This is a genomic window from Bradyrhizobium guangxiense (genome assembly GCF_004114915.1).
Taxonomy (GTDB): Bacteria; Pseudomonadota; Alphaproteobacteria; order Rhizobiales; family Xanthobacteraceae; genus Bradyrhizobium; species Bradyrhizobium guangxiense.
Genome location: NZ_CP022219.1, coordinates 1,139,101 through 1,595,824, shown reverse-complemented (window position 1 = coordinate 1,595,824; position 456,724 = coordinate 1,139,101). Strand labels below are relative to the sequence as shown.

The following is a 456,724-nucleotide window of genomic DNA, read 5'->3' as shown; positions in this document are numbered from 1 at the left end:
TCCATCGATGCGCTCATGGCAACGTCGGCGGGCCTGCCAAGGGAGTATTGATCTGGCTCAACGGTGGCGGCAGATGCGCGCCTGCCTGCGTATTCGACTCGGGGATCAAGAGTGGCGCAGTCGCGGTGTTTTGCCCGACGGGTCAAATTGATCGGGGCCGTGAATGCCGTCGTGGCGCGCTTCGAAAATCCCTTATCAATCAAGGGGCCTTCTACTGTGCATGGGGTTGTTTTTCGACTTTTTGCTTTAGGCCTCAGGAAGAGGCGCGGCTCCCGCTCCCCCCGCCTGCAGGATTTCAGCAATCGCCGCGCCCGCCGCGATGGTGCCGAGGGTGCCGCCGACATCCCGCGTCGCCCTGCCCTCGCCGATCGACCTCGCAACCGCCGCCTCGATCGCCCGCGCCGCCTCTTCGTAGCGGACGGCGCCGGTCGTCTCGCCGTGCCAGGCCAGCAGCAGCGCGGTCGACAGGATCAGCGAGACCGGGTTGGCAACGTCCTGGCCAGCGATGTCGGGCGCCGAGCCGTGCGCGGCCTGCGCCATCGCATGGCGGTCGCCGACATTGAGCGAGCCACCGAGGCCGAGGCTTCCCGAAAGCTCGGCGGTGAGATCGGACAGGATGTCGCCGAACATGTTGGTCGAGACGATCACGTCGAAGCGATCCGGACTGCGCACCACATGCGCCATCATGGCATCGACCAGGATGTCGTCGACCGCGAGACCGGGATAGCCCTTCGCCGCCTCGCGGCAGATGTCGAGGAACATGCCGTCGCCGAGCTTGAGCACGTTGGCCTTGTGCACGATGGTCAGATGCTTCCGCCGCTTCATCGCCAGGCGGCAGGCCGCATGCGCGATGCGCTCGCAGCACGTCCGCGTGATCCTTCGCAGCGAGATTACGACGTCGGGCGTGACCAGCAGCTCGCCATTACCCTGCTCCATGTTACGGTCGGCGTAGAAGCCCTCGGTGTTCTCGCGGACCACGACGAGGTCGAAGTCTCCGATGCGGCCGGGCCGCCCCGCATAGGTACGCGCGGGCCGGATATTGGCGTAGAGGTCGAGGTTCTTGCGAAAGTGCCGGGACGGATTGATCTCGCCATGCGCCTCGTCCTTGAAGTCGAAGGTCGCGGTCGGACCCAAAATAAGACCGTCGGCGGCGCGGACGATGTCGAGCAGCTCGGGGCGCACGGTCGTGCCTGACAGCTTCAGGCTGGCGTGCCCGACCGCGTGCTCCTCGAGGCGCAGATTGAGCTGGAAGCGCTCGGAGGCGGCGCGCAGCACGCCCGATGTCGCGGTCGTGATCTCGGGCCCGATGCCGTCACCGGGCAGAACGACGATGTGCATGGCGCTTCCCCTCATTGTGACAGCTGGCACGATCATACGCCGGCGCGAGACGACATCGCCCAGCCTTCGCGCATACACATCATGCAAGCATATGCCTGTGGCAGCAGGCTCCGGCGTAGTACATGCCAAAAGGCCCTTTCGTCACGCCCGCCGGAGCAACGCGCGAACGCAATGACAATCACGTTACCTGCCGCAGCGCGCGAGCCCGACCACACCACGTCCGACGGCCTGCCGGCCGCGCAGCGGCGCTGGGCGATCGCCGCGATCTTCACCGCGCTGGCGATGGCCTCGCTCGACACCGCGATCGCCAACATCGCCCTGCCCGCGATTGCCGCCGATCTGCATGTCAGCCCGGAGCAGTCGGTCTGGGTCGTCAACGTCTACCAGATCGCGCTGGTCGCAACGCTGCTGCCGCTTGGCGCGCTCGGCGAGATCGTCGGGCACCAGCGCATCTATCTCGGCGGCCTGATCCTGTTCACGATCGCCTCGCTGTTCTGCGCAGTGGCGTGGTCGCTGGACAGCCTCCTGGTCGCGCGCACGCTGCAAGGCCTGGGTGCCTCCGGCATCATGAGCGTCAACACCGCGCTGGTGCGCTTCGTCTATCCCGGCCGCATGCTCGGCCGCGGTTTTGGTCACAACGCGCTCGTTGTCGCCACCGCCTTTACTTTCGGGCCGTCGATTGCCTCGGCCATCCTCGCGCTCGGCCCGTGGCCTTGGCTGTTCGCCGTCAACATCCCCTTCGGCCTCGTCGCGATCGGCATCGGCTTTGCGATGCTGCCGAAGACGCCGCGGGCCGATCACGGCTTTGATTTTCTCGGCGCGATTCTGGCATCGGCCTGCCTCGGCCTGTTCATCACCGGCATCGGCAGCGCCGCGCACAATCTGTCGCCCGTCACCGTGGGCATCGAGCTGGTCGCAGCACTCGCGCTCGGCTTCATCCTGCCCCGCCGGCACGCCGACCATCCGGCTCCGATGCTGCCGATCGACCTGTTCAGCCGGCCGATGTTCGCACTGTCGGCGGCAACGGCCGTGTGCTCCTTCGCAGTCCAAGGCCTCGCCTTCGTCTCCCTACCGTTCTATTTCGAGGACGTGCTCGGTCGCTCGCAGGTCGAGACCGGCTTCTTCATGACGCCATGGCCGCTGGTGGTGGGCATCATGGCGCCGATCGCCGGGCGCCTGTCCGACCGCTATGCGGTCGGCCTGCTCGGCGGCATCGGCCTCGTCCTGCTCGGGCTCGGCATGGCGCTGCTGGCGACGCTGCCGACTAGCCCCGCCATCGCCGACATCATCTGGCGGATGGTGATCTGCGGCATGGGGTTCGGCTTCTTCCAGGCGCCGAACATGAAGGCGGTGATGTCGAGCGCGCCGCCGCATCGCAGCGGTAGTGCCTCGGGCATCGTCGCAACCGCCCGCCTGACGGGACAGACGACGGGAGCCGCCCTTGCCGCCGCCTGCTTTGCCCTCGCCGGCCACGAGGGCGCAACATTGGCGCTGGCGCTCGGCGCCGGCTTTGCCGCGCTCGGCAGCGTCATGAGTTTTCTGCGGCTGGCGGTCAAATAAGCCGCTCAGGCCAGGTGGCGGGCCGCGGTGGCGTCGATCGTCGCGGCCGCCGGAACGACCGCCTCGTCGTCCAGCGCCGCAAGGCGCGCGTCGATGGCAGCGATGACCTTGCGCGAGAACGGCCCGAGATGCGCATAGGCCGCGATCATCTGCACCGCGATCCGCGCCGATGACGTATCGCGCTTGGCGCAGTTCATGAAGGTCTGCCACAGCGGCCCACGCGCCTCGGGAATGGCGGTGATCACGCGATGAACGGTCTCCATGGCCCCGACCCGCGAACGGATGTCGCCCTCCGCGAGCTCGTGGCGCTGCCTCGAACGGTCGAGCAGAGTCATCAGGCGATCGACGCGGCTTGCGTAGGCGGCCGGGCTATAGATCCGTTCCAGCACGGTCCTGTAGTCCATCAGGATATCGCGCAGCGGCCGCACCGGTTCGAAATTGATCCCGCTCGTGCACTGGTCGCCGCCGGTCGTCGAGGCCAGATCGTGGTCCGCGTGCAGCCGTCCCTCCTTGGCGAGGCGCCGCGTCAGCTGCGTGTTCGGCAAGGCATAGAGCAGTCCGACCATGGCAACCGGGATCGCGGCTTCCTCGATGAAGTCGACCATGGCGTCCGCCATCGAGACCTTCTCGTTGTCGAAGCCGACGATGAAGCCGGCGGTGACCAGCATGCCGGCGGCGTAGATCTTGTGGATGCTCTCGGCGATGTTGCGCCGCGTGTTCTGCTTCTTCCGCATCGCGACCAACGTCGCGGGGTCCGGGCTTTCGATGCCGACGAAGATGCCGAAGAAATTGGCCGCGCCCATCAGCTCCAGGAGTTCCGGATCGTCGGCGAGATTGACCGACGCCTCGGTCGACAGTTCGAAGGGATAACCATGGGTGCGCTGCCATTCGGCGAGCTGCGGCAGGAACTGGCGCAGCGACTTCTTGTTGCCGATGAAATTGTCGTCGACGAAGTCGAGATGGCCGCGGTAACCCATGTTGTAGAGCGTCTCGAGCTCGACGAACATCTGCTCGGTCGTCTTGGTGCGCGGCACGCGTCCATAGAGCTCGATGATGTCGCAGAACTCGCAGGTGAACGGGCAGCCGCGGGAATATTGCACACCGAGATAGAGGTAGTCCTCAAACTTCAAGAGGTCGAAGCGCGGCACCGGCGTCTTGGTGACGTCGGCCTGGAACTTCGGCGCGGTGAAGACGCCGGACCGCTTTCCGCCCTCCCAGGCCGCGATGAAGTCGTCGATCACGCCCTCGGCCTCGCCGAGCACCTGGAAGTCAGCCTTCTCGTAGATGTGCGGGCTCGAGGTCGGATCAGGACCGCCGACGACGACCGGCTTGCCCGCCGCGCGGCACTTGTCGATCAGGCGCAGCGTGTCGGCCTGCTGCGGCAACATGCCGCCGGTGAAGACGACGTCGGCCCAGGCGAGATCGTCGTCACTGAACGTCTGCGTGTTGCAGTCGATCAGCCGGACGGTCCAATTCGAAGGCAGCATCGCGGCGACGGTGATCAGACCGAGCGGCGCCGCGGGCCGCCGAACGCCCATCAGCTTGCAGGATTCGCCAAAGCTCCAGAACGATTCCGCCGTGAACAGCGGATAGAGCATCAGCACGTTGCAGGGGCTCGGCACGATCATGGAACTCCTCAAGGCGTCGTCGCAGTGTAGCAAAGCATCGCCGTCTTGCATCCCGACAATGGTGGCAAAATCGCGGATCGGAACGCCGGGAACGCGCCGGGCGTCGCCTCAGGCCGTCGATTGGCGGCGAGAGAGAACCCTGCCCGCCGTCCGGGGCCGGCTTGGGCCGCGACACCGCTCGGCCCCTGATCTTCCCATGCCGCGAAAATTTTCAGCGGCCACCCCGCGGACTGTTGATTTGAACAGTTCCAGTTTGCCGGACACATTGCCTGCCTGAGTTCAATCGGTGGATTGGGCCAATCAGGGGACTGCGATGGCAAACCTAACAATCAACGGAAAAACCTTCACCCTCGACGTCGAGCCGGATACGCCGCTGCTGTGGGCGATCCGCGAGAATGCCGGACTGACGGGCACCAAATACGGTTGCGGCATTGCACAATGCGGCGCCTGCACGGTTCACATCGACGGAGTCGCCACCCGCTCCTGCGGCGTCTCGGTCAGCGAGGCCGAGGGCAAGAAGATCACCACGATCGAGGGGCTCGGCTCGGGCGATACGCTGCACAAGGTGCAGGAGGCCTGGATCGCCCAGGACGTGCCGCAATGCGGCTATTGCCAGAGCGGCATGATCATGGCGGTGGCGGCCCTGCTGAACGAGAAGCCGAAACCGACCGACGCCGATATCGACGAGGCCATCACCAATATCTGCCGCTGCGGCACCTTCCAGCAGGTGCGCGAAGCGATCCACACGATCGCCAGCGCGTAAGGAGCCGCCCTCATGAACAAGCATGTTTCTCCCAGGATGAACCGCCGTGCCTTCGTAATCGGCAGCGCCACGCTCGGCGCCGGTCTCGCCATCGGCCTCGACATCCCCTTCGGCGGACCCACCGCGGCCCGCGCCGCCGACGGCTCGCCCGAGATCGGCGCCTGGGTCGTGGTCAGGCCCGACGACACCGTGGTGATCCGCATTGCCCGCTCCGAGATGGGCCAGGGCTCGCTCACCGGCCTCGCCCAGCTCGTCGCCGAGGAGCTCGAATGCGACTGGACCAAGGTCACGACCGAATATCCGACGCCGGGTCAGAGCGTCGCCCGCAAGCGCGTCTGGGGCGATTTCTCCACCGGCGGCAGCCGCGGCATCCGTTCCTCGCAGGACTATGTCCGCAAGGGCGGCGCCACCGCGCGCGTGATGCTGATCCAGGCGGCCGCCGACGCCTGGAAGGTGCCGGCCTCCGAATGCACGGCCGCGAACAGCGTCATCACCCATACGCCGTCGGGCCGGACCACGACCTACGGCAAGGTCGCCGAAGCCGCGGCCAAGCTGACGCCGCCGGCCGAGGTCAAGCTGAAGGACCCAAAGGACTGGAAGCTGATCGGCAAGGGTGTGAAGCGGCTCGACACTGTCGACAAGACCAATGGCGCCATGATCTACGGCGTCGACGTCAAGCTGCCGGGCATGCTGAACGCCGCGATCAAGGACTGCCCGGTGTTCGGCGGCAAGCTGAAGAGCTTCGACGACGCCAAAATCGCCGGCATGAAAGGCGTCAAGAAGGTCGTCAGGGTCGGCGACACCGCAGTCGCCGTGGTCGCCGACACCTGGTGGCACGCCAAGACCGCGCTGGAAGCGCTCCCGATCGTCTGGGACGAAGGCGACAATGCCAAGGTCTCCAGCGAGTCGATTGCGAAATGGCTGGCCGAGGGCCTCGACAATTCGCAGCCGGCCTATGTCGGCAACAAGAACGGTGACGCCAAGGCGGCGATTGCGAGCGCGGCCAAGAAGGTCGAGGCCGTCTACTCCTATCCCTACCAGAACCACGCCACGATGGAGCCGATGAACGCCACCGCGCTCTACACGGCGGACAAATGCGAGGTCTGGTGCGGCACGCAGAACGGCGAAGCGGCATTCGCGGCGGTGCTGGAGGCCTCCGGCCTGCCGGCCGAGAAGTGCGACGTGCACAAGGTGATGCTCGGAGGCGGCTTCGGCCGGCGCGGCCAGACCGACTATGTCCGCCAGGCCGTGATCATCGCTAAGCAGATGCCGGGCACGCCGGTCAAGCTGCTGTGGTCGCGCGAAGAGGACATGGCGCACGGCAGGTATCATCCGATCACCCAGTGCAAGATGACCGGCGCGTTCGATGCCAACAACAATCTGGTCGCGCTGCACTACCGCCTGTCCGGGCAATCGATCCTGTTCTCGCTCCGCCCCGAAGCGCTGCAGAACGGCATGGACCCGGCCGCCTTCCAGGGCGTCGCCCAATCCGGCGAGGCCGCGTTCGGCTATTCGGTGCCGAACCTGTTGATCGAGCATGCGATGCGCAACCCGCACGTTCCGCCGGGCTTCTGGCGCGGCGTCAACGTCAATCACAATGCGATCTACATGGAGTGCTTCATGGACGAGCTGGCCCAGGCCGTAGGCCAGGACCCGCTCGAATTCCGTCGCAAGCTGATGGGCAACCATCCCAAGCATCTGGCGGTGCTCAATGCGGTCGCCGAGAAGATCGGCTGGGACCAGCCGGCGCCTCAGGGCGTCTATCGCGGCATCGCTCAGGTCATGGGCTATGGCAGCTATGTGGCCGGCGCCGCCGAGATCTCGGTGACCGACGGCAACAAGATCAAGGTGCATCGCATCGTCGCCTCCACCGATCCCGGCTACGTCGTCAATCCGGCGCAGGTGGAGCGTCAGATCGCGGGCTCCTTCGTCTATGGCCTCTCCGCGCTGTTCTATGGCGGCTGCACCGTCAAGGACGGCAAGATCGAGCAAACCAACTTCGACACCTACAATTCGATGCGCATCAACGAGATGCCGAAGGTGGAATCGGTGATGGTGCCGAGCGGAGGGTTCTGGGGCGGCGTCGGCGAGCCCACCATCGGCGTTGCCGCGCCGGCGGTGCTCAATGCGTACTTCGCCGCGACCGGCAGGCGCATCCGCTCGGTGCCGCTGCGCGACCAGAACATCACCTTTGCTTAAGGCAACATGCTGCGGCGGCGAGCAATTGCCGCCGCAGCCGTTTCAGATGCGCTCGATGACCACGCGCCCGATGACACGGCGGAATGCCGTGTTCGGCATCACCCTGACGGCCGCGACACTAGCGCGGCCGTCGATTACGCGTGCGCAATCCACCGGACGTGTCGTCGTGGTCGGCGGCGGCTTTGGCGGCGCGGCTTGCGCCCGCGCGCTGAAGCGCGCGCAGGCAGACTTGCAGATCATCCTGATCGAGCCCAACGCGATCTTCACCTCGTGTCCCTTCAGCAACGAGGTGATCGCGGGCCTGCGCGACATCGAAGCGCAACATTTCGGCTACGACAAGATCGCCGCCGCTGGCATCACCGTGATCGCCCAGGCCGCGACCACGATCGAGCCGCAGCGACGGAGCGTTATGACGGCCGACGGCGTTGCGCTGCCCTACGATCGCCTCGTGCTCTCGCCCGGCATCGACTTTCACCTTGAAGCCCTGCCCGGCTATGACGAGGCCGCAGCGCAGAAGATGCCGCATGCCTGGAAGGCCGGCGCGCAGACCTTGCTGCTGCGCCGGCAATTGGAGGCGATGGAAGACGGCGGCACGGTCGCCATCGCCATCCCGGCCAATCCCTCGCGCTGCCCGCCGGCGCCTTACGAGCGCGCCAGCCTGATCGCGCATTATCTGAAGACGAACAAGCCTCGCTCGAAAGTTCTGATCCTCGATGCCAAGGATAGTTTCTCCCAGCAGCGGCTGTTCGAGACGGCGTGGAAGGAGCTCTACGGCGACATGATCGAGCGCATCGCGCTGTCGCAAGGCGGCCGCGTCACGTCGGTCGATCCCGCGACCAGAACCATCATCACCGAGTTCGGCAACTACACGCCCAATGTTGCCAATATCATCCCGCAGCAACGTGCCGGACGCATCGCCGAGACCGCGGGCGCCGCGGATGCGACCGGCTGGGGCCCGATCGATCCCGTGACCTTCGAATCGAAACTCGTCAAGAACATCCACGTCATCGGCGATGCCTGCCTCGGCGGCAGCATTCCCAAATCCGCGGCAACCGCGAGCGCACAGGGCAAGGCTTGCGCGGCGGCCATCGTGAATCTCCTCGCCGGCCGCGCGCCGGAATCGCCTCGGCTGACCGGCGTCTGCTACAACATTGTCGCGCCCGACTACGGCTTCTCCCTCGCCGGCAATTACCAGCCAAAAGGCGATATCTTCGCCGAGGTCGAAGGCGGTGCGACCAGTCCGGTCGATGCGCCGCGCGAACTGCGGATGCGCGAGGCGACTGAGGCGGAACGCTGGTTTCAAACCATCACGGCGGACACCTTTGGCTAAGGCATCTATCCATATCGCTGCGCTGATCAGTGCCACTCTCGCGATCGCCTGCACTGCGCGCGCGAACGAGCTCGTGCCCTACACGATCGTCGACGATGGCATTCCGGCCTCGCTCACCGGCACGCCCGGCGATGCCGCGCGCGGACGCGCGCTGGTGCTCGCGCGCACGACGACCTGCATCCTCTGCCATTCCGGGCCCTTTCCGGAGACGCGGTTCCAAGGCGATCTCGCGCCCGATCTCAGCGGCGCCGGGAACCGATGGATGGTGAGCCAGTTGCGGCTTCGACTGGTCGATGCCTCGCGATTCAACGCGGACACCATCATGCCGTCCTATTATCGCAACGACGGCCTCGTGCGGGTGGGACGCAATTTTGCCGGCAAGCCGATCTTGTCGGCCGGGGAGATCGAGGACATTGTGGCCTTTCTTGCAACGCTTCGCGACTAGGACTGTTCATGCCAACCACGCGACGACAATTCCTGAGCCTCGCCGCTGGCGTCACTGCCGCCGGGACGCTGCCTATCGTCACCTTGCGTCCGCTTCAGGCAACGCCGGCGATGCTCAATGGCGCGATCCGCAACCTCGTCGGCGAAGCACCTGTTCGCACCGGCAGGGTGAAGCTCGACATTCCGCCGCTGGTCGAGAACGGCAATACGGTGCCGATGACGGTGAGCGTTGCAAGCCCGATGACGGCTGACGACCACGTCAAGAGCATCCACGTCTTCAACGAGAAGAACCCGCAGCCGAACATCGGCAATTTCTATCTCGGCCCCTCGTCCGGCCGCCCTCAGGTCTCGACTCGGATCCGGCTCGCCGACACCCAGAAGGTGGTCGCGATCGCGCGCCTGTCCGACGACACGTTCTGGCAGGTTTCCGCCGAAATCGTCGTGACGCTGGCCGCATGCACCGAGGAGATGAACTGATGGCCGCGCTCATCAATGTTCCCGCCAAGGCCAGGCGCGGCGACGTCATCGAGATCCGCGCGCTGACCTCGCACATCATGGAAACAGGGTTCCGCCACACCGCGGACGGCAAGCTCGTGCCACGCGACATCATCACGAGCTTCCCCTGCCGCTACAACGGCGCCGAGATCTTTCGCGCCGATCTCTTCCCTGCCATCGCGGCTAATCCTTATCTGTCATTCTTCACGGTCGCCAAGGAAAGCGGCAAGTTCGAGTTCGAGTGGATCGGCGACAACGGCTATTCGTCAACTGCGTCGGCATCGATCACGGTCGAATGAGCGTTTGGCGCGCGATAGCAGCGGCGGCCCTGTTCGCCGCGGCCCCTGCCCTGCTCGCCGGTGAAATCCCGCCCGGTGCGCGCCGGTCCGGCTATTCCTTCATGGGGCCCGACACGCGCGCGATGCAGGACGACGACACCTCCAACCCAGGCATGCTGTTCGTGCTCGATGGCGAGCAGCTGTGGGGCAGGAAAACCGGCAGCACGGAGAAGGCCTGCGCGGATTGCCATGGCGATGCCCGCAGCAGCATGAAGGGCATCGCGGCACGTTATCCCGCCTTCGACAAGGCGCTGGGGCGCCCCGTTACGCTCGATCAGCGCATCAATCTCTGCCGAGCCGATCATCAGCAGGCAGCGCCGCTGCCTTACGAGAGCCGCGACCTCCTGGCGCTCTCGGCTTACATCGCGCACCAGTCGCGCGGCTTTCCGATCACCGCTGGCGACGATCCGCAGGTAAGACCGTTCGTCGAGCAAGGCCGCGACCTCTTCATGCAGCGCGAGGGCCAGCTCAACCTCGCCTGCACCAATTGTCACGACGACAATTTCGACAAGCGCCTCGCGGGTGCGCCGATCACGCAGGGACAGCCGACCGGCTATCCGCTCTACCGCCTGGAATGGCAGACGCTGGGTTCGCTCCAGCGGCGCCTACGCAGCTGCATGAGCGGCGTGCGCGCCCAGGCCTATGATTACGGCTCGCCCGAGCTGGTCGCGCTCGAGCTCTATCTGATGTCGCGGGCGCACGGCCTTCCGATGGAGACGCCGGCAGTGCGGCCCTGAGACGAAAGCGGCCGGCACAGGCCGGCCGCATCGCTGAAGTCCCAGGCTATTGCCTATTCCGCCGGCGCGGCCGACATCTCCGGATGCGCGGCGTAGTGTTCGCCGGTGCCGAGCTTGCTGGCCGCGAACAGGCCGGCAGCCATCGCGGCATAGGCCAGCGCGACGGCGGGCGTGACGCCAAATCCGCCGCCGATGCCGACAGCCTCGCCATGCATGAAGCCGAAATAGGTGAGCACGGCACCGACCAGGGCAAAGGCCGAGGCCTTCTCGAAATCGCGCTCGATGATGAACACCCCGATCGCGCCCAGGATGAGGCCACCGAGGATGGAGCCGCCGCCCATCACCTCCAGGCCGTGGTAGAATACGCCCTGCTGCGGCAGCGCGGCGATCGCGGCGGCCTTCACCGCGTCGGCCTTGTCGGCGGCCATGCCGCCGACGGCTGCCGCCGCATTCATGGTGGAGCCGAGCATGGTGTCGATCTGCAGCTTGGCCCAGGCGGCGAGGTGCGGCGTCAGCGCCAGCACGATCGCAGGTGCGTGCTTGACCGGCGTGGTCTGAAACGCCTGAGCGCCGATTAGCATGCCGATGTAGAGCAGGATCGGCGAGATCGCGACCACGGGCACGAGGGCCAGCAGCACCGAGATGATGCCGAACCAGGCCAGCACGATCACCATGATGCCGGTTGCCGCGGAGTAACCGATGCGCCCGCCCATCGCCTTCCAGCCGGGATGGCCGATATAGACGGCGTTGATGAAGGGATTGCCCATCAGGCAGCCGATCAGGCTGACGACGCCGTCGGCGGTGAGCACGCGCGTGGTGGGATATTCGTCGCCGGCCGCTTCCGCGCTCTCGACATTGTCCATGGCCTCGACGAGGTCGTAGATGCCGAACGGAATGGCGGTAACGAGAATGATGCCGAGGAATTCGAAGCCGGAGAAGACGTAGCCCACGGCGGGAAGCGGCACCGAGAAGCCGAAATTGGCAAACGCTGCGCCGACGCCTTTGAGACTCAAGCCGCCGAGGCCAAGCCCGAACAGGTTCGACCCCCAGGCGATGATCATGCCGGCAGCGATGGCGATGAGGCCTGCAGGAATGCCGCGCGGATATTTCACGCCGCCGAACCAGCTCACCAGGATGATGGCGAAGCAGACCAGTCCGATCTGCGGCGTCATGTACATTTCCAGCGCCGGCCGCATCGAGATGAAGGTGACGGAGACACCCGCAAGCGTGCCGAGCAGCGCCGCGCGCGGCGTGATCTTGCGGATGAACGGCGCGATGAAGCCGCCGATCATCAGGATGAAGCTCTGGAAGAACACCCAGACCAGGCCCGCCGACCATCCCTTGAGCGGATCACCGGTCTTGAGGGTGATCGGCAGCATGATCACGAAGGTGACGATGAACATGTGCGGCACGCTGACGCCCGAAGGCAGCGCGCAGACATCGCTGCGCCCGGTCTTCTGGGCGAGGCGATAGGCGAGATAGGCGTAATAGAAGGTCGAGAGGCACATCATCAGCCCGAGCGCGGGCAGGATACGGCCGAACACCAGGCTGTCAGGCATCTTCAAGACGAAGCGCAGGAGACCCGTGAGCACCAGCATGTTGACGAGGATGTTGGTGCCGAAGCCGAAAAACGCGTTCCAGTCGCCCGATGTCCATAATGCCGGCTTAAAAGCGGACTTATTCAGATCAGAACTGCCGGCCGTCCCCGTCAATGTGCTCATGATAACACCCCTATGTGGTCGAAACCTTCATTGCCTCCAGAACTGCGGCTGAATCCGCGACCCAGCCGAAGATGCCGCCCTGGGCCTTGATCATCTTCAGGCCCATCTCGTGAAACTCGGGGAAATAGGACGCGCAGCCGTCCGACATGACGACGCAGCGGTAGCCGCGGTCGTTGGCCTCGCGCACGGTGGTGTTGACGCACACTTCGGTGGTGACGCCGCACACCAGCAAATTCTCGATGCCGTATTTCTCCAGGACGTCGCCGAGCTCGGTGGCGTAGAACGCCCCCTTGCCTGGCTTGTCGATCACGATCTCGCTGTCGAGCGGATAGAGCTCGGAGATGATGTCGTGCCCGGCTTCGCCGCGGATGAGAATGCGGCCCATCGGGCCGGGATCGCCGATGCGAAGGCTCGGCGCGCCGCGCTCGATCTTCGCCGGCGGCGCATCGGAGAGATCGGGCAGATGGCCCTCGCGGGTATGGATCACCAGCATGCCGGTGTCGCGCGCGGCCGTCAGCACCGCACCGATCGGCTTCACCGCGCGCGCAAGCTGGCTGACGTCGTTGCCCAACGTCTCGCCAAAGCCGCCGGGCTCCATGAAGTCGCGCTGCATGTCGATGATCAGAAGCGCGGTGGCGGACCAGTCGAGCTTGATCGGCTCGGGCTCGGCGCTGATGACGCCCATTGTCGGCTTGCTCAAGTCCAGCATGACGCCCGCCCCTCGCGAGAACTGTGCCAAGAGTTCTGCAAGCGCCGTGCCATTGTGTACAATTGCGATGGCGGGCGGGCGGCGAAGGAATTTGTTGTCGCGTCAGAAGGTTACGCCGGCGATCGGCGTCTGCTCATTCCCTGTGCGGCGGCTTTGCGACGTGCATTTGCTTAAAGGATAAGCGGCTTCCGCCGTCATTCCGGGGCGCGCGTAGCGCGAGCCCGGAATCCATTTCACCGCGGACTCTGCCGCGCCATGGATTCCGGGCTCGACGCTTCGCGTCGCCCCGGAATGACGAGGAGACTACCGCCCTGCCCCATACAGCCGCCGATACTCCTCCTCATACGGCGCATACGAGTCCTTCAGCGTCGCCATGTTGAGCAGCATGGTCGCCACCACCGTGCCCGTCTTGTCGAACGCGCGCGTCTTGGCCCAGGCGCTTTCGGTGCGCCGGCTGCCGGAGAGCGCGACCACCTCGCGCTCGATCTCGTATTCCTCGTCGACGAAGAGCGGTCCCTTCACCAGGCGGATCTCCTGGTCGGCAAACAGGCCAACGGCCGGGCCCTTGGCCGGCAGCGGATCGTCCTTAGAGCGGTACTGAAACAGCACGCTTAGCATCTCTATCGGGATGATGGGCTTGCCCCACGGATTGTCCGCGGCTGAGTAATAGGGCGAGTTCTCGGTGATGACGGCGAGCTTCTGCCAAAGGGAGAACGGATAGAGGTCGCCCATGGTCTGGTCGAACGCCATGCGCACCGCCTGCCGCTTGCCGGTCTGCGCCACCTTGACGTCGCGCAGGATCACGGGGTCGGTGAGCGGCTTGAGCTCGGCAAGACGGGCCTCCAGCGCTGTCGCCGCATGGGGCTCACCGACGGAGGCGGTGCCGCGCAGCACCTCGGTGCCGTCGCGCTTCACCATCTGGATCTGGCACTGGCTTGTCCCCGGCAGCGGCTTCGACAGGATCGCCTGCACTTCCTCGCCCTCATAGCAGACGCTGCGGTAGTGCGCGGACAGGCAGCCGCTCTCGAACCAGGCGTGACCCCACAGGCGCGCACCGAGCGGAGCGAACTGGCTAAAATGGGTCGGGCCCTCGATGGTGCCGCCCTTGAAGCCGAGCTTCTGCGCGGTGGCGTCATCGTGGATGGATGCGTGCGCGTCGTAGGTTTGCGCTTGCAGCATCTGACGGGGCTGGCGCCATGGTCCGATCAGGGCCTCGGCTGTCTCCGTGATTTTGGTGTCGAATGCGTTTGCAGCCATGATGTCCTCCGCAGGCAAGCCATGACTAGCAGGAGCGCCACGGATGCGGCCAGCGATATTGACTTCGCTGGCCCATGCCTTTGACTGTCACAATTCGCGTCGCGCCGCCGCGATCCCTCCCGCAGCGCAAACCTCCCACCGTACGAAAGACGAGGACTCCCGAATGACGTTGTTGCAGGTCGAGCTGGACGACAAATACCGGCTCGAATCGAAGCGGATCTTCCTGTCCGGCACGCAGGCCCTGGTTCGATTGCCCATGCTGCAGCGCGAGCGTGACCGGCTGCAGGGACTCAATACCGGCGGGGTCATCTCGGGCTATCGCGGTTCCCCGCTCGGCATGTACGACCACGCGCTGTGGCGGGCGAAGTCGCACCTCGCGCAGCACGACATCGCCTTCGTTCCCGGCCTGAACGAGGACCTGGCGGCGACCGCGGTCTGGGGCAGCCAGCAGGTCGGCCTGTTTCCCGGCGCCAAGGTCGATGGCGTGTTCGGCATCTGGTACGGCAAGGGCCCGGGCGTCGACCGCTCGGTCGACGCACTCAAGCATGCCAACGCCGCCGGCACCTCGCGCAACGGCGGCGTGCTGGCGCTTGCCGGCGACGATCACGGCTGCCAGTCCTCGACGCTGGCGCATCAGAGCGAGCAGGTGTTCGCGGCGGCGCTGATCCCCGTGATCAATCCCGCAACGCTGCAGGACTATCTTGATCTCGGCCTCTACGGCTTCGCGCTATCGCGCTTCTCCGGCTGCTGGGTCGGGTTCAAGGCGATCAGCGAGACCGTCGAGAGCTCGGCGTCCATCTACAGCGACCCTGAACGCATCAAGATCGTGCTCCCGGATGATTTCGATATGCCGCCCGGCGGCCTCAACATCCGCTGGCCCGATCCGCCGCTCGAAGCCGAAAAGCGCCTGTTCGGCCCGAAGATGGCAGCGGTGCAGGCCTTCGCCCGCGCCAACCAGCTCGACCGCATCGTGCTCGATTCCAGGCCGGCGCGGCTCGGCATTGTCGCGACCGGCAAGGCCTATCTCGATCTGCGGCAGGCGCTGGCCGACCTTGGCATCACCGACAAGGACGCGCAGGACCTCGGCTTGCGCATCTACAAGGTCGCGCTGACCTGGCCGCTGGAGGAAAGCGGCGCCAAGCACTTCGCCGAAGGCTTGCAGGATATCCTCGTGGTCGAGGAGAAGCGCGGCTTCATCGAAGACCAGCTGATGCGCATTCTCTACAATGTCGATGCCTCCAGGCGCCCCACCGTCACGGGTAAGCGCGACGAGCGCGGCGCACCGCTGTTGCCCAGCGAGGGCGAGCTAACGCCGACCATCGTCGCCGCCGCGCTGGTGGCACGCTTGCGCAAGCTCGGGCATCACAGCCCGGTGCTGGAGCAGCGCCTTGCCCGGCTCGAGGCCTTCGACAATCCCGTGACCACCAGCGCGCCGATCAAGCTCGCGCGCACGCCGTTCTTCTGCTCGGGTTGCCCGCACAACACCTCGACGCGCGTGCCGGAGGGCAGCCGCGCCATGGCCGGCATCGGCTGCCACGGCATGGCCTTGAGCATGCCGACCCGCCGCACCGATCTGATCTCGCATATGGGTGCGGAGGGCGTGAACTGGATCGGCCAGTCGCCCTTCACGAACGAGACGCACATCTTCCAGAATCTCGGCGACGGCACCTATACCCATTCCGGGCTGCTCGCCCTCCGCGCGGCCTCGGCCGCCGGCATCAACATCACCTACAAGATCCTCTACAACGACGCCGTCGCCATGACCGGCGGCCAGCCGGCCGAAGGTGCCTTCAACGTCGCCCAGATCGCGCATCAGGTCTGGGCCGAGGGCGTCAAGCGGCTCGCGATCGTCTCGGACGATCCCGCCAAGTACCCGCAAGGCAATTACTTCCCGCAAGGCGCGACCGTCCATCACCGCCGCGAGCTCGACGCCGTGCAGCGCGAGTTGCGCGACATCAAGGGCCTCACCGTCATCATCTACGACCAGCCCTGCGCCGCGGAAAAGCGCCGCCGCCGCAAGCGCGGCCTCTATCCCGATCCCGCCAAGCGCGCCTTCATCAACGAGCTGGTCTGCGAAGGCTGCGGCGACTGCTCGCAGGCCTCCAACTGCGTCTCGGTGCAGCCGCTGGAAACCGAGTTCGGCCGCAAGCGGCAGATCGACCAGTCGAACTGCAACAAGGACTTTTCCTGCGTCGAGGGCTTTTGCCCGAGCTTTGTCACCGTCCATGGCGGTTCGCTCAAGCGCATGAAGACCTCGGCGGTCGATTCCGGCCAGCTGTTCGCCGATTTGCCGCTGCCGCCGGCGCGTGAGCTCGAGGGCCCCTACAACATTCTCGTCACCGGCATCGGCGGCACCGGCGTCATCACCATCGGCGCGCTGCTGGGCATGGCCGCCCATGTCGACGGCCGCGGCTGCTCGGCGCTCGACTTCACCGGCCTGTCGCAGAAGAACGGCGCGGTGATGAGCCACGTCCGCATCGCACGGAGGCCGGAGGACATTTCCGCCGTGCGCATCACCACCGGCGGGGCCGACGTGATCCTCGGCTGCGACATGATCGTCTCGGCCGGCCCGACCGCGCTCAGCCGCGCCGAGCGCGGCGTGACCAAGGCCTATATCAACGCCGATTTGCAGCCGACCGCGAGCTTCGTGCAGAATCCCGATCTCGATTTCGAGATGGGCGCGATGCAGACCGTGCTGCGCGACGCCGTCGGCGACAAGAATCTCGATATCATCGACGCCACTGGCATTGCCGCGGCGCTGATGGGCGATTCCATCGCGACCAATCCCTTCATGCTCGGTTTTGCCTTCCAGAAGGGCGCGATCCCGCTGTCGTTGGAGGCCCTGCTCCGCGCCATCGAGATCAACGGCGCCGCCATCGAGATGAACAAGCTCGCTTTCACCTGGGGGCGTCTCGCCGCCCACGACATGTCGCGGGTGCGCAGCGTGCTGCAGTTCAAGAGCCGGGCGTCTGCGCCGACCAGATCGCTCGACGATATCATCGCGACCCGCGCCGAATTCCTGACCTCCTATCAGGACAAGGCCTATGCCGATCGCTACCTCGCGGCCGTTGCCAAGGTGCGCAAGGCGGAGAACGCCGTCTCGCCCGCGTCCACGGAGCTGACCGAGGCCGTCGCGAAGAACCTGTTCAAGCTGATGTCCTACAAGGACGAGTACGAGGTCGCGCGGCTCTACACCGACGGCAGCTTCGCGAAGAAAGTGTCGGAGAAATTCGACGGCGACTTCACGCTGAAGTACCACCTGGCGCCGCCGATCTTCGCGAAGCGCGACAAGGCGACCGGACGGCTCCAGAAGCAGGAGTTCGGCGGCTGGATGATCCACGCCTTCCGCGTGCTCGCCAAGCTCAAGTTCCTGCGCGGCAGCGCGTTCGATCCGTTCGGCCGCACCGAGGAGCGCCGCACCGAGCGGAAACTCGTTTCTGACTATCTCGACATGATCGATCTGCGGATCACAAGCTTGAAGGCGGAGCAGATCCCGCTGCTCGCACGGCTCGCCCGCGTGCCGGAAACCATCCGCGGCTTCGGCCACGTCAAGGAAGCCAACGTCAAGCTGGCCGCGGCGGAGAAAGCGCGGCTGGAAGCGGAGCTTGAGAACAGCCGCTTTGCGGCGGCCGCGGAGTAGCGGTTGGGCTCCCTCCAAGTCATTGCGAGGAGCTCGCGACAAAATTGCGCAGCAATTTTGCGCTGATGCGACGAAGCAATCCAGACCGCCTCCATGGAGGGATCTCTGGATTGCTTCGCGGAGCCCGTCATCGGGCCGCGCTTCGCGCGGACCTGGTGGCTCGCAATGACGCGGATATAGCGGGCACAACAATCAGACAGCCGTCTTCGTGGCACCCGGCATTGTCGCCACGCTCCCCTCCGCCAGATGCCTTCCCGCGATATACCCGAACGTCAGCGCCGGCCCGAGGGCGATGCCTGGCCCCGGACAATTCCCGTTCATGATCGAGCCCATGTCGTTGCCGCAGGCATAGAGACCGGCGATCGGCGTGCCATCGGCGCGCAGCACGCGGGACTGCGCGTCGACCTTCATGCCGATCGCCGTGCCGAGATCGGCTGGATGGATCCGCATTGCGAAGAACGGCGCGCGCGTGATCGGCGCGATGCAGGGATTGGGCTTGTGGCTGATGTCGCCGAAATGGCGCTGATAGATCGTGCTGCCGCGACCGAATTCCGGATCGCGCCCCTCCTTCGCGCCTTCGTTGTAGCTCGCAAGCGTCGCCGTCAGCACAGAGGGCTTGGCGTCGATCTTCGCCGCCAACTGCGCGATATCGGGGGCTTCGACAAGTTCGCCGCTCGCCATATAGGGCCGCACACTGCGCGTGAATGGCTTGATACGGCCGAGACCATAGCTCCACAGGAACCGGCAGTCGCAGATCAGATGGAACGGCCGGTCCGGCTCGCCATTGCCGTCACGGAGCATGGCGAGCACGAAGTCGTGGTAGGACAGCGCCTCGTTCACGAAGCGTCGTCCGGCCGCGTTGACGGCGATCACGCCGGGTTTGGCGCGGTCGCACACCGTGTGCGGGAACACGCCACGGCTGCCGTCGGCCCTGCGGAATAGCGAGGCCGGCGCCCAATAGGCCGGACTGGTCGCATCCGTGTTGAGCGCGGCACCGGCCTCGGCCGCGAGTCGAAGTCCGTCCCCGGTGCTGGAGGTGTTGGTCGCCGAGACAGGTCGCGCTGCCGCAGGGAAGAAGCGCTTGCGCAACACGGCATCGTGCGAAAAGCCGCCGGTCGCCAGCACCACGCCGCGGCGCGCGGCGATCGGGCGGTCGCGGGAACCATGACGGATCACGACGCCGCTGACGCGGTCGCCCTGCATCGAGAGGTCCTGGACATCGGCGCTAAAGAGAATCTCAACGTGCTGCGCCAGCAGCGAGGCGTATAGGCGCGCGGCAAGTGCGTTGCCGAGATGCAGCGTGGTCCCACGCGGGCTTCGCAGCCGTTGCAGCGCATACGCCGCAACCAGCCGCGCCGCGCGCAAGGTCGAGCGCAGCGATTTTCCGACGCTGCGAAAATGCGGAATGTCGAGACGATTGATCATCATCCCGCCGAACAGCGTGAACTCCGGCAGCGGCGGCCGCAATCGCGCAAAAGCCCGACCAAGCCGCGTGCCGTCGAAGACAACCGGCTCAAGCACGCGACCGCCGGCCGTCGCTCCCAGTCGTTCCGGATAATGATCCGGCGAGGCCTTCACCGGCTGAAGCCGCACCTCGGTGTTGGCTTCGAGCCAGGCGATCGCCTCGGGTCCGCGCGCGAGGAAGGCGGCGCGGAGGCCGGCATTGGCAGGCTCGGGCACCGTGCTCGACAGATATTGGACGGCGTCTGCGACGCTGTCGGAGAGCCCTGCCGCCTTCATCTTGGCATTGGCAGGAATCCACACCATGCCGCCGGACCAGGCGGTGGTGCCACCGACGAACGCGGTCTTCTCGATCACCAGCACGCGCAGGCCTCCGGCAGCGGCCACCGCCGCCGCCGTCATGCCACCGGCACCGGCACCGATGACGATGACATCGTAGGTCTCATGCGCCGGCATCATGCGGCGAACTCCGGAAGCGAGGCATGACATTGTCATACCTCGCCTCGCCGGCCCAGCGCTCTACTTTTTACACGATCTTACCGGAAAACCGCTTCGCACGTTTCCGGATCATGCGCTGCGCTGCGGCTTGCGCTCGATCGGGTCGATGTCGATCGTTCGCAGGCGGCGGAGCCGCAGCACGTCCATGGCGAACCGCCGGCCGATCCGGTCGCGGTCGAGCACGCGGATCAGATCGTCGACACCGTTGATCTCGACGCCATCGAGCCTGATCACGACGTCGCCGGGCAGCAGGCCAGCCTTCGCCGCCGGACCGTCCGGCTCGATCTGCATCAGCAGCGCGCCCATCTTGTTCTCGACGCCGGCGAGCACCGCGTGCCGCCGCGGGACCGGCGCGGTCTGTCCGGCAACGCCGATATAGGCGCGGCGGACATAGCCATGGCGGATGATCTCCGACAGTACGAATTGCGCGGTGTTGCTGGCGACCGCGAAGCAGATGCCTTGCGCACCGTTGATGATGGCGGTGTTGATGCCGATCACCTCGGCATGCGACGACGCCAGCGGCCCGCCGGAATTGCCGGGGTTGAGCGCGGCATCGGTCTGGATCACGTCCTCGATGGTGCGCCCGCTCACCGAGCGGATCGAACGTCCGAGCGCGGAGACCACGCCGGCAGTCACGGTCGATTCGAAGCCGAGCGGATTGCCGATGGCGATCACGAGCTGGCCGCGCCGCAACGTCTTGGAATTGCCGAGCGCGGCATAGGGCAGATGGCGCGCGCCGTTGGCGCGCAGCAGCGCCAGATCGGTGTTGGGATCGACACCGAGCACCTGGGCCTCGCCGACATGGCCCTCGACGTCGCGCAGCCGGATCTCCTTCGACGTGCCGACCACGTGGCTGTTGGTGAGAACGAGTCCGTCCGGCGAGATCACGATGCCCGAGCCGAGCCCGCCGCGCTCGCGTCTCTCAGGCACCTTTGGTCCGGTCTCGACCCGCACGACCGCAGGACCGACGCGGTCGGTCACGTCGATCACGGCATTGGAATAGGCGTCCAGCAGCGCCCGGTCGTCGACCGGGGCAGACGCCATCGTTCGCGATGACGGTGCGTCATCGACGATATCTGAGGTGAAGTCCAACATGGCAAAAGTCCTTGAAGGCTCACACAGATGGTGGCCTGTTCCCTGCCGCGCAAGATGCCCGCCCGTCCGGCAGGGCTGGACTGCCCAGATGGCTAGGTCGCCCGCCTCAGCGAGCCGCCTCTTGCCTTGACCGGGTCGAGCAGTGTCCAGTCGCCGTCCGGAAGCACATGCCCCCTGGGAAACGGCGCGCGCAGCTCGAGCCCCAGCGAGCGCAGCACGCGGTCGTCACGATAGTAGCATTGCAGCACCACGCGGACGAGCGTCGCGGCAGGTACGCCGCCCGCCTTGCGGAGCTGCTGGGCAACGCCCGCTCGCGCGGCCGGCTCGAGGTCGGCAAGCGGCATGCCGGCAAGCCGCGCCAGATGATCGAGCGCCGCCGCAACCGGCCTGGTGTCGCGGCCAAGCGTTGCGAGGATGTCGGCCTGGATGATCTCGTCATCTGCACCCGGCACGTTGTATTCCTCGCTCGCCGGAATGATCATCGCGGCGATGGTGCGGAGGTCATCGCGCTGCCGCGGCGTGAGGGTCAGTTGCTCGGACATGGCAATCCTCTAATCGAACAGATTGGCGAGGCGCTGCTTCATCTGGTCGGCGATGTAGAGCGCGAGGGCCTGGATGGTGGAGGTCGGGTTCACCCCGCCCGACGTGACGAAGATGCTGCCGTCGACGATGAAGAGGTTCTTCACGTCATGCGTGCGGCCCCATTCGTTGACGACGGAGCGTTCGGGGTCGGTGCCCATCCGCGCGGTGCCGAGCAGGTGCCAGCCGCCCCACGGGATCGGCGAGTTGACGCAGATATCGGTCGCTCCCGCGGTCTCGAGAAACTCCCGGCCGCGGGCCAGCCCATGCTCCATCATCTTCCGGCTGTTCTCGCTGATCGTGTAGTCGATCTTCGGCGCGGGGATGCCGTGGCTGTCCTTCAAGTCGGGATCGAGCGTGACCTGGTTGTGCTCCTCCGGCAAATCCTCGCAGATCGCGGAGAAACCCAGGCGATGGCCGTTGAGCTTGCGGAAGACGCGGTGATGATCCTCGCCCCAGGGCAGAATGCCCTTCTGCTCGCTGACGACCGCCTCGAACACCGGCCCTGCCCCGCGCACGAACTGGACGCCATAGCCTCGCACGAAACCGCGCGACAGGTCGGTGTCGTACCACTGCTTGCTCCAGAGGCAGGTCGGCGGCGCGCGGTTCGAGTCGGTCGGCTCCTTCACATAGCCGTAGATCTGCGCATAGGGATGGAACATCAGGTTCTTGCCGACGAGGCCCGACGAATTGGCAAGACCGTTGGGAAACCGCCCCGATGCCGAGTTGAGCAGCAGCCGCGGCGTCCCGACGCCGTTGCAGGCGATGATGACGACATGCGCGGGCTGGAATTGCTCGACGCCGTCCTTGTCGTAATAGACCACGCCCGAGGCCATGCCGTTCTCGTCGGTGGTGATCTCGCGCACCCGGCAATGGGTGCGCAGCTCGACGCCGGCGCGGATCGCATGCGGCCAATAGGTGATGTCGGTGGAAGACTTCGCGCCCTGCGCGCAGGCCGGCGTGCAATGGCCGAGATTGATGCAGCGCGCCCGCCCCTCATAGTCCATGGTCGCGACCGTGGTGTCCGACGGCCACCAGTGCCAGCCGAGCTTGTTCATCGACTTGGCGATGATGGCGCCGGACAGCCCGAGTGGCTGTTGCGGCATCGGCGGGTGCGTAAGCGGCGAGAGCGGATCGCCCGACAGGCCCGACGTGCCCATCATACGGTCGTTCTCCTCGAAGAACGGCGTCAGCGCGTCGTAGTCGATCGGCCAGTCGTCGGCGACGCCGTCGAGCGTCTTCACCTTGAAGTCGGAGGGGTGCAGCCGCGGCCAATGCGCGGTGTACATCACGGTCGAGCCGCCGACCGCATTGTAGTTGACGACCTTGATCGGCGAGTTGTTGTCGTTGATCGGATAGTCCTCGGGCCGGCCGCGGACATTGGGGCTCGACGACCACTCGCCGTAGAACTTGGCCTCCCAGTCGCGGCCCGTGCTCGGGTATTCCGCCGGGTTCATCCAGCCGCCCTGCTCCAGGCAGAGAATGTGCATCTTGGTCTCGGCCAGCGACCATGCGACCGCCGCACCCGAAGCGCCGGCGCCGATGATCAGGACGTCCACGGGGTCTTTCATCGCAACCTTGTCCTCCCGCCTTCGCCGCTTCCCGGGCGATTCAGCCTTTCGCGATCCGCAAGGCCGGCAAACGATAGGATCAGAGCGGGCGGCGAGTAAAGCCGCGGGGCCGGAATGTCGCACTTCGCAGGGTGCAGACCATTGGTATCGCCATATCCGGATGCTAGGAACAAGCGGACCGAGCCATCGATAGCGAGACCGCATGTCCTTCCGAAATGTCTTTGCCGCCGCCCGCGCTTTTGCGCTCGTTTCATTCTTCGCGTTGTCCGGAATTCTGGTCTCGTCCGAGCCAGCCTCCGCGCTGACGGCCGCCGCGACGGTCCGCGACGGCAACTCGGTCCAGCTCGGCGACGTCACCTACCGGCTCGACGGCGTCGACGCGCCCGAGCTGGACCAGGTCTGCATCGACGACCACGCCGATCCCTGGACCTGCGGCATCGAGGCCCGCGACCAGCTCACGAAGCTGATCAAGGGCCGCCTCGTGCGATGCGACGATGTCGGGCCGGAGAAGAGCTTCGGCAAGCGCCACCGGGCGATCTGCACCGCAGAGGGCGACAAGGCCAGCCTGAACGAGCAGCTGATCAAGCTCGGTTTTGCGGTTGCGCGGGAGCCGATCAAGGCGAACGTCAAGCCGGCGGCGTCCGAAGCGAAGACGGCCTCGGCAGGAATCTGGAAGGGCTGCTTTGTTGCGCCGCAAGACTTCCGGGCCGGGAAGAAGGATGGCGCACTCCTCGGCGCTGCCTGCCGCCCGGACCGCGACAAGGAAATTCGCGCGGTGCTGTTCCCGGAGGAGCTGACGATGCCGCCGAGCTGCAGCATCAAGGGCAAGCTCGCGGTGCGCGCGCGCGTCACCGGTAATATCGGCATCTATCATCTGCGGGGGTGCCCGAGCTATCCGGCAACCACCAAGCCGGACCGCTGGTTCTGCTCGGAGGACGACGCCCAGGCGGCCGGCTTCCGCAAGGCCTATAATTGCCGCCGGCCAAGGTGAATAAGTGGTTCACGCAGCCGTGAGTGGTAGTTCGGGACCGTATTGATCCGGAATTGAACTCCGTCGCGAGTTGCTGCACTTATGAACATACGCAAGCGCTTCGCGCGAGCGTTTCCTTGGCAGACAATTCTCATTGAATTGTCTTTGCTTGGGCGTTTCCTCCCTAGACTTGGGCCGCTTGTCATCACAAGCGGCTCTTCTTTTTTGGGGCTCCGCAGCGGCCTCCGCTACTGCCGCATCATGATCTGGTCCATCGGCGGCATGTTGGCGTTCAGATGCGCCATGATCCAGACGGTACCTCCGACCACCAGGAAGACCACCAGCAGGCCGAAGGCGAGCGCCAGCACGTTGTTGGTGTTGTCGGGGCCCGTGGTGATGTGCAGGAAGAACACCAGATGCACGCCCATCTGCGCGATCGCCAGCACGATCAGCGCGACGGGAATCGAGGGTTGCCAGACCAGATCGGTGCCGGCGATGAAGAACGATGTCGCCGTGAGCAGCAGCGCCAGCGCGAGCCCCACGACATAACCGAGGATCCTGCCGCCGACACTGTGTTGCTCTTCCTCGCCCGGCGCGAGGTCATGGTCGGTCCGCGCGTGGGTCTGATCGCTCATGCGCCACTCCCAAGCAGATAGACGACGGAGAACACCGCGACCCAGATGATGTCGAGCGCGTGCCAGAACAGGGCAAAGCACGTCATCCGGCGCAAGATGTCGGCACGAAAGCCCTTGGCAAACACCTGGGCCATCATGGTGAGCAGCCACAGCACGCCGGCGGAGACATGCAGGCCGTGGCAGCCGACCAGCGAGAAGAACGCGGTCAGGAAAGCGCTGCGCGACGGGCCGTAGCCGCGGGCGACGAGATCGGCGAATTCGCGGAACTCGATCGCCAGAAATATGAGCCCGAGCACGCAGGTCACGGCCATGCCGAGATAGAACCAGAACCGGTTCCGAACATCGGCGGCAATGCTCGCCATGCCGCAGGTGAAGCTCGACAGCAGCAGGCACACCGTCTCGATCGCAACGTTCCGCGGCTCGAAAATCTCCGAGCCCCTGGGGCCGCCGGCGGTCTGGCCCGACAGCACCGCATACGCCGCGAAGAAGCAGGAGAACATCACGATGTCGGAGAGCAGGAAGATCCAGAAGCCGTAGGCAGTCACGATCCGCTTCGGTGCGGGTCCGGGATGTTCGATGACGAGCCCGATATGATGGGGATCGGCGTGGGCGTGGCCGGCGGTCGCGATCATCGCCATCAGACCGCTCCCGCCATGCTGACGAGGCTGCGGCGCTCCTCCAGATTGACGCGGTCTATCGCTGCGACCTCCTCGGCCGGGATGACGTATTCGTCATGATCACGCCAAGCGAACACGACGAAGGTCGCGAACGCCCCGAGGCCGCCCAAGATCACCATCCACCAGATATGCCAGATCAGCGCAAAGCCCATGATGGAGGCGAAGAAGGCGCAGATGAATCCGGTCGGCGAATTCCGGGGCATCTCGATGTCCTGATACTCCAGCCTTTCATGCTCGAGCGATTGCTGCTTCGCGTGAGCTTTCATGTCCCAATAGGCGTCCTCGCCGCGCACATCGGGATTGAAGGCGAAATTGAACACCGGCGGCGGCGACGAGGGCGCCCATTCCAGCGAGCGGCCATCCCAGGGATCGCCGGTGTGGTCGCGCAGCGCTTCGCGGTTGCGGATGCTGACCGCGAGCTGCACGATCTGGCAGATCACGCCGATCGACAACACGGCCATGCCGACCGCCGCAATGATCATCCAGGGTCGCCAGGCCCCAACGTCGTAGTGCTGCATGCGGCGGGTCATGCCGAGCATGCCGGCAATGTAGAGCGGCATGAAAGTGACGTAGAAGCCGAGGAAGGTGAACCAGAACGCCGCCTTGCCCCAGCGCTCGTCGAGGCGGAAGCCGAACGCCTTCGGAAACCAGTATTCGAAGCCGGCAAAGGCACCGAACAGCACGCCGCCGATGATGACGTTGTGGAAGTGCGCCACCAGGAACATGCTGTTGTGAAGCATGAAGTCGGCCGGCGGCACCGCGAGCAGCACCCCCGTCAATCCGCCGACGATGAAGGTGACCATGAAGCCGACCGACCACAGCATCGGCGTCGCGAAGCGAATGCGGCCGCCATACATCGTGAACAGCCAGTTGTAAATCTTCACCCCCGTCGGGATCGCGATGATCATGCTGGCGATGCCGAAGATCGCGTTGACGTCGGGCCCTGCTCCCATCGTGAAGAAATGGTGCAGCCAGACCATGAAGGAGATGACGCAGATCGCCATCGTGGCAAGCACCATGGAACGATAGCCGAACAACGCCTTTCCGGAGAAGGTCGACACCACCTCGGAGAAGATGCCGAACGCGGGCAGCACCAGGATATAGACCTCCGGGTGGCCCCAGGCCCAGATCAGGTTCATGAACATCATGACGTTGCCGCCGGCCTCGTTGGTGAAGAAATGGAAGCCGAGATAGCGATCGAGCAGCAGCATCGCGAGCGTCGCGGTGAGGATCGGGAAGGCCGCGACGATGAGGAGGTTCGAGGCCAGCGTGGTCCAGCAGAACATCGGCATGCGCAGATAGTTCATGCCCTTGGTGCGCAGCTTCAGCACCGTGGTGACGAGATTGATCCCGGCGACCAGCGTGCCGACGCCGGAGATCTGCAGCGACCAGGCGTAATAGTCGACGCCGACGCCGGGCGAATAGGACAATTCCGACAACGGCGGAAAGGCGAGCCAGCCGGTGCGCGCGAACTCGCCGATCACGAGGGAGATGTTGACCAATAGCGCGCCGGTCGCGGTCAGCCAGAAACCGACCGAATTGAGCGTCGGGAAGGCGACGTCGCGCACGCCGAGCTGAAGCGGCACGACGAGGTTCATCAGCCCGATCACGAACGGCATCGCCACGAAGAAGATCATGATGGTGCCGTGCGCCGAGAAGATCTGATTGTAGTGCTCCGGCGGAAGATAGCCCTGCGACTGATAGGCGACCGCCTGCTGGATCCGCATCATGATGGCGTCACTGCCGCCGCGCAGCAACATTACCGAGGCCAGCAGGATGTACATGACGCCGATCCGCTTGTGATCGACGCTGGTGATCCATTCGTGCCAGAGATAGGGCAGATGCCCCTTGACCACGACCCAGATCAGCACCGCGAGGATCGCGACCAGCACGACCGCGCCTGCGACAAGCGGAATCGGCTGATCGAACGGAATGGCCGACCAATCGAGCTTACCGAGCATCATGGCCTCCACTGTGCGTAGGGCCCGCATCGGAGACCAGCTCCGGTCCGGGTCCCGGCGGAATATGCTGGTTTGCAATCAGGTCGAACAGGCGCGGATCTTCGAGGCGATAGGTCGGCCGGCCCTTCTCGACGCCCTGCTGCATCAGCTTCCTGTAGCTGTCCTCGTTCAGCACGGCATCGGTCTTCGCCGTGCCTGCCACCCAATCCGGAAACGCAAGCGGGGAGATCACGTCGATGTCGAACATCATGTCGGGAAAGCCGTCGCCAGAGAAATGCGCCGACAGTCCCTGCAGCTTGCCTTCGTTGTCGGCGCGCAGGTTCAGCTTCGTCACCATGCCGTTCATGGTGTAGATCATGCTGCCGAGCTGCGGGATGAAGAACGTGTTCATCACGCTCGACGACGTCAGCTGGAAGTTCAGCTCGGCACCGGCCGGCACCGTCAACGCATTGACGGTGGCGATGCGCTGGTCCGGATAGATGAACAGCCATTTCCAGTCGAGCGAGACTGCCTGGATCCGCACCGGGCTGCCGGTGCCCGGCACGGGTGCGGCAGGATCGAGCTGGTGCGAGCCGATCCAGGCGACGCCGCCGAGCAGGATCACGGTGAGCGCCGGGATCGACCACACCACCATCTCGACGCGGCCGGAATAGACGAAGTCAGGCTGGTAGCGCGCCTTGGTGTTGGAGGCGCGAAACCAGAACGCAAAGGCCAGGATCGCGACAATGGTCGGCACCACGATCACAAGCATGATGAAGACGGAATCGACCAGGATGGTGCTGTTGGCCGCAGCCACGGGCCCTTGCGGATCGAGCAGATTCATCGGCAAGCCACTGGCGGTTGGGAAGCCCCGGGACAGAGCCTAGCGCGGGAAAGGCTCCGCAACAAACGCGATCGCGTGACATCGGTTCCTGAACCGCGGGGGCGGCCGCCGGCAAGGCGTCGGGCGCGACATGCAATTCCATGTGATCTCAATGACATGAACGCAGGAGGCGCGCCTTCTCTCCGGCCGGTCGGATTGCTAGTCTGCACGAAAATAATGAGAAGCATCCGATCCAGGGAGTGAACTGAGATGCGCTTGAAGGGCAAGGTCGCGATCGTCGTCGGGGCCGGGCAGAGTCCCGGTGAAGGCATGGGCAACGGCCGCGCCACCGCGCTCATCTTCGCACGCGAAGGTGCGAAGGTCTTGTGCGTGGACCACCATCTGGAGTCCGCGCAGGAAACGGTCGCGATGATCACGGCGGCGCAAGGCACCGCCGCGGCCTTCAAGGCCGACGTGACGAAGGCGGCGGACATCAGGGCGATGGTCGAGGATGCACAATCGCGCTGGAGCCGGATCGACGTGCTGCACAACAATGTCGGCGTCAGTCTCGCCGGCGGCGATGCCGAACTCCTTCAACTGACCGAAGAAGCGTTCGACCGCGTCGTCGCCATCAATCTGAAGAGCTGCATTCTCGCCGCGAAGGAAGTGATTCCAATCATGCGCGCGCAAGCAAGCGGCGCCATCATCAACATCTCCTCGATGGCAGCGATCACGACCTATCCTTACGTTGCCTACAAGGCGACGAAATCTGCGATGATCGCCTTCACCGAGCAGCTCGCCTACCAGAATGCCGAATACGGCATCCGCGCCAATGTCATCCTGCCCGGCCTGATGAACACGCCGATGGCCGTCGACACCCGGGCCCGCGAATGGCACAAGACCCGCGCCGAGGTCGAAGCCGAACGCGACAGCAAGGTGCCGCTGCGGAGGAAGATGGGAACGGGCTGGGACGTCGCGAACGCTGCGCTGTTCCTGGCGTCGGACGAAGCCAATTTCATCACGGGTGTGACGCTGCCGGTCGATGGCGGGGCCAGCGTGAGACGGGGATAGCTCGTTTCCTCCTCTCCCCGCCTGCGGGGAGAGGCGAAGAGAGCTCACTCAGCGCGAATACGTCACCCGCCAGATCGTGCCGTTGCCATCCTCCGAGACCAGCAGCGATCCGTCCTTCGCAACCGCTACCCCCACCGGCCGTCCCCAAACCTCGGTGTCGCTCACCACGAACCCTGTGACGAAATCCTCATACTCGCCGGTCGGCTTGCCGTCCTTCATCCGGATGCGGATCACCTTGTAACCGGTGCGCTTAGACCGGTTCCACGATCCGTGCTCGGCTGCGAAGGCATCGCCCTGGTATTCGCTCGGAAACTGCGTGCCTTGGTAGAAGGCCATGCCGAGCGAGGCCGAATGCGGCTGGATCAGCACGTCGGGCACCGCCACCTTGTCCTTCAGGTCCGGCCGCGCACCGGCGTGGCGCGGGTCTTCATTGTTGCCGATATAGAACCACGGCCAGCCGTAGAAGGCGCCCTCCTTCACGCTGGTGACGTAGTCAGGCACGAGATCGTCGCCGAGGCCGTCGCGTTCGTTGGTCGAGCACCAGGGCAGACCGGTCTGCGGCTGGATCGCAAGACCGACGCAGTTGCGGATACCCGTGGCGTAGATCTTCCGTTCCTTTCCATCAGGACTGAAAGCCAGCACGGCGGCACGCTCGGTTTCGCTGGCCCAGGCCGCGCCGAGCGGTTGCGCTTTCGACCACGCTTCCATTCCGCCCGGCGGCGTGCCCAGACCTTCCGCGACGTTGCTGAGCGAGCCGACCGACACCAGCATGCGCTTGTTGTCGGGTGTGAAGACGATGTCGCGAGTGGAATGGCCGCCGTCGTGCGGCAGGCTTGCCACGAGCGTCTCCGCCTTGCCGCGGGCCTTGAGATCGCCCGCCTGATAGGGAAAGCGGACGACGCTGTCGGTGTTGGCAACATAGACCCATTGCGGATTGTCACCGTTCGGAAAGAAGGCGATTCCGAAGGGCTGCCTCAGTCCGCTGGCAAAGACGTCGTTGCTCGCAACCTTGCCACCCTCCCCCGCGCGCAACACGCGGATGCTGCCGGCCCGCGTTTCCGCGACGAACACATCGCCATTCGGCGCCACCCGCACGATCCGCGGCGCGCGCAAACCTTCGGCGAACGGCTCGATCTTGAAGCCTGCCGGCACCTGGAGCTCCGCTTCCGGCGGGCGCGGCACCACGCGGGACGAACTCGCAACCGACCGCGTCGCGCCGGGCCTGACCAGGTCTTGCGGCCGGATCAACCTGATCGTTCCGGGCTTGTCGGCCCGCCAATCGCCATAGGCATCCTTGCCCTGCAGCACCGGCTCGGCCTGCGCAGCGGTTGCAACCAGCAGGCCCGCGGATATCGCGACGGACAAAATTCTACTCTTCAATTTGTCCTCCCGGCCTGCAATCTCGAACATCGACACCACGGCATCAGATCAGAGCCTTGCCGCATCCCATATCAGCTGATGCACGCACGATGTGCATTAGCTGGAACCCATCGTACTGGAAAACTCGGCGGATAGGTGCGACACATTGTAAGGGCGGGGGTTGCGGTCAGCAAAGCTGCGGCATCGCTGTCGCAATCGATGGGGTGATCATGTGGGGATCCATCATATCGGAATGGGCGAGCCTGCTGCTCCGCTGGCTGCACGTGGTGTCGGCGATCGCCTGGATCGGCAGTTCCTTCTATTTCATCGCCCTCGACCTCAGCCTCAGGCCCAGGAGTAACCTGCCTGATGGCGTGCAGGGCGAAGCCTGGCAGGTCCATGGCGGCGGCTTCTACCGGATCATGAAATATCTGGTGGCCCCAAATCAGATGCCGGACGAGCTGACCTGGTTCAAATGGGAGGCCTACACCACCTGGCTGTCCGGCTTTGCGCTGATGGTGGTGGTCTATTATCTCGAGGCCGACCTGTTCCTGGTCGACAAGTCGATCCTCGACCTCACGCCATTCCAGGCCGGGCTATTCAGCTTCTGTAGTCTCGCGCTGGCGTGGCTGCTCTATGAAGCCGCCTGCCGTAGCGGGCTTGCCCAACGCGAATTGCCCTTTGCCGTCGGCGGCTATCTGTTCCTGGTCGCGCTGACCTATGCCTTCACCCATGTGCTGAGCGGCCGCGGCGCCTTCAACCAGATCGCCGCGATCATCGGCACCGTCATGGTCGCCAACGTCTTCGCGCTGATCATCCCGAACCAGAAGAAGATCGTCGCCAGCCTGATCGCCGGGCAGGCGCCCGATCCGAAGCTCGGCAAGGCCAGCAAGGAGCGCTCGGTCCACAACAATTACCTGACGCTCCCCGTCGTCGTGCTGATGATCAGCAACCACTATCCCCTGCTCTACGCTACGCGCTTCAACTGGATCATCGTCGCGATCGTCCTGGCGCTCGGCCCGGTGATCCGCCACTTCTTCAACGAGCGGCACGCCGGGCGCAAATCGCCGTGGTGGGTGTGGGGCGTCGCCGCCGCGGGCGTTGTCGCAATCCTTTTCCTCTCCGCGGCCGGCCCGCGCGAGATGAAGACCGCCGCGCTGTCGACACAACCCACGCTCGCCGCCGTCGAGGACATCGTGATGTCCCGGTGCAGCATGTGCCACGCGGCGGAGCCGGTCTGGGCCGGCATCGTGACTGCACCGAAGGGCATCCTGCTCGATGCGCCCGAGCACATCCATCGCAACATCCGCCTGATCGGCCGTGTCGCGGCCTGGTCCAGCGCAATGCCGCCGGGCAACATCACCGAAATGACCAGCCAGGAGCGTGCGGTCCTTGCCGCCTATCTCGAGCGGGCGCACTTAGCTCGTCACGCGTCGAGGCTGCATCTCGCGGAATGATATTCCGCATGCCCCGCTGAATTGAAAATGACATGGCCGCCTATCCGGCGTAGACAGGACCGGCCGCCACCGGCGCGGCTTCAAATCGCTTTGCATTCGCGGGAAAGAACAGTGGCTCTCAAGAACGTCATCGGTATCGACCACGCCGTGGTCATGGTGAAGGACCTCGACAAGGCCGCCGAGAACTACCGGCAGCTCGGCTTCACGGTCTCCCCGCGCGGTACCCATAGCGCGCATATGGGCACCGGCAACTACACCATCATGTTCGACCCCGACTATATGGAGCTGCTCGGCGTACTCGCCGCGACCGAGCACAACGCGCCCGCACGCACCTTCCTCGACAAGCGGGGCGAGGGCATCGAGCGCATCGCCTTCACCGCGGTGGATTCCGCCGCCGGCGCGGAGGAGATCCGGGGACGCGGCCTGACGCCGATCGGTCCGACCGATTTCGAGCGGCCGGTCACGCTGCCCGATGGCACGGTCTCGGCGGCCAAATTCCGCACCTTCATGTGGCCGACCGCCGAAGCGCCGGGCGGCGTGCGCATCTTCCCCTGCCAGCACAAGACGCGCGAGACAGTGTGGATCCCCGAGCTGATGAAGCACGCCAATGCGGCAAAGCGGATCAAGCAGACGCTGATCGCAACGCCCGAGCCGGCGAAGGACGCTGCGCATCTCGGCCAGCTGATCGACCGCGAGCCGAAGGCGGAGGCCGACGGCGCCGTGACCGTGCCCTCCGGCGGCGACCGCGCCGACTTCGTCTATCTGACGCTGGAGCAGCTCGGAAAGCGTTATCCCGGCGTGCCGCTCGCCGGCCTGGCCGAGCGCGGCGGCGCGGCGCTGGTGCTCGTCAGCGGCGATCTCGCCGCGACGGAGAAGGCGCTCGGGTCCGTCGCTGTGCGCAGTGGGCCTGCGATTTGCGTGCCGCCGGCCAAGGCCAACGGCACCCTGCTCGCCTTCGTTACCGGCTGATTTGAACCAATTCTTTGACGGGTATTTACCCCGGCGGCCTTAGGACTCCCCGCAGTCCAAGCCACCGGGGTCCAACCCATGTTCAAAGAGGGATCGCCGATCGCCTATGATGCGCCGGCCGAACTGAAGAAGTGGCCGTCGCTGAAGGGCGAGAGGCAAAAGGATCGAGGTCCGCCCTATCTCGTCTACAACGGCACGCTCGCCGGCTGCGTCCGCGAGCTGATGGGCAAGCCCATCAAAGGCATCTCGCTCTACGATATCATGACGCAGCCGCAACCGGCCTTCGATCAGACCGTGCTGTCACCCGGCGATGCCGCCGAGATCGCGATGCGTAAGGATTTCCCTAAGGACTAGTTCAAGGACTAATTCAAGGCTTAGTTCGCGGCGCGCGAGCCGGCCGTCTTGCTCTGCTGCCTTGATGAGGAGTCCGTCGGCGCGTCGAGGAAGACGACGGGCGTGCCGCGCTTGACGTTCTCGCCGAGCGCTCGCGCATCCCAGTTGGTCAGCCTGATGCAGCCGTGAGACGCGGACTTGCCGACCCTGTCGGGCTCCCCCGTCCCGTGGATGCCGTAGCCTTGCGCCGAGAGACCGATCCAGTACGCCCCCACGGGATTGTTCGGGCCCGGCTTGATGTCGAACGGCTTCTTGGATTTCACGCTCTTGAACTTGTACTCGGGATTGTAATGATAGGTCGGCTGCTCGTTGGTGCCGGTGACCTTCAGCGTCCCCGTCGGCGTCGGGCGATCCGGACTGCCGATTGACGCCGGATAGAACGCGACCAGACGACCGGAGCCCTCGTAAGCCTTCAGCGTCCCGCGCGTCTTGTCGATCTCGATCCGACCGATGCGAGGAAGCTCCCGTCGCGCCGGCACGTTGGCCACGGTGATCGTCTCTCCGGCCTTGTCGAAAGACCTGCCCGGATTGAGCGCCCTCAACAGCTCCTCGCTCATGTGGAATTTTTCAGCGAGGCCTTCGAGCGGGCTGGTGTAGCTCAGCGCCTCCAACGACTTCATATCGTCGAGCTTGGCGGGGAGCTTCTTCAGGAAGGGCCCTTTCACGTCGGCATCGGTGATCTTGTAGTCGACAAGAGCAGGACCTTCGCTGGCTGCATTCAGCCTGTCCCAGAGTTCCGGAGCGATGGTCTTGTCGATGCCAACTCCGTTCTGCTCGGCGAACGCCTTCAACGCCTTCTGCGCGTTCTCGCCGAGCTTGCCGTCGATCTGGCCGGGCGAGAATTGCGCACGATCGAGCAAGATCTGAAGCTTCGTCGCCGGCGCGCTGACCTTGTCGGCAGGCGGCAGCTTTTCGGGACGCGCAGCGTCGTTCACCGCTCTCGCATCGAGATTGCCCGCGAGCACCGGACAGACCAACCACAGCGACATCACCGCGCCAAGCATCCATCGCATCATGATCGCTCGTCCCATCTTGCAAACAATGATCCGCAAAAGCGCGGGAAGTTTCTCCCGGGAACACCGTAGTAACACCGAAGGAACCGACGAGATCGCAGCTTTGCCGCAATCGGACGGTTAAGAACTCCTTATCGCCGGCGCATCGCTGGCCGTTCATCCCACAGTTCGAGGTTGCCCCAGCAAATGCGATTTGTCGTCGCGGCTTTCGCCGCGGTTCTGATCATGATGTGCGACCTCGATCCGTCGGCGTCCCGGCAAACATCAACCTTCGACACCGTCGTTGTTCAGAACAACCATGCCTCGCCGCTGGTTCCGGTGGTCGAACTCTTCCTGGCCAGCGTGCAGGCCATCGAGCTCGCCAATGCGCGCGCGGCGCATGAGGAAACGATCGAGCCGTCGCGCCCGACCGCCTCCGTCGCCGAGGGGCCGGTGTCGCCGACAGACCGATTCTGTCACGCCCTTCGCGAAGCAGCCGAGGCCAGCGACATCCCGGTGCCGTTCTTCGCGCGCCTGATCTGGCAGGAGAGCCGCTTCAAGTCCAACGAGGTCAGCCATGCCGGCGCGCAGGGCGTTGCGCAGTTCATGCCGGAGACGGCCGCCGAGGTCGGGCTCGATGATCCCTTCGACCCGATGAAGGCGCTGCCGGCATCGGCCAAATTCCTGCGCAAGCTGCGCGACGATTTCGGCAATCTCGGCCTTGCCGCAGCCGCCTACAATGCAGGTCCCGGCCGCATCCAGAAGTGGCTTGCCAAGGAGAGCGAGCTGCCGCGCGAGACGCGCGACTATGTCCGCATCATCACCGGCACCAAGGCCGAGGACTGGACCGAGCGCTCTGACGCGCTTGCGATCCGGATCGACCTGCCGCGCGAAGCCCCATGCGAAGGCATCGGCAGCCTCTCGAAGGCAAAGGACGTCGCCTGGGTTCCGGTCAACCTGACGCCCTCGGTCACGACCATCATGCGCAAGGCCGAACAGCTCGCCGCGCGCCTGACGGCGAACCGTGCCCGCAAGCGGTTCGCAACCTTGCTCCGGAAGAACGCTTTTGCTCATGGCAAGGCGCGCAGCATGATTGCCGCGCGCGCGGCCGGAAAGAGCGCGAAAGCTCGCGCCGTCCGCTTCGCATCACGCGAACGGCCCTCGGGTTAACGTGTTCGGAGCCACCCGCTTGGGTGGCTCCGAGATCCATCGTCAGTCGATCTCCTCGATCACGCGCCGTTCGCGGGGCTCGATGACGTAGGTCCGGGTGTCGCGATGGATGTAGCGGTATTCCCGCAGATCCGGCGCGTCCCGATAGACGGTGCTCGGGAATTCCTCCACCTCGACGGTGTCAGGCACGCGATCGCCGACATGGATCTCGCTGCGCGCCGTGCTGCCGGTGGTCCGCGCCTCGCTCCGCCCTTCGGTACGGGTTTTCGCATGCTTGCGGATCACCTCGCGATCGCGATCGGAGAACTTGCTGGCGCTGCGCTCGCGCGTGGTCGTCGTCGTTGTCGCGGTGGATTGCCCCGAATACGGCAGCACCGTCACGATCTTGTACGTGGCCGGATCGACCACGACGATCTGGTCCTTCACCAGTGCAAAGCTGTAGCCGCGATATTGCGGTACGATCTCGACGACGTCGGGCGGCAGTGTCGAGAGCTGCACGTCGCGCGGCACCACCGTGCCGACATTGAGCGAGAAATTGACATTGGTCAGCGGCCGCACATTCAGGTGCGAGATCGAGGTGCTGATCTTGGTCTCCTGCTGCTTGTTGAGGTTGACGTCGGTTTGCGCCGCAGCCTGTGAACCGGTGCCGGACCGCTCGCCCTGCGCCTGATTGCTGGTCGGCGCCTGCTGGGCTTGATTACTCCCGGACGCCGCAGGCGCTTGCTGAGCCTGGTTGCTGCTGGTCGCAGGCGGATTAGACCGATCCTGCGCCTGGTTCGTGTTCGCCGGTGGCGGGTTGGCGCTCTGCTGGGACGCAGGCGGGTTGCCGGCCGTGGTCGAGTTCGCAGTGCCGCTTTGCGGACGCGAGGCATCCGTGCTGCTCGCGGCATTGTTGGACGTGCCGGAGCCGGAATTGGCAGCGCCGGATGACGGCGCGGGGCTCTGCGTATTCTGTGCCGACGTTCCTGTCGCCGGTGATTGCGGCGGCTGCGATGTGGTCTGCGTACCGGTCGCGCCTGATGGCGAGGTAGTGGACGGGGTGGAATTCGATTGGGATTGCGGCGTCTGCTCGGACTTCGTGGTCGCGCTGGGCGACTGCGCAAAGGCGGCGTTCGCCAGCACCAGCCCCAAGGCGGTGGTTGCCAACAGGCGGATCATGGTTCACTCCCTTTGATCAAATGAACATGGCTACTAACCTGCGCTAAATCCGCCAGTTCCACTTATTCCCGAGAGAAGGCTGGGCCGCCCCAGCACGGAACCTGCAATGCCATCGAAGAGTGCCGGGATCATCGTCTATCGAAGGCGCCGAAGGCTGGAGGTCCTTCTCGTTCATCCTGGCGGGCCGTTCTGGCGCAGCAAGGATGCTGGCGCGTGGTCGATCCCCAAGGGGGAATATCCGGAAGACGAAGATGCGGAAATCGCCGCGCGGCGAGAGTTTGCCGAGGAGCTTGGGCTTGAGGTGCCTGGGCCGCTGACCGCGCTTGGTCAGGTCAAGCAGCGAGGAGGCAAGCTCGTCACCGCATTCGCTGCCGAGCTCGATCTCGACGCACGCAGCGTTCGCAGCAACACGTTCGAGATCGAATGGCCGCCGCGGAGCGGGAAACGGCAGACCTTCCCGGAGATCGATCGCGCCGAATGGTTCACGCTCGAAGAGGCGCGCACGAGGATCAACGCAGGGCAACGCCCGCTGCTGGATCGGCTGGGGCAGCTGGCCGGCGGCGAATAGAGATCGCCGCAATCATGGCCAATTCGCACAGGCGCCTCTTCACTCCGCCTTGATGTTCGCGGCCGCCACCACCTCGGCAAGCTCCCTGGTCTCCTTCGCGATCTTGGCGGCGTAGTCGGCCGGGCTGAGCACGCTGACCACGCCCTGCGAGCCGAGCTTCTCCTCGACCGCCGGATCCTTGGCCGCCGCGACGATCTCCCGGTGCAGCGTCTCCAGGATCGGCGCCGGCGTCGCCTTCGGCATGAAGAAACCGACCCAGAACGAGATGTCGAAGCCGGGATAGCCGGCTTCCGCGACGGTCGGCACATCCGGCAGGGCCGGCAACCGCTCGGCCGACGACACCGCGAGCGCGCGCAGCTTGCCGGCCTTGACCAGCGGCACGGCGGAGAGCGGATCGAACACCGCCAGCACCTCCTGCGCGAGAAGGCCGACCTCGGCAGCCGAACCGCCGCGATAGGGCACGTGGATCAGCTTGATGCCCGCCTTCTGGCTCAGCAGCTCCATGGCGAGATGGGCGAGATTGCCGTTGCCGCCCGAACCGTAAGCCAGCGCGCCGGGCGCGGCCTTCGCCGCGGCGACGAGATCGGCGACGGTCTTGATATCGGCCGTCTTGGGATTCTCCGGATTGACCACGAGCACCAGCGGCGCCGACACGGCGGTGGTGAGCGGCGCGAAATCCTTTTCCGGGTCGTAGCGGATATCCCTGAACAGCGTCTTGTTCAGCGTGATGGTGGACGAGTTGCAGGCGAGCATGGTGTAGCCGTCGCCGTCCGCATGCGCGACGCCCTCTGCGGCAATCATGCCGTTGGCGCCGGCGCGGTTCTCGACCACGAAGGGCTGCCCGAGCTTGCTGCCCAAGCGATCGCCGATGATGCGCGCGACGACATCGACCGGTCCGCCCGCGCTGAAGCCGACAATGATCTTGACCGGCCGCACCGGATATTTCTGCGCCATGGCCTCCGTCGACAGCACGGAGGCGCACAAGCCGGCGACGACGGCCAGCAGGCGGGCGGTTCGTTGCATTGCTTCTCTCCCCAAACCTCGTGAGCGCCGCTTGTGCAGGCTTGTTGGTGCGACGCATCGGAAGATCCATGAATAGCGGTCATGCCGGATTTCGCAATCGCGTTCGCGCGCCGGCATTCCGCCGCACGGCACGTGCGCGCCCCTTCCCAACAAAAAATGCGAAAACAACCCCATGCACAGTAGACGGCCCCTGTCGAAACAAGGACTTACGCCGAGGCATCGACCTTCGTATTTTTCGAAACAAATTTTGACTCGTCGGGCAAATCAGGGGCATAATGCCATCATCGCGATCACCGTGAGCTCCACGGCCTCCGGCCCAAGGCCGCCGCGTTTCGATCGCGCACAAGCCCCTCATCCACACCTGAACATCGCAATCGCCCACGGCAGCTGCGCGGGTCGGCCTCGCCCCGCGAGCCCCCTCGCGCCTGCGTGGGCATAAAGGACATATCGACATGACGACAGCCCTGACGCGCGACAGCACGGCGCCGGTCGCGAAACATGATGGCAGCAGGCCGAGCCCGCGGATCAAGCTCGCCCGGCGACGTATCCTGATCCGGCATCCCGACGCGGAGGCCGGCGAACGGCTGCTGGGCGAGGCGCTCGGCGCCGTCGACCGCGATGCGCTGCATGGCATCCTCAAGCAATTGATGAAAGCCAGCGTGATCTTGCAGAAGCCCGATGAGGCCAATCTCGCCTTCATGATCTCGATGATGAAGAGCATCGCGCCCAGGGATTCGCTCGAGGCGATGCTGACGGCGCAGATGGTGTCTGTTCACGTTGCCACAATGCGCTCCGCCTGCCGCCTTGCCTTCACCGAGGATCTCTCGCAGCAGGAAGGCATCGCGCGCACATTGACCCGTCTGGCCCGCACCTTCGCAGCCCAGATGGAGGCTCTCAACCGCCACCGCGGCAACGGCGAACGGCCGATCACGGTGCAGAATCTGTCGGTGCAGGATGGGGGCAGCGCGATCGTGGGCAATGTCACGCAGCAGGCGCAGCTGATCGTTGCCGAGCCGGGCATCGCGGCAGAGGCGGGGCTGATCCCGCCCCGCGACGTCAGCGAACGCGAACTCGACCGTGCTGAGGCAACGCGAGACACTGCCGCATGAGTGCCGGGCACATCCGCAACACCAGCGCGATGTCGGCGAGCCTGCGCTGCGGCGCCCGGACACGCAGCGGCACGCCGTGTTGCGCGCCGGCGATGCACGGCAAGGCCCGTTGTCGCATGCATGGCGGCGCCCCCAGGTCGGGCGCGCCGAAGGGAAACCAGAATGCGCGGAGACATGGAATGTTCACGCAGGATGGTATCGCCGAGCGGCAACAGGTGCGGAGCTTGCTCGAGGATGCATGGAAGCTGTTGAATGAGCTGGAATGAGTTGCGGCGCGCCCGCCGGGCAGATCAGTCAGATGCGCTGTCGCTCTCGGGAATCATGCTCTTGGAGCGCAGCATCGTTGCTTCTTGAATTCGTCGCGATTTGCGGCCTGTTCCTGGGGAACGACCGCCGGCGCATTTTGTTGGCCGGCTAACAGCGATGGAGATTTCCCATGAAAGTTAGCGACGTCATGACTCCCGACGTGCAGCTTTGCACGCCGCAGGACAGCATCCGGGACGCGGCCGAGGCGATGGCGGCGCTCAATGTCGGCCTGCTGCCAGTGGCTGAATATGACCACCTTGTCGGCATGATCTCGGACCGCGATATCGCGACGCGAGGAGTCGCAATGGGCCTGGGACCGGACGCGCCAGTGCGGAACGTCATGACCACGGACGTCCGATACTGCTACGAGGACCAGGACATCGACGAGGTCACCCGGAACATGGCCGAGATCCAGGTGCGGCGGCTGCCGGTGCTCAATCGGAGCAAGCGGCTGGTCGGCATCATCGCACTCGGCGATATCGCCTTGTGCAGGCCGGGCGACGGTGCGGCGAAGGCGCTGCACGGAATTTCGCAAGCAGGCGGACAGCATGCGGGCGCGATCTCCGGCTGAAGCGGCGTCGCGCAGGAACTGCACAGGCTGCCCGGCTGAACGCCGGGCCAACTAGACGCGCGTAGGAGAACCGACGTGGCCTGGGTCGGCGATTGGCGAAATCAATTCGGCTCGATCTTGCGCATCACTGACGATGCGAACGGCCGCATTGAGGGGACCTTCGAGACCGCACTCGACGACAGCGGCTTTTACGGCCAGGCGGTACCGGTCACCGGCTTTCACAAGGGCAATTGCATCGCCTTTGTGGCAGTAGGCTCGTCTGCGACGGGCGACCGCGCCGTCTCCTATACCGGATTGCTACGTCACGGAAAGATGGAGACCGCCTGGTTCGTGATCGCCGACCAGGCGCTGAGTGCGTCCAGGGAGGGCGAGCCGGCGAAGCTCAAACCGGTGAACTGGTGGCGCGCCGTGACAACGAACATCGATACGTTCGAACGGACCTGAAGGGCGCTAATCTAGAGAGTCCACATTCGGGATCAGGGGGACCCGACCACGCGGGCATGACGCGTTCACCCTCGCGAAATACTGCAATCGACGCTTTGGCGACATCACCAGCTGCAGCCGCAAGCTAGGACGGCGCGCTTGTCTGACCGACTGCAGAAATCTGCAGACCGGCCTCATCCAGCGCCTGGGCGATCTGCTTCGCCAGCAGCTTGGCCTCTTCCGTCCCGATCTGGGCGTCGGGATGTCCTTTGAAGAACGCGCAAATGGTCGTGGCGATGATGGTATTCACCTGGTGCAAATCATCCATTTGATCACACGAAGCCGTCAACTGCTTCCCTCAGATGGATTGGCGCGTTGGCCCGGTCGGGAGAGCGATCAACGCAAGCCAAAGAATGACAGAATGGCCGCGATCACGACGATTAGTCCTATGAGGTAAATCAGGCCGTTCATGTCGGTCCTCCTTTTCGATGAATGTCTAAATCGATCCGGGGGTCGTGAGTCCGCCCTTGGCGCCTTGCTCAACGAGCCCGAGCTTTTCGAGCTGAACTTCCTTCTCTATGGCCGTCAGAGAGTTGCCGATCTTTTCGACGATCCTGACCAGATCGGCATCGGAGATCTTGAGCCGCCTTCGAACGGATTTGACTTGCTTCGCGTCCGCAAGATCAAGCGTCGTGCGGATAACCCGTGGCGGTCTCGAGCACAGCATGAACAGATCTCCTGTGTGGAGTAAGAGCGATAACGTCCGTTTGTTCCGATTCTTCCCGAGCCTCACGGCGTGAACGACGGTACGAGCGAGGCGGCAACGCGAGCCGTCACGATCGACAGCGGGATGCGAGCCGCGCGGAGAACCTCGATCGCGTCGGAGGGCGGCAGCACACAAGCACAAGTTGATACTCCCGGTTCTACCCTCGGTCGATCCGTGCGTTACGGACCAATGCGTCGCAGACCGACAGCGGCAATTACAAGAGGCCTCATCCTCGCGGCGCAGACATCACGCCTCGAACGGGTTCGAAATTGGCACGCTGCAACGCGGCTCGTCTCTCCGCGATCGCATTGCTCAACAGCCCGAGCACAAGACCAAAAGCCGCGAGTTCCTCTTCCTCCATGGCGCCGTCATCGTAGCACGCGAGCGTTTCGGCTATGATGGTGTCGGCCTCGCGCTGCAGAGTCAGAAGCTCCTGGTTCGATTCCGCGGTTCGCGCGCTGGACACCATGGCCAGGATTCTCTTGCGGTGGCTGTTGGTCTCCTCCCTTTCGTCGCGATTGAGATAACGACGCAACCAGGCGGCGGCCGAGCCGATCCCCGAGAGAAGTAGCAGCCCGAACCAGAAGTAGTCGCCGTAACGATCGAGGAAGGTCCGTTCATTGCCGTCGATGACGGCCGCCGCTCCCCGATGCACCGGTAGCTCGCTGTCCTTGTCGACATCAGGCTTGGCAATGTGCGCAGCACCCGGAGCCTGCCTTGCAATCGCCTGGCGAACGGCAAAGAGCTGACGGAAAAAGGCGGCGACTGTCGTTTCATGCAGGGACTTTCTCGCCACGATCAGGTGGCTGACACTCACCGTTTCGACCTTGTCTCCCGGCCAGGCCGGATCCGCATTGAAGACGCTGGGCGGAATTTCCTCCGATTCATACCGCGGGTGTTTCAGGGCGATGGCTTCCGATGTCTCTATGGCGAGAAACTTCGGCTCGCCGCGCAGCCGCGCCGTCGCAGCCACGGCATCGGACGTGATCTTGCTGTCGAGCGGCCCCACCGCCATGAACGCATCGAGGGTCGGATCTGCCGCCAGCGCCTCGGTCTGATCCGTGCCATAATGTGTCACGGCGACCTTGTCCGCTTCCACTCCGGAGGCGCTCAGGATGACGCGCAGCAATGCAGCGTTGACCGGGGTCCGGCCAATCACGCCGACCCGGCGCCCCGCGAGATCGGCAACTTCCTTGATTTTCGGCGAGGGCTTTCTTTTCGGCGTCTTGCCGGCAGGTCGAGACGGAGCCCAAAGCACCACGAAGTTCTTGCGAACAATGGCGACGGTCTGTGCCTCCGAGGGCATGTCGAGATCGCCACGGCCGACGGCGAGGTCGGCTTTGCCAGCCCCAAGCAGGGCAAGAGACTCCACCGCTCCGTCGGTCTTGATCGGAAGCAGCCTGACAGCCCGGCTTTCGCCGGCAAAGGTATCGGCCATCGCCTGAACGACTTTGTAGTCGTCGCTTCCTGGTGGTCCAACGGCGATCCGGAGGACGTCCGGCCGCAGCGCATAATAGAGTGCGCCCGCCGCGGCGCCAAAGACAAGGAATCCCACGGCGAGAACCAGGAGCAAGGAATTGCTCCTTCTCCGCTCTCGACGGGCCGCCTCGCTGGTCGTCTGACTTGTACGCTCGGACGAAGACATGCCGCCGCTGGCCGCAGATGAAGGCGCTTGCTGGGTGGCAGGATGCCACGTTTTCCCGGGTATAACGTCCGGCTGGCGTCTTGGTTCGTGACCGCCGCCTCAGGCAGCGTTGATGCGCTTGCCTGGCCGGCGGCAGGGCTGAGGGCAGCTCATGATGATTCCGGGAAGCGATTGGAATTGAGCCCACCGGGGTGGTTGCCGGTGCAACTTAATGGATGGCGGCTTCCGGACCGGTTTCGGTCGCAAAGAACCTACATCTGAGATGTACCGAGAATCGGAAAACGCATCTGCACGCGGCGCGAGCGGCTTGCACACCACTCACGCGCCGGGACGGCCGCGCATAGCATAGGTTAGTGGAACTTACCAAAGGTGATCGATTTCGGCGAATCCGGCTCCATCGTCGTATTTTGGCCCAGGATTGTTCCGTCTCTGCGGCGGGGCGGGCTTCATGAACCTGGAGACCTGCAATGCGCCGCCATGTTGCGTTTGCTGTTGCGTTGATTTTTGCGATTTCCTCCGGCGTCGCCGAGGCACGCCCTGTCCGATCCCACCCCGCGGCGCCGCGCGAATGCAACGTCATCATGCCGTGCGACTTCACCGGCTCGAACATGCGCACCGGCATGACAGCGTTGCGATTTCCCATGCAGCGTGAAGCGATGAGACCCGCCGTCGTGCGGATTGCGACGGCAGAGGCCCCAGGCCAGGTCGTCGGGGGCCGCCCGTCCGGCTGCCCGCACTCCTTCTGCGGTTGCGCAGCATCCATTCGTGTGTTCGGCCGCATCGTGCCGGGATTGAACCTGGCCGCCAACTGGCTGCGCTTTCCGCGGACATCGCCGGCGCCGGGAATGGTCGCTGCGCGACACGGGCATGTCTTCGTTCTCGAGCAACATGTCGGAGGCGACATCTGGATGGCGTATGACGGCAATTCGGGAGGCCGGGCAACTCGCATTCACGCGCGATCGTTGCGAGGCTACGCGGTGGTCAATCCACGGGTCGGGTGACCCCGCGCCTACAAGGTGCGAGCTGCGCCCCTTGCATACAGGCCATGACAGGACGTCCCGGCAAGGGGTTGTTCCGCGGTCTCGCGGCATGACCTGATCATTCCGCGCAACAGAGCACGTCGCCGTGCCATTGCCCCGCCTTGGCACGGCCGCTGCGATCGTGTAACGCGACACGAAAGTTGCCGGGACGAGATACTCATGGAGACTGCTGCCGACGACGCGGGCACCGCCACCCGCGCGCTGATTTTTGCGCTTGTCGCACTCGCCTGCGGCCACATGCTATCCACCCTGCTGCGCACCATTCCGGCCGTCAGCCTCGATCTCATGGCGGCTGATTTCCACATCGAGCCGCAGGCCCTCGCCAGCCTCACCTCGATCTATCCGTTTGCCTTTGCCGCGGCGCAGATCCCGGTCGGCGCGGCGATGGACCGGTTCGGCGTGCGGCCGGTGTCGCTGAGCCTGCTCGCGGGCACCGTGCTCGGCGCGGTGGCATCGGGATTTGCCACGGGGGCTGCGAGCTTTGCGGTCGGGCAGTTCGTGCTGGGGGTCGCCACCTCGGGCATGCTGATGTGCCCGATGACGCTGGCGGCCAAGCAACTGTCGGCGGCGCGGTTCGGGCTGTGGTCGGGCGCGATCCTCTCGATCGGCAATATCGGCATGCTGTTGTCGGCGAGCCCGCTCGCCTTCGTGGTCGACGCCTATGGCTGGCGCGCCGGATTCTGGATATCCGCCCTCGGCGGCGTTGCGGTCGCGCTCGCCGTGTTCGCGTTGGTGCCGCACCAGCCGGCCGAGCACAAGGACGACTCCTCGCCGCTGTCACAGATGATCGAGGTGCTCAGGCTCGGCCTCTCGCGTCCGTTGCGAGGGCTGATCGCGCTCGCGCTGGTGTCGCTGGCGACCTCGCTGGTGCTGCGCGGCCTGTGGGGTGGGCCGTGGCTGATGCAGGTGAAGGGATTGTCGCGGGTCGAGGCGGGCAACCAGCTCGGCGCATTCACGCTGGCGATGATCGCGGGGCCCCTGTGCATCGGCATGATCGACCGCAGGCTCGGCCACCGCCGCGCGCTGGTGGCGGGCTCGCATATGGTCGGGGCGCTGCTGCTGGCGCTGATGGCGCTCGGGGCGCCGCACTACGCGGTCTCCGCGCTGTTCGGCATTCCCGTGATGCCGCCGCAATACGACCTCGTGCTGTTCGTGCTGATCGGCCTTGCGACCTCCGCCCAGCCGCTGCTGTTCGGCATGTCCCGCCAACTCGTCGATGCGCAAGTGGCGGGCAAGGCGCTCGCAGCCGTGAACCTTGCGTTCTTTCTCGGCGCGGCCTTGATGCAATCGATGACCGGCGCGGTGGCAGCACTCGCGGGATTGCCGGCCGTGCTGCTGTTCATGGCTGCCATGCTGGCACTCGGCGTGCTGATCTTTTTGACTTACACCTCACAGCGTTCGTAGGATGTTGGGCCGGTTCGCCACAAGGAAAGAATCATGCCCGTCGACACCAAAGCCGCCACCGACCGCCTCATGCGCTTCCTCGCCGTCGAGGGCGTGACCGGCCAGGAGGCGGCGATCGGGCGCGAGCTCACGGCCGCATTGAAGGAGAGCGGCGTGCCGGCGAAGGCGATCCGGCTCGACGATGCCAACACGCGCATTCCGGTGCCGACCGAGACCGGCAATCTCATCGTCGACCTGCCCGGCCGCGGCGCGCTGCACAACCAGCCGCGCATCATGTTCATGACCCACATGGACACCGTGCCGCTCTGCGCCGGCGCCAAGCCGAAGAAATCGGGCCGCAAGATCGTCAACGAGGCCAAGACCGCGCTCGGCGGCGACAACCGCTGCGGCTGCGGCGTGCTGGTGACGCTGGCGGCCGAGCTCGAAAAGCAGAAGCTCGATCATCCGCCGATCACGCTGCTGTTCTGCGTCCGCGAGGAGAGCGGGCTCTACGGCGCGCGCCATGTCAAGCTGGACGAGCTCGGCTCGCCCGTGATGGCTTTCAACTATGACGGCGGCTCCGCCTCCAACGTCGTCATCGGCGCGGGCGGCGCCGACCGCTGGACCGTCGAGATCTTCGGCCGCGCCTCGCATGCTGGCGTCGCGCCGGAGCGCGGCATCTCCTCGACCATGATCATGGCGCTGGCGCTCGCCGAGGTGAAGGCCGGCGGCTGGTTCGGCAAGGTGGTGAAGGGCAAGCGCCAGGGCACCAGCAATGTCGGCCCCGTCACCGGCGGCGAGGGCCGCCCCGCAGGCGATGCCACCAACGTCGTCACCGACTACGTGCATGTGCGCGGCGAATGCCGCAGCCACGACGGAAAGTTCTTCAAGGAGATCACCAAGGCCTACAAGGCCGCGTTCGAGAAGGCGGCCAAGAAGGTGACAAACGCGCAAGGCAAGTCCGGCAAGGTCAAGTTCAAGGCCGAGACCGACTATTATCCGTTCCGCATGAAGGACAGCCAGCCCGTCATCAAGCGCGCGGTCGAGGCGGTGTCCGCGGTCGGCGGGACCCCGAACGTCCGCACTGCCAATGGCGGCCTCGATGCCAACTGGATGGTCCGCCACGGCATCCCGACCGTGACCTTCGGCGCCGGCCAGAATGAAGCGCATACGATCGACGAGTGGATCAATCTCGACGAATACGACCGCGCCTGCGCGCTCGCCGTGCAGCTCGCGACGATGCGGTGATTGGTGTGGGCCGGTTCGCGCTCGCGGGGCTTGCGCTGCTGGCGCTTGCGGGCGCGGCCGGCGCGGAAGAGGACAACAGTGCCTTGCTGGTCGATCTCTTCGCAAAGATCTGCGCCCCCAAGCCGGCTCGGCCGAGCCAGGTCGAGCGCATCGCGGCGAGTCTTGGTTTTGTCAGTGACGGCCGCCCGATCACGGCCGAGATGGAGCGTGGGGCGAACATCGACATCCTCTACGCGGCGAAGCTGGCCAGGCGGGGCGAAAGGCTCGGCAGCATGACGGCCTATTTCACGGGACCCGACGATGGCCCGAGCGTGAGCTGCACGGTGTCGGCCGTCGGCGTGTCGGCCGATGCACTGCCCGGGCTGATCGAAACATCATTGAAGGCCCGGGAGCGGACCGACAAGCCGTCCAACGACGGCAATCATCGTCTGGCGATCTGGCGTGTCGGGTCCGGCAGCGGCGACACGCTGGAAATGTCGGTGTGGCGAACCGCGCCGCACCGGGCCTCGATCAACATCAATTATGACGCCACCAAACGGTAGGCGGGATCAGGCGCGCCTTGTACGCGTTGAGTGCATCGATGGGTAGAGCGCAACCCATCGTTCCTTGCAAAGACAGAGATGATGGGTTTCGCTGCGCTCTACCCATCCGACAAAAAGAAGAATACAGGGAGGCCGCATGGCACGCATCGCGACAATCGAGGCCGGATTCTACCGGATTCCCCTTCCCGTCACGCTCTCCGATTCCACCCATGGCGAGATCACCGCGTTCGAGCTGATCCCCTGCCGCATCCGCGATGCCGATGGTGCCGAGGGCGTCGGCTACACCTATACCGTGGGCCGCAATGGCGGCGCTGTCGCGGACATTCTCAAGCGCGAGATCCCGCCGCTGATCGAAGGGCGCGAGGCTGAGGACACCGAGGCGATCTGGCATCACGTCTGGTGGGCGCTGCATTACGGTGGGCGCGGCGGCCCGGTGGTGCTGGCGCTCTCCGCGCTCGACATCGCGCTGTGGGACTTGAAGGCGCGGCGCGCCAAGCTGCCGCTGTACCGGCTGCTCGGCGGCTTCGACGCGCGGGTGCCGTGCTATGCCGGCGGCATCGACCTCGATCTCTCCGTCGATGAGCTGCTGGCGCAGACCGACGGCAATCTCGCCAAAGGTTTTCGCGCCATCAAGATGAAGGTCGGGCGCCCCGATCTCAAAGTGGACGTCGCGAAGGTCTCCGCGATGCGACGGCATCTCGGCGACGGCTTTCCGCTGATGGCGGATGCCAACATGAAGTGGACGGTGGAGGAGGCGATCCGCGCCGCGCGTGCCTTCGTTCCCTACGACCTCACCTGGCTCGAGGAGCCGATCATTCCCGACGACGTCGCGGGCCATGTCCGCATCATGCGGGAGGGCGGCGTGCCGATCGCGGCGGGAGAGAATTTACGCTCGCTGTGGGAGTTCAAGAGCTATATCGCCACCGGCGCGGTGTCCTATCCCGAGCCTGACGTCACCAATTGCGGCGGCGTTTCCGCCTTCATGAAGATCGCACGGCTGGCGGAGGCCTTCAACCTGCCCGTCACCAGCCACGGCGCGCACGACATCACTGTGCATCTGCTCGCGGCCTGCCCCAACCGCTCCTATCTGGAAGCGCACGGCTTCGGGCTGGACAAATATATCGAGCACCCGCTGGTGCTCGGGGACGGCAAGGCGCTGGCGCCGGACCGCCCCGGACACGGCATCAGCTTCGACTGGGCGGGGTTGGCAAAGCTGGCGCCGTAGCGCGCCGTCAAGCCCGGTCATGACGATGTGGCTGCACGCGAGCCATTCCCCTGCGCGGGATGTGTAGCGCGGATAATCCGCTATGGTGGCGGCAACCGACACCTTGCGAGAGATCCTGCCTTGACACCCGAGCTGCACCAGAAACTGACCATGTGGCGCCGGCACCTTCACGCGCATCCGGAGCTGTCGCTCCAGGAGAAGGAGACCGCCGCCTTCGTGCAGGACAAGCTCACCGAGCTCGGCATTCCCTTCGAGGCGGGCATCGGCGGCCACGGCATCGTCGCGACCCTGACGCGCGGACATGCGCAGCACCGCGTCGGGCTGCGCGCCGACCTGGATGCGCTGCCGATCACCGAGGACACCGGCCTGCCCTACGCCTCCAAGATATCAGGCGTGATGCATGCCTGCGGCCATGACGGCCACATCGCCTCGCTGCTCGGCGCCGCCGCGCTGCTCGCCGGCGACAGCAGCTGGAGCGGCACGGTCGACTTCATCTTCCAGCCGGCGGAGGAAGGCTTTGGCGGCTCGCGCGCGATGGTCGCGGACGGGCTGTTCGATCGTTTTCCGATGCAGCGCGTGTTCGGCTTCCACAATTGGCCGGGCCTTGCCGCCGGCACCATCGCCGTGCATGACGGCGTCGTCATGGCTTCCGGCGGCCGCATCACCATCACCATCGAGGGCCATGCCGGCCACGCCGGCATGCCGCATCTGACGCGCGATCCCGTGGTGGCGGCCGGCCATCTGATCGTGGCGCTGCAATCGGTGGTCTCGCGCAGCGTCGATCCGCTCGACACTGCGGTGCTGTCGCTCTGCACCATCGAAGGCGGCACCGCGCCGAACCAGATCGCCGGCCGCGTCGCCATCCGCGGCACGCTGCGCTATCACCGCGAGGCGGTCAGGGGCACCATCCTCGACGGCATCGAACGAACCTGCGCCGGGATTGCGACGAGCTTTGGCGTCAAGGTCACGCCGGAGATCGTCTGGGGTGTGGGTGTGGTGGTCAACACGCCCGATGAGGCGGACCTCGCGCGGATCGCTGCGGAGAAGGTGCAGGTGCCCGTGCGGCGCGACCTCGCCCCCAGCATGGCCGGCGAGGATTTCGCCCATTACCTGCAGCAGCGGCCGGGCGCCTTCGTCTGGATCGGCAATGGCGAATTGCGCGACGGCGCCGAGCTGCACGGCCCGCGCTATGATTTCAACGACGCGATCCTGCCCGTGGCGTCGAGCTGGATGGCCGAAGTGGCCAAGGCGGCGCTGGCGTCGAACTAAAGCGCGACGCGATCAGGATGAACCGTCATCGCGCTTCAGGTTGTTGTCTAAGCATGATCTTTTCGGAAAACCGCTGCGCACTTTTCCGGATCATGCTTTAGCTCACGAGATCTCGCGCGGCAGCTTCCAGTCTCGCCGCGGCTCAAACGTCTCCTCGACGCGCGCGACGTGATATCCGGCAGGGAGCAGCCGGCCGCCCTCCTCGTCTGCGACCGGAACGTCGGTCACGAGGCCCTCGATCAAGGCGGCTTCCCACACCTCTTTCTCGGTCGGAAAGGCGTCGCCGATCTGCTTGTTGCCTTCGAACAGCGCGTACATCGGGTTCCGGTCCTTGTTGGCGCGTGCACCGGAAACGTATCGGCGGCACGGACGTTCCCTCCCGACAAAGGCGGGAGATGGCACGTCGATGGCGCGCGTTCTGATCGGAACTTCCGGCTGGCATTACGCCTCCTGGCGCGGCCCGTTCTTTCCAGAAGGCGTGACGCTGAAGCAGCAGCTCAGCTACTATGCCGGACAGTTCGACACCACGGAGCTGAACGGCGTGTTTTACCGCACGCCGACGCCCGAAGCGGTGAAGGGCTGGCGCGAGCAGACCGGCCGCGATTTCGTCTTCGCCTGGAAGGCGTCGAAATTCATCACGCACTGGAAGCGCCTGTCGGAGCGCTCGGTCAACAGCCTCGAGCTGCTGGAGGACCGCATCTCGCGGCTCGGCGGCAAGGCCGGCCCGATCCTGTTCCAGCTCCCGCCGCAATTCGAGGCGAATGCCGACCGCCTCGCCTCGTTCTTCAAGCTGCTGTCGCGGAAACGGCGTTACAGTTTCGAATTCCGTCATCCGAGCTGGTATCAGCCGCGCATCCTGCGGATGCTGGCTGACGAGAACATCTCGCTGTGCCTGTCCGACCATCACGACGCGCCGGCGCCGTGGAAGCGCACGGCGGATTTCGTCTATGTGCGCGGGCACGGTCCGAGCGGGCGCTATCACGGGCACTATACCAAGGCCACGCTGGCGCAATGGGCAAAGCGCATCAAGTCCTGGAAGCGGCAGGGCTGCGACGTCTATGTCTATTTCGACAACGACCAGAAGAGCGCGGCGCCCGCCGACGCGCTGGCGCTGAAGCAGCTGCTGTAGGGCGCGACTGCTGGCTTTCGCCACACCCCCGTGGCGACTCCCGGTCGGTTGCTGTACGATGGATTTCGTTCAGGCAGGCGAGATCCCAATGGACCGACGCAAGTTTGTTTCGGGACTGACCTTCGCGACCGCGCTCGCAGGCCTTGCACCCGGCAACGCCGCGGCAGAAGGCAAGCGGGTCGCGCTGGTCATTGGCAACGGCGCCTATCGCAACGTGCCGAGGCTGCTCAACCCACCCAACGACGCCGGCGATATCGCCGCGGCGTTGCAGCGGCTCGGCTTCGCAGTTCACCTGATGACCAATGCCGGATTCGACGAAATGCGTCGCGGGCTGATCGCATTTGGGCGCGAAGCCGCCGGCGTCGACATGGCAAGCGTGTACTTCGCTGGCCATGGCATGGAGATCAACGGCGAAAACTGGCTGATTCCGATCGACGCCGAGCTGAAGCGGGACACGGATGCAGCCAACGAAGCCATCAGCATGCAGAGCGTGATGTTGCAGGTGTCCGACACCAGGAGCCTTGGCCTCGTCATCCTCGACGCCTGCCGCAACAATCCGTTTGCCGCGAAGATGAACCGCTCGATCGCCACGCGCGCGGGACCGCGCGCCGGGCTCGGCCGCATCGAGCCCGTCGGTAACGTTCTGGTCGCCTATGCAGCCCGCGACGGCACCACGGCGCTCGACGGCGACGGCCGCAACAGTCCGTTCGCGGCGGCGCTCCTGCGCAACATCGAGACGCCCGGCGTCGAGGTTACCTTCATGTTCCGCAACGTCCGCGACGATGTGATGGAAGCCACCGGCAACGAGCAGCAACCCTTCGTCTACGGTTCGTTGTCCCGCAAGGCAATCTATCTTGCCGGCGAACCGTCGAACGGTGTCGAGGCAGCGGCGTCAACGACCGCGCTCGCGCCGGGGTCCTCCCCACCGCCACCGTCGCGCCTGCCGGCGGCAGCGGCAATCGACCCTGCACTGGTGGGCACCTGGGAGATCATGGTGCCGAGCGGCCACGAACAATCGCGCTGGATCTGGCAGATCATGGCCAACGGCACCTACAGGTTCCGGGCCGAACCGCCGCGTGCGGCTCGCGCCCACGAGGGCACGATCATGGCCGCGAATGGCCGCTGGAGCCTGCATGCCATCCGGGGCTTGTCAGGCTACAACGATGGCGGCGCCTATGAAGTCCACGACACGCTGGCAATGATCACGGGACGATTGGGCACCGGTGCCTGGAAGCGCAGTGCGGAATGACGACATCGCTGTCACGGAACACTAGATGACACCGCTCTGCCGCAGCGCCGCGATCGCGGCCGCATCATAGCCGAGCTCGGCGAGGACAAGATCGGTGTGCTCACCGAGCGTCGGCGGGCGGCGCGCGATCTCGCCCGGCGTTTCCGAGAGCCGGACCGCAGCCCGTGTCACCGGTGCCGGTTTCGGCAGTCCCGGATAGTCGACGTCCTGCATGAAGCCGGCGGCGCGGATGTGCGGATGATCCAGCGCCTGTTGCGGCGAGAGCACGGGCCCGGTCGGAATCATGGCCTGGCCCAGCGCATCGACGGCCTCCTGCGTGGTACGCTCGGCGCACCAGCGCGCCATCCGCTCGCTGATGATACGGCCGTTGTTGCCGCGGCTGATGTCGTCGGCAAAGCGCGGATCGTTCAGCCACACCTCCTCCTCGCCCATCAGCCGCCCCCAGCGCTTGAACAGCGGATGGCCGGTGACCTGGCACAGCACCCAGCCGTCCTTGGTGCGGTAGATGTCGGCGGGCGCTGCGGTCTGGCCGAGATTGCCGGTCGGAACACGGTTGACGTTGATGACGGCCTGCTCGATGAGCGTCGCATTGGTGAACGACAGTGCGGTCGCGAGCAGCGCGCCCTCGACGATCTGGCCGCGCCCGGATTTGCCGCGCTCGATCAACGCGGCAAGCGTTCCGAATGCGCAATGCAGCGCGGTGCCGAAATCGACCCAGTTCACCGCGGCGCGGTACGGCGGGTCGCCGGCGCCGGGCATGTACACAGATCCCGACATGACCTGTCCGACGCCGTCGAAGCCGACGCGGTCGGACCACGGTCCCGGCCCGCCGAACGCGGTGGCCGTGGTCAGGATGATGTCGGGCTTGATCGCCTTCAGGGATTCATAGTCGAGCTTCATGGCGCGCAGGGTCTGCGGAGGCAGATTGGCGACGACGACGTCGGCGGTCGCGATCAGGCGGCGCATCACCTCCTGCCCGTCCGGCTTCATCGGATCGAGCGTGACGCACTTCTTGTTGCGGTTGACCTGGAGGAACAGCGCGCCCTCGCCGCCTTCACCGACCGGGGCCACGAAGCGATCCTCGCTGCCGTCGCGCTTCTCGACGCGAATGACCTCGGCGCCGAATTCGGCCAGCAAGGTCGCGCAATAGGGCCCTGCGATATAGCGCCCGAAATCGAGCACGCGCACGCCCTCCAAAACTCCTCCCATCGAACCCTTCCCTGTCGTTTGTTGCAGATTACAGGGACTGGCCGCCAGGGCAAGTTGGGAAGCGCAATCCCAGCGCAGGGGACGGCTATCGCCTACGCGGCAACCGCCTCGTAGATATCCTCCTCCTGGGCCGTGTGCATGCGCACCAACGTTTCGATCGCCTCGATCACGCGCTGAGCGTCGCGAATGAGGTAGCGGTCGATCTTCTCCGACGGCAGATCCTCCGCGATCCGGGCGAGCAGCCGGGCTAGATGGAGTATCTCGCGATGCGCACGGCTCATGGCAGCGAGTCCGTGGCGGTCGCGCAGCACCTCCGTGAGCTTCGGATAGACGCTGTCCTCATCTTCGCGTTCGTGCATCACGACGCTGCCCTGAACCAGTCGATCCGCCTCGCCAATCAACGCAGCGGCGGCTTCGGCGCCTGCATCGTCCAGCGCGTCGACGATCTGGCGCAAGCGGCCGAGATCCCTGAGCAGAGCCTGATGATCATGATGCAAACTCAGCCCCTGCTCCGCGGTGAGGCGCGGACCGCTCCTGGCGAGTGGCGGATTGAGCGCTCGCAGCGCGTTCAGGATGACGGCGACGTCGATCACCTCCTGAACGATCGCGGCGGGGACGGGATCGAGCCAGCCAAGGCTGGCAGCGGCCATTGCCGCCAGTGACAACCCCATCCCGACGAAGATGCTTTGCAGGGCAATGCGCCGCGCGCGCTGCGCGATGACGATCGCTTCGCCGACCCGATCCAGCCGATCGGTGAGAATCACCACATCAGCCGCCTCGGAGGAGGCGCTTGCACCGCGCGCGCCGAGCGCGACCCCCGTGTCAGCCACGGCCAACGCCGGGGCATCATTGATGCCGTCGCCGACCATGACGGTCGGATGCAGCCGCTGTTCACTACGTACCGCTTCGACCTTGTCTGAGGGAACGCGATCGGCCAGCACGGCATCGAGATCGAGCGCCGCTCCGATGGCCTGCGCCGCTGCGGCGCGATCACCCGTGACCATCACCATGCGCGCAATGCCGGCATCGCGCAGCAGCCGGATCGCGCGCGGCGTATCCGCGCGCAATTCGTCTGCCAGCAGCAACGCACCGATGGGACGGCCGTCCACCGCGACGAAGACGATCAGCGCCGAGCGCCACGAGGCACGTCGAATCGCGCGCAACTCCCAGGACGAGAGCTCGGCTCGTGCGAGCAGCATCTCTCGCGAGCCGGCCATGACGTGGCGTCCGTCGATCTGGCCGCTGCGGCCCGCCCCCATGGTCTCCTTGACATGTTCCGGCGGCTTCAGCTTCAGCCCCTCGGCAAGGGCCGCAGCGACGACGGCCTTCGCCAGCACGTGGTGCGAAGCCTGCTCGAGCGACGCGCCGAGCGTGAGGACCTCATGTGGATCCTTGCCCGGCGCGACTTCGACGGACAGCAAGCGCGCCCCGCCCACCGTCAGGGTGCCGGTTTTGTCGAACAGCACGGTGTGAGCGCGGGCCAACGCCTCCAGCGCCTTGCCGCCCTTGACCAGGATCCCGCGGCGGGCCGCTTGCGCCACTCCGGCGATGAAGGCGACGGGCGCGGCCAGAATCAACGGGCACGGTGTCGCCGCCACCAGCACCGCAAGGCTGCGGGTCACGTCGCCGGAGATGAGCCATGCCACGTAGGAGATGACGAGTGTCACCGGCAGAAAGATCAGCGCATAGCGGTCGGCCAGCCGCACGAAGGGAGCTCTCGCGGTTTGCGCCGCAGTCACCATGCGCACAATGCCGGCATAGGTGCTCTCGCTGGCTGCCGCGGTCACGGTCAATTGGAAGGTCTCACCCGCGTTCAGAGAACCGGAAAGAACAGCGCTTCCGCGCGTCTTCTCCACCGGAATCGGTTCGCCGGTAACGGCGGACTCGTCGATCGCAGCGAAGGCCGACGCAACGACACCGTCGACCGGCACGATCTCGCCCGCCTGCACCAGAAGCTCGTCGCCGGCCGCCACCTCCTCGATCGGAACATCCTCGATCCGCTCGCTCGATTTGCGATGGACCTGCCGCGGCGCCCGATCAACCAGGGATCGTAGGTCATGCTCTGCCCGAGCGATCGCGATCTCCTCCAGCACGTTGCCGCCGGAATACATCAGCGCGACCACAGCCCCTGCGAGCGGCTGTCCGAGCGCCAAAGCCGCGCTCATCGACAGCAGCGCGATCGCGTCCACCCCGACGCGGCCCCTCAGCAGATCCTGGACGATCGAGACCGCCAACCCTGCAATGACGGGCACGGTGCCGAGCGCCCACGCGACGTCGGCCAGATCGGGCCGCCCCGCGGCCCGCGCGAGAGACCCCGCAGTCAATCCTGCGATTGCGATCGCAACCAATGCCCATCGCAAGACCCGATCAAACGACATGGCTTGGCGCGCCCGCCCTTCGGCTTCCACCCGCTATTGCTGCGGGACGGAGCTCTTGCTGCCGTGCATGAACGTCATCATCTCTTCGAAAGTGAGCTTGCCGTCCTTGTCGCGATCCATTGCCTTGAACAGGCGTTCGTGGGCGCCCTGAAACTCGGGCAACGAGACTGTGCCGTCACCGTCGGCATCCATCAGCGCGAAGATGATGCGGAAGACGACCGGCGGCTCCTTGGCGTCACCGCCCATCGCGCCGTGTCCCTTCATTCCTTGTCCCATCATTCCGCGCCCCATCATTCCCATCATGTCTCCACCGGGCATCGGACTCTGGCGCTCGGCGGACGGATTGGCAGGAGAACTCGACTGCGGCGACGCCGGCGCCTGCTCCTGTCCGGGATGATGGCCTTGATGATCCGCCGGCGATTGAGCCAAAGCTGGCTGGCCCAAGATGGCGAACAGCAACGCTGCAGCAACGGTTCGACCTAGCATGGCACTTCCTCCGGCCCGGGTATGGGCCCAAGGAGGTTGTCGAACTTCATCGATTTTACCTTGAGCCAAGTCAACAAAGCGGCTTATGCCCATGCCGTTTCGACGCCTTGGCGCCGAATTCAGCCTGCAAGATCGCGCAACCGGAACCTCCGTCAGCGCTGCCAGCGGCCTACGCGCGGCCGCCTTTGCTGATAAGGGGCCGATGGTCCCGTACGTTAGCCGGTGCGGGCGCAGCCGATTGCCTCGGTGAGCACCTTGCGGTCGCCGATGTGATTGGCGAGCAACAGGATCAGCCGGGCGTTCATGCGCAGCGCTTGTTCCTCGTCGAGATCGCGCTGGCTGTTGATCAGCTCGGCGTAGAAATCGTCGGGATCGGCGATGTTCGGTGACAGGTTGAGCATCATGCCGCAAGCTCCGTCCGGTCGACGGTGTCGTGGCCGGCGGCCCGCAGCGCCGCCTGGGTGATCTTGGCCTCGTCGAAACCGCTCCAGCGCGCGGCGACATATTGATCGGGGCGGAACAAATAGGTGGTCCCGGGCGAGGCGCCGTAGCGTTGCGCGAGCAGACCCGTGGGATCCTCGATGTCGCGGCCGACCAGAATGAGCTTGGCCGCGAACGGTCCCACCGCGATCTCGGTCTTGTCGCTCACCTTGCCGAAGGCGACGACCGTGAAGCCATCGCCGAGACAATGCAGGAACCAGGACGGCGCGCCATCCACCGCAATCGGCGCATCGGCCGCATTCGTTCCCGGCCGCATGGCGCCCGGCACCGCAGCATGGTCGGGCGTGTTGAGGGCCGAGGTGACGTAAGGGGTCGGCGTCGAGAGCCGGCCGCTGTTGACCAGCGGACGTGCAAAGCCGTGATGCCGGGCGAGCTCCAGCACCGCGTCACGGAAATAGCGGCTCCGCTTCGTCTTCGGCGTGATGAAGTCGGTGGCCCGCGTCGAGTTCAGAATATTGTCGTCCGCGGCATAGGCCCGCTCCTCGTGATAGCTGTCGAGCAGGGCTTCCGAGGCTTCGCCGCGCAGCACCATCGCGAGCTTCCAGGCGAGATTGTCGATGTCCTGGACGCCGGTATTGGCACCGCGCGCGCCGAACGGCGAGACCTGATGCGCGGCGTCGCCGGCGAACAGCACCCTGCCTTGCCGGAAATTGTCGATGCGCCGGCAGGCGAACTGATAGATCGAGACCCATTCGAGCGTGAACTCGGTGTCCTCGCCGAGCATGGCGCGGATGCGCGGGATCACCCGCTCGGGCCGCTTTTCCTCCTCGGGATTGGCCTCCCAGCCGAGTTGGAAGTCGATGCGCCAGATGTTGTCGGCCTGCCGGTGCAGCAGCACGGACTGGCCCGGGTGGAACGGCGGATCGAACCAGAACCAGCGCTCGGTTGGGAAATCCGCCTTCATGGCAACGTCGGCGATCAGGAAGCGGTCCTGGAAGAATTGTCCCGTGAACTCGGCGCCCACCATCTTGCGCACGTCGGAGTTGGCCCCGTCACAGGCGATCACCCATTGCGCCTCCATGGCGAAGATGCCGTCGGGCGTTTCCACCGCCAGTGTCGCATGGTCGGCGGCCTGCTTGAGGCTGATGAGACGGTGCTTCCAGCGCAGCTCGATCAGCGGATTGGCCCTGCATCGGGCGACCAGCATCTCTTCCAGATGATATTGCTGCAGATTGATCATGGCCGGCCATTGGTGATCGGCCTCCGGCAACAGATCGAACTGGTAGGACATCTGGTCCTGGAAGAACACCTTCCCGACATTCCAGCTGACGCCGCGCTCGACCATCGGCGCCGCGCAACCGAGGCGGTCCCAGATCTCCAGTGGCCGCTTGGCGTAGCAGACCGCGCGGGAGCCGATCGAGACGGTGTCGTTGTCGTCGAGCACCACGACCGGCTGGCCGCGTGCCGCGCAATCGAGCGCCGCGGTGAGGCCGATGGGACCTGCGCCGATCACCACGATCGGATGCCGCTTCACGATACCATCGGCCTGCTTCTGGGAGCGCCGATAGCCGAACTTCGGATAGATGTAGCTCGTCATGTTCGCTTCCTGATGCACGGGCGTAGGATCAATGTGCGTCCGCGAATTCCTTCTCGTGCATCCAGGCAGTGTGGCGCGGCGGACGCTTGGTGCGCGACCATTCCTCGACCATCTCGTGCGCGACCGACTTCATGCGGTCGATCTGCTCGGGCGTGGCGGTCCAGGCCGCTATCTCCAGGCGATGGCCGCTGGGATCGCGGAAATAGATCGATTTGAAGATGGTGTGATCGGTGATGCCGACGACGTCGAGACCGGCGGCTTCCGCGCGCGCCTTGGCCTCTTCGAGCTCGGCGAGGTCCTTGACCTGGAAGGCGATGTGCTGGGTCCAGTCCGGCGTGTTGGGATCGCGGCCCATCGGCGGCGAGTTCGGCAGCTCGAAAAAGGCGAGGATGTTGCCGTTCCCGGCATCGAGGAAGATGTGCATGTAGGGATCCGGCGCCTTGGTCGACGGCACCCGGTCCTCGGCAATGGCGCCGAGGAGATCCATGTTCATGACCTTCTTGTAGAACTCGACGGTGGCCTTGGCGTCGACGCAGCGATAGGCGACGTGGTGGATCTTCTCGATCTTCATGATGTTTCGCTCCCTGGACTTGCGGTTGCGAAATTGGTATCAGATGTTACTATTACTTGAATTTGATCTGGATCAACCGGCTTCGGAAGAATCTGCTGGGTGGCGGGGGCGGACATCGCGTGATGGGACGTTCGGATGCGGTGCGGCGCAGGAAGGCGACCGAGCGCGTCACGGCGCAAGACGGTCGGGAGCTCGACCTGCAGCAATATTTTCCGTACCGGCTGGCGCGCCTCGCCGAGCAGGTGTCGCTGGCAATTGCCGAGGTCTATTCCGAGCGCTTTGCGCTGAGCCGTCAGGAATGGCGCGTGCTTGCCATTCTCGGCGCCCGTGCGGAAATTCCGACCAAGGAGATCGGTCCGCTGACGACGCTCGACAAGATGCAGGTCAGCCGCGCCGTCCAGGGACTGGAGGCGCGCGGCATCGGGAGCCGCAAGCACCATCCCGACGACCGGCGCGAGCTGATCGTCGCGCTGACGCCGGCCGGCCGCGCGCTCTATCGCAAGATCGTGCCTTACGCGCTGACGCGGGAGACGGAGCTGCTCAGCGTGCTGACCGGTGAGGAGGTGAAGGTGCTCGACCGGGTGATGCACAAGCTCTCGGAGGCGTTGCGCTAAAGTGCGATGAGATTTGGGTAATCATCATCGCGCTTCAGATTGTTGTCTGCGCATGATCACTCCGGAAAATCGCTTCGCACTTTTCCGGTAGGCGCTCAGGCTTCGCGGTAGTCGAGCAGGATGAGGCCGACCAGGATGAAGGCGACGGGCCAGATCCACGCCGCGACGTTGCGGACGCGGCCGTCGAGCCGCAATTCGAGCCAGCGCGCCCAGCCCGCGGCGATCCCGCACAACGCGAGGGGGGTGTGGCTCATCTCGATCAGGAGCTGGTCCTTGATGTTGGCGATGGCGTGGGAATGCGTGAGCAGGAGCGCGCCGCCGAGCGCGGTGGTCAGGGGAAACACCAGCGCCGCGCGTCCGGCCTTGTCGCCGCGCAGCCGAACGCGCCATTCGAACAGGCCGAACACCGCGATCAGCAGCACGAAGATGCGATGCTGCGCCACCTCGGGGTCGCGCAGCGATTCGAAGAATCCGGCCGGCCCCAGCGGCCATGCCTGCTCGTCGGCGCGCAGGAACAGGAAGGCCGCCATGCCGAGAAACAGCAGCGGCCAGTGCCTCGCCCAACGGCCCCAGCGAAAACGCTCGATCAGGGCGAGCAGCCCGATCAGCACCACGAAGATTCCGGCCCAGTGGTGATTATATTCGGACCAGGCGATGTCCTCGGCGTTGCGCGGCAGGATCGTGCCTTCGCCGGGAACATAGGCGGACGGCGCGCTGCTGCGCCCGGCATCGGCCAAAGTGATTCTGGCCTGGAGCTGCGCGATGGTCAGCTTGTCGTAGTCCGGGCTGGTCAGGCGCGGCGGCCATTGCGGTGTGGCGCGCTCGACAATCTCCTGCCAGCTCAACCGGTCGCGCGACAGATCGACGCCCGGCGGCAATGAGGTCAGCGACGCAGCGGCGAGCAGAACGGTGAGGCCGATGCCGACCTCGACCTCGGCGAAGCGCTTGAGGCGGAGGATCGGCGTCGCGGGATCGCGCCGCAGCCGCTCGACCAGGAGATAATTGCCCGCGCCAAGCGCGAGCAGCATCAGCAGCAATCCGATCTTGGCAAGCGTCATGACGCCATAGGCGGTGCCGTAAATCGCCCCGATCGAGCCGATGTAATTGAGAGCCATGACGAGGCCGCCGGCGACGATCGCCGCAACTGCGGCCATGGACATCAGCGAATAGCGCCGTGCGATGAGGCGCCAGTCGGAGGGCACCTTGCAGCCGTTCAACGCGATCAGAAAATAGGGAAGCCCGCCGATCCAGATCGCGGCACCCAGCATGTGGCCGGCATCGGCCAAGAGCAGCGGCCAGCTGAGATCCGGCCGGCTCGCCGCGTGGGTGAGCCTGGTCTGCATCGCGAGCGCGAGCAGTGCGAGCGCGAGAAGCGCCAGGGCTCGCAGGCCCTGCGCGCGACCATCGGCAAGCACGGCGAGGCCGAATGCGCTCGCCGCAATGACGAGGTCGGCCCGGCCGAAATCGGCACCGATCGCCTCGCCCCAGGGCACCTGAAGCGTTCCCACCAGCGCGGCGGCATTGAGACCCAGCGAGGCCATGGTGAGCAGTGCCCATGCGAAGGCGCTGACCTTCAGCACCCTCAGGCATCTCTCCTCGATCGTGAGGCCGAACACGGAGAGCCGCGGCTGCAACGGACCCCACAAAAGCATCTGAAAGGCGAGACCGCCGAGCGTGACGGATTGCGTGATCAGGATCAGGCCGCGCAGGACGACCGACAGATAGCCGAATATGTCGAGAAACAGGTACAAGGTCAGGTCAGTGAACGATGAACGGAATGTCGCCGCGCGTGATGTGTCCGTCGACGCTCAGCACCTGCCAGCGCAGGCGCCATGCGCCGCTGGAGAGCCGCGCCGCCTCGGCCTTGAGCTCGTCGACCGGCGCATCGGCTGCAGACGTCAGCGCCTGTGCGGCGCCGTTCGGAGCCAGCAGCGTCAGCTTGGAATGGGCGTGATCGATCCGACTGTTGAACTTGAGGCGGATCGCGACCGCCTCTCCGGATACGGTCGCACCGGCCTCCGGCGCAGACGACACGATGATGGCGTGGGCCGAGACTGCGCTCGGACCGGCAAGGCACCAGATGGCAGATAGAAGGACCGCGATTCGAACGAATACGCGCATTTTTGGTCACTCGCTGTCGGCAGCCGTACCGCCGCCACCGCACCGCCCGCCGGTGCGTGGTCCGTGCCTATGTTGGAACCACGGCGGCCTTCGCAAGGGCGCGCGAGCGCCAAGCCGGTTACAACCCGCGGAAAAGGATCGGCTGTGGCCGCTGCGACACACCGCCCGCGGCAAAATGCCGATGCGTGAGGCACGCACCGGGCCAAGCGCGGAGGCTTGAAGTCGTCGCGACCAATTCTAAGTTCAAACCAGCCGGACCTTTACGGGTTCGGCGATCAACACTGATGCAGAGGTTAGTAAGGCCCGCAGCTTGCGCGGGCACAAGTTCGAGGAAAATGACATGAGAAAGCTTGCTCTTGCAGTTCTCGCGGCAGCAACGCTCCTCATCGGAACGATTGCGCCGGCTTCGGCCCACTGGCGAGGTTATCATCACTGGGGTGGTCCGGGCATCGGTCCGGCAGTTGCCCTGGGTCTGTTCACAGGCGCGCTGGCTGCCGCGACGGCACCGCCGGTCTACTACGAGCCGGTCTATGGTCCGCCGGCATATTACTACGGACCCCGATATTATCGGACCGTCCGCTATTATCCAGCGGCCTACCCCTACTGGTGGTGAGCTGGGGAAGGCCCGGCCTGCAGCCGGGCCTTATCGCTGAATGACACCGCGCGATTGCGAGCGATGCGACCGGGCGCCGTTCGACCTTGGGCGCAAGATCGGCCTCTATGCGGCCCGCCTCTTCCTGAGGTCCGCCGGAAGCTCGATCACTTTCCTGTTCGAAGGCGAACCGTTCGAGATCAGCGGCAAAGGCAAGTCTTCGCTCTTGGGCGCCTCCACTCCTATGTCCTGATCGGCATGCCTGGCGCGCCATTCAATCCAGAGGTGACCGGCCACCAACATCACGCCGGCGCAGAACAGCGCGAGGACCGCGCTGACGAGATCACGAAAATTATCCATCCCACGAACCAAGCTTGAGTGCTGTCTGGCCGCTCACTGCTTGCCCCCAAGACCGCCGCCTGCATGGACCAGAGGTAGAATGAAGACGTCGCGGTTCAAGGGACGGCCTTCCGCAGAAGCCTTCGCCGACGCCGTAAGCGTGTGGCGCCTCAGAAATTCTCGCCTCTCGTTCACGCCGGAACATTCAGCCCGCTTTCAAATTCTAGAGGCACCGCCGGCCTGAGCGCGTCTGGGCGCCTCATTGGGCTCAGTGGATCAGGCGATCGGCGGTTCTGACCATCTTGCTCTCTGGAGGATTTGGACATGAGAAAGATCTGTGCCCAAACTGCGCGGCCTGCGAGCGTCGCCGCGCCCGGCGCCTCAAGCAGCAGGGCGCGCCGGCTCTGCGCACATGATATGAGCGAGGAGTGAGCGATGCTGCCCGTCTCGTCGCTTCCCGCGATCCATTCCGAACGCGGGCTGTCCCGCTATCTGAACGAGATCCATCGATTTCCGTTGCTCGAGGCGCCAGAGGAAATCGAATATGCGCGCCGCCTGCGTGATCGCGGCGATCCCGAGGCGGCCTACCGGCTGGTGACCAGTCATCTGCGGTTGGCGGCAAAAATCGCGCTTCAATATCGCCGCTACGGACTCGCCATCGCCGACCTCATCTCCGAGGCCAATGTCGGGCTGATGCTGGCTGTCAAGCGGTTCGATCCGGAGAAAGGCTTTCGGCTCGCGACCTATGCGAATTGGTGGATCAAGGCGGCCGTGCAGGAATACATCCTCAGATCATGGTCGCTCGTCAAGCTCGGCACCACCGCGGCGCAGAAAAAGCTGTTCTTCAATCTCCGTAGGCTGAAGAGCAGGCTCGGCGTCCCGGAGGATGGCGATCTGCGTGCCGATCAGCTCAAGCAGATCGCCGGCAGCCTCAAGGTGAGAGAAGGCGACGTGACCGAGATGGACGGCAGGCTGCGCGGCGACATCTCCCTCAACATGCCGCTCAGCGCGGATACCGAGGGAGACGAGTGGCAGGATCGACTCGTGGATCCTTCCCCCGATCCCGAGAACCTGCTGCTGGAGGCGAGCGATCGTGAACGAGAGAGGACCGCCCTCGCCGAGGCGCTTGCTGCGCTGTCGCCGCGCGAGCACAGCATCGTCAGGGCCCGATATCTGGACGAGCCGCAAAAGACGCTGGAGGAGCTTGCCGGCCAGTTCGGCATCTCGCGCGAGCGAATCCGGCAGATCGAGCAGCGCGCGCTGCAACGGATCAAGGCGAAGGTCTACTCCCTCTTGACCGAACCGGCTTCCGGCGCCACCGCCTTGAGCCAGTGAGGACCAAGACTGCTGATCGGCCACAAGGCCGATCAGCACCCGGTGCAGATGTCAGGGACAATGCGCTCGGCGGAAAAGTCGGGGCTCCGGCGCCCATTGCGGCGCGGCTTCTCGGTATCGCTGCGCGAGACTGCAGTGGAGCTGGTCGCAAGTTGCCGCGTGGACACGGCCGAGCTCCGTACGTCCCCGTGCGGAAGGTCCGTCTCCTTGGCCTGGAGGACGTTCACCATTCCCAACAAGGCAACTGCAACAACGACGCCTCTCATCTCTCATCATCCTCCTTTCACTTGCGCGTGCGGCCGACTGCGAAGCTATGCTGCAGGAGCAATGTGCGGCGGGCCGCCGCGTTGCTGCGTTGCTCGCGCCTCGACTCGCCCGTTTCGGCAGCGCAGGTGCGTCGACAGTGGAGCGGCCCTGCGGCCGCTCCGACGCCTCAGCTCATGGCAGGTTGTGGCCGGGCCTGGTCGTGCGGGGGCGCATCGAGACGGATACCCGATGGCCCGAGCACCGGCGACAGCAGCGTATCCACCTTCATGGTGGCATTGGTCCGCTCCCAGTTCGACCACGGCATCGTGTCCAGGTACGGAATCGGCGGCAACGTCAACCGCTCGAAAGTGTCTGCTGCGTTGGCTCCAGAGCCGGCACTCTCGGCGCCATGGCCCGCAGCGGGTACCAGAGAGAGGCTGGCGGCAACGGCCAGGGCGGCGAGGTACCGCGTGTTCTCCGCGCGAGCGGAGAAAGTACGATGCTTGATCATCTCATCCTCCAATCGTTCGAAAACAGATCCAGTGATCGTGACAACACTCAGTGAAAACGAGCCCGGCGGCAGCGCCGGGCTCGTTCATCTCAGAAGTCCATCGCAGGAGCGGTTGCCGCTTCCGCCTTCTTCGGCTTGTCAGCCACCAGCGCTTCGGTCGTGATCAGCAGCGATGCCACCGAAGCTGCGTCCTGCAAAGCGGTACGCACCACCTTGGCAGGATCGATGACGCCGGCCTGGACCATGTCCTGGTACTCGCCCGTCGCCGCGTTGAAGCCCCACGTGTAGGTCTCGTTCTCGAGGAGTTTGCCGACGACGACCGAGCCGTCCTCGCCCGCGTTCTGCACGATCTGCCGGGCCGGCACCTGGATCGCGCGACGCACGATGTCGACGCCCGCCTTCTGGTCGGCGTTGGCGGTCTTGACGCCATCGAGCGCCTTGAGGGCGCGCAACAGCGCCACGCCGCCGCCGGGCAGAATGCCTTCCTCGACGGCAGCCCGCGTCGCATGCAGGGCGTCGTCCACGCGGTCCTTGCGTTCCTTGACCTCGACCTCGGTCGCGCCGCCGACCCGGATCACCGCGACGCCGCCGGCGAGCTTGGCCAGACGCTCCTGCAGCTTCTCGCGGTCGTAGTCCGAGGTCGTCTCCTCGATCTGCGCCCTGATCTGCTGGCTACGCGCCTCGATGTCCTTCTTGGCGCCGGCTCCGTCGACGATCGTGGTGTTCTCCTTGTCGATCACCACCTTCTTGGCGCGGCCCAGCATCTTCACGGTGACGTTCTCGAGCTTGATGCCGAGATCTTCGGAGATCACCGTGCCGCCGGTGAGGATCGCGATGTCTTCGAGCATCGCCTTGCGGCGATCGCCAAAGCCGGGCGCCTTGACCGCGGCAACCTTCAGGCCACCGCGCAGGCGGTTGACCACAAGCGTGGCCAGCGCCTCGCCTTCGACTTCCTCCGCAATGATGAGAAGCGGCTTGCCGGATTGCACGACCTGTTCGAGCAGCGGCAACATCGTTTGCAGGCCCGACAGCTTCTTCTCGTGGATCAGCACATAGGGGTCCTCGAGCTCGACCCGCATCTTCTCCGCATTGGTGACGAAATAGGGCGAGACATAGCCGCGGTCGAACTGCATGCCCTCGACCACCTCCAGCTCGGTGTGCAAGCTTTTGGCCTCCTCGACCGTGATGACGCCCTCGTTGCCGACCTTCTGCATGGCCTCGGCCAGGAAACGGCCGATCTCGGTATCGCCATTGGCGGAGATGGTGCCGACCTGTGCGATCTCGTCGTTGGAGGTGACCTTCTTGGCATGCGACTTGAGGTGAGCCACGATCGCGTCCACGGCAAGATCGATGCCGCGCTTGAGGTCCATCGGGTTCATGCCGGCTGCGACGGACTTGGCGCCTTCCTTGACGATGGCCTGCGCCAGCACGGTCGCCGTGGTGGTGCCGTCCCCGGCGAGATCATTGGTCTTCGAGGCGACCTCGCGCACCATCTGCGCGCCCATGTTCTCGAACTTGTCCTCCAGCTCGATCTCCTTGGCGACGGTGACGCCGTCCTTGGTGATGCGCGGCGCGCCGAACGATTTCTCGATGACGACGTTGCGTCCCTTGGGACCGAGCGTGACCTTCACCGCATTGGCCAGTGTGTCGACGCCCCGCAGCATGCGCTCGCGGGCCTCGGTCGCGAACTTCACGTCTTTGGCAGCCATGTTTCAAACTCCTTTCCGTTCGATGACTGTCAGTTAGGCCGCCTTCTTCAGCGTGCCGGCCTGTTCGACCACGCCGAGAAGATCGCTTTCCTTCATGATCAAGAGCTCCTCGCCCTCGATCTTGACCTCGGTGCCCGACCACTTTCCGAACAGCACCCGGTCGCCGATCTTGATGTCGAGCGGCACGAGCTGGCCCTGCTCGTTACGCCCGCCTGGCCCCACGGCGATAATCTCGCCCTGCTGCGGCTTCTCCTTAGCAGTGTCGGGAATGATGATGCCGCCGGCGGTCTTCTCCTCGGCATCGATGCGGCGCACGAGCACACGGTCGTGCAACGGGCGGAAATGCATGCACATCCTCCTTGAATAGGTTCAGCGATGTCCAAAATCCGGGTCCGGAACCGGCCCCCGGGCGGAAAACGACCTAGGAACAGGCCGATTTCCGTTCAAGAGGGCTGGGCAAAAATTTTTGATCGCGAGCGGCACCCGCCCGGGTGGAGCGGTGCAGCGTGACCGGCGGAAAAATTCGACGGCCGGAAACTATGCTTTAAGATGCACGCGTTCGTCCCCCAGCGATATCCGCAGAAGATCTCGGCAACGCCATCCATTCACGCCGCCGATCGATCCAGGAAGCCGTGCTGGAGCGTATCGAGCAGGCGCTGCTCGCGCGCGATCCGGGCGCGATAGAGTTCACGTTCGGCCTCGCTCTTGGCGCCGGCGAGCAGCACGCGATAATGCCCGATCACCTTCTCGCTGCCGCGGATGAGGAGGTCGCGGACGTCGCTCATCGTTCCGCTCCCGCTTCTGTGGGCAACAATGGCGTGTTGGGAAGGGTGAACGCGGCCGGGACGGCATCAGCGGCGAGAGCTTCGAGCGCGGCCTGCTCCTCGGCGAGGCGTCGTTCAATGAATCGGCGCTCGAGGTCCGACAACCGGGTCTTCAGCAGGCGTCGGTAGCGGGAGAGGTTGTTGCGGTGCGCGCGGATGCGGGCGAAATCCAGATCGAGCATCATCGTCACTCCTGACGGTCTTTCACGGGTCCTTTTCAATTTTGCGGTGCCGGAAGAAGCTTCTTCCGGCGTCGAAAATATTCAGGCGCGTTGTGGTGTCAAGACGCTGGCGCGGCCAGATTCATGCCGCAGCCGTAGACGTGACGCCGACTTGCGAAGGGTGCCTCGGCAACGACACTCGGAATTACGGCAGGTTGTCCCGGAGGAAGATGTCGATGCGGATGCGCTCCTGGTCCGGGCTGATCGGCTCGCCCGAACAGTGCGCGAGCAGGATTCGCGCCGCAGACCGCGCCTCATGGCCGGCGTCCTGGTTGATGACGGCGTCGAGCGTGCCGCGAACCAGGAATCGCCTGGTGTGCTCGGTCAGCTCATGGGTGATCCAGACCACCTCGCGCGCGCGGCCCGAAGCCTCGAGCGCATCGGCGATACCGCGGTTTCCGGCGCCGCAGCAATAGATGCCGCGCAGGTCCGCATGACGGGCGAGCAGCGCGGCCGTGAGCTTTCGCGTGCGACCACTATCGTCGCGGCCCTCGATGACCGGGAGCGTGGACAGGTTCGAATATTCGCTGGACAGGATCTGGTGGAAGCCGAACTGCCGTTCGGTGTGATCGCGCAGCGACAACGATCCCGCAATCACCGCGACGGTGCCCTCGCGCCCGGCAAGGAAGCGCCCCATCAGCGTGGCCGCGGTGCGGCCCGCGGCCGGATTGTCGATCCCGACATAGCGCACCCGGGACGAGCTTGGCGCGTCCGACACGAGCGTCACCACCGCAATCCCGCGCCCGACGAGCTCGTCGATCGCGGCGCGAACCCTGGGATGATCGAGCGCGATGACGGCGACGCCCTGATAGGCCGGCGAGAGGTTCTCCAGCGCACCGGCGAGCACATCGGGGTCGAACACGTCGACATGGTGGATATCGATGAAGCCGCGCTGGCCGGCGAGCCAGTCGGCGGTGCGAGCCACCTGCTCGGTCAGGTTGGTCATGAAGCTGTTGCTGCCCGTCGGCAGCACGAAGGCGAAGCGGAACGTCTGTCCGCGGGCGAGCCGCGCCGCCGCAACATCGGCGCGATAGCCGAGTTTGGCCACCGCGGCCTCGACCCGCGCGACGGTCTTGGCGCGAACACCCTCGCGCCGGTTGACGACGCGATCGACGGTGGCGAGTGAAACGCCGGCCGCGCGCGCGACGTCCTCGAGCGTGGCTCGAAGCACCGGCTGGGGCGCGCCTTCAGTCATTCGCGCGCGGCCCACAGCATGCCGCGGGTCATCAGCGTCCGGATCTCCGGGACGTCGAGCTCGTAGGCGCGGTGGCCCAGCGAGGAATAGAACACCCTCCCGGCGCCATAGCGCTTCTTCCACACCACAGGCATCACCACGCCGTCGATCCAGGGCGCGTGCTCGCCGGTGAAAGTCGTGGTTGCCAAGACCTCGTTGGCGGGGTCGACATGCATGTAATATTGCTCTGACCGATGCTCGAAGCTCTTCAGACCCGTCATGATGGGATCATCCGGTTTCGTCAAGTCGACCTTGTAGTCGATGATGTTGCCGGGATGGGCGACCCATTGCCCGCCGCACAGGAACTGGTAATCGACCGACTCGCGGAAGGCATCGCACATGCCGCCATGATGGCCGGCAAGTCCGACTCCATTGCGCACCGCATCGCAGAGATTGAGCGCTTCCGCCTTCTCGATCTTCGACATCGTGTAGATCGGTATGATCAGCGACAGATCGTGAATCGCGGGATCGGCGAACGCTGCCGTCGTGGTTTCGACCCGCACCTCGAAGCCCTCCGCCCTCAGCCAGCCACGGATCATCGAAGCGCAGAGATCGGGGTCGTGCCCCGGCCAGCCACCCCATACAATCATTGCCTTGCGCATGGTCGTTCCCTCAGTCGATCTGTCCGGTTTCGCGCCCGGCCGGCAGCATCGCCGGCCGCTCGACGCGGCTCTCGATCTTGACGCGGCGGCCCTCGTCGGCGGAGGTCTGGAACGCCTCCATCACCTCCAGCACGTGGAAGGCCAGCGCGCCGCTGGCACGATGCGGCCGGTCGTTCAGGCCCGCGCCAGCCATGTCGGCGACGCCGATCGAGCGGAACTCGCCCTCGACGTGACCGTGCGTCAGCGGCATCGCTTCCCATTCGCCGCCGGTCTTCGCCACCTGAACCTCACCGCCGAAGCGATTTGGGTCGGGCACCAGCATGCTGCCCTTGTCGCCGTAGATCTCAATCGGCGCATGCCGATGCTTCGGCACATCGAAGCTCATCGTGATCGACACGACCGCGCCACTTTCGAACTCCAGCGTCCCCGCGACATGGGTCGCGACCTCGACCGGAATCAGCGCGCCGTTCATCGGCTGGCTGGTGACGAGACGCTCGGCCTTCGGACGCGCGGTCGAGCCCATCACGCTGGCGACCGGACCGAGCAATTGCACGAGATCGGTGATGTAGTACGGCCCCATGTCGAGCATCGGCCCGCCGCCACGCAGGTAGTAGAAGCCGGGTGCCGGGTGCCAGCGCTCGTGGCCGGGGCAGCCGAAGAATGCGCTGCCCCCGACGGGCGTGCCGATCACGCCGTCGTCGATCAGCTTGCGCGCGGTCTGATGGCCGCCGCCAAGGAACGTATCGGGTGCGCAGCCGACGCGCAGATTCTTCTGTGAGGCAAGCTCCATCACCTTGCGCGCTTCGGCGACGTTGATGCCGAGCGGCTTCTCCGAATGCACGTGCTTGCCGGCGTTCAGCACCGCCAGGCTGACATCGGTGTGGGCGAGCGGCACCGTGAGATTGACGACGATCTCGACATCGTCGCGCTTCAGCAATTGGTCGACCCGCATCGCCGGCAGACCGAATGCCGCTCCCTGGCGCTCGGCAACCTCGCTGCGCATGTCGGCGAGCGCCCTGACCTCCATGTCCGGAAAGCGCTGAGCCGCCTTGAGATAGGCGGTGCTGATCACACCGCAGCCGATGATTCCGATGCCGACTTTTCTCATTGTGATCTCCCGATATGGCTCATCCCTTGACCGCGCCTGCGGTGAGACCGGCCACGATGTGCTTCTGCGCCAGCAGGAACAGAATGATCGTGGGCAGGATGGTGAGCGTGATGAAGGCCAGGATCAGGTGCCATTCGGACGAGTATTCGCCCTGGTAGACCATGATGCCGAGCGGCCAAGGATACAGCGCATCGGTGTTCAACATCACCAGCGGCAGCAGATAGGCGTTCCAGCTGTTGACGAAGGTGATGGTACCGACAGTCGCCAGGATCGGACGCGACAAGGGCAACGTCACATAGCGGAAGAACTTGACGTAGCTGCAGCCGTCGACCAGCGCGGCCTCGAGCAGCTCATACGGAATGTCCTTGAAGAAGCGGCGCAGCAGCAGCACGCTCATGGCGAGGCTGAACGCCACCTGCGGCAGCGCGACGCCGAAATAGGTATCGAGCAGGCCGAGATCCCGCACCTTGATGAACAGAGGCAGCACGGCGGTCGCAGCGGGAAACAGCAGGCCCAGCGTCAGATAGCTGAGCAGCATCGAACTCCCGAAGAACCTGACGTGTGCAAAGGTGAACGCGGCCATCGAAGCCGTGATCAGGGTCAGCGTCACCGCCAGCGTCGAGATGACCAACGAATTGCGCAGGAGCTGCCAGTAGCGCGCCGAGAACAGGATGTCGGCGTAGTTCTGCCACTCCCAATGCCTGGGCAGGCCGAACGGATTGACGCGAAGCTCGCCGAGCGACTTGAAGCCGCCGAGCAGAGTCGCAAGCAGCGGCACCAGCACAAAGATCGCGATCAGGCCGAGGAACAGCGCCTTGAACAGCCCGGCGGGATCGAATGCGCTTCTGGCCCCGGCACTACTCATCGCGCATGAACCATCGCTTGTAGGTGAAGGCAAAGGTCACGCAGATCGCGAACAGGATGACGCCGATGGCGCTGCCATAGCCGACCCGCATGCGCGAGATGCCATTGTTGTAGAGAAAGCTCACCATCGTGTTCGACGAATCGGCCGGCCCTCCGCGCGTCAGCGGCATGACGAGATCGAACAGCTGCAAGGAGCCGATGATGGCAAAGAACACGGACAGACGGATGGTCGGATAGAGCAAGGGGACCACGACGTGGCGCAGTGTCTGCGTCCGCGTCGCGCCGTCGATCCGGGCGGCCTCGACCAGGCTCTTGTCGAGGCTTTGAAGCGCGGCGATGAACAGCATCATGTGGAAGCCGAAATATTTCCAGACCACCACGATCAGCACCGCCAGCATCGCCGTGTCGGTCGAGGCCAGCAGATGCGGAGGCTCGGCGCCGAACGTGCGCCAGATCGAGGCAACCAGGCCGTAGTCGCCGTCATAGACGAAGCTGAAGATCAGCCCGGTCGCGATCTCGGCGAGGATGTAGGGCATGAAGAACAGCATGCGCAGCGCCACAGCCTCGCGAAAGCGTTCCGCGAGCATGAGGGCCAGCGTGAGCGCAAGCGGCAGCTGGACGGCGAGCGAAACGGCGATGATCAGCCCGTTGTTGCGCAGCGCGAGCCAGAAGGCCCGGGTCTCCAGCACGAAGCGGTAATTGTCGAGGCCGATCCAGTTCGTCGGCTTGCCGAACCCGTTCCAGTTGAAAGCCGAGTACCAGGCGGCCTCGCCGATCGGCAGCACCACGAACAGCGTGAACAGCAGCAGCGCCGGCGGCAGGAACAGGATCAGGACGGTGAAGCGTCCGTCCCAGGTGGGGCCGCGAACCGCACGCGGCGAGGACGTCGGCTTCACGACGCCCATCGCCCACGCGCTCGCGATGCGCCGTTGCAACATCAATTGCCCTGCTTCCAAGCCGCCTCGATCGCTTTCGCAGCGTCCTGCGGGGCCATGCTGCCGCCCGCAATCTCCGCGCTGACATCGTTGACGACGCGGCCGACCGAGGGGCCGAGGCTCTGGTCGTAGAAGTTCTGGTGGTAGTTTGACTTCGCCAGATTGGCCGCGATCAGCTTCATGAAGGAATTGTTGAGGCCGGCATCGGCACCCTGCACCACCGGGATGATGAAATTGGCCGCCGCAAGCCGCGTCTGCACCTCCTTGGAGACGAAGTATTTCAGGAAATCGACGGCCTCCTTCGGCGAACCCTTGGTGACCAGCCAGCCGGTGATGCCGCCGAGCGTGTCGGTCGGCGCGCCCTTGCCGCCCGCGACGACCGGGAAGTCGAACCAGCAGATCTTGTCATCGCCCAGACCAACCTTGTCCGCCGCGAGCGCGCGCTGTAGGTGATAGACGGTCGAGATCGCGAGCGTCATCGCGGCCTTTCCGTCGCCGAAATAGCCGACGGCCTGCGGATTCTTGAAGCCGAGGAAGCCGTTCTGGAAGGGCTGGAGATCGACGAGCTGCTTGAACAGCTCACCGGATTTCTGGAAGGTCTCGCCGGCGAAACCGCCATTCTCACCGCGCAGCGCCGCGTCGAACGCGGCCTTGCCGCCGATGCGCACCGCCAGATGCGTCCAGTAGAAATGCAGCGGCCATTTGTCGGCGCCGCCGACCACGATCGGCGTCACGCCGGCGCCCTTCAGCGTCTTCACGGCGGCGAGCAGATCGTCCCAGGTCTTGATCGCGGCGGGATCGACCTTCGCTTTCGCCATCAGTTCCTTGTTGCAGAGGAAGCCGACTTGCGACAGCGCGGTCGGCAGGCCGTAGACCTTGCCATTGCTGGTAAAGGCCGCGAGCGCCGCCGGTGTCAGGCTATCGCTGTAACCCTTCACCTGATCGGTGATGTCGTCGAGCACGCCGGCCTCGATCTGGGTCTTCAGGACCCCGCCCGCCCAGCTGTAGATGATGTTCGGACGATCCTTGGATTGCAGGATCGTCGGCAGCTTGGCCTTGTAGGCCTCGTTCTCGAGGAACTGCATCTCGATTTTGACGCCCGGATGCGCTGCCTCATAGGCACGGGCGACCTCGTCCCAGATCTTCACCTGGGCCGGGTTGACCTCGATGTGCAGCCATTTCACCGTGATGTCGGCTGACGCGACATTGGCCCAAAGCAGGCATGCGACAGCGGCGAGTCCCAGTTTCCCGAGCAATCTCATCACATCCTCCCGACCGGCTTTTATTCTTTGGCGCAATCCTGCCCTCAATTTTTGAGGTACGCAACACAAAATCTGATCTATGCACCTCACCAATGGAATGGCTAAGGTTTGGAAAAGAGTCGGTGGCCGCCCGCCGCGCCGACCGCAACAAACCGAGGTGCCCATGGCTGCCATCTATTCCGACCTCGCCGGCAAGGTCGTGCTCGTCACCGGTGGCGCATCCGGAATCGGCGCTGCGATCGTGCGGCGTTTTGCGGAGCAGAGATCCAAGGTGGTGTTCTTCGACATCAAGCGCGACGAGGGACAGCGCCTGGCGCGCGAGCTGTCCGACCAGGGCATGGCCGCGCATTTCCAGCACGTCGACCTCACCGACATCCCCGCACTCCGTGCCGGCGTCGTCGAGGCACGCAAGGCTCATGGCCCGATCAACATCCTGATCAACAATGCCGCGCATGACGAGCGGCACAACACCGAGGAGATGACGCCGGACTATTGGGACGACCGCATCGCGGTGAACTTGAAGCACCAGTTCTTTGCGTCGCAGGCCGTGTTGCCGGACATGAAGGCGGCCAATGCCGGTGCCATCATCAATTTCGGCTCGGTGTCGTGGATCGCAGGACAAGGCGGCATGGCCGCCTACACCGCCAGCAAATCGGGCGTGATCGGGCTGACGCGCTCGCTGGCGCGCGACTACGGCCCCTACAATATTCGCGTCAACGCCGTCGCGCCGGGCTGGATCATGACCGAGCGGCAGCTCGAGAAATGGATGACGCCGGCCGGCGAGATCGAGTTGCAGCAGCGCCAGTGCCTGAAGCGCAGGCTGGTGCCGGACGAAGTTGCGAAGTTCACCGTCTTTCTCGCGTCCGACGAGGCCTCCGCCTGCACCGCTCAACACTACATCGTCGATGGCGGCTGGGTCTGAGACACGGTGAGAATGGCGGGGGCAGGCCCGATCTGTCGCAGAGCTGTGCAGCGCTCCTCGGCCACGCCAGGCGGACGGGCGCCGCCATCCGATGCTATCCCTTCTTCTCATCAAGCAGCTTGGCCACGCGACGCAAGCCGAGCAGATAACCTTGGGTGCCGAAGCCTGCGATGACGCCATCGGCTCCTTTGGAGACAAACGAGTGGTGGCGGAATTCCTCGCGCTTGTGGACGTTGGAAATATGCACCTCGATCACCGTCCCCTCGAACGTGTTCAGAGCATCAAGGATGGCGACCGATGTATGGGTGAAAGCCGCGGGATTCATCACGATCCCGGCAGCCGTCGCGCGCGCCTCGTGGATCCAGTCGATCAGCTCGTACTCTCTGTTGGATTGATGGAAGCGAATCTCCAGGCCAAGTTCGTTGGCTAACGCCCTGCAATCCCGCTCCACGTCCGCAAGCGTATCGTGGCCATAGATGTGGGGCTGGCGCTTGCCGAGCAAATTGAGATTGGGCCCGTTCAGGACGTAGACAAGGCGGCTCATGGAAGACCTCCGTTCAGTGATGGGCAAGGATTTCGCCAAGGAACTGCCTGGTGCGGGCGTGCTGTGGGCTGCGGAAGAAAGCGTCGGGCGCGCCTTCTTCGACGATCTGGCCTTCGGCCATGAAGATGACCCGGTCGGCAACCTGGCGGGCAAAGCCCATCTCGTGGGTGACGCAAATCATGGTCATGCCGTCATTGGCGAGGCCGATCATCGTATCCAGCACCTCCTTGACCATCTCAGGGTCGAGCGCCGAGGTTGGCTCGTCAAACAGCATGACCTTCGGCTGCATACACAGCGCGCGCGCGATCGCGACGCGCTGTTGCTGACCGCCCGAAAGCTGAGCCGGATACTTCTCGGCCTGGTCACCGATGTGCACGCGCTCGAGATATTTTCGCGCGGTCGCTTCCGCCTCGGCCTTGCCGATGCGGCGCGCGCGAATGGGCGCGAGCATGCAGTTCTGCAAGACCGTCATATGCGGAAAGAGATTGAAGCTCTGAAAGACCATGCCGACGTCCTGACGTACGACATCGATAGCCTTGATGCTGTCGTCCAGCCGGTGACCGTTCACCACGATGGTGCCCTGCTGGATCGGCTCCAGGCGGTTGATGCAGCGGATCAGCGTTGACTTGCCTGAACCGGACGGGCCGCAGAGCACGATCTTTTCACCTCTGCGCACAGTGAGATCGACGTTGCGGAGAGCTTGGTCCCCGCCGTACCATTTCTGCACGCCCTTCATTTCGATCAGGATCTGGTCCTGCATGCTGGTCTCCGCCGTTGGGCGGCGGCCAACGCGGATCGCGCCGGCCGCTCGCGGTGGCTACTGGACGGTGAAGGGAACGCCGGGGACGGAGTCCGGGAAGACAGGGACCGGGACCTTCATCCATTTGGCATAGAAACCGGCCAACTTGCCGTTCGACTTGATCTCGTCGATGAACTTGTTGGCCGTCGCGTTCCACTCCTTCTCTCCGAGGCGCGTGCAAGCGCCGTTATAGAGAGCGGTGAAGTGAAGCTTGGGCTCGAACCCAAGTTCGGGTTTCGCGGCATTGAGACGCTGCGGATAAAACAGGTTCGCGCCGACGGCCTGGACTTGGCCAGAGAGCAGCGCCTGGATGGTGGCGGCGTCATCGTCGAATCTGCGGATCTCGGTCCCGGACGGGGCGTTGTTGGTGACCTGAGTATCCTGCGTGGAGGACCTGGGAACGCCGATGACGTACTTGCCCATGTCGGCATTGCTGCTGATCGGGGTCGCCTGGGCAGCGACCAGCGTGATCTCGTTGGCGACGTAGGGCTTGGAATACTGCACCGCCTTCGCACGCTCGGGCAGCATGGCCATGGTTGCGAACAGAATGTCGACGCGGCCTGTGGTCAGCGCCGGAATGCGATTGGCCACCGCCAGGGGGACGAACTCGGCCTTGACGCCGAGATATTCGGCGAAGGCGCGCCCCATGTCGGCATCGATGCCATCCTGTTTTCCCGAGCTGTCGACATAGCCCCAGGGGGGATTGTCGCCCTGAATGCCAATGACGACGACGCCCTTCTTCTTCACGTCTTCCAACGTGCCCGCCTGCGATTTGCCCGCGAGAGCGATGGCCCCGAGCGCCAGCATGGCAATGCCGAAGCGACGACGATTGAGTGAAAACGACATGAGTATCTCCTCCCGGTGATGGCTGTTTGTGATTGAGTAGGTGCGCCGTTCCTACCTTTGACTGGCCAGGGAAAGCCTGGCTTCCATCCGGCTGCCCCACCATGAGAGGGGCCAGCAGAGGATGAAGTACATCGCGCCGACCACGCCGAAGACGAGCAAGGGCTGGAAGGTCTGGTTCGATACGATTTGACCGGCGCGAGCGAGTTCGATGAAACCGACGATGGCGGCGAGCGACGTGCCCTTGATGAGCTGCACGAGATAGCCGATGGTCGCGGGCAGCGAGATGCGGATTGCCTGCGGCAGCACGATGTCGCGCATGCGGGACGAATAGTGCAGTCCAAGCGCCATCGCCGCCTCGGTCTGGCCACGCGGCACGGCCTGGATCGCGCCGCGCCAGATCTCGCCGAGGAAGGCGGAGGCATTCACGGTGAAGCCGATCGCCACCGCCACGAAGGCATCGAGCTTCAGCCCGGTGAGCGCCAATCCGTAATACACGACGAAGAGCTGCAGCAGCAGCGGCGTGCCCTGGAATATCCCGATGTAGATGCGGGTGATCCATTCCACGCTCCTATGACCGCAGGTGCATAGCAATGCGACGGCGAGGCCTGCCGTGCAGCCGCCAACAAACGCGACCAGCGTCAGCAACACCGTCCATTGCAGCCCACGCAGCAGGAAGCCGAACTCGGCAAGACCAAAATGCGGTGTCATGATCGCTCCCTCAGCGTGTCGGATATGAGAAGAAGCGGTGGGAGACGACCGCGAAGCCCAGCATCAGCAGCCAGGAGATCGCGAGATAGAGGAAGGTGACGGAAAAATAGACCTCGAAGCTGCGGAACGTGTCGCTTTCGATGCGTTGCGCAACCGATGTCAATTCGTAGGCCGAGACCGCCGAACAGATCGATGAGGTCAGCGTCAGCATGATGAACTGCCCCGTGAGCGAGGGGTAGATCGCGCGAAGCGCAGGCTTGAGCACGATGAAGCGGAACACCTGTCCTTTGTGCAGTCCGAGCGCGTAGCCGGCCTCTATTTGTCCTTTATGAATGGACTGGACGCCGCCACGAATGATCTCGATGGCATAGGCGCCGCCGTTGACACCGAGCGCGATAATGGCGGTCGCGGTCGGATTGAGCTTCAACCCGACGAGCGGCAGAGCGAAGAATAGAAAGAAGATCTGCACCAGGAAAGGCGTATTGCGTACGACCTCGACGAAGCCAATGATGGTGGCCCGCAACCAGGCCACCTTCGAATCGCGGGCCGCGACGCCGGCGACACCGATCATCATCGCGAGCGTCATGCCGGCCAGCGCCAGGCCCAGCGTACCCACGCACCCCCACAGCAGCGCGGGCATGGCATGCCAAACCACCGAGAAATCGAGCGTGTAGCCCATCTTGCGTTTCCTCTCGGGCGTTGTACGTGCCGCTCGCCCATCGGCCTGACGTCACCCTCCCAGGGATGCGAAAGTGGCGAAGAAAACGTCTGGATCAGGTGAGATGCCCGTGAACAGGCGGAATGCTTCGGTACCCTGGAAGATCGCCATGCCACCGCCATCGACGGTGCGGCAGCCGAGGGCGCGCGCCGTGCGCAGCAATGCGGTCTCCAGCGGGAAGTAGACGATCTCAGCGACCCACAGATCGGGACGCAGCAGCGCCGTCGGCAGCGCCGTGCCCGGATATTTGTCCATACCGATCGGCGTCGCGTTGACAATTCCGTCTGCGGCAGCAACGGCGGCTGCGACATCCTGGCCGACTTTCAAATGCCCTTCTGCAAATCGCGGGGACAAGCTGTCGACCACGCTCTGCGCCTTGGCCACGTCGACGTCGACAATGGTCAATTCCCGCACCCCGAGCTTCATCAGCGCGAACGCGACCGCCGCGCCGGCGCCGCCGGCGCCGAATTGGACGACACGGCCGAGCGGTACACCCTGCATGTTGCGGCGAAAGTTCTCGGCGAAGCCGAACCAGTCGGTGTTGTGACCGGTCATTCGGCCATTCCTGATGACCACGGTGTTCACCGCGCCAAGCGCCTCCGCGTCCGGCGAAAGCTCGTCCAGGAGCAGGAGGATCGCCTGCTTGCAGGGATGGGTCACGTTCAGCCCATCAAAGCCCATCCGCTTTGCCGCCGTGAGCAATTCCGGCAGCGCTTCAACTCCGAGTTTCAGCTCTGTCAGATCGATTTTCCTGTAGAGATAGCGGATGCCGGCGGCGTCGGCGGCCGCTTCGTGCATCGGCGGGGGGCGGGACGCCGTGATGCCGCTGCCGATCAGGCCGACGAGAAAGCTGGACTTCTGATGCATGGTCGGCATCGCCCGTCAGCTCAGCGGAACGGTCAGTTCGGCGATGACTTGAGCCGTGCCCGGTCGAACGCCGCGCCACCAGGCAAAAGCTTCGGCCGCCTGCTCAACCAGCATGCCGACGCCATCGGCCAGCTTGGCTACGCCTTCGGCGCAAGCCGCTCGTAGAAAGGGAGTGAGCCCCTTGCCGTAGGCGAGCTCGTAGGCCAGCTCCGCACCGCGGAAGACATTGCCGGGAAGCGGCGGCATCTCACCGCGCAGGCTGGCCGATGTCGCGTTGACCACGATGTCGTAGCCCTCGGCAAGATCGGCCAGCTCGGCATAGCCGCTGACGATCAGGGGACCACAACCGGCAAACTCTTCGGCCAATGCCACAGCCTTCGACAAGGTACGATTGACGAGAACCAGCTCGGACGGCTCCTGGCGCAGGAATGGCAGCAGCGCGCCGCGCGCCGCGCCCCCGGCGCCGAGCATCAGGACGCGCCGGCCGGCCATTTTGACGCCGAGATTGACGGTGATGTCGCGCACAAGGCCGATCCCGTCGAAATTCTCGCCGATGATCCGATCGCCGTCGAACTTCAGGCAGTTGACGGCGCCAGCTCGGTCGGCGCTCTCTGAAAGCTCGTTTGCGTAGTCGAAGGCATCGAGCTTGAACGGGACAGTGATGTTCAGCCCCTTGGCGCCCTCTGTCCGGAATTGATCAACCCGTTCGCTGAAGCCATCGAGGGGACCCTCGATCGCCTCGTAGACAAGATCCTGTCCTGTCATTCTGGCGAAAGTGCCGTGGATGAGAGGTGACTTGCTGAAGCCGATCGGATTGCCGATCACCGCATAACGGTCGCTCATCGCTCACTCCTGCACTGCGACTTCGTTGTAGAGGACCCCGTCACGCACCATCGCCTCGACGAGCTCGGCCGAAAGTCCCAGCGACTCTGCAATGCGGCGATTGTCCTGGCCAAGCAGCGGCGCCGGGGTTCGCACCGTGGTGTCGCAATCGGAGAAGCGGAACGGCAAGTTCGGCAACGTCACCTTGCCGAGCACAGGATGCTCCTGCTCGACCAGCATGCCACGCGCGTGGATCTGCGGATCCTTCACGACCTCTTCGATCGTCTGCACCGGAGCCGACGGCACACCTGCTTCCTCGAGTGCGGCAAGACAAGCGTCCCGGGACGGCTGCGACAGCGCCCAGTTGCGCACGATCTCCATCGCTTCGGCATAATGGGCGTTGCGCGCAGGAGGCGTGGTGAAGCGTTCGTCGGATGCCAAATTGTCTCCCCCGATCAGGCTCGCCAATCGTCGCCAGGCATCATCGACTTGCGCGGCGATGACAAGATTGCCATCCCTGGCCGGAAAGACGCCGTAGACGGTCGAGTCCGGCTGTCCGCTGCCGGTCTGCTGCGGCAGGTCGCTCCCGCCGGAGAGGAAGTAGCGCTGCACCGCATAGTCGTGCATCGAGACCATGCAGTCGTACAGCGCCAGATCGATGTGTTGACCGCGCCGGGACGACGCGCGGCCGACCAGCGCGGCATTGATGGCGGCCACGCCGTGAATGCCGGTATACATGTCAGCCAGTGGCATCCGCAGCAGCGGCGGCGCTTCGCCGGGATTACCCAGTTGCGCCAGGGCGCCCGACATCGCCTCTGCGATCAGGCCGAAGCCCGGACGGTCGGCATAGGGACCGGTGTGACCATAGGCGGAGACCGAACAGTAGATCAGTCCGGGATTGCGCGCCGAGAGCGCCTTGTAACCGAGCCCGAGGCGCTCGAGTGCGCCGGGGCGGTAGTTCTCGATGAAGACGTCGGCTGCGTCGACCAGCTTCATCATCAGGTCGAGGCCACGCGTGTCGCGCAGATCGATGCACAGGCCCTGCTTGCCCATGTTCTGCTGCAGGAAGTAGCCGGATTGTCCGTCCTTGAAATAGCCATGGGCGCGGCCCGCATCGCCCGCCTTCGGACGCTCCACCTTAATGACTTCCGCGCCCATCGCGGCGAGGCAACGCCCCATGAACGGACCCGCCAGAAAATGGCTGTAGTCGATGACGCGAATGCCTTTGAGCGGCAGATCCTGTGCGGTCATGCCTGCCCTCCCGCGACGCTGGTCTTCGGGCGCATCGGAATCATCAGCCGGTGCTCACCGAGCTGCACCACCTCCCCGCGCTGATTGATCAGCTCCGAGGGCAGCACCACGATGCCCCACCCTTCCCGCTTCGTGGCACGCATTGAACCAACGCGGAACTTCACGTGCACGGTGTCGCCGAGCTTGATCGGCAGCTTGAAATCCCACGTCCAGCCCAGCGACATTCCCGGAAGGAAGCGGTAGTCGGCACGAGTCTTCAAACCGTCGGCCAGCGACAGACCAAACAGCCCGTGCGCGACGCGCGTGCCGAATGGTGTGGTCCTGGCGTAATCCTCGTCGACATGGACCGGCGTAAAATCGCCCGTCAGTTCGGCATAGGCATTCACCATCGCTTCGGTGACCGTCACCGCGGGGGTGACGCATTCGTCACCGACCTTGGCATCGTCCCAGTAGCGCTCATCGGTCATGTCGCATCTTTCTCTAGGCACGGGGATTGATCGCCAGGGCGGCTTCCACAGCGCCTGCGCTCGCTTGCAAGATCTCGATGTTCAGGCCGCCCGGCAGCTCGAGCCAGTTCGGCCCGGCGGGCAGCGCCTTGGCGCCCCAGGCGGCGGCACGGACGAGCACACCTTCGTAATCGTCGACCATGATGCCGAGATGGGCGAGACGCCCCTCCGGTCCGACGAAGTCCGGATCCTCAATGAGCTGCACGCTTCCGAGCACCCATACCTGACGCGGACGCGGGCCGTCGGCGGGTTGCTCGTCGCGAATGGCAAGACCAAGCACCTCACGAAAGAAGTCGATGTGACGATCAACGTCCGGCACGCGGATCGCGACGTGCTCGACATAGGCGCGCGGCAGCGACATCGTCTCAGGCCTTTCCTGGATAATCGTGGCGGGCATATTCGAGCCCTTTGATCAACGCGACGAGGGTCGAATTGACGGGGGTCGGGACATTGAACTTCGCCCCCCAACGCACGACGGAGCCGTGAATGTAATCGACCTCGGTCAGATTGCCGGACTGCAAGCTCTGCAACATCGACGTCTTGAACTCGGGCGGCAGTCCAGCGGACGCCATCGTCCAGGCACGGCGCGGGTCGGCAATCGAGATCTTCACGCCGGCGGCCTGCGCGACTGCGATGCCCTCTGAAATCGCGGCCAGCGCACAATCTTCCAGGATGGGGAGCGAATAGAGGCCGCCATAGGTCAGGCCGGTAATGGCGGTAATTCCTCCGCCGGCGACGTTGATGAACAGCTTGTCCCACATCGTGCCCAGGATGTTGTCGCTGAGCAGCGTGAGAATGCCGGCGCGGTTGAAAGTCTCGGAAATTCGCTGTGCGCGTTCCGTCAAGCGCCCATCGAGTTCGCCGATGATCGTTTCCTTGCCGATCACCCCGGAGCGAACATGACCGGGGCCCAGCAGCACGCCACCCACGTAGGTCTTGCCCGCCATGACCCGGTCACGACCGACTTCCTCCGACAGGATGTCCTCGTGGCCAAGACCGTTCTGAAGCGACATCACAACCGTCTGCGGCCCGATGATCGGCGCAGCGGCGCGGATGGCGTCTCGCGTGTGGTAAGATTTGACGAGGACAATGACGAGGTCAGCCTTGATACCGACCTGGGCCGCGGACGTGCAGGCAGTGACCTTCACGACGGCCTCTACGCCACCTTCGAGAATACGAAGCCCGCTGGCGTTGATCGCGTCAACATGGGCCTGGAACGGATCAATCAGCCAGACCTCGGCTCCACCGCGCACCAGTGTGCCGCCAATGGTCGAGCCTAGGGCCCCTGCTCCGATAAAGCAGATCCTCATCCGAACGCTTCTCCCAGCGCCTTTCTTGGCGTTGGGCGCGTGGTAGCAGGCCGGTCGACATTAAGATATGCTATGATCCTTATAACCATTATTGTGAATTGCAATGATACAACCGGATCACGCCGAGACGAACCTGCTGGACCCGCGCCTGCTCAAGTTGTTCGACGCATTGTTCACCACGGGCAGCGTCACCAAGGCAGCCGAGAAACTCGGTCAGAGTCAGCCGACCATTTCGATCTGGCTAGCCCGGCTGCGAAAGGAGCTGGACGATCCGCTGTTCATCCGGTCGGCAGAGGGGATGCTGCCGACTCCGCGCGCCGAGGCACTCATCGGGACGGCAAGGCAGGCGTTGGAAATGCTGCGTCGCCTGGCCGAGCTTCGCACGGACTTCGATCCGACAACCGCAAAACGCCGTTTTACCATCTGCATGACGGATGGAAGCCATGTCACGCTGCTTCCGTCCATTCTCGCTCACGTTCGCCGCGTTGCTCCTGGCGTTCGTATCGAGGCGACACAGATCGGCGCGGACACCCCACGGATGCTGCGATCCGGAGAGGCGGATCTGGCGCTCGGCTACATCTCGGACCTCGACGCGGGACATTTCCAGCAGGCGCTGTTTCCGCAGGATTGGGTCTGCCTGGCGAACGCAAGACATGCCCGGATCCGTGACCGCATCACCACAAGGGATTTCCGGCGCGAGGCACACGTCCTCATTCGCTCCGGCACAGGACATCAATTGCTCGCGGACGCGCTACAAGAGCAGCGGATGGTCCTGGACGTTGCGCTCGAGCTACCGGGCTTTTTGGGCTTACCCGCAATCGTGGGAACGACCGATGTGATCGCCACCCTGCCAAGGCACATTGGCGAAACGCTGGCTCACTACTACGGACTAAACGTCCTCAATTGTCCGCTGGCGATCGCCGGCTTTACGGTCAAGCAATATTGGCACGCCCGCTTCCATCACGATCCGGCAAGCCAATGGTTGCGTGGCGTCTGCGCGGATCTTTTTCAACAGCAGGAAGTGCGCGGTCTACATCGTTCCGGTCGGGCAAGGAAACGAAGGCCACGCGATTTGCAGTCGTAGTGGTCCCCAATAGCGGGCAACGACCGCCCCCGAGGCTGGCGGACTGCGGCACGGCTGCAATTTTCCGCCGCTTAACGAATGAACTCAACGGCTTAAACACTGGCTGGGGCGGGAGGGATCGAACCTCCGAATGGCGGAATCAAAATCCGCTGCCTTACCGCTTGGCTACGCCCCAACAGGCGACCAAAGGAACGGCGGAAGACCTGGCTACCGCAGATTCCCTCGGGTGGCTGCCGGTCTATAGGGAGCGGCGCGGCATTTCAACCGCCTGGAGGGGCAAAATACCACGCGGGGCCGACCACCCCGGCGGTCCTCTCTTTATTATAGAGAGATCCGGGCCGCGGGCCGGCGTCGGCCCCGTCCCCGGCCATTGAGACCGCTCCCGTTTCGTGAGAATACGGCGCCAATATCTGTCCACGGGAGTGAGCCATGACCTACCGCGCGCCGATCAATGACATGCTGCTGTCGCTCAACCATGGCGCCGGCCTCAAGGCCGCCGTGGAGGCCGGTCATTACGGCGATTTCGACGCGGACATCGCCGCGGCCGTGCTGGAGGAAGCCGGCAAGTTCGCATCCGACGTGCTGGCGCCGCTCAACAAGGTCGGCGACGAGCACGGCATCAAGCTCGACGGCGGCAAGGTCACGACCGCGCCGGGCTGGCCGGACGCCTACAAGCGCTGGATCGAAGGCGGCTGGAATGCGGTATCCGGCCCGGAGGATTTCGGCGGCCAGGGCCTGCCGATCGCGATCAACGCCGCCTGCACCGAGATCTGGAGCGCCGCCAACGTCGCCTTCGGCCTCTGCCCGCTGCTGACGGCTTCGGCGATCGAGGCCCTCGACGCGCATGGCAGCGACGAGTTGAAGAAGATCTATCTCGAAAAGCTCGTCTCCGGTGAATGGACTGGCACGATGCAACTCACCGAGCCGCAGGCCGGCTCCGACGTCGGCGCGCTGCGCACCCGCGCCGAGAAGCAGGCCGACGGCACCTATCGCATCAAGGGGACGAAGATCTTCATCACCTATGGCGAGCACGACATGACCGACAACATCGTGCATTTCGTGCTGGCCCGTCTGCCCGATGCGCCCGCCGGCACCAAGGGGATCTCGCTGTTCCTGGTGCCGAAGTTCATGGTCAACGCCGACGGCTCGCTCGGCGCACGCAACGACATCTTTGCATCCGGCGTCGAGCACAAGCTCGGCATGCATGCCTCCCCCACCTGCACCATGACCATGGGCGATCACGGCGGCGCCATCGGCTTTCTGATCGGCGAAGAGAACCAGGGCATGCGCTGCATGTTCACGATGATGAACCAGGCCCGCCTCGGCGTCGGTCTCGAGGGCGTCGGCGTTGCCGACCGCGCCTATCAGCAGGCCTTGTCGTATGCCCAGGAGCGCAAGCAGGGCCGCGCCGTCGGCAAGAAGGGCGACGGCTCGGACGCGATCTTCGTCCATCCCGACGTCAAGCGCATGCTGATGCGGATGCGGGCGCAGACGGCCGCCGCGCGCACCATCTGCTATGCGACCGCGGTCGCGATCGACGTCTCGACGCGCGCCAGGGATCCCAAGGTCCGCGTCGATGCCGCCGCGCGCGCGGCGCTGCTGACGCCGATGGCCAAGGCCTATTCCACCGACATCGGCAACGAGGTCGCCTATCTCGGCGTGCAGATCCATGGCGGCATGGGCTTCATCGAGGAGACCGGTGCGGCGCAGCACTACCGCGACGCCCGCATCACCGCGATCTACGAGGGCACCAACGGCATCCAGGCCATCGACCTCGTCACGCGCAAGCTCGCGGCCAACGGCGGCGCATCGGTGTGGGCGCTGCTCGACGAGCTCGCCGCAACGGTCAGCCAAGTCGAAGCCTCCAATGATCCCGCCTTCGGCACCACCGGCGCGAAATTGCGCGAGGCGCTCGAGGCTCTGACGCGCACCAGCAAATGGCTGCTGGCGCGCGTGACGTCCGCACCGAACGAGGCGCTTGCCGGTGCGACGCCCTATCTGCAGCAGTTCGGCGCGACGCTCGGCGGCTGCCTGCTGGCCTCCGAGGCGCTCGCCGCCAAGGCCGACGCCAACACGGACGCAGCGCGCTACGTCGCGCTCGCGCGCTTCTTCGCCGAGAACATCACGGTGCAGGCCGGCGCGCTCGAGCGCACCGTGACCGAGAGCGCCGAATCGGTTGCGGCCGCGGATACGGTGTTGCTGGGGTAAGGCGGCCTTGTCGCCCGGATGGAGCGCAATCCGGAGCTACGGCCTGCCCGTGCTGCCACGAGATCGAGCCCCGCTGAGGGCAAATGCCCGGCTTTTTCAAAGAAACATCGCTGCCAATTGTCGCGATGAGCGGCGGTGCCAAGCGGGAATTGCGCTGAAAAGGTTGAACCAGCGCATTGGCACGCCTGCGGGATGATGTAGGCTGAGGTTCGGCGAGACTCGCACAGCGGCGAGCGCAGGGGGCTCTCATGGCGAATGGCAATATCGTCGTCACCGAGGAGCGCGGAACGCGCGTGATCACCCTGCGCCGCCCCGGCAAGAAGAACGCGATCACCCAGGACATGTACCGGCAGATGAGGAGCGCGATCGACACCGCGCAGAACAACCCCGATATCCGCTGCATGATCATCACCGGCGGTTCCGGCGTGTTCACCGCCGGCGACGACATCGACGATTTCATGCACGCCGACACCTCCCGCCCCGAAACGCTGTCGGAGGCCGCCAAGTTCCTCTATTCGCTCGCCCTCAACCTCAAGCCGATCATCGCGGCCGTCGACGGCGCCTCGATCGGCATGGGCACCGTGATGCTGTTCCACTGCGACTACGTGCTGGCCTCGAACGCTGCGACCTTTTCCGCGCCCTACATCCATCTCGGCCTGGTGCCGGTCGGCGCAGCCAGCCTCCTGATGCCGAACACGATGGGATACCAGCGCGCCTTTGCAATGCTGGTGATGGGGCGGACCTTCTCCGCCGCGGAGGCGCATGCCGCCGGCTTCGTCAACACCGTGGTGTCGCCGGGACACACTGAGGTCGAGGCCCGCAAGGTGGCGCGCGAGATCTGCCGCCTGCCGGCCGAGGCGATCGCGACCTCCCGCAAGCTGCTGCGCGGCCCGTCCGAAGAGCTCCCCCGCCGCATCGACCAGGAAGGCCATCTGTTCGGCGAACGGCTGAAGTCGGACGAAGCGGTGGCGGCGTTCAACGCGTTTGCGAACCGGAAGAAGCGGTGAGGCTCTTCCCCTCTCCCGTTGTGGGAGAAGGGAAGAATCGCAGCACGTTCACGACAATGCTTCGTGAAATCTTCGCGCGGTACGATTAATCTGGTTCGATGCGATATCGAACCATCCTTGCCGCCCTCGCTCTCACCAGCACCCTCCCCGCCGCGGCCCAGACCGCAGCCCCGGTCGAGCTGCGCATCCTCGCGATCAACGATTTTCACGGCAATCTGCGGCCGCCGCCGGGCGGCATCCGCATCAATGATCCCGAGGACAGGTCCAAGAAGGTGATGGTGACGGCCGGTGGCGCCGAATATATGGCGACACTGGTGAAGCAACTGCGCGAGGGACACAAGAACACGATCTTCGTCGCCGCCGGCGACCTGATCGGCGCGAGCCCGTTCCTGTCGGCGATGTTTCACGACGAGCCTTCGATCGAAGCGCTCTCGATGATGGGGCTCGCGATCACCTCGGTCGGCAATCACGAATTCGACGAGGGCAAGGCCGAGCTCCTGCGGATGCAGAATGGCGGCTGCCATCCGGTCGACGGCTGCCAGGGACCGCATCCCTTCACGGGCGCCAGGTTCCGCTATCTGGCCGCATCCACCATCGAGACGGCGACGGGCAGCAGCGTGCTGCCGCCCTACGAGATCAGGGAATTCGACGGCATCCCCGTCGCCTTCATCGGGCTGACCTTGAAGGAGACCGCCGGCATCGTCGCGCCATCAGGCATCAAGGGGCTCGAATTCCGCGACGAGGCCGAGACGGTGAACGCGCTGGTGCCGCAGCTGAAGGCGCGCGGCGTCGAGGCGATCGTGGTGCTGATCCACCAGGGCGGCGAGCCGGCCGGCGACTACAATGAATGCCCCGCCATCACGGGACCGATCGTCGACATCGTGAAGAAATTCGACCGCGCCGTCGACGTCGTCGTCAGCGGCCACACTCACCGCGCCTATGTCTGCGACATCGACGGGCGGCTCGTCACCAGCGGCGACAAATACGGCACGCTGGTCACGGCGATCGATCTCAAGCTCGATCCCGTGACGCGCGACATCGTCAGCGCCAAGGGCGAGAACGTCATCGTCGCCAATGCCTCCTCGCTGGCGAAGGATGCCGAGCAGACCGCGCTGATCGAAGCCTACGACAGGCTGTCGGCGCCGATCGCCAACCGGCCGGCCGGATCGGTGACGCAGACGCTGTCGCGCGTGCCGAACGAGGCCGGCGAAAGCGCGCTCGGCGACGTCATCGCGGACGCGCAGCTTGCTGCGACCAGGGATGCCAAGGATGGCAGCGCTGTCATCGCGCTCACCAACCCCGGCGGCATCCGCACCGACATCGTGCCGAAGGAGAACGGCGCGATAACATTCGGCGACGTCTTCGCCAGCCAGCCGTTCCGCAACCGCCTCGTCACGATGACGCTGACGGGCAATCAGCTCAAGGACATGCTCGAGCAGCAATGGCTGGACCCGAAGCGGCCGCGGATCCTCCAGGTCTCGAACGGATTCAGCTATGCCTGGGATGCGTCGAAGCCATTCGGTGAGCGCGTGATCCCCGAAAGGATGACGCTCAACGGCAGGCCGATCGAGGCTGGAAGCGGTTACCGCATCACCCTCAACGATTACCTTGCCGTCGGCGGCGACGGGTTTACCGCCGCCAAACAGGGAACGTCACCGCAATATGGCGGATACGACGCGGACGCGCTGTTCGCCTTCTTCCAGGCGCACGGACCGATCGGTCCACTCCCGCCCACCCGCATCCTGAGGGTGAATTGACCGGGATCAAACGGCGAGGCCCGCCCCTTTGCCATTGCCGCCCAAGCGCATAGATTGGGTTTTGCATTGCGTTTTGGCGCCGGATGCGCCAAGCGACGACGAGAGCCCGTTTGCTGTGAGGCCGACCTGATGAGCACGCTTCTCCTTTCCCACAAGGCCTGCCTCGACCATGTCACGCCGCCGGGACACCCTGAAAGGCCGGATCGACTGCGGGCGGTGGAGGAAGCGCTGTCGCATGAACGCTTCCAGTTCCTGGTGCGCGACCAGGCGCCGGAGGGCGATCTCGATCTCGTCACGCTCTGCCACAACGAGCACTACGTCACCGAGCTGCGCCACATCGCGCCGACCAGCGGGCAGGTCTATGTCGACGGCGACACGTCGATGTCGCCGGGCACGTGGGAAGCGGTGATGCGCGGCGTCGGCGGCGCGGTCGCGGCGACCGAAGCGGTGATGAATGGCGAGCATCGCAACGCCTTCGTCGCGGTGCGTCCGCCCGGGCATCACGCCGAGATCGGAAAGCCGATGGGCTTCTGCTTCTTCGACAATGTTGCGATCGCCGCGCGCCATGCGCAGCGCAAATACGGCATCAAGCGCGCAGCCATCGTCGATTTCGACGTGCATCACGGCAACGGCACGCAGGACATTTTCTGGTCGGACCCGACCGTGATGTACTGCTCGACGCACCAGATGCCGCTGTTTCCGGGCACCGGCGCCAAGGGCGAGCGCGGCGACCACGACACCATCGTCAACGCGCCGCTCGCCTCCGAGGACGGCGGGCCGGAATTCCGCTCCGCGTTCGAGAATTTGATCCTGCCGCAGCTCGAGAAATTCAGCCCCGAGCTTCTCATCATTTCCGCCGGCTTCGACGCGCATTATCGCGATCCGCTGGCCTCGCTCAATCTGCGCGCGGAGGATTATGCCTGGGTGACGCGCAAGCTGATGGACCTCGCCGACAAGACCGCCGGGGGGCGTGTTGTTTCGGTGCTCGAGGGCGGCTATGACCTGCAAGGACTGAAAGAATCTGTTACGGCGCATGTCGGCGCCCTGATGGGCGCTTGAGAGCACTCGCCACATTAAGCCCGCAAAACCCGCCTTCACTGTGGGCGAAGCGAATCGGGCAATCGGAAACGGATATGGCCGAAAACCCCCAAGTCGACGTCTCCCGCCTCACCTTCGAGCGCGCGATCGAGGAACTCGAATCGATCGTGAAGCGGCTCGAGGACGGTAAGGTGCCGCTCGAGGAATCCGTGACGATCTACGAGCGGGGCGAAGCCTTGAAGCGCCGCTGCGAGGATCTGCTGCGCCAGGCCGAGGCGCGCGTCGACAAGATCACCACCGATGCCAATGGGCAGGCCGCCGGCACGGCGCCGCTGGACGTCCAGTAGGCGGGCGAAGCCGACGCTTTCCCGCTCAGTCCCCTGACGGGCCCTCGCGAAACGTCTTCACGGCGAGCCCTGCTGCCGCATTGTTTTCATGATCGCACGGCGCCATTCCGTGAAATTTCGCGGTTCCGTGCCGACGGAGCGATGGCCTTCTGCTCCCGAATCGGCCCGTCCAGGCGCGAAAACGACGGCATTCAGCAAAAAAAGCCTGCTAATGCGCAGAGCAAGGCGGGAACCCCTGGTCGTGGCCTAGGGTTAACCACTCTGGCCCGCCGGTTGCACCTGCATACCCCTAATCGGTCCGGCGGGTTGGCTTTGGCCCAAGCTTTGGTGTAAAGCTGCGCGGAGTGTGGCTTTTTGCAAGCCTTGCGTGGGCACCGATTGTCGACGACAAGCGCTTCAAACTGCTAATGAAATTGGCTTGGGACGGACGAAGCCGATCTAAGTGACAGGGATCACAGAGACTGAACCGGAGCCCACTTAAGCTCACCTAAGCTTGAAGACGGGGCCTTGCCCCTGGCAGGTGGCTCCGACGGTTTAAGGACTCGCGCTGCGCCGATATTGTGCAAACCCATCGCGCGCCGGAATGACCTTCCGGCGCTGACAAATTGGAAATCGCCGTGAACGCATACAGTAAAACGCCGCTTCTCGACACCATCCGGACGCCGGAAGACCTGCGCAAGCTCAAGGTCGAGCAAGTTCGCCAGGTGGCCGACGAACTGCGGCAGGAGACCATCGATGCCGTCTCGGTGACCGGCGGTCACTTCGGCGCGGGCCTCGGCGTGGTCGAGCTCACCACCGCGATCCATTACGTCTTCGACACGCCGCGCGACCGGTTGATCTGGGACGTCGGCCATCAGGCCTATCCGCACAAGATCCTCACCGGACGCCGCGACCGCATCCGCACGCTGCGCACCGGCGGCGGCCTGTCCGGCTTCACCAAGCGCAGCGAGAGCGATTACGATCCGTTCGGCGCGGCGCATTCCTCGACCTCGATCTCCGCCGGCCTCGGCATGGCCGTGGCGCGCGACCTTTCCGGCGGCAAGAACAACGTTATCGCCGTGATCGGTGACGGCGCGATGTCGGCCGGCATGGCCTACGAGGCCATGAACAATGCGGGAGCGATGAACTCGCGCCTGATCGTCATCCTCAACGACAACGACATGTCGATCGCGCCGCCGGTCGGCGCCATGAGCGCCTATCTGTCGCGCCTCTACTCCGGCAAGACCTATCGCACGCTGCGCGATGCGGCCAAGCAGATCAACAAGCGTCTGCCCAAGATCATCGCCAACCGCGCCAACCGCGTCGAGGAATATTCCCGCGGCTTCATGATGGACGGCGGCACGCTGTTCGAGGAGCTCGGCTTCTACTATGTCGGCCCGATCGACGGCCACAATCTCGACCATCTGCTGCCCGTGCTGAAGAACGTCCGCGACATGGAGACCGGCCCGATCCTGGTCCACGTCGTGACGCAGAAGGGCAAGGGCTACGGCCCGGCGGAAGCCTCCGCTGACAAATACCACGCCGTCGTCAAGTTCGACGTCGCGACCGGCACCCAGGCCAAGGCCAAGCCGAATGCGCCGGCCTACCAGAACGTGTTCGGCCAGAGCCTCGTCAAGGAAGCCCAGAAGGACGACAAGATCGTCGCCATCACCGCGGCCATGCCGTCGGGCACCGGCGTCGACATCTTCAACAAGGCCTTCCCCGACCGTACCTTCGACGTCGGCATCGCCGAGCAGCACGCGGTGACCTTTGCCGCCGGTCTCGCCAGCGAAGGCTAAAAGCCGTTCTGTGCGATCTATTCGACCTTCCTGCAGCGCGGCTACGACCAGATCGTGCATGACGTCGCGATCCAGAACCTGCCCGTCCGCTTCGCCATCGACCGAGCCGGCCTGGTCGGCGCCGACGGCGCGACGCATGCCGGCTCGTTCGACAACGCCTATCTCGGCTGTCTGCCGAACATGGTGATCATGGCGGCCGCCGATGAGGCCGAGCTTGTGCACATGGTGGCGACCCAGGTCGCAATCAATGACCGTCCGAGCTCGCTGCGCTATCCGCGCGGCGAAGGCCGCGGCATCGAGATGCCGGAGGTCGGCATTCCCCTCGAGATCGGCAAGGGCCGCATGATCCGCCAGGGCAGCAAGATCGCCCTGCTCTCCTTCGGCACCCGCCTCGCCGAATGCGAGAAGGCCGCCGACGAACTCGCGGCCCATGGTCTGTCCACCACGATCGCCGATGCGCGCTTCATGAAGCCGCTCGACACCGAGCTGGTGCTCAAACTCGCCCGCGACCACGAGATCCTGATCACGATCGAGGAAGGCTCGATCGGTGGCTTCGGCTCGCATGTCGCACAGTACCTGACCGACCAGGGTGTGCTCGACAGCGGCATGGTCAAGTTCCGCTCGATGGTGCTGCCCGATGTATTCCAGGACCACGACACGCCCGCCGCGATGTACGCCCGCGCCGGTCTCGACGCCAAGGGCATCGTCGCCAAGGTGTTCGAAGCGCTCGGCAAGGACGTCAAGGCCGAGACGGTCAAGCTGGCTTGAGCCTCGCGACAGACGCTGAAGCCCACCTCTCCCATCGGGAGAGGCGTAGGCCGCCTTCGGCGGCCGTCCCAAAAAACGCCGAGGCTCAGCCTCGGCTACGTTGCGCAAGCAATCCGGGTGAGGGATTCAGGTCCAACGAGACAGCGTAACCCCTCACCCGGCGCTTCGCGCCGACCTCTCCCGATGGGAGAGGTGTTGCACCGCGCTTCGCATCGGCAGGCCGCACTCCATGAAAATCTATCTGGCAGGCCCCGATGTGTTCCTGCCGGATGCAATCGAGATCGGCCGTCGCAAGGTCGATATCTGCGCGGCTCAAGGGCTCGTCGGCCTCTATCCCCTCGACAATGAGATCGACCTTGCCGCGCCCGACGCGGCGCGGCAGATTTTTTGTGGCAACGAGGCGATGATGGATGCGGCCGATGCCATCATTGCGAACCTGACGCCGTTCCGCGGCGCCGGCGCCGATCCCGGTACCGTCTACGAGCTCGGCTACATGGCCGGGCGCCGCAAGCTCTGCCTGGCCTATTCCAACGACGGCGCCGTCTATGCCGACCGCCTCGGCCGCTTCATGGACGTCACGTCGGAGGACGGGCGGCTGGTCGACGCACAGGGACTGACCGTCGAGGATTTCGGCCTCGTCGACAATCTCATGATGATCCATGCGCTGGAGCTGCATGGCTGCCCGCTGGTGACCCCGGCGACGACGCCGATCGATGTCTGGCACGATCTTGCCGCGTTCGAGGCTTGCGTCCGGCTGGCGGCCGCGCGATTGATGGCTAAGTAAGCGCCAGCCCTGTTCTGGAGAGTCCGTTGTCCCCTGCCCGCAAGCGCGCGGATGTATTGCTGGTCGAACGCGGCCTGTTCGAGAGCCGGGCGCGGGCGCGGGCAGCGATCGAGGCCGGCCTCGTCACGGCCGACGACAAGCCGGTTTCAAAGCCATCGGAGACGATCGCCGAGGACGCCGCGATCCAGGCCGAGCCCGCGCACCCCTATGTCTCGCGGGGCGGCGTCAAGCTCGCCGGCGCGCTGGAGCGCTACAGAATCGAGATCGAGGATCATGTCTGCCTCGACGTCGGCGCCTCCACCGGCGGCTTCACCGAGGTCCTGCTGGCGAACGGCGCGAGCCTGGTGTTCGCCATCGACGTCGGCACCAGCCAGTTGCATCCCTCGCTGCGCGATCATCCCAAGATCGTGTCGATGGAGGAGACCGACATCCGCAGCTATGACGGCAAGCGGCTGCCGGCACGGCCCGATGTGGTCGTCATCGACGTCAGCTTCATCTCGCTGAAGACGGTGCTGCCGGTGGCGCTGTCGCTGGCGGCCGCGCCGATGAGCCTGCTGGCGCTGATCAAGCCGCAATTCGAGGCGGACCGGAAGCACAACAAGAAAGGCATCGTCCGCGACGCCGCCGTGCACCGGGACATCTGCGACGACATCGCCGCCTTCGCCGCTTCGCTCGGCTGCACCGACATCGAGGTGTTTCCTTCCTCGATCGCAGGCGGCGACGGCAATGTCGAATTCTTCCTGGGCGCGCACCGTGGTTGAGCGCCTGACCATCGACCATGTCGGCCATCGCGGCGACGGTGTCTCGCTCGCGACGGGCGAAGCGATCTATGTGCCCTACACGCTTGGCGGCGAGACCGTCGAGGTCGATCATGTCGTGGGTCATCATCCTGACCGCCGCAAGCTGCTCGCGGTGGACGTGGCAAGCTCCGAACGGATCGAACCGTTCTGTCCGCATTTCGGCGTCTGCGGCGGTTGCGCGATCCAGCACTGGGCCGCCGAGCCGTATCATGCCTGGAAGCGCGGCATCGTGGTGGAGACGCTGGCGCAGGCCGGCATCGATTGCGAGGTGGCGCCGCTGGTCGACGCCCATGGCGCCGGCCGCCGGCGCGTCACACTGCACGGCCGGTTCGGCACGCACGACATCCTCAAGGTCGGTTTCTCCGCGACGAGCTCGCACGACGTGGTCCCGATCCATCGCTGCCCGATCCTCGATCCCATGCTCGATGGCGCGCTCGATGCCGCCTGGGCGATCGCCGAGCCGCTGACGTCGAAGATGCCGGTGACCAAGCCGCTCGACATCCAGGTGACCGCCACCAGCAACGGCCTCGATGTCGACGTGCGCGGCTCCGGGCCGCTGCCGACGCCGCTGGTCACGGCGCTGTCGCGCGTGGCCGAGCAGCACCGGCTGGCACGGCTGACGCGGCATGGCGAGCTGGTGCTGCAACGCCTGCCACCGACGCTCAAGATGGGCCGCGCCGAGGTGACGCTGCCACCGGGCTCGTTCCTGCAGGCGACGGTGGCGGGCGAAGAGACGCTCGCCGCGCTCGTCGCCGAGCGCATCGGCAAGGCCAAGGAGGTTCTCGATCTCTTCTGCGGCGTCGGCCCGTTTGCGCTACGGCTCGCCGAGAAGGCGCGCGTCACCGCTTACGACAGCGACGCCGGCGCCATCGCAGCGCTGGCGAAAGCCGCGCGCGCACCTGGCCTGAAGCCGATCAGGTGCGAGCCGCGCGACCTGTTCCGCCGCCCCCTGGTGCCGCAGGAGCTCCGCGACTTCGACGCCGTGGTGTTCGATCCGCCGCGCCAGGGCGCACAGGCGCAGGCGTTGAAGCTGGCCGCAAGCCAGGTGTCCGTCGTGGTCGCAGTGTCCTGCAACGTCGCAACGTTTGCCCGCGACGCGCGGCTCTTGATCGACGGCGGCTATCGGCTGGAGGCGGTGGTGCCGGTCGACCAGTTCCGTCACACGCCGCATGTGGAGCTGGTGGCGCGGTTCTCGCGGTAGACCGCGAGCTCACACGCCCGCGAATGTCCTCAAAGCTTGATGCCAGTCAATCGCGCAGCCATGCGCTGGCGCTAAAAGCCGTTCTGCGCAATTCAACATGGAGCGGACGTTCGTGGTTGACCGACGACAGTTCATCGCAACCGCGCTGGGGCTGTCCGCGGCAGCCGTCGGCGGCTTCCCTGCCGCAGCGGCAACGATGACCTATGATGAGGCGGTGCGCATGTCACGAGCCCCGCTGCAGCCTGCGCCGAGAGACCGCGAGCTCGTGCGCTTTGCCACTCTCGCCGCCAACAGCCACAATACCCAGCCGTGGATCTTCTCCGCGCGCGGTAACGAAATCACGATTTCGCCGGATTTCACCCGCCGCTGTCCGGCCGTCGATCCGGACGATCATCACCTCTTCGTTAGTCTCGGCTGCGCCGCCGAGAACCTCATCCTCGCTGCGTCTACGCTCGGCTGGCGCGCCGACCCGACCGTCGACGGCGACCGCATCGTGATCGCGCTCGAGGAAGCGCCGCCCGCCGCATCGGCGCTGGCGGCCGCGATTCCGGTCAGGCAATGCACCCGTGCGGCGTTCGACGGCAGGCCGGCAGCACCCGAGACCTTGCGCCGGCTCGAGGACGCCTGTCGCGAGCCAAACGTGGCAGCAATCCTGATGACCGAACGCGCCGCGATCGCCGGGGTCACCGACTACGTGCTCGAAGGCAATTCGGCGCAAATGCGCGACCAGACGTTCATGCGCGAGCTCGTGAGCTGGATTCGCTTCAACGAGGCGGACGCGCTCGCGACCTTGGACGGATTATTCGCGCCCGCCTCGGGAAACCCTTCCCTGCCCTCATGGTTGGCGCGGCCGCTGCTGAGGTTCTTCCTCACCGAGAGCGGGGAGAACAAGAAGTACCGCGAGCAGCTCGCCAGCTCTGCCGGCGTCGTCGTGCTCGCGGCCGATCGCAGCGACAAATCGCATTGGATTGCGGTCGGCCGCGCCTGCCAGCGCTTCGGTCTGCAGGCGACCGCGCTCGGACTCAAATATTCCTTCGTCAACCAGCCCGTCGAGGTTGCGGCGCTGCGGCCGCAATTTGCGACTTTCCTCGGGCTCGGCGAACGGCGTCCTGATATCGTGATGCGTTTCGGAGCCGGCCCGGATCTGCCGAAATCGCCGCGGCGTCCACCGGAGCTGGTGATGCGATCCTAACGCCGCAGACCGCTCAGCGCCGGCGATTCGCCGGGTAGCATGTTCGACCTGATGTCGCTGTCCATGCGGCCCGAATCCTGCTGGGTGAAACCGGCCCCGAACGAGAGGCTGAGATTGGACGTCGGCTTGAACTCGACACCTGCAAATGCGCTGTAGCCGGGGGCTGCACCGGAGGTCAGTGGCGCGAGCGAGCTGCCGATACCATTGCCGTATTTCATCGTGTCGAAGCCGGCAAAGAAGGTCACGGGCAAGCCGCCTGCGGTCTTGGTGGTGTAGCCGAACTGCGTGCTGTCATAAGAGAGCGCGTTGAAATTGCCGGCGAGGCCAGTCTGACCGAGACCGCTCCAATTGAGGTTGCCGCGCTGGCTCCCAACAAAGAAGCCACTCGTCGAGCCGCTGCGCCAATCCGCATCGCCGGCATTGAAGCTCGTGAGGTTGCCGTAAGTATCGGAACTCTGGTCGGCGCCACCGCTGAGACCGAAGGGCCCGCCGGGAATCCAATATCTCAGCGGCGCGACCTGCGCATGGGCCGAAGTTGCGGCCAGGCAAAGCGCTGCAATCAGAGTTGCAAGAACGCGTGAAGGGGCGAGGCTGGACATTCAAGCTACCGTCAGGATTTTTGCCGATTATACTCCGCGGACATGACCAATGCCAGCCGAGCGTCCGCGCCGACGTCACGACTCTCCCCACAACCAAACCTCATGCCTCACGATCCGCTGCTCAGCCACCTGACATCCAGTCTCGCCGAGGTTCCTGGCATTCAGGCGATCGTGCTCGGCGGCTCACGTGCGCGCGGCAGTGCACATCCTGCATCGGACTATGACATCGGGCTGTATTGCTCCGAGGCCCGCCCGCTCGATACGGATCTGCTCCAGACCGTGGTCAAGGACATCGCCGACGATCCAGGCGCCACGACCGTGACGAGGTTTGGCGAATGGGGACCGTGGATCGTCGGCGGCGCCTGGCTGTCGGTCGAGGGGAAAAAGGTCGACCTGCTGTACCGTCGCACTGACGAGGTCGAACGCGTCATGACGGACTGCCGGAACGGGACGGTCCTCATGGCCTACCAGGCCGGCCACCCCCACGGCTTCTGCTCGGCCATCTGGATGGGCGAGATCGCCTATTGTCAGCCTCTGCACGATCCGCAGGGCCTGGTCGCGCGGCTGAAATCGATCGCCCTGCCCTATCCCCGCCCGTTGCGCGAAGCCCTGATCCAGCGCTTCCAGTGGGAGATCCTGTTTGGCATCGAGAACGCCGAGCTCGCCATTGCGCGCGATGACCGCACTCACATCGCCGGATCTCTCTACAGATCACTCGGCTGCATCGCGCAGGTGCTGTTCGCGCTCAACGAACGCTATCTCATCAACGAGAAAGGCGCGCTGCACGAAGCGGCCCGCCTGCCGCTCACGATCCCGCACCTGGCGGAACGGGTTGACGATGTCTGGCGGATGATCGGCGAAGGCGCCTTCGCGGCCGCCTGTGACGACGTGCGCAAGATCGACCGTCAGCTGAAGGTGCTGTGTCAATGAAAGCATCGAGAATGCGGTGACATCTGACGATGTAGGGGCGAAGGGTTTTTCGCCGGAGGACGGCGCGCTCAGGCCGTCTTGTCGACCGAGGACGATGAATCGGCCGGCGGGGATTTCGTAACCGGCACCATGAAGGATTTGGTGCCGACCTGGTAGATAACCTTGCCGTTCTGCCCGTCATCGGTTGCGATCTGCGCCTGGCCGAACATGATGACGTTCTTGTAGACGTAGCCGGTTCCCTGACGGGTGACGCCGTCGGTGGTGACGCTGACCTGGGCTTCCTTGCCATTGACGGACAGCACCTTGAAGCTCGCGCTCTTGCCGTTCGCGCTGGAATAGCCGCCCCAGCTTCCCATCAGGCGGCTGTCGGAAGCCGGCGGGGCCTGCTTCTCGAGATTCGCGGTCTGCTTGCCGGCCCCCCCGAAGGAGAACAGCATCACCATGTTCTTGCCGTCCTTGGTGCCGACCGTGACCCCGCCAAAGGTGATGAGCGTGCCCTGAACCTCGCCAAAGCCGCGCTCGGTGTGCCCGTTGTGGGTGTACTCGACCTGCGCCCGGGCACCGCGGATGTTCACGACCTTGAAGCCGACGGGCTGGTTGTTGCCCACCCAATTGCCCTTCCAGTCGCCGACCAGAGCACTCTGGTGATACAGCCGCTCGTTGGCGGGCGAAATCTGGTTGGTGCTCGAGGTGACGGTCGCCATTGGATTGCTCGGTGGACGGGTGCGATGAACCCGCTCTCGTTCGTTCGTCAGCCGGCAATCTCGGGATGCCGGGCGGAAACAAACAGAAACCGTCCGATTAGGGCCATGCGCCGGTTAACGAGCGGTTAAATTCAACCGCCGGACGAGATGAGGCGAAAGGTCTCAAGGCGAAAAGCCTCAAGGCGAAAGGTCTCGAGCCTTGGGGGGCCTATCGGCCCCAGCGGTCCGACCAGATCTTTTCGCCGATCAGGCAACTGACGCGCGGCTCCTTGTCGGCGACTCGCACCACGGGGCGCTCCGGCGTGCGGCCGGCGACCTCCATCAGCAGCTTGGTGCGGATCGCTTCCTTGAACTTGTCGCGGTCCTTGATCGTGATGACGAAGGAGCCGGGACCGCCAATGACGCAATCCTCGTAGTAGAGATCGAGATTGTCGATATCCATCGTCGAATAGGACGGCTCCTTGACCATGATCGGCAGGCCGTTGATAACGACGCCCTTCTCGAGCGCCGCATCGCGCGCCACCGTGACCGGGCCGCCATTGTTGTTGGGGCCGTCGCCGGAGATGTCGATCACGCGGCGCAGGCCCCGATAGGGATCCTCGTCGAACAGCGGCATTGCGAAGGTGATCGCCCCGGAGATCGAGGTGCGCGAGGCGCGCCGGATCGGCGTCTTCATGATCTCGGCGGCGACCGCATCCGCCGTCTCAGGACCATCGACCAGCCGCCAGGGGATGATGATCTTCTGGTCGCTCGAGGCGGCCCACTCGAAATAGGTCACCGCGATCCGGCCGTTCGGACCGAGCTTCAGCGCTTGGAGGAACTCCTTGGACTGGATCGCCTGCGCGTAGCCCTCGCGCTGGATCGCGAGCTCGTCCATATCCATGGAATAGGACACGTCGACCGCGAGGATCAGTTCGACGTCGACCGTCTGCGCGTCTCTGTCGGCCGCCAGCCGCTGCGGCTGAGTCCTGGGTGGCTCAAATTTAGGCCCTGGTGCCGCGACGCCCGCGACATCCCCTCCGGCAAACATGCCGGCCACCAGCACAGCCCCGATCGAGAACAGCAAGCGCATCGCAGCCTCCCGTCGTATGATGCGATGGTGACATGCAATCGCCCTGCCGCAAAGCGCGAAGATCGCCTGCACTTCACATTCAGGTTAGGAATCTGTGGGTTAGACGTGCACGCGCGTTGCGCAAAGCTGCCGCCATGTTGCCACGCTCGCGCCGCCGGAACGGGCCCGCTCGCTCGCACCCAGCGGGCACACGATGCGCGACGCGGGAATGAAGGGCACGGCACAGAACCCCCCCGCCACTTGTCCAGCGCGATTTCCATGCTAGGTTGGCCGTACAGATGGGGATGGAGTCCCCCGATAACCGCCCGGCGGTCGATGACCGTGGTGGGCTAATGACTCCTGCTTGAGGAGGGGCATTCATTGAGCCTCTGCCTTCGGCGGGAGCATGGACAACCCCGCCGGTGGCGGGTTTTTTGTTGTCCGGCGACGAAGGCGAGGACGTGACGACGACGACACCGAATGCCGAGCGTGCGGGGTTGCCCAGGGGAATCTGGGTGCTCGGCTTCGTCTCGATGCTGATGGACATCTCCTCCGAGATGATCCACGCGCTGCTGCCCGTCTATCTCGTCACCGTGCTCGGCGCTTCGACGCTGACCGTCGGCTTCATCGAGGGCATTGCCGAGGCGACGGCCTCGATCACCAAGATCTTTTCCGGCGCGCTGTCGGACTGGCTCGGCCGCCGCAAGCTGCTCGCCGCGCTCGGCTACGGCCTCGCCGCCGCGACCAAGCCGCTATTCCCGCTTGCACCCAGCGTCGGATGGCTGGTGGCGGCGCGCTTCGTCGATCGCGTCGGCAAGGGCATTCGCGGCGCGCCGCGCGATGCGCTGATCGCCGACATCGCCCCCGCCGGCCTGCGCGGAGCGAGCTTCGGCCTGCGGCAATCACTCGACACCTTCGGCGCCTTCGTCGGGCCGCTGGTGGCGATCGGCCTGATGTGGTGGACGGTGGACAATTTTGCCGCCGTGTTCTGGGTGGCGGTGCTGCCGGCCTTCCTGTCCTTCGGCTTGATCGCGTTTGCGGTGCGCGAGCCGGAGCCGGATCCGAGCCGAGAGCCGGCCAAAAATCCGCTCAATGTCGCCGCGATGCGGCAGCTCGGAGCGGTCTATTGGCGTGTCGTGGCCGTCGGCGTCGTCTTCACGCTCGCGCGCTTCAGCGAGGCCTTTCTGATCCTGCGCGCACAGAACATCGGGCTCAATGCGATGTGGGTGCCGGCGGTGCTGGTGCTGATGAACATCGTCTACGCCCTGTCGGCCTATCCGGCCGGCGTGCTCTCGGACCGGATCAACCGCACCGGCCTGCTCGCGCTGGGCCTCGTCTTCCTCGCGTGTGCCGATCTCGCGCTCGCACTGCTGGGAAGCCTTGCCGGCCTCGCGCTCGGCGTCGTGCTGTGGGGGCTGCATATGGGACTGACACAAGGCCTGCTCTCGGCCCTAGTCGCCGACGCTGCCCCGCCCAGCCTGCGCGGCACCGCGTTCGGCTATTTCAACCTGTTCACCGGCCTCGCCTTGCTGGCCGCGAGCGTGATCGCGGGCGCGCTGTGGGACGCCTATGGTCCGGCAGGAACGTTCCTTGCGGGGCTCGGCTTCGCGCTGGTTTCGCTGCTGGGGCTACTGGCCGTCGGCGACGGTCTCGCAACGAAGGACAAATGATGACGGGGGAGCGTTCATCGTGCTGAGCGGGGCAATCGCGATCATGATCGGCAGCGCCCTCGGCGGCTGCGCGCGCTATTTCGTCTCCGGTGTGATCGCGCGTCGGCTCGGCGAAACCTTTCCCTGGGGGACCATGACGATCAATGTCACCGGCGCCTTCCTGATCGGCATCTTTGGCGCGCTGGCAACCCATCCTGGTTCGGTATTCGCATCGCCCAACCCATGGCTGTTCGCGGTCACCGGCTTTCTCGGCTGCTACACCACGGTGTCCTCCTTCAGCCTGCAAACGCTGACGCTTGCGCGCAGCGGCGAGCCGATGCATGCGCTCGGCAATATCCTGTTCTCGGTCGGACTGTGCCTTACCGCCGTCAGCTGCGGCTTCGTCCTTGCGGACGGTCTGGGAGGCTAGAGGCCGATGAACTCTCCCGCCGAGCGCTGGCGCGTTGCGCTGCTCTATGCCTGGGTCGCCGCCGGCAGCATCGTCGGCGGCCTGACGCGTTATCTCGTCGGGCTTACGCTCGACACCGGGCCGGGCTTTCCCTTCGCGACGCTGTTCATCAACGCGACGGGATCGCTGATCATCGGCTTCTACGCGACGCTGACCGGCCCCGACGGCCGCATGCTGGCGCGGCCCGAGCACCGGCAATTCGTCATGACCGGGTTCTGCGGGGGCTACACCACTTTTTCGACCTTCAGCCTGGAGACCTTCCGCCTGTTCCACGGCGGAATGAAATACACCGCGCTCGCCTACATCGCCGCATCCGTGATCTGCTGGCTGGTGTCGGTATGGATCGGTCATATGATGGCGAACCGCTACAACCGCTTGACAAGGAGCTGAGCATGCAAATTCCCAATCAGGCAGTTTCGCTCCGGATCTTCATCGGCGAGAGCGACCATTTCGAAGGCAAGCCGCTCTATGAAGCGATTGTGATCAAGGCGCGCGAGCTGCACCTCGCCGGCGCCACAGTGCTGCGCGGGCCGATGGGTTTCGGCAAGTCGAGTCGGCTGCACACCTCGAAGATCCTGCGGCTGTCGGAAGATTTGCCGCTGCTGATCGAGATCGTCGACAGCGAGGACAACGTCAACGCATTCCTGCCCATCCTGGACGGCATGATGTCGAGCGGGCTGATCACCTTGGAGAAGGTGCAGGTCCTGCAATATGGTGAGAAGGCCGCGAGCTGATCGCCGCGGCAGGAACCGAGCCCGCCGTGTCCAGGAGGCGGAATGAACGACACCGTCACCAAGCCGAAAACCAGGACCAAGACCAAGGTCGAGCGGCCACGGCTGCACAAGGTCATCCTGATCAACGATGACTATACGCCGCGCGAATTCGTCACCATGGTGCTGAAGGCCGAGTTCCGCATGACGGAGGATCAGGCCTACAAGGTGATGATCACCGCGCACAAGCTGGGGGCCTGCGTCGTCGCGGTGTTCACCAAGGACGTCGCCGAGACCAAGGCGACGCGCGCCACCGACGCCGGCCGCGCCAAGGGCTATCCGCTGCTGTTCACGACCGAGCCGGAGGAATAGCGGCTCAACCAACCAGCGCCGGCGTCTCTTCCGCCAGCCCGTACACCCGCTGTGCCTTGGACAAGCCCGCGATCGGAAACTCGCCGAGCTCGCGCCAATCGTGGCGGCAGGCATTGGCAAAGCCTTCCGAAGCCACGACGGTCCGCCCCAAGCGCCCCGTGATCTTCTCCAGCCTGGCGGCAAGGTTGACCGCGGGTCCGATGCAGGTGAAGTCGAGGCGGTTGCCGCCGCCGATATTGCCATAGAGGATGTTGCCGACATGCAGCGCGACGCCGAAGCGGAAGCGCTCGATGGCTTCGCCGACCGGAAAGGCCAGTGCCTCGACGCTGGCACGGGATTCACGCGCGGCCTCCAGAACGCGCGTGCAGACATGCGCGGCGTCGCCGACATATTCGTCGATCGGAAACACCGCGAGCAGGCCGTCGCCCATGAACTTCAGCACCTCGCCGCCATGGCCGCGGATCGCGCTGACCTGACAGTCGAAATAATGATTGAGGATCTGCACCACCGTCTCGGGCGGCAGCCGGTCCGACAGCGCGGTGAAGCCGCGCAGATCCGAGAGCCAGATCGCGGCCTGCATGGTGTCGTTGTGGCCGCGGCGGATCTGGCCGCCGAGGATGCGCGCGCCGGCGCGGTTGCCGACATAGGTGTCGAGCAGCATCTCGGCGGTGCGGCGCAGGCTGATGATCTCGCTGATGCGCGCGAGCGGCGTCACGATGGAGCGGATCGCCGCGATGTGGTCGTCGGTGAAGCCACCGGGATGCCGCGTCACCCAGCTCGTGGCGTGGACCGAGCCGTCGAGAAACGGCATCGGCACCGCGATGTAGTCGGTCGCTCCTTCGGCCCGCATGTCGTTGACGATGGGAAAGCGTTCGTTGCCGGGATCGATGCGCGCCCTGACTTCGATCCCCTGCTCGAACACGATGCGGAGCGGGCTTGCGGCGAATTCCGGCGTGTCCAGGATGTCGAAATCGACGGTGCCGATCTCGACCTCCTCGCCTTGCCGCCAGATGAAGTTGCGGCCGAAGATCTCAGGATGCAACGTGCGGATGAAGATGCCGAACCGCCAGAGCGGCAGACCGGCTTCGACCAGATGCTCGCAGACGTCCGCGATCATCTCGGCCGGGGTTTCCGACGACCTCGCGCCGTCGATCAGCCAGTTGGTGATGCGCTGGAGCTCGGAATTTTGCATGCCCGCATTTGCGGACGAAGTTGCGGGATCGTCAAGCCGCACGGTGGGCTGGTACCGCGACATGAACGCTCGCCCGCCCGCGGGTCTTCACCTCTCCCGACGGGAGGGGTGAAGCAACTAGCGTCCCACCTGCCCACGATCGCGCAGGAAATGGTCGGCCAGCACGCAGGCCATCATGGCTTCGCCGACGGGGACGGCGCGGATGCCGACACAGGGATCGTGGCGGCCCTTGGTGAAGATCTCGGTATCAGCGCCCTTGCGGTCGACGGTGAGGCGCGGCTGCAGGATCGACGAGGTCGGCTTCACCGCGAAACGCACCACCACCGGCTGTCCGGTGGAGATCCCGCCCAGCACGCCGCCGGCATGGTTGGACAGGAAGCGCGTGCCGTCATTGCCGGTACGCATCTCGTCGGCGTTCTCCTCGCCGGTCAGCTCGGCGGCGCCGAAGCCGGCGCCGATCTCGACGCCCTTCACCGCGTTGATGGTCATCATCGCTCCCGCCAGATCGGAATCGAGCTTGGCGTAGATCGGCGCGCCAAGTCCGGCTGGCACGCCTTCGGCGACGATCTCGATCACCGCGCCGATCGAAGAGCCGCTCTTGCGGATACCGTCGAGGTAGGTCTCGAAGAACGCCGCCTTGTCCTTGTCCGGGCAGAAGAACGGATTCCTGGCGATCTCGTCCCACTCCCACTTCGCACGGTCGATCTTGTGCGGGCCGATCTGCACCAGCGCGCCGCGCACCTTGACGTCCGGTATCACCTTTCGCGCGATCGCGCCGGCAGCGACGCGCATCGCGGTCTCGCGCGCGGAGGAGCGGCCGCCGCCGCGATAGTCGCGCAGGCCGTATTTGGCCTCATAGGTGAAGTCGGCGTGACCGGGGCGAAACTTGTCCTTGATCTCGGAATAGTCCTTCGAGCGCTGGTCGGTGTTCTCGATCAGGAGCCCGATCGGCGTGCCCGTCGTCACCTGCACACCGGTCTCCGGATGCGCCATCACGCCGGACAGGATCTTGACCTGGTCCGGCTCCTGGCGCTGCGTGGTGAAGCGCGACTGGCCGGGCCGGCGGCGGTCGAGGTCCTTCTGGATATCGGCCTCGGTGAGCGGAATCATGGGCGGGCAGCCGTCGACCACGCAGCCGATCGCCACCCCGTGGCTCTCGCCGAAGGTGGTGACGCGGAACATATGGCCGAAGGTGTTGAAGGACATCCGTCTCTAGCTCGTAAGTCAGTTCTGACTTGTGGTGGTAACGCGGGGGAACACCGGGGTCAAACACACTCGGTCATTCCGGGGCGCCCGAAGGGCGAACCCGGAATCTCGAGATTCCGGGCTCGGTGCCGCGCACCGCCCCGGAATGACGAAACCGAGCCTAACTGAACTTCTCCAGCCGCCCCTCGCGGAACACGTAGACGGCGCCCTGCTGGATATAGAGCTCGGCGGCGCTGGCCGGGGTTTCCAGGCCGAGCGAAACCATCAGGGCCCGGCAGGTCCCGCCATGGGCGACGGCGACGGTGTCGGCTCGCAGCTGGTCGTACCAGGCGCGGACGCGGACCTGGACATCGGCATAGGTCTCCCCGCCCGCGGGGCCTACCGTCCATTTGTCGGCGAGACGCCTGGCGTAAATGTCGGGATCAGCCGCCTCGCTCTCGGCCAGTGTCAGCCCTTCCCACGTGCCGTAGCCGATCTCTCGCAACCGATCATCGAGCGCGTATTCGCCGACCGGCAGTTCGAGCTTGCCGCGCGCGAGCTCCATGGTCTGGCGCGCACGGCCAAGCGGGCTCGACACGTAAGGCAATGACGCCTTATCACGCCCCTCGCGCCTGAACAGGTCGGCGAGAATGCTGCCGGCCTCAACCGCCTGACCGCGCCCGCGCGCGTTCAGCGGAACGTCCTTGGTGCCTTGAAGCCTGCCGAGCGCATTCCACTCGGTCTCGCCGTGGCGAAGATAATAGATCGTGGGCACGGCCATTCCAGGTCTAAGGCTAGTCGTCTTGTTTGGGCATGATCTTGTCGGAAAACCGGTTTCCACCTTTCCGGATCATGCTCTACCCGCCGAACGAGATATCCGGCGCATCGGGCCGCTTCATGCCCAGCACGTGATAGCCGGAATCGACGTGATGCACCTCGCCGGTGACGCCGCGCGAGAGCTCGGAGAGCAAATACAGCGCGCTGCCGCCGACGTCCTCGGTCGAGACGTTGCGCCGCATCGGCGCGTTGTACTCGTTCCACTTCAGAATGTAGCGGAAGTCGCCGATGCCGGAGGCCGCGAGCGTCTTGATCGGGCCTGCCGAGATCGCGTTGACGCGGATGTTCTTCTCGCCGAGATCGGCGGCGAGATAGCGCACGCTGGCCTCCAGCGCCGCTTTCGCCACGCCCATCACGTTGTAGTGCGGCATCCACTTCTCGGCGCCGTAGTAGCTGAGGGTGATGAGCGAGCCGCCGTCGGTCATCAGCTTCTCGGCGCGCTGCGCCACCGCCGTGAACGAGTAACAGGAGATCAGCATCGACTTGGAGAAATTCTCCGGCGTGGTGTCGACGTAGCGGCCGTCGAGTTGCTCGCCATAGGCGATCGCATGCACCAGGAAGTCGATCTTGCCCCACTTCTCCTTCAGCACCGCGAAGGCGGCATCGATGGTCGCGGCATCGGTGACGTCGCAATGGCCGAGCACGAGACCGCCGATCTCGGCGGCGAGCGGCTCGACGCGCTTCTTCAGCGCATCGCCTTGATAGGTGAAGGCGAGCTCGGCGCCCGCGGCGTGGCATGCCTTGGCGATGCCCCAGGCGATCGAGCGGTTGTTGGCAAGACCGAGGATGACCCCGCGCTTGCCCTGCATCAGACCTGAATTCTGCGCCATTTTTGAACGTCCCGTCGAACTCGTAAGGTTTGGAGGTACACCAGCCCTCCCCTGCGGTACAGCCCTAATACACTGCGTTAACGCTGTTTCGAGCACCGGAATAGCCGTTCCATTCGGGTGTTATGATCGCTATAGGCGCTCGCGCCTGAGATCAGGACGTCTAGACCGCAATGAGTGCGTTTCGCCAGAGTGTGGAAGCCATGATCCCGGCGTTGCGCCGCTACGCCCGCGCGCTGACGCGCGATGCGGACGCGGCCGATGATCTGGTGCAGGACACGCTGGTGCGGGCGCTGCGCTCGGAGCGATTGTTTCTCGGAGGCGACGTCAGGAGCTGGCTCTACACGATCCTGACCAACCTCAACAAGAACCGGCGGCGCTCGCTGGCGAGACGGCCGCAGTTCATGCAGCTGACGGAGAACAACCCGGACGCCAGCGGCACCGAAGCCGAAGGGCGCGACATCGAGAGGGCGCTCGCCACGCTCGTCGAGGAGCAACGTTCGGTGCTGCTCCTGGTGATGCTGGAAGGCATGAGCTACCGCCAGGTCGCCGACATCCAGGGCGTGCCGATCGGCACCGTGATGTCGCGCCTCGCTCGTGCCCGCGCCCACGTCAAGGCATCGCTGGAGGGCGAGCGCCCGGCGCTCAGGCGGGTGAAATGATGGCAGGGTTGATGCATCGCGGATCCGTTGCCTGCAGCGTGCCAAGGCCGCGAGCGAAATTGAGTTCTGAACGACATTGTGGGCCACAGAGCCAGAGACGATTGATATGAACGACCGCAAGATCCCAGTGACCGAGGACGAACTGCACGCCTATGTCGACGGCGAGCTGCCGGTCGAGCGCCGCGCCGACGTCGAGGCCTGGCTTGCCGCCCATCCCGAAGAGGCCGAACGCGTGCAGTCCTGGCGAGCCATGGCAGAGATGCTGCACGCCCGCTACGACGCCGTCGCCCAGGAGCCGGTGCCGGCGCGGCTGGAGCTCGAGCGGCTGGAGCGCCGTCCGCGGCAATGGCTCTATGGCGCCGCCGCGGCCGTGCTGGTTGCTTTCGTCGCCGGCGGCACCGCCGGCTGGGTCGCGCATGGCGCCGCCAGCGCGCCCTCGACATTCCAGAGCTTTACCGCGGACGCGCTCGACGCGCACCGCCTCTATGTCGTCGAGGTCCGCCATCCCGTCGAGGTCGGCGGCAATGAGCGCGACCACCTCCAGGCCTGGCTGACCCGGCGCTGCGGCTGGACGGTGTTTGCGCCGAACCTGGAGGCCAGCGGGCTGAAGCTGGTCGGCGGCCGGCTCTTGCCGGGGCCGAACGGTCCCGCATCGTTCCTGATGTATGAGGGCGCCTCGGGTGAGCGCTACACGATCTATACGGCCAAGACCGAGAATGGTGCGACGCAAATGCGCTATGCCAAGACGGACAAGGACGGGGCGCTGTTCTGGGCCGAGCGGGGCGTCGGCTACGTCGTCAGCGGCGGCGGCGATCGCGACCGGCTGACCAAGGTGGCGCAGGCTGTCTATGATCAGGCCGAGAAAAACGGCACCTGAACGACCGCTCGAGCGCGGTGCCCAGATTCCGTCATTGAAAATTTGGAATCAAGACATCGGCGCGTCTCATTATCGCACCGGATGATCACGCGAAAATGAGCAGCGTTCGATCCGCCGATCGACGCGGGCGGCCTCGATTGGGGTTTTTGGTACCGCGCTGGTCCCCCTCTCGAGGCCGCACCTTTTTATTTTATCGGCTGCCCCGCCGGACAGCCGACACGTCGAGTTCACGAGGCGCTACCACGCCTCAGGCATATGATGAGCATCATCTCCAGGACGATGCCCTAGGCCTTTCGGAGAACCCCTTCAGTTCGATCGTCTAGCCAAGCCCGCTACGTGGATTGTAGGGGTGTTGGTCCCGCCATTTCTCCATCAATGCTTCAAGCTCGGCGTCGTTCCCGTCTGGTAGCATAATCCTGATGATGACGAAGAGATCCCCGGTTCCGCCAGATTTCGGCAGCCCCTTGCCCTTGAGGCGGAAGGTTCGGCCGCTGGAGGTGTTTTTCGGGACCGACAGCTCCACGGCATTGCCGAGGGTGGGAACGCGGACTTTGCCGCCGAGCACGGCCTCGTAGAGCGTCACCGGCAGATCGATCCGCAAATCGGCGCCCTCGACCTTGAAGAAGGGGTGGGGGGCGATGCTGATGGTGATCAGGAGGTCGCCGGGCGGATGGCCCTGCGCGGAGTCGCCCTGCCCCCGCAGCCGGATCTGCTGGCCCTCGGTGACGCCAGCCGGAATCTTGACGTTGAGCTCCTTGCCCGTCGGCAGCCGGACGCGCTTCTCGCCGCCCTTGACCGCCTCTTCGAGCGAGACGGACATCGCAACATTGACGTCGAGATCGAGCCCGATCCCGCCGGTGTCGAATTCGAACTGGGCGCCGCCGCCGGCTCCGGGCCGCGCTCCGCGCATCCCGCCGCCGAACATGCTGTTGAGGATATCCTCGAATGCGCCGCCGCCCTGGCCGGGGCCGCCGCCGGAGCGGAACGTATAGCTTTCGAACCCACCGGGACCGGCACGGCCGCGCGGCCCGCCGCCGCCCGGAAACCCCTGGAAGCGCGGCTTGCCCTCGGCGTCGATCTCGCCGCGGTCGAACTGCTTGCGCTTGTCCTCGTCGCCAATGATCTCATTCGCCGAGTTGATCTCGGAGAAGCGCTCAGCGGCCTTCGGGTCGTCCTTGTTGCTGTCGGGATGATGCTTCTTGGCAAGCTTGCGATAGGCGCTCTTGATCGCGGCAGCGCTGGCGCTCCGCGGCACCCCCAAGACCTCATAGGGGTCGCGCATCGTCACGTCTCCTTCAAGAAATCGAATTGTTCAAAGGGCTCCCCGCCCCACCTGCGATCCATGTGGGGGTGGAGTGGCATTTTTGCAACTAGGGTCGTCGGCCGAATCCTAGCTCCGCCACGGCTTTAGCGTATGAATCTCCCAACGGCCACGGCTGCTTTGGCAGCCGGCGCCCTGGAGCCAGCTTTCCGTGTTGCCGTTGACGTAGCTCGCCAGGAAATCGCGGCACTTGCGGCCGTCCTCGGCGGCATAGGACTGCGCGATCGGCGTCACCGAGCCGCGCGCCCCGGTCTCGGGATTCTCCCAATGCTGGCTGGAATCCTTGTCGCCCTTGCTGAGGACGTCGGTCGCGGCGTTGCGGGCGAAGGCGAGATCGGTCTCGGTCGGCGGGGCGTCCTTCGCCGGCCGCGCGATCGAGCCGGTGAGATCGCCGTCATCGGCCTTGGCGTAGGCACTCTGGTCGTTGCGGGAAAAGCTGCATCCCCCGGTCCCGAGTCCGATGAGAATGAGCGTCATGACGAAGCCGGACGGCCGGATCGCCGATAGGCCAACGCGTCCCCATGCCCTATATAGGGCGGTAGCGGACAACAACGCGTTTTGGGCCGCAGGACGCAACTCGGACTCCAGATATGAGCGACACGACCTCGATGAAACACCAGACACCCTTAACATCCGGTGATTTCACCGCCGCCGACGAGCCATTTGCACTGTTCGAGGCCTGGTTGAACGAGGCGATCAAGAGCGAGCCGAACGATCCGAACGCCATGGCGCTCGCAACCGTCGATCCCGACGGCTTGCCTGACGTGCGCATGGTGCTGATGAAGGGCTTCGATACCGAGGGCTTCGTCTTCTACAGCCACATCGCCAGCCAGAAGGGCCGCGAGCTCGCCGCAAATCCTAAGGCGGCGTTACTTTTTCACTGGAAGTCGCTGCGTCGTCAGGTCCGCATCCGCGGCACCGTGACGCCGGTGACGGAGGCCGAGGCCGACGCCTATTTCGCCACCCGCCCCAAGCAGGCGCAGATCGGCGCCTGGGCGAGCAAGCAGTCGCAGGAGTTGGAGAGCCGCTTCGCGTTCGAGCAAGCCATCGCGAAAGTCGCGGCCAGATACGTCATCGGCGAAGTGCCGCGGCCGCCGGGCTGGAGCGGATGGCGCATCGCGCCGTTGCGGATCGAGTTCTGGCACGACCGCCCGTTCCGTCTGCACGACCGCATCGAATTTCGCCGTGACGCGGCCGGCCAGAAGTGGTCCAAGACGCGGATGTATCCTTGAGCCCATCTTGAACCTGTCTCGAGCTTTGGGCCGACCTGAAAGATGTCCATGCCGCATTCGTCCAATGCGCCGCGCCGTACGCTGCTCCTGACCGGAGCCAGCCGCGGCATCGGCCACGCCACCGTGATCCGCTTCTCCTCCGCGGGCTGGCGCGTCATCACCTGCTCGCGGCATCCCTTCCCGGAGGACTGCCCGTGGGATGCGGGTCCCGAGGACCACATCCAGGTCGATCTCGGCGATCCCGAGGACACCGCGCGCGCGATCAGCGAGATCCGCAACCGGCTGGAGGGCGGCACGCTGCACGCGCTGGTCAACAACGCCGCGATCTCGCCGAAGGGGCCGGGCGGCTCGCGGCTCGGTTCGGTCGATACCGATCTCGACACCTGGACGCACGTCTTCCATGTCAACTTCTTCGCGCCGATCATGATGGCGCGCGGGCTGATCGAGGAATTGAAGGCCGCCAAGGGCTCGGTCGTGAACGTCACCTCGATCGCGGGCTCGCGCGTGCACCCGTTCGCGGGCGCCGCCTACGCCACCTCGAAGGCCGCACTCGCGTCGCTGACGCGCGAGATGGCCTCCGATTTCGGCCGCATCGGCGTGCGCGTCAACGCGATCGCGCCGGGCGAGATCGACACCTCGATCCTGTCGCCGGGAACCGAGAAGATCGTCGAGCAGCAGATCCCGATGCACCGCCTCGGCACGCCCGACGAGGTCGCCAAGATCATCTACGTGCTGTGCACGGACACCAGTTCTTACGTCAACGGCGCCGAGATCCACATCAACGGCGGCCAGCACGTGTAGGCGCCACCGTCATTGCTTCGCCGCGCATGCGCAAGATTGCCCTGCAATCTTGTCGCGAGCTCCTCGCAACGACTGAATTGGAAACAACGCTCAGGGAAGCAAGGCGATCCAGACAACGCCGCCGCAAGATCTGGATCGCCCTCGCCTTCCGTTCCTCAATCGATTCGAATCCGACGCGACCTGTCGCGCGGCCGCGGAGCGGCCGAGCCGAATGCGGTCGAGCAATCGTCGTCGTTCTCACCGTCGAGCAGCGGAGCACCACAGTGCCGGCACATGCGCGCCGACATCGACGACGCCTTGCCGCTCGCCAGGACCTGGCGATAGATCGCCAGGTCGATGACGTTGCGGGGCGACGTTATGTGTTTTTCAACCATGGTTGTTCCTCGCGGCTACGCACTGCTTATCGCAGACAAGTTTCGCGCAAACGTTCAGCCCACCGCTCAAATTTTACCGGAGGAATTGGGGCGGCAGGCAGGCATCACCGCGCGGCCGCAATCCCGCTCTATTCTGCGACACCAACCGTGATGTCTGTGCGAACGCTGTAAGGTCTCGGTAGTGTTACAGCCACTTCTTGAACTTGAAGATCCAGTACGGAACGATCGCGGCGATCAGCATCATCACCAGCGCCATCGGATAGCCGTGCACCCATTCGAGCTCGGGCATTACCTTGAAGTTCATGCCGTAGATCGAGGCGATCAAGGTCGGCGGCATCAGGACGACGGCCATCACCGAGAACAGCTTGATGATGTTATTCTGCTCGAGATTGACGACGCCGAGCATGGCGTCGAGCACGAAGGTGATCTTGCTGGAGAGATAGGAAGCATGGTCGGTCAGTGAGGCAACGTCGCGCTGCATGGTCTTGAGCTGCTCGCGCATGTCCTTGGACCATTTCACGCCCTCGACCACCGCGGACAGGAACGTCACGACCCGGCCGATCGACACCAGGCTCTCGCGAACCTTCGAGGTCAGATCGCCCTTGCGGCCGATCGAGATCAGGATCCGGGAATACTGCTTGGCGTGACCGTGGCGCTCGCTATCGGGCTCGAAGATGTCGTGGCTGACCTGATCGATTTCGGCGCCGCATCGCTCCAGGATGTCGGCGCAGCGGTCGATCACGGCGTCCAGCAGTTCCATCAGCACCATCTCGCCGGTGATGGAGGGCGTGCACGAGCGGGCGAGCTTGGCCTCGACCAGGGCGAACGGCTTCGGCAGGTCGTAGCGGACCGTCACCAGTCGGTGGTCGCCGAGGATGAAGGTCACCGCCGTGGTCCGGGGCATGTCGGTATCGGAGTGGCACATCAGCGTCGCGGTCATGTAGCGCGCGCTGTTCTCGATATAGAGCCGGCTGGAGATCTCGATCTCCTGCATGTCTTCCCGGGTCGGGATGGCGATGCCCGCGAGCCGCTCCACCGCCTTGTCCTCGGCCGCGGTCGGATTGACGAGATCGATCCAGACCGCGTTTTCGGGCAGCGCAGCGAGATCCTCAACGACAACCTTCTTCAGGGCGGAGTCGGAGGGAACAAACACCGAAAACATGAACAACTCCAGAGAACCTGCGACAGAATGACAGCCCTTAGCGCGATTCTGACAAGTTCACGATGACAACCACATTAACGGAGCATTTGCATTTGTGGCGGTGCCATGGCCGAACTGTGGCGCGGAATCGACAGTCCGGCGCCTGCTTGCCCAAAAACCTCCACGCCGCCGTAAAACTTGCGGCAGAAAAGCCACAGCTTGGCTCTCGCAGCGCGGGATAAGGGCTTCAGTGCTGGAATTGTGGCAGATTTCAACGATAATGGGCTTAACGGAGTCGAGGAACTTGGGCGTTAAGCTCGGGCCGTCCGCACGGTATTGCTTTGATTGGAACCAAACCATGTCGTCGCTGAAAGTTAAGTTTGGGATTTTGGCCGCCGGCCTGATGCTGTCGGGCTGCATGCAGGCCACACATTTCGAGGCGACCGACACCAAGGCCTTCAAGCCGAAGGACAAGGAACTTCTCGCCAAGGTCCGGTACGAGAACACCCCGGTTGCGGAGCCGTTCCGCCGTGCCATCGTCGAATACCACCGCAAGGAGTCGCCGGGCTCGATCGTGGTCGATTCCGACAATCACTATCTCTACTACGTGCTGGAAGGCGGCAAGGCGATCCGTTACGGCATCACCGTCGGCGAAGAGGCCATGGCCTGGTCCGGCATCGCCAAGGTCGGCAGCATGACCGAATGGCCGGCCTGGCATCCGACCCCGGGCGAGATCTCGCGCCTGGGCGTGCCGACCTATGTTGCGCCCGGTCCGGACAATCCGATGGGCTCGCGCGCGATGTATCTCTACTCGGGCGGCAAGGACACGCTGTTCCGCATCCACGGCACCAATCAGCCGGAATATATCGGCGCCTCGATCTCGTCGGGCTGCATCCGCCTGACCAATGAGGACGCGATCGACCTCTACAACCGCGTCAAGGTCGGCACCATCGTCGTGGTGCTTGAGCCGAAGCATGGCGACTCGCCGTACAATTCGCGGCTTGCGCTCGGCGGCAGCCAAACCGGCCAGGCCGGCAGCTACTGATCGCCTCTTGATCCCCTGAGATCCAAAAGCGCCGGTTCACCGGCGCTTTTTTGTTGCCGGCTTGTGCGGCTTGGTCTTGCTGCCTTCGGCCGCCGGCTTCTCCGCGGGCGCTTGGGCCTTTTCCACCGCCTCGTCGTCGGCTCCATCCTTCGCCTCGGGCTTGGCCTCGGACTTGGCCTCGGACTTGGCCTCGGACTTGGCCGCGATCTCGCGCGGCGGCGCCTCCTCGGGACGTTCCGCCGGCAGCAATGGCGCGACCTGTGGCAGCGGATCCCAGACATTCCACTGGCAGATCCGGTAGTCGTTGCGCCGCTGCGCGAGGTCGAGATGGACATGGTCCTCGTGGTACCAGTCCGAGCCCGGGCCGAGCACAGTGGAAAAGCGGGCGCAGACCGAGTGCAGCACGCGCTCGCGCACCTCGCGCGACATGGTGCGGTCGGTGAGGCCGATCGACTGCCCGTTGGCCAGCTTGACGGCACGGACGTCGAGCGCGTTGGCCTTGCCGTGCTCGGATAGCAGCGCACCGGTGACGCGGTTGCGGCCGCGGCACTCAAAGCTGTCGAAATTATCGAGTTCGCCAATGGTCGAGCCGAGGCTGGTGGCCAGCGGCACCATGTCCTTGCGCAGCCAATCGGCGATCGCGGACGCCATGGTGCAGCGAAGGATCGCCGCCGGCTTGACCGTCACCTTGCGCTTGTCCGGCAGCACGACGGCTTCCAGCCGCACCAGATCCTCGCCGCCGCAGGCGCCGGGGCCGCGGATGTCAGGAATTGAGGGGGCGATCGCAATCTCCTCGGTCAGGGCAAGACGGCAGGCCGAGACCGGTTTCTGGGGTGGCGGCGCAGCCTCGGCGGGCTTGTCGGCGCCGGGCTTGTCCGCGAGGGGCTTGTCGTCAGCTTCCGGCGGGGCCTCGTCCGATGCCTTGGGCGCCTGCTCGGGGCGCGGTCTCGGCAGCGGGATCTTGGCCGAATGCACCGCGGGACGCGGCCGGGGTGCGCCGATCCCGAAGATATCCAGCGGGGATGCATGCCTTCGCGCCTCTGCCGTCCCGGCGAACCCGAGCGCTAAACCGAGCGCAGCGGTAACCATTGCCGCCCGAGCGGACATATAGCCGCGACAAGACCATTTGCGGCGAAAGTCCGGCAGGCTAAAACTCATGGCAATCTTTGGCCCAACGCTGAGAGCGACAACGCGCCCAGCGACTTCTCGGAGGAACGTCGGAATGCTTGGTTTGATGCAAGATTGGCCCCTGCTCTGCCACCGGATCATCGAACACGCCGCCAAAATTCATGGCAAGCAGGAGGTGGTCACGCGCTCGATCGAAGGACCGATCCATCGCACCACTTACGCTGAGATCCACAAGCGCGCGCTCAAGGTCTCGCAGATGCTGGAGCGTGACGGCATCAAGCTCGGCGACCGCGTCGCGACGATCGCCTGGAACACCTGGCGCCATCTCGAGGTGTGGTACGGCATCATGGGCATCGGCGCCATCTGCCATACCGTCAATCCCCGCCTTTTCCCCGAGCAGATCGCCTGGATCATCAACCATGCGCAGGACCGCATCGTGATGACCGATCTCACCTTCGTTCCGATCCTGGAGAAGATCGCAGACAAGCTGCCGAGCGTTGAGCGCTACGTCGTGCTCACCGACAAGGCACACATGCCCGAGACCACGCTGAAGAACGTGATCGCCTACGAGGACTGGATCGCCCAGGCGGACGGCAAATTCAAATGGAAGGACTTTGACGAGAACACGGCAGCCGCGATGTGCTACACGTCCGGCACGACGGGCGACCCGAAAGGTGTGCTGTATTCGCATCGCTCCAACGTGCTGCACGCGCTGATGGCCAACAATGTCGACGCCCTCGGCACGAGCGCGTCCGAGACAATGCTGCCGGTGGTTCCGCTGTTCCATGCCAACAGCTGGGGCATCGCCTTCTCCGCCCCCTCGCAGGGCACCAAGCTGGTGATGCCCGGTGCCAAGCTCGACGGCGCCTCGGTCTATGAGCTGCTCTCGACCGAGAAGGTGACGCATACGGCCGGCGTGCCGACGGTGTGGCTGATGCTGCTCCAGCACATGTCCGCCAATAATCTCAAGCTGCCGGACCTGAAGATGGTGATCTGCGGCGGCTCGGCGATGCCGCGCTCGATGATCAAGGCGTTCCTCGACATGGGCTCGAACGTGCGTCACGCCTGGGGCATGACCGAGATGAGCCCGATCGGCAGCGTCGCGGCGCTGAAGCCGCCATTCCAGAACGCCACCGGCGATGCCAGGCTCGACGTGCTGCAGATGCAGGGCTATGCCCCCTTCGCCGTGCAGATGAAGATCACCGACGATGCCGGCAAGGAGCTGCCCTGGGACGGCAAGACCTTCGGTCGCCTCAAGGTCTCCGGCCCCGCCGTCGCCAAGGCCTATTACCGCGTCGACACCAACATTCTCGACGAGGATGGCTTCTTCGACACCGGCGACGTCTCGACCATCGACGAGGACGGTTACATGCGGATCACCGACCGCTCCAAGGACGTGATCAAGTCCGGCGGCGAGTGGATCTCCTCGATCGACCTCGAAAATCTCGCGGTCGGTCATCCGGCCGTGGCGGAAGCCGCCGTGATCGGCGTGTTCCATCCCAAATGGGACGAGCGGCCGCTTCTGATCGTGCAGCTCAAGCAGGGCCAGCAGGCTACGCGTGAGGAGATCCTGAAATACATGGACGGCAAGATCGCCAAATGGTGGATGCCCGACGACGTTGCCTTCGTCGAAGGCATTCCGCATACCGCCACCGGCAAGATCCTGAAGACGGCGCTGCGCGACCAGTTTAGGGATTACCGCTTCCCGAACGCGGCGGCGTAAGGCTCACACACAACGTCATTCCGGGCGGCTCGAAGAGCCGACCCGGAATCTCGAGATTCCGGGTCTGGTCCTTCGGACCATCCCGGAATGACGGGCAGTAACAGCCCGGTATCTCTTGAATTTGCCCGTCGGCCGTGGTCTCAACGGCCCATCGTCGCGCCGGATCGGCCGGCATCGCCAACCCCGGCAGAGCTTCATCCGATGGCCCGCAGGTTTTCCGCTCCCTATCAATCGGAGCCCGTGTCAAGCCTCGCGAGCTGGGCGCGCAATTTGGCCGTGTTCGCGGTGGTGGCGGTGGTGGTGTCGATCATCATCGTCCGCTTCGACTTCCTGGAGCCGAAGCCGGCGCTTGCGACCTTCTTTGGCGGACTCGCCATCGCCGGCCTCTCGATCCTGTTCGGGCTCGCCGGCTTCGCCGCGATCTGGCAGAACGGCTCGCGCGGCATGGCGCGCATCCTGCTCGCGTTCCTGATCGACGGGGCGATCCTCGCCTATCCCGCTTATCTGGCCTTGCAATATCGCAAGCTGCCGGCGATCTACGACATCACAACCGACCCGATCGACCCGCCGCGTTTCGAGGCTCTGGCGCGCCTGCGCACCGGCGAAGGCACCAACAGCGCAGTTTATGCCGGCCTCTATTCGGCGGAGCAGCAGCGCCATTTCTATCCCGACGTCGAGCCCGTCGAGCTCGAGATTTCCGTCGACCGCGCCTATGCGATCGCGCTCCAGCTCGTCAACAAGCGCAAATGGACCGTCATCGACGAGCGCGCACCGCAGCCACCGCGCCGCATCGGCCGCATCGAGGCCGTGGCGCGCACGCCGATCATGGGGTTCCGCGAGGACATTTCGATCAGATTCGTGGCGGACGGCGATGATTCCCGCGTCGATATCCGCTCGGCCTCGCGCAATTTCGACAACGATCTCGGCAGCAACGCCGCGCGCGTCAAGAAATTCATCGACGATCTCAACACCGCCGCCGATGCCGACGCGCTCAAGCCGGTGAAGAAGACGCCGGTGACGCCGCCGAAGGCACCGGCAAAGACGGTGAAGAAATAGCCTCGACCGTCATTCCGGGGCGGTCCGCAGGACCGAGCCCGGAATCCATTGAGCCGCAGAGTTGGTGGATGAATGGATTCCGGGCTCGCGCTGGCGCGCGCCCCGGAATGACAGCGAAGGACTAGGCGCCCGCCATCCGGTACGTCCCGCCGATCACGGGATCGCCATCCGTCGCCACCACGCCGCGCGCGACCAAGTCTTCGAGGTGCGCCAGCACGGAATAGCCGGCGGCCGTCGTCAGCCTAGGATCGATGCCGATGTAGATTGCGCGGACCATGGTCGGGATGTCGGTCTCGCCCTTGGCAAGGCGATGCAGGATCGAGGCCTCACGCGCCTTGCGGTGACGGATCAGGAAGCGCACGAAGCGCTGGCCCTCCGGAATCTCGGGGCCGTGGCCGGAGAAATACAGGTCTTCCTCGCGGGCGGCGAGGCGGTCGAGCGAATCCATGTAGTCGATCATCGAGCCGTCGGGCGGCGCCACGATCGAGGTGGACCAGCCCATCACGTGATCGCCGACGAAGTTGAACTTTCGCTCCGGCCAGGCGAACGCCAGATGATTGGCGGTGTGCCCCGGCGTCGCCACGGCCTCGAGCCGCCAGCCGTCGCCTTCGACGACGTCGCCATGCGCGACGTTGACGTCGGGTGCAAAATCGCGATCGGCGCCGGATTCCGGATTGTGCTTCTCGCTCTCGAAACGCGGGCGCGAGGCCCGGTGCGGGCCTTCGGCATACACCGGCGCCCCGGTCGCCTGCTTGATCCGCGAGGTGTTCGGCGAATGGTCGCGGTGGGTGTGGGTGACGAAGATATGGCTCACAGTCTCGCCGCGCACGGCATTGAGCAGCGCCGCCGCATGCGCCTCGTCGTCCGGACCGGGATCGATGATCGCGACATTGCCGGTCCCCACGATGTAGCTGACCGTGCCGGTGAAGGTGAACGGGCTCGGATTATTGCAGAGCACGCGTCGCACGCCGGGGCGGACTTCCTCGACGACGCCGGCCTTCAATGGGAAGTTGCGGTTGAACGGGACGTCGTCGTTGTCGGACATGGCCTCTTCTTGTTCTTTGATGTCATTCCGGGGCGATGCGAAGCGTCGCACCCGGAATCTCGAGATTCCGGGTTCGCCCTTCGGGCGTCCCCGGAATGACGGAGAACCAAATCAGAAAAACGCCTGAATGCCCGTGATGGCGCGGCCCAGGATCAGGGCGTGAACGTCGTGGGTGCCCTCGTAGGTGTTGACCGTCTCGAGGTTATGGACGTGGCGCATCACGTGGTACTCGATCGAGATGCCGTTGCCGCCGTGCATGTCGCGAGCAGTACGGGCGATGTCGAGGGCCTTGCCGCAATTGTTGCGCTTCATGATCGAGATCATCTCGGGCGCGAACTTGCCCTCGTCCATCAGACGGCCGACGCGGAGCGAGCCCTGAAGCCCCAGCGCGATCTCGGTCTCCATGTCCGCGAGCTTCTTCTGCACCAGCTGCGTCGCGGCGAGCGGCTTGCCGAACTGCTTGCGGTCGAGCGTGTACTGGCGGGGGCGATGCATGCAGTCCTCGGCCGCCCCTAACGCGCCCCAGGAGATGCCATAGCGGGCGCGGTTGAGGCAGCCGAACGGACCCTTCAGGCCGGAGACGTTGGGCAGCAGCGCGTCCTCGGGGACGACAACCCCGTCCATCACGACCTCGCCGGTGATGGAGGCGCGGAGCGAGAGCTTGCCGCCGATCTTTGGTGCGGACAGGCCCTTCATGCCCTTCTCCAGCACGAAGCCGCGGATCTGGTTGTCATGCGCGGCCGACTTGGCCCAGACCACGAACACGTCGGCGATCGGCGCGTTGGAGATCCACATCTTGCTGCCGGTGAGGCGATAGCCGTCCGAGACCTTCTCGGCGCGGGTCTTCATGCCGGCCGGATCGGAGCCCGCATCGGGCTCGGTCAGGCCGAAGCAACCGACCCACTCGCCGCTGGCGAGCTTCGGCAGGTACTTCTTGCGCTGGTTCTCGTCGCCATAGGCGTAGATCGGGTACATCACCAACGAGGACTGCACCGAGTTCATTGAGCGATAGCCGGAATCGACTCGCTCGATCTCGCGTGCGACGAGGCCATAGGCGACGTAGCTCGCATTGGCACAGCCATATTCTTCCGGCAGCGTGATGCCGATCAGGCCGAGCTCGCCCATCTCGTTGAAGATCTCGCGGTCGGTCTTCTCCTCCAGATAGGCCTTGGAGACGCGCGGCAGCAGCTTGTCCTGCGCATAAGCGCGGGCGGTGTCGCGCACCATGCGCTCGTCTTCGGTCAGCTGCTCGTCGAGCAGGAACGGATCGTCCCACTGGAAAGAAGCCGCAGCCGGCTTGTCCTTGGCCTGAGGGCGCACGCTCATGAAACGTCCTTTCGTCTGGTTCCGTCTAGAAATTGCCCGACAAATTAAAGCGCCGCGGCAACAAGTGCAATTGCATCCTGGTTTCGGTCATTCCGGGGCGATGCAAAGCATCGAACCCGGAATCTCCTTATCCATCACTCCGAGATTCCGGGTCTGGCGCTTTCAGCGCCATCCCGGAATGACGCTATGCGTCAGCTCTCGAGCTGCTCGTTGGCGACGATCTCGATGCCGAAGCCCGACAGGCCCTTGTAGTCGTGCACCGAGGAGGTGAGATGCCGGATCGAGGTGACGCCGAGGTCGCGCAGGATCTGCGCGCCGACGCCAACCTCGCGCCACTGGCGGTTGCGGTCGGCCTCGGTCTGCGTCTCGTCCGGCAGCGCCGCGACGGGCACACCGGCCGCACCGTCGCGCAAATAGACCAGCACCCCACGGCCGGACTTCTTGAAATGCTCCAGCACGGCCGCCATGCGCTTGTGCCCGGTGAAGATGTCCTTGACGATGTTCGGCTTGTGAAAACGTGTCAGCACGTTCTTGCCGTCACCGACGCCGTTGTAGACGAAGGCGACGTGGGCAATGGAATCGAACGGCGAGCGGTAGGCATAGCCCTGCAGCGGACCGATCGGGCTTTCGGTGACGAAGGTCGAGACCCGCTCGATCAGCTTTTCACGCGCCTGGCGATAGGCGATCATGTCCGCGATGGTGACGTGCTTGAGCTTGTGCCTGGCCGCGAACTGCGCGACCTGTTCACCCTTCATCACGCTGCCATCGTCGTTCATCAACTCGCTGATGACGCCGACCGGCGGCAGGCCGGAGAGCTTGCAGAGATCGACGGCGGCCTCGGTATGGCCCGAGCGCAGCAGCACGCCGCCATCCTTGGCGATCAGCGGAAAGATGTGGCCCGGCCGGGCGAAATCGTTGGCGCCGACATTGGGATTGGCCAGAGCACGACAGCACGAGGCGCGCTCCTCGGCGGAAATGCCGGTGCCGCCGTCGGGTTTGTAGTCGATCGAGACCGTGAACGCGGTGGTGTGCGCGGAATCGTTATGGGCCACCATCGGATCGAGCCGCAGGCGGCGGGCGTCCTCGGTGGTCACGGGCGCGCAGACGATGCCCGAGGTGTGGCGGATGATGAACGCCATCTTCTCGGCGGTGCAGAGCGAGGCGGCGACGATCAGATCGCCCTCCCCCTCGCGGTCCTCGTCGTCGGTGACGACCACGAGCTCTCCCCGGGCAAAGGCCTGCAAGACTTCCTGAACGCTATCGGGCATTTCCCAATCTCTATCGGTTGTGCCGGGAGGCTTAGCCGGACTTGGGCCGGGGCGCTAGTGTCCTGGACGCAACCACATATTCCGGGCCGCGGGCCATCGGACGGCCAAGCTTGCACCGAACATACCAGGGATATAGGAGCAAACAGCCGGGCGGGAAGGCCGGCCGCCCTCAGGGCAACACTTCGCGGCGCTCGCCGAGCCGCTGATCGAGTTCAGCGCGCTTGTCGGCCAGGAGCCCGGCCTGGGCCGCCTCGATGACCGTGAACAGCTCGTGGGCATCGGTGAGCCGGGGCACGGTGACGTAGTTGGCGCCGGCTTCATAGAGGCCGCCGACGTCGGCCAGGAGGTCGGCCGTGGCGACGATCATAGCGGTTGGATTGAGAGCGCGGACGTGGCGGACCAGCTTCTCGTTGGTGGCCCCCTTCAGCAGCGAATCCGGCACGCTGAGGATGATCATCTCGGACTTGCCGACGCCGGCATGGAGCAGCGTATCGACATTGCTGATGTCGCCATAGATCACGTGCAGGCCGCGCGAGAGCAGCGTCTGGTACACATTGGGGTTGAAGTCGACCACCGTGATCTGCTCCAGCAGCACCGGGGCCTGCCGCTCGATCTCGGCCAGCAGCGCGCTCGCCGCGCGGAAGAAGCCGAGGATGACGATGCGGCGGGCCTCGCCATGGCCGCCCTCGTGCCCCTCCTCGGCATGGCCGTTGCCATGGTCGAGGTCGCGCAGGCCGATCCGCTTCAACGGCCCGATCGCCCAGCGGGTGATCTCGTCGCTGCGGGTCATCACGAAGGTCGAAAGGACCGCCAGCACCACGAAGGCGAAGGAGGCGGCATTTGCCGTCTCGGCCGCAATGTGGTGGTCGGTGACACCGGTCTGGATCACCACCAGCGAAAACTCGGAGATCTGCGCAAGGTTCAGCGCCGGCAGGAGGCTGGCGCGCAGGCCCTGCTTCATCAGATAGAGCGGCGTGAAGGTGGTGACGAGGCGGCTCACGACCGTGAAAGCGGCGATCATGAGCGCCAGCCCGATCACGGAGAGACCAGGGACGGGAATGGTCATGCCGAGCGCGACGAAGAACAGGGTGATGAAGAAGTCGCGGAGCGTGGTGACCTTGGCGGTGACGTCGAGCGCGTAGGGAAAGGTCGAGAGCGAGACGCCGGCGATCAGCGCGCCCATCTCGCGCGACAGCGACAGCCGCTCGGCGGTCTCGGCGACGAGGAAACACCAGGCCAGCGCGCCGAGTAGGATCAGCTCGGGCCGCCGGGCGATCTGGTGGAACAGCCGCGGCAGCACGTAGCGGCTGACCAGCAGCGCAGCGGCGACCAGCACCGCGACGCGGCCGATCGAGAGCAAGATGACGCTGGCCTGCAGATTGGCAAGGCTCGGCTGCACCGCCAGAAACAGGATGGCGAAGATGTCCTGGAGCACCAGCACACCGAGCGTGATCCGTCCCGGCAGCGTGTCGAGCTCGCGTTTCTCATAGAGCACCTTGACGATGATGACGGTGCTCGACAGCGCGCAGGCGACGCAGAGATAGATCGCATCGAAATGCCCACCGCCGAGCGAGAGGCCGATGCCGAGGAAGAACAGCACCCCGAGCAGGCAGCCGCCGAGCAGCTGGCCGCCCGCCGCGAACAGGATCACCTTTCCCGCCCGCACGATCTTCTTCAGGTCGATCTCCAGACCGATCATGAACAGCATGAAGATCAGGCCGAGCTCGGAGATGACGCCGATCGATTCCTGCGAATGGACCCAGCCGGCGCCGAATGGACCAATGCAAAAGCCGGCGATAAGATAGGCCAGGATCAGCGGCTGCCGTGAGAAATGGGCGAGCAGGCCCAGCATCCAGGCAAACAGAATACAGAGAGTGATGTCGCGAATGAGCTCGTGCATACCAGATCGGTCCGTTTTGCCGCACCCTAGAGACGGGTTGCGGCGCGGCAAGCGAGCAATTCGTCACATGCAAAAAGGCCTGCTCGCGGCAATGCTGCTATGCCCCCTCGCCTTGGCCGCGCCGGCCGTCGCACAATCCAAGGTCAATATCGAACAAAACTTTGCCGATTCTCTCACCGCGATGCCGAAGGAGGGCCTCGCCGTCTCCGGCGGATTCTACGTGCCCGCTTATTCCAGCGTCGCAATGAGCCAGGGCAAGCTGCGCGTCGACTTCTCGGTGACCTTGAGTGTTCACAACGCCTCCGAGACCCAGCCGCTAGTCGTCAAACGCATCGCCTATTTCGATACCGCAGGCAAGCAGGTCGAGAGCTATCTGAAGACGCCGGTCGCGTTGAGGCCGCTCGCCACCGTCTCGATCTTCATTCCGACCGACGACGTGCGCGGCGGGACCGGCGCCAATTTCCTGGTCGACTGGGCCGCGACAGGCGAGATCGCCGAGCCCGTGGTCGAAGCCCTGATGGTTGGCGGCGTCGCCAATGCGCATTACGCTTTCATCAGCCAGGGTCGTCCGACCAGCACGGCGGGCAAGAAGTAAGGCCGTCCACCCCGGACGGCCGGCAAGAACAAGATTGGCCGGTGCAAGGCCGGCTGGCTCAACAAGAACAGAAACGAGGAACGCTCCCATGACGTCCAGCTTCGATTTCGCGCCCCTGTTTCCGGCGGGGCTGCCGGCCCCCTCTGCGCGCTGGACCGGCCTTGCGAAGTACAGTTTTGTCGGCGGCAACAACGATTCCGAACAGGTGCCGCTCGACGAGCTGATCGAAGCGACCAACACGGTGCTACGGCGCGAGGGCCGGTCGCTCGCCACGTACGGGTTGGCGCATGGTCCGCAGGGCTACCTGCCCTTGCGCGAGTTCCTGGTGACCAAACTCAAGCGCGATGCCGGCATCGCCTGCACCGTGGACGATCTCCTGATCGTCTCCGGCTCGCTGCAGGCGCTCGACCTCGTCAACGCGACGCTGCTGACCCGCGGCGACACCGTGATCTTCGAGCAGGAGAGCTATCAGGGCTCCCTGACCCGTCTGGCGCGGCTCGGTGTCAACGTCGTCGGCATTCCCCTCGACAAGGACGGCATGCGCATGGACGTGCTGGCCGCCACGCTGGCCGACCTCAAGAGCCGCGGCATCAGGCCGAAATACATCTACACCATTCCGACGGTGCAGAACCCGACCGGCAGCATCATGCCCGAGAGCCGCCGCACTGAGCTGGTGCGGCTCGCGACCGAATACGGCGTGCCGATCTTCGAGGACGATTGCTATGCCGACCTGGTCTGGTCGGGGCAGCGGCCGCCGGCGATCTACGCGATGAGCCCGAACGGCGGCGTGATCCATATCGGCTCGTTCTCGAAGTCGATCGCGCCGGCGCTGCGCGTCGGCTTCATCGTCGCGCCATGGGAGGTGATGTCGCGGATGCTGGCGCTGAAGACCGATGCCGGCTCCGGAGCGCTGGAGCAGATGGTGCTGGCCAGCTATTGCAAGCCGCATTTCGCAAGCCACGTGCCGGCCCTGACCAAGGCGCTGCGCAGCAAGCTCGACACGCTGATGGAGGCGCTGAACGAGCAGTTCGGGACGGCAGCGGAGTTCGAGGAGCCCAAGGGCGGCATCTTCCTCTGGGTCAAGCTGCCCGACCAGGTCGATACGCTGAAACTGTATCAGGCCGCGCTCGCCGCCGGCGTCTCGATCAATCCGGGGCCGGAATGGTCGACCAACAAGGGCCATTCCAGCTCGCGGCTGCGGCTATGCTTTGCCAGCCCCACGCACCAGCAGATCCGCGATGGCGTCGCCGTGCTGGCCGAGGTCTGCCGCAAGGAGTTCGGCGTGCCGGCCCGCAGCGCCAATGTCGAGAAGCAGGCCTGAGGCCGCGGCTTCACGCCTCGAGGTGAAACTCCACGTTGACCTGGCCGGAGCCCGACGAGGGAAAATAGTCGCAAAGCTGCTCGGCGGCGCCGCGGTAGTCGTACCAGCCGAGCGCCGCGAACAGCATGATGGTGTCGGCCATGCCGCCCTCACCGTTGCACTTGGTGGCGTACTCGGGAAGCATGTCGAGGAATTCGCGGTAGCGGCGGCGCTGCCACAGCTCGAGCACGCGCAGATCGACCTGGCGGTTGAACTCGCTGGCGACCGACGTCCACGCCTCGGGCCCCAGCTTCTTGTTCGGCCAGAGCCGATGCGAAAGCGATCCGCTGGCGAGGACGGCGACCCGCTCACCGGATTCGTCGATCGCCCGGCGCGTCGCTTCACCGAGGAGCCGGCTCTCCTCGAACGACGTGAACAGCGGGGAGGCGACCGAGACGACCTTCGCAAAACCGTCGGGATTTAAGTAGTGCATCGGCACGATGGTGCCGTATTCGAGACCGAGGCTGGCCACCTGATGGGCAATCACGTTCAGGCCCGCCTCGCCGGCCCTGTTCGCGATGGCTTCCGCCAGAGACGTATCACCCGGCAGATCGTAGCGCAGATCCTGGATCATCTGCGGCGCCTCGTGGCTCGTGAACGAGCCGCGGTGCCGCGCATTGGCGTTGATGTGGTAGCCGAAATTGGAGAGCCAGTGGGTGTCGAACACCACGAAGCAGGTCGCGCCGCGCTCTTTCGCCCGCCGGCCGAGCTCGCGCAGCGAATCGACGGCGGCTTTGCGCGCGTCGCGTAACGGGCTGCCGGGTTGCTCCGACAGCATCAATGATGGAACGTGGGTGACCTTGGCCGCGAGTACCAGCTGCCCCATGGCGGTCACCTTGAAGCGTCAGGCCGCCTGGGGCTGACTGCTGTGGATCGCGGAGGCCAGCCGCAGCAAGAGGACGATCGAGACGTTGCCCTTGCCGGCCTCGATCTGGGCGATATAGCGCTCGGAGATCCCGGAACGGCGGGCCAGCTCGCGGCGCGACAGGTCGCAGCGCATGCGCGAGGACCGCAAGCGATCACCCAGCTCGGTCAGAAACTCGGTCTCGGAATAAGGCGGTACGGCACAGCTCCCCGGCAGCACTTCGCCCGCAAAATCCATGACTTGATTCAGCATTGGTCTATCCAGATTCGCCTTCGGGAAGCGCCATCCTACCCCGGAAAACACCGGCCTCATTGACGCGGATCAAATTCGCGAGCGATCGGGGGCCGCCATGGACGGAAACGGGCGGGATGCTACACTTTGGAATTCTTCGAGGCGGGGTTCTCCAGGGACATGACGCGTTGGTTGAGCCGCTGGATCGCGGCGGGGGTGCTGTGGGCGGCGATCACCTCCGCCGCAGATGCCGAGACGCTCGCGGCGACGGTCGAGCAATGGGGCCTGCTCGGTTCATGGGCGGTCGACTGCGCGGCTCAGCCCGACCGCGACAAAGGCGCGCTCCTGACCTATGAGATCCGGAAGGACGGCCGGGTAATGTACCGGCGCAATTTCGGCGACGCCAGAGACGAGAACGAGGTGGTGTCGGCAACGGTCAACGCCGAAGGCCTGATCAATGTGATGGTGTACTTCCCCTCGCTGCACCAGGCGCGTGAGTTCGGACTGCGGCTGGCGAAGGACGGCAGCCTGCGCGCAATCTACAATCGCAGCGAACGCGGCGAGTACACGATCCGAGACGGCAAATACATCGCGACGGGCGCACCGACGCCCACGCAACGACGCTGCGATTAGGCATTACGCTCGATCACGTTGCTTCTGAAAAAACAGAACGGTGGTTTGCGCTGACGCGGCCGTTGCCTCGGGATCATGCGCTGTCTGAACAGCCATTCAGAATTCTCCCGCTGTTCCTCCGGAACGTTCGCATGAATGCGCGGTTTAGATGTGCATTCGATTGGAGGAGGACATCATGAAGAAGCTTGGTTATGTGGTTGCGGCCCTGGGCGCGCTCGTGATCGCGGCGCCGACGCTGGCAAGCGCAGAGACCGTGGTGATCAAGCGTGGCTACCATCATCATCACGGCCCATACGGCGCCCGCGCCGAATTCCGCGAGCATCGCGACCATGGCTGGCATCGCGGCTGGCGTCACCATGGCGACCGGGTCGTGGTGATCAAGCGCAGCCATCGCCACTGGGACTAATGCAGCGCGCAACATGGAAATGGCCCCTCGCGGGGCCATTTCTTTGCGCATCGAAAACCCGTCCAGCTAATCCCACGGCGGCGCGAAGCCCGGATTGACGCAGCGGCGATCCTTCGGCAGCGCCGCGATCTTGTTGCGGTCGGCATCGTCGAGCGTGATCTTCAGCGCATCGAGATTGGCCTGCTGGCTCTCGCGGCGCGAGGCCTTCGGGATCGCGGCGACGCCGTCCTGATCGAGCAGCCAATTCAGGGCCACTTGCGCCGCGGTTGCGTTGTGCTTGGCACCGATCTCGGCCAGCACCGGATCCGAGGCAACGCGCCCCTGCGCCAGCGGACAATAAGCGACGAGCGGAATCGACTTCGCCGCAAGATAAGCCAGCACCTTCGATTGATCGAGCATCGCGTGATATTCGATCTGGTTGCAGGCGATCGGCGCCCCGATGTCCTCGACCGCGATCTTGAGCAGTACCGTAGTGAAATTGGCGACGCCGATCGCTCGCGTGCGTCCCTCCTCCTTCAGCCTCATCAAGGTCTCGAACACCGCCCCCCAATCCGCGGCCTTCGACGGCCAATGCACGAGATAGAGATCGACATGGTCGAGCCGGAGCTTCTTCAGGCTGGCATCAAAAGCCCGCCTGATCGCGTCCGGGGCGAGGTTCTCGTGCCAGACCTTGGTCGTGACGTGCAGCTCGCCGCGCGGCAGACGGGACGCTGCGATGGCTGCGCCAATCGGCTCCTCATTGGCATACATCTCGGCGGTGTCGATGTGGCGATAGCCGATCGACAGCGCGCTCTCGACCGCGGCGCGGCAGGCATCGCCCTGCATGCGAAAGGTGCCGAGGCCGAGCTTGGGCATGCCGATGCCCTGTGTCTTCAGATTGTCCATGAGCTAACTCCTGACATATTGCATCCCGCCGGACGCGGCCATGCCGCGGGGTGCAGACTCTCTGGTGATGGAAAAGAGGTGGCGGGAGTGATGAGTATAGCGAGGGAGGCAGGAGGCGGCCAATCAAGATCGGGTTAGGTGGGATCAGGTTTGACTATCGCGTCAAGCGAGGCGAGCTCCCCTCTCCCGCTTGCCGGAAGAGGTTAGGCGAGCCGCTCGCCCTTCACGAGTGCTGCGCCACCACCGCCGGGCGCGGCTGCGGCTGTGGCACGAGATCGACCGACCAGAGGGCGCGGTTGTCGACGTCCTTCAAGGTCACGGTCATCATGCCACTGGCGCCGTCGATGTCGACCCGGCCGAAGAATTGCAGCCCGAAACACGGCGCCAAATTCTCGCCCTGCGCGGCGCTGCAGCCGTTCTGGTACATCGCGACCGGGCCAAAGGTGTCGTCGAGTTCTCCCGGGCCCCAGGTGCCGGCATGCAGTGGGCCGGAGACGAACTCCCAGAACGGCTCAAAATCCTGGAATTGCGCCTTGTTCGGATCGTAGTAATGCGCGGCGGTGTAGTGCATGTCGGCGGTAAGCCAGACGATATTGCGCACACCGGCGCGCTTGATGGACGCCAGAAGTTCGGCGATCTCGTGCTCGCGGCGCTCGGGCGACCCGTCGCCGAGCGCGACGGCGTCCAGGCTGATCAGGCCGATCGGCAGGTCGGCCGCGATCACTTTCCAGGTCGCGCGCGAGGCGGCGAGCTCGCGCTTCAGCCAGGCGAGTTGCTCGGCCCCCAGGATCCAGCCGCGGTGATCGCTCCCCTTGTTCCAGGTCTCGTCGCGATAGCTGCGCATGTCGATCATGAAGACGTCCAGCAGCGGACCATAGCCGATCTTGCGATAGACCCGGCCCTGCCGCGCGCCGATATCGCGGATCGGCATGAAGTCGAAGAAGGCACGGCGGGCGCGCGCAACCAGGCGCGAAGTCCCGTCCTGCTCAAAGCCCGCCTCATCGTAGCTGCCGGTCGGCGACCAGTCGTTGGTGACCTCGTGGTCGTCCCACTGCGCCAACATCGGCACCTCGGCATGGAAGGCGCGGAAATTCTCGTCGAGATGGTTGTATTTGTAGTTGCCGCGGAACTGCGCCAGCGTGTGCGCGACTTCGGCCTTGTCCTCGGTCACCAGATTGCGCCAGATCTCGCCGGACGGCAGCGTTTGCTCGGAAGGAATCGTGCAGTCGGCATAGATGTGATCGCCGGAATGAATGAAGAAATCCGGACGGTTGTCGCGCATGGTGCGATAGCTGCGATAGCCGCCGCGCGAAACGTCGATACCCCAACCCTGCCCCGCGACGTCGCCGGACCACAGGAACGAGATCGACTGGCCAGCTGCCGGCGCCGTACGGAAATGGCCAAGGCGGCTTTCGCCGGGAACGCCGGTTGCAATGTCGTCGAAGCGGACGCGATAGAAGATGTCCTGTCCGGCCGGCAGGTCGTTCAGCAGCAGCTTTGCGGTAAAATCGGCCTCCGGCAGCGCATCGCGCAACGCCGACGCAATGATGGTCTTGAAGCTCTCGACGGTCGAGCATTCCACCTGCATCCGCGCGGGACGGTCGGCACGCGCCCAGATCACCGCGGAGCCATCACCGCAGACGTCGCCGGACTGGATGCCGCCTGCGATTTGCGGCCGGTCGGCGGCGCGGCTGAGGTGAGGCTTCGCGAGCGAGGCGATGGCGAGGCTGGAGGCGGAGCGGACCAGGAGTTGCCGTCGGGTCCATGCGCGCTGCGCGCGGAGCGTTGCCATTCAGGAAACCTTCGTCAAATCGCGACGGAAGGTGCCTGCGCCGTTTGACTCCCGGCTTACGGTTTCTTGACTCCGCGCCTACGGTTTTGCGACGTGCGGATGACGAGCGAGATGCAGCCGGGACAATAGTCTGCTCTCTCGCCCGCTAGCGGGCGAGGTAAAGAGGCCACGAGTTCTCGGCTAACGCTTCCAGTTGCAGATGCCGCCGGAGCGGCACGGCCAGGTCTGGATGCGGGTGTCCATCGCCTGTGCGTCGAGCGGATTGCCGCGACGATGCGCAAGCTTCGCGCGGGCCGCGCCGCGCGGCTGCGCGCTGCTGGCATGGACCGCCTTCGGCTCCGCCGCACGAACGCGTTCGGCCGCAACCTTCTTCGGCACGTCGACCGGCTCGGCGCGCGCCTGCGCCTCATTGCCGCCGCGCGCCTCGAGCGCGACCGGTGCAAACCGCGTCTCGGGCCCGAGCCGCTTCGGGGATAGCACGGCCTTGGAGAGATCGAGACCCAGATATTCGTCTGGCTTGTAGTCGTCAGCGCGCGCGACGCCGCCCCAGGCGATCACGAGGGCAACGGCAACTGCAAAAGGAACGCTTTTCAGGACCACGGACGCCTCCTGAAATTCCATGATGAAAGGGACAATTTACCCCTATTTAGGAGGCGTCGCGCGCAATTCCAGCGACCAAGTGCCGCCGTGGTTAAGAAGTTTGGCGGTGTCAGGCGACCTTTCGCGTCGCCCCCGTCCCATCCAGGAACCCCATCAGGCGGCTGCGGATGATGGTTTCCGCTTCAGTCATGATGCGATCGATGAGTTCCTTGCAGGAGGGGATGTCGTGGATCAGCCCTGCGACCATGCCGCAGCTCCAGGCTCCGGCATCCATCTGCCCCTCCAGCATGATCTTGGGATAGACGCCCGCGACCTGATCGTGGATGTCGTCGATCGTCAGCTTGTCACCCTTCTCGTGCTCGATCTCGAGCAGACGGTCGACATTGGCGTTCTTCAGCACGCGCTCGGTGTTGCGCAAGCTGCGCATGATCAGGCGGGTGTCGAGCTCGGTCGCCGCGACCAGCGCGTTCTTCACGTTCTGATGCACAGGTGCTTCCTTGGTGGCGATGAAGCGCGTGCCCATGTTCATGCCGGCCGCCCCCAGCGACAATGCTGCGACGAGGCTGCGCCCATCGGCCATGCCGCCAGAGGCGACGAACGGGATCTTCAGCTCCTCGGCCGCGCGCGGCAGCAGGATCATGTTGGGAATGTCGTCCTCGCCGGGATGACCACCGCACTCAAAGCCGTCGACGCTGACGGCGTCGCAGCCGATGCGTTCGGCCTTCAGCGAGTGGCGCACCGAGGTGCATTTGTGGATCACCTTGATGCCGGCGGCCTTCAGCGCCGGCATGTAGGCTTCCGGGCTGCGGCCTGCGGTCTCCACCGCCTTGATGCCGCCCTCGACGATGGCGGCGATATATTCTGGATAAGGCGGCGCGGAGAAGGTCGGCAGGAAGGTGAGGTTCACGCCGAAGGGCTTGTCGGTCATGTCGCGGCAGCGTGCGATCTCCTTGGCGAGCAGCTCCGGCGTCTTCTGGGTGAGGCCGGTGATGATGCCGAGCCCGCCGGCATTGGAGACGGCAGCGGCCAGCTCGGCAAAGCCGACGAAATGCATGCCGCCCTGGATGATGGGGTGCTCGATGCCGAACAGCTCGGTGATCGCGGTCTTCACGTCGTTCTCCTCCCGGAATTTTGCCTGGGTTGGCTCAGTCTAGCCGGACTTTTGCGCCGCGGTCACCATTTCTCTCCGAACGGGCGGATCTCCATCTCGAACGTCCAGGCGCTCTTCGGCTGCCGGTAGAGCTGCCAATAGGCGTCCGCGACCGAAGAGGGCGGCATCAAGAGATCGGGATTATCCAGCGCACTCGGCCCGAGCGCCTCCAGCCGCCGCTGCCGCACCCATTCGGTGTCGACGCCGGAATCGATGATGAGATGGGCGACATGGATGTTCTTCGGGCCGAGCTCGCGCGCCATCGCCTGCGCCACCGCTCGCAGGCCGAACTTGGCGCTGGCAAAGGCGGCAAAGCCGCTGCCGCCGCGCAAGCTTGCGGTCGCACCCGTGAAGAAGATGTTGCCGCTGCCGCGCGGCAGCATCAGCCGCGCCGCCTCGCGGCCCGCAAGGAAGCCGGAATAGCAGGCCATCTCCCAGACTTTGCGAAACACGCGCTCGGTGGTGTCGAGGATCGGAAAATTGACGTTGGCACCGACGTTGAAGATGCAGACTTCAAGAGGAGCATGTTTGTCGGCGTCGTTGAGGAAGGAGATGACCTCGTCTTCCTTCCGCGCGTCGAGCGAGCGGGCGTGGATCTCGCCGCCTGAGGTCTCGATGTCGCGCACCAGCGGCGCCAGCTTGTCGCCATTGCGGCGGCCTGCGAAGACCGTGAACCCCTCCGCCGCGAATTTCTTGGCGATCTCGGAGCCGATGAAGTCGCCGGCCCCGATCACGGCAGCTGTCGCATTTCGCTTGGGCAAGGTCGCCTCCTCCGGCAAGAACTCATGTGATTGCCGAGAGGCTACAGTTCCAAAATAGAACTGTCAAATGACGACCGTTGATGCTAATCAAATGCGCAAATTATACTGATCGTTCAAGTCAGTTCCTTTTTCAGACTTAAACGCCGGAGATCGCACCATGAAATGGGATACGCTGGAAGAGGAGACCTGCTCGCTCTCCCGGACCGTTGCCGTGGTCGGCGATCGCTGGACGTTGCTGATCCTGCGCGAATGTTTTCTGCGGGTCCGCCGGTTCGAGGGATTCCAGTCTTCGTTGCAGATCACGCGGCACCTGCTCTCGGAGCGGCTGAAGAAGCTGGTCCGGTTCGGCATCCTGCGTCGCGTCCCCTATTCCGAGGCGCCGAAGCGCTACGAGTACATCCTCACGCAAAAGGGCCTCGACCTCTATCCGATCATCATGGCGATGGTGCATTGGGGCGACACCCACATGGGCGACGAGCGCGGCCGCCCGCTGCTGCATCAGCACAAGAGCTGCGGCAAGCTGTTCGACCCCGTCATGGTGTGCTCGGAATGCGGCGAGGTGCTGCATGCCAAACAGGTGCATGTGCATGCCGGGCCGGGGGGCAAGGAAGCGGTGGGGTGAGTGGCAGCATCTTCGTGATCGACGCTCGCTCCCGCCACTTGCAACAGCAACGCAATCAATGCCCCCGCGCCGGCCCACCCAGCTTGATCGGCCGCAGCACGGCCGCCGTGGGAATCATCAGCACCGCTATGATCGCCAGCGTCCAGAACACGTCGATATAGGCGAGCAAATCGACCTGCTGCTGCAAGGTGCGACCGACCCACGCGACGGCCTGTGACGCTGCATCGCTCGCATTGGAGCCTTGCGCCTGAAAGTAGCGCGTCATGGTGTCGACGGTCTGCTGATAACCGAGATCGGAGGGCGCGGCGTGCTCGACCAGGCGGCTCTGGTGGAATTGTTGGCGCTGCGCCAACACCGTCTGTGCCAGCGCAACACCCATGGATCCCCCGATATTGCGGGCGACATTGATCAGCGCGGAGGCCTGATTGGTCTTGTCCGGCGGAACGCCGTCGTAAGACGCGGTCGTGACAGGCAGGAACAGGAACGGCAGACCGAGCGCGAGGAAGATGCGCGACAGCGCCGCATAGCCATAGGTGATGTCGCCGGTAAGCCCGGTGAGATGCCACATCGAGAGCGCGACGATCGCCGCGCCGAACATGATGAGATATTTCGGCTGCACCGTAGCGACGAGGCGGCCGACCACGGGCATCAGCACGAGGGTCGCGACGCCGCCCGGCGACAGCGCGAGGCCGGCCAGCATGGCAGTGTAGTTCAACTCGGTCTGGAGCAGCTGCGGCAAGAGCTGCGTGGTCGAGATCAGCACGGCCCCGGTGGCCAGCATTACCAGGAAGCAGGCGGCGAACTGGCGGCGGCCGAGCAGGCGCAAATCGACGATGGGATCCTCCCGCGTCAGCTCCCACGGGATCAGCGCGAGCAGGCAGACCGCGGCCAGCAGCGCGAAGACGAGGATCATGTTCGAGCCGAACCAGTCGTTGCGCTGGCCTTCATCGAGCACGAATTCCAGCGACCCGAGTCCGATCGCAACGAGCAGGAATCCTATATAGTCGACGCGCAGGCCCTTGCTGAGCAGCTTCTCCCGCTCCTTCTCCGCATCCGAAGGCTCTTTGACCAGCGTGCCGACCAGGAACAGCGACAGCAGGCCCATCGGCACGTTGATCAGGAACACCCAGTGCCAGGTGTAGGTGTCGGTGATCCAGCCGCCGAGCGTCGGTCCGATCACCGGCGCGACCACGACGGCGACGCCGTAGATGGCGAAAGCCTGGCCGCGCTTATGCGGCGGGAACGAGTCGGCGAGGATCGCCTGCTCGCTGGTGGCCATGCCGCCGCCGCCGAGACCTTGAAGAATGCGGAACAGCACCAGCGATTGCAGATTCCACGCGAAGCCACACAGCAGCGAGGCAAATGTGAAGGTCGCGACGCACATCATGTAGAAGCGCTTGCGGCCGATCACGGTCGAGAGCCAGCCCGAGATCGACAGCACGATGGCGTTGGCAACGAGATAGCTGGTGATGACGTAGGTGCTCTCGTCGATGCCGACCGCGAGGCTGCCTGCGATGTGACGTAGTGCGACGTTGGCGATGGTGGTGTCGAGCACCTCCATGAAGGTCGCGATCGAGACCACGAAGGCGATCAAATAGGGATTGTGCCCGCCGGCCGCCGAGCGCTCCGGCGACCAGCCGCCCGCGGACGCGCCGCCTTGCGCTGTGTCCGTCATCTCACCCTGGTCCAGGGCACGACCGACATGCCTGGGCCAACCGGCAGGTCGGACGGCCAGCTGTCGACCACGATCTTCACCGGCACGCGCTGCACCACCTTGACGTAGTTGCCGGTCGCGTTCTCCGCCGGCAGCAGACTGAAGGCGGTGCCGGAGCCCGGCTGCATCGAATCGACGTGGCCGGTGAGCTTGCGGCCGGGATAGGCATCGATGCGGATCTCGACCGGCTGGCCCGGACGCATGTCGCCCAGCTGCGTCTCCTTGTAGTTCGCGACGATCCAGACCTCGTCGGGCACGAACATCATCAGGCTCTGTCCCGCCGTGACGAACGTGCCCTTGGCGCCAGAGAGCTTGACGACGCGGCCCGACTGGGCGGCGGCGACGCTGGTGTATTGCAGGTTCAGCTTGGCCTGATCGAGCTGCGCCTGCGCCTGCCCGAGCTGCGCCCGGGCGCCTTCGAGCTGGGCCTGCAGCGTCTTGATGCCGAGCTGCGCCGATGTCACCGCCGTCCTGGCGCGTTCGGTGTTGGCCTGCTGCGCCTGAAGGTCCGAGCGGGTCTGCTGCTGGCGCTGCACGGTGCCGGCGCCCTTCTCGACCAGATCCTGGGCGCGCGTGAATTCCTCCTGCGAAAATTGAAGCTGGGCCTGGGCCTGTTCGAGCTGAGCCTCGGCCTGCTTGATCTGCTCATGCTGCGAATCGATCTGCGCCTCGACATTGGCAATGTTCGCCTTGGCGCTGGCCACCTGCGCGTCGGCCTGATCGATGGCGATGCGATAATCGCGCTCGTCGATCTTGGCGAGGAGATCGCCGGAATTGACGTGCTGGTTGTCGGTGACGGGAATGTCGGTCACGTAGCCGCCGACCTTCGAAGCGACCGAGAAGCTTCGCGCTGCGACGAACGCATCGTCGGTCGCTTCGTAGTGACGGACCTGCAGCCAATAGAGCAGGCCGCCGACGAGCGCGGCAATCAAAACGACGGCACCTGCGGTTGCAAGCAGCCAATGCTCACGAAGCCGCTCTCCCGCCGACGACGGTCTGGGCGACTGGCCGTCGGCGCTGCGGGTCGGATCAGGCGGCGCGTTTGGAGCCTGCTTCGCCCTCTGCGGCTGCTCCGCGGACGGCCCATGCTCCCGTATCTGAGCATCCACGGCCAACGACCTTTCTCAGGATTGAGCTGACGCCAGAACGCTTTGGAGTAGGTCTTGTGCGCCGCCGGCCCAACCTCGGCGCCGACACTTGGTTCCGCCCTGCCAACGCGCCGCGATCATTCGTGATCACGCCGTCAAAAAAACGAAGCGCGGCATCTCGTACCGCGCTCGTCTCGATATTCCGCGACAGTGCGCCTCTCTCAGTGCGTCTTCGTCCGATGCCATTTCTCGAGATCTGGCTTCACCTCGTCCGATCGCTGCTCCTTCTCCGGATGACCCTTCCAGGGCTTGTCCGTCTGTCGGTGGGATCCCCAATCGTTCTGGTCGCGGGGATCGTCGTTGGGTCGCTCCTTGCTCATCGAACTCCCTTCCATGCATCGTTTATGCGAAAGGAACGCCGTAATAGGAGTTGATGCCGCGAACCGCGGCTTCATCGCCCCAGTTCCAGTCGCTCCGTTCGCTGTATCTCGGCGCGCTTTGCAGATCCTTGGCGGTAATCGCCGTCACGTAACCGCCCAGCTCCGTGTCGTATTTCAGCGACTGCCAAGGCAACGGATAGTGGTCGTTGCCGAGGCCAAGAAATCCGCCGAAGCCAAGCACGGCGTAGGACACCTTGCCGCTGACCTTGTCGATCATCACGCGCTCGATCGATCCGATCCGGTAGCGATCGGCGCCGAAGACCGATGTTCCCTCGACCTTGTCGCTGCCGATCAGACGTCCCATCTCGGCGCGATCCAGCTCACCTTGATTCAACATCTCAGTGCTCCACTCAGCCAATACGTGAATCAACCGGACGGGCGAGCGATCGTTCCGCCGCTGTTCCGCGCGCGGGCCGGAAACATCCCGGGAAAGCCAGGAACATCGCGGGAGACGATGGGTTCTCTGAGCCTCAGCCAGCTCGCAGAACCGAAGAGCCACACGATGACCCAGACAGTCTCCGACTTCATCGTTGAGCGCCTGCATCAATGGGGCGTGCGCCACATCTTCGGCTACCCCGGCGACGGCATCAACGGCGTGTTCGGCGCAATGAACCGGGCCGAAGGCAGGATCGGGTTCGTGCAGGCACGGCACGAGGAGATGGCGGCGTTCATGGCGAGCGCCTACGCCAAGTTCTCGGGCCAGCTCGGCGTCTGCATCGCGACCTCCGGGCCCGGTGCCTCGCATCTCATCACCGGGCTGTACGATGCGCTGCTCGATCACCAGCCGGTGCTGGCCATCGTCGGCCAGCAGGCCCGCAACGCCCTCGGCGGGCACTATCAGCAGGAGCTCGACCTTCTCTCAATGTTCAAGGACGTCGCCGGTGCCTACGTCATGCAGGCGTCCTCGCCTGCACAAGTGCGGCACCTGATCGACCGTGCGGTTCGGATCGCGCTGGCGCGGCGCACTCCGACGGTGATCATCCTGCCCAACGATTTGCAGGAAGAGCCGTACGAGAGCCCGCCCCGCGCGCACGGCACATTGCACTCCGGCATCGGCTACAGCGCGCCCAGTATCACGCCGCGCGAGGCCGATCTCGATCGCGCCGCAGAGATCCTCAATGCCAGCAAGAAGGTCGCGATGCTCGTCGGCGCCGGTGCGCTTCACGCCACCGAGGAGGTGATCGCGGTCGCCGACCGGCTGTCGGCCGGCTGCGCCAAGGCGCTGCTCGGCAAGGCCGCGCTGCCGGACGAGCTGCCCTGGGTCACCGGCGCGATCGGCCTGCTCGGCACCGAGCCCAGCTACAACATGATGATGGAATGCGACACGCTGCTGATGGTCGGCTCGGCCTTCCCCTACGCCGAGTTCCTGCCAAAGGAGGGCGCCGCGCGCGGCGTGCAGATCGACATCGACGCCAGCATGATGTCGATCCGCTTTCCCATGGAGGTCGGCCTCGTGGGCGACGCCGCCGAGACGTTGCGCGCACTGTTGCCGCGACTGAAACCCAGAAGCGACGGCGCCTGGCGCCAGAGCATCCAGGAGGACGTCGCGAGATGGTGGAAGACGCTGGATGACCGTGCGCATCAGCCCGCGGCGCCGGTCAATCCGCAGCTCGTCGCCTGGGAGCTGTCCCCGCGCCTGCCGGACCGCGCCATCATCACCAGCGATTCCGGCTCTTGCGCCAACTGGTTCGCGCGCGACCTGAAGATGCGGCGCGGCATGACGGCATCGCTCTCCGGTGGCCTCGCCTCAATGGGTGCCGCGGTGCCCTATGCGCTCGCCGCGAAATACGCCCATCCTGATCGGCCGGTGATCGCCCTCGTCGGCGACGGCGCCATGCAGATGAACAACATGGCTGAACTGATCACCGCCGCGAAATACTGGCGCAACTGGAAGGATCCACGCTTCATCGTCTGCGTCTTCAACAATGAGGACCTCAACCAGGTGACGTGGGAGCAGCGCATCATCAACGGCGATCCCAAGTTCGAGGCCTCGCAGCGCATTCCCGACGTCTCCTATTCCCGCTTCGCCGAGCTCATCGGGCTGCGCGGCATCTTCGTCGACAGTCCGCAACTGCTCGGCTCGGCCTGGGAGCAGGCGCTTGCGAGCGAGATGCCCGTCGTGCTGGAGGTGAAGACCGATCCCGAAGTGCCGCCACTGCCGCCGCATATCACGCTTCAACAGGCCAAGAACTTCTCGCTCGCCCTCATGAAGGGTGACCCTAACCAAAGCGGAATGATCCGGGGAGCAGCACGGCAGGTGCTCGAGACGATCCTGCCCGGAAAGGAATGAGGTGAACCATGAGCGACTTCCGCGATATCCGGCACGGCGTCAACGACCCCGTCGATGGCGTCGACGTGAAGTACCACATCAACGACAACCGGACGCCGCATGAACGGGCGCAGCGCCATGCCGACGTACGGGCCGATCCAACCCCTACGCCAGCCGAGCCGTTTCTGCCGGAGCGGCTTCGACGCAAGCCGACCGATCCCATCAATCCCCGCACCGGACGGAATCCCGCGGATTGATCGTTAGGAACCACGGCCCCGGCGGCGTGTTGATCGGCGCAACAACGCGCGGCAAGCGGCCGCACACCAGATTGGAGTGACCAAACATGAAACGTGCCGTCATCGCCCTCGCTTGCGTGCTCTTCGCAGGCCCTGCGCTCGCCCAATCGCTTGGCGAAAAGACCGGCGTCAATTCCGCGCTCGGCGTCTCACCGACCACCGCCGACTTCGTCAAGCAGGTCGCGATCAGCGACATGTTCGAGATCGAGTCGAGCAAGCTTGCCCAGCAGAAGGGTAACGCGCAGGAGAAGAGCTTCGCTCAGCAGATGGTCACCGACCACACCAAGACCAGCACCGAGCTCAAGGGCTTGGTCGGCGACAAGAAAATCCAGGCAACGCTTCCGGCAGAGCTCGACAGCTCGCACCAGAGCAAGCTTGACAAGCTCAAGAATGCGAACGGTAAGGATTTCAGCTCGGATTACAATTCCTATCAGGTGAGCGCCCATGAGGATGCCGTCTCGCTGTTCGAGCGTTACGCCAAGGGCGGCGACAATGCCGAACTCAAGGATTGGGCCGGCAAGACGCTGCCCGCCCTGAAGCATCATCTCGACATGGCCAAGGAGCTCGGCAAGGCGCCGAGCGTCGGCCAGTCGAAGTAACGCATTGCTGAAGGACGCCGGCGCCCCGGCGTCCTCCCCTTAGCAACGGCAGTCGTCTCCGCGCATTGAGCCTTGATCATCGCGGAGAGCATCATGACGAATCACAGCAGAACCTCACTGTCGCGCCGCCATGTCGTGCACGCCGCAGGCGCATCGCTCGCTGCGGCCTCGCTGGCGTCCTCAGCGCAAGGAAACACGTCCATGGCCGACCATGCTTTGATCGATCCCGTCAGCCGCTATCCGAAGCCGCCGTTCAAGAAACAGCCGCAGCCCTGGCCGGGCCTTGCTGGCAAGATGGAGCCGCGACCGGATCACGGCGAGACCAGCTACAAGGGCTCGGGCCGGCTCGCCGGCCGCAAGGCATTGATCACGGGCGGCGATTCCGGCATGGGCCGGGCCGCCGCGATCGCCTATGCGCGCGAGGGCGCCGACGTCGCCATCAACTATCTGCCTATGGAAGAGCCCGATGCGCAGGAGGTGGTCGCGCTGATCAAGAATGAAGGGCGGAGCGGTCTTGCGATCCCGGGCGACCTCAAGGACGAAGGCTTCTGCAAGCAGCTGGTCGAGCAGGCCGTACAAGGCCTCGGCGGCCTCGACGTCGTCGTTTGCAACGCCGCACGACAGCAGACACGCGCCTCCATCCTCGATGTCTCGTCGGAGGATTTCGACGCGACCATGAAGACGAACATCTACGCACCGTTCTGGATCATCAAGGCGGCCCTGCCGCATCTCAAGCCCGGCTCCTGCATCATCGGCACCACCTCCGAGCAAGCTTACGATCCCTCGCCGGATCTCTACGACTATGCGCAGACCAAGGCCGCGACGATGAACTATGTGAAGTCGCTGGCCAAGCAGCTCGCCGCGAGGGGCATCCGTGTCAATGGCGTGGCGCCAGGACCGATCTGGACGCCGCTTCAGGTCTCCGGCGGCGCCACGATGGACAAGCTCGAAAAATTCGGCGGCATGACACCGCTCGGCCGTCCCGGCCAGCCCGTCGAACTTGCCTCGATCTACGTGCAGCTTGCCGCCGCCGACGCCAGCTATGCAACTGGCCAAGTGTATGGCGCCGCGGGCGGATCCGGCCAGCCTTAGCAGAGCTGGGACTCGCCCTGGAGCCCAGGAACCATCTTTGTCTCCAAGCTTTTACAAATCTGTCATGGAGGAAATATCGTCGGCGAACCGATGGCGCTCGTAACAGTCAAACCCACCCGGATCGATACGGCGATCGCGAACGAGATCGCGCACAACACCAACTCAGGGCTCGAGCACGCCGCCCAAGCAATGACCTGGGGCGCCGACGAGAACGTGCTGCTCGCACTCGCCGCGGCGGGATGGCTCTACGCTCGGCTGCGGCATCCGCAACAGCGTCCCGTTGCGGATCATGTTCTGATGGTCTCGCTGGCGACGGCCGTGCTGCCGCATATTCTGAAATCCTTGTTCGATCAGACGAGGCCGGACCGGCTGACCGTCACGGGCCATTGGCGTGGCGTCCCCTTCTCGGGGCGGTCGAGAGACGCGTTTCCCTCGGGCCATGCCGTGCACATGGGCGCCCTCGCCTCGGCAGCCGGCCTGTTGCCGCCGACCTCGCGCCGCTTGGCCCGCACGCTCGCCGTGACGTTGTCGTTGACGCGCGTAGCGCTGCTCGCGCATTGGACCAGCGACGTCGTGGCGGGCTTTACGCTCGGCGTCCTTGTCGAGCGACTGCTCAGGCCGTTCACGCTGGCAAGATCGCGCCAGCAGCCGTCCTCGGCTTTGCGGGGCCGGCCATGACGGAATATCTGGTGCGCTTCGTCGCCGGCGGCCTGATCGTCTCTGCCTTCGCGATCCTCGGCGACATGCTGCGACCGAAGAGTTTTGCCGGGCTGCTCGGCGCGGCGCCGTCGGTCGCGCTGGCCACGCTCGGCATTGCGGTCGTTCAGCACGGCCCGCAATATGCGGCGGCCGCGAGCTGGACCATGATCTACGGCGCGATCGCCCTCGGCTGCTACAGCCTCGCCGTCTGCCAGCTGCTGATGAGATTTCGTCTCGGCGCGCTGCCGGCAACCATCCTCGCTTTTGCGGTTTGGTTCGTGGTCGCCTTCGGCTTGCTTGCCGGCCTCGGAGGCGCCGCCTGATGCCCATAAAGCTGTCATCATCCGCGCTGAAGCAGACGCATTGGTACGAATACGCAGTGCGTTTCGCGCTCGGCGGCCTTGCGACGGTCGTGGCAGGCCTCATCGGCAGCCGTTTCGGCGTCTCCGTCGGCGGGCTCTTCCTCGCACTCCCCGCCATCTTCTGCGCCAGCGCAACCCTGATCGAAAGCCATGAGCGCCGCGCCAAGGAAAAGGCCGGCCTCAACGGACAAAGGCGCGGGCAGCAGGCCGCAGCGCTCGATGCGGCGGGGGCGGGGCTCGGAAGCATCGGTCTGGCAGCGTTCGCCGCGGTCTTTTACGTCGTGGTCTCGACAAGCGCGATCGGCGCATTCATCGCCGCCGTCCTGGCATGGGCCGCCGTGTCGGTGTTGGCGTGGTGGCTGAGGCGAAAGCTTCGTGTCACCTCCCGCACCGAGCGGGCCGGGCGCATCCGGCCATCAGCGAACAGCCGCAGCACCGTCCCGTAGCATCAGAAAGCCATACATCTCGGCCGCGGTCTGAAGCTGATCGATGCGCGCGAGAACAACGTCGCGCTGACGTCCATCCAGCAGGCCCGACAGTTCGTGCTCAGGCCGTAACCTCTGCGCCTGGAGACGTTGCTCGAACGTATGTGACTCAGACCGTCTTCGCATCTTCCGTCCTCGGTGGCTGCAGCCCCGGGCTGTTGGCCCAGCGCTCGACCTGCTCGATGACCTTCTGGTGGCTTGGACGCACCGGTTTCGGTGCTTCCGGCTCTTCCGATAGCTTGCGGGGCAACCTGACTTCGTCCGTCATGGCTTCTCTCCCTTTCCAAGGGAATGCGCCAGCACGCAAGTCGTTTCAATATTAACCTCTTGATTTTGCTACACTTTCATACTCATTTGGAGACTTTCTCGTCGCTTGTGGAACTCGCGCCAAGTTGGTTTGTTGAGTAATCTACTCAACCTACTCAATCTGTGTGATCGACCATGAACGATCTTCGCGCCGAGCGCCTTCAGGTCATGCTCTCGCCGGAGGAGTTGGCCGCCGTCGATGATTTCCGGTTCAAACATCGCATGCCGACGCGAGCGGCAGCGGTCCGCGAGCTGCTCAAATTTGGATTGGCCGCCGCGGGCGTCGATGCTGCGGCCGGCGTGAAGTCGAGCAGCTTCGGTGTGTTCGGCCGGGGACCTGAGGGACATACTCAGGGAGACCCGGAGAGCAGCGACTAAAGAGCGATGCGATTGAGATGAATCGTCATCGCGCTTTGGGTTGCTCTTTGCGCATGATCATTCCGGAGAACCGCGTCGCACTTTTCCGGATCATGCTTTAAGCCACGACCGCTGCGCCATAGCGGCCCCCCATCAGCAAACGACCCCGGCACCGTGGGTGCCAGGGCCGTCCTTGGAGGTCGCTTCCGGCGCACCGGGGGCATGACAGCCAAAAGCAACCTGTCGACTCGTCACGCGAAAACTGTTCCATGCGCGAAACCTGCGGTTTCCGCGCCTCTAGCCGCTCGGCGCGTCGTCGGAATCATCCGGCGTCATGCCGGAGCCCGGCGTCTTGCTCTTGTCATTCAGCCTGGGATCGCGCGTCGCCTCCCGCGACGGGGAGCCTGTCACATCCGTGTTTTGCACAGCCGTGTCTTGCGGATCGGTCTTTTGCACGGATTGCGCGCGCTGCTTGTCGCGGGGCTGTTCCTCCGCCCGTTTGTCCTTGACGATACCGTGGTCGGAATGGGCCATGATGTGCCTACGCCTCTTCTGATGTCTCGAAGCGCTTACGCACGGTGGCGCCGAATGTTCCGGCGTGGTGCTAGCTGCGCGTCGCGTGGACCGTGGCCGATGCATTCTCCAGATGCACCTGGCGCACCGTTGTCACGGTCGCAAACGCAACCGAGACACCAAAGGCGAGAATGAGTGAAAGTAGAGCCAGACGTGGAGCCATTGCAAAACCTCCTTCTGGAATCGAAAGCCGACGCGATTAACTGTTCCCCGATCGTCCTGGATTGATCACTTGCATTCCGTGAGCCGTCTCACACGCAGCCTCACGAAGAGGGGGAGCCCTCACGCCTCCCGCTCTTGAGGGAAATGGGACGCAACGGGCGGGATTTCGCCATCGAGCCAATCCTGCTCATGCGCGAGCGCCGTCCAGGCGTCGGCCATGCGCGAATAGCGCTTGTGCGCAGGTTGTCCGTCGGCTCGCTCGGCGAGCTGAAGACAATTGTCGGCGTTGTCTCTGAAGATGTCAGACTGTTTCATCACCAAGACGTGGGGACGGAACTCTGGCATCGCAACCCGCTTGCCGGATCGTAATGTTGTAGGGAACTTTGCATGTCCGCCGCCATTGACACCGATGCGAGTTCTCGTCGCCATTATCCTGGCCTTCATCAGCACCGCTGCGCTTGCCGACAGCACCGGTGAACGAAGCTCCGGCAACCGCCCGCCGAGCGCCACCGACGTCATCAGCGGCCTCTACAATTTCAGCCGTTTCCAGCAGGACCTGCTGGAGAGCACCGATCTGAAGGGCAACGCCGAGGTCAAGAACCTTGCCGCCCTGCGCGCCGAGGAAGCGGCCAAGCGCGACAAGGCGCTGAAGCAGATCCAGCAGGCGATCGGCGCGGAGCCGCGCGTCGACAAGGCGACCTCCGTCGGCGCGAGCCGGATCGAGCCCGAGACGTCGGACGGACCGACTTACGTCCGAAGCTTCTATGCCTCGCAGATTCCCGAATATGAATCGGCCATCAAGCTGCTCGAAGGCTATCTGAAGGCGCCCGACAATCCTGCCCTCGCAGCATTCGCGCGCGAACAGCTCCCGTTGTTGCGCTCGCAAGTCGGGGATGCCGAGCGTACCATGGCGGACAAGTAACGCCCCTATTTATCGTTCGGATGATGTTGCTGGCTCTGCGGCCGCACGGTGCGGTCGCTCTCCGGCATCCTGTCCCGACCCGCATCGCCATTGTCATCCTTGCCGCCCGAAGTTGAAGTGCCGCTTCCGCTCGGGTTCGAGCGCGTCGCCGCCCCTGTGGTCGGCGTATCCGCCTGCGGGCTGGCGGAACTGGCGGCGGGATCGCCGGTCACCGCTCCGCGGCCGCTGGGCGCTCCGCCCTGCGCCAAGGCCGCCCCGGCAAACAGCATGACGACGATCGCGGCGAGTCCTGCTTTCATATCCTATCTCCTCTTTGCGGGCTAACCGCGAGGCTTGGCGCTCCGTTCCGAAGGACGCGAATGCCCGTCGAGCAAAGGCACGGGGACGGCGGAGTCCACTTCTTTCCGAATTCGCGTGGAACCAATCCGGGGGGAGCGGCGTTACTTTCGTCGGGCTGAGCAAGGCAGGTTCCATTTCCTCGCGCCGCGACCTTGGCGCTTGATTTCGAATTTGGCTGACGCTCTATTTTGACCAAACGCGTCTTGCCTTGGATTCGGCCGGCGCCTGCGGGGGAATCAGTATGAGCGACCTCGATCCCGGAACTGCATCACGCTCCGGTCGTCGTGTCCCAAAGCCAAAAACCAACGGTGTGTCGGACCCGGATTCCCGGGCCGAATTGCTGCTGGCCCTGCAGGCGATGCGCAGCGGCGATTTCTCGGTGCGCATGAGCGGCGACTATCTCGGCATCGACGGCAAGATCGCCGACACTTTTAATGAAATCATCGCCGCCAACCAGCGCATGGCGCAGCAGCTCGAGCTGGTCGGCCAAGTGGTCGGCCGCGAAGGCAAGACCCGGCAGCGCGTGAAATTCGGCCTTGCCTCGGGCTCCTGGGCCGACATGGAAGGTTCTGTCAACACGCTGATCGACGACCTGTTGTGGCCGACACGCGAGGTGACACGCGCGGTCGCCGCCGTCGCCCAAGGCGACCTGCTCCAGACCGTCAAGCTCGACGTCGACGGCCGCCCGCTCCGCGGCGAGTTCTTGCAGTCGGCGACCATCGTCAACACCATGATCAAGCAGCTCGGCGTGTTCACCTCCGAGGTGACGCGCGTGGCGCGCGAGGTCGGCACCGAAGGCAAGCTCGGCGGCCAGGCCCAGGTGCCTGAGGTGACCGGCGTCTGGAAGGACCTCACCGAGAGCGTCAACTCGATGGCGAACAACCTCACCAACCAGGTTCGCAACATCGCCGAGGTGACGATTGCGGTCGCCAACGGCGATCTCTCCAAGAAGATCACGGTCGACGTCCGCGGCGAGATCCTCCAGCTCAAGGAAGCCATCAACACGATGGTGGACCAGCTGCGCTCCTTCGCCTCCGAAGTGACGCGCGTGGCGCGCGAGGTCGGCACCGACGGCAAGCTCGGCGGCCAGGCCATCGTGCCCGGCGTTGCCGGCACCTGGAAGGACCTGACCGACTCCGTCAACGCGATGTGCGGCAACCTGACCGCACAGGTGCGCAACATCGCCAACGTCACCACTGCCGTGGCGCGCGGCGACCTGTCGCGCAAGATCACGGTGGACGTCCGCGGCGAGATCCTGGAGCTGAAGGACACCATCAACACCATGGTGGACCAGCTCAACTCGTTCGCCTCCGAAGTGACGCGCGTGGCGCGCGAGGTCGGCACCGAGGGCAAGCTCGGCGGCCAGGCGCAGGTCCCCGGTGTGGCCGGCACCTGGAAGGACCTCACCGACAACGTCAACTTCATGGCCTCGAACCTGACCGCGCAGGTCCGCAACATCGCCGACGTCGCCACGGCAATCGCGAGCGGCGACCTCTCGAAGAAGATCACGGTGAACGTCTCCGGCGAAATCCTTCAGCTGAAGGAGACGCTCAACACCATGGTCGACCAGCTCAACGCCTTCGCCGGCGAAGTCACGCGGGTGGCGCGCGAGGTCGGCACCGAGGGCCGGCTCGGCGGCCAGGCCAACGTTCTCGGCGTGGCCGGCACCTGGAAGGACCTCACGGAGAGCGTCAACTCGATGGCCTCGAACCTGACCGCTCAGGTCCGCAACATCGCCGAGGTGACGACCGCGGTCGCCGGCGGCGACCTGTCGAAGAAGATCACGGTGGACGTGCGCGGCGAGATCCTGGAGCTGAAGGACACCATCAACACCATGGTCGACCAGCTCAACGCCTTCGCCGGCGAAGTCACGCGCGTGGCGCGCGAGGTCGGCACCGAAGGCAAGCTCGGCGGCCAGGCCGTCGTGCGCGGCGTCGGCGGCACCTGGAAGGATCTCACCGACAGCGTCAACTCGATGGCCTCGAACCTGACCGGCCAGGTCCGCAACATCGCCGAGGTCGCGACCGCGGTCGCCAAGGGCGATTTGTCGAAGAAGATCACGGTGAACGTGTCGGGCGAGATCCTTCAGCTGAAGGAGACGCTGAACACGATGGTCGACCAGCTCAACGCCTTCGCCGGCGAAGTCACGCGCGTGGCGCGCGAGGTCGGCACCGACGGCAAGCTCGGCGGCCAGGCTGGCGTGCCCGGCGTCGCCGGCACCTGGAAGGACCTGACCGACTCCGTGAACTCGATGGCGGGCAACCTCACCGCCCAGGTCCGCAACATCGCGGAGGTCGCGACCGCGATCGCCGGCGGCGACCTGTCGCGCAAGATCACCGTGGACGTGCGCGGCGAGATCCTGCAGCTCAAGGACACGCTGAACACGATGGTCGACCAGCTCAACCGCTTCGCGGGCGAGGTGACGCGCGTGGCGCGCGAGGTCGGCACCGAAGGCCGCCTCGGCGGCCAGGCCAACGTGCCCGGCGTCGCCGGTACCTGGAAGGACCTCACCGATTCCGTGAACTCGATGGCGGGCAACCTCACCGCCCAGGTCCGCAACATCGCCGAGGTCACCACCGCCGTGGCGCGCGGTGACTTGTCGCGCAAGATCACCGTGGACGTGAAGGGTGAAATCCTCGAGCTGAAGAACACCATCAACACCATGGTGGACCAGCTCAACGGCTTTGCCGGCGAAGTGACGCGCGTGGCACGCGAGGTCGGCACCGAAGGCAAGCTCGGCGGCCAGGCCGAGGTGCCCGGCGTCGCCGGCACCTGGAAGGACCTCACCGACAACGTCAACTTCATGGCCTCGAACCTCACGGCCCAGGTCCGCAACATCGCCGAGGTCGCGACCGCGATCGCCGGCGGCGACCTGTCGAAGAAGATCACGGTGGACGTGCGCGGCGAGATCCTGTTGCTCAAGGACACCTTGAACACCATGGTCGAGCAACTCCGCTCCTTCGCGGCCGAAGTGACGCGCGTCGCGCGCGAGGTCGGCACCGAGGGCCGGCTCGGCGGCCAGGCCGTCGTGCCCGGCGTCGGCGGCACCTGGAAGGATCTGACCGACAACGTCAACCTGCTGGCGGCGAACCTCACCACCCAGGTCCGCAACATCGCCGAGGTCACCACCGCCGTCGCGCGCGGCGACTTGTCGCGCAAGATCACCGTCGACGTGAAGGGCGAAATTCTCGAGCTGAAGAACACCATCAACACCATGGTGGACCAGCTCAACGCCTTCGCCGGCGAAGTCACGCGCGTGGCTCGCGAGGTCGGCACCGAAGGCAAGCTCGGCGGCCAGGCCCAGGTGCCCGGCGTCGCCGGCACCTGGAAGGACCTCACCGACACCGTGAACTTCATGGCGGCGAACCTGACCGAACAGGTGCGCGGCATCGTCAAGGTGGTGACCGCTGTTGCCGACGGCGACTTGAAGCAGCAGCTCACCGTGAAGTCGAAGGGCGAAGTCGCCGCGCTGGCCGACACCATCAACAACATGACCGAGACGCTCGCGACGTTTGCCGATCAGGTGACCAGCGTGGCGCGCGAGGTAGGCGTCGAAGGCCGGCTCGGCGGCCAGGCCAACGTGCCGAGCGCGGCCGGCACCTGGAAGGACCTCACCGGCAACGTCAACCTGCTCGCCGCCAACCTGACTTCGCAGGTGCGCGCCATTGCCGAGGTCGCGACCGCCGTGACCAAGGGCGACCTGACGCGCTCGATTCAGGTCGATGCGCGCGGCGAAATGGCCGAACTGAAGGACAACATCAACACGATGATCACGAATCTCCGTCTTACGACGGACGTGAACACCGAGCAGGACTGGCTGAAAACCAACCTCGCCAAATTCACCAACATGCTCCAGGGCCAGCGCGACCTCACCACGGTCGGGCGGCTGCTGCTGACCGAGCTGTCGCCGCTGGTGAACGCGCATACCGGCGTGATCTACCAGGTCGAGAACGAGGACAATCCGCAGCTCCTGCTGCTGGCGTCCTACGCCAGCGACGGCATCTATCCGTATCAGCGCGTGCTGCAGTTCGGCGACGGACTGATCGGCCAATGCGCGCTCGACAAGCGGCCGCGCGTGGTCGCCGACATTCCGCCCGACGTGGTGCCGATCAACTCGGCGCTGTTCCGCGTCGCGCCGAAGAACCTCGTCGTGCTGCCGGTGCTGTTCGAAGGCCAGGTGAAGGCCGTGATCGAGCTCGCCTCGCTCGTCTCCTTCACGACCTCGCAGATGACGTTCCTGGAGCAGCTCACCGACTCCATCGGCATCGTGCTCAATTCGATCGAAGCGACGATGCAGACCGAAGGTCTGCTCAAGCAGTCGCAGCAGCTCGCCGGCGAGCTCCAGACCCAGCAGCGCGAATTGCAGCAGACCAACGACCAGCTCGAGCAGAAGGCACAGCAGCTCGCCGAGCGCAACGTCGAGGTCGAGCGCAAGAACCAGGAGATCGAGCAGGCCCGCCGCGCCCTGGAGGAAAAGGCCACCGAGCTTGCACTCACCTCGAAGTACAAGTCCGAATTCCTCGCCAATATGAGCCACGAGCTGCGCACGCCGCTGAACTCGATCCTGATCCTCGGACAGCAGCTCACCGACAACCCGGACGGCAATCTCACGGCCAAGCAGGTCGAGTTCGCCCGCACCATCCACGGCGCCGGCACCGACCTGCTCAATCTCATCAGCGACATCCTGGATCTGTCCAAGATCGAATCCGGCACGGTGACGGTCGACGCCGAGGAGATCCTGACCGCGAACCTGCTCGAGACCGTCGGACGGCCGTTCCGGCACGAGGCGGAAAACCGCAATCTGTCGTTCAAGATCGACGTCGATCCGACCCTTCCACGCAGCATCGTCACCGACTCCAAGCGCTTGCAACAGGTGCTGAAGAACCTGCTCTCCAACGCCTTCAAGTTCACCGCCGAGGGCGAGGTCCGCCTGAAGGTCACCGCCGCGGTCGGTGGCTGGGGAACCGATCACCCGGTGCTGAACTCCGCGCCTGCCGTGATCGCGTTCGAAGTGTCCGATACCGGCATCGGCATTCCCCCGGAAAAGCAGAAGCTGATCTTCGAGGCGTTCCAGCAGGCCGACGCCGGCCCCAGCCGCAAATATGGCGGCACCGGCCCTGGCCTTGCGATCAGCCGCGAGCTCGCGAGCCTGCTCGGCGGCGAGATCCATCTGCGCAGCGCGCCCGGCAAGGGCTCGTCCTTCACGCTTTACCTGCCGTTGAAATATTCCGGCCCGACGCTCGCGCCGCGTGCTGCGCCGGCGCCACAGCAACACAACCAGCCACCGGCGCTGCAGCCGGCCGCACCTGACCAGCAGCGCGTCATCGAGCAGCTTCCCGACGACCGGCTCAACCTCGAGCCTGGCGACAGCATCCTTCTGATCGTCGAGGACGACCCGCATTATGCGCGCGTGCTCGTCGACCTCGCGCGTGACAAGGGGTTCAAGGTGCTGGTCGCCGCCCGCGGCGCGGAGGCGCTGGAGCTCGCCAAGCAATACCAGCCGAGAGCGGTCTCGCTCGACGTGTTCCTGCCCGACATGCTGGGCTGGACCGTGCTGAGCCAGCTCAAGCACAATCCGCTGACCCGTCACATCCCCGTGCAGATCATCACGCTCGACGAGGACCGCCAGCACGCGCTGGCGCGTGGCGCGTTCTCCTTCGTCAACAAGCCGACGACGACCGAGGGCGTCGCCGCCGCCCTGACCCAAATCAAGGAATATGCGCGGCCGCGACGCAAACGACTCCTGATCGTCGAGGACAACGAGGCCGAGCAGCTCTCGATCCGCGAGCTGCTGCATCACGACGACATCGAGATCGTGACGACTGCCACCGGCGCCGGCGCACTCTCGACGCTGCGCGAGGCGCCCTGCGACTGCGTGGTGCTCGACCTCAGGCTGCCCGACATGAGCGGCTTCGAGGTGCTGGACCAGATCCGCAATGACGAGGCGCTGTCGAACGTTCCGGTTGTCGTCTTCACCGGCCGTGAGCTTTCGGCGGAGGAGGACGCGGAACTCCACACCATGGCACGCAGCATCGTGGTCAAGGGCGTGGAATCGCCGGAACGGCTGCTCGACGAAACTGCACTGTTCCTGCACCGCGTGATCACGGAGCTTCCGATCGAGAAGCAGCGCATGCTGGAGAAGCTGAACAGCTCCGACGAGGACCTGATCGGCAAGACCGCTCTGCTCGTCGACGACGACGCCCGCAACATCTTCGCGCTGTCGAGCGTGCTGGAGCGGCGCGGCATGAAGGTGCTGACCGCCACGACCGGCAGCGAGGCGGTGGCGCTGGTCGAATCCAATCCGGAAATCGCCATCGTGCTGATGGACATCATGATGCCGCAGATGGATGGCTATCAGACCATCGGCGTCATTCGCGAAAATCCGGCCTTCGCCCGCCTTCCGATCATCGCACTGACCGCCAAGGCGATGAAGGGCGACCGCGAAAAATGCCTGGAGGCCGGCGCGTCCGACTACCTCGCCAAACCCGTCAACACCGATCAATTGCTGCTTGCGATCCGCATGTGGCTGCACCGCTGAGTTGGATCCGCGAATGGACCACGAAAAGGTCAACATCCTCCTCGTCGACGACCAGCCGGCCAAGCTGCTCGCCTATGAGGTGATCTTGAAGGATCTCGGCGAAAACCTCGTGATCGCCTCGTCCGGGCGCGAGGCGCTGGAGGTGCTGCTCAAGACCGAGATCGCGGTGATCCTGGTCGACGTCTGCATGCCCGAGCTCGACGGCTTCGAGCTCGCCGCGATGATCCGCGAGCATCCGCGCTTCCAGAAGACCGCGATGATCTTCATCTCCGCCATCCAGGTCAGCGACATCGACCGGCTGCGCGGCTACGAGATGGGCGCGGTCGATTATGTGCCGGTCCCGGTCGTGCCGGAGGTGCTGCGCGCCAAGATCAAGGTGTTTGCCGAGCTTTACCGCAAGACCCGCGAGCTTGAACGGCTGAACCAGGAGCTCGAGGATCGCGTCCGCGCCCGCACGGCGGAGCTGGAGAACTCCACGGCGAAGCTGCGCGAGAGCGAACAGCGGCGCAGCATGGCGATCGCGGCCGGCAAGATGGGTTCCTGGGACTGGGACTGGATCAGCGGCGACTGGATGTGGGACGAGGGGCAATATCGCATCTTTGGCGTCAACCCCGAGAGCTTCGAGGTCAACCCGGCCAACGTTCAGGCGCTGCTGCATCCCGATGACGTCGATCAGTTGCGCAAGGCGATTGCCGAGTTCAACAAGGGCGCGCGGGCCTATGAGACCGAGTTCCGCATCATACGGCCCGACGGGGAGGTGCGCTGGTGTGTCGGCACGGCGGCAGCCACGGTGGACGATAGCAGCCGCGTCGTGCGCGTCAGCGGCGTCACCGTGGACATCACCGAACGCAAGCGTGCCGAGGAACGGCAGAATCTGCTGGCGCGGGAAGTCGATCATCGCGCCAAGAATGCGCTGGCGCTGGCGCAGTCGATCGTGCGCCTCACCCGCGCCGACGAGGTCAAGGCCTATGTCAACGCCGTCGAAGGACGCATCAACGCGCTGGCGCGCGTGCACACCATCCTGTCGCTGTCGAGCTGGCAGGGCGCCGAGCTCTCCAAACTGATCGACGAGGAGTTGGCGCCCTATTCGCTTGGCGACCAGATCGTGTTGGCGGGGCCGGAAGTTCAGTTGCTGCCGGCGACGGCCCAGACGCTGGCGCTCGCGCTACACGAGCTCTTCACCAACTCGGCCAAGTATGGCGCCCTCTCGACCAGGTCGGGGCGGCTCACGATCGGCTGGCAGGTCGAGGACCAGTTGCTCACGCTGAGCTGGGAAGAATCCGGCGGTCCGCTCGTCATGACGCCGAAATCGCGCGGCTTCGGCACGCGAAGCCTGCTTGCGAGCGTCGAGTCCCAGCTTGGCGGACAGGCGCAGTTCGATTGGCGAGCCGAAGGCCTGTTGTGCCGTCTGCAGGTGCCATTGACACGCAAGACGGCGACGACGACCGCAACCGGCAAATTCGAGGACGCCAGCTCCGCCGAATTGCAGCGCGCATCCGGTTAGAGCCTTTTCCGGCGAAGTGGCGATCGGCTCGCGTCGAGAAGGCACGTCAAGACGAGAAGCATGCGCCTTCCGCGCGGCTTCAAACGGAGCGGCAAAGCATTAGCCGGACGCCACGCTGGTCATGCGTCGCGCCGTCCGCGGCTCGCGTGCGATGCGGCCTTCGAGCCAGGCTTCCGTTCGGGCGAGATCGCGGAGCGCCCTGGCATAGCGGCGAGCCGCGCTTCGCTCCGCGCCGCGCGGCAGCTTGCGCGCCTTGCGCAGAATGTCCGCGGCCGCGTTGCGATAGGCCAGCGAGCGGTAAAGAAAGACTACCTTACCCATATCTATGTTCCCGTTTTGCTGGCGCTCATCCTCGCAAGCCCGGCATGAACGTCGGATGAAGCCGGCGATGACAATTCCTTCATTCAATTGGAACCGGCGCATATCGCCCGCGTTGCCCGCCAGATCGGGATGCGGTTCCCATGCGCGCGAAAAAGTCGTCGGACCTGATCTCTGCGAGCGGCCTCGTCAAGCTGATGACGCATGCCATGATGGGAGCGGCCCTCGGCCTCTCCTTCAGTCTCGCGCTGGTCCTGTGCAATCCAGCCGTCGCGAACCTGCTCAACAGCGGGGGAAGCCAGGCCGCGATGGTCTTCGCGCTCACCTTGGTGACGACATTCACGATCGGCGCGACGCTCACCGGCGTCGTGTTCATCCTCGTCGAGGACAAGCAATCTTGAAGCACGCGTGAAGCGCGGCGGGAGCTTTGTTGGGAACTCCTGCGGCAAATGGCGGTTGGCTGCCTGCGTCAATTTAACCCAGGGAGTTCCCTCGCATGACAACGGCAAAGCTCGTTCTCACCGCAATGCTGGCAGCCGGCCTCGCCGCCGCACCGCTCGCCGCGCAGGCCAAGTCGCACAAGGCGAAACATGGATCCTCCGTGTCGTCGTCGCAGACCACGGGCGCCAACACCAAGTCGTCCAAGGGCGCAGATCCCTCGGGCCAAGGCGGCTCGGGCCCCGGCTCAGACCAGGGCGGCACCATGACCAACCAGAACAGCAAGGGCATGACCAACACCAAGTGAGCTCAGGCCGGCACGACATCAAAGCCCCGCGCCGACGCGGGGCTTTTTCTTGATGCGCGATCAGCCATCGAGCGACACGTCATCCGGCGTCCGCATCAGTTCATTGCGGACGGCGCGATGCAAGGTTGAGCCGCGGCTAAAGCGCGATGGCATTTAGATGAATCGTCATCGCGCTTTAGATTGTTGTTTGCGCATGATCTTTGCGGAAAACCGCTTCGCACGTTTCCGGATCATGCGTAGCAGCATTCGCCTTCACGAGATGCTCGAGCTGCGCCCGCTTGCGTCCGATCAAGATCTGGGCCGCAGCGTCCTCGAGACGCGCGCGCTGCAATTGCCGGATGGCAGACCCCAGTTCGAGAATCTCGGCGCGTCGCCTCAAGATTCGGTAAGTTTCCGGGTCCTCCTCCACAGCGCCGCCCTCGAAGGTTTCAGCGCCGCATGCTCGCGCGCGCGGAATTGCCGATTGTCTTGACGAGACGATGGCGAACCCGGTCGCCAACGTCAGGCAGGACATCACCGCCGCCGGCAGCCTTCCATTCGCTGATCACGAGATTGATCTTCCGCCGCAGATTCATCTGCGCCAGGGCCTGTTCGATGCAATCGCGGTCGCCGTTGACGCGATCGCGCACGGTGGCCTCGACGGCGGTCATTTCCTGCCTCAACGCACTGATTTTGCGTCGAATTTCATTAATTCTGTTGTCCATGGCTTGTTAGAACAAAATAAGAACATATAGTCAAGTCACGATTGCAGGACGGAGAAGTCAGATGCAGATTCAAGGTCAATTCAACGCCAGGGTCTTCCTCGCCGAGCAGATGACCCGGGCGCAAGGACTGAAGCTGAAACGACTGAGCGAAGAGGCCTATCAGCCCGCACAATATGCGCGCGATTTGTCCTTCACCGAGGCGGCACGGCGCATCCAGGTGCTGGAAGCCGAGATCGAGCTGGCGAATTCGTTCTAGGCCTTCGCCTGCAAGGTCGCGCGCTCTTTCGGAACCATGCCCGTGTCGAATGGTTCTCCCCGGCCAAGGGAGAACATGCATGGCACGCAAGGCAAAGAAGCGCCGCTACTCGCGCAGCTCCGGTAGCGAGGTCGAAAGCGAGATGCGACGTTACAAGAAGGGCACGGCAAAGAGCGGTCGCAAAGGCCGTGGCGGACGCGTGAAGAGTCGCAAGCAGGCGATCGCAATCGGACTGTCGAAGGCGCGCAAGAAGGGCAAGAAGGTCCCGAAGAAGGCGAGCAAGAAGTCGTCCAAGAAGCGGACGAGCAGGAAGACAGCCAAGAAGACAAGCAGGAAGTCGTCGAAGCGCAAATCCAGCAAGCGTTGACGCTGACGCCTCAGATCATGCTGCCGGGCATGAAGCAGCGAATCGAGATCCCGAAGGCCGTCTTCACCGGCCACACCATGGTGCGGCCGGCGCGGTTCGGCTCGGTGATGACGGCTTCGTCCGGCACTTCGATCCACTCCCCGTCGAGACGCACGCGATAATGCCCGTTATGCGATTCCCAATCGGGGTCGGAGACGGCAAAACCGTCGGCGTCCGAGCAGCAGGGACCGAGGTGGCTGCGCAGGCTGTCGAACCACGGCTTGAGGGGCGAGTTCGCGTAGCGGCCGTCATCACGACCGAGCGCGCTTCCGCCCCACAGCACCAGCGGCGCCACGAGCAGCGCACCTGTCAGCGAGAGCTTCAATCGACCCATGTCGGCACCGATCAAATACGAACCACCGGCCAGTTCCACAAAGCGGCCTGAAGTTCGGAGTTCCACGCTTGCAACTGCTCGGCAGCGTCGTTGCTGACGAGCATCGGAACTGTGATGGCCGAACACGGCTTTTTCGTATGAACCGGGTCACCATCCCTGCCGTTAACGAGAATGTTATCGGAGCCCGCCGAAAATCCTGAAGGCGAAAGGAAAGGGCGGCCCAAGGGCCGCCCTTTTGGATGGGTTCAGAGGAGTCGTTCGCCTTACGCGAGCGGCACCGCGACGAACCTCGTCGCCTCGGCGCTTCTGACCTGCAACAGCACGCTGCGCTTGCCGGACGATTTGGCCTGGGCCAGTTCCGTCCGAACCTCGCCGACATTGGCAACCGCCTTGCCGCCGACATTGAGGATGACGTCGCCAGTCTGGATGCCGCGCTGCGCGGCCGGACCTTGCGGATCGACCTGCGTGACGACGACGCCCTTCTGGCCGGCGCCCTGAACCTCGCTGGCCGGCGCCAGGGCGAGGCCGAGGCGCGGCGCACCCGCGTTCGACTGCCCACTGCCCTCGTCAGAGCCGCCATTCGCTTTGGCTTGCCGCTCGTTCGGCAACTCGCCGAGCGCGAGCGTCAGCGTTCTCGTGCCGCCATTGTGGAACACGTCGAGCTTCACCGAGCTGCCCGGGGCCAGGGTGGCTATGGTCCGGGCGAGATCACGGGAGTCCTTGATCGCGGTGCCGTTGACGGCGGTGATGACGTCCCCCGCCTCGATGCCGGCTTTCGCCGCCGGGCTGCCATCCTGCGGATTGTCGACGATCGCGCCGCGCGCCTCCTTGAGGCCGAGGCTGTCGGCAATCTCTGCCGTCACCGGCTGCACCTGCACGCCGAGCCAGCCGCGAGTCACCGCGCCCTTGTCCTTCAGTTGCGCGACGACGAGTTTTGCAGTCGAGGCCGGAATGTCGAAGCCGATGCCGACCGAGCCGCCGGAGGGCGAGAAGATCGCGGTGTTCACGCCGATCACGTTGCCGTTCATGTCGAAGGCCGGGCCGCCGGAATTGCCCTTGTTGATCGGCGCGTCGATCTGGATGAAATCGTCATAGGGGCCGTTGCCGATGTCGCGGCCGCTGGCCGAAACGATGCCGGCGGTCACGGTGCCGCCGAGACCGAAGGGATTGCCGACCGCGACCACCCAGTCGCCGATGCGGGGCTTCTGGTCGGAGAATTTGACGAACGGAAAGTCCTTCTTGCCGTCGACCTTGATCAGCGCCAGATCGGTCTTCGGATCGGTGCCGACCACTTTCGCGGTATAGGTCGTGCCGTCATCCATGGTCACCTGCACCGACTCGGCGTGGTCGACGACGTGGTTGTTGGTCACGGCGTAGCCGTCGGCGGAAATGAAGAAGCCGGAGCCTTCGCCCGTGACCATCTGATGGCGCTGGCGCGGCAAGCCGTTCGGACCGCCCGGAAAGCGGAAGCCGAACTGCCGCGAGAATTGGTCGAATGGGGAGTCCTCGTCGGAGTCCATCCGGTTCTGCTGCAGCATCGCACTCTTGTCGTTGTCCTGGTCGATCCTGACCCGCACCGAGATGACGGCGGGCTTGACCTTGCTGACGAGATCGCCGAAGCCCGGCGGCGTTGCGGCGGATTCCGTGGCCTGGGCCGGCGCAATGAAGGAGGCCATGCCGAACGGCGAAGAGGCGGGCGATGCCGCCAGCACGGCGACGCCGAGCGCGGCCACGCTGCCGAGCAGCGCGAGCCGGCGCGGCCTCAAGATCTTGCGGGACGTCGTGGTGTCGGAATTGACGTGATCGTTCATGTCGAAATGTCCATGTTGGATAAGGTGTCGCCTTGCGTCCAACATGGAGATCGTCACCTTACGACGTCCCGTCCGTCCGATTAAATCTTGGCAAAGGATATGCGGGCGGGCACCCAGGGAAAGATCGTCCCGGCGCATTTGATGCAGCTCAACGCGGGTCCTCCGGGCAGTGAAAAACTACAGCCACCGAATGATCTTCATCGGAGGCGCCCCATGTACAAAGACATTCTCGTCCACATCCCCACCGAGCGTCCCATGCGCGCAGCCGTCGAGGGCTCGATTTCGCTTGCCGCGCAGTTCAACGCCCAGCTCGACGCGGTCGCGATCGGCTATGTCGCAACCAGTGCTGCCTATGTGATGGAGGGCGGCGCGGCGGTGGCTGCCGTATTCGAGCTGGAACGCGAGCGCGCACTGGAGCGGGCCGAAGCCGCACTCTCGGTGTTCGGAATCGAAGCGGCGAACGCCGGCGTCTCCTACACCTTGCGCCCGCTCGGCGCGATCCCGGTGGATGCGGCGGGCTCCCTCGGCGAGATGGCGCGGCTGCACGACCTCAGCGTCGTGCTTCAGCCTGATCCGGCGCACAGCTCGTTCGACAACGACGTGCCGGGCGAGATCCTGTTCCAGTCGGGCGGCCCGGTGCTGTTCCTGCCCTACACATTCCGTGGAGCTTTCAAGGCGGCACGGATCGGCATCTGCTGGGACGGCAGCCGCCTCGCTGCCCGCGCCGTGCGCGACGCGGCGCCGTTCCTGGCACGTGCCGACGAGATCGTGATCATCACCATCAACGAGGCCGACGCGGTCCCCGGCGACGCGTCAGCCAACAATCTAGCAAGACATCTCGGCCGACGCGGACTGTCGACCCGCACGATCAGCCTGTCGGCGACGCGCGCCGACATCCAACCGACCATCCTGTCGCTGGCGGCCGATGAGGCACTCGATCTCCTGGTGATGGGCGGCTACGGCCATTCGCGATTGCAGGAGCGCGTTCTTGGCGGCGTCACCCGTGCCATGCTGGAAGCCATGACGGTGCCGACGCTGATGTCGCATTGAGCCGGCCCGGTGCCATCAAGCCGCGACCGGGGTCTCCCATGTCGCGGCCGCTGCGGCGCTCTCGTCGTGTCGCAGGTTGCACGCGTCGAAATGCGCCTTGAGCTCGACTTCGGCAAGATATTCGAAATGTTCAGCCTGGCCGAGGAGTTGCCAGTTCTGGAGCGGCCGGTAGGCCGCCTGCTGACGACAGAGGGACGCCAGCGCCCGGTAGCGACGTACGTTCTCCATGAGACCCTCCCTCGCATTTGCAGAGCTTATTGCTCTGATTTGCGTCAGGCCGATGGCGGTTGTGCAAAAGATTTGCTGCGCCACCGCGCGCCTGGCCTTGGCTCGCTCTTAGGAAAGGCGTACTCAGGTCAAAGTTCCAGATTGGGTCTGCCAACGCTCGGCCTCGCGCAGTCTACCGGATACGGCCTCCATCGCCTACGCGCATCCGTTGCGCAGAACTATCTTGCAGGTGCGGAACCCGCCCCGTCTCGGCGGCGATGCGAATAGCCCCGATATTTGCGCCATATTCCGCAACGCTCTTGCCGCGAAAAACCGCGGAACCCGCTACCAGCGTATCGGCGCCCGCTGCCGCCACGGCGGCGGCGTTGTCGCGCGTGATACCGCCGTCGACCTCGAGCCGGATCGGCCGGTCGCCGATCATGGCTCTGATCCGCTCGATCTTCTCGAGCTGGGACTCGAGGAAGGACTGGCCGCCAAATCCTGGATTGACCGTCATCACCAGCACGAGGTCGACGCGGTCGAGCACATAGGCGATCGCGCTCTCGGGAGTGGCGGGACACAGGCTGACGCCGGCTTTCTTGCCGAGCGCGCGGATCGCCTGAAGCGAACGGTCGAGATGGGCGCCGGCTTCGGCATGAACGGTGATGATATCGGCTCCGGCTTTCGCGAAAGCTTCGAGGTAAGGATCGGCAGGGGCGATCATGAGATGGACGTCGAAGATCTTCGTCGTCATCGGCCGGATCGCCTTGATGACGTCGGCGCCGAAGCTGATGTTCGGCACGAAGTGTCCGTCCATGACGTCGCAATGGATCCAGTCGGCGCCGGCCGCGTCGATTGCTGCGACCTCCTCGCCGAGGCGCGCGAAGTCTGCGGCCAGGATCGAAGGAGCGATCATGATCTCTCTGGTCATGGCTTTGCACTCCGCACATCGGCGCCGCCGCTGAAGACTCGGCTCGCCAGGACGTCCATGGGATCAATGGTCTCGAGGTCCGCGACATCGAGCATGCGATCGAGATCGGACACCAGGCGATCGGCCTGCCGCAGCCGGATGCGATCGACGGCGTTGCGGATCGAGCGCGCGTTGGAGAAGAACGGCTGCGTCCGGCGCAGTGCGATGTATCTCTCGAACGCTTCGCGCGCCGGCACCGAGAAGCGATAGCCGCGCTCCTTCAGCATCAGCTCGGCAATGACCAGCAGCTCGGCCTCGGCATAGTCGGGGAATTCGATGTGGTGGGCGATGCGTGAGCGGAAGCCGGGATTGGAAGCGAAGAAGCTCGTCATGCGCTCGCCATAGCCGGCGAGAATGACGACGAGGTCCTCGCGTTGGTTCTCCATCACCTGGAGCAGGATCTCGATCGCCTCCTGACCGTAATCCCGCTCGTTGTCGGGGCGATGCAGGTAATAGGCTTCGTCGATGAACAGCACGCCGCCCATCGCCTTCTTCAAGATCTCCTTCGTCTTCGGCGCGGTGTGGCCGATATATTGGCCGACGAGATCGTCGCGCGTCACTGAGATCACCTGCCCGCGCCGCACGAAGCCGAGACCGTGCAGGATCTTTGCCATGCGCAGCGCCACCGTGGTCTTGCCGGTGCCGGGATTTCCGGTGAACGACATGTGCAGCGTCGGCGGCGCGGAGGCCAGGCCCGCGCGCTGCCTGATACGTTCGATCAGCAGCAGTGAGGCGATCTGACGCACGCGGCTCTTCACCGGCTTTAATCCGACCAGCTCCTGCTCGAGCTGCTGCAGCGTGCCGGTGATTCCGGCCGCTTCGGCCTCCTTGCGGAGATCGAAATGGGTCTCGTTGGGCTCGGTCGTCGTTGCGTGGGGCACATCGAGCATCGGGGCCTCGAAAAAGGGCTTCGCCGCGAGGGAGGCGGCGAAGCAGTTGGTCCGCCAAGGATGCGGAGCAGGGAGGGCTCCGCGCGGAAGCGGATAGTCAAGTCGACGCGTGCGCGGCCTGCCGGCGCACAGTGGTGTAACGGATCGCGCGGCCGCCGACCTCCTGTCGCACCAGTTCGAACTCCGCCTCTCGTGGCGGCCGGTTGACGAGGAAGGAGATCCGGACCGATTCCCAGCCATGGCTGGAATCGAAGCCGCTGATCCGGATGTAGCGATCGCCATAGACCCTGCGACATTCGGCGAGCTCCATCATCACGCCGGCGGCATCCTGGAGGTCGAACATCGGCAGGCCCCACATTTCCCAATAGGTATTACGGGGATGCGGATCCTCAGTGAACTCGATGTTCACCGCCCAACCATTGGCGAGGCAGTATTGCACCTGGCTGTAGATCTGGTCGTCGGTCAGATCAGGCAAGTATGAGAAACAACCCTGGGTCAGCTTCATGTCGATCTCCTCAGACGGTTTCCAGCGCCGTCGGCACGAAGTCCGGCGTGTCGGTGGATTGATAGTTGAAGGTGACGTCCTTCCAGACCTCGAGCGCCGCCTTCAGCGGCGTACAGGTCTCGGCCGCCTTGGCCAGGATCTCCGGGCCCTCGTGGACGTAGTCGCGGCCCTCGTTGCGGGCGAGGATCATCGCTTCCAGCGCCACGCGGTTGGCGGTCGCGCCGGCCGCAATCCCCATGGGATGGCCGATGGTGCCGCCGCCGAATTGCAGTACGACGTCTTCGCCCAGGAGATCGAGCAGCTGATGCATCTGGCCGGCATGGATGCCGCCGGAGGCGACCGGCATCATCTTGTTCAGGCTCGCCCAGTGCTGGTCGAAGAAGATGCCATGCTCGAGCTTGGTCGGGTTGAAATCCTCGCGGCAGACGTCGTAGTAGCCGCGTGTGGTGTTGGGGTCGCCTTCGAGCTTGCCGACCACCGTGCCGGCATGGATGTGGTCGACACCGGCAAGCCGCATCCACTTCGCGATGACGCGGAACGACACGCCATGGCTCTTCTGCCGCGTATAGGTCGAATGGCCGGCACGGTGCAGATGCAGGATCATGTCGTTGCGCCGCGCCCATTTCGCCATCGACTGGATCGCGGTGTAGCCGATCACGAGGTCGATCATGACGATACATGACCCGAGCTCCTTGGCGAACTCGGCGCGCTCGTACATGTCCTCCATCGTGCCCGCGGTGACATTCAGGTAAGTGCCCTTCACCTCGCCGGAGGCCGCCTGTGCGCGGTTCACCGCCTCCATGCAGTAGAGGAAGCGGTCGCGCCAATGCATGAAGGGCTGCGAGTTGATGTTCTCGTCGTCCTTGGTGAAATCGAGCCCACCTTTCAGCGCCTCGTAGACGACGCGGCCGTAATTGCGGCCCGAGAGACCGAGCTTCGGCTTCACCGTCGCACCCAGCAGCGGCCGGCCGAACTTGTCGAGGCGTTCGCGTTCGACCACGATGCCGGTCGCCGGTCCCTGGAACGTCTTCACATAGGCAACCGGGAAGCGCATGTCTTCCAGGCGCAACGCCTTCAGCGGCTTGAAGCCGAACACGTTGCCGATGATCGAGGCCGACAGGTTCGCGATCGAGCCCGGCTCGAACAGGTCGAGATCATAGGCGATGTAGGCGAAGTATGAGCCCGGCGAGCCCGGGACCGGATCGACGCGATAGCACTTGGCGCGATATTTCTCGGCCGCGGTCAGGCGATCGGTCCACACCACCGTCCAGGTCGCGGTCGAGGATTCTCCGGCCACCGCAGCAGAGGCCTCGATGGGGTCGACGCCCTCCTGCGGCGTGACGCGGAACAGCGCGATGACGTCGGTGTCCTTCGGCGTGTAGTCGGGCTCCCAATAGCCCATGCGCTTGTATTCCATCACGCCGGAGCGATAGCGCTCTTTGCCGCGAACCGTGCCTGCATGTGCGTTCATGTCTCTCTCCTGCTCTTTTCTCTGCTCTTTCTGATTGATTAGGCCGCCACGGACTCGCGGGCGTCGACGCGCGGGTCGAGCTCGCCGGCGCGATAGCGACGCGCCATCTCGCTCATCGGGACCACCTTGATCTTGCTGGCATGGCCCGCGGTTCCGAACTGCTCGAAACGCTCGCGGCAAAGCTCGCGCATCGCGTCCATCGCGGGCTTGAGGAATTTGCGCGGGTCGAACTCGTTGCGGCTCTGCGCGGCGACCTTGCGGAATACGGCGGTCATCGCGAGGCGACAATCGGTGTCGATATTGACCTTGCGCACCCCGCTTCGGATGCCGCGGACGATCTCCTCGACCGGGACGCCCCATGTCTGGGGCATCTCGCCGCCAAACTGGTTGAACATGTCCTGCAGCGGCTGCGGCACCGAGGAGGAGCCGTGCATGACCAGATGCGTGTTCGGCAGGCGGCGGTGGATTTCCTCGACCACCCGCATCGCCAGGATGTCGCCGTCCGGCTTGCGGCTGAATTTGTAGGCGCCGTGCGAGGTGCCCATCGCGATGGCGAGCGCATCGACCTTGGTGGCGCGAACGAAGTCGACCGCCTGGTCGGGATCGGTCAGGAGCTGGTCGTGGCTGACCTTGCCCTCAACGCCGTGGCCGTCCTCCTGTTCGCCGCCGCCATGTTCGAGCGAGCCGAGCACGCCGAGCTCGCCTTCGACGGAGGCGCCGACCCAGTGCGCGAGGTCGACGACGCGGCGAGTGATCGCGACGTTGTAGTCGTAGTCGGCCGCCGTCTTGGCATCGGTCTTGAGCGAGCCGTCCATCATGACCGACGTGAAGCCGTGGGCGATGGCGGACGCACAGGTCGCTTCGTCATTGCCGTGGTCCTGATGCATGCAGAGCGGGATGTCCGGATAGGTCCGCTCCAGCGCGTCGATCATGTGCGAGAGCATGAGATCGCCGGCATAGCTGCGCGCGCCGCGCGAGGCCTGCATGATGACGGGCGCGTCGACCTCGGCCGCGGCCTGCATGATCGCGATGCCCTGTTCCATGTTGTTGATGTTGAATGCCGGTACCGCGTAGCCATGGGACGCGGCGTGGTCGAGCAGTTGGCGAAGGGTGATACGGGCCAAGGGTCGTCCTCCTTATTGGCTCTTGCGGGCGATCGCCCGGCGGGCCGCCTCTGCAATGCTCTGTGGGGTGATGCCGAATTCGCGGTAGAGCACCGGCGCCGGCGCCGAGGCCCCGAAGCCGCGCATGCCGACGAACTCGCCGTCGGCGCCGATCCAGCGATGCCAGTCGCCGGCGACGGCCGCCTCGATCCCGACGCGCGGCGCGCTACCGAGCACAGCGGCGCGGTAATCATCCGGTTGCTCCTCGAACAGAGCGAAGCAAGGCGCGGACACCACGGCTGCTCGGATGTGCTCGGTTGCGAGCAGGCGCGCGGCCTCCAGCGCGATCGATACTTCCGAGCCGGTCGCCATCAGCGTCACGTCGCGGCCGCCATCCGGCGAGACCACGAGATAGGCACCGCGCGCGACGCGGTTCTTGCCGCGGGCATCGCTGCGGAACGTCGGCAAGGCCTGCCGCGACAGGCACAGCACAGACGGACGATTCTCGGAGCTGAGTGCACAGTCCCAGGCCTCCAGCGTCTCCACCGCGTCGGCGGGACGGAACACGAGCAGGTTGGGAATGACGCGCAACGCCGCGAGATGCTCGACCGGCTGGTGCGTCGGGCCGTCCTCGCCGAGGCCGATGGAGTCGTGGGTCATCACGTGGATGGCGCGCAGCCGCATTAGCGCCGCAAGGCGGATCGCTGGCCGGCTGTAGTCGGAGAACGCGAGGAACGTGCCGCCATAGGGGATGAAGCCGCCATGGAGCGCGAGGCCATTCATCGCGGCGGCCATGCCGTGCTCGCGAATGCCGTAGTGGATGTAGTCGCCGGCGAACGCGCCGCGCGTGACGGGAGCCTGCGCCTTGGCGTGCGTCAGGTTCGAATGCGTCAGGTCCGCAGAGCCGCCGACCAGAACTGGGATGGTCCCGGCGATGCCGTCAAGCACCTGTTGCGAGGCCTGCCGCGTCGCGAGCTTCGGCCGCTCACTGGCAAAGCGCTCGCGCAATTTCGCGGCGGCCAGCGCATAGGCGGCAGGCAGAGCGACGGCCTTGCCCTCGACGAACAGATCGCGCTGCTCGGGCGTCGCGTCTTCGTAGCGATCGAGCCAGGCGAGGCGATCGACCTGTCCGCGCTGCCCGATCATCCGCCACGCCTTCTGGATCGTGACAGGCACGACGAAGGGCTGATAGTCCCAGCCCAGCGTCCGGCGCGCCGCCGCGGTCTCCTCGGCGCCGAGCGGCGCGCCATGCGCCTTCTCGGTGCCCTGCCTATCAGGCGCGCCGTAGCCGATGATGGTGCGGCAGGCGATCAGCGACGGCTTTGCGGTCTCCCGCTCCTCCGCAATCGCTTGTGCAACGGCCTCGGGATCATGCCCGTCGACGCGGCGCACGGACCAGCCGGAGGCGGCGAAACGCGCGAGCTGGTCGTCGGACGTTGCCAGCGACGTCGGCCCGTCGATCGAGATACCGTTGTCGTCGAACAGCACGATCAGCCGGCCGAGCCCGAGATGGCCGGCCAGCGAGATCGCCTCCTGGCTGATGCCTTCCATCAGGCAGCCGTCGCCGGCGATCACATAGGTGAAGTGATCGACAAGGCCGTCACCATGCCGCGCATTGGCCATCCGCTCGGCGAGCGCCATGCCGACCGCGGTCGCGATCCCCTGCCCCAGCGGTCCCGTCGTGGTCTCGACGCCGGGCGTATGACGATATTCGGGGTGCCCCGGCGTCTTCGAGCCCCATTGCCTGAAAGCCTTGATGTCGTCGAGGCTAACGTCGCCGCCGGTCAGATGCAGCAGCGCGTAGAGCAGCATCGAGCCATGGCCCGCCGACAGCACGAAGCGATCGCGGTCCGGCCAATTGGGATGCGCCGAGTCGAATTTCAGGAAGCGCGAGAACAGCACGGTTGCAACATCGGCCATGCCCATCGGCAGGCCGGGATGACCCGACTGCGAGGTCTCGATGGCGTCGACCGCGAGGAAGCGGACGGCGTTGGCGAGATCATTGTGCGTGACCGCCGTCAGGTCGGCTTCGGCGTGGACGGAGATGTTCATCGGATTCTCTCCTCGTTCACTTCAGGCTGCGCTTGCGCTCAATCAGCTGCATGATCAGCGGCGTCAGGATCAGCTGCATCGCCAGATCGAGCTTGGCGCCGGGGCAGACGATCGAATTCGCGCGCGACATCCAGCTCTGCGGCAGCATCGAGAGCAGATAGGGGAAGTCGATGCCGCGTGGATTCTTGAAGCGGATCACGACCATCGATTCGTCCGGCGTCGGGATCCAGCGCGCCACGAACGGATTGGACGTGTCCACCGTCGGCACGCGCTGGAAGTTGATGTCGGTCTCGGTGAATTGCGGGCAGATATAGTGGATGTAGTCGGGCATCCGCCGCAGGATGGTGTCGGTGACCGCCTCGGTCGAATAACCGCGCGCGCTGCGGTCGCGGTGCAGCTTCTGAATCCATTCGAGGTTGATGACGGGCACGACGCCGATCTTGAGATCGGCATAGCGCGCGACATTGACCTTGTCGGTGACGACGGCGCCGTGCAGGCCCTCGTAGAACAACAGGTCGGAGTTCTCCGGCAGTTGCTTCCAGTCGGTGAAAGTGCCGGGCGCCGTGCCATGCAGTGCGGATTCCTCGGCGTCGTGGACATAGTGCCGCGTCACCGCCGTGCCGGTCTCGCCGTAGTCGCGGAACGCGCGCTCCAGCTCCTCGAACAGGTTGGTCTCGGGGCTGAAATGGCTGAAATGCTTGTTGCCGCGCTCGGCCCCCTTTCGCCATCTGCGTGCGCATCTCGGCGCGGTCGTAGCGGTGGAAGGCATCACCCTCGATGTAGACCGCGTTGACCTTCTCGCGAAAAAAATCTGCTCGAAGTCTTCTTGACCGAGGTGGTGCCGGCGCCGGAGGAGCCGGTGATGGAGATGATCGGATGCTTCCTGGACATGGGACACCTCGCTCAGAGCCGGAAGAATCCGCGCCGCGCGAACAGCGGCGCGGAGACGCTGGCGACCAGCAGCGGATCGCAATGCAGCTCCTCGACACGCCGCACCTCGTTGCTCGAGCCCATGATCAGGGGCACGCGCTGATGCAGGCTCTGCGCGGAAAGGTCGAGGATGCGCTCGCGCCCGGTCGAGGCCGAGCCGCCGGCCTGCTCGATGATCATCGCCATCGGGTGCGCCTCGTAAGTCAGGCGCAGGCGGCCGTCGCCGTAGCCGGGACGCGCGTCCGAGGGATAGAGGAAGATGCCGCCGCGGGTGAGGATGCGATAGGCCTCGGCGACCAGCGAGCCGACCCAGCGCATGTTGAAATCATGGTTGGCGGGCCCTTCGACGCCGGTGAGACATTCGTCGATGAAGGCGCGCACCGGCGGATCCCAGTGCCGGCGGTTCGAGGCGTTGATCGCAAACTCCTCGCAGGCCTCGACGATCTGCACCCCGCTGCGCGCGAGACGGAAGCAGCCGGCCTTGCGGTCGAGCGTGAAGATATCGACGCCCTCGCCGAGCGTCAGCACCAGCGAAGTCTGCGGGCCGTAGGTGACGAAGCCCGCCGCAAGCTGCGCCGAACCGCGCTGATGGAAGGCAAGCGAGAGATCGTCCGGGGCGGGCAGGATCGAGAAGATCGTGCCGACCGTCATGTTGATGTCGATGTTGGAGGAGCCGTCGAGCGGATCGATCGCGACGCAGATCTTTGCCGCGCGATCGACGATCTGGGCCTCGCGCATCTCTTCCGAAGCGAGCGCGGCGATCGGCAACGTGCTGAGGCAGCGGCGCAGGATCGCATCCGCCTGCACGTCGAGATCGCGCTGGATGTCGCCGTCGCTGTTGCGCCCCGTCGTCAGGCCGGAGGCGTCCGCGAGATCGCCGGTGGCGATGAGGTCGGCGATCTCGATGGCCGCCGCCGCGATGGCATCGACTGCGTCCGCCACGAGCAGCGCGTGCGGCGCGGTCTCGGAATACCGTTGAAGGTGGTCGTCCAGCCTGAGTTGCCCGGTCATCTGCGTCCATCCCCTTTTCCGGCGCCGCATTCGATTGCCTCCCGCTGGAGGTCGGTGCAGTCCGTCCCGGCATCAGGAGATTGACAGGGGCAGCTTAATAAGGAAAATTTCTATTCATAATGAGCGTCAAAGAATTTTCTTATAATGGCTCCGGCCATGCGGCGGCCCAGCTTCGGCATCTAACGATCCGGCAGCTGCGCTCCCTCGCGGCGCTCTCGGCCAAAGGCAGCGTGACGGCCGCCTCCGGCCATCTCGGGCTGACGCAGCCGGCCGTGACCCAGCAGCTCCGGCAGCTTCAGGACCTCGCCGGCCTGCCGCTGGTGCAGCGGACCGGCGACGGCATGCTGCTGACCGAGGCGGGCAAGGAGGTTTTGGCGCTGGCCGAGCGAGTCGAGGCCGCCATCATGGACTGCCAGGGCGCGCTCGACCTGCTCGCGGGGAGGACCGGCGGCACCGTGCAACTCGGCGCGGTCTCGACCGCGAAATATTTCGTGCCTCATGCGATCGCGGCGTTCTCCAAGCGCTACCCCAAGATCGAGATCAAGCTCACCATCGGCAATCGCGAGGAGATCCGCGAGGCCATGCACGGCTACGACCTCGATTTCGCGGTGATGGGTCGGCCACCGGCCGACGTCACCGTGGATGTCCGCCAGCTCGGGCGCAATCCGCACATCATCGTCGCGCGCAAGGGGCACTGGCTGGAAAAGGATTCCGGCCTCAACCTGACCGATCTCGTGCACGAGACCTTCCTCACCCGCGAGCCCGGCTCGGGCACGCGGACACTGATGGAGGGCATGTTCCAGAAGTCCGATCTCGAGCCGATCATTGGCATGGAGATGAGCAGCAACGAGACCATCAAGCAGGCTGTCATTGCCGGGCTCGGCATCGCCTTCATCTCGGCCCACACGGTGGCGCATGAACTCGCCGAGGGCCGGCTCGTCGTGCTCGACGTCGCGGGCCTGCCGATCGTGCGGCAATGGTACGTGATCCGCCGCAGCGACAAGGTGCTGCTGCCGCCGGCGCAGGCGATGTTCGATTTTCTCGGCTCGGAGGGATCGAACTATCTGCCCGACGTGCCCGAGCTCGGCGGACGATAGTCTGCCCGCGCTCAGCTCATCAGCTTCATGGCGACGGTGGCCGCCAGGATCACGATGATCTGGAGCAGGCGCTCCGTCGTGAAGATGCGGTTGAACGTGGTCATCATTTGCCCCGGCCGACGTGAAGGAGATTTCGATCGGCCCGTTGCTAGCACAGAAGGGCGCGGCGACAACTCCGTAATCGCCCCGTGGGCGATCGCGCCAGCCCCGGGCCGGCTCGCGGCCGCGCGGGCCGTTAACGATCAGGCCGCCAGCGAAGCGGCGTAGTCCGCGCGCGTGGCGAAATAGGCTTCCAGCTCCGACAGCGCGCGCGCTTCCCAATCCTTCGCCTGCTCCAGCAGCGACCAGCTTTGGCCCGGGCGGAATGCAGCGGTCTGGCGATAGAGCGATGCGATGCCGCGATAGCGGCGCACGTTCTCCAGGATGGCTTGACCGTTGATGTGGCCGTTCATGTCCGAAAACTCCCTCGTCACTCCCGGGGGAGAAACTGCGGCCAAATCTTTTTCGAAAAGTTAGCGGCGCGCGGCAAGCGCGCGGATGGTTGCCGGACTGTTGCGCGCACGCAACGCGCTGCGCGGGGCGAGGAGAAACTATTGCGGATTCGTTGCTGCGCTCTCGCCCGGAGACCTCAATCCGCCGCGGCGGACGATCACCATCGTCTCGCGGCAGAGATCGGCAAAGCCGATCAAGAGCACGGCAAGCAGGCAGAACAAGTTGATGGAATCCGCATTCGCGCTGGATAACGGCGTGAACTGGAAGAAGGGCGGAATGAACGCCCACCACACCAAGGGAATGGTGAGCAGCGCGGCGACCACCGCCGCCGGGGCGCCCGCGACGAGGCCGAGCACGAACAGGCTGGGCAGGAACGCGGCGAAATAGAGCTTTGCGCCGAGCGCGACACAGACGCCCTGGACTGCAGCCGACACCACAACAACGACGAATCCGAGCAGAAACGCCCGCCACGACCATGGCCGTACCCGCGGTACGCCAAACAGCCCAGCACGCCTCATCAGTCTCCCCCTGCCGCCCGTTAACCGGGTCCAGTTGCGACCAAAGTACTACAGCCGCGGCAAAACCGCGAGGTGGAAATCGCAGCCGGGCGGGATTGGTAAACGAACCGCATTGCACAATGCCGGACGCCCGAACGGCGACGGGCCTGCTCGTGTCCCGACCGCGCTCCCGGACGTCGCCCCTCTCGGTCCAATCACAACGGCCTCTGGAAGACTGGATCGCCCGGCCCCGCGGGCGATGACACTGAATCTGTGGCTGCAGACACGCCTTCCCGTTCTCGCGGCTTGATCCGCCCGAGCTTTGCTTGATCGCTTCACCCGCTTCGCCAAGAGGGCGCAGGGAAGGCCGGGTGCCGGCGGCACCCGCGGTCCGCTGCGCGAAATGCACACGCAGAAAGGACCGCACAGCAGCATACAGGTGAAGCCCAACACACGGCCTTCCCTGCGCGATGGTCGGACGGCTTATGCCGTGCTCTCCCGGGAGCCGAGTTCGTTCTGGCCTCCCTCGCCGTTCGAATTGGATGATGCCGTCCGCCCGGTTGGGCTCGCGCGCATCTTCGAAAGGCTTGACCGTAGCAACGACGGCCAGGACCACACGGTTTTGCCGTACGCGCATTCGTTGACGCCACAGGGTCTCCCGGCATTGTCGACATGGCCGAGAGAATGTTGGCGCGACGAATAGAACAGCGCCGCTCGTCTGCACGCGGGATACAGGCTCACAGGGACTACCCGCCCTGCCCGCCCCGTCTCGTGCCGAAGCTGCCGCGTCCACCGCAAGCCCGGCTCGCGCATCGTGACGACAACATGATCGCCCCTCAAGGATGAGCCGGGATAGGCGACACATACGCCATTTCCGAATTTCGGTAAAGTGGAATATTTTTGGCGGACCGGATTGACAGAGGGCGACACAGCAATTTGCGGCGTCATTCCGGGGTGTCGCGCAGCGACGAACCATGTGCAACTGTGCAACTGAGAATCCATCGAGCGGCATGTCTTGCGGCGCGATGGATTCCGGGCTCGTTGCTTCGCATCGCCCCGGAATGACGAAGGAGAGATCACCGTTTCGGCGCTACCGGCGAACCATCCGCCATCATGCTCACGCCCTTCCGGTCGACGATCATCCCATAAGCCCGCGGCTGGCGGTGGACGTCGAAATTGAAGGTGGTGCGCTTGTAGGAATTGCAGAGATCGAGATCGCACCTAGCCAGCGCAAGCTCGTCGCCCTTGGTCGTGCATCGCGCGATGATCTCGCCGGAGGGCGCGATGATGCAGCTTCCGCCGATATGGTCGACGCCTTCCTCGACGCCGGCCTTGGCGACGCCGACCACGAAGGTGCCGTTCTGATAGGCGCCGGACTGCATCACCAGATGGTTGTGGAACAGCGAGAGATCGTCATGCTCGGGTGCGGGCGGATTGTGCACCGGCGTGTTGTAGCCGATCATCACCATCTCGACGCCCTGCAGCCCCATCACCCGATAGGTCTCGCTCCAGCGGCGATCATTGCAGATCGCCATGCCCATCACGCCACCGAAGGCATCGGCGACGCCGAAGCCGCTGCCGGGCTCGAAATAGCGCTTTTCCAGATGCTGAAATTTCCGCCACGGTTCATGCTCGGCATGGCCGGGCAGATGGACCTTGCGATATTTCAGGACGATCACGCCGTTCTTGTCGACGAGGATGGACGTGTTGTAGCGCCGGACGATGTCGGCCTCGACCGTCAGCTCGGCATAGCCCAGGCAGAAGCCGATCCCGAGCTCGCGGGCGAGATCGAACAGGGCCTGCGTTTCAGGGCCCGGCATCTTTCGCTCGAAAAAGCTGTCGATCTCCGCCTGATCTTCAAAGTACCAGCGCGGGAAAAATGTCGTCAGCGCGAGCTCGGGATAGACGATCAGATCGCAGCCGCTGGCCTTCGCCACGCGCATCAAGGCCATCAACCGGGCCACAACCTCCGTCCTGCTCTCGGTTCTGGCGATCGGGCCAAGCTGGCCGGCTGCGACAGTCACAAATCTTGCCACGCGTCATTCCTTCATGTGCCGGAGGTTCATTCGGGCCAAAGCCTATCGAGCCATGTTCGAGGCGCACAGGGCCGCCTCGCCCCATCGCCGCGACGGCACAATCAAATTCCGTGCCTGCGGTATCATCTTGCGGCGGCGTGCACTTGCTCACGAAAAGAACCGGGAACTTCGTTGCGAATTTGCAACGGTTCCCCGCGATCTGAAGCCGGACAAAACAAACTCCCATTCCGGCCACGAACCGCTCTCACAAGGCCGTGAGACTATCAGGGGAACGACGATGCGTGCACAACGCGTTTGGAATGTGAATGGGGCGGCCAGCGTCGGGCAGCTTCAATCGAAACTGGACGATCTGAACAAGCGTCTGGGTGAGCTCGAAAGCCAGCATCCGGACAGCTGGAAGCTCGAAGAGCTGAAGTCGAGCGCGCTCAGCCTGTCGCGGGAGATCGACGACATCCGCTGCGCCGAAGCGACGGCGGCGCTGAGCGAGCTGCTGCGGAAGTAGCCGGCTCCACCGATTCGCGCTCCTCGCACAGGAACCAAGATCCACCGCCGCCATTTCCATGCAGAGCATGGAGCATGATCATGACGAGACACCTGACGCGAGCCCATCTCGCGCGCGGCGTGGCTGGCGCGGTGTCCACGCTGGTGCTGTGCGCGGCGGCGGCCTTCACCATCGCGCGCCACTTTGCGTTGTAAGAATTTGGCGTTGTGAAGAATTTGGCGCGGTGAGGGATTTCACATGACGTCCGATCCCGAAGAGCAGGTGAGGCTGCAGGGTTTTGGCGAGATGACGTTGCGCACGGCCGTCGCGACGCTGATGCAGCTCGCGCCGCGCGAACGCTCCGAGGCCGCAATCTTCCGCGTCCGCGACGGCGTGCGCCTTGCGCAAAGCGAAGTCGTGGAGCTCGCATCACACTGGGGCATCGATCCAACGCCCAACGTGCGCTCGCCGCGACTGGTCCCGGAGCAGCATTGGCCGGACATCGTGCGCGGCATGGTGCGCGAGGCCCCGCTGCCGTCGCTGATGGTGGCGTTTCTGGTAGGCGTGCTGGTGGCGCGAAGGTAGCCGCGCCAGAGTGCAACGGGGTCACTTCTGTTCGCTTGCCCGCATCTGCTCGGCGAAAGGACGCAGGGCTTCGGACATGGCGTCGAGGCGTTTCTGCCACTCCGCGCCAGGCATGAAGGCGATCACCGGCTCATCCCCGGGCGAACCGGTCAGGTACTCAGGATGACGCAGGCCCTCGGCTATCCCGGCTTCCAGTTTCTTCACGATGTCGTCCGGAACGCCCTTGGGGACCGCAAAGCCGCGCTCGGCCGTCGTCATGACCGGAAAGCCCACCTCTTCGGCCGTCGGAACGTCGGGCAGCGCTGCAAAGCGCTTCTTCGACAGGATCGCAATGACGCGAAGTGGCCCCTTGTTGGTGCCATGCAACTCGGGAATCTCGCTGACAGTGACCATCCCGACGTCCAGATGCCCACCCAAAAGATCGGTGCGCTGTGCCGCCGTTCCTCTGTAGGAGATTTCGTTGGGCTCAACCTTCGCGACGGCCGCGAGCATGCGAATGGCCAGATGACCGTTCGTGCCGGCGCCGTTGTGACCGAAGCTCACCGACCCCGGCTTGCTGCGAAGCGCGGCAATGATATCAGGCAAATTCTGGAATCTGCTGTCCGCGGGCACCACGATCACGTTCGGATCTTCGACGACCCGTGCGACCAGCCGAATCTCGTCGGTGGTGTATTGGGTCTTGCGGGTCATCGGCAGGAAGTTGTAGCCGGGCACATTGACGACACCGATCGCATAGCCATCGGGCGCCCCGCGCGCGATCGACGCAAACGCGATCTCTCCACCGGCGCCGGGCTTGTTCAGGACGACAAATTTCGCCTTGCCGCCGAGCGAGCGCTCGACAAAGGGAAGCAGCTTGCGCGCCATGACATCGGTGCCGCCGCCCGGCGCGAAGCCAACCACGACCTCGATCGGCTTGTCGTCCGGCCATGCGGCCCATGCCGATCCGGAAGCAGCAAAGCCAAACGCTGCAACGAGTGCGAGGATTTTCTTGTTCATGATTTCCAGCCCTGTTTTTTATTGGTCGATCGTGCTCTCGAACGCGCGATCGACTGTGCGTTCATCTAGCCGTCGGCCTGACCGGAGAGCAACCGGTTATCCCGAACGCAGCTATGCGGTGGGCCGCGGCGGTTCGCGCGGTCATTGCGGTCGCATCAAGGGGATGGCGCTTCGAATTCCATGAGGGCGGCGCGGCGTCCTCTGACCTACCTCGCAAGGCTCGCCGCTCGAGGTCGACCCATGACAAGCCATGCCGACGCAACAGGCCGCCCTGCGGGGGCCAAATCGGCCGTGGACCCGCTCCGAAAATCGTTGCAGAAAGGCGTTCCGAGGCGCCGGCGGCCGGTCTGCCAAGCCTCTGGAAAACGTCAACTTTTGGAAGAATGGTCGGAGTGGCAGGATTCGAACCTGCGACCCCTGCGTCCCGAACGCAGTGCTCTACCGGGCTGAGCCACACTCCGACAAGAAGGCGGCTTATAGCGTCGGGTTTGACGCACCGCAAGCGGCCGAGATGAGGAATTTTGTCCCTGTGAAAACGGGCCTTGAAACGCTGATTTTACCGGCCGGCGAGGCCGGCGCGGAGGCCGCTGCCCGCACCTTGGCCGCCGGCGGGCTGGTCGCGTTTCCGACCGAGACGGTCTACGGGCTCGGAGCGGACGCCGCCAATGCCACGGCAATCGCCCATCTCTACGCCGCCAAGGGGCGGCCGGCGTTCAATCCGCTGATCGCCCATGTCGCCGACCTCGAGGCCGCGCAGCGGATCGGGCGGTTCGATGCTCGCGCGCTGAGCCTGGCGAAGGCGTTCTGGCCGGGGCCGCTGACGCTGGTGGTGCCGAAGACGGAGAACTGCCCGGTGGCGGAGCTCGCCACCGCCGGCCTCGACACCGTCGCGATCCGCATTCCCGCCCATGAGGTGGCGCAGGCGATCCTGCGCGCGTTCGGCGGGGCCGTGGTGGCGCCGTCCGCAAATATCTCCGGCCACGTCTCGCCGACGCTGGCCGCCCATGTCGAGAGCGACTTATCGGGGCGGATCGACCTGATCGTCGACGGCGGGCCGGTCGCGGTCGGAGTCGAATCGACGATTGTCGGCTGCTTCGAGACGGCGATGCTGCTGCGCCCCGGCGGACTGTCGCGCGAGCGGATCGAGGCGGTGCTGGGCGCACGCCTGGCGCGGCCGCCGGTGGAAGCCGAGAGCGACGACAGCCAGCCGCTGGCGCCGGGCATGCTGGCCTCGCATTACGCGCCGCGCGCCCATGTGCGCCTGCGCGCGCAGGAGGTTGCGCCCGATGAGGCGCTGCTGGCGTTCGGGCCTTCGCGCCTGCCCGGCATGGAGACGGCAGCCGCCGTCATGAATCTGTCGCCCAGCGGTGATCTCGATGAAGCCGCCGCCAATCTGTTCGGCTATCTTCGCGAGCTGGATGCCAAGGGGCCGCGGGCGATTGCGGTGATGACGATTCCCGAGGAAGATCTGGGCGAAGCGATCAATGACCGGCTGCGGCGCGCGGCCGTGGTGCGATAAGAGTGGAACACGAGACAATGAACATCAACAAGCCTGCCGCTCCTCCGCTTGCGCCCGAGCTGATCGACCAATTCCGCAAGATCGTCGGCGACCGTCACGCCATCACCGATGCAAACGACATCGAGCCCTACGTCACCGAGGAGCGCAACCTGTTCCACGGGCGCTCGCCGCTGGTGCTGCGCCCGGGCTCGACCGCCGAAGTCTCCGCGATCTGCAAGCTCGCCTCCGCGCACAGGATCGCGCTGGTGCCGCAGGGCGGCAACACCGGGCTCGTCGGCGGGCAGACGCCGCACAATGGCGAGGTCGTGGTGTCGCTGCGCCGGCTCGACAAGATCCGCGAGGTCGACACCGCCTCCAACACCATGACGGTCGAAGCCGGCGTGGTGCTGCAGGTCGCGCAAGCGAAGGCGTCCGACGTGGACCGGCTGTTTCCGCTGTCGCTGGGCGCCGAAGGCAGCTGCACCATTGGCGGCAATCTCTCCACCAATGCCGGCGGCACCGCCGCCCTCGCCTACGGCGTGGCGCGCGAGATGGCGCTGGGCCTGGAGGTCGTGCTCGCCGACGGGCGTGTGCTCAACGTGCTGTCGAAGCTGAAGAAGGACAACACCGGCTACAATCTGCACAATCTCTTCATCGGCGCCGAAGGCACGCTCGGCATCATCACCGCGGCGACACTAAAGCTGTTTCCGAAGCCGCGGGCAATCGAGACCGCCTATGTCGGGCTGAAATCGCCGGCGGCGGCGCTGAAGCTGCTGACGATCGCGCAAGGCGAGGCCGCCAATGCGCTGACGAGCTTCGAGCTGCTCTCGGAGATGGCGGTGGATTTCTCGGTCCGCCACGGCATCGACGTGCGCGATCCGCTGGCGGAGAAGCATCCCTGGTACGTGCTGATGGAACTGTCCTCGCCGGGCGACGATGCCCGCACGCCGCTGGAGACGATCCTGACCCGCGCCATGGAGGAGGAGATCGTCGACGACGCCGTGATCGCGGCCAATCTCACCCAGCGCAACGATTTCTGGAAGCTGCGCGAGGAGATGTCGGCGGCGCAGAAGCCCGAGGGCGGCTCGATCAAGCACGACATCTCGGTGCCGGTCGCCGCGGTGCCCGCCTTCATCGCCGAGGCCAATGCTGCCGTGGTGAAGCTGATCCCCGGCGCACGGCCGGTGCCGTTCGGCCATCTCGGCGACGGCAATCTGCACTACAATGTCAGCCAGCCGATCGGCGCCGACACCGCCGATTACCTGGCGCGCTGGCACGACGTGAACGCGGTGGTGTTCGAGATCGTGCTGCGCATGGGCGGCTCGATCTCCGCCGAGCACGGCATCGGCGTGCTCAAGCGCGACGAGCTGCCCGAGGTGAAGGACAAGACCGCGATCGAGCTGATGCGCGCGATCAAGGCGATGCTCGATCCCTTGGGCATCATGAATCCGGGGAAGGTGCTGTGAGCGCACCGATCTCGCCTGCTCCGCTCGCGGTCGATGCGATCAATGATGCCGATGTCGAGCCCGTGGTTGCCCTATGGCAGCGCTGCGGCCTGACGCGGCCGTGGAACGATCCGCATGCCGACATCGCGCTGGCGCGGCGGCGCGACAACTCCACCGTGCTGGTCGGCCGCGAGGGCGGCGCGATCGTCGCGACCGTCATGGTCGGCCATGACGGCCATCGCGGCTGGGTTTATTACGTCGCGGTCGATCCCGACAGCCGGAAACGCGGCTTCGGCCGCGTCATCATGGCGGCAGCCGAGGACTGGCTGCGCGCGGCCGGCATTTCCAAGCTGCAGCTCCTGGTCCGGCGCGAGAACGCGCAGGCCAATGCGTTCTACGGTTCGCTCGGCTTCGAGCTGTCGACCTCCGTGATGTTCCAGAAGTGGCTGGACGGCCGCGCGACCACGCCAAGCAATTGAGATCAAGCCATGACCATTTCCGACCGCGTCCGCATCAAGGACGTCCGCGTGCTCTCGGACGGCTGGACCACGCTGAAGAAAACCACGTTCGAGTACCGCCGCGCCAACGGTGAATGGCAGACCCAGCACCGCGAGACCTATGAGCGCGACAACGCCGCCGCCGTGCTGCCGTACAATCGCGCGCGGCGCACGGTGATCCTGGTGAAGCAATTCCGCCTGCCCGCCTTCATCCGCGGCTACGAAGACCTCTTGATCGAGGCCGCCGCCGGCGTGCTCGACAACGCCGAGCCCGAGGACCGCATCCGTGCCGAGGCGGAGGAAGAGACCGGCTATCGCCTGCACCACGTCCACAAGGTGTTCGAGGCCTTCATGAGCCCCGGCGCCATCACCGAGAAGCTGCATTTCTTCGTCGCCGAATACGAGCCGGAGATGCGGGTGAGCGACGGCGGCGGCCTCGAGCACGAGGGCGAGGACATCGAGGTGCTGGAGCTCGGCATCGACGAGGCACTGGCGATGATCACTGATGGCCGCATCATCGATGCCAAGGCGATCATGCTGCTGCAATATGTGGCGCTGCACGTGTTCAGGTAGCGCGTGAGCTGCCCTCTTCCCTTCTCCCCTTGTGGGAGAAGGTGGCGCGAAGCGCCGGATGAGGGGTTCTCTCCACTCGTGAGACCGTTCGTGAGGATAGGTACCCCTCACCCGGCTTCGCTTTCGCGAAGCCACCCTCTCCCACAAGGGGAGAGGGTTAGCACCGTTCGCGCCGCATCATCCTCATCTGCAATTCTGTCCTGCGCCGCCGCTCCCCCCGTTGAGCAACCCCAAAACTATCTCTAGTCTGGCTCCAACCAAGAACCAGGAGACGCGCCCATGTCCGCTCCGCGCGACGACGAATTCGGCTTTGCGCCCGACTATGATTCCCCCGTCCCCTACATGCAGCGCACCCGCGATTATTACGCGGCGATCGGCTACACCACGCCGTATCGTTGGGCGCATTACACGTCAGCGCCGTTCCAGCCGCTGAAGAAGCCGCTGGAAAAGTCGCGCGTGACCATCATCACGACCGCGGCACCCTACGATCCCGCCAAGGGCGACCAGGGGCCGGGCGCGGCGTATAATGGAGCTGCGAAGTTCTACCAGGTCTATGACGGCGACACCTCCAAGCAGCACGACCTGCGCATCTCGCATATCGGCTACGACCGCAAGCACACGAGCGCCACCGACAATGGCACCTGGTTCCCGCTGCCGCAGCTGTTGAAGGCGTCGGCCGCCGGCCGCATCGGCGAGGTGAGCCAGCGCTTCTTCGGCGCGCCGACCAACCGCAGCCATCGCGTCACGCTCGACACCGACGCGCCGGAGATCCTGGCGCGCTGCCTTGCCGACAAGGTCGACGCCGCGGTGCTGGTGCCGAACTGCCCGGTCTGCCACCAGACCACCGCGCTGGTGGCGCGGCACCTGGAGGCCAATGGCATTTCGACCGTGATCATGGGCTGCGCCAAAGACATCATCGAGCACGCCGCGGTGCCGCGCTTCTTGTTCTCGGACTTCCCGCTCGGCAATTCCGCCGGCAAGCCGCACGACGTCACCTCGCAGGCACAGACCCTAGAGCTCGCGCTTCAGCTGCTGGAGACCGCGAGCGGCCCGCAGACCACGATGCAGTCGCCGCTGCGCTGGAGCGAGGATGCCTCCTGGAAGCTCGACTACAACAATGTCGCACAGCTTTCGCCGGAAGAGCTGGCCCGCCGCCGCGCCGAGTTCGACAAGCAAAAGGAGATCGCACGCGGCAACCGCGCCGCCTGACGTCCTCCGATAACGACAACAAAGTGGGAGAGCGACGTGACGCGACCGTTCGAGGGCGTGAAGATCCTGGATTTTACGCAAGTGCTCGCCGGGCCCTATGCGAGCTACCAGCTCGCGCTCTTGGGCGCCGACGTCATCAAGGTCGAGCGGCGCGAGGGCGAGGACATGCGCCGCACGCCGCTCTCACGCGAATGGGCCGAGCGCGGGCTGGCGCCGGCGTTCCAGGCCATCAACGGCAACAAGCGCAGCCTGACGCTCGATCTGCAGAAGCCGGAGGCGATCGCGATCGTGAAGAAGCTCGCAGGGACCGTCGACGTCGTCATGGAAAATTTCCGGCCGGGCGTGATGGACAAGCTCGGTATCGGCTACGAGGCGCTATCCGCGATCAATCCAAAGCTGATCTATTGCGCGGTGTCGGGTTTCGGCCAGACCGGCCCGGACCGCCTGCGTCCCGGCTATGACGGCAAGATGCAGGCGCTGTCCGGGATCATGGCGATCACCGGCCATCCGGAGACGGGGCCGACACGCGCCGGCTTTGCGGTGTGCGACGTGCTCTCCGGCGCCACCGCTGCCTTTGGTGTCTCGAGCGCGCTGTACCAGCGCGACCGCACCGGCAAGGGGCAGCTCATCGACGTCTCCATGCTGGAGGCGACGCTGGCGTTTCTGTCGGGCCAGATTGCCGACTGGTCGGTCGCTGGCCATCGCCAGACACTCTCGGGCAATCAGGCGGTGAGCCGCCGGACCACGGCGAATCTGTTCAAATGCGGCGACGGCCACATCCTGCTCGCCGTCAACAACGAGAAGCAGTACCGCGCATTGATGAGCGCGCTCGGCCGCGAGGATACGTTGTCAGATCCGCGCTTTGCCGACTGGTTCTCCCGCAACGAGAATGAGCCGGCGCTGCGCGCCATCATCGAGCAGGCGCTCGCGGCGCGACCGGCGTGCGAATGGGAGACGATTTTGGAAGACGCCGGGGCGCCCTGCGCCAGCATCTGGAAGGTCGAGGAGGTGATCGACCATCCGCAAGTCAAGGCGCGCGGTGCGATCCAGGAGTTGGACACGCCCTATGGACGGCTGCGCTTTGCCGGCAGCGGCTTCAAGCTCGCCCATGGCGGCGGCCGGCTGGACCGGATGGCGCCGGAGCTCGGCGCAGATACCGATGCGGTGCTGGATGAGTTGGGATTCGATACGTCGGAGATCGCGGCGTTGAGGGCACGGGAGGTTGTGTGAAGGCGGCGCCGTACATTCGCTGTCGTCCCGGACAAGCGCCAGCGCCGATCCGAGACCCATAACCACAGGATGGTGTTTGGCGAAGACTCGTGGTTGCCCGCGCGCTCAACAAAGCTTCCTGTGGTTATGGGTCCCGGATCGGCGCGCGCTTGAGGCGCGCTTGTCCGGGACGACAGCGGAGTCAATCGCGCCAGCTTGGCTGGAACATAGGCTAGCTAGAACAACGAGCCCTGCCCGTCATCCGAGGACGCAGCCGCAGCCTTCCGCAGCGCCTTCTTCGGCTTGGCCGCCTCTGCCTCCGCCTCGATCTCCTCCGCACTGATCGGCAACAAGAGCTGCTCGTCGTCATTGGCGACGCGGTTGACGCGGGGCGAGACCGGGTGCCAGGCGAATTCGCCGATGCGGGGCGCGGTCATCAGCGGCAGGATCGCCTCGACCTCGTCGCCCTTGATGTCGAGCCAGCGCTCGAAGTCGCGCGGACTGATGGTGACGGGCACGCGGTCATGCAGCGCGGCAAGATCCTCGCCCGCCGCGGCCGTGACGATCGCGACCGTATCGAGCTCCTCGCCGTTCGGCCCAATCCAGGTCTCGAACAATGCGGCGAAACCAAGCGGCGCACCGTCGGCGCGGTGGATGAAGAAAGGCTGCTTGCGGCCGCCTTCCGACTTCCACTCATAATAGCCGTCGGCCGGTATCAGGCCGCGCCGCCGGCGCATGGCTTTCTTGAACGCCGGCTTCTCCAGCACCGTCTCGGAGCGGGCATTGATCAGGAGCGTAAATCCGCGGGGGTCCTTGACCCAGCTCGGCAGAAGACCCCAGCGCATCAGGCGGAAATGGCGCGCGCCGTTCTCGACCAGCACGACCGGAATCGGTTGTGTCGGTGCGACATTGTACCGGGGCGGGAAGTTCGGCTGCTCGACATAGCCGAACAGTTGCCGCAAAGCCGCGGGGGCCGAAGTTATGACGAAGCGTCCACACATCCCAGGATGTCTATATAGGGTCTGTTCAGGTCCTTTTAACCCCGAACGTTAACACTGCGGCAGATGAGCTCAACGGCCTCCCAACCCGCGCGGACGCATGTACAGACGGGCCCCGAGGCTGAGGCCTGGGCCGAGCGGCTGCGCGTGGCCAATATCAACCCGCGGACCGGACTTGCCACCGACTATCTCAACCATTTCAATGAAGCCGTGATGCTGCTGGAAATGGTTCCGGACATGCCCGAATGCGCTGAAGATTTCCTGACCTGGACGCCGCTGTCCTATGCGGAGCATTTTACGGCGTCGAATTTCAAGGCACGGGATCTGGCGATCGAAGCCTATGAGAAGGCCGATCCTAACGTGCGCGCCCAGTTCGACCACCTCACCGATACGATGACCTCGATCCTGACCGCGGTCGGCTCGGCCATGCGCGAGGTCGAAAAGGACGCGACGCGCATCCGCCTCGCCGAGCAGGCCGCGCTCTGGGTCAAGCCGCTGATCGCGGCCTGCGGCGGCATCATCCATGGCGGGGCGGAAGCCGACGTCGACACCATTATGGCGAACTGAGCCAGGTCCTTTCAGAACAGGTCCTTTCAGAAAATGGCTTCAGTCGTCCAGCCCACGCATCCCCAACTCGCCGTCAGCGCCGCCATTTTCCGCGACAGCAAGGTGCTGCTGACCCGCCGCGCCCGTTCGCCCGCCAAGGGCTTCTATTCGCTGCCCGGGGGCCGGGTCGAATTCGGCGAATTGCTGCACCAGGCGCTGAAGCGCGAGGTCGAGGAGGAAACCGGGCTCGACATCGCGATCGTGGGCCTCGCGGGTTGGCGCGAGGTGCTGCCGGCGGCGGCCGGTGCCGGGCATTATCTGATCATGTCGTTTGCCGCCCGCTGGGTGGCGCGTGAGCCCGTCCTGAACGACGAGCTCGACGACTATCGCTGGATCGCTCCCGACGCCTTGGCCGGCCTTGGCGACCTCAAGCTGACCGGAGGGCTGGAGGAGGTCATCCAGTCCGCCGCCCGGCTGCTCCGGGCCTGACGGCTCGCCTTGCGCCCGCCGTCCCAAGGGGGCATACAGCCGCCGATGTCGATGCGATTTCTGGCCATTTTCGCCCTGATTCTCGCCTGCGCCTCCGTGCCCACGAGGGCCCAGGACGTGGCGGCGCCGTTCGACGCCGATTTGCAGCGGCTGGCCGAGATCCTGGGCGGGCTGCACTATCTGCGCGGCATCTGCGGATCCAACGAGGGCAACAAATGGCGCAACGAGATGCAGGCGCTGATCGATGCCGAAACCCCCGCCGGGGAGCGCCGCACCCGGATGATCGCCGGTTTCAACCGCGGCTATAACGGCTTTCAGCAGACCTATCGAAGCTGCACGCCGGCCGCGACGGTGGCGATTCGCCGCTATATCGAGGAAGGCTCGAAGATCTCGCGGGATCTGACGGCGCGTTACGCGAACTGATTCTTCGTCATTCCGGGGCGCGCGTAGCGCGAGCCCGGAATGACGCCCGCCGGAACCTCGTCGTCGATTTTGTTCACAGCCGTTAACCGTTCTTAAAGATGTGGCCTAGCGGTCGTTAATGCCCGTGCTACACCTCTCGCACAGCGCATCGCCGTGGATCGCGCCCCAGCCCTGATCGAGTTTTATGAGCCAGCCGATTTCCTACGCCCCCGCCCGCGCGCCGCTGCCCGACCACGAGCAGAAGCAGGCCGCACTGAGCTATCTCAACGAGGCCTGGGCCGAGGCGCGCCATGACGGCGTCGATGGCGACTGCCTGGCGCAGGCGAGCCTGTTCGCGGCCTTTGCCGAGCTCGTCGGCACCTATGGCGAGGACGCGGTCGCCAAGTTCGTCGAGGGCTTTCCCGGCCGCATCCGCAACGGCGAATTCTCGGTCACGATCGCGAGACAATAGCCTTCCCCGAAAATGCCCCCGCCACGCGGGCGGGGCCAGTCAACGGATGAATGACTTTGCGAAAGGCCTCGCGAAGTCTGCTGCGTTTATCGCACGGAAGCCGCTTTTGGCGGACAAGCATTAGTCTCGCGGCGGCCGGGAGATGTTCCCGTGGCAATCGGGAACGTGCTCCTCACGGCTCGACCTTGAGTGTCGCTTTCATGTTGGGATGATAGCGGCAGTAATAGTCGATCGTTCCTGCCTTCTTCAAAACCCCCGACACCGACTTCCTTGGCGGCAGCGTCACGTCGAAGTCACCGTTCTTCGCGGTGGCGGTGTGGGCGAAGACATCCTTGTTGATCCAGGTGACGGTATCGCCGACCTTGGCCGATATCTCGGCCGGTGAGATCACGAGATTGTCCATCGTGATCTCGATCGTTGCGGCGCGCGCCGGAACGACCATTGCCGCAAGGACGAGCGCTGCGGCGATCGACAATCGTCGCTCCGGCTTCATGACCTCTCTCCTATTTCAGCTCGGCCGCGACGTGCTCGGCGTGCTGCTGATGGCCCTGGAAGATCTTCAGGCCGGTCTGCAGCAGGCTCTTCAGCTCGGCATTGCCGGCGGACGGAATGAGCTGGGTCTCCAGCGCGCCGTTGACCTGCTTGTGGTAGGCGACTTCGTTGGCGACATAGGCCTTGTCGAACGCCGCGCCGCTCAGCTTGTCGAGCTCGGCCAGCTTGTCGCTCGCCTGCTTGGACAGCGCCTTGCTGGTGTCGTTGTCTTCGGGCGTGACGTTCAGCTTCTTGACCAGCGCGAGCGCCTGCTTGTTGACGGCCTCGTGGTCGCGCAGCATGTCCTGTGCAAACGCCTTGACGTCCTTGCTTTTCGCCTTCTTCTGCGCCTGCTTGGCGGCGTTGATGTCGATGACGCCTGCGGTGTAGGCAATGTGAGCGATCTGCGGATCGGTGGGCTTGTCGGCTGCGCCGGCGCTTTGCAGCAGCGCCGGGCTCGACGACAGAATGGCCACGGCGATCGCCGCGTTGCGTCGGGTGAACATGGCTCGATACTCCTGTGGTGCCGGACCTTGCCCGGCGCGTTGCTTCACAGGGATTGGATGGGAGTTTTGCGCCAACGTTCCCGAAAAATTACAAGCTGACGCCAAGGCGCCTGAGCACGGTCTCCGTCAGGCGCTCGCAGCGCTGTCCGGCGAACGGAAATGCATCCATCACGACGGGGCCGATCTTCTTTTCGACGTTCTCGCGCAGCAGGGTGCGCGCACGATGCAAGCGCGTCTTCACGGTCTCGGGTTTGATGGCGAGCAGCTCGGCCGTCTCCTCCATGCTCATCCCCTCCATCACCCGCGCGATGAAGACCATGCGGAAGGCGTCGGGCAGTTCATCGACCGCGTGTTCGACGACGCGCTGAATCTCGCGTTGAGCCATGGATTTTTCCGGATCGGTTGCGGCGGACGAAAGGGGAAACTGGATGATCTGTGCTTCGAGCGTCGCCTCGGGCAGCGATTCCAGGTCGACCTGCGGCTTCCGACTGCGCAGGCGTCCGAGCGCCTCGTTGATCGCAATGCGCGACAACCAGGTCGACAGCCCGGCTTCACCAAGAAATCCATCGAGATGGGTGAAGGCGCGGATGTAGGTTTCCTGCACCACGTCCTCGCTCTCGCTATCGTTGCGCAAGATGCCGCGGGCGAGCCTGTAGAGCCTGCGGTTGTTGGCCTGCACGATCTCGCGCAGCGCGGCTGCGTCGCGGCGCCGCGCGCGATCGATCAGCTCGGCTTCCGATGTCCTGACGCCGGCTGACGGGCCGGCTGCGGTCCTTGGCATGGCGGGCACCTTGTCTCCCTTGGTTCCGGACATTGGATGCAGGCCGCGGGCAAAGGTTCCCGACTTTTCTTGTCCCGATTGCCACCCTCCCCTGGAGGGGAAGGGTAAGAAGGGTCGCACTAATCCGTCTCGATCGGCAGTGCCGAATCCCTCGCCCATTCGCCCATCGAGGCATCGTAGAGCGTCAGCCTGTCGAAGCCGAGCTGCGTCAGCAGGAACAGGTCGATCGTAGCCGAGATGCCGCCGCCGCAATAGAGAATCACGTTCTTGTCGCGCGTGACGCCCTGGCCTGCGAATTTCGTTTCCGCGTCTGCAAGCGTCGTCAGCGTCTTGTCGGCGTTCACGAGCGTTGCGGCCGATACGTTGACGCTGCCGGGAATACGGCCGGGCCGGCCGTAGCGGCTCCGCTCGAGGCCGCGATGAAACTGCGGACCGAGCGCGTTGACGATGACCGTCGAGGGATCACCGAGCCGCGACATCACCGCGGTCTTGTCGACGAAGAAGCCTTCGCGCGGCGTGGCCCTGAAAGTCGTGGCTGGATACCCTCGCGGTGCGCCTGTCTCGACCGGCCGCCCCTCCTCCTTCCATTTGTCGAAGCCGCCGTCGAGCACACAGGCCTCGACGCCGAGCGAGCGCAGCATCCACCAGAACCGCGTCGACCACATCATGGTGCCGATGCTGTAGAGCACGATGGTCTTGGACGCATCGAGGCCATGGCGGCCGAAGGCCGCCTCCAGCTGCGCCACATCGGGCATCATGAAGAACTGTTGCGACGAGGCGTCGGAGAACTCCCCTTGCAGGTCGAGAAAATCGGCGCCGGGGATGTGACCCGCGGCAAACGTCTTGTCGCCGGCCACGGCACGATAGGGCACATCGCTGCCGGGTGGGACGGGCTCGTTATACGTCGTGCAGTCGTAGAGGCGGAGATTGGGGTCGCCCAGGATGGCGGCGAGCTGTTCGGTGGCGATGAGGGCGGTTGGCCGGGACATGATGGGCTCTCCCAATTTGAGCTCTCGCTTCGTGGCACACTGTCATTGCCCGCAAAAGCGGGCAATCCAGTATTCCAGAGACCGCAGCCGTATCAGCCAAGTGTCGCCGCGGAGTACTGGATGCCCCGGGTCAAGCCGGGGCATGACAGCGGAGCAAGAGGCTTGGCCTATTCCTACGCCTTCAGCGTCTCCAGAAACCGCACCGGCTCGCCTTGCGAAGCCGTCACCAGCTCGCCCTGCCACATCACACGGCGGCCGCGGATGAAGGTGCCGACGGGCCAGCCCGTCACGCGCACCCCGTCATAGGGCGTCCAGCCGGCCTTGGACGCCACCCATTTGTTGGTGATGGTCTCGCTGCGCTTGAGATCGACGATGGTGAAATCGGCGTCGTAGCCGGCGGCGATGCGGCCCTTGCAGGCCATATTGTAGAGACGCGCGGGGCCGGCACTGGTGAGGTCGACGAAGCGCGCCAGAGAGAGCCGGCCGGCGTTGACGTGATCGAGCATCAGCGGCACCAAGGTCTGCACGCCGGTCATGCCGGAGGGCGAAGCCGGATAGGTCTTCTGCTTCTCCTCCAGCGTATGCGGGGCGTGGTCGGAGCCGAGCACGTCGATGATACCCTGCTCGATGCCGCGCCAGATCCCGGCGCGGTGATCGGCGCCGCGCACCGGCGGGGTCATCTGCGCCAGCGTGCCGAGCCGCTCGTAACATTCGGGCGCAACCAGCGTCAGGTGATGCGGCGTCGCCTCGCAGGACGCCACGTCCTTGTGGTCGCGCAGGAACTCGATCTCCTCCTTGGTCGAGATGTGCAGCACGTGGATGCGCTTGCCGGTCTCATGCGCGAGCTTGCCCAGCCGCTGCGTCGCCATCAATGCCGCGGTCTCGTCGCGCCAGACCGGATGCGAGCGCGCATCGCCCTCGATGCGCAGCGACTTGCGCTCGTTGAGGCGATATTCGTCCTCGGCGTGGAACGCAGCGCGGCGGCGGATCACCTGGAAGATGCGGCGCAGGCTTTCGTCGTCCTCCACCAGCAGCGCGCCGGTCGAGGAGCCGATGAATACCTTGACGCCGGCGCAGCCCGGCGCGCGCTCGAGCACCGGCAGGTCCTGCACGTTCTCACGGGTGCCGCCGATGAAGAAGGCGAAATCGCAATGCATGCGGTGATGGGCGCGCTTCACCTTGTCGGTGAAGGTGGCTTCCGTCACGGTCAAGGGCGAAGTGTTCGGCATCTCGAACACCGCGGTGACCCCGCCCATCACGGCGCTGCGGGAGCCAGTCTCGAGGTCTTCCTTCTGCTCCAGCCCCGGCTCGCGGAAATGCACCTGGGTGTCCATCACGCCGGGCAGGATGTGCAGCCCCTTGCAGTCGATCACCTCGGCGGCGGAGCCTTGCGACAACGCGCCGATCTCGGCGATGCGGCCATTCGCGACGCCGATGTCTCGCTGGCCCTCGCCGTCCTGGTTGACCACGGTGCCGCCTTTGAGGATCACGTCGAAACGCTGGGTCATGGCTAAAGGCCCCTCTCATCCCCAAGCGCAGGGCTCGAGGTCTTGTCGTTTATGCCTCGCGGGCTTACGTTCCGGAGCAACATGTCGCAAGAGATTTTCGCATGAAATCAGCGTTTCTTCCCGACCGGGGCGTGGTCAAGGTCGCGGGCGAGGATGCGCGCAACTTCCTCAACGGCCTGGTCACCACCGATCTCGACAGGCTGAAGCCGGGCCTGGGGCGATTCGGCGCGCTGCTGACGCCACAGGGCAAGATCATCGTCGATTTCCTGATCACGGAAGTGCCCGCCGGCCACGGCGGCGGGTTCCTGATCGACTGCCCGAAGGCGCTGGCGGAAACCCTCGCCACCAAGCTGAAATTCTACAAGCTGCGCGCCAAGGTCACGGTGGAAAACCTCGATCTCGGCGTGCTCGCCGCCTGGGATGGCCAGCTCGCGACGCAACCGGACCTCGCCTTCGCCGATCCGCGCAACGGCGAGCTCGGGTATCGCATCCTGGTCCCCGACGATCTCAAGCAGAAGCTGTCCGACCTGATCGGCGCCGAGCTGGTCGATGCCACCGAATACGAGACGCACCGCATCGCGCTCGGCGTGCCGCGCGGCGGGCTCGACTTCATGTACAACGACGCGTTCCCGCACGAGACCAATATGGACCGTCTCGCCGGCGTCGATTTCGACAAGGGCTGCTATGTCGGCCAGGAGGTCGTGTCGCGCATGCAACATCGCGGCACCGCGCGCACCCGCAGCGTCAAGGTGCTGCTCGACGACTTCTCGCCGGAGGCCGGCGTCAGCGTCATGGCCGGCGACAAATCCGTCGGCACGATGGGTTCGTCGGCCAAGGGAATGGGCATCGCGCTGGTGCGCATCGACCGCGTCGCCGACGCGCTCGATGCCGGCCAGCCGCTTACCGCCGGCGGTCTCGCCTTGAAGCTCGCCGAACCCGAAATCGTCCGCATCCCTGCGAAGCAGCCCACCGTATGAGCCGAGCCCCTCGTCTGCATCCCGACGGAAAGACCCGCTGCCCGTGGCCCGGCGACGACCCGCTTTATGTCGCCTATCACGACACCGAATGGGGCGTGCCGGAATATGACGACCGCGCGCTGTACGAGAAGCTGATCCTCGACGGTTTCCAGGCCGGCCTGTCCTGGATTACGATCCTGCGCAAGCGCGACAATTTCCGCAAAGCCTTCGACGATTTTCAGCCGGAGAAGATCGCGCGCTACACGCCCAAGAAGGTGCACGCGCTGATGAACGATGCCGGCATCGTGCGCAACAAGGCCAAGATCGACGGCACCATCCTCAGTGCCAGATCGTATCTCGACATCATGGAGAAAGGTCCGGGCTTCTCGAAGCTGCTGTGGGACTTCATGGACGGCAAGCCCAAGGTCAACCATTTCAAGACCAGCGCGAGCGTGCCGGCCTCGACGCCCTTGTCGGTGCAGATCTCGAAGGAGTTGTCCTCGCGCGGCTTCAAGTTCGTCGGCCCGACCATCGTCTATGCCTTCATGCAGGCGACCGGCATGGTCAACGACCATCTGGTCGACTGCCACTGTCACGCGACCTGCAGCAAGACGCAGCGCAAGCCGCGCCTCAAGGTCAAATGACGGCGAAGAAGACCGCGCGCGACGCGCAGTCCCGGGCCTGGCAGCGCATGCTGTCGGGCCGGCGGCTCGACCTGCTCGATCCCTCCCCGCTCGACGTCGAGATCGCCGATATCGCGCACGGGCTGGCGCGCGTGGCGCGCTGGAACGGCCAGACCGCCGGCGCGCACATCTTCTCCGTGGCGCAGCACACGCTGCTGGTGGAGACGGTGCTGCGGCACGAGATGCCGAACGTCGATCAACGCATGCGGCTCGCCGCGCTGCTGCACGATGCGCCCGAATATGTGATCGGCGACATGATCTCGCCCTTCAAGGCCGTGCTCGACGGCCATTACAAGGCCGTGGAGAAGCGCCTGCTCGGCGCCATTCACATCCGCTTCGGACTGCCCCCGGTCCTGCCGGAGGAGATCACGCAGGCCATCAAGGCCGCCGATCGCGGCGCGGCTTACCTTGAGGCCACCGAGCTTGCGGGCTTCAGCGAAAGCGAGGCGAAGCGCCTGTTCGGCAAGGATCCGGGCCTCTCCGACAGCGTCCGGCGCGACTATCTGACGCCCTGGACCGCGGCGCGAGCCGAGAAGCAGTTTCTGGAGCGGTTTGGCGCGGTGTTTGCGTGAGTATTATTTCGTTGTAGGTGCCGTAAGGGTGGGCAAAGGCGCGCTTGCGCCGTCCCCGCCTCCTTTCGCGTTTGCGACAAAGGTGGTGGGCACGCGTCGCTTTGCCCACCCTACGGCACCGGCTATAATCAGCGGCAAAAAAGGTCCGCCATGATCCACGTCTGTTCCCTCGCCGCGCTTCCCGAAACCGTTCGCCTCACCGGGGCGAGCCATGTGCTGACCGTGATGGCCAATGTCGAGCAGGTGGCGCGGCCGGTCTCGGTGCTGCCGGCCAACCATCTCAAGGTGTCGATGGACGACATCACCGAGGAGATGGACGGTTTCACCGCACCGTCCGAAACGCATATCGATCAGGTGCTGAATTTCGTGCGCGGTTGGGACCGCAGCGCGCCGCTGGTGGTGCATTGCTATGCCGGCATCAGCCGCTCCACCGCGAGCGCGTTTGCCGCGGTGTGCGCGCTCAATCCGAACCGTGACGAACTCGAGATCGCCAGGAAGATCCGCGCGGCCTCGCCGATCGCCTCGCCGAACCGGCGCATCGTCGGCCTCGCCGACCGCGCCCTCGGGCGCAACGGCCGCATGCTGCGCGCGCTCGACGAGATCGGCCCGGGCGCGATGATGGTCGAGGGCCGCCCCTTCGTGATCGAGCTCGAATGACAGCCGCGATATCAGCCGCATGAGCGAGACGCTGCTGACGCCGATCGAGATCGGCCTGACCGCGGCGATCGTCGCGATCGAGGGCCATGAGCCGTTGATCCTCACCGCGCGCGGCGGTGACGGGCTCGCCGGCCTGCCGTTCGGCCCGTTCGACGCGCTCGCGCACCGCACCTTCGAGATCGGCCTGCGCGCCTGGGTCGAGGAGCAGGCCGGCCTGCGGCTCGGCTATGTCGAGCAGCTCTACACCTTTGGCGATCGCGGCCGCCATGCCGAGGCCGGCGATACCGGCGCGCATATGGTGTCGATCGGCTATCTCGCGCTGACGCGCGCGGTGGACGGCGAGCTTGCGGCAAACGCGGCGAGCTTCGCGCCATGGTATCGCTTCTTGCCCTGGGAAGACTGGCGCGAGGAGCCGCCGGCGATCATCGCCCGCGACATCATTCCCGCGCTGACCGAATGGGCCGCGGAGGAGACGCCGGAGACGATCCGCGCGCTGCCGCGCAAGGATCGCGTGCGGTTCTATTTCGGCCTCGACGGGGCCGCCTGGGACGAGGAGCGCGTGCTCGACCGCTACGAGCTCCTGTACGAGGCCGGGCTGGTCGAGGAAGCGCGGCGCGACGGCCGCCCGGCGGCATTGGCCCGCAAGAGGCTTCCTCCGCTCGGGACCTCGATGCGGTTCGACCACCGCCGGATTCTCGCCACGGCGATCGCGCGGCTGCGGGCAAAACTGAAGTATCGTCCTGTCGTCTTTGAACTTTTGCCGCCCGAATTCACACTTACGGAACTGCAGCATACGGTGGAGGCGATCTCCGGCCGGCACCTGCACAAGCAGAACTTCCGCCGCCTGGTCGAAATGGAAGCTCTGGTCGAACCGACCGGCGTGATGTCGACACAGACGGGCGGACGGCCGGCAGCGCTCTACCGCTTCCGCCGCGAGGTGCTCCAGGAGCGGCCTGCGCCGGGCTTGCGCGTGCGCTCCCGGCGCTAAAGCATGATCCGGAAAAGTGCGAAGCGGTTTTCCGGAAAGATCATGCGCAAACAACAACCTAAAGCGCGAGGACGAATCTCATCGCGCTTTAGACTCTGAGATTTGTGCCGCCGGCCCTGCCCCGCCGGTTGCCTGGAGGCTTCATGTTCGACGGCCCGTTCGACACCTTTGCGGTGATCATCGCGATCATCGCCTTCCTGATCGCGATCAAGGCTTCCAGCCAGGCGGCCGAGCTGCGCCGGCGACTGAACGCGCTCGAAGCGATGTTCTACGCGCAGCGGCCGGTCCAGCCGCCGCCGCTGCCCACGCTGGCGCAAGCCGAGGCGCCCGCAACAGCGACCGCCGAGCGACCGCCGCTTGCGCCTGAGGCCGAGCCGGCGCTGCCTCCGCTCGTCACCGAAGAGCTTGCGCCGCCCCCGGTCGAGACCAGCCCACAGGCCGATGCCCCGCCGCCACTGCCTGGGCCCGCTCCCGCATCTGATATTCGAGAACCTGGCTTCGAGGAGCAGCTCGGCACGCGCTGGGTGGTGTGGATCGGCGGCCTTGCGCTCGCGCTCGGCGGCTTCTTCATGGTGCGCTATTCGATCGAGGCCGGCCTGCTCGGCCCCGGCGTGCGCGTGTTCCTGGGCGGCCTGTTCGCGGCGGCGCTGCTGGGGGCGGGCGAATGGACGCGGCGCAAGGAGAGCATCTCCAACATCGCGGCGCTGCCGATCGCCAACATCCCCGCGATCCTCACCGCGGCCGGCACGGCGGTGGCGTTCGCGACCATCTATGCCGCCTATGCGCTCTACGGTTTCCTCGTGCCCGCCACCGCTTTCGTGATGCTCGGCATCGTGGCCATGTGCACGCTCGCCGCCGCGCTGCTGCACGGACCGGCGCTCGCCGGCCTCGGCGTCGTCGGCGCCTTCGTGACGCCGGTCCTCGTCTCCAGCGGCAAGCCGGATTATTGGGCGCTCTACATCTATCTCGCCGTCGTCACCGCCGCGAGCTTCGGCCTCGCCCGCATCCGGCTGTGGCGCTGGCTCGCGGTCACGACGATCGTCTTCGCCGTGCTCTGGCTGTTCCCGGGTCTCGACACCGGGCAGGTCCAGGTCGCGCCGCACGCCTTCCATGTCATCGCGGGCTTCGTGCTCGCCGCCCTCCTCGTGGTCTGCAGCTTCATGTTCGGCCCCGGCATCGAGGACGGCGAGATCGAGCCGGTGTCGTCGAGCTCGCTCGGTGCCTATCTGTTCGGCGCGATGCTGATCGTGCTGTCGAGTGCGCACGCCGATCTGGCGCTGATCGCGTTTGCGCTGCTCGTCGGTGCAACGCTGTTCGTCGCCTGGCGCGCGCCGGCGGCCACCGGCGCGCTCGGTGCGGCTGCCGCCACCGTCTTCATCGTGTTCGCCGAATGGGCGGTGCGCGCCAGTCCGGACATGCTGGTGCTGCCGGGCGGCGCGATGTCAGGCGTCGGGCCGACGGCAATCGACAGCTCCGTGACGCTGCATCTGGTGACGGCCGCGATCTTCGCCGCCGGCTTCGGCATCGCGGGCTTCCTGGCGCAGGGCCGCTCGAACTCGGCAATCATCCCGGTGGTGTGGTCGGCGGCCGGCGTCGCGACGCCGATCGCGATCCTGGTTGCGCTCTATGCGCGCATCGCCCATCTCGACCGCTCGATCCCGTTCGCGATCCTCGCCGTGCTGCTTGCCGCGGCCTTTGGTGCCGCGACGGAAGCCCTCACGCGCCGCGAGAGCCGGCCGGGCACCATGATCTCCACCGCGTTGTTCGCGACCGGCACGCTCGGTGCGCTGGCGCTGGCGCTGACCTTCGCCCTGGAGAAGGGCTGGCTGACGATCGCGCTGGCACTGATGTCGCTCGGCACCGCCTGGATCTCGATGCAGCGGCCGATCCCGTTCCTGCGCTGGCTCGCCGCCATCTTCGCTGGCATCGTCACCGCGCGCATCGCCTATGACCCACGCATCGTCGGCGACGCCGTCGGTACCACGCCGATCTTCAATTGGCTGCTCTGGGGCTACGGCCTGCCGGCGGCCTCGTTCTGGGGCGCGAGCATCTTCCTGCGCCGCCGCGCCGACGATCCGCCGCTGCGCATGGTGGAGACTGCCGCGATCCTGTTCACAGCACTGCTCGCCTTCATGGAGATCCGGCACTTTGCGACCGGCGGCCGCATGACCTCGCCGCCGTCGCTGCTCGAGTTCGCACTGCAGGTCTGTGTCACGCTCGCAATGGCGATCGGGCTGGAGCGCCTGTGGCTGCGCAGCCACAGCATCGTGCACAATATCGGCGCTGTCGTGCTCACGGCGATCGCCGGGCTCATCAGCGTGCTGGGTCTCCTGATCCTGGAGAATCCGCTGCTGTTCACCAGCGTCGATGTCGGCGGCCTCGTGTTCAATTTGCTGCTGCTCGGCTATGCGTTGCCGGCCGTGCTGATGCTGCTGCTCTCTTACGCCGTGGCGGGCCATCGCCCCGTCGCATATGCCAACACGATCGCGGGCGGCGCCCTTGTGTTCGCGCTCGCCTATGTGACGCTGGAGATCCGCCGCTTCTATCACGGCCCGGTCCTGCTCTACGGCGGCACGACGAGCGCCGAGCAATATACCTACTCGATCGGGTGGCTCGCGTTCGGGGTGATGCTGCTTGGCGTCGGCATCCTGGTCAATTCGGAGCGTGCGCGGCTGGCCTCGGCCGCCGTCATCGGGTTGACGATCCTGAAGGCCTTCGCCGTCGACGTCTGGACCTTGACGGGCGTCTACCGCGCGCTGTCGTTCATGTGCCTCGGCGTCGTGCTGGTCGCGATCGGCTGGCTCTACCAGCGCATCCTGTTCCGGCGGCAGGCCGCTCCGCCGCCGGCCCCGCAGGCGACCGCGTAAAGATCAGGCCGCGCGCACCGACTCCAGGAACTGCGCGACCTCGACCTTCAGGCGGGTGCTGTCGGTGGCCAGCGATTTCGCTGCCGAGAGCACTTCGCCCGAGGCAGAGCCGGTTTCGATCGCTCCGCGCTGCACGTCGGTGATGTTGGACGAGACTTCCTGCGTGCCGAGTGCGGCCTGCTGGACGTTGCGCGAGATCTCCTGGGTCGCCGCGCCCTGCTCCTCGACGGCGGCGGCGATGGCCGAGGACACCTCGGACAACCGCTCGATGGTACCGCCGATCTCCTGGATGGCGTTGACGGATTCCTGCGTCGCGGCCTGGATCCCGGCGACTTGCGCGCCAATCTCGCCGGTCGCCTTCGCGGTCTGCTCGGCGAGTGCCTTGACCTCGGAAGCGACGACGGCAAAGCCGCGGCCGGCTTCTCCGGCGCGCGCCGCTTCGATGGTCGCATTCAGCGCCAGCAGGTTGGTCTGGCCCGCGATGGTGTTGATGAGCTCGACGACGTCGCCGATGCGGGAGGCGGCCTGCGACAGCGCGTTGACGCGGTCGTTGGTCCGCGCCGCCTGCTCGACGGCGTCCGCGGCCATCCGCGCCGAATCCTGCACGCGGCGGCTGATCTCGGTGATGGAGGACGACAGCTCCTCCGAGGCCGAGGCGACGGCCTGGACGTTGGTGGAGGCTTCCTCGGACGCGGCCGCAACGACGGTCGCGAGCTCCTTGCCGCGCTGCGCCGTGCCGCTCAGCGTGGCCGCGGAGGCCTCGAGCTCGGTCGATGCCGACGACACGGTCTCGACGACCTCGCCGATCATGACCTCGAAATTGCGCGTGATGGCATCGACGCGGCGGCCGCGTTCGATCTTGGCTTCGGCGTCGCGGGCGGCCGCCTCGTCGGCGGCCCTCTTGGCGATCAGCGCCTCCTTGAAGATCTGGAGCGCATCCGCCATTGAGCCGATCTCGGTCTTCTCGCCGCGATGCGGCACCTCGGCCGAGAGGTCGCCCTCGCCGAGCGACTGCATCGGACGGATGATCGAGGCGATCCCACGCGACACGTCCCGCACGAGATAATAGGCGGCGCCGATCGCGATCACGACGGCTGCAACGATGATGCCGACCAGCACGCGGAAGATGGTGGCGTAGCTGTCGGCCGCCTGCTTCGTTTCCAGCTCGGCACCCCGGTTATTGAGCTCGATGCCCTTCTGGAGCAGGGGATCGGCGGCCTGGGCCATCTTCGCGACCTTGGTCTGCAGCAGCTCGTTGGCATCGGTCGGGAAGCGGCCGATGCTCTTGCGCGACAGCGCCATCGTCTCCTGCACGCCGGTCAGATATTCCGCCCATGCCTTGCTCCATTGCTCGTAGAGCGAGCGCTCCTCGGCGACCGTGATCAGCGGCTCGTAGACCTTGCGCGTCTTCTCGATGCGCTCACGCAAGCCAGCCAGCCGCTTTTCGGCGGCCTCCTTGCCCTCGGCCGTGTCCTGCATCAGATGCAGACGAAGCGCGACGCGCAGCTCGTTGATGTCGGCACGCATCGAGCCCAGCGCACGCACGCTCGGCAGCCAGCTCTCGGCAATCTCGACGGTATGAGCGTTGATGTTCTGCATGGTGCCGATCGCCATCACGCCGACACCGGCAAGCGAGAGCACGAGGACCGACAGCACGGTCAGCAGCTTGAACACGATCGACAATTTCGACATCACGCAAATCCCGATGAAACCCGCAACGCACAAGTCAGCTGCGCCGCAATCGTCGCGACGGACGAATGGGCGGAGGTCATTCCAACGATGCTGGCTGGTTCTTGTCCCGTAAGATTGCGTCCATAATTGCAAACAGGCGTTAACAGGAAGCTACGTTAAATTACGGAATTCGGCGTCGCCGGCCCTATATGTTCCGCAACCATCTGCTGCGGCATGACCGGCATTGTGCAGCGCCATACCGGCGCGCCGTTCAGGCCGCCCGCACCATCTCCAGAAAGCGCGTGACCTCGCTTTTCAAGCGGTTGCTCTCCTGCGACAGCGACTGTGCGGCCGAATGCACCTGCGCCGAGGCGGCGCCGGTCTCGCCCGCGCCACGCTGGACGTCGCCGATATTCGCCGAGACGTCGGCGGTACCTATCGCGGCATGCTGGATATTGCGGGAGATTTCCTGCGTCGCGGCGCCCTGCTCTTCCACCGCCGCGGCAATGGTCGAGGAAATCTCCGACATCCGCGCGATGGTGTCGCCGATCTCCTTGATTGCGCCGACGGAGTCTTCCGTCGCGGTCTGGATCGCGCCGATGTGCTGGCTGATCTCGCCGGTGGCCTTCGCGGTCTGCTCGGCAAGAGCTTTCACTTCGGTCGCGACCACCGCAAAACCCTTGCCGGCTTCGCCCGCCCGCGCCGCTTCGATCGTCGCGTTGAGCGCCAAAAGGTTGGTCTGCGCGGCAATGGTGTTGATCAGCTCGGCCACGTCGCCAATGCGAGAGGCGGCCTTCGTCAGTTCGGCGACGCGCGCGTTGGTGCGCTCGGCCTGTCCGACGGCGACGTCGGCAACGCGAGCCGATTCCTGCACCTGACGGCTGATCTCCGAGACCGAAGAGGTCAACTCCTCGCTCGCTGATGACACCGACTGCACATTTGCAGAAGCCTCCTCCGAGGCCGCCGCCACGGCGGTGGCGAGGCTGTTGCCGCGCTCGGCGGCCTGCGTCAGCGTGTTGGAGGACGCTTCGAGCTCGGTCGCCGCCGAGGATACGATCTCGATAATCTCGCCGACCGCGCCTTCGAACCCGTCGGCGAGCCGCTGCATGTCGGCCTTGCGCTGCTGCCGGACCCGCGCCTCCGCTTCGGCCTGCTCGGTGCGCAGCCGCTCGGCCTCCGCCATGTTGGTCTTGAAGACCGCAACCGCGCCGGCCATCTCGCCGATCTCATCCTTGCGGCCGAGGCCGGGGATCACGACGGAGGTGTCGCCGTGTGCCAAGCCGGTCATGGAGCGCACCATCGCGATCAGCGCGGTCGAGATCGAGCGGCCGATGAAATAAGACACGCTTCCCACCAGCAGGACGGAGCATCCAAGCGCGACCCACATCCAGAGCTTGATCGAGGCTCGCGTCGACGCTTCAGCCGCCCGCGCCGAGACGTAGCGCTCAGTCACGTTCTTTTCGATCTCCTCGAGGATCGGCTCGATCAGCCGGAATTCCCTGGACATGGCCGTTCCATGCGCGGCGAGGTCTTGCGCGCCGGCGGCCCAGGCTGCGAAGTCAGCCTCGTATTTGGCGAGCTTCTTGGCGATATCGGCCTTGATTGTCGGGAGAATCGTCGATGCTTCGATTTGCTTGGAGAATTCCGCCGCAGTCTTCTTGAGCGCTTCCGCGTATTTCTGGTCGCGGCGCAGCATGAAGTCCTTCTCGTGGCGACGCATCATCAACATGCCGCTGGTGAGCCGGGGGTCGTCGATCTCCTTGAGCTTGGTCTCGATGTCGTGGACCGCGGTGCGCAGCGAGCCTGACAGCCCCAGTGTTTCGTTCAATCCGAGCCTGACTTCGGCCTGCTCGACGGCCGCAAACTCTTTCGCGTGTCTCTCGAACCCGGCGCGGACCTGCGACACTTGCTCGCCAATTCCCGCGTATCCCGCCGCACGCGTTGCGTCGCCGAGGCCGTCGAGATTGCGGATGATGCCGGACGCAAGTTCGGCGTGGCGCTTCGTATAGGCCTGATCCCGACGGAGCTGGAAATCCTTCTCGGCCCGGCGCGCTTCGAGCATCTGCTGGGAAACCCGTTGGTTCAGGTCGGACATCCTGCGCGCGTCTTCAGCAGCATCGCGGGATGTGTCCTGGGAGAGGCTGCCAATCTGGTAGATCGAGCCGAATGCGACGAGCCCGATGAGGCCGAACAGTCCGATCGCCATGACCTTGTGAGTAAGACGAATGGAAATGCCGCTCATGAACTCGCTTCAGCAATTGAAATACAATACGCGAAGGGCGACTCAGCACCCGGGAAATTGCTGCAATCATGACCGCATCGGTTTTCCGGAAAGTTAACCTTGCCCGCAGAGGGCGCTGCACCAAATACGAACGCGCGAGACCGCCGCGCATTCGCGCGCGACGGTTGAAATCTGAACTTCAGAGAGACGTCGCTGTCAGGCGGCTCGCACGCTGCCGAGAAACTTCCCGACCTCGAGCTTGAGACGATTGCTGTCACCCGACAGCATCTGCGCCGCGGACAACACCTGCGAGGAAGCCGAACCGGTCTCGCTCGCGCCGCGTTGCACGTCGGTGATGTTGGACGACACCTGATGTGTGCCTGCCGCCGCCTGCTGCACGTTGCGGGAAATTTCCTGTGTCGCGGCGCCCTGCTCTTCCACCGCAGCCGCGATGGTTGAGGAAATCTCGGACAGCTTCTCGATGGTGTGGCTGATGTCCTTGATGGCGCCAACCGAATGCTCGGTCGCGGTCTGAATGCTGGCGATCTGCTGGCCGATCTCGCCGGTCGCTTTCGCGGTCTGCTCGGCGAGCGCCTTGACTTCGGACGCGACGACGGCAAAGCCGCGGCCCGCCTCGCCGGCGCGCGCGGCCTCGATGGTTGCATTGAGCGCCAGCAGATTGGTCTGGCCGGCGATGGTGTTGATCAGTTCGACGACGTCGCCGATCCGCGCCGCGGCGGCGGACAGCTCGCCGACACGATCGGTTGTGGTGCGGGCCTGGTTTACCGCGTCGCCCGCGACACGGGCGGATTCTTGCACCTGTCGGCTGATCTCGGTGATCGATGACGACAGCTCCTCGGTGGCCGACGCCACCGACTGCACGTTGGTGGACGCCTCCTCGGAGGCGGCGGCAACCATCGTGGTGAGCTCCTGTCCACGCGACGCAGTCGATGTCAGGGTCGACGCGGAAGCTTCCAGTTCGGTTGCAGCCGAGGACACGGTGTCGACGATTTCGCCGATCGCGGCTTCGAAGCCGTCAGCCAGCTTGTGCATCTCGGCCTTGCGCTGCGCGGCCGCAGCCTGATCCTGCCTGATCTTGGCCTCGGCCTCTTCGCGCGCCTTTTGTTCGGATACGATCTTGAATTTCTCGACGGCCGCAGCAACGCCGCCGACCTCGTCCTTGCGGCCGAGCCCGGGCAGCACCACGGAGAAATCGCCGCCGGCGAGCTTGTCCATGGCGACGGTGAGCGCGCGGATCGGCCGGGCGATAGCCACGAACGACATCAGCCAGGAGCCAACGAGGACGAGCATGGCGAGCGCGCCGACCATGATCGCAAGCTGCTCGCTCGATCGCATTTGGGCTGCGGACGCGGCATTCTTCTCTTCAGATTTGCGGCTCCCGTAGTCGGCGATTTGACCGGTCAGGACATCGAGTTGGGCGGCAATCGGCAGGGTCACCTCGCGAGCGATGCGTACAGCGTCTTCATTGAGCTTGGCGGCACGCGACGCACCATCTGCGCCGCTCGCAGCCACTATCTCGCCGCGGACGCCAGAAATCTGCTGCGCGGCCTTTCCATAATCCGCGGCCAGCGATCTCAACTTCTCCATGCGGGGGCGGTTCTCAGCCTCGTGCGACAGGCGCAGCATCCGATCAACCAACAAGCTGATCGATTTCTGCTGTTCCTCCAAACTCTGATTCGCCTTTTGGATATCGGCCTGGCTATTGGCCAGACGAAGGTCTCGTACGGCGAGTTGCATGCGGCGAACAGCGCCCTCGGTCTTCACCGCGTCGCGCGCGATCTGCTGCTGCGCAACCGCGCTTTCTGTGATCTCGCGGACACTGACATTGCCGAGCATCTGGCTCGCGATCATGGCTCCGACCAGGAGCACCCCGAGTGCCGAAGCAATCGCCAGCTTGGTGCCGATTTTCAAGTTCTGAACAAGGCTCAACATGGGCAGTTTCCCCCGAAGGAATGCGCAGCCGAGTCATTGTCGACTGCTCCTAGGCGTTGACTGCGCCCTTGCCCAAAAATTGAGCGCCTCACGTTCCGATTTGGTTAAAGACATCACTCGCAGAAATACGGAACTTTTACGCTAAATGATTGAACGCGAAGAGAAATGATCTCGCCATAGTTGTAAATTACAGCTGGAGGTCGGGTCTAGGGTGTTCTGCATCCGACGGTCTCGCCGACAAGGCTGATGCGAAAGACCGGCTTCTTGTCCTCGTCGAGCAGCTCCATGCACCACTGGGCGTTCGGCTTCAGGCTGCGGGCGATGCCACCGAGCAGATTGGCGCAGACCTCGGTCATCTCCGTCCAGGCGGCTGCGCGATCCTCGAACTCGTACGGCTGGTCGGCGGCGCCGGAATAGCGGCCGGTACTGATGCGGAAGAAGTACAGCGACATCGTTGAACCCTTTTATCGGGCCGCGCCCCCCGGCCGTACGCAAACTGGGGCGCGAACAGCTACCAACGCATGAAGGCCGCCGTCCGTATGACTACGGCGCGGCGGCTTCGTGTTCGATGGCTGTGTTCAACAACAAAGTACGCGGACTGTCCCGCGCCGCGGTCTCACTGGGTCGAACGGCGCAGCTCCAGCGGGGCCTCGTTCTTGGCGGGCTCCGACTTGATCTCCGCCTTCACCGGCTCCAGCCGACTGCTCTCGACACGCGGCGTCTCCACGCGCGCGGCGACCTCGGTGTTCGACGTCCCGATCGAGCCGGTATGCTCCGACCTATGGATCGAGCGCGGCCGCGCCGCAGCGCGCGCCATCAGCATCTGGTTGCCGCCCTGGTGGTGGAAGTCGCAATAGGCGAAGCCCATGCCCGACACCGAGCCGCGGAAGCTGCGATCATCGGTCTTTTCCAGATTGAAGCAGGGCTCGAACGGAATGCCCTTGATCGAGGCGCAGACGTTCTGGCCGCGGATCTGAAGCGTATTGCCGGGCAGGCGGAGATGCTTGACCGGGCCTGCGCCCGAGAACTGCACCGCACCGGCAGCACCGAGATCGTCGAGGATGCGGCCTGCACCGCGGGTGCCGTCGAAACAGGTGAAGGCGAACACTTTGCCAGCCACGAAGCGACGTGCCTCGTCGGCATTCATGCTTCCGGCAATGGCCGGCGCAAACGTTGCTGCCGCCGTGACAGCCCCCAACACAATACGCGCAAGCATGCTCAACTCCGAACCGACCCCCGCAGCGGGCGATGCCTTATCTCTTTACCCGCTGCTTACCATACTAACCATGGCGACATTGAAGCAGCTTGGTTGGTAAAGTCTGAACGCCGTTAGAGAATTTTTACCACGATACGGCCGCGGACCTCACCGGCCAGGATTTTCGCGCCCCATTGAGGAACCTCCTCAAGCGAAATTTCATGAGTGATTTCAGACAGTTTTGCTCTATCGAGATCGGAGGCCAGACGCTGCCAGGCAGCTTTCCGCGGCTCAATCGGGCACATCACCGAATCGATGCCGAGAAGGCACACTCCACGCAAAATGAAGGGCGCGACAGAAGACGGCAGGTCCATACCGGCCGCCAGGCCACAGGCTGCGATGGCTCCGCCGTACTTCGTCATCGACAGCAGATTCGCCAGCGTGGTCGAGCCGACGCTGTCGACGCCGCCCGCCCAGCGCTCCTTCGCCAGCGGCTTGGCCGCCCCCGACAATTCGTTGCGGTCGATGATCTCAGCGGCGCCGATGTGCTTCAGATAGTCGGCCTCCGCGGCGCGGCCGGTCGAGGCGATGACGTGGTAGCCGAGCTTGGAGAGCACGGCGGTGGCGACCGATCCGACGCCGCCGGCCGCGCCCGTGACCACCACGGGGCCGCTCTTCGGCGATAGACCGTGCTTCTCCAGCGCCAGCACCGAGAGCATCGCCGTGAAGCCGGCGGTGCCAATCGCCATAGCATCGCGCGCCGACAGGCCCTGCGGAAGGGCGACCAGCCAGTCGCCCTTCACCCGCGCCTTCTCGGCGTAGGCGCCGAGATGGGTCTCGCCCATGCCCCAGCCGGTACAGACGACCTTGTCGCCAGCCTTCCACTGCGGGTGCGAGGACGTTTCGACCGTGCCGGCGAAATCGATGCCGGCGATCATCGGGAAGCGGCGCACCACCGGCGCCTTGCCGGTGAGCGCAAGGCCGTCCTTGTAGTTCAGCGTCGACCATTCGACCCGGACGGTGACGTCGCCCTCCATCAGCTCGGCTTCATCGAACTGGGTGAGCGCGGCGGTGGTGCCCTTGTCCGCCTTGTCGATCCGGATCGCCTTGAATGTGGCCACGACTGAACTCCCTGACGTGTTTGTCCAGGATGTTTAGCCGATCAGGCAGGCTGCGCAACCGCCCGTGCCACCGGTTTCTCGACGATCGGAAGATTGATCAACGCGGAGAGCACGCCGAACAGGATGGAGAGCCACCAGATCGGGGTGTAGGAACCGAAGCGCTCGAACACGATGCCGCCAAGCCAGACCCCGAGGAAGCCGCCGCCCTGATGGCTGACGAAGGCGAAGCCATAGAGCGTCGCAAGCCAGCGCGTGCCAAACATCAGCGCCACCAGCGCCGAGGTCGGCGGCACCGTGGACAGCCAGGTTAGGCCGGAGATCGCGCCGAATGCGATCGCCGAGAACGGCGTGATCGGGAACGAGATGAAGGCGAGCGTTGCCAGCGCGCGCGTGAAGTAGATGGTCGAGAGGATGTAGCGCTTGGGCAATGAGTTCTGGAGATAGCCGACGCTGAGCGAGCCGATGATGTTGAACAGCCCGATTGCCGCGATCACCCAGCCTCCGGTTTGCGCGGAGATGCCGCGATCGACCAGGAAAGCCGGCAGATGCACGGTAATGAAGGCCAGCTGGAAGCCGCAGGTGAAGAAGCCGAGCACCAGCAGCACGTAGGAGCGGTGGCCGAAGGCTTCGGCAAGCGCCCTGGTGAAGCTCTGCTCATCCGCCGGTGTCGCGTTTGCCGCATGTGCGACCGGCGGCGTCGAGAGCGCCAGCGACAGCGGGATGATCAGCAGCATCAGAAAGCCGAACACCGAGAGCGCCTGCTGCCAGCCGAAATTGTCGATCAGCGCAACGCCGATCGGTGCGAACAGAAACTGCCCGAACGAGCCCGCTGCGGTGCCGGCGCCGAGCGCCAGGCCGCGCTTCTCGGCCGGCAACAGCTTGCTGAAAGCCGATAGCACCAGATTGAACGAACAGCCGGCAAGGCCGAAGCCGACCATCACACCGGCGCCGATGTCGAGCGACAGCGGCGTCGAGGAATAGCGCATCAGCAGCAGGCCGCCGGCATAGAGCAGAGCGCCAACGCACATCACCCGGAACAGGCCGAAGCGATCCGCGACCGCACCGGCGAACGGCTGGCCCAGGCCCCACAACAGATTCTGTACGGCAATCGCGAGGCCGAACACATCGCGGCCCCAGGAGAACTCGTGGCTCATCGGCTGCACGAAGAAGCCGAGCGCCGAGCGCGGACCGAAGCCGAGCATGCCGATCGCGCAACCGCACAGGATGATAACGGCGGGGGGGCGCCAATTGGAGGAACGAGAGGCCGGAGCAAGTTCGCCAGCTGATGTCGACATGGTGTTCCTCGTCTGTCGTTGGCGGACCGAAGCAGCGCCCGCGAACCAGCCGTTTAATGCACTTGCATGAAAACCCCAAGTCAAAAACGGTTGCATTCCATGGGGAGCTACCGCGGGAGCATTGCATTTCGACGTGGCCTCGCCCGACGCGTCAGCCGCGGCTTGACGGAAATGTGTGCGGCAGGGTCTGGCCATCTCTCGCAGTGCATGCTATTTTTAGATTTGCTCATATTGAGTATATCAAGTCCTAGATGAAGCTTGCGCTGGCCTCTCGGCCGGATGATTTGGGGCCCAAATATACTCAGATTGAGCATAATTGACACGCAAGGGAGGCTTCGATGCCGATTGCTGGAATTTACGGCCCCGACGACTTTGCCAACCGGCCGCAAGGCCAAGTCACCGCCTCCCGTGCCGCACCGGCGCGAACGGCACCGAAATTGCCGGCGCCCGCGCTGGAATGGACGCCGGAGGTCGAGCGCGCCACGGCACCCCTCTATGAACGCGTGAAGCACGTGATCCCGCCGATCGAGTGGCCGCTGATGGCGCCGACGATCCGGGCGATCAACGAGCTGAAGCGCGCGCGAGACGCGGTGATCCTCGCACACAACTACCAGGCACCGGAGATCTTCCACTGCGTCGCCGACATCGGCGGCGACTCGCTCCAACTTGCGGTCGAGGCCACAAAGGTGCGGGCCAAGGTCATCGTCCAGTGCGGCGTGCACTTCATGGCCGAGACCTCGAAGCTGCTTAACCCGGACAAGACCGTCCTGATCCCGGACCCGCGCGCCGGCTGTTCGCTGGCCGCCAGCATCACCGGCGCCGACGTTCGCCTGCTCCGCGAGAAATTTCCCGGCATTCCCGTTGTCGCCTATGTCAACACCTCCGCAGAGGTGAAGGCCGAAGTCGACATCTGCTGCACGTCGTCGAACGCTGTGCAGGTGGTCGAGAGCCTGGGCGCTCCAAGCGTGATCTTCCTGCCCGATCGCTATCTCGCCACTTACGTGGCCTCGAAGACCGACGTGAAGATCATCGCCTGGAAGGGCGCCTGCGAGGTGCACGAGCGTTTCAAGGGCGAAGAGCTGCGCGCCTTTCGCGAAGCCGATCCGTCCGTGCAGATCATCGCGCATCCGGAATGTCCGCCTGACGTGCTGGCGGAGGCCGACTTCACCGGCTCGACCGCCCACATGATCAACTGGGTGCGCGAGAAGCGGCCGCGGCGGCTGGTGATGATCACGGAATGCTCGATGGCCGACAATGTCCGGGCCGAGCTGCCTGATGTCGAGATGCTGCGTCCCTGCAATCTCTGCCCGCACATGAAGCGCATCACGCTCGCCAACATTTTGGACAGTCTGCTGACGCTCCGCGAGGAAGTCACGATCGATCCCGCGCTCGCGATGCGAGCGCGGCGCTCGGTTGAGCGGATGATCAATCTGAAGAATTGAAGGCAAACCGCAGCAGAAAACACCATGGCGTATGGGTCCCTGCTTTGGCAGGGACGACAGCGGAGTGAATGGAGAAGACATGACCGACAACATCCACAACCTCGCCCGCACCGACGAGGTCGTCATCGTCGGCGGCGGCCTTGCCGGATTGTTCTGTGCGCTGAAGCTCGCGCCGCGGCCGGTGACCTTGATCTCGGCGGCGCCGCTCGGACAGGGCGCCTCATCGGCATGGGCGCAAGGCGGCATTGCAGCGGCCGTCGCCGAGGGCGACACACCAGAGGCGCATGCCGCCGATACCATCGCGGTCGGCGGCGGCCTCGTCGACGAGGCGGTCGCGCTTGGAATTGCGCGCGAGGCCGCGCCTCGCATTCACGATCTCCTGAGCTATGGCGTCCCCTTCGATCGCGACCTCGAAGGCAGGCTCGCGGTCGGACGCGAAGCGGCACATTCGGCCCGGCGCATCGTCCATGTGCGCGGCGACGGCGCGGGGGCCGCGATCATCGCGGCCTTGACTGAAGCGGTGCGCCGCACGCCGTCGATCCGCGTCATCGAAGGTCTCATCGCCGAGACCCTGTTGACCGAGAACGGTGCCGTCACGGGCCTGCAATTGCGCGAGGCCGGCAACTCATCGGCAAGGCCGCGATTGCTCGCCGCGCGCGCGGTGGTGCTGGCCACCGGCGGCATCGGACACCTCTATGCCATCACGACCAATCCGCTCGAGGCCGTCGGATCGGGCCTTGCGATCGCAGCGCGTGCCGGTGCCGTGATCGCCGACCCCGAATTCGTGCAGTTCCACCCGACCGCCATCATGGCCGGAAGCGACCCGGCACCGCTCGCGACCGAAGCGTTGCGCGGCGAAGGCGCCACGCTGATCAACGGCAACGGCGAACACTTCATGGTGGCGCGCCACCCACTCGCCGAGCTCGCGCCGCGCGACATCGTGGCTCCCGGCGGGTTCGCCGAGATCGCGGCCGGGCGAGGCGCCTTCCTCGATGCGCGCCAGGCGCTGGGCGCGCGCTTCGCCGACAAGTTTCCGACCGTGCATGCAAGCTGCATCGCCGCCGGTATCGATCCGGCAACGCAGCCCATCCCGATCGCGCCGGCTGCGCATTATCACATGGGCGGCATCGCGGTGGACGGCCGCGGCCGCAGCTCGATCGACGGGCTCTGGGCCGGCGGCGAGGTTTCGTCGACCGGCGCACACGGCGCCAACCGGCTCGCCTCGAATTCGCTGCTCGAGGCCGTGGTCTACGCCGCGCGCATCGCTGACGACATCGCCGGCCGTGCGCTCCCCTCGCCTGCCCGCCTTCCCGATGCGGTGGTGACACCGCGCGGTCGTGCACCGGATGCTGCGGCCGTGAAGCGGCTGCGGGCGACGATGAGCGCCTGCGTCGGCGTGGTCCGCGACGATGACGGCCTCGTCGAAGCCGTGCGCAGCTTTGCCGCGCTCGAACGCGAGGCAACGAGCATCACGCTGCGCAACATGGCGACGTCGGCCCTGCTCGTCGCAGCCTCGGCGTGGCGCCGGCGCGAAAGCCGCGGCGCGCATTTCCGCTCCGACCATCCGGCGGACATTTCCGCACCGGCGCGGAGAACGATGACCTCGTTCGCCGCGGTGCGTGAGATAGCCGATGGCTTGAGCCCGTCGCCCCGCGCCGCCCGACCCGTGATCGCCTGATGGAGCCGTTTATGATGACCCCGACCTCACTGCTAAATCCCGACGCCTTTCTCTCGCCGCTCGCAATCGAGGCGGCCGTGCAGCGCGCGCTCGACGAGGATCTCGGCCGCGCCGGCGACATCACTTCGCTTGCGACGATCCCGGACGGGACCAAGGCCGAGGCCGTCCTGGTCGCGCGCCAATCCGGCGTGGTCGCAGGCCTGCCGCTCGCGCTCGCGACGCTGCAACAGCTCTCGCCCGACATCGAGGTGCGCGCGCATGTCCGTGACGCCGCACGCGTTGCCCGTGGACAGCAGGTGCTGACGATCTCGGGCCCCGCGCGCGCCATTCTCACCGCCGAGCGTACCGCATTGAACTTCGTCGGCCGCCTGTCGGGCGTCGCGACGCTGACGGCGGATTATGTCGCTCGCACAGAAGGCACGAAGATGCGCATCTGCTGCACGCGCAAGACCACGCCGGGGCTCAGGGCGCTGGAGAAATACGCGGTGCGCTGCGGTGGCGGCTTCAACCACCGCTTCGGTCTGGACGACGCGATCCTGATCAAGGACAACCACATTGCGGTCGCCGGCGGCGTCGGTGCGGTGCTGACGCGTGCCCGCGCCCATGCCGGCCATCTCGTCAAGATCGAGATCGAGGTGGATACCTTGTCGCAACTGCGCGAGGTGCTCGACAGCGGGCTCGCCGACGCCGTGCTGCTCGACAACATGGACCTTGCAACCCTGCGCGAGGCGGTGAGGCTCAACGGGGGTCGTCTCGCACTGGAGGCATCCGGCGGCGTCACGCTGGAGTCGACCGCCGCGATCGCCGCGACCGGCGTCGATTATGCATCAGCCGGCGCGCTGACGCATTCGGCACCGAATTTCGACTGTGCGCTGGATATCGAGATGTGATGTCTTCGCCTCTCCCCGCGAGCCGGGAGAGGGAGCAGACCTGCGGCATGGTGAGTAAGTAAACCTACCTCCGCTCGGTCGCCCCCAATTCCGCGGAGCTCTTGGCTTCCTGCGCGAGTTCGGCCGAGAGCGCGGCGGTCTGGGCCGGCGTGCCCCAGCTCGGCTCTTCGCTGCCGTCACCCCAGGCGCGCGGGCGGTAGAAGGTGTGCACGCCGGTCCGGTACATCTTCTTCATCTCGGCGACCCAGGACGGGCGCACCCAATAGGCGTGGTAATGGGTGGACTTGCCGACCTCGGGCAGCCAGATCTGGCCGTCGAGCATGGCTTTCGCGATCTTCTTGGCGCGCTCCCACATCTCGGGCTCGCGGATCACGTCGGCATTGTTGTCGCAGGCGAAGGTGAACTGGCAGGCGAGGGGACGGTGCTTGTTCTGATAGACCGCGCCGCACACGGTGTCGGGATATTTGCCTGAGAACACGCGGTTCATCACGACTTGCGCCACCGCGATCTGGCCGCGTACGGCCTCGCCGCGGGATTCGAAATAGACGGCTTCGGCGAGGCACTTCTCGGACTTGGCGCGCGACTTGGTATCGAGCGGGAGCCGCTCCGCCGGCGACCTCGTGCGCTGGTTGTCGACGTTGACCTCGCCCTTCGGCGCAACGCTCTCGCCGCTCTCGATGTCCTTGGCGATTTCCACCGTCGGGGGCGACAGCGAGGCCGTCACCTTCATGTCGGGATCGGGCATCACGATCAGCGGCTCGGCGCCGGGCTGCCAGCTCTCGATGCTTTCCAGATTGCCGCCGAGCGAGGAGCTGCCGAAGAAGAGGTTCGAGGTCTTGACGCTGAAGGGATCGCGCGACGGTGCGGGCGCGGTGGCGGCCCGCTTGAACGCCTCCAGCGGAGCGGTCGCGAGCGCGCGCGCGGCGTCGCTGGCCTGCGGTGCGTTGGTGTATTGCGGCAGCGGTGGCGCGCGCAGCGCTTCCTGCAGCTCGGGATCGAGCGCGGCGGCGGATTCCGGTGACATCGCCTGTGGCAGGGCGACGGTCTTGGCGCCGAACACCGAGCTGTTCGAGGTCGCGGGATCTTCCTGCGCGGGCGGTGCACCCGGCGCCGCCGTATCGGAAGGTGCTGCCGGGGTCATGATCGCGAGGCGGTCACCCTTCATGGAGCGATCGACCTTGGGAAAGTCGGAAGCCTGGTAGCGCGGCGCGGTCTGCAGCGCCGGATTGCGTCTGATCGCGCCGGTGACGTCGTGGCCGTCGAGGCTGGCCAGGCGAACCATCGCGCTCTGCGGAACCGAAGTGCCGATGGGCCGCGAAAAACTGTAGGTCGCGAGCTGGATCGAGGACGCCGCGGAAAACACCTGCTTCTGCCAACGCTCGGCGACGCCGGGTTGGCGCGCCAGCAGAGAGGCAATGTCCTGATAGCCGGTCTCTCTCGGCATCAATGCGAAGATGCAGAGACCGATGCCGAAGGACGCGAACCGCGCGCCCTTCGGATGGTTACGCAACACTGACATCAACACGCTCACGCTACGCTTACGCCAGAAAAACCGAACCGCAGTACGTCCGTGCAATTCGATCTTTATCGTAAGTATCCAATTTAGGTTGCCGGGGCGTTAATCGGCGTTGCGCATGCAGCACACTCAAGCGAACACAGGTGTTTTCACGGAGCGATGACGCGCGTTGGTAAATGCCGCCTCATTCGAAGCGGTAAACAATCGGTCAACGCGAATGGTGAAGGAACTCTTGCACTGACGTATCAATACGGGACGAGTGGTGAGATACCGATGTTGCGACAACAACTGCTGTCATGCCCCGGCTTGACCGGGGGCATCCAGCACGCCGCAGCTTCTCGATTCCATCACGACCGTCTCGGCATACTGGATCGCCCGGTCGAGCCGGGCGATGACAGCGAGTGTGTGGCAGGCGCATCCCCAAGCTCGTCATTGCGAGCGCAGCGAAGCAATGACGGCGTGGAGAGAGTGACGTACAAAATAAAAAGAGGCGGAGCCAAACCCCCGCCTCTCTCAATTCAATCCTGCGCCTCGCCTTACGCCTGGCTTGCGATCTCCTTGCCGAGAGCGGCTTGCGCGGCGGCAAGACGGGCGATCGGCACGCGGTAGGGCGAGCAGGAAACGTAGTCGAGGCCGATATTGTGACAGAAGGCGACGGAGGCGGGATCGCCGCCGTGCTCGCCGCAGATGCCGACCTTGAGCTTCGCCCGCGTCTTGCGGCCGCGCGCGACGCCGATCTTGACGAGCTCACCGACGCCTTCCTGGTCCAGCGCAATGAAGGGATCGACCGACAGGATGCCCTTCGCCAGGTAGGGACCGAGGAAGCTCGCCGCATCGTCGCGGCTGATGCCGTAGGTGGTCTGCGTGAGGTCGTTGGTGCCGAACGAGAAGAACTCAGCCGACTGAGCGATCTCGCCCGCGAGCAGGCAGGCGCGCGGCAGCTCGATCATGGTGCCGACCTGATAGGCCAGCCTGGTGTTGGTTTCGCGCATCACGGCCTGGGCGGTGGAATCGATCCGCGCCTTGACGAGATCGAGCTCGGCCTTGGTCGCGATCAGCGGCACCATCACCTCGAGGCCGACGGCCTTGCCGGTGCGCTTCTCGGCCTCGACCGCCGCCTCGAAGATCGCCCTCGCCTGCATCTCGGCGATCTCCGGATAAGCGATCGCGATACGGCAGCCGCGGAAGCCAAGCATCGGATTGAACTCCGAGAGCTCGCGCGCGCGATCGGCGAGGCGCCGCGGGTCGGTGTTCATGGCACGCGCCACTTCCTCAACCTCGGCATGGGTGTGCGGCAGGAACTCGTGCAGCGGCGGATCGAGCAGACGGATCGTGACCGGCAGGCCCTTCATGATCTCGAACAGCTCGACGAAGTCGGCGCGCTGCATCGGCAGCAGCTTGGCGAGCGCGGCGCGGCGAGACTGTTCGTCCTCGGAGAGGATCATCTCGCGCACCGTACGGATGCGGGTCTCCTCGAAGAACATGTGCTCAGTGCGGCACAGGCCGATGCCTTCTGCGCCGAACTTGATCGCGGTGCGTGCATCGTCGGGCGTGTCGCCGTTGACGCGGACACCGATCTTGCGGACCTGGTCGGCCCAATTCATCAGCGTGCCGAACTCGCCGGACAGCTCCGGCTCGATCATCGGCATGCGGCCAGCGAGCACCTGGCCCAGCGAGCCGTCGATGGTGATGACGTCGCCGGTCTTGAAGGTGCGCGAGCCGATGCTCATGGTGCCACGGCCGTAATCGACGCGGATGGTGCCACAGCCGGAGACGCAGGGCTTGCCCATGCCGCGCGCGACCACCGCCGCGTGCGAGGTCATGCCGCCGCGGGTGGTCAAAATGCCTTCGGCGGCGTGCATGCCGTGGATGTCTTCCGGGCTGGTCTCGATGCGGACCAGGATGACCTTGCGCCCGTCGCCCTGAAGCTTGGCCGCCTCGTCCGAGGAGAACACGATCTCGCCGGACGCCGCGCCCGGCGAAGCCGGCAGGCCGGTCGCGATCACGTCGCGCTTGGCGTTGGGATCGATGGTCGGATGCAGGAGCTGGTCGAGCGAAGCCGGATCGATGCGGGTGACCGCTTCCTTCTTCGAGATCAGGCCTTCATTGGCGAGCTCGACCGCGATGCGCAGCGCCGCTTTCGCGGTGCGCTTGCCGCCGCGGGTCTGGAGCATCCAGAGCTTGCCCTGCTCGACCGTGAACTCCATGTCCTGCATGTCGCGGTAGTGCTTCTCGAGCAGCGTGTAGATTCGCGTCAGCTCCTTGAAGGCTTCCGGCATCGCCGATTCCATCGAGGCCTTGTCGGAGCCCGATTCCTTGCGCGCTTCCTCGGTGATGTCCTGCGGCGTGCGGATGCCCGCCACCACGTCCTCGCCCTGCGCGTTGATCAGGAACTCGCCGTAGAGCTTGCTCTCGCCGGTCGAGGGATTGCGGGTGAAGGCAACGCCGGTGGCCGAGGTCTCGCCCATGTTGCCGAACACCATGGCCTGCACGTTGACCGCGGTGCCCCAGGATTCCGGAATGTCGTGCAGCTTGCGGTAGGTCACCGCGCGCGCGTTCATCCAGGATGAGAACACGGCGCCGATCGCGCCCCAGAGCTGATCATGCGGATCCTGCGGGAAGTCCTTGCCGGTCTCGCGCGCGACCGCGTCCTTGTACTTGCCGACCAGCTCGACCCAGTCGTCGGCGGACAGATCGGTGTCGAGCGTGTAGCCCTGGCTGTCCTTGAAGGTGTCGAGGATTTCCTCGAAGTGATGATGCTCGAAGCCGAGCACCACGTCCGAATACATGGTGATGAAGCGGCGATAGCTGTCATAGGCGAAGCGGCGGTCGCCCGACAGCTCGGCCAGCGCTTCCACGGTCTGGTCGTTGAGGCCGAGATTAAGCACCGTGTCCATCATGCCCGGCATCGAGGCGCGCGCACCCGAGCGCACCGAGACGAGCAGCGGGTTCTTGGCGTCGCCGAAGGTCTTGCCGGTCAACTTGCCGACATAGGCGAGCGCCTTCTCAACCTGCGACTGCAGCTCCTTCGGATAGGATTTGTCGTGGGCGTAGAAATAGGTGCAGACCGAGGTCGGGATGGTGAAGCCCGGAGGCACCGGCAGGCCGAGATTGGCCATCTCGGCGAGGTTCGCCCCCTTGCCGCCGAGCAGGTCGCGCATCTCGGTCCGGCCCTCGGCCTTGCCGTCGCCGAATGTGAACACCCATTTGCCGGCCTTGGCCGCTGCGGGCGCCGCCTTCGCTGGGGCAGCCTTCTTCGCTGCGGGCTTGGCAGCGACCTTCGGTGCAGCCGCCTTGGTCGCTGCCTTTGCCGCCGGCTTCACAGCGGACTTGGCAGCAGATTTGGCGACCGGCTTCGGCGCGCTCTTGGCCAGCGCCTTGCGGGCCGGCGGCGCAGCCTTCGCGGCAGCGGATGGCTTTGATTTCACTAGGATTTTCTTCGGCTTCGAGGCGGCTTTGGCCATAGCTTGCACACAACCTGCGAGAGGAATGGGAAATCGCGGGCCTTACACCATTTTGGGCGGGCCCGCGCAAGTCGGACAGTTCCGAAAAGTGAACGCCTAGAAGCGGAGCCACTTCAGGAGCCCGAGCCCGATCGCGCCGTTGACGATGAGGAAGATCGCGACGATCAAGTTGAGGAGCCGCGGCATGATCAGGATGAGCACGCCCGCAATCAACGATAGGATCGGCGAAATGTGGGCGACGGTGATGTGCATGAACTATCTTTCTGTGGAGGTGAGGCGAATCGCGCGCGGATCATAGCCGGCTGGGTTCCGGGAGTAGAGATGCGCAAGGCGCGCTGGGAGTTCCCTGCCTCACGAAAACTGCCCGAAATTGCCGCGAATGCGGCAGGCCTTTTCCCGGAACATTGGCAGCCGGCCATGCATTGGCAACCAGAACGCGCCCTTGGCGCGTCCGAAGAATCACGTCGAAGGAGTTGTCCATGCGGAACAGGATTCTTGCTCTCGCAGCGCTCGCGGCCGCGATCGGCTCGCCCCTTGCGGCGCAGGCGCAAAGCGATGTCACGATCGGACGTGCCCCCGCCGTGGTCGACAGCGCCGCGACAATCGCCGTCGAACAACGGCCCGCCTTCCGCGAATATGTCGTCGAACAACGGGTGCCGCCCTTCCGCGTTCCGGATCGCGTGGTGGTCGGTGCCACCTTACCTGAGAGCGGCATCACCTATTATGACGTGCCGCAACGTTTCGGCGCCACCACCTATCGCTACACCGTCGTGAACGGGGAGACCGTGCTGGTCGAGCCGCGCTCACGCCGCGTCGTCGAAGTGCTGGACTGAGATCGACCGACTGACAATCGACTAGATGTCCGGCGCGCTCCATCAGACTGGCGCGAGCAGTATTATCGGACATCAGGCCCCGTCCGGTCTTCCCCCCGCCGGGCGGGGCATCTTTTGCTCTGTCATTCCGGGGCGCGCCACTTGGCGCGAGCCCGGAATGAAAGCGGCATTTGCCGCGCGGCCGCGCCTCAATCCTGGATCTTCGAAAAATCCGCCACCGCACGCGTGGCGCTGCGGATCTCGTTGAGGAGCTTCAGGCGGTTCTCGCGCACCTTCGCATCGTCGTCGTTGACGCGGACCTTGTCGAAGAACGCATCGACCGGCGGACGCAGCTTTGCCATCGCACTCATCGCGGCGGCAAAGTCTTCCTTCGCAACGGCGGCGCTGGCTTCCGCCTTGACCTCACCGATCGCCTTCGCCAGCGCCTTCTCCTCAGCGAGGCTGTAGAGCGCGGCATCCGGCGCACCGTCGAACGTGCGCTTGTCCTTCTTCTCCTCGATCGAGAGGATGTTGCTGGCACGCTTGGTGCCGGCAAGCAGGTTCTTGCCGTCGTCGCTGTCGAGGAATTTGCCGAGCGCCTCGACGCGGCGGACGATCATCAGGAGATCGTCCTGGCCGCCGAGCGCAAACACGGCATCAACGAGATCGTGGCGCGCGCCCTGCTCGCGGAGCTGGACCTTGAGGCGATCGGCGAAGAAGGCAAGGAGGTCGCTCGGAAGCTTCGAGGCATCGGCTGGCTTCACCGACAAGCCGGCGAGCGCCGATCCCGCCACCTTCATGAGCGACAGACGCAACGCGTTCTCGGCAATCAACCGGATCACGCCGAGCGCCGCGCGACGCAAAGCATAGGGGTCCTTGCTGCCGGTCGGCTTCTCGTCGATCGCCCAGAAACCGACCAGCGTGTCGATCTTGTCGGCGAGCGCCACGGCAACGCTGACCGGATCGGTCGGCACGCCATCGGCAGGCCCCTGGGGCTTGTAGTGCTCCTCGCAGGCCGCGGCGACGGAGGAATCCTCGCCCTGCGCCAGCGCGTAGTACTTGCCCATCAGGCCCTGCACCTCGGGGAATTCGCCGACGACTTCGGTCAGCAAGTCCGCCTTGGCGAGATGCGCCGCGCGCGTGGCCTTGGCGACATCGGCGCCGACCAGCGGCGCGATCTCGGCGGCGAGGCGCTCTATGCGCTTGATGCGCGCAGCCTGGGTGCCGAGCTTCTCGTGGAACACAATCTGCTCGAACTTCGGCAGCCGCTCCTCGAGCTTGGTCTTGAGGTCCGTCTCGTAGAAGAACTTCGCGTCCGACAGCCGCGCGCGGATCACGCGCTCGTTGCCGGCGACGATGGTCGCACCACCGTCGGTCGCCTCGATATTGGCGACCAGGATGAACTTGCTCGCGAGCTTGCCCGTCTTGTCAGTGCTCTTGGGATCACTCACCACGAAGCACTTCTGGTTGTTGCGGATGGTGGCGCGGATCACTTCGCCCGGCGTCGCCAAGAACTCCGGCTCGAACGAGCCCATCAGCACGACCGGCCATTCGACGAGGCCGGCGACCTCGTCGAGCAGGTTCTGGTCCTCGACCAGCTCGAAGCCTTGCGCGAAGGCGAGCTGCTTGGCGTCGGTGAGGATCGCGTCCTTGCGGCGCTCGGGATCGAGCACGACCTTGGCGTCGAGCAGCTTTGCCTCGTAGTCCTCGAACCGGCGCACGGAGATCGGTGCCGGCGCGAGAAAGCGGTGGCCGTAGGTGGTCTGGCCGGTCGCGATGCCGTCGACCTCGAACTTCACGACATCGGGCTCTTCGGTCTCGAGCCCGAAGGTCGCGGTGATCGCGTGCAACGGCCGCACCCAGTTCAGTGAGCTCGGCTTGCCCGAGCGCGCGCCCCAGCGCATCGATTTCGGCCAGGGGAAGGTGCGGATGATGACGGGCAGGATTTCCGCGAGCACGTCGATCGCGTCGCGGCCCGGCTTCTCGATTAAGCCGATGTAGAAATCACCCTTGGGATCGCGCTGGATTTTTGCTTCATCCAGCGACTTCAATCCCGTCGCCTTCAGGAAGCCCTGCACGGCCGCGTCGGGCGCGCCGACCTTCGGGCCGCGGCGCTCGGTCTTGAGGTCGGGTTGGCGTGCGGGAATGCCGTGCACGGTGAGCGCAAGGCGTCGCGGCGTCGCGAAGGCCTTCGCGCCCTCGTAGACCAGGCCCTCGGCGACCAGCTTGTCGGTGACCAGGCGGCGCAGATCGTCGGCCGCCTTGGCTTGCATGCGCGCCGGGATTTCTTCCGAGAACAGTTCAAGCAAAAGATCGGGCATCAGGCCGCTCCGCCCGCTTCAGTGTGGATCCAGGCCTCGCCGCAGGCTTTTGCCAGTTCGCGGACGCGCAGGATGTAGCTCTGCCGTTCCGTCACCGAGATCACGCCGCGCGCGTCCAGGAGGTTGAAGACGTGACTGGCCTTGATGCACTGATCGTAGGCCGGCAGCGCCATAAAGTGCTGCTTCCTGTTGCCGCCTTCGTGCCAGCCTGCGTCGAGGTACTTTCTGCAGGCCGCTTCCGCCATCTTGAACTGCTCGAACAGCATCGCGGTGTCGGCATGTTCGAAATTGTGGCGCGAGTATTCCTGCTCGGCCTGCAGAAAGACGTCGCCATAGGTGACCTTCTGATCACCCTCACGGCCGTTGAAGTTGAGGTCATAGACGCGATCGACGCCCTGCACGTACATCGCGAGGCGCTCCAGCCCGTAGGTGAGCTCGCCCGCGACCGGGGCGCATTCGAAGCCCGCGACCTGCTGGAAATAGGTGAACTGGCTCACCTCCATACCGTCGCACCAGCATTCCCATCCCAAACCCCAGGCACCCAGTGTCGGGCTCTCCCAGTCGTCCTCGACGAAGCGGATGTCGTGCACGGCGGAATCGATGCCGATCGCGGCGAGCGACTTCAAGTACAGCTCCTGAAGGTTCGGCGGCGACGGCTTCATGATCACCTGGAACTGGTAGTAGTGCTGCATCCGGTTCGGGTTCTCGCCGTAACGGCCATCCTTGGGCCGGCGCGAGGGCTGCACATAGGCGGCGTTCCAGGGCTTGGGCCCAAGCGCGCGCAGCGTGGTCGCCGGATGGAAGGTGCCCGCGCCCATCTCCATGTCGTAGGGCTGCAGGATCACGCAGCCCTGCTCGGCCCAGAACCTCTGGAGCGCGAGGATGAAGCCCTGGAACGAGCGTTCCGGGCGCATATGGGCGGGCAATGAGGCGTCCATCGTCAGATCAGGCTCTCGCGGGGGGTTTGAATCGCGCGGGACCGTATCGACGGCGGGGGTGGGAATCAAGGCAAAGGGGGCGGATTGGCCGTCATTCCGGGGCGTCCGCAGGGCGAGCCCGGAATCCATTGCGCCGCTCGCTCCGTGGTTCGATGGATTCCGGGTTCTCGCTTCGCGAGCCCCGAAATGGCGAATGAGCGTGTGGAGCGGCTAACCCGGCCGGTAAGCCCCGGTCACGGGGTCACGCTTCAGCGTCTGGATATCCCCCATGCGAGCGGCTTCGGTGACGCGCGACAGGCGCATCTCCTCCAGCTCCTGGTTGATCCTGACAGCGGTCTTGTAGGCCCAGCGGACCACGGCAAGCCCGCCCAGGACGCCCGCGAATGCAACGAACGGCGGCATCGGTCGATCCTTGTTCAATGCTCAGCCCCCACGGGCATTCTTGCGCAGTCGGAGCCGCGCCGCAATTGGCCCGCCAAGGGACCAAATGGCGCGGGAGGGTGCCGCCTAGAACCCGAATTTCGCCCAAATCGCCCGCGTCTCGACCGCCGAGATCAGCTCGTCCGGCAGGCCGGCCATTGATTCCAGGGCCGAAAGCTGCCCCGCGCCAGGCGATTTCCGCCCCAGAAGGCCGGAGAGAAGTCCGGTCGGCTGCGCGATCACGGGGGTGAGAACCTTGTCGCCATAACGAGCACGAAGAGTTGAGCGGAGATCGCCGATGCTGTCGGCGAGTCCCAGCGCGATCGCGCTGTCCCCCGCCCAGTATTCGCCCGTGAACAGGGTGTCGTCCGCGCCCTTCAGCCGTGCCGCGCGGCTCTCCTTCACCAGCGAAATGAAGATCTGGTGGATCTCGCGCTGAATCGCCTTCAGCTTGGCGACGTCATCCGGATTCTCCGGCAAGAACGGGTCGAGCATCGCCTTGTGCGCGCCGGCCGTGTAGAGGCGCCGCTCGATGCCGAGCCGCCTGATCGCTTCCTGAAAACCAAAGCTGCCGCCGACCACACCGATCGAGCCGAGGATGGAGGAGGGATCACAGATGATCTCGTCGCCGGCACAGGCGATCATGTAGCCGCCGGAGGCCGCGACGTCCTCGACGAACACAAGCACTGGCAGCTTCTTCTCCGCCGCGAGCTGCTTGATGCGGAGGTAGATCTGGCGCGACTGCACCGGCGAGCCGCCGGGCGAATTGATCACCAGCGCCACGGCCTTGGCGTGCCGATAGGAAAACGCGCGCTCGAGCACCCGCGCGACGCCGGCAAGCGTCAGGCCCGGACGCAGCGGCGTCACCGCGCCGATCACACCGGACAGCCGCACCACAGGCACGACCGCCGCGCCGGGCCGAAAGCGCGCCGGAAGGTATTGCATGAGCTTGTCGGCCAGGCCGGAACCCTCACGATCGTTCAATTGTTCGGCCATCGCCTTACCTCTGATTAACCACTTCTTATCACGCGAGTGTCATTGAAAGTGCCTGGAACGTGTTTTGCAGAACCCGCGTTGGGAAGCTGCAATAGGCAGCGGAGGAAACGCCATGAAGATCTATCTGCTGTTGCTGCTGATCGGTGCACTTTTTACGGCAATTCGCTTCACGTCTTCCTCCGAACAGCAGACGGAATCGCTTCCGCAGTAAGCCGTCACGGCTCCGCCAGCGGCAACGTCGCCCTCCCCTCCAGAATATCCCTCACCTCTCTTTTAGGCACGAGTGACTCTTCGTTAAGCACGAGGCCCGGCAGCAACCGTGTCGGGGCCCTGCCGCCTTTGACCGCGCGAACCAGCACGCGGATCGCAGGCCTTCCCGCTTCGCCATGAACCGGCAGGACGACAAGGCTGCCGAAGCCGCATGACAGCGCTGCCATAACGTCGGCGATTCCGTCTGCGCGCCAGATCAGAGTCAGCGCACCGTTCGATCGAAGGATCCGTCGCGCTGCATGCACCCACGCATGCAGCGTCTCCTCGGTCGCGACATGCGCGGTATGGCGGGACGGATCCGGCGAGCCACGATGCCGGGCGGGATCATTGAAGGGCGGGTTCGTCAGCACCACGTCGACGCTATCAGGACCGAGCCCGTGTGCCGCGAACGCCTGTGCATCGGCCGTGACGTCGAGCACGATCGTCTCGGCAGCAATCGTATTGGCGGCGGCATTGGCGCGCGCAAGCCCGGCCAGTTCCGGATCGATCTCGACCAGATCGAGCCTGATTCCCGGAACGCGCCGGGCGAGCGCCAGCCCGGCCGTGCCGATGCCGGCGCCGAAATCGACCACGCGGTCCCCTGCCCGCGCCTGCGTCGCCGCCGCAAGCAGGATGGCATCATGCCCGGCGCGATGGCCGGATCGCTTCTGTTTCAGGCGCAACTGGCCGCCGAGGAAGGCGTCCTCGGTAATGCCTGCGGCCTCACTCATCGCCGCGCAGTTCGTGGCTGAGGCCGGCCTCGGTGAGGAGCTGGCGCGCCTCCTGGGCGTCGTCCTCATGGACGAGGATCCGCCGCGGCAGGATACCCAGCGAGCCTTCGATGATGCTCATGTTCTGGTCCAGCACCAGATGATGGATATTGGCGCCGTCGAGCAGCGCGCCGATCGCCGACACCAGCACCATATCGTTGGTCCGAACCAGTTCACGCAAAACGCAGGCCTCCTGCCTGAAAAGGGGGTAGACGGCAAATGTCAATGGTTCCGCAGCACTTGCCGCATTCACCGCCAGTTTCTATTGTCTTTCCGTCAGAATAGCCCTTCCGGGGCAAATATTGGAGACCGGCGTGGCCGTCATCGTACCTTTCGAAACTCCCGGCGCGTCGATCGAAGAGCTGGTTGCCCTTGTCGCTTCTGACATGGAGCGCGTCAACGCCACAATCCTGTCGCGGACCGGTTCAGACGTGACCATGATCCCGGAAGTTGCCAACCATTTGATCTCCTCCGGGGGCAAGCGGCTGCGGCCGATGCTGACGCTCGCCATGGCCAACCTCGCCGGCTACGCCGGCGACGGCCATATCAAGCTCGCCGCCAGCGTCGAGTTCATGCACACCGCCACCCTGCTCCATGACGACGTGGTCGACGAGAGCGAGATGCGCCGCGGCAAGCTGTCGGCCCGCATGCTCTGGGGCAACGAGGCGAGCGTCCTGGTCGGTGACTTCCTGCTCGGCCAGGCCTTCCGCATGATGGTCGAGGTCGGCTCGCTCCGCGCGCTCGACATCCTCTCTGCGGCCGCCGCCACCATCGCCGAGGGCGAGGTGATGCAGCTCGCCGCCGCCAAGAACACCGCGACCACCGAGGATGAATATCTCGCCGTGATCCGCGGCAAGACCGCCGAGCTGTTCGCAGCCGCCTGCGAGGTCGGGCCTGTCATCGCCAACCGTCCCAAGGCGGAGCAGACCGCCTGCCGCTCGGTCGGCATGAATCTCGGCATCGCCTTCCAACTCGTCGACGACGTGCTCGACTATGGCGGCAAGAGCGCCAAGCTCGGCAAGAACACCGGCGACGACTTCCGCGAGGGCAAGATCACCCTCCCGGTCGTGCTCGCGTTCCGCCGCGGCAACGACACCGAGCGCGCCTTCTGGATCCGGGCACTGGAGCGCGGCGAGATCGGCGACAGCGATCTGGATCACGCCATCGGCCTGATGAACAAGCATCGCGCGCTGGAAGATACGCTGAGCCGCGCCCAGCACTACGGTGCCATGGCCGTCGATGCGCTGGCGCTGTTCCCGTCCTCGCCGATGAAGAGTGCGCTGGAGCAGGTGGTGGCGTTCTGCCTGGCAAGGTCGCACTGAGGGGCGATCGCCCGAAATCTCCGACACTTCCGCACCACTGTTAACCCGTCATCCTGAGGCGCGAGTGGCGCGATGCCAAGCATCGCGGCCGCGAGCCTCGAAGGATGCACGGCCGAGCTGGTGCATCCGGGCCGTCGCCCTTCGAGGGCCGCTGAAGAAGCGGCCACCTCAGGGTGACGGGGTTGGATTGGTACGCTGCATCAACGCAGGTCCCGCAAACCGTCCCTCACACGCCGACGCCCGCCCAGTAACTTGCTTTTTGCAAGTAACTACCCTAACCTTCCCGCATGCAGCCAAAATCTCCCTCCATCCTCGAATGCCCCGTCGGCCGTGCCGTGGAGACGGTCGGCGAATGGTGGAGCATCCTGATCCTGCGGGATGCGTTTCAGGGTGCGACGAAGTTCGACGAATTTGCGCAAAACCTTGGGATTGCGCCGAACATCCTGTCGCGGCGGCTCGCCCATCTCACCGCATCCGGCATGTTCGTCCGCCGCCGCTATCACGAGCGGCCGCCGCGGTACGAATATGTGCTGACGGACAAGGCGCGGGATTTCTTCCCCGTGATCGTGGCCCTGCTCGCCTGGGGCAACAAGCATCTCGCGCCGAAGGGCGCATCCATTCTGCTGGCGAGCCGCGACGACGTCCGCCCGCTCGAGCCCGTCGTGGTCGACGCCACCAGCATGCAGCCGATCACGCTCGCCAATACGGTCGCAATTGCCGGGCCGCGCGCCGGCCGCGGAATGCGTCGGCGCATCGCTTCGCTCAAAGCCATGAACCCGGCCGTAGCGCCGGCCGGAGACTGACATGCGTCGTATCGTCGTGACAGGCATGGGCGCGGTCTCGCCGCTGGCTTGCGGTGTCGAACTGTCCTGGCGCCGGCTCCTCGCCGGCCAGAGCGGGCTGCGTCCGCTGCCGGAATGGGCGCAGGCGCTGCCGGCGCGCATCGCCGGCCGCGTGCCCGACAAGGCCGACGACGCCGAGGGCGGCTTCGACCCGGCGCAGGCTGCCGCGCCAAAAGACCAGCGCAAGATGGACCGCTTCATCCTGTTCGCGCTGCTCGCCACGGCAGAAGCAGTCGCGCAGGCCAGATGGACGCCGCAGGATGCGAGCGCGCTGGAACGCACCGCGACGATCATCGCCTCCGGCGTCGGCGGATTCCCGGCAATGGCGGAGGCGGTGCGCATCACCGAGCAGCGCGGCGTGCGCCGGCTGTCGCCGTTCACGATCCCCTCCTTCCTGGCCAATCTCGCCGCCGGCCACGTCTCGATCAAATACGGCTACAAGGGAGCGTTGGGCACGCCGGTCACGGCCTGCGCGGCGGGCGTGCAGGCCATCGGCGATGCCGCGCGCATGATCCGCGCGGGCGAAGCCGATGTCGCGATCTGCGGCGGCGCGGAGGCCTGCATCGATATCGTCAGCCTCGGCGGCTTCGCCGCGGCCCGCGCGCTGTCGAGCGGCTTCAACGAGGAGCCCGCGCGCGCCTCGCGCCCGTTCGATCGCAATCGCGACGGTTTCGTCATGGGCGAAGGCGCCGGGATACTGGTGATCGAAGAGCTCGAGCACGCGCTGGCGCGGGGCGCCACGCCGATCGCAGAGCTGATCGGATACGGCACGACGGCGGATGCCTATCACATGCCCTCCGGTCCGCCCGACGGCGACGGCGCCCGCCGCGCCATGGAGATTGCGCTTCGGCAAGCGAGCCTTGCGCCGGCGGATCTGCAGCACCTGAACGCACATGCGACCTCGACGCCGGCCGGCGACGAGAGCGAGCTTGGCGCGATCGCCTCGCTGTTCGGCCGCAACCGCAGCATTGCGGTCAGCGCGACCAAATCGGCCACCGGCCACCTGCTCGGCGCCGCCGGCGGCCTCGAGGCGATCTTCACCATCCTGGCGCTACGCGACCAGATCGCGCCGCCGACGCTCAATTTCGAAAACCCCGATGCGGGCGCTGATGGCATCGACATCGTCGCCGGCGCCGCGCGGCCGATGCCGATGCAGCATGCGATCTCGAACGGCTTCGGCTTCGGCGGCGTCAATGCCAGCGTGATCTTCAGCCGCATGGATTGAACGAAGGGCCTTGCAATCGCGATCCGCTGCGCTACGAAAACAGGATGATCGAAACGAATTTCTGGCTATTCCTGGCCGCCGCCTGCCTCATTGCCGCCATTCCCGGCCCCGGCATTTTCTACGTCGCGGCACGCACCTTGTCAGAGGGGCGCGGCAGCGGCTTCGCCTCGACCGCGGGCACGGCGTTGGGCGGGATGGTCCATGTCATGGCCGGCAGTCTCGGTATCTCCGCGATCATCCTGGCGAGCGCCGAACTGTTCACCGCGGTCAAGTTTGTCGGCGCACTCTATCTGGTCTGGCTCGGCATCAAGACCTTTCGCAGCGCCGAACGCACGCTCTCGCTCGAGGGCGACGCCGTCGGCGACAAGCGCGCCTTTCGCGACGGCGTGCTGGTCGAGGCGCTGAACCCGAAGACCGCGGCGTTCTTCCTCGCCTTCATCCCGCAATTCCTCGATCCCGCGGGATCGAGCCCGACGCTGCAATTCATCATGTTGGGCGCGATCTCGGTGACGCTGAACACGCTCGCCGATGTCGTCGTGGTGCTGATGGCCTCCGCGACCCGCACGCACCTGATCGGACGCCCGCGGCTGATGCGGCGCCTCGCCCAGGGCTCCGGCGTCTTCATCGCGGGCCTCGGCCTCTCGCTCGCCTTGGCGCGGCGGCCGGCCAATGGCTAGCGTCCCGCAAGACCGCTTTTATGAATCGCACGACCTGCGGCTGCATTATGCCGACTGGGGCAATGCTGGCGCGCCGGTCGTCGTGCTGGTCCATGGCGGCCGCGACCACTGCCGGAGCTGGGACGTCATCGCGCGGTCGCTGCAACCGCATTTCCACGTCATCGCGCCGGATCTGCGCGGTCATGGCGATTCCGACTGGACCCGCGGCGGCAGCTACGCACTGACCGAATATGTTTACGATCTCGCCCAACTCGTCCGCAGCGTCGCCGCACCTCAGATCACGCTGATTGGCCATTCGATGGGCGGCATGGTGAGCCTGATCTTCTCGGGATCGTTCCCGGAGCTGGTCTCGAAGCTGGTCGTGCTCGACGGCGTCACCATGTTGCCGGACACGCCGAAGCCGCCGGCGCATGAGCGCATCAACAAATGGGTCGGCCAGCTCGACAAGCTGCATGACCGGACGCCGCGCCGCTATGCAACCCTCGAAGACGCCGCGGCGCAGATGGTGCTTCACAACAAGCGCCTCACCCGCGGGCTCGCGCTGCATCTTGCCACGCACGGCGCGCGACAAAACGAGGACGGCAGCTATAGCTGGAAGTTCGATCCCTATCAGCGCGCTTCCGCCCCGCACCGGCTCTGGCCGGACGATCACATCGCGCTGTGGGGCCGTATCGCCTGCCCCACCTTGCTGCTCAATGCCGGCGAAAGTTTTCTGGCGGGCGCGAGGGGAGCGGGGCTCGATCGCTATTTCCGGGAGGCGCGCGTCAAGACCATTGCCGGCGCCGGCCACTGGCTGCAGCACGACAAGCCGGCAGAGGTGTTGGGCGAGATCCGGACGTTTTTGGGTTTGGCCGAGGATGGCAGCGGCTAGCTCGGACGCGTAGCCCGGATGGAGCGCAGCGTAATCCGGGGCCGCATACGCCGAAGCAGCCCGGATTGCGCTACGCTCCATCCGGGCTAAGGCGACGTCCTCGGGGAAATACCTAGCTCAACGTTCCCGCGTGCACCCACCAGCCGGGATGATCGCGCCGGATCTTTTCCGCGGCGGCATGCGCTTCGTTTGCCGCGCCGTAGATCGCAAAGCACGTCGCGCCCGAGCCGGACATGCGGGCGAGCTTGACGCCGGCGGAATCGCGCAAGGCCTCCAGCACCTCGCCGATCACAGGCTCGATGCGCAGCGCAGGCGCTTCCAGATCGTTTGCGACCGTTTCGAGAACGTCGACCCAATCGGCAATCGATCCGCCCGCTTCCGGCCAGGCCGGAGCCTGGAGCACCGCGGTGGCACCGACCAGCAGCTCGCCGTTGCGCAGGCCCAATTCCAGAAACACGTCCTTGGTGGCGACCGGCACGCGCGGATTGACCATCACGCAGGGCATGGTCGGAAGCGCGAGCGGCAGCAGCTGCTCGCCGACGCCGGTCATGTCGCAGGCCCGCGAGACGAGGCACACCGGCACGTCGGCGCCGGTCGCGAGCGCGACCTTCTGCAGCCTCGGATCATCAAGCGAAAGATTGTTGAGGCGCGCCAGGAGCCGCAGCGCCGCCGCGGCGTCGGCCGAGCCGCCGCCAATGCCGGCCGCCACCGGCAGCACCTTGTCGAGCGCGAATGCGCCCAGCTTCAGCCCCGGCACCGCCTCGGCGAGCAGCCTGGCGGCCTTGAACACGAGATTGTCAGACGTATCGCCGCAGGCCGCGGCCAGCGGCCCGGTGGTGGTGAGCTTCAGCTCGCCGCCCGGCTCCAGCGTCAGCCGGTCGGCGCAGTCGGCAAAGGCGACCACGCTTTCGAGATCATGATAGCCGTCGGCACGACGACCCACGACGCGAAGGCTGAGATTGACCTTCGCCCGTCCTTCTTCAATCAACGCCGGCATCGGCGACACGCCCCCAGAACACACTTGTTTGTCGCGCATGATCTTGTCGGAACATTTTCCGGATCATGCGGATCAGCCGCCCTTGCCGTCGTCCTTCTTCTTTTCCGCCTGCGCGGCCGAAGAGTTCGAATTGTCGTCGGCGAGGCCATTGGCGATCTTGGCCTCGATCTTCGGAAGCTCCTCCGGCTCGGGCTTGAGGTCGCGGGCGTGCGACCACTGGAATTTGGCTTCCAGCGTGCGGCCGACGCGCCAATAGGCGTCGCCAAGGTGATCGTTGATGGTGGGATCCTCGGGCTTGAGGTCGATCGCGCGCTCGAGATTCTTCACCGCTTCCTCGTAATTGCCGATGCGGTAATAGGCCCAGCCGAGCGAATCGACGATGTAGCCGTCGTCGGGACGCTGCTCGACGGCGCGCTTGATCATCTTCATGCCTTCGTCGAGGTTCACGCCCTGGTCGATCCAGGAATAGCCGAGATAGTTGAGGACATGCGGCTGGTCGGGCTGCAGCTCGAGCGCCTTCTTCATGTCGGCCTCGGCCTTCGCCCACTGCTTGGAGCGCTCCTCGCAGATGCCGCGATAATAGTACCAGACGCTGTTGGCCTTGTCGTTGCCGGCCGGCAGCGCGTCGATGCCTAGCGAATAGGTCGCGCCGCAATCGCCGAACTTCTTGCGGCCGCGCTCGATGTTGCCGAGCGCCATGATGGCCTCGAGGTCCTTGGCATCCTCCGCGGTGACCCCCTTGAGGATCTTGATCGCCTCGTCGGTGCGATCGGCGGAATCCAGATCGATCGCGAGCTGGATCTGCGCGTTGCGCTTGAGCGGCGAGGTCGCGGGCACGCGCTCATAGACCTTGATCGCCATCTGGGGCCGTTTCACCGACTCATAGAGATCGGCGAGCGAGAGCAGGGCCAGGGGATGGCTGGGCTGGAGGTAGAGCGCGAGTTGGAGATAGACCAACGCAAGATCCTCGCCGCCGCGGCGGGTCAGCGTGGCGCCGATGCCGTAGAGCGCCTCGGCGGCACCGGCCTGAGCGGAATCGACCAGCGGCGGCATCTTCTTGCCGGCCTTGGTGTCGCGCAGGCCTTCCTGAATCAGCGGATGGCGCGCCAGCTTCTTGTCGAACGCCTGGTAGACGGTGGTCGCGGCGGCGGAATCCTTATTGCGCGAGAGCCAGCGCCCATAGGCCTCGGTCACGCGCAGCATGGAATCGTCGAGCTTGTAGGCGCGCTCGAAGCGGGTGCCGGCGTCCTTCTCCTTGCCGGCGAGTTCGAGGATCATGCCGGCGTGGAGATCCTTGAACAGCGGATACCATTCCGGGCCTGCCAGCTTGTCGATGGTGGCGACACCGCCCTTGGCATCGCCGGCGCCATAGGCGGCCCAGCCCGACAGCAGTGTGGCGACGAGGTCGGTGATCGGACCGCGGATCGATTGGTTGATGTTGGTCTGCGCGGCCGCGTACTTCTTTACCTTGAGATCATGCACGCCGACGACGAGGCGCGCGACACGATTGGTCTTGTCGATGGTGAGGATGCGCTCGGCGAGCTTGACCGCCTCGTCGATGTCGCCGTCGGCAACCGACGAGATGAAGGCGCGGTCGAGCAGCTCGTTGTTCTTCGGGTCGCTGCGCAGCGCCGAGCGGTAGAATGCAGCTGCCGAGGCGGCGTCGCGCTCGACGCTGGCGTGGCGGGCGGCGAGATAGCTGCCGGCGGTGGTGAGTGACTTCAGATCGTTTCGGGTCGGAAACTGCGCCGCCGTATCGGAGGGATGATCTGGCGTCTGCGCCAGGACCCTGCCGGGGACGGTCGCGATCGCTGTGCTCAAGAGGGCGATGGCGGCAACAGTCCAGCGGTTGAAACGGTATGAAAGCATCAGGGCTCGCCTTGAGTTGGTAGTGCCTGGGTTTGCAGCAGAGGGCCGTATCGCATGCGAACGCGGCCGGAGGCATCCGGACCCGGAACCATTGGGCCGACAATGCCGCTTTTGGCGCTTCGCCGCAAGGATTCGGACCGGCCGCCCCCTCCGCACGCCCCAAATCGGCCAAGCCCGGTCAGGAGCAGCCCCAAGACGCCGCCACTATGGCCTTATCGTGGCCGCGACCGGTGGCCGCGGCCCCCCTCCTCACGCGAACGTGCACCGGATCACCTTCGCGATCAGGTCCTGTTGCCCGGCCTGCTCTCTTACATCGCCTCGTAGTTCGGGCCGCCACCGCCCTCCGGGGGAACCCAGGTGATGTTACCGTTGGGATCCTTCACGTCGCAGGTTTTGCAATGGACGCAGTTCTGGGCGTTGATCTGGAAGCGCGGGCCAGATCCCTCCTCGATCCACTCGTAGACGCCGGCGGGGCAATAGCGATTCGAAGGACCGGCGAAGACGTCGTGCTCTGAGGTCTTCTGCAGGTTCATGTCCGTGACCTTCAGATGGACCGGCTGGTCCTCCTCGTGGTTGGTATTGGACAGGAACACGGAGGACAGCTTGTCGAACGAGATCTTGCCGTCCGGCTTCGGGTAGTTCTTCGGGGCGTGATTCTTCGCCGCGTCGAGCGTGGCGCGATCGGGCTTGGCATGGGACTGGGTGCCGAACAGCGAGGCGCCGAACAGCGTGTTGCACCACATGTCGAAAATGCCGAGGCCGGCGCCGATGAAGGTGCCGAATTTCGACAAGAGCGGCTTGGCGTTGCGGACGGGATAGAGGTCCTTGCCAACCACGGAATCGCGCCATGCATTCTCGTACTCGACGAGTTCATCATTGGCGCGGCCCGCAGCGAGTGCGGCATTCACGTGCTCGGCGGCGAGCATCCCGGTGCCCATCGCATTGTGCACGCCCTTGATGCGCGGCACATTGACGAAGCCGGCCGCGCAGCCGATCAGCGCGCCGCCGGGGAAGCTGAGTTTCGGCACCGACTGATAGCCGCCCTCGGTGATGGCGCGGGCGCCATAGGCCAGCCGCTTGCCGCCCTCCAGCGTGGTTCGCACCGCGGGATGGTTCTTGACACGCTGGAATTCGTCGAAGGGCGACAGATAGGGATCGTTGTAGTTGAGGTGGACGACGAAGCCGATCGACACGAGGTTCTCGTCGTAATGGTAGAAGAACAGACCACCGCCGGTATCATTCTTTAGCGGCCAACCGACCGCATGCTGGACCAGACCCTTCTGGTGCTTGGCAGGATCGATCTGCCAGACTTCCTTGAGGCCGATGCCGAATTTCGGCGGCTCGCTCTTGGCGTCGAGCGCGTATTTCGCGATGAGCTGCTTGGACAGGCTGCCGCGCGCGCCTTCCGCGAACAGCGTGTACTTGCCGAGCAATTCCATGCCGCGGGTGAAGGAGTCCTTCGGCTTGCCGTCACGTCCGATCCCCATGTCGCCGGTGGCGATACCCCTGACGTTGCCCGCCTCGTCATAGAGCACCTCGGCTGCGGCAAAGCCCGGATAGATCTCGACGCCGAGCGCCTCGGCCTTGCGCGCCAGCCAGCGGCAGACATTGCCGAGGGAGCCGATGTAGCAATGGTGATTGTTCATCAGCGGCGGCATGATGAAGTTCGGCAGCTTGATCGCGCCGGTCTCGGTGAACCAGAAGAAGCGGTCGTCCTTCACCTGGGTCTTGAGCGAGCAATCGGGATCCTCGCGCCAGTCCGGGATCAGCTTGTCGAGGCCGGCCGGATCGATCACCGCTCCGGAGAGAATATGCGCGCCGACCTCGGAACCCTTCTCCACCACGACGACGTTGAGATCGGCGTTGAGCTGCTTCAGCCGGATCGCGGCCGACAGGCCCGAGGGGCCGGCGCCGACGATGACGACGTCGAATTCCATGGATTCGCGCGGGGGAAGTTCTTCGGTGCTCATCTGATCTCAGCCCTTGAGACGGTCCTCGGTCGTTTGCGCACCCTTGTTTCCGATTTTTCCGGGCAGGACAACCTCGGAATCACATTTCGCCGGGATGCAAGGCGCCCCGGAATGATATAATAGTCAGACTTTCCCATGATCCCCGAACCCGCACCCACCGTCCGCGAGCTGCTTTCCTTCTATCTGGAGGCCGGGGTCGACTGCGCGCTGGCGGAGGAACCGATCGACCGCCTGGCGGAATTGGATGCTCCACCACCGGCCCCGCGCGCGGCACCACCGGTCGAGGCGCCCCGTCCGGTGGCTGCGCCCGCGGTGATGCGTGGCGAGGCCGCAGCCCCTCCCGACATCGCCATCGCTTCGGCGCGCGAGGCGGCGCGGACCGCGCCGACGCTGGAGGCGCTGCGGGAGCTCATGCAAAGCTTCGAGGGCTGCGCGCTGAAGCACACGGCGACGCGACTGGTGTTCGCCGACGGCAATCCGCAGGCGCGCATCATGTTCGTCGGCGAAGCGCCGGGCCGCGATGAGGACATCGAGGGCCTGCCCTTCGTCGGGCGCAGCGGCAAGCTGCTCGATCTGATGATCGGAGCCATAGGCCTCAACCGCAGCACCGCCTACATCGCCAACGTGATTCCCTGGCGGCCGCCGGGCAACCGCACACCGACGCCGCAGGAGACACAGATCTGCCTGCCCTTCATCCAGCGCCAGATCGAGCTGGTGAACCCCGACGTGCTGGTGACGCTCGGCAACCCCTCGACACAGACGCTGCTGGGAACGCGCGAGGGCATCATGCGGACCCGCGGGCGCTGGTTCGACTACGACACGGGTGCGCGCACCATCCGCGCGCTGCCGACCTTCCATCCGGCCTATCTCTTGCGCTCGCCGTCCTACAAGCGGCTGGCGTGGCAGGATCTGCGCGCAATCGCGAAGATGTTGGCGGGATAGCGTAACCACACACGTCGTCATTCCGGGGCGCGGCAAAGGCGCGAACCCGGAATCCATTCATCGACCGACTCTGCAGCTCGATGGATTCCGGGCTCTCGCTTCGCGAGCCCCGGAATGACAGCGCATGTCGCTACGTCCCCTTTGGCCGCACGATGGCCCAGCCGATGCGCAGGAGTTGCTGGCGCCCGGTCACCAGCCATTCGAAGGCGCGCGGCACTTCCGGCACGATTCCGGGAAAGCGTTTGAGAATATCCGGCGGCGGGGTGCCGCCGGTATCGGAGGCGCGCCAGACCACGACGCCGCCGGTCTCGCTGAATCTGGTCTGGTTCATCCAGGGCGTACGCGCAGGATCGGCGTCGATGAACAGATGCGGCCGGCCGGAATGCAACGCGATCAGGCTCGCAAGCTGCGTCTCGCCGGCCACCGCGCGCAGACGATGATTGGTGCGGCGGGCAAAGCTCTCGTCGAAGAAGTCCGATATCGCACGCGCCGGCATCGAGGTCGCGATTTCGGCGGTGCCGGTCCAGGGCAGGAACAGGACGCCGAGCACGACGCCGATGGCCGGCGCCACGACGGCCGCGGCCCACACCATCCGGAGCATCCGCGCGCGGCGCATGGCGATGAGATCGCCGGCCGTAACCACCACGGCAAGCCCGGACGTAACCAGTAGAACGCCGGCGCCGCCAACGACTGAGTCGAGCCCGAGCAGGCCGGAGATCAGCACCCCGCCCAGCATCGGCGCGAGCGCGAAGAAATAGACGTAGTTGCGCGCGAGCGGCTCCACCGGCGGCCTAAAGATGACCGGTGGCTCCTCGCCCTTGCCGGCAAATAGGCTGGTGTTGAGAAAGGTCAGCGCCGGAATCGCGGCGGCCCCGAGCACGAGGCCGCCGAGCAGCCAGGCCGCGTGTAGGGCGCGGGCATTCAGCTCCGCGACTTGCGGCAGGGCCGGCATGGCAAGCGTCTCGGCGCGCATCAACCAGACCGCATAAGGCAGCGCCAGCACCGCGACGACGATCAGCGCGAACAGTGGATCGAGCGCACGCAGCGTCCGGCGGCCGGCGGCGGTCGAGATCGCGAAGACGGCGAGCAGCAGCAGCAGGAAGATCGCGGCCGGCGTCGTCAGCAGCAGCAGGCCGGCCTCGATCGACCAGGCGAACCAGGCATTGCCGCGGCGCTGGCCGATGATCTGCCAGGAGTGCAGCAGCAGCAGCGCCCAGAGCGGCCGGGCCAGGACGAGGGGACCGAAGTCGAGCGCCGACGAGGAGAAGGCGAGCGCCGTCATGGTCAGCAGCGCGGCGAGCACCGCGTGCTGCTGGCCGACCACGGCGCGGGAGAGATGATAGAGCGCAATGAAGGTCGCGATCTCGCAGAGCTCGGCCAGCACATAGACGCCGAACATGTGGCCGCCGGCTGCGCGGTAGGCGATGTCGGCGAGCCAGACCGGCAAGGGTGGGCCGAGGTCGGTGCCGACCTGGTATTCGCGTCCGAAAGCCAGCAGCGTCGCGAGGCTGCCGGGCGGGCTGCGGTAGAACACCAGCGCCACCAACAGCCACATCGCGGCCTGCAGCAGCACGGCGATCCAGACGATCAGCCGCGGCCGGGCGCGAATGAGCTCGATGACCAGGGAGGTAAACCGCATGCAACGCCCGAAAGATGCAGCCAACCCGTCCAGCCGGCCCTATTCGCTCACATCTGTTTTGATAATGGGCGCTGCGCGTCGTGGCAATCTCGGTGTGCTCGCTCTCCCCTGCGGTCTCTCTTCTCCCTCTGCTCGCAGGCGGAGAGAGACGACAGAGGAAGGAGAGCGGTTAGAGATTTGCCGAGACGTCGATCTCGACGCCCGTTTCCACCTGCACTTCGGTCACCGAGAACAAATCCTGCACCGGCTCGACCGTCCAGGGCATGTGCTTGGCGCGGGCGGCGACGACGGGGGCGAAGAAGCTGCGGTGGTGGACGGAGGGCCCGAGGCGGTCGAGGGCATCGAGGTGCTCGGGGACGGCGTAGCCCTTGTGCTGCTCGAAGCCATAGCCGGGGCAGTCCTGCGCCAGCGCGCACATCAGGCGGTCACGCGTCACCTTGGCGATGATGGAGGCTGCGGCGATCGACAGCACGATGCCGTCGCCGCCGATTACGGCCTCGCAATCGCATTCGGTGTCGAGCCGGTCGCGGCCGTCGACGAAGACGTGGCGTGGCGCCTCCGGCAGCGCCGCCACGGCGCGCTTCAGCGCCCACAGCGAGGCGCGCAAGATGTTGTCGCGGTCGATTCGCGAGGGTGAGGCGACGGCAACGGAGACCTGCGCGGTCGCGCAGATCTTGTCGAACAGCTTCTCGCGCTCCTCGGCCGTCAGGCGCTTGGAATCATCGATGCCGCGCGGGATGCGGTCGGGGTCGAGAATCACCGCAGCCGCCACCACGGGACCTGCGAGCGGGCCGCGGCCGGCCTCGTCGCAGCCGGCGACCGGCCAGACGCCGCGCTTGATCAGCGCGCGCTCCCGGCGAAAGCTCGGGGCGGCGACGGCAATGATGCCTTTCCGGCCTGCTATCTTGCCCGTCGACGCCTTGGCCTCGTCGGCCTTCGCCGCCTTAACAGGCGCGGGCTTCTTCGCAGCAGCCTTCTTGGGCGCGGCTTTGGCCGGCTTGGTCGCGGACTTATCCCGAATCATGGCCGGGATCGTGCGCAAGCGGCCCCGCCTGCGCAACCGGGAACCCGGCACAATTCCCGCTATTCAGTCTGCCCTACTCCGCCAGGTGCACCCGCCGATCCTCGCCGACGTCGATGCCGGGTGCGACCACGACCTCCCAGGGATGGCCATCGGGGTCAGCGAAATAACCGGAATAGCCGCCGTAATCGGTCTCGTGTGCGGCCTTCACCAGCGCCGCCCCCTTGCCGAGCGCGAACGCCATCACCGCATCGACCTCCTCGCGTGTCCGACAGTTCCAGGCGAGCGTCATCCCGCGAAAGCTCGAAGGCCTCGGCTGGTCCGGCAACGCCGCGTCCGCCGCGAGCTGATCCCAGGGATACAGCGCGAGCACGGGACCACCGGTATCGTAGAATGCGACCGCCTCGCCGGTTACCTTTAGCCGGCGCGAGAACCCGAGCGCGTCGTAAAAAGCGATGCTGGCACGGATATCGCTGACGCCGAGCGTGATGACGGTGAGCCGCGGCACCGGCACGGTGAGTTCCTTGGCCATGCGACGCTTCTTCCACTCCCGATCAGAACAGGCTGAGCTGATCGCCGTTCCGCTTCGGCCGCGCAAAGTGATCCGTCGTCAGCTTCGAGCGCCGCTTGTTCAGCCCCAGCCTGTCGCAGGCAATCTCGAAGCGGCGACCGATGGTCCAGGCCATCGGTCCCGTACCCTTCATCCGCTCGCCCCATTTCGCGTCGTAGTCGCGCCCGCCGCGCATGTCGCGAATCAAGGTGAAGACGTGGCGATAGCGGTCCGGATAGTTCGCCATCAGCCATTCGCGGAAGAGATCGCGCACCTCCAGCGGCAGCCGCAGCAGCACATAAGAGGCTTCCTTGACGCCGGCATGGGCGGCGGCATCGAGAATACGCTCGATCTCGGAATCGTTCAGCGCCGGGATCACGGGCGCGACCATCACGGTGGTGGGAATGCCGGCGTCCGAGAGCTGCTTCAGCGCCTCCAGCCGCTTCGGGGGCGTCGCCGCCCGCGGCTCCATGGTCCGCGCGAGCTTTGGATCGAGCGAGGTGACCGAGATCGCGACCTTGGCGAGATTGCGCTTGGCCATCCGCGCCAGAATGTCGATGTCGCGCACCACCAACGCCGACTTGGTGACGATGCCGACGGGGTGGCCGGCACGCTCCAGCACCTCGAGAATGCCGCGCATGATCTTTCGCTCGCGCTCGATCGGCTGGTAGGGATCGGTGTTGGTGCCGATCGCGATCATCCGCGGCTCGTAGCCGGAGGCTGCGAGCTCCTTCTCGAGCAGCGCCGCCGCCTCGGGTTTTGCAAACAGCTTCGACTCGAAATCGAGCCCCGCTGAGAGGCCGAGAAAGGCGTGGGTTGGCCGGGCAAAGCAATAGACGCAGCCGTGCTCGCAGCCGCGATAGGGATTGATCGAGCGGTCGAAGCCGATGTCGGGAGAATCGTTGCGGGTGATCACCTTGCGCGAGGTGTCGACCCCGACCGTGGTCTTGAACGGCGGCAGCTCTTCCAGGCTCTGCCAGCCGTCGTCGAAGGCGACGCGCGCCTCGGCCTCGTAGCGGCCACTGGCGTTGGAGTGGGCGCCCCGCCCTCGCCTGCGCACACGCTCGATCGCGACGCCAAGTTCCGGAAAGTCAGAGCCCGCACCCGCCGGCTCGGAGGGCGCCTTGACCGGCGGGGGCTTGAGAGCATGAGAGGATGCTGCTGGACTCATGAGGCCAAGATAGCATGCAAAAGGAACAAATCAAGAACACAAACGAAAAATGGAAAAACAACCCATGCAAAGTAGCCGCCCAAAGTTCGGGCGCGGTCCTTTGACCTCTCGCAACATGCCGGTCATCGCGATTTCGTTTGATGCCGGTCGGGGATCAATCGTCCCGGAACAAAGTTGGTGACGATCGCCGGGTGCAGGTCAGCAGGAATATGACAAATCAACAACAATCGGCCTCAGCGAGCGGCGATCTCGAACTCCTCGATCGCTACTGGCGCGCCGCAAACTACCTCTCGGTCGGGCAAATCTACCTGCTCGACAATCCGCTGCTGCGCGAGCCCTTGCGCGCCGAGCACATCAAGCCGCGTTTGCTCGGCCATTGGGGCACAACGCCAGGCCTCAACTTCATCTATGCCCATCTGAACCGCGTTATCCGCGCGCTTGACGTCGACGTGATCTATGTCTGCGGCCCCGGCCATGGCGGGCCAGGCATGGTCGCCAACACTTATCTCGAAGGCAGCTACAGCGAGATCTATCCCGACATCGCGCGCGATGCGGACGGCATGCGCAAGCTGTTCAGGCAATTCTCCTTTCCAGGCGGCATTCCGAGCCACGCGGCGCCGGAAACGCCCGGCTCGATCCACGAAGGCGGCGAGCTCGGCTACGCGCTGGTGCACGCCTATGGCGCGGCACTGGACAATCCTGATTTGATCGTTGCCTGCGTCGTCGGCGACGGCGAAGCCGAGACCGGCCCGCTCGCTGCGTCCTGGCACTCCAACAAGTTCCTGAACCCCGTCCATGACGGCGCGGTGCTGCCGGTCCTGCATTTGAACGGCTACAAGATCGCCAATCCGACCGTGCTCGGACGGATGGGCGATGCGGAAATCCGCGATCTGTTCCGCGGCTTCGGCCACGAGCCGCTGTTCGTCGAGGGTGATGATCCCAAATTGATGCACCAGGCCATGGCGGACGCGCTCGACGTCGCGTTCGCCAGCATCCGCTCGATCCAGCAGCACGCGCGGGACGGACGCAAAAGCGTCGAGCGGCCGCGCTGGCCGATGATCGTGCTGCGCAGCCCGAAGGGCTGGACTGGCCCGAAAGAGGTCGACGGCAAGAAGGTCGAGGGCTTTTGGCGCGCCCATCAGGTCCCCGTCGCAGGCTGCCGCGAAAACCCGGCGCACCGACAAGTGCTCGAAGACTGGATGCGCAGCTACGAGCCGGAAAAGCTGTTCGACGCAGGTGGCGCCCTCGTTCCCGAGCTTCAGGCGCTGGCCCCCGGCGGCAACCGCCGCATGGGCGCCAATCCGCATGCCAATGGCGGCCTGCTCAAGAAGGAGCTGAAGCTGCCGGACTTCCGCAGCTTCGCGGTCGACGTGCGACAGCCCGGCGGCGTCATCGCCGAGGCGACGCGCGAACTCGGCAAATTCCTGCGCGACGTCATCGGTCTCAACGCCAAGGAGCGCAACTTCCGCATCATGGGCCCGGACGAGACCGCGTCAAACCGGTTGGATGCAGTGTTCGAGACGACCGAACGGGTCTGGATGGAGCCGATCGAATCCTATGACGTGCATCTGGCGCAGGACGGCCGTGTCATGGAGGTGCTGAGCGAGCATCTTTGCCAGGGCTGGCTCGAGGGCTATCTGCTCACCGGCAGGCATGGCTTCTTCTCGTGCTACGAGGCCTTCATCCACATCGTGGATTCCATGTTCAACCAGCACGCCAAATGGCTGAAGGTCACGCGTGATCTGCCGTGGCGGCGGCCGATCGCCTCGCTCAATTATCTCCTGACCTCGCATGTCTGGCGTCAGGACCATAACGGCTTCAGCCATCAGGACCCCGGCTTCGTCGACCTCGTCGCCAACAAGAAGGCCGATATCGTCCGCATCTACTTCCCGCCGGATGCCAACACGCTGCTGTGGATCGCCGATCACTGCCTGCGCACCTACAACCGCATCAACGTCATCGTCGCCGGCAAGCAGCCGGCGCCGCAATGGCTCTCGATGCAGGACGCAGCCACGCATTGCGATGCCGGAATCGGCATCTGGACCTGGGCGGGGACAGAGGGGGCAACGGGCGAGCCCGACGTGGTGATGGCCTGCGCCGGCGACGTGCCGACGCTGGAGACGCTCGCCGCCGTCGACTTCTTGCGCAAGGCGCTGCCGGACCTGAAGATCCGCGTCGTCAACGTCGTCGACCTCATGACGCTGCAACCGAAGGAGCAGCATCCGCACGGCCTGTCCGACCGTGACTTCGACAGCCTGTTCACCTCCGACAAGCCCGTCATCTTCGCCTATCACGGCTATCCTTATCTGATCCACCGGCTGACCTATAACCGCACCAACCATGCCGGCATGCATGTGCGCGGCTTTGCCGAGGAAGGCACCACGACGACGCCGTTCGACATGGTCGTGCTCAACGAACTCGACCGCTACCACCTCGCAATCGAGGCGATCGAACGCGTGCCCGGGCTCGCAGCCAGGGCCGCGCAGGCCAAACAGCAATTTCGCGACAAGCTGATCGAGCATTCGCGCTATGTGCGCGAGCATGGCGAGGACATGCCGGAGATCCGCGACTGGGTCTGGCCCAATAGCTCCTGCGGCAACACGCCGACCGAGGCCGGCGACTAGCATGTCTGACACGGTCCTCGTCCTCAACTCGGGATCGTCGAGCATCAAGTTCGGCCTGTTCGACATCGCGGCGACTGAGCCCAGCCTGCTTTGCAAGGGTCTGCTCGACGAGCACGAGGCAAGACCCCGGCTGGTGGTGAGGAGTCCGGCGGGCGAAGACCTGTTCGAGACGCGAAGAGAGGCGGCGGATGCCGAGGGCGGTCATCTGTTCGCCGACGTGCTCGCCTTCATCGCGGACCGGTTCGGCGAACGCCCATTGCGGGCCGTCGGTCACCGTATCGTCCACGGGGGGCCGGACTATTCAGGTCCGGTCGCGCTGACCGACGAGGTCATCGCGAAGCTCGCGGCATTGACGCCGCTGGCGCCGCTGCACCAGCCGAGGTGCCTCGCGCCAATTCGCGCGCTTGCGGCGATCCGGCCCGCGCTGACGCAGATCGCCTGCTTCGACACCGCCTTCCATCACAGCATGCTCGCGCCCGCCAACCGTTTCGCCATCCCGCGGCGGTATGAAGAGCGCGGCGTCAGGCGCTACGGTTTTCACGGCCTCTCCTTTGAATATGTCGCGGGCCGCCTTGCCGAGCTCGCGCCGCAGCTTGCGTCCAGGCGCACCGTGATCGCGCATCTCGGCAACGGCGCCAGCCTTTGCGCGCTCCGCGATGGCCGCAGCGTCGACACCACGATGGGGCTGACCCCGCTCGACGGCCTCATGATGGGCACGCGCTGCGGCACCATCGATCCCGGCGTGCTGCTCTATCTGCTGCAGCACGAGATGATGTCGGTGGATGAGGTCCAGCACCTGCTCTATCACCAGTCCGGCCTCGTCGGCGTCTCCGGCATCTCCGCCGACATGCGAACGCTGCTGGCGAGCCGCGAGACCGCCGCGCGCGAGGCCGTCGATCTCTTCACTTTCCGTGCGGCCCAGCAAGTCGCGACGATGGCGACGACGCTTGGCGGGCTGGACTGTCTCGTCTTCACCGGCGGTATCGGCGAGCACGCCGGGGAGATCCGCAGCGCGCTCTCCGAGCGGCTCGGCTGGCTCGGCGTGCGCATCGATGCTGCGGCGAATGGCGACGGGCGCGAGCGCATCAACGACGGCAACAGTGCCGTCGACGTCTTCGTCATTCCTACCGACGAAGAGATGACGATTGCGCGCCATTGCGCAGCGCTGATCCGCGGACGCGGCGCCACGTGACATTTTTATGAATGATCTGCCGCAATGATGCGGCCGCGGTTTCGCGGCACAAGGACAGCATCAATTTTCGAGCGGACGGATCATGAAAACCCACATCATCGAAGAGCTCGGACAAGGCGGCATCCTGTTGCCCGCGCTGGTGGCGGAAGGGCTCGCCGCCAACGACCGCATCAAGGTGCGGATGAGCGCACTGCAGGCGGCGGCCCAGCACGCGCAAGAGCCGGGTCGGCCCCCAAGCGACCTTGGAGTCGAGAGCCAGACTGCGGGCATCGCCCCCGCGGGGATCGCAGCACTGATCGGCGGCGCCCGTCTGATCGGACCGGGTCGGCTCACGGCTCCCGAACTCGCGAAGCTGATGCAGGAGATCGCGGACGACGCCGCGACCATGATCCGCGCCGTCGGCGCCGGTGCGGCGAGCGAAGGCGAGAGAGCGCAGGCACGCCTCGACACGATCCGCGCGGCCGGCCTGCTCGCCTCGACAGGCGAGATCGCGCTGTCCCACATCGTGCGTCTGACCGGCGTGGCTGACGCGGGCGGCGACAGCCTGCATCGCCTCGTCATGGATCTGCACAAGCAGCTCAACAGGCTGGCAACGAGCTGCGCGGAAGAAGTGCTCGACGGCGCCCATGTCTTCGGCCTGCACAGCGAGGACCGGCCGGCCGTCGCCGCCTTCATGAAGGGCCTGAACGCGACGCGCGGCCTCAAGTTCAATCATCCCGGCCTCGACACCATGGCCACACGCGCCGACGGCCGGCTGCTGATCCAGAACGACATCGGCACCACGGATGCCCACGTCGTCGTCATCACGGTGAAGAAGAACGCGGTCACGGTCACCTACACCGACGCGCATCTGGCACGCGCGAAGTTCTTCATCTCGCTGTTCGAGACCTTCGAGGCGACCTGGAGCGGACTGGATCGTCACACCGCAGCAGGCCTCGGCGAAGACAATTCCTTCTATCTCGTCACCGGTCAGCTTCAGTCCGGACACGCCGCCGATCGCAACGAATTCCTCGCCGCCCTCGGCGCCGCGCTGGTCTTCCTGATCGACTGGAACAAGGCACGCAAGCTGCTCAGGACCTGGGTTGCCAAGGAGGATGCGGCACGCATCCTGGAATGGGCTGCCCGTCAGCGGATCGGCCATCGCGGCTTCCTCGAGCTCGGCGGCAACGATCTGCTGGGCTCCGCGGTCCGGAACGCCGCCCCCACGCGGATCGGCTTCGGCGAGCGGCTCGACCAGGCGCTCGGACGCAACGCCGCAATCGACTTTCTGAAGGCCTCGCTGCGCGCCTCCACCGAGGCACTGCTCGCGGGCCGCTCGGTCAGGACCGTGCGCGACCAGATCGAAGCCGATCTGATGCGGCACCTGGATCGCGTCGATGGGGCTTTGCTGGCAGTGGTGCTGCGGCAGATCGGTCTCGCCCACGATCTCGTCGCGGCGATTTCGCGCCATATCGCCGCGTTGCGGGCCGGTCAGCCCGCCGACGGCACGCTGCTGACGCAGCGCTGCGGCACGATCGAGCGAAAGGCCGACAGAATCGCATTCGAGAGCCGCAACGAGGTCGACCGGCTCAATGCGCGTCCGCTGATCGGGCAATTGATCGATCGCGCCGAGGAAGCGGTCGACGAGCTGGAGCAGGCCGCGTTCATCGCCTCGCTGATGCCGGAAACAACCGATCCGGCCCTGCTGACGTCGCTGGCCGAGCTCTGCGCGGTGGCAGAGACCGCCACCGAAATCGCCGCGAGCGGCGTCGCCGCTGCGATCGACGTGCCGGAGGGACGGCGCGCCGATTCGGAGGACGCGCTCTCCGCCGTGACCCGCCTGATCGATGCCGAGCACGCCGCCGACAACCGCGAACGTGCGACGACCGCACTGGTCTTCTGCGGCGGCTTCGACGTCGCGACCTCGCTGTCGGTGATCGAGCTCGCCCGCGCCGTCGAGCGCGCCACCGACCGCTTCGCCGCGTTCGGTCATCTGCTCCGCCGCCACATCATGATCGATCTTGCAGCTTGAGGGGACCACCATGCATATCGTGCGTATCGGCGGCGAAGCCTCCGAATTGCGGCCCGCCGAAGAGATCGGCGCCAAGGCCGCCAACCTCGCCCGCATGGCGGCACTGGGCCAGCCGGTGCCGCCGGCCTTCGTGCTCCCGGTCAAGCTCTGCGCCGACATCATCGCCGGCCATGCGCACGCCACACGACAACTGCGCGACGGCTTGGAGGAAGGCATCTCGTTCCTGGAGAGCGCGACCGGAAAGCGCTTTGGCGACCGCCGGCAGCCGCTGCTGGTCTCCGTGCGCTCGGGTGCGGCGCGATCGATGCCGGGCATGCTCGACACCGTTCTGAATGTCGGTTGCACGCTAGGCGCCGTGCATGGCCTGATCCGTGCGACCGGCCGGCCGCGGCTCGCCTGGGATTGCCGGCGCCGCTTCCTGGAGAGCTTTGGCGAGACCGTGCTCGAGCTCGACCAGGCTGCATTTGCCACGCAGATCTCCCAACTCGTCGCAGCCGAATGCGCCGGCAGCGACCGCGAGCTCGACAGCGAAGCGCTCGAGCGGCTCGCCGGCCGCGAGCAGGCGCTGAGCGAGGATCGCGCCGATGGCTCGCTGGAGGATGCGTTCGCGCAGTTGCAGGCGGCAGCCCAGGCTGTTTATCGATCCTGGACGAGCGAGCGCGCGCGAACTTATCGGAGCCTCCAGCGCCTCGAAACGCTGGAGGGGACCGCCGTGACCGTGCAGGCGATGGTCTTCGGCAACGGCGGTCTTGCCTCCGGCGCGGGCGTGGCGTTCTCGCGCGATCCGTCGACGGGCGCGCGGCGCCCGATGATCGACCTCGTGCTCGATGCGCAGGGGGAAGACGTCGTTTCCGGAAGGCGCGCACCCGACACGACCGAGGCGATCGCCCGCGAGTTGCCGAAGCTGGAATCCGAACTTGGCGATATTCTGAGGCAACTCGAGCGCGCGTTCGCCGACGTCCAGGATGTCGAGTTCACGGTCGAGAATGGCAAGCTTTGGATCCTGCAGACCCGGGCGGCCAAGCGCACGCCGCGAGCCGCCGTCAGGATCGCGATCGACTTCGTGCATGAAGGGCTGATCTCGAAAGACGAGGCGCTGGAACGGATGGCGGAGATCGACCTCGCCTCGCTCACGGAAACGCGGCTGGTTTCCGCGGGCGAACCCGCAACGACTGGCATCGGCGCCTCCGGCGGCATTGGTATTGGACGGACGGCGTTCTCGTCCGAAAGCGCGCAGCGCCTGTCGGCCGCGGGCGAGCCGGTCATCCTGCTGCGTCCCGACACCAGCACCGCCGATGTCGCGGGCTTCGCTCTGGCCGCCGGCATCGTCACGACGGTCGGTGCGCGCACCTCGCATGCAGCATTGGTGGCGCGGCAAATGGGCAAGCCCTGCGTGGTTGGCTGCCGTGAGCTGAAGATCGACCCTGCCGGCAGGCAAGCGCAACTCGGCAGTCTCAACCTTGCCGAAGGCGAGTGGATCACGATCGAAGGCGATGCCGGAGCGCTCTATCTCGGACGCTGCGAGACGATCCGGACACGGCCCGAAGCCGAGCTCGCCGAGATCGCCGCCTGGAAGGCGCAATCCGGCCGACATGGCAGGCTCGCCGCCGCGCCTCAGTGAGTGCCGGTCAGGATCTGGAAACAGCCGATCGCGACCTCGATCACGATCAGCACCACCACCGCGACTTCGAGGCGAAGCGAGCGCTGGGTATCGATGATGTCGGTGAGCGCGTTGGCGGTCTCCGACACCGCGGTGAGCTTGCGCTCGAGCGTGTCGAGGCGCTCCTTCAACTCGTACTCGTCCTCCAGACGGGAATAGAGCCGGTCGAGCTCGGGCTTCTCCCAGAGCACGTCGGGCTTCTCGGCAATCGCGACGCGGCCGGCGACGCGCTGCTGCACCAAAAGTGCATTGCCGATCAGTTGCAGGATGCCCCTGCGCCGGCGCGGCGTGCGGCCGTGTTCGGCGAGCTCCCGTGCAAACGGCTCGATCACATCGAAGACTGCGGCGACGCGTCGCTCGTCGCGCGCGAGCGACGTGCTCTTGGCGAGCGCATCCGCAACCAGCAGCAGCCGGTCGTCGGAGAACTTGGCGAGGCAGATCGGCCCGCCAGGCTGGATCGCCTCGGCGGCCTCGTCGTTGCAGAGCTGCGCCTGCGCGATCTCCTCCTCGTAGGGGCTGAGCTCTCCGGTCACGCGTGACTTCAGGTTGTCGATGAGAACCTTCTCCTCCGAAGGGAGCAGCCCGATCAGCACCACGACGCCGTAGCGGAAGATCACGGCAAGACCGGCATGGACGCGGAAAGCGGCCGGGGTGGAAGAAACCAGCGTCCCGATCTCGAGGCCGGAGGCATTGATGCGGTCACCCAGCATCAGCGCCCGGATCCGCAAGCTCGGCGCAGCCTCCTGCTTCGGCGATGCCGGCGCCGCGCCAACGGCGAGTTGATCGGCGGTCATGGGAGCCCTCCACCGGCACCAAAGTCACACATTTCCCGCCCCGAACCTTTCTCGCAAGGCGCATCTTCCCGCCGGACCCGTTGCGGCACCGCCGCAGCGGCGCAGTGAAACCAGGGGTTAATACCCTCGGGACGAGCTTGTGCCGAAACATTCGGCAAGATCGGCAGCCCGCACCTGACACATTTGGCTGCGGTGACCGCCGCGATTTACCATCGGCCCCGAAGCGCCGCCAGAAAGTTGCACTCGGCAACGCTACGGGTTTATGACAGCATCATTGCGAGCTACGCTTCTCCCGAAGTGCAGACCTTGAAGCCACAATCATGCTGAGCGTCATCATTCCGACCGAAGGCGTCGAGCAGACGGCCGTGGCGACTCTGGCCGCGCTCGTCCCCGGCGCCGCTGCCGGCGTCATCCGCGAAGTGCTCCTGGTCGACGGCACCGGCAACGGCGTGATCGAGCGCGTTGCCGACGTCGCGGGCTGCCGTTTCGTCGGCTTCGAGGGCGCCTCGCAGGGCGCTGCGCTCGCGGCCGGCGCGCTCCAGGCCCGTTCGCCGTGGTTGATGTTCTTGCCGGCAGGCGCCGTGCTGGAAACCGGGTGGATCGAGGAGACCAGCCAGTTCATCCAGGCCGTCGCGACCAGCGGACGGGACCGCGCCGCCGTGTTCCGCTATGCCCGCTCGCCTTACGCAGATACCGGATTGCGCGACATCCTCCGGGCCGTGACGCGCAGGCTGATCGGCCCGCTCGGCGATCAGGGGCTTCTGATCGCGCGTGATCATTACGACCGGCTCGGCGGCTACCCGCCGCAGGCCCGCCGTTCCGAAGCGCGGCTGCTCCGGCGGCTCGGCCGCTCGTCCCGGACCCTGCTGCGCAGCCGGATCGTCATGGTCGCTTGAACGTCGCCAGATACTTGCCAAAGTCAATCAATTAATTGACAATGGCAAATATCGAGGTGCTCCATGTCATTTGAAGTTACCGACACCCACATCGCCGCGGTTCGCGCCTTCAACCGTTTCTATACCCGCAAGCTTGGGGTGCTCGACCAGCACCTTGGACAGACCCCGTTTTCGCTCAGCGAGGCGCGGGTGCTCTATGAGCTCGCCCATCGCGACGAGCTGGCGGCCAAGGAGATCGGCAGCGAGCTCGGTCTCGATGCCGGCTATCTCAGCCGCATCGTCCAAAGCTTCGACGAAAAGGGGCTGATCACGCGCAAGCCCCTACCCGCAGATCGCAGGCAATACCAGCTCAGCCTCACCGCCAAAGGCCGCCAGACGTTCGCCAAGCTGAACCTGAGCTCGCAAAATGAGGTCGCCGCGATGCTGGCTCCGCTTTCGGCCAGCGATGCAACGCGGCTCACGCAGGCGATGGCCACCATCGAGTCCGTGCTGGAGCAACGCCGAACCCAGCCCGCTTCTTTCATGCTGCGCAGCCACCGTGTCGGTGACATGGGCTGGATCATCTCCCGCCAGGCCGCCGCCTATGCCGCCGACTACAATTGGGACATCAGCTACGAGGCGCTGGTCGCAGAGATCTGCGCGCAGTTCATCAAGAATTACGACGCCGCACGCGAGCACTGCTGGATCGCGGAAGTCGGCGGCGAGCCGGTCGGCTCGGTCTTCCTGGTCAAGGCCACGGACGAAATCGCCAAGCTGCGCCTGCTGCAGGTGGAGAAGAAAGCGCGGGGGCTCGGCGTCGGCCGCGCGCTGGTCGAGCAATGCATGCAGGGCGCACGCGAGCGGGGCTACAGCAAGATGACGTTGTGGACCCAAAGCATCCTGGTCGCCGCCCGCGGCATCTACAAGAGCGCGGGATTCAAGCTGGTCGCGACCGAACCGCATCACAGCTTCGGTGTCGACCTGGTCGGAGAGACCTGGGAGCTGGATCTGTAACGCTCTCGCAGCGAGCAAGATGCGCATGAATGCGCCCTCGCCCCTCGTGGGAGAGGGCATGTCAACTGGCAGACACAAGCTCGCTTGGGTGAGGGGTACCCACAAGGGGGAGAAGGAAGAGTCTGTGCCTCGATCAGCTAGACGTTATCCGCACCAACGCGCTCACACCGTCGCGCCCTGCGCCTTCGGCCTGCGCAGATGCTCGTCCAGCCGCGGCATGATCTCGACGAAATTGCAGGGGCGCGTGCGGTAGTCGAGCTGGGCGGCGAGGATGCCGTCCCAGCCGTCGCGGCAGGCACCCGGGGAGCCCGGCAGACAGAAGATGTAGGTGGCACCGGCGACGCCGGCGGTGGCGCGGCTCTGAATCGTGGACGCGCCGATCTTGGCATGACTCAGCATGTGGAACGTGATCGAGAAGCCATCCATGCGCTTCTCGAACAGCGGCTCGATCGCCTCCGGCGTGACGTCGCGTCCGGTGAAGCCGGTGCCGCCGGTGGTGATGACGACGTCGACGACGCTATCGGCAATCCAGCGGCGGATCACGGCACGGATCGCCTCGACGTCGTCGGTGACGATCTCGCGCGCGGCGAGACGATGGCCGGCGGCGGTGAGACGATCGACCAGGGTCTGGCCGGACTTGTCATCGCTGAGCGCGCGCGTGTCGGACACGGTGAGCACCGCGATGTTGAGCGGGATGAACTGTTTCGTTTCGTCGATCGAAGCCATCGCCCTGCACCTTCTTTCAACACCCACCGCCGTCATCCCGAGGTGCGCACCTAACGGCAGGCACCTCATGACGACGCCACTACTCCCGGATTCCGAGATGCACAATTGCGCATCATAATTCGTGCTTCGTCCTGGGCATGGCGAGGCCTACAACGCTCCCGCGCCGAACGTGTTGCAGGCCTGGACCGTGCCTTGCTGGTAGCCGGTCATGAACCATTGCTTGCGTTGCGCGGCCGAGCCGTGGGTGAAGGAGTCCGGCACCACGCGCCCCGTGGCCTGGCGCTGCAGCGTGTCGTCGCCGATCGCGCTCGCCGTGGTCAGCGCGGCGTCGATGTCGCCGGGCTCGAGGAAGTTCGGACGCTTCTTCGCCTCGCGATTGACCCAGACGCCGGACAGACAGTCGGCCTGCAGCTCGACCTTGACCTGAAGCGCATTGGCCTCGGCCTTGCTGCCGGCCTGCTGTTGCAGCCGCGTCACGCGCGGGATGATGCCGAGGAGGTTCTGGATGTGATGGCCCGCCTCGTGCGCGATGATGTAGGCGGTGGTGAAATTGCACGCCGACTTGCCGGAGCAGCCGCGAAAGCGCGTCTCGACCTCGCGGAAGAAGCTGGTGTCGAGAAAAATGGTGCGGTCCGGCGGACAATAGAACGGGCCCATCGCCGACTGCGCCATGCCGCAGCGCCCGCCATTGGTGGCGTTGCGGAACAGCACGATCTTCGGGCCGGTATAGGACTGGCCCGAGGCCTGGAAGATCTCGCTCCAGCGGTCGTCGATCTCACCGAGAATGCCGGAGATCATGCTGCCCATCTCGTCGGTCGGCGCGCCGCGCTTGCCGGCCGAGGCCTGGCGATCGGTCTGGTAGGTCGGCGCCTGGCCGCCACCGGTGAGGATCTCGGCGCCGCCGATCAGGATGCGCGGATCGATGCCGAAGGCGTAGCCGACCAGACCGAGGATGATGATCGTGCCGATGCCGAGCCCGCCGCCGCCCATGGGCAGGCCGAACCCGCCGCCTCCGCCGCCGCCAAAGCCACCACCTTCGTCGCGACGATCCTCGATGTCGTCGCTGCGGCGGAAGTCATCGTAACGCATGGCGGCCTTCCCTTTGGGGTCCCTGATTCAGTCTCATCGGTGCGCAAGAACGCGAAAGCTCAACGCGCCACACAGGTAAAATTTCCGTTGCCTTTATCAATATCGTGGCCGGCAAAAATTGCCTAGTGCGGCAGCATGTCGAGGCCAGCAATTTTTTCCGAGGGTCGAGCAATTTTTTCCGAGAGAAATTTGCAGCCTTTTTGCAGCCATGATTGCGTCCGCCGCCTAAGCAAACGCGAAATCTCCCGTAAAATACAGCGAATGCGCGCGACGACATGCGTGCAGAACGCGACGCGAGACCTGCTCAACAAAACGGCGGGTTAAGTCGATTTTTACTTTGCCGCTGCAATGTAGCGGTCAGTCGGTTGTTTGGTCCCGCGTCGCCGACAGCGTCGCCTGAGTCAGAGTTCTTGAGTCATGGTAGAGTCGCGTCGCGGGGCGTCTGCAAGGGCGCCCCGCACAAATTTTGAGTCTCCGTCGCATCGTATCGTCCTCGGCGATTGCGTCGCCGAGATGTCGAAGCTTCAGGCCGGTTCGGTCGATCTCGTGTTCGCCGATCCGCCCTACAATCTCCAGCTCAAGGGCGATCTCAAGCGCCCCGACGAATCCCACGTCGACGCCGTCGACGACGACTGGGACAAGTTCGATTCGTTCTCGGCCTATGACGATTTCACCCGCGCCTGGCTGCTTGCCGCGCGCCGCGCCATGAAGCCGTCGGCGACGATCTGGGTGATCGGCTCCTATCACAACATCTTCCGCGTCGGCGCGATCATGCAGGACCTCGGCTTCTGGCTCCTGAACGACATCGTCTGGCGCAAGTCGAACCCGATGCCGAATTTCCGCGGCCGCCGTTTCACCAACGCGCACGAGACCATGATCTGGGCCGCGCGCGACGAGAAGGCCAAGGGCTACACGTTCAATTACGAGACGCTGAAGGCCGCCAATGAGGACGTGCAGGCGCGGTCCGACTGGCTGATCCCGCTCTGCACCGGCGAGGAGCGCCTCAAGGGCGCCGACGGCAAGAAAGTGCATCCGACGCAGAAGCCGGAAGGCCTGCTGGCGCGCGTGCTGTTGTCGTCGTCGAAGCCGGGCGATCTCGTGATCGATCCGTTCAACGGCACCGGCACCACCGGCGCGGTCGCAAAGCGCCTCGGCCGCTCTTATATCGGCTTCGAGCGCGACAAGACCTACGCCAAGGCCGCCGAAGCGCGCATCGCCAAGGTCGAGCCGCTGCCGGAAGAGAGCCTCGCCCCGTTCATGACCGCGCGGGAAGCGCCGCGGGTCGCATTCTCCGAGCTGATCGAGCGCGGCATGATCATGCCCGGCACGAAGCTGTTCGACGCCAAGAAGAAGCTCGGCGCCCTGGTGCGCGCCGACGGCGCCATCATGTTCGGCGACAAGGTCGGCTCGATCCACCGCATCGGCGCCGTGGCGCAGGGCGCGCAAGCCTGCAACGGCTGGACCTTCTGGCACGTCGAGACCAAGAAGGGCCTCAAGCTGATCGACGAGCTGCGCGCCGAAATCCGCGCCGGCATGGCGGCGGAGTAGTCTCCCGCCGCCATTCCAGGCTCGCGCCAAGAGGCGCGCCCCGGAATGACAGCACTGGTGGTTGAAAGCCGCCACGGCCAGGACTAGATTCGCCCGATCAGCCCCGTCCCGACCGGCCTGCTCCCATGCGACGACAGTCCGAGACATTGCTGCTGGTGCCGCTGCTGCCGATCTTCCTGGTCGGCATGTTTCCGATGTTCCTGATCGCCCTGCTCGGATTCTTCGGCCTCGCGCTGTTCGGCGTGCTTGTGATCTGCGTCGGCCTCGCCTCCAGCAACGAGGCGCACGACAATTTCAATCAGGACGTCATCATTCACGGCTACGCGCGCGGCTCGGAGCGCGCGGCGCGGGCCTCCGACATGCATCTCGCCACCCGGCTCGGGCTGCGCCTTGAAGCGGTCGGCGCGGCGATGGTCCTTACGGCGGCGATCGGCCTTTGTTACGCCGGCTGATCTGCGCAGAGCGCAGATACCGCCCAGCAAACTCGCCGGTTGCTCCCTCCGACGCGGTTCGGCAAGAGAGGCGGCGTGGCAGTGATGCTGCGTTCGCTCTCGGCAAGAAACACTGGGGAGATCTGTGATGCTAAAATTCTACTTCAACGGCTCGCCGAACCCGACCAAGGTCGCGCTTTACCTGGAAGAGGCCGGGCTTGCTTTCGAGCCCGTGAAGATCGACACCCGCAAGGGCGAGCAGTTCACGCCCGAATATCTCAAGATCAATCCGAATGCCAAGGTGCCGGCGATCGACGATGGCGGCACCATCGTGTTCGATTCGAACGCCATTCTGCTCTATCTGGCCGAGAAGACCGGCAAATTTCTCCCCGCCAACCGGGCCGAACTGCTGTCCTGGCTGATGTTCGTGGCAAGCGGCGTCGGCCCCTATTCGGGTCAGGCCGTGCACTTCAAGCATTTTGCGCCGAAGGACCAGAACCACGACTACGCCCATAACCGCTACCAGTACGAGACCGACCGCCACTACAAGATTCTCGACGCTCACCTCAAAGGCCGCCGCTACATGGTCGGCGATGACTATTCGATCGTCGACATGGCGCTGTGGGGCTGGGCGCGGATGCTGCCGTTCAAGCTCGGCGACGACGCCTTTGCGCGCTACCCGAACGTGAAGCGGCTGGTCGACGAGATCTCGGCGCGCCCTGCGGCGGCACGCGCGATCGCGCTGAAGGACAAGTTCACCTTCAAGGCCGAGATGGACGACGAGGCGCGCGCCAACATGTTCAAGCACATGACGACCAAGGTGGCCTGATCACGCCGTGCCGCTCTTCGAGGCCACGCGCTCGCGCGTGGCCTTTTGCGTTTGAGACTTCAGGCCGCGTGGACCGAGTTCAGGAAATTGGCGACCTCGACCTTGAGGCGGTTGCTGTCGGCCGACAGCGAGCGCGCCGCAGACAGCACTTGCGATGAGGCCGATCCGGTTTCGGAGGCGCCGCGCTGCACGTCGCCGATGTTCGACGACACCCTCTGCGTGCCATGCGCCGCCTGCTGGACGTTGCGGGAGATCTCCTGCGTCGCCGCACCTTGCTGCTCCACGGCGGCGGCAACCGTCGACGAGATCTCCGACAGCCGCTCGATGGTGGAGCTGATCTCTCGGATGGCGCCGACCGATTGCTCGGTCGCGGCCTGGATGTTGGAGATCTGCTGGCCGATCTCACCGGTCGCCTTCGCGGTCTGCTCGGCCAGCGCCTTCACCTCGGAGGCAACCACGGCAAAGCCGCGGCCCGCATCGCCGGCGCGCGCCGCCTCGATGGTGGCGTTCAGCGCCAACAAGTTGGTCTGGCCGGCGATAGTGCTGATCAGTTCGACCACGTCCCCGATCCGTGCGGCGGCCTTGGAAAGCTCGCCGACGCGCGCATTGGTCCGGCTCGCCTGACCGACGGCCTCGCCGGCGATCCGGGCGGATTCCTGCACCTGGCGGGCGATCTCGGACACCGAGGAGGAGAGCTCCTCGGTCGCCGAGGCAACCGCCTGGACGTTGGCCGAGGCCTCCTGCGAGGCGCTGGCGACCTCCGTCGAGAGGTCCTGCGCCCGCGAGGCCGTCGTGGTCAGGGTGCCGGCGGAGGCTTCGAGCTCGCTCGATGCCGTCGATACCGTGTTGACGATCTCGCCGACGGCCTGCTCGAACTGATCCGCGAGCCTAGCCATGTCCTGCTTGCGGCTTTCCGCCTGCCGTGCCTCGACCGCGGCCTGCTCGGCGCGCAGGCGCTCGGTCTCGGCCATGTTGTCCTTGAACACCTGGATCGCCTTGGCCATGTCGCCGATCTCGTCGGCCTTGCCGCGGCCGGGGATCTCGACCGCGAGATTGCCGCCGGCAATCAGCCCCATCGCACGCGTCATCGAGGTCAGAGGACCGACGATGCTGCGGGCGATCAGGAAGGCGATGACCAATCCGAACAGGCTGGCAACGCCGCCGGCGATCTCCTGCACGGTCGTCGTGCCGGCGATCACGGCTTCGGCTTGGCTACGCGAGTCCTGATAGTCCTTCTTCAGCGTCGTTTCCGCAGCCTTGAGCTTTCCGATGCTGTCGACGATGAGGGGCGCGAGGTTCTTGTGATAGATCTCGTCGGCCTGAAGCATCGCCGCGGAGGTCGCCTCGAACGCGGATTTGTAGATGCCGAGCGAGGTCTTGACCGGCACGAGCGTGGATCGCAATTCCGTCGCCTGCGGGCTCTTTTCGAGAGCCGCGAGCCGTTGCGCCGCCCTGTCCACACTCGACCGGAAGTTGGCCGGTCCCTGGGTGTCGCGTAGCGCCAGGAAGCGCCAGTTCGCAATCCGAACAAGGAGAATTCTTGATTCGAGGTCGGCGACGAGGGACGCAGTGTCTTCGTCGACGGCTGCGCGTGCCGTATCGACCAGCTTGCCCAGCTTGGCGGCGAGCTCCTCGCCGCTCGGCAGCAGCGTCGCCTTGCCCGTTCTCGCCTCGTTGACGGCGTCGCCGAGATTGTCACGCAGGCGTCGCATCTTGGCGATGTCGTCGATGAGGCCGTTATAGAGCGCTCGCCGCTCCTCGGAGGCCGTTCCCTTCGCACCAACCCGCAACAGCTCGGTCGCGGCGGTTTCCCGCTCCTGCGCCTCCTTCATCGCGGATTCGTTGGCATCGTAGATGTAGCGCAGATTGGCGCGCTGGATTGCCTGAAGATGGGTCGAAATCTCCAGCACCCGCGCTGTGCTGTCGGAGAGTGCGGATTGTCTTGCGACCTGATCCTGGACCTCCCTCAAATTCCAGACGGCAACCACCGCCATCGCGAGACCGACCGCCACGAGGGCCATGAAGCCTGCGTACAGGCGTCCCCTGATCCGCAAACGAAACTTCGGCATTCCCACTGTCCACCAAGATGCATTTCAATTGGAGCGACCGAACGATCCCGGCGATCGTCACCGGCCACCCTGGCAGCCGCACGTCGCGTCGTTGCGACCCACGCTGCACCGCGACACAATGGGGGACACTCGTTAATTGAACCTTCAAATTCTTCGCGCGATTGAGACCGGCCGGCGCGAAATCTGCTGCTTTTATCGGCAGCTATGCAAAGTTCGCGTGCGCATGCGCAACGCCATGCAGAGCGCTGCATGCGAACGCTGATGAGGCGCTGGCCTGCTGCAATTGTCGAGCGCGTGCTCGACCGCTTCGACGCCGGCGGAACCTAAAGGTCCCACCGGCACTGGAAAATCCGGGCAGTCGCGGACCAACCCCCTCGACCTCTATTTCCGGCTTCGGGGCTTGTGCAGCTCGTACATGATCTCCGCCCGGGTCATTCCGCAGTCCAGCAGCTCCCGCTCGGTCATGGCGGCGAGTTGATCTCGGGCTCGGGACCGTGCGCGCACGATACGGACCATCTCGACCAGAGCCTGCCAGGTCCGCATGACCCTCGCCGGCTCGGTCCGGCGCAGCGGGCCTGCGGAGGTGGCGCTCACTCTCCTCAGCTCGCAGCTCCCGCCGGCGCCTGCGGAAAAGGACCGAGCGCCCTCTCGGTCAGGATCGAGTCGCAGTACTCGCGGATCTCCTTGATCTTGCCGTCCTCGAGACGGAACACCAGGCAGTAGTCGTTGTCGTAGCGCACGCCCTCGGGCGTGACGTTGTCGCCCTTGGCTTCCACGACGACGACGTCGCCGTCGGCGATGAAGCGGTGCGCGACCGTGCGCGTGCGGTCGCGCAGGCGGGTGCGCACATAGCCGTGCAGGTCGTTGAGGATCGCCTCCTTGCCCGAAAAGGTACGTGACCAGGAATACTGGCCGGTGACGACCCATTTGGCATCCTCGGCAAGGCTTGCGGTGAACAGGGCGCGATCGCGCGCGGCCGGATCGGGATTGGCGGCGGCGGCGAAGATATCCTGCATCAGTTTCTTGTTGGCGCTCGCGGTCATGGCGGCATCTCCGTTTGGTGAGAACACGGAGATCATCGCCGCCGCAGCATAATTCTTCAAATCGATATGAAATATGATATCTATTCACCTCATGAATTTGAATTCGCTTGACCTCAATTTGCTGAGTGCACTCGACGCGCTGCTGCGCGAGGCCAATGTCAGCCGCGCCGCCATGCGCATCGGCCTATCGCAGCCGGCCACCAGCCACGCCCTGCAGCGCCTGCGCGACATCTTCGGCGACCCGCTGCTGGTGCGCACCGGCGCGCGCATGGAGCTGACGCCGCGGGCGCAGGCCCTGCGCGCGCCGCTCGCTCAGGCGCTCGACCAAGTGCGCGGACTGTTCGTGCCCGACGACTTCGATGCCGCACGCAGCGAGCGGCAATTCCGCCTGATGATGCCGGACCTCGCGGTCGAACTGCTGATGCCGCCCTTGATGGAGAAGGTGACGAAGGCCGCGCCCAACGTGCGCATCGACGTCGTGCCGTGGCGAGGACCTGCGATCTTCCACGCCGAGTTCGCCCGCACCATCGATCTCGTGATCTCGATCGGCAACGCCTTCAAGGGCTTTCACCGGCAATTGCTCTATACCGACAGCGATGCACTGGCGGTCCGGCGCGGCCACCCCATGGCCACGAAGCTGAAGCGGCGCGAGACGTTCCTGGCCCCCCGCCATGTCGGCGTCATCATCCGCGGCCAGCCGGAGGATCTGATCGACACCTGGCTGCGAGCCAAGGGCATCGAGCGGCATATCTCGCTGGTGGTGTCAGGCTATCTCGAAGCGCTGCACGTCGCCGCCCGCACCGACCTCGTCGCCTTCGTGCCGCGCCGGCTGATCGCCGCACTGTCGAAGCAGCTCGGCCTCGTCGCGGTGACGCCGCCGCTCGACGCCGGAATCGACGAGCAGTTCATGTTCCATCCGACCCGGGCGCAGATGGACCCCGGCTCGATCTGGCTGCGGCGGCTGATGCTGGAGACGGGACGGGAATTGGAGCAAGCCAAGCACAAGCTCTCGTAGGGTAGGCAAAGCGACTTGTCCGCCGTAGCTCGAAGAGCGAAGGCGGAAGCGTGCCCACCACCTGTTGCCGCCGGAGAAAGATCGTGGGCACGGCGCTTTCCGCCTTTGCCCTCCCTACGAAGCTCCAATCCAGCGAGTTCTCACGCCTTCTGCGCGGCCATTACCTTTGCCACGGCGGGGCGATCGGACATGCGCTTGAAATGATCCGCGATCTTCGGCGTCGCCTTGATGTCGACGCTGTCGCCTTCGAGCCAGGTCGAGAGCGTGTAGAGATAGGGATCGCAGATCGTGAACTGATCGCCCATCACCCAGGGTCCCCGAAACATCTTCTGCTCGATCAGGCCAAAGCACGCCGCCATGGTCTTCGGAACCATCGCCTTCATGTCGGCGAACGAGCTCTCCTGCGTCGCCCAACGCGCGCCGCGCATCTTGTGGGCATGGTTGATGTGCACGGTCGAGCAGAGATAGGAGTTGAACGACTGCACCTGGGCGAAGTCGAAGGGATCGTCGAGCGGCGCGAGCTTCGCCTTGGGGAAGGTCTGCGCGAGGTAAGCCAGCATTGCCGGCGTCTCGGTGAGCACGCCGCGATCGGTCACCAGCGCCGGCACGCGGCCCTTCGGGTTGATCGCGAGGTAGTCCGGGCTGTTCTGCTGGTTGTCCTTGAAGCTCAGCCGTTCGGCCGTGTAGTCGGCGCCGGCCTCCTCCAGGGTGATGTAGGTGGCGAGCGCGCAGGTGCCGGTGGCGTAGTAGAGCTTGAGCATGTCGGACCTCATGGGGGAAAACCCGAGGTTACCGGTCCTCCGCCGCGCCGTCCATAGACGAGCTGTTCGCAGTTGCCCACGGCCGCCCGGCTGTGCGAAGACGCCGTCAATCGGAGGGGGATTTGTCATGACCGTACTCATCGCCGGTGGCGGCATCGGCGGCCTGACGCTTGCGCTCAGCCTGCACCAGATCGGCGTTCCCGTAAAAGTGTTCGAGAGCGTCGCCGAGCTGAAGCCGCTCGGCGTCGGCATCAACGTGCTGCCGCATGCGGTGCGGGAGCTGATCGAACTCGGGCTCTTGGACAGGCTGGACGCCAGCGGCATGCGGACCCGCGAACTCGCCTATTTCTCCAAGCACGGCAAGCCGATCTGGAGCGAGCCCCGTGGGCTGGAGGCGGGCTACAAATGGCCGCAATTCTCGATCCATCGTGGCACGCTGCAGCAGATCCTGCTCGATACCGCGGTCGAGCGGCTCGGCCGCGAGAATATCTTCACCAGCCACCATCTGACCGGCTGGAGTGAGAACGTAAACGGCATCCGTGCCGATTTCGTCGACAAGGCGACCGGCAAGGCCGCCGGCACCTACGATGGCGCAATCCTGATCGCCGCCGACGGCATCCATTCCGCCGCGCGAGAAAAGCTCTATCCGGGCGAAGGCCCGCCGATCTGGAACGGGCGCATCCTCTGGCGCGGCGTCACGCCGTCCAAGGCCTTCCTGACCGGCCGCACCATGATCATGGCCGGGCACGAGATCCTGAAATTCGTCTGCTATCCGATCTCGAAGGAACCGGACGCTTCAGGCAACCATCTGATCAACTGGGTCGCCGAGCGGCACATGCCGCCGACCTACCAGTGGCGCCGCGAGGACTATAACCGCACCGCGCGGCTGGAGGAGTTCCTGCCCTGGTTCGAGAGCTGGCAGTTCGACTGGCTCGACGTGCCCGGCCTGATCAGGAACTGCCCGCACGCCTATGAATATCCGCTGGTCGACCGCGATCCTGTCTCGCAATGGACCTTCGGCAAGGTCACGCTGATGGGCGATGCTGCGCATCCGATGTATCCGATCGGCTCAAACGGCGCCTCGCAGGCGATCCTCGACGCGCGCGTCATCACCCGCGAGATTCTCGCGCATGGTCCGACGACCGCGGCGCTGCTCGCCTATGAGGCCGAGCGCCGGCCCGCGACCACCGACCTCGTCCTGCTCAACCGCAAGAACGGCCCGGAGCAGGTGATGCAGCTCGTCGAGGAGCGCGCGCCCGACGGGTACAAGATGGTCACCGACGTGCTGTCGCAAAAGGAGCTGGAGGACATCGCCGCGAACTACAAGCGCGTCGCGGGCTTCCAGGTCGAGGCGCTGAATGCGAAGCCGCCGATCGTGAGCAGGGACGCGCGCGCGGTCGGTTGAGTTCGGTTCAATATCTCCAGCGCTCTCGCTCGAAGCGAGATGCGCGTTGATGTGCCCTCGCCCCTTGTGGGAGAGGGCGGCGACGCCGAGAGATGCAGACTCACTCGGGTGAGGGTCTGTCTCCGCGAGTCCAATCGCATTTGAATTTGCGGAGAGATACCCCTCATCCGGCGCTTCGCGCCACCTTCTCCCGCAAGGGGAGAAGGAAGAACAGAGCGATGCTCGCCTTACTTCACCCCCCTCGCCGCCTCCAGCAGCCGCTCGCTCGCGCTCGCTGTCGCCAGCACCGTGCCGTCCTCGGCCATCAGCTTGGCCTCGACAAACGCGATGCTCTTGCCGAGCTGCGTCACCTTCGCTTCGCCGATGATGGTCCCGGGCCTCGCGGGACTGAGGAAATTCACGGTCATGCTGATGGTGGTGGTGTAGAGCCGGCCCTCGCTCATCACCAGCACCGCCGGGCCCATGGTGTCGTCCAGCATGGCCGCGAGCATGCCGCCCTGGATGAACCCCGCCGGATTGCAGAACTGCGGCTTGCCGTCGAAGGCGAGCTTGATCCAACCCTCCTCGGGACCCGCATCGAGCAGGCGCCAGCCCAAGAGCTCGGCACAGGGTGGCCGTTGGAAGTTGTCGAGCGCGGTCTTGACCATGCGAGATCTCCTTTGCCCCACTGTTAGCGCAAGGCTGCTGACAGCCTGCTGTCAGCAGGATGGATCCTAGAGACCCAATCCATGTGCGATGACCTTGCGCATGACGTTGGGCAGCGCTTCACCGGCCAGAGTTGCGATCGGCACCCAGCGCATGCCATCGGGCGCAGGGGTGCGGGCTGGCGCCTTCGCCGTGTAGACCACCAGCTCCAGCGGAAAATGCGTGAAGACGTGGGTGACCACGCCCACCTTGCGCTGCCAGCGCGACAGCCCCTTCAGCTCCGGCGCCTGCTGCTTTGCCCTTGCGTCGTCCTGATCGGCGAGCCAATCCGAGCTCGGCACCTCCGTCATGCCGCCGAGCAGGCCCTTTTCGGGCCTCGAGCGAACGAGCAGCTCGTCGCCACGCGTCACCACGAAGGCGGCGCCGCGCCGCAACGGGCCGCTCTTCTTCGGCCCCTTGCGCGGAAACGTCTCCTGGGTGCCTTGTGCTCGCGCGACGCAATCCTCGTTCAGCGGACAGAGCGAGCAGGCCGGCTTCTTCGGCGTGCAGATCGAGGCGCCGAGATCCATCAGCGCCTGCGCGCTGTCGCCGGCGCGAGAGTCCGCCAGCAGCGTCGCGGCCAGTTGCTGGATCAGCGGCTTGGCTTGCGGCAGCTCCTCTTCCACCGCGAACAGCCGTGACACCACGCGCTCGATATTGCCGTCGACCGGCATGGTGCGGCGGTCGAAGGCGATCGCCGCGATCGCCGCCGCCGTATAGGGCCCGATGCCCGGCAGCGCGCGCAGCCCTTCCTCGGTGTCCGGAAAGATGCCGCCATGCTCCTGCGTCACCGCCACAGCGCAGGCATAGAGGTTGCGCGCGCGCGAGTAGTAGCCGAGCCCTGCCCACATCCGCAGCACGTCGTCGAGCGAGGCCCGCCCCAGCGCCGTGACATCCGGCCAGCGCCCGACGAATTTTTCGAAATACGGGCCGACCGCCTTCACCGTAGTCTGCTGGAGCATGATCTCCGACAGCCAGACGCGGTACGGATCCGACACCTCTCCGGGCGCGGCGCGCCAGGGCAGCCGGCGGCGGTGGCGGTCGTACCATTGCAGGAGTGCGAGCGGGCGCGATAAGTTCTCCGGCTGAGAAGGTTCCGGCTTCGGCTTGCGTACGGATCTGGGGCTCATTCCTCACTGTAGCGGCAATGCGCTGGCCTCTCCACGTCATGCCCGCGCTGGTCGCGGGCATCCACGTCTTTCTTCGCAGGAAGAACGTGGATGGCCGGGACAAGCCGGCCATGATGGGCTCGGGGTCTGTGGCCCGACGTCCAAAGTGCTATAAGGCCCCATGTCCAAATCCGGCCCCATCTTCAAGCCCCGTCCCATCAGCGCAAAACCGCTCGGGATCCTGCTGAACGACGTCTTTGCCGAGGCCTACGCCAAGCAGGGCTTTGCGGCCCGCGAGCTGGTGACACGGTGGGCGCAGATTGCGGGGCCCGAGATCGCGGCCCATGCCGAGCCGTTGAAGATGCAATGGCCGCGGCCGGTGGAGGGGCAGCCGCAGGAGCCGGCGACGCTGGTGCTCCGGGTCGAGGGGCCGATGGCGTTGGAGATCCAGCATTCCGCCGACGTGATCCTGGAGCGGGTCAACCGCTTCTTCGGCTGGAGCGCGGTCGGCAAGCTGGCCTTCCGCCAGGCGCCCTTGTCGCGGCCCCGAGCCCCGAAGCGACCGGGACCGCCAGACCCGAAGGCCGTTGCCAAGGTGGCGGAAGGCCTGACCGACATCGAGGATGAAGAGCTCAAGACGGCGCTGGCGCGGCTCGGGGCCGCCATCAAGCGAAATTGAGCCTCATTCCGCCGCTAATCTGGACCCGCCGCTGTCGCTCGCCATTGCCTCAAACCACGTTTCAAGCTAGCGACAGGCCGCCCGGGAACCTCGGGCGAACCTTGCCAATCCGGGAGCCGACCTTGATCATCCCCCGCCGCGCCTTCACCACGATGCTGTCGCTGACCGGGCTTGCCGCGATCGCCGGGCTCTCGCCGCTCCGGTTGATCTCCGAGGCCATGATCCCTGAAGCAATGGCCCAGTCGGCAGCCGACGTCGCCAAGCCCGTGTCGCTGCCCGACATGGCGCTCGGCCCGAACGACGCCGCCGTCACCATCACCGAATACGCCTCGATGACCTGCCCGCACTGCGCCGCCTTCAACGAGCAGGTGTTCCCGAAGATCAAGAAGGAGTACATCGACACCGGCAAGGTGCGTTACATCTTCCGCGAGTTCCCGCTCGACATCAAAGCCGCGGCCGGCTCGATGCTGTCGCGCTGCATCGCCAAGGACGACGCGCCGAAATACTTTGCCGTCACCGACATGCTGTTCCGTCAGCAGAGCGACTGGGTGATGAAGAACACTACCGAGACCCTGACGCGGATCGGCAAGCAGGCCGGCCTCACCCAGCAGCAGGTCGAAGCCTGCCTGAAGGACCAGGCGCTGCTCGACAAGATCGCCGCCGACCAGAAATACGCCAGCGACGTGCTCAAGGTGGATTCGACGCCGACCTTCTTCATCAACGGCGAGAAGATCAAGGGCGAGGCCTCGTTTGAGGAGTTCGCCAAGAAGATCAATCCGCTGCTGAAGAGCTGATTCGCTCGTCAAGATCCTGATTCGCATCTCGAAAGCCGTAGCTTTCCCGGCGTAAATCCCTTGGGAAAAACGGCTTTCGCCGGTTGCCCTCGCGGCGCACCGCGGCCATTGTCCAGCCGCATGAGGCGCCTCGCGCGACTCGCCCCGGATAGCGACACTGCCTTCCATGGTATTGTCCCGGCAGGGGGATTCGCGCCTGCCAACAGAGATGCGTGCTTATGAAAATCCCCCGCCTGCGCCTTCACGGCTTCAAGTCCTTCGTTGAGCCCACGGACTTCATCATCGAGCCCGGCCTGACCGGCGTGGTCGGACCCAACGGTTGCGGCAAGTCGAATCTCGTCGAAGCGCTGCGCTGGGCGATGGGCGAGACCTCCTACAAATCGCTGCGCGCTGCCGACATGGACGCCGTGATCTTCGCCGGCTCAGGCAACCGTCCCGCGCGCAACCACGCCGAAGTGACGATGACGATCGACAATACCGATCGCACCGCACCGGCAGCGATGAACGACAGCCAGCTGCTCGAAATCTCCCGCCGCATCGAGCGCGAAGCGGGCTCGGTCTACCGCATCAACGGCCGCGACGTGCGCGCCCGCGACGTGCAGATCCTGTTCGCGGACGCCGCCACCGGCGCGCGCTCGCCCGCCCTCGTCCACCAGGGCAAGATCGGCGAGATCATCCAGGCCAAGCCCGAGCAGCGCCGCCGCGTGCTGGAAGACGCCGCCGGCGTCGCCGGCCTGCACGCCCGCCGCCACGAGGCCGAGCTGCGGCTGAAGGCCGCCGAAACCAACCTCACCCGCGTCGAGGACGTGATCGGCCAGCTCTCCGGCCAGATGGAAGGCCTGAAGAAGCAGGCCCGCCAGGCCGTGCGCTATCGCGAGGTCGCGGCCAAGGTCCGCAAGGCCGAGGCGACGCTGTTCCACCTGCGCTGGATCGGCGCCCATGCCGACGTCAACGAATCCGGCCAGACGCATGATCTCGCCGTCCGCGAGATGGCCGAGCGCACCCAGCACCAGGCCGAGGCCGCCCGCATCCAGGCGATCCGCGCCGCGGAGATGCCCGCGCTGCGCGATGCGGAAGCCCGCGCCGCGGCCGGGCTGCAGCGCCTGACCAATGCCCGCGAGCTGCTCGACCGCGAGGAAGAACGCGCCAAGGAGCGCGTCGCCGAGCTTGAGCGCCGCCTCGCCCAGTTCGAAGGCGACATCTCCCGCGCCCAGCAGCAGACCATGGATGCCGACGTCGCGCTGCAGCGGCTCGACACCGAGGACGCCGAGCTGAAGGAAGAGATCAAGTCGCGCGTCGAGAAGCGCTCCGGCGTCGACGAGCGCGTCGCCGAGGCCGAGGCGGTGCTGACCGAGACCGAGCAGCGCTTCGCCGAGCTCACCACCGCGCTCGCCGACCTCACCGCCAAGCGCAACCAGCTTGAAGCCAACGTCCGCACCCACCGCGACAAGCTCGCCCGGCTCGACCAGGAGATCGCCAACGTCGCGGCGGAAGAACAGAAGCTCACCGAGGCGACCGGCGGCTTCGGCGATCTCGACGAGCTGACCGCCGTGGTCGAGACCGCGGAACAGACGCTGGCGGCTTCCGAAGCCGCCGCGCAGGCCAGCGAAGCCGCGCATGTCGCCGCCCGCCAGACGCTGGAATCCTCGCGCTCGCCGCTGGTCGAAGCCGACAAGCGCGTGCAGCGGCTCGAGACCGAGGCGCGCACGATCTCCAAGATCGTCAACGGCGAGACCAAGAATCTGTGGCCGCCGATCATCGACGGCATCACCGTCGACAAGGGTTTTGAAAAGGCGATCGGCGCCGCCCTCGGCGACGATCTCGACGCCCCGATCGATCCATCGGCGCCGATGCGCTGGACCAATGTCGGCCACACCGAAGGCGATCCCGAGTTGCCCGAAGGCGCCGTGCCGCTCGCCAATCATGTGCAGGCGCCGGCCGAGTTGGCACGCCGCCTGGCGCAGATCGGCGTGGTGCCGCGCGAGCGCGGTGCCGAGCTGGTGTCGCAGCTCAAGACCGGACAGCGACTGGTCTCGCCCGAGGGCGACGTCTGGCGCTGGGACGGCTTCGTTGCCGCGGCGCATGCGCCGACCGGTGCCGCGCGGCGCCTCGCCGAGCGCGCCCGTCTCGTCGACATCGAGAACGAGCTGGAGCAGGCCCGCATCGACGCGCAGATCAAGCGCCAAGCGCTGGAGAACGCCGAGTCCGAGCTGCAGATGGCGGCGAGCACCGAAGGCGCCAGCCGCGAAGCCTGGCGCGCCGCGCAGCGCGAGCTGAACGTCGCGCGCGAGCGCCATGCCAATGCCGAGCGCGAGATCAGCCGCCATGCCGCGCGCAAGGCGACGCTGTCGGAAGCGCACAGCCGCCTCGCCGCCGACCGCGCCGAGGCCGAGGCTGCCTACGAATACGCCCAGGCCGGCATCGGCGAGCTGCCCTCGAGCGAGGACACCGAGACCCAGCTCGCCGCCGTCCGCAGCGACATCGAAGGCCACCGCCGCATGGCCGCCCAGGTCCGCGCAGAGGCGCAGGCGCTGGCACGCGAGGCCGAGCTTGCGGACCGCCGCGTGCAGGCGATCCTCGCCGAGCGCACCGAGTGGCAGAACCGCAAGGAAAGCGCGGCCTCCCATATCGACACCATCCAGGCCCGCATCGCCGAGCTCACGATCGAGCGCAGCGAGCTCGAAAACGCGCCGGCCGTGTTCGCCGAGAAGCGCAGCGCGCTGATCACCGAGATCGAATACGCCGAGAACGACCGCCGCATGGCCGCCGACGCGCTCGCCACCGCGGAAAGCGCCATGGCTGAGACCGACCGCGTCGCCAAGCTGACGCTGGAAGCGCTCTCCAGCGCCCGCGAAGCCACCGCGCGCGCCGAGGAACGCATGGAAAGCGCACGGCGCCGTCTGGAAGACATCGAGCGCGAGATCCGCGACATGCTCGAGGTCGAGCCGCAGGCGGTTGCCGGCCTTGCCGAAATCGAGCCCGGCGCGGAGCTGCCGCCGCTGCACGACATCGAGGAAGATCTCGAAAAGATGCGCCGCGACCGCGAGCGCCTCGGCGCCGTCAATCTGCGCGCCGAGGAGGAGCTGCGCGAGGTCGAGACCCAGCATACCGGCCTCGTCACCGAGCGCGACGACCTGGTCGAAGCCATCAAGCGGCTGCGCCAGGGCATCCAGAGCCTCAACAAGGAAGCGCGCGAGCGGCTTTTGACCTCGTTCGAGATCGTCAACAACCACTTCAAGCGCCTGTTCGTCGAGCTGTTCGGCGGCGGCGAGGCCGCGCTGCATCTGATCGAGAGCGACGACCCGCTGGAAGCCGGTCTCGAGATCATCGCAAAACCCCCGGGCAAGAAGCCGCAGACGCTGTCGCTGCTGTCGGGCGGCGAGCAGGCGCTGACCGCGATGGCGCTGATCTTCGCGGTGTTCTTGACCAACCCCTCGCCGATCTGCGTGCTGGACGAAGTCGACGCGCCGCTCGACGACCACAACGTCGAACGGTACTGCAACCTGCTGCACGAGATGACCGGCTCGACCGACACGCGCTTCATCATCATCACGCACAACCCGATCACGATGGCGCGAATGAACCGCCTGTTCGGCGTTACCATGGCCGAGCGCGGCGTCTCGCAGCTGGTGTCGGTGAGCCTGGCCGAGGCCGTGGACATTCTCGACCAGAACGTGGCGTGATAGCTCGGGCGTCATTCCGGGGCTCGCGCAGCGAGAACCCGGAATCTCGCGCTGCAATCTCGAACTTCCGGGCTCGCGACTTCGTCGCGCCCCGGAACGAGGGTGGGCCAGCATGATCTCCCCCCCCCTTCCCGCCGAACTGAAAGCCGCCCTCGACGGCAAGCTGCAGGGCTTCTCCCGCAGCGACGCGGCACAGCGCTCGCAGAAGATCTCGACCACCTATCGCGCCGGCGGCGGCTCCGGCGGGATCAAGTCGGAGGCCGATGCGCTTGCCTATGCGCTCGCGCGCATGCCCGCGACCTACGCGGCCGTCGCCGCGAGCCTGAACGCGCTCGCTGAGATCGTACCAAGCCTCACCCCGGAAACATTGCTCGACGTCGGCGCCGGCCCGGGCACCGCCAGCTGGGCCGCCGCGGAAGCGTTTCCGTCGCTGCAGGATTTCACGCTGCTCGACGCCAATGCCACGCTGAGCCGGCTCGCGCTCGAACTCGCGCGCGACAGCACCCGCCTCGCGAACTGTCGCTATCTGCCGGGCGATGCCGGCGGCAATCTCGCCGAAGTCTCGAAAGCCGATCTCGTCATCGCCAGCTACGTCATCGGCGAGCTCGGCGAGGCCGATCAGCGCAAGCTCGCGGAAGCCATGTGGGCCAAAGCGCGCCACGCGCTGGTCGTGATCGAGCCCGGCACGCCGGCCGGCTACGCGCGCATCCTCGCGCTGCGCCAGCAGCTGATCGCGGCTGGCGCGTTCGTCGCCGCGCCCTGCCCACATGAGAGACCCTGCCCACTCATCGCGCCCGACTGGTGCCACTTCAGCCAGCGCCTGCCGCGCTCGCAAGCGCATCGCCAGATCAAGGGCGCGGAGGTCCCGTTCGAGGACGAGCGCTTCATCTACGCCGCGCTGACCCGCATCCCGCCCGCCACACGCGCCGCGCGCGTTCTGGCGCCACCGGACGTCGGCAAGGCCGAGATCACGGCCAAGCTCTGCACCGAGGATGGTGGCGCACTGACGAAGGTGCCGCGACGCGACAAGGCGGCCTATGCAAGCGCCAGGCGTTGGCGCTGGGGCGACGCCGTCATTGCCGAAAGTTAACCTCGTCTCCCGCTTTCGCCTTGAACTCGGGCGGCTCCCCATTCGACCAAGTCTTACCTTCCCTCTGCGCCGGGCTCTCGCTTCGCGCCAATTTGGTCTACCCTAGAGCCCGTCTTCTTTCCCCTTCAGGAGTTCTCCATGTCGACCGGCTGGATCGTTCTCGGCGTCATCGTCGTTCTCGTGTTCCTGGCGTTCAGTGCCTACAACCGCCTGGTGGCGCTGAGCCAGCGCGTCGGCCAGGCCTTTGCCGATATCGACGTTCAGCTCAAGCAGCGCCACGATCTGGTCCCGAACCTGGTCGAGACCGTCAAGGGCTACGCCTCGCATGAGCGCGGCACGCTGGACGACGTCATCAAGGCGCGCAATTCGGCGATGTCAGCCCAAGGCCCGGCGCAGGTGTCCGCGGCCGAGAACCAGCTGTCGGGCGCGCTCGGCCGGCTGATCGCACTGTCGGAGGCCTACCCGGACCTCAAGGCCAACGCCAATTTCCAGCAGCTCGCATCCGAGCTTTCCGACCTCGAGAACAAGATCGCGGCGAGCCGCCGTTTCTTCAACAACGCGGTCCAGGAATACAACACCGGCATCCAGCAGATGCCCGCCGCGCTGTTCGCCGGCATGTTCGGTTTCACCAGGAAGGACTTCTTCGATCTCGGCGCCAGCCGCACCGAGGTCGAGGCGGCGCCGCAGGTGAAGTTCTGATTGCTTGAGCATGTCCATCATTTCTCTCCGTCATTCCGGGGCGATGCGTAGCATCGAACCCGGAATCTCGAGGTTCCGGGTTCTCGCCTTCGGCGCGCCCCGGAACGACGGACTTTGACAAAGACGCGCCATGGCCGCGTATGGTCTCTACACGCACATCGCCTCGAACAAGTTTCGTTCGATGCTGCTGCTCGGCGGCCTGTTCGCCCTGGTCTACGTGCTGGTCTATGCAGGCGCGCTGGTTGCCGAGGTCGTCATCAACGGCGATGGCACCGTCGCCTTTTATCTGAGCCGGGCCTTCACCGATCTGCTCAAGGCCGCGCCCTTCGCGACGATCGCAGCGACGGCCTGGATCGTGATCGCCTATTTCTTCCACCAGTCCATGATCGATGCCGTGACCGGCGGCCACGACGTCACCCGGCAGGAGGAGCCGCGGCTCTATAATCTGCTCGAGAACCTCTGCATCTCGCGCGGCATCACCATGCCGAAGCTGAAGATCATGGAGAGCCCGGCGCTGAACGCGTTCGCGACCGGCCTCAATCCCCGGCAATATTCCATCACCGTCACCACGGGTCTGCTCGAGGCGCTGAACGACAAGGAAATCGAGGCGGTGCTGGGCCACGAGCTGACCCACATCAAGAACGGTGACGTGCAGCTGATGGTGGTCGCCGTGATCATCGCGGGCGTGGTCGGTTTCTTCGGTGAATTGTTCTTCCGCCTGTTCACGAATTTCAATTGGAGCTCCGGCTCCGGCGGCTCGTGGTCCTCGGGCTCCTCCTCGTCGTCGCGGTCGTCCTCGTCGTCGAGCGACAGCAAGAATTCCGGCGGCGGCGCGGTGATCGTGATCATCATCGCGATCGTGCTGATCGTAGTGGCCTGGCTGCTGTCCCAGGTGGTCAAGCTCGCTTTGTCGCGATCGCGCGAATACCTCGCCGACGCCGGCTCGGTCGAGCTGACGAAGGATCCCGATGCCATGATCTCGGCGCTGCGCAAGATCGAGAATCGCGGCGAGCTGCCCGGTGCGACCTCGGCTGTGATGGAGCTCTGCGTCGACAATCCGCGCGAGGGCTTTGCCGATCTGTTCGCAACCCACCCCTCGGTGCAATCCCGGGTCGATGCACTGGTCAAGTTTGCCGGCGGTCACGATCCGGGCCCGCAGCCGCCGACCGTGGAAACGGACGAGCCCGAGGCGCCAGCCCACCAGCAGGACACCCCACCGCCGCTCCGCCATGGCCCCTGGAACGAGGCCGACGGCCCAGCCGCTCCGCCGCCCGTGCCTGGCCCCTCCGGAACCGCGACCAGCAACCCCGCGGGTAATCCAATCGGTCCCTGGGGCCGCCACTAGGCACGCGATGTGCCGCCATGCGCGGCAGATTTCGCGGCGATTGGGAAAAACTTCGGGAATTGCCGTATCGACATGCCGAGGAATTGAATTCTCCCTTGTTTCTGCCATGTTCGCGCCCAACAGCAGACTCGGGACGTCTTTTGGGACATCGATTTGGGGCCCGGCCGATTGCGACCTCGCGATCGGGGGCGCGCGTTAGGGGACAGCAATGGCAAAGCCGGCAGTGGTTGTGGTGGGCGCGGACAAGGGCGGGGTCGGCAAGACCACGGTATCGCGCACCCTGCTCGATTATTTCTCAGCCAACAACGTGCCGACGCGCGCCTTCGACACGGAGTCGCCGCGCGGAACCCTGAAGCGCTTCCACCCCGACATCACCGAGATCGTCGACATGACGACGACGGCCGATCAGATGAAGATTTTTGACACGCTCAACGCGGTCAGTCCGTCGGTCACCGTCATCGACGTCCGCGCCGGCCTGCTCTCGCCGGCGCTCGCTTCGCTGCGCGATATCGGCTTCCTCGATGCCGCCAAGGCCGGCCAGATCACCTTCGCGGTGTTCCACATCCTCGGACCCTCGATCGCCTCGCTGGAGGAGATCGCGGAGACCGCGGGCTTCATGACCGGCGCAAAATATTTCCTGGTGAAGAACTTCATTAACGACACCCAGTTCTTCCAATGGGACCAGGCGACCTACAATTCCTATTTCCACCGCATCAAGGACGCCACCGAGCTGACCATCCCCAAGCTCAACGAGATGGCCTATGAGCAGGTCGAAGTCTCCTCCGTCCCGTTCCTGAAATTCGTTGCCAACAAGGGCATCAACGACGAGGCCGCCAACTACTCCTTCGTGCTGCGCGGCTATGTCCGGCACTGGCTGGCCAATGTCTGGAGCGAGTTCGACCGCATCCGCCTCACCGATATCGTCGGCTCGAAGCCGGTCACCCGCAACAGCGAAAAATAGTTGCGAAGTGCGGGCTGATACGGCTGGATTGGTCGCCAAGTTCGACTGATATAGCTGTCGATGCCCGCAACGCCCGTCTACATCATCTGCTCGCCCCGCCCGCAGGTCGGCAAGACCCTGCTGGCGCGGCTCTTGAGCGAATTCCTGTTGCTCAAGAACGGCAATGTCGCGGCCTTCGACGTCAATCTGAAGGAGCCGTCGCTGCTCGACTATCTGCCTGCGATCACCGAGACCGCCGACGTGATCGACACCTACGGCAAGATGCAGCTGATGGACCGTGTCATCATCGACGACGGGCTTGCCAAGGTGATCGACCTCGGCTTCCACGCCTTTGACGAGTTCTTCAAGATGACCGAGGAGATCGGCCTGTTAAAGGAGGCGGCACGCCGCCATGTCGCGCCGCAGATCCTGTTCATCGCCGATACCGACCGCGTCTCGGCCCGCGCCCACGAGATGCTGCGCGCCCAGATCCCCCGCATGAACCTGATCACGGTGGACAACGAATATGTCGTGCGCGGCGAGCTGCCGGTCGCGATGGCCGGCGGCCGGCTGTTCCGCCTGCCCGCGCTGCCCGGTTTCCTTAAGACCTATATCGACCGGCTGAACTTCTCCTTCACCGGCTACCTGCGCCAGGAGAAGGACTCCTCCACCGAGCTGCATCAATGGACCCGGCGCAATTACCTCGCCTTCCGCGAGCTCGAGCTCAGCCTGATCTTGCAACGGTCCTGATTTTTTATCCGGGTAATATTGACGCGCGGTGGACCGGCCGCTAAAGCATGATCAGCATCCTCACCCAGCAAGGCCGTCCCGTGACCATCGACCGGAAAGCAGCGATTGCCGCCTACAAGGAGCGCAACACCATCGCCGGCATCTATGTCGTGCGCTGCGCGGCGTCGGGACAGGCCTGGGTCGGCCAAGCGCCCAACCTGGAGACCATCCGGAACCGCATCTGGTTCTCGCTGCGCCAGGGTAGCCACCCCTGCCGCAGCCTCCAGGCCGCTTGGACCGCGCATGGCGAGGCCGGCCTGAGCTTTGGCGAATGCGAGCGTCTGGAGGACGAGGAGAGCGACTACGTCAGAAGCGCGCTCCTGAAGGAGCGCCTGCTGCATTGGCGGGACGAGCTGAAGGCCGAGGGGATCTAAGCCTCTTAGTGCCCCTCGAACGTCATCAGCGTGCGCACCGGCACGTCCATGGCGCGCAGCTTGGCGGCGCCGCCGAGCTCGGGCAGATCGATGATGAAGCAGGCGGCGACCACGTTCGCGCCGATCTGGCGCAACAGCTTCACCGCACCTTCCGCGGTGCCACCGGTGGCGATGAGGTCGTCGACCAGGATGACGCGCTCGCCGGGTTGGATCGCGTCAACATGCATCTCCATCTCGTCGATGCCGTATTCGAGCGAGTAAGCGATCCGCACGGTGGTGTGCGGCAGCTTGCCTTTTTTCCGGATCGGCACGAAGCCGGCGGAGAGCTGGTGCGCCACCGCGCCGCCGATGATGAAGCCCCTCGCCTCCATGCCGGCCACCTTGTCGATCTTGTTGCCGGCCCAGGGATTGACGAGCTCGTCGACCGCGCGGCGGAACGCCCGCGCATCCGCGAGCAAGGTGGTGATGTCGCGGAACATGATGCCCGGCTTGGGATAGTCCGGGATGGTGCGGACGCTCGCCTTGATGTCGTGGTCAAAGGTCATTGGTCATCTCGTTTCGTTGTCATTCCGGGGCAGCTCGAAGAGTCGAGCCCGGAATGACGGGCAATCATGTACTCAATTCGCCCCGGCATCCAGCCGGAACGCATTCTCAACAATGCGCAAGCCGACCTCGTTGCCGAGCGACATCAGGGATTCCGGATGGAATTGCACGCCGGCGACCGGCAGGGTCTTGTGCTCCAGCGCCATCGCGACGCCGTCCTCGGTGCTGGCGGTGACATCGAGCACCTCCGGCATGCTGTCGCGCTCGACGAACAGCGAGTGATAACGCCCGATGACGATCTCGTTCGGCAGATTGCGCATCAGGCGGCCGCCGCGCACCTGCACCCGCGAGGGCCGGCCGTGGGCGGGATGGGTGAGCTGACCGAGCTCGCCGCCGAAATACTCGCCGATCGCCTGCACGCCGAGGCAGACGCCGAACACCGGGAGCTTCTTCTCCAACGCCGCATCGATCGTTGTCTTGATCGCGAAATCCTCGGGCCGCCCGGGGCCCGGCGACAGCACCAGCAAGTCCCACCTCTTCTGCTTGAGCATGGCGAGCGCATGCACATAGCGGACCACGGTGACGCTGGCGCCGACCTGGCGGAAATAGTCGGCGAGCATGTGTACGAAGCTGTCGTCGTGGTCGATCAGCAGCACCTGCTTGCCCGAGCCGGTCGCATCCGGTGCGAAAGTCGACAGCGGCTTCGGCGGATCGCCGCGCAGCGCCTGGAACAGCGCGGCGGCCTTGACCTGGCATTCGCGGTCTTCCGCGGCAGGATCGGAATCGAACAGGCAGGTGGCGCCGACGCGCACCTCGGCGAGCCCATCCTTCATGCGGATGGTGCGGATGGTGAGACCGGTGTTGATGCTGCCGTCGAAATTCACGGCGCCGATCGCCCCCGCATACCAGCGCCGCGGCGAGCGCTCGTGGTCCTCGACGAACTGCATCGCCCACAGCTTGGGCGCGCCCGTGACGGTGACGGCCCAGGCGTGGGTGAGGAAGGCATCGAGCGCGTCGAAGCCGGGGCGCAGCATGCCCTCGACGTGGTCGACGGTGTGGAACAGTTTTGAGTAGGTCTCGATCTGGCGCCGCGCCAGCACCTTGATGGTGCCGGGCACGCAGACGCGCGCCTTGTCGTTGCGGTCGACATCGGTGCACATGTTGAGCTCGAACTCGTCCTTCTCCGAGTTCAGGAGCTGGCGGATCTGCTCGGCATCGCCGATCGCATCGGTGCCGCGGGCGATCGTGCCCGAGATCGGGCAGGTCTCGACGCGGCGGCCGTCCGAGCGCACGAACATCTCCGGCGAAGCGGAGACGAGAAACTCGCCTTCCCCGAGATTCATCAGCGCGCCGTAAGGCGAGGGGTTGATCACGCAGAGGCGCTGGAAGACTTCGGCCGGCGATCGGTCGCAGGGCTCGGCGAACAGCTGTCCGGGCACCGCCTCGAACAGATCACCGCGGGCGAAGGCGGCGCGCGCTGTCTCCACCGTGGCCTGATATTCGCCCGGCGCGTGATCAGCAAAGCCCTGGCGCGGCGTCTTCAGATACGGGCTCTCGGCCGTCTCGCGTGGCAGGCCTTCGGTCGATTTGCCCTTCCAGGCAAAGTCGTAGGACAGCACCACACCGCGGCCGGTGGCGCGGTCATAGGCCAGCAGGCGATCGGGCACGTACAGCACGATGTCGCGCTGGTCCTGCTCGCGCGGGCGCTTCTGCACGAGATCCTCGATCTGGAACACGAGGTCGTAGGCGAAGGCGCCGAACAGGCCGAGCAACCCGTCATCGTTGGCGGAGAAGGCGGCGATGATGTCGCGCACCAGCGACATCACGCTGGCGCGGCGGGGGCGCTGGTCCTCCTCGACCGGCGCATCGCCTCGGATGATGTGGCCGGCAAGGCGCGTTGCGGTCTTCTCGGAGATCACGACGCAGGGCTCGCGCAGCACGTCGCTGAGGAAGGCGATCAGCACCTCTCCGCGCGCGTTCAAAGCTTCCAGCCTGAAATTGACGCCCGTGGTCTCGAGTTTGAGCGGCGGATCGGAGAAGCCGAGGTCAAAACTCTCATAGCGGCCGGGCACGGTCGTTCCGGAGGACAGCACCACGCCGCGGCGGCGATCGAGCAGGTTGATTAGGTCGTCGAGCCGGCTTGCGCCGCCGGTAAACTGCTCGGCCACGCGCGTGATCGCAAGACCCGCGCGGGTCGAATAGTCGCTTCTGGCCGGGAGGGCAAAGACTGTCCTGTTCATGTCGTCCTCTTACGAAACTTGCCGAGGGAACGCCACACAGGACACACGATCAGGCCGCCGCGCTGTGCTGGCGACCTCAGACGATTTGGGAAAGGAAAATCGCACCGGCCACCTCTTTAGGAGGTGCGCCACCAACGACGGGCTGGGCGGGCTGCGGTGCTCATGAACGGATACTCACCATGGCGCGGGGACGGCGTCAAGGGTGGCACCGGTGGCGTAGCCCGGATGGAGCGCAGCGCAATCCGGGATTCGTGCCAAGACGAGACGGCCCCGGATTACGCTTCGCTCCATCCGGGCTACAGGCTGCCGCGACTACCCCAGATGCTTCCTGAAAAACTCCGTCGCCCGGCCCCAGGCGAGCTCGGCGGCCTCGCGGTCGTGCACGGCCTGGCGCTGCTCGTTGACGAAGGCGTGCTCGGCGTCATAGCGGAACAGCTCCAGCGACTTGCCGGCCGCCTTCATGGCCTTCTCGAAGCCATTGACCAACTCCGGCGTGCACCAATCGTCCTTGTTGGCGAAATGGGCCTGCAGCGGGATCTTGACGTCGGCGGGCTTGGCCGCCTGCTCGGGCGGGATGCCGTAGAACACCACGCCGGCCGCGAGCTCCGGGATCTTGGTCGCGCCGATGATAGTGACGGCGCCGCCGAGGCAGAAGCCTGTCAGCCCGACCTTGGCACCGTTGCGCGACAGATATTGCGCGGCGCCGCGCACGGTCTGCGTGGTGGCGTCCATGAAGTCGAGCGAATTCATCTCCTTGTTGGCGCTGTCCGTGTCGTGATACGGCACCACCTTGCCCTTGTAGAGATCGGGCGCCAGCGCATCGAAGCCGGCCAGCGCAAAGCGGTCGCACAGGCCCTTAATCTGGTCCGACAGGCCCCACCATTCCTGAATCACGACCACGCCCGGCGCGTTGCCGCGTGCGGCATTGGCGAGATAGCCCGAGGCGTCCTTGCCGTCCGGGCGCTTGAAGGTGATGGCGGTTCCCATGGTGTCCTCCGGTGAGTTTCTGGGGAGCGGTTGGGGGACATTTTGGCGGGTGAGAGCGAGAGGCGCAATCCACACTCTCGTCATTCCGGGGCGCACGGAGTGCGAACCCGGAATGACGGAGAGTTAGGTCCAACAAAAAAGCCCCCTTGCGGGGGCTTCTTCATTCTCGTCTTGCGCTGCTCAGTGCGAGCTGGCCCAGACCTTCTTCTTGGTGAAGTACATCAGGCCCGCGAAGAGGATCAGAAACACGAAGACCTGGAAGCCGAGGCGCTTGCGCGCTTCCATGTGCGGCTCGGCGGTCCACATCAGGAAGGTGGTGACGTCCTTGGCGTACTGCGCGACCGTGGTCGGCGAGCCATCGTCGTAGGTCACCTGGCCGTCGCTGAGCGGCTTCGGCATCTTGATGGCGTGGCCGGGGAAGTACTTGTTGTAGTACGAGCCCTCCGGAATGGTGACGCCTTCCGGGACCTTGTCCTCAAAGCCCTGCAGCACTGCCGAGACGTAGTCCGGGCCCTGCTCCTGGTACTGGCTGAAGAAGTCGAAGATGAACCACGGGAAGCCGCGCTTGTAGGAACGCGCCTTGGTGATCAGGGACAGGTCGGGCGGCGCCGCGCCGCCGTTCGCCGCACGAGCGGCCTGCTCGTTCGGGAACGGCGAGGGGAAATAATCCGCTGGGCGCCCCGCGCGCTCGAACATGTCGCCCGCATCGTTCGGACCGTCCTTGACCTTGTACTCGGAAGCGAAGGCAGCCGCCTGCGCCACCGAATAGCCGGGGCCGCCGGGCTCCGAGAGATTGCGGAAGGCGACGTAGGACAGGCCGTGGCAGCTGGCGCAGACCTCTTTGTAGACCTTCAGTCCGCGTTGCAGCGCGCCGCGGTCGAACTTACCGAAAGGGCCCGAGAACGACCATTTGTTGCCGGGTGGCTGGTCGCTGCCTTCAGACGCCTTGGCGCTGTCGACCGAGCCCGCGAACAACGAGCCGGCGAGCGCCAGCACGATCGCGGTCGAGACCATCGGCGTCGACCTGCTGCCGGTCTTGGCCAGGACCGCATCCGAGATCGAGTTCGGCACCGGCCGCGGCTTCTCGATGCGCGAGAGCAGCGGCAGCACAATCAGGAAGTAGGCGAAGTAGCAGACCGTCAGGACCCGGCCGGCAACGACGTAGATGCCCTCCGGCGGCTGCGCGCCGAGATAGCCGAGCAGGATGCAGACCACGACGAAGATCCAGAAGAACTGCTTGGCAAGCGGACGATACTTCGACGACCTCGTCTTCGCTGCGTCCAGCCAGGGCAGGAAGCACAGGATGATGATCGCGCCGAACATCGCGATGACGCCCGCAAGCTTGTTCGGGATCGAGCGCAGGATCGCGTAGAACGGCAGGTAATACCATTCCGGCACGATGTGCGGCGGCGTCACGCCCGGGTTCGCCGGAATGTAGTTGTCGGCGTCGCCGAGATAGTTCGGCATGTAGAAGATGAACCAGGCGTAGAGCAGCATGAAGCAGGCGACGCCGAACATGTCCTTGATGGTCGCGTGCGGCGTGAACGGCACCGTGTCCTTTTCCGTCTTCGGCTCGACGCCGTCAGGATTGTTCTGGCCGGCAACGTGCAGCGCCCAGACGTGGAGCACGACGACGCCCGCGATCAGGAACGGCAGCAGATAATGCAGCGAGAAGAAGCGGTTCAGCGTCGGATTGCCGACCGAATAGCCGCCCCAGAGCAGCGTCACGATGCTCTCGCCGAAATAGGGGATGGCGGAGAACAGATTGGTGATGACCGTGGCGCCCCAGAAGCTCATCTGGCCCCACGGCAGCACGTAGCCCATGAAGCCGGTCGCCATCATCAGGAGGTAGATGATGACGCCGAGGATCCACAGCACCTCGCGCGGCTCCTTGTAGGAGCCGTAATAGAGACCGCGCAGCATGTGAACGTAGACCGCGAAGAAGAACATCGACGCGCCGCAGGCGTGCATGTTGCGCAACAGCCAGCCGTAGTTCACGTCACGGACGATCAGCTCGACCGACTTGAAAGCGAGATCGGCATGCGGGGTATAATGCATCGCCAGGATCACGCCGGTCAGGATCTGCATCCCCAGCATGAAGGAGAGGATGGCGCCGAAGGTCCACCAATAGTTCAGGTTACGCGGGGTGGGATAGACGACGAAGGAAGAGTGCATGAGGCCGAGGATCGGCAGGCGCCGCTCGATCCATTGCAGGGCCGGATTGCTCGGCTGGTAGTCGGATGGTCCGCTCATGATGCGATCCTGAGGAAATAGTACGACGAGACGGCGCGAAGCTTCTGATGAAGGTCCGAAGCTCAGCCGATCTGGATTTTGGTGTCGGAAACGAACTGGTACGGCGGCACCGGCAGGTTCGCGGGCGCGGGCCCCTGGCGGATGCGGCCGGACGAATCGTACTGCGAACCATGGCAGGGACAGAAAAACCCGTCGTAGTTGCCTTCATGAGCGATCGGGATGCAGCCGAGATGGGTGCAGATGCCGATCACGACCAGCCATTGCTCGTGGCCGGACTTGACCCGGGCTTCGTCGGTCTGCGGATCGGGCAGGCTCGCCACGTTGACGGCGCGCGCCTCGTCGATCTGCTTCTTGGTGCGGTGGCTGATGTAGATCGGCTTTCCACGCCAGAACACCTTGATGTCCTGGCCTTCGGCGACCGGGCTGAGATCGACCTCGATCGGCGCACCGGCGGCGATGGTCGAGGCGTCAGGATTCATTTGAGAGATGAAGGGCCAGAGCGCGGCCGCGCCCCCTACTGCTGCAGCTGCCCCCGTTGCAACGAATAAGAAATCACGGCGTGTCGGATGGTCCGCCGAAGACGCTGTCGTCACGATTCCAACCCTTTCTTCTTGTGCAACCGGTGGAACCGCTCCAGGGGGCGCCCATGAGGTCCCCGGAAAGGCTGCCGGCGCCCGCGGCCCCCCGCGGCGGCAGAACTTCGCATGTTCACCTCTAAACGGGCGAAACAGCAGTCCAGAATCGTTCTATTGGCACCCTTGCCGGGCGAGCGCAAGCCCGCTATCGGCGCAGGAGCGTGCCATGCACGAATTCCCGGGCAGGCGATGTTTTATTGAGACATTTCCGCCCGCAACCAACCCCGCCGCCCTCGATGCAGATAGCACTTTTCCAGCCCGACATCCCGCAGAACACCGGCACGATTCTCAGGCTGTGCGCCTGCCTCGGACTGGCCGCCCATATCATCGAACCGGCCGGGTTCCCGGTCTCCGACCGCGCGTTCCGCCGGGCGGGAATGGATTACCTCGACCATGTCAGCATCCTCAGGCACGACTCCTGGCTGAGATTCGAGGACTGGCGCGCCGCGCATGGCTATCGCCTGCTGCTGTTCACCACCAAGGGCGCCACCGACTATCGCGATTTCCGTTACCAGACGTCGGACATCCTGCTATTCGGGCGCGAGAGCGCCGGCGTCACCGACGCGGTGGTCGAGGCTGCGGATGCGCGGCTGGTGATCCCGATCAGGGCGGGGCTGCGGTCGCTCAATGTCGCCATGACGGCGGCGATGGCCGCAGGCGAGGCGCTGCGACAGATCCGGAGCCCGCACGTTTGAACAGGTTGAGGAGAGACGATTGAGTTACGCGGTCAAGGAAATCTTCCTGACCCTGCAAGGCGAAGGCGCCCATGCCGGGCGCGCCTCCGTGTTCTGCCGCTTTGCCGGCTGCAACCTCTGGAGCGGACGCGAGGCGGACCGCCTCGAGGCCACTTGCAAGTTCTGCGACACGGATTTCGTCGGAACCGACGGCACGCTCGGCGGCCGCTACGGCTCGGCCGCGGAGCTCGCCGACACCATCGCCGCGCAATGGCGTGCCACCGAAGCCAATCGCTACGTGGTGCTCCCCGGCGGCGAGCCGCTGCTCCAGGTCGACACCGCCCTGATCGAGGCGCTGCACCAGCGCGGCTTCGAGATCGGCGTCGAGACCAACGGCACCATGGCCGCGCCTGACGGCCTCGACTGGATCTGCGTCAGCCCCAAGGGCGGCAGCGAGCTGGTGCTGCGCCAGGGCCACGAGCTGAAGCTGGTCTACCCGCAGGCCCTCGCCGCGCCCGAGACGTTCGAGCACCTCGCCTTCGAGCGCTTCTCGCTGCAGCCCATGGACGGTCCCGAGGTCGTCGAGAACACCGCGCGCGCGATCGACTATTGCCTGCACCACCCGCAATGGCGGCTGAGCGTGCAGACGCACAAATCGCTCGGCATCAGATAGGGCGCGACCGGGAATGAACATGGACGTTACGACGATCGAAGACCGCAAGTCCCGCGCCCGCGCCTGGTTCGAAGCCTTGCGCGACGAGATCTGCGCGAGCTTCGAGCGGCTCGAGGACGACGCGCCGCAAAGTCTCTATCCGGGCGAGGCCGGCCGCTTCAAGCGCACGCCCTGGCAGCGCACCGACCATACCGGCGCGGCCGGCGGCGGCGGGGTGATGTCGATGATGCACGGCCGTCTGTTCGAGAAGGTCGGCGTGCACTGCTCGACGGTGCATGGCGAGTTCGCCCCCGAGTTTCGGACCCAGATCCCCGGCGCCGCGGAGGATCCCAAATTCTGGGCCTCGGGCATCTCGCTGATCGCGCATATGCGCAATCCGAACGTGCCCGCCGTGCACATGAACACGCGCTTCGTCGTCACCACGAAAGCCTGGTTCGGCGGCGGCGCCGACCTCACGCCGGTGCTCGACCGCCGGCGCACGCAGGAGGATGCCGACAGCATCGCCTTCCACGCCGCGATGAAGGAGGCCTGCACCGGTCCGAACGGCGTTGCCGACTACGACAAGTACAAAAAGTGGTGCGACGAGTATTTCTATCTGCCGCACCGGAAAGAAGCGCGCGGCATCGGGGGTATCTTCTACGACTGGCACGACAGCGGCGACTGGGAGGCCGACCTCGCCTTCACCAAGGACGTCGGCCATGCCTTCCTGAAGATCTACCCAGAGATCGTCAGGCGCAATTTCGCCAGCACCTGGACCGCCGCCGACCGCGAGGAGCAATTGATCCGGCGCGGCCGCTATGTCGAATTCAACCTGCTTTATGATCGCGGCACCATCTTCGGGCTCAAGACCGGCGGCAATGTCGACTCGATCCTGTCGTCGATGCCGCCCGAAGTGAAATGGCCGTGACGACGATGAAGTCCGCTTCGAAGCCCCTCCCCCGCGCCATGCTGATCGACATGGACGACACCATCCTGTCGGCCTATGGCCGGCCCGAGATCGCCTGGAACACGATCGCTGCCGAGTTTGCCGAGGAGCTTGCGCCGCTGCCACCGCCGCAAGTCGCAACCGCGGTGCTCGCCTATGCGCGGCAGTTCTGGTCGACCGCGGAGCCGATCTGGCGGATGAAGCTCGGCGAGGCGCGGCGGCTCACCGTGCGCGGCGGCTTCGCCGCGCTCGCCGCCGAGGGCCACCGCGCCCTGCCCGACGATCTCGCCGATCGCATCGCCGACCGCTTCACCACCTACCGCGAGGAAGCGATCTTCGTCTTTCCCGGCGCGCATGACGCGATCGACGCGTTCAGGGCACGCGGCGTCAAGCTCGCGCTGGTCACCAACGGCGCCGCCGAGATGCAGCGCGCCAAGGTCGAGCGCTTCGAGCTGACCCACCGCTTCGACCACATCCAGATCGAGGGCGAGCACGGCTTCGGCAAGCCCGAGGAGCGCGCCTATCTGCACGCGATGGAGGCGCTGGGCGTCACCGCGAAGGACACCTGGATGATCGGCGACAATCTGGAATGGGAAGTGGTGACGCCGCAACGCCTCGGCATCTATTCGATCTGGATCGACGTGCATGGCGACGGCCTGCCTGAAGGCTCGACCGTCAAGCCCGACCGCATCATCCGCTCGCTGACCGAGCTGGTGCCGGCCCGGTCCTGACGGGGCGCCGAACAAAAATATCGGAAAACAACCCCATGCACAGTAGACGGCCGCTGCAAAATCAAAGACTTGCGGATTTCACGAAACGCCTTTGATCCGTCGGGCAAATCAGGGGTAAGATGCCATCGTCGAAACTTGCGATGGCAGGTGTGCGAAAGCGTCGATCGAGACGGTCAGACACCTAGGGACGGCAGCAGCGTCCGCAGTTTCTCGCTCAATTGATCGGCGGTGAATGGCTTGCCGATCGAGGGTGCATTCCTGAACTCTTCCTCAAGTGGAGGTCCGCCGTAGCCCGTGCTGAACAAGAAGGGAATCTTTCGAGCGCGCAAGATGCGAGCAACCGGGAAGACGAACTCTCCGGCCAGGTTCACATCGAGAAGTCCCAGATCGAAAGACGCCGCTGAAGCAAGCTCACAGGCCTTTTTCACGTGAGCAGCCGAGGCGACGACCTCGAATCCCAACTCGTCGAGCATATCCTCGATCATGAGGGCCACCAGCCCTTCATCCTCGACGAGGAGAACCCTGGTGCCCGACGCCTCAGCCATTGGACGCTCCAATCAAAACAGGAAACGTCATGCGGCAGCGAGTGCCTTCAGGCTCGAACACCAGATCGAACTCCCCGGCCAAATCATGCTCGACACACCGCTCCATCAATCGCGTACCAAATCCTCGCCGCTTGGGCGGCGTGACCGGCGGCCCACCCCGCTCTCGCCATTCGCACTCGAGCATGCTTTGCGCCAGCTCGCCACCGGCTATCCGCCAGGTGAGCGACACCGATCCGCCCGGCACGGACAGCGCTCCATATTTCGCGGCGTTGGTCAGCAATTCGTTGAGCACCATAGTAATGCTTAGCGCCGTGCGCGCGTCCAGATCGACGTGTGGCCCGCCGGTCACTACCCGTCCGCCGGAGACGGGAGCAACGATATCTTCGACCAGCTTTTCCAAAGGGGCATCCTGCCAGTTTCGCTTCGTCAGCAGGTCGTGCGCGCGGGCAAGCGCCAACAAACGTCCCATGAATGTCGGTAGAAACTCCTCCAGCCCGGCGGCATGGCGAGCGGTCTGGTTCGCGAGCGACTGCACCGTCGCCAAGGTGTTCTTCACGCGGTGGTTCAGCTCGTCGATGAGGACCTTTTGCGCATTCTCGGCACTCTTCCGTTCGCTGATGTCCACGAGCATGTTGATGGCGCCCACCAACTTGCCCGTCGCGTCGTGGAGCGGCGTCGGATATGGAATGAACGGCACGCGCCGGCCATCTGGGCGCTCGGCGACCGCCTCGGCGCCGCGGACCGGGCGGTCTTCGCGGAGCGCGACAGCCATAGGGCATTCGTTATGCGGGAGGGGCGAACCATCCGGCCGATAGAGTTTCCAGGTCACGCACCATTCATCACCCGGCTGTGGCGTTCTGCCGGCCATCTCAACGGCGGCGCGGTTGTAAAAATCGATACGGCCCTCGGCATCCGTCGTGTAGATCGCCGCCGGCAAGGCCTCGAGGAGATCGCGCATTCGCTGTTCGCGTTCGCGCAGACGATCCTCGAGCTGTTTGGTGGCAGTGACATCCTGGGCGACGCGCACGCCGTACAGAAAGCGGCCTTCTGAATCGCGCACCGACGAGCTGAAGATGTCGAGATGGCGCACAGACCCATCGGGCCGTATTGCACGTTTGCGGATCGTATAATTCTCGACATCGCCACGCACTTGTCGCGCGTAGAGTTCTGCGTCCTCCATACGGTCTTGCGGATCGGTGTAGTCCAAGAAAGTCATTCCGAGCAATTCGGCGCGCGAGCGCCCGGTGATGCGGCAGAGAGCATTATTGACCCGCAAGAGACGACCGGTGTCGTCCGCTTCCGAGATGCCGACGCTGGCGGCCTCATAGGTCGCGGCCAGCCGGGTTTCGCTCGCTTGCCTTGCCTGTTCGGCATCATGCAATTCCGTAACGTCGAGGGTGAAACACCGCGTATTGACGAACTTGCCGTCCACGAAGCGGCTGTTGGACGTGATCAGCACGTGCTTCAGAGAGCCGTCCCGCGCCCGCAACCGCGCAGGGTAGCGATGCAAGGGCATGCCGCATGAAAGGCGCTGAAGGATTTCGCCGATCACGGGTGCGTCCACATGAAATTCCGCGATGTGGCGGCCGACATATTCCTCGGGCTTGTACCCGAGCATATCCAATTCAGCCTTATTGGCGCGCAGGATAATCCCTTCGCCGCTGACGATATGAAGCCCCACCGCACCATTGTCGAAGAAGTCCGACAGATCCTGAGTCTTCTGACGGACTTCCTCTTCGATACGCTTCCGTCCGGTAATGTCGTGGAAGCAATTGATGGCGCCCTGGATGAAACCGGAGTGGTCGCGCAAGGCGCGGATGTTGACCAACGCCGTGAAGCGCGAACCATCCGGCCGCGCCATAAGGACCTCGGCGTTGCGTGTCGGCGTGCCTTCCCGGACGGCGACAGAGATGGGACAGTCGTTTTGGACGAGCGGAGCTCCATCAAGAGAGTAGAGTTGATGCGAACCGCAGAAACGCGCGCTGGCAAGTTCGGGCGCCCGCCCCCACAATTCGACGGCCTCCGTGTTGTAGGCGACGATCAATCCTTCGGCGTCACAGAGGCAGACCGCCCCCGGAATGGCATCGAGCGCGGCTTGCCCGGCCGTGACCAGCGCTTCGAACTCCGTTGGCCGGCGGCGAGCGGAGGCAGGGAACTCTTCGACATTCGACATGATTTAACTCTCGGGCGGAGGGGACGGCCCCATGCGAGCCAACCGTTCGAAAGAGACGCAGGCGGACGCCCTGTTCACGCCGAACCAGCCCCAACGTCACTCGCGACGGATGGTTCCCAAGTACCTGCGTGGCGCACAGTCCAGCTGGACCACTCATCGTCGCTTGGCAGAGGGCGGTGTGAGCTGCACGCGACGGCCCCGCCCTGTCAGCGATCCGAATCCCTGAGTCTGCCGGTGTAACGACCGGCCGTGCCTGCACGTAGATCACCCTGCGGGCAGTTTCGACCCAAGGGAGGGCGTGGCATCGTGGGTGGAGAATTGAGCATACGCAGAGCCGAGGCGAGCGATTACGCTGTCGTTCGCGGTCTTGCGGAAGCGTTGGCGGCCCATATCGAAGAGCCGCCACCGCCTCTGACGCTCGAGCGCTATCTCGCCTTCTATATCTGCGAGCATGCGCCTGTGCACCTCTTTGTCGCGCTGCTGGACAATCGCGTTGTCGGCCTGATCGCCTGGATCCTGACCCACGAGCTCTATAGCGCCCAGGCGGGCATGTACATCAGTGACATCGCGGTGCATGCCGACGCGCGCAGGAAGGGCATCGGCACAGCACTGATGACGAAGGCCAGGGAATGGGCCTCCAACCAGGGCGTCACGAAGCTCGGCTGGGATGTCTGGAAGCACAATGCGTCGGCGATGCAGTTCTACGCGCGCCTGGGCGCGACCGTGGACACCGAGGCCCTGCCGCATCTTCTGCTGCTGACGAACCGCTAGCTTCATCATGACCGCTTGGCGATTGCGGAAGACGCATCGATCGCCCTGATCTGAACAGATGCCGTGGCCCTGCGCTGCGTCACTCCGCCGTCGAAATTTCCTGACATGGCCGGCTGGCGTGATCGACCTGTCATGACCGCTTGCTAGGTTCGCGTCCGGATCGATCACGCGAAAGGACAATCCATGGACTTGAAAGCCGGCGATGTCGTGATGTTGAAATCCGGCGGCCAGCCGCTGACGGTCGCGGAAGTGAAGCAGGACGAGGTGCTCTGCCTCTGGATGGGCATGGAAGGCGACCTGTTCCGCGAGACGCTGCCGCTGGCCGTGCTGGTGCAGGTGGAAGAGGACGATGAGGACGAAGACGAGGAAGACGACGACGAGGAGTGAGCAGGTCTCAGACCGCATCCTGATAACGGGCTCATCGGCGAATGTCGCGAAAGGGCCAGATTGAGGAAAGCTCAACGCGAGGAATTCACGTCCGCTGAACCAGTGGAGCCGCCCTCGACGGGACGAGCCGAAGCTTCGCCGACGAGCAAAGAACAGATATGTGTGCCGCGCGATTCACGGTGGAAATGAGATCAGCTTCGCCGACCAGCTATACCAATTACGGTGGTAGACCCATGATGCGGCAAGCTCGTGTTATCTTTTCGAGGTGCTCCGGCCTATAAAATCTGGCGAGCTTGGGAACGAGTGTGGAGACACACAGAGCCGGCTTCGCTTCCATGAGGCGTGCACTGATCAGCCGGGCTTCCTCGATTCTTCCAGACATTGCGTGGCATGCAGCCAGAATGAATTGCGCGTTTAGATAATTGGGCCGGTCCAGCACAGCTAACTTGGCCCATGATGAGCCGTCCTCGTAACGATCTGTCAGGAAATGAGCAAACGCGATCCCGGTCTGCATCAGAAAAAGAAACGGGTCCATGGGACTTAAGCGCCCGCCGGCATGGAACTGCTTGAGCGCTGCATCTATGTTGCCGCGACGAATGTGTTCCCAGCCGATAGTATATCGTGCGACGGCGAGATTTGGGTCAATCTCATGCGCCCTGACGACGAGGGCCACGCCATCGTCCATCTCGTAGAGTACGGCGGCGATTGCCTGCCCAGCCCTCACGAGTACAGTTGGATCATCCTTGTCGAGCTCAATTGCGCGCCTTGCTAACCGGCGGGTGTCGTTCAGCTCCTGATTCGCGTCGATCGTCCAGCCGAAGATCTTTCGTTGCAGGTAGCAATAGGCACCAAGCGCGTATGCTGCGGCCAATCCGGGATCGATCTCGACGGCAAGCTTGGTCAGCTTGAGTGCCTCAACATTCTGTTCGCGCGTGAATTGGTAGAAGCTCGAAAGTGCACGGAGATAGTAGTCGTACGCCTGAAGATTTTCAGTCGGCTTGCGCTTTGCGCGCTCTATCTCAGCTCGCTCCAATTGAGGAAAGAGTGCGCCAATCACGCTACTCGTCACCTGGTCCTGTAGATCGAAGATGTCGTTAAGCTGGCTGTCGAAGCGGTCCGCCCAAAGATGAGCACCCGTTGTGGCCTCGATCAACTGCCCGGAAATACGAACCCGGTCGCCGGATTTACGCACACTGCCTTCGAGCACGTACCGAACGCCTAGCTCGCGCCCGACCTGCCTGATGTCGATAGCCTTGCCCTTGTAGATGGAAGTGGATTGTCGCGCGATGACGAACAGCGATTTGGACCGTGAAAGGCCGGTGACGATGTCCTCCACCATACCATCGGCGAAATACTCCTGTTCTGGATCGGAGCTCAGGTTTGTGAACGGAAGAACAGCGAGCGACGGCTTGTCCGGAAGCAAGAGGTCAGGCTTAGCCGTCTCCCTTTGGGTGTCGGCTACTGCCATGGTGGGACCGCCGCGTACTTCCTGCACCGTACCGATGAAGCGATAGCCTTTCTTCGGCAGCGTCTTGATCAGGCGCTGCTCCTCCCCGGAATCGCCAATTGCGGATCGAGCGGCATTTAGCCGGGTCGTCAGTGCGGCATCGGACACACACCGCCCGTTCCAAATGGCTGTGATGAGCTCGTCTTTGCCGACGACACGCTCCCTGTTGCGGATGAGATAGTCGAGCAGATCGAAGGTCTGTGGCGCCAAGGCCACGACGCTTGTGTCGCGCGATAGCTCGCGGCGGCCGCAATCCATTTGGTACTGTTCGAAGAGATAGCGCAAGACGCGAAATCCCTTTAGGCGTTCCCGGGCCAGGTCCGGCAACCCTTGAAATTTAAAGAATAAGCCCGCCGTAAGGAAAATGTAAGCGGCACGTCAAGCGTGCTGGACCAGATCTTGGCAGCTTGTCCAGGTGGAAACAAGGCACCCGGAGATGCTGCAATGAGCACGATTTATCAGAGAACGGAGTTGGTCCAGACGGCTGTATGGCAGCGGTGCAATGTCAGCCGTTTCAAGAATTTTTGGATTGCTTTGCAGGAGTGGCGGAAATGGGAGCGGCTGCGGCGCGACCTTTGCAAACTCAGCGATCGGGAATTGATGGATATTGGGATCACGTGGAGCGAGATCGACTACGTGGCCTCGAACCGAAATAGCGACCCCCGAGGCATACGATCGGCCGATTGATGTCAACTGCCAGCAGATGGGCGGTCCGTCGCACGCCAGCCGCATCGTGTCGACATACCGATTTTCCGCGCCTGTCGCAATCACGGTGGCGCCCGGCCCGCGGCTATCAACAGCGAGAGCGGGATCACGCCGGAGCCCAAGGTGCCGCCGAGCAGCACGCCATGGCCGACCGAGGCGGTGGTAAGGCCGCTGTTGCCGATCTTGACCTTTCGGCGGCGGAGCGCGCGGCGCACTGAGCGAGCGCCGGCCATGAGCCAGAAGAGGGCTTGAGCACCTGGTTTCTTTAGAACCCGTGCTTTGGCGAAGCTGCGAATAGAGGTGCCGGGCCACGGAGCTCACCATACCTGCCCATGTCCGGTGCGTTGACTCGTCACAAACGATCTGGTTCCATGAGTTCCATTAGAGGAACAAAGGATTGAATTAGAGGTTTTAAATGAAGAGGGTACTGCTCTGGACGATAATGCTGGCTGCAGGTGCATTCATCAGCTCGGGGGATGTAAGAGCTAATCCTGTACCGATAGCCATAGGTCCCGAATTCTCATTATCGGCAATCGGCGACGGAACATTCTTCCCGACGCACAACCCGGTTGGGACGTTTGTATTCCGCGACACGCCGATTGGGCAATCATCGTTTGCCGGTCTTCTGCCTCCTCCTGGCACCCAAATTGGTTCTGGACAGGGTTGTCTTGGTCCCTTCTGCTGGAACAGCAACTTCGTGCGCTTTCAGCCGACCACCGTCGGCGGCTGGTTTGAACTGGATTTGGTGTTGCCTTTGCTCGTCCCGGATGGAGCTGGCGGCACGCGCGAAACCTCGAGCGGGATCACCTTCTATGGCTCGGTACCAGGCCCCATCGCCGGTGCAGGTCTTCCGGGACTTATCGCAGCGTTCGCATGCTTGATAGCCTGGCACCGACGTCGCGGGTTGAAGGCGCTACCAGCAACGCCATAGTCACCCACCAACAGCCGAAGGCGCGATGACGATTGATCTAAATCTCATCGCGCTTTAGGTGCGGAGGATTGCCCGAACTGGCGACTTCCGCAACGGGCCCTCGGCAGCCGATGTCATGAGAACGACCCGGATCGCGCAAAGACGCGAATGCCGGATCGGGTTCAGGCCATCGACGCCACGAGCTGCCTCGCCGCCGCCGAGATCATCACCAGCCCGCGGTGATCACCGCGACATCGAGGATCGCGGTGTGGATGTGCAGCGGCATCCGTTCGACGAAGGCCTTTGCCAGGAACGCGCCGGGGATCGCGAGGGCGCCGATCAGGAGCGCGAAGGCGAGCACCTGCGCGGTGACGGCGCCGGCGAGGCCGAACACCGAGATCTTGATGAGACCGGTGCCGAGCGAGATCATCGCGTCGGTCGCGATCACGGCGGCGCCTTCGAGGCGGGCGGCCATCAAGAGCGAGAGCAGGATCACGCCGGAGCCCGAGGTGCCGCCGACCAGCACGCCATAGCCGACCGAGCCGGCGGCAAGGCCGCTGTCGCCGATCTTGACCTGTCGGCGGCGGAGCACGCGACGCAAGGGCACGCTCAGGATCAGCATGGTGCCGATCACGAGCGCGGCGCCTGCATTGGTGAGCCGCGTGTAGCCGTAGGCGCCGAGCGCGGTCGTCAGCGCGGCGCAGGCGAGCACGATCAGCGCGCGGCGGCGGTCGGCGTAGCGCAGATAGGCAATCGCGCGGCTGCAATTGGTGAAGATGGCGGAGATCGCGATGATCGGCACCACCGGCTCGGCACCGACCAGCGGCACCAGCACCAGCGGCATCAGGGCGCCGGTGCCGTAGCCGGCGAGACCACCGATGATCGAAGCAAACAACGCCATCGTTGCTACCAGCAGCAGCTGGAAAATCGAGATGTCGGCGAAGCCTGAGACGATGGTCACGGTCTCTCATCGCGGCTGATTCGAGCCGCAGCTTGATCGGCGATGGCAGCAAGTGCGGCCTGCTCTAGCGGAGAATCCGCGGCAAGCCAAGCATCCCCGGCGAGCGTCCACACGTATCCGACTTCAAATTGTTTCAAGCAGGCGGCCGCCGGAGGGAGCGCAGCTTTCAGTCACCCCGAATGCGTCAAAATCGGAAGTTCATCCCCATACGTACGATATCGTAAGCGTTGCTGAATTTGACATTGACGAAGCCGTTGCCGGTCGCCGGGCTCTGCACCGTCAGCTTCACGTTCTGGTGGCCGAGGTCGATGTGCAGGTATTCGGCCTTGATCGTGACGTTCGGGAGCAGCGCGTATTCGAGGCCGCCACCGGCTGTCCAGCCGACTGACGTCTGTGACGATGATCCCGCGAGGCAGGTCGTGAAACCAGGACAGATGATCCTTGTGACGAATCCGCCGTCGACGCTCCAGCCCAGCGGACCAATGATCGAGATGGCAGCCTGTGCCTTCGTTCCACCATAGGCGAGGCCGCCTGTGCCGAAAGCGAGGAGGTGCTCGCTCAACAAGTAGCCGATCCGGCCGCGCAGGGTGCCGTACCAGTCGAGTTGGTGGGAAGAGGCGGCGGAGAGGGTGACGCCGCCCTCATCGGGCGCCTTGAACAAGGTATCGCCCTTGATGTTGGCGTATTGCAGGTCAGCCTCGAAACCGGCGACCCATTTGCGCTCGATCTGCCAATTGTAACCAATTTGTCCGCCACCGTTGAAGCCGGACGCGCGAAGGGATTGCCGGTAGGCGGGGTGGTTCACGGTCGCGTCTTCACTCGCTTGCAGCGAACTCGTCACCAACTCATCGCTGAACACAGTGCCTGCGCCGCCGCCGAGACCCGTCACCGGATCGGCAAAGTAATCGCCGCTGTAGGCCGCGCTCCTGTCTTGCCAACCGTAGCCGGCGTTCACGCCACCGTACCATCCGGTCCAGCTATAGAGTGGGACCGGCTTTGCCTTCACCGGCAGGTCAGCAGCCGATGCCGACGACAGCATCATGCCTGAAGCGACAACAGCGGCCGCGATCAATCTTCTCATGTTTAGAAATTCCCAGCAGGTCCGTCGTTCGGAAAGACTACCGAGCCGCGCTTGGGTCGTCTTGTCCGCGAAGGTGCTGGGCTTGATCGAAACGGTACGGCGCCGGGATCGCTGGCGAATGTGATTTCAGCGCAACGGTCGGCAGCCGAAGGCTTGATCTATCCGGCACTGAACTTGACCTGGAATGCACGGCGGTCCGCTTTTGCATCACATCGGTGGACACGTGGATGGATGCCTTTTACGCGACCTCATGATACCAATGGAACCGGCGCGCGAAAATCATGGACGGATATGCCGAAGGTAGAATTCTCATCGGACCAGCTTCCATCCCACTTGAATGACAAGGCCCGATTCCGCCTGTGGCACGACATATGGATGGAACAACTCGGCAAGGCGGAGATGAAGCACGCCGAGGACAAGCCATTCTACACCGCGTCGAAGAATGTCCTTCTTGGCGAATTGAGCGTCGGCCGGTTTGCCACGACGACGGGACACTACGTGCGCACGCGCAAGCACGTGGCCAATGATCGCGACGATATTCTCGTCGGCTTTTATCGCAGCTCCCAGCCGCAACTATGGACGGTGGGAAACCAGGGGTTTGAGCTGAAACCGGGAAGCGCCGTCGCCTTCAACATCGCCCAACCGGTCTCGAGCTTTACGGACGGCCTCACAGCGTGGAATCTGGCTTCCATACCTCGTGCGCAAATTCTGAAACTTGTTCCGCATGCTGATCATCGCGCGGCCATGTTGCTCGACCCGGCCAACCCGGCGGTACGGCATCTCGAGCGCACCATCAATTTTCTCCTTGAAGCCGATGAAGTCTACGAGGACCCGGAGTTGACGCGGCGCGCCACGGCCATGCTCGGAGACTTGATCGTGTTGGCGCTCGGCGCGCGCGGCGAAGTCGCGGAGATCGCAGCGGAACGCGGCTTGCGCGCCGCGCGGCAGCGCGAACTGATTGCGACTATCGAGAAGCGGTTCACCGAGCCGTCTCTGTCGATCACGACCATCGCGGATGCTCTTAAGCTATCGCGTCGCTACGTGAGCGATTTGCTGCTCGAAAGCGGCGCGACATTCTCCGAGCGCGTACTCGAACTGCGCTTGCAGAAGGCGCGGGCCATGCTGTCGGACGTTCGCTACGACGACACGAAGGTGAGTGACATCGCCTTTGCCTGCGGCTTCAATGAAGTGACTTACTTCAATCGCCGCTTCCGCGATCAGTTCGGCTGCTCACCGACGCAATATCGAATGGGAACGAACCACAGCGATACATGATCGGATTTGCAGTCGGATACCGGCGCGCCGGTTTCGCCAAGTTGGCAAACAACGCCATCAACGCGACCAGCAGCAGCTGGAAAATCGAGATGTCGGCGCAGCCTGAGACGATGGTCACGGTCTCTCATCGCGGCTGATTCGAGCCGCAGCTTGATCGGCGATGGCAGCGAGTGCGGCTTGCTCCAGTGGAAAATCCGCGGCAAGCCAAGCATCCTCGGCGAGCGTCAACACGTGTCCGAGCGCGGGTCCCTCCCCCATGCCGCGTGCGATGAAATCGGCGGCCTTGAGCGGAAATTTCGGCGCAGTCCAGCGCTGCGGCAGCTCGGCGAGCGCGCGCCAGTGCATCGAGGTGACATCGCCGCCATTCCTCGCCCAGCCCAGCAACACGCGATCGTGATAGCGCTCGGCCCGGAGCCGGTAGAGCAACCGCCGTGCATTGGCTTCGTCCTTGGTGGCGAGGCGCCACCAGCGGTGGCCCATCGAATCCAGCGCCTTGGCCTCGGCATTGGACAGCCGCAGGCGCGCGGCGACGCGCTTGGCATCCTCGGTCACGGCGACGGTCAGCGCGGCGAGGCGCCGCGTCGCTTGCGCGGGCAGGCCGAGCTCGCGCTCGATCGCGATCATCGTCGCCAGCGGTCCGGTATAGACGACGCCGCCGGTCAGCGCCTGCAGCAATCCGCCCTCGGCCATGGCGAGCGCGGCCGCGGAGGCGCCCGATGTCACCAGCAGCTTCAGCATCTCCATCCGCACCCGCTCGGCCGAGAGGCTGGCAAGGCCGGCGCGGCCGCGGATGCAGGCGAGATAGCCGTCGCGGTCGGGCTGGCCGGCGCCGAAAGCGGCGTGGATGCGGAAGAAGCGCAGGATGCGCAGATAATCCTCGGCGATGCGCTGATCGGGATCGCCGATGAAGCGCACCCGGCGCGCCTTGGCGTCCGCGATGCCGCCGACATAGTCGTAGACCACACCGCGCGCGTCGACCGAGAGGCCGTTCATGGTGAAGTCGCGACGCTCGGCGTCCTTCACCCAGTCGCGGCCGAACGCGACCTTGGCCTTGCGGCCGAAGGTTTCGGTGTCCTCGCGCAGCGTCGTGACTTCGTAGGGATGGGTGTCGATGACCAGCGTGACGGTGCCGTGATCGATGCCGGTCGGCACGCCCTTGATGCCGGCAGCCTTGGCGCGCCGCATCACCTCCTCCGGCCGCGCCGTGGTCGCGATGTCGATGTCGCCGGGCACAAGACCGAGCAGCGCGTTGCGCACCGCGCCGCCGACCACCCGCGCCTCCTCACCGTCGGCGTTGAGCAGATGCAGGACGCGCGCGGTCCCGCCTGCGGTCAGCCAGGGCGCATCGGCAAGTAATGGCGCAACAAATGGCTCCTGGCTCATCGTGCGGCCCCTATCTTTCCACGCCCGGCACCAGCCTGCCGTTCTCGATATGAGCGGGAACGTACGTCGAATCCGGCGGCGCGCCGGAGTAGTGCGCAAAGCCGATCAGCCCCGCGATGACCAGCACGAGCGCTGCGAGCACGAGGCGCGCGACGACGGTGACCGGCCAGGACGAGCGCGCGAACAAGCCGGACCGCGTGGCGGCCAGGAACAGCGCATAGACGGCAAAGGGAATGAGAAAGATTCCGATCTCGGTCAGAACCGGCCGGATCATGACGAATAGATCCGCTCATACAGCACACGCAGCATTCCGGCGGTGGCGCCCCAGATGTAGCGCTCCGCGAACGGCATCGCGTAGTAGAACCGCTCCATGCCGCGGAATTCCTTGCTGTGCACCTGATGGTTCACCGGGTTCATCAGGAAGGATAGCGGCACCTCGAACGCATCATCAACCTCGGAATGGTTGATGGTGAGCGAGAAGCCCGGCCGGACCTTAGCGACCGTCGGCAGGATGCGGAAGCCGAACGCGGTGCCGTAGAGATCGAGATAGCCGAGCGGTTCGACGAAGTCTCTGGATAGCCCGACCTCCTCCTCGGCCTCGCGGAGCGCCGCGTCGAGCGGCGAGGCATCGGTCGCGTCGATCTTGCCGCCGGGAAAGGCGATCTGGCCGGCATGATCGTTGAGATGCGCCGAGCGCTGCGTCAGCAGGATGGTCGGCTCGGGATGATCGACCACGGCGATCAGGACCGCGGCGGGGCGCACCGGCTGCTCGCGCGCGACGATCTCCAGCATCTTGTCGGTGCCGGGATCGCCCGAGGCCGGGATGATGTTGGGATCGTAGAGGCCGGGCGGGACGTCGAAGCCGAGCTTCGCCTTCGAGCGGGCGAAGAAATCCGCCGCGCCGAGCGGGACCGGATCGGTCGTCAGAATGGGCTTGTTCAAAGCGCGGCCCTCACCTGCTCCGCATCGGCCATGGCGAAGAATTCGCCGGACGATTCGACGCCGAACATCGGCTGGCCATCGACCATCCGCTCCTCGCCCATGTCAACCAGATCGTAATAGAGCGCCCGCGTGACCTTGGCCCAGAGATCGGCGCGAACATGCAGATAGGGCGTCAGCCCGCCGTCCGCGGCCTGCTCGAAGCGCAGCCGGTGCGCGGCATCGCAGGTGACCCAGTCGTCGACATTGGTACGGAAGCGCAGCACGCGCTGCCGGCCCTCACCGTCCGTCTGCATCTCGACCGCCATGAACGGCGCATCGTCGACGCGGATGCCGACCTTCTCCACCGGCGTGACCAGGAAATGCTTGTCGCCCTCGCGCTTGAGGATGGTCGAAAACAGCCGCACCAGCGCGGGACGCCCGATTGGCGTCCCCAAGTAGAACCAAGTACCATCGGAGGCGATTCGGATGTCGAGATCGCCGCAAAACGGCGGATTCCACAGATGCACCGGAGGCAGGCCCTTCCTGGCACCTTCGGCATTTGCTGCACTTTTGGCGGCGGCAGTCAGCCCCTCGAGACCATGATCGGCGCTCTGCCCTTGGTTCGCCATGGTTTGCCCTGACTTTGTCCTTTGGCACGATTGGTGCAGGTCTACGTTGTACTCGGGTGCACGGTTCCACCCCGGATTAGTCCGGTGTGCAAGGTCGCCACTTCGTGATGCCGTACATAACCCGAAGCCGATAAGGTGGGGATAGGTTAATTCAACGAATACATGGCCTTCCTGCAAGTCTAGCATAGGCCCATGATCTGACGCGATGCGATGACATGATGGCCCAAGCAAGCCGCGTGGCGGGCTGAAGGAGCGAACGGATGGCAGAGAGTGTCGAGAAACTGGAGGATGGGATCGTCCGTTCGGCCGAGCAGGTGTCGAGCCAGGTTCGTGCAGCGAAGGATGCGATCGCCTCCATCATCTTCGGCCAGGATCGCGTGATCGAGAACACGCTGGTCACCATCCTCTCCGGCGGCCATGCGCTGCTGATCGGCGTGCCCGGCCTTGCCAAGACCAAGCTGGTCGAGACGCTCGGCGTCACGCTCGGTCTCGATGCCAAGCGCATCCAGTTCACGCCTGACCTGATGCCGTCGGACATTCTTGGCGCCGAGGTGCTGGACGAGAGCACCGCGGGCAAGCGCGCCTTCCGCTTCATTTCGGGTCCGGTGTTCGCGCAGCTGCTGATGGCCGACGAGATCAACCGCGCCTCGCCGCGCACGCAGTCTGCGCTGTTGCAGGCGATGCAGGAGCAGCACATCACCGTCGCCGGCGCGCGCCACGATCTGCCGAAACCCTTCCATGTGCTCGCGACGCAAAACCCGCTGGAGCAGGAAGGCACCTATCCGCTGCCCGAAGCGCAGCTCGACCGCTTCCTGATGGAGATCGACGTCGACTATCCCGATCGCGACGCCGAGCGCCGCATCCTGTTCGAGACCACCGGCGCCGAGGAGACGCTGGCGAAGGGAGCGATGACGGCGGATGCGCTGATCACCGCGCAGCGGCTGATCCGGCGCCTGCCGGTTGGCGATTCCGTGGTCGAGGCGATCCTGTCGCTGGTGCGCTCGGCCCGTCCGGGTCCGGACGCCGGCGAGGCCGGCAAGTTCATCGCCTGGGGCCCGGGTCCGCGCGCCAGCCAATCCCTGATGCTGGCGGTGCGTGCGCGCGCGCTGATCGACGGACGCCTGGCGCCCTCGGTCGATGACGTGCTCGACCTCGCCGAGCCCGTGCTGAAGCACCGCATGGCGCTGACGTTCCAAGCGCGCGCCGAAGGCCGAACGATTCCGGACGTCATCCGGCAATTGAAGACACGGATCGGTTGATGGCAGCGGAGAACGGGCACACAGCGAAGGAGATCATTGCGATCCGACGTGCCGATGGCGAAAGCCGCACGCTCGCAGCTTCGCTGCCGCGCCTGGTGCTAGAAGCCCGCCGCATCGCCGCCAACGTCATCCACGGTCTGCACGGACGGCGCCGCGCCGGCTCCGGCGAGAATTTCTGGCAGTACCGCCGCTTCGTCTCCGGCGAGCCCGCGCAGAACGTCGACTGGCGGCGGTCGGCGCGTGACGACCATCTCTATGTCCGCGAGCTCGAATGGGAAGCCTCGCACACGGTTTGGATCTGGCCGGACCGCTCGCCCTCGATGGCCTTCGCCTCCAAGACCGCGCGCGAATCCAAGCTCGAGCGCACGCTGATCGTCGCCTTTGCGCTGGCCGAGCTGCTGGTCTCTGGCGGCGAACGCGTCGGCATTCCCGGGCTGATGGCGCCGACCGCGAGCCGCAGCGTGATCGACAAGATGGCGCAGGCGATGCTGCATGACGATGCCGACCGCCTCAGCCTGCCGCCGTCCTTCGTGCCCGCGGCGCTGGCCGAGACCATCGTGCTGTCGGATTTCTGGTCGCCGATCGCCGAGATCAGGGCGACGCTCGCAGGGCTCTCCGGCTCCGGCGCGCACGGCACGCTGGTGCAGGTCGTCGATCCCGCCGAAGAATCGTTCCCCTATTCCGGCCGTGTCGAGTTCGTCGAGCCCGAGGGCTTCGGCGTGATCACCGCCGGCCGCGCCGAGAGCTGGGTGCAGGATTACACCGCGCGGCTGGCGCTGCACCGCGACCAGATCCGCGCCGAGACCAACAAGCTCGACTGGCTGTTCACCACGCATGCCACCGACCGCTCCGCTGCCGAGCTCTTGCTGTTCCTGCATGCCGGCATGCAGGTGAGCAAGTCGGGCGCCCGCACCACGACGATCAAGGCGGGGCCGGCCGCATGATGGGACTGCCGCTCGCCTTCACCGAACCGCTGCTCCTGATCGGCCTCGTCAGCCTGCCGGTGCTGTGGTGGCTGTTGCGCGTGATGCCGCCGCGGCCGCGCCGGATCGAGTTTCCGCCGACGCGCCTGTTGTTCGACATCGCGCCGCGCGAGGAGACGCCCTCGCGGACGCCGTGGTGGCTGACCGCGCTGCGCCTGCTCGCCGCGGCGCTGGTGATCTTTGCGGCCGCCGGCCCGATCTGGAATCCGCAAGCAGGCACCGCGGGCAGCAAGGCGCCGCTGATGATCATGTTCGACGACGGCTGGAGCGCGGCATCGCACTGGGACGTCCGGATCAGGGCCGCCGACGAGCTGATTGCCAATGCCGACAATGATCGCCGTGCGATCGCGCTGGTGCCGCTGTCCGAGCCGAACCGCGACATCACCCTGATGCCGGCGGGCGCGGCGCGCGTCGCGCTGCGTCAGCTCGCGCCAAAGCCCTATTCGATCGACCGCGTCGAGACGCTGGCTGCCATCGACCGCTTTCTCAAGGCCAGCGGTGATTGCGAGATCGCCTGGCTGTCCGACGGCGTCGACACCGGCCGCGGCGAGGACTTCGTGGCCGGCCTCGGCAAGACCATCGGCGAGCGCAGCCTGACCGTGTTCGAAGGTGGCACCTCCTCGCCGCTGGCGCTGGTCGCGGCCGAGAACGCCGCCGCCAGGATGACGGTGAAGGTGCTGCGCACCGACAGCGGCATCGCCGTCGGCACCGTGCGCGCGCTGGACCAGAAGGCCTCGCCGATCGGCGAAGCCCGTTATTCGTTCGGTCCGCAGGACAAGGAGACCGACGCGGTGTTCGATCTGCCGGTCGAGCTGCGCAACGACATCACCCGGCTCGAGATCTCGGGCGAGCGCTCTGCCGGTGCGGTGCAGCTGCTCGACAAGCGCTGGCGCCGCCGCGCCATCGGCATCGTCTCGGGCTCGACCAGCGAGACAGCGCAGCCGCTGCTGGCGCCGACCTTCTATCTCACCCGCGCGCTGGCGCCGTTCGCCGACGTCAGGCTCGCCGACAAGGGCTCGCCGCAGCAGGGCATCACGCAATTCCTCGATCAGAAGCTGCCGATGATCATCCTCGCCGATGTCGGCACCATCGCGCCGGAGCTGCGCGAGCGCCTCAATGCCTGGATCGATCAGGGCGGCGTCCTGGTGCGGTTCGCAGGTCCGCGCCTGGCGCAGGCCGAGGACGACCTCGTGCCGGTCAAGCTGCGCAAGGGCGGCCGTACGCTCGGCGGCAGCCTGACCTGGGAGAAGCCGCAGCATCTCGCCTCCTTCGCCGCCGACGGCCCGTTCGCCGGCGTCGTGGTGCCCAAGGACGTCACCGTGAGCCGCCAGGTGCTGGCCGAGCCCGACGCGGTGCTCGCCACCAAGAGCTGGGCCTCGCTGGAGGACGGCACGCCACTCGTCACCGGCGAGCATCGCGGCAAGGGCGTGGTCGGCCTGTTTCACGTCAGCGCCGACATGCGCTGGTCGGATCTGCCGATGTCGGGCATCTTCGTCGAGATGCTGAGGCGCGTGGTCGACATGTCCGGCTACACGTCCAAGCCCGGCGCCGGCGTCGCCAGCGAAGCGACCTCTGAGACGGTGGCGCCGCTGCACATGCTCGACGGTTTTGGCGCCTTCGGCCCGCCGCCGGCGACCGCAAAACCGCTGGCCGCGGATTACCGCGATCGCGCCACCCCAGATCATCCGCCAGGCTTCTATGGCCCGGCTGAAGGACCGCTCGCCGTGAACACACTTGCCAGCGCCGACCGCATCGCGGCCCTCAACACCGCGGGCCTGCGCGCCCGGCACGCCACCTACACCAACGCCGAGCCGCAGGACTTGCGCGGCTGGCTGCTGTCGACGGCGCTCACGCTGTTCCTGATCGACGCCATCATCGTCGCGGTGCTCGGCGGCGGGATCGCCGCGCTGCTGCGCCGCCGCGCCGCGCCCGCCATGATCGTGCTTGGCCTCGTGCTCGCAGGCCTCGTCGCGCTCGCACCGACGCCGTCACGCGCCGACAGCGCCACGGACGATTTCGCGATGCGAGCGACGGCGCAGACCCGCCTCGCCTATGTCGTCACCGGCAATGCCGACGTCGATTCCATCGTCAAAGCGGGGATGAACGGGCTGACGCTGTTCCTGGCGCAGCGCACCGCACTCGAGGCCGGCGATCCCGTGGGGGTTGATCCCGCGCGCGACGAGCTCGCCTTCTTCCCGCTGATCTACTGGCCGATCGTGCCCGGCGCACCCAAGCCGCCGCAGGATGCCATCAACAAGATCGACGCCTACATGAAGCAGGGCGGCACCGTGCTGTTCGACACCCGCGATGCGGTCGAAGCCCCGCCCGGCGCGAACGGCGCCGCGCAGACCCCGGGCATGCAGACGCTGCGCGAGATCCTGTCCTCGCTCGACGTCCCCGAGCTCGAGCCGGTGCCGCGCGAGCACGTGCTGACCAAGACCTTCTATCTGCTGCGCGACTTCCCCGGCCGCTTCGTGACCGGCCAGACCTGGGTCGAGACTCTGCCGCGCGACGAGGACGATGACAGCGCCCAGCGGCCGGCCCGCGGCGGCGACGGCGTCTCGCCGATCATCATCACCTCGAACGACCTCGCCGGCGCCTGGGCCGTGCGGCCCGACGGGCAGGCCATGCTGCCGGTGACCGGCGGCGACACCCGCCAACGCGAATTCGCCTACCGCGCCGGTGCCAACATCGTGATGTACACGCTGACCGGCAACTACAAGGCCGACCAGGTGCACGCACCGGCCCTGATCGAACGGCTGGGGCAATAGAGATGCGCATGACCAGCTTGATTCACACGCTCCGTCATTCCGGGATGGTCCGAAGGACCAGACCCGGAATCTCGAGATTCCGGGTTCGATGCTTCGCATCGCCCCGGAATGACGTTGATAGGTCTGTTTGATGAACTACGGCATCGCATTCACGCCGCTTGTCCCCGCGATCGTGCTGTGGCTCGCGCTCGCCGCGATCATCATCGTCGCGCTCGTGCTGCTGGTGGCGCGTGCACGCGGCGCCGCCGTGCGCGTGGCCGCGCTGGCGCTGTTCCTGCTGGCGCTTTCCAATCCCTCCTTCCCCCGCGAGGATCGCGAGCCCCTCCCCTCGGTCGCCGCCATCGTGGTCGACAAGAGCCCGAGCCAGAATTTCGGCAGCCGCAATCGTGAGGCTGCGCAAGCGCAGGAAGCGCTGGTCGACAGCCTGAAGAAGATCAAGGGGCTGGAGGTGCGCGTCGTCGAGGCCGGGCAGGCCGACGGCGAGACCGACGGCACAAAGCTGTTCAGCGCGCTCGCCTCGGCCCTGTCGGATGTTCCGGTCGACCGCGTCGCCGGCGCGTTCCTGATCACCGACGGCCGCGTCCATGACATTCCGGCGAACGCCGCCGCGCTGGGCTTCCAGGCGCCGGTGCAGGCGCTGATCACCGGCCAGAAGGACGAGCGCGACCGCCGCATCGCGGTCACGGCCGCGCCGCGCTTCGGCATCGTCGGACAGACCCAGACCATCAGCTATCGCCTCGACGACCAGGGCGTCAGCGGCGAGCGCGCCAAGGTCACGGTCCGCAGGGACGGCGAGGTCATCAACGAACGGACACTCTCGAGCGGCCAGAGTGCAAGCGTCGACGTCGACATCAAGCATGCTGGCCCGAACATCGTCGAGATCGAGGCCTCCCCGCTCGAGCGCGAATTGACGCCGGTGAACAACCGCGCCGTCGTCGCTATCGACGGCGTGCGCGACAAGCTGCGCGTGCTGCTGGTCTCGGGTGAGCCGCATTCCGGCGAGCGCACCTGGCGCAATCTCTTGAAGTCCGACGCCAGCGTCGACCTTGTGCATTTCACCATTCTGCGTCCGCCGGAGAAGCAGGACGGCACGCCGATCAACGAATTGTCGCTGATCGCGTTTCCGACCCGCGAGCTGTTCCAGCAGAAGATCAACGAATTCCAGCTGATCATCTTCGACCGCTACGCCCGTCAGGGCGTGCTGCCGATTGCCTATTTCGACAACATCGCGCGCTATGTGCGCGGCGGCGGGGCAGTGCTGGTCTCGGCCGGGCCCGACTACGCCTCCAACACCAGCATCTGGCGCACGCCGCTGGATTCGGTGCTGCCGGCGGAGCCGGTCGGCGTGACGGAAAAGCCGTTCTATGCGCATCTGTCCGACATCGGCAAACGCCATCCGGTCACGCGCGCCCTGGAGGGCTCCGCCAGCGAGCCGCCGCGCTGGAGCCGGTTCTTCCGCACCGTCGACACCCGCAATTCCGCCAACCCGCCGGTGATGACGGGGGCCGACGGCAAGCCGCTTCTGTTCCTGTCGCGCTTCGGCGAGGGCCGGGTCGCGCTTCTGCTGTCCGACCACATCTGGCTGTGGGCACGCGGCTATGAAGGCGGCGGGCCGCATCTCGATCTCTTGCGGCGGATGTCGCACTGGCTGATGAAGCAGCCCGACCTCGACGAGGAGGCGCTGCGCCTGCAGGTGCAGGGCAAGAACCTCGTCGTGGTGCGCCAGACCATGGCAGACAGCGTCCAGCCCGTCAGCGTGACCTCGCCGTCGGGCGTGTCGCAGGATCTGACGTTGAGCGCAGGCGATCCCGGCGAGTGGCGCGGCAGCCTGCCGGCGAACGAGCTCGGCCTGTGGCAAGCCACCGACGGCACGCTGAAGGCATTGATCAATGTCGGCCCGACCAATCCGAAGGAGTTTTCGGAAGTCACTTCCACCGTCGACACTTTGAAGCCCCTGACGCAGGCGACCGGCGGCAACGCGGTACGCGTGGCTGATGGCACCAGCGTCGAGCTGCCGCGCATTCTGCCCGTGCGTTCGGCCAGCGTCTTTGCCGGCGACGGCTGGATGGGCGTGCGGATGCGCGATGCCAGCGTGGTGAAGGGCGTCGGCGTGCTGCCGATCTTTGCCGGCCTGATCGGCCTTCTGCTTCTGCTCGGCGCATTTGCGGCGACGTGGGTGCGCGAGGGGCGGTGATCTGCTGGAATTCGATGGCTCGTTGGCTCGGTCAACCTCTCCCATCGTCGCAGCGATGCAACCTCGTCGCACCTTAGTGGCCGGAACGACACATCGCACGGGGGCGTGCATCCACCCGGCCGCCCACCGTTGACATCCGCCGAGCAATACTGCGATGTTACATTATAACATCGCAGCCGCCGCGGATTGGCGCCTCGCGACGTGGGGGTGGCTTTCCAGATGAAGTGGTTCCGGTCGAATATCAGGCACGGTGCCCGGCTCGCGTTGTTCGCGATGCTGGTGCAGTTCGCGCTGACATTCGGCCATAGCCATTGGTTCGCCCAGGCCTCACCGCTTGCTCAGTCCTCGTTGGAGCAGGCCGATAACACCAAGAGCGTTTCCGCGGTCGACCGCGCCGCCGTCCAGAAGCAATCGCCCTCGGGCCCCGACCGCGAGCATCCAGCCGACGATAATTGCGCGATCTGCGCCGTGGTCGCGATGGCGGGCACGATCCTGTTCGCGACGCCGCCTCTGTTGCAGCTGCCGCAGGCGATTGACCTGCTCTACCGCACCACCGACGCCGAGTTTCTCCATCTGAAATCGGCCGGCACGGCGTTCCAGCCGCGCGCCCCTCCCGCGTCCTGACCTCCAATATCGCTTGATCACGCCCGGGCTCGCTGCACATCGGCGAATGCTTGGGGAGAAGTTGAAGTCGAATTCCGTCGCGCCGCGACGGCAGGCCGCCTCCGATCAGCAAACAATCGTGCGGACGGCGCCTGACTGGAATCAGGACCATGTCATTTCAATTGCGACGCGCGCAGCGTCTTGGCGGAGCAAGCCTGCTCCTGCTCGGTGCCGCCGCGACATCCGCGTTCGCGCAAGAACCGGCCCAAACGCCTGCACAAGACAAATCGTCGACCGAGATCCCCGCCGTCACCGTGACCGCTCCGAGCCCGATCGTGCGCAGGGCGGCGGTGCCGTCCCGCAATTCCGGCCGCGGCATGCGGACCGCGCGCGTGCGCAACCGCGAGCAAACGGCCGAAGCGGCGCCGGCGGCCCCCGTACCCACCACGCCGCAGCAGGGCGTGCTGCCTGTCGTGACCAACCAGTTCGCCACGGTCACAGTCGTGCCGAACGACGAGATCCGCCGCGAGGGCGGCGGTCAGCTCGGCGATATCCTGTTCTCGAAACCGGGCATCACCGGCTCCAGCTTTGCGCCCGGCGCCTCCAGCCGGCCGATCATCCGAGGTCTCGACGTCAATCGCGTCGGCATCGTCGAGAACGGCACCAATTCGGGCGGCGCATCCGATCTCGGCGAGGATCATTTCGTCCCGGTCGATCCGCTCGCAACCAACCAGATCGAGGTCGTGCGTGGACCCGCCGCGCTACGCTACGGCTCGACCTCGATCGGCGGCGTCGTCAGCGCCACCAACAACCGGATTCCGGACGCGCTGCCCTCCTGCGCGCCCTCGTTCCAAAGCTACGGCCTGCCGACCAAGGCTCCGCTTGCGAGCGCAGCGACCTCGCCTTGCGTCACCGCCGAGACCCGCACCGCGTTCTCTTCGGTCGACCGCGGCGTCGAAAGCGGCGTGCTGGTCGACACCGGCGGCGGCAATTTTGCGTTCCACGCCGACGCCTATGGCCGCACGACCTCCGACTACGCCATTCCGGGCTATCCCTATCTAAACGACCAATCGCGCTCCGTGAACGGCCGCCAGCCGAACTCGGCGACGCGTTCGGACGGCGCCTCGATCGGCGGCTCCTATTTCTTCCAGGGCGGCTATATCGGCGCATCGATCACGCAGAACGATTCGCTCTACCACATCCCCGGCATCGACGGCGCCGACCACAACACCCGAATCGACGGCCACCAGACCAAGATCAACGTCAAGGGCGAGTATCATCCCGACGCCGCCGCGATCGACGCGGTCCGCTTCTGGGCCGGCGCCACCGACTACCGTCACAACGAGCTCGGCCTTGCCGATCCCGCCGACCTCAACAGCGACGGCATCAGGCAGACCTTCACCAACAAGGAGCAGGAGATCCGCACCGAGGTGCAGCTGATGCCGTTCAACGCGCGCTTCGCCGAGGTGACGACGGCGCTGGGCTTCCAGGTCGGGCACCAAGAATTGAGCGCGCCGAGCCCCGACAATCCCGGCACGCTGTTCAACGGCCTGTGGGACCCCAACAACAGCACGCGCGTTGCCGGTTACGCCTTCAACGAGTTCAAGTTCACGGAGGCGACGCGGGCGCAGATCGCCGGCCGCATCGAGCATGTCGAGCTGCACGGCACGACGCCGGACTTCCCTGCGGACTATCTGCCCAACGGCGCGCCGCAGGCGGCGATCGCGCGCAATCCGTCCTTCACGCCCAAGAGCGGCAGCATCGGCCTGCTGCAGGACTTGCCGGGCGGCATGGTCGGCAGCATCACCGCGCAATATGTCGAGCGCGCGCCGAAGGCGGCCGAATTGTTCTCCCGCGGCGGCCATGACGCGACCGCGACGTTCGACATCGGCAATCCCAACCTCACCATCGAGACGGCGAAATCGGTCGAGCTCGGCGTGCGCAGGGCGACGGGACCGTTCCGCTTCGAGGCGACCGTCTACTACACGCATTTCGACAATTTCATCTATCGCCGCCTCACCGGCGTGATGTGCGACGACGATTTTGCGTCCTGCGGCAATCCGGGCGCCGAGCTGAACCAGGCGGTGTACTCGCAGCGCAACGCGAACTTCCGCGGCGGCGAATTCCAGTCGCAGCTCGACGTCGGCGCCTTCCAGGGCGGCATCTGGGGCATCGAGAACCAGCTCGACTTCGTCCGCGCCACCTTCTCTGACGGCACCAACGTGCCGCGGATTCCACCCTTGCGGATGGGCGGCGGCGTGTTCTGGCGCGACGACAACTGGCTGATGCGCGTCAACCTGTTGCACGCCTTCGCGCAGAACAACGTCGCCGTGATCGCGGAGACGCCGACGGCGGGCTACAATCTGCTGAAGGCCGAGGTCAGCTACAAGACCAAGCTGGACCGCAACTGGTTCGGTGCTCGCGAGATGATGGCCGGCATCGTCGGCAACAACCTCCTCAACGAGAACATCCGCAACTCGGTGTCCTACACCAAGGACGAGGTCTTGATGCCCGGCATCGGCGTGCGGGCGTTTGCGAACTTCAAGTTCTGAACTATCCGCCGGGGTCTCAGAGGACCTCGGCGCAACGTCATTGCGAGGAGCCCTTGCGACGGAGCAATCCAAGCTGCCGGTGCGGCAAGTTTCTGGATTGCTTCGCTCCGTCCGGGCTACGGCCCGTGCGCGAGCCGCTTCTCGAAGCGCCACTGGTCCATGGGGAACGGCCCCTGCGACGTCTCCGACATCATCACGAAGGTGCCGGCGTTGCCCCAGCCACTCTTCTCGTAGAATCGCGCAGCGCGCATGTTGCCGACCGCACATGCGAGCCACGCCAGCTCCACACCACGCGCGGCGAGGCGGGTCTCGGCGTCGGCGATCAGTGCGGCAGCCCCGCCCGTCCCGTGGGCAGCCGGCGACACGAAGAGCTGGTACAGCTCATCACCCCTGACGACGCACAGACCGAGCGGCGCGCCGGGCGGGCCGACGACGCGAATATCGGCAAGCATGGCTGCGAGACGATCGCGAAAGTTCGCCTGCGTGCGAAGGCGAACCAGCTCGGGCGGCGCAAGATGCGCATGAGCTCCATGCCAGGCATCGTGCCATAGCTGGGCCAGGCGATCGATCTCGGCGGGATCGGCGGGGCGCACCAGCATTGGCCATACTCCATTCGCGGTGCCGTAGCCCGGATCGAGCTACCCGCGCGCCTTGCTCCAGTCGGGACCGACCGGGCCCGACACACCTTCGAAGGCGCCATCGACCAGCTCGAACACCAGGATACGCGCGGCGTCGACCGGGCCGGGCATGGTGACGCGGCCCTTGGGGACCTGCTTGAAGCCGACGCGGCTGTAATAGGGCTCGTCGCCGACCAACAGCACGATGGCGTGGCCCCTTGCTTTCGCGTCCTTCAGCGCGCGCTCCATCAACAGACGGCCGATGCCGCGGTCGCGGAACGGCGGCTCGACCGTCAGCGGCCCGAGCAGCAGCGCCGGCGTGTCGCCGATCAGGATCGGCAATTGCCTGACCGAGCCGACCAGCAGGGTGCCGATGCGCGCGGTGAACGACAATTCGAGCAGATGGTCGACGTGCTCGCGAATCCGGTAGGCGCTGAGCACGAAGCGGCCCGGACCGAAGGTACGTTCGTGCAGCCGTTCGATCGCCTGGGCGTCGCCGGCGGCTTCGGGAAGGATGGTCAGTGAGAGATCGCTCATGTCAATCGCGGGATAGCACCTGAACGCAGCCCGGTCCATCGGGCAACGACGGCGTTCAGCTCCTTTTCAACGCCGGTTGGGACAGATAGGCCAGCATCTTCATCTCCCGCCGTCCCCGTGTGACCGTGTCGAGCACGAGTCCCGACGACACCGACAGCAGGGCCATGATCATCAGGCCCATCGACAGCACGGCGGTGGGCAGGCGCGGCACGAGGCCGGTCTCGATGAAGGTGATCACGATCGGAATCGCAAGAATGATCGAGACGAGCGCCAGCAGGATTCCGATCACCGTGAAGAAGCGCAACGGGCGCTCCGAGCGGTAGAGCTTCAGCATGGTGCCGAGAATGCGAAACCCGTCGCGCCAGGTGTTGAGCTTGGAGAACGAGCCTTCGGGGCGCGCGTAATAGGGGGTCTCGATCTCGGCGACCGGTAGCGACAGCTCCAGCGCATAGACCGCCAGCTCGGTCTCGATCTCGAAGCCGTCGGAGAGGACGGGGAAAGATTTGACGAAGCGGCGTGAGAACACCCGGTAGCCGGACAGAATGTCCTTGAAGGCGTGACCGAAGGTCGAGGCCAGGAAGCCGGTCAGCATGCGATTGCCGGTGCGGTGGCGGAGCCGGTAGGCGGCCTGGACCTGATCGACGCGGAGGCCGACCACCATGTCGAGATGATCGTCCAGCAGCCTGTCGATCATGCGTGGTGCGCTCGGCGCATCGTAAGTGGCATCGCCGTCGACCAGCACATAGACGTCGGCCTCGACGTCGGCGAACATGCGACGCACGACGTGGCCCTTGCCCTGCCGGCGCTCGCTGCGAACGATCGCTCCCGCCTCGCGCGCGACCGCCGCGGTGCGGTCGCGCGAATTGTTGTCGTAGACGTAAATCGTGGCCGAAGGCAGCGCCTTGCGGAAATCGGCAACGACGGTCGCGACCGCCGCTTCCTCGTTGTAGCAGGGCACCAGCACCGCGATGCGAAGTTGCGTTGTGGTCATCGGGGCAGCACTCCGAGGCTTGTCGGCTCGCGCCCGAGAGGCGTGGTCTGCCGGGCGCATCGAGCGGGTTACTAGCACAGACCGCCCTCAGCGCCACGTCGCAATCAGAGGCCGACCATCAAGCACTTCCGCGATCCGCAGCCGCGTACCGAGCGTGGTGTCCTCGGGCAGCGCCGTGGTCGCGAAGAACCCGCATTCGACGATCTCGCGATTGGGCTCGGGCAGGCCGTCCTGCCTGAACTGCCTGACCACGTAGACCGCGACGTGGTCGCGGCGGGAGATGTGGCTGTTGAGGAAGATGCCGTGCAGCGCGGCAGCTCCGGTGACGTCGATGTCACCCTCCTCCTTGAGCTCGCGCCGCATCGCCTGTTCCATGGTCTCGCCATAGTCGACGCCGCCACCGGGCAGGTACCAGCCGCTGAGATAGCTATGCCTGACCAGGAACACCCGATTCTCGGCATCCAGCACCACGGCGCGGACGCCGAGCGTCATGCCGCGGACGATCCGGAAATAGGCGTGGAAGATTCGCCGCAGCAGGGGCTCGCATGCCCGTCGGACCCGGTTCAGACGTTCTCCCATCAGGCTCCCTCGATGCCGCGGTTCAGGCGCTGCTTGCGCAGTCCTCGCGACCTTGCCATTACAGCGGAGCAATAGCGAGGCAATCGCGCCCCATGACTTACAACAGGCTGGCTCCCTTCACGCTCGCCCACCTGTCCGATCCGCACCTGGCGCCCCTGCCGAAGCCGCGGCTGATCGAGCTCGCGGGCAAGCGCGCGTTCGGCTACGTCAACTGGACGCGCAACCGCCACAAGTACCAGCGCCGCGAGGTGCTCGACGCGCTGGTCGCCGACATGAAGGCGCAGGCGCCCGACCACATCGCGGTGACGGGCGATCTCGTCAACCTCGCGCTCGAAGCCGAGTTCGCCCCTGCCCGCGCCTGGCTCGACAGTGTCGGTCCGCCCGACCGCGTCACCACGATTCCCGGCAATCACGACGCCTATGTCCGCGCCACCTCGCATCGCTTCGGCGAGACGTTTGGCCCCTATCTTGCGGGCGACGACGGCCGCATCGGCTTTCCCTCGGTGCGCCGGCGCGGGCCGCTCGCGCTGATCAGCCTGTCGACAGCAGTACCGACCCTGCCGCTGATGGCGACGGGCACGCTCGGGCGCGATCAGCTCGCCGCGCTCGAAGAGGTGCTCGAACGGCTCCCGGCCGAGGACGTCTTCCGCGTGCTGCTGGTGCATCACCCGCTGAAATCCGATGCTCGCCAGAAGCGGATGACAGACGCGGCCGCATTGCTGGCGCTGCTCAAGCGCCATGGCGTCGAGTTGATCCTGCACGGGCATGACCACGTTCATTCGACTGTGTGGTTCGAGGGGCCCAACGGCAACATTCCCGCGCTCGGCGTGCCCTCGGCTTCCGCGCTTGCGCACGGACGCTACCCGGCGGCGGCCTATAACCTGTTCAAGATCGAGAAGGACAATGCCGGCTGGCGCTGCGAGCAGACGGTGCGAAGCCTCGGGGCTGGATTTCAGATCGGGCAGATCAAGCATGTGAGGTTGATTTAGACCCGCTGTCATTCCGGGGCGCACGGCAGCGCGAACCCGGAATCCATCCACCCTCATGTGCCATGGCTCGATGGATTCCGGGGGCATGCTTCGCATGCCCCGGAATGACAGTGATTGTCCTCACCAGCTCCGCAAGGCCGCCACCACGGCAAGCCCGAACAGCGCGGCGGCGCCGAGCAGGAATCCGAACACGAACGGCCACAGGCGCGAGCGGCGCGGCGGCGCGGCGACCGGGGTATGCGGCTCGGGCGGGACCACCATGGCGCGCTCGCGCTCGATCATGCGGCGCGCGACATAGTCGGTAACGGCTTCCACGATCATTGCGGTGTCGTGCGATTCGGCGAGCACGATGCGGCCGAAGCGGGTGTCCTGGACGAAGCGGTACATCCGCTTGTCGCGCCCCATCACGATGTGGGCGACGACGTCGATCCAGAGTCTCGGCGTATCGCCCTGGCTGACGCCGCGGTCGAACAGGTCGATCTGCTCCGGCACCTGTGCGAACAGGGGATCAAGCGCATCGTTGAGGATCTCGAGCCGCGCCACCTCGGCGTCCCTGAGATCGACGACGACGCCGGTCCGGTCGGCGGCCTCGATCCGCGCGCGCAGCAGCGCATCGCGCAGCCGCACCGGGCGCGGCTGGCCGGGATGGATCCCGCTGGTCTCGGGCTCTGACATTGTCGGCCTCGTCCTCGACTTATCCCCATTAACCTATCAGCAACCAAACCTTCCGCAAAGGCCTACAATTCCAGAGACTTACGGCGCCCACAGCCGTTTCACCTGTGCCAAAAACAGACGATCCCACCCAGGCAGCGCCTGGATGGGACCATCCGTCCTTGGACGTCTTCTTAAATGAGGGCGATCAGGCCGAGACGCGCGAGGGCTCTTCCACGATCGAGAAGCGGACGCCGGCCTTGTGGCGGCTCTCTTCCGAGACTTCCTTCCAGCAGTCCTCGGCTTCCTTGCGGGTCTTGAACGGACCTTTGACCTGGGCGGAGCCCTCCACGAGCTTGTGGAAGTTCATCGAGCCGAACTCGCCGCCGATCACCCAGAAATTGCTGCCTTTGGTCATTGTCAGTCTCCTCTCGAATGACGCGATGCGTTAGCCGAACTGGTTCATCGTGTTGTGGGCGCCGCCCGCCTTGAGGGCTGCTTCGCCGGCGAAGTACTCCTTGTGGTCGTCACCGATGTCGGAGCCGGCCATGTTCTGGTGCTTCACGCAGGCGATGCCCTGACGGATCTCGGCGCGCTGGACGTTCTTGACGTAGCCCAGCATGCCCTGCTCGCCGAAATACTCCTTCGCGAGATTGTCGGTCGAGAGCGCCGCCGTGTGATAGGTCGGCAACGTGATCAGGTGATGGAAGATGCCGGCGCGCTTGGCCGAATCCGCCTGGAAGGTACGGATGCGCTCGTCGGCCTCCTTCGCCAGCGGCGTGTCGTCGTACTCCGCCTTCATCAGCTCGGCACGGTTGTACTTGCTGACGTCCTGGCCCGCTTCCTTCATTGCGTCGTAGACCTGCCAACGGAAGTTGAGGGTCCAGTTGAACGACGGCGAGTTGTTGTAGGCGAGCTTGGCGTTCGGCACCACCTTGCGGATGCGGTCGACCATGCTGGCGATCTGCTCGATATGCGGCTTCTCGGTCTCGATCCAGAGCAGGTCGGCGCCGTTCTGCAGCGAGGTGATGCAATCCAGCACGCAGCGGTCTGCACCGGTGCCGGGGCGGAACTGGTAGAGATTGGAGGGCAGCCGCTTCGGACGCATCATCTTGCCGTTGCGGTTGATGATGACGTCGCCGTTCCTGGCGTTCTCCGGCGTCACTTCCTCGCAGTCGAGGAAGCTGTTGTACTGGTCGCCGATGTCGCCGGGCTTGTGGCTGACGGCGATCTGCTGGGTCAGGCCGGCGCCGAGCGAGTCGGTGCGGGTCACGATGATGCCGTCTTCGATGCCGAGCTCGAGGAAGGCATGGCGGCAGGCGCGGATCTTCGCCAGGAAGACCTCGTGCGGCACGGTGACCTTGCCGTCCTGGTGGCCGCACTGCTTCTCGTCCGAGACCTGGTTCTCGATCTGCAGCGCGCAGGCGCCCGCTTCGATCATCTTCTTGGCGAGCAGATAGGTCGCCTCGGCGTTGCCGAAACCGGCGTCGATGTCGGCGATGACGGGGACGACATGGGTCTGGAAGTTGTCGATCTTCGCGATCAGCTCCTGCTCACGGGTCTTGTCGCCTTCCTTGCGCGCCTTGTCGAGCAGGCGGAAGATGTCGTTGAGCTCACGGGAGTCCGCCTGACGCAGGAAGGTGTAGAGCTCCTCGATCAGCGCCGGCACCGAGGTCTTCTCGTGCATCGACTGGTCGGGCAGCGGACCGAACTCAGAGCGCAGCGCCGCGATCATCCAGCCCGAGAGATACAGATAGGTGCGGTCGGTCTTGCCGCCGAAGTGCTTCTTGACCGAGATCAGCTTCTGCTGGGCGATGAAGCCGTGCCAGCACCCCAGCGACTGGGTGTACTTGGTCGGGTCCTTGTCATAGGCGGCCATGTCGGCCCGCATCAGCGCCGCGGTGTAGCGGGCAACGTCGAGGCCGGTCTTGAAGCGGTTCTGCAGGCGCATGCGCGCGACGGCCTCGGCCGACACGCCGTTCCAGGTCGGCTGGGTCTCGAGGAGCGCCTGGGCCGCCTTGACCTCGTCCAGATACGAAGACGGACCCTGGAGGGTGCTGATGCCGCGGGGCTGGTAGTTCATGTGCCTGATCCTTTCGCTGACGATGGCGATGGCTTGCCATCGACATTCTTGACACTGCATTGCGAGATGCGTGTCAGGAGCTAAACGCCAAAACAGAAACTTCGTATAGATGGCTTGTTTTTTATTGGTGATGTCATGTAACATAAGAACATGTAATAGATGTTATTTTGTAAATCTTGTAAAAATATAGGTCAGTAAGACTGTCCTTGATGCAAATGGAGATCTGAAGCCATGGCCGCCGAGTCCGGCAAGAAACTGTTCGTCGGCCCGCGCTTCCGGAGGATCCGGCAGCAATTGGGGCTGTCTCAGACCCAGATCGCCGAGGGGCTCGGGATCTCGCCAAGCTATGTCAACCTGATCGAGCGCAACCAGCGCCCGGTGACCGCGCAGATCCTGCTGCGGCTGGCCGAGACCTATGACCTCGATTTGCGCGACCTCGCCACCGCCGACGAGGATCGATTCTTCGCCGAGCTGAACGAGATCTTCTCCGATCCCCTGTTCCGCCAGATTGATGTTCCCAAGCAGGAGCTGCGCGACCTCGCCGAGCTCTGCCCCGGCGTCACCCATGCGCTGCAGCGGCTCTACGCGGCCTATACCGAGGCCCGGCAGGGCGAGACGCTGGCGGCGGCGCAGATGGCCGACCGCGACGTCGGCACGCGCTTTGAAGCCAATCCGGTCGAGCGCGTGCGCGAGCTGATCGAGGCCAACCGCAACTATTTTCCGGAGCTCGAGCAGGCCGCGGAAACGCTCCGCGACGAGCTGGACGTGCCTGCCGAAGGGCTCTATGCCGCCCTTGCCGCACGGCTGCGCGAAAAGCATTCGATCCAGACCCGCATCATGCCCGTGGACGTGATGCGCGAGACGCTGCGGCGTTTCGACCGTCATCGCCGCCAGCTCTTGATCTCCGAACTGGTCGACCCGCCCGGCCGTGCCTTCCAGCTCGCCTTCCAGCTGGGCCTGGGGGAATGCGCGCAGGCTCTGGAGACCATCATCGGCCGCGCAGGCCCGCTCGACGACGCGCCGCGCCGGCTGTTCCGCATCACGCTCGGCAACTACTTTGCGGCCGCCGTGCTGATGCCCTATGCGGCCTTCCTCGCCGCCGCTGAAGCGCTGAATTACGACATTCACGTGCTGGCGCAGCGCTTCAACTCCGGCTTCGAGCAGGTCTGCCACCGCCTCACCACGCTGCAGCGGCCGAACGCGCGCGGCATTCCGTTCTTCCTCTTGCGCGTCGACAATGCCGGCAACGTGTCGAAGCGCTTCTCCTCCGGCACCTTCCCGTTCTCGAAATTCGGCGGCACATGTCCGTTGTGGAACGTGCATTCGACCTTCGACACGCCGGATCGCCTGCTCAAGCAGGTGATCGAGCTGTCGGACGGCACGCGCTATTTCTCGATCGCGCAGATGGTGCGCCGCCCTATCGCGCCGCACCCGCTGCCGCAACCGCGCTTTGCCATCGGCCTCGGCTGCGAAATCCGCCACGCCGCGCGCCTGACTTACGCCGCCGGCATGGATCTGGAGAAGACCGAAGGCACGCCGATCGGCGTCAATTGCCGCCTCTGCGAGCGCGAAAACTGCGCCCAGCGCGCCGAGCCGCCGATCACGCGCACGCTGATCCTGGACGAGACGACGCGCAGGGTGTCGAGCTTCGCATTCTCGAATGCACGGGAGTTGTGAGGGGCATGTTCTTCCTCTCCCCGCGCGCGGGGAGAGGCGAAGGCAATCCCCCGCCGCTACGCCAACGTATGCACGATCACGGGCCCGGCCGCGGCGCTCGCGTGCCCGGCGAGCAGCGGGCCGAGATCCTGCTCGATCCAGGCGATGGCGCGCTTGTTCGCTTCCTCGGCCTGCTCGAACTTGTCGAAGATCGAGATCGCGGTGACCGTGTCGTCGCCGGCATAGACGACGTAATAGGCGCGGAAACCGTCCACGTCGCTGATGATCGGAACGGCGCCGTCCTTGATGCGGCGCGCCAGTTCCTCCGCGCTCCCGCTTTTCGCCTTGGCCTGACGGATGGCGGCATACATGGCATCCTCCCTTCCGGCTGTCTGGATTGCCGGGCCTTGGGCCCGGAGTGGATGTTACGCCGAAGTGCGCCGCCGATCCATGCTTGGTTAACCCCGCACTAATCCATTGCAGCGATCTGCAACCAGCGGTTAAGCACGCCTCAACATCGGTGCCTTAGTCTTGCCCCACTCACTTTTCGCAAACAACGGTGGCCTATCCTGCCGGGCGAAGTGACATCAGGGGGTTCATCATGCGCATTGCGTTGCTGCTGACCGCAACCATCGTCGGCGCGCTCTTCGCCAGTCCGTCCCAAGCCGGATCGCTCGACGCCGACGCAGCGCAGCCGCTGCCGCCGGGCTTCCAGAGCTACCGCGGCTACATGTTCGACCTGTCGGAGAATTCCGACCGCAAGGACGTCGACAAGCTGACCGACAATCTGAAGCAGCAGATCGATCTCGTCGAAGGCGCCGGCCTCTCGCCGCGCGTGCTGCGCTTCTTCCATACCGTACCGATCGTCGCCAGCGAGCTGGCCTGCCTGGACGAAGGCGCCGCGACCGCATGCTATGGCCGGGTCACGCCGGACATTCGCCGCACTGCCCCGCGGACGCTGACGGTGTGGGACCCGGACAAGCAGCGCTGGACCAATCCGAACGCCGTCGACCTCGCGGTCGATTCGGGGCTCGGCGTGATCATGCTGCGCCCCGACATGATGCGCTACGAGAAGGAGGCCGTGCTGCTGCACGAGCTCCTCCATGCCTATCATGCGCGGCTGCTGCCGGACGGCTACGCCAACAAGGGCGTGATCGCCTACTACGCCCTGGCCAAGTCCAAGGATCAGCTGCCCAAGGAATCCTACGCGCTGAAGAACCCGATGGAGTTCTTCGCCGTGACCGCCAGCATCTTCCTCTCCGGCAAGAGCGAATTCCACGACCCGAAGTCGCGTGAGGCGCTCAAGGAGAAGATGCCGGACTATTACAAATATCTGGTCGGCGTGTTCGGATTCGACCCCGAGCCAGCGGCGTCGAGCGGCCCGGTTGCCTCGCTGAAATAAGCCCTCGCCCCAACGTTCCAAAGAGCCGCGCGACATGCGCGGCTTTTTCTTGTTGTGCGGGCCAGAAGCTGCGGATGACGCCCCGGCGGGAATTGCCAAGACGGGGCTCGATCTGCATAGTCCCGCCCGCATCGATACCGTTTTTCGAAGGGGATAGACTGACATGGCGGACGCCGACCTGGATGTCGTGATCCGGCAACTGGCCAGACAGCTGCATACGGGCCTGATGACCCGCGCCAAGGAGCGGCGGGATCGCTTCAACGGCCTCGCGGCCAAGGCCAAGAGCAAGGAGACCGCCGACCGCTTCAAGATGATGGCCAAGGCCACCCTGGAGCAGGCCACAGCCGCCGCCAAGCGCCTCCAAATGTCCGCCGACAACGTCGCCGACAGCTACGCGCGGTCCATGCGGATTGCCGCCAGCACGCCGATCGCGGTGAAGGTCGAGAAGAAGGCGAAGGACGAGAAGCCGGCGAAGAAGGCCGCCAAGGGCAAGAAGGCGAAAGCGAAAAAGGCGAAGTAAGGCGGGTCGCCCTCACCTTCGCGGCACTGACGCCTGCGTCGGCTCTGCACTCGCGAGCTCGGCGAGCTTGGCGCGCGCAGCTTCGCGGGCGCGGCTGTCCTTGCCGGCAGACAGCGCCAGCGCCGCCTCGAAATCGGCGCGCGCATCGTCGGCCTGGCCACGGGCGAGGAAGGCAAGGCCTCGGTCGAGACGGGCCTCGGCATCCCTGGGATCGAGGCGGACCGCGGTGTTGTAGCTCAGGATGGCGCGATCGATATCGCCAGCGGCGGCGAGCGCGAGACCGCGCTGGTGATAGGGCGCAGCGAGCTTCGGATCATGCGCGATCGCCTCGTCGTAATCGGCAATGGCGAGCTCGAGGTCGCCGTTCTGACGGCGTGCGAGCGCGCGATCGCGATAGAGCGCCGCACGGTTCGGATTGAGGTGAATGGCCTCGTCGAAATCGGCGATCGCCCGCTTGAAGTCGCCATGACGCAGCGCGATCCGCCCGCGTCCCTCATAAGCAAATGCGATCAGCGAGCCGCGCAGGGGCGAGAAACCGATCACGGCCGAGCAGATATCGGGATCGTCCTCGTCACCGCAATTGACGACCATGTGCGTGGACAGGCCGACGAGCACGCACAGGACGATCAGCAATGGTACAGCAGTTCTGGTCATCTTCGACGGCGGCCGGCATTTGGCCGGCCACGCATCCCCTTTCGAAGGAAGTGTCTGGCCGGGTGTTAACACCGGCGCCGTCGATCCTGTGTGCGCCAGGTCACAAAGCCGGACGCAAATCTCCGACGGGTACCGTCAACCCCAGGGACCAGGCGAAGGACCACGCGACGAGCGTCCCCACGGGCTCGCCGGCGGATAGTTCTCATTGGCGCCGACCGATGGTGCGACCCGCGCGCCGAGCTCGGTGGCGAGCTCTCGGAGCGCCGCGATGCGGTTCTGCGTCGAGGGATGGGTCGCGAACAGATTGTCCACGCCATGACCGGACAGCGGATTGATGATGAACATGTGCGCGGTCGCGGGGTTTCGCTCGGCCTCGTAGTTCGGGACCTGATGCGCGGCACCCTCGATCTTCACCAGCGCGGAGGCCAGCCACATCGGTTGTCCCGCGATGCGGGCACCGAGATTGTCCGCGGCATATTCGCGGGTGCGGCTGATCGCCATCTGCACCAGCATGGCGCCGAGCGGAGCGAGGATCATCATCAGGATCGAGCCGACGATGCCGAGACCATTGTTGTTCTCGCGATTGCCGCCGAAGAACATGCCGAACTGCGCCAGCATCGAGATCGCGCCCGCGATGGTCGCAGTGATCGTCATCAGCAGCGTGTCGTGATTCTTGATATGGGCAAGCTCATGCGCGATCACGCCGGCGAGCTCCTCGCGGCTGAGCTGGCGCATCAGGCCGGTGGTGACGGCGACCGCGGCATTTTGCGGGTTTCGTCCGGTCGCGAACGCGTTCGGCTGCGGCTCGTCCATCAGGAACACGCGCGGCATCGGCAGGCCCGCACGGCCTGCAAGCTCGGCGACCAGCCCGACCAGCTCCGGCGCGGTCGAACGGTCGACCTCATGGGCGCCGTACATCGAGAGCACCATGCGGTCGGAGTTCCAGTAGGTGAAAAGATTGGTCGCGGCGGCAATGACGAGCGCGATCATGGCGCCGGAAGCACCGCCGATCAGATAGCCGACGCCCATGAACAGGGCGGTGAGGCCTGCGAGCAGGATTGCGGTACGAAGATAGTTCATGGCCGTCTCCTGGGCCGGCTGCGGCAGGCTGAAGGCGCCAGCAGGCCGGCAGACATGAGGTAGGGATGACCCCGGCCCGGATGCAAGGTTTCAAGGTGCGTCGCGGAGCCGCGGTCAAGCACCGTCATTCCCGGGCGCCCGAAGGGTGAACCCGGAATCTCGAGATTCCGGGTTCGATGCTGCGCATCGCCCCGGAATGACGAGGGGATGGTTTGAGATCGATCATTCCACTAAACTTAGCGGGAATCCCCAGCGTCTCCTCCCCCCGCGGAAACCTCATGCTCCTGACCCGATTTGCGATCGCGGCCGCCACACTTCTTGCCCTCGTCCAGCCCGCCTCCGCCCAGTTCGCGCCGCCTCCCGCCAGGCCTGCGGCCCCAAAGGCCACCACGCCCACGCCGCGCGCCGCCGCGTGCCACAATGGCGCGAGCTTCGATCGCTTCCTCGCCGACGTGAAGCAACAGGCGGTGGCGGCCGGCGTGTCGCAGCGGGCGATCGCGGAGGCTTCGCCCTATCTCGTCTACGACCAGGGCATCGTCAACCGCGACCGCGGCCAACGCGTGTTTGGCCAACTCTTCACCGAATTCGCCGGCCGCATGGCCGCGCCCTATCGCATGCAGAACGGCCAGCAGCACATCAAGCAATATGCGGCGGCGTTCGCGCGCGCCGAGAAGGAATATGGCGTGCCGCCGGCGGTGATCGCCGCGTTCTGGGGACTGGAGAGCGACTTCGGCGCCAACATGGGCAATCTGCCGACACTGAAGTCGCTGGTGTCGCTGGCCTATGATTGCCGCCGCTCGGAGATGTTCGTGAACGAGACCATCGCCGCACTGAAGATTATCGACCGCGGCGATCTCTATCCCGACGAGATGATCGGCTCCTGGGCTGGCGAGCTCGGGCAGACGCAATTCCTGCCTGTGCATTACGTCAACTACGCCGTCGATTACGACGGCGACGGACGGCGCGACCTGTTGCGCTCACCAGCCGACGTGATCGGCTCGACCGCAAACTACATCGCCAACGGATTGAAGTGGCGGCGCGGCGAGCCGTGGCTGGAGGAGATCAAGGTGCCGCCGAACCTGCCGTGGGAGAAGACCGATCTCACAGTGCGCGAGCCGCGCTCGACATGGGCGCAGCTAGGGGTGACCTACCCCGACGGACGGCCGCTACCAAACGACAATCTGCCGGCCTCCGTGCTGCTGCCGATGGGGCGCTTTGGGCCGGCCTTCATCGCCTATGCGAATTTCGCGGCCTACACCGAGTGGAACAACTCGCTGATCTACTCGACCACGGCGGGCTATCTCGCCTCGCGGATTGCGGGCGCGGCGCCCATGCGCAAGCCGGCCCAACCGGTACCGCAGCTGCCGTTCAACGAGCTGAAGGAATTACAGCAGCTCCTGGTGCGCGCCGGCTTCAATGTCGGCAAGATCGACGGCGTGCTGGGCCAGCAGAGCCGGACTGCGGTGAAGGCGATGCAGATCAAGTTCGGCCTGCCTGCCGATTCCTGGCCGACCGCCGAGCTGCTCGCGCGCATGCGTGGCGGCACGGCGCAGGCCCAGCCGGCGGGAGTGGTGCGGTAATAGTCTTTCCGTAGTCATTCCCCGCGAAGGCGGGAATCCAGTACGCCGCGGCCTATCGGCTCGATCACTACTGCCTCGGAGTACTGGATCGCCCGCCTACGCGGACGATGACACCGTAGGTGGGGCACCGTAGAATTTTCGCATCGCACAAGCCGCTTTGCGCGATTGTATTTTTTCATGAGCCTCCCATTTGAGTGGCTCAGGTTTTTTCCTGAGATTTTCTCCATTCACAAGCGAGCATCACATGTCCTTCTACGACGCCGTCGTCCCCGCCTACTTGCAAATGCTGAACAGCATGGTTGGCCTGCTTACCAAGGCCGAGGCGCATTGCGCGGCCAAGAAGATCGACCCGAGCGTGCTGCTCGGCTCCCGCCTCTTCCCGGACATGCTGCCGCTGTCGCGGCAGATCCAGCTCGTCAGCGATTTCGCGACCAAAGGCTGCGCGCGCCTCACGCACAGCGAGGTGCCCTCCAATCCCGACACGGAAAAGACTTTCGAAGAGCTGAAGCAGCGTCTGGCCAGAACCATCGACTACGTGAAGTCGTTCAAGCCCGAGCAGTTCGAGGGCGCCGACACCAAGGACGTCACGTTCCCGAGTGGGCCCGACAAGACCACGACCCTGAAGGGCCAGCAATTCCTGAGTGCGTTCTCGCTGCCGAACTTCTATTTCCACTGCGCCACTGCCCACGGCATCCTGCGCCACAACGGCGTCGAGATCGGCAAGCGCGATTTCATGGGCGTGAACTGATTTACAAAATCGCACGGCCGTGACAGTCGAAATCCACTGTCACGGCCGAAATTGCACATGAATTATGCTACGCGCGACTTGCCGCGTAGCTCGCCTGCATTTCCGTATGGCTCGTCTCTTGCGCTCGATGTCGCGATGCACAAGTGTTTCCTGACCTTTCACCGTTTGGAACATCCCCATGAGCCGTTCGACCAAATTGTTTGAGACCTACAAGCTCGGCCCGATCACGCTGGCCAACCGCCTCGTCATGGCGCCGCTGACGCGCAACCGCGCCGTTCCCGGCACCTTCGTACCCGGCGCGCTCGCCGCCGACTATTACGGCCAGCGCGCCTCCGCAGGCCTCCTGATCACCGAAGCGAGCCAGGTCTCGCAACAGGGCCAGGGCTATCAGGACACCCCCGGCATCTACTCGAAGGACCAGGTCGCCGGCTGGCGCAAGGTCACCGACAAGGTCCATGAGCGCGGCGGCAAGATCTTCATCCAGCTCTGGCATGTCGGCCGCATCTCGCATGTCGATCTGCAGGCGAACGGAGCGGCCCCGGTGGCGCCGAGCGCAATCCGCGCCAAGGGCAAGACCTTCGTCAACGGCGGCTTCGCCGACGTCTCCGAGCCGCGCGCGCTCGAGCTTTCCGAGATTCCAGGGATCATCGACGATTTCAAGCGTGCCACCAAGAATGCGTTGGAAGCCGGCTTCGACGGCGTCGAGATCCACGGTGCCAACGGCTATCTGCTCGAGCAGTTTGCCAAGGACGGTGCCAACAAGCGCACCGACGCCTATGGCGGCTCGATCGAGAACCGTGCGAAGCTGATGCTGGAGGGCTCCAAGGCCGTTGCCGCCGAGGCCGGGGCCGAGCGGACCGGCATCCGCATCTCGCCGGTGACGCCTGCCAACGACATCTCGGATTCCAACCCGCAGGCCCTGTACGACCACATCGTCGACGGCCTCAGTGCGCTCAAGCTGGTTTATCTCCACGTGGTCGAAGGCGCCACCGGCGGGCCGCGCGACATCGCTCCGTTCGATTATGCGTCCTTGCGCAAGCGCTTCTCCGGCGCCTACGTCGCCAACAACGGCTACGATTTCGACCTCGCCACCAAGGTGCTGGACGCCAACGCGGCCGATCTCATCGCCTTCGGCAAGCCGTTCATCTCCAATCCCGACCTCGTCGAGCGGCTGAAGACCGGCGCAGCGCTGAACGACTGGGACAAGAATACGTTCTACGGCGGCGACGCCAAGGGCTACACGGATTATCCGACGCTGGCAGCCGAGCCGGCGGAGTAGCGGCGCGTCGTCGCTCTATCCTCCGTCATTGCGAGGAGCCCTTGCGACGAAGCAATCCAGACTACATCCGCGGAACGACTCTGGATTGCTTCGCTGCGCTCGCAATGACGTGGGGAGACAGCGCCCACAGGCGCAAAAGTAAAAGGCCGGGATCACTCCCGGCCTTTCGCATTTTGACGACGTTACGCGGTCCTTACTTCGCTTCCGCGCGCTTCGGGGGAGTCGCCGGCCACGACTTGATCAGGGTGTCGTAGTCGACCGTCTCGCCCTTCGGCTTCTCGTTGGCGAGCTTGCGCTGGGGCGCGATGGTGCCGTCCTTCTCGGCCTTCGCGAACCAGTACTCCGGCTTCTCCTTCTTGTGCAGCTTCGGACCGCAGGCGCCCTGCACGCCGGACTTCTCCAGGCGCTCCATCACCGAGTCCTGGGCCGCGGCAAGCGCGTCCATCGCCTGTTGCGGCGTCTTCGCACCGGACGACGCATCGCCGATGTTCTGCCACCACAGCTGCGCGAGCTTCGGATAGTCGGGCACGTTGTTGCCGGTCGGGGTCCACTGCACGCGCGCGGGCGAGCGGTAGAACTCGATCAGGCCGCCGAGCTTCGGCGCACGCTCGGTGAACGACTTGTCCCAGATGTCGGATTCACGGATGAAGGTGAGACCGACATGGCTCTTCTTCAGGCTCACCGACTTGGAGATGATGAACTGGAGATAGAGCCAAGCCGCCTTGCGGCGATCCGCCGGGGTCGACTTCAACAGCGTCACGGAGCCGGCGTCCTGGTAGCCGAGCTTCATGCCTTCCTTCCAGTACGCGCCGTGCGGCGACGGAGCCATACGCCATTTCGGCGTACCGTCCGCGTTCATCACGGCGATGCCCGGCTTCACCATGTCGGCGGTGAAGGCGGTGTACCAGAACATCTGCTGGGCGATGTTGCCCTGGGCAGGCACCGGGCCCGCTTCAGAGAACGTCATGCCCTGGGCCTGCGGCGGCGCATACTTCTTCAGCCACTCCAGGTATTTGGTGATCGAGTAGACCGCGGCCGGACCGTTGGTGTCGCCACCACGTTCCACCGAGGAGCCGACCGGGCGGCAACCTTCCATGCGGATGCCCCATTCGTCGACCGGCAGACCGTTCGGAATGCCCTTGTCACCGTTGCCGGCCATCGAGAGCCAGGCGTCGGTGAAGCGCCATCCGAGCGAGGGGTCCTTCTTGCCATAGTCCATATGGCCGTAGACCTTGACGCCGTTGATCTCCTTGATGTCGTTGGTGAAGAACTCGGCGATGTCCTCATAGGCGGACCAGTTCACGGGCACGCCGAGCTCGTAGCCGTATTTGGCCTTGAACTTGGCCTTGTAGTCGGGGTTGGTGAACCAGTCGTAGCGGAACCAATAGAGGTTGGCGAACTGCTGGTCGGGCAGCTGATAGAGCTTGCCGTCCGGACCGGTCGTGAACGACTTGCCGATGAAGTCGTTGACGTCGAGCATGGGATCGGTGACGTCCTTGCCCTCGCCCGCCATGTAATCCGACAGCACGACCGTCTGGCCGTAGCGGAAGTGCGTGCCGATCAGGTCGGAATCGTTGATCCAGCCGTCATAGACGTTCTTGCCGGACTGCATCTGGGTCTGCAGCTTCTCGACGACGTCACCTTCCTGGATGAGGTCGTGCTTGAGCTTGATGCCGGTGAGCTCGGAGAACGCCTTGGCCAGCGTCTGCGATTCATATTCGTGGGTGGTGATGGTCTCGGAGACGACGTTGATCTCCATGCCCTTGAACGGCTCGGCGGCCTTGGCGAACCACTCCAGCTCCTTCTTCTGGTCTTCCTTCGACAGCGTCGAAGGCTGGAATTCCGCGATCCACTTCTGGATCACGGCGTCGTCGGCGGCGCGGACCGGCGCCGAGACAGCGAACGACACCGCCATGATGGCGGCGGCGCTGGACATGGTCAGAAAATTGCTCTTGGTCAATGGACCTTTCCTTCTCCTAAACTGTCGCATGTTGTTCCTCCGTTGCAGCGACAAACTTTTATACAGGCCCGGGTTTCCCCCCGGATCTGGCCGTCCCTTCGCAAGCTTCAGACCGTGCGGAAAATGAGCACGGCCGTCACCAGCGAAATTCCACTTGCGAGCCACAGGCGCGAGATCTCGACGCCCTCCTCGCCGATCGGCAGCGTTGCGATCGCGTCGGTACCGAACAAGCCGATCCAGAGCAGGTGGATCACCGCAGCTGATATCAGCGAAATGAACAGGCGGTCGCCGCGCGTGGTCGGAATGCGAAGCACGCCGACCCGCTCGGCTTCGGGATAAACGGCTGCGAGCCAGGTCATCACCGCGAGCGTGCAGGCGAGCGCGGCGAAGAAGATCGCCGTCGGCAGCGTCCAGGCCATCCATGCGATGGATTCCATTGATGCCTCCCTAGACGCGACCGAGCGCGAAACCGCTCGCGATGTAGTTGCGGACGAACCAGATCACGAGCGCGCCCGGGATGATGGTGAGCACGCCGGCGGCCGCGAGCAGGCCCCAGTCCATGCCCGAGGCCGACACCGTGCGGGTCATGATCGCCGCGATCGGCTTGGCCGACACCGAGGTCAGCGTGCGCGCCAGCAACAGCTCGACCCAGGAGAACATGAAGCAGAAGAAGGCGGCGACGCCGATCCCACTCGCGATCAGCGGCACCAGGATCTTGATGAAGAAGCGCGGAAACGAATAGCCGTCGAGGAAAGCGGTCTCGTCGATCTCGCGCGGCACGCCGGAGACGAAGCCTTCGAGGATCCAGACCGCCAGCGGTACGTTGAAGATGCAGTGCGCGAGCGCCACCCCCCAGGGCGTATCGAACAGGCCTATCGCCGAATAGAGGTTGAAGAACGGCAGCGCGTAGACCGCGGCCGGCGCCATGCGGTTCGACAGCAGCCAGAAGAACAGGTGCTTGTCGCCGAGGAAGCGGTAGCGCGAGAACGCATAGGCCGCAGGCAGGGCGACCGAGATCGAGATGATGGTGTTGAGGACGACGTATTCCAGAGAATTGATGTAGCCGGAATACCAGCTCTCGTCGGTGAAGATGCGCTTGTAATGCTGCAGCGTCGGCGTGTGCGGCCACAGCGTCATCGTCGAGACGATCTCGCTGTTGGTCTTGAAGCTCATGTTGACGAGCCAGTAGATCGGCAGCAGCAGGAAGATCAGGAACAGCCCCATGATGAGCCGGCGGCCGGGAATCGAATGCATCACGCGGCTCCTTCCTGCGGCTTCCGCTCGGTGCCCGCATTGGTCATGACGGTGTAGAAGATCCAGCAGACGATCAGGATGATGAGGTTGTAGACCAGCGATAGCGCCGCGGCCTTGCCGAGGTCGAACTGGCCGAGCGCGATCTTGACCAGCTCGATCGACACGAAGGTGGTGGAATTGCCGGGTCCACCGCCGGTGACGACGAACGGCTCGGTGTAGATCATGAAGCTGTCCATGAAGCGCAGCAGCACCGCGATCAGGAGCACGCGGTTCATCTTCGGCAGCTGGATCGCCTTGAACACGGCCCAGCGCGAGGCGCCGTCGATCTGCGCGGCCTGGTAATAGGCTTCGGGGATCGACTTCAGGCCGGCGTAGCACAATAGCGCGACGAGGCTGGTCCAGTGCCAGACGTCCATCACGATGACGGTGACCCAGGCATCGATGTCGTTGGAGACGTAATTGTAGTCCAAGCCGGCGGCGTTCAGCACATAGCCGAGCAGGCCGATGTCCGGCCGTCCGAAGATCTGCCAGATGGTGCCGACCACGTTCCACGGAATCAGCAGCGGCAGCGCGAGGATGACGAGGCAGGCCGCCACGGTCCAGCCCTGGCGCGGCATCGACAACGCGACCACGATGCCGAGCGGCACCTCGATCGCGAGGATCACCAGCGAGAAGAACAGGTTGCGACCGAGCGAGGCGAGGAAGCGGCCGCCGAGATCGGTCGAGGGATCGAGCAGCTCCTTGAACCAGCCGACGCCGTTCCAGAAGAACTGGTTGTTGCCGAAGGTGTCCTGCATCGAATAGTTCACCACCGTCATCAGCGGTAGCACCGCAGAGAAGGCGACCACCAGGAACACCGGCAGCACCAGGAACCAGGCTTTTTGGTTGACGGTCTTGTCCATCAGGCGGCTCCCTCCACCAGAAGGCTGTCGGCATAGACGTGGACGTGCGACGGATCGAATTTCAGCCCGGCGTCGCCGTCGGATGACGTGAAGCCCGCCGGCGCGCGCGCCGCGAGCTTGGCATCACCGAGGCGCGTCCGCGCAAAGCGGATGCGGCCGAGATCGTCGATGCGCTCGATCCTCGCGGTGAGCAGGCCCGGCGCAGGCGCCACGATCTCGACGAATTCGGGACGGACGCCGATCTCGATCTTCGCGCCGGCAGGCAGATTGTCGTAAGCGCGGTTGAGCGCGATGACATGGCCGCCAATGCGCGCCTCACGCCCCCTCCCCTCGGCCGGCAGGATGTTCATGCCGGGGGAGCCGATGAAATAACCGACGAAAGTGTGCGCGGGCTTGTCGAACAGCTCGGCCGGGGTGCCGCTCTGCACCACGCGGCCGTCATGCATGACGACGACGGTGTCGGCGAAGGTCAGCGCCTCGGTCTGGTCGTGGGTGACGTAGATCATCGTGAGATCGAGCTCGCGATGCAACGCCTTCAGCTTCGATCGGAGCTGCCATTTCAGCTCGGGGTCAATCACCGTCAGCGGCTCGTCGAACAGCACGGCGGCGACGTCGGAACGGACCAGGCCGCGGCCGAGCGAGATCTTCTGCTTGGCGTCGGCGGTGAGCCGCGTCGCCTTGCGGTTCAGATAGGGCTCGAGATCGAGCAGACGGCCGATCTCGGCGACGCGCTTGTCGATCTCGGCCTTCGCCACGCCGCGGTTCTTCAGCGGAAACGCCAGGTTCTGTCCGACCGTCATGGTGTCGTAGATCACCGGAAACTGGAACACCTGGGCGATGTTGCGCTTCTGGGTTGACAGCGGTGTGATGTCCTTGCCGTCGAACAGGATTTTCCCGCGCGAGGGCGTGATGATGCCGGAGATGACGTTGAGCAGCGTGGTCTTGCCGCAGCCGCTTGGGCCGAGCAGCGCATAGGCTCCCCCCTGCCGCCAGGTCATGGTCACCGGCTTCAGCGCAAAGCTCTCCTGCGGCGCATCATTGCCGCCGTAGGAATGGGCGAGATCGACGAGGTCAATGCGGGCCATGGCGCACCTCCCTCTTTAAGAGCCCGGTGCCGCGACCAAACGGTCGGCAGCATCGAACACGAAGACGTCATTCGGATCGAGCACGGCATCGAGCATCTGGCCGGGCTCGAATTCGTGCACGCCGTGCAGCACCGCCACCCAGTTCGATCCGTCGCGGGTCAGATGCACGAAACTCTCCGAACCGGTGATCTCGGTCACCGTGACAGTGGCGTGGAAGGCGTGGCGGTCGGCCTCGCCATTGGCAAGCGCAAGCTGATGCGCGCGGAAGCCGACGCGGTAGGCGCCGTCGGCCAGCGACGAATACAGGCCGGAGGCCGGCGAAGCCGTGCCGCCGGCATATTGCACGGAGCCATTCTTCTTCTCGATGCCGACGAGGTTGAGCGGCGGATCGGAGAATACCTGGGCGACGCGGAGCGTCTGCGGCCGGCGATAGACATTGGTGGTCTCGCCCATCTGCAGCGCCTGCCCTTCCCACATGCACACCGTGTTGCCGCCGAGCAGCAGCGCCTCGGTCGGCTCGGTGGTGGCATAGACGAAGATCGCGCCCGAGGCCTCGAAAATACGCGGCAGTTCGGCGCGCAGTTCCTCGCGGAGCTTGTAGTCGAGATTGGCGAGCGGCTCGTCGAGCAGCACGAGATCGGCCCCCTTGACCAGCGCGCGTGCGATCGCGGTGCGCTGCTGCTGGCCGCCGGAGAGCTGGAGCGGCGTGCGCTTCAGGAACGGCTCGAGCCGCAGCAGCTTTGCGGCCTCGGCCACGCGCGCCTCGATCTCGTCGCGCGGCTTGCCCTGCACGCGCAGGGGCGAAGCGATGTTCTCATAGACCGTCAGCGAGGGATAGTTGATGAACTGCTGGTAGACCATCGCGACCGAACGCTGGCGCACGTCGGCGCCGGTGACGTCCTTGCCGTTCACCACCACCTTGCCCGTGGTCGGCTTGTCGAGGCCGGCGAGCAACCGCATGATCGAGGTCTTGCCCGACAGCGTGGGCCCGAGCAGCACGTTGAGAGTTCCGCTCTCCAGCGTCAGCGAGACGTCGCGGATGTGCGCGACGCCATCGACGGTCCGGGTCACGTGATCGAGTGTCACGGTCATGAGCGTCCTCCCGCTTCCAGCAGGGGACTTTGCGCCACGGCGTGGGTTCGGATCCAGTCGTCGAGCACGGCGATCTCGTCGGCAGACAGTCGCAGGCCGAGTTTGGAACGGCGCCAGACGACGTCTTCGGCGGTCACGGCCCATTCGTTGGCGATGAGGTACCGGACCTCGCGTTCGGTCAGCGTCGCACCGAAGGGCTGGCCGAGATCGGCGGCCGATTTGGCATCGCCGAGCAGCTTGATGGCCCTCGTGCCATAGGCGCGCGCGAGGCGCCGCGCATGCTCGTGACTGAGGAAGGGATAGCCGCGCTGGAGCTCGGCAATCAGCCCGTCAATGTCGGACACGTTCATGTCTCCGCCGGGCAGCGGCCATTTGCCGGTCCAACCCTCACGCGCCTTTGCGCTGCGCAGATAGGGCGCGAGGCGCTCCAGCGCCTCTTCGGCGAGGCGGCGATAGGTGGTGATCTTGCCGCCATAGATCGACAGCAGCGGCACCCCGCCGGGCGTATCAAGCTCGAACACGTAATCGCGTGTCGCGGCCTTGGCTTCGCTGGCGCCGTCGTCGTAGAGCGGGCGCACGCCGGAATAGGTCCAGACCACGTCCTGCGGCGTCACCGGCTTGGCCAGATATTCGCTTGCCGCCGCGCAGAGATACTGGATCTCCTCGGCCGTCGCCTTCACCTTGGCGGGATCGCCGTCATAGTCGCGGTCGGTGGTGCCGATCAGCGTGAAATCGTCCTGATACGGAATCACGAAGATGATGCGGCCGTCCGCGTTCTGGAACATGTAGGCGCGGTCGTGGTCGTAGAGCTTCCTGACCACGATGTGCGAGCCCTGCACCAGGCGCACCTTGGCCTTCGCATTGACGCCGGCACCGCGGCCGAGCACGTCCTCGACCCAGGGGCCGCCGGCATTGACCAGCGCCCGGGCCTGGATCTGCGAGCGCTCACCGGTCAACGTGTCGATCATGCCGACGGTCCAGAGGCCGCCTGACTGGCGGATCTCGGTGGCACGGGTGCGAGTGCGAATCTCGGCGCCCTTGTCGGCGGCATCGCGCGCGTTGAGCACGACGAGGCGGGCGTCGTCGACGAAACAGTCGGAATATTCGAAGGCGCGGCTGTAGCGATTCGGGATCAGCGGCTTTCCGACCTCGTCACGCGCAAGATCGACCGATCGCGTGGCCGGCAACAGATGGCGGCCGCCAATGTGGTCATAGAGGAAGAGGCCGAGGCGCAGCAGCCAGGCGGGGCGCAGGCCGGCATGATGCGGCAGAACGAAACGCAAGGGGCGGATGATATGGGGCGCGATGCCCCAGAGGATCTCGCGCTCGATCAGCGCCTCGCGGACCAGGCGAAACTCGTAATATTCGAGATAGCGCAGGCCGCCGTGCACCAGCTTGGTCGACCAGGACGACGTCCCGCTCGCCAGATCGTTCATTTCGCACAGGAAAACGCTGTTGCCGCGGCCCACCGCGTCGCGCGCGATGCCGCAGCCGTTAACACCGCCTCCGATGATGGCGAGGTCGAAAATACGCTCCAACAGACGCATCCCCCGACGACCGCCCGTTCCTTCGAGCGGTTACTTTCGTTTTTGATTAGATCACACCAAAAAACGAAAGCAAGATGAAAGAGAGGCGAAAGGAAGTGAAAGAGGAACTTTTTGAGGGGCAAAGGGCCGCGGGAATGAGCAGCATCGACGACCATCCGAGGAGCAGCGGGCCCTTGAATGATACAGCATCCAGAATTATAGTCACATTAGTCATATTGGTTTCCAACTTGCATGGCCGATCGAAACACTGCACCGGACGCGCTTCCTGATGACACTTGGACGCTCGCCAACGCCAAGGCGCGACTGTCGGAGGTGATCGACCGTGCCGAAAACGGCCCGCAGATCATCACCCGACACGGCAAGCCCAGCGCAGTCGTCGTTTCCGCCGAGGAATGGGCCCGCAAGACCGCGCGCAAGGGCACGCTCGCGGAATTCCTGCTGGCCTCACCGCTGCGTGGTGCCGACGTTGAACTTGAGCGCATGCACGACACGCCACGCGACGAGATGCAGTGAATCTTCTGCTCGACACCAACGTGCTGTCGGAAGTTCAGCGGTCCACGCCTTCGCCGAACGTCCTGGCGTGGCTGGATACGATCGATGAGGACCGTGCGTTCATCTGCGTTGCATCGATTGCCGAGCTTCGCCGCGGCGTCGCCTTGCTGGAGGACGGGCGCCGGCGCACCGCGCTGGCCGCCTGGCTTGCCCACGATCTGCCGGCACGGTTTGCCGGACGCGTCCTGCCGATCGATCACGCGGTGGCCGAGCGCTGGGGTGACCTCATGGCACAGAGCCATAGGAGCGGCGTCGCGTTGTCCGTCATGGATGGCTTCTTTGCGGCGACTGCGCTCGTCAACGATCTCACGCTCGTCACACGCAACGTGAAGGATTTTGCGGCCTTCGGCGTCGCGCTGCTCAACCCGTGGGACGACGCTTAGCCGCTATCTCAGCCGCACCACCGGCGCTGCTTCCGGTGCCGCATCCTGCACCTCGGCCGGCGCATCGTCGATATCCGCGCCCTTCGGCAGCGCTTCAACCACCTCGATGCCTTTGCTGTGGCAGATGGTGGCGAGGCGTTCGGGCAGCTCCTGGTCGGTGACGAAGGTCTGGATCTGGGTGATGTGCGCGATGCGCACCGGCGCGCTGCGACGCAGCTTGGTGGAATCGGCGACCAGCATGACGCTGCGGGCATTGGCGATGATCGCCTGCGCCACCTGCACCTCGCGATAGTCGAAGTCGAGCAGCGCGCCCTCTTCATCGATCGCGGACGCGCCGATGATGGCATAGTCCACCTTGAACTGGCCGATCAACTGCGTCGCGGTCGAGCCCACGACGGCGCCGTCGGCGCGTCGAACCGTGCCGCCGGCGACCACGACCTCGATGCGGGGATGACGGTAGAGCAGCATCGCGACGTTGAGATTGTTGGTGATGACGAGCAGATCCTCGTGCGAGGTCAACGCGCTCGCGACCTCCTCCGTCGTGGTGCCAATATTGATGAAGAGCGAGCAGCCGTTCGGGATCAGCGATGCGGCGGCGGCCCCGATGGCCTTCTTCTCGTCCGCGGCGACGAAACGGCGCGCCTCATAGGCGAGGTTCTCGACGCCGGAGGCGATGATGGCCCCGCCATGGATGCGGGTCAGCGAACGCCGCTCGCAGAGGTCATTGAGATCCTTGCGGATGGTCTGCGCGGACACCTCGAAACGGCGCGCGAGCTCCTCGACCATGACACGGCCGGAGGCTCGCGCGATGTTGAGGATCTCGGCTTGGCGATGGGTCAGTCCGGTCACGGTAACGGCCTCAAATCAGAATGATGCATGGTGCGGCGGGTCGCGCGTTCGGTCAATGCGCGCGCCGATCACGGTTAATGGACGAAGGGTCCTCGCCACGTCATTTCCCTACCAAGCCATGACGCTCGCAAGACGTGCGATCAGGCCCGGATCGTCGAAGGCGCTGGCGGAGGCGACCGCGCCCGACGCAACCAGGTCAGCATGGCTGAGACTGGTCCGGATGCCGATGGTCGGAATTCCGGCTGCGGTGGCGGACTGCACACCCGTGCGGGAGTCCTCGAATGCGATCGAGGTCTGCGGCCTCGCGCCGACAAACCGCAGCCCTTCCTGATAGGGCAGCGGATGAGGCTTGCCGTGCGGCAGCTCGGCGCCGATCACGAGCGCTTTGAAGCGATGCGTGATGCCGAGGCCGGAGAGCAGCAGCTCGGCGTTGAGACGCGGTGCATTGGTCACGGCGACCATGGGGATGCCGGCGCTGTCGGCTCGGTCGAGCAGCGCCATCAGACCCGGCAGCGGCCTGATCTGCCCGGCCACCAGCGTGCGAAAGACTTCCTCCTTCTCGTCGAGGATCAGGGCGCGCCGTTCCGGCGCCTCGTGGGACAGAAAGCGCTCGCCGATCGCGACATTGGCGAAGCCTTGCAGCTCCCGGGAGAAGCGCGCGTGGTCGAAGACATGGCCATGCGGACCGAGCACCTGGTTGAAGGCCTTCAGGTGCAACGGGTCGGTGTCGGCGAGCGTGCCGTCGATGTCGAACAGCAACGCCTTGCCCATCGCATCGTGTTTGGCCTCGATCATTTCCGTACTTTCCCAAATGCGCGACGCATCGATGCGAAAGACGTATCAATACAGCCTCGACCGCGCAATGACGCATCCACGCGACACTCGACAAAGCCGCGCGCGGCTGCAACACTCGGCGCAAGATCAAAAAGGAGGAAACGATGACGATCAACCGACGCGATCTGGCTCTCTCGACTCTGGCCGTCTCCGCACTCGCATTCACGACACCGGCGCTGGCGGCCTCAGCAGACGAGGAAGCGGTGGCGAAGAAGGTTGAGGCCTTCCGCCTCGCCCAGATCGCGGCCGACCCGAAGGCGCTTGGGGCTCTGTGCTGGGACGATCTGAGCTACAGTCATTCCAGCGGCAAGGTCGAGGACAAGGCGACTTTCATCGCCAATGCCACCGACGGCAAATCGAAATTCCTGTCGATCGAGTACAAGGACCCGACCATCAAGGTCGTCGGTCCCGCCGCGATCGTGCGCTTCCACTGGCTGGGGGAACAGGAAATGGCCGCCGATGGGAAAAAAGTATCGACCAATCTTCACATCCTGATGAACTGGCAGAAACAGGGCGACGAGTGGAAGCTCTTGTCGCGGGCCGCGACGAAGTTGTGATCGACAGCCTCATTCCGGGACGCGCCGAAAGGCGCGGACCCGGGATCTGTTGGTCGGCAATTTCTGCAGTGGATAGCTTCTCAGGTGCGCAATTGCACACCATAGCTCGCGCGTCGCGTGCTCCGGAAGGACCAGCAGGCGTTACGCCGCCTCCTTCACCTCGCCATTCACCAGCCTGCGCGCAGCACGCTCGGCTTCGCGGGCGTTGCGGAAGAGCTGGCCTTCGAGACGGTTGAATCGGTGGGACGAGGCGAAGAAGCAGTAGCCTCCAGAAGAACGAACAACGATACCTGCGGTCTGCGAATCGACTTCGATGATGTAGCTGTCCGGCATGGTCCGTGGATTCCTCAGTGCGGGCAAATAACGGTGCTCCTGCCTAAAGGTTCCCCAGGCATTTGAGGCCGTTTCCACCCCGAATCGACACGCAATTGAGTACGCCGGGACCTCATCCGTTTTATGACTGGTTCTTGGCGAAGCGGCGACGAAGATGACTTACTCGCGCCGCGTTTGGCGGCGCCCGCCACGCATTCGTGAGATGAGACAGGGCGTGGCGCGCGATTACGTCGCAATCATTGTCGACGAACGAACCGCTTGCGGGCGGCCGTGCTCGTCGATTGAGACGTAAGTGAAGTTGCCGTCGGTGACGAGAAACGGATGCTCCTCCCCGCGACGCAGCGCCCATGCCTCCAGATGCACGGTGAGCGACGTGCGGCCCACGCGCACGAGATTGGCGTAGACCGACACGAGATCGCCGACATAGACCGCCTTGCGAAAATTCATCGCCTCGATCGCGACCGTCACGGTGCGCGACTTCGCGACCTTCGACGCAAACACGCCGCCGCCGACATCCATCTGGCTCAGCAGCCAGCCGCCAAAGATGTCGCCATTCGCATTGGTGTCGGCGGGCATTGCCAGCGTACGGATGCAGAGATCCCCGCTCGGTCCGGTATTGGTTTGCTCGTTCATCCCTCTCTCACTCGAGATTGCTCACTTGAAATTGTCCCAGCCCGGATCGGGCGCGAAGCGCTCGCCGAATCTCTCTGCCAGCGCACGCAGGGTGGATACAATGTTTTCCGCGCCGCGCGTGCGTGCATAGTTCAGCGGACCACCACGGAACGGTGCATAGCCGGTCCCGAAGATCATGGCGCCGTCGACCGCATCGGCGTCGTCCACGATGCCTTCGCGCAAGCAGGCAACGCAGACATTGGACATCGGCAGCACCAGGCGGTCGATCATCTGGTCAGTGACGCGCGGGCCGGTCTCGGGCAGCGGCGCCTTCTCCACCTTGCCATCCTTCCAGGTGTAGAAGCCCTTGCCGGTCTTGCGGCCGAGCTCGCCCTTGGCGACCTTGTCGCGCAACCAGGCCGGCGTCGGAGGCAGCAGGTCACCGAACTTGGTGCGCAGCATGTCACCGACATCGAGGCAGATGTCGAGCCCGACCTGATCGGCGAGCTCGATCGGCCCCATCGGCATGCCGAACTGCTCGGCCGCGGCGTCGATCAGGCGCTGGTCGATTTTCTCGTCCAGCATCACCATGGCTTCCAGCATGTAGGGCGTCAGCGCGCGGTTGACGAGGAAGCCAGGCGAGCTCTTCACGGACAGCGGCAGGCGATCAATCGCGCCGACGAAGGCGAGCGCGTCCTTCAGCACCTGCACATCATTGCCGTCGTGACTGACGACTTCGACCAATTGCAGCCGCGACACCGGATTGAAGAAATGCAGTCCGACCAGCCGCTCCGGTCGCGTCAGGGTCGTGCGCAGGTCCTGCAGCGGAATACTCGACGTGTTGGTCGCAAGGATCGCGCCCGGCTTCATCCGCGGCTCGAGCCCGGCATAGACCTTCTGTTTCAGCTCGAGCTTTTCCGGCACCGCCTCGATGATGAGGTCGGCGTTGCGGACGCCCTCGCCGTCCATGTCCGGAATCAGGCGGTCGAGGGCGTCGCGCACGTCAGTGGGTTTGCGGATAATCTTGCCGTAGAGCTCGGCGGCGCGCTTCACCGCGCCCGCGATCGGGTCGGCCTTCATGTCGGCGAGCGAGACGCGCAGCCCCTGCCCTGCACACCAGGCGGCGATGTCGCCGCCCATGGCGCCGGCGCCGATGACGTGGACATGCTTGACCGCGTTGCCGGAGCCTGCCGCCTTCTTCATCTGCTCGCGCAAGAAGAACACCCGGATCAGGTTCTGCGCGGTCGGCGTCACCATCAACTTGGCGAAGGACGCCTGCTCGGCCTTCAGCATCGCAGCCTTGCTGCCGCCATGGCTCTCCCAGAGGTCGATCAGGGCATAGGGCGCGGGATAATGCTCGCGGGATGCGGCCTTCGCCGCCTCCGAGCGCATGCGCTTGGCCAGCAGCCCGCGCACGGGACCGAGGTTCGCCCCGCGCGTCAGGAGACCCGGGCGCGCCCGCTTCAGGCGGCCGAACATCGCATCCTTCACCGCGCCCCGGACATGGCGTTCCTGGGTAACAGCATCGACGAGGCCGAGCGCCTTGGCGCGGCGCGCATCGATGGTGCGGCCGGTCAGCATCAACGCCATCGACTGGGTCGGATTGACCAGCGCGGTGAAACGCGCGGTGCCGCCGAGGCCGGGATGCAAGCCGAGCATCACCTCGGGGAAGCCGAAGCGCGCGCCATCGATCGCGATGCGCGATTGGCAGGCGAGCGCAACCTCGAGGCCGCCGCCGAGGCAGAAGCCATGGATGACCGCGACCGTCGGCAGCTTGAGCGCTTCCAGATGGTCGACCACGGCGTGCGCGGCGCGGATACGGGTCTCCACCATTTCGGGATCGGACGCGCCACGGAATTCGTTGACGTCGGCGCCGGCGATGAAGCCCGACGGCTTTGCGGAGCGGATCACGAGGCCGGCCGGACGCTCGGTCTCGATCGCCGCAAGCACCGCATCGAACTCCTCCATCACGTCGGCAGATAGCGTGTTGGCGCTTGCATCGGCGCGGTCGAACAGCAGCCAGGCGACGCCGTCTTCATCGCGCGTCAGCTGGAAGTGCCTGTATGGACTGTCCGGCGCGGGCCTGGGCCCGAGCTCGAGGACGCGGTCGGCAAGCGCGGTCATGATCTTGGAATCCATGGTCATACCGCCTCGATCAGCATGGCCCCGCCGAGCCCGCCACCGATGCATTCGGTGGCAACGCCGCGCCGCGTGCCGAGCCGCTTCATCGCATTGACGAGATGCAGCACGATGCGGTTGCCGGAGGTGCCGACGGGGTGGCCAAGCGATATCGCGCCGCCATCCACGTTGAGCTTCTCACGGTCGATCTCGCCGGCCGCGCCGTCGAGACCGAGGATCTCGCGGCAGAATTTCTCGTCGTTCCAGGCCGCAAGACAGCCGAGCACCTGGGTGGCGAAGGCCTCATTCAGCTCCCAGGTCTCGACGTCCTGAACCGTGAGGCCGTTGCGCTGGAGCAGCGGCGTCGCCGACATCACGGGGCCGAGCCCCATGATGCTGGGATCGAGCGCCGCCCAATGGCTGTCGACGATGACCGCCCTCGGCGTGAGCTTGTGCTTTGCCACCGCCGCGTCGGAAGCCAGGATCACCCAGGACGCGCCGTCGGTGATCTGCGAGGAATTGCCGGCCGTGACCTGGCCCCAGGGACGCTCGAACACCGGCTTCAGCTTCGCCAGCGTCTCGGCCGTCGAGTCCGGGCGCACGCCGTCGTCATGGTCGAAGAACTTGCCGTCGCGGGAGAACGCGGTCTCGACCTCGCCCTTGAGAAAGCCCGCGCCTTGCGCATGCGCGAGCCGGCGGTGGCTCTCGGCCGCGTAGGCGTCCGACTGTGCGCGCGTAATGCCGAAGAGATGACCGACGACCTCGGCGGTCTGGCCCATGTTCAGGTCGGTGACGGGGTCGGTCAGCCCGCGTTCGAGCCCGATGATCGGCTTGAGATCGCGCGGACGCAGCTTGAACGCGGCGGCGAGCTGGGCCGCCACGCCCTTGGCGGTGGCGAGGCCGGCGAACCAGCGCACGCCGGAATTCGGCCAGACCAGCGGCGCGTGGCTCAAGGCCTCGGTGCCGCCAGCGAGGATCATGTCGGCATGGCCCTCGCGAATGTAGCGGTAGGCGGTGTCGATCGACTGCATGCCGGAGCCGCAGTTGATCTGCACGGTAAAAGCGACCATATCCTCGCCCATGCCGAGCCGGAGCGCGGCGACGCGAGCCGGGTTCATCTCGTCCGCGATCACATTGACGCAGCCGAGGATGACCTGATCGAAGCTGTCGGGCGCAAATGGCTGGCGCGCCAACAGCGGGCGGCCGCACTGCACGGCGAGATCGACCGGCGTGAACGGTCCGGGTCCAGACCGCGCCTTCAGAAACGGCGTCCGGCTGCCGTCGACGATGAATACCGGTCGCGCCATCAGCCCGCCGCCCTCTGCTCACCGAGTTCCTGGAAGAACTGATGCACATTGACGGTTTTCTTGTAAATCGGCGACAGCGCCTCCGGCGCGAAATCGTCGACCTCGATGACCTCAGTGACGGCCTGGCGGGCCGCGGCAAGCTGCTCGCCTTCGGCCTGCGTGATCACGCCCTTGGCGACCGCATCCTTCCAGTCGCGCAGCTGCGCCGCGCGCATGCGCTTGGCGATGGCCTCCGTGGCCGCGACCAGCTTGAACGCACGTTCCAGCCGAGCGAAGCCGCCATCGTCATCGACATGAGCGAGATCCGGCGTCAGGCGCTCGCGCGCCGCCGAGGGCTCCAGCACGATGGCAGCGCATTGGTGCACGACGCGATCGGACGGACCGAGCATGCGGGCGCCGAACGGCTGCACCACGAGCTTGAGCAAGCCGGCGACAAAGCGGTTGGGCAGATTGGCGAGGAGTTCGGCGAACCGGCTCTCGATGGTCCTGAAGCCCGTCGCCATGCACCATTCCAGCGCGGCAAAATCCTCCTTCTGCCGTCCCTCGTCCTGCCAGCGCTTCAGCGCGGCCGACAGCAGATACAGCTCGGACAGGATGTCGCCGAACCGCGCGGACAGCATCTCCTTGCGCTTGAGCGCGCCGCCGAGCGTCAGCAGCGCCATGTCGGCGCAGAGCGCGAACGCCGCGGAGTAGCGCGAGAGCTGGCGGTAGAACGGCGTGGCCTCGCCGGCGTCGGGCGCAAGCGCGAAGGCGCCAAAGGTCCAGCTCCGGCCGAAGGCGCGGAGCAGGGTCCGGAAGCTGTGGCCGACGTGTTTCCAGAACGCCTTGTCGAAGGCGGTGAGCCCACGCTCGCGATCGGTGTCCGCCAGCGCATTCATCTCGTCGAGCAGATAGGGATGGGCGCGGATCGCGCCCTGCCCGAACACGATGAGGTTGCGCGTCAGGATGTTGGCGCCCTCGACCGTGATGCCGACCGGAACGGCGCGATGCAGATTGCCGAGGTAGTTTTGCGGACCGTCGATTACGGCCTTGCCGCCATGGATGTCCATGGCGTCGTCGATCGCGGTGCGCATCCGCTCGGTCGCGTGCAGCTTCATGATGCCGGAGATGACGGCGGGATGGACGCCGGCATTGAGCGCCGCGCAGGTCAGCCGGCGCGCCGCATCGAGCTGATAGGCGGTCGCCACGATGCGCGCGAGCGGCTCCTCGACGCCTTCGAACTTGGAGATCGAGATGCCGAACTGCTCGCGGATGCGGGCATAGGCGCCGGTGGTGCGCGCCGCATAGGCGGCGCCGGCCGCCGACAGCGACGGCAACGAAATGCCGCGGCCGGCGGCGAGCGCCGTCATCAGCATCTTCCAGCCCTGCCCGAGGCGCTCCTTTCCGCCGATGACATAGTCCAGCGGGATGAAGACGTCGCGGCCCCAGTTCGGGCCGTTCTGGAACACCTGCATCGACGGCAGATGGCGCTGGCCGATCTCGACGCCGGGCAGATTGGTCGGGATCAGCGCCACGGTGATGCCGAGCTCTTCCTCGGGGCCGACGAGGTGGTCAGGATCGTAGACCTTGAAGGCAAGGCCCAGCAGCGTCGCGACGGGACCGAGCGTGATGTAGCGCTTGTGCCAGTTCAGCCTCAGGCCGACGACCTCTCGGCCCTCGAAGGTGCCCTTGCAGATGATGCCGCTGTCGACCATCGAGGCGGCATCGGAGCCCGCTTCGGGGCTGGTGAGTCCGAAACAGGGGACGTCGCGGCCATCGGCGAGGCGCGGCAGCCAACGCTCCTGCTGCTCTTTGGTGCCGAAGCGCATCAGGAGCTCCCCTGGCCCGAGCGAGTTCGGCACCATCACGGTGACGGCCGCGGCGATCGAGCGGGTCGAGATCTTGCGCACCACTTCGGAATGGGCGTAGGGCGAGAAGCCGAGGCCGCCGAACTCCTTCGGGATGATCATGCCGAAGAATCTCTCGCGCTTGACGAAGTGCCAAACGTCCTGCGGCAGGTCCCGCCATTCCCAAAAAATCTTCCACTCGTCGAGCATGGCGCAGAGTTCGTCGACGGGACCGCTGAGGAAGGCGCGCTCCTCCTCGGTCAATTGGGCTGGCGCAATTTTCAGCAGCTTCGACCAATCCGGATTGCCGGTGAAGAGATCGGCGTCCCACCAGACGTCCCCGGCCTCCAGCGCCTCGCGCTCGGTGGCGGACATCGCCGGCAGCACGCCGCGCGCCCAGGAGAAGATCGGCTTTGTCAGGGTGTCGCGGCGGAAGCTCATGGCTGACCTCATGCATCGGCGCGGTGACAGGGCATTTTAGCGGAAACTGGCCGGCGAAAGTGAACATCTCGGCGGCAAAAAGAAGCGAATTGACGCGGCCGGGCAGCCGCCCGGGCCATAACGGCCGGGGCGTGGGGACAGTTCCGGGAGCGTTAGGGGACAGCATCTCTGCCGTCATTCCGGGCTCGACGCTACGCGCCGCGCCGGAATGACGATGGGGAGAGGCTGGCCTAATCCGGCCGCACCATCTCGAACATGTTTTCCGGCTTGATCTCGAAATAATCGCCGCGCCGGCCGGCACGGACGATCGGGCGGGCGGCGGCAGTCTGGTAGACGCCGTCCTTGATCATGGCCTTGTCGATGTGCACGGCGACCACCTCTCCCAACGTCAGCCAGGCGTCGGCCTCCTTGCCATCGGCGCCTTTGAGGCGGACGATGTCGGACACCTTGCACTCGAAGGCGACCGGGCTTTCGCCGACCCGCGGCACGTTGACGAGCTTGCCGGGCACGGCGGTAAGGCCCGCAAGCTTGAACTCGTCGACCTCGGGGCCGACATGCGCGGCGGTCGCGTTCATGTGCTTGGCCAAGTCCATCGTGGTGAGATTCCAGACGAACTCCCGGGTCTGCTGCATGTTCGACACCGTGTCCTTCCAGTTGGTGGAGGAGAAGCCGATGATCGGCGGCACGTAGCAGAAGGCGTTGAAGAAGCTGTAGGGCGCGAGATTGACGTGGCCCTTGGCGTCGCGGGAGGAGATCCAGCCGATCGGCCGCGGCGCGATGATGGCGTTGAAGGGATCGTGCTTGAGGCCGTGGCCCTTGGAGGGCTCGTAGAAGTACAGGTCTTTGTCGGTCACGCGCTTGCTTCTCCGCTATCCGTCATTCCGGGGCGATGCGAAGCATCGAACCCGGAATCTCGAGATTCCGGGTTCGGCCCTGCGGGCCGCCCCGGAATGACTGCGGTGCAGCTTATAAAAGGAAACGCGCCCACCTGTCAGTGGCGCGGCGACAGACCCGCGATGACGAAATCGATCATCTGGTCGATGGTCGGGCCCGGCTTGGTCGCACACTGGGCGATCATCTGGGGGTGGAAGAACCGCATCATCGCGGTGCAGGCACATAGCGAGGCGAGCTGGAGGTCGGGCGCCTCGAACTCGCCGGAGGCCACACCTTGCGCGATCATCTGGCCGACCACGCCGGCGATACATTCCATATGGTTGACGCAGACCTGCCAATCCTCCTGCATCGCGATCTCGACCATCTCGTGCAACTTGTTGTCGCCAACATAGCGCTCGGTGTTCATGCGATGGATGGTGGTGAGCAGCTCGCGGAAGCGCGCCGGCACCGGGCCGGGCCGGGTCACGATCCGCTGCGCCTCGAGCTCGACCTCGCCCATGAGCGAGCGGGCCACCGCCTGATGGATCGCCTTCTTCGATTCGAAGAAGCGATAGACATTGGCGGGGCTCATCCGGAGCTCCTTGGCAATGTCTCCGACCGTGGTCTTCTGGTAGCCGATCTGGCGGAACAGCCGCTCGGCCACCTCGAGGATACGATCCCGGGTGTCGCCTTCGATATGTTCCGAAATAAGGGCCATCAGTCAGGACTCGTTCGTCGGTAGTCTTCTCATTTATTCAGCCGCTTCAGCAAGCGGAATTGCGTGCTGGTCATCGCTCCCATGCTGCGGCGCGGCAGGCTGTTCCGGCGTACCGGCCTCGTCCAGGCTCTTCCTGAACCACAGGGCATAGAGGCCCGGCAGATACAGAAGTGTGAGGAAGGTCGCGACGAACAGGCCGCCCATGATGGTGATCGCCATCGGCCCCCAGAAGGCCGAGCGCGACAGCGGGATCATGGCGAGGATGGCGGCCAGCGCCGTCAGCACCACCGGACGGGCGCGGCGGACGGTGGCCTCCACGATCGCCTCCCGCCGGGTCAGCCCGTGGGAGACGTCGGTCTCGATCTGGTCGACCAGGATGACCGTGTTGCGCATGATCATGCCGGCGAGCGCGATCAGGCCGAGCAGCGCCACGAAGCCGAACGGGGCATTGGCGACGTTGAGCCCGAGCGAGGCACCGACGATGCCGAGCGGCGCGGTCAGGAACACCAGGATCAGGCGCGAGAAGCTCTGCAGCTGGATCATCAGCAGCGTCAGCATCACCATGACCATCACCGGGAAGAGGATGAAGATCGAGGCATTGCCCTTGGCGGATTCCTCGAACGCGCCGCCCGCCTCGATGCGGTAGGCCGGCTCGAGGTGATCCCTAATCGGCTTCAGCTTCGGCGTGATCTGGTTGGTGACATCGGGGGCCTGCACGCCGTCGACGACGTCGGAGCGCACGGTGATCGCCATGTCGCGGTTGCGCCGCCACATGATCGGCTCCTCGTGGGCGTACTCGATCTTGGCGATCTGCTGCAGCGGCACGGCGACGCCGTTCTTCGAGGTGATGGTGAGATCACCGACGCCGCCGAGGTCGAGGCGCTCGGACGGGATCGCACGGGCGACCACGCCGACCTTCTCGATGCCGTCGCGCACGGTCGTGACCTGCGAGCCCGAGATCAGCATCGCCAGCGCCTGCGAGACGTCCTGCGGGGTCAGGCCCATGGCGCGGGCGCGGTCCTGGTCGACGACGAGCTTCAGGAAGGGCGACTGCTCGTTCCAGTCGAGCTGGACGTCCTTGACGCTCTTGTTCTGTCGCATGACGTCGCGGACCTGGTAGGCGATCTCGCGCACCTTGTTGGCGTCGGGTCCGATCACGCGGAACTGGACGGGGAAGCCGACGGGGGGACCGAAATTGAAGCGGTCGACGCGCACGCGCGCCTCGGACAGGAAGCCCTCGGCAGCCGCGTTCTCGATCTTGGCCTTGATGCGCTCGCGCGCTTCGACGCCCTTGGCGACGATGACGATCTCAGCGAAGGCCTCGTTCGGCAGCTGCGGATTGAGGCCGAGCCAGAAACGCGGCGAGCCCTGGCCGACATAGGACGTATAGGTCTCGATGTCCTTGTCGTCCTTCAGCAGCGTCTCGGCCTTCTTCACCGCCTTCTCGGTGACGTTGAAGGCGGTGCCCTCCGGCAGGCGGAGCTGGAGGAACAGCTCGGGCCGCTCCGACAGCGGGAAGAACTGCTGCTGGACATGGCCGAAGCCGACGATCGAGGCGACGAAGACGCCGACGGTCGCGGCCACCACGGTGATGCGGTGGCTGACGCACCATTGCACGATGGCGCGCAGGCCCCGGTACATGCGGGTCTCGTAGACCGCGTGCGGATCGTGGTTGTGGTGCGCCTTCATCTCCGGCAGCAGCTTGACGCCGATATAGGGCGTGAAGATCACCGCCACGAACCAGGAGGCGACCAGCGCGATCGCCACGATCCAGAAGATGCTGCCGGCATATTCGCCGACCGCGGAATTGGCAAAGCCGATGGGGAGGAAGCCAGCGGCCGTGACCAGCGTTCCCGTGAGCATCGGAAACGCAGTAGATTCCCAGGCAAACGACGCCGCGCGCATGCGGTCCCAGCCCTGCTCCATCTTCACGACCATCATCTCGACCGCGATGATGGCGTCGTCGACGAGCAGGCCGAGCGCGATGATCAGCGCGCCGAGCGTGATGCGATGCAGGTCGAGCGACATCGTGTTCATGACGATGAAGACGATGCCGAGCACCAAGGGCACCGACAGCGCGACCACGATGCCGGTGCGCCAGCCGAGCGCCAGGAACGAGACGAACAGCACGATGACGAGCGCTTCCATGAAGGAGTGCACGAACTCGCCGACGGCGTGCTCGACCACCTTGGGCTGGTCGGCGATCAGCTTGACGTCGATGCCCTGCGGCACCGACTTCATGAAATCGGCGGTGGCCTTCTCAACTTCCTTGCCGAGCTCGAGAATGTTGGCGCCTTTGGCGGTGACGACGCCGATGCCGATCGCGGCCTTGCCTTCCTGGCGGACGACGAAGCTCGGCGGATCGACATAGCCGTGGGTGACGGCAGCGATATCCCCGAGACGGAACACGCGGCCATTGCTCTCGACCGGCGTTTCGGCCACCGCCTTGGCACCGTCGAGCGCGCCGGTGACGCGCAGCGGCACGCGCTGCGAGGAGGTCTCGACCGTGCCGGCCGGCGTCACGTTGTTTTGCTTGGCGAGCGAATCGAACAGGGCCTGCGGCGTGATGCCGAGCGTGGCGAGCTTAGCGTGGCTGAACTCGACGAAGATGCGCTCGTCCTGATTGCCGTAGACGTCGACCTTGGTGACACCGGGCACCTTCAGCAGGCGCTGGCGGAAACCTTCGGAGACCTTCTTGAGCTGGGCATAATCGGCGCCGTCGCCGGTCATCATATAGAGGATGGAATCGACGTCGGAGAACTCGTCGTTGACGACGGGCCCGAGAATGCCGGACGGCAGCTGGCCCTGCACGTCGACCAGCTTCTTGCGCAGGAGATAGAAGAGGTAAGGCACGTCCTTCGGCGGCGTGTTGTCGCGGAAAGTGACCTGGAGCGCGGCGAAGCCGGGCTTGGAGTAGGTCTGCACCTTCTCGAAATAAGGCAGCTCCTGGATCTTCTTCTCGATGGGATCGGCGACCTGCGCCTGCATCTCCTGCGACGTCGCACCCGGCCACATGACGGAAACGTTCACCGTCTTGACCGTGAAGAACGGGTCCTCGGCGCGACCGAGCTTCTCATAGGAGAAGAAGCCGGCGATGCCGAGGATGACCATCAGGAAGAGCACCAGCGTCGGATGGCTGACGGCCCAGGCCGAAAGGTTGAAGCGCTTCATCGCACTCTCCGAAAGACGATCCAGTTGCAAACAACGACAGCCACTCTATTCAAACCGTCGTCGCGAGGCAGCGAAGCAATCCAGGGGGCTGGGCAGGTTCTGGATCGCTTCGCCGCTTCAGCCTTTGCTTAGGGACAAGGGCCGAAACTCACCTCACACGACGTAACTCGTAAGAACCTCTTAGAAAGACAGTGACGACACGACCCGCACCCGCTGGCCGGGATCGAGCTTCTGCACGCCGAGGGCGACGATCTTGGCGCCCTCCTCCACGCCGCCGGTGATGACCACGTCGTTGCTTTCGTAGGACTTCACCGCCACCGGCTTCAGTGTGAGCGCGCCGTTGTCGTCGACGACGTAGAAGGACGGCTTGCCGCCTTCGTTGAACAGCGCCGACAGCGGCAGCCGCGCGACGCGCTCGGTCGCGGCATCCGACAGCGTCAGCGTCGCAGTCATGCCGAGCGCGACCTTGTCGTCGGCCTCGGGCAACGAGAACTTTGCGAGATAGGTACGCGTGGCGGGATCGGCCGCCGGCGCGATCTCGCGCAGCTTGGCCGTGTATTTCTTGTTTGGCTCGGACCAAAGAGTGACGCTGGCGACGCCCGACTTGGCACGTCCAACCAGCGTCTCAGGGATTGCGACGACCGCTTCCTTCTCGGCAAAGCGGGCGACACGGATCGAGGCCTGGCCCGCGGCAACCACCTGGCCGGGCTCGATCAGCGTTGCGGTGACGACGCCGCGGGCGTCGGCAACGAGCGTCGCGTAGGAAAGGGAATTCTTGCTCAATTCGAGCGCGCGCTCGGCGCGGTTCAGGCGGGCACGGGCTTCGTCCGCGGCGGCACGGCTCGAATCCATCTGCGCGTCCGTGGTCCAGCCCTTGGCCTTGAGGTCCTTGGCGCGCTGTTCGGCGGCGGCGGCCTGGGCCAGCACGCCGGTCGCCGCAGTCTGCTCGGCCAGCGCCTGCTCGGCCTGGAGCTTCAAATCGACCTCGTCGAGGGTGGCGAGCGGCTGGCCGATATCGACGGTCTGGCCGACTTCCACGAGTCGCTTGGCGACCTTGCCGGCGACGCGAAAGCCGAGGTCGCTCTCGATCCGGGGCCTGATGGTGCCGACGAAGCTGCGCTCCGGGGTCTCGGCATCATAATGCGCGGTCGCAACCAGAACCGGCCGCGGCGGCTCGGCCTTTTCAGCAACGGTGTCATTGCACCCAGCCAGGCTAACGGCCATCAGGGCCAGCGACACACCTGCCAACAGCCTGGAATAGCTCGACAAAACCGACCGGACGAACATCGAAGGACACTCCTGCATCTTGAATGAGAGGAATGTCGACTAATCACTGATAAAAGTCAATAATCGTCAGTCATCAGGAAAGCGTGATCGTTGGCCCGCGACGATCGGGAGCGCTACCAGGAAGGTGCGATAGTAAGGTGAGCAAAAGCGGACGTGCCGACCGGCCAGCGTAAGGGAAGAAAGAGTGCGGCACGGCGCGCAGGGGCGCGCCTTTGACCACCCTACAGGCTATTGCCCCTCACCGCCCCCGCTCGGCGAACTCGTGCTTGCTGTCGTGGCCGCCGACGAACACCAGGATGCCGGCCAGCAGCGGCAGCACCGCGAGCACCAGCAGACCGGTCGAGGTCTGGCCCGTGGCTTCCTTGACCCAGCCGATCAGATACGGCCCACCGAAACCGGCGAGGTTGCCGATCGAGTTGATCAGGGCGATGGCACCGGCGGCCGCGGTGCCGGAGAGCCAGGCGGTCGGCAGCGTCCAGAACACGCCGAAGCAGCAGAACACGCCGATCGCCGCGACCGTCAGCACCACCATCGTCATGGTGGGATCGGTGAGATAGGACGAGACGCCGAGCGCGATGGCGGTGAGCAGCAGCGGCGCGCCGACATGCATCACGCGCTCGCGCGTCGCATCCGAATGCCGCGCCCACAGGATCATGGCGATGGTGCCGAACAGATACGGGATCGCCGTGACGAAGCCGGTCTGGGCGTTGGTGAGGCCGAATGCCTTGACGATCTGCGGCAGCCAGAACTGCATGCCATAGAGCGCGCCGACGAAGCCGAAATAGATCAGGCTGAGCGCGATCACCTTCGGTGAAGACAGCGCCTCGCCGAGCGAGAAATGCTTCACCGCCTGCTTGGCCGCGATCTCCGAATCGAGCTTCGCCTTGAGCCAGGCCTTCTGCTCGGCCGAGAGCCAGTCCGCCTTCTCCGGCTTGTCGGTGAGGTAGAACCAGGTGACGACGCCGAGCAGCACCGAGGGGATGCCCTCGATGATGAACAGCCACTGCCAGCCCTTCAGCCCCATCAAGCCGTCGAGCCCGAGCAGCAGGCCCGAGATCGGCGCGCCGATCACCGTCGAGACCGGCACCGCGATGGCAAAGGCCGCGAGGAAGCGCGCGCGATATTCGGCCGGGTACCAGTAGGTGAGATAGAGGATGATGCCGGGGAAGAAACCGGCCTCGGCGACCCCGAGCAGGAAGCGCAGGACGTAGAAGCTGGTGACGCCGCTGACCATCGCCATCAGCGCTGAGATGACGCCCCAGGTCACCATGATGCGGGCGATCCAGCGGCTGGCGCCGAACTTCTCGAGCGCAAGGTTGCTCGGCACCTCGAAGATGAAATAGCCGATGAAGAAGATGCCGGCGCCCCAGGAGAAGATCAGCGGCGTGAACTTCAGCTCCGCGTTCATGGTCAGCGCGGCGAAGCCGAGATTGACGCGGTCGAGATAGGAGAAGAAGTAGGCCAGCACCAGGAAGGGAATCAGGCGCCAGGAGATGGCGCGGATCGTCGACGTTTCGATGTCGCTCTTGGCGTTCTTGGCGCCGCCGGCGGAACCGGCATAGGTGGTGGTCTGGCTCATGACTTCCCCCCGGGGTTGTTGTTTTTTAGGGCTGAGTGGCGGTTTTGAGCATCGCGGGCAAAGAGTCAATGAGCGAGCAATGCACGAGACGCAGCCGGATCAAGCCATTGCGCCGATGCAGAAGGCGATGACCCGCGCCGCCCTCGCGCTGTTCGCGATCGCTTGCGGGCTGTCCTTGCGCTGGTACGGCTTTCCGCTCGGCCTGCCGGCCTTCGTGGTGAAGTATGGCGGTTCGCTGTTGTGGGCCACGATGGTGCTTCTGCTGGTCGGAGTCGTGCTGCCGCGGCTCACGCGGACACAGATTGCCACCGTCGCGGCGATCATCGCCGTCGTCGTGGAATTCTCCCGCCTGGTGCACGCGCCATGGCTCGAAGCATTCCGGCTGACGACGGCCGGCGCGCTGCTGCTCGGGCGCATCTTCTCGCTGTGGAATCTGGTGGCTATGCGGTCGGGATCGTGCTCGGCGCCGCAATCGACAGCATCACATCAGATCGCGCGCAACCAACCGATCGAGTGGCCGATGCTGATCGTCATCGGTGACCACGCTTGTAGCCGAGCACGCTCAGCCCGCAACAGGCCGGCTCGACCCGCGAATGATCAGCTCCGTCGGCACGGCAAGACCGCGGCCGTGCTCGATCTCATCGCCGCGCATCCGCTCCAGCAGCATGGTCGCGGCGTGGCGGCCCATGGCCGCGAGATCCCACGCGATTGCCGTGATCGGCGGCGTGTGCAATTCGGCGAGCTCGGAATCGCTGCCGGCCACGACCGAAATTCCGTCGCCGACGACAAGGCCCATCGTCCGCAGCGCTCGCAGGCAGCCGCCGAGCGTGTCCATCGCCGCAACGAAGAGCGCTGTCGGAGGCTCCGCGAGGCTCATGAGCGAGGCCGTCGCCCGATAGGCGTCCTCGCTCGAGAGCACATCGTCTCGCAACAGCCTCGGATCCAGCGCGATATCCGCCGCCGCATACGCCGCACGAAAGCCCTCGAGGCGGCCTCGCGACGGAAAGGCCTTGAGGTCGCCGACCAGCATGGCGATCCGCCGGTGCCCGAGACCGAGCAGATGGCTCGTCGCCAGACGGGCGCACGCGCGATGATCGGCCGTGACGCGATCGAGCGCATCGATGCGATCGCGGTCGATGAGGAGCACCGGCATCGGCGCGTCCGACAGCGCCGCGCGGACGTCCCGGTGCTGCTCGTCGCTCAGCGTCATCATCACGCCATCCACGCGGCGCCTGCGGAAGGCACGCAGCAAGGCGATCTCGACGTCGGGCCGGTTGGTCGTGCTCGCCAGCAGCAAGGTGTATCCCGCCTCACGCAGGACCGCCTCGGCCTCCTTGATGAACAGGGCAAAGCGCGGGATGTCGAAATCGCGAATGGCGCAGGCCACCAGCCGCGACCGTCCCGCACGCATGCTCTGGGCCGTGACATCGACCTCGTAGCCAAGATGCGCCATTGCCCTTTCGACGCGCTCGCGCAGCTCCCGGGTCACCGCCGGGTGATCGTTGAGCACACGCGATACTGTGCCGACCGCGACACCGGCCTCCCGGGCGACGTCCTTGACCTTCACGGTCGGCGATTGGGGCGCGTGTGATTGCATATGGCATCTTATGAACCGGTTCACTCGTCAGAGCAAGGCGGTGTGCCAGTTCCTGCTGTAAAATTAGCCGATCTGCATCAGAGGCCTTCGAGGATCCAGACATTTATGAACCGGTTCATTGACTCCGCTGCAGAACCCGGCACAATGGCCGTCGGCGGTGAAGCGCCGTGCAAGGAAGCCCCAGCCATGCCGCAGCCCAAGATCGCCTTTGTCGGATTTGGCGAGGCCGCGCGATGCTTTGCATCGCATCTTGCGGCGCAGACGGATGCACCGATGATCGCGTTCTGTCAGGGCAGGACCAACGCGCCGCCCTACTCCGCGGCCTTCCGTGCGATGGCGGCCAGCTGTGGCGTCACGCTGGTCGACCGGCTCGAGGACCTGTCGGACGCGGACGTGATCTTTTCCGCCGTCGTCGTTGCCGTTGCGGCTGAAACAGGTGAGGCCATTTCCAGGATCGTCCGTCCCGGCTGCCTCGTCGTGGACATCAACGCCGCGACCCCGCAGACGAAAAGGCGTGTCGCCGCAGCCGTAGAGGCCCGCGGCGGTCTGTTTGCGGATGCGAACCTGATGGGGTCGGTCGACCTCTACGGTGCTGCGGTCACGCTCTACACGTCCGGCAGCGGCGCCGAGCGCTTCGCGGAAATGTTCACCCCGCTCGGCTTCCGTATCGAGGTCGCGGGCCCCGAAGCCGGAACCGCAGCGGCCGTGAAGATGCTGCGAAGCGTGGTGACAAAAGGCATGGAGGCGCTGCTGGTCGAGGCGCTGACTGCCGCGACACTCGCCGGCGTGCGCGATGAAGCCATGCACGGGCTTTGCACGTCGATGGATGCCACCCCCTTCAGCAAATTCCTCGACATGTGCGTCCGTTCCGACGTGCTGCACGCCGAGCGCCGCGCGGTGGAAATGGACGGCGTAGCCGCAGGCTTGCGGGAATTGGGTTTCGATCCCCTGATGGCCACCGCCACGGCGGCGCGCCTGAAGGTCTCCGCCCGGCTAGGCCTGCGAGACGAATTTGCGCAACGGTCCAGCTATTCGGCCGAGGAGGTGTTGGACCGATATGCGCATGCCGTGGTGGACGGCCTGGGCCAGATCGAAGAGAGACTATAGACGGGCCGTCGAAGTTCACTCCGCCAATTGAAACTGCTCGAAGCGATCGAGCTCTTCCTCGATCACACGCTTGAGGTCCTTGCGGCCAGCGGTCTTCTTGCCCTGCCCGACCCAGGTCCATTTCTGCATCAACAGCTTCTTCGCCTGCCGGTCGGTCTTCAGATCGAGAGCGGCGACGATCTCGTCGCCGACCAGCACGGGCAGCGCGAAGTAGCCGAACTTGCGCTTGGCCTTCGGCACATAGGCTTCGAACAGATGATTGTAGCCGAAGATGAGGTTGGTGCGCTTGCGCTGGATGATGAGAGGGTCGAACGGCGAGAGGATGTGGACGAGATCGGGCGAGACCGCCTCACCGTTCGCCTCGAGCGCCGCCGGCGTCGCCCAATGCTCCTGCTTGCCGGCGCCGTCAATCGCGACAGGCACGAGCTCGCCGCGGCGAACGCGGGAGGCGATCAGGCCGGCCACCGCCTTCTTGCGCGGCGCGTCGAGATGGCAGATGGAATCGAGGCTCACCACACCCTGCGCCCGTAATGCGCGATCGAGCAGATAGGCCGTGATCTCCCCGACCGAGGCAGGCCTCGGCAGCCTGTCCCAGCCGAAATGGCGCGTCATCAGCTCGTAGGTCTTGAGCATGCCCTGCCGCTCGCTGACGGTCACGGCGCCGGTATAGAAGGCGAGCTGAAGCGCCCGCTTCGAGGGCTTGCGGCTCTGCCACAGATGCTCCTTCTCGACGAGCACGTCATCCTCGATGTCGCGGATCGTTAGCGGACCGGCACGCAGCAACCGCATCACCTTGCGCGTGTCGGCAGGCTTCACCGAGGCGAACCATTTGTGCCCCTCGCGCCGATGCGCGCGCATCGCCGGCAGGAACAAGCAGAAGTCGCGCGTCGGCACGTAGGACAGCGCATGGGTCCAGTATTCGAACACGCTCTTGTCGGCGCTCTGGGCCTGGCGCAGATCGGCGCGGCGGTAGGACGGAATGCGGCTGAACAGGATGTGGTGATGGCAGCGCTCGATGACATTGATGGTGTCGATCTGCACATAGCCGAGATGAGCGACCGCATCGGCCACGGCCTGCGCGCCCGCGCCGAACGGGGCGCGCCGATCCAGCCGCTGGGCATGCAGCCAGATCTGCCGGGCCTGTGTCGCGGTGAGCGGGAATGGTTTGGGCGCGCGAGACATTGCGAGGTGGAATGTAGCGAGATTCGCGCCGGGAGAAAGAACCTGAGCAGAACCAAAAAAGAAAAAAGCCGCGCTGCCATCTGCTGACAACGCGGCCGGATCACGCGGCCGAGGCCTACTTCGCCATCATGGCCTTCTGCGATTTCATGTAGTGCATGCAGGCGCTCTTCATCTTGCCATTGCTCATGTCGGCGTTGGCCATGGCCATTTCCTTGTTCGACGCCATCTTGGCCGGCGTGTCGGGCGTGCCACCCATCATCGCGGCGGACTTCATCATGTTGTCCTTGGTGCACCCCATCATCGCAGCGGATGCTGGCGACAGCGGCAGCGTGAAGGCGACAAAGGCAGTGGCGGTGAGCAAGGTCTTCATCGAAACGTCTCCTCCGTAAAACGAAACCGGCGTCATGCCGGCCTTCGCAATTACGTATTCTCTCGCGCCGACGTTTCGTGGAGAAGATAATTTTATTGCTGCGATGCGACGAAGGGAGGCTCAGCGGCCATCCTTCGGCGCCTTGGGCCGGGCCCCGAGGCTTCCGGTGGCGACATCCGGCTCGCAAAAGGCCTTGCCGCGCCCCTCCGCCTGGCAGCGATAGACGTTGCCGGTGAGGCGGTCGACCAGCCACATGTTCTCGTCGGTCGGCCCTTCCAGCCCGACATAGCGGGAGGTCAGCCCCGTGATCAGCGTCGACAGCAGGATCGCCACGGCGATCATGGCTGCACCGATATAGATGGGCATTGAGCTCACGGACACTGTCCGATCCGGCGGGCCACTGCGATAGAACTGATAGTCACGTTGATAATCGCTTGGCCTCGGCACTGGATGGAACTCTGCTCCCTTATTTTTTTGCGGTTGACGGAGGTGGATGCCCTGCTAGGCGCGCATCTGGCCGATTTCTTGTTCACGACCGGGCCGCGCGGCGACGGCTTTGCGACGATCGGTGTGCAGAGGTTTCCGCCAAGCCTATGATTGGCCGCCTTCCCGCGATCGGAGAACGAGCCGCCGCACCTCCGCGTGATTTCAATCACCCGACGGGGCCGCGCCGTTTGAACTCCCGTTGCAGAGAGCGCGACAACTGCCATTGGCGCAAATCGAGCCTGCCCCCGGAGCAGCCGCGAAACGCGCCGGTCCTCCTCCTAAAACGCCGGCGGGAATGCGCTGGGATGGCCCGGAAGCGGCCGTAGCCAACGTGACCAAGATCACATCAAGACCTTTGAACCCGCCCTATGCTTGCAGCATCAAATCGCTATCAGGCGTAACAGCGAGGATACGACAATGACCCGTTTTGATAAGTTCTTTGGGCTGAAGGCGATTACTCTCTCCGCCGCGCTGACGATGACGGCGGGCCTCGCCCTGGCCGGCGACACCAACGTCTCCAGCGGCCAGATCCTGGATGCATTGAAGCCGAAGCCGGCCACCCGCGGCCTGTCCGTCGGTCCGCAGACCGACACCACCGCGCAGGCCAAGGAAGCGACGTTCCTGAATACCGTGCGCAACCGCTCGACCCGGTCGCTCTCGACGGGCGAGCGCGAGCAGATCGCCGAACTCGCCGCGACCAAGCCGAAGATCGACCTGGAGATCCAGTTCGATTACAACTCGGCCGACATCGCCAAGACCTCGGTGCCCTCGGTGCAGGCGCTCGGCAAGGCCCTGTCCGATCCGGCGCTCAAGGGCTCGACCTTCGTAGTCGCCGGCCACACCGACGCGATCGGCGGCGAAGAGTACAATCAGGGGCTCTCCGAGCGGCGCGCCGACACCATCAAGAAGTACCTGGTGCAGAACTACGGCATCAACGGCACGGATCTGGTCACCGTCGGCTACGGCAAGGCCAAGCTGAAGGACACCGCCAACGGCGCCGACCCGATCAACCGCCGCGTCCAGGTCGTGAACATGGATACCAAGACCGCGTCGAAGTGACGCCGAACTGATCGCAACCACAAACACGCCGCCTGCCGCTGCCGGCAGGCGGCGGTGTCATATCCAGCTCTGGAACAGCATCAGCCGGCCGAAGGTCCGCATCGAGACGCCGACGAAGGCCGCCGAGATCGGCAGCATGACCGCAAAGCCGATCGCCGCGACGCCGACATAGGCCCACAGCAGCCAGCGCGGCAGGCCGTCCCGACGCAGCACATAGACCAGCGCGAGCGACGACGCGGTGGCGGCCGGCAGATAGTAGTAGATGAAACCGAGCGTGCGCGGCAGCAATGCCCAGGCGAGCCAGGGGCCGAAATAGAACGCCGCGATCAGGAACGCATCCCAGCGGCGCGCGACGACGAAATCCCGCAGCACGACGGCGAGCGCGACCAGAGCCGGCCACAACACCAGCGGATTGCCGAGGAAGACGACCGCGGAAACGTTGTCATCCGCGGTCTTGTCGAACAGAAACCACACCGGGCGCGCGAGCAGCGGCCAGGACGGCCATGAACTCATATAGGTGTGCCCGGCAATCGCGGTCGTGGTGTTGTCGGCGAAGATCCGGCGCTGCGCCTCGATCAGGTCAGGCAGCGACACTCCGTAGAGCGGAACGAAAGCGGCAAGATAGGCCACGCCAGGCAGGACCGCGAAGCACAGCGCGACATGATGCAGCCTCAAGCCCGGCCAAAGCTCCGGCCGATACCAGTCGTCCGGCCTTGCATCGGCGAACAGTGTGTGCCAGCCCTGCATCAGGCGGATCATCGCAACGATGACGATGCAGACGCCGAGCGGAAAAAGCCCGCTCCATTTGCAGGCGGCGGCGAGGCCGAACAGGCTGCCGGCGAGCGCGAACAACGCCTGCGGCCGCTCTCTTCGAAATCCGTGCATGAAGGCGGCGGTCGCAAGCAGACCGAGGCCGAGCGCAAAGATGTCGAGCATGGCGATGCGCGCCTGCACGTACAGCATCTGGTTGAGGCCAGCGATCAGCGCCGCGGCGACCGCGGGCCCTTGTGCGGAGAACAGCGCGAGGCCGCACAGATAGATCGCGACGATCGCCAATGCGCCGAACAATGTCGCGGGATAGCGCCAGCCAAGCGCATTGTCGCCGAAGGCCGCGATCGAGGCCGCGATCAGCTCCTTGCCCAGCGGCGGATGCATCGGATTGAGCATCGGCTGCGACATCGCCGGCGCCAGCATCTGCCGCGCCGCGGGCACGTAGTGCACCTCGTCGAAGACGAACTTCTCCGGCGTCGTCAGTCCGATCAGCAGCGCCAGATGCGCGATCAGGAAAATCGCGACAGCAATCACTGCGCTTCGCGACATCATCGGAACCGCGGACAATTCGAGCGGCTGCTGGGAGGCTGTTTTGCGTGGCAAATCTGCGTCACCGCGGACAAAAATAGAAGCTTCGTTCTTCATTGAACGCATTCTGCCGCAACTGTCACTAAGCATCACGCACGTCCCGCGCTGCTTGTGATAATTTCGCCACATCGCAAGCATGCGCGATCCGGTACGATCAGGGACACATCGATCGGTTGCGAAATGAATTTGCGTTTCTGGCTTTTCCCCACCCTGTTATCGGCGGCACTCTGCGCCGCGCCCAGCGCAATGGCGCAGACGCGCGTCGGCGAAGCCGTGTTGATCCAGAATGAAGTTGTGCGCGTGGCCGCGACCTCCACGCCGATCAAGGTCGGCGACAGCATGCTGCGCGACGAGACCGTGCGCACCGGCGCCGGCAGCGCGGCACGCTTCGTGATGGCCGACAGCACCAATCTGTCGCTCGGCCCCAGCGCCATTCTGAAGCTCGACCGCACCGTGTTCAACGACGAGCACAGCTATCGCGACGTCGCGATCCGCATGACCACAGGCGCCTTCCGTTTCGTCACCGGACATTCGGAGAAGGCCGCCTACAAGATCACGACGCCGCTCGCGACCATCGGCGTGCGCGGCACCACGCTCGACGTCCTCTCGCAGCGCGGACGCTCCGTCGTCGTGCTTCAGGACGGCGCGGCAAGCGTCTGCACGACGAGCTCGCAATGCGTGCAGCTGACCCAGCCGGGCGACACCGCGATCATCACCTCGACCGGCGGCAAGGTCGGCATCACCAAGACCAACACGCCGCCCTGGAGCTTCGCCGCCAACTGCGCCACAAATGCCGGTCTGTGCGCGGTGAACCAATATGCCGACGCCTCGCCGACCATCACGCCCGCTGTCCACGACGACGGCATGCTGTGCGGGCGCTGACGATGGCGAAGTTCAACTTCCGGCTCTTCCTCACCGGCCTGCTGACCGCGGCCGCTGCGCTCGCGCTTGTCGCGCTCGATGTTCGTCAAGCGGCGGCCCAGGCGGCCTGCGAAATCGAATGCGGCGAGCCGACCCCCTACCCGACCTATTCGCCGTCGCCAACGCCGACCTATTCGCCGTCACCGACACCGACATATTCTCCGTCGCCCAACCCGTCCCCTTCGCCGAGCCCCTCGCCCTCGCCCAGCCCGTACCCGACACCGAGCCCGACGCCGACCGGCGCGGATTCCAGCGGCAATTCGATCGGCGGTCTCGCCAATCAGCGCTTCAACCAGATGATCACCAACCGGGTGCTGGGCACGGTGCTGCTCGGCGTCAACGAGCAGATCAATTGCAGCGACTGCATCAGCGCGTTCGGCTCGGCCGGCTCGTTCTCGGCCGGCATCCACGGCCGCAAGCAGCTCACCAACAATCTGTCGCTGCTCGCCGGCATCGCCTACACGCAATACAACGAGGGCGGCTACAAGATCACGAGCGCGCCGATCGGCGCTTTCGCGCTGCGTTATGACTTCACCGACTGGGGCTCGTCGCGCCCGTTCTTCGACGTCGGAACGATCCTGACGCCGTGGGAGAAGGCGCGCTATACCCGCAGCTACGACACCAGCCTCGGCCCGGTGAGCGTGACGAGCTCGACCAACGCCTCGAACTACGCGGTTTACGGCCGCGCCGGCTGGATCAGCCGCGTGTCACCGCGCGACGAGATCGCAGCCTCGATCGAGGTCTGGCAGCTCTGGCAGCGCGTGTCCGGCTACAGCGACAATGCGGTGGCCTTCAATCCGTTCGACGCCACCATCGCTGATGGCACCGACCGCACCAGCCTCGTCAAGATCGGCGGCCAGTGGACGCATCTCTACGGCAGCAACATCGAGGCCAACATCAATGGCGGCTGGGTGCAGTCGTTTGCCAGCCACAGCGGCATCGTCGCCGCCGTGACCGGACAGGGCATGGTGGTGCCGACCATGGGCAACCAGGGCTGGTTCGAATATGGCGGCCGGCTCGGATTCCGGGTGCAGAAGGGCTGGATCGTGGATCTCTTCGCCAACGGCACGCTGGGCCCGCAACCGGTCGGCAACACCATCCATGGCGGCGTCGGGCTGAGGATCAATTATTAGTCGGCTGGCACGGTCTCGTAGGGTGGGCAAAGCGACAGCGTGCCCACCCTACGATGCTGATCGTGTGGCGAGAGCATCTGCACTACGCCGCCGACTTGCCCTCGAACGCGCGGCGTAGGACGTCGACATCCAGCTTGACCATCTTCATCATCGCCTGCATCGCGCGTGCGGCGGCTGCCTTGTCGGGGCTCGACAGGAACTCCAACATCACCTTCGGCACCACCTGCCAGGCAACGCCCCAGCGATCCCTGAGCCAGCCGCACTGCTCCTCCTTGCCGCCATCGGCCAGGAACGCATTCCAGACGCTGTCGACCTGGGCCTGATCGTCGCAATGGATCATCAGCGAGATCGCGTGGGTGTATTCCATCTTCATGCCGCCGTTGAGCGCGACCAGCGGCTGCCCGGCCACGGTGAACTCGACGACGAGCACGGATCCTTCCTTGCCGGACGGACCATCGGAGACGTTGCGCTGGACGTGCGTGATCGCCGAATTCGGCACGAGCGAGGTGTAGAACTTCGCAGCTTGCTCGGCATCGCCGTTGAACCACATGCAGGGTACGACCTTGGACATCGTGAATGCTCCTTTGAATTTGCTGTTCGGTGACGGCGATCAGGCATTCGCCATGGCGGGCTGCAGAGGGACTGCCGCCATGTCGAGCCAGTTCACACCCCACATATGGCCATCCGGATCCTCGAAGCTGCGGCCGTACATGAAGCTGTATTCGTCCTTGGGACTGGGATCGGCGATCCCGCCCGCCGCCTCGGCCTTGCCGACCATGGCGTCGACCTCGTTACGGCTGTCGGCCGACAGGCAGAACAGCGCCTGGTTCGAGGTCTTGGCATCGGTAATCGGCTTCGGCGTGAACTGGCGGAATTTGTCGTGAGTCGTCAGCATCACGTAGATGGTCTCGGAAAAGACCAAGCAGCTCGCCGTATCGTCGCTGAATTGCGGATTCCGGGTCGCGCCGACCGCCTCGTAAAAGGCGGTCGCACGCCTGAGGTCGGTCACGGGCAGATCGAGGAAGATCATCCTGGGCATCGGAGGCTCCTTGGGGGTTCCGCCCAAGGACGGATGGCCTGGCGGCCATCCGACACGGCTTCCGGAATTTTTTCGGCCTTGCGCTTGCCCGGGTCCGCCGTGTCGACCCCCGTGAGGCCGTCAAACCTACTTCTTCTCGTTGGGGTCCCGATGCACCGGATCGATCCACAGCACGGTTTCGGGCTTCTCGACCGGCTCGATGTCGAGGTTGATCGCCACCGCCTCGCCGTCGCTGCGCACCAGCACGCATTCCAGCACCTCGTCCGGGCTGGCGTTGATCTCCTGATGCGGCACGTACGGCGGGACGAAAATGAAATCGCCGGGGCCGGCCTCCGCGGTGAATTGCAGGCTCTCGCCCCAGCGCATCCGCGCCTTGCCCTTCACGACATAGATGACGCTCTCGAGATGGCCGTGGTGATGCGCGCCGGTCTTGGCGTCGGGCTTGATGCTGACGGTGCCGGCCCACAATTTTTGCGCGCCGACGCGAGCGAAGTTGATGGCGGCGGCACGGTCCATGCCGGCCGTCGACGGCACGTTGGTGTCGAGCTGATTGCCGGGAATGACGCGCACGCCGTCATGTTTCCAGCGATCATCATGATGATCGTGATCATGGTGGGAGTGCGAATGGTCATGACCGGTCATGGGACTTGCTTTCTGTTGGTTCCGTGCGCGGCAAACTAACCCGAAGCGGCGCCCGCGAGCCATACCAATTTCGGAACCCTCGTAGCTGCGGGACGTTGTCTTTGCGAGCAAGATGAAAGGAGAGTTTCATGGGCAGCACGACCGACAAGATCAAGGGCACCGCCAACGAGGCGATCGGCAAGGCCAAACAAGGCGTCGGTGAAGCCACCGGTTCAGACCGCATGAAGGGCGAAGGCGTGGTCCAGGAAGTGAAGGGCAAGGGCCAGCAGGCCATGGGCGATGCCAAGGACGCCGCCAAGGACGCGATCGATCGCGCCGCAGCAGGGGCCAAGCGCGCGGCGGAATGACGCGCGGCAAGTTGAAAAGCAAAAGACCGGCCGAAAGGCCGGTCTTTTTGTTTGAGCCGTCATTCCGGATGGTCCGAAGGACCAGACCCGGAATCTTGAGATTCCGGGTTCGATGCGAACGCATCGCCCCGGAATGACAGTAACTATTTCACCGCGAGCAATTCCACGTCGAACATCAGCGTCGCGTTCGGCGGGATCACGCCGCCGGCGCCGCGCGCGCCGTAGCCGAGCTGCGGCGGGATGATCAGCGTGCGCTTGCCGCCGACCTTCATGGAGGCAACGCCCTCGTCCCACCCGGCGATGACGCGGCCCTTGCCGATCGGGAATTCGAACGGCTCCTTGCGATCGACGGAGCTATCGAATTTCTTGCCCTTCTGGCCGTTCTCGTAAAGCCAGCCGGTATAGTGCATCACGCAGATCTGGCCGGGCTGCGGCGAGGCACCGGTGCCGACGGTGGTATCGATGATCTGCAAGCCTGAAGCTGTGGTCATGGTCTTTCCTGCGGTCTGGGCCGAGGCCGTGGTGGAAACAAAATGCGACACGCCGGCGATCATGGTAATCGCGAGCGCCGACATCAGGGCGAGAAGCGCGCGCTGAAAACGCTGCATAAGGCACCTTCCGTTTGGGGCGGAAGGTGTCTAGCGCAACGCGAGAGAGGTTTCCACCCCTCACGCTTCGATATTTTCCAGCCGGACCGGGAGCTTGCGGATGCGCTGGCCCGTGGCGTGATAGATCGCATTGCAGATCGCCGCATTGGTGCCGACATTGGCGAGCTCGCCGATGCCCTTCGCGCCGACGGGATTGATGTGGTCATCCTGCTCGGACAACAAAATGACCTCGACGTCGGGCACGTCCGCATTCACGGGCACGAGGTAATCGGCGAGATTGTCGTTGACGTAGCGCGCATTGCGTTCGTCGATCTCCGTGGCCTCCAGCAGCGCCGACGACATGCCCCAGATCAGCCCGCCCATCAGCTGGCTGCGCGCGGTACGCGGGTTCATGATGCGGCCCGCAGCGAACGCGCCGACGAGGCGGGGACAGCGGATCTCATGCGTGAAGCGGTTGACGCGGATTTCGACGAATTCCGCACCGAACGCATAGGCGATCTGGTCCTTCATCGCGTGACCGCCCACGAGCCGTACCTGGCCGCTATGCATGGCACGGAAGGAATCCAGCGGCGCGCCTTCCGGCTTCCACTCGCCATATTCCTCGACGACGCCGACACCGAGTGCGTCGAACGCCTTCTGCAGGTCGAGCGGACGGTCCCCCTTCGCCGCCTGCGTGGCCGGTGTCTGGCCGATGCCAACGGTCTCTTTCGCCTTGTCGGTCAGGCTTTGACCCGGCATCTCCGCCTTGAAAAGACGCTGCCGGATCTGATCGCACACCATCATGACGACGGAACAGGTGCTGGCCGTGGAGTTCGAGCCTCCCGCGACGGGCGCCGGCGGCAGATCGCTGTCGCCGATGAAGACGGCAACCTTCTCGAGCGGCACGCCGAGCCTTTCGGCTGCCGTTTGAGCAATGACGGTGTAGGCCCCAGTTCCGATCTCGTGGCCGGCGATCTCGACGCGGGCGCGGCCATCGCGCTGCAGACGTACGCGTGCCGCGGCGGGGCCCATCTGGGTCGGATAGCAGGTGGCCGCACAGCCATAGCCAATCAACCAGTCCCCGTCCGACATCGACCTCGGCTGCGGCGAGCGCTGCGCCCAGCCGAACGCCTTGGCGGCTTCGTCGAAACAGGCCATCAGCGCGCGCGAGGTGTAGGGCTTGCCACCGATGGGCTCGTTGGTGGTGTCGTTGATACGGCGGAGCTCGACCGGATCCATGTTCAGCTTGACCGCGAGCTCGTCCATCGCGCTTTCCAGCGCAAACAGGTACGGCACCTCTGGCGGCGAGCGCATGAAGCCGGGCGTGTTGCGGTCGGCCCGCACGATCGAGACGAGGCTGTCGACATTCGGACAGGCGTAGAGCCGCGTCGTGGTCTTGGTGCCGCCGACGCAATAGGCGTCGGGCCGCGACGACAGCTCGGCGCCCTCATGCCTGAGCGCGACCAGCTTGCCGTCGCGACGCGCACCGAGCTTGATCTCGTGGCGTGTCTCGGCACGATAGGTGGTGATGGTAAAGCCCTGGTCGCGGGTCGGAACCAGCTTGACCGGCCGGTTCAGGCGCCTGGCAATGCTGGCGATGATGGCGGTGCGTGGCGTCATCGAGCCGCGGGAGCCGAAGCCGCCGCCGACATAGGGGTTGACCACGCGCACCTTGTCGGCAGCGATGCCGAGCTGTTCGGCGACGCCATATTTCAGGCCGTAGACGAACTGGCTTGGCTCGTAGATGACGAGCTCGTCGCCCATCCACGCGCAGCTTGTCGAGAACAGCTCCATTGGATTGTGGTGCTGCGTCGGCGTCTCATAGGAGGCGGTCAGCTTGACCTCGGCCTCATCGAACGCCTTGGCGAAATCGCCCACCTTCGGGTCTTCCTTGAACTGTGCATTCTGCCCCTTCGCGGCCGCGCTGGTCGTGCCCGGCGAGTCGAAGCTCGCGCTTGGGGTGGCGGCGGTGTAGCTGACCTTGACGCGGTTGGCGGCCTCGCGCGCCGCCTCGTAGGTTTCGGCGATGACCACCGCGATGATCTGGCCGTCATGGGCGATGTCGGCCGATTTCAGCGGCTGGATCGTCGTGCCCGCATAGCCGCCATTGCTGAAGAGCTTGGAGTCCTTCAGCTTCGGCGCGTTCTCATGGGTGACGATATCGATCACGCCGCGGACGCGCCTTGCGCCCTCGAGATCGAAGCTGTCGATCCGTCCCTTGGCGATCGCGCTGGTGACGAGGAACGCATAGGCGGGGGCGGCGAGCGGCATGTCGGACGCATAGGTCGCGCGTCCCGTCACCTTCACGACCGCATCATAGCGCGGCACAGGCTGACCCATGTTCGTCTTTGGCTCGGGAACAGCAACGGTCATGATCAGACCTCCATCGTTACGGCCTGCTGGAGCGCATGGGCCACGACGCGCTTGCCGAGCGCGATCTTGAAGCTGTTGTGCCGCCGCCCCTTGGCGCCTGCGAAAGCGACAGCGGCAACACGCTGCGCCAGGCCGTCGTCGAATTTCTGTCCTTTCAACAGGGCCTCCGCCTCGCGCGCCCGCCAGGGCACGGTCGCGACACCGCCGAGCGCGACGCGTGCGTCCCGGATCGTGCCGTCCTGCAGGTCGAGCGCGACCGCCGCCGAGGACAGCGCAAACTCATAGGACTGCCGGTCGCGCGCCTTGAGATAAACCGAACGGGGCCAGCGTCCGGAAATGGAGAACGCCGAGATCAGCTCACCTGGCTGCAGCGCGGTCTCGATGTCCGGCGTGCTGCCGGGCGCCTTGTGCAGCTGGGCAAACGGCAGGCTGCGGACCCCGGATTTTCCGGTGATTTCGACCATTGCATCCAGCGCGATCAGCGCCTGCGCGAAATCGCCGGGATAGGTCGCGATGCAGTGGTCGGAGACGCCGAGCACCGCATGCATGCGGTTGACGCCGTCCAGGGCGGCGCAGCCGGAGCCGGGATTGCGCTTGTTGCAATTCTCATAGGACACATCGCGGAAATAGCTGCAACGCGTTCGCTGCATCACGTTGCCGCCGAGCGTCGCCATGTTGCGCAATTGGGCGCTGGCCGCAAGCTTCAGGGAATTGGCGATCACCGGATAGTTGCGCTGGATTTCCTCATGCGCGGCGACATCCGCCATCTTCGCGAGCGCGCCGAGGCGCACACCATCGCTCCTGGGCTCGATCTCCGACCAGCCGCGCGCGAGCGGATTGATGTCGACGATCGCGGCGGGCCGCATCACGTCGAGCTTCATCAGGTCGATCAGCGTGGTACCGCCCGCCAGCGGCTGCGCGAGGGCCTGAGGCAGAGGAATGTTTGCGGCCGCAGCGGCGCCGAGCGCCTGCACGGCCATATCGGGGTCTGTTGCCCTTTGATACGAAAACGGTCGCATGCGCCTAGCCTTTCATGATCTCGGGCGCGGCCTGCTTCACCGCGGCGACGATGTTGGGATAGGCGGCACAGCGGCAGATGTTGCCGCTCATATATTCGCGGATGTCGGCCTCGCTGTTGGCATGGCCCTCCTTGACGCAGCCGACGGCCGACATGATCTGGCCGGGCGTGCAATAGCCGCACTGGAACGCGTCGTTGTCGATGAAGGCCTGCTGCATCGGATGCAGGCGTTCGTCGGTGGCGAGACCTTCGATCGTCGTGATCTCCTGCCCCTCGGCCGCGAGCGCGAGCGTCAGGCACGACACCACGCGCCGATCGCCAATCAGTACCGTGCAGGCGCCACATTGGCCATGGTCGCAACCCTTCTTGCTGCCGGTGAGCTTGAGATGTTCACGCAATGCATCGAGCACCGTGGTGCGCGCATCGATGGACAGGTGCTTCTCCTTGCCGTTGACCCGCAGAGTGACACCGACGGGAAGCGCCGCATCCTGTGCAACCGGCGCCCTGGCCTCCTCTGCAGTCGCGCGCGCCGTGAGCGGGACGAGCGCGCTGCCGGCCGCTCCGGCTAGGAAGGCACGCCGATCGAATGCAGATTGTTTGGAACTTGATGTGCCGGACATCGACGCCTCCGCCGCTGATCTCTCAAAGCAGCGCACGCCTGCACCGCCCATCGCCCCTTAACCTGAAGCAATGAGCTCCGTTCCGAATGAGAAAAGGGCGATGCAGCAAATGCCGCATCGCCCTGCGTCAACTTTTCCTGATTTCGCGCCGGGAACTGGCGCTGCGATCAATAACCCAACGCGCAGCCGTCCTTGCGCGGATCGGAACCGCCGGTGAGCGTGCCCTTGTCCCAATCGATCCAGATTGCCTGGGCGCCGCCGAGCGGACCAACCACGCTGGTGGTCTTGTGGCCGATCTTCTTCAGGCCCTCGACGATTGCAGTCGGCACGTTGTCCTCGAGCTGATACTGGCCCTCGTAGTGCAGGCCGCGCGGCATGTCGATCGCCTCCTGCACGTCGCAGCCGTAATCGAGGATGTTGGTCAGGAGACGGGTCTGGCCGGTCGGCTGGTACTGGCCGCCCATCACCGCAAACGACATCGTGGAACGGCCGCCCTTGGTCAGTAGGCCCGGCATGATCGTGTGCAGCGGCCGCTTGCCGCCTTCGATGCAGTTGGGATGGCCGGGCTGGATGCGGAAGCCGCCAGCGCGGTTCTGGAACAGGACGCCTGTCTTGTTGGAGACGATCGCCGAGCCGAAGGAATGCGCGACCGAATTGATGAACGAGCAGACGTTGCGGTCCTTGTCCACCACCGTGATGTAGATGGTCGAGGGATTCATCGGCGGCGCGACATTGGGCAGGTCGAGCATGCCGTCCATGCGGATCTTGCTGATGTACTCATCGGCAAAACCCTTTTCGAGCATCTCGGCGACGTTGATCTTCATGTGCTCGGGAGAGGCGACATGCATCTCGCGATTCATGTAGGCGATGCGCGCGGCTTCCGCCTCGAGATGGAAGCGCTCGACGCTGACGGGCGCGTATTTGGTCAGGTCGAACCGCGACAGGATGTTGAGCATCAGGAGCGCCGTGACGCCCGGGCCGTTTGGCGGGCACTGCCAGACGTCGTAGCCCTTGTACATGGTGCCGATCGGCGACGTCGTCTCGGTGGTGTGCGCGGCGAAATCATCGAGCGTGTGCAGGCCGCCGATCCCGCGCAGGGTCTCGACCATGTCCTCCGCGATCTCGCCCTTGTAGAAGGCATCGCGCCCGTCCTTGGCGATTGCGCGCAGGGTCTTGCCGAGCTCGACCTGACGGATCACGTCGCCGGCCACCGGCGGCTTGCCGCCCGGTAACAGGTAGCGCACGGTGTTGGTGCCATTCTTCAGCTTCTCGAACTGGTTCTTCCAGTCGAAAGCGATGCGGGGCGCGACGACATAGCCTTCCTCGGCCGCCTTGATCGCGGGCTGGAGCAACCGGTCGAAGCCGAACTTGCCGTGATCGCGCAGGACGGTCGCGAAGGCATCGACCACGCCCGGGATCGACACCGCATGCGCCGAGGTCAGCGGCACCGAGTTGATCTTGCGCTCGAGATACCAGCCGGCATTCGCCGCCTTCGGCGCCCGGCCGGAGCCGTTATAGGCGATGATCTTGCCTTCGCCGCGCGGCTGGACCAGCGCGAAACAGTCGCCGCCGATACCGGTCGATTGCGGCTCGATCACGCCGAGCACGGCCGAGCCTGCCACCGCTGCGTCCACCGCCGTGCCGCCCTCGCGCAGCACCTCGATCGCCGCGAGCGAGGCCAGCGGGTGCGAGGTCGCGACCATCGCGTTGGTGGCGTGGACCGTGGACCTGCCGGGAAAATGGAAGTTTCTCATCGAATCTTTGCTCTCTTGGCCGTGGGCGCGGGTGGCGCGCCATCTCGGAAAAAACCCGGTCTACATGGCACATTCCCGCCCGCCGGGGCAATGCTGGCATACCAAGAAATGGCTGCCATCCGCTGAGCGTATAGACCTTTCGAGACCCGCGGCCATGCGGGTTTTCTGAGCGGCAGTCGCCTGCTAAACGAGCCGCCATGTCTGATCCGAATTCGCCCACCAAGGTCGCCGCCTTCTACCAATTTGCCGCCCTCCCGGATTACCGCGAGCTGCGCGCGCCGCTGCGCTCGTTCTGCGCCGGCCTCGAGCTGAAGGGCAGCGTGCTGCTGGCGCAGGAGGGCATCAACGGCACGCTCGCCGGAGCGCCGGCAGCGATCGACGCCCTTGCCCGTGAGCTGGCGCATGGCGAGGTGTTCGGCGGCAGGCTGAACAATCTCGAATTGAAATTCTCCACTGCCGAGGCGATGCCGTTCGGACGGCTCAAGGTGCGGCTGAAGAAGGAAATCGTCACGCTGGGCGATGCGGCGGCCGATCCAACCCGCCAGGTCGGCACCTATGTCGATGCCAGCGAATGGAACGCGCTGATCTCGGCACCAGATACGCTGTTGCTCGACACCCGCAACGCCTTCGAGGTGGCAATGGGAACGTTCGAAGGCGCGGTCGATCCCGGGATCAGGAGCTTTGGCCAGTTCAAGGATTTTGCCGCAATCGAGCTCGATCCCGCCAAGCACCGCAGGATCGCGATGTTCTGCACCGGCGGCATCCGCTGCGAGAAGGCGAGCGCGCATCTGCTCGCGCGCGGCTTTGCCGAGGTCTATCACCTCAAGGGCGGCATCCTTAGATATCTGGAAGAGGTGCCGGAGGCGCAGAGTCGCTGGCGCGGCGAATGCTTCGTGTTCGACGAGCGCGTCGCGCTCGGCCACGGTTTGCGCGAGCGGAACAAGGACGTGACGCGTGACGAATGAGATCAAGAGTCTGGGCGAGCGCATCGACACGCTGGAGACGCGGCTCGCCTATCAGGACGACACGATCGAGACGCTGAACCAGACCATCACCGCGCAGTGGAAGCAGATCGATCTACTGACGCGGAAAATCGCAGAACTCGGCGAGCGGCTGCGGGAGGCCGAGGCCAATGCGCCTGGTCCCGCCAACGAACCTCCACCGCACTACTGAGCAATCCTACTGGCCGGACGCCTTGGGCAACAGGTTCATGACCTCGCCGGACATCGTCAGGCGGTCGCGGCCCGCGTCCTTGGCGGCGTAGAGCGCGCGGTCGGCAGCTTCGACCAGCGAGGTCACCCCGGCCGTGCGCTCCAGCGCCGGCCGGCAGGTCGCACCGCCCACCGAGACGGTGACGCACCCGGATGCCAGATTGCTGCTGTGAACGAGGCCCGCCGCGTGAATGGCGGCGCGAATCCGCTCGCCGACCAGGGCACAGCCGGTGGCGTCGGTGTTCGGCAGCAGCATGGCGAATTCCTCGCCGCCATAGCGCGCTGCCAGATCGCCGGCGCGCTGCGTCTCGGCCGCGATGATCTTTGCCACAAGGCGCAGGCAGGCATCGCCGGCGGGATGGCCGTATTCGTCGTTATAGGCCTTGAAGTGATCGACATCGATCATCAGCAAAGCGAGGCTGGAGCGGTCGCGATAGGCCCGCGCCCATTCTTCCTTGAGCCGCTCGTCAAAGCGACGGCGGTTGGCAAGGCCGGTGAGGCTATCCTCGATCGCAAGCGTCTCGAGCCTGGTTTCCAGCTTCTTGTGCTCGGTGATGTCGCGCGAGATCGCAACGACGCCGTCGACGCGGCCATTGTCCTTGCGCGTCACCCGCATGGTCGATTCCAGCCAGACTTCGCCGTGCTGGCGGTGCGAGTTGCGGTAGGTGAGGCGCGCCTCGTCGCGCTCGCCGCGCTTCATGGCGTCGACGATCGCCTGGACCTCCGGCAGATCCTCCGGATTGATGCCTGCCAGCGCCGGCGTGCCGATCAATTGGTTGGCTCGCCAGCCGACGACGCGCATGGAGGAAGGTGAGACATAGCGCAGCCGCTCGTCGAGCCCGATGCGGGTCACCATGTCGCTGGAGCCTTCGGCGAGCAGGCGGAAATGCGCCTCCTTCTCGATCAGGGCCGCAGCCATGAGCTGGCCACGCTGCAACTGCCGCACCAGCACGGCGCCGATGACCGCGATCAGCATCACCAGCGCGGCGACATAGAGCATGCGGGAGATGGCCGCGCCGCGCCAGGGCGCGAGCAGCTCCTCCTTGTCCAGCGTGGCGAGCAGAACCAGCGGATAGCGGCCAGAGCGCTTGAAGAAGCTGACCCGCTCGGCGCCGTCCAACGGCGACTTGAAATGATAGGCGCCGCTCGGCCGTTGCAGGCCGGCGTCGCGGAACAGCGGGCCATCGGCGACGCTGCGGCCGACAAACTTGTCGTTGCTGGGATTGCGCGCGATGATCAAGCCGTCGCCATGGACCAGCGCCGCGGAGCTGTTGCGGCCGATCTCGAACTGCTCGTAGAAGTGCGCGAGATAATTGGAGCTGATGGTGGCGAGCACGACGCCCCCGAAGCTGCCGTCCGGCTTGTTGAAGCGGCGCGACAGGGTAACCACCCATTCGCCCTCGAGGAGGCTCTTCACGGGACGGCCGACATGGGCCTCCCGTTTCGGGGAGAGCTGATGATAGCGGAAGAACGCATCGTCGCTGAGCGTCGAGCCGATCGTGCCGGGCGAGGTCAGCCAGTTGCCCTGGTCGTCGATGATGGCGAAGCTGTGGATGCGCGGGACGGCCTTCCTGCGCGCCTCCATGACGTTGCCGAGCTTGGCGACGGTGGTGGGGCCGGTGCCATCCATTTCGAGCCGGCTGACGACGCCGACGACGCCGGAATCCAGGAGATCGAGGCTGTCCTCGGCATGCTGCGTCAGCAAGCGGGCGACATTCGCCATCTCGGTCTCGGCACCTCGGAGCACCGCGTCGCGCGCGGCCCATTCGCGCCAGCCGCTGACGCCGAGAATGGTCGCACAGGTCAGCACGACGAACGCCGCCGCGCGCAGCGGCAGGCGGCTCCATCCGGCTCGTTGGGTAGCAGCGCTCATGCGGCAGAGTTCTCCGATGTCTCGGAACCTCTGCCGCTTCTATTAGTGAACTCTGAAATCGCTACCCGAATAGGGAGCGATCTCTCGGTTTTCCAGTAGTCCTACGGACGCCGCGATCAGCGCATCGCTAACAAGGTGTTAGCAAGGCGATCGGAATCCGCGCCGCGTTCCGCTAGCTGAAGATGGCCTTGACCTTCTCCCAGAGCGAAGGATGCTCGGCATCCGCATCGGCCTTCGAGGGCGTCGGCTGGGCCGCGCTCACGGGATCGGACGCCGGAAAGGTGTCCTTCAGCCCGGCGTCGAGCTTGGAGTGCCGATCGGCGGCGAGCGCCTCGTGCAGATCGTCAGCGTGCTTGTCGTGCGGCGCGGGATTGAATGTCTCAGCCATGATCTCCTCCATCGGCTGGTCAACGCGGCCCGATAGCGCTGGTTCCCCTGTTCCGCTGAGGGCCGAGGCGGTGTATCAGGAGCGATAACCCTGTTCAGGACCGTTCGTGCCCCAATCTGCAAAAATGCCCTTCATCGACGTGCTTTCCGGCCAGCGCCAGAGCATCCCGCCCATGTGGATGATGCGGCAGGCCGGCCGCTATTTGCCAGAATATCGCGAGGGGCGCGCCAAGGCCGGCGGCTTCCTCGATCTCTGCTTCAACCCGGAGCTTGCGGCCGAGGTGACGCTGCAGCCGATCCGCAGGTTCGGCTTCGACGCCGCGATCATCTTCTCGGACATTCTGGTGATCCCGCACGCGCTCGGGCGCTCGGTGCGGTTCGAGGTCGGCGAAGGCCCGCGGCTGGATCCGCTGGACGATCCCGCCAAGGTCGCGACGCTGGCGCGGCACGCCGATTTCGGCAAGCTCGAGCCGGTGTTCGAGGCGCTCAGGCGCGTGCGCGGCGCGCTGGATCCGAAGATCGCGCTGATCGGCTTCTGCGGGGCGCCATGGACGGTCGCGACCTACATGGTCGCCGGCCAGGGCACGCCCGACCAGGCGCCGGCACGGATGCTGGCCTACCGCCATCCGGAGGCGTTCGCGGAGATCATCGACGTGCTGGTCGAGAATTCCATTCAATATCTGCTGGCGCAGCTCGAAGCCGGCGCCAACGCCCTGCAGATCTTCGACACCTGGGCCGGCGTGCTGCCGCCGGCCGAATTTTCGCGCTGGTCGGTCGAGCCGACGCGGCGCATCGTCGAGGGCGTGCGGGCCAAGGTGCCGGATGCCAAGATCATCGGCTTTCCGCGCGGCGCCGGCGCGCTGCTGCCGGGCTATGTCGAGGCGACCGGCGTCAATGCGGTCAGCATCGACTGGACCGCGGAGCCGGCCTTCATCCGCGAGCGCGTGCAGAGCAAGGTCGCCGTGCAGGGCAATCTCGATCCGCTGGTCTTGATCACGGGGGGCGCCGCGCTCGACCGCGCGGTCGACAACGTGCTGGCCAATTTTGCGCAAGGGCGGCTGATCTTCAACCTCGGCCACGGCATCCAGCCGGAGACGCCGATCGCCCATGTCGAACGGATGATCAAGCGGGTGCGGGGTTAATTCGTCCCGCCCCCCGGGAAAAGGGGCGGAAACAGAAAACGCGAAAACAACCCCATGCACAGTAGACAAGTCATTGAAAAGACTGGGCCGGCATGACACGGCTCAGAGGCGCAATTGAAGCGTCGGGCAAAACAGGCGCGGCATCCGCAACAAGCCTCAGCGCGGCCGGCTGCGCTCGATGATCTCGGCGGCGCCCTTCATCAGCAGATCCAGGCCCACCGCCCGGCCGAGTTCGCGAGGGCGATCGGCGGCGCCTTCGCGCGAAGCTTCGATGATGGTGTTGCCGGAAAGATCGAGCACGGATGCGGTAAGCGACATCTGATCGCCGCTGATGGTCGAGAAGCCCGCCACCGGCGAATTGCAGTGGCCGTTCAGCACCCACAAGACCTCGCGCTCGGCATCCGCCGAGGCATGCGCGGCGGGATCGTCGATCGATGACAGGATTTGCCGCGTTTGCCAGTCCTGCGCCGCGCATTCGACCGCGACGATGCCCTGCCCCGCGGCCGGGAGCATCTCGGCCGCGGTGAATTCATAGGCGATGCGGCTCGCAAGACCGACGCGGTCGAGACCCGACCGCGCCATGATTAGTGCATCGGCCGGGCCGACGGCGCCGCCCTCCGGCAGGCGCTGCTTCTCGCGATTGTCGAGCTTTCGCACGCGCGTGTCGGCCGCGCCGCGGAAGTGGATCACCTCGACGTCGGGAAACAGCCGCCGCGCATAGGCGGCACGGCGCACCGCGTTAGTGCCGATCTTGAACCCCTTGCCGCCGGACTGGCGCAGCGCCTGCAATGTCACGCCGTCGCGCAGTACCAGCGCATCCCCCGGTGGATCGCGCGACAGCGTGGCGCCGATGACGAGGCCCGGCGTGTCCTCATTGCCGGGCATGTCCTTCAGCGAGTGCATCGCCGCCTGCAACTCGCCCGCAAGCACGGCGGCGCGGATCTGCGCCACGAAAGCGCCGCCCTTGCCGCCATGGGGCAACAGCTTGCTGACCTGGTCGGTGTCACCCGTGGTGTCGAACTTGACGATCTCGACGTCGAGACCGGGGATGGCGGCGGTCAGGCGGCGCGCGATCTCTTCCGTCTGTGCCAGCGCCATCGCGCTCTTGCGGGTGCCGATCTTCAGTCGCGTAGCCAAGCTGTTGTCCTTTCGACGTGCGCGGATTAGCGCGCATCCTGCAATATCATGTCCGAGGCCTTTTCGGCGATCATGATGATTGGCGCGTTGGTGTTCCCCGACACGAGGTCCGGCATGATCGAGCCGTCGACGACGCGGATGCCTTCGAGCCCCCTCACCTTCAGCCGCTGATCGACCACCGCGAGCGCGTCGTTGCCCATACGACAGGTCGAAGTCGGATGGTAGATGGTGCTGCCGCGCTCGCGGCAATATTCCAGGATTTCAGCGTCCGTGGATACCTTCGCGCCGGGATCGTACTCGCTGACCACAAACGGCTTCATCGCCGGTGCATTCAGGATCCTGCGCAATATCTTGATGCCTTCGACATTGGTAGCGCGGTCGGTCTCGGTCGACATGTAGTTAATCCGGATTTCCGGCGGCACGGTCGGGTCCGCGCTCCGGATGCGCAGGGAACCGCGGCTCTCGGGACGGAGCTGGCACACCGACGCCGTGAAGCCGGAGAAGTCGTGCAGCTTCTCGCCCATCTTGTCGGTCGAGAACGGCAGGAAGTGGACCTGGATGTCGGGCGAGGCGAGGCGCGGGCTGGTCTTGAAGAACGCGCCCGCGGTGCCGGCCGCGATCGTCAGCCAGCCTTTCCGGAACAGCGCATAGCGCGCGCCGGCCATGGTGCGGCGGAGCGGATGGTTGACGGTGTCGTTGAGCGTGATCTTCTGCGAGCAGCGCATGACGATGCGGACCTGCATGTGGTCCTGGAGGTCGTTACCGACGCCAGCAGCGTCGAGCACCACGTCGATGCCGTGCTTGCGCAACAGGTCGGCGGGACCGACGCCGGAGAGCTGCAGAAGCTGCGGCGAATTGTAGGCGCCGCTCGACAGCACGATCTCCTTGCGCGCGCGGGCGCGGCGGAGCTGCGCGCCTTGCCGATATTCGACGCCGACGGCGCGGCGGCCCTCGAACAGCACGCGGTGGCCGAGCGCTGACGTCTCGATCTTGAGATTGCCGCGGCTCTTTGCCGGGCCGAGATAGGCAACCGCCGTCGAAGCACGGCGGCCGTTGCGCGTCGTGGTCTGGAACAGGCCGACGCCCTCCTGCGTGGCGCCGTTGAAATCGGGATTGTAGGGCAGACCGGTCTCGACCGCGGCGTCGATGAAGGCTTTCGACAGTGGATCGGTCACGATCATGTTGGAGACCGGCAACGGACCATCCGTGCCGTGATACTGATCCGCACCGCGCGACTGATTCTCGGCCTTCTTGAAATAGGGCAGCACGTCGTCATAGCCCCAGCCGGTGTTGCCGAGCTGGCGCCAGCGATCGTAATCCTCGTGCTGGCCGCGGACATAGAGCAGGCCGTTGATCGAGCTCGAGCCGCCCAGCGTCTTGCCGCGCGGCTGGAACACCTGCCGTCCCTTCAGCTCGGGCTCCGGCTCGGTCTGATACATCCAGTTGACGGACTTCTCCTTGAACAGCTTGCCGTAGCCGAGCGGCACATGGATCCAGATGTTTGAATCCTTTGGACCCGCTTCGAGCAGCAGCACGCTGTGCTTGCCGTTCGCCGACAGCCGATTGGCGAGCACGCAGCCGGCAGAGCCGGCACCGACGATGATGTAGTCGAATTCGGGATCGGACGGTGTGAGAGCGGAGTTTGCGTTCATGCGCTACTGTTCTTCTTGTTGGGGTGGCGTTTCCGGTATCGACCTAGCACAATCATGGGCGCAGGCGCAGCGCCTCGACCAGCGACTTGAACGCACGGGCATATTCCGCGCCCGCTCTTGCGATATCGGCGCGACCGGCGCAGGCGACGGCGGCCTCGGTGACCGCGCCGAGCAGCAGCCGCGCCAGCGGCTCGACCGGTTGCCGCGCGATCAGGCCGGCCTCCATCGCCGCCGACAACGCACGCGGCAGCTTTCCGCCAAAGTGCTGCGCGTCGATCTCGCGCCAGCGCTCCCAGCCGAGCACGGCGGGACCGTCGCGCAGGATGATCTGGCCGGTCGGGCCCTTCGCGGTCGCGGCAAAGTAATGCTGGGTGCCGGCGACCATCGCGGCGAGCACGTCCTTCTCGGCGCGCGCGGCACCGTCGATCTCCACGACGAGGTCTCGCGAGACCTGGTCGAACACGGCCTCGAACACCGCCTCCTTGGTCTTGAAGTGATGATAGACCGCGCCCTTGGCGACGGAAGCGCCTTCGGCGATCTCGTCCATGGTGGTGGCCGCAAAGCCTCGCGTTCCGAACAGGCGGCGTGCCGCCGTAAGGATCGCCTCCGATGTCGCCGCGCGACGCTCCGCCTGTTTCGCCATGGGTCTCGTCTAATCCAGTCGTGCGCAGGCCGCCAGTTGACTTTTCGACTACCGGTCGGTAATTACCGACTGTCAGTCGGTTTTGTCGAGAGGTGCACCATGCCGAGCCGTGAGGTGGTGGAAGCTTTTGCCAGGCGCCTGGAGGACGGAGATTTCGTCGGCGCGATCGAACATTTCTATACGCCCGATGCTGCGACCTACGAGAACAACACCGCCCCCACGGTCGGGCGGGAAAAATTGGTGGCGAAGGAGCGCGGCGTGCTGGCTGCGAGCAAGGAAGTCAAGGCGCTGCGCATCGGTCCCAGCCTGATCGAGGGTGACCATGTCGCGACGCGCTGGACCTTTAGCTTCACCAATGCGGAAGGGGTCACGCGCACGCTGGATGAGATCGCGTGGCAGACCTGGCGGGGCGATAAGCTGGTCGAGGAGCGGTTCTATTACGATCCGAAGCAGCTGGGGCGGTGACCGCATTTCCCTGCAACCTGTCATCGTCCGCCTGGAGCGCAATTGCACATCAGGCGGGCAATGACGGCGAAGCTAACCGCGGAGATTGCTCGGCCATCGCGGATTTGTATCGATTTGTTATCGATACTCTCTCTCGAACACGCAGAAGTGGTTACGGCGGCCGCTGCAGCTAAGGATAATTCATAGTTCGTCAAAGGTTTGCAGCGAATTCTCCCGACCGAGCCGGACAAACGGCTCATGCTGCAGGCTCTGAGATGCGGACTCAAACGACCAACTATGTCGCGCGGCTGCTCGCCGGCGATCTGTCGGCCTTTGGCGGTCCCGTGACGGACGAAGCCATAGCTGGCCATATCCGCGCCGAGCAGATGTCGCTCGTGCTCGGCTATTCGGTCGGCATCATGCTCGCCAATGCCTGCAACGCCATCGTGCTCGCCATCGCGCTTTGGGAGTCGCCGGACAGGATTTTTGCGCTGATCTGGGCCACCGCCGTGGCCAGTGCCGCGATCGCGTTCGGGCTGCAATCCCGCGCCTCGCGCCGCATCACGAAGCCGCAATTCGTCTCGCGCCGCGCCATGCACCGGCTGGTGCGGAATGCCTTCATTCTCGGCGCCGCCTGGGGCATCGTCCCGGTCGCCTTCTTTGCCGATGCTTCGACCGGCGGCCAGCTCGTCATCACCTGCCTGTGCTCGGGCATGCTGGCTGGCGGCGCGCTCGCCTTCGCCACCATCCCGATCGCAGCCATCGCCTTCACGGCTCCGATCTTCGTCGGGATCGCCATCTGCCTCGGCAGAAACGGCGATCTGGCCTTTCTTCTGATCGCCTTTCTCGTCGTGGTCTACGGCAGCGTGCTGCTGCGCGGCGTGTTCGTCAATTCATTCTCGTTCGCGCGCCGCGTGGTGCGGCAGATCGAGGCGGACCGAACGGTGCGGCTGGATCCCCTGACCCACCTTCCCAACCGCGTCGCATTCAACGAGACGCTCGAGGCTGCGTTCAAGCGGCTGGCGTTGTCCGGCGAGGAGTTCGCGGTGCTCCTGCTCGATCTCGACCGTTTCAAGGAGGTCAACGACAAGTTCGGCCATCCGGCCGGGGACGAATTCCTGGTCCAGGTCGCAAGCCGCCTGCAACGCTGCACGCGCGCCGCCGAGCATGTCGCGCGCATCGGCGGCGACGAGTTCGCGCTGGTGATGGCCAATCTGGCGCGTCCCGAAGATGCACTCGAGATCGCCGAACGCTTCGTCGCCGCCTTCACGGAGCCGTTCCGCATCGAGGGCCGCCAGATCGTGGGTGCGACCAGCGTCGGCATCGTGCTGGCACCCCGCGACGGCACCACACCGCTCGACGTGATGAAGAATGCGGACGCGGCGCTCTACGGCGCCAAGAAGGCGGCCCCGGGCACGATCCGTTTCTTCGAGGCGAGCGACGACAGGGTCTCGCGCGACCGCAAGGCGCTGCAATCGGACCTCGAGGGCGCGATCGCGCGCAACGAACTTTTCCTCGTGTTCCAGCCCTTCCTCGATCTCGACCAAAGCCGGATCACCGGCTTCGAGGCGCTGCTGCGCTGGCAACATCCCAAGCGCGGACTGGTGCCGCCGAGCGAATTCATCCCGATTGCGGAAGAGACCGGGCTGATCCAGGAGATCGGCGAATGGGTGATCCGCCGCGCCTGCGCGGCCGTCGCCAGATGGCCCGATGAGATCAGGGTCGCCGTGAATTTCTCCGCGGCGCAGTTTCACAATGCCGGCATTCTCCAGATCATCGTGCAGGCGCTCGCCGATGCGAAGATCGCCCCGCACCGGCTCGAGATCGAGATCACGGAATCGATGCTGCTGTCGAAATACGGCTCGGCCGAGTCGGTCCTGAACGCGCTGCTGCAGCTCGGCGTCACCGTGGCGTTGGACGATTTCGGGACGGGCTTCTCCTCCCTCACCTATTTGCGCAAGCTGCCGTTCAGCCGCATCAAGGTCGACCAGTCCTTCATCCGCGACATGCTGGTGCAGCCGGACTGCGCCGCCATCGTGAAATCGGTGATCTCCCTTGCGCGCGATCTCAACATCGGCGTGGTCGCGGAGGGCGTCGAGACCGCCGACCAGCTCGAATATCTCAGGCAGATCAGTTGCGACGAGGTTCAGGGCTATCTGATCAGCCGCCCGGTGTCGGCCGACGGGGTGATGGCCCTGCTGGAAACGAAGAAGCTGCGGGCGACTTTTGCGGCGTAGGGTTGGTGCCTCCACAAACGTCATGGCCGCGCCTGTCCCGGCCATCCACGCCTCACCGCTTGACATGAAGAGCGTGGATGCCCGGACAAGCCCGGGGCACAACGACCTCTCCCAGCCTCAAACCGCGTCCGCCCGCAGCAGCGTATCCACTGTGATGGTGCCTCGTGCGCGGGAGACGCAGGCGCAGATCTTCTGGTTGCTCTCCTTCTGATGGTCGCTGAAGAAGACGTCGCGATGGTCGATCTCGCCCTCGACCGCCACCACGTCGATGGCGCAGAGACCGCATTCGCCGCGCTTGCAGTCATACATGACGTCGTGGCCGCCGGCGTTGAGCACGTCCAGCATCGAGCGCTCGCGCGGGATTTCGAGCTCGATATCGGAGCCTTTCAAGCGCACGCGAAAGGTCTCGGTCGGCAACGTGCCGCTGGAGCCGAAGGTCTCGTAGCGCAGATCGGGCAGCGGATGGCCGGCACCGATCCAGGCGTGGCGCGCGGCGTCGAGCATGCGCATCGGGCCACAGAACAGGGCTAGCGTGCCCTGCGGCAACGATGCGAACACGGCGTCGAGATCGAGGCGCCGGCCTTCGTCGCCGGCATGAACGACCAGGCGATCACCGAGCATCGCGGCGAGATCGTCGAGATAGGCGGCCTCGCCGCGCGAGCGCACCGCATAATGCAGCCTGACGTCGGCGCCGCGCCGCGCCAGCACCTGCGCGGCACCGAAGATCGGCGTGATGCCGATGCCGCCGGCCACCAGGCAGTAGCTCTCGCGCGCCCAGTCGACCGCGAGCAGCGAGGCAGGCCGGGTGATGTCGAGCCGCGCGCCCGGCTTGAGCTGCCACATGTAGCGCGAGCCACCGCGGGAATCCTCGGCACGGCGCACCGCGATCCGCAAGCCGTGCGGGGAGGCTTCGCCGACCAGCGAATAGGATCGCGTCTCCGGCAAGCCGTCGATGGTCACGCTCACATTGATGTGGCTGCCGACCGGATAGGCCGCGCCGTCGAACTGGTCGGGCCGGATCAGGAATTCGCGAATATCAGGGGCGAGATCGCGCGTCGCGGCGAGCATCGCGGGAATCCAGGTTTCGATGAAGCGCATGGTGACTGCCCTCAGTCGGTTGCGGACTTGATCAGCGCGAGCGCCGGCAAGAGGTCGAGATGGGTGCGGTTGCGCAGCGAAAGCCGCAAATTGCGCACCGCCAGCCGCGCATGCTCGCGCATGATGGCTTCTGCGCGCGCGCCTTCGCGATTTTCGATCGCATCGAGCACGACGCGGTGGTGCTCCTGGGCGATGATCAGGATCTGCTGCGCCTCGGGCAGCGCGGACTGCGCCATCACGAAGCCGCTCGGGGACGCGAACGGCAGCGCCGAGGCGCGGTCGATCTGGCGGATCAGCGGCGGGCTGCGCGAGAGCTCCGTGAGCAGCGCGTGGAAGCGCGCGTTCAGCGCGACATAGGACGAGAACGCTTCGATCGAGATCGGCACCTGGCGCAGCAATTCGTCGATCGCAGCGAGGCACTCCTTCAGCGGCTCGAGTTCGCGCGCGGAGACGCCGCGCTCGGCGGCAAAGCGCGCAGCCAAGCCTTCCAGCGTGCCGCGCAGCTCGATGGAATCGGAGATGTCGCGCTCGGAGAATGCCTTCACCATGAAGCCGCCGGAGGGGATCGCCTCCAGCAGCCCTTCCTCCTCCAGCCGCACCAGCGCCATGCGCACCGGGGTCCGCGAGGCGCCGGTGGTTTCCACCGCCTGCAGCTCGGAGATGCGCTCGCCCGGCCGCAAGGCGCCGGACAGGATCTGGTCGCGCAGCGCGAGCTGCGCCTTCACGGTCTGCGAGACGGAGCGGTCGACCTCACGCTCGGCCATGACCTACTCCGCGGCCTGGAGGCGCGGCGGCGGATTTTCCTTCGCCACCATCCGGTCGATCAGCTTGCGCGACCACATCGCGCCGGCGTCGATGTTGAGGTTGTAGAAGATCCGGTCCGGGTTCTCGTCCATGGCACGCTGCTGCGCTTCGAGGATCAGTTCGTCCTCGCGGAAGATGCCGGAGACGCCCTCGCGGATCTCGGTGGTGATGCGCTGCTCACCGATGCGATAGTTGCGCACGAAGGCCCAGAAGTAGTGACAGGTCTTCTCGGTCTCCGGCGTGATGGTGTTGAGCACGAAGCCGTTGACTCCTTTCGAGCGGTCGCCTTCCGGCGCACCGGTGCCGGCGGGCGCGACGCCGACGTCGATCGCGATGGTGCACGGCGCCTCGAAGCGGATGATCTGCCAGCGGTCGACGAGGCCCGGTTTGCCGAGCTGCTTGGCCCAGAACGGCGGCGGCTCGATGTTGCGCATCCAGCGCGTCACCGTGACCGTCTTCTCGCCATGGGTGACGTCGAACGGCGCCTCCGCGACCGCGTCGTTGCCGATCGAGGAGCCGTGCACGAAGGTCTCGTGGGTGAGGTCCATGAGATTGTCGAGCACGAGGCGATAATCGCAGTTGACGTGGATGGTCTTGCCGTCGCCGGCCCAAGCCGGATCGTGATTCCAGTGCAGGTCGGGGACGAGCGCGGGATCGGCCAGCGCAGGATCGCCCATCCAGAGCCAGATGTAGCGGTGGCGCTCGACCACGGGATAGGAGCGCACGCAGGCCGACGGGTTGATGGTCTCCTGCGAGGGCATGAAGGTGCAGCGCCCCTGCGCGTTGAACTTCAAGCCGTGATAGCCGCAGACGACGGTGTCGCCTTCGAGCCGGCCCTTCGACAGCGGCACCAGGCGGTGCCAGCAGGCATCTTCCAGCGCGGCGACCGAGCCGTCGGCCTTGCGATACATGACGATGTGCTTGCCGCAGATCGTCCGCGGCAGCAGCGCCGGCTTCACCTCGGCATCCCAGGCGGCGGCGTACCAGGCATTCATCGGGAAGGGTTTTGTCATCGGTCTCACCCCCACGGCTTATGTATGCGTTATGTATACAATAGCTGAGAGATGGAAACCTTCAAGGCTAATAATGAGAGTACGTTGATACCATTATCCTTGATAATGTATACAGGACCCAGACGCGCCTTACCCTCTCCTGGAGGGGGGAGGGTCGCTTCGCATGAAGCAAAGCGGAATGCCGAGCGGGGTGGGGTGATCTCTCCACACGGGCACTGCCCAAGAGGAGAGATCACCCCACCCCGCTCGCGCTTACGCGCGATCGACCCTCCCCCTCCAGGGGCCCTCCAGGGGAGGGGCAGTGGCAGCGTCAGGTGCTAACTCCCGAACACCTTCGCCAGCCCCGCCTGGGCTTCCTCCTGAATCCGCTTCAGGTGCTCGGGGCTGCGGAAGCTCTCGGCATAGATCTTGTAGACGTCCTCGGTGCCTGAGGGGCGCGCGGCGAACCAGCCGAAATCGGTCTCGACCTTGATGCCGCCGAACGGCTGGCCGTTGCCGGGCGCTTTGCTCAAGGTGCTGCGAACCGCATCGCCGGCGAGCTCCTTCAGGCCGAGTTGCTCGGGCGTGACGGATTTCAGGATGGTCTTCTGCGGCCCGGTCGCGGCGACGTCGATGCGGGCGTAATGGGGCATGCCGAACTCGGCGGTGAGCTCGCCAAACAGCTGGCTTGGATCGCGGCCGGTCTTGGCCATGATCTCGGCGGCGAGCAGGCCGAGGATGACGCCGTCCTTGTCGGTGGTCCAGACCGTGCCGTCGCGGCGCAGGAACGAGGCCCCTGCACTCTCCTCGCCGCCGAAGCCGAAGCCGCCGGTGAGCAGGCCGTCGACGAACCATTTGAAGCCGACCGGCGTCTCGACCAGCTTGCGGCCGAGCTTGCTGGCGACCCGGTCGATGATCGAGCTCGACACCACGGTCTTGCCGATCGCGGCATCCTTGCTCCAGTTCGGGCGGTGCGCGAACAAATAGGAGATCGCGGTCGCCAGATAATGGTTCGGATTCATCAGGCCGCCGGAGCGCGTCACGATGCCGTGGCGGTCGGCGTCGGTGTCGTTGGCAAAGGCGACGTCGAAGCGGTCGCGCATCCCGATCAGGCTCGCCATCGCATAGGGCGAGGAGCAGTCCATGCGGATCTTGCCGTCCCAGTCCACCGTCATGAAGCGGAAGGTCGGGTCGATCGCCTCGTTCACCACCGTCGCCTTCAGGCCGTAGCGCTCGATGATCGGATGCCAGTAGTGCACGGCGGCGCCGCCGAGCGGATCGATGCCGATATTGATGCCGGCGGACTTGACGAGGTCGAGATCGACGACGTTGCCGAGATCGGCGACGTAGGGCGTGACGAAATCATAAGCGCGGACGTTCGAAGACTTCAGTGCCTTGGCATAGCCCATGCGCTTCACGCCCTTGAGGCCATCGGCGAGATAGGCATTGGCGCGCTTCTCGACCACGCCCGTGACATCGGTATCGGCCGGGCCGCCATGCGGCGGATTGTATTTGTAGCCGCCATCTTCGGGCGGGTTGTGCGAGGGCGTGATGACGACGCCGTCGGCAAGGCCGCTGGTGCGCCCCCTGTTGGAGGTGAGGATCGCGTGCGAGATCACGGGCGTCGGCGTATAGCCGCCGTCCTTGTCGATCATGATCTCGACGCCGTTGGCGGCGAACACCTCGACGGCGCTCGCCAGCGCCGGCTCGGCCAGCGCATGGGTGTCGATGCCGATGAAGAGCGGGCCCGTCAGCCCCTTTTCCCTGCGGTAGTCGCAGATCGCCTGCGTGGTCGCGAGGATGTGGCCTTCGTTGAAGGTGTTCTTGAAGGAGGTGCCGCGATGACCGGAGGTGCCGAACGCCACGCGCTGGGCGGGATCCGCAACATCGGGCCTGCCGGCGAAATAGGCCGTCACCAGCCGCGGAATATTGGTGAGCGCGTCCGGCGAAGCCTGCTTGCCCGCCGCGGGATGAACATCAGCCACTGCAACCCTCCGTGCCTTCAAACGACAGCCCTGAGCTCATTCTGTTCCGATCGAATCGGAACGGAAGCTCTAGATTCTTGTTTCGACGCGTTTTCTCCACGCGAACCGGCATCCGCTTCGCTGGAAAACGCTCTGAAGCACCATACCATCGGCCGGCGCATCGCCAAGCCGATTGGACCGGCGCAAGTGGCCGGCCCGACACACTCCGGTCAAAGTTCAACCGACAACGCACATCCGGCGCAGGATGATCCATGGCGATGACACATGGCGCTGGCACATGGCGCTCTCGTACTTTGGTCCCGGATCTCGGTTGATTCAGGACAAAGACGCTGCCGCGTGGCGTGGGGCACGCTGCTTGCCGTTTGATCAATGAAAGCCGGGATTTGCAGGATCAGCCCGCCGATCTCTTGGCTGATTCCTCGCTGATTGCCTTTGCTGATTGCCTTGGGGGAGTAAACTCAAGATGACTGGACGTTTGATCGTCACGCTCGCGCTGGCCCTGGCCACGTCGTCGTTGGCCCCACGGCCCGCCTCCGCCGAGGGCGATGCCGCCGCGGGCAAGGCCATCTTCCAGCGAACCTGCGAGAACTGCCACGCGGTGGCGATCGGGGTGAATAAGGTCGGCCCAAGCCTCTGGAATGTCGTCGACCGCAAGCCCGCCGCCGTTCCGGACTTCGCCTATTCTGATGCCATGAAGGCCAACAAGGCGGCATGGACGCCAACGGCGCTGGATGCCTACCTCGCCGACCCCCGCGGCGACGTCCACGGCGTCAAGATGTTCTTCAAGGGGCTGCCGAACCCGGCGGATCGGGCCAATGTCATCGCCTATCTCCAGACGTTGAAATGAGCGGCCGCTCAAGCGATGAGACCAGGATGAGTTCGCCGGGTCATGCGGTTCTGACGCACAAACAATATTGGCATGGTCCGGGCGCATTAAGTATGAATCGGCCCACAATTCCAATTCCACGCAGCAATGCGCAGCTTGGCCGACACGCGGCCCCGCCCCTGACCGTGGCAACCGATCCCGCAGATTCGGCCGAGGTCCTGACCGCCGGTTAACTTAAAAAACGCCTTCGGCTTCGGAAAGGCCGGCCGCGCCATTATGATCTCGCCTGCATAATGAGAACCGCGGAGCAGACGTGATGCAGGGGCAGGCCCGGTTGGCTGCCGGTCGAAGCGAACAGAGCGCAGCGCCGTTCGCTCGTTCGCACACGCTCGACGTCCTGCGCGGCCTTGCCATCGCCGGGGTGATGGCGATCCACGTGTCGCAGTCCTTTCCGTCGAATATCCACGCCGTCGATTACGCTTTCATGTGCGGCTGGACCGGCGTCAACGTGTTCTACTTCGTCAGCGCCATGACGATGTGCCTGATGTGGACGCAGCGCAGCGGCGAGACCAACCCGACCCGCAAATTCTATATCCGCCGTGTCTTGCGCATCGCGCCGCTGTTCTGGCTCGCGATCCCGGCCTACCTCGCCATCAGCGGCACCGGGCCGAGCGCCAACGCGCCTGGCGGCATCGGGCCGGTCCAAGTGATCCTGACCGCAACGTTCCTGCACGGCTTCTGGCCGGACAGCGTCAACAGCGTGGTGCCCGGCGACTGGTCGATTGCGGCCGAGATGACCTTCTATCTCGTCTTCCCGCTTCTGATCACCGCGTTCGGGTCGCGCCGTCATCTCTATCTCGCGCTGGCGATCGTGCTGCATCTCGTCAATGTCTGCCTGTTTAAGCCGTGGGCCTTCGCGCTGTTCTCGGCCTATTACGGCCCCGGCCACGAGGCATTCGTCTGGACCACGCTGCATCTCAGCTTCCTGAACCAGCTTCCGGTCTTCCTGATCGGATGCGCGCTGTACTTTGCGCTGCGCGACGGCTTCACCCGGTCCGACGCTGCGATCTACGCCGTCTTCATCGCGCTGTCCTTCATCGCCGATCGCGCCACCGGCTCGCACGAATTCAACTATCTCATGATCAACCTCGTGCTCGGCGCGCTGGTTACGGGTTGCATCAAGCTTGCCATCCGCTTCCAGCCGATCGAGGCGCTCGGCCGCAATTCCTATTCGATGTACCTGTCGCATTTCGCGGTGATCTACGGCCTGCGTCAGCTCTGGCCGCTCGCCGACGGGCTGATCTCGCTGCTCATCGCCTATGTCGTCACCGCCGCGCTGAGCTATCTCGTCGCACGCGTGACATGGCATCTGGTCGAACGGCACGCACAGGATTTGGCGCATCGTCTGACAGCGGCGGGATCGGACAGGTCCCCCCTCCGGCCGCCCCTCGCCGCCACTGTGGCCGGGATGCGCTGAAGCGTCCCCTCCGCTGCGTCCCCGCCGGGGGCGATGCGGCTTGCTTCATGGCCGCCTTCGTATCTACTGTAAAGACTCTTCACGCTGGAGGAGGCGCCATGGAGGTCATACTGCTCGGCACTGGCGGGCCGCGCCCGGACCCGCGCCGCATGGCGACGACCACGCTGATCAGGCTCGGCGACGAAAATATCCTGTTCGACGCAGGCCGCGGCGTCGTGCTGCAGCTCAGCAAGGCCGGCGTTCCGCTCGGCGCGATCAACACGGTGTTTCTCACGCACCATCATTTCGACCACATCGGCGACCTCTACGACGTGATGCTGAATTCATGGATGCACGGACGCAAGGACGCGTTGCGCATCTATGGACCGCCGGATACCGAGCGCCTCGTCAACACGCTGATCACGCAGGTCTACGACAAGGACATCATCTGGCGGGATAAGGGCGAGCCGACCTTCGGCGGCTGGAAGCCTGTCGCAGCAACGGACATTCTACCGGGTCCCGTTCTCGATACCGGACGCTGGAAGATCAGCGCCGAGCTGGTCTCGCATGGCGACGGCCTCGACATGCCGCCGGCCTTCCTGGCGCGATGGATGTGCCTCGGCTATCGCTTCGAAGCGGAGGGCAAAGTCATTGCAATTTCCGGCGACACCGTCCCCTGCCCCGGGCTCGAGCGGCTGGCGCAGGGAGCCGACCTGCTCGTCCAGTGCTGTTTCCTGGCAACGCCGGAAATCAACAACGAGCACCTCCGCCGTCTTGCAAAATTCACGATCGCCTGCGGCGACACGGTCGGCAAGGTGGCAGCCAAGGCCGGCGTCAAGAAGCTCGCGCTGACCCATCACCGGCCGCGCAGCGACGATGCCATGCTGGGCGCGCTGCTCGAGGATATCAGGCGCGACTACTCAGGGCCTGTCGTGCTCGGCGAGGATCTCACCCGGATCGAAGTCTGAGGGCCGCCGCTCAGCAAGCGACGGAATGTGCGCGGAAGGACACCGAGATCAGGACGACCCGACCTCGATCCGGTACGACAAGCGCTCTTCCGCGCCCGCTGCGATGTGCATCAGGCCGGGCTTGTCGCCGAATTCGCCGTCGAAGCCGGCTGGGCTGGCATGACCGCGCCAGGGCTCGATGCAGAGGAACGGCGCGCCGGATGGTTTCGACCAGACGCCGAGCTCGCGAAAGCCGCGCCAGGACATCTTGAGCCAAGGGCCGGTGGACGCGGCATAGCGGACCGCATTGCTCTCGATCCGGTCGAAAATGACGGCGTCGTCGGTGAACAGGGCTTCGGACAAGGCGAGCACCGCGCCTTTGACCGGGCTCGGCTCCGTTACCGGGCGCAGCAATCCGCCATCGAGACGGCGGATGGGAGACGACTCTGCGCTGGCGAAGGTCAGCGCGTAGCTCTCCTTGGCGAGCCCCGGCTGGAGCGGCCAGTTGAACGCGGGATGACCGCCGATCGAAGCCGGCAATGTCTCCTTGCCGGTGTTGGCGATCGTGAGCGTCAGATCAAGGCCGGCATCATCGATGGCATAGCCGGCACTGAGCCGAAATGCGAAGGGATACAGTGCGCGCGTCGCCTCGCTGTCCTCGAGCACCAGCGTGCAGCTTCGCTCGTCGCGCTCGGCCCACGCAAAGCGGTTATCGCGGGCAAAGCCGTGCTGGGTCATCCGGTATGTCTTGCCCCGATGCCGCAATTCGTCCTTGGCGAGGCGTCCGACGATCGGAAACAGCAGCGGCGCATGGCGCTGCCATTCCGGTCCGGCCTGCCAGACGAATTCGGTGATACCATCCTCCAGCGAGCACAGCTCGGCGCCGTGCGCCTTGATGGTTGCGGAGAGCCGGCCACTTCGAAGCGTGTAGGTGTCATCACTCATGCGCGACATCTACACCGCGACCTCATATGCGGCAAGGCAGCGCCAGCCATGCAGGCGGAGTGTCAGCACCGTGCAGAGCTGCGTCATATTTCCGTACCTAAGGGTTGCTCCTTTGCACCGGGTCCACCGCCTGCTTGCAGCGGGCCCGGCGCGGACTCCGATCAACAAGCGTGGTAGCCAATTGAAATTCTTCATCAACGGCCGCTTTCTGTCACAAAAGCTCACCGGCGTTCAGCGCTATGCCGCCGAAATCGTCAAGGCGATCGATGCGCAGCTGGCGTCGGAGCAAGCGCCCGCCTCGCTGCGGAACGCGGATTGGCAGTTGCTGACGCCCGCTGATGCAAGCGAGGAGCTTCAACTCGAACGAATCGAGGTTCGCACCGTCGGCCGCTTGCGCGGGCACGCCTGGGATCAAATCGAGCTGGCGCGCGCCGCTGCGGGCGGCCGCTTGATCAGCCTTGCCAATGCCGGCCCGGTCTTCCATCGCGACCACATTGTCGTAATCCACGACGCACAGGTCTTTCGCAGGCCTGATTTCTTCAGCTGGCGCTATCTGGCGGTTCACCGAACCATGGGCCGGCTGCTCGCCCGGCACGCAAGCATCGCAACCGTATCGGCATTTTCGCGCAAGGAGCTCGCGGAGGTGCTGAGTCTGCCGGCAGATGGAATCCCGGTCTTCCCCAATAGCGCAGAGCACTTCGCCAAGACCAAGCCGGATCCCGGCATCATTGCAAGACTAGGGCTTCAGCCGCAGAAATTCTTCCTCTACGTGGGATCGCGGACCAAGAACAAGAATCTGTCCGTGGCGATCCGCGCCATCCAGCTGCTCGACCGTCCTGACGTTCCCCTGGTGATCGTCGGCGGCGACAACAGCAAGGTATTTCAAGACAATTCGGCAGAAGGCGCCGCCGGCCTGCTGCTGGCCGGGCGTCTGACCGACAGCGAGATCGCAGCGCTCTATGCGCAGGCATCGGCATTCGTGTTTCCCTCGCTCTATGAAGGGTTCGGCGTGCCGCCGCTCGAAGCCATGCTCTTCGGTTGTCCGGTTATAGCCTCGACAGCCGATGCTGTGGTGGAGACGTGTGGTGATGCAGCTGCGTATTTTAGCGCCAGCGATGCCGAAGCGCTGAAGCAACTCATGCTCCAGAGATTGGCAGCGGGCGCCATCTCTGACCAGGAACGCATCCGGCAGCAGGATCGTGTTGCATTCTATTCGTGGAAGAAATCGGCGAAGGCTCTGCTCGATCATCTCGCGGGGCCGGCAAATATCGCCAGCGCAGCTTGAAATTCCACGCAACTCGCCTCTCGCGCGCAATGGTCTTTGCACAAACGTTTTGCAACTGGCTGCCTCCAGCGCAGTTCCATGAAACTTTTGTTTTTCCAATTGCGAAGAAGTTGGCGCAACATCACCACATCCCCGCCCCAATATCGCTACGTATTCGAGGAACTCTGTTTCGCACTCGCGAACACAGAACAGGGATGCACGATGTCCGGCCCTCCGACGCAGCCTTATGCAAGGCAATCGATGAAAGTGCTGCACATCGCCGAGACGATTCGGGGCGGGATCGCGAGCTACCTGAACGAGTTGCATCCGGAGCAACAGGCAAGCTTCGGCGCGGACAACGTGCACTATGTCGTGCCGTCGGATCATCGTCGGGATCTCCCCGCAATCGATGACAATCATATTACGACGTTCGAACGGCCCGGCCGCAGCGTCGCCGGACTGTTCCAGATGCTGCGCGCGAGCATGCAGGCGTTGGATGCCTTCCGTCCAGACCTCGTGCACCTGCATTCCTCTTTCGCAGGCCTCGTGCTCCGCCCCGCACTTGCGGCTCGCCCTGACGGGCCGCGCGTGGTCTATTGTCCGCATGGCTGGGCGTTTTCGCGCCAGACCGGCCGCCTCAGTCATGTGGTGACGAAGGCGGCGGAGAATCTTCTCGCACGGACATCGGACAGAATCATCTGTATCTCCGGCGACGAGTTCAACGAAGCCGTTCGCGCCGGAATTCCTGCCGACCGCCTCACGATCGTTCACAACGGCATCTCGAAGACGCGCTCGCCGCAACCGATCGCGGCGGACTGGACCTCCGAGAAGGTCAAGGTCCTGTTCATCGGGCGCCTGGACCGGCAGAAGGGCTTCGATCTTCTGATCGAAGCAGCGCGCGAGCTCGAAGATGTGCTTGATATCCGCATGATCGGCGCCTCTGTCGTCAGCAAATACGAAGGCCCGAGCGTCCCGTCCAACGTGACCTTGCTGGGCTGGCTCGATCGCCCGACCATCGAGACCCAGCTCGAGGCCGCCGATCTCGTCGTGATTCCGTCACGATGGGAAGCCTTCGGCCTCGTTGCCCTGGAAGCGATGCGCGCGGCCAAACCCATCCTGGCATTCCGCAGCGGGGCATTGCCCGAGATCGTGGTCGACGGCGTCACGGGCGTGCTTTGCGAGCCCGTCGCCGCCCAGCCGCTCGTGGACGGTTTCCGACGGGCGCTCGATTTCGATCTCAAAGTGCTGGGACAGCGCGGCTACGACCGGTTCAAGCAACTGTATGACGTTCAGAAGACGCATGGACAGCTGCAGCAGGTCTATGCCGAGCTGCTGCAGGACGACCGGACGCCGGTCGAGAGGAAGGCAGGGCTGCAATCGGACCTTTCCAAGAATTTCTGATGGCTCAACATGCACGCTTGTCCTCGCAGATGCAGGAGATCGCGATGGCGATGCCATGGCGCGGATTGGGTGTCACCGCGAACGCAACACGCGCGAGCATGATCTAGCCGATGACATTTTCACGCACCTTGGTTCGCGGCAGTTGCCGCCTCGCGATCCTCATCGCATCCAACTTTCTGCCGGTCTCCGTCAGCGCCCAGCAAGCGCAGCCGCTCGATGCACGATTCCTGCTGGGGGTCGGCACGCATCAGGGACTCGGCGGCCCGGTGAGCACGCGCGGCTATGTGCCTTCCGAGAACATCGCTCAGATCAAGCAGCTTGGCTTCAATGCCTTTCGCGATGACTTTCCCTGGTCTGACTTCGAGCTGGGGGGACGCCGGATGGGCTTCACGCCCAGGCTCGGCAGGCTCGAGGCACAAGTCAGGTCCGGCGTCGCACGCCCGCTCCTGATCCTCGCCTTTGGCCATCATCTGGTTCCGAATTCCACGCCGCCGACGACCGACGAGGCGCGGCAGCGGTTCGCCGATTATGCGGCTGCGGCGGCGCAATCGGTTCTGCCGCAGCATCCGCTCTTCGAGCTGTGGAACGAATGGAACCTGGCGGCAAAGAAGGATGCCGCGTTCTCGCCGGAAAACTATCTGGCGCTCGCGCAAGTCGCGCGGCCGGCGGTCAAGCGGGTTGCGCCGAATGCGCCTTTCCTGGTCGGCGCGCTCGGCGACGACCCGGGCTGGACATGGACGGAGAAGATGCTGCGAACCGGCATCCTCCAATATGCCGACGGCGCTTCGATCCATCTCTACAATTTCTGCATGGGTCCAAGCAAACGCACGTCGGCCGAGATCATCGAGCGGCTCACGGCGTTTCACCGCCTCGTCGGCCAAGCGAGCGGAAACCCAGACTTCCCGATCTACGTCACCGAGACGGGCTGGACCACGGCCAGCAACAAATGCGGCGTCAGCGAGGAGGCCCAGGCCGACAACACGGCGCAACTCATCCTGTGGGCGTCGACTGCAGCCCGCTGGCTCAAGGGCATGTGGCTCTACGAGCTCAAGGACAGCGGCAATAATCCATCAGAGCTGGAGCACAATTTCGGGCTCTATCGTTTCGACAATTCGCCCAAGCCGGTCGCCTGCGCGGCCCAGGGCGCCTGGGCTTTCATCCGCTCCAGCCTCAATGCCGAGCGACGCGAGCTTGCCAGCGGCGTCGTGTCGATCAATGCATCGACGGCTTCCGGCGGCAGAATTGCAATCTGGTCCGAGGCTCCGGGCCGACGATACGAAATTCGGCTCAAGGGCGATCAACAAGGCGCAAGTTATGCGATGCCATGCGACCGGACGGCAAGGCCTGCGTCCGGGGCCTGGATCCCCGTTTCGAGCACACCGATCCTGATTGCAGCCAATGACAGTGCCGTTCCCGCCCTGGAGATAAGGCCGGCGCGGTAGACGCGATTTTTTGCAGACATGAGGTTGACGCGATGAAAGTTCTTTTGACGTCCACGCTTTATCCGACGCCTCAGGCACCGAAGATCGTCGGCGGCGCGGAGATCTTCGCTCGTCGTTTCGCCGAAGGCCTGGTGCAACGCGGCGACGAGGTGGAAGTGATCCGGGCCGCATCCTCGCCCGGGCAGGCTCCGGAAACCTGCGACGGCATCGACGTCTATTCCGCGCCGGTGCAGAACATCTATCTGCCCTTCACCGAGCAGAAGAACGTCGCGCTCCGCAGCATCTGGCACGCCGTCGACGATTGGCAGATGCAGGCCCCCCTGATTGCGGAACGCATCCGGGCCTTCAAGCCCGACGTGCTGCACTCCAACAATTTGTCGGGACTCACAACCGCGATCTGGCGCGTCGCCGCCCAGCTCGGCGTTCCCGTGCTGCATACGCTCCACGACTATTACCTGACCTGCCCGCGCTGCTCCCGCTTCGACAAGGGACGATCTTGCGAGCACACTTGCACGAGCTGCGGAATTCTAACCTTTCATCGCAAGCGTGCAACGCATTGGCTCAGCGCCGTGGTCGGCGTGAGCGAGCGCGTCCTGTCGATCCATACCGACATGGGCATGTTCGCAGAGACCCCGATCCGCACCGTGATCCGCAACGCCTCGACCGAGCCGCCGCGCACGCCCTATCCTCGTCCGGTCTGCACCACGGAAGTGACGTTCGGCTTCATCGGCCGCCTCACTGAGGAGAAGGGCATCGACAATCTGATGCGGGCGCTTGCCCGGCTGCCCCGTGACCGGATCCGGATGATGATCGCCGGTCGTGTCAGCGAGGAGGAGCAACGTCGCCTCAGGGCTCTTGCGCCGGATGCGCGGATCGAGTTCATGGGCTTCGTGGTGCCGGACGATTTCTACAGACAGGTCGACGTGGTGGTTGCGCCCTCGATCTGGCACGATCCTGGTCCGCTCGTCGTTGCCGATGCCAAGGCGGCCGGCAGACCGCTGCTCGGAACGCGCTTTGGCGGCATGCCCGAGGTCATCGAGCACGGCGTGACGGGCTGGCTGACCGAAGCCGATCCGCAATCCCTGGCGGACAGCATGCTCGCGGTCGCGTCCGATCCACACAAGATCGACGAGATCAGCCGGCGCCTGATCGCCGACACCAACAAGTGGATCTTCGCCGACGTGCTGTCTTCATACAAGAACCTGTATGAGCAATTGCGCGAACAGCGGATGTCGCGCATGCGCGCTGCCACGGCCGAAGCGCCACAGGGACGGGCCGTCGGCAAGGAGCGCCTCATTCCGCGATGACACGCCTCCTGGCGATGGCGGGTTACGTCTATCAGAGCGCCGCGGCGATCATCCTGATCTTCGCGATCAGCCACCTGTTGCCCGCCGCCGACTACACCAACTTTTCCCTCGCGCTGGCCGCGAGCCAACTGCTCTGCGTCCTGATGTTCGAGTGGCTGCAACTGGCCGGACTGCGCTTTCTGGCCGCGGCCAGGGAGAACGAGGCGGCCCGGCTGAGGTGGTCGCTCTTCGCAGCCGGCCTGTCGAGCGCGGCGGCCCTCGTCGTGGTCGGGAGCTGCGCGTCCCTGGCCAGCGTGCTCCCGACGGGGATCGTCGCGTTGGGCCTGAGCATCTCCGTCCTTCAGGGCCTGACGGATCTCTATTTCCTGTCGGTCCGCCTCTCCGACCGGCTGGGCGTCGCCTCCTCTCTTCTTGCGCTGCGGGCCACCGCCCTCCTGGTCGGAGCCGCCGCGGGAGGAGTGATCTCGGGAACGGCCGAAGCGGCGCTGCTCGGCATTGCGTCGGGGCACGCCCTGGGCCTCCTCGCCGGTCTCATCGCCTATCGCACGCCGATGCAGCGCGTGCCGCTGCAGGCGATGCTGGCCGACTGGAAGGACTTTTCCCGCTACGGCATGCTGGCCGCGGGCGCCTCCGTTATCCATTTGTCGGTGCCGGTGCTGCTCCGTGTCATCGTCATCGGCCGGCTGGGCGCGACGGGCGCCGGCGCGGGATTCTCGATCGCGCTCGACTTCCTGCAACGTCCCTTCTGGGTTCTCAATGCCGCGATCCACACCGTGAGCTATCCCGAGGTGGTCAACGATTTCGAACACGGAGGCAGCGCAAAATCGGTGCAGTCGGCGCGGCGGATGTTCGAATTCATGATCTGCACGACGCTGGTGCTGCTGGGCGGCTTGATCGGATTCATTCCAGACGCGGCCCGGATCCTGGTTCCGCAGGCGAGCCTGGATGGCTTTCTGGAGACGGCGCCAACCGTCGCAGCCTTCTATTTCCTGCACACCCATTTGCAGGCGACGATCGCGGTCGTCCCCCACCTCGAGAAGCTGGCGACCAGGCTCGTCGTCGTCGCCGCCGGCCAGCTCGCCATCGTCGTGTCTTTCTCCCTGATCGCAGTATCGGCCGGTCTGTCGCCGCGAGGCGCGGTCGGTTGCGCTTCGATCGCCACGCTCGCAACCATACTGGTCGCACTCGGTCCGACGCTGCGGTTTGAGGCGTTCCCGCGCTGGCCGTTGGTCGTGCAGGCCCTCGTGGCCGCCATCCTGATCGGATCGCTGGGAACGATGCCGACGGAGCCCGTGACATGGCTCGCCGGCAAGATCGTGATCGCCGCGATTGCAACGGCGGGGATCGGATGGCGCGGGGATTTCTTGATGCTGGCCCGCCGCGGCTGATCCGCCGAACCAGCACTTCTGCCCAGCCAATCGAGTTCCGACAGGGAACTCGCTGCCGCGTCCTCCTCAGGCAAGTGCGCAGCCTGCATCATCTCCGCGCATCTACAACTCTGGCGAGCAAACCAAACGATTTAACCGCCCATGGAAGCGGCATCTGCGAACTTCCCGTGCAGGAAAGCGTGCGAGCTGAACGAGGTGCGCGACATTGATTCTCCGAACGATGGAGAAGCGAGCCGCCTGCACTTCCAAAGAGTCGTTGCATGAATCCGTTTGCGCATACATTCAGCAGCGCAAATCGAGAAAATCTTGAAAGCGCCTTTCTCGCGCCATGCTGCCCCGGCATCGCAGCAATATTCTGCTGCAACGGAGCGAATCTGTTCCTGCACAAGGAACCGCGTGTCGCTCGCGATTTGTAGCTTCGATTTTTATCTGAAATTCACACTCGACAGAGAAGCTTGAACGCAAATCCCTGCGAGCAATTTTGTTCGCGTTGAAACTCGAGTGAACAATGCCTGATCAAACCATCTTGTCGGCCAGCGGCTTCATCAACTCCATCGGCGTCAACACGCACGCCGGCTTCGGGTGGACCGGCTACAACAACCTCGCGCTGATGGCCGACGACCTCGAGTATCTCGGCGTCACCCATCTCCGTGACGCGATGGGGACCAGCCCGGCTGCGCAACCCGTCGTCGAGGGTCTCGCCGCCGCCGGCTACAAGTTCGACTTCCTGGTATCGTCCGCCCTGCCCCAGACGGGCACGACCGGGCTGCAGAACTACATTGCCTCGCTCCAGAAGTTCGCAACGAGCCACCCGGGCAGCATCAGCGCCATCGAAGGGCTCAACGAGGCCAATCACCAGCCCTTCAGCTACAATGGCAGCTCGAGCCTTAGCGCTGCGGCCCAGTTCCAGAGTGCGCTCTATCAGGCCGTTAACGCCAACGCCACGCTGGGCAGCATCCCGGTCTACAATCTGTCATTGGCCTACAACGATCCGCAGGGCTACAGCCAGCTCGGCAACATGTCGGGCTCGGTCGACTACGCCAACGCGCACGCCTATGTCAGCACCAGCCTGACAACCAGCAGCTCGATTGCGGCAACGCTGAGCGCCGTCATGACTGCGGCGCCGGGAAAGCCCGTCGTCATCACGGAAACCGGCTACACCACCCAGGCCAACACTCAATATCTCGGCGTCAACGAGACGGTGCAGGCCAAATCGATCCTCAACACCCTGGTCGATGCCTACAAGGCCGGCGTAAGCGCGACCTATCTGTATGAGCTGTTCGATCGCGACTCGTCCGCTGGCAATACCAATCCCGAGGCCAATTTCGGACTGTTCAATTCCGACGGGACGCCGAAGCTCGCCGCCACCGCCATCCACAATCTGACAACCATCCTGGCCGACGACGGTACGGGCGGCCTGCAGCCGACTAATCCGCTGAACTACACTCTGAGCAACATGCCGGCCACGGGCAACAGCATGGTGCTCGGCAAGAGCAACGGCGCCTACGAGCTCGTCGTATGGGCGGAGCCCAAGCTCTGGAACGATCCCACCGACACCGAGGTGTCCAATGCGGCCCAGACAGTCACGGTGAATCTCGGTGGCGTGCATCATTCGGTGAAGGTGTATGACACGCTGACGGGAACCACGGCGATCGCCAGCTACACCGACGTCAGCACGATCACGATTCCGGTCAGCGATCACCCGCTGATCATCGAGATCGACGCGCCCGCGACCGAACCGACGCCGCCGGACACGAGGACCAGCGTCAGCGGCACCGCTGCCGAGATCGTGCCGCAGCTGTCCGACCTGAGCGAGTCGACGGCGCTGCAGACCATCACGCTGACCGACTCGCACGTGCTGCCGGTCGCCTCGAAGGCGACCATGGACTACATCATCGCCCATTACGGCAGCGCCCTCTCCAAGATCCAGGGCGGCTACTCGTTCTCGGTGACGAACGCGGCCGCGACCTGGAGCAGCACGAAGACCTACAACGCCAGCGGAGCGCTTCTGTCGAAATCGGACACCGGCCTGAATTCGAGCGGGCAGCCGACCTCGACCACCGTCGCCTACACCGACGGCTCCAAGGACCTGATCAGCTATACCGGCGGCGTGAAGACGAAATTCGTTCATGTCGGCACCGACGCAACCAGGACCACCGACACCTACAACACGGCCGGAACCCTTCTGAGCGAAGTCGTGCAGAAGTCCGACGGCTATTACTCCACCACGCTCTACACCAGCGGCGTGAAGACCGCCGCCTACGTCAAGAATGCCGACGGCTCGCAAGACAACTATACCTACGGCATCACCGGCAAGAGCTTCACCACCCAGGTTCAGCACCTCGATGCTTCCGGAAAGGTCACCTCGGTGACCCGCAGCCATGCCGACGGCTCGCTGGACTCGACGCAGGTCTTCAACAGCGACGGCAGCAGCGTGATCACCACCTATAGCGCCACGGGCGTCAAGCTGGTCACGACCACCTATCATGCCGATCACAGCAAGGATGTCTGGACCTACAACATCACGGGCCAGACCTACACGACCGAGCACGACATCTACGATGCGACCGGCTTCCTCACCAGCCTGACGCGCTTGCATGGCGACGGCAGTCTCGCCTTCAAGCTGGTTCAGACCACCGACGGCACCAAGACGACCGATTGGTACAATGCGGCCGGCAGCCTCACCAGCGAGGTGGTCCAGAAGGCCGATGGCTTCACCTCGACCACGCTCTACAGCAACGGCGTCAAGACCAACGCCTATGTGAAGAATGCCGATGGCAGCCAGGACAATTATGCCTACGGCATCACCGGTCAGAGCTACACCACGCTGATCCAGCACGTCGATCCCACGGGTAAGATCACCGCCGTGACCCGCAAGCATGCCGATGGCACGCTCGACTATACCCAGGTCATCAACAGTGACGGCAGCAGCGTCGTCACCAACTACGACGCCGCCGGAACGCGGACGAAGGAAACCGACTATCACGCCGACGGCAGCAAGGACGTCTTCCTCTTCAACATCACCGGCCAGACCTACACGACCGAGCACGACATCTACGATGCGACCGGCTTCCTCACCACGCTGATTCGAAAGCACGCCGACGGCAGCATGGCATTCAAGCTGGTGCAGAGCGCCGACGGGACCAAGACGACGGATTGGTACGATGCCAGCGGCGTACTCACCAGCGAGGTCCTCGAGAAAGCGAGCGGTTACAGCTCGACCACGGTGTACACCAACGGCGTGAAGACCGCGGCTTACATCACCAACGCCGACATGAGCCACGACAACTATAGCTACAACATCACCGGTCAGAGCTATACCACGCAGTACCAGCACCTCGATCCGTCCGGCCAGACCACCGAGGTGATCCGCTGGCATGCCGATAACTCGCTCGACTACACCCAAACCGTCAACAGCGACGGCAGCAGCGTGGTCACCAACTACGATGCGTTAGGCGTCAAGAAGACGGAGACCGACTACCACGCCGATGGGTCGAAGGACGTCTTCCAGTTCAACGTCGTCGGCCAGACCTACACCAACGAGCACGACACCTACGATTCGACCGGATTCCTCACCCACATCGTGCGCACGCACGCCGACGACAGCCTGGCCTTCACGCTGGCGCAGAGCGCCGACGGCACCAAGACCTCCGACTGGTACGACGCCAACGGCGTCATCACCAGCGAGGTCACGACCAAGAGCGACGGCTACAACTCCACGACCGTCTATACGGGCGGCGTGAAGACCGCCGCCTATATCAAGAACGCCGACGGCACCTCGGACAATTGGAACTACAACGTCACCGGGCAGTCCTACACCACGCAGCATCAGCACCTCGATGCCTCGGGCAAGCTGGTCGAGCTCACCCGGACCCACGCCGACGGCACTCTGGACTATACTCAGGTCATCCATGACGACGGCAGCAAGCTGACCGACATCTACGACAGCGCCGGCAACAAGACCCAGGAGATCGCCAACAACACCGACGGCTCGAAGGACGTCTTCCTGTTCAACTTCAACGGACAGACCGGCACCACGCAGCACGAGAACTACAACAGCGCCAGCGCGCTGCAGTTCTTCGATCAGACCAAGACCGACGGCACCCACAATGTCACGGCCGTCGCCAACGGCGTGACGATCCAGGGCGGGGCCGGCAACGATGTGTTCTCGGCTGCGCCAAGCTCGACCACCATCGCCTACAACCACGGCCAGGATCAGGTCCTCAACTTCCAGGCCGGTGACGCGACGACCCACGACACGATCGCAATCTCGAAGCTGCTGGCTGCGGACTATAGCCACCTGCAAATCACGCAGTCCGGCACCAACGCGCTGATCACGTTCTCGGCCACCGACTCGATCCTGCTGAAGAACGTCTATGTCCCCAGCCTGCCCAGCCACGACTTCGTGTTCGTCTGATCACGGCGGCATCGCTTGGGGGCCGGGACCTCGCAACGTCCCGGCCCCGTTCATTTGTTGGGCGCTTGCCTCCTCGCTGAGCAGAGGCCGACCGCCATCCGCAATTGGATGGCTCCCATGAATTCGGACGGACTGCCGCGATTGCGCCGCATCGGCCGGCGCGGGTGCGAACTTGCGTCACAATTCGTCTCTAGAAGAGAGACGAACCGCGCAAGGACACCGAGGCCCGATGGAAGCCAGTGAAGCAAGACGTTTCGTCGTTCTCGACTTCTACCGCTTCGTCGCCGCGCTCGGGGTCTTCATCTTCCACCTGAAGCTGATCGACACGGGCATTTCGCCGGCCTGGAACGGGTCCTATGGCCTGTTCGTGGACATGTTCTTCATCCTGTCGGGCTTCGTCATCTCCTATTCCTATCCGTCCGACGCGCGTGGCGTGGCCGCCTATTCCCGCTTCATGATCCGGCGTATTGCGCGGATCTATCCGCTGCACCTGCTGAGCCTGCTCATCTTCGTCGTGCTGATCGGCGTCGGCCTGGAGCGCACGGCCCGCTCGACGCCGCTGGATTTCCTGTACAATATTCTGCTGCTGCAGGCCTGGGGCGTCACCGATCACCTCAGCTTCAACTCGCCATCCTGGTCGATCAGCGCCGAGTTCTTCTGCTATCTGGTCTTTCCGCTGTTGATGCTGTTTGCGCGCAAGGTCCAGCCGGTCGTGCTCGGCGTGGTCGTGGCAGCGCTCTACCTGGTCCTCGCCCACGGCCATTTGCCGATCTGGCAGGAACGGTCGCAGATGTATGGCGCCAATTTCGACTACGGGATGCTCCGTGCGCTGCCGAGCTTCCTGAACGGAATCCTGCTCGCCATTCTCTTCCGCATGTCGCATCCCTACCGCCACAAGCGGATGATCTTTGCCGGCATCGGCCTGTTCGGCCTCTCCGTGCTCGTCCTCAACATCTTCGCCAAGCCGGACCTCGCCATCCTGCTGTTCTCCTGCGCCATCCTGCTCACCGCAGTCGGCGAAAGCGCCTTCAAGCAGTTTCCGGGCGCTCGCCTGCTTGGCAGGCTCGGCAACACCTCATATGCGATCTACATGCTGCACGATGCCGTCCTCATCGCCGTGTTCAAGCCGTTGTGGATCTGGCTGGGACTGCGGCCCGATCAGTTTGGCCTCTTCGCCCTGGCGTGCTGTGCGGTCCTGACCGTCATCGCAGACCGCACCTACGCCTATTTCGAGAATCCCGCGCGGCGCCTCATCAATCGCTGGGCCGACACCGGCGTCCCTGCCTCGCGCAAGGTTCAGATGGCCACCGCCGAGACGTCCATGGGTTTCGACACCACCGAGCGGGCAGCCAACTGACCGCCCTGCCGATGAGACAAGAGGTATTCAGGCGACCTTACCGTCGGCCGCCGGCACCCTCCGCATCGCGCTCTCGCCCAGCAGGGGTGCAATGTTGGCGCGGGACGCCTCCATGACGCCCGGCAGCGCCTGACGGACCTGCTGGCGGACGGAGTCGTGCGCACCGAGGAAGTGCAGCAGGAACTTCTGGAAACTGTCACCAACGAGGAACTGCGCCGGCGACAGCAACAGCGACTCGCTGACGTCGAAGTGTGCGAACAGGCCCTGGAACTTATCCTGATAGGTGATCGCAGCGACCGGCGTTCCCTGCCCCAGCGCCGCAATCGCCAGATGCATGCGGCCGGTGATCACGCCGTCGACCAGACCGACGACGGCCTTGATCTCGCCAGCCGATAACGCCTGATCGACATGATGCAGGTGATCGCCGAGCGCGGGCATGAGGCGGTCGGCCAGCGGCCGCAGGCAGTTGTCGTCGGCGATCTCGGGGCGGTAGTCATGCGCCAGCAACAACCAGCTCGCATTGTTCTCGCGCGACAGCCGCTCCATGGCACGTGCCGCGAGCTCTATCATCTGCCGCAGCTTGGCCGGCTCCGGCTTCTTGAACAACATCGGATGGATGTTGAAGACGAAGACCTTGCGACCCTGCTCGCGCTGCCGCGTGATCGCCGCTGCGATCTGCTTCACTGCGGCGGTATCCGCCCGCGGCGTCAGCATGAACGCCGCATCGGCGACCAGATGGGCGCGTTTTCGGGCGAAATCGTCGAATCGCTGCAGCGATATCGCATCGCGCAGGTTCAGGACCACGCCCGGATCCAGCAGTCGGAACACCTCGCGCAGCGCTTTCGCGGGTCGGGAGTTGAAACTGAAGCCGAGCACGCTGACCTTGGCACCGAACGCGGCCATCAGATCGGCAACGAGCAGCATGCGCGCGGCATCCACCGGCGAATAGTAGCCGTCGAGCACATCGGCCCCCAGAACGAGCCCGAAATCGGGCTTGGTAAGCGACAGCTCCTGCGCCACCGTCTCGTAGGAGAACGGCAGCCTCCAGAGCTCGAGCGGCTTGAAGCCCATCGCGCGCACGTCCGCGCTGGCCGCCGCCGTCGCGGTGACGATGTAGACCTCAAGATCCGGATAGGTTCGCTTCAGCTCCCCGGTGGCCGCTTCGATCATGGCCTCATCGCCGCGCGACTGATGGACGCTCCAGGGATCGGAGGGAAGAACGACCAGCCGGCGCGGATTGTTACGCGGCGCGGTGTTGACGCCGACGTCTTTCCGCGCGATCTGCCACCGACGCAGCTCGAGCAGATCGAGCGCCAACTGCGTATTCTTCGCGCTGTTGAGCCAGCCTCGGAGCTGCCTGCGTACGGGTACCGGGATCAATTGCTTCACGACATTCTCCTCGTCTTCATCAAGCGGTCGCACCGCGCTTCACGACGAAATCAATCAAGGAAAGGACCTGCTTCCGCCAGAACAGCAGAATGCCCGTCAGATAGGTCACTCCAAAGCAGGACGACAGCAGTCCAATCCGCAAGTAGGGGTTCATGCCCGGCGTCGCCTCCCGACACAGCACGACCGCGCCGTAGGCCAGCACGATGGCGCAAAGGCAGCCCGCAATGGGACGCAGGAACTGGCCCCAGCTCAAGCCCAGCAGTCGGAGCGCCAGCGCGAAGGTCACGGGCGTTACCACGAGCTGCGAGAACGCGAAGATCGCGGCCAATTGACCGATGTCGCGCGACGGAAGCACGAACATCGCCGGCACGACCGTACAGAATTTGAGGATGTTGAGCCCAAAGACGTAGTTCGGCTTGCCCAGGGCGCCAAAATAGGCGCTGTTGACGAACTGCACCGTCTGCACCGCGCCGATCAGCATCAACGGCCGCATCACGGCTTCGCTGCCGCCCCACTTGGCGCCAAACAGCAGCAACGAGAACTCCGGCGCGATCGCTGCGAGGAGCACGAAGATCGGAGATCCGATCAGCGCGCCGAGACTGACGCTGCGCAGATAGGCACCTGCGATGCGGTCCCGCTCGTGCGCAATCTTGGACAATGCGCTCAGCGCGACGTCCATGACCGCCTGGGTCAGCAACTGCATCAGGATGATATAGACTCTCGCACCGACCGTGTAGATGCCAAGAGCCGCGACGCCATACAGCGACAGGATGATCATGTCGATCGTCCGCACGATGGCGAAGTCCAGCAGCCTGTTCAGCACGACATGGATGCTGTAGCCCGAGAGCTCGCGAAAGCTCCTCAGAGAGTAACCGCGCATCGGCAGCCATCGCGGTTGGCTCCAGAGCCACAAACCGCTGATCGCGCTCTGAACAACCACCTGAATTACGAGGCTAAGGGCGCCAAACCCGGCATAGGCGCAGGCAATGCCAACGACGCCGGACGCGGCAGTTGCCACCATGGTCCTGACTGCAAGCACGCGAAAATCCATCTGGCGCTTGTAGAGCGCCTCCTGGAACAGGGTCGCTGTCCCGATCGGAAGCGAGAGACTGGCGGCGGTGAGCAGCGGCGCGAACCCCTTCACGTCGAGCCAACGCTCGATATGGATCGCGAGCAGCGCAATCAGGACGGCCAGCAGCATTGAGGCTGCGAACGAGCAGAAGAAGGGCAGCGTCACATCGGCGGGCTCGAGCGTCCGCCGCTGGATCAAGGCATCACCGAAGCCGAATTCCGCGATTGAGCTCAACAGCAGCAGGATGAAGGCGACCAGCGCGGCAAGACCGAAATCGGCGGGATTGAGCAGCCGCGCCAGCACGAGGAACAGCACGAACGACAATGCGCGGCCGCCCCAATTTTGGGCGAGCGACCAAAACAACGCCACCACGACCTGATGCTGTTTGCCTCGCATGACGCTCATCAACAATTCGACCCAATTCCGACAGATCTAACCACAATCACGGAGTAGACCATGTGAGACGCAGTGCCGCGACATCGTCCTCTCCGATCACGGCGGAGAACTGAATGCTCGCGACATTACGACGGAGTGATGGCAATCGCATGAGCGCCGTCACGATTAAGATTTAGAGTGGAAGTGAGTTCAAATCGTGGACTACACTCCAATCAACCTTTGCGAAGTGATGCAAAATGGATGCCTTGATAAGTTCGCCCGCTCCGCGTTCTCTCCATCACTCCAAGCGCTTGCGTGTGGCCATCTATGCACCGCATTTTGCGGAATACTCCTACCGGCTCGCATCAGGATTGGCGCATCATTGCGACGTCCGCCTCGTGCTCAACCGCAAGGACGCGAACCAGCAGTGGGAACTTGCCGATATCGCTGTCGAGGCGCCCTTCGAGACCCGGATCCGCAACATGAGCCTGCGCCGTGGCGGCGGCGTGCTCGGCATTCCCGCGTCCTTCCTCGACATAATATCGTTTCGTCCGGACGTGATTCATTGTCACGAAGTTCCAGAGATCTACACGTCACAGTTGATCCAACTTCTCCGCCCACTTGGCATTCCCCTGGTGCTGACGGTTCACGATGCAATTCCGCATTCGGAGGGCGGCTCCGGCACCTCGCCTCGTGAAGATGCTTGGCGCGAGCGCATGCGCGCGGCTGCGTCAGTCGTCACCACGCACGGCGAAAGCTGTATTGCCGATTTTCGCCGCGCTTCGCCCAACTTCAAGGGCCACACGGTTTCCAGCATGCACGGCGTGCTCATGGTTCCGCCGGCTTCGGGCGCGATCGCCACGCCCGAGGCCGCGCGTATTCTGTTCTTTGGACGGATGTGGGCTTACAAAGGCCTCGACGTCTTCATCGATGCGATCGACATGTTGGTCCGGCGCGGTGTCCCGCACGAGGCGATCGTCGCCGGCCGCGGCCCCGAGATGACGCGGCTCGGAGCACGCATGGAGGCGATGCCGACCGTCAAGAGCATCAATGCCTATATTTCGCCCGCGGATACCGGACAGCTGTTTCAATCCGCCACCGTGGTCGCGTTGCCTTATAAGGATGCAACGCAGAGCGGCGTGCTTGCATCCGCCTACGGCAATTGCCGTCCCGTCGTTGCCAGCGCGACTGGCGGCATTCCCGACGTCGTGACAGACGGCGTCAACGGACTTCTGGTGCCTCCCGGCGATGCCACTGCACTGGCCGATGCACTCGAACGCGTGCTGACCTCAAAGCCGCTTGCGGCGACCTTGACCGATGGCGCGCGGCAGACAGCGGCCAGTCTCTTGAACTGGGACCGCATCGCCGAGCAGCTGCTGGGACCCTATCACAAGCTCGCCGGCCGTACCGTGAGCTGACCGCGACCAGCGCGCGGACCGTCAAACCGATTGCCCGATCTTGAGCGGCCGAAAGAACATACCGCGGATCGCACCATCCAACAGGCGCCTCAGCCTCACCTCGATCAACTCATAGCTGATCGCGCTCGCGACCAGTGACATCACCAGCCCGAGTCCGATAAAGGCAGCCCACAGCAGCCAGCGATCGACGCCGGCGGCGACCAGCTTCAGGCCGATCACCTGCAAGGGGAACAGCACGAAGGGATGCACGAGATAAAGGCTGTAGCTGATCTTGCCGACATACTGCAGGGCCGGCGCACTCAGAGCCTTGCCGAGGCCCGACTCCGGAGCAAGCACCATGCCGAACAGCAGGAAGCCGGGAAGGAGCCCCACGAACGGGTGAAACAACACCAGGCTCGCATACATCGCCGCTCCGCAAGCAAGGCCAGCGATCAAGCCGAGGCGCCCGGGAATCGAGATACGAAAGCCCGTCGCACTAAATAGCATGCCGATGCAGAAGAACGCCGTGATCGGCCAATGCAGGAGGCAGGCGATGCCGAGCAGGATCAAGGGCGCGGCCAGCAACTTGCCGCCGATGCGCAGCATCGAAAACGTCGCGGCAAACCAGATGTAGAACGCCCACTCATAGGTCAGCGTCCAGGCATTCTGCTGGGCAATGGGCAGGCCGAGCGCGTCCTGCACGAAGAACAGATTGGCCGCGAAGATCCCGAGATAGCTGGTCAGATCGATCCCACGGAAGAACTTGTAAGCGACGATCGGACCTATCGCGAACAGCGCCAGATGCAGGACGACGAACACCGGCATGATGCGCAGGACGCGATCGAAGAAGAACCGCGGCAGCGACCCGTGCCGCACCAAGCTCGCCGGAATCAGGAAGCCGCTGATCATGAAGAACAGCTCGACACCATGCCCGCCGACGTTGATCACCGACTGCAGCCAGGGCCAGAGCGACGGCAGGAATCCGGGATCCGGCATGTCGTACACGCCGCCCTTCGGCATGTCGTAGAAATGATCCATCAGCACGCTGAGCGCCGCAATGCCGCGAAGCCCCTGGACCGACGGAACGAACGACCCGTCGTAGGCGACGCCCGGCTGGTGCGCAGTCCCGCTCACTCTGCGGCGCCTTGCGTGCTGAGCGCTGGCTCGAGAACCACCTTGTTTCGGCGCGCAGAGCGGAACCTGTGCCCAAAGGCAATACTGGGCTTCTCCACGAAGGCAAACGTCATCCAGCTGACAAGAAGCGATAGCGCCAGGATCACAGCCAGAAAGATCGACCATCCGAGCGGGCCATCGCCGAACCAGACGAGGCGGTGGATGAAGACGATCACGAACGGCGACATCAGATAGACCGAATAGCTGATCACACCGACGAATGCCATCGGACGCCATGCCATCTTCTCGCCGAACACGGCAAAGCCGATGAACACCAGCGCCGCGCAGACATAAGCCGATCCGATCGAGTAGCTGTAGAAAAAGTTCTCGTGATACACGCCTCCGAACCGCCGGTCGGACAGCGCGATGGCGAAGATCGCATATAGAAGGGTGCAGACGGCCACGTGGGTCCATCGCAGCTTTCCGCCGATGACGGTATCGCGAACGATCTTGCCCAGGAACATGGCCGACAGGTTCAACCCGACCTCCATCACCGAGGAAACGGTCCGGTTCTCCACCAGCAGTGCAGCGGTGGTTCCGATTAGCGCGGCTGCGAGAACAATCGTCACCGCTGTGAAGCGCCGGTTCAGCAGCCCCATCGCAAAGAGAATGGTGCATCCAACATAGAACAGCAACTCGATCGCCAACGTCCAGTAGAATACCCAGAGGTTCGGGACGTTGATGAAGGTCTGCAACATCGTCACGTTCGCGGCGACCTGCCCGACCGGATAGATCTTCGACTCCAACAGCTGCATCGTCACCAGCCCGACCACGAGCGAGGTCCAGTAGGCCGGATAGAGCCGGAAGAAGCGGCTGATCGAGAAATCCCGCACGGGCGTGGCGCTGTCCGGAAAGCTGAATGGAATGACGAAGCCGCTGACGAAGAAGAACAGCACGACGCCGAACCGGCCGAAATTCATGTAGTAGCCGAACACGTCGTGAATGGGCCAGTAATAGGCGCCCGTCGGATGCTTTTCGACGATGATCTCGAATACGTGCTGGACCAGGACCGACAACACGGCAATGCCGCGCAGCGTGTCGATGAATGCGAGCCGTTTATGCATCGTTGGTTCTCACCTGCTTCCGCTCGCCGCCGGGACCTCCGGACGGAAGCCTTCCAATGACGGCACCGACGGCCGCATGACGATCGGCACGGCCTCGCCCGCCCGTGCGGAGGCCGCACGGCGCGAAAACACTTCGCTGAAGCTCAATGCGATGATCAGCAGACCGGACGCCGGGCCGTAATTCAGCACCGTGATCGTGAACAAGTTGACGACGAAGATCAGCGTCAGCTTGTAGACGTCGGTTGCTCCAAACGTCGACCGGAACACCATTACCATGAACGCGACAAAGGGGAGCCCGAACATCAGATAGGTCCCGATGTAGAAATTGTCGACTGGCACCCAAAATGGCGCGAGCGGCGAGAACAGCTGCTGCGGATAGTTGAAGCAACCTGCACCACAGCCGGTCACGAGGCCGATGGGCATGAGCTGCGTGAGGTAGACAAACGGCTTTTGCCAACTGTTGTTGATGCGATCGAGGATGCTGAAGAGGGTCGAATGCGGCACCGCGGCGGTCCCGGAAGCGACCACGATCATGAAGAACGGCACGAGGATCGAGGCATACGACCACAGCGCGATAGTTCGGATCGCGGGAAAGCGCGACTTCTCCGGTAGCATCCGCACCAATACCAGCAGGAGAAGATAGAGCACGAGGACGATCATAGTCGTCTTGCTCGTGGTCAGCTTGATGGCATAGATCGCGACGGAACCGAGCAGGAGACACCAGGTGGTGCTCATGCGAATCGACGTGATCGCGAACGAAACCAGGATGAAAAAGGCAGCCATGGTGTTGTCGGCAGCAAAGCCCATCAGGCGCTGGTCGTCGCCGCCATAGGCCCACCACAACCGGCCGGCCTCGCGCACCGCGCCGAAGGACTCGTATTTGTAGCCCACCCAGGGCATCAGGTAGAACTTCGTCAGGAAAACACCGATCACCGACAGGTAGAAGGTCACCGCGATGACCGACAGAAGCTTTTTGTATGAGCCGAGGCTCGAATCGCAAAAGCAGAATCCGACGAACACCGGCAGCATCATCTTGAACGATGAGACCGCTGCGTTGGCCGTACCCAGCATGAAATATCCGAGCACGAGCGACAGCATGATCTGCACCAATACCAGGAGGGCCAGGGTACTGCGATTGCGCAGGATGCAATGGACGAAGAACTGGATGAGACACAGAAGCGCAATGCCGTCGGGCACATACCAGAGCGCGTTCATGTGATAGATGCTGGTGTAATAGCGGATCACGCCGCCGAAGGCGTCGCGGACCAGATAGGCTCCGAGCGCAATCGCCTCGATATTGAGGCTGATCAGCGTGATTTTGGGTCGATGCAGGGCAAGGATCGTCATGTCCGGCTCAGTTCGTCAGCCGCGCCGATCGCGCGGGAGATCGCGCGAAATCCCGACGGCTTCCGAGCAGATTTCGCATCAACCTGCCGCCGGGGATTTCGATGTAGAGATAAGTGAGGTGCGAAACTGCCAGGACCGCGGCCAGCGAGACCACCAAATTCAACGTGGCCGGCAGCCCCGCCCAAACCGAATCCAGTGCGCCGATCCGCCCTGCCCCCACGCCCCGCACGAAATATTCGGCGAGCAATACCACGAGCGCATGCACCATATAGATCGAGTAGGATCGTTTCCCAAGCCAGACCAGCGGCTTGGCCACCAGGATCCGCGGCACTAACAGCGCATCCGGGAACGCCAGCAAGCTGCCAAGGAAGATCGCGAACGTCACGGGAGCGAGGAAGGTCGACGCCGGATTGGTCTCCGCCACGGACACCAGCACGACGCTGGCGATCATGGCGACGAATTGCAGCGCGCCCTGCACGGCAGGACCCGGCTTAGCAGGCAGGCGATCGACGATCCTGACCGTCAGCACTCCCAGGAAAAAGCTCACGAAACAGCGCAGGATGCCGAAGTCGGTCTGAAGGCCAAGGCTCCTCTTGTCGAGCACGAAGATGATGAAGACCAGGCTCCCGACCGCGAGCGCGCCGCAGAGAACGTAGAAGCAGAGCAAGGAGCGCATGCGCTGGGCAAAGAGCACGATCAGGCCAAACACCAGATAGGTGTAGAACTCGACGCTGATGCTCCAACTTGGCGCATTCCAGCTGAGATAGTCGATGAAGCCCATCGAGTGCAGCAAGAGGACGTTGAGAACGAAGGAATAGGCATTGTTCCCCTCGAACGCCGCCGGCGCGGCCACGACGACGCCAGCCATGACCAGGCTGATACGCAGGAGGCGAAACAACAGATTCGCCATCAGCATGACGATGTGCAGCGGATAGACCCGCGCCAGGCGACGGACCATGAACTCGCGCAGCGAGAAGCGCCCGAAATCGCTCTCGACGTAGCTGAGCGACATCACGATGCCGCTGAGGACGAAGAAAAGATCGACCAGCAGCCAGGAGCTTCTGAAGAATGAGCAGTTGATCCACGCATTGTGCGGGAACACCGCGAGGAACGTCGGCATCAGCAGCAGATGGTGAATCACCACCGATGTCGCGGCGATGCCCCGGATGCTGTCGAGCGGCAGGACATGCGCCTTCTCACGATGAACCAACTCCGTCACATCAACATTCCGTAGCTATTGCACCGCAGCAGTGTGTATCAGGACTCGCCCGTGTTCAATCTCTGCGATCGCGGACTCGCGTGCGACGCATGATGATCGACGATAAATTCAACGCTCGCAGTTCATTCGGACATGCGAGCGCCAAGTTCACGCCACTTTTTGCTTGAGCCCGCGCTGCGCCGGCGCGCAAATCAATTCGAGCGCGATGATTGCGAGTATTTGCGTGCAAAGTGTGCGCGAAATCCGGCGCTGGTGCGATCAAGCCAACTGCAAGAACTCTGATTTCCTCTGCGTGTCGCGCCGCAGATAATTTTCTCGCAGGTCGGAACCAATGTCGACGTGGTGACTTGTGTCGCTTTTGCGACGCTTGCACGCGGCGCTTGAACGCGCAAACGCCTCATATGTTTTCACGCTGCAACATTCCTAGGCGCGATCCTGCCGATCTCGCAGGCATTGCATGTCCTCATTTTACAACCGGCCGAAGAGCAGTCCATCTACTGCGTAGTCGTCGATCATCTCCACTCAACTTTTGCGTCGCACAAAATTTGACACAGTTGCCTGACAGGTTTCGCCTGTTCTCCGATTGCAACAGGGAGCAAGGGACACGGATGGGCCGCGGACTAACACGTCGTCATGCAGCAGCACGATGGCTGACGATCGTCTTGGCAGGTTCCGCCTTGATCGTGTCGAGCGTCGATGCCTGCCGCGCTCAGTGTGTCGAATTTTCAGACCGTGCCTCGCAGCTCGAGCTCGACACGTTCGTCAAGTCGCCCTCCTCTCTTCTGGAGCGACTGCGCAATGACAAGGAAAAGCTGAGATACCGGCTCCCGACCCTTATCGCCACCAATCCGTCGGTGTTGCCCTCCGTGCAGACGCTGATTACAGCCTCGGCTTCAACCGATCGTTCGGCCATTGGTGCCGCGCTGAAGATCGCCGAAGGGCGATGCACCTCGACCAAGCCGGACGCCGCGCGCAAGATCAGGGATTTCGCGCAGCGGATCGGCGATCTCAACGTGCAAGCAGGTTATTCCGCCGCGGGAGACGACGGCTCCGGCGCCCCGGCTCAATCGCAAGCCAAGGGCTCGGCGCAACCGTCCCGCGGCGGGGCCCTGCTCGAGGGCGAATGGAAGACCAAGCTGGCCAACCCATTCAAGCCCGTTCCCCTTCCGAATTGATCAGCGATCCTCAAAGGCAGCGAAGCAGAACATGTATCAGCCCAGAGAACATTTCCAGTCGGGACACCGATTCGGCATCGAGTTCGGCGGAGCCGTCCTCAGCTTCGAACGCGTGGCCGACGTCCTGCGCCGCCAATGGCCGATCGTCGCGGCATGCACCGGCGCGTCGCTGGCCCTGGTGATCGTCTATCTGGTCCTGGCGCAACCGATGTACACGGCGAATGCCCGTATCATGATGGATACGCGTCAGACACAGGTTCTGGACAAGGACAGCAACACCAGCAGCGCCCTCATCGACACCGGCTACGTCGACAGCCAGGTCGAGGTCATCAACTCGGACGACCTGATCTTGTCGGTCGTCCGTCGACTGAAGCTGACGGAGGACCCGGAGTTCAACGGCTCGAACCCCGGCCTGCTCTCCATCATCCTCGGCAAGGTGACGGCGCTGTTCAGCTCCAGCGAGCCTGCGAGCCAGGACCGAATCGAACATGCGGTGGTGGAGCAGGTTCAGAAGAACCTGAGGACGGAGCGCGTCCTGACGACCTATGTTCTGTCGCTCAACTATCGCGCGCGGACGCCGGACAAGGCCGCCAAGATCGCCAACGCCATCGCCAATGCCTATCTCGTCGGCGCCCTGGAAGCCAAATACCAGTCCACCAAGCGGGCCACCGAGTGGCTTCAACAGCGCAGCATCGAACTGAGCGAGCAGGCGACGGCCAGCGACCGCGCCGTGCAGACCTTCAAGGCCGAGCACAACATCGTCGGGACCAGCCGCGGCCTGATGTCCGAGCAGCAATTGTCGGACCTGAACACGCAGCTGGTTCAAGCGCGGGCAGCAACGGCCGAGGCCAAGGCCCGTCTCGACCGGATCACCGCGATCTCGGAACAGGACGTCGCGCAATCGACGGTGACCGACGCTCTCAACAACTCGGTCATCACGCGCCTGCGCGCCCAATATCTCGATCTCGCCGCGCAATATGCAGACCTGTCGAGGCGCTACGGCAAAACCCATGGCGCGGCGGTCAACCTCGCCAACAAGATGCAGGAGCTCCGCAAGAACATTGCCGACGAGCTTCACCGGATCGGGGACGCCTATAGCAGCGACTATGAAATCGCCAAGAGTCGAGAGGCTTCCCTGGAGACGAATGTGAAGGAGCTGGTCGCCCAGGCCGGTCATACCGGGCAGGCGGAAGTCAAACTCCGGGATCTGGAGAGCGCCGCCGACACCTATCGCAACCTCTACAACAACTTCCTGGAAAAACTGCAAAGCGCCACCCAGAACCAGAGCTTCCCGCTGAGCGAGGCGCGCCTCATCAGCACCGCCACCAACCCGGATCGCAAGAGTTCGCCGCGCACTGTTCTGGCGCTGGTGGGCGGCCTTGTGGGCGGCCTCTGCCTCGGCTTTGGCGTCGCATTCGGGCGTGAACTGCTCAGCGACGTCTTGCGGACCCCTGGCGAGGTCGAAGATGAGCTCGGCGTCAAGTGTCTCGGCGTTCTGCCCGACATTCGCCCGTCGACGACGACCGGCGCGCTGCTTTCGACGTCATCCAAGACCAGCCCGGCCGATCTGTCCCGCTACGTCGTCGATCATCCATTCTCGCGGTTTGCCGAGACGCTGCGCAACATCAAGGTGTCGATCGACGTTGCGCGCCTGACCCGCGAGATCAAGGTGATCGGCATCGTGTCTTCGCTTCCCAAGGAAGGAAAGACGACGGTGGCGGCGAACTTCGCCCAGTTGATTGCCCTCACCGGCCATCGCGTCGTCCTGATTGACGGCGATCTGCACACGCGCTCGCTCACCCGGGTGCTCGCTCCGAACGCCAAGACGGGACTGGTGGAAGCCCTCAACGACCCTGCGAGCCTCGGCTACCATGTGCAGCGAAGCAAGGAGACGGGTCTGGATTTCCTGCCCTCCGTCGTCGCGTCCCGAATGGTCAATTCGGCCGACATCGTCGGCTCGAAGGCGATGGCCGAACTGCTCAAGGTGCTGAGGGAGCACTACGAGTACATCGTGATCGACCTCGCCCCGGTGATGCCGGTGGCGGACGCAAAGGCCGTCAGCCTCCTGATCGACGCCATGGTCTACGTGATCGAATGGGGACAGACGACACGAAGCGCTCTTCAGGAGTCGGTTTCCGGGTCGGAAATCCTCCAGAAGAAGCTGCTTGGCGCCGTGCTCAACCGCGCCAACCCGAAGATGCTCAAGCGCATCGAGGCGTACAAGGGCAAGCACCACAACAGCTACTACGTCGAGCACGCATAGAACAGCGATGCCGGCGGCGCTTGCCCGCCGGCATGTTCCCATGTTCCATCCGTCGACTGAGCGCGCAGCGCGACCGCGAACGACGGGAGAGCGAAGCCTTACAGCGAGAGAGGCTCGTCGGCCTCGCGGGAGCGCGACCCCGAGGCGCTGTTGAGCCAAGACCCCCTCAAATCGTCTCAGATCCCGCCTCTCCACTGAGATTGCGACGAGCTTGCGACAGCGAGCCGGCGCGAACACGCCCGCTGCGCATCGTCCGTATTCATCCGGAATCAACAAAACGCGATCATTGCCGTAGCCAAGAGGGTATCGATTGACGGAAGCCGTTGCGGCCGGCCAAGGGTACGGTGCCGTTCGATCCGCCCCCCGCAAGTCCGTTCCAGGCACCTTCCCTTCTGGGGCCTCCCGGGCTAACGTAAGCCCATACTTTTGGCGTTTCTCGGTAGGTCCAAATGGTCGTCGTTTTGGTTGTTTTGGGCATCTGGGTGTTGCTCAACATCCTGTTCGTGGTGATTGTGGTTCCTCCCCGAAAACCGCGACGGAAAACCAGCTCGCCGGCCAGGACCCTGTCGGCGGCCTCTATCGATCCCAGCCCAGGACAACTCGAGCAGGAAAGGCCTTTTTCGCTTCGCCACGTGGTTGCTTCGATCGCGATGGGGGCGTTTTTTGTCCTCGTTCCCCCACTGCTCGCGCTGCGCGATGCGATCGTTCGCCTGTTCAGGAAATCGATGCACTACGACCGCTGAAGCGCGACGAGACGAGGAACAGTCGTTACCGCGGATCTTTCCCTGGCAGGCCAGGTAACCACTTTCCTTCGACGATGCTCCAGCGACGATCGCGCCGCAGACCCCAGGTTCCCGCCCGAACGGCTGCGCCGGTGGAGGTGTGCAACGGCTCTTGCCGCGCGCGCGACAAGCGTGGAACCCAGATCGACGTGAGGCGCTAGAACGCCCCCCGGATCCCGGCTCGCCCTAGTATGCCTCCTGAAAGATGACGGCCGACGCCGTGCGCGCCAGAATCTTCAGGTCGAGCCAGATGCTCCAGTTGCCGACGTACCAAACGTCGTATTCCACGCGCTTTTCCATTAGATCGATCGTCGGCGTCTCGCCGCGAAAGCCATTGACCTGTGCCCAGCCAGTCAGGCCCGGTTTCACGTGATGACGATAGATGTAATTGCGGATGAGTTCGTCATAGTAATTATCGTGCGCCAGCGCGTGCGGACGCGGGCCGACCAAAGACATATCGCCGCGTAGTACGTTCCAGAGCTGGGGCAGTTCGTCGATGCTCGTCATGCGAAGGAAGCGCCCAAACCTGGTCACGCGCGCATCGCCCTTCGTGGCTTGAGTCACCGTGTGTCCGTTCTCGCTAACGGTCATCGTTCGAAACTTCCAGATCTCGAACGGCTTGCCATTGCACCCGCGGCGCCACTGGCGGAAGATGATCGTCCCCCGAGAATCCAGCTTGATCAGAACGCAAACGGTCAACAGCAAGGGCGCCAGAACGATCAAGCCGAACAGCGCAAGCCCGATGTCGAGACAGCGCTTCTGCAATCGCTCGAACACGGTCAGCGGGGGTCGCTGAAGCTCGATTGCAACGGTGCCGCTGACGGGCAGGAAAGGACGCGAGACCAGGTCCGCGATCGGACCGTCGGGAAGCAGGCGCACCGGCTGGGACACTGCACGCAAGTGCTTGCCGAGCTTCTGCAGCACCGGCAGCTCGCTCCAGTCGACGGCCAGAAGATATTCATCGATGTCCGCCACGCGAGCCTCGCGGATCACATCGCGAATCTGTGTCTCCCAGTGATTCCCGCCGCCATCGCCGCTCAACACGAAGTGGCGCACCACGTCGAAGCCATTTTTGCGGAGGTCCTTGAACCGGCTCGAGGTGAAGTCGAGCGGCTTCAGGCTGAGCAGGACGACTTTCCGATCGACCAAGCGTCCTTTCGCAAAGCTCGAGCCCAGGGCGTACTGCCAGGCAAAGCGAACGCTCATCAGCCCGATGCCACCGACGCCTGCGAAAATGATGACGGTGCCGCGAGACAGGTTATCCGTTGATTTCAGCAGGAATGCAGCAACGGCGAGAACCGTCAACGCGGCCGACCAGATCATGACGCCCTTGCGCAACTGCCAGACGAGCCTCAACAGACGATGCGTGTCGTAGATACCCTGGAAGTACCCCATCGTGACGAATGCCAGACCAACGATCGTTCCAGGACCCAGCGAGGCCGGTTCAAGCGGCAACCCGAAAGAAGCGCTGTATAGGAAAGATGCGACGACATAGCAGATCAACACCACCAGGAAATCGGCGGCGATGATGAAGACCTGAAACGGTCTTTGAAGAACCGTGCCGCGCGCGAGAGAGACGGAGTAGACGTCCTCGGTACCGTAAGTTGCAACAGCCATTCGAACCTCTATCGGCGGGCACGCATGACGCTCATCGCGATGCAGATGATTTGCGGCTTTCGCAGTGGAGGGGGTTAACCGATCGCAGCGATATTGTGGCGCGGCATGAGATTTTTTTGCAGCGCAGAGCTGCTCAAAACTCTCGAACGACTTGCATGCCGCGCACGCATAATGTCTTCATGACGCTGACATCAAGATCGGCGCAGCGCTTCGATTTACATCCGTTTCGCCGATATTTTACGCATCGAGGAACAATCGTTCGGTTCCACTCCCTCGATGCGTGCATTCGCATCACATATGAGTAGTCATGAGCGTTGCTTCGTTGCTTCTTTCGTCGCGATCGATGACATTCGTGCTTGATGGCTCCGCATCGTTAGGATCATGCAACAACTCACACGCGCAATCTCATCACTTCGCTATCGAAGCCGAGCGGACTGGGTTCAAATCCCTGCAGCATGGTCCGGTGCGAGGCACGTCAAGGGCCGTTGCGAGGACCTGAACGTCGTCCCGCGCGCTCCCTCGTGTCATCATGATCCCCTGTCGCCGATTGCATCGCTCTCAACGGATGAAGCGATTTTGAGCACGTGCAAACAATGATGCCGCTTTTTCGATCGCGTCCACCGAAGCGGAAGCCCACGCTGCCGGACGGGGTCCGCATCTACGCCATCTCCGACATACACGGGTGCACCCTTTTGCTCGAGCCGATGCTGCGGGTGATCGATGCCGATCTCGCCCGGAGCAAGCCACGGCATGCGATCGAGGTGTTTTTGGGCGACTACATCGACCGCGGGCCCGATGCCCGATCGACCCTCGACGTTCTGGTGAAGCGCAGCCGGCGGGCCAACACCGTGTTCTTAAAGGGAAATCACGAGGCTCTCTTGGCCACGGCGCTGCGCAGCCCCGACTTGCTGGACGATTGGCTCCGCGTGGGTGGAGCCCAAACACTGACGTCCTATGGCGTTTCACTGTCTCATCCGACACCCGAGCAAGAGGAGCGAGTCGCTTTACTGCGCCAATTCGCCCGCGTCTTGCCGCCGGATCATGTCGAGTTCCTGCGCAACCTGCGGCCATCGTTCACCTGCGGGGATTTCTTCTTCGTGCACGCCGGCATACGACCAGGCGTGCCTTTATCCGAGCAGCGAGAGACCGACCTGTTGTGGATCCGCGAAGAATTCCTCCAGAGTGATGAACGCTTCAGCAAATACATCGTGCACGGCCATACTCCAGTGCGCAACGCGCAGTTGCTGTCGAACCGAGCCAATATCGACACGGGCGCTTATGCGACAGGCAATCTTACGCTGATGAGCATCCAGGGCACGAGCATGCTCGCGGTTTGAACCGCACCGCCACGACGACAAAGTTCCCGCCGGCGAGAACAACGTCGTAAGCAAGTCGATTGTGTGTCACGCTTTGTCGCTGTCGCTGATTGCAGCCAAGAAGAAGCCACATTGCTCAATCGTTCGCCACCGCTGAGGCGAATGCTCTTGTCAGCGCGTTGCATGGAGGCCACAAGCGCCGCAGTTTCGCGCGAACGAAACCCGACAAGAGTGACTCGATGACAGGATGATTGCTACGTTCGTCGCAGTCCCCGTAAACAGCGTGAGGTTATTGTGGTCACCGAGTCAGGAAGATCAATTGCGACTGTCGTTCGTCACCATACAGTACTGATCTTCGTCGCAGTGACGATGACCGGATGCGCCGGGTTCATCCCGATGGACGCGCCCGACTCCGCTTCGGTCCACGAGAACGCCGCGATCGTCACGGAGCCGTCAGCGCCGCTTCCCTATGTCCTGATGCCCATCAACGCCACCGTGATGCAGGCCACCAACACGATCACCAATGCGACCGGCATGTCGTTCGCATCCGTGCCCGGAGGCCATCGCGACGCGCCGATCAGTATCGGTGACATTCTGACCGTCACAGTCTTCGAGGCGCAAGCAGGTGGATTGTTCATTCCTGGCGAAGCAGGCGTCAGGTCGGGCAATTTCGTCGACATACCGCGACAGCAGGTCGATCAGACCGGCAGCATCAATATTCCTTTCGCGGACACGATCAAAGTCGCGGGATTAACGCCGCGCGCGGTTTCCGCGATCATCCGCGATCGACTTAAGGAGCGCGCAATCGAGCCACAGGTCGTTGTGGCGGTCGCGGAGCAGCGCGGAAATCAGGTCAGCGTGCTTGGCGAGGCCAATTCACCCTCGCGCTTCCCGATCGACCCGGGCGGGCTTCGGCTGTTGGCGGCAATCGCCAGAGCGGGAGGGCCGAAATATCCCGACTACGAGGTCACCGTCACGCTGAAGCGCGCCGGGAAGACGTACAGCCAATACCTCGCCGCCATCGTTCGACGACCGCCCGAAGACATCTTGCTGGCGCCTGGCGATGTGATCTTCCTGACGCGCGTTCCGCGCGTGTTCATGGCGTTCGGATCGACACCTACCCCCGGCTCCATCGGCGGAACGAACAACCGTCGCTTCACGTTCGAGAACTACGATATGTCACTCGCGGAAGCGCTTGCGAAAGCGGGCGGCCTCGACGGAAGCCGTGCCAACTCAAAGTCTGTGTTCGTCTACCGGTTCGAGCCGAAGCAATTGTTGGAAAACGTTGGTCTCGAGGTCAGAGGCTTTCCGACGGCGCTGGTGCCTGCCGTCTACAAGTTCGACATGAGCAAGCCTGATGGCTGGTTCCAGGCGGATTCGTTCAGAGTGCGCGATCACGATGTGATTTCGGTCGCCGAGTCGCCTTCGACTGAATTCATCAAGCTCATGGCGCCGCTGGATGCCGCGACAGCCAACGCGGCGAACATCAACTCCATCGTGAACTCGAAGTGACCCTCTTGTGACCCTCTTGCTTGGCGCAGATCCGAGTGAGGGCATTGCAAGCTCCAGCATGCCGAACGCGGACCCGGCGCGGCGCCGACGGCGCCGGTCCTGAACTCCCTCGTCAAATGGAGCAGGCACAAGGACATATTGAGCCATGCACGTTGAGCCATGCACGAGAAGTCTCGGCGACACCGTCTCGAAGAGAGCGGACCGTGCCGCCCGGCCTCCACTTGCAAGGAAAATTTTGCCATATGACTTAAGGCAACGTTAGCCCGACGAGCCTACCGTCACGGAGCCATTTGGAGTGCTCCCGTGACGATGCTCGTAGCCGGTACTGTACTGATAGGCCTCGCCCTGGGGCTCCGGTACCCGGTGTTCATTCTCATCCCGGGCATCGCCTTGGGTGGAATCGTCGTCAGTGCGACGACATCACACTCCCTGTCGTCCGTATTGATATTTGTCGTCCTGCTGCAGCTTAGCTATCTGGCAGGGGCGCTACTCAGGGCTTTTCCCGCGGAAGTTGCCGGCCAGCAGGCGAGTGCGCTTCCCGGTCACAACGCTGGCTGAGCCGCAGCTGGCACTATGCCCCCGCGTCGTCAGCGCGGGACTTGTAGTCAGGAAACCGGCTTTGCATCGCGGCCCTGACGAACCTGAAATGAGCGATTGCGGAGCCCAACTCCTTCAGCCGCCTTTGGCCATTGACGATTTCCGCGTCGAATAGATCCTGGTGATGACTGTCCAGCGGTTCGCGGTACAGATATTCGTCGTCATCGTTTCCCAGCGTCACGGCTGGCCGCGCCAGGACCTCCTCGACCCGCCGACTTAAGCCGGCGCGCTCGCGCTCGGCTGCCGCGATCGCATCGTCGATGGCGACCATGATCGCTGCAACCCGGCGTTGATCTTGCTCTGAGTCACGCTTGGCCGAGCGCACCCGAAATGTCGTCGATCCCGCTCGGCGAAAAAGACGCTGATCGCGAGCCTTCGCAAAGAGCTGAAACATGCACGGAGGTCTCGTTTGAGGTCGGCAGGCGGGAGGATGGCGCGGCCATAGTTAACGAAGCTTTAAAGCTACGAATGCACTGGCTTGATCTCCGCTATCCAGCTCTCAGGAGCTTCAGGGCGAGCACCGGTGCGCGCCCCCCGAAATAGGACAGATCGACGTGCCCATCACCGCCGCGCGATGGCTGTGACTGGGCGCCGGCGTCTCTACTTGCGTGTTCGCCCTTCAATCGCAGTGAAGCTGGCGACCGTACCGATAACAAGACCTACCGTCACTGAAATAAGTGCGATTCCCATACGTCCGGGCTGACGCGCCGTCGCTGAAAATCGTGGTGTTTCCGTATTGCCGAGCACTACTGCCGTCGCTGTTGTATGTCGTTGTCCCGTACTGCTCAGATATCGTCCCGTCGTTCCAGTAGGTGGTCTGCCCATAGCGCCGTGCCGCGACCCCGTTGTCGCAGATGATTTTGCCGCCGCCCACGAACTGGCAATTCTCGGCCTTCGCGACCGGCCCAAAGAGTACAATCGCGCTGCACAGTAATATTGAACGCAACATAATCGCTTCTCTTCAATTGTGGTTCGGCCGAAATGGAAACCACTCTGGGCGCTTCCCGTTCCACGATCGCTCGGCTTTGAATCGTTATGAAGGCGGCCCAGCGAGGGCGGAATCCGAAAGCTTCGCACGCGTCAAAGATCGGCCTCTGTCGCTAGTCGCATGCGGTTCGCCAATGGGGCACAGTGCGATATCATCTACCTGCGCCGCGCGCCGGCCTGCATGGCGCATAGAACGTGCCGTTGCTGGCGACCACCCGCTCCATGCATTGCCTTGGATCGACGATCTCTCCACCAATCCGGAAGAAGTAGGTTTGCGCCTTCAAGACTAGCACATAATTGCCCGCCGGAAGATCCAGCGCAGGATCCTCGCTTCGAAGTTCGTACATCTCCGGAGAGCCCGCGACCGGACTGACCTGGAAAGCGTAAGAGAAGTTGCGGATGACCCAGACGTCGTCATCGTCATTCAACTTCTTACCGGCGGCTGCGGTTGAAAATTCACGGGAGATCTTGGCCACGACGCGAACCTCGGCAGCCTCCGGAATGCTGTTCACGGCTTCGCGCCGAAACACGACGAACTTGACGTGTCCACTCGGCAAAGCAGGCTGATCCGGCACCTTGAACGTCGGGGAGAAAGCGATCCTTATGTCTGGCGCCTTTCCGGGTAGCAACTGCAGTTTGACTGTCGGACGATCCTCCTCATCGAGTGCGTACACCCCATATTCGCTGGGAAGGGCGCGTGCAGGCTTCGTTGCCACAGTCGGCGCCGTCGTAAGAGCCGTGGTCGGGGGCGCTGACGGGATCGGGATCGTAATCGTGGCGGAAGGACCTCCTTCCTGCAAAGCCTGCTCGATCGGCTTGCCGGAACTGGAGATCAGGCTGACCAGGTGATCTCGTTCAAACAAGAGCAGTCCTGCAGCCGCGAGCGCGAGCAGCACCGTCACCCTGCGCTTCGTCACCCATTCGAAGCGAGGGCGGACGTGAGTGCCCTCCTCGAAAAGCACGATCTCTCTGGCGCGCGGCGCGGGAGCACTCTCTGGGCCGGGAGCTCCGCCAAAGTCGGGCGCTTTCGTAAGCTGCGGAGGGGGTAGACTTGGAGCGCCCGGATCTTGCCGAGAGAATTGCTCTACGCCATTGATCGCGGCTTCCAGGGCAGCTTGCATGCGGCGGACGTCGGCCGCATCTGTGTGGGTAAACTGCTCCTGAAGCTTATGGCGGGCGAGATCGTAGACGACCTGCCGCATGTATTCGGGGTCGCCTTTCACGGTTTCGAGGATGCGCGCGATCACAAGCGCAAATTGGACTTCCGTGGACGTCGCATCGCTTGGATTTGGATCGCTCGGAAGTAGCTCTGCCGGACTCATGATTGCATCGTCCGATTCGGGCTCAGTGGCTCCTATTCGATATGCAACAATGCGGAAAAGCCAGCAAGTGATAGCTTCGGCCCCTCAAAGCAGCGCAGGAGAAGCTCCTCAGAGGCTTCTCCGCCGACGCAAAACTGGGGCAAACCTGGGCCCCGTCGCGGCTGCAAAAGCGGGGCTCGGGACGATCATTGCCGCGGAATGGCTGACGCGGTCGTTAACGGGGCTCCGCCCACCGATATCGGCCCCATCGGTCCTCGTTCTGGCGCTCGCTTCTTGAGCGGCCTTGCAACTGCCGAGGGACGGCTGGAAATTGGGGCGGGCCCCTCCGAACCGGCGGGGGGTATTGAGGCCGACATGCTCGACGATTGCTGGACCTGCCGCTCGAGCGATACTTCCAAAGCGGCCATTCGTGAGATCAGCGCAGACATCTGGTCCGAGAGCCGTTTCATCTCGGCGCGCTGGTCGGCAATCTGCCGTTTGAGCTCGTCGGTCTCATTGGCCTCCTTTAGCTGAAGGCTCATGAGGCTCAGGGGAGGCTTATCATCTGGCGCCGCCGCCGGCGGCCTCGCTGGCGCCGCCGATTGAAGCGGCTCGTCGTAACTGCTCGCCACACAGGTACCAATTGCTCCGGCGACGAACAGACCGGCCACCGAGACCACGACCGAGCGAGCTCGCCGCGTCCGTTGTTGGATCATCAAGTGATGATCCAAGTGAAAGGCCTGATCCAATGGGTTCATAATCGCCGTACCTAGACTGCTTCAGCCCAATTCGCAATGGCCCCAAAAAAGGCGCCCCGGGGCTGCGTTGGTGTGACGAACGAAGGCGGCCTCGATACCACAAACTCCGCCGGGGAGTGCCAGTCCGGCACTGTAAGGAAACGATATCAACAGATAACCGTCCCCTGGCGGGTCCTATCCAGAGAACCCAGCGCTCAGGAAACGCGCGTTCGGCAGCCCGGCGGCGTTGGCCAGGGACGACAAGCCAAGCTGCATCCGGCGTCCCCTGGCTCTGCCCAGCCGTTCTTGCGCAATTTTGCGCCGGATTTATTGAGCCGTACGCCGCCAAGACGGTCACGCGAGGCATGGCTTGATCTCGCGCATCCAGCGGAAGTCACTTCATCATCCATCGTGGCGGCGAACTCCTGACGTCGAGCGCAAACAGCGCTGAGACTTCTGGATTGTACGGCCACCACCGGGGTGCATCATATTTTGCGACCAGCATGATCTGAGCCTCGGTCAGATCAGCAGGCGAAACAGCGCCTGAAGCAGACTCGATGTACTCATAAAACGGACAGGTGAAAGCATTCGCCGAAGCTGGCCGCACTAGAGCAGCCGGTCCCCGGGAAGGAAACATCAACGATGTCATCGAATCCTTCGTCATGCTGAACCGCTTCGTCCGAAGCGAAATGACCTTGCAGCCAACCGAAAGGTTGTTGATTCTGAACAATCCACTTTGATTGCGGGCCAGGAATACCCCCTCGAGCGGCGAAGCGGGCGGCGGGGTTTGGGCCGAAATGACCAGTTGAGTGGGCCACGGCGGCCCTCCTGCGAAATAGTGGACTGAGGCAACGAAGCCGACAAGAACGGCCATGACAGCGACAGCCCCGCCGATGAGGAGCCACTCCTCCCCGATCTGCCAGCCCGTCACTACGCCTCGTGATTGCCCGAAAACGACCTTGCGGTTTTCCATCGTCAGGCCGGCCCGACGATACGCCAAGGCAAGCTGGCGCCTCTTCTGCTGCAGGAGCCTGCGCAAATCGGGCGGATTTGACCGTTTGCTCGGAGCGTCAAGACCAAGTTCTACAACAACCGGATATTCGCGATCGGCTCCGCGCTTCGGATTTTCACGCCTCAATTTTCTGAAGGGAGAAATCATACCCGGTACGCCGACTACGCTCATATTCATGACGCTTAAATGGCTAGCAGCCTATATTCCCAGGCCTGAGGCGTCTATCCCACTCTGACGCGTGTGGCGCGCTCAGCAGCAGGACCGGCTTTGCGGCGCCCCAACGAAAATGCGCAGTCGGCCCGGCCGAAGTAGGTGCGCGCCCCATCGCCACACCCCTGGCACGCCTTTCGGACGAAAGGTGCGCTTGCCAAGACTTCCGCGTGCCACCTGGAAGCGCCAGAGCCCTGTGGTCGGACGACGCATCGCTCATGTAAATTCGAATAAATCATGGCGAATCAGCAGGGCATGAATCATGATGAGAGAAGCCTCAATCGTGGAAATCATTCATCAAAGGCGCATTACAAATGAAGACGGTCCTGGCAGCGGCAACAGCGATTTTTCTGGTCGGCACTAGCTCCAGCCACGCAACGATCCTTAAGGACACGATCGGAGGAGATACCTATGGAGCCAGCTCAGGATGGGGGGTTCAAAATGTGGGGTCTAGCCCTTCCACGCAGTCAATCGGGCTAGGTTTTTTCGCGGGGACCTCGACTCAGGTCAACGGCATCGAGGCCTTTATCGGCCCCCAGCCGGGCTCGGCTCTTACGACGTTTACCCTGGGTATCATGGCAGACAATGGATCTGGCATTCCCACAGGGACATTCCTGTACCAGACAAACCTGGCGGCAGACAGCGCACATCCGGTTCTGCTGAACAATCTCAATTGGTCGATTGGTGCCGGCAGCTATTTCCTGGTCGCGATTGCTGATTTCGCAACATTGAACAGCTGGCAATTCAATACGACGCAAACAGGACCGTTTGCGTACACAGCTGGAGATCCAAACGGCAATTGGCTAGCAGCCAACAACTATCTTCCCGAAGCCATCATCTCGACAGAGAACATCTCTGCCGTGCCGCTCGGCAACCCGACTCTCCCTTCGATGGTTCTGGGTGGCCTGATGATGGGCTGGATTGCCAGCCGGCGGAGGGCGCAACGGACCCAAGCTCCGGGTCGGTCGGCATAGATCTTCGATCCTCCCTTATCCCGCCCAAACTCGTTTGGGCGGCAGCCGGCTTGATGTTGCAGGCCAGCGATTCAAACTCATCCTATTTCCAAGATGACGTCGCGCGGCCCGCGGAGATTCACCGCGGCCGTCGGGCGGCAGAGCGCGCGTGCTGATTTAAACGGGCACGACGCTACTGGCGCCCTTGCAATTGGCCGACAAGCGCTGACAGCGCTTGCTGCACGTAGCCGCCGCCAGGGTCCGAGGTATCCACGTATACTGAAGCGACGAAGCGCGTCGCCCACAAAGCAAAAGCCACGGAGCTGTCGCTCCGCGGCCCTTGAGGGATTTCCAGACTTTACAAAGGTCCGTACTTAGATTGCCTGCTTCCGCCGACGGCGCGCGAGTGCGAGAAGACCACCGCATGCCGCGACCAGACCGGGCAGACCGGCACCGACGATCGGCCCCGGGACTGCCGAGACGCGAATGGTACCCGTCTGACTTTGAACGCCAGTCGCAGTGATATCAAATTCGCCAGTGAGTGAATAACCCAACGCCGCGAACGCGCTGGTGACCGAAGAAGCCGTCCCAAGCAGAGGCGGGAAAAGTGCCGAGCCCAGGAGCGTGCCGGGGGCAAACGGCGTACCCAAGTAGGTGGATTCACCCACCGTCAGACCCGAGCCCTGAGCATTGGACGTAAACTGGCTCGTGAAGGTCTGTGATCCACCCGGCGTGAAACCCGTACCGACGAAGTAAAGCTTCAGCAGATCCGTGCTCGGCGCCGTATGGCTATCGATAGCGGTGGCCGTAAAGAGGTCGGTTCCGGCGGCCGGCTGCACGGCACCACCAAGGATGTTCACGTTGAAATTACCGAGCGCGCCGAAGAAAGCGAAGCCACTTGCAGACGGATCAGCATCCAGCAAGGGGTTGATCGTCGCTCCACCATCAAGGCTATAAAAACCGAAAATGGTGGCAGCCTTCGCTTCACTCTGAGCGACCAGCGCAAGCGCACCGAGCGCAGCAACCGAGCATAGAAACTTCTTAAACATAGTGGAAAGCCCTCCGTAAAATTACTACTTCCATGGGTAACAAACTCTTAATGCGGCGCTGCGTCAACACCCATTTTTTGGACAAACTCGACTCCAAATTGAAAATTTAACAAAACAGCTGGATTTTCAATAAGTTATTTAAATCGCGAATTTCAATCGAAGAATAGGAATAACTGCTGGACGCGCCACCCGAACAGACGAAAGCGTCACTACGGGAGAGATAGCCGGACCAGCAACGATTCCCAGGCTTGCAGCGACCGTCCTCGCCCAGCGTGCTCATCGATCATCTTGCGTGCATTTTGCCCCATCAGGCGGCGCTGTTCTGCGTTTTCATGCAGCGAAAGAATAGCGTCCGCCATTCCGCGCCCATCCCCTTTGGCAACAGCGATTCCACACGCATATCGCTGAACAAGTCCTGCAATCTCTCCCTTCAAATCGCCCACTGCAATGGTCGGCCGCGCAGCCGCGGCGATCCCGTAGAACTTGCTTGGAACGATCAAGCCTTCCAGGCGGGGCTCAAGCGACAACCAATGGACGTCCGGCAAGCATAATGATTGCTTTAATTGCTCCCGGGGTTGGTAGGATTTAAAACAGAAAGCGCTCGCCAGCCCTCGGAGCTCAACCTCTCGCGCGAGATCCTTGACCTGATGCCCCCCTCCGATCATCAGGAAAACAACTTCTGGATGGTCACGCAGCAGCTCGGCAGCCGCGAGCATGGTCTCGTAATCGTGAGCGCGGCCGAGATTGCCGGAATATCCGACGACGAACTTATCCTGCAGCTTCCATTCCGATTTCAAAGGATTGTCCGAATCCGCCACCTCCGTGATCGCGGAATCGTCGCACCAGTTCGGAATGCAGAAGACCCTTTCAGGCTGAACGTTCTTCGACACGAGCAGCGCCCGCATCCGCTCGCCGACAACAACGTTCGCGGCAGCGGAACGCAACGAAAGGTCGCGCAACTTCGCGATCAGCCAGCTGATCGGACCGCGCAGAAACGGCACTCCGAGCTCGGTCGCGACTTCCGGATAGACATCCTGCAACCAGTTGACGAGAGACGCACGCTTCCCCCTCGCGACCAGCGCAGCCGGTACGGAAAGGAGCGGCGGATCGGTCTTCACCACGACGACGTCCCCGGCTTCGACCAGCCTCCAGAGCATCGCAAGTGCCGACCAATAGAACGAGAGATAATCGAGCAGACGGCCGAACAGACCGGCCCTGCCAAAACCGGTCGAGGAGACGCGATGTACGTGCACGCCTCGGATGACCTCTTCGGAGCGGAGACGAGCACCAGGGTTGTCGTACGCCTGTCCACTGGTAATGACGTGGACGCTTCTCCCCCTGCCCGTCAGGTGCCATGTGAGATCGCTGAGAATTTGGCTGGTAGCGGAGTGGTCGGGAAAGAAAAATCGATTGATGAAAAATATCTTGCTCATGTCACGCGCCGCGATGGACCTCACGGACTGTACATCGCTTAAACGACTCGCGCATGGCGTTGGCTCTCCTTAACATTAATGCGTCCGCATCAGGCCATGACCAATCGGCTCCCGGCAGTTGCCCGACCGCTCACGTTCCCTTGGCAGGGCAAGATTCAGCCACGCTGAGCGTCAGCATAGGCCTCCGCCGTGAGCCGCGCCACGCGATCCCAGCTGCAAGCCTCTCGCCAGTCGGCCGCAGCATCGAAATCGGGTTTCACTGCGAGCGCCAATTCGAGCTGTTTGCCCAGATCGGTTTCCGGGGTTGAGAACCGCAACACGTAGGGCGTGGGTTCGCCAAGATCCACGGACGTCAACCGCTTCGGCAACACGATGGGAATGCCGTATGAGCGCGCCAAGCACGCCGCTCCTGAGGTGAGGATTTCGCGATAGTTGAAAATGACGAGCGAGGCGGCGCTGAGCCAAAGGCGCAGCTGCTCCTCGGACAGCCATTCAAATGCGGGGATGATGTTCGGCGCCCCGCCGATCAGGTTCACCAGATGATGCCCATACGCCTCGGTCCGCGGTTTTCCGGCGATCGCGAGGCGAAGTGGCATGTCGCTCTGCTTCCACCACCGGATGATCTCTTCATAGGACTTGTATTCGTCCACCGCGCCGAACATGAGCGCGAAAGGAGCCGAGCCAATGCCCAGAGCCCGGATGGCCTCATCCCGGGGGATCGGTGCGCCCAAAGTCCCGGATAGATCTCCATGCGGAATGACGCGAATCTTCGACTCCTCGGCGCCCAGTTCCGCAACGAGCCTCGATCTTGCCGCCGCAGAATGGGCAAAGATGATGCCCGCTCGTCTCACGACGTAGCGCGCGTTGACTTTTGCCGAAAGCTGAAAGAGTCGGGTGTGACGGCTATGGGGCAGCAGGTTGTGCGCGGTATAGGCAAGAAGCTTGTTCTGACACGCCAGCTCCAGGTCGACCGGGAAACGCGCGTGCCGGCACCACTCCAGCTTGGCTTTGGCACGGGAAAAGTAGGCTTCGGGCCAATGGAGATGGAATATATCTGCCGAGCTCTTCCTCACGGAGCGAGCAAGAGGGAATACACGTTTGTAATTTTGCAGAAAATCGACCGAAACCGATTGCCGCTCCAGGGCTTGGGCTAGTAAATCCTGATACGGATTGCCCGCCCTCCAGTCAGGAGCAATTAAAACCTTCATTGATCAATGGATGGGCTTCCGCGCGCCCCGCAGCGATTAAACAGGAATTATCAGCCAGAATTCCCAGCCTCAAACGCAGAGTATCTTTGCGGGAGTCATGGGTCAACCGGGAAGTCCCGACCCATCACATGCGAGCCGCGGAGTCGGCACGAACGCGGAATTCGTTGGCTTGAGCCTGCCCGGCCTCGTTGGCGCCTGGCTGGAGCCTGACGACCATCGAGCTTGCATTCTCACCGGTCTCGCTGGGCGCGCCTTCAGACTTGAAGGGGACAAAATGCCGCTCCCCGCTCGCCGCGATGCCAGCACTCTTTGCAACGCGGGCGGCGCGTGCAGCTCGACGACGGCGTGCAGATAACCAAGCCCGCACTGCGTAACCCGACGCCGCGCCAACAATCGCACCCAAAGCAAATTCAATCATTAGATTCCAGTTTCGACAGCCGAGGATACTGGGTTTTGTCGCGACACTTGCGATTTTTCCTCTGCCTCTAGATAAACCGAACAAAGGTGGCCGAATTGGGTTTCAACGAGGCTTCTCAATGCTCCAATCCAAGCTTGTAATCTCCCCGCTTTGCACCCCAGCGCCAAGTCACGATGCGGTGTAGAGCCGGAGGAACCCAGCAATAAACCGACTTGCTCGCAGAATATGTTCGAACCTGGCAGCGTCCGGTTCACACAAACGACGTGTCACCATCCTACACTTGGGAGTTGTTGATACTGTCTCGCCTGAAGGGAACCGTTAGCGTATCGGAACCAAGAAAAGCTCTGCCTCAATTGCCACACTCGCCGGTAACGTTACCTGCTAACGGAAACATTTCATCCGAGTTGCAGGCCGCGACGATTAATTGAATATTTTTGCAATGTCGAACTCGCACGATTATCCGTTAGCTGTTGCCACTGATATCCCCCTGTGCAGTCCGGGGCGCGAACGCCAATGGGCCAAGATTCGCGAAATCACGGAAGCTCTTCGGATCGCGGGATTTGAAAGCCTCGATCAGCAGGCTGCGGCCCTCGGCCTCAGCCGGAGTACGACTTGGTCGATCCTCAGCGGACAGCACAAGAATTCAGGTCTGTCGACCGGCACGATCGCCCGGATACTCAGCAACGAGCAAGTTCCGGCGCCGGTTCGCAAGAGGCTCCAGGAATACGTGGAGGAGAAGGCGCAAGGGCTCTACGGCGACAACCCGATCAGGGTCGAACAATTCAAGGAACGCCTAGCGAGACTCCAGTCTTAGAATCGAGGCACTGGAGCCGGCGGCCATCGCCCAGCATCTAGGCATCGATCGGGACGAGTTCTCTTGAGCGCCTGCAACGGCGCACCGATGCTACCAAGCCTGATAATAGCCCCATCCCGTATATGCACCCCAATACGGCGCCCCGCCATGCGGCCCGTAGGCTCCATAAAGCGAGCAGGCATCGCGAATCCTGCACTTGGGGTAGCGAACCCGGATATATTCCCGGCTGGTATAGACGCGCTCGTGATGGCGGCAGTCAGGATCAGCGCATTCCCGAACGACCGATCGGGCCGGGACTGGAGCATCCGCAGCAGCGACCGGCCCCACGGGCGAAGCCAAGGCGGGAATTGCAAGCATTGCCAGCAGACAAATGACGCGTCTCACGGGACCCTCCTGACGTCGCAAATGCACGGCCGATTCGCCGAGTACGACCGGTCGGCTATCCTGGATAGCACAAGCTGCCATTTATACTGTCGTGCAATATTTTTTGGACGCCAAGTGTGCCTTGGCAGCCACACTGTCCCGACAGCGAGGTCAGTCGTCGGGGAGCTTGGGCTGCACCGGCCTTGCGCGGATTCCCAGAACGGTGGCGACCGGACGCCAACCTCCGACCAAAGTGCCAGATCGAAGCCCCCTGGCGTTCGGACCCACCGCAAGGGTGCTGGAATGGCCGCCGTCCAGCATCATTCCGGTCCAACCGCCTCGTTCAGCCAATTTGGCCAACAACAAATGGGGCGACATATTCTCGGCCACGGCAAGGAACAGGCGTCGGCCACCCTGATCAAGCGCGACGGCAGTCCGGGCGTCCGGCATGGCGCTCCCGGTCCTTACGCGCCCTTCCCGGAGGTCGATCCCTTGTCCGCCGATCGCCCACCGCGCACGCGCAAGGTCCACGGCCGGTGGAGGCTTCGACAGCGTAAACCAAGGGGCCAGCCGGTCGTCAAAGGCGAGAAGGTAGGTGTGTTCCCAGAGGTGGTTGACGACATGGTCTGCGACCACTGTCTCGACACTTCGCGCCATATCACCGGCCAGCTGCAGGTAACCAAGCGACCGCGATGTGAAGAGACTGGCGTTGACCGCGAAGGCAAGGTGCTGCTCTCGGACGACGCTTGATACGTACGCCAGCCGATATTCCCAGCCGGATTGGACCGCATGGAGATCCAGCGGCGTCACAAACAACTCGATCCCAGGCGTTGAAAGGTCAATTTGAACGAAGTGAACGAGACCTCCCCCTTCCGGCCCGACCGCGACTCTCTCCGCCACGTAGCGAACGCCTGTGAATGCCTCAATCCACTCACCGTCCGCGACGAACATCTGAGGCGAGGCAGGGCAGCCGCCAACAAGGCAAATCGCGGCGATTGTCAGAAGTCTTCGAAAAACCATTGATTGCGGTGGTGGCTGGATCAGGCCTGGCGTGGCAGAAATGCCACAGCAACCAAAACATGCCTGTCAGCAAGTTAGGTTAACCGTTTATTCCAGGCTTTGCATGCTATTCATTCCTACGAATTTTGAACCGTGTGTTTTTGGGGATGAGAGAGTTGAGACCTGCGGCAATTGCGGCAACATTGTTGCTCGTTCCGGCTCTGGGCGGATGCGCGCTTTTGCCGGCATCCGGTCCGTCCGAGATAGCGGTGAGGGATGCGTCTTACGTTGATCCCGACAGCCTTCCCCATGCCTTCGTCAAAGTCACACCGCAGGTCGTCTCCGTGTTGGCCTCGTCCGCCCCTCGGCTGACCAAGTTCGCCACGCAGAAGCGTCCCAAGGATCTTCGCTTCGGTATTGGCGACACTGTGTCCGTCACCATCTTCGAAGCGAGCACCGGCGGTCTCTTCATTCCCGCAGAAGCAGGTGTGCGTCCGGGCAATTTCATCACGATCCCCACCCAATCGGTCGATACACGCGGAAACATTTCCATTCCGTACGCGGGCAACATCAGGGCATTGGGAAGAACCAAGGAAGAGGTGCAGCAGGCTATCGTCGAGGCGCTCAAGAATCGCGCAATCGACCCGCAGGTTGTCGTCTCGACGGTCGACCAGCAAACCTCACTGGTTACGATGGTGGGCGAGGTTGGACGTCCGGGCCGCGTGCCGATCACTGCCACACCGGAGCGCGTGCTGGACTATATCGCTCGCTCCGGGGGCACGCAGGGTCCCGCGTCCGAGATGTGGATCATGCTCGAGCGCAGTGGCAGCCGTGCGACTGCACCGCTCGGTGCTCTGATCTACGAACCGGCCAATAACGTCTATGTCCATGCCAACGATACGCTGTTCCTGTATCGCGAGCCTCAGACCTTCCTGGCGTTCGGCGCTCTGGGTCGGCAGCAACAGGTTCCGTTTGGTGCGTGGCGCCTGTCCCTGGCAGAAGCCGTGTCAAAATCTGGTGGTCTGTTGGACGGTCAGGCCAATCCGGCCTCAGTGTTCCTCTATCGCGGCGAGCCGTGCGAAGTTGCCAGCGCAATGGGCATAGATTGCGCGCAATATCCCGGGCCACTCGTGCCGGTCATCTACAATATCAACTTCCGGGATCCCTCCAGCTTCTTCCTGGCGACGAAGTTCGAGATGCGTAACAAGGACGTGCTTTACGTCACGAATTCGGCCTCGGTCGAGGTCGGAAAGTTCGTGGCCTTCCTCCACACCCTCAACTCGGCTGTGCAGGATCCGATGTCGACGGTCACGCAGGGCTATGCCCTGAGGAACCTGATCAACGGCTCAGCTTCGAGCACGATCATTTCTACGCCTTCGACGTCGACACCGTGACGAGAGCAACAATCAAAGCTGTGGCCGCTCAGTGCCACAGCTTTGAACCTGGGGTGTAGCAGCGCGGTTCTTGGTCGAGCAACGCCGATCAGCGCCCCGATCCTGCGATCACTGCCGCATACGTTTTTGTCCGGGGGGATTTACTGCGATGCTCGGAGAGGGAATGCGCCGCTCTACGCGCGGCCATTCCGGCGATCACCTGAATCACCTCACCGTCGCGACCAGGCTCTTTGGAGCACCGACCGAGACTTTCCGTTGCTGCTCTTTGGTCCACCTTTCGTAGAGCCATAACGAATAGAATACCCTTGCGCCTTCCCACCCATTCAGGAAGTCGTTCCAGGCTTTCCGGAGCAGCTTTGGATCGAGGTGGTTCAATACTGTCGAACGAGAGGAAAAGAGCTCGTCCTCCACCTGTTCGCGAAGAGGCCCAGTCATCCATTCCTGCAGCGGGATGGGAAAGCCCTTCTTCACGAGCGGAACATGCCTGTCGGGAAATCTCTGCTTCAGCAAACGTCTCAGTATTCTCTTGCCGGGTCCGGAACGCGGCAACTTCAATTCGGAAGGAACCCGCGCCGCGAGTCGCGCAACTTCGACATCGAGGAAAGGAGCACGCAGCTCGATGCTCGCGCCCATGCTCATCTTGTCGGCCTTTTGCAGCAACGATTCCGGCAGCTGCCATTCCATGTCGAATGCGAGAAGGCTGCTGAGACGGTCCGGGTAATGGCGGAACATCTGCTCGGATATTGCCACCGAGCGATTGAACAGCAAGCTGCGCTGAACTCTGCTGTGCCCGCGCGGCTGTCGGGCGTCACCAGGGAAACCCTCTGAGCGCAGATTGACGAATTCCTGGCCGCTGGACGAATGCACTCGCGCCAGCAGCCTCTGCCAGCGCGAGGTCTCCCAGGGTGAACTGGCGCTGGGCAGGACGCGCGCGAGCATCCGCAGCGACTCGGAACGATCCAGGGTCGACATCGCCCCAAGATATCGCCCTTCATACCCTGCAAAGAGTTCGTCACTTCCCTCGCCAGACAACAGGACCTTGACGTGGTTGCGGGCAAGCTCGCAAAGAAGCAGGACAGCAAAGCACGCCGGGTCCCCGATCGGCTCGCCGAGATGGCGCAGCACCCTATCCAGGTTCTCGACAAAATGACGCTCGTTCAGCTTCAACGCGTGGTGCCGCGACTTCGACTGTCGGGCAACCAGCTCTGCGCCGTTGAGCTCGCTATCGCTGCTGTCAAATCCCACCGAAAAGGTGCTGATGCTTCCGCCGACGATCTCCTGCGCGTAGTTGAGGATGGCGAAGCTGTCCAAGCCACTGCTCAGCAGCACGCCAACGGGGACGTCTGCGCGCAAATGCATCGAAATGCTTTCGCCAAGCACCGTATCCAGCTGCGCGATGGCGGCGCGCTCGTCCACCAGGTCAGCCACTGATCCTTGGCCGAATTGCCAGTAGCGCGAGATCTTCAGCTCACAGCTGTCCAGCGAGAACTGCGCGCAGCAACCGGCGGGCAGTTTCAGGATGTTGCGGTAATGAGTCCTTGGCGGAGGCAACGACAACCAGCATGTATAGTCCAGGAAGGCCTCGCGATCGATTGCAAGATCAACCCAGGGCACCGCACGCAACGCGCTTATTTCGCTGGCGAACGCGAGTTTCCCGTGCTGTTTCGTGTAGTAGAGCGGTTTTTGTCCAAAATGATCTCGCGCAAGAAGGAGGGTCCCGTTTCGCAGGTCGAAGATGCAGAATGCGAACATGCCGCGCAGATGCTGCACCATGTCCTGCCCATACTCCTCATAGAGGTGGACGAGCACCTCGGTATCCGACCGGGTTCGAAAGATGTGGCCCCGCCCTTCTAAGCTGCGGGTCAGTTCCTTGTAATTGTAGATCTCGCCATTGAACACGACACCAACGTCATGGGCCTCGTTCCAGATCGGTTGGTCCCCGCTCTGAAGATCGATGATCGACAACCTGCGCATGCCGATTGCGAACGCCCGCTCTGGGCAGAGGAAAGCCCCCTCCCCGTCAGGGCCGCGATGATAGATCTGGTCCAGCATCGCGCTCAGCAATTCAGGCGCGACCGAGCCCGACCTGTCGACTAGTCCGGCGATTCCGCACATTCAATTTCTTCCCGACTCTGAATTCGGCTTTGCCGGCGGGCGTTTCGCCGGCGCAGCACTACAATTGTTTGGTTTTCTCGTATTCGATCGAACGCAGTACCTGCCGTTGATGATCGTTGAGGCATTCCCATCGACAGCATCATCCTCGTACTGCGTGTGCCTCATTTATGATGAGCTGAAAACAAAAGGGGCATCGTCCGGCCGAGTGGCAGGGAGCAGCCGGTACGGGCGCCCAATCTTGCCATTTATTCCTTACACGAGCCTGTCACCAGAGGTGCTCCTCGATGAGCCATCTTAACGTTTTCAGAAGACGGAGCCATGCCTTAGACCAGGCGACATTTCGGCGCGCCGGCAACCTCGGCGCGACTCTCGCCCGCCGAGCATCGCTGTCTCGAAATCAACTATTGACATACCTGTCGATTTAAAGAACAACTTAAATCGAAATTAAATGGTGAAATGTCAATGAAGGTTAAAGCCCTGATCGGCGGCGCGGCGCTTTCCGTTCTGCTGGCCCACAACGCGGAAGCGAGCCTGATCTACTCGGCCCCGGCGGCAACCGGGCCGATCGCAACCAATCAGACTTATTCGTTGACGTTCAACTCGTCGCCCGTGGCGGCCGGCCTGTCGTTTGTCATCGACGGTTACACCAGCCTGGATGGTCAGAACTTCTATGAGGACGACTTCTCGCTGAAGCTGAACAACGTTTTGATCTTTTCCGGCACTTTCAATCTCGGTGGCGGTAGCAATAGCGGCTCGCAGTCCAATATCTACTACAATCCCTTCGGCGCGACATTCACCAATCTGACCGGAAACGGCACCGGCATCGGCTGGAATGGGGGCCAGGAGGCACTGAGTTTCACAGGCCTTCCCTTGATTGCCGGCCTGAACACACTCACCTTTGGCTACACGAGCCTCGGCTCCGGCCATGCCGGATTTCAAGGGCTCCGCGACGAGGGTTGGGGAATCGAGAAGGTTGCCGTCACCGCAGTTCCAGGCCCAACGGTCGGCGCAGGCGCCGCCAGCTTTGCTTTTGCCGCGTGCCTGTTCGGATGGCTCGTGAACCGGCGCAGCCGCCGGTTTGCTTGAGACGCTCCGCCAGGAGCAAAGTCGGCCCGACGGAGGCTTTCTCCCCACGAGGTGATGGCCTCGTGCAGCGCGGGCCCCATGGATCTCTCTTAGGTGAAGCGGCGTAACTCCATAGCCGCGGGGTTTCGGCAGCCAACGAGCGAGGGGATAATAGAGCTTGCGATCGGCGGCCTATGTCCGATGGGCGGTCGCGCTGCGCGAGCTTAGATTCTTGCTCGCCCCCCGGCTGGCTTTCCGCTGGCGGTCCCCCCGGGGAGAATCCCCCCGACCGCGCGACACTATCCGCAGTTTCGTTTCACGGGGCGTGGACAGAAGAGCCGCAGCAGCGCAGGATCAATGGACGGCTAACCCCGATGCCTGTAAGCGACGCTGGCGCAGAAATACGCCACAGAATCCCGCCATCACGACGAGAAGCCCCGGTAGACCGGCGCCCACAACCGGGCCGGGGACGCTGACCACGCGCTGAAACACGTCATTCGCACACGTCATTGCCCAAGACATGGCAAACGTGTCGCCGAGGGTGTGCTGATCGTTGATGTAATAGGTGATCGTGGAGCCGCTCACGACCGACCAGCTTCCACCGTACAGCGCCTTTTGCCCGGCGTCGGGCGTAAATTGCACTGCCTGGCCTTGTCGGAAATAATAACCATTGTTGCCAGAGTACGGCGCAGTCACCGGATCACCATACGCATTCGACATGATGATCTTTCCGTCCAGGGTCTTGTAGTACTGCGCGACGTGCGTGGTCTTGTAGTCGACCTCCTGTTGCACGGCACCGATCTGGTACAGCCCGCCCGTGCCAGGCGTCGCCGACGTCACGAAGGCCCAGGTCCAGTCGTTGGGCTGGTAGTAGTCATTTGCGTAATGACCGGCGGCGGTGCCGATCGGCGAATAGTTCGCAACACTTGTGAAGAACAGCGAGCCGTAGGTCGTTCCCAACGCCGCAGAGGTTCCGGGCGCACCCGCATAGCCGGTGTGCAGGACGATCTTCAGCGTGTTTCCGCCATTGGTCCGCGAAACGTCAACATAGGAGACGTTGAAAGTGCTGCTCGAGCCGATGACGTCCTTGTTGGAGACGTTCTGGGTGTCGATTCCACCCCAATAGTTGTCGCCATAGGACCCCGCGGCTGCGGGACTACTCAAAAATACCAAAGCCAAAACTGAAAAAATGCGACCAGTCCACATTCAAGTCTTCCACGCAGTGCAATACATGGTTACGGAACTCTAAATTGCGGCGAGGGTCAACCGCTATTTATTGGATTCAGGCTTTATTAAATTCAGTATGTATTCGGATCGGGGGCCGCACCGGGCCTTCGGCTGGCCACTTGGCGCAAAATTTGCTGGACCGGGACGGCAAATTTGGCGAGCGCTTTAAACCCAGCGTCACGTTAGAGTTAACAAAGGATCCTAGAGATTTAAGTTGCCCGGGCCGGGCCCAGACCTTAATACTTCGTTATCTGAGGTCCGGGGAAAACCTGTTGCAGATGTGCCACAGAGCGGCAACAATTTAAAGTTTTATCCAGTTTTTTGCGATTTAAATCGCAATGTAATACCGAGAATTTAACATGATTGTTCCTTCCCCCAGCTCAAGATCGCGCAACAGGATCATCGTTTCGTCGTGGGACCTGGTTTGGGCGACGGCCTCACCCCCTCTTGCCCTGTTCGTTCGGGACGGCGCGGCGCCATTCCACGGCGACTGGGCGGTCGCGGTCTATTATTGCTTGTTCGCCTCAGCCTTTGCGCTGATGAGCTTCTTCGCCCTCCGCATCCAGGACGGGCTGCTACGCAATTTCTCCGTCCAGGAATTCCTCTCCATCCTCGAGGCGGTGCTGTTCACGGAACTGATGACCTGCGGCGTTCTGTTCTCGCTCACGCGCATGGACGGCATTCCGCGCTCGATGCCTCTGATCCATGCCGCGTTGCTCGGTGCAGGGTTGATCGGTGGCCGGCTGTTCTTTCGCGTCATATTGCCGGACAGCGCACATGAACACCAAACCAAGCGAGAGCGCATCGTCGTTATTGGCGCGTCGCGCTTTGCCTTCCACTTCATCCAGATGCTGCGCGCCTATGCGCCGCCCAGCCATCCCGTCATCGCCGTGCTCGATCAGAATCCCAAAATGGTGGGACGCGCGGTAGCAGACGTCCAGGTCATGGGGATGCCGCACGAGCTCGACGCCATCGTTACGGAGTTCGCAATTCACGGCATCCATGTCGACCGGGTCGTGGTGGCTGGCGAGGCAAGTCAGCTCGGCGAAGCGACCAGCCTGGAGATCGAGCGCGTCTGTCAGGAGCGGCAGATTTTGCTGCAGTATCTGCCTCGTCTGGTCGGCATCACCGAATCCAGGGAGCCGGAACTCGCAACCGCAAGCGAACACGCGCAGCGGCCGCTCTCCTCCTATTTCTGGCTGAAGCGCTGGATCGACGTCTTGGGCGCGTTCGCGCTCATGGTCATTCTTTCGCCGGTCGCCGTGATCGCGGGTTTTCTGGTCCTGCTCGACGTGGGCGCTCCGGTTCTGTTCTGGCAAGAGCGGCTCCGCTGGGAGGGGGGCCCGTTCCTGATCTACAAGTTCAGGACATTGCGCGCGCCCTTTGATGCGGACGGCGAGCGGCTGGAAGCGAGCCGCGAGCCCTCGGCCATCGGGCGCTTCTTGCGCGCCACACGGCTCGACGAGCTGCCGCAATTGCTGAACGTGCTGCTCGGAGACATGTCGTTGATCGGCCCGCGCCCGCTGCTGCCGGAAGACCAGCCCGGGAACCTCGCCGACCGTCTGTCGGTCCGGCCCGGACTGACCGGCTGGGCGCAGGTCAACGGCGGCAAGCTCGTCAGCAAGGAGGAAAAGGAAGCGTTCGACACCTGGTACGTGCGCAACGCGAGCCTCCGTGTTGACATCTACATCGCGCTGCTCACCTTGAAGATCGTGATGACCAACCAATATGCCGGGCAGGAAGCAACGGCAGATACGGAGCAGGTCCGCCAGAAGGGCGTGGACATTCTGACCTCAGCTCAGCGGAAGATCGCATCCTAAGGTCCTTGCCCTCATGACGCCCCCGTCACTTCTGGAAGGTAATCCTGCATGAAGCCCCGTATTCTCGTGACCGGCGGAGCCGGGTTCATCGGCTCGCATCTGTGCCGCCGCCTGCTCGAGCGCGGCCACGAAGTGTTATGCGTCGACAATTTCTATACCGGGTCGAAGCAGAACATCATTCCCCTGCTCGACAATCCGCGTTTCGAGCTGATGCGGCACGACATCTGCTTTCCGCTCTATGTCGAGGTGGACGACATCTACAATCTGGCCTGCCCGGCCTCGCCCATCCACTATCAGTTCGATCCGGTGCAGACGACCAAGGTGAGCGTCAACGGCGCCATCAACATGCTCGGGCTGGCCAAGCGCGTGAAGGCGAAGATTCTTCAGGCCTCCACGTCGGAGGTCTATGGTGATCCGACCGTTCATCCCCAGCCCGAGGAATATTGGGGCAACGTCAACCCGATCGGGATCCGGTCCTGCTATGACGAAGGCAAGCGCTGCGCCGAGACCCTGTTCTTCGACTACCGCCGTCAGCACAATCTGCGCATCAAGGTCGCCCGCATCTTCAACACCTACGGGCCCGGAATGCATCCGAACGACGGCCGGGTGGTGTCCAACTTCATCGTTCAGGCGCTGCAGGGCCAGGACATCACCATCTACGGCGAAGGCGACCAGACCAGGTCGTTCTGCTATGTCGACGACCTCGTCGACGGCCTGATGAGACTGATGAACAGCCCCGACGACATCACCGGGCCGATCAATCTCGGCAATCCCGTGGAGTTCAGCATCCTCGAGCTCGCGAAGGTCGTGATCGAGCTGACCAATTCCCGCTCGAAGATCGACAAGCGCCCGCTTCCGCAGGACGACCCGAAGCAGCGCAAGCCGAATATTACAAAGGCGAAGGAGATCCTGGACTGGGAGCCGCGCGTTCAGCTCCGCGACGGCATTCGCAAGACGATCGAATATTTCGACGACCTGCTCAAGAAGTCCGCTTGAGCCGGTCCGGTCGGCGGCAGGCCGCTTGCCGTTCTCCGCGCAAGTTCGCAGCGACACAGACGGCGAGCGCATCGCGTGGCCTCGCCGGGACTTGTTAAGGTAAAGGGGGGGTAGCCAGCGCCAGCAGCGCCGCCGGCAGTTCTGACGGGCGTCGTGACTGGTTGACGAAGTCTTCAGACCGGCGGCCCTGATTTCCGGATCGTCAACCTAATTCCTGCCATCGGAACTTTGCCTCAAACTGCGTTCGCCGAATTAACTTGAAACGAGGGCACGGTTCCTACGCTTGGTTCCGGAAAGCAACGCAACCGCAAATCCTTCCTGCAAGAGATAGGACGATAGAGGCAGCCATGCGAAGAACTTTGGTTCAAGTCCGCAACGGAGTGATGGTGCTGAGCGCGCTCATGGCCTCCGCGGCACAGGCCCAGACAACCGCGCCGTTGGCCACGACAACGACGACCACGACGACCACCTCAACGACGAGCCCCAGCACCAGCACGAGCACCACGACCAGCTCGCCGAGCACGACGACCCAGCTCGTCGTCAGCAAGGACATCGTGAAGGATTTCTACGCGATCTGCGACGGCAAGACCGATGCCGCCCCCGCCTTCGCCGCTTTCAACAAATGGGCCGTGACGCAGACGGCCATGGTTCAGCTCACGATCCCGAGCGGAAGCGTTTGTGCGTTTACCAGCAATGCGGGTCTATGGTGGGCCAAGGGGATCAAGAATCTGCTGGTCGTTGGATATGGCGCCACGATCACGAACAATGGCGGCAGCGTTCCTGGCTTCTTCCTTGGGGGACGGGGTCAGATAGCCGACAATCGCCATAGCGCGCGACTTGTGACGGTCGCGGCAGGATCTTCAAAGGTGCAATTGCTGACGCCAGCTCAGGCTTCCATATTCACCGTTGGAAGCTACGCCCTTATCACCGGATTCGACCTCCAAGGGATTTGGCAAGCACCGTATGGTTATCCCTCGAATCCGCACTGGTTCGAATACGTCAAGGTGATCTCGGTGGACGCTAGTGCAGGCACTGTAACGCTCGCGGCGCCCCTAAAGAATACCTACAAGTCGACTTGGCCGAACTACAACTCTGGAAGCCAGTTTGAAGTCGATGCCGGTGGACCAGCGACCTTGTATGCGCTTGATCCGTCCTGGGACACTCAAGTGGAGTATCGGGGCCTGACCATTTCGCAGGATAAGTTTCAGACTTACGCCAACGGACGCAGCGTTACTTATCGCGATGTGAAGTTTACTGGCTACAATTGCGGCGTGCCCACGCAGAATTATCTTTGGCAAGCTATCAATACAGACATGTCGAATTGCAATCTGGAGGTCGACAAGCTGATCACCTCCATGGTGATGAACAACGTTATAATTAACCAGCTGAAATTCCAGAGTTCCTCGACAGACCTTGTCACCATATCTGGTTCGACTATCAAGACCCAGCTGACCGGAACTCCCAAGAAGGCTGTGATCTCAGACACGAAGATCGCTGACTTCCGGCCAGGCGCCTACGCTTACGGACGCTCCGATGAGGTGATCTGCACCAATTGCACGATCGGGAGCTTCAATCCCGCGGGAGTGTTCGAAACCGGTTTTGGAAGCAATCCGGTGCAGGTCAGTTACGCCATGTCAAACGGCGTCATCTCGTTTCCCAATGGAACGACAGTTTTGGGAGCAACCAACAATGGCGCAGGAAAGGTCCGGCTGACGGTCGCCTCGACTGCGGGGTTTGCCTCTAATGACCGCGTAAATATCTCCAGCATAGCTGGCACATATGAGGCAAATGGCGGCAATAAGCTCATCAGCGTTATCGACGCTACACATCTTGATCTTCCAGAGATCTCGTTTGTGAATGCCTACAAGTCAGGTGGTGTTGTTGGCCTGTACGCGCCGCGCTGGGCTGTTCCCGGTACAAATCTCCTTTGGGTTGGCGCACACGGTTCGGGCCCGATCTTCAAGGTGCTAGACGTTACGCAGGATCAGAACTTCAGCTACATCAAGACCGACTTTCCTGGGAGCTTCCCGGCCTACGCAGGCGCGAAGCTCGCGATCCGCGTGCATCCCGCGCCCAAGTTTACTTGCAACAACTGCTCTGGGAGCGCTGATGTGGTCGATCTGAACAATGCGCCCGCCGGCGCTCCGCTCTACTCTTACTCCAAGCGTACATATTCGGCCCTCACTGGCACGATCGCGGCGCCGAGGGTCCCTTTGTGGGGCGCCTTGAAGTCCGCCAAATTCAACGTGACTACTCCCTACTCGGGAGCTGGAGCCCTTCAGTTTCAGCTCTCACAGTTCAATAACTGGCCGATGATGAGCAGCCCAACTACGGTCTCGAACTTCGGCCCTGGCATTAATATGGCTGTTGCGGGAGAACGCACACTGACTTTGACCGGTATCACGGGCATGCAGTCTCTGGACAAACTTGGAGTTCCGCCAAATCCAGGCACCCTGCTCGGTCCCTCAAATAGCGGGCCGACCTTCAGCGCAGCGACACAAAGTTCCGCTCAGATAACGGTAGAGCTAATGACTGATCAGCACATCAGCCAATAAGTTAAGCGCCAACGATCCTCCAATCCTGCTCCCCATTGAGCTCTCTCTCGAGAGCTTCGTGGGGAGCTGTTTTTCTTTGAGGAATCCCTCCGCGCCGAGGGAAGCTCCGGCGCGCTTCTTCGAATTCTTGCTCTATCCGGCTGACGCATTCAGCGATAGTTTTCGGGATGTATCGCAGCGTATAATCTCGTCCCGGAGCTTTCTCGCAAACCGGGCGCAGCCTTCTTTCAAGCTGTTCCGAAGCATCACAATAGGTATTTCCCTTCGCCATCAACAGAGCAACAGACAATAGAAGCCTTGAGGAAACTTTCATGAAGAATGCCATTAGTGAAATCGTCAGGTTGCCGATCAACTGGCATCCGCTCGGTGGATTCGATCAACGTACCGCCGAAGCGATCGTACGAATTTGCGCCGATCGCGACATTTCTGAATCGGTTGAGACAGGCGCAGGTAAATCCACTCTTCTGTTCTCACATCTGTCGCGACATCATACCGTGTTTGCCCTCAATGAAGGCGATAGCTTGGCAATGCCCCTCAGCTCTCCGCTCCTCCGCAAAGAGGCGGTGACGGTGGTAGAGGGACCGAGTCAGCACACCTTGCCAAAGCATCAATTCAAGCGACTACAACTTGCCTTGATCGACGGGCCGCACGCTTATCCCTTTCCAGAATTGGAATATTACTACATCTACCCACACCTAGATCCTGGCGCAGTGCTCATTATTGATGATATTGACATCCCAACGATCAACAACATGTACCAAATTCTTCGGGTTGACCGAATGTATCGCGAAATTGCGACAGTCGGGAAGGCAGCCTTCTTGGAGAGAACGGAACTCCCTTTATTAGATCCCATTTCTGGATGGTGGGCTCTTCAAGACTACAATAATAAAAAGCGCGTTGTAGACCGCTCGATATCCGCCTATGTACGGCGAGCCGCGCACACCCTCAGACGTTCCACCCCTGCTCCCATCCGGAAGCTCGTTCGCACTTTCGTCAACTAGCACGTCGGATCGAGATTTAAGACGCGCGATAGTCGAGACTCTTCATCTGAGGCGCGATCCAACATCTAAGATGCTCCGGACACAGCGTAACGACGCTTCCAAGATGATTTGCCTCGACTCGAATCATATCTCACCCGAGTTGCCTCGCTCACGATCCCGGAAGCTTCATTGAAACCCACATACGGCATAAGCACGTCGATCATTTCAAAAAATCCAGGTCCGTAGATAAACATGCACGCTAGACAGCGGCAAGTCGCTGCTCAATGAACTCCCGAGCGATCTTGCCAATCTCTCCCCAGCGGTGGCGCTCCCGGTAGGCGCGATACCCAGCGCTGGCCATCTCAGCATATCTCTTCGATCGCAGCGCAGCTGCTATGCGCTGCGCATACTCGCTAGCCGAAGCCGATAACGGCAATACGATTCCGGTTTCGCCTGTCGCAACAATCTCCGAGATTCCGCCCACATCGCTCACGACCGGCACACATCCGACGGACATAGCCTCGATCGCAGGCATACAGTAGACATCGCCGCGCGTCGGAAAGATAAAGAAATGGGCTTTGCGCAAGGCGCTTTCGAACGTGACCAGCTGTTTTGCATCAAGCTTGTCGATCGGGCCGAGGATATTGACATAACCCTGCGCATTTTCAGGCAGCGGATGATGGCTTCCAATTGTATCTAGTTTGGCGGGAATTCCCATTCTGTTCAATTCGACGGTTGCCTCTATGGCAAGGTCCAGGCCTTTGCGCTTGTAGTCAAAGCCTATGAATATCAATTGGGTGAAATCTTGCTCTCGCGCCGCAAGGACGGTCGGGATGTCGGCGCTCCGCTCCTCTCCGGGAATGTTCAATCCGAATCCCGTAACTTTCTGCTTCGCCGGATCCGCTCCATACTGAGCAACGGCGGTGTTCATGGCAAAATGAGAGGCCCACAATGCCCCGTCCGCTTTTTCGATCGCTCGCCTTTGAACATAGTGCTCGAAATGCTTCCGTTCGTCCGATTGGACCATCGTCGAACTATACGAAAGCGACACAAGATTCTGATAAGTCGCGTCCGTCCAGAAGAAAACAGGAAGGCTCCCCTGATAGAAGCTGATGTCAAAATGATTCGGACAAACGATTGCGTCGGCTTCTGCGTGATAGGGATGTGCCTCGATGGCTCTGCCGATCTCTTGCAGCAGCTTTCTTCGGGCCCGAACAGGATCCTTCGGCAACAGGATTCGCGTCAGTTTGCGCACGACGCGTGATGCAAGATGAGGGCGCGAGGCCTGAAGAATTGGACAAGCGCGATGAACGTTACAACCAGCGCTCCTCAGTGCCTCGAGCTTAAAATGATCAATTCCGTTTCCGCGCTTGAAATCTGAAACTTCATAGGAGGCTACGTACAGTATCTTCATTTTGCCACCAAGCAAAGAAAGTTACGAGGAGCGCTTAGCAAATGATCGTGAAACTGGTTCGAAGCTAACTATGTTGCCTTCATAGCCAACGTCGGAACGCAGCATTCGACAGTATAGACCTAAGTACGCTCCGACATCGAGAACGACATTGACGTCGGTCTCGGCAAAAAACTCCCGAAGGTGATGCACAAGAGGAAGAGCCGGAGGATGCCTAATTATATCAAAGCCAGCCTGTCTCAGACCTTGCTTCACAACATGCATCAAGACCATGGTTCTAGTCCTCCCATTGCCGCGAGACGCAGAGACCAGAAACGAGAACCGTGGAGTTTATTTCGGAACGGCTACCGATGCGACAGCTGGCTCAGTCAAAGTCATGCTCCGAATAATCTTGCGCCCGACGGCGATAAACCGATCTTCTATCCCCCACTTCGTGAACTTGGCTATCCAATAGGTCACACCGATCGCAAGCGATAGCGAACCAAGATAAACCAGAGACGGAGGAACTGCTAAGCGCGAGCAAAGCTCAATGAGAAATCCAGTTACCCACCACGCAAACACGAAGTGGAAGATGTACATCGAATATGAAACTTCCCCGATCTTTGCGATCACTCCTCGTTCTCTGAAGATGCGCTTGGCCATCATGAACAAGAGAGCAAAGCTTAGGCCGGCCAATGAGGGCGACAACATCGCACCGATGTGGCCCGGCCAATTTAAGCAGGCAAAAGATGCGACGCCAAACAGCACCATCAGAATCGCGTCCCAAGCCAGCGACGCAGCGCGCGGCTTCGAGAAATAGAGCAGCATGCCAATGAGGAAGACGGGCAACTGGTTTAGGATCGAATAGTAGAGAAAACTATTGTTCGCGATTCCGCTTCGCTTGAGTACGTAAACGATCGTCAATTGCACCAGACAGTTGACCAAGACGGCGGCAGCAATGGCGAGCCAGGGAAACTTCGGCCAATCCTGGAATCTTTTGTACATCAAGAAAAGCAATGGAAAGGCTACGTAAAAGAGCATTTCGGTCGCAATCGACCAGCCACCATGCACAATGCTGTTGTTTGCGGCGGGAACAAGCCCATGCACGAAGGCAACGTTGCTGGCGATATTGACCGCCGAGTAATCAGCAAGGCGATTGGTCCCGCCGAAATTCGCTTGCACGTAGGCGACGCCAACGTAGAGCGCGATCCCAATATAGTACAAAGGAGCAATTCTGAAGTAACGGCGGATATAGAAATTCCTGGAGGGCTCACCAGGCCGAGAATCCATCGAGCGGCAAAGTGTGTATGCCGAAGCAACGAAGAAGAGTTGAACTCCCATTTGACCAAAGCCAGAGACCAATTGAAGCGTAGGAAAATCTCGAAAATTCTGACCATGATGGACGCAAATCACCATGAGAATGGCAATTCCACGCAATGCGTCAACAAATGAAAGCTTCTCGGAATCCATACAAAAAAACCTGCAATATTAATCCAGTATACTTCTCTAAATCACCGCCGCAAGGGCGACGGAACGTAGGCAGCGGCACGCGGCTGCGATCTAACCCCGCTCCGAAGCCGCGCGATCTCCGATCTTCTTCGCCGGCACGCCCGCGACGATCGTGGCGGCCGGCACGTTCTCTGTCACAACGGCTCCGGCCGCAACCACGGCTCCTTCGCCCAACTCGACGCCGGGGCCGACGAATCCACGCGCCGCCACCCAACATTCGTCTGCGATGCGGATCGGCGAGGCCCTGAATGGAAACGTGATGTCGCGGTGGTCATGGGTGCCGGCGCAGAGATAGGCGTCCTGCGAGATCACGGAATGCGACCCGATCGATATCTCGGCCACCGAATAGAGAGTTGCGTTGTCGCCGATCCAGACATGATCGCCGATCGTCACGTTCCAGGGATAGGTCACCCTGACCCCCGGACGAATGAGAACCCGCTTTCCGATCTTGGCGCCGAACAGGACCAGCGCGAAGCGCCGCCAGGCAAACAGGAATTGTGGCGTCGGAAGCACGAGAAGCGACTGGAACAGCCACCAGAGCTGGGCGCGCCAGGCCTCGCGGCCACGTGCCGTCCCGGTAAAGCGGGACAGATCCTGAAATCGGTTCGCCCTCACGGCAATCGCCTCCTCACCGGCTCTCCGAGATAACCCGATCATAACAAGCGAGCAGCTCGCGGATGGCCCTCGGCCAGGTCAATCGCTCGCGCGCATAGGCGGCGCCCTGTGCTGCCATCCTGGCGCGCGCCGCATCATCACCCAGGATCTCCGCGACCGCGCGCGGCAGCATTGCGTCGACCTCGCGCTCGTCCACGACGAGGCCCGCTCCGGCCTCCTCCACATAGGGCCAGGTGTTCACCTTGTCCGTCACGATAACAGGCACGCCCATCTGCATCGCCTCCGCGACGGTGATTGCGAAATTCTCCTGCCGCGAGGGCAGCAGGAAGAGCTCCGCCGCGGCGTAGGAAGCCCACTTCAAATCGCCATCGAGGCGGCCGGCGAACAGCACGTTGTCGTCAAGCGACAGCTCCCTCACCCTCTGCCTGAGCTCGTCGACATAGCCGGCATCTCCATCGCCGGCGACCACGAGTAGAAGGTTCGGGACCGTCTGCCGAAGCGAATGAAGGCAGCCTAGGATACGATCCAATCCCTTCTTCGGATGGAGCCTGCCCAAAAACAGCAAGATCCGCTTTCCTGCCACTTGAGGAAACTGCGCCACGAACCGCGCCTGCAATTGGCTTTTCGACGCCGTGCTTGCATTGGCGCCGAGCGGAACGAGCTCGCCTGCCGGCAGCGGCAAGCCCGCCAGCTTTGCCAGACGTTCCTCCTCGGGGGTGGTGTAGATGATCCGAGCCGCACGGGCGATATTGTGCTTCTCGAAAATGTGCAGATAGATCGATTTCTTCAGCGCCTTGACCGATAGCGAATAGGGATCGAGCATTCCGTGCGGCATGAGCACGTAAGGCCGGCCGAGCCGGGCGCAGGCCTGGCGGGCCGAGACGTTCAGCGGACTCCAGAGCGTATGCACATGGACGATATCGGCCTCGCGAACTTGGGCCTCGATCGTTCCCGATCGCGCCCGTCCGATCCCAGGAAGTGTCTCGCGCGGGCTCAGGAAACTCGTAGGAGCAAGCTGCTCGAGCCGCTTCAGCAGCTCGCGCTCGTCACCCCTGCAGTAGCCCGGCGTCGAGAGGATGCGCGACCGATGCCCCAGCTCGTTCGCCTCCTTGACGAAATTCTCGACCACGACCGGCGGCCCGCCGGCGCTCGGATGCATGTAGGGAATGACATGGAGAATGTTGTAGGGCATCGAAACTGATGGAGGGGCAAACTATTCGGTCTGAACACTTTTGGATTTTGGAAGCCAGTATCTTCCCATGAGCCATAACGCGAGTGTCGGCAGCATGAAGGGAACCATGGTCAGCAAGCTGCGCATCCCCATGGCCGCAGCAAGGAAACCCGAGGCATACAAGACCTGGGAAAATGATGAGTCGACCTGACGACCTGTCCGATTCCACCATCCCGCAGCGGCGCCGAACGCAAGGCCCGCGATGAGGACGCCGAGAAAGCCCCAGGCCATGTAGGCTTCGCCCACAAACGTGCAGGCGAGCGTCGTCACGCCATCATTTATGCCGAGCGCCGCCTCGATGCTGGTGCTCAGGCCTTCCGGCTTTCCTTCCCAAAGCGCACGGGGAATCGGCTTGATGATGGCTTGATAGGGAATCTCCAGGCCGAGATACGGAACTGCGTCGGGGAAGACATTGGTCAGGTTGGATATATTGACAAGGTTGTGGTCGATATAGAGCGTATCGTAGTGACGCTCCTCAGAGGCAATCGCAGTCACACCGCCGGCAGAGCGAAACTCGAGCATCAGCGTGCTTGCGAACAGTAGCAGGCCAGCGACCGGTACTCCAACCTTCAACACCTGGCTAAGCTTCAGATCAGGTTTGGTCAGGGCATACGCGCCGAACATGGAGATGACGTAGGTCCCGAGCACGTTTCTCGTCCCCGACGCGAATGCATAATAGAACGTAAGTGCAAGCACGGCAAATACGATCACCTTCTGCACGATTGAGAATCGTTCCGCGCGCGCGAGCATCAGTCCCGCGATCGGCGGCAGCAGATAGATCAGCAAATTGAGCTCGTAGAGCAAGCTATAGGCGTTGCCAAACTTGCCGCGGCCCCACGATTGCGAAAACCTCGGCCGCGACATCTGCTCGATCATCTCGATCGGGTCGAAATTGACCGCGAGAAAGATATGCAAATAGCCAACGACAAAGGCGAAGATGAACAGCCCAAACAGGTAGATTGGCTTCAGATCGAGCGGGGCACTCGAACTCGCCTGTTGCGGGATAAGATGACGGCCGACGGCGAGTCCGAAGAAGCCGAGCAGGACAATCGTGGCGCCGCGGGTGGCGGCTTCGACACTCACCACGCCATTGACGTCAGGCTGCGGAAAAAGAAACTCCAGCAGGGTGAGCCCGTACAGCACCCAGAGCATCAGATTGTCGGTGCGGATCAGAGCCCGCACACCCTGGACCGCTTCCATCGCCGTGCTCAGCGCGAGCGCAAGTCCGACGCCGATCGCCGCGGTCTTGAACAGCGACTCCGCGTCCTCCGAAGGCAGCGCGAGCCAGGTCACCGCGAGCCCGGCGACCAGGATCAACGTCGGCGCATTTGCATTTTTTTGGCCGGCCTGCACTGCCCCAGCCGTGATCGGTGCTGACGTCATGAACACCTCGCCGCTTCCCCGGCATAGAGCCTTTCATAACCCGCCGCCATCGCGGTGTCCGAGAATTGCTGGGTAACCATAACACGCCCGGCTTTTCCGATCTCGCCAAGCTCCTGCGGATGGGCGATGAAATGCTCCAGGCGCTCGTCACGGTCGTAGAATATGGCATTGCCGGCGTGCAGGAACGGCAGTTCCGCCGCGACGGTGGCGGAGACCGCGGAGGGCAGCCCCATGCTCATGGCCTCGATCAGGGCAAATGGCAGCCCTTCGTACTCGGCGGTATGCAGGAAGAGGTCGGCTGCCGCCAGATAGGGCCGCACCTCCGACTTCCAGCCGGCGCACCGGATCGCCTGCCCCAGGCCCTCGCGCTCGACCGCCGCTTTCCATTCCCCGGCCAGCTCGCCGTCTCCGATCCAGACGAAGCGGAGATGGTCGTGCTTCCGGCACAGCTTGCGCGCAACCTCCAGGAACGTGAACGGGTTCTTCTGCGCGACCAGGCGGCCAAGGCCGACGACGAGAAACTGGTCGTCAGCGACGCCAAGCTCCGCGCGCGCCGCCTGCCTCATTGCTTGCTGGCGGTCGAGGTCGACCAGCGGCACCCCGTTGAAGATCGTCTCCGTCCTCGCGTCAGGCCCGAGAAAGGCGGACAGCTCCTTGCGGCGCACGTCCTGCACGGCGGCGAATGCGCCCTTGAACTTCCGCAACTCGAACGCGGCCACCATGTCGCGCAGCAGAGCACCACGCGCCCGCAGATACCGCGCGGTCTGGGTGAGGTGGACGGTGCACACGGACGGCAACCCGCTGATGCGCGCTGCGCGCAGCAGATCGAGCCCATCTTCCAAATTCTGCTTGTTGATGTGAACGACGTCCGGCGCGAGCGCGCGCCACTGCCTGGCGATCGCGTTAGTCTGCTTCGCATTGAACAGCGTCGCGAGCGAGCGTGACCGATGATCATAGGTGTTGACGTAGTCCGCCCGGATCACTTGCGAGAACTCCGCGCATTGCGACGCAAGCTCGTCCATCCGGCGATGCGTTGGCATCCACGTCATGATCGAATGGCCACGGGCCGCCAGCGCACGACCGAGATAGAGGAGAAAGATCTCGCCGCCACCGCGCGAACCCGATCCGCTGCTCACCAAGAGTATCTTCATGAATTCGTCCAGGCCCGCCTTCTACGACCGATCGTTCCCGCTTCGCGCCAAGCTGTCGAACACGCGGACCCACTTTGCGGCGCCGGCTTCGGGGGTCAGGTCGCGAGACGTTTCCCGCGCGTTCCTGCTCCACTCGTCGAGCACCGCCGGCCTTTCCGCCACCTGCCGAAGCGCAGCCGCAAGGCTGTCGACGTCTCCCGCCTTGACCAGAAGGCCGTTGACGCCCGGCTTCACCAGATCCATCGCCGCCCCCACATTGTCGGAGCAGATCACCGGGATCCCTGTGGCCAGCGCCTGGTTGACGACGACACCCCAGCCGTCATGCCGGCTCGGCAGCACGAACACGTCGTTGCCGGCGAAGAACTCGGGCAGCCGCCCGGGAGGTTGAAAACCGAGATAGTCGATGCGGCTTTTGGTCTTCGCATCGACCTGGCGCAGCATCTCGGGAAGCTCAGCTTCCCGGCCGACGAGACGCAGCGTGGCGTCATGTCCTGACAGCACCAGGCGGTCGAAAGCTGCGAGCAGGACATCGAGCCCCTTGCGCGCGATCATCTGCCCACAGAACAGAAATGTCAGCGGACCTTCCGGCCGCTTGGGCCGCTCGATGCGATGAAATTCCTCGATGTCGCAATGATAGGGAATGTTGAAGGTCTGTTGATGCGGAAACTGGTCCTGGTAGATGCGCCTGGCAACTTCGCCGATGCCGACGATCGCTGCGGCCGTCGAGATCGGACTCATCAAATGGCGCTGGACCAATCCCTTCGCCCCAGTGTGGGCACGAGGGCGTTCCCCCCAGAAAATCCAGCGAGAGCGCTTGAGCCGCGCGCGCATCAGCCACTGACCGGTCAGAGAGGTGTAACTGCTGAGAACGACGAAGTCGGCGTCCGCAAGGTCGGGGAGCCGCCAGTTGACATGGGCGCGCACCGGCCCAATCGGATACCACGACCCCGGCAAGATGTGCTCGTAACGCGCGAGGTCGACGGCCGGCCACGGTGAATCAGGAGAACCGGCCTCCATGTAATACACGTTCAGATCGATTTCGCGCCGCTTTGCCAACGCCGCGAAAAGGTCTCGCTGATATGGCGATGGAACGATCGTAACGAAGGCCACCTTGTGCGCAACGGCGTTCGCACGCTCTGGCGCGCTCGGTTCGCGGCGATCGCTCACTGCGGGTTCAATCGATGAGCTCATTCCATCTCTTCCCGACACTGTCCAAGGAAAACTGAGCGTCGACCGAGGAGGCGTTCGACATTCTCCTCAATTCGGCTGGCTGCCTGAGTAGTTTCGTCAACGCCGCCGCAATGGCGTCAGCAGACACTTCCGGTAGAAGCAACCCATTCCGCCCATCCTGAACCACATCGCCGCAGAACTTTGATGCAATGATGGGCAGATGCCAGCCTTGAGCCTCGAGCTGGGTCAGCCCAAATCCATCCGACAAGGTCGGGAAGATCATCAGGTCGGCATATTCATAATGCCCCGCAGTCTCGCCGTGGGGCACGTGGCCTATCCATTTGATCCGTGGATCGCGCAGAAGGTCCTGGGGAATCTCAAGCTGGATTGGCCCCACGAATGTAAACTCGATCGGCTCGTCCTTCAGCTTGTTGATCGCCTCCAGGAGCGGCCCGATCCCCTTCCTCAAGTTGACCTGCCCGAGAAAGAGGACCCGCATGGGACGCGCCTGCGAGAACTGCTCCGGATAGGACCGCTGGGACGGCGCCCGCGAGGCCTCGTAGGCAAGCGGAATGCAGGCGATCTTCGACCCCTCGATCCCCTCTTCCAGCAGCGCCTGCTCGGACCATCTCGAATTGACCACGATGCGATCGGCAAGCTCGCATTCCTCGCGCCAGCACTGCCAGTACGCCTCGGGCGGCGGCTGCCAACCATGAGACAGGCCAGACGCTTGATGAAGCTTTTGAAGAATGCGTTGCTCCGGCGGACCAGGGTCGATCTGCGCCAGCACCGTCCGCCACCCTTGGGGACGAGCCCACCGGAAGATGTCTCTCGCGGCATAGCTGTACGCCATGACCACTCCGGGACCTTCGCGTGGCTTCCGAAGCCCCGACAACACCTGCACGACGTAGGCTTGGAATCTCTCATTCCTCGCGATCATCAGGTCCCAGCCGCCCCGGCGCCGCGCTTTGGCGGTTAGTTCGAACGCCACGCTCGCCCAGTTGGAGGCGCTGACCGGTGCGTCGGCCAGTTCGGGATTGAAGCGGGAGGCCGCGCCTGCGCCAACGAGGTGGCGTAGAATGGATCCAGGCGGGATCCACAGGTCGGTTATCAAGCGGGCGAGATGCCCACCTCGGTGATGCAGCCGTGGAATTGCGTAATGCTCGCGTCCGCCGAGTTGGCAGCAGACCCATTTCGCACTGCTCACATCCAATATCCTACAGGCCCAGCTATGATCCGTTAACCGAACCCTGCATTGTGGGCTTTGGATCGCGGGAGATTAATCTGAAAAAGCGAGATAGAACATCAGGATCAACCGGGTCTCTATATTGCCGAAACCGATAGCAGTCTAGCGGAATAGCCAGGAAACCGGCGATGATTCCTCGGAAGCGGCGACGACTTGCCAGAAACCTTACTCTGTTTGCGACTTGCAGGACGCCCCAACCAAGGCGCGATGCCGGGTAGTGCAGGAACGCGTAGAGCCCGAGATTGGTGATGCTGGCGGCCGTGATCACCGCGGAGCTGTGGTGCTTGAGGTCCGTGTCGTGAAATACGCGCAGCGCCCCCACCTGGCAGATGCGCTGTCGTGCAGCGAAGAGCTGTAAGCTGACGTCCGTCTCCTCGACACCGTAGGCTACGGGCCGCGGCAGGTATCCACGGATCTTTCGATAGGCCTCGACCCGGATTGCGAATCCACAGCCCACAAAGCTAGGCCGGTCGTACATCCAATCCGACAGTCCGGGCATTTCTTCGTTTCGGTGCCAGATCTGAGCGGCCAGCAGCGCGACATCCTCGTTCTGTCCGAACAGCCGCTCGACCTCGGAGAAGAACTGTTCGTCGATCGGATAGGAATCGTCATCAAAGCTCACCGCAAAGGGCGTATCGCAAGCCATCAGGGCCCGATGGCGCCCACCTCCGGGCCCGAGTCTCGTATTCGAACTCAACACGACAACGTCCGGGAACAGACTGCTGATTTCTGCGAGCGCATTGTCGGCGGGGGCATCGAGATGGACGATGATCTTGGCTGGCAACGGTCGGCAGAGCGCAATGCGCTCGAGCACCTTGATGATCGCGGTCCCCCGACCATAGGTCGGTATGATGACGGATACGGGTACCCTGCCCTCCTGGCCGCCAGCCATTGCTCACCGTCCCGCCTGCGGTATGGACCTGGCAGGAACGCCGGCGACGACCTCACTCTCGCTCACCGATCGCGTGACGACGGCACCCGCACCAATGACCGCGTTTGCGCCGATCTGCACGCCCTTCAGGATGATCGCACCAGCGCCTATCCATACGTTCTGCCCGATCGTCACGGGCTGACTGACCAGCGGCTGATCTGCAAGACGCCTGTCTTTGCCGACGGCGTGATCATGGTCGGTAATGTAGCAGAACGGACCTATCATGCAGTCATCCCCGACTTCGATCCGATCGGACGCGTCAAACATCGTATAGCGATTGACGTAGGTCCGCGCGCCAATATGAATTTTGGGCTGCTGTCCTCTATCGCCACTGTTGAGCAGGATCACGCCATCGTCCAACGCAACACCGTCGGAAAGAACGAGATCCCAGGGATTTCTGGGTACGCTGACCCGCCGTATCCAGCAGTGATTTCCAATTTGCGCTCCGAGCAACCGGAGCCGAGCAATGCGCAGGCGCATCGCTATCGCCCCTGGGTAGCGCATGATCCTGTTGGCGAACTCCTCCCTGATGCTCACGCCTCGACCCATCCAAATACGCCCAGCATCTCAGGCTGCCAAGACACGCCTGTAAAAGGCTGCCGTCCGCTCCGCGATGATCGGCCAATCGAAGCTCTTCGCGCGGATCCCGCCGACCCGTCCGATGCGCGCCGCCAAATCTCGGTCTCCGTGCAGCGACAGGATGGCTTCAACCAGGGCATCCGCCGAACCCGGAGGAACCAGGGTCCCGGCCTCACCGACGTACTCTCTTATGCCGCCGACATCTTCACTGACAATCGGCAGCTCGCAAGCCATTGCTTCCAGGATGGCGTTGTTGGCGGTTGCCGCCTGCAAGGTCATCAAGAGACACGATGAAGAGCTGTACAGCCGGCGAAGATCCGAGTCGGACACACCGCTAAGAAGTCTGACGTTCGCAAGCCCCTCGAGTTCTCGCGTCTTGTCGGGCGAGGCAACCACCACGAACGAAATTTCCGGACGAACGCTGCCGATGATCCTTATGACGTCCCTCAGCAGGTCGAAGCGGCGACGATAGCTTCCGACGGAAAGGACCGTGAACTGCTCACTGGTCGCGACCTCTGAACGATGAAAATAGCTCAGATCGATACCGTGAGGAATGACCTCAATCTTCTCGTTGTCGACGCCGCGGTTCAGGAAGAATTCGCGTTGCGTTTCGCTCATCAAGATGATGCCATCGAGGCTTCTCAGCCGGTTCGCGCGAAGAGTGTCAGGCAACGTATCGGTACATGCATGAAAGGTGGCGCACACCTTCGGCCGGCGCATGGAGGGCAGACGGTCGATAACCCCCCAATCACGCTCCCCCCAGAGGAAGTGCACGAGGCCCTCAAATCCGGTTTGACATTGAAGCCACGCCCGAAGCTCCGGCTCCACCGAACTGAAGCGATACCAGCTTGAACCCGTAAATTGATTGATCCAGCGCTGGGCCGCACGTTCGACGACAGTCCTCGGCTCCCGCCGGCGGTTTCTGAGCAAAGCTGCATGCGGCACATGCTTTGCGAGCTGCGTATAGCCGGAATAAGCTCCTTGAACATCGCTGTCAGTCGCGAGGAGCAGATATGGATAGTCCTTGTGCCTATCTCTATCAGGTGCTGCTTGCCCCGACATCAGGTGGTTCGGCTCCAAATACCGTTCCTGAGCATATGGCCAACGGCCTCGGCAGCCCGAAAACCAAATGCGTGAAAGACAAATCGATATCCGAGCGGTGCGGCTCGGCCGCGCGGCGAGAACCACCAGTCGGTCGCGAAAATCTGACGGATCAGGCCGACAGAACGCGCTCTATCATAAGCCCAGGCGCTACGCGCTATCTCAAAGCGCGCGAGATTGATGGCGAACAAGCGGCTGGAAGTTAGTTTACCCCGGCTTCGGAGAAAGTCTTCGAGTTGCTGCTCGATCATCAGCCGGCGGGTGTGGACCAGTCCGATGTCGCGCTTGCAGAGGGTTTGGTCGCTCCACTGGCGATACACCGCGCCGCTGTTCGCGCTAAAAGCAAATCGCTTGCCTCCCATGAGCAAACGCAAATACAGTTCATGCTCCTGACAGCACGGCTGCTTCGGATCCCATCCGCCGACATCCAGGATCGCAGCTTTGCGCCAAAGCGGCGCACCGGTCTGCGGCAACTTCCAACTGGCCAGAAGTGACCAATAGTCCAATGGTTCGGGTATCTCCATGACCTCTCGGCGAGCGCCATCGGACGAATAGTACTCCCAGATCGCAGGCCCGATAAGCACATCAACATCCGCCAGAGTCTGAATAAACCTGGCTTGGTTTTCTATCTTATCCGGCAGGAGATAATCGTCGGCATCGAGGTACTGGACCCACTCACCTTGCGCGAGTTCGAGTAGCCGATTTCGCGTTTGATTCCCGCCCCGATTAGGCCCCCGCTCGCATCGGATACGATCACCGTAGGACTGAACGACATCGAAGCTGCCGTCCGTAGAGCCGTCATCGACAACGATGACCTCGACGTTCGGCCAAGTTTGAGCCAGCGCGCTGTCGATTGCCTGACCGATCCATTGTCGCGCATTGTAGCAGGGTATGAGGATCGAAACGAGCATCAGACACTGCTCCTCTGGGACAATGCCGTCGTCATGTCGACCGTCGCCGGGTCCGCCGTCAACGGCGCCGGCTTCATATCGAGGAGGCCTTGCTTGACGAGGCGAAGCATTCCTTCGCTGTACATCAGATGTCGCACGGCACCCACGTAATGGCGGAATGGCCGATCGCCGAGGCCCGGGGTGAGGTAGACTTGATAGTCTTGCGGCAACAGCTCCACGCCGTAGCGCGAGCTCAACAGGGCAAACAGCGTCTGCTCGATCCGCCATGGATGGCCGTCCATGATGCCATCCAGTCCGAGACACTCCTCAATCCAGTCCAGCCGCATCGAGTCGGGATGGACGACGCCAAATCCGGAGTTGATCTCTTCTGTGACTTCGAAACCGAGGCGTTCCTTCACGATCCTCCAGTCAAGCGAATATGACGTTTCGACATCCCGATTGAATGTATTGCGAAGATAGGCTGGATCTTCAGCGCGGTTCAGAAAGACCGACGGTTCACGAAAGAACAGGAGATCGCTGTCGAAGAGCAGCATCCTCGGCGATCGCAGACTCATCTTGAAATCGAACAGCTTGAGAGCCAATGCATTCGATTGCCGAAACGCCTCGCACCTCGGATAGCCACGGAGGAAATCTCGCGCCTGGCGATCGGCATCGGCGCGAAGCAAGATGCGGGCGGCCGGGAAATGCTTCTTGATCGCCTCCAGTCCTTCTGGCGGGACCGAGCCGTCTTCATGGACGCAAAGCGCGTAGCGGCGACCGCTGATGAAATAGAAGGACTTCAAGGTCCAAATCAGGTTGATCCAATCCTGCGCTGACGTCAGGACATGAATCTCGTACCGTGAGTCGCTCGTGTCGGCGACCGGTGCCGTATTCAGGATCCGGGGCCGCACGTGATCGCGAGCATAGGCGACGCGAAATCCGCGACCGTACTTTTGGCGAAGACGCAGAAGAACGGCTCCGATGCTCACAACTTGCCTCCAAGGACGGTGTTCGAGAACAAAGGCTTCACCGATTCTGTCAATCGAGTTCTGAAAGGCCGCGCGAGCAAAACACTCGGGTGGGACAATGCATAGCCGGCCAGCCTGGCCCTTCGGCGCGCGGGGAGCTCGTTGGAAGCGATCGAATCGCGAACGCGTGGAAGGAATTCCGCGTGATACATCCATTCAGCGCGAAGGCGGATCTGCTCTCTTCTTCCGATGGGAGTGCTCTTCGAGAACAGATAGGGTCGCACGACACCGAGGAGTTCGTCCGCTGTACGTTCGGGCTGCGTGGACTTTTGCAGCGGATGAAGGCGGAAGGCTGCCAAGCGATCGCCTATGAATCCAGCCTTTCCGCCGGCAGCAAAGATCCGGGCCCAATAGTCGTAGTCCATCACCCAGTGGAGATCTTCGCGGAAAGAACCGATCCTCTCGGTCACACGACGAGTCCAGAAGACTTCCGGCTGAACGAAATTTCGCCCGCCCCACCAGACTGCCCACAAGTCCAGGCACTGTTCGAGGCTGCCGATGTCGCCTTGCTGCAATCTGACCAGCTTCCCTACATGATCGACGATCTCACATTGGCCGTGGATGAGATCGCAATCGGGATAGTCGAGCCAGTAACGCGCGACCTTCTCGAACGCCCCGGGCAGATAGTAATCATCGCTATTGATATAGGCGATGATGTCGCCGGTGGCCTTCGACAGACCCTTGTTGATCGCATGTGTTTGGCCGCGATCGGGTTCACTCACCCAGTGGGCAAGGCGGTCGCTATAGCGCTTGATGATGGAAACCGTCTCGTCCGTGCTGCCGCCATCGATCACGATGTATTCAAGGTTGGGGTAACCCTGCTCAAGCACTGAGCGGATTGTCTGCTCAATGAAAGACCCTTGATTGAAGGACGGCGTAATGATCGAGATTTTTGGAAGCATCCCCTAGCCCTCTCAGGAGATCATACCGGTTGGCCGCGACCACTCCAGGATGGGAGCAATCTGACCGGGCCTGGTCCCCTCGATAGTGTCCCACAATGGGGATTTCCCATGGCGCAACCGGACCTGAAATTGAATCACCGCATCTTCCTTGACCAGCCAAACCACGTTGTGAATGCTGAGCCGAGGGCTGACGTAAAAGGTCCCTTCATTCAGCAGGCCACTCGGAATCCTACAACGCCAGACGTTTTGCCCCACGTGAGGCTCGAGCCAGTCCTGCCGCTGCGCATCGGTTTGGTAGGTGCGGAAAATCGTACTTCCTTCGGAGTCGAAAAGATCGAACCCCACGCAAAACGTTCCGGCGGGAACGTCCGAGACGGTAAACTCGAGCTCGATGTTGATGTCCCCATCACTCTCGAAGATGCTGGAGGGTAGACCGTCGTCCCGCAACAAACGAACAGCGGCCAGCGCTACGCCATCTCGTTGCGGCGCCTTGTCGATGGGCCACTCTCTTACGCCAGTTTCGGTCTGGCTGTCGGAGAGATAGCTCGCAACCACCTCCCGCGCCGAACCTTGCCGAGTGACACGCCCCCCTTCCAGCAGCAGGACCCGATCGCACAGCGACTGCACGGCCTGCATGTTGTGGCTGACGAAGAGCACCGTCCTGTGGTCCTTCGTTGCGACCGACTGCATCTTCCCGAGACACTTCTTTTGGAATTCGGCATCGCCAACCGCCAGCACTTCGTCGACGATCAGGATCTCAGGTTCGAGGTGCGCTGCGATCGAGAACGCCAGCCGAACGTACATGCCGCTGCTGTATCGCTTGACCGGCGTATCCAAGAACCGCTCGACTCCCGCGAATGCGACAATTTCGTCGAACCGGGCACGGATTTCGGCCCGGCTCATGCCGAGGATGGCGCCGTTCAGAAAGATGTTCTCGCGTCCACTGAGTTCCGGATGAAACCCGGTACCGACCTCGAGCAGGCTAGCGACCCTGCCTCTGATGGTGGCCCTTCCGGCATCGGGCTCCGTGATCCGGCTCAGTATCTTCAGCAGCGTGGATTTTCCCGCCCCGTTTCGTCCGATGAGACCGAGCACTTCGCCCGCGCCGACGTCGAACCGAACGTCGCGGAGCGCCCAGTACTCCTCAAGAGTGTCGCCCTGGATGATCTGGCGCCCGGAGAACAGATCAGCAGTATTCCGCGCCAATGACCGAAATTGACCAACGATCGCGTCGCGCAGCAGATAGTTGGACGAGCTCTGTCGATGCCCCAGCCAATAGCGCTTCGATAACCCTTCTACCGATATGGCAACGTCACGCATCTACCAATCTCAAATCTGGTCGGCAAACTCGCGCTCGGTGGAGCGGAATTTCCAAACCCCAAGGACGACCAAGCCCAACGCAGCCACGACGCCAATGGCGAGAGTGGAAGCTTCGGGCGCCGGCGCCCCCTCGATCAAGCACCATCTGAAGCCATCGATAACGGCAACCATCGGATTGAGCGCGTACAGAACGCGCCAGTCACTGGGGACGGCGGCCGTGCTGAAGCCAACCGGCGAGATATAGAGGCCCAGCTGTACCAGAAACGGGATCACATGCCGGAAATCCCTGTACTTAACGTTAAGTGCCGCGAAAAAGAGTCCCGAACCCAGGCTCAGGGCGAAAGCCAGCATGAAAAACAACGGCAAGTAGACAATGTGCCAGCCCGGAGCCACGCGATAGAACACCATCAGAATCGCGAGCAGGACGATCCCGATCATGAAGTCGACGAACGCCGTAACGACACTGGCGAACGGGATAATGACGCGTGGAAAATACACTTTGCTCACCAACGCGGAATTCTGCACGACGCTATTCGCTGCCTCAGCGACGGACGAGGAGAAGAACGTCCACGGCAGCATTCCCACGAAAACCATGAGCGGGTATGGGACAGCGACACCGGACGGAAGCTGAGCAATACGGCCGAACACGATCGTGAATATGAGCATCGTCAGCAACGGCCGGATGACTGCCCAGGCAACTCCGATGACCGTCTGCTTGTAGCGAACCGATATGTCACGACGTGCAAGGACGATGAATAGTTCCCGGTAGCTCCACAGGTGCTGCCAGTACCGCCGGTCGATTCCGCCCGGCTCGATCGTTATGCTGTTCTTGTCCTGCGGGGCATCTATCAGGCGATGACCGTCCGGGGCGTTGTCTACGAGTGCCATGAGCTCATTGGGCCCTGTTCAGGGCGACTTAGAAGTTGTTCGGCGACCGCCACTACAGATCGTGGTGGAGTTCATCAGACAAGGTCCGCTGCTGCCGCGGAACACATTCTCCCATCCGTGCCGTTGACCGACGGAAGCAGCAGGAGGTCATGAGCATGCAGCTCACGTATTTTGCTTTGTCGGAGTGATCAGGCCGAAAGCTCGGCCCGTCCGTTCGCAGGCGCGTTGCCCGGCACAGTCCCGTAGGAGTAGCCATAGTACATCCCGCCATACGTATCGTACCGTCCCATCGCTTCCACGTCGACTTTGTTCAGAACGATACCGGCGGTCCGCTCGTACACACCGGGCGCATGTCGCAGGGCGTACTGAACCGCGTCGATCTTGGTTTGCCCCCACTCAACCACCAGAAGGTAGGAGTCCAGAAGCTGCGAGGCGGCGCGCACGTCGGTCGCAGCCAACAGCGGCGGAAGATCAACGATGACGTAGTCAAAGACCTTTCGAAGAGCAGAGAATAAGGTCGCGGCCTCGGGAGAGGCAAGGAACTCGCTTGGAGAGATTGCGGCTCTCGCAGCACCCGGCAGGAACGACAGATTTGTCGCCGGATCCGTCCAAATCAGCTCCTGGAAATTGGAATGACCATGGATCGCATCGACCACCCCGAGCTTCGCGTCCGGGGACAAGGCTCGCGACAGAGACGGATTGCGAAGATCACAATCGACCAGGATGACCTGCTGCCCTCCCTGAGCAATCACGGTTGCGAGGGCAGCTGCAAGCGACGACTTGCCTTCGCCGGGAAACGCGGAAGTCACGCCCAGCACCCGACGCGACTCGGATTGTCCCTCCAGCTCCAGGTTCAGCCTGATCATCCGGACCGATTCCGCAAGGATCGAATCGGGAGCCTGCTGGACCGTCCGCATCAGCCGAGAGGTCTTGTGTATCCGGCTCACCATCGTGTTGCGGATCACCTCCGCGACAGTTGCGCTGGTGCGGGCCTGCAATGCACGAGTCCGCGGGTCGTTCAAGATTCCGAGCATGGCACGGTCTGTCAGAACCGGAACAAGGCTCAGACATTGCAGCGACAGCGCACTCTGCACCTGCTCCTTGGTACGGAAGCCTCGATCCATCAACTCGCGGAGCGCGCCAAAACCCACACCGATCCCAGCCCCGGCCAACAGGGTGGTCAACCAGATCATGCCCCGCTTGGGGCCGGTTTGATAGACCGCCGCGGGAGAGATCGCCCGCGCTTCCGTGACAGGCAACGTCTGTTGCTGAACCGCCTCCGTATGACGTTGCAGGAAGTTGTCATAGAGGCGCCGATAGCTTTGCGCGGTGGCTTCCAGGTTGAACAATGTAATTTGCGCCTGGTTCACGCCCTTTGATTGCGCGATGACGTCCGAAAGCGTCTTCTCCGCCGTCGCCTGCCGCTGGCTGGCGATCTCGTATTCGCTTTTCAGTGACTCCCGAATTCGGACCAATTCGCTCATCATCGAGCGCCGGATATCCCTGATCTGCTTTTGCAGATTGATAACCGCAACATGGTTCTTTCCATACTGGGCCGACCACGCCATTTCGCGGTTCACAAGGTCGAGGTACTGCTTGCGCAGCTGCCCGATAATGGAGTTCTGCATCGCGTCGCTGGTGGTCTCATCGGCCGCCGCAATGGTCTCGTCGAAACCGGTATCCGCATTGGATTGACCGGATTTGATGACTGCATCGATCCGGTTCAGGCGGGCTTGGATGTCGGAAGCAGCCGCCTTGCTCGTCGCGAGCTTGGCCGTCGCATCCATCATCTCTTGATCGTTGACCAATTTTCCGCCGGCCGCAACGATATTGTTCTTGGACTTGAACTCCAGGACCGCACGCTCAGCGTTGGCCGCGTCTTCGCGCAGCACCTGCAATCGTTCCAGCAGCCAATCGCTGGCGCGGCGATTGGCCTGGTACTTCGCGGTCAGCTGATCGTAGATATACGCGTCCACCATCGTGTTCGCGACCTTCACTGCTTGATCCGGATTCCGCGAACGAAACTCGACCCGCAGCATGTTGCTAAGGCCGACCCGCTTGACGTCGATGCGGCGCGTGAAGGCGCCCTGCGCCTCACCAATGCGTTCCGCTTCGCTCCTCGGCCGGTCAGATTCTGCGAGGCCGGCCGCAATCAGCGCTCCGCCAAGTCCAATTTTCTTCAAACCCGCCGTCACGCCGAAATACTCGAGCATGGATGCGAAGACGCCAGGATCCTCTCGCAGAAATTCAGGGTCATCGGCAAGGCGAAGCTGCTTGACCACATAAGCAGCAACGCCCTGGGACTTCAGCACACCGATCTGGTTCTCAACCCAGGAGGGATCTCGCGATGCGTCGGGGACGAGTGAATTGGGAAACAGCTGGGTCACCCGGGGATCGACCATGATGGTCGACGAGGAGGTGTATGACGGCTTGGCGAAGAAATGATTGATTGCGCCGAACGGAAGAGCGGCACCAACACAAATTGAGATGATCATCCATCGGCGCCGCAGGAATCCGATGACGGTGTCGACCTTCTGGGCAAAACTTGGCGCTGCCGCAGCAGGGTGTGTGGGCGATCCTGAAGTCGAACGCATTGGCACAATTTCGTTCACAGCAAGTTCCCAAAGCTAAAGTTAAAAGGGCACTGTTGCAATTTAGCAACAGGTAATATTTCTTTAAATATACCGCGCTGCCGCATGGAAAGCGACATTTATCTGGCAATCAAGTTAATTCACGCCGACGGCGGCGTCCGATCGGCCGCCGCCAGTTCATCCCAGGGCAAGAGGGATGCATTGCAGCTCTTTGGGGAAATAATCGCGTATACTGCCCTCTCGGTCGAGCTTATTCCAAGTTCTCGCAAAACCCGCCCCCAGAGGAAGTCCGAGACGGTACGCAACGTGGGCTGTTCGTCGTAGATTTTGCCGCGATACAGGACGAGCACTTCGTCGCCGGGGGAGGCCTGACGTCGCACCAGGTCTCGGTCCCAACCCATCGCAGGCGATCGGACCGCAAGGATGCGGCAAACACCCGTGGATGCAACAATCGAAGCCTGGCCCTCTGCGGCGTGTTCCACGACCGAGACTCTGAAGTGCTGACGGGTGAGAAAATCAGCCAGTCTCGATTGTGCCGCTGTCGTTGGGTTTTCGCTGGAGGTCGCCGGCTTGAGCAACAACTTGAAGCCGAGCGTCGATATCAAGGCTGCCCCCAGCAGAAGCTTAAATCCGCGCGAATATTTCACGTCTGGCTCCGATAAGGCTGAACGTGACCATCAATATCAGCATGACGGTATTGGTCACGAGATCACCCCACTGATTATGGATCGCGGTGTACCAGGACTGCCCTAAACCCATCAGGCTGATGCGCGTCACATTGACTGCAACGACGGAGAGACAGGCGAGGCCGGACCAGAGCAGGTCAATTCTTGACCATGAATGCCGAACCCATTGCGAAATGCTGATCCAGCAGAGAAACGCCAGCGACATGTTTGCCAGCGATGAACAGGGCGCCAATACGATCATGTAGCCGGAGCCGTCTACAAAACGCACCATGTTTCCGGCTCGCGAGGAGTCCAGCATGGTTGCGACCAGCAGCGCATCGATATCCAAGATGGTCTTGGCGAACATCTGAAACAGCAGGCGGCTCCAGAACATCGGAACAGCGAGCGCGAATAGAATGATGGCGCCTCGCACCCGATCGGGATTGTCCGAGGCGAACAGCACGATGTAGACGCTGAGACCCGTCACAGCGATCCAACTCAACGGATAGATCGGAAGCGCCACCAGGATCAGGAAAACCGCAGCCAGCGCGACGTCCCATTTTCTGATCTGCTGCATCCCAAGCCCCTGTCGGGCGCTGGAGAACATCATCGACAGACCCGCAAAGCAGGCAAAGAACACAATAGCGTTGATGTCGATGCTCAATGCGGACGCCAACGCGCTATCGGCATGAATGGCCTGGATGAAGCGGCCCAACAGTCCGTTGGCGCAAGCAACGACGTAAAGGGCACAAAACAGCTCGTCGCGCTGCAGGCTGAGCCAGGCCGGCCTCCCCTCGGCTCGGCTTGCAGTTAACGAAGATTGGACAACTTCTATTGACACTGAAGGCTCCCCGCCCCTTGTATAAACTGCTTCAAAAGACATGTAGAACAATGATTTCTTCTGTGGTTTTGGAGTAGCACAAAACCATCGGCATCTGCCAAACACTATTATGTAAAACGATTAATCTGGCCGCCGAAAGCGTGAAATTATGACCTTTTTAGGCGGTCATTTTGAGGGTTCCCCAATGCGGCGCGCTCGTTCCCTGTTAATGGCCCTCCTGGTGCCGCTCCTCGCGACGGCCTGCGGCCGGCCGGAGTCAAAAGCCGACACTTTAAAGGACCTGCTAGCAGCGGGCGAAAATGCCCGCATTAACAACCAGTTCGACGTAGCGGAAAAGAACCTGAGGGCTGCTTTGCGGCAGAGCCCATCCCAGCCGGAAGCCATCCGTGGACTGGCTCTGCTCTACAGTGAGCAAGGCCAGTGGCCCGTTGCAGTTCCGTTCCTGAAGCAGGCCGCCGAACTGAAGCCGGACGACGCAGAAATTCAAACGAAGCTCGGCCTCGCGCATCTTCTGACCCGTGAGTTCAAGGCCGCCAGGGAGGTCGCGACAAAGGCGCTCGACCTGGCGCCCAAGCAGGAGGACGCAGCGATTCTGCTTGCCGATAGCGGCGACACCAGCAATGCCATCAACGACATTCGGGGCATTCTGGATGAGCTGACGACGAAGAACGGCGACCAGGCGGGGTACCATGTCGCGCGAGGCGTGCTCGAGGCCCGTCAAGGCAATGACAGCGCGGCCGAACAGCAATTCCAGGAGGCGCTCCGCCTTGATCCGAAATCCTCTGGCGCGCTGACGGCCATGGCCACGCTTAACTGGAAGCGAAAAGATTTGACGGCTGCCGAGACCGCGTA

At 64.2% G+C, this 456,724-nt stretch carries 428 protein-coding genes, 2 tRNA genes, 4 pseudogenes and 1 riboswitch (1 of these 435 cut by a window edge); of the genes and pseudogenes, 193 read left to right on the top strand and 241 right to left on the bottom strand.

All coding sequences use genetic code 11. The annotated features are described in order from the left end of the window. Positions 1 to 246: 246 nt before the first annotated feature. Positions 247 to 1,338 (bottom strand): isocitrate/isopropylmalate dehydrogenase family protein, encoded by a 1,092-nt coding sequence (locus X268_RS07600; protein WP_164937601.1) that lies wholly within the window; start codon positions 1,336 to 1,338, stop codon positions 247 to 249. A gap of 171 nt (positions 1,339 to 1,509) precedes the next feature. Between X268_RS07600 and X268_RS07595 the strand changes: the two genes are divergently transcribed. Further along, positions 1,510 to 2,898 (top strand): MFS transporter, encoded by a 1,389-nt coding sequence (locus X268_RS07595; protein ID WP_128924352.1) that lies wholly within the window; start codon positions 1,510 to 1,512, stop codon positions 2,896 to 2,898. A gap of 5 nt (positions 2,899 to 2,903) precedes the next feature. Here the strand turns inward: X268_RS07595 and X268_RS07590 are convergent, their stop codons facing one another. Then, entirely contained in the window at positions 2,904 to 4,526 is a 1,623-nt protein-coding gene (locus tag X268_RS07590; protein ID WP_128924351.1) for a B12-binding domain-containing radical SAM protein, read from the bottom strand. Between the two features lie 313 nt (positions 4,527 to 4,839). Here X268_RS07590 and X268_RS07585 point away from each other — a divergent pair, with 313 nt between their 5' ends. From X268_RS07585 to soxA, 7 genes are read left to right on the top strand one after another with little or no spacing between them, the layout of a single operon-like run. Further along, positions 4,840 to 5,289, top strand: a complete 450-nt coding sequence (locus X268_RS07585; protein WP_164937600.1) for a (2Fe-2S)-binding protein — start codon at positions 4,840 to 4,842, stop codon at positions 5,287 to 5,289. Between the two features lie 12 nt (positions 5,290 to 5,301). Next, complete coding sequence (locus tag X268_RS07580; protein WP_128924349.1) at positions 5,302 to 7,488, top strand: xanthine dehydrogenase family protein molybdopterin-binding subunit; 2,187 nt, start codon at positions 5,302 to 5,304, stop codon at positions 7,486 to 7,488. A 46-nt stretch (positions 7,489 to 7,534) separates the two neighbouring features. After that, positions 7,535 to 8,818, top strand: a complete 1,284-nt coding sequence (locus X268_RS07575; protein WP_128929185.1) for an NAD(P)/FAD-dependent oxidoreductase — start codon at positions 7,535 to 7,537, stop codon at positions 8,816 to 8,818. Further along, a complete protein-coding gene (gene soxX, locus X268_RS07570; RefSeq protein WP_128924348.1) occupies positions 8,811 to 9,263 on the top strand; it encodes a sulfur oxidation c-type cytochrome SoxX in 453 nt (150 codons plus the stop codon). Before X268_RS07575 ends, soxX begins: the two co-directional genes overlap by 8 nt. An 8-nt stretch (positions 9,264 to 9,271) precedes the next feature. After that, entirely contained in the window at positions 9,272 to 9,739 is a 468-nt protein-coding gene (locus X268_RS07565) for a SoxY-related AACIE arm protein (protein ID WP_128924347.1), read from the top strand. Continuing rightward, positions 9,739 to 10,056 (top strand): thiosulfate oxidation carrier complex protein SoxZ, encoded by a 318-nt coding sequence (gene soxZ, locus X268_RS07560; protein ID WP_128924346.1) that lies wholly within the window; start codon positions 9,739 to 9,741, stop codon positions 10,054 to 10,056. Before X268_RS07565 ends, soxZ begins: the two co-directional genes overlap by 1 nt. After that, positions 10,053 to 10,832 carry a sulfur oxidation c-type cytochrome SoxA gene (soxA, locus tag X268_RS07555; RefSeq protein ID WP_164937599.1) on the top strand — a complete coding sequence of 260 codons (780 nt, stop codon included), beginning with the start codon at positions 10,053 to 10,055 and terminating at the stop codon, positions 10,830 to 10,832. Before soxZ ends, soxA begins: the two co-directional genes overlap by 4 nt. Positions 10,833 to 10,885: 53 nt before the next feature. Here the strand turns inward: soxA and X268_RS07550 are convergent, their stop codons facing one another. From X268_RS07550 to X268_RS07540, 3 genes are all read right to left on the bottom strand, one after another. Further along, positions 10,886 to 12,553 carry a regulator gene (locus X268_RS07550; RefSeq protein ID WP_128924344.1) on the bottom strand — a complete coding sequence of 556 codons (1,668 nt, stop codon included), beginning with the start codon at positions 12,551 to 12,553 and terminating at the stop codon, positions 10,886 to 10,888. Positions 12,554 to 12,563: 10 nt separating this feature from the next. Next, positions 12,564 to 13,262 (bottom strand): cysteine hydrolase family protein, encoded by a 699-nt coding sequence (locus tag X268_RS07545; RefSeq protein ID WP_128924343.1) that lies wholly within the window; start codon positions 13,260 to 13,262, stop codon positions 12,564 to 12,566. A gap of 303 nt (positions 13,263 to 13,565) precedes the next feature. Next, positions 13,566 to 14,519, bottom strand: coding sequence for a hypothetical protein (locus tag X268_RS07540; RefSeq protein WP_128924342.1), 954 nt, complete (start codon positions 14,517 to 14,519; stop codon positions 13,566 to 13,568). 163 nt (positions 14,520 to 14,682) lie between these two features. Between X268_RS07540 and X268_RS07535 the strand changes: the two genes are divergently transcribed. After that, positions 14,683 to 18,159, top strand: a complete 3,477-nt coding sequence (locus X268_RS07535) for an indolepyruvate ferredoxin oxidoreductase family protein (RefSeq protein WP_128924341.1) — start codon at positions 14,683 to 14,685, stop codon at positions 18,157 to 18,159. A 192-nt stretch (positions 18,160 to 18,351) separates the two neighbouring features. Here the strand turns inward: X268_RS07535 and X268_RS07530 are convergent, their stop codons facing one another. The 4 genes from X268_RS07530 to X268_RS07515 form a co-directional block, all read right to left on the bottom strand. Beyond that, positions 18,352 to 20,079 (bottom strand): FAD-dependent oxidoreductase, encoded by a 1,728-nt coding sequence (locus X268_RS07530; RefSeq protein WP_128924340.1) that lies wholly within the window; start codon positions 20,077 to 20,079, stop codon positions 18,352 to 18,354. A 108-nt stretch (positions 20,080 to 20,187) separates the two neighbouring features. Next, the gene (locus tag X268_RS07525) at positions 20,188 to 21,213 is read right to left on the bottom strand and encodes a S1C family serine protease (protein ID WP_128924339.1); all 1,026 of its coding nucleotides are present in this window, start codon (positions 21,211 to 21,213) and stop codon (positions 20,188 to 20,190) included. 92 nt (positions 21,214 to 21,305) lie between these two features. Next, positions 21,306 to 21,755, bottom strand: coding sequence for a hypothetical protein (locus X268_RS07520; protein ID WP_128924338.1), 450 nt, complete (start codon positions 21,753 to 21,755; stop codon positions 21,306 to 21,308). Between the two features lie 9 nt (positions 21,756 to 21,764). After that, positions 21,765 to 23,363, bottom strand: a complete 1,599-nt coding sequence (locus X268_RS07515) for a GMC family oxidoreductase (RefSeq protein ID WP_164937598.1) — start codon at positions 23,361 to 23,363, stop codon at positions 21,765 to 21,767. A gap of 202 nt (positions 23,364 to 23,565) precedes the next feature. Here X268_RS07515 and X268_RS07510 point away from each other — a divergent pair, with 202 nt between their 5' ends. Then, positions 23,566 to 24,354: a thermonuclease family protein gene (locus tag X268_RS07510; RefSeq protein ID WP_128924337.1), complete on the top strand. Its 789-nt coding sequence runs from the start codon at positions 23,566 to 23,568 to the stop codon at positions 24,352 to 24,354. Between the two features lie 227 nt (positions 24,355 to 24,581). On the opposite strand, the gene cyoD is transcribed toward X268_RS07510, so the two are convergent. Genes cyoD through X268_RS07490 form a run of 4 tightly spaced genes read right to left on the bottom strand, consistent with a single transcriptional unit; the run spans position 24,582 to position 28,429 of the window. Continuing rightward, entirely contained in the window at positions 24,582 to 24,968 is a 387-nt protein-coding gene (cyoD, locus tag X268_RS07505) for a cytochrome o ubiquinol oxidase subunit IV (protein ID WP_128924336.1), read from the bottom strand. Then, positions 24,965 to 25,606 (bottom strand): cytochrome (ubi)quinol oxidase subunit III, encoded by a 642-nt coding sequence (locus X268_RS07500; protein ID WP_128924335.1) that lies wholly within the window; start codon positions 25,604 to 25,606, stop codon positions 24,965 to 24,967. The genes cyoD and X268_RS07500 overlap by 4 nt, the downstream gene beginning before the upstream one ends. Next, the gene (gene cyoB / locus X268_RS07495; RefSeq protein WP_128924334.1) at positions 25,606 to 27,606 is read right to left on the bottom strand and encodes a cytochrome o ubiquinol oxidase subunit I; all 2,001 of its coding nucleotides are present in this window, start codon (positions 27,604 to 27,606) and stop codon (positions 25,606 to 25,608) included. Before cyoB ends, X268_RS07500 begins: the two co-directional genes overlap by 1 nt. Then, complete coding sequence (locus X268_RS07490; protein ID WP_128924333.1) at positions 27,596 to 28,429, bottom strand: cytochrome ubiquinol oxidase subunit II family protein; 834 nt, start codon at positions 28,427 to 28,429, stop codon at positions 27,596 to 27,598. The genes cyoB and X268_RS07490 overlap by 11 nt, the downstream gene beginning before the upstream one ends. Before the next feature lie 249 nt (positions 28,430 to 28,678). Here X268_RS07490 and X268_RS07485 point away from each other — a divergent pair, with 249 nt between their 5' ends. After that, positions 28,679 to 29,479: an SDR family NAD(P)-dependent oxidoreductase gene (locus tag X268_RS07485; RefSeq protein WP_128924332.1), complete on the top strand. Its 801-nt coding sequence runs from the start codon at positions 28,679 to 28,681 to the stop codon at positions 29,477 to 29,479. Positions 29,480 to 29,527: 48 nt separating this feature from the next. Here X268_RS07485 and X268_RS07480 read toward each other — a convergent pair whose 3' ends face one another. Beyond that, complete coding sequence (locus X268_RS07480) at positions 29,528 to 30,889, bottom strand: PQQ-dependent sugar dehydrogenase (protein WP_245477806.1); 1,362 nt, start codon at positions 30,887 to 30,889, stop codon at positions 29,528 to 29,530. Positions 30,890 to 31,068: 179 nt separating this feature from the next. Between X268_RS07480 and X268_RS07475 the strand changes: the two genes are divergently transcribed. From X268_RS07475 to X268_RS07465, 3 genes are all read left to right on the top strand, one after another. Continuing rightward, positions 31,069 to 32,295: a urate hydroxylase PuuD gene (locus X268_RS07475; RefSeq protein ID WP_164937597.1), complete on the top strand. Its 1,227-nt coding sequence runs from the start codon at positions 31,069 to 31,071 to the stop codon at positions 32,293 to 32,295. A gap of 111 nt (positions 32,296 to 32,406) precedes the next feature. Further along, positions 32,407 to 33,264 (top strand): VOC family protein, encoded by an 858-nt coding sequence (locus tag X268_RS07470; RefSeq protein WP_128924330.1) that lies wholly within the window; start codon positions 32,407 to 32,409, stop codon positions 33,262 to 33,264. A 78-nt stretch (positions 33,265 to 33,342) separates the two neighbouring features. Beyond that, a complete protein-coding gene (locus X268_RS07465; RefSeq protein ID WP_128924329.1) occupies positions 33,343 to 33,618 on the top strand; it encodes a hypothetical protein in 276 nt (91 codons plus the stop codon). Between the two features lie 20 nt (positions 33,619 to 33,638). On the opposite strand, the gene X268_RS07460 is transcribed toward X268_RS07465, so the two are convergent. Beyond that, entirely contained in the window at positions 33,639 to 34,673 is a 1,035-nt protein-coding gene (locus X268_RS07460; protein ID WP_128924328.1) for a L,D-transpeptidase family protein, read from the bottom strand. A 183-nt stretch (positions 34,674 to 34,856) separates the two neighbouring features. Here X268_RS07460 and X268_RS07455 point away from each other — a divergent pair, with 183 nt between their 5' ends. After that, positions 34,857 to 35,819, top strand: coding sequence for a lytic transglycosylase domain-containing protein (locus X268_RS07455; RefSeq protein ID WP_128924327.1), 963 nt, complete (start codon positions 34,857 to 34,859; stop codon positions 35,817 to 35,819). A 42-nt stretch (positions 35,820 to 35,861) separates the two neighbouring features. On the opposite strand, the gene X268_RS07450 is transcribed toward X268_RS07455, so the two are convergent. Next, complete coding sequence (locus X268_RS07450; protein ID WP_128924326.1) at positions 35,862 to 36,977, bottom strand: DUF1236 domain-containing protein; 1,116 nt, start codon at positions 36,975 to 36,977, stop codon at positions 35,862 to 35,864. A gap of 106 nt (positions 36,978 to 37,083) precedes the next feature. Between X268_RS07450 and X268_RS07445 the strand changes: the two genes are divergently transcribed. Beyond that, a complete protein-coding gene (locus tag X268_RS07445) occupies positions 37,084 to 37,545 on the top strand; it encodes an NUDIX hydrolase (protein ID WP_128924325.1) in 462 nt (153 codons plus the stop codon). A gap of 39 nt (positions 37,546 to 37,584) precedes the next feature. Here the strand turns inward: X268_RS07445 and X268_RS07440 are convergent, their stop codons facing one another. Continuing rightward, a complete protein-coding gene (locus X268_RS07440; RefSeq protein WP_128924324.1) occupies positions 37,585 to 38,568 on the bottom strand; it encodes a Bug family tripartite tricarboxylate transporter substrate binding protein in 984 nt (327 codons plus the stop codon). A gap of 452 nt (positions 38,569 to 39,020) precedes the next feature. On the opposite strand from X268_RS07440, the gene X268_RS07435 reads away from it, so the two are divergent. The 4 genes from X268_RS07435 (at position 39,021) to X268_RS07420 (ending at position 40,998) form a co-directional block, all read left to right on the top strand. After that, positions 39,021 to 39,677, top strand: coding sequence for a hypothetical protein (locus X268_RS07435; protein ID WP_128924323.1), 657 nt, complete (start codon positions 39,021 to 39,023; stop codon positions 39,675 to 39,677). Further along, a complete protein-coding gene (locus X268_RS07430; RefSeq protein WP_128924322.1) occupies positions 39,674 to 39,943 on the top strand; it encodes an HGGxSTG domain-containing protein in 270 nt (89 codons plus the stop codon). Before X268_RS07435 ends, X268_RS07430 begins: the two co-directional genes overlap by 4 nt. Before the next feature lie 170 nt (positions 39,944 to 40,113). Next, positions 40,114 to 40,554 carry a CBS domain-containing protein gene (locus X268_RS07425; RefSeq protein WP_164937596.1) on the top strand — a complete coding sequence of 147 codons (441 nt, stop codon included), beginning with the start codon at positions 40,114 to 40,116 and terminating at the stop codon, positions 40,552 to 40,554. Between the two features lie 75 nt (positions 40,555 to 40,629). Further along, complete coding sequence (locus X268_RS07420) at positions 40,630 to 40,998, top strand: avidin/streptavidin family protein (protein WP_128924321.1); 369 nt, start codon at positions 40,630 to 40,632, stop codon at positions 40,996 to 40,998. A gap of 124 nt (positions 40,999 to 41,122) precedes the next feature. Here the strand turns inward: X268_RS07420 and X268_RS07415 are convergent, their stop codons facing one another. Further along, positions 41,123 to 41,287 carry a hypothetical protein gene (locus X268_RS07415; RefSeq protein WP_245477804.1) on the bottom strand — a complete coding sequence of 55 codons (165 nt, stop codon included), beginning with the start codon at positions 41,285 to 41,287 and terminating at the stop codon, positions 41,123 to 41,125. Positions 41,288 to 41,446: 159 nt separating this feature from the next. Here X268_RS07415 and X268_RS39310 point away from each other — a divergent pair, with 159 nt between their 5' ends. Further along, positions 41,447 to 41,728, top strand: coding sequence for a hypothetical protein (locus tag X268_RS39310; RefSeq protein WP_164937430.1), 282 nt, complete (start codon positions 41,447 to 41,449; stop codon positions 41,726 to 41,728). 241 nt (positions 41,729 to 41,969) lie between these two features. On the opposite strand, the gene X268_RS07410 is transcribed toward X268_RS39310, so the two are convergent. Then, positions 41,970 to 43,388, bottom strand: a complete 1,419-nt coding sequence (locus tag X268_RS07410; protein ID WP_128924319.1) for a TAXI family TRAP transporter solute-binding subunit — start codon at positions 43,386 to 43,388, stop codon at positions 41,970 to 41,972. A 467-nt stretch (positions 43,389 to 43,855) separates the two neighbouring features. Between X268_RS07410 and X268_RS07405 the strand changes: the two genes are divergently transcribed. The 6 genes from X268_RS07405 to X268_RS07380 all read left to right on the top strand — a co-directional run bounded on the left by X268_RS07405 (position 43,856) and on the right by X268_RS07380 (position 50,095). Then, a complete protein-coding gene (locus X268_RS07405; RefSeq protein WP_128924318.1) occupies positions 43,856 to 44,389 on the top strand; it encodes a hypothetical protein in 534 nt (177 codons plus the stop codon). Between the two features lie 198 nt (positions 44,390 to 44,587). Further along, on the top strand, positions 44,588 to 45,832 hold the full coding sequence (locus tag X268_RS07400; protein ID WP_128924317.1) for an MFS transporter: 1,245 nt from the start codon (positions 44,588 to 44,590) through the stop codon (positions 45,830 to 45,832). Positions 45,833 to 45,865: 33 nt separating this feature from the next. Continuing rightward, the gene (locus X268_RS07395; protein ID WP_128924316.1) at positions 45,866 to 47,059 is read left to right on the top strand and encodes a M20/M25/M40 family metallo-hydrolase; all 1,194 of its coding nucleotides are present in this window, start codon (positions 45,866 to 45,868) and stop codon (positions 47,057 to 47,059) included. After that, entirely contained in the window at positions 47,056 to 47,601 is a 546-nt protein-coding gene (locus X268_RS07390) for a hypothetical protein (protein WP_128924315.1), read from the top strand. Before X268_RS07395 ends, X268_RS07390 begins: the two co-directional genes overlap by 4 nt. A gap of 136 nt (positions 47,602 to 47,737) precedes the next feature. Beyond that, positions 47,738 to 48,826, top strand: coding sequence for a mandelate racemase/muconate lactonizing enzyme family protein (locus X268_RS07385; protein ID WP_128924314.1), 1,089 nt, complete (start codon positions 47,738 to 47,740; stop codon positions 48,824 to 48,826). A gap of 120 nt (positions 48,827 to 48,946) precedes the next feature. Continuing rightward, complete coding sequence (locus tag X268_RS07380) at positions 48,947 to 50,095, top strand: amidohydrolase (RefSeq protein WP_164937594.1); 1,149 nt, start codon at positions 48,947 to 48,949, stop codon at positions 50,093 to 50,095. A 102-nt stretch (positions 50,096 to 50,197) separates the two neighbouring features. On the opposite strand, the gene X268_RS07375 is transcribed toward X268_RS07380, so the two are convergent. Next, complete coding sequence (locus X268_RS07375) at positions 50,198 to 50,413, bottom strand: hypothetical protein (protein ID WP_128924313.1); 216 nt, start codon at positions 50,411 to 50,413, stop codon at positions 50,198 to 50,200. Positions 50,414 to 50,501: 88 nt separating this feature from the next. On the opposite strand from X268_RS07375, the gene X268_RS07370 reads away from it, so the two are divergent. Both X268_RS07370 and X268_RS07365 read left to right on the top strand, forming a co-directional pair. Beyond that, on the top strand, positions 50,502 to 51,224 hold the full coding sequence (locus tag X268_RS07370) for a DUF72 domain-containing protein (protein WP_128924312.1): 723 nt from the start codon (positions 50,502 to 50,504) through the stop codon (positions 51,222 to 51,224). A gap of 88 nt (positions 51,225 to 51,312) precedes the next feature. After that, entirely contained in the window at positions 51,313 to 52,473 is a 1,161-nt protein-coding gene (locus X268_RS07365) for a caspase family protein (RefSeq protein WP_164937593.1), read from the top strand. Between the two features lie 21 nt (positions 52,474 to 52,494). On the opposite strand, the gene X268_RS07360 is transcribed toward X268_RS07365, so the two are convergent. The 6 genes from X268_RS07360 to X268_RS07335 form a co-directional block, all read right to left on the bottom strand. Then, a complete protein-coding gene (locus X268_RS07360) occupies positions 52,495 to 53,682 on the bottom strand; it encodes a CaiB/BaiF CoA transferase family protein (protein ID WP_128924310.1) in 1,188 nt (395 codons plus the stop codon). Between the two features lie 92 nt (positions 53,683 to 53,774). After that, positions 53,775 to 56,060, bottom strand: coding sequence for a heavy metal translocating P-type ATPase (locus X268_RS07355; RefSeq protein WP_128929180.1), 2,286 nt, complete (start codon positions 56,058 to 56,060; stop codon positions 53,775 to 53,777). A gap of 33 nt (positions 56,061 to 56,093) precedes the next feature. After that, on the bottom strand, positions 56,094 to 56,639 hold the full coding sequence (locus X268_RS07350; RefSeq protein WP_430648283.1) for an EF-hand domain-containing protein: 546 nt from the start codon (positions 56,637 to 56,639) through the stop codon (positions 56,094 to 56,096). Positions 56,640 to 56,761: 122 nt separating this feature from the next. Then, positions 56,762 to 56,950 carry a DUF2783 domain-containing protein gene (locus X268_RS07345; protein ID WP_128924309.1) on the bottom strand — a complete coding sequence of 63 codons (189 nt, stop codon included), beginning with the start codon at positions 56,948 to 56,950 and terminating at the stop codon, positions 56,762 to 56,764. Next, on the bottom strand, positions 56,947 to 58,584 hold the full coding sequence (locus tag X268_RS07340) for an FAD-dependent oxidoreductase (RefSeq protein ID WP_128924308.1): 1,638 nt from the start codon (positions 58,582 to 58,584) through the stop codon (positions 56,947 to 56,949). The genes X268_RS07345 and X268_RS07340 overlap by 4 nt, the downstream gene beginning before the upstream one ends. A gap of 28 nt (positions 58,585 to 58,612) precedes the next feature. Further along, complete coding sequence (locus tag X268_RS07335) at positions 58,613 to 59,155, bottom strand: VOC family protein (RefSeq protein WP_128924307.1); 543 nt, start codon at positions 59,153 to 59,155, stop codon at positions 58,613 to 58,615. A gap of 122 nt (positions 59,156 to 59,277) precedes the next feature. Between X268_RS07335 and X268_RS07330 the strand changes: the two genes are divergently transcribed. After that, complete coding sequence (locus X268_RS07330) at positions 59,278 to 59,769, top strand: MarR family winged helix-turn-helix transcriptional regulator (protein WP_128924306.1); 492 nt, start codon at positions 59,278 to 59,280, stop codon at positions 59,767 to 59,769. A gap of 95 nt (positions 59,770 to 59,864) precedes the next feature. Here the strand turns inward: X268_RS07330 and X268_RS07325 are convergent, their stop codons facing one another. Both X268_RS07325 and X268_RS07320 read right to left on the bottom strand, forming a co-directional pair. Then, positions 59,865 to 61,520: a CopD family protein gene (locus tag X268_RS07325; RefSeq protein WP_128924305.1), complete on the bottom strand. Its 1,656-nt coding sequence runs from the start codon at positions 61,518 to 61,520 to the stop codon at positions 59,865 to 59,867. Positions 61,521 to 61,527: 7 nt separating this feature from the next. Continuing rightward, positions 61,528 to 61,890: a copper resistance CopC family protein gene (locus X268_RS07320; protein ID WP_128924304.1), complete on the bottom strand. Its 363-nt coding sequence runs from the start codon at positions 61,888 to 61,890 to the stop codon at positions 61,528 to 61,530. Positions 61,891 to 62,230: 340 nt separating this feature from the next. Between X268_RS07320 and X268_RS07315 the strand changes: the two genes are divergently transcribed. Continuing rightward, positions 62,231 to 62,503, top strand: coding sequence for a hypothetical protein (locus X268_RS07315; RefSeq protein WP_128924303.1), 273 nt, complete (start codon positions 62,231 to 62,233; stop codon positions 62,501 to 62,503). Between the two features lie 105 nt (positions 62,504 to 62,608). Here X268_RS07315 and X268_RS07310 read toward each other — a convergent pair whose 3' ends face one another. After that, positions 62,609 to 62,842 carry a hypothetical protein gene (locus tag X268_RS07310; protein WP_128924302.1) on the bottom strand — a complete coding sequence of 78 codons (234 nt, stop codon included), beginning with the start codon at positions 62,840 to 62,842 and terminating at the stop codon, positions 62,609 to 62,611. A 414-nt stretch (positions 62,843 to 63,256) separates the two neighbouring features. Here X268_RS07310 and rpoH point away from each other — a divergent pair, with 414 nt between their 5' ends. Further along, positions 63,257 to 64,156, top strand: a complete 900-nt coding sequence (gene rpoH, locus X268_RS07305; RefSeq protein ID WP_128924301.1) for an RNA polymerase sigma factor RpoH — start codon at positions 63,257 to 63,259, stop codon at positions 64,154 to 64,156. A gap of 433 nt (positions 64,157 to 64,589) precedes the next feature. On the opposite strand, the gene X268_RS07300 is transcribed toward rpoH, so the two are convergent. From X268_RS07300 to X268_RS07250, 11 genes are all read right to left on the bottom strand, one after another. Next, on the bottom strand, positions 64,590 to 64,913 hold the full coding sequence (locus X268_RS07300; protein ID WP_128924300.1) for a hypothetical protein: 324 nt from the start codon (positions 64,911 to 64,913) through the stop codon (positions 64,590 to 64,592). Positions 64,914 to 65,002: 89 nt separating this feature from the next. Then, complete coding sequence (gene groL, locus X268_RS07295; protein ID WP_128924299.1) at positions 65,003 to 66,622, bottom strand: chaperonin GroEL; 1,620 nt, start codon at positions 66,620 to 66,622, stop codon at positions 65,003 to 65,005. A gap of 33 nt (positions 66,623 to 66,655) precedes the next feature. Further along, the gene (groES, locus tag X268_RS07290) at positions 66,656 to 66,970 is read right to left on the bottom strand and encodes a co-chaperone GroES (protein WP_128924298.1); all 315 of its coding nucleotides are present in this window, start codon (positions 66,968 to 66,970) and stop codon (positions 66,656 to 66,658) included. A 257-nt stretch (positions 66,971 to 67,227) separates the two neighbouring features. Then, on the bottom strand, positions 67,228 to 67,407 hold the full coding sequence (locus X268_RS07285) for a hypothetical protein (protein WP_128924297.1): 180 nt from the start codon (positions 67,405 to 67,407) through the stop codon (positions 67,228 to 67,230). Further along, positions 67,404 to 67,631 carry a hypothetical protein gene (locus tag X268_RS07280; protein WP_430648281.1) on the bottom strand — a complete coding sequence of 76 codons (228 nt, stop codon included), beginning with the start codon at positions 67,629 to 67,631 and terminating at the stop codon, positions 67,404 to 67,406. Before X268_RS07280 ends, X268_RS07285 begins: the two co-directional genes overlap by 4 nt. A gap of 181 nt (positions 67,632 to 67,812) precedes the next feature. Next, positions 67,813 to 68,862, bottom strand: a complete 1,050-nt coding sequence (locus tag X268_RS07275) for a LacI family DNA-binding transcriptional regulator (protein ID WP_128924296.1) — start codon at positions 68,860 to 68,862, stop codon at positions 67,813 to 67,815. Beyond that, the gene (locus X268_RS07270) at positions 68,859 to 69,503 is read right to left on the bottom strand and encodes a ThuA domain-containing protein (RefSeq protein ID WP_128924295.1); all 645 of its coding nucleotides are present in this window, start codon (positions 69,501 to 69,503) and stop codon (positions 68,859 to 68,861) included. The genes X268_RS07275 and X268_RS07270 overlap by 4 nt, the downstream gene beginning before the upstream one ends. 10 nt (positions 69,504 to 69,513) lie before the next feature. Next, positions 69,514 to 70,611, bottom strand: coding sequence for a Gfo/Idh/MocA family protein (locus tag X268_RS07265; protein ID WP_128924294.1), 1,098 nt, complete (start codon positions 70,609 to 70,611; stop codon positions 69,514 to 69,516). A gap of 19 nt (positions 70,612 to 70,630) precedes the next feature. After that, positions 70,631 to 71,476, bottom strand: a complete 846-nt coding sequence (locus tag X268_RS07260; RefSeq protein ID WP_128924293.1) for a carbohydrate ABC transporter permease — start codon at positions 71,474 to 71,476, stop codon at positions 70,631 to 70,633. After that, the gene (locus X268_RS07255) at positions 71,469 to 72,410 is read right to left on the bottom strand and encodes a carbohydrate ABC transporter permease (RefSeq protein ID WP_128929177.1); all 942 of its coding nucleotides are present in this window, start codon (positions 72,408 to 72,410) and stop codon (positions 71,469 to 71,471) included. The genes X268_RS07260 and X268_RS07255 overlap by 8 nt, the downstream gene beginning before the upstream one ends. A gap of 2 nt (positions 72,411 to 72,412) precedes the next feature. Beyond that, positions 72,413 to 73,672 (bottom strand): extracellular solute-binding protein, encoded by a 1,260-nt coding sequence (locus X268_RS07250; RefSeq protein WP_128924292.1) that lies wholly within the window; start codon positions 73,670 to 73,672, stop codon positions 72,413 to 72,415. Between the two features lie 163 nt (positions 73,673 to 73,835). Between X268_RS07250 and X268_RS07245 the strand changes: the two genes are divergently transcribed. Continuing rightward, positions 73,836 to 74,594 carry an SDR family NAD(P)-dependent oxidoreductase gene (locus X268_RS07245; protein WP_128924291.1) on the top strand — a complete coding sequence of 253 codons (759 nt, stop codon included), beginning with the start codon at positions 73,836 to 73,838 and terminating at the stop codon, positions 74,592 to 74,594. A gap of 94 nt (positions 74,595 to 74,688) precedes the next feature. Here the strand turns inward: X268_RS07245 and aroQ are convergent, their stop codons facing one another. The 11 genes from aroQ to X268_RS07190 are packed head-to-tail and all read right to left on the bottom strand — an operon-like array spanning position 74,689 to position 82,965. Beyond that, the gene (gene aroQ / locus X268_RS07240) at positions 74,689 to 75,138 is read right to left on the bottom strand and encodes a type II 3-dehydroquinate dehydratase (protein WP_128924290.1); all 450 of its coding nucleotides are present in this window, start codon (positions 75,136 to 75,138) and stop codon (positions 74,689 to 74,691) included. 13 nt (positions 75,139 to 75,151) lie between these two features. Beyond that, on the bottom strand, positions 75,152 to 75,898 hold the full coding sequence (locus X268_RS07235) for an amino acid ABC transporter ATP-binding protein (RefSeq protein ID WP_128924289.1): 747 nt from the start codon (positions 75,896 to 75,898) through the stop codon (positions 75,152 to 75,154). Positions 75,899 to 75,955: 57 nt separating this feature from the next. After that, positions 75,956 to 76,783 (bottom strand): transporter substrate-binding domain-containing protein, encoded by an 828-nt coding sequence (locus X268_RS07230; protein WP_128924288.1) that lies wholly within the window; start codon positions 76,781 to 76,783, stop codon positions 75,956 to 75,958. 51 nt (positions 76,784 to 76,834) lie between these two features. Continuing rightward, positions 76,835 to 77,491, bottom strand: a complete 657-nt coding sequence (locus tag X268_RS07225; RefSeq protein ID WP_128924287.1) for an amino acid ABC transporter permease — start codon at positions 77,489 to 77,491, stop codon at positions 76,835 to 76,837. Between the two features lie 10 nt (positions 77,492 to 77,501). Further along, the gene (locus X268_RS07220; RefSeq protein WP_128924286.1) at positions 77,502 to 78,170 is read right to left on the bottom strand and encodes an amino acid ABC transporter permease; all 669 of its coding nucleotides are present in this window, start codon (positions 78,168 to 78,170) and stop codon (positions 77,502 to 77,504) included. 51 nt (positions 78,171 to 78,221) lie between these two features. Then, positions 78,222 to 79,076, bottom strand: coding sequence for a shikimate dehydrogenase (locus X268_RS07215; protein WP_128924285.1), 855 nt, complete (start codon positions 79,074 to 79,076; stop codon positions 78,222 to 78,224). 15 nt (positions 79,077 to 79,091) lie between these two features. After that, positions 79,092 to 79,919 carry a shikimate dehydrogenase gene (gene aroE / locus X268_RS07210; RefSeq protein ID WP_128924284.1) on the bottom strand — a complete coding sequence of 276 codons (828 nt, stop codon included), beginning with the start codon at positions 79,917 to 79,919 and terminating at the stop codon, positions 79,092 to 79,094. A 3-nt stretch (positions 79,920 to 79,922) separates the two neighbouring features. Next, entirely contained in the window at positions 79,923 to 81,149 is a 1,227-nt protein-coding gene (locus X268_RS07205; RefSeq protein WP_128924283.1) for a CaiB/BaiF CoA transferase family protein, read from the bottom strand. Beyond that, positions 81,146 to 81,616: a MaoC family dehydratase gene (locus X268_RS07200; RefSeq protein ID WP_128924282.1), complete on the bottom strand. Its 471-nt coding sequence runs from the start codon at positions 81,614 to 81,616 to the stop codon at positions 81,146 to 81,148. Before X268_RS07200 ends, X268_RS07205 begins: the two co-directional genes overlap by 4 nt. A 13-nt stretch (positions 81,617 to 81,629) precedes the next feature. Then, positions 81,630 to 82,016, bottom strand: coding sequence for a VOC family protein (locus tag X268_RS07195; protein ID WP_164938100.1), 387 nt, complete (start codon positions 82,014 to 82,016; stop codon positions 81,630 to 81,632). Between the two features lie 4 nt (positions 82,017 to 82,020). Further along, on the bottom strand, positions 82,021 to 82,965 hold the full coding sequence (locus X268_RS07190; RefSeq protein ID WP_128924280.1) for a ketopantoate reductase family protein: 945 nt from the start codon (positions 82,963 to 82,965) through the stop codon (positions 82,021 to 82,023). Positions 82,966 to 83,068: 103 nt separating this feature from the next. On the opposite strand from X268_RS07190, the gene X268_RS07185 reads away from it, so the two are divergent. Beyond that, positions 83,069 to 84,049, top strand: a complete 981-nt coding sequence (locus tag X268_RS07185; RefSeq protein WP_128924279.1) for a LysR family transcriptional regulator — start codon at positions 83,069 to 83,071, stop codon at positions 84,047 to 84,049. Positions 84,050 to 84,149: 100 nt separating this feature from the next. On the opposite strand, the gene X268_RS07180 is transcribed toward X268_RS07185, so the two are convergent. After that, positions 84,150 to 84,224: transfer RNA gene (locus X268_RS07180), tRNA-Gln, on the bottom strand. A 254-nt stretch (positions 84,225 to 84,478) separates the two neighbouring features. Here X268_RS07180 and X268_RS07175 point away from each other — a divergent pair. The 10 genes and pseudogenes from X268_RS07175 to X268_RS07130 all read left to right on the top strand — a co-directional run bounded on the left by X268_RS07175 (position 84,479) and on the right by X268_RS07130 (position 96,929). Continuing rightward, a complete protein-coding gene (locus X268_RS07175) occupies positions 84,479 to 86,257 on the top strand; it encodes an acyl-CoA dehydrogenase family protein (protein WP_128924278.1) in 1,779 nt (592 codons plus the stop codon). Positions 86,258 to 86,505: 248 nt separating this feature from the next. After that, positions 86,506 to 87,264, top strand: coding sequence for an enoyl-CoA hydratase-related protein (locus tag X268_RS07170; RefSeq protein ID WP_128924277.1), 759 nt, complete (start codon positions 86,506 to 86,508; stop codon positions 87,262 to 87,264). Between the two features lie 98 nt (positions 87,265 to 87,362). After that, positions 87,363 to 89,021: a bifunctional metallophosphatase/5'-nucleotidase gene (locus X268_RS07165; protein ID WP_128924276.1), complete on the top strand. Its 1,659-nt coding sequence runs from the start codon at positions 87,363 to 87,365 to the stop codon at positions 89,019 to 89,021. Between the two features lie 129 nt (positions 89,022 to 89,150). Further along, positions 89,151 to 90,080, top strand: a complete 930-nt coding sequence (locus X268_RS07160; protein ID WP_128924275.1) for a histone deacetylase family protein — start codon at positions 89,151 to 89,153, stop codon at positions 90,078 to 90,080. A gap of 74 nt (positions 90,081 to 90,154) precedes the next feature. After that, entirely contained in the window at positions 90,155 to 90,406 is a 252-nt protein-coding gene (locus tag X268_RS07155; protein WP_128924274.1) for an exodeoxyribonuclease VII small subunit, read from the top strand. 617 nt (positions 90,407 to 91,023) lie between these two features. Next, positions 91,024 to 92,952, top strand: a pseudogene (gene dxs, locus X268_RS07150) (1-deoxy-D-xylulose-5-phosphate synthase). A 229-nt stretch (positions 92,953 to 93,181) separates the two neighbouring features. Beyond that, positions 93,182 to 93,736, top strand: coding sequence for a nucleoside 2-deoxyribosyltransferase (locus tag X268_RS07145; RefSeq protein WP_128924273.1), 555 nt, complete (start codon positions 93,182 to 93,184; stop codon positions 93,734 to 93,736). A 26-nt stretch (positions 93,737 to 93,762) separates the two neighbouring features. Further along, the gene (locus X268_RS07140; RefSeq protein WP_128924272.1) at positions 93,763 to 94,497 is read left to right on the top strand and encodes a TlyA family RNA methyltransferase; all 735 of its coding nucleotides are present in this window, start codon (positions 93,763 to 93,765) and stop codon (positions 94,495 to 94,497) included. Then, entirely contained in the window at positions 94,490 to 95,737 is a 1,248-nt protein-coding gene (locus X268_RS07135; RefSeq protein WP_128929176.1) for a class I SAM-dependent RNA methyltransferase, read from the top strand. Before X268_RS07140 ends, X268_RS07135 begins: the two co-directional genes overlap by 8 nt. A gap of 97 nt (positions 95,738 to 95,834) precedes the next feature. Next, positions 95,835 to 96,929, top strand: a complete 1,095-nt coding sequence (locus X268_RS07130) for an Acg family FMN-binding oxidoreductase (RefSeq protein WP_128924271.1) — start codon at positions 95,835 to 95,837, stop codon at positions 96,927 to 96,929. On the opposite strand, the gene X268_RS07125 is transcribed toward X268_RS07130, so the two are convergent. Continuing rightward, positions 96,926 to 97,528 (bottom strand): hypothetical protein, encoded by a 603-nt coding sequence (locus X268_RS07125; RefSeq protein ID WP_128924270.1) that lies wholly within the window; start codon positions 97,526 to 97,528, stop codon positions 96,926 to 96,928. The two genes, X268_RS07130 and X268_RS07125, sit on opposite strands and share 4 nt — an antisense overlap. 42 nt (positions 97,529 to 97,570) lie before the next feature. Here X268_RS07125 and X268_RS07120 point away from each other — a divergent pair, with 42 nt between their 5' ends. Continuing rightward, entirely contained in the window at positions 97,571 to 98,458 is an 888-nt protein-coding gene (locus X268_RS07120) for a nucleotidyltransferase domain-containing protein (RefSeq protein ID WP_245477800.1), read from the top strand. A gap of 68 nt (positions 98,459 to 98,526) precedes the next feature. Here X268_RS07120 and X268_RS07115 read toward each other — a convergent pair whose 3' ends face one another. Further along, entirely contained in the window at positions 98,527 to 99,162 is a 636-nt protein-coding gene (locus tag X268_RS07115) for a hypothetical protein (protein ID WP_164937592.1), read from the bottom strand. A gap of 208 nt (positions 99,163 to 99,370) precedes the next feature. After that, entirely contained in the window at positions 99,371 to 100,234 is an 864-nt protein-coding gene (locus X268_RS07110; RefSeq protein WP_128924268.1) for a DUF1194 domain-containing protein, read from the bottom strand. A 271-nt stretch (positions 100,235 to 100,505) separates the two neighbouring features. Next, positions 100,506 to 100,583, top strand: a riboswitch (Fluoride riboswitch). A 91-nt stretch (positions 100,584 to 100,674) separates the two neighbouring features. Between X268_RS07110 and X268_RS07105 the strand changes: the two genes are divergently transcribed. Genes X268_RS07105 through clpS form a run of 5 tightly spaced genes read left to right on the top strand, consistent with a single transcriptional unit; the run spans position 100,675 to position 103,413 of the window. Next, positions 100,675 to 101,883, top strand: coding sequence for an MFS transporter (locus X268_RS07105; protein ID WP_128929174.1), 1,209 nt, complete (start codon positions 100,675 to 100,677; stop codon positions 101,881 to 101,883). Between the two features lie 19 nt (positions 101,884 to 101,902). Further along, complete coding sequence (gene crcB, locus X268_RS07100) at positions 101,903 to 102,292, top strand: fluoride efflux transporter CrcB (protein ID WP_128924267.1); 390 nt, start codon at positions 101,903 to 101,905, stop codon at positions 102,290 to 102,292. A gap of 6 nt (positions 102,293 to 102,298) precedes the next feature. Further along, a complete protein-coding gene (gene crcB, locus X268_RS07095; protein ID WP_128924266.1) occupies positions 102,299 to 102,721 on the top strand; it encodes a fluoride efflux transporter CrcB in 423 nt (140 codons plus the stop codon). Between the two features lie 2 nt (positions 102,722 to 102,723). Further along, complete coding sequence (locus X268_RS07090; protein ID WP_128924265.1) at positions 102,724 to 103,065, top strand: DUF190 domain-containing protein; 342 nt, start codon at positions 102,724 to 102,726, stop codon at positions 103,063 to 103,065. 42 nt (positions 103,066 to 103,107) lie between these two features. Further along, entirely contained in the window at positions 103,108 to 103,413 is a 306-nt protein-coding gene (clpS, locus tag X268_RS07085) for an ATP-dependent Clp protease adapter ClpS (RefSeq protein ID WP_061878702.1), read from the top strand. A 4-nt stretch (positions 103,414 to 103,417) separates the two neighbouring features. On the opposite strand, the gene X268_RS07080 is transcribed toward clpS, so the two are convergent. The 4 genes from X268_RS07080 to fabI form a co-directional block, all read right to left on the bottom strand. After that, positions 103,418 to 104,605: an adenylate/guanylate cyclase domain-containing protein gene (locus X268_RS07080; protein ID WP_164938099.1), complete on the bottom strand. Its 1,188-nt coding sequence runs from the start codon at positions 104,603 to 104,605 to the stop codon at positions 103,418 to 103,420. 117 nt (positions 104,606 to 104,722) lie between these two features. Then, positions 104,723 to 105,811, bottom strand: coding sequence for a chorismate synthase (gene aroC / locus X268_RS07075; RefSeq protein ID WP_128924263.1), 1,089 nt, complete (start codon positions 105,809 to 105,811; stop codon positions 104,723 to 104,725). A gap of 160 nt (positions 105,812 to 105,971) precedes the next feature. Then, entirely contained in the window at positions 105,972 to 106,571 is a 600-nt protein-coding gene (locus tag X268_RS07070; protein ID WP_128924262.1) for a histidine phosphatase family protein, read from the bottom strand. A 76-nt stretch (positions 106,572 to 106,647) separates the two neighbouring features. Then, entirely contained in the window at positions 106,648 to 107,457 is an 810-nt protein-coding gene (gene fabI / locus X268_RS07065; RefSeq protein ID WP_128924261.1) for an enoyl-ACP reductase FabI, read from the bottom strand. A gap of 170 nt (positions 107,458 to 107,627) precedes the next feature. Here fabI and X268_RS07060 point away from each other — a divergent pair, with 170 nt between their 5' ends. After that, positions 107,628 to 108,116 (top strand): sigma-70 family RNA polymerase sigma factor, encoded by a 489-nt coding sequence (locus tag X268_RS07060; RefSeq protein ID WP_128924260.1) that lies wholly within the window; start codon positions 107,628 to 107,630, stop codon positions 108,114 to 108,116. Between the two features lie 106 nt (positions 108,117 to 108,222). Then, entirely contained in the window at positions 108,223 to 108,993 is a 771-nt protein-coding gene (locus tag X268_RS07055; protein ID WP_128924259.1) for an anti-sigma factor family protein, read from the top strand. A gap of 319 nt (positions 108,994 to 109,312) precedes the next feature. Here the strand turns inward: X268_RS07055 and X268_RS07050 are convergent, their stop codons facing one another. Both X268_RS07050 and X268_RS07045 read right to left on the bottom strand, forming a co-directional pair. After that, on the bottom strand, positions 109,313 to 110,275 hold the full coding sequence (locus X268_RS07050) for a DnaJ C-terminal domain-containing protein (RefSeq protein ID WP_128924258.1): 963 nt from the start codon (positions 110,273 to 110,275) through the stop codon (positions 109,313 to 109,315). Between the two features lie 108 nt (positions 110,276 to 110,383). Then, positions 110,384 to 110,791 carry an RT0821/Lpp0805 family surface protein gene (locus X268_RS07045; RefSeq protein WP_164937591.1) on the bottom strand — a complete coding sequence of 136 codons (408 nt, stop codon included), beginning with the start codon at positions 110,789 to 110,791 and terminating at the stop codon, positions 110,384 to 110,386. Positions 110,792 to 110,904: 113 nt separating this feature from the next. On the opposite strand from X268_RS07045, the gene pdxH reads away from it, so the two are divergent. Together pdxH and X268_RS07035 are read left to right on the top strand one after the other, a co-directional pair. Further along, positions 110,905 to 111,546: a pyridoxamine 5'-phosphate oxidase gene (gene pdxH, locus X268_RS07040; protein WP_128924256.1), complete on the top strand. Its 642-nt coding sequence runs from the start codon at positions 110,905 to 110,907 to the stop codon at positions 111,544 to 111,546. A gap of 48 nt (positions 111,547 to 111,594) precedes the next feature. Continuing rightward, positions 111,595 to 112,347: an SDR family NAD(P)-dependent oxidoreductase gene (locus X268_RS07035; protein WP_128924255.1), complete on the top strand. Its 753-nt coding sequence runs from the start codon at positions 111,595 to 111,597 to the stop codon at positions 112,345 to 112,347. 155 nt (positions 112,348 to 112,502) lie between these two features. On the opposite strand, the gene X268_RS07030 is transcribed toward X268_RS07035, so the two are convergent. After that, positions 112,503 to 112,721 carry a hypothetical protein gene (locus tag X268_RS07030; protein ID WP_128924254.1) on the bottom strand — a complete coding sequence of 73 codons (219 nt, stop codon included), beginning with the start codon at positions 112,719 to 112,721 and terminating at the stop codon, positions 112,503 to 112,505. A 184-nt stretch (positions 112,722 to 112,905) separates the two neighbouring features. Then, entirely contained in the window at positions 112,906 to 113,883 is a 978-nt protein-coding gene (locus X268_RS07025) for a magnesium transporter CorA family protein (protein WP_128924253.1), read from the bottom strand. Positions 113,884 to 114,220: 337 nt separating this feature from the next. Between X268_RS07025 and X268_RS07020 the strand changes: the two genes are divergently transcribed. Next, positions 114,221 to 114,907 (top strand): L,D-transpeptidase, encoded by a 687-nt coding sequence (locus X268_RS07020; protein WP_128924252.1) that lies wholly within the window; start codon positions 114,221 to 114,223, stop codon positions 114,905 to 114,907. 36 nt (positions 114,908 to 114,943) lie between these two features. Here the strand turns inward: X268_RS07020 and X268_RS07015 are convergent, their stop codons facing one another. Further along, positions 114,944 to 116,065 (bottom strand): extensin family protein, encoded by a 1,122-nt coding sequence (locus X268_RS07015; RefSeq protein ID WP_128924251.1) that lies wholly within the window; start codon positions 116,063 to 116,065, stop codon positions 114,944 to 114,946. A 64-nt stretch (positions 116,066 to 116,129) separates the two neighbouring features. Here X268_RS07015 and X268_RS07010 point away from each other — a divergent pair, with 64 nt between their 5' ends. Together X268_RS07010 and X268_RS07005 are read left to right on the top strand one after the other, a co-directional pair. Beyond that, a complete protein-coding gene (locus tag X268_RS07010; protein WP_128924250.1) occupies positions 116,130 to 117,758 on the top strand; it encodes a fatty-acid--CoA ligase in 1,629 nt (542 codons plus the stop codon). A 201-nt stretch (positions 117,759 to 117,959) separates the two neighbouring features. After that, positions 117,960 to 118,814: a DUF1499 domain-containing protein gene (locus X268_RS07005; protein ID WP_128924249.1), complete on the top strand. Its 855-nt coding sequence runs from the start codon at positions 117,960 to 117,962 to the stop codon at positions 118,812 to 118,814. 121 nt (positions 118,815 to 118,935) lie between these two features. Here X268_RS07005 and X268_RS07000 read toward each other — a convergent pair whose 3' ends face one another. The 4 genes from X268_RS07000 to X268_RS06985 all read right to left on the bottom strand — a co-directional run bounded on the left by X268_RS07000 (position 118,936) and on the right by X268_RS06985 (position 124,353). Next, positions 118,936 to 119,859: an MBL fold metallo-hydrolase gene (locus tag X268_RS07000; RefSeq protein WP_128924248.1), complete on the bottom strand. Its 924-nt coding sequence runs from the start codon at positions 119,857 to 119,859 to the stop codon at positions 118,936 to 118,938. Between the two features lie 111 nt (positions 119,860 to 119,970). Beyond that, positions 119,971 to 121,185, bottom strand: a complete 1,215-nt coding sequence (locus X268_RS06995) for an acyl-CoA dehydrogenase (RefSeq protein WP_128924247.1) — start codon at positions 121,183 to 121,185, stop codon at positions 119,971 to 119,973. Between the two features lie 191 nt (positions 121,186 to 121,376). Then, positions 121,377 to 122,453 (bottom strand): 3,4-dihydroxy-2-butanone-4-phosphate synthase, encoded by a 1,077-nt coding sequence (ribB, locus tag X268_RS06990; protein WP_100180274.1) that lies wholly within the window; start codon positions 122,451 to 122,453, stop codon positions 121,377 to 121,379. A gap of 169 nt (positions 122,454 to 122,622) precedes the next feature. Next, positions 122,623 to 124,353, bottom strand: a complete 1,731-nt coding sequence (locus X268_RS06985) for a cation:proton antiporter (protein WP_128924246.1) — start codon at positions 124,351 to 124,353, stop codon at positions 122,623 to 122,625. 67 nt (positions 124,354 to 124,420) lie between these two features. On the opposite strand from X268_RS06985, the gene X268_RS06980 reads away from it, so the two are divergent. Together X268_RS06980 and X268_RS06975 are read left to right on the top strand one after the other, a co-directional pair. Beyond that, entirely contained in the window at positions 124,421 to 124,948 is a 528-nt protein-coding gene (locus X268_RS06980; protein WP_164937590.1) for a DUF3124 domain-containing protein, read from the top strand. 88 nt (positions 124,949 to 125,036) lie between these two features. Further along, positions 125,037 to 126,269, top strand: a complete 1,233-nt coding sequence (locus tag X268_RS06975) for an aminotransferase-like domain-containing protein (protein WP_128924244.1) — start codon at positions 125,037 to 125,039, stop codon at positions 126,267 to 126,269. A 10-nt stretch (positions 126,270 to 126,279) separates the two neighbouring features. On the opposite strand, the gene hpaD is transcribed toward X268_RS06975, so the two are convergent. Together hpaD and X268_RS06965 are read right to left on the bottom strand one after the other, a co-directional pair. Next, a complete protein-coding gene (gene hpaD, locus X268_RS06970; protein ID WP_128924243.1) occupies positions 126,280 to 127,134 on the bottom strand; it encodes a 3,4-dihydroxyphenylacetate 2,3-dioxygenase in 855 nt (284 codons plus the stop codon). Positions 127,135 to 127,152: 18 nt separating this feature from the next. After that, positions 127,153 to 127,425 carry a helix-turn-helix domain-containing protein gene (locus tag X268_RS06965; RefSeq protein ID WP_164937589.1) on the bottom strand — a complete coding sequence of 91 codons (273 nt, stop codon included), beginning with the start codon at positions 127,423 to 127,425 and terminating at the stop codon, positions 127,153 to 127,155. Between the two features lie 159 nt (positions 127,426 to 127,584). Here X268_RS06965 and X268_RS06960 point away from each other — a divergent pair, with 159 nt between their 5' ends. Continuing rightward, on the top strand, positions 127,585 to 128,037 hold the full coding sequence (locus tag X268_RS06960) for a hypothetical protein (protein WP_128929173.1): 453 nt from the start codon (positions 127,585 to 127,587) through the stop codon (positions 128,035 to 128,037). A 175-nt stretch (positions 128,038 to 128,212) separates the two neighbouring features. After that, a complete protein-coding gene (locus tag X268_RS06955) occupies positions 128,213 to 128,443 on the top strand; it encodes a hypothetical protein (protein WP_128924241.1) in 231 nt (76 codons plus the stop codon). A gap of 66 nt (positions 128,444 to 128,509) precedes the next feature. On the opposite strand, the gene X268_RS06950 is transcribed toward X268_RS06955, so the two are convergent. The 5 genes from X268_RS06950 to X268_RS06930 form a co-directional block, all read right to left on the bottom strand. Then, positions 128,510 to 129,328 (bottom strand): aldo/keto reductase, encoded by an 819-nt coding sequence (locus X268_RS06950; protein ID WP_128924240.1) that lies wholly within the window; start codon positions 129,326 to 129,328, stop codon positions 128,510 to 128,512. A gap of 223 nt (positions 129,329 to 129,551) precedes the next feature. Beyond that, entirely contained in the window at positions 129,552 to 131,120 is a 1,569-nt protein-coding gene (locus X268_RS06945) for an alkaline phosphatase D family protein (RefSeq protein WP_128924239.1), read from the bottom strand. A gap of 180 nt (positions 131,121 to 131,300) precedes the next feature. After that, positions 131,301 to 131,720: a hypothetical protein gene (locus X268_RS06940; RefSeq protein WP_128924238.1), complete on the bottom strand. Its 420-nt coding sequence runs from the start codon at positions 131,718 to 131,720 to the stop codon at positions 131,301 to 131,303. Positions 131,721 to 131,829: 109 nt separating this feature from the next. Next, complete coding sequence (locus X268_RS06935; protein WP_128924237.1) at positions 131,830 to 132,831, bottom strand: NAD(P)H-dependent flavin oxidoreductase; 1,002 nt, start codon at positions 132,829 to 132,831, stop codon at positions 131,830 to 131,832. Positions 132,832 to 132,893: 62 nt separating this feature from the next. Further along, the gene (locus X268_RS06930) at positions 132,894 to 133,631 is read right to left on the bottom strand and encodes an SDR family oxidoreductase (protein ID WP_128924236.1); all 738 of its coding nucleotides are present in this window, start codon (positions 133,629 to 133,631) and stop codon (positions 132,894 to 132,896) included. A 157-nt stretch (positions 133,632 to 133,788) separates the two neighbouring features. Between X268_RS06930 and X268_RS06925 the strand changes: the two genes are divergently transcribed. Further along, positions 133,789 to 134,253 (top strand): winged helix-turn-helix transcriptional regulator, encoded by a 465-nt coding sequence (locus X268_RS06925; protein ID WP_128924235.1) that lies wholly within the window; start codon positions 133,789 to 133,791, stop codon positions 134,251 to 134,253. Positions 134,254 to 134,308: 55 nt separating this feature from the next. Here the strand turns inward: X268_RS06925 and X268_RS06920 are convergent, their stop codons facing one another. From X268_RS06920 to X268_RS06910, 4 genes are all read right to left on the bottom strand, one after another. Beyond that, complete coding sequence (locus X268_RS06920) at positions 134,309 to 135,928, bottom strand: DHA2 family efflux MFS transporter permease subunit (RefSeq protein WP_128924234.1); 1,620 nt, start codon at positions 135,926 to 135,928, stop codon at positions 134,309 to 134,311. Beyond that, positions 135,925 to 137,076: an HlyD family secretion protein gene (locus tag X268_RS06915; protein WP_128929172.1), complete on the bottom strand. Its 1,152-nt coding sequence runs from the start codon at positions 137,074 to 137,076 to the stop codon at positions 135,925 to 135,927. The genes X268_RS06920 and X268_RS06915 overlap by 4 nt, the downstream gene beginning before the upstream one ends. 200 nt (positions 137,077 to 137,276) lie before the next feature. Then, entirely contained in the window at positions 137,277 to 137,435 is a 159-nt protein-coding gene (locus X268_RS39305) for a hypothetical protein (RefSeq protein ID WP_164937588.1), read from the bottom strand. A 22-nt stretch (positions 137,436 to 137,457) separates the two neighbouring features. Further along, the gene (locus X268_RS06910) at positions 137,458 to 137,832 is read right to left on the bottom strand and encodes a PRC-barrel domain-containing protein (RefSeq protein WP_128924233.1); all 375 of its coding nucleotides are present in this window, start codon (positions 137,830 to 137,832) and stop codon (positions 137,458 to 137,460) included. Between the two features lie 165 nt (positions 137,833 to 137,997). On the opposite strand from X268_RS06910, the gene X268_RS06905 reads away from it, so the two are divergent. The 7 genes from X268_RS06905 to X268_RS06875 all read left to right on the top strand — a co-directional run bounded on the left by X268_RS06905 (position 137,998) and on the right by X268_RS06875 (position 143,258). Then, positions 137,998 to 139,785 carry a thiamine pyrophosphate-requiring protein gene (locus X268_RS06905; RefSeq protein WP_128924232.1) on the top strand — a complete coding sequence of 596 codons (1,788 nt, stop codon included), beginning with the start codon at positions 137,998 to 138,000 and terminating at the stop codon, positions 139,783 to 139,785. Positions 139,786 to 139,793: 8 nt separating this feature from the next. Further along, complete coding sequence (locus tag X268_RS06900) at positions 139,794 to 140,021, top strand: hypothetical protein (protein ID WP_128924231.1); 228 nt, start codon at positions 139,794 to 139,796, stop codon at positions 140,019 to 140,021. 86 nt (positions 140,022 to 140,107) lie between these two features. Next, on the top strand, positions 140,108 to 140,659 hold the full coding sequence (locus tag X268_RS06895) for a DUF4142 domain-containing protein (RefSeq protein WP_128924230.1): 552 nt from the start codon (positions 140,108 to 140,110) through the stop codon (positions 140,657 to 140,659). A 93-nt stretch (positions 140,660 to 140,752) separates the two neighbouring features. Further along, positions 140,753 to 141,751 carry an SDR family oxidoreductase gene (locus tag X268_RS06890; protein WP_128924229.1) on the top strand — a complete coding sequence of 333 codons (999 nt, stop codon included), beginning with the start codon at positions 140,753 to 140,755 and terminating at the stop codon, positions 141,749 to 141,751. Positions 141,752 to 141,841: 90 nt separating this feature from the next. Continuing rightward, positions 141,842 to 142,429 carry a phosphatase PAP2 family protein gene (locus X268_RS06885; RefSeq protein ID WP_128924228.1) on the top strand — a complete coding sequence of 196 codons (588 nt, stop codon included), beginning with the start codon at positions 141,842 to 141,844 and terminating at the stop codon, positions 142,427 to 142,429. Further along, positions 142,426 to 142,773 (top strand): DUF3147 family protein, encoded by a 348-nt coding sequence (locus X268_RS06880; RefSeq protein WP_128924227.1) that lies wholly within the window; start codon positions 142,426 to 142,428, stop codon positions 142,771 to 142,773. Before X268_RS06885 ends, X268_RS06880 begins: the two co-directional genes overlap by 4 nt. Beyond that, the gene (locus X268_RS06875) at positions 142,773 to 143,258 is read left to right on the top strand and encodes a hypothetical protein (protein WP_128924226.1); all 486 of its coding nucleotides are present in this window, start codon (positions 142,773 to 142,775) and stop codon (positions 143,256 to 143,258) included. The genes X268_RS06880 and X268_RS06875 overlap by 1 nt, the downstream gene beginning before the upstream one ends. Positions 143,259 to 143,406: 148 nt before the next feature. Here the strand turns inward: X268_RS06875 and X268_RS39300 are convergent, their stop codons facing one another. Then, positions 143,407 to 143,565 (bottom strand): hypothetical protein, encoded by a 159-nt coding sequence (locus X268_RS39300; RefSeq protein ID WP_164937587.1) that lies wholly within the window; start codon positions 143,563 to 143,565, stop codon positions 143,407 to 143,409. 173 nt (positions 143,566 to 143,738) lie between these two features. On the opposite strand from X268_RS39300, the gene X268_RS06865 reads away from it, so the two are divergent. After that, on the top strand, positions 143,739 to 143,981 hold the full coding sequence (locus X268_RS06865) for a hypothetical protein (protein ID WP_164937586.1): 243 nt from the start codon (positions 143,739 to 143,741) through the stop codon (positions 143,979 to 143,981). 276 nt (positions 143,982 to 144,257) lie between these two features. Here the strand turns inward: X268_RS06865 and X268_RS06860 are convergent, their stop codons facing one another. Then, positions 144,258 to 144,494 carry a hypothetical protein gene (locus X268_RS06860; RefSeq protein WP_128924224.1) on the bottom strand — a complete coding sequence of 79 codons (237 nt, stop codon included), beginning with the start codon at positions 144,492 to 144,494 and terminating at the stop codon, positions 144,258 to 144,260. A 321-nt stretch (positions 144,495 to 144,815) separates the two neighbouring features. Next, complete coding sequence (locus X268_RS06855) at positions 144,816 to 145,010, bottom strand: hypothetical protein (RefSeq protein ID WP_128929170.1); 195 nt, start codon at positions 145,008 to 145,010, stop codon at positions 144,816 to 144,818. A gap of 94 nt (positions 145,011 to 145,104) precedes the next feature. Between X268_RS06855 and X268_RS06850 the strand changes: the two genes are divergently transcribed. Next, positions 145,105 to 145,617 (top strand): DUF4142 domain-containing protein, encoded by a 513-nt coding sequence (locus X268_RS06850; protein ID WP_128924223.1) that lies wholly within the window; start codon positions 145,105 to 145,107, stop codon positions 145,615 to 145,617. Positions 145,618 to 145,622: 5 nt separating this feature from the next. On the opposite strand, the gene X268_RS39295 is transcribed toward X268_RS06850, so the two are convergent. Continuing rightward, positions 145,623 to 145,916, bottom strand: a complete 294-nt coding sequence (locus X268_RS39295) for a hypothetical protein (protein WP_164937585.1) — start codon at positions 145,914 to 145,916, stop codon at positions 145,623 to 145,625. Positions 145,917 to 146,197: 281 nt separating this feature from the next. On the opposite strand from X268_RS39295, the gene X268_RS06840 reads away from it, so the two are divergent. Both X268_RS06840 and X268_RS06835 read left to right on the top strand, forming a co-directional pair. Beyond that, positions 146,198 to 152,494 carry a HAMP domain-containing protein gene (locus tag X268_RS06840; RefSeq protein ID WP_128924221.1) on the top strand — a complete coding sequence of 2,099 codons (6,297 nt, stop codon included), beginning with the start codon at positions 146,198 to 146,200 and terminating at the stop codon, positions 152,492 to 152,494. A gap of 13 nt (positions 152,495 to 152,507) precedes the next feature. Further along, the gene (locus X268_RS06835) at positions 152,508 to 153,998 is read left to right on the top strand and encodes an HWE histidine kinase domain-containing protein (RefSeq protein WP_128924220.1); all 1,491 of its coding nucleotides are present in this window, start codon (positions 152,508 to 152,510) and stop codon (positions 153,996 to 153,998) included. A 99-nt stretch (positions 153,999 to 154,097) separates the two neighbouring features. On the opposite strand, the gene X268_RS06830 is transcribed toward X268_RS06835, so the two are convergent. Then, positions 154,098 to 154,319, bottom strand: a complete 222-nt coding sequence (locus X268_RS06830; RefSeq protein ID WP_128924219.1) for a hypothetical protein — start codon at positions 154,317 to 154,319, stop codon at positions 154,098 to 154,100. Positions 154,320 to 154,459: 140 nt separating this feature from the next. Between X268_RS06830 and X268_RS06825 the strand changes: the two genes are divergently transcribed. From X268_RS06825 to X268_RS06800, 6 genes are all read left to right on the top strand, one after another. Beyond that, positions 154,460 to 154,717: a hypothetical protein gene (locus X268_RS06825; protein WP_128924218.1), complete on the top strand. Its 258-nt coding sequence runs from the start codon at positions 154,460 to 154,462 to the stop codon at positions 154,715 to 154,717. Between the two features lie 95 nt (positions 154,718 to 154,812). Continuing rightward, positions 154,813 to 155,061: a hypothetical protein gene (locus X268_RS06820; RefSeq protein ID WP_128924217.1), complete on the top strand. Its 249-nt coding sequence runs from the start codon at positions 154,813 to 154,815 to the stop codon at positions 155,059 to 155,061. A 187-nt stretch (positions 155,062 to 155,248) separates the two neighbouring features. Then, positions 155,249 to 155,533, top strand: coding sequence for a hypothetical protein (locus X268_RS40840; protein ID WP_164937584.1), 285 nt, complete (start codon positions 155,249 to 155,251; stop codon positions 155,531 to 155,533). A gap of 7 nt (positions 155,534 to 155,540) precedes the next feature. Beyond that, entirely contained in the window at positions 155,541 to 155,795 is a 255-nt protein-coding gene (locus X268_RS40685) for a hypothetical protein (RefSeq protein WP_164937583.1), read from the top strand. Between the two features lie 31 nt (positions 155,796 to 155,826). Next, positions 155,827 to 156,021 carry a DUF3072 domain-containing protein gene (locus tag X268_RS06805; protein ID WP_128924214.1) on the top strand — a complete coding sequence of 65 codons (195 nt, stop codon included), beginning with the start codon at positions 155,827 to 155,829 and terminating at the stop codon, positions 156,019 to 156,021. 79 nt (positions 156,022 to 156,100) lie between these two features. Continuing rightward, positions 156,101 to 156,388 (top strand): DUF6496 domain-containing protein, encoded by a 288-nt coding sequence (locus tag X268_RS06800; RefSeq protein WP_128924213.1) that lies wholly within the window; start codon positions 156,101 to 156,103, stop codon positions 156,386 to 156,388. 10 nt (positions 156,389 to 156,398) lie between these two features. Here the strand turns inward: X268_RS06800 and X268_RS06795 are convergent, their stop codons facing one another. After that, positions 156,399 to 156,761 carry a hypothetical protein gene (locus X268_RS06795; RefSeq protein ID WP_164937582.1) on the bottom strand — a complete coding sequence of 121 codons (363 nt, stop codon included), beginning with the start codon at positions 156,759 to 156,761 and terminating at the stop codon, positions 156,399 to 156,401. A 263-nt stretch (positions 156,762 to 157,024) separates the two neighbouring features. Further along, the gene (locus X268_RS06790) at positions 157,025 to 158,572 is read right to left on the bottom strand and encodes a Do family serine endopeptidase (RefSeq protein WP_164937581.1); all 1,548 of its coding nucleotides are present in this window, start codon (positions 158,570 to 158,572) and stop codon (positions 157,025 to 157,027) included. Positions 158,573 to 158,785: 213 nt separating this feature from the next. On the opposite strand from X268_RS06790, the gene X268_RS06785 reads away from it, so the two are divergent. Then, on the top strand, positions 158,786 to 159,622 hold the full coding sequence (locus X268_RS06785) for a universal stress protein (protein WP_164937580.1): 837 nt from the start codon (positions 158,786 to 158,788) through the stop codon (positions 159,620 to 159,622). A gap of 15 nt (positions 159,623 to 159,637) precedes the next feature. Here X268_RS06785 and X268_RS06780 read toward each other — a convergent pair whose 3' ends face one another. From X268_RS06780 to X268_RS06740, 9 genes and pseudogenes are all read right to left on the bottom strand, one after another. Continuing rightward, the gene (locus tag X268_RS06780) at positions 159,638 to 159,850 is read right to left on the bottom strand and encodes a hypothetical protein (protein ID WP_128924210.1); all 213 of its coding nucleotides are present in this window, start codon (positions 159,848 to 159,850) and stop codon (positions 159,638 to 159,640) included. 172 nt (positions 159,851 to 160,022) lie between these two features. Further along, positions 160,023 to 160,760 (bottom strand): ribulose-phosphate 3-epimerase, encoded by a 738-nt coding sequence (gene rpe / locus X268_RS06775; RefSeq protein ID WP_128924209.1) that lies wholly within the window; start codon positions 160,758 to 160,760, stop codon positions 160,023 to 160,025. Continuing rightward, a complete protein-coding gene (gene cbbX / locus X268_RS06770; protein ID WP_128924208.1) occupies positions 160,757 to 161,689 on the bottom strand; it encodes a CbbX protein in 933 nt (310 codons plus the stop codon). Before cbbX ends, rpe begins: the two co-directional genes overlap by 4 nt. A 97-nt stretch (positions 161,690 to 161,786) precedes the next feature. Further along, positions 161,787 to 162,194, bottom strand: coding sequence for a ribulose bisphosphate carboxylase small subunit (locus tag X268_RS06765; protein ID WP_128924207.1), 408 nt, complete (start codon positions 162,192 to 162,194; stop codon positions 161,787 to 161,789). Between the two features lie 10 nt (positions 162,195 to 162,204). After that, a complete protein-coding gene (locus X268_RS06760) occupies positions 162,205 to 163,665 on the bottom strand; it encodes a form I ribulose bisphosphate carboxylase large subunit (protein WP_128924206.1) in 1,461 nt (486 codons plus the stop codon). Positions 163,666 to 163,703: 38 nt separating this feature from the next. Beyond that, entirely contained in the window at positions 163,704 to 164,789 is a 1,086-nt protein-coding gene (gene fba, locus X268_RS06755; RefSeq protein ID WP_128924205.1) for a class II fructose-bisphosphate aldolase, read from the bottom strand. A gap of 12 nt (positions 164,790 to 164,801) precedes the next feature. Beyond that, entirely contained in the window at positions 164,802 to 166,820 is a 2,019-nt protein-coding gene (tkt, locus tag X268_RS06750; protein ID WP_128924204.1) for a transketolase, read from the bottom strand. A gap of 16 nt (positions 166,821 to 166,836) precedes the next feature. Beyond that, a pseudogene (locus X268_RS06745) lies at positions 166,837 to 167,711 on the bottom strand (phosphoribulokinase). A gap of 12 nt (positions 167,712 to 167,723) precedes the next feature. Continuing rightward, entirely contained in the window at positions 167,724 to 168,761 is a 1,038-nt protein-coding gene (locus X268_RS06740; protein WP_128924203.1) for a class 1 fructose-bisphosphatase, read from the bottom strand. A gap of 119 nt (positions 168,762 to 168,880) precedes the next feature. Here X268_RS06740 and X268_RS06735 point away from each other — a divergent pair, with 119 nt between their 5' ends. Beyond that, positions 168,881 to 169,858, top strand: coding sequence for a LysR family transcriptional regulator (locus X268_RS06735; RefSeq protein WP_128924202.1), 978 nt, complete (start codon positions 168,881 to 168,883; stop codon positions 169,856 to 169,858). Positions 169,859 to 170,100: 242 nt separating this feature from the next. Here X268_RS06735 and X268_RS06730 read toward each other — a convergent pair whose 3' ends face one another. The 3 genes from X268_RS06730 to X268_RS06710 form a co-directional block, all read right to left on the bottom strand. After that, a complete protein-coding gene (locus X268_RS06730) occupies positions 170,101 to 170,310 on the bottom strand; it encodes a hypothetical protein (protein WP_128924201.1) in 210 nt (69 codons plus the stop codon). A 138-nt stretch (positions 170,311 to 170,448) separates the two neighbouring features. Next, positions 170,449 to 170,868, bottom strand: a complete 420-nt coding sequence (locus X268_RS06725; RefSeq protein ID WP_128924200.1) for a DUF4118 domain-containing protein — start codon at positions 170,866 to 170,868, stop codon at positions 170,449 to 170,451. Between the two features lie 1,055 nt (positions 170,869 to 171,923). After that, positions 171,924 to 172,883: an N-carbamoyl-D-amino-acid hydrolase gene (locus X268_RS06710; RefSeq protein WP_128924199.1), complete on the bottom strand. Its 960-nt coding sequence runs from the start codon at positions 172,881 to 172,883 to the stop codon at positions 171,924 to 171,926. 52 nt (positions 172,884 to 172,935) lie between these two features. Here X268_RS06710 and X268_RS39960 point away from each other — a divergent pair, with 52 nt between their 5' ends. Continuing rightward, positions 172,936 to 173,385: a hypothetical protein gene (locus tag X268_RS39960; protein ID WP_245477798.1), complete on the top strand. Its 450-nt coding sequence runs from the start codon at positions 172,936 to 172,938 to the stop codon at positions 173,383 to 173,385. A gap of 237 nt (positions 173,386 to 173,622) precedes the next feature. Continuing rightward, positions 173,623 to 173,949, top strand: a complete 327-nt coding sequence (locus X268_RS06700) for a hypothetical protein (protein WP_128924198.1) — start codon at positions 173,623 to 173,625, stop codon at positions 173,947 to 173,949. Between the two features lie 21 nt (positions 173,950 to 173,970). Here X268_RS06700 and X268_RS06695 read toward each other — a convergent pair whose 3' ends face one another. Together X268_RS06695 and X268_RS06690 are read right to left on the bottom strand one after the other, a co-directional pair. Further along, positions 173,971 to 174,945 carry a tripartite tricarboxylate transporter substrate binding protein gene (locus X268_RS06695; protein WP_128924197.1) on the bottom strand — a complete coding sequence of 325 codons (975 nt, stop codon included), beginning with the start codon at positions 174,943 to 174,945 and terminating at the stop codon, positions 173,971 to 173,973. A gap of 384 nt (positions 174,946 to 175,329) precedes the next feature. Further along, positions 175,330 to 175,406: transfer RNA gene (locus X268_RS06690), tRNA-Pro, on the bottom strand. 68 nt (positions 175,407 to 175,474) lie between these two features. Between X268_RS06690 and X268_RS06685 the strand changes: the two genes are divergently transcribed. The 6 genes from X268_RS06685 to X268_RS06660 all read left to right on the top strand — a co-directional run bounded on the left by X268_RS06685 (position 175,475) and on the right by X268_RS06660 (position 181,397). Further along, on the top strand, positions 175,475 to 176,464 hold the full coding sequence (locus X268_RS06685; RefSeq protein ID WP_128924196.1) for an L-threonylcarbamoyladenylate synthase: 990 nt from the start codon (positions 175,475 to 175,477) through the stop codon (positions 176,462 to 176,464). Between the two features lie 17 nt (positions 176,465 to 176,481). Next, positions 176,482 to 177,909 carry an FAD-binding oxidoreductase gene (locus X268_RS06680; RefSeq protein ID WP_128924195.1) on the top strand — a complete coding sequence of 476 codons (1,428 nt, stop codon included), beginning with the start codon at positions 176,482 to 176,484 and terminating at the stop codon, positions 177,907 to 177,909. Positions 177,910 to 177,917: 8 nt separating this feature from the next. Continuing rightward, a complete protein-coding gene (locus X268_RS06675) occupies positions 177,918 to 178,367 on the top strand; it encodes a GNAT family acetyltransferase (protein WP_128929167.1) in 450 nt (149 codons plus the stop codon). 9 nt (positions 178,368 to 178,376) lie between these two features. Next, complete coding sequence (locus X268_RS06670) at positions 178,377 to 178,958, top strand: NUDIX hydrolase (RefSeq protein ID WP_128924194.1); 582 nt, start codon at positions 178,377 to 178,379, stop codon at positions 178,956 to 178,958. Positions 178,959 to 179,237: 279 nt separating this feature from the next. After that, positions 179,238 to 180,167: a glycine/sarcosine/betaine reductase selenoprotein B family protein gene (locus X268_RS06665; RefSeq protein ID WP_128924193.1), complete on the top strand. Its 930-nt coding sequence runs from the start codon at positions 179,238 to 179,240 to the stop codon at positions 180,165 to 180,167. Between the two features lie 36 nt (positions 180,168 to 180,203). Then, entirely contained in the window at positions 180,204 to 181,397 is a 1,194-nt protein-coding gene (locus X268_RS06660) for a CaiB/BaiF CoA transferase family protein (RefSeq protein ID WP_128924192.1), read from the top strand. 215 nt (positions 181,398 to 181,612) lie between these two features. Here the strand turns inward: X268_RS06660 and X268_RS06655 are convergent, their stop codons facing one another. Beyond that, positions 181,613 to 182,377 (bottom strand): SOS response-associated peptidase, encoded by a 765-nt coding sequence (locus X268_RS06655; RefSeq protein WP_128924191.1) that lies wholly within the window; start codon positions 182,375 to 182,377, stop codon positions 181,613 to 181,615. A 63-nt stretch (positions 182,378 to 182,440) separates the two neighbouring features. Between X268_RS06655 and X268_RS06650 the strand changes: the two genes are divergently transcribed. From X268_RS06650 to X268_RS06635, 4 genes are all read left to right on the top strand, one after another. Beyond that, positions 182,441 to 182,941: a hypothetical protein gene (locus X268_RS06650; RefSeq protein WP_128924190.1), complete on the top strand. Its 501-nt coding sequence runs from the start codon at positions 182,441 to 182,443 to the stop codon at positions 182,939 to 182,941. 33 nt (positions 182,942 to 182,974) lie between these two features. Continuing rightward, positions 182,975 to 183,409, top strand: coding sequence for an NUDIX hydrolase (locus tag X268_RS06645; protein WP_128924189.1), 435 nt, complete (start codon positions 182,975 to 182,977; stop codon positions 183,407 to 183,409). 45 nt (positions 183,410 to 183,454) lie between these two features. Continuing rightward, positions 183,455 to 183,832 carry a TIGR02301 family protein gene (locus X268_RS06640; protein ID WP_128924188.1) on the top strand — a complete coding sequence of 126 codons (378 nt, stop codon included), beginning with the start codon at positions 183,455 to 183,457 and terminating at the stop codon, positions 183,830 to 183,832. Positions 183,833 to 184,016: 184 nt separating this feature from the next. Continuing rightward, positions 184,017 to 184,283, top strand: coding sequence for a hypothetical protein (locus X268_RS06635; RefSeq protein ID WP_128924187.1), 267 nt, complete (start codon positions 184,017 to 184,019; stop codon positions 184,281 to 184,283). Positions 184,284 to 184,455: 172 nt separating this feature from the next. Here the strand turns inward: X268_RS06635 and X268_RS06630 are convergent, their stop codons facing one another. The 5 genes from X268_RS06630 to X268_RS06610 all read right to left on the bottom strand — a co-directional run bounded on the left by X268_RS06630 (position 184,456) and on the right by X268_RS06610 (position 188,598). Next, on the bottom strand, positions 184,456 to 184,776 hold the full coding sequence (locus X268_RS06630) for a cupredoxin domain-containing protein (protein WP_128924186.1): 321 nt from the start codon (positions 184,774 to 184,776) through the stop codon (positions 184,456 to 184,458). Between the two features lie 10 nt (positions 184,777 to 184,786). Next, positions 184,787 to 185,320: a DUF4142 domain-containing protein gene (locus tag X268_RS06625; protein WP_164937579.1), complete on the bottom strand. Its 534-nt coding sequence runs from the start codon at positions 185,318 to 185,320 to the stop codon at positions 184,787 to 184,789. Between the two features lie 88 nt (positions 185,321 to 185,408). Then, the gene (locus X268_RS06620) at positions 185,409 to 186,101 is read right to left on the bottom strand and encodes an RNA polymerase sigma factor (RefSeq protein WP_164937578.1); all 693 of its coding nucleotides are present in this window, start codon (positions 186,099 to 186,101) and stop codon (positions 185,409 to 185,411) included. A 119-nt stretch (positions 186,102 to 186,220) separates the two neighbouring features. Then, on the bottom strand, positions 186,221 to 187,090 hold the full coding sequence (locus tag X268_RS06615; RefSeq protein ID WP_128924183.1) for a sulfurtransferase: 870 nt from the start codon (positions 187,088 to 187,090) through the stop codon (positions 186,221 to 186,223). A gap of 173 nt (positions 187,091 to 187,263) precedes the next feature. Then, positions 187,264 to 188,598 (bottom strand): dihydroorotase, encoded by a 1,335-nt coding sequence (locus X268_RS06610; protein ID WP_128924182.1) that lies wholly within the window; start codon positions 188,596 to 188,598, stop codon positions 187,264 to 187,266. Positions 188,599 to 188,699: 101 nt separating this feature from the next. Here X268_RS06610 and ygfZ point away from each other — a divergent pair, with 101 nt between their 5' ends. The 6 genes from ygfZ to X268_RS06575 all read left to right on the top strand — a co-directional run bounded on the left by ygfZ (position 188,700) and on the right by X268_RS06575 (position 195,321). Then, positions 188,700 to 189,575: a CAF17-like 4Fe-4S cluster assembly/insertion protein YgfZ gene (ygfZ, locus tag X268_RS06605; RefSeq protein ID WP_128924181.1), complete on the top strand. Its 876-nt coding sequence runs from the start codon at positions 188,700 to 188,702 to the stop codon at positions 189,573 to 189,575. After that, positions 189,572 to 190,198 (top strand): DNA-3-methyladenine glycosylase I, encoded by a 627-nt coding sequence (locus X268_RS06600; RefSeq protein WP_128924180.1) that lies wholly within the window; start codon positions 189,572 to 189,574, stop codon positions 190,196 to 190,198. The genes ygfZ and X268_RS06600 overlap by 4 nt, the downstream gene beginning before the upstream one ends. Then, a complete protein-coding gene (locus X268_RS06595) occupies positions 190,195 to 190,809 on the top strand; it encodes a YfbR-like 5'-deoxynucleotidase (RefSeq protein WP_128924179.1) in 615 nt (204 codons plus the stop codon). Before X268_RS06600 ends, X268_RS06595 begins: the two co-directional genes overlap by 4 nt. A gap of 150 nt (positions 190,810 to 190,959) precedes the next feature. Continuing rightward, complete coding sequence (locus X268_RS06585) at positions 190,960 to 191,466, top strand: tyrosine phosphatase family protein (RefSeq protein ID WP_128924178.1); 507 nt, start codon at positions 190,960 to 190,962, stop codon at positions 191,464 to 191,466. 19 nt (positions 191,467 to 191,485) lie between these two features. After that, positions 191,486 to 192,454 (top strand): NUDIX hydrolase, encoded by a 969-nt coding sequence (locus X268_RS06580; RefSeq protein ID WP_164937577.1) that lies wholly within the window; start codon positions 191,486 to 191,488, stop codon positions 192,452 to 192,454. 143 nt (positions 192,455 to 192,597) lie between these two features. Beyond that, positions 192,598 to 195,321, top strand: a complete 2,724-nt coding sequence (locus X268_RS06575) for a DUF2339 domain-containing protein (RefSeq protein ID WP_128924176.1) — start codon at positions 192,598 to 192,600, stop codon at positions 195,319 to 195,321. Positions 195,322 to 195,324: 3 nt separating this feature from the next. Here X268_RS06575 and X268_RS06570 read toward each other — a convergent pair whose 3' ends face one another. From X268_RS06570 to X268_RS06540, 7 genes are all read right to left on the bottom strand, one after another. Further along, complete coding sequence (locus tag X268_RS06570; RefSeq protein WP_164937576.1) at positions 195,325 to 197,013, bottom strand: methyl-accepting chemotaxis protein; 1,689 nt, start codon at positions 197,011 to 197,013, stop codon at positions 195,325 to 195,327. Positions 197,014 to 197,263: 250 nt separating this feature from the next. After that, positions 197,264 to 199,234, bottom strand: a complete 1,971-nt coding sequence (locus tag X268_RS06565) for a methyl-accepting chemotaxis protein (RefSeq protein WP_128924174.1) — start codon at positions 199,232 to 199,234, stop codon at positions 197,264 to 197,266. Positions 199,235 to 199,429: 195 nt separating this feature from the next. Beyond that, entirely contained in the window at positions 199,430 to 201,166 is a 1,737-nt protein-coding gene (locus X268_RS06560; RefSeq protein WP_128924173.1) for a methyl-accepting chemotaxis protein, read from the bottom strand. 206 nt (positions 201,167 to 201,372) lie between these two features. Beyond that, a complete protein-coding gene (locus tag X268_RS06555) occupies positions 201,373 to 201,618 on the bottom strand; it encodes a DUF6894 family protein (protein WP_128924172.1) in 246 nt (81 codons plus the stop codon). Positions 201,619 to 201,782: 164 nt separating this feature from the next. Continuing rightward, positions 201,783 to 202,382: a hypothetical protein gene (locus X268_RS06550; RefSeq protein WP_128924171.1), complete on the bottom strand. Its 600-nt coding sequence runs from the start codon at positions 202,380 to 202,382 to the stop codon at positions 201,783 to 201,785. 113 nt (positions 202,383 to 202,495) lie between these two features. Next, positions 202,496 to 203,482, bottom strand: a complete 987-nt coding sequence (acuI, locus tag X268_RS06545; protein ID WP_128924170.1) for an acrylyl-CoA reductase (NADPH) — start codon at positions 203,480 to 203,482, stop codon at positions 202,496 to 202,498. 41 nt (positions 203,483 to 203,523) lie between these two features. Continuing rightward, the gene (locus tag X268_RS06540) at positions 203,524 to 204,777 is read right to left on the bottom strand and encodes an MFS transporter (protein WP_128924169.1); all 1,254 of its coding nucleotides are present in this window, start codon (positions 204,775 to 204,777) and stop codon (positions 203,524 to 203,526) included. Positions 204,778 to 205,115: 338 nt separating this feature from the next. On the opposite strand from X268_RS06540, the gene nadA reads away from it, so the two are divergent. The 3 genes from nadA to nadC all read left to right on the top strand — a co-directional run bounded on the left by nadA (position 205,116) and on the right by nadC (position 208,787). Then, positions 205,116 to 206,219, top strand: coding sequence for a quinolinate synthase NadA (gene nadA / locus X268_RS06535; RefSeq protein ID WP_128924168.1), 1,104 nt, complete (start codon positions 205,116 to 205,118; stop codon positions 206,217 to 206,219). 79 nt (positions 206,220 to 206,298) lie between these two features. Continuing rightward, the gene (locus X268_RS06530) at positions 206,299 to 207,897 is read left to right on the top strand and encodes an L-aspartate oxidase (protein ID WP_128924167.1); all 1,599 of its coding nucleotides are present in this window, start codon (positions 206,299 to 206,301) and stop codon (positions 207,895 to 207,897) included. An 11-nt stretch (positions 207,898 to 207,908) separates the two neighbouring features. Beyond that, positions 207,909 to 208,787 carry a carboxylating nicotinate-nucleotide diphosphorylase gene (gene nadC, locus X268_RS06525; protein WP_128924166.1) on the top strand — a complete coding sequence of 293 codons (879 nt, stop codon included), beginning with the start codon at positions 207,909 to 207,911 and terminating at the stop codon, positions 208,785 to 208,787. 64 nt (positions 208,788 to 208,851) lie between these two features. Here nadC and X268_RS06520 read toward each other — a convergent pair whose 3' ends face one another. From X268_RS06520 to X268_RS06505, 3 genes are all read right to left on the bottom strand, one after another. Further along, positions 208,852 to 210,306 (bottom strand): cell wall hydrolase, encoded by a 1,455-nt coding sequence (locus tag X268_RS06520; protein ID WP_164937575.1) that lies wholly within the window; start codon positions 210,304 to 210,306, stop codon positions 208,852 to 208,854. A 533-nt stretch (positions 210,307 to 210,839) separates the two neighbouring features. After that, complete coding sequence (gene ppdK / locus X268_RS06510) at positions 210,840 to 213,767, bottom strand: pyruvate, phosphate dikinase (RefSeq protein ID WP_164937574.1); 2,928 nt, start codon at positions 213,765 to 213,767, stop codon at positions 210,840 to 210,842. A 96-nt stretch (positions 213,768 to 213,863) separates the two neighbouring features. Next, positions 213,864 to 214,019: a DUF3096 domain-containing protein gene (locus X268_RS06505; protein WP_008562090.1), complete on the bottom strand. Its 156-nt coding sequence runs from the start codon at positions 214,017 to 214,019 to the stop codon at positions 213,864 to 213,866. A 227-nt stretch (positions 214,020 to 214,246) separates the two neighbouring features. Here X268_RS06505 and X268_RS06500 point away from each other — a divergent pair, with 227 nt between their 5' ends. Then, positions 214,247 to 214,600: a DUF1236 domain-containing protein gene (locus X268_RS06500; protein WP_128924162.1), complete on the top strand. Its 354-nt coding sequence runs from the start codon at positions 214,247 to 214,249 to the stop codon at positions 214,598 to 214,600. 188 nt (positions 214,601 to 214,788) lie between these two features. Here X268_RS06500 and glyS read toward each other — a convergent pair whose 3' ends face one another. From glyS to X268_RS06470, 6 genes are all read right to left on the bottom strand, one after another. Continuing rightward, entirely contained in the window at positions 214,789 to 216,900 is a 2,112-nt protein-coding gene (glyS, locus tag X268_RS06495; protein WP_128924161.1) for a glycine--tRNA ligase subunit beta, read from the bottom strand. Then, a complete protein-coding gene (locus X268_RS06490) occupies positions 216,900 to 217,838 on the bottom strand; it encodes a glycine--tRNA ligase subunit alpha (protein WP_128924160.1) in 939 nt (312 codons plus the stop codon). Before X268_RS06490 ends, glyS begins: the two co-directional genes overlap by 1 nt. A gap of 210 nt (positions 217,839 to 218,048) precedes the next feature. Continuing rightward, on the bottom strand, positions 218,049 to 218,240 hold the full coding sequence (locus X268_RS06485) for a hypothetical protein (protein WP_061878481.1): 192 nt from the start codon (positions 218,238 to 218,240) through the stop codon (positions 218,049 to 218,051). Positions 218,241 to 218,345: 105 nt separating this feature from the next. Continuing rightward, entirely contained in the window at positions 218,346 to 219,254 is a 909-nt protein-coding gene (locus X268_RS06480; RefSeq protein ID WP_128924159.1) for a S49 family peptidase, read from the bottom strand. Positions 219,255 to 219,469: 215 nt separating this feature from the next. Then, the gene (locus tag X268_RS06475) at positions 219,470 to 220,234 is read right to left on the bottom strand and encodes a tRNA1(Val) (adenine(37)-N6)-methyltransferase (RefSeq protein ID WP_128924158.1); all 765 of its coding nucleotides are present in this window, start codon (positions 220,232 to 220,234) and stop codon (positions 219,470 to 219,472) included. After that, positions 220,227 to 220,454, bottom strand: coding sequence for a putative signal transducing protein (locus X268_RS06470; RefSeq protein WP_128924157.1), 228 nt, complete (start codon positions 220,452 to 220,454; stop codon positions 220,227 to 220,229). Before X268_RS06470 ends, X268_RS06475 begins: the two co-directional genes overlap by 8 nt. Positions 220,455 to 220,587: 133 nt before the next feature. Between X268_RS06470 and X268_RS06465 the strand changes: the two genes are divergently transcribed. The 5 genes from X268_RS06465 (at position 220,588) to X268_RS06440 (ending at position 225,210) form a co-directional block, all read left to right on the top strand. After that, positions 220,588 to 221,595 carry a polyprenyl synthetase family protein gene (locus X268_RS06465; protein ID WP_128924156.1) on the top strand — a complete coding sequence of 336 codons (1,008 nt, stop codon included), beginning with the start codon at positions 220,588 to 220,590 and terminating at the stop codon, positions 221,593 to 221,595. 287 nt (positions 221,596 to 221,882) lie between these two features. Next, positions 221,883 to 222,398, top strand: coding sequence for a winged helix-turn-helix transcriptional regulator (locus tag X268_RS06455; protein WP_128924155.1), 516 nt, complete (start codon positions 221,883 to 221,885; stop codon positions 222,396 to 222,398). Position 222,399: 1 nt separating this feature from the next. Continuing rightward, a complete protein-coding gene (gene fabF, locus X268_RS06450) occupies positions 222,400 to 223,662 on the top strand; it encodes a beta-ketoacyl-ACP synthase II (protein ID WP_128924154.1) in 1,263 nt (420 codons plus the stop codon). Positions 223,663 to 223,706: 44 nt separating this feature from the next. After that, positions 223,707 to 224,339 (top strand): LysE family translocator, encoded by a 633-nt coding sequence (locus tag X268_RS06445; protein ID WP_128924153.1) that lies wholly within the window; start codon positions 223,707 to 223,709, stop codon positions 224,337 to 224,339. Continuing rightward, positions 224,332 to 225,210: an alpha/beta fold hydrolase gene (locus X268_RS06440; protein WP_128924152.1), complete on the top strand. Its 879-nt coding sequence runs from the start codon at positions 224,332 to 224,334 to the stop codon at positions 225,208 to 225,210. The genes X268_RS06445 and X268_RS06440 overlap by 8 nt, the downstream gene beginning before the upstream one ends. A gap of 112 nt (positions 225,211 to 225,322) precedes the next feature. Here X268_RS06440 and X268_RS06435 read toward each other — a convergent pair whose 3' ends face one another. The 3 genes from X268_RS06435 to X268_RS06425 form a co-directional block, all read right to left on the bottom strand. Beyond that, complete coding sequence (locus tag X268_RS06435) at positions 225,323 to 226,207, bottom strand: 4-(cytidine 5'-diphospho)-2-C-methyl-D-erythritol kinase (protein ID WP_164937573.1); 885 nt, start codon at positions 226,205 to 226,207, stop codon at positions 225,323 to 225,325. Positions 226,208 to 226,279: 72 nt separating this feature from the next. Next, complete coding sequence (locus X268_RS06430; protein WP_128924151.1) at positions 226,280 to 228,076, bottom strand: tetratricopeptide repeat protein; 1,797 nt, start codon at positions 228,074 to 228,076, stop codon at positions 226,280 to 226,282. Positions 228,077 to 228,384: 308 nt separating this feature from the next. Further along, a complete protein-coding gene (locus X268_RS06425) occupies positions 228,385 to 230,046 on the bottom strand; it encodes an electron transfer flavoprotein-ubiquinone oxidoreductase (RefSeq protein WP_128924150.1) in 1,662 nt (553 codons plus the stop codon). Positions 230,047 to 230,181: 135 nt separating this feature from the next. On the opposite strand from X268_RS06425, the gene X268_RS06420 reads away from it, so the two are divergent. Continuing rightward, the gene (locus tag X268_RS06420; protein ID WP_128924149.1) at positions 230,182 to 230,988 is read left to right on the top strand and encodes a uracil-DNA glycosylase; all 807 of its coding nucleotides are present in this window, start codon (positions 230,182 to 230,184) and stop codon (positions 230,986 to 230,988) included. Positions 230,989 to 231,118: 130 nt separating this feature from the next. On the opposite strand, the gene X268_RS06415 is transcribed toward X268_RS06420, so the two are convergent. From X268_RS06415 to X268_RS06400, 4 genes are all read right to left on the bottom strand, one after another. Then, positions 231,119 to 232,627 (bottom strand): glycosyltransferase family 39 protein, encoded by a 1,509-nt coding sequence (locus tag X268_RS06415; RefSeq protein ID WP_128924148.1) that lies wholly within the window; start codon positions 232,625 to 232,627, stop codon positions 231,119 to 231,121. Positions 232,628 to 232,796: 169 nt separating this feature from the next. After that, positions 232,797 to 233,651, bottom strand: a complete 855-nt coding sequence (gene rnhB, locus X268_RS06410) for a ribonuclease HII (protein ID WP_128924147.1) — start codon at positions 233,649 to 233,651, stop codon at positions 232,797 to 232,799. A gap of 73 nt (positions 233,652 to 233,724) precedes the next feature. After that, on the bottom strand, positions 233,725 to 234,180 hold the full coding sequence (locus X268_RS06405; protein ID WP_128924146.1) for a VOC family protein: 456 nt from the start codon (positions 234,178 to 234,180) through the stop codon (positions 233,725 to 233,727). A 22-nt stretch (positions 234,181 to 234,202) separates the two neighbouring features. After that, positions 234,203 to 235,369 (bottom strand): PA0069 family radical SAM protein, encoded by a 1,167-nt coding sequence (locus X268_RS06400; RefSeq protein ID WP_128924145.1) that lies wholly within the window; start codon positions 235,367 to 235,369, stop codon positions 234,203 to 234,205. A gap of 209 nt (positions 235,370 to 235,578) precedes the next feature. On the opposite strand from X268_RS06400, the gene X268_RS06395 reads away from it, so the two are divergent. The 4 genes from X268_RS06395 to X268_RS06380 all read left to right on the top strand — a co-directional run bounded on the left by X268_RS06395 (position 235,579) and on the right by X268_RS06380 (position 242,817). Continuing rightward, on the top strand, positions 235,579 to 237,993 hold the full coding sequence (locus tag X268_RS06395) for a phosphoketolase family protein (protein WP_164937572.1): 2,415 nt from the start codon (positions 235,579 to 235,581) through the stop codon (positions 237,991 to 237,993). 1 nt (position 237,994) lies between these two features. Further along, positions 237,995 to 239,185, top strand: coding sequence for an acetate/propionate family kinase (locus X268_RS06390; RefSeq protein ID WP_128924143.1), 1,191 nt, complete (start codon positions 237,995 to 237,997; stop codon positions 239,183 to 239,185). 82 nt (positions 239,186 to 239,267) lie between these two features. Beyond that, positions 239,268 to 241,196 carry a hypothetical protein gene (locus X268_RS06385; RefSeq protein ID WP_128924142.1) on the top strand — a complete coding sequence of 643 codons (1,929 nt, stop codon included), beginning with the start codon at positions 239,268 to 239,270 and terminating at the stop codon, positions 241,194 to 241,196. Positions 241,197 to 241,206: 10 nt separating this feature from the next. Continuing rightward, positions 241,207 to 242,817: a PEP/pyruvate-binding domain-containing protein gene (locus tag X268_RS06380; protein WP_128924141.1), complete on the top strand. Its 1,611-nt coding sequence runs from the start codon at positions 241,207 to 241,209 to the stop codon at positions 242,815 to 242,817. Here the strand turns inward: X268_RS06380 and X268_RS06375 are convergent. After that, entirely contained in the window at positions 242,811 to 243,650 is an 840-nt protein-coding gene (locus tag X268_RS06375) for an RMD1 family protein (protein WP_128924140.1), read from the bottom strand. The genes X268_RS06380 and X268_RS06375 overlap by 7 nt on opposite strands. Before the next feature lie 320 nt (positions 243,651 to 243,970). Between X268_RS06375 and X268_RS06370 the strand changes: the two genes are divergently transcribed. Together X268_RS06370 and X268_RS06365 are read left to right on the top strand one after the other, a co-directional pair. Next, positions 243,971 to 244,546 (top strand): glycosyltransferase family protein, encoded by a 576-nt coding sequence (locus tag X268_RS06370; RefSeq protein WP_128924139.1) that lies wholly within the window; start codon positions 243,971 to 243,973, stop codon positions 244,544 to 244,546. A gap of 63 nt (positions 244,547 to 244,609) precedes the next feature. Further along, a complete protein-coding gene (locus X268_RS06365; protein WP_128924138.1) occupies positions 244,610 to 245,539 on the top strand; it encodes a bifunctional helix-turn-helix transcriptional regulator/GNAT family N-acetyltransferase in 930 nt (309 codons plus the stop codon). A gap of 162 nt (positions 245,540 to 245,701) precedes the next feature. Here the strand turns inward: X268_RS06365 and moaB are convergent, their stop codons facing one another. Both moaB and ypfJ read right to left on the bottom strand, forming a co-directional pair. Beyond that, on the bottom strand, positions 245,702 to 246,265 hold the full coding sequence (gene moaB, locus X268_RS06360) for a molybdenum cofactor biosynthesis protein B (RefSeq protein WP_128924137.1): 564 nt from the start codon (positions 246,263 to 246,265) through the stop codon (positions 245,702 to 245,704). Positions 246,266 to 246,412: 147 nt separating this feature from the next. Then, complete coding sequence (ypfJ, locus tag X268_RS06355) at positions 246,413 to 247,354, bottom strand: KPN_02809 family neutral zinc metallopeptidase (RefSeq protein ID WP_128924136.1); 942 nt, start codon at positions 247,352 to 247,354, stop codon at positions 246,413 to 246,415. Between the two features lie 417 nt (positions 247,355 to 247,771). On the opposite strand from ypfJ, the gene X268_RS06350 reads away from it, so the two are divergent. The 3 genes from X268_RS06350 (at position 247,772) to X268_RS06340 (ending at position 250,162) form a co-directional block, all read left to right on the top strand. Next, complete coding sequence (locus X268_RS06350) at positions 247,772 to 248,902, top strand: site-specific DNA-methyltransferase (protein WP_128924135.1); 1,131 nt, start codon at positions 247,772 to 247,774, stop codon at positions 248,900 to 248,902. A 125-nt stretch (positions 248,903 to 249,027) separates the two neighbouring features. Next, complete coding sequence (locus X268_RS06345; RefSeq protein WP_128924134.1) at positions 249,028 to 249,354, top strand: hypothetical protein; 327 nt, start codon at positions 249,028 to 249,030, stop codon at positions 249,352 to 249,354. A 127-nt stretch (positions 249,355 to 249,481) separates the two neighbouring features. Continuing rightward, positions 249,482 to 250,162, top strand: coding sequence for a glutathione S-transferase family protein (locus tag X268_RS06340; RefSeq protein WP_164937571.1), 681 nt, complete (start codon positions 249,482 to 249,484; stop codon positions 250,160 to 250,162). 59 nt (positions 250,163 to 250,221) lie between these two features. Here X268_RS06340 and X268_RS06335 read toward each other — a convergent pair whose 3' ends face one another. From X268_RS06335 to X268_RS06325, 3 genes are all read right to left on the bottom strand, one after another. After that, complete coding sequence (locus X268_RS06335; protein WP_164937570.1) at positions 250,222 to 252,231, bottom strand: methyl-accepting chemotaxis protein; 2,010 nt, start codon at positions 252,229 to 252,231, stop codon at positions 250,222 to 250,224. 381 nt (positions 252,232 to 252,612) lie between these two features. After that, positions 252,613 to 252,747: a YjiS-like domain-containing protein gene (locus X268_RS40680; RefSeq protein WP_347341916.1), complete on the bottom strand. Its 135-nt coding sequence runs from the start codon at positions 252,745 to 252,747 to the stop codon at positions 252,613 to 252,615. An 83-nt stretch (positions 252,748 to 252,830) separates the two neighbouring features. Then, entirely contained in the window at positions 252,831 to 253,274 is a 444-nt protein-coding gene (locus tag X268_RS06325) for a nuclear transport factor 2 family protein (protein WP_164937569.1), read from the bottom strand. 91 nt (positions 253,275 to 253,365) lie between these two features. Here X268_RS06325 and X268_RS06320 point away from each other — a divergent pair, with 91 nt between their 5' ends. Continuing rightward, positions 253,366 to 254,289 (top strand): LysR family transcriptional regulator, encoded by a 924-nt coding sequence (locus tag X268_RS06320; protein WP_128924130.1) that lies wholly within the window; start codon positions 253,366 to 253,368, stop codon positions 254,287 to 254,289. 140 nt (positions 254,290 to 254,429) lie between these two features. On the opposite strand, the gene X268_RS06315 is transcribed toward X268_RS06320, so the two are convergent. Beyond that, positions 254,430 to 255,050 carry a glutathione S-transferase family protein gene (locus X268_RS06315; protein ID WP_128929164.1) on the bottom strand — a complete coding sequence of 207 codons (621 nt, stop codon included), beginning with the start codon at positions 255,048 to 255,050 and terminating at the stop codon, positions 254,430 to 254,432. 127 nt (positions 255,051 to 255,177) lie between these two features. Between X268_RS06315 and X268_RS06310 the strand changes: the two genes are divergently transcribed. Continuing rightward, positions 255,178 to 256,455: a flavin-dependent oxidoreductase gene (locus tag X268_RS06310; protein ID WP_128924129.1), complete on the top strand. Its 1,278-nt coding sequence runs from the start codon at positions 255,178 to 255,180 to the stop codon at positions 256,453 to 256,455. Positions 256,456 to 256,682: 227 nt separating this feature from the next. On the opposite strand, the gene X268_RS06305 is transcribed toward X268_RS06310, so the two are convergent. Both X268_RS06305 and mutY read right to left on the bottom strand, forming a co-directional pair. Beyond that, positions 256,683 to 257,102 carry a PaaI family thioesterase gene (locus X268_RS06305; RefSeq protein ID WP_128924128.1) on the bottom strand — a complete coding sequence of 140 codons (420 nt, stop codon included), beginning with the start codon at positions 257,100 to 257,102 and terminating at the stop codon, positions 256,683 to 256,685. 66 nt (positions 257,103 to 257,168) lie between these two features. After that, complete coding sequence (gene mutY / locus X268_RS06300; RefSeq protein WP_128924127.1) at positions 257,169 to 258,269, bottom strand: A/G-specific adenine glycosylase; 1,101 nt, start codon at positions 258,267 to 258,269, stop codon at positions 257,169 to 257,171. A gap of 160 nt (positions 258,270 to 258,429) precedes the next feature. Here mutY and X268_RS06295 point away from each other — a divergent pair, with 160 nt between their 5' ends. The 9 genes from X268_RS06295 to X268_RS06250 all read left to right on the top strand — a co-directional run bounded on the left by X268_RS06295 (position 258,430) and on the right by X268_RS06250 (position 268,641). Beyond that, entirely contained in the window at positions 258,430 to 258,927 is a 498-nt protein-coding gene (locus X268_RS06295; protein ID WP_128924126.1) for a DUF721 domain-containing protein, read from the top strand. A gap of 122 nt (positions 258,928 to 259,049) precedes the next feature. Further along, a complete protein-coding gene (locus X268_RS06290; protein ID WP_128924125.1) occupies positions 259,050 to 259,721 on the top strand; it encodes a DsbA family protein in 672 nt (223 codons plus the stop codon). 218 nt (positions 259,722 to 259,939) lie between these two features. Beyond that, positions 259,940 to 263,404, top strand: coding sequence for a chromosome segregation protein SMC (gene smc, locus X268_RS06285; protein ID WP_128924124.1), 3,465 nt, complete (start codon positions 259,940 to 259,942; stop codon positions 263,402 to 263,404). A 112-nt stretch (positions 263,405 to 263,516) separates the two neighbouring features. Then, a complete protein-coding gene (locus tag X268_RS06280; RefSeq protein WP_128924123.1) occupies positions 263,517 to 264,494 on the top strand; it encodes a small ribosomal subunit Rsm22 family protein in 978 nt (325 codons plus the stop codon). Positions 264,495 to 264,632: 138 nt separating this feature from the next. Further along, positions 264,633 to 265,193 (top strand): LemA family protein, encoded by a 561-nt coding sequence (locus X268_RS06275; RefSeq protein ID WP_128924122.1) that lies wholly within the window; start codon positions 264,633 to 264,635, stop codon positions 265,191 to 265,193. Positions 265,194 to 265,323: 130 nt separating this feature from the next. After that, positions 265,324 to 266,538, top strand: a complete 1,215-nt coding sequence (locus tag X268_RS06265) for a M48 family metallopeptidase (RefSeq protein WP_128924120.1) — start codon at positions 265,324 to 265,326, stop codon at positions 266,536 to 266,538. A 208-nt stretch (positions 266,539 to 266,746) separates the two neighbouring features. Continuing rightward, a complete protein-coding gene (locus tag X268_RS06260; RefSeq protein ID WP_128924119.1) occupies positions 266,747 to 267,499 on the top strand; it encodes a P-loop NTPase family protein in 753 nt (250 codons plus the stop codon). A gap of 60 nt (positions 267,500 to 267,559) precedes the next feature. Continuing rightward, a complete protein-coding gene (locus tag X268_RS06255) occupies positions 267,560 to 268,228 on the top strand; it encodes a hypothetical protein (protein ID WP_128924118.1) in 669 nt (222 codons plus the stop codon). Between the two features lie 80 nt (positions 268,229 to 268,308). After that, on the top strand, positions 268,309 to 268,641 hold the full coding sequence (locus X268_RS06250; protein ID WP_128929163.1) for a GIY-YIG nuclease family protein: 333 nt from the start codon (positions 268,309 to 268,311) through the stop codon (positions 268,639 to 268,641). Positions 268,642 to 268,646: 5 nt separating this feature from the next. On the opposite strand, the gene X268_RS06245 is transcribed toward X268_RS06250, so the two are convergent. The 5 genes from X268_RS06245 to petA form a co-directional block, all read right to left on the bottom strand. Beyond that, positions 268,647 to 269,186, bottom strand: coding sequence for an adenine phosphoribosyltransferase (locus tag X268_RS06245; protein WP_018323310.1), 540 nt, complete (start codon positions 269,184 to 269,186; stop codon positions 268,647 to 268,649). Between the two features lie 72 nt (positions 269,187 to 269,258). Next, complete coding sequence (locus X268_RS06240) at positions 269,259 to 271,424, bottom strand: anthranilate synthase component I (RefSeq protein WP_128924117.1); 2,166 nt, start codon at positions 271,422 to 271,424, stop codon at positions 269,259 to 269,261. 312 nt (positions 271,425 to 271,736) lie between these two features. Next, positions 271,737 to 272,411 carry a dienelactone hydrolase family protein gene (locus tag X268_RS06235; RefSeq protein ID WP_128924116.1) on the bottom strand — a complete coding sequence of 225 codons (675 nt, stop codon included), beginning with the start codon at positions 272,409 to 272,411 and terminating at the stop codon, positions 271,737 to 271,739. Positions 272,412 to 272,591: 180 nt separating this feature from the next. Continuing rightward, positions 272,592 to 274,664 carry a cytochrome b/c1 gene (fbcH, locus tag X268_RS06230; RefSeq protein WP_128924115.1) on the bottom strand — a complete coding sequence of 691 codons (2,073 nt, stop codon included), beginning with the start codon at positions 274,662 to 274,664 and terminating at the stop codon, positions 272,592 to 272,594. 62 nt (positions 274,665 to 274,726) lie between these two features. After that, the gene (petA, locus tag X268_RS06225; RefSeq protein ID WP_128924114.1) at positions 274,727 to 275,257 is read right to left on the bottom strand and encodes a ubiquinol-cytochrome c reductase iron-sulfur subunit; all 531 of its coding nucleotides are present in this window, start codon (positions 275,255 to 275,257) and stop codon (positions 274,727 to 274,729) included. Between the two features lie 278 nt (positions 275,258 to 275,535). Here petA and X268_RS06220 point away from each other — a divergent pair, with 278 nt between their 5' ends. The 4 genes from X268_RS06220 to X268_RS06205 are packed head-to-tail and all read left to right on the top strand — an operon-like array spanning position 275,536 to position 278,302. Beyond that, positions 275,536 to 275,994: a tRNA (cytidine(34)-2'-O)-methyltransferase gene (locus tag X268_RS06220; protein ID WP_128924113.1), complete on the top strand. Its 459-nt coding sequence runs from the start codon at positions 275,536 to 275,538 to the stop codon at positions 275,992 to 275,994. Between the two features lie 19 nt (positions 275,995 to 276,013). Further along, entirely contained in the window at positions 276,014 to 276,646 is a 633-nt protein-coding gene (gene queE, locus X268_RS06215; protein ID WP_128924112.1) for a 7-carboxy-7-deazaguanine synthase, read from the top strand. A gap of 19 nt (positions 276,647 to 276,665) precedes the next feature. Beyond that, the gene (hemF, locus tag X268_RS06210; protein ID WP_164937568.1) at positions 276,666 to 277,553 is read left to right on the top strand and encodes an oxygen-dependent coproporphyrinogen oxidase; all 888 of its coding nucleotides are present in this window, start codon (positions 276,666 to 276,668) and stop codon (positions 277,551 to 277,553) included. Beyond that, positions 277,544 to 278,302, top strand: coding sequence for an HAD family hydrolase (locus tag X268_RS06205; RefSeq protein WP_128924110.1), 759 nt, complete (start codon positions 277,544 to 277,546; stop codon positions 278,300 to 278,302). Before hemF ends, X268_RS06205 begins: the two co-directional genes overlap by 10 nt. A 173-nt stretch (positions 278,303 to 278,475) precedes the next feature. Here X268_RS06205 and X268_RS06200 read toward each other — a convergent pair whose 3' ends face one another. Next, positions 278,476 to 278,847 carry a response regulator gene (locus X268_RS06200; RefSeq protein WP_128924109.1) on the bottom strand — a complete coding sequence of 124 codons (372 nt, stop codon included), beginning with the start codon at positions 278,845 to 278,847 and terminating at the stop codon, positions 278,476 to 278,478. Then, positions 278,840 to 281,020, bottom strand: coding sequence for a PAS domain-containing sensor histidine kinase (locus tag X268_RS06195; protein WP_128924108.1), 2,181 nt, complete (start codon positions 281,018 to 281,020; stop codon positions 278,840 to 278,842). The genes X268_RS06200 and X268_RS06195 overlap by 8 nt, the downstream gene beginning before the upstream one ends. 318 nt (positions 281,021 to 281,338) lie before the next feature. Between X268_RS06195 and X268_RS06190 the strand changes: the two genes are divergently transcribed. Together X268_RS06190 and X268_RS06185 are read left to right on the top strand one after the other, a co-directional pair. Continuing rightward, positions 281,339 to 281,791: a GNAT family N-acetyltransferase gene (locus X268_RS06190; RefSeq protein WP_164937566.1), complete on the top strand. Its 453-nt coding sequence runs from the start codon at positions 281,339 to 281,341 to the stop codon at positions 281,789 to 281,791. A gap of 183 nt (positions 281,792 to 281,974) precedes the next feature. After that, positions 281,975 to 282,178, top strand: a complete 204-nt coding sequence (locus tag X268_RS06185) for a DUF2158 domain-containing protein (protein ID WP_128924106.1) — start codon at positions 281,975 to 281,977, stop codon at positions 282,176 to 282,178. Positions 282,179 to 282,395: 217 nt separating this feature from the next. Here X268_RS06185 and X268_RS06180 read toward each other — a convergent pair whose 3' ends face one another. Beyond that, positions 282,396 to 283,970 (bottom strand): winged helix-turn-helix domain-containing tetratricopeptide repeat protein, encoded by a 1,575-nt coding sequence (locus X268_RS06180; protein ID WP_128924105.1) that lies wholly within the window; start codon positions 283,968 to 283,970, stop codon positions 282,396 to 282,398. A gap of 159 nt (positions 283,971 to 284,129) precedes the next feature. Here X268_RS06180 and X268_RS06175 point away from each other — a divergent pair, with 159 nt between their 5' ends. After that, a complete protein-coding gene (locus X268_RS06175; RefSeq protein ID WP_128929162.1) occupies positions 284,130 to 284,372 on the top strand; it encodes a DUF1127 domain-containing protein in 243 nt (80 codons plus the stop codon). Positions 284,373 to 284,452: 80 nt separating this feature from the next. Here X268_RS06175 and X268_RS06170 read toward each other — a convergent pair whose 3' ends face one another. Next, entirely contained in the window at positions 284,453 to 284,605 is a 153-nt protein-coding gene (locus X268_RS06170; RefSeq protein WP_430648276.1) for a hypothetical protein, read from the bottom strand. 200 nt (positions 284,606 to 284,805) lie between these two features. On the opposite strand from X268_RS06170, the gene X268_RS06165 reads away from it, so the two are divergent. Then, on the top strand, positions 284,806 to 285,321 hold the full coding sequence (locus tag X268_RS06165) for a hypothetical protein (protein ID WP_128924104.1): 516 nt from the start codon (positions 284,806 to 284,808) through the stop codon (positions 285,319 to 285,321). 161 nt (positions 285,322 to 285,482) lie between these two features. On the opposite strand, the pseudogene X268_RS06160 reads toward X268_RS06165, so the two are convergent. Further along, positions 285,483 to 286,261: pseudogene (locus X268_RS06160) on the bottom strand (sulfite exporter TauE/SafE family protein). Between the two features lie 184 nt (positions 286,262 to 286,445). Next, on the bottom strand, positions 286,446 to 287,333 hold the full coding sequence (locus X268_RS06155) for an outer membrane protein (protein WP_164937565.1): 888 nt from the start codon (positions 287,331 to 287,333) through the stop codon (positions 286,446 to 286,448). 384 nt (positions 287,334 to 287,717) lie between these two features. Here X268_RS06155 and X268_RS06150 point away from each other — a divergent pair, with 384 nt between their 5' ends. Continuing rightward, the gene (locus tag X268_RS06150) at positions 287,718 to 288,617 is read left to right on the top strand and encodes a helix-turn-helix domain-containing protein (RefSeq protein WP_164937564.1); all 900 of its coding nucleotides are present in this window, start codon (positions 287,718 to 287,720) and stop codon (positions 288,615 to 288,617) included. Further along, the gene (locus X268_RS40835; protein ID WP_208764426.1) at positions 288,614 to 288,754 is read left to right on the top strand and encodes a hypothetical protein; all 141 of its coding nucleotides are present in this window, start codon (positions 288,614 to 288,616) and stop codon (positions 288,752 to 288,754) included. The genes X268_RS06150 and X268_RS40835 overlap by 4 nt, the downstream gene beginning before the upstream one ends. On the opposite strand, the gene X268_RS06140 is transcribed toward X268_RS40835, so the two are convergent. The 4 genes from X268_RS06140 to X268_RS06125 are packed head-to-tail and all read right to left on the bottom strand — an operon-like array spanning position 288,732 to position 291,550. Beyond that, positions 288,732 to 290,000 carry a CCA tRNA nucleotidyltransferase gene (locus X268_RS06140; RefSeq protein WP_128924101.1) on the bottom strand — a complete coding sequence of 423 codons (1,269 nt, stop codon included), beginning with the start codon at positions 289,998 to 290,000 and terminating at the stop codon, positions 288,732 to 288,734. The genes X268_RS40835 and X268_RS06140 overlap by 23 nt on opposite strands. 10 nt (positions 290,001 to 290,010) lie before the next feature. Then, positions 290,011 to 290,274 carry a DUF6111 family protein gene (locus X268_RS06135; protein WP_128924100.1) on the bottom strand — a complete coding sequence of 88 codons (264 nt, stop codon included), beginning with the start codon at positions 290,272 to 290,274 and terminating at the stop codon, positions 290,011 to 290,013. Further along, positions 290,271 to 290,942, bottom strand: coding sequence for a CoA pyrophosphatase (locus X268_RS06130; protein ID WP_128924099.1), 672 nt, complete (start codon positions 290,940 to 290,942; stop codon positions 290,271 to 290,273). The genes X268_RS06135 and X268_RS06130 overlap by 4 nt, the downstream gene beginning before the upstream one ends. After that, the gene (locus X268_RS06125) at positions 290,939 to 291,550 is read right to left on the bottom strand and encodes a DUF1285 domain-containing protein (protein ID WP_128924098.1); all 612 of its coding nucleotides are present in this window, start codon (positions 291,548 to 291,550) and stop codon (positions 290,939 to 290,941) included. Before X268_RS06125 ends, X268_RS06130 begins: the two co-directional genes overlap by 4 nt. 260 nt (positions 291,551 to 291,810) lie before the next feature. On the opposite strand from X268_RS06125, the gene X268_RS06120 reads away from it, so the two are divergent. From X268_RS06120 to X268_RS06095, 6 genes are all read left to right on the top strand, one after another. Beyond that, positions 291,811 to 292,809: an AAA family ATPase gene (locus tag X268_RS06120; protein ID WP_128924097.1), complete on the top strand. Its 999-nt coding sequence runs from the start codon at positions 291,811 to 291,813 to the stop codon at positions 292,807 to 292,809. Then, on the top strand, positions 292,809 to 293,753 hold the full coding sequence (locus X268_RS06115; protein ID WP_128924096.1) for a DUF58 domain-containing protein: 945 nt from the start codon (positions 292,809 to 292,811) through the stop codon (positions 293,751 to 293,753). The genes X268_RS06120 and X268_RS06115 overlap by 1 nt, the downstream gene beginning before the upstream one ends. Beyond that, positions 293,750 to 296,563 carry a DUF4159 domain-containing protein gene (locus tag X268_RS06110; RefSeq protein WP_128924095.1) on the top strand — a complete coding sequence of 938 codons (2,814 nt, stop codon included), beginning with the start codon at positions 293,750 to 293,752 and terminating at the stop codon, positions 296,561 to 296,563. The genes X268_RS06115 and X268_RS06110 overlap by 4 nt, the downstream gene beginning before the upstream one ends. Positions 296,564 to 296,693: 130 nt before the next feature. Continuing rightward, complete coding sequence (locus X268_RS06105; protein ID WP_128924094.1) at positions 296,694 to 298,757, top strand: hypothetical protein; 2,064 nt, start codon at positions 296,694 to 296,696, stop codon at positions 298,755 to 298,757. A 219-nt stretch (positions 298,758 to 298,976) separates the two neighbouring features. Further along, a complete protein-coding gene (locus tag X268_RS06100) occupies positions 298,977 to 299,381 on the top strand; it encodes a DUF2946 domain-containing protein (protein WP_128924093.1) in 405 nt (134 codons plus the stop codon). Positions 299,382 to 299,530: 149 nt separating this feature from the next. Next, positions 299,531 to 301,912: a TonB-dependent receptor gene (locus X268_RS06095; RefSeq protein WP_128924092.1), complete on the top strand. Its 2,382-nt coding sequence runs from the start codon at positions 299,531 to 299,533 to the stop codon at positions 301,910 to 301,912. A 116-nt stretch (positions 301,913 to 302,028) separates the two neighbouring features. On the opposite strand, the gene X268_RS06090 is transcribed toward X268_RS06095, so the two are convergent. From X268_RS06090 to X268_RS06075, 4 genes are all read right to left on the bottom strand, one after another. Next, positions 302,029 to 302,511 carry a GNAT family N-acetyltransferase gene (locus X268_RS06090; protein WP_128924091.1) on the bottom strand — a complete coding sequence of 161 codons (483 nt, stop codon included), beginning with the start codon at positions 302,509 to 302,511 and terminating at the stop codon, positions 302,029 to 302,031. Between the two features lie 39 nt (positions 302,512 to 302,550). Continuing rightward, on the bottom strand, positions 302,551 to 303,066 hold the full coding sequence (locus tag X268_RS06085; protein WP_128924090.1) for a GNAT family N-acetyltransferase: 516 nt from the start codon (positions 303,064 to 303,066) through the stop codon (positions 302,551 to 302,553). A gap of 55 nt (positions 303,067 to 303,121) precedes the next feature. Beyond that, on the bottom strand, positions 303,122 to 304,057 hold the full coding sequence (locus tag X268_RS06080) for a glycosyltransferase family 2 protein (protein WP_128924089.1): 936 nt from the start codon (positions 304,055 to 304,057) through the stop codon (positions 303,122 to 303,124). Positions 304,058 to 304,144: 87 nt separating this feature from the next. Further along, positions 304,145 to 304,636 (bottom strand): NUDIX domain-containing protein, encoded by a 492-nt coding sequence (locus X268_RS06075; protein ID WP_128924088.1) that lies wholly within the window; start codon positions 304,634 to 304,636, stop codon positions 304,145 to 304,147. Positions 304,637 to 304,743: 107 nt separating this feature from the next. Here X268_RS06075 and X268_RS06070 point away from each other — a divergent pair, with 107 nt between their 5' ends. Beyond that, entirely contained in the window at positions 304,744 to 305,625 is an 882-nt protein-coding gene (locus X268_RS06070; RefSeq protein ID WP_128929161.1) for a metallophosphoesterase family protein, read from the top strand. A 120-nt stretch (positions 305,626 to 305,745) separates the two neighbouring features. Here the strand turns inward: X268_RS06070 and X268_RS06065 are convergent, their stop codons facing one another. The 3 genes from X268_RS06065 to X268_RS06055 all read right to left on the bottom strand — a co-directional run bounded on the left by X268_RS06065 (position 305,746) and on the right by X268_RS06055 (position 308,359). After that, positions 305,746 to 306,300 carry a hypothetical protein gene (locus X268_RS06065; RefSeq protein WP_128924087.1) on the bottom strand — a complete coding sequence of 185 codons (555 nt, stop codon included), beginning with the start codon at positions 306,298 to 306,300 and terminating at the stop codon, positions 305,746 to 305,748. A gap of 184 nt (positions 306,301 to 306,484) precedes the next feature. Further along, positions 306,485 to 306,694, bottom strand: coding sequence for a DUF4170 domain-containing protein (locus tag X268_RS06060; RefSeq protein ID WP_028134831.1), 210 nt, complete (start codon positions 306,692 to 306,694; stop codon positions 306,485 to 306,487). Positions 306,695 to 306,724: 30 nt separating this feature from the next. Further along, positions 306,725 to 308,359 (bottom strand): isocitrate lyase, encoded by a 1,635-nt coding sequence (locus X268_RS06055; protein WP_128924086.1) that lies wholly within the window; start codon positions 308,357 to 308,359, stop codon positions 306,725 to 306,727. A 231-nt stretch (positions 308,360 to 308,590) separates the two neighbouring features. Here X268_RS06055 and X268_RS06050 point away from each other — a divergent pair, with 231 nt between their 5' ends. Beyond that, complete coding sequence (locus tag X268_RS06050) at positions 308,591 to 310,036, top strand: helix-turn-helix domain-containing protein (protein ID WP_128924085.1); 1,446 nt, start codon at positions 308,591 to 308,593, stop codon at positions 310,034 to 310,036. Positions 310,037 to 310,092: 56 nt separating this feature from the next. Here X268_RS06050 and X268_RS39280 read toward each other — a convergent pair whose 3' ends face one another. Next, positions 310,093 to 310,386 carry an antibiotic biosynthesis monooxygenase gene (locus tag X268_RS39280; protein WP_164937563.1) on the bottom strand — a complete coding sequence of 98 codons (294 nt, stop codon included), beginning with the start codon at positions 310,384 to 310,386 and terminating at the stop codon, positions 310,093 to 310,095. Positions 310,387 to 310,616: 230 nt separating this feature from the next. On the opposite strand from X268_RS39280, the gene X268_RS06040 reads away from it, so the two are divergent. Further along, positions 310,617 to 311,417: a zinc-dependent peptidase gene (locus X268_RS06040; protein ID WP_164937562.1), complete on the top strand. Its 801-nt coding sequence runs from the start codon at positions 310,617 to 310,619 to the stop codon at positions 311,415 to 311,417. Positions 311,418 to 311,580: 163 nt separating this feature from the next. After that, positions 311,581 to 311,937 (top strand): hypothetical protein, encoded by a 357-nt coding sequence (locus tag X268_RS06035; protein WP_128924083.1) that lies wholly within the window; start codon positions 311,581 to 311,583, stop codon positions 311,935 to 311,937. 12 nt (positions 311,938 to 311,949) lie between these two features. Here X268_RS06035 and X268_RS06030 read toward each other — a convergent pair whose 3' ends face one another. Beyond that, the gene (locus tag X268_RS06030) at positions 311,950 to 312,591 is read right to left on the bottom strand and encodes a tetratricopeptide repeat protein (protein WP_128924082.1); all 642 of its coding nucleotides are present in this window, start codon (positions 312,589 to 312,591) and stop codon (positions 311,950 to 311,952) included. Positions 312,592 to 312,726: 135 nt separating this feature from the next. Continuing rightward, positions 312,727 to 313,671, bottom strand: coding sequence for a zinc metalloprotease HtpX (gene htpX / locus X268_RS06025; RefSeq protein ID WP_128924081.1), 945 nt, complete (start codon positions 313,669 to 313,671; stop codon positions 312,727 to 312,729). Between the two features lie 278 nt (positions 313,672 to 313,949). On the opposite strand from htpX, the gene X268_RS06020 reads away from it, so the two are divergent. From X268_RS06020 to X268_RS06010, 3 genes are all read left to right on the top strand, one after another. After that, entirely contained in the window at positions 313,950 to 315,251 is a 1,302-nt protein-coding gene (locus tag X268_RS06020) for a lytic murein transglycosylase (RefSeq protein WP_128924080.1), read from the top strand. 244 nt (positions 315,252 to 315,495) lie between these two features. Continuing rightward, the gene (locus X268_RS06015; RefSeq protein ID WP_128924079.1) at positions 315,496 to 315,999 is read left to right on the top strand and encodes a DUF1993 domain-containing protein; all 504 of its coding nucleotides are present in this window, start codon (positions 315,496 to 315,498) and stop codon (positions 315,997 to 315,999) included. 178 nt (positions 316,000 to 316,177) lie between these two features. Further along, positions 316,178 to 317,278, top strand: coding sequence for an alkene reductase (locus tag X268_RS06010; RefSeq protein ID WP_128924078.1), 1,101 nt, complete (start codon positions 316,178 to 316,180; stop codon positions 317,276 to 317,278). A gap of 193 nt (positions 317,279 to 317,471) precedes the next feature. Here X268_RS06010 and X268_RS06005 read toward each other — a convergent pair whose 3' ends face one another. From X268_RS06005 to glpD, 7 genes are all read right to left on the bottom strand, one after another. Beyond that, the gene (locus tag X268_RS06005) at positions 317,472 to 319,214 is read right to left on the bottom strand and encodes an ABC transporter substrate-binding protein (protein ID WP_164938096.1); all 1,743 of its coding nucleotides are present in this window, start codon (positions 319,212 to 319,214) and stop codon (positions 317,472 to 317,474) included. 131 nt (positions 319,215 to 319,345) lie between these two features. Continuing rightward, positions 319,346 to 319,675, bottom strand: coding sequence for a DUF2160 domain-containing protein (locus tag X268_RS06000; RefSeq protein WP_128924076.1), 330 nt, complete (start codon positions 319,673 to 319,675; stop codon positions 319,346 to 319,348). Positions 319,676 to 319,685: 10 nt separating this feature from the next. Then, positions 319,686 to 320,492 carry a carbohydrate ABC transporter permease gene (locus X268_RS05995; RefSeq protein WP_128924075.1) on the bottom strand — a complete coding sequence of 269 codons (807 nt, stop codon included), beginning with the start codon at positions 320,490 to 320,492 and terminating at the stop codon, positions 319,686 to 319,688. Further along, a complete protein-coding gene (locus X268_RS05990; protein ID WP_128924074.1) occupies positions 320,492 to 321,394 on the bottom strand; it encodes a carbohydrate ABC transporter permease in 903 nt (300 codons plus the stop codon). The genes X268_RS05995 and X268_RS05990 overlap by 1 nt, the downstream gene beginning before the upstream one ends. Further along, positions 321,394 to 322,479, bottom strand: a complete 1,086-nt coding sequence (locus tag X268_RS05985) for an ABC transporter ATP-binding protein (protein ID WP_128924073.1) — start codon at positions 322,477 to 322,479, stop codon at positions 321,394 to 321,396. Before X268_RS05985 ends, X268_RS05990 begins: the two co-directional genes overlap by 1 nt. A gap of 15 nt (positions 322,480 to 322,494) precedes the next feature. Further along, complete coding sequence (locus X268_RS05980) at positions 322,495 to 323,571, bottom strand: ABC transporter ATP-binding protein (protein WP_128924072.1); 1,077 nt, start codon at positions 323,569 to 323,571, stop codon at positions 322,495 to 322,497. Next, entirely contained in the window at positions 323,568 to 325,118 is a 1,551-nt protein-coding gene (gene glpD / locus X268_RS05975; RefSeq protein WP_128924071.1) for a glycerol-3-phosphate dehydrogenase, read from the bottom strand. The genes X268_RS05980 and glpD overlap by 4 nt, the downstream gene beginning before the upstream one ends. A gap of 231 nt (positions 325,119 to 325,349) precedes the next feature. Between glpD and X268_RS05970 the strand changes: the two genes are divergently transcribed. Beyond that, positions 325,350 to 325,631, top strand: a complete 282-nt coding sequence (locus X268_RS05970; protein WP_128924070.1) for a type II toxin-antitoxin system Phd/YefM family antitoxin — start codon at positions 325,350 to 325,352, stop codon at positions 325,629 to 325,631. After that, complete coding sequence (locus X268_RS05965) at positions 325,628 to 326,053, top strand: type II toxin-antitoxin system VapC family toxin (protein WP_128924069.1); 426 nt, start codon at positions 325,628 to 325,630, stop codon at positions 326,051 to 326,053. Before X268_RS05970 ends, X268_RS05965 begins: the two co-directional genes overlap by 4 nt. 3 nt (positions 326,054 to 326,056) lie before the next feature. On the opposite strand, the gene X268_RS05960 is transcribed toward X268_RS05965, so the two are convergent. Together X268_RS05960 and X268_RS05955 are read right to left on the bottom strand one after the other, a co-directional pair. Further along, positions 326,057 to 326,902: a DeoR/GlpR family DNA-binding transcription regulator gene (locus tag X268_RS05960; protein WP_128924068.1), complete on the bottom strand. Its 846-nt coding sequence runs from the start codon at positions 326,900 to 326,902 to the stop codon at positions 326,057 to 326,059. A gap of 108 nt (positions 326,903 to 327,010) precedes the next feature. Beyond that, positions 327,011 to 327,697: an HAD family hydrolase gene (locus X268_RS05955; protein ID WP_128924067.1), complete on the bottom strand. Its 687-nt coding sequence runs from the start codon at positions 327,695 to 327,697 to the stop codon at positions 327,011 to 327,013. A gap of 143 nt (positions 327,698 to 327,840) precedes the next feature. Between X268_RS05955 and X268_RS05950 the strand changes: the two genes are divergently transcribed. Then, positions 327,841 to 328,293: a nuclear transport factor 2 family protein gene (locus tag X268_RS05950; RefSeq protein WP_128924066.1), complete on the top strand. Its 453-nt coding sequence runs from the start codon at positions 327,841 to 327,843 to the stop codon at positions 328,291 to 328,293. Positions 328,294 to 328,434: 141 nt separating this feature from the next. On the opposite strand, the gene X268_RS05945 is transcribed toward X268_RS05950, so the two are convergent. From X268_RS05945 to X268_RS05900, 10 genes are all read right to left on the bottom strand, one after another. Beyond that, entirely contained in the window at positions 328,435 to 328,626 is a 192-nt protein-coding gene (locus X268_RS05945) for a hypothetical protein (protein ID WP_128924065.1), read from the bottom strand. A 225-nt stretch (positions 328,627 to 328,851) separates the two neighbouring features. Further along, a complete protein-coding gene (locus X268_RS05940) occupies positions 328,852 to 329,259 on the bottom strand; it encodes an acyl-CoA thioesterase (protein ID WP_128924064.1) in 408 nt (135 codons plus the stop codon). 21 nt (positions 329,260 to 329,280) lie between these two features. After that, the gene (locus X268_RS05935; protein ID WP_164937561.1) at positions 329,281 to 331,377 is read right to left on the bottom strand and encodes a 3-hydroxyacyl-CoA dehydrogenase NAD-binding domain-containing protein; all 2,097 of its coding nucleotides are present in this window, start codon (positions 331,375 to 331,377) and stop codon (positions 329,281 to 329,283) included. Between the two features lie 2 nt (positions 331,378 to 331,379). Continuing rightward, entirely contained in the window at positions 331,380 to 332,663 is a 1,284-nt protein-coding gene (locus X268_RS05930) for an acetyl-CoA C-acetyltransferase (protein ID WP_128924062.1), read from the bottom strand. After that, a complete protein-coding gene (locus X268_RS05925) occupies positions 332,663 to 334,930 on the bottom strand; it encodes an acyl-CoA dehydrogenase (RefSeq protein WP_164937560.1) in 2,268 nt (755 codons plus the stop codon). Before X268_RS05925 ends, X268_RS05930 begins: the two co-directional genes overlap by 1 nt. Before the next feature lie 230 nt (positions 334,931 to 335,160). Continuing rightward, positions 335,161 to 335,784 (bottom strand): flavin reductase family protein, encoded by a 624-nt coding sequence (locus X268_RS05920; RefSeq protein ID WP_128924060.1) that lies wholly within the window; start codon positions 335,782 to 335,784, stop codon positions 335,161 to 335,163. 137 nt (positions 335,785 to 335,921) lie between these two features. Then, positions 335,922 to 336,521, bottom strand: coding sequence for a TetR/AcrR family transcriptional regulator (locus tag X268_RS05915; protein WP_128924059.1), 600 nt, complete (start codon positions 336,519 to 336,521; stop codon positions 335,922 to 335,924). A 33-nt stretch (positions 336,522 to 336,554) separates the two neighbouring features. Next, positions 336,555 to 339,692, bottom strand: a complete 3,138-nt coding sequence (locus X268_RS05910) for an efflux RND transporter permease subunit (RefSeq protein ID WP_128924058.1) — start codon at positions 339,690 to 339,692, stop codon at positions 336,555 to 336,557. A gap of 180 nt (positions 339,693 to 339,872) precedes the next feature. Next, a complete protein-coding gene (locus X268_RS05905) occupies positions 339,873 to 340,979 on the bottom strand; it encodes an efflux RND transporter periplasmic adaptor subunit (RefSeq protein ID WP_128924057.1) in 1,107 nt (368 codons plus the stop codon). A 238-nt stretch (positions 340,980 to 341,217) separates the two neighbouring features. Further along, positions 341,218 to 342,558, bottom strand: a complete 1,341-nt coding sequence (locus X268_RS05900; RefSeq protein ID WP_128924056.1) for an MFS transporter — start codon at positions 342,556 to 342,558, stop codon at positions 341,218 to 341,220. Between the two features lie 79 nt (positions 342,559 to 342,637). On the opposite strand from X268_RS05900, the pseudogene X268_RS05895 reads away from it, so the two are divergent. Further along, positions 342,638 to 343,098: pseudogene (locus tag X268_RS05895) on the top strand (ribosomal maturation YjgA family protein). A gap of 22 nt (positions 343,099 to 343,120) precedes the next feature. On the opposite strand, the gene X268_RS05890 reads toward X268_RS05895, so the two are convergent. Next, positions 343,121 to 344,155 carry a LacI family DNA-binding transcriptional regulator gene (locus X268_RS05890; protein ID WP_164937559.1) on the bottom strand — a complete coding sequence of 345 codons (1,035 nt, stop codon included), beginning with the start codon at positions 344,153 to 344,155 and terminating at the stop codon, positions 343,121 to 343,123. A 105-nt stretch (positions 344,156 to 344,260) separates the two neighbouring features. Here X268_RS05890 and X268_RS05885 point away from each other — a divergent pair, with 105 nt between their 5' ends. Beyond that, the gene (locus tag X268_RS05885; protein ID WP_245477794.1) at positions 344,261 to 345,262 is read left to right on the top strand and encodes an NAD(P)-dependent oxidoreductase; all 1,002 of its coding nucleotides are present in this window, start codon (positions 344,261 to 344,263) and stop codon (positions 345,260 to 345,262) included. A gap of 15 nt (positions 345,263 to 345,277) precedes the next feature. Here X268_RS05885 and X268_RS05880 read toward each other — a convergent pair whose 3' ends face one another. The 3 genes from X268_RS05880 to X268_RS05870 all read right to left on the bottom strand — a co-directional run bounded on the left by X268_RS05880 (position 345,278) and on the right by X268_RS05870 (position 347,180). Beyond that, complete coding sequence (locus X268_RS05880) at positions 345,278 to 346,444, bottom strand: winged helix-turn-helix domain-containing protein (RefSeq protein WP_128924055.1); 1,167 nt, start codon at positions 346,442 to 346,444, stop codon at positions 345,278 to 345,280. A gap of 115 nt (positions 346,445 to 346,559) precedes the next feature. Beyond that, positions 346,560 to 346,814 carry a hypothetical protein gene (locus X268_RS05875; protein ID WP_128924054.1) on the bottom strand — a complete coding sequence of 85 codons (255 nt, stop codon included), beginning with the start codon at positions 346,812 to 346,814 and terminating at the stop codon, positions 346,560 to 346,562. Between the two features lie 120 nt (positions 346,815 to 346,934). Beyond that, positions 346,935 to 347,180 (bottom strand): hypothetical protein, encoded by a 246-nt coding sequence (locus tag X268_RS05870; protein WP_128929158.1) that lies wholly within the window; start codon positions 347,178 to 347,180, stop codon positions 346,935 to 346,937. Between the two features lie 537 nt (positions 347,181 to 347,717). Between X268_RS05870 and X268_RS05865 the strand changes: the two genes are divergently transcribed. Then, the gene (locus X268_RS05865; protein WP_128924053.1) at positions 347,718 to 348,359 is read left to right on the top strand and encodes an OmpA family protein; all 642 of its coding nucleotides are present in this window, start codon (positions 347,718 to 347,720) and stop codon (positions 348,357 to 348,359) included. A gap of 57 nt (positions 348,360 to 348,416) precedes the next feature. Here the strand turns inward: X268_RS05865 and X268_RS05860 are convergent, their stop codons facing one another. Then, positions 348,417 to 349,847, bottom strand: coding sequence for a phospholipid carrier-dependent glycosyltransferase (locus X268_RS05860; RefSeq protein ID WP_128929157.1), 1,431 nt, complete (start codon positions 349,845 to 349,847; stop codon positions 348,417 to 348,419). A 51-nt stretch (positions 349,848 to 349,898) separates the two neighbouring features. On the opposite strand from X268_RS05860, the gene X268_RS05855 reads away from it, so the two are divergent. Beyond that, on the top strand, positions 349,899 to 350,600 hold the full coding sequence (locus tag X268_RS05855) for a FecR family protein (protein WP_164937558.1): 702 nt from the start codon (positions 349,899 to 349,901) through the stop codon (positions 350,598 to 350,600). 2 nt (positions 350,601 to 350,602) lie between these two features. Then, positions 350,603 to 351,772 (top strand): hypothetical protein, encoded by a 1,170-nt coding sequence (locus X268_RS05850; RefSeq protein WP_164937557.1) that lies wholly within the window; start codon positions 350,603 to 350,605, stop codon positions 351,770 to 351,772. Between the two features lie 82 nt (positions 351,773 to 351,854). Here X268_RS05850 and X268_RS05845 read toward each other — a convergent pair whose 3' ends face one another. The 3 genes from X268_RS05845 to X268_RS05835 form a co-directional block, all read right to left on the bottom strand. Then, complete coding sequence (locus tag X268_RS05845; protein WP_128924050.1) at positions 351,855 to 352,343, bottom strand: VOC family protein; 489 nt, start codon at positions 352,341 to 352,343, stop codon at positions 351,855 to 351,857. Positions 352,344 to 352,382: 39 nt separating this feature from the next. Continuing rightward, the gene (locus X268_RS05840) at positions 352,383 to 352,811 is read right to left on the bottom strand and encodes a VOC family protein (RefSeq protein WP_128924049.1); all 429 of its coding nucleotides are present in this window, start codon (positions 352,809 to 352,811) and stop codon (positions 352,383 to 352,385) included. A 126-nt stretch (positions 352,812 to 352,937) separates the two neighbouring features. Then, entirely contained in the window at positions 352,938 to 353,453 is a 516-nt protein-coding gene (locus tag X268_RS05835; protein ID WP_028134790.1) for a cupin domain-containing protein, read from the bottom strand. A 128-nt stretch (positions 353,454 to 353,581) separates the two neighbouring features. On the opposite strand from X268_RS05835, the gene X268_RS05830 reads away from it, so the two are divergent. Next, positions 353,582 to 353,800: a CsbD family protein gene (locus X268_RS05830; RefSeq protein WP_128924048.1), complete on the top strand. Its 219-nt coding sequence runs from the start codon at positions 353,582 to 353,584 to the stop codon at positions 353,798 to 353,800. 143 nt (positions 353,801 to 353,943) lie between these two features. On the opposite strand, the gene X268_RS05825 is transcribed toward X268_RS05830, so the two are convergent. The 5 genes from X268_RS05825 to ggt all read right to left on the bottom strand — a co-directional run bounded on the left by X268_RS05825 (position 353,944) and on the right by ggt (position 360,152). Next, the gene (locus X268_RS05825) at positions 353,944 to 354,408 is read right to left on the bottom strand and encodes an FKBP-type peptidyl-prolyl cis-trans isomerase (protein ID WP_128924047.1); all 465 of its coding nucleotides are present in this window, start codon (positions 354,406 to 354,408) and stop codon (positions 353,944 to 353,946) included. A gap of 60 nt (positions 354,409 to 354,468) precedes the next feature. Further along, positions 354,469 to 356,760, bottom strand: coding sequence for a xanthine dehydrogenase family protein molybdopterin-binding subunit (locus tag X268_RS05820; RefSeq protein WP_128924046.1), 2,292 nt, complete (start codon positions 356,758 to 356,760; stop codon positions 354,469 to 354,471). A gap of 2 nt (positions 356,761 to 356,762) precedes the next feature. Further along, complete coding sequence (locus tag X268_RS05815) at positions 356,763 to 357,779, bottom strand: FAD binding domain-containing protein (RefSeq protein WP_128924045.1); 1,017 nt, start codon at positions 357,777 to 357,779, stop codon at positions 356,763 to 356,765. A 4-nt stretch (positions 357,780 to 357,783) separates the two neighbouring features. Beyond that, positions 357,784 to 358,398, bottom strand: coding sequence for a (2Fe-2S)-binding protein (locus X268_RS05810; RefSeq protein ID WP_128924044.1), 615 nt, complete (start codon positions 358,396 to 358,398; stop codon positions 357,784 to 357,786). A gap of 167 nt (positions 358,399 to 358,565) precedes the next feature. Continuing rightward, positions 358,566 to 360,152: a gamma-glutamyltransferase gene (gene ggt, locus X268_RS05805; RefSeq protein ID WP_128924043.1), complete on the bottom strand. Its 1,587-nt coding sequence runs from the start codon at positions 360,150 to 360,152 to the stop codon at positions 358,566 to 358,568. A gap of 197 nt (positions 360,153 to 360,349) precedes the next feature. Here ggt and trhO point away from each other — a divergent pair, with 197 nt between their 5' ends. Both trhO and X268_RS05795 read left to right on the top strand, forming a co-directional pair. Beyond that, entirely contained in the window at positions 360,350 to 361,117 is a 768-nt protein-coding gene (gene trhO, locus X268_RS05800) for an oxygen-dependent tRNA uridine(34) hydroxylase TrhO (RefSeq protein ID WP_128924042.1), read from the top strand. Next, on the top strand, positions 361,107 to 361,325 hold the full coding sequence (locus tag X268_RS05795; protein WP_035700013.1) for a SlyX family protein: 219 nt from the start codon (positions 361,107 to 361,109) through the stop codon (positions 361,323 to 361,325). Before trhO ends, X268_RS05795 begins: the two co-directional genes overlap by 11 nt. Positions 361,326 to 361,331: 6 nt before the next feature. Here X268_RS05795 and X268_RS05790 read toward each other — a convergent pair whose 3' ends face one another. Further along, on the bottom strand, positions 361,332 to 363,236 hold the full coding sequence (locus X268_RS05790) for a sensor domain-containing diguanylate cyclase (protein ID WP_128924041.1): 1,905 nt from the start codon (positions 363,234 to 363,236) through the stop codon (positions 361,332 to 361,334). 172 nt (positions 363,237 to 363,408) lie between these two features. After that, positions 363,409 to 363,624, bottom strand: a complete 216-nt coding sequence (locus X268_RS05785) for a hypothetical protein (protein WP_164937556.1) — start codon at positions 363,622 to 363,624, stop codon at positions 363,409 to 363,411. A gap of 106 nt (positions 363,625 to 363,730) precedes the next feature. Between X268_RS05785 and hemE the strand changes: the two genes are divergently transcribed. Then, on the top strand, positions 363,731 to 364,765 hold the full coding sequence (gene hemE, locus X268_RS05780; RefSeq protein ID WP_128924039.1) for a uroporphyrinogen decarboxylase: 1,035 nt from the start codon (positions 363,731 to 363,733) through the stop codon (positions 364,763 to 364,765). A gap of 156 nt (positions 364,766 to 364,921) precedes the next feature. On the opposite strand, the gene hemC is transcribed toward hemE, so the two are convergent. The 3 genes from hemC to X268_RS05765 are packed head-to-tail and all read right to left on the bottom strand — an operon-like array spanning position 364,922 to position 368,197. Beyond that, positions 364,922 to 365,902: a hydroxymethylbilane synthase gene (hemC, locus tag X268_RS05775; protein ID WP_128924038.1), complete on the bottom strand. Its 981-nt coding sequence runs from the start codon at positions 365,900 to 365,902 to the stop codon at positions 364,922 to 364,924. A 26-nt stretch (positions 365,903 to 365,928) separates the two neighbouring features. After that, on the bottom strand, positions 365,929 to 367,554 hold the full coding sequence (locus tag X268_RS05770) for a GMC family oxidoreductase (RefSeq protein WP_128924037.1): 1,626 nt from the start codon (positions 367,552 to 367,554) through the stop codon (positions 365,929 to 365,931). A 52-nt stretch (positions 367,555 to 367,606) separates the two neighbouring features. Beyond that, positions 367,607 to 368,197 carry a TetR/AcrR family transcriptional regulator gene (locus X268_RS05765; RefSeq protein WP_128924036.1) on the bottom strand — a complete coding sequence of 197 codons (591 nt, stop codon included), beginning with the start codon at positions 368,195 to 368,197 and terminating at the stop codon, positions 367,607 to 367,609. Between the two features lie 99 nt (positions 368,198 to 368,296). Here X268_RS05765 and X268_RS05760 point away from each other — a divergent pair, with 99 nt between their 5' ends. Continuing rightward, positions 368,297 to 368,662, top strand: coding sequence for a nuclear transport factor 2 family protein (locus X268_RS05760; protein WP_128924035.1), 366 nt, complete (start codon positions 368,297 to 368,299; stop codon positions 368,660 to 368,662). Between the two features lie 254 nt (positions 368,663 to 368,916). Beyond that, positions 368,917 to 370,878 (top strand): putative bifunctional diguanylate cyclase/phosphodiesterase, encoded by a 1,962-nt coding sequence (locus tag X268_RS05755; RefSeq protein WP_128924034.1) that lies wholly within the window; start codon positions 368,917 to 368,919, stop codon positions 370,876 to 370,878. Positions 370,879 to 370,995: 117 nt separating this feature from the next. On the opposite strand, the gene X268_RS05750 is transcribed toward X268_RS05755, so the two are convergent. The 4 genes from X268_RS05750 to pgm form a co-directional block, all read right to left on the bottom strand. After that, positions 370,996 to 371,976 carry a PDR/VanB family oxidoreductase gene (locus tag X268_RS05750; RefSeq protein WP_128924033.1) on the bottom strand — a complete coding sequence of 327 codons (981 nt, stop codon included), beginning with the start codon at positions 371,974 to 371,976 and terminating at the stop codon, positions 370,996 to 370,998. A gap of 11 nt (positions 371,977 to 371,987) precedes the next feature. Beyond that, positions 371,988 to 372,740: a GntR family transcriptional regulator gene (locus X268_RS05745; RefSeq protein ID WP_128924032.1), complete on the bottom strand. Its 753-nt coding sequence runs from the start codon at positions 372,738 to 372,740 to the stop codon at positions 371,988 to 371,990. 3 nt (positions 372,741 to 372,743) lie between these two features. Continuing rightward, positions 372,744 to 373,793 (bottom strand): aromatic ring-hydroxylating dioxygenase subunit alpha, encoded by a 1,050-nt coding sequence (locus X268_RS05740; protein WP_128924031.1) that lies wholly within the window; start codon positions 373,791 to 373,793, stop codon positions 372,744 to 372,746. 317 nt (positions 373,794 to 374,110) lie between these two features. Beyond that, positions 374,111 to 375,757 (bottom strand): phosphoglucomutase (alpha-D-glucose-1,6-bisphosphate-dependent), encoded by a 1,647-nt coding sequence (gene pgm / locus X268_RS05735; RefSeq protein ID WP_128924030.1) that lies wholly within the window; start codon positions 375,755 to 375,757, stop codon positions 374,111 to 374,113. 463 nt (positions 375,758 to 376,220) lie between these two features. Between pgm and X268_RS05730 the strand changes: the two genes are divergently transcribed. The 3 genes from X268_RS05730 to X268_RS05720 all read left to right on the top strand — a co-directional run bounded on the left by X268_RS05730 (position 376,221) and on the right by X268_RS05720 (position 379,007). Further along, complete coding sequence (locus X268_RS05730) at positions 376,221 to 376,604, top strand: c-type cytochrome (protein WP_128924029.1); 384 nt, start codon at positions 376,221 to 376,223, stop codon at positions 376,602 to 376,604. 295 nt (positions 376,605 to 376,899) lie between these two features. Next, on the top strand, positions 376,900 to 378,060 hold the full coding sequence (locus X268_RS05725) for an acyltransferase family protein (protein ID WP_128924028.1): 1,161 nt from the start codon (positions 376,900 to 376,902) through the stop codon (positions 378,058 to 378,060). A gap of 98 nt (positions 378,061 to 378,158) precedes the next feature. Continuing rightward, positions 378,159 to 379,007, top strand: a complete 849-nt coding sequence (locus tag X268_RS05720; RefSeq protein WP_128924027.1) for an MBL fold metallo-hydrolase — start codon at positions 378,159 to 378,161, stop codon at positions 379,005 to 379,007. Positions 379,008 to 379,055: 48 nt separating this feature from the next. Here X268_RS05720 and X268_RS05715 read toward each other — a convergent pair whose 3' ends face one another. Further along, entirely contained in the window at positions 379,056 to 379,931 is an 876-nt protein-coding gene (locus tag X268_RS05715) for an aldose 1-epimerase family protein (protein ID WP_128924026.1), read from the bottom strand. 181 nt (positions 379,932 to 380,112) lie between these two features. On the opposite strand from X268_RS05715, the gene X268_RS05710 reads away from it, so the two are divergent. The 7 genes from X268_RS05710 to X268_RS05680 all read left to right on the top strand — a co-directional run bounded on the left by X268_RS05710 (position 380,113) and on the right by X268_RS05680 (position 392,507). Further along, positions 380,113 to 381,216, top strand: coding sequence for a glycosyltransferase family 4 protein (locus X268_RS05710; RefSeq protein WP_128929156.1), 1,104 nt, complete (start codon positions 380,113 to 380,115; stop codon positions 381,214 to 381,216). A gap of 240 nt (positions 381,217 to 381,456) precedes the next feature. Further along, positions 381,457 to 382,596, top strand: a complete 1,140-nt coding sequence (locus X268_RS05705; RefSeq protein WP_128924025.1) for a glycosyltransferase — start codon at positions 381,457 to 381,459, stop codon at positions 382,594 to 382,596. A 110-nt stretch (positions 382,597 to 382,706) separates the two neighbouring features. Further along, positions 382,707 to 384,038, top strand: coding sequence for a glycoside hydrolase family protein (locus X268_RS05700; RefSeq protein ID WP_128924024.1), 1,332 nt, complete (start codon positions 382,707 to 382,709; stop codon positions 384,036 to 384,038). A gap of 32 nt (positions 384,039 to 384,070) precedes the next feature. Next, positions 384,071 to 385,345 (top strand): glycosyltransferase family 4 protein, encoded by a 1,275-nt coding sequence (locus X268_RS05695; RefSeq protein WP_128924023.1) that lies wholly within the window; start codon positions 384,071 to 384,073, stop codon positions 385,343 to 385,345. Further along, the gene (locus tag X268_RS05690) at positions 385,342 to 386,733 is read left to right on the top strand and encodes a hypothetical protein (RefSeq protein WP_128924022.1); all 1,392 of its coding nucleotides are present in this window, start codon (positions 385,342 to 385,344) and stop codon (positions 386,731 to 386,733) included. The genes X268_RS05695 and X268_RS05690 overlap by 4 nt, the downstream gene beginning before the upstream one ends. A 508-nt stretch (positions 386,734 to 387,241) precedes the next feature. Further along, positions 387,242 to 391,150: an RHS repeat domain-containing protein gene (locus X268_RS05685; RefSeq protein WP_128924021.1), complete on the top strand. Its 3,909-nt coding sequence runs from the start codon at positions 387,242 to 387,244 to the stop codon at positions 391,148 to 391,150. 229 nt (positions 391,151 to 391,379) lie between these two features. Then, positions 391,380 to 392,507 (top strand): acyltransferase family protein, encoded by a 1,128-nt coding sequence (locus X268_RS05680; RefSeq protein ID WP_128924020.1) that lies wholly within the window; start codon positions 391,380 to 391,382, stop codon positions 392,505 to 392,507. A gap of 27 nt (positions 392,508 to 392,534) precedes the next feature. Here X268_RS05680 and X268_RS05675 read toward each other — a convergent pair whose 3' ends face one another. Both X268_RS05675 and X268_RS05670 read right to left on the bottom strand, forming a co-directional pair. Then, positions 392,535 to 393,896 carry a polysaccharide pyruvyl transferase family protein gene (locus tag X268_RS05675; RefSeq protein WP_245477792.1) on the bottom strand — a complete coding sequence of 454 codons (1,362 nt, stop codon included), beginning with the start codon at positions 393,894 to 393,896 and terminating at the stop codon, positions 392,535 to 392,537. Positions 393,897 to 393,915: 19 nt separating this feature from the next. Further along, positions 393,916 to 395,373, bottom strand: a complete 1,458-nt coding sequence (locus tag X268_RS05670; RefSeq protein ID WP_128924018.1) for a lipopolysaccharide biosynthesis protein — start codon at positions 395,371 to 395,373, stop codon at positions 393,916 to 393,918. A 287-nt stretch (positions 395,374 to 395,660) separates the two neighbouring features. Here X268_RS05670 and X268_RS05665 point away from each other — a divergent pair, with 287 nt between their 5' ends. Beyond that, positions 395,661 to 396,761, top strand: a complete 1,101-nt coding sequence (locus X268_RS05665; protein WP_245477790.1) for a glycosyltransferase family 4 protein — start codon at positions 395,661 to 395,663, stop codon at positions 396,759 to 396,761. Between the two features lie 21 nt (positions 396,762 to 396,782). On the opposite strand, the gene X268_RS05660 is transcribed toward X268_RS05665, so the two are convergent. Genes X268_RS05660 through X268_RS05645 form a run of 4 tightly spaced genes read right to left on the bottom strand, consistent with a single transcriptional unit; the run spans position 396,783 to position 401,543 of the window. Then, positions 396,783 to 397,874, bottom strand: coding sequence for an acyltransferase family protein (locus tag X268_RS05660; protein ID WP_128924016.1), 1,092 nt, complete (start codon positions 397,872 to 397,874; stop codon positions 396,783 to 396,785). Further along, entirely contained in the window at positions 397,871 to 398,977 is a 1,107-nt protein-coding gene (locus tag X268_RS05655) for an acyltransferase family protein (RefSeq protein ID WP_128924015.1), read from the bottom strand. The genes X268_RS05660 and X268_RS05655 overlap by 4 nt, the downstream gene beginning before the upstream one ends. A 9-nt stretch (positions 398,978 to 398,986) precedes the next feature. Further along, positions 398,987 to 400,324, bottom strand: a complete 1,338-nt coding sequence (locus X268_RS05650; protein ID WP_128924014.1) for a hypothetical protein — start codon at positions 400,322 to 400,324, stop codon at positions 398,987 to 398,989. Between the two features lie 7 nt (positions 400,325 to 400,331). Then, complete coding sequence (locus X268_RS05645; RefSeq protein ID WP_245477789.1) at positions 400,332 to 401,543, bottom strand: acyltransferase family protein; 1,212 nt, start codon at positions 401,541 to 401,543, stop codon at positions 400,332 to 400,334. A gap of 608 nt (positions 401,544 to 402,151) precedes the next feature. Here X268_RS05645 and X268_RS05640 point away from each other — a divergent pair. The 3 genes from X268_RS05640 (at position 402,152) to X268_RS05630 (ending at position 405,724) form a co-directional block, all read left to right on the top strand. Beyond that, on the top strand, positions 402,152 to 402,718 hold the full coding sequence (locus tag X268_RS05640) for a hypothetical protein (protein ID WP_245477787.1): 567 nt from the start codon (positions 402,152 to 402,154) through the stop codon (positions 402,716 to 402,718). 31 nt (positions 402,719 to 402,749) lie between these two features. Then, positions 402,750 to 404,981, top strand: a complete 2,232-nt coding sequence (locus X268_RS05635) for an AAA family ATPase (protein ID WP_128924013.1) — start codon at positions 402,750 to 402,752, stop codon at positions 404,979 to 404,981. A 449-nt stretch (positions 404,982 to 405,430) separates the two neighbouring features. Further along, a complete protein-coding gene (locus X268_RS05630; protein ID WP_128924012.1) occupies positions 405,431 to 405,724 on the top strand; it encodes a hypothetical protein in 294 nt (97 codons plus the stop codon). 225 nt (positions 405,725 to 405,949) lie between these two features. Here X268_RS05630 and X268_RS05625 read toward each other — a convergent pair whose 3' ends face one another. Further along, positions 405,950 to 407,380: an undecaprenyl-phosphate glucose phosphotransferase gene (locus X268_RS05625; RefSeq protein WP_128924011.1), complete on the bottom strand. Its 1,431-nt coding sequence runs from the start codon at positions 407,378 to 407,380 to the stop codon at positions 405,950 to 405,952. Between the two features lie 593 nt (positions 407,381 to 407,973). On the opposite strand from X268_RS05625, the gene X268_RS05620 reads away from it, so the two are divergent. From X268_RS05620 to X268_RS05610, 3 genes are all read left to right on the top strand, one after another. Continuing rightward, complete coding sequence (locus tag X268_RS05620) at positions 407,974 to 408,717, top strand: metallophosphoesterase family protein (RefSeq protein ID WP_128924010.1); 744 nt, start codon at positions 407,974 to 407,976, stop codon at positions 408,715 to 408,717. A 375-nt stretch (positions 408,718 to 409,092) separates the two neighbouring features. Next, on the top strand, positions 409,093 to 410,208 hold the full coding sequence (locus X268_RS05615) for a polysaccharide biosynthesis/export family protein (protein WP_245477786.1): 1,116 nt from the start codon (positions 409,093 to 409,095) through the stop codon (positions 410,206 to 410,208). Positions 410,209 to 410,511: 303 nt separating this feature from the next. Then, positions 410,512 to 410,766, top strand: coding sequence for a hypothetical protein (locus X268_RS05610; RefSeq protein WP_128924009.1), 255 nt, complete (start codon positions 410,512 to 410,514; stop codon positions 410,764 to 410,766). 13 nt (positions 410,767 to 410,779) lie between these two features. Here X268_RS05610 and X268_RS05605 read toward each other — a convergent pair whose 3' ends face one another. Beyond that, entirely contained in the window at positions 410,780 to 411,199 is a 420-nt protein-coding gene (locus X268_RS05605) for a hypothetical protein (RefSeq protein ID WP_128924008.1), read from the bottom strand. Between the two features lie 745 nt (positions 411,200 to 411,944). Next, positions 411,945 to 413,114, bottom strand: a complete 1,170-nt coding sequence (locus X268_RS05595) for a hypothetical protein (RefSeq protein WP_128924006.1) — start codon at positions 413,112 to 413,114, stop codon at positions 411,945 to 411,947. 198 nt (positions 413,115 to 413,312) lie between these two features. On the opposite strand from X268_RS05595, the gene X268_RS39275 reads away from it, so the two are divergent. Continuing rightward, on the top strand, positions 413,313 to 413,627 hold the full coding sequence (locus tag X268_RS39275) for a hypothetical protein (protein ID WP_164937555.1): 315 nt from the start codon (positions 413,313 to 413,315) through the stop codon (positions 413,625 to 413,627). A gap of 597 nt (positions 413,628 to 414,224) precedes the next feature. On the opposite strand, the gene X268_RS05590 is transcribed toward X268_RS39275, so the two are convergent. Then, entirely contained in the window at positions 414,225 to 415,013 is a 789-nt protein-coding gene (locus tag X268_RS05590) for a hypothetical protein (RefSeq protein WP_128924005.1), read from the bottom strand. A 353-nt stretch (positions 415,014 to 415,366) separates the two neighbouring features. Between X268_RS05590 and X268_RS05585 the strand changes: the two genes are divergently transcribed. Further along, on the top strand, positions 415,367 to 416,026 hold the full coding sequence (locus tag X268_RS05585; protein ID WP_128924004.1) for a hypothetical protein: 660 nt from the start codon (positions 415,367 to 415,369) through the stop codon (positions 416,024 to 416,026). Between the two features lie 353 nt (positions 416,027 to 416,379). Here the strand turns inward: X268_RS05585 and X268_RS05580 are convergent, their stop codons facing one another. From X268_RS05580 to X268_RS05570, 3 genes are all read right to left on the bottom strand, one after another. Beyond that, on the bottom strand, positions 416,380 to 417,054 hold the full coding sequence (locus X268_RS05580; RefSeq protein WP_128924003.1) for a hypothetical protein: 675 nt from the start codon (positions 417,052 to 417,054) through the stop codon (positions 416,380 to 416,382). Between the two features lie 209 nt (positions 417,055 to 417,263). Continuing rightward, positions 417,264 to 418,487 (bottom strand): glycosyltransferase family 4 protein, encoded by a 1,224-nt coding sequence (locus tag X268_RS05575; RefSeq protein WP_128924002.1) that lies wholly within the window; start codon positions 418,485 to 418,487, stop codon positions 417,264 to 417,266. A gap of 155 nt (positions 418,488 to 418,642) precedes the next feature. Further along, the gene (locus X268_RS05570) at positions 418,643 to 419,695 is read right to left on the bottom strand and encodes a glycosyltransferase family protein (RefSeq protein ID WP_128924001.1); all 1,053 of its coding nucleotides are present in this window, start codon (positions 419,693 to 419,695) and stop codon (positions 418,643 to 418,645) included. Positions 419,696 to 420,537: 842 nt separating this feature from the next. On the opposite strand from X268_RS05570, the gene X268_RS05565 reads away from it, so the two are divergent. Continuing rightward, positions 420,538 to 420,927 (top strand): hypothetical protein, encoded by a 390-nt coding sequence (locus tag X268_RS05565; protein WP_128924000.1) that lies wholly within the window; start codon positions 420,538 to 420,540, stop codon positions 420,925 to 420,927. A gap of 534 nt (positions 420,928 to 421,461) precedes the next feature. On the opposite strand, the gene X268_RS05560 is transcribed toward X268_RS05565, so the two are convergent. Beyond that, a complete protein-coding gene (locus X268_RS05560; protein ID WP_164937554.1) occupies positions 421,462 to 422,241 on the bottom strand; it encodes a phosphodiester glycosidase family protein in 780 nt (259 codons plus the stop codon). Between the two features lie 215 nt (positions 422,242 to 422,456). Here X268_RS05560 and X268_RS05555 point away from each other — a divergent pair, with 215 nt between their 5' ends. Next, positions 422,457 to 423,683, top strand: coding sequence for a polysaccharide biosynthesis/export family protein (locus X268_RS05555; RefSeq protein WP_128923998.1), 1,227 nt, complete (start codon positions 422,457 to 422,459; stop codon positions 423,681 to 423,683). 204 nt (positions 423,684 to 423,887) lie between these two features. Here X268_RS05555 and asnB read toward each other — a convergent pair whose 3' ends face one another. Next, positions 423,888 to 425,798, bottom strand: coding sequence for an asparagine synthase (glutamine-hydrolyzing) (gene asnB / locus X268_RS05550; RefSeq protein WP_128923997.1), 1,911 nt, complete (start codon positions 425,796 to 425,798; stop codon positions 423,888 to 423,890). 462 nt (positions 425,799 to 426,260) lie between these two features. Here asnB and X268_RS05545 point away from each other — a divergent pair, with 462 nt between their 5' ends. Then, a complete protein-coding gene (locus X268_RS05545; RefSeq protein WP_128923996.1) occupies positions 426,261 to 426,884 on the top strand; it encodes a hypothetical protein in 624 nt (207 codons plus the stop codon). Between the two features lie 333 nt (positions 426,885 to 427,217). On the opposite strand, the gene X268_RS05540 is transcribed toward X268_RS05545, so the two are convergent. Then, a complete protein-coding gene (locus X268_RS05540) occupies positions 427,218 to 428,069 on the bottom strand; it encodes a hypothetical protein (protein WP_128923995.1) in 852 nt (283 codons plus the stop codon). A 380-nt stretch (positions 428,070 to 428,449) separates the two neighbouring features. On the opposite strand from X268_RS05540, the gene X268_RS05535 reads away from it, so the two are divergent. Next, on the top strand, positions 428,450 to 429,910 hold the full coding sequence (locus X268_RS05535; protein ID WP_128923994.1) for a sugar transferase: 1,461 nt from the start codon (positions 428,450 to 428,452) through the stop codon (positions 429,908 to 429,910). Between the two features lie 48 nt (positions 429,911 to 429,958). Further along, positions 429,959 to 430,906 (top strand): UDP-glucuronic acid decarboxylase family protein, encoded by a 948-nt coding sequence (locus tag X268_RS05530; RefSeq protein ID WP_128923993.1) that lies wholly within the window; start codon positions 429,959 to 429,961, stop codon positions 430,904 to 430,906. A gap of 364 nt (positions 430,907 to 431,270) precedes the next feature. Here the strand turns inward: X268_RS05530 and X268_RS39270 are convergent, their stop codons facing one another. Next, a complete protein-coding gene (locus tag X268_RS39270) occupies positions 431,271 to 431,459 on the bottom strand; it encodes a hypothetical protein (RefSeq protein ID WP_164937553.1) in 189 nt (62 codons plus the stop codon). A gap of 1 nt (position 431,460) precedes the next feature. Between X268_RS39270 and X268_RS39265 the strand changes: the two genes are divergently transcribed. Then, on the top strand, positions 431,461 to 433,461 hold the full coding sequence (locus X268_RS39265; protein ID WP_164937552.1) for a hypothetical protein: 2,001 nt from the start codon (positions 431,461 to 431,463) through the stop codon (positions 433,459 to 433,461). 311 nt (positions 433,462 to 433,772) lie between these two features. Next, positions 433,773 to 434,462 carry a class I SAM-dependent methyltransferase gene (locus X268_RS05520; RefSeq protein ID WP_128923992.1) on the top strand — a complete coding sequence of 230 codons (690 nt, stop codon included), beginning with the start codon at positions 433,773 to 433,775 and terminating at the stop codon, positions 434,460 to 434,462. A 238-nt stretch (positions 434,463 to 434,700) separates the two neighbouring features. Here X268_RS05520 and X268_RS05515 read toward each other — a convergent pair whose 3' ends face one another. The 19 genes from X268_RS05515 to X268_RS05425 all read right to left on the bottom strand — a co-directional run bounded on the left by X268_RS05515 (position 434,701) and on the right by X268_RS05425 (position 455,872). Beyond that, positions 434,701 to 435,855 (bottom strand): glycosyltransferase family 4 protein, encoded by a 1,155-nt coding sequence (locus X268_RS05515; RefSeq protein WP_128923991.1) that lies wholly within the window; start codon positions 435,853 to 435,855, stop codon positions 434,701 to 434,703. A 327-nt stretch (positions 435,856 to 436,182) separates the two neighbouring features. Continuing rightward, positions 436,183 to 437,301, bottom strand: a complete 1,119-nt coding sequence (locus X268_RS05510) for an acyltransferase family protein (RefSeq protein ID WP_128923990.1) — start codon at positions 437,299 to 437,301, stop codon at positions 436,183 to 436,185. Positions 437,302 to 437,391: 90 nt separating this feature from the next. Continuing rightward, positions 437,392 to 437,955 carry a WcaF family extracellular polysaccharide biosynthesis acetyltransferase gene (locus tag X268_RS05505; protein ID WP_208764425.1) on the bottom strand — a complete coding sequence of 188 codons (564 nt, stop codon included), beginning with the start codon at positions 437,953 to 437,955 and terminating at the stop codon, positions 437,392 to 437,394. Between the two features lie 13 nt (positions 437,956 to 437,968). After that, on the bottom strand, positions 437,969 to 439,147 hold the full coding sequence (locus tag X268_RS05500) for a glycosyltransferase (RefSeq protein ID WP_128923988.1): 1,179 nt from the start codon (positions 439,145 to 439,147) through the stop codon (positions 437,969 to 437,971). A gap of 21 nt (positions 439,148 to 439,168) precedes the next feature. After that, entirely contained in the window at positions 439,169 to 440,569 is a 1,401-nt protein-coding gene (locus X268_RS05495) for an O-antigen polymerase (RefSeq protein WP_128923987.1), read from the bottom strand. Then, positions 440,566 to 441,720: a glycosyltransferase family 4 protein gene (locus tag X268_RS05490; protein WP_128923986.1), complete on the bottom strand. Its 1,155-nt coding sequence runs from the start codon at positions 441,718 to 441,720 to the stop codon at positions 440,566 to 440,568. The genes X268_RS05495 and X268_RS05490 overlap by 4 nt, the downstream gene beginning before the upstream one ends. Before the next feature lie 21 nt (positions 441,721 to 441,741). Beyond that, complete coding sequence (locus X268_RS39830) at positions 441,742 to 442,458, bottom strand: glycosyltransferase family 4 protein (protein ID WP_208764424.1); 717 nt, start codon at positions 442,456 to 442,458, stop codon at positions 441,742 to 441,744. Between the two features lie 436 nt (positions 442,459 to 442,894). Next, on the bottom strand, positions 442,895 to 444,097 hold the full coding sequence (locus X268_RS05480; protein ID WP_208764423.1) for a glycosyltransferase family 4 protein: 1,203 nt from the start codon (positions 444,095 to 444,097) through the stop codon (positions 442,895 to 442,897). Positions 444,098 to 444,119: 22 nt separating this feature from the next. Continuing rightward, entirely contained in the window at positions 444,120 to 445,028 is a 909-nt protein-coding gene (locus tag X268_RS05475; RefSeq protein WP_128923983.1) for a glycosyltransferase family 2 protein, read from the bottom strand. Positions 445,029 to 445,031: 3 nt separating this feature from the next. Beyond that, complete coding sequence (locus tag X268_RS40530) at positions 445,032 to 445,604, bottom strand: acyltransferase (RefSeq protein ID WP_283818286.1); 573 nt, start codon at positions 445,602 to 445,604, stop codon at positions 445,032 to 445,034. A gap of 30 nt (positions 445,605 to 445,634) precedes the next feature. Then, positions 445,635 to 446,726 carry a glycosyltransferase family 4 protein gene (locus X268_RS05465; protein WP_164937551.1) on the bottom strand — a complete coding sequence of 364 codons (1,092 nt, stop codon included), beginning with the start codon at positions 446,724 to 446,726 and terminating at the stop codon, positions 445,635 to 445,637. Continuing rightward, on the bottom strand, positions 446,708 to 447,658 hold the full coding sequence (locus X268_RS05460) for a glycosyltransferase family 2 protein (protein ID WP_128923980.1): 951 nt from the start codon (positions 447,656 to 447,658) through the stop codon (positions 446,708 to 446,710). Before X268_RS05460 ends, X268_RS05465 begins: the two co-directional genes overlap by 19 nt. Further along, positions 447,658 to 448,626, bottom strand: coding sequence for a hypothetical protein (locus tag X268_RS05455; RefSeq protein ID WP_208764422.1), 969 nt, complete (start codon positions 448,624 to 448,626; stop codon positions 447,658 to 447,660). Before X268_RS05455 ends, X268_RS05460 begins: the two co-directional genes overlap by 1 nt. Next, positions 448,623 to 449,567: a glycosyltransferase family 2 protein gene (locus tag X268_RS05450; RefSeq protein WP_128923979.1), complete on the bottom strand. Its 945-nt coding sequence runs from the start codon at positions 449,565 to 449,567 to the stop codon at positions 448,623 to 448,625. Before X268_RS05450 ends, X268_RS05455 begins: the two co-directional genes overlap by 4 nt. Positions 449,568 to 449,579: 12 nt before the next feature. Continuing rightward, a complete protein-coding gene (locus tag X268_RS05445) occupies positions 449,580 to 450,887 on the bottom strand; it encodes an ABC transporter ATP-binding protein (RefSeq protein ID WP_128923978.1) in 1,308 nt (435 codons plus the stop codon). A 9-nt stretch (positions 450,888 to 450,896) separates the two neighbouring features. Further along, positions 450,897 to 451,775, bottom strand: a complete 879-nt coding sequence (locus X268_RS05440) for an ABC transporter permease (RefSeq protein WP_128923977.1) — start codon at positions 451,773 to 451,775, stop codon at positions 450,897 to 450,899. Positions 451,776 to 451,963: 188 nt separating this feature from the next. After that, positions 451,964 to 454,387, bottom strand: a complete 2,424-nt coding sequence (locus X268_RS05435; protein WP_128923976.1) for an AAA family ATPase — start codon at positions 454,385 to 454,387, stop codon at positions 451,964 to 451,966. A gap of 119 nt (positions 454,388 to 454,506) precedes the next feature. Then, positions 454,507 to 455,013: a hypothetical protein gene (locus X268_RS05430; protein WP_128923975.1), complete on the bottom strand. Its 507-nt coding sequence runs from the start codon at positions 455,011 to 455,013 to the stop codon at positions 454,507 to 454,509. Next, the gene (locus X268_RS05425; RefSeq protein ID WP_164937550.1) at positions 454,991 to 455,872 is read right to left on the bottom strand and encodes a hypothetical protein; all 882 of its coding nucleotides are present in this window, start codon (positions 455,870 to 455,872) and stop codon (positions 454,991 to 454,993) included. The genes X268_RS05430 and X268_RS05425 overlap by 23 nt, the downstream gene beginning before the upstream one ends. Positions 455,873 to 456,080: 208 nt before the next feature. Here X268_RS05425 and X268_RS05420 point away from each other — a divergent pair, with 208 nt between their 5' ends. Continuing rightward, a protein-coding gene (locus tag X268_RS05420) for a tetratricopeptide repeat protein (protein ID WP_164937549.1) crosses the window boundary here: on the top strand, positions 456,081 to 456,724 show its beginning. 2,062 nt of this gene lie beyond the right edge of the window; 644 of the gene's 2,706 nt are visible here — the first part of the coding sequence; it begins with the start codon at positions 456,081 to 456,083; the stop codon falls past the right edge of the window.

Coding starts and splice junctions, on each gene's coding strand:
- X268_RS06630 (WP_128924186.1), bottom strand. CDS start 184,776: ATGAAGCCGGAGCGACGATTGTCGATCGCCGCAGCGCTCGTCCTTGCG.
- X268_RS07410 (WP_128924319.1), bottom strand. CDS start 43,388: ATGTCTTCGTCCGAGCGTACAAGTCAGACGACCAGCGAGGCGGCCCGT.
- X268_RS05855 (WP_164937558.1), top strand. CDS start 349,899: ATGAATTTGCGTTTCTGGCTTTTCCCCACCCTGTTATCGGCGGCACTC.
- X268_RS07315 (WP_128924303.1), top strand. CDS start 62,231: ATGAGAAAGCTTGCTCTTGCAGTTCTCGCGGCAGCAACGCTCCTCATC.
- X268_RS05535 (WP_128923994.1), top strand. CDS start 428,450: ATGATTGTTCCTTCCCCCAGCTCAAGATCGCGCAACAGGATCATCGTT.
- X268_RS07230 (WP_128924288.1), bottom strand. CDS start 76,783: ATGTCGTTTTCACTCAATCGTCGTCGCTTCGGCATTGCCATGCTGGCG.
- X268_RS07480 (WP_245477806.1), bottom strand. CDS start 30,889: ATGTTCGAGATTGCAGGCCGGGAGGACAAATTGAAGAGTAGAATTTTG.
- X268_RS05520 (WP_128923992.1), top strand. CDS start 433,773: ATGAAGAATGCCATTAGTGAAATCGTCAGGTTGCCGATCAACTGGCAT.
- X268_RS05870 (WP_128929158.1), bottom strand. CDS start 347,180: ATGCCCATCTATATCGGTGCAGCCATGATCGCCGTGGCGATCCTGCTG.
- X268_RS07190 (WP_128924280.1), bottom strand. CDS start 82,965: ATGAGGATCTGCTTTATCGGAGCAGGGGCCCTAGGCTCGACCATTGGC.
- X268_RS06175 (WP_128929162.1), top strand. CDS start 284,130: ATGAGCACGATTTATCAGAGAACGGAGTTGGTCCAGACGGCTGTATGG.
- X268_RS06800 (WP_128924213.1), top strand. CDS start 156,101: ATGGCACGCAAGGCAAAGAAGCGCCGCTACTCGCGCAGCTCCGGTAGC.
- hemF (WP_164937568.1), top strand. CDS start 276,666: ATGGACGTTACGACGATCGAAGACCGCAAGTCCCGCGCCCGCGCCTGG.
- X268_RS05970 (WP_128924070.1), top strand. CDS start 325,350: ATGGCCGATCGAAACACTGCACCGGACGCGCTTCCTGATGACACTTGG.
- X268_RS07465 (WP_128924329.1), top strand. CDS start 33,343: ATGTTCAAAGAGGGATCGCCGATCGCCTATGATGCGCCGGCCGAACTG.
- X268_RS07250 (WP_128924292.1), bottom strand. CDS start 73,672: ATGAGATTGCTCGGGAAACTGGGACTCGCCGCTGTCGCATGCCTGCTT.
- X268_RS06005 (WP_164938096.1), bottom strand. CDS start 319,214: ATGTCCAGCGCCGCCGCCATCATGGCGGTGTCGTTCGCTGTCTCGGCG.
- rpoH (WP_128924301.1), top strand. CDS start 63,257: ATGCTGCCCGTCTCGTCGCTTCCCGCGATCCATTCCGAACGCGGGCTG.
- X268_RS07170 (WP_128924277.1), top strand. CDS start 86,506: ATGGCGAATGGCAATATCGTCGTCACCGAGGAGCGCGGAACGCGCGTG.
- X268_RS05720 (WP_128924027.1), top strand. CDS start 378,159: ATGGAGGTCATACTGCTCGGCACTGGCGGGCCGCGCCCGGACCCGCGC.
- X268_RS07090 (WP_128924265.1), top strand. CDS start 102,724: ATGCAAATTCCCAATCAGGCAGTTTCGCTCCGGATCTTCATCGGCGAG.
- X268_RS07445 (WP_128924325.1), top strand. CDS start 37,084: ATGCCATCGAAGAGTGCCGGGATCATCGTCTATCGAAGGCGCCGAAGG.
- X268_RS05725 (WP_128924028.1), top strand. CDS start 376,900: ATGCAGGGGCAGGCCCGGTTGGCTGCCGGTCGAAGCGAACAGAGCGCA.
- X268_RS06420 (WP_128924149.1), top strand. CDS start 230,182: ATGATCCCCGAACCCGCACCCACCGTCCGCGAGCTGCTTTCCTTCTAT.
- asnB (WP_128923997.1), bottom strand. CDS start 425,798: ATGTGCGGAATCGCCGGACTAGTCGACAGGTCGGGCTCGGTCGCGCCT.
- X268_RS05760 (WP_128924035.1), top strand. CDS start 368,297: ATGCCGAGCCGTGAGGTGGTGGAAGCTTTTGCCAGGCGCCTGGAGGAC.
- X268_RS06995 (WP_128924247.1), bottom strand. CDS start 121,185: ATGAGCGTGCGCCCTCAGGCCAAGGACAAGCCGGCTGCGGCTTCTTTC.
- X268_RS07130 (WP_128924271.1), top strand. CDS start 95,835: ATGGAGCGGACGTTCGTGGTTGACCGACGACAGTTCATCGCAACCGCG.
- X268_RS06015 (WP_128924079.1), top strand. CDS start 315,496: ATGTCCTTCTACGACGCCGTCGTCCCCGCCTACTTGCAAATGCTGAAC.
- X268_RS05555 (WP_128923998.1), top strand. CDS start 422,457: ATGAGAGAGTTGAGACCTGCGGCAATTGCGGCAACATTGTTGCTCGTT.
- X268_RS05640 (WP_245477787.1), top strand. CDS start 402,152: ATGGGCCGCGGACTAACACGTCGTCATGCAGCAGCACGATGGCTGACG.
- X268_RS06235 (WP_128924116.1), bottom strand. CDS start 272,411: ATGGGAACCGCCATCACCTTCAAGCGCCCGGACGGCAAGGACGCCTCG.
- X268_RS06000 (WP_128924076.1), bottom strand. CDS start 319,675: ATGGAATCCATCGCATGGATGGCCTGGACGCTGCCGACGGCGATCTTC.
- X268_RS06965 (WP_164937589.1), bottom strand. CDS start 127,425: ATGCTGAATCAAGTCATGGATTTTGCGGGCGAAGTGCTGCCGGGGAGC.
- X268_RS06305 (WP_128924128.1), bottom strand. CDS start 257,102: ATGGTCAAGACCGCGCTCGACAACTTCCAACGGCCACCCTGTGCCGAG.
- X268_RS05985 (WP_128924073.1), bottom strand. CDS start 322,479: ATGGCCCGCATTGACCTCGTCGATCTCGCCCATTCCTACGGCGGCAAT.
- X268_RS05880 (WP_128924055.1), bottom strand. CDS start 346,444: ATGTCTCGCGCGCCCAAACCATTCCCGCTCACCGCGACACAGGCCCGG.
- X268_RS05515 (WP_128923991.1), bottom strand. CDS start 435,855: ATGAAGATACTGTACGTAGCCTCCTATGAAGTTTCAGATTTCAAGCGC.
- X268_RS06595 (WP_128924179.1), top strand. CDS start 190,195: ATGACGGCGAAGAAGACCGCGCGCGACGCGCAGTCCCGGGCCTGGCAG.
- tkt (WP_128924204.1), bottom strand. CDS start 166,820: ATGAACATCTCCGTCCACGCCGAAGCCGACCTGACGGCGGTCACGCAC.
- X268_RS06830 (WP_128924219.1), bottom strand. CDS start 154,319: ATGGGTAAGGTAGTCTTTCTTTACCGCTCGCTGGCCTATCGCAACGCG.
- X268_RS05670 (WP_128924018.1), bottom strand. CDS start 395,373: ATGAGCGTCATGCGAGGCAAACAGCATCAGGTCGTGGTGGCGTTGTTT.
- X268_RS06220 (WP_128924113.1), top strand. CDS start 275,536: ATGCAGATAGCACTTTTCCAGCCCGACATCCCGCAGAACACCGGCACG.
- X268_RS05440 (WP_128923977.1), bottom strand. CDS start 451,775: ATGGCACTCGTAGACAACGCCCCGGACGGTCATCGCCTGATAGATGCC.
- X268_RS06540 (WP_128924169.1), bottom strand. CDS start 204,777: ATGTCGACATCAGCTGGCGAACTTGCTCCGGCCTCTCGTTCCTCCAAT.
- X268_RS07045 (WP_164937591.1), bottom strand. CDS start 110,791: ATGACGCTCATTCTCATCGGACTCGGGACCGGGGGATGCAGCTTTTCC.
- X268_RS07185 (WP_128924279.1), top strand. CDS start 83,069: ATGATACAACCGGATCACGCCGAGACGAACCTGCTGGACCCGCGCCTG.
- X268_RS06375 (WP_128924140.1), bottom strand. CDS start 243,650: ATGACCGCCGATCAACTCGCCGTTGGCGCGGCGCCGGCATCGCCGAAG.
- X268_RS07165 (WP_128924276.1), top strand. CDS start 87,363: ATGCGATATCGAACCATCCTTGCCGCCCTCGCTCTCACCAGCACCCTC.
- X268_RS39305 (WP_164937588.1), bottom strand. CDS start 137,435: ATGAGCAAGGAGCGACCCAACGACGATCCCCGCGACCAGAACGATTGG.
- soxZ (WP_128924346.1), top strand. CDS start 9,739: ATGGCCGCGCTCATCAATGTTCCCGCCAAGGCCAGGCGCGGCGACGTC.
- X268_RS05915 (WP_128924059.1), bottom strand. CDS start 336,521: ATGGCCCTTATTTCGGAACATATCGAAGGCGACACCCGGGATCGTATC.
- X268_RS07375 (WP_128924313.1), bottom strand. CDS start 50,413: ATGTACGCGCTGTTCGAAGGCAACAAGCAGATCGGCGACGCCTTTCCG.
- aroC (WP_128924263.1), bottom strand. CDS start 105,811: ATGTCCTTCAACACCTTCGGCCATATGTTCCGCGTCACCACCTTCGGC.
- X268_RS06585 (WP_128924178.1), top strand. CDS start 190,960: ATGATCCACGTCTGTTCCCTCGCCGCGCTTCCCGAAACCGTTCGCCTC.
- X268_RS07485 (WP_128924332.1), top strand. CDS start 28,679: ATGCGCTTGAAGGGCAAGGTCGCGATCGTCGTCGGGGCCGGGCAGAGT.
- X268_RS06680 (WP_128924195.1), top strand. CDS start 176,482: ATGAACATCAACAAGCCTGCCGCTCCTCCGCTTGCGCCCGAGCTGATC.
- X268_RS07275 (WP_128924296.1), bottom strand. CDS start 68,862: ATGACTGAAGGCGCGCCCCAGCCGGTGCTTCGAGCCACGCTCGAGGAC.
- X268_RS06655 (WP_128924191.1), bottom strand. CDS start 182,377: ATGTGTGGACGCTTCGTCATAACTTCGGCCCCCGCGGCTTTGCGGCAA.
- X268_RS05850 (WP_164937557.1), top strand. CDS start 350,603: ATGGCGAAGTTCAACTTCCGGCTCTTCCTCACCGGCCTGCTGACCGCG.
- X268_RS07595 (WP_128924352.1), top strand. CDS start 1,510: ATGACAATCACGTTACCTGCCGCAGCGCGCGAGCCCGACCACACCACG.
- nadC (WP_128924166.1), top strand. CDS start 207,909: ATGATGACCCCGACCTCACTGCTAAATCCCGACGCCTTTCTCTCGCCG.
- X268_RS06365 (WP_128924138.1), top strand. CDS start 244,610: ATGTCATTTGAAGTTACCGACACCCACATCGCCGCGGTTCGCGCCTTC.
- X268_RS06425 (WP_128924150.1), bottom strand. CDS start 230,046: ATGAGCACCGAAGAACTTCCCCCGCGCGAATCCATGGAATTCGACGTC.
- X268_RS06255 (WP_128924118.1), top strand. CDS start 267,560: ATGCCCGCAACGCCCGTCTACATCATCTGCTCGCCCCGCCCGCAGGTC.
- X268_RS05750 (WP_128924033.1), bottom strand. CDS start 371,976: ATGCGCTTCATCGAAACCTGGATTCCCGCGATGCTCGCCGCGACGCGC.
- X268_RS07585 (WP_164937600.1), top strand. CDS start 4,840: ATGGCAAACCTAACAATCAACGGAAAAACCTTCACCCTCGACGTCGAG.
- X268_RS07510 (WP_128924337.1), top strand. CDS start 23,566: ATGTCCTTCCGAAATGTCTTTGCCGCCGCCCGCGCTTTTGCGCTCGTT.
- htpX (WP_128924081.1), bottom strand. CDS start 313,671: ATGAACTATCTTCGTACCGCAATCCTGCTCGCAGGCCTCACCGCCCTG.
- X268_RS06390 (WP_128924143.1), top strand. CDS start 237,995: ATGTCTGACACGGTCCTCGTCCTCAACTCGGGATCGTCGAGCATCAAG.
- X268_RS05690 (WP_128924022.1), top strand. CDS start 385,342: ATGACACGCCTCCTGGCGATGGCGGGTTACGTCTATCAGAGCGCCGCG.
- X268_RS05635 (WP_128924013.1), top strand. CDS start 402,750: ATGTATCAGCCCAGAGAACATTTCCAGTCGGGACACCGATTCGGCATC.
- X268_RS05835 (WP_028134790.1), bottom strand. CDS start 353,453: ATGACCGGTCATGACCATTCGCACTCCCACCATGATCACGATCATCAT.
- X268_RS07520 (WP_128924338.1), bottom strand. CDS start 21,755: ATGTCCGAGCAACTGACCCTCACGCCGCGGCAGCGCGATGACCTCCGC.
- X268_RS06340 (WP_164937571.1), top strand. CDS start 249,482: ATGCTAAAATTCTACTTCAACGGCTCGCCGAACCCGACCAAGGTCGCG.
- X268_RS06195 (WP_128924108.1), bottom strand. CDS start 281,020: ATGTCGAATGTCGAAGAGTTCCCTGCCTCCGCTCGCCGCCGGCCAACG.
- X268_RS40680 (WP_347341916.1), bottom strand. CDS start 252,747: ATGGTCCGTATCGTGCGCGCACGGTCCCGAGCCCGAGATCAACTCGCC.
- X268_RS07010 (WP_128924250.1), top strand. CDS start 116,130: ATGCTTGGTTTGATGCAAGATTGGCCCCTGCTCTGCCACCGGATCATC.
- X268_RS07580 (WP_128924349.1), top strand. CDS start 5,302: ATGAACAAGCATGTTTCTCCCAGGATGAACCGCCGTGCCTTCGTAATC.
- X268_RS07350 (WP_430648283.1), bottom strand. CDS start 56,639: ATGGGCATAAGCCGCTTTGTTGACTTGGCTCAAGGTAAAATCGATGAA.
- X268_RS05875 (WP_128924054.1), bottom strand. CDS start 346,814: ATGAAGACCTTGCTCACCGCCACTGCCTTTGTCGCCTTCACGCTGCCG.
- X268_RS06575 (WP_128924176.1), top strand. CDS start 192,598: ATGTTCGACGGCCCGTTCGACACCTTTGCGGTGATCATCGCGATCATC.
- X268_RS07310 (WP_128924302.1), bottom strand. CDS start 62,842: ATGGATAATTTTCGTGATCTCGTCAGCGCGGTCCTCGCGCTGTTCTGC.
- X268_RS06335 (WP_164937570.1), bottom strand. CDS start 252,231: ATGCCGAAGTTTCGTTTGCGGATCAGGGGACGCCTGTACGCAGGCTTC.
- X268_RS06240 (WP_128924117.1), bottom strand. CDS start 271,424: ATGAACAGGACAGTCTTTGCCCTCCCGGCCAGAAGCGACTATTCGACC.
- X268_RS05790 (WP_128924041.1), bottom strand. CDS start 363,236: ATGAGCGCTGCTACCCAACGAGCCGGATGGAGCCGCCTGCCGCTGCGC.
- X268_RS05865 (WP_128924053.1), top strand. CDS start 347,718: ATGACCCGTTTTGATAAGTTCTTTGGGCTGAAGGCGATTACTCTCTCC.
- X268_RS06955 (WP_128924241.1), top strand. CDS start 128,213: ATGAAGAAGCTTGGTTATGTGGTTGCGGCCCTGGGCGCGCTCGTGATC.
- groL (WP_128924299.1), bottom strand. CDS start 66,622: ATGGCTGCCAAAGACGTGAAGTTCGCGACCGAGGCCCGCGAGCGCATG.
- X268_RS06245 (WP_018323310.1), bottom strand. CDS start 269,186: ATGACCTTTGACCACGACATCAAGGCGAGCGTCCGCACCATCCCGGAC.
- fabI (WP_128924261.1), bottom strand. CDS start 107,457: ATGGCGCAGAATTCAGGTCTGATGCAGGGCAAGCGCGGGGTCATCCTC.
- X268_RS40685 (WP_164937583.1), top strand. CDS start 155,541: ATGGCGAACCCGGTCGCCAACGTCAGGCAGGACATCACCGCCGCCGGC.
- X268_RS06325 (WP_164937569.1), bottom strand. CDS start 253,274: ATGACCGCGAGCGCCAACAAGAAACTGATGCAGGATATCTTCGCCGCC.
- clpS (WP_061878702.1), top strand. CDS start 103,108: ATGAACGACACCGTCACCAAGCCGAAAACCAGGACCAAGACCAAGGTC.
- X268_RS06370 (WP_128924139.1), top strand. CDS start 243,971: ATGCTGAGCGTCATCATTCCGACCGAAGGCGTCGAGCAGACGGCCGTG.
- aroE (WP_128924284.1), bottom strand. CDS start 79,919: ATGAGCGACCGTTATGCGGTGATCGGCAATCCGATCGGCTTCAGCAAG.
- X268_RS05540 (WP_128923995.1), bottom strand. CDS start 428,069: ATGTGGACTGGTCGCATTTTTTCAGTTTTGGCTTTGGTATTTTTGAGT.
- X268_RS07175 (WP_128924278.1), top strand. CDS start 84,479: ATGACCTACCGCGCGCCGATCAATGACATGCTGCTGTCGCTCAACCAT.
- X268_RS06500 (WP_128924162.1), top strand. CDS start 214,247: ATGCGGAACAGGATTCTTGCTCTCGCAGCGCTCGCGGCCGCGATCGGC.
- glpD (WP_128924071.1), bottom strand. CDS start 325,118: ATGCGTCTGTTGGAGCGTATTTTCGACCTCGCCATCATCGGAGGCGGT.
- X268_RS06140 (WP_128924101.1), bottom strand. CDS start 290,000: ATGAGCCAGGAGCCATTTGTTGCGCCATTACTTGCCGATGCGCCCTGG.
- X268_RS06945 (WP_128924239.1), bottom strand. CDS start 131,120: ATGGCAACGCTCCGCGCGCAGCGCGCATGGACCCGACGGCAACTCCTG.
- X268_RS06035 (WP_128924083.1), top strand. CDS start 311,581: ATGGCGGACGCCGACCTGGATGTCGTGATCCGGCAACTGGCCAGACAG.
- X268_RS06580 (WP_164937577.1), top strand. CDS start 191,486: ATGAGCGAGACGCTGCTGACGCCGATCGAGATCGGCCTGACCGCGGCG.
- X268_RS06555 (WP_128924172.1), bottom strand. CDS start 201,618: ATGTCGCTGTACTTCTTCCGCATCAGTACCGGCCGCTATTCCGGCGCC.
- groES (WP_128924298.1), bottom strand. CDS start 66,970: ATGCATTTCCGCCCGTTGCACGACCGTGTGCTCGTGCGCCGCATCGAT.
- X268_RS07335 (WP_128924307.1), bottom strand. CDS start 59,155: ATGAAGATCGAGAAGATCCACCACGTCGCCTATCGCTGCGTCGACGCC.
- X268_RS40835 (WP_208764426.1), top strand. CDS start 288,614: ATGATCGGATTTGCAGTCGGATACCGGCGCGCCGGTTTCGCCAAGTTG.
- X268_RS06790 (WP_164937581.1), bottom strand. CDS start 158,572: ATGAACGATCACGTCAATTCCGACACCACGACGTCCCGCAAGATCTTG.
- X268_RS06395 (WP_164937572.1), top strand. CDS start 235,579: ATGACAAATCAACAACAATCGGCCTCAGCGAGCGGCGATCTCGAACTC.
- X268_RS06625 (WP_164937579.1), bottom strand. CDS start 185,320: ATGTTCACCCGACGCAACGCGGCGATCGCCGTGGCCATTCTGTCGTCG.
- X268_RS07215 (WP_128924285.1), bottom strand. CDS start 79,076: ATGCATCAGAAGTCCAGCTTTCTCGTCGGCCTGATCGGCAGCGGCATC.
- X268_RS05620 (WP_128924010.1), top strand. CDS start 407,974: ATGATGCCGCTTTTTCGATCGCGTCCACCGAAGCGGAAGCCCACGCTG.
- X268_RS06010 (WP_128924078.1), top strand. CDS start 316,178: ATGAGCCGTTCGACCAAATTGTTTGAGACCTACAAGCTCGGCCCGATC.
- cyoB (WP_128924334.1), bottom strand. CDS start 27,606: ATGCTCGGTAAGCTCGATTGGTCGGCCATTCCGTTCGATCAGCCGATT.
- X268_RS06435 (WP_164937573.1), bottom strand. CDS start 226,207: ATGCCGGCGTTGATTGAAGAAGGACGGGCGAAGGTCAATCTCAGCCTT.
- X268_RS06275 (WP_128924122.1), top strand. CDS start 264,633: ATGTCGACCGGCTGGATCGTTCTCGGCGTCATCGTCGTTCTCGTGTTC.
- X268_RS05820 (WP_128924046.1), bottom strand. CDS start 356,760: ATGACCGTTGCTGTTCCCGAGCCAAAGACGAACATGGGTCAGCCTGTG.
- mutY (WP_128924127.1), bottom strand. CDS start 258,269: ATGAGCCCCAGATCCGTACGCAAGCCGAAGCCGGAACCTTCTCAGCCG.
- X268_RS06310 (WP_128924129.1), top strand. CDS start 255,178: ATGACCGTACTCATCGCCGGTGGCGGCATCGGCGGCCTGACGCTTGCG.
- X268_RS07035 (WP_128924255.1), top strand. CDS start 111,595: ATGCCGCATTCGTCCAATGCGCCGCGCCGTACGCTGCTCCTGACCGGA.
- moaB (WP_128924137.1), bottom strand. CDS start 246,265: ATGGCTTCGATCGACGAAACGAAACAGTTCATCCCGCTCAACATCGCG.
- X268_RS07020 (WP_128924252.1), top strand. CDS start 114,221: ATGTCGTCGCTGAAAGTTAAGTTTGGGATTTTGGCCGCCGGCCTGATG.
- cbbX (WP_128924208.1), bottom strand. CDS start 161,689: ATGCTCGATGTGCCCCACGCAACGACGACCGAGCCCAACGAGACCCAT.
- X268_RS06400 (WP_128924145.1), bottom strand. CDS start 235,369: ATGAGTCCAGCAGCATCCTCTCATGCTCTCAAGCCCCCGCCGGTCAAG.
- X268_RS07055 (WP_128924259.1), top strand. CDS start 108,223: ATGAACGACCGCAAGATCCCAGTGACCGAGGACGAACTGCACGCCTAT.
- X268_RS05590 (WP_128924005.1), bottom strand. CDS start 415,013: ATGAGCGTAGTCGGCGTACCGGGTATGATTTCTCCCTTCAGAAAATTG.
- X268_RS05810 (WP_128924044.1), bottom strand. CDS start 358,398: ATGTCCGGCACATCAAGTTCCAAACAATCTGCATTCGATCGGCGTGCC.
- X268_RS06905 (WP_128924232.1), top strand. CDS start 137,998: ATGACCCAGACAGTCTCCGACTTCATCGTTGAGCGCCTGCATCAATGG.
- X268_RS06980 (WP_164937590.1), top strand. CDS start 124,421: ATGCAAAAAGGCCTGCTCGCGGCAATGCTGCTATGCCCCCTCGCCTTG.
- X268_RS06840 (WP_128924221.1), top strand. CDS start 146,198: ATGAGCGACCTCGATCCCGGAACTGCATCACGCTCCGGTCGTCGTGTC.
- X268_RS05935 (WP_164937561.1), bottom strand. CDS start 331,377: ATGGATTCCAAGATCATGACCGCGCTTGCCGACCGCGTCCTCGAGCTC.
- X268_RS06260 (WP_128924119.1), top strand. CDS start 266,747: ATGGCAAAGCCGGCAGTGGTTGTGGTGGGCGCGGACAAGGGCGGGGTC.
- X268_RS05445 (WP_128923978.1), bottom strand. CDS start 450,887: ATGCGTGACGTTGCCATATCGGTAGAAGGGTTATCGAAGCGCTATTGG.
- X268_RS07155 (WP_128924274.1), top strand. CDS start 90,155: ATGGCCGAAAACCCCCAAGTCGACGTCTCCCGCCTCACCTTCGAGCGC.
- X268_RS07425 (WP_164937596.1), top strand. CDS start 40,114: ATGAAAGTTAGCGACGTCATGACTCCCGACGTGCAGCTTTGCACGCCG.
- X268_RS05450 (WP_128923979.1), bottom strand. CDS start 449,567: ATGCTTCCAAAAATCTCGATCATTACGCCGTCCTTCAATCAAGGGTCT.
- X268_RS06665 (WP_128924193.1), top strand. CDS start 179,238: ATGTCCGCTCCGCGCGACGACGAATTCGGCTTTGCGCCCGACTATGAT.
- X268_RS07115 (WP_164937592.1), bottom strand. CDS start 99,162: ATGGCGACCGTCACCTCGAGCACCAACCAGATTTCGCCCGCCAACGAG.
- X268_RS07260 (WP_128924293.1), bottom strand. CDS start 71,476: ATGAGTAGTGCCGGGGCCAGAAGCGCATTCGATCCCGCCGGGCTGTTC.
- ribB (WP_100180274.1), bottom strand. CDS start 122,453: ATGCCCGATAGCGTTCAGGAAGTCTTGCAGGCCTTTGCCCGGGGAGAG.
- X268_RS05700 (WP_128924024.1), top strand. CDS start 382,707: ATGACATTTTCACGCACCTTGGTTCGCGGCAGTTGCCGCCTCGCGATC.
- X268_RS07360 (WP_128924310.1), bottom strand. CDS start 53,682: ATGGGAGGAGTTTTGGAGGGCGTGCGCGTGCTCGATTTCGGGCGCTAT.
- X268_RS06105 (WP_128924094.1), top strand. CDS start 296,694: ATGAACTACGGCATCGCATTCACGCCGCTTGTCCCCGCGATCGTGCTG.
- X268_RS06550 (WP_128924171.1), bottom strand. CDS start 202,382: ATGCTTGCGCGTATTGTGTTGGGGGCTGTCACGGCGGCAGCAACGTTT.
- X268_RS05995 (WP_128924075.1), bottom strand. CDS start 320,492: ATGCATTCGATTCCCGGCCGCCGGCTCATCATGGGGCTGTTCCTGATC.
- X268_RS07070 (WP_128924262.1), bottom strand. CDS start 106,571: ATGGCCGTGCCCACGATCTATTATCTTCGCCACGGCGAGACCGAGTGG.
- X268_RS06735 (WP_128924202.1), top strand. CDS start 168,881: ATGAGCGTCAAAGAATTTTCTTATAATGGCTCCGGCCATGCGGCGGCC.
- X268_RS05650 (WP_128924014.1), bottom strand. CDS start 400,324: ATGACGATCCTTGCCCTGCATCGACCCAAAATCACGCTGATCAGCCTC.
- X268_RS39295 (WP_164937585.1), bottom strand. CDS start 145,916: ATGAAAGCAGGACTCGCCGCGATCGTCGTCATGCTGTTTGCCGGGGCG.
- X268_RS05495 (WP_128923987.1), bottom strand. CDS start 440,569: ATGACGTCAGCACCGATCACGGCTGGGGCAGTGCAGGCCGGCCAAAAA.
- X268_RS07545 (WP_128924343.1), bottom strand. CDS start 13,262: ATGCTGGACTTGAGCAAGCCGACAATGGGCGTCATCAGCGCCGAGCCC.
- X268_RS05500 (WP_128923988.1), bottom strand. CDS start 439,147: ATGCCCTACAACATTCTCCATGTCATTCCCTACATGCATCCGAGCGCC.
- X268_RS07600 (WP_164937601.1), bottom strand. CDS start 1,338: ATGCACATCGTCGTTCTGCCCGGTGACGGCATCGGGCCCGAGATCACG.
- rpe (WP_128924209.1), bottom strand. CDS start 160,760: ATGACCAGAGAGATCATGATCGCTCCTTCGATCCTGGCCGCAGACTTC.
- X268_RS07265 (WP_128924294.1), bottom strand. CDS start 70,611: ATGAGAAAAGTCGGCATCGGAATCATCGGCTGCGGTGTGATCAGCACC.
- X268_RS05900 (WP_128924056.1), bottom strand. CDS start 342,558: ATGAGCCAGACCACCACCTATGCCGGTTCCGCCGGCGGCGCCAAGAAC.
- X268_RS06440 (WP_128924152.1), top strand. CDS start 224,332: ATGGCTAGCGTCCCGCAAGACCGCTTTTATGAATCGCACGACCTGCGG.
- X268_RS05990 (WP_128924074.1), bottom strand. CDS start 321,394: ATGGACAAGACCGTCAACCAAAAAGCCTGGTTCCTGGTGCTGCCGGTG.
- X268_RS06850 (WP_128924223.1), top strand. CDS start 145,105: ATGCGAGTTCTCGTCGCCATTATCCTGGCCTTCATCAGCACCGCTGCG.
- glyS (WP_128924161.1), bottom strand. CDS start 216,900: ATGCCCGATCTTTTGCTTGAACTGTTCTCGGAAGAAATCCCGGCGCGC.
- X268_RS07285 (WP_128924297.1), bottom strand. CDS start 67,407: ATGAGCGACGTCCGCGACCTCCTCATCCGCGGCAGCGAGAAGGTGATC.
- X268_RS06040 (WP_164937562.1), top strand. CDS start 310,617: ATGCGCATTGCGTTGCTGCTGACCGCAACCATCGTCGGCGCGCTCTTC.
- fbcH (WP_128924115.1), bottom strand. CDS start 274,664: ATGAGCGGACCATCCGACTACCAGCCGAGCAATCCGGCCCTGCAATGG.
- X268_RS05890 (WP_164937559.1), bottom strand. CDS start 344,155: ATGCAATCACACGCGCCCCAATCGCCGACCGTGAAGGTCAAGGACGTC.
- X268_RS07245 (WP_128924291.1), top strand. CDS start 73,836: ATGGCTGCCATCTATTCCGACCTCGCCGGCAAGGTCGTGCTCGTCACC.
- X268_RS07340 (WP_128924308.1), bottom strand. CDS start 58,584: ATGACGAGCTACATCTATCCGAAGTTCGGCTATCGGCGCTCCCAGAAG.
- X268_RS05715 (WP_128924026.1), bottom strand. CDS start 379,931: ATGAGTGATGACACCTACACGCTTCGAAGTGGCCGGCTCTCCGCAACC.
- X268_RS06125 (WP_128924098.1), bottom strand. CDS start 291,550: ATGGCGAACCAAGGGCAGAGCGCCGATCATGGTCTCGAGGGGCTGACT.
- X268_RS06925 (WP_128924235.1), top strand. CDS start 133,789: ATGAAATGGGATACGCTGGAAGAGGAGACCTGCTCGCTCTCCCGGACC.
- X268_RS06615 (WP_128924183.1), bottom strand. CDS start 187,090: ATGTCCCGGCCAACCGCCCTCATCGCCACCGAACAGCTCGCCGCCATC.
- X268_RS07220 (WP_128924286.1), bottom strand. CDS start 78,170: ATGGGCTACACGCTCGATTTCTCGGTGGTTTGGCATGCCATGCCCGCG.
- X268_RS07535 (WP_128924341.1), top strand. CDS start 14,683: ATGACGTTGTTGCAGGTCGAGCTGGACGACAAATACCGGCTCGAATCG.
- X268_RS07125 (WP_128924270.1), bottom strand. CDS start 97,528: ATGTCCAGCCTCGCCCCTTCACGCGTTCTTGCAACTCTGATTGCAGCG.
- X268_RS06405 (WP_128924146.1), bottom strand. CDS start 234,180: ATGGCCAAGGAACTCACCGTGCCGGTGCCGCGGCTCACCGTCATCACG.
- X268_RS05885 (WP_245477794.1), top strand. CDS start 344,261: ATGAACCGGTTCATTGACTCCGCTGCAGAACCCGGCACAATGGCCGTC.
- X268_RS07015 (WP_128924251.1), bottom strand. CDS start 116,065: ATGAGTTTTAGCCTGCCGGACTTTCGCCGCAAATGGTCTTGTCGCGGC.
- crcB (WP_128924266.1), top strand. CDS start 102,299: ATGAACTCTCCCGCCGAGCGCTGGCGCGTTGCGCTGCTCTATGCCTGG.
- X268_RS07200 (WP_128924282.1), bottom strand. CDS start 81,616: ATGACCGATGAGCGCTACTGGGACGATGCCAAGGTCGGTGACGAATGC.
- X268_RS06030 (WP_128924082.1), bottom strand. CDS start 312,591: ATGACCAGAACTGCTGTACCATTGCTGATCGTCCTGTGCGTGCTCGTC.
- X268_RS05815 (WP_128924045.1), bottom strand. CDS start 357,779: ATGCGACCGTTTTCGTATCAAAGGGCAACAGACCCCGATATGGCCGTG.
- X268_RS06475 (WP_128924158.1), bottom strand. CDS start 220,234: ATGAGTGAGGCCGCAGGCATTACCGAGGACGCCTTCCTCGGCGGCCAG.
- X268_RS07575 (WP_128929185.1), top strand. CDS start 7,535: ATGCGCTCGATGACCACGCGCCCGATGACACGGCGGAATGCCGTGTTC.
- smc (WP_128924124.1), top strand. CDS start 259,940: ATGAAAATCCCCCGCCTGCGCCTTCACGGCTTCAAGTCCTTCGTTGAG.
- X268_RS06570 (WP_164937576.1), bottom strand. CDS start 197,013: ATGTCGAAATTGTCGATCGTGTTCAAGCTGCTGACCGTGCTGTCGGTC.
- X268_RS06095 (WP_128924092.1), top strand. CDS start 299,531: ATGTCATTTCAATTGCGACGCGCGCAGCGTCTTGGCGGAGCAAGCCTG.
- X268_RS06280 (WP_128924123.1), top strand. CDS start 263,517: ATGATCTCCCCCCCCCTTCCCGCCGAACTGAAAGCCGCCCTCGACGGC.
- X268_RS07405 (WP_128924318.1), top strand. CDS start 43,856: ATGCGCCGCCATGTTGCGTTTGCTGTTGCGTTGATTTTTGCGATTTCC.
- X268_RS05830 (WP_128924048.1), top strand. CDS start 353,582: ATGGGCAGCACGACCGACAAGATCAAGGGCACCGCCAACGAGGCGATC.
- X268_RS05605 (WP_128924008.1), bottom strand. CDS start 411,199: ATGTTTCAGCTCTTTGCGAAGGCTCGCGATCAGCGTCTTTTTCGCCGA.
- X268_RS06560 (WP_128924173.1), bottom strand. CDS start 201,166: ATGTTGAGCCTTGTTCAGAACTTGAAAATCGGCACCAAGCTGGCGATT.
- X268_RS05490 (WP_128923986.1), bottom strand. CDS start 441,720: ATGAAGATACTCTTGGTGAGCAGCGGATCGGGTTCGCGCGGTGGCGGC.
- X268_RS06910 (WP_128924233.1), bottom strand. CDS start 137,832: ATGTTGAATCAAGGTGAGCTGGATCGCGCCGAGATGGGACGTCTGATC.
- X268_RS06150 (WP_164937564.1), top strand. CDS start 287,718: ATGGAACAACTCGGCAAGGCGGAGATGAAGCACGCCGAGGACAAGCCA.
- X268_RS06200 (WP_128924109.1), bottom strand. CDS start 278,847: ATGGCTGAGGCGTCGGGCACCAGGGTTCTCCTCGTCGAGGATGAAGGG.
- X268_RS06725 (WP_128924200.1), bottom strand. CDS start 170,868: ATGAGGCGTGCTGGGCTGTTTGGCGTACCGCGGGTACGGCCATGGTCG.
- X268_RS06065 (WP_128924087.1), bottom strand. CDS start 306,300: ATGTCAGAGCCCGAGACCAGCGGGATCCATCCCGGCCAGCCGCGCCCG.
- X268_RS05685 (WP_128924021.1), top strand. CDS start 387,242: ATGCCTGATCAAACCATCTTGTCGGCCAGCGGCTTCATCAACTCCATC.
- X268_RS06640 (WP_128924188.1), top strand. CDS start 183,455: ATGTCGATGCGATTTCTGGCCATTTTCGCCCTGATTCTCGCCTGCGCC.
- X268_RS05945 (WP_128924065.1), bottom strand. CDS start 328,626: ATGCCGGACAGCTACATCATCGAAGTCGATTCGCAGACCGCAGGTATC.
- X268_RS39310 (WP_164937430.1), top strand. CDS start 41,447: ATGTCGGTCCTCCTTTTCGATGAATGTCTAAATCGATCCGGGGGTCGT.
- X268_RS05625 (WP_128924011.1), bottom strand. CDS start 407,380: ATGGCTGTTGCAACTTACGGTACCGAGGACGTCTACTCCGTCTCTCTC.
- X268_RS07320 (WP_128924304.1), bottom strand. CDS start 61,890: ATGCGCGTATTCGTTCGAATCGCGGTCCTTCTATCTGCCATCTGGTGC.
- X268_RS07030 (WP_128924254.1), bottom strand. CDS start 112,721: ATGGTTGAAAAACACATAACGTCGCCCCGCAACGTCATCGACCTGGCG.
- X268_RS05925 (WP_164937560.1), bottom strand. CDS start 334,930: ATGAGCTTCCGCCGCGACACCCTGACAAAGCCGATCTTCTCCTGGGCG.
- X268_RS39275 (WP_164937555.1), top strand. CDS start 413,313: ATGGCTGACGCGGTCGTTAACGGGGCTCCGCCCACCGATATCGGCCCC.
- X268_RS06885 (WP_128924228.1), top strand. CDS start 141,842: ATGGCGCTCGTAACAGTCAAACCCACCCGGATCGATACGGCGATCGCG.
- X268_RS05910 (WP_128924058.1), bottom strand. CDS start 339,692: ATGAAGCGCTTCAACCTTTCGGCCTGGGCCGTCAGCCATCCGACGCTG.
- X268_RS07490 (WP_128924333.1), bottom strand. CDS start 28,429: ATGAATCTGCTCGATCCGCAAGGGCCCGTGGCTGCGGCCAACAGCACC.
- X268_RS06600 (WP_128924180.1), top strand. CDS start 189,572: ATGAGCCGAGCCCCTCGTCTGCATCCCGACGGAAAGACCCGCTGCCCG.
- X268_RS06120 (WP_128924097.1), top strand. CDS start 291,811: ATGGCAGAGAGTGTCGAGAAACTGGAGGATGGGATCGTCCGTTCGGCC.
- X268_RS07355 (WP_128929180.1), bottom strand. CDS start 56,060: ATGTCGTTTGATCGGGTCTTGCGATGGGCATTGGTTGCGATCGCAATC.
- X268_RS06080 (WP_128924089.1), bottom strand. CDS start 304,057: ATGACCACAACGCAACTTCGCATCGCGGTGCTGGTGCCCTGCTACAAC.
- X268_RS07025 (WP_128924253.1), bottom strand. CDS start 113,883: ATGTTTTCGGTGTTTGTTCCCTCCGACTCCGCCCTGAAGAAGGTTGTC.
- X268_RS05845 (WP_128924050.1), bottom strand. CDS start 352,343: ATGTCCAAGGTCGTACCCTGCATGTGGTTCAACGGCGATGCCGAGCAA.
- X268_RS05460 (WP_128923980.1), bottom strand. CDS start 447,658: ATGCTCGTTTCGATCCTCATACCCTGCTACAATGCGCGACAATGGATC.
- X268_RS05740 (WP_128924031.1), bottom strand. CDS start 373,793: ATGACAAAACCCTTCCCGATGAATGCCTGGTACGCCGCCGCCTGGGAT.
- X268_RS06975 (WP_128924244.1), top strand. CDS start 125,037: ATGACGTCCAGCTTCGATTTCGCGCCCCTGTTTCCGGCGGGGCTGCCG.
- X268_RS05570 (WP_128924001.1), bottom strand. CDS start 419,695: ATGAAGGTTTTAATTGCTCCTGACTGGAGGGCGGGCAATCCGTATCAG.
- X268_RS06985 (WP_128924246.1), bottom strand. CDS start 124,353: ATGCACGAGCTCATTCGCGACATCACTCTCTGTATTCTGTTTGCCTGG.
- X268_RS05630 (WP_128924012.1), top strand. CDS start 405,431: ATGGTCGTCGTTTTGGTTGTTTTGGGCATCTGGGTGTTGCTCAACATC.
- X268_RS07550 (WP_128924344.1), bottom strand. CDS start 12,553: ATGAGCACATTGACGGGGACGGCCGGCAGTTCTGATCTGAATAAGTCC.
- X268_RS07160 (WP_128924275.1), top strand. CDS start 89,151: ATGAGCACGCTTCTCCTTTCCCACAAGGCCTGCCTCGACCATGTCACG.
- X268_RS07450 (WP_128924326.1), bottom strand. CDS start 36,977: ATGATCCGCCTGTTGGCAACCACCGCCTTGGGGCTGGTGCTGGCGAAC.
- X268_RS06650 (WP_128924190.1), top strand. CDS start 182,441: ATGAGCTCAACGGCCTCCCAACCCGCGCGGACGCATGTACAGACGGGC.
- X268_RS05765 (WP_128924036.1), bottom strand. CDS start 368,197: ATGGCGAAACAGGCGGAGCGTCGCGCGGCGACATCGGAGGCGATCCTT.
- X268_RS07385 (WP_128924314.1), top strand. CDS start 47,738: ATGGCACGCATCGCGACAATCGAGGCCGGATTCTACCGGATTCCCCTT.
- ppdK (WP_164937574.1), bottom strand. CDS start 213,767: ATGGCCAAAGCCGCCTCGAAGCCGAAGAAAATCCTAGTGAAATCAAAG.
- X268_RS06490 (WP_128924160.1), bottom strand. CDS start 217,838: ATGGACGCCTCATTGCCCGCCCATATGCGCCCGGAACGCTCGTTCCAG.
- X268_RS06050 (WP_128924085.1), top strand. CDS start 308,591: ATGGCCGCCGAGTCCGGCAAGAAACTGTTCGTCGGCCCGCGCTTCCGG.
- X268_RS06765 (WP_128924207.1), bottom strand. CDS start 162,194: ATGAAGCTGACCCAGGGTTGTTTCTCATACTTGCCTGATCTGACCGAC.
- X268_RS05980 (WP_128924072.1), bottom strand. CDS start 323,571: ATGACCGTGACACTCGATCACGTGACCCGGACCGTCGATGGCGTCGCG.
- X268_RS06920 (WP_128924234.1), bottom strand. CDS start 135,928: ATGACGGACACAGCGCAAGGCGGCGCGTCCGCGGGCGGCTGGTCGCCG.
- X268_RS07460 (WP_128924328.1), bottom strand. CDS start 34,673: ATGATGCGATGGATGCTTGGCGCGGTGATGTCGCTGTGGTTGGTCTGT.
- X268_RS06480 (WP_128924159.1), bottom strand. CDS start 219,254: ATGGCCGAACAATTGAACGATCGTGAGGGTTCCGGCCTGGCCGACAAG.
- X268_RS05575 (WP_128924002.1), bottom strand. CDS start 418,487: ATGAGCAAGATATTTTTCATCAATCGATTTTTCTTTCCCGACCACTCC.
- hpaD (WP_128924243.1), bottom strand. CDS start 127,134: ATGGGGCAGCTGGTACTCGCGGCCAAGGTCACCCACGTTCCATCATTG.
- X268_RS06900 (WP_128924231.1), top strand. CDS start 139,794: ATGAGCGACTTCCGCGATATCCGGCACGGCGTCAACGACCCCGTCGAT.
- X268_RS06695 (WP_128924197.1), bottom strand. CDS start 174,945: ATGAACAAGAAAATCCTCGCACTCGTTGCAGCGTTTGGCTTTGCTGCT.
- X268_RS07365 (WP_164937593.1), top strand. CDS start 51,313: ATGGACCGACGCAAGTTTGTTTCGGGACTGACCTTCGCGACCGCGCTC.
- X268_RS05530 (WP_128923993.1), top strand. CDS start 429,959: ATGAAGCCCCGTATTCTCGTGACCGGCGGAGCCGGGTTCATCGGCTCG.
- X268_RS06430 (WP_128924151.1), bottom strand. CDS start 228,076: ATGCTTTCATACCGTTTCAACCGCTGGACTGTTGCCGCCATCGCCCTC.
- X268_RS06700 (WP_128924198.1), top strand. CDS start 173,623: ATGACGTCCGATCCCGAAGAGCAGGTGAGGCTGCAGGGTTTTGGCGAG.
- X268_RS05930 (WP_128924062.1), bottom strand. CDS start 332,663: ATGGCGCGACCGGTATTCATCGTCGACGGCAGCCGGACGCCGTTTCTG.
- X268_RS05680 (WP_128924020.1), top strand. CDS start 391,380: ATGGAAGCCAGTGAAGCAAGACGTTTCGTCGTTCTCGACTTCTACCGC.
- X268_RS05545 (WP_128923996.1), top strand. CDS start 426,261: ATGAAGGTTAAAGCCCTGATCGGCGGCGCGGCGCTTTCCGTTCTGCTG.
- X268_RS07370 (WP_128924312.1), top strand. CDS start 50,502: ATGGCGCGCGTTCTGATCGGAACTTCCGGCTGGCATTACGCCTCCTGG.
- nadA (WP_128924168.1), top strand. CDS start 205,116: ATGCCGATTGCTGGAATTTACGGCCCCGACGACTTTGCCAACCGGCCG.
- X268_RS07145 (WP_128924273.1), top strand. CDS start 93,182: ATGAAAATCTATCTGGCAGGCCCCGATGTGTTCCTGCCGGATGCAATC.
- soxA (WP_164937599.1), top strand. CDS start 10,053: ATGAGCGTTTGGCGCGCGATAGCAGCGGCGGCCCTGTTCGCCGCGGCC.
- X268_RS05770 (WP_128924037.1), bottom strand. CDS start 367,554: ATGAACGCAAACTCCGCTCTCACACCGTCCGATCCCGAATTCGACTAC.
- X268_RS06075 (WP_128924088.1), bottom strand. CDS start 304,636: ATGGGAGAACGTCTGAACCGGGTCCGACGGGCATGCGAGCCCCTGCTG.
- fabF (WP_128924154.1), top strand. CDS start 222,400: ATGCGTCGTATCGTCGTGACAGGCATGGGCGCGGTCTCGCCGCTGGCT.
- X268_RS07475 (WP_164937597.1), top strand. CDS start 31,069: ATGTGGGGATCCATCATATCGGAATGGGCGAGCCTGCTGCTCCGCTGG.
- X268_RS06100 (WP_128924093.1), top strand. CDS start 298,977: ATGAAGTGGTTCCGGTCGAATATCAGGCACGGTGCCCGGCTCGCGTTG.
- ggt (WP_128924043.1), bottom strand. CDS start 360,152: ATGAGAAACTTCCATTTTCCCGGCAGGTCCACGGTCCACGCCACCAAC.
- X268_RS06445 (WP_128924153.1), top strand. CDS start 223,707: ATGATCGAAACGAATTTCTGGCTATTCCTGGCCGCCGCCTGCCTCATT.
- X268_RS07540 (WP_128924342.1), bottom strand. CDS start 14,519: ATGGCTGCAAACGCATTCGACACCAAAATCACGGAGACAGCCGAGGCC.
- X268_RS06825 (WP_128924218.1), top strand. CDS start 154,460: ATGCGCGCGAAAAAGTCGTCGGACCTGATCTCTGCGAGCGGCCTCGTC.
- X268_RS39280 (WP_164937563.1), bottom strand. CDS start 310,386: ATGTATGCCGCCATCCGTCAGGCCAAGGCGAAAAGCGGGAGCGCGGAG.
- X268_RS05705 (WP_128924025.1), top strand. CDS start 381,457: ATGAAAGTGCTGCACATCGCCGAGACGATTCGGGGCGGGATCGCGAGC.
- X268_RS05655 (WP_128924015.1), bottom strand. CDS start 398,977: ATGCATAAACGGCTCGCATTCATCGACACGCTGCGCGGCATTGCCGTG.
- X268_RS06835 (WP_128924220.1), top strand. CDS start 152,508: ATGGACCACGAAAAGGTCAACATCCTCCTCGTCGACGACCAGCCGGCC.
- X268_RS06880 (WP_128924227.1), top strand. CDS start 142,426: ATGACGGAATATCTGGTGCGCTTCGTCGCCGGCGGCCTGATCGTCTCT.
- X268_RS07345 (WP_128924309.1), bottom strand. CDS start 56,950: ATGATGCTCAACCTGTCACCGAACATCGCCGATCCCGACGATTTCTAC.
- X268_RS06950 (WP_128924240.1), bottom strand. CDS start 129,328: ATGGACAATCTGAAGACACAGGGCATCGGCATGCCCAAGCTCGGCCTC.
- X268_RS06315 (WP_128929164.1), bottom strand. CDS start 255,050: ATGCTCAAGCTCTACTACGCCACCGGCACCTGCGCGCTCGCCACCTAC.
- X268_RS06520 (WP_164937575.1), bottom strand. CDS start 210,306: ATGTCAGTGTTGCGTAACCATCCGAAGGGCGCGCGGTTCGCGTCCTTC.
- X268_RS06320 (WP_128924130.1), top strand. CDS start 253,366: ATGAATTTGAATTCGCTTGACCTCAATTTGCTGAGTGCACTCGACGCG.
- X268_RS06135 (WP_128924100.1), bottom strand. CDS start 290,274: ATGATCCGGCCGGTTCTGACCGAGATCGGAATCTTTCTCATTCCCTTT.
- aroQ (WP_128924290.1), bottom strand. CDS start 75,138: ATGAGCCGCCTTGTCTACGTCCTGAACGGGCCCAATCTCAATTTGCTC.
- X268_RS06505 (WP_008562090.1), bottom strand. CDS start 214,019: ATGCACATCACCGTCGCCCACATTTCGCCGATCCTATCGTTGATTGCG.
- X268_RS05940 (WP_128924064.1), bottom strand. CDS start 329,259: ATGAACGAGCAAACCAATACCGGACCGAGCGGGGATCTCTGCATCCGT.
- X268_RS05730 (WP_128924029.1), top strand. CDS start 376,221: ATGACTGGACGTTTGATCGTCACGCTCGCGCTGGCCCTGGCCACGTCG.
- X268_RS05745 (WP_128924032.1), bottom strand. CDS start 372,740: ATGGCCGAGCGTGAGGTCGACCGCTCCGTCTCGCAGACCGTGAAGGCG.
- X268_RS06345 (WP_128924134.1), top strand. CDS start 249,028: ATGCGACGACAGTCCGAGACATTGCTGCTGGTGCCGCTGCTGCCGATC.
- ygfZ (WP_128924181.1), top strand. CDS start 188,700: ATGAAATCAGCGTTTCTTCCCGACCGGGGCGTGGTCAAGGTCGCGGGC.
- X268_RS39960 (WP_245477798.1), top strand. CDS start 172,936: ATGTTCGAGGCGCACAGGGCCGCCTCGCCCCATCGCCGCGACGGCACA.
- X268_RS07455 (WP_128924327.1), top strand. CDS start 34,857: ATGCGATTTGTCGTCGCGGCTTTCGCCGCGGTTCTGATCATGATGTGC.
- X268_RS05840 (WP_128924049.1), bottom strand. CDS start 352,811: ATGCCCAGGATGATCTTCCTCGATCTGCCCGTGACCGACCTCAGGCGT.
- X268_RS06185 (WP_128924106.1), top strand. CDS start 281,975: ATGGACTTGAAAGCCGGCGATGTCGTGATGTTGAAATCCGGCGGCCAG.
- X268_RS06455 (WP_128924155.1), top strand. CDS start 221,883: ATGCAGCCAAAATCTCCCTCCATCCTCGAATGCCCCGTCGGCCGTGCC.
- X268_RS05595 (WP_128924006.1), bottom strand. CDS start 413,114: ATGAGTCCGGCAGAGCTACTTCCGAGCGATCCAAATCCAAGCGATGCG.
- X268_RS07000 (WP_128924248.1), bottom strand. CDS start 119,859: ATGTCCGACAACGACGACGTCCCGTTCAACCGCAACTTCCCATTGAAG.
- X268_RS07270 (WP_128924295.1), bottom strand. CDS start 69,503: ATGCGCAAGGCAATGATTGTATGGGGTGGCTGGCCGGGGCACGACCCC.
- X268_RS06785 (WP_164937580.1), top strand. CDS start 158,786: ATGTACAAAGACATTCTCGTCCACATCCCCACCGAGCGTCCCATGCGC.
- X268_RS06530 (WP_128924167.1), top strand. CDS start 206,299: ATGACCGACAACATCCACAACCTCGCCCGCACCGACGAGGTCGTCATC.
- X268_RS07395 (WP_128924316.1), top strand. CDS start 45,866: ATGCCCGTCGACACCAAAGCCGCCACCGACCGCCTCATGCGCTTCCTC.
- X268_RS07300 (WP_128924300.1), bottom strand. CDS start 64,913: ATGATCAAGCATCGTACTTTCTCCGCTCGCGCGGAGAACACGCGGTAC.
- X268_RS05560 (WP_164937554.1), bottom strand. CDS start 422,241: ATGTTCGTCGCGGACGGTGAGTGGATTGAGGCATTCACAGGCGTTCGC.
- X268_RS06740 (WP_128924203.1), bottom strand. CDS start 168,761: ATGACCGGGCAACTCAGGCTGGACGACCACCTTCAACGGTATTCCGAG.
- X268_RS06895 (WP_128924230.1), top strand. CDS start 140,108: ATGAAACGTGCCGTCATCGCCCTCGCTTGCGTGCTCTTCGCAGGCCCT.
- X268_RS07120 (WP_245477800.1), top strand. CDS start 97,571: ATGACCAATGCCAGCCGAGCGTCCGCGCCGACGTCACGACTCTCCCCA.
- X268_RS07590 (WP_128924351.1), bottom strand. CDS start 4,526: ATGATCGTGCCGAGCCCCTGCAACGTGCTGATGCTCTATCCGCTGTTC.
- X268_RS05695 (WP_128924023.1), top strand. CDS start 384,071: ATGAAAGTTCTTTTGACGTCCACGCTTTATCCGACGCCTCAGGCACCG.
- X268_RS06730 (WP_128924201.1), bottom strand. CDS start 170,310: ATGAACGGCCACATCAACGGTCAAGCCATCCTGGAGAACGTGCGCCGC.
- X268_RS06090 (WP_128924091.1), bottom strand. CDS start 302,511: ATGCTGGTGCGCCCCGCCGATCCCGCCGAGATCGATCGCCTGGCCCAG.
- X268_RS39300 (WP_164937587.1), bottom strand. CDS start 143,565: ATGACGGACGAAGTCAGGTTGCCCCGCAAGCTATCGGAAGAGCCGGAA.
- X268_RS06760 (WP_128924206.1), bottom strand. CDS start 163,665: ATGAACGCACATGCAGGCACGGTTCGCGGCAAAGAGCGCTATCGCTCC.
- cyoD (WP_128924336.1), bottom strand. CDS start 24,968: ATGAGCGATCAGACCCACGCGCGGACCGACCATGACCTCGCGCCGGGC.
- X268_RS06565 (WP_128924174.1), bottom strand. CDS start 199,234: ATGAGCGGCATTTCCATTCGTCTTACTCACAAGGTCATGGCGATCGGA.
- X268_RS05615 (WP_245477786.1), top strand. CDS start 409,093: ATGGACGCGCCCGACTCCGCTTCGGTCCACGAGAACGCCGCGATCGTC.
- X268_RS06110 (WP_128924095.1), top strand. CDS start 293,750: ATGATGGGACTGCCGCTCGCCTTCACCGAACCGCTGCTCCTGATCGGC.
- X268_RS07060 (WP_128924260.1), top strand. CDS start 107,628: ATGAGTGCGTTTCGCCAGAGTGTGGAAGCCATGATCCCGGCGTTGCGC.
- X268_RS39270 (WP_164937553.1), bottom strand. CDS start 431,459: ATGTCCTTGCTGACGACGAGCTGGGTCGTCGTGCTCGGCGAGCTGGTC.
- X268_RS07225 (WP_128924287.1), bottom strand. CDS start 77,491: ATGACACCGCATTTTGGTCTTGCCGAGTTCGGCTTCCTGCTGCGTGGG.
- X268_RS07515 (WP_164937598.1), bottom strand. CDS start 23,363: ATGAAAGACCCCGTGGACGTCCTGATCATCGGCGCCGGCGCTTCGGGT.
- rnhB (WP_128924147.1), bottom strand. CDS start 233,651: ATGATTCGGGATAAGTCCGCGACCAAGCCGGCCAAAGCCGCGCCCAAG.
- X268_RS06385 (WP_128924142.1), top strand. CDS start 239,268: ATGAAAACCCACATCATCGAAGAGCTCGGACAAGGCGGCATCCTGTTG.
- X268_RS06265 (WP_128924120.1), top strand. CDS start 265,324: ATGGCCGCGTATGGTCTCTACACGCACATCGCCTCGAACAAGTTTCGT.
- X268_RS07525 (WP_128924339.1), bottom strand. CDS start 21,213: ATGTTGGACTTCACCTCAGATATCGTCGATGACGCACCGTCATCGCGA.
- X268_RS05580 (WP_128924003.1), bottom strand. CDS start 417,054: ATGTTTAAGAAGTTTCTATGCTCGGTTGCTGCGCTCGGTGCGCTTGCG.
- X268_RS07565 (WP_128924347.1), top strand. CDS start 9,272: ATGCCAACCACGCGACGACAATTCCTGAGCCTCGCCGCTGGCGTCACT.
- X268_RS05825 (WP_128924047.1), bottom strand. CDS start 354,408: ATGCAGCGTTTTCAGCGCGCGCTTCTCGCCCTGATGTCGGCGCTCGCG.
- X268_RS05905 (WP_128924057.1), bottom strand. CDS start 340,979: ATGTTCGTCCGGTCGGTTTTGTCGAGCTATTCCAGGCTGTTGGCAGGT.
- X268_RS39830 (WP_208764424.1), bottom strand. CDS start 442,458: ATGAGTCCGATCTCGACGGCCGCAGCGATCGTCGGCATCGGCGAAGTT.
- X268_RS07005 (WP_128924249.1), top strand. CDS start 117,960: ATGGCCCGCAGGTTTTCCGCTCCCTATCAATCGGAGCCCGTGTCAAGC.
- X268_RS06795 (WP_164937582.1), bottom strand. CDS start 156,761: ATGGGTCGATTGAAGCTCTCGCTGACAGGTGCGCTGCTCGTGGCGCCG.
- X268_RS06020 (WP_128924080.1), top strand. CDS start 313,950: ATGCTCCTGACCCGATTTGCGATCGCGGCCGCCACACTTCTTGCCCTC.
- X268_RS07530 (WP_128924340.1), bottom strand. CDS start 20,079: ATGATGCCGGCGCATGAGACCTACGATGTCATCGTCATCGGTGCCGGT.
- X268_RS07050 (WP_128924258.1), bottom strand. CDS start 110,275: ATGCGCGACCCCTATGAGGTCTTGGGGGTGCCGCGGAGCGCCAGCGCT.
- X268_RS06295 (WP_128924126.1), top strand. CDS start 258,430: ATGTCCAAATCCGGCCCCATCTTCAAGCCCCGTCCCATCAGCGCAAAA.
- X268_RS05860 (WP_128929157.1), bottom strand. CDS start 349,847: ATGTGGCGAAATTATCACAAGCAGCGCGGGACGTGCGTGATGCTTAGT.
- X268_RS05755 (WP_128924034.1), top strand. CDS start 368,917: ATGCGGACTCAAACGACCAACTATGTCGCGCGGCTGCTCGCCGGCGAT.
- X268_RS07440 (WP_128924324.1), bottom strand. CDS start 38,568: ATGCAACGAACCGCCCGCCTGCTGGCCGTCGTCGCCGGCTTGTGCGCC.
- X268_RS06205 (WP_128924110.1), top strand. CDS start 277,544: ATGGCCGTGACGACGATGAAGTCCGCTTCGAAGCCCCTCCCCCGCGCC.
- X268_RS06115 (WP_128924096.1), top strand. CDS start 292,809: ATGGCAGCGGAGAACGGGCACACAGCGAAGGAGATCATTGCGATCCGA.
- X268_RS07080 (WP_164938099.1), bottom strand. CDS start 104,605: ATGCAAAATTCCGAGCTCCAGCGCATCACCAACTGGCTGATCGACGGC.
- X268_RS06875 (WP_128924226.1), top strand. CDS start 142,773: ATGCCCATAAAGCTGTCATCATCCGCGCTGAAGCAGACGCATTGGTAC.
- X268_RS05585 (WP_128924004.1), top strand. CDS start 415,367: ATGAAGACGGTCCTGGCAGCGGCAACAGCGATTTTTCTGGTCGGCACT.
- X268_RS07235 (WP_128924289.1), bottom strand. CDS start 75,898: ATGCAGGACCAGATCCTGATCGAAATGAAGGGCGTGCAGAAATGGTAC.
- X268_RS06670 (WP_128924194.1), top strand. CDS start 178,377: ATGACCATTTCCGACCGCGTCCGCATCAAGGACGTCCGCGTGCTCTCG.
- X268_RS06865 (WP_164937586.1), top strand. CDS start 143,739: ATGAACGATCTTCGCGCCGAGCGCCTTCAGGTCATGCTCTCGCCGGAG.
- X268_RS06380 (WP_128924141.1), top strand. CDS start 241,207: ATGCATATCGTGCGTATCGGCGGCGAAGCCTCCGAATTGCGGCCCGCC.
- X268_RS05785 (WP_164937556.1), bottom strand. CDS start 363,624: ATGGCTGAGACATTCAATCCCGCGCCGCACGACAAGCACGCTGACGAT.
- X268_RS06780 (WP_128924210.1), bottom strand. CDS start 159,850: ATGGAGAACGTACGTCGCTACCGGGCGCTGGCGTCCCTCTGTCGTCAG.
- X268_RS07500 (WP_128924335.1), bottom strand. CDS start 25,606: ATGGCGATGATCGCGACCGCCGGCCACGCCCACGCCGATCCCCATCAT.
- X268_RS07435 (WP_128924323.1), top strand. CDS start 39,021: ATGACGACAGCCCTGACGCGCGACAGCACGGCGCCGGTCGCGAAACAT.
- X268_RS07195 (WP_164938100.1), bottom strand. CDS start 82,016: ATGTCGCTGCCGCGCGCCTATGTCGAGCACGTCGCGATCCGCGTGCCG.
- X268_RS05475 (WP_128923983.1), bottom strand. CDS start 445,028: ATGGCTGGCGGCCAGGAGGGCAGGGTACCCGTATCCGTCATCATACCG.
- X268_RS05950 (WP_128924066.1), top strand. CDS start 327,841: ATGACGATCAACCGACGCGATCTGGCTCTCTCGACTCTGGCCGTCTCC.
- X268_RS06645 (WP_128924189.1), top strand. CDS start 182,975: ATGGCTTCAGTCGTCCAGCCCACGCATCCCCAACTCGCCGTCAGCGCC.
- X268_RS06820 (WP_128924217.1), top strand. CDS start 154,813: ATGACAACGGCAAAGCTCGTTCTCACCGCAATGCTGGCAGCCGGCCTC.
- ypfJ (WP_128924136.1), bottom strand. CDS start 247,354: ATGCGTTACGATGACTTCCGCCGCAGCGACGACATCGAGGATCGTCGC.
- X268_RS06635 (WP_128924187.1), top strand. CDS start 184,017: ATGAGCCAGCCGATTTCCTACGCCCCCGCCCGCGCGCCGCTGCCCGAC.
- X268_RS06805 (WP_128924214.1), top strand. CDS start 155,827: ATGCAGATTCAAGGTCAATTCAACGCCAGGGTCTTCCTCGCCGAGCAG.
- X268_RS07400 (WP_128924317.1), top strand. CDS start 44,588: ATGGAGACTGCTGCCGACGACGCGGGCACCGCCACCCGCGCGCTGATT.
- X268_RS06350 (WP_128924135.1), top strand. CDS start 247,772: ATGGTAGAGTCGCGTCGCGGGGCGTCTGCAAGGGCGCCCCGCACAAAT.
- X268_RS06415 (WP_128924148.1), bottom strand. CDS start 232,627: ATGCGGTTTACCTCCCTGGTCATCGAGCTCATTCGCGCCCGGCCGCGG.
- trhO (WP_128924042.1), top strand. CDS start 360,350: ATGTCTGATCCGAATTCGCCCACCAAGGTCGCCGCCTTCTACCAATTT.
- X268_RS07280 (WP_430648281.1), bottom strand. CDS start 67,631: ATGATGCTCGATCTGGATTTCGCCCGCATCCGCGCGCACCGCAACAAC.
- X268_RS07205 (WP_128924283.1), bottom strand. CDS start 81,149: ATGACCGCACAGGATCTGCCGCTCAAAGGCATTCGCGTCATCGACTAC.
- X268_RS06060 (WP_028134831.1), bottom strand. CDS start 306,694: ATGACCAAAGGCAGCAATTTCTGGGTGATCGGCGGCGAGTTCGGCTCG.
- X268_RS06165 (WP_128924104.1), top strand. CDS start 284,806: ATGAAGAGGGTACTGCTCTGGACGATAATGCTGGCTGCAGGTGCATTC.
- X268_RS06890 (WP_128924229.1), top strand. CDS start 140,753: ATGACGAATCACAGCAGAACCTCACTGTCGCGCCGCCATGTCGTGCAC.
- X268_RS07430 (WP_128924322.1), top strand. CDS start 39,674: ATGAGTGCCGGGCACATCCGCAACACCAGCGCGATGTCGGCGAGCCTG.
- X268_RS06960 (WP_128929173.1), top strand. CDS start 127,585: ATGACGCGTTGGTTGAGCCGCTGGATCGCGGCGGGGGTGCTGTGGGCG.
- X268_RS06610 (WP_128924182.1), bottom strand. CDS start 188,598: ATGACCCAGCGTTTCGACGTGATCCTCAAAGGCGGCACCGTGGTCAAC.
- pdxH (WP_128924256.1), top strand. CDS start 110,905: ATGAGCGACACGACCTCGATGAAACACCAGACACCCTTAACATCCGGT.
- X268_RS07330 (WP_128924306.1), top strand. CDS start 59,278: ATGGGACGTTCGGATGCGGTGCGGCGCAGGAAGGCGACCGAGCGCGTC.
- X268_RS07110 (WP_128924268.1), bottom strand. CDS start 100,234: ATGCGCTTGCTGTTCTCGATCGGGGCTGTGCTGGTGGCCGGCATGTTT.
- X268_RS06860 (WP_128924224.1), bottom strand. CDS start 144,494: ATGGCCCATTCCGACCACGGTATCGTCAAGGACAAACGGGCGGAGGAA.
- X268_RS05955 (WP_128924067.1), bottom strand. CDS start 327,697: ATGATCGAGGCCAAACACGATGCGATGGGCAAGGCGTTGCTGTTCGAC.
- X268_RS06085 (WP_128924090.1), bottom strand. CDS start 303,066: ATGAGCGATCTCTCACTGACCATCCTTCCCGAAGCCGCCGGCGACGCC.
- X268_RS06620 (WP_164937578.1), bottom strand. CDS start 186,101: ATGCCAAGGACCGCAGCCGGCCCGTCAGCCGGCGTCAGGACATCGGAA.
- X268_RS06855 (WP_128929170.1), bottom strand. CDS start 145,010: ATGAAACAGTCTGACATCTTCAGAGACAACGCCGACAATTGTCTTCAG.
- X268_RS06485 (WP_061878481.1), bottom strand. CDS start 218,240: ATGCCGCCGTTCGTTGCATTCGCGGGCGTCCTGGGCGGGCTTGCCGTG.
- X268_RS06055 (WP_128924086.1), bottom strand. CDS start 308,359: ATGAACTACCAGCCCCGCGGCATCAGCACCCTCCAGGGTCCGTCTTCG.
- X268_RS05510 (WP_128923990.1), bottom strand. CDS start 437,301: ATGGATTCCGAGAAGCTTTCATTTGTTGACGCATTGCGTGGAATTGCC.